Consider the following 461,373-nt stretch of genomic DNA (forward strand, 5'->3'; position numbering starts at 1 on the left):
AGGTATTCATCTTCATCGCTTCGACGGTCGCCACTTGGGCACCGGCTTCGATGGTGTCGCCGACTTTGACGTCGACGGACACGATCTTACCGGCCAGCGGGCTCACGATGGCACCGGCACCGGCGGCCACGGGGGCGGGAGCCGGACGCGGAGCGGCGGGAGCCGGGGCGGCGACAGGCGGCGTCGCAGCCGGAAGAGGAGCCGCGGCGGAAGCAACGGCCGGAGTCTCGTCGAGGGTCTCGACGACGACGTCATACGATTTTCCGTCTACGGTGACGCGAAGTTTTTTCATAGCGATTTATCAGCGGGAAGGGTTCGGTAAGGATTTGGTGGTGATGCGGTCAGGCCGGGCCATTAGAGCGGGATGTTACCGTGCTTCTTCGGCGGGCGGGTCTCACGCTTGGAGAGCGTGTTGCGCAGGGCCATGGCGACGATGCCGCGGGTCTGGGAGGGTTCGATGATGTCGGTGATCATGCCCTTGGCCGCGGCGCGGTAGGGAGAGGCGAACTTGTCGCGGTAGTCGGCGGCAAATTCGGCGGAGGCCTTGGCGGGATCCTCGGCGGCGTCGATTTCGCGCTTGTAGAGAATCTTCACGGCACCTTCGGCACCCATGACGGCGATCTCAGCGGTCGGCCAGGCGAAGACCATGTCGGCACCCATGTCGGCACTGCACATGGCGAGGTAGGCACCGCCGTAGGCTTTGCGCATGATGACGGTGATCTTCGGCACGGTGGAGGCCGCGTAGGCGAAGAGCATCTTGGCGCCGTGGCGGATGATGCCGCCGCGCTCCTGGGCAACGCCGGGCAGGAAGCCGGGGACGTCGACGAGGGTGACGATCGGAATGTTGAAGATGTTGCAGAAGCGGATGAAGCGCGCGGATTTGTCCGAGGCGTCGATGTCCAGGGTGCCGGCCTTGACGTTCGGCTGGTTGGCGACGATGCCCGTCACGATTCCTTGGATACGGCAGAAGCCGACGACGATGTTCTTGGCGAAGAATTCCTGCACCTCGAGGAAGTCGCCGTCGTCAACGAGGCGATGGATCACCTTCTTGACGTCGAGGGGGGACTTCGGGTCGGCCGGGAGAATGTCGTTCATCTCGTGGTCGGGATTGAGCACGAGATTGGGCGGCGGACGGTGGGGCGGATCACCGACGTTGTTGGACGGCAGGAAGGAGAGGAGTTTCTTCGCGATCTGCAGGGCGTGCTGCTCGTCGTTGGCGATGAAGTGCACGTTGCCGGAGATGGCGGCGTGCGCATCGGCGGAGCCGATCTCTTCCATCGTGGTGGTCTGACCGGTGGATGCCTTGATGACCTCGGGACCGCAGATGAACATCTGGGCGTTCTTGCGGGTCATGATGAGGAAGTCGGTCAGGGCGGGGGAGTAGGCCGCACCACCGGCGCAGGGGCCGGCGATGATGGAGACCTGCGGAACCACGCCGGAGAGCAGCACGTTCTTGAAGAACACCTGGCCGTAGCCGGAGAGGGAATCCTCACCCTCCTGAATGCGGGCGCCACCGGAGTCGTTGATGCCGAGAACCGGCATGCCGGCCTGACCGGCATATTCCATGATGTCGCAGATCTTCTTGGCGTGAATGCGACCGAGGGCGCCACCACCGACGGTGAAGTCCTGGCTGAAGGCGGCGACCGGACGGCCGTCGACGTAACCGACGCCGGTGACGACACCATCACCAGGCATGGACTTCTTTTCCATGCCGAACTGGTTGCAGGTGTGCTGCGCGAGCTGGCCAAACTCCATGAAGGTGCCCGGCTCGAAGAGGGCCGCGAGGCGCTCACGGGCGGTGAGCAGGCCTTTTTCGTGCCGCTTGGCGATTCGGGCTTCGCCGCCACCGAGTTCGGCGACTTGGCGAGCCTCCTCGAGGCGTTTGAGGTGTTCGGGTGCGATAGGCATCGGAGTGAAGGGGAAATGAAACGTGAAGGTGGAGGCGGACCGGACTTATTCCTTGGGCGCGCAGAATTCGGTGAGCACACCGTGGGTCGACTTCGGGTGCAGGAAGGCGACCATCTTGTTGGCGGCACCCTCGAAGGGGGTCTCGTGGATCAAGCGCACACCGGCATCGGCCGCGCCCTTGAGCTGGGCCTCGATGCCATCGGTGGCGAAAGCGACGTGGTGGATGCCCTCGCCGTTTTTCTCCAGAAACTTGGCAATGGGGCTGTCGTCGGCCGTGGGCTCGAGCAGCTCCAAGTGGACCTCGCCGCAATGGAAGAAGGCGGTGCGCACTTTTTGCGACGCCACCTCTTCGGTGTGTTCGCACTTAAGGCCGAGCGCCTTTTCGTAGTAAGCAATGGCGGTATCTAGGTTTTTAACCGCGATGCCGAGGTGATCGATTCGAGTAATCATGGCTCCTTGTCTGAGTTGTGCGGAGCAGATCATGCCGCAGATTTTGAGGGGTGGCTCGGCATGGATTGCGTTTGGGTGGGCATGGTTTGCGCAATGCCCCCGGTGATTGCGGTGGGAACGGGTATGCTTTGGCAAAATGTGCGCAGTCGTATGGGCCCGGGCGCGATAACATCATCCCGCAACGTCCGAACAACCATGGACCAAAATAACAGCCCAAAGAATTCTCCAGAGGAACCCTTGGCCGAAGCGCTCGCCGCGTGGCGTGCGCAGGTCGAACGAGACTTGAAGGGAGCACCGTTTGAAAAACGGCTGATCACTCGCACCCCGGAAGGTATTTCTCTCAATCCGCTCTATACGCGCGCTGACCTGCCGGCCGGTTTCTCGGCCGAGGAAGCGCCCGGAACCGGCTCTCGGGTGCGTGGCACTCGCGCGCCCGGCGACACGAAAGTCTGTCGCCGGCTGCAGGCGATCAATCGCGCCGATGCCGATGGCTTCAACACCGCCTTGCGGGCGGCCCTCATGGCCGGCCAGGACGCGGTGGTGGTGCCGGGAGCCGACCTGGCCGCTCAAGGCGGCTGGGCTCCGGCCAAGCTCGAGGAGCTCACGCAGGCCCTGCGCGAGGTCGAGCTCACCGCCGTGCCGGTGCATTTCCCGGTCGGCGCCAGTGCGCTGCCGGCCATCGCGATGCTGGTCGCTTACGCCGAAGAGCGTGGCCTGAGCCTCGAAACCCTTTGCGGCAGCGTGGCGGCCGATCCGATCGCCGCCGCTGTGCGCGAAGGCGCGATGCCGGCCGATATGTCCCCGGTGTGGGATGATGTCGCCAGCAGCGTCAACTGGTCCGCCGAGAAGGCTCCGGGACTGCGCACCGTCGCGGTCGACGCTTCGGTTTGGTCCGACGCCGGCGCCAATGCCGTGCAGGAGCTCGGTCTCGCCCTCGCGGCGATCGCGGAAAACGTCCGCGGTCTCGAAGGCAAGGACGTCGCGCTCGAGAAGCTCGCCGCCGCCACGCTGGTGCGTTTCGGCATCGGACCGCGCTTCTTCATGGAGCTCGCCAAGTTCCGCGCCTGGCGCGTGGTGCTGGCCAAGCTGATGGTCGCGCTCGACGGTGATGCCGCCGACGCCGCCGCGGTCGAAGTCGTCGCCCAGACCGGGCGTTGGAACAAGACCCGCCTCGACACGCATGTGAATATGCTGCGCACCACCACCGAAGGCCTCTCCGCCATGCTCGGCGGGGTCGACGGCCTGAGTATCGAAGCTTTCGATACGGTGACCGGCGCCAACAGCGCGGTGGGTGAGCGTATCGCCCGCAACCTGCACGTCCTGCTGAGCGAAGAGTTCGGCTTCAGCGTGCCGGCCGACGCCGCCGGTGGTTCCTGGTATGTGGAAAACACCACCGACCAACTCGCCCGCAAGGCCTGGGCCTTCTTCCAGGAGGTCGAGAAGCAGGGCGGTCTCGTGGCCGCGCTGAAGGCCGGTTGGGTGCAGACCCAGCTCGCCGGCACGGCCAAGGGCCGCGACCGCGACTACGCCGTGCGCCGCAGTGGTCTCATCGGCACGAACCTCTTCCCGAATGCCAAGGACGTCATCAAAGACGCCGCCGCTGCTCCGGCTGCGGTCTCGGCCTTCATCGCCGCCGACACCAGCATCGCCTGGTCCAACCGCCTCAGCAACGCGGTCGACGCCCTGCGCGCCGGTAACGCCGTCGCGACGGTGGTCGGCGACACGCCGATGGCGACCGAGCCGCTCACCGAGCTGCCGGTTTACAAGGCCGCCGCGCCGTTCGAGGCCATGCGTCTCGCCGCCGCGGATCTCGCCACCAAGCGTGGTCAGGCCCCCACGGTGTTCTTCGCCAAGATGGGCCCGGTAAAGCAGCACAAGCCGCGCGCCGATTTCTCGGCCGGTTTCCTCTCCGTCGGTGGATTTGCGCTCAACTCGAAAGCCGCCTTCGCGACGGCCGAAGAGGCTGCGGCAGCCGCCCTCGAAAGTGGGGCCGACGCGCTCGTGATCTGCTCGACCGATGATACCTACCCGGACCTCGTCCCGCCGCTCTGCGCGGCCGTGAAGGCCGCCAAGCCCGACATGCAAATCGTGCTGGCCGGTCTCCCGCGTGACGAAGCCGTGCAAAAGCAGTTCACCGACGCCGGGGTGGATGAGTTCATCCACGTGCGGGCCGACGTGCCTGCCACCCTGAGCCGCATGCTCAATCGTATCGGAGCCAACCTCTAAAGACCTTGCCGAAATGAAAGACCTCTCTCAAACGGACTACGACGCCATTGCAGTCGATACCGAAGCGGCCGAACGCCCCGAAGCGAAGACCGTCGGTGAGACCTACGAGCAGATTCCGCTGAAGAATCTCTACACCGCGGCGGACCTTCCCGCCAACGAAACGCTCGACACCATGCCGGGCATCGCGCCCTTCACGCGCGGTCCCTACGCGTCGATGTATGTGATGCGCCCCTGGACGGTGCGCCAATACGCCGGCTTCTCCACCGCGGAGGAGTCCAACGCGTTCTACAAGCGCAACCTCGCCGCCGGTCAGGCGGGTCTCTCGGTCGCCTTCGACCTCGCGACTCACCGTGGCTACGACAGCGACCACCCGCGCGTGGTTGGTGACGTGGGCAAGGCCGGTGTCGCGATCGACTCGATCGCCGACATGCAGACGCTGTTTGCCGACATCCCCTTGGACAAGGTGTCCGTCTCCATGACCATGAACGGCGCCGTGCTGCCGGTGATGGCCTTCTACATCTCGGCCGCACTCGAGCAGGGCTGCGACCTGAAGGACCTCTCGGGCACGATCCAGAACGACATCCTCAAGGAGTTCATGGTGCGGAACACTTACATCTATCCGCCCACGCCCTCGATGCGCATCATCGGCGACATTTTCCGCTACACCTCGGAAAACATGCCGAAGTTCAACAGCATCTCGATCTCCGGCTACCACATGCAGGAAGCGGGTGCCACCGCCGACCTCGAGCTCGCCTACACGCTGGCCGACGGTCTCGAATACCTCCGCACGGGTGTGGCCGCGGGCCTGAGTGTCGACGCCTTCGCGCCGCGCCTCTCGTTCTTCTGGGCCATCGGTAAGAACTACTTCATGGAAGTCGCCAAGATGCGCGCCGCGCGCACGCTCTGGGCGGAAATCGTGGACCAGTTCGAACCCAAGAACCCGAAGTCCCGCGCCCTGCGCACGCACTCGCAGACTTCCGGTTGGTCGCTCACCGAGCAGGACCCGTTCAACAACGTGGCCCGCACCTGCCTCGAGGCGCTCGCCGCCGCCTGCGGTCACACGCAGAGTCTGCACACCAACGCCCTCGACGAAGCCATCGCGCTGCCGACGGACTTCTCGGCCCGCATCGCCCGCAACACCCAGCTGCACCTGCAGCAGGAAACCGGCGTGTGCGAAGTGGTCGATCCGTGGGGCGGCAGCTACTATCTCGAGTCGCTCACCAACGAACTCATCAAGAAGGCCCGCGAGCATCTCGCCGAGGTCGACAAGATGGGCGGCATGACCAAGGCCATCGAGGCCGGCATCCCGAAGCTCCGCATCGAGGAAGCCGCCGCGCGTCGCCAGGCCAAGATCGACTCCGGCAAGGAGATCGTGGTGGGCCTCAACGCCAACCGTCTCGAACACGAAGACCCGCTCGACATTCTCGAAGTCGACAACACTGCGGTGCGCCTCGCGCAGATCGAACGCCTCAAGCAACTCCGCGGCGAGCGCGACGAGACCGCTTGCCAGGCTGCGCTGTCGGCTCTGACCGACGCCGCCAAGAACGAGACCGGCAACCTGCTCGAACTCGCCGTGACCGCCGCGCAAGCCCGCGCGACCCTCGGTGAAATCAGCGATGCGCTCGAAGTCGTTTACGGTCGTTACCAGGCCCAGATCCGCTCCATCTCCGGCGTCTATCGCGCTGAGTTCGGTGAGGATTCCGTCGTGACCCAAGTCCGCGAGAAGGTCGCCAAGTTCGAAGAGGTCGAAGGCCGCAAGCCCCGCCTCCTCGTCGCGAAGCTCGGTCAGGACGGTCACGATCGTGGCGCCAAGGTGGTTGCCACCGCCATGGCCGACCTCGGGTTCGATATCGACATCGGTCCGCTTTTCCAGACCCCCGAAGAAGCCGCCCGTCAGGCGGTGGAGAATGACGTGCACGTGGTCGCGATGAGTTCCCTCGCCGCTGGTCACAAAACCCTGCTGCCGCAGCTGCGTGATGCCCTGGCCGAACTCGGTCGGGACGACATCATGATCGTCTGCGGTGGTGTCATCCCGGCGCAGGATTATCCTTACCTGCTCGAGAATGGCGCCAGTGCGGTGTTCGGCCCGGGCACGGTCATTCCGAAATCGACCCTCAAGGTGCTCGATCTCCTGATCGAGCGCATCGAGCCGGCCGAAGCCTGAAGCGCCATCACCGGGTAATAGCTTCCCGCATCCAACCCTGTAGGGCCGCACTTGGCGTGCGGCCGCGACAGCGCGATCCATTCTCGATTTGAGAAATCGCCATCGCGGCTCGACGCCAGGGCGAGCCCTACATTTGGATTGGGGCAGCTCGGAACGCCGAGAAAGTCAGACATGAGCGACGACGACCATCACCACCATCACCAAGACGAGAGCTGCCCGCCGCCGAAACCGGCTACGGAAAAGAAGCCGCCCGTGCAGCGGCACGACGGCTGTCCGCAACCGCGCCCCGATTGGGTGCCGGAGGACGCCACGGGGGGCTTTGCGACCTGGTTGGTGGAAGGCGTGCGCACGTCGGGCGTGGCGGGCACGGCGCCCAAGCGGCCAGTGCCGCGTCGCCGTCAGCTGAGCGTCAATGACTACGTGGAGGGCGTGCTGGCGCGCAATCCGATGGTGCTCGGTCGCGCGATCACCTTGGCCGAGAGCAATTCACCGGCGCATCGTGCGCTAGCGCAAGAGGTGCTCACCAAACTGCTGCCGCACACTGGCAAATCGCGCCGGGTCGGCATCACCGGTATCCCCGGGGCGGGGAAGAGCACCTTCATTGAATCGCTGGGATTTTCGCTCACGTCCAATGGCCATCGCGTGGCGGTGTTGGCGATCGATCCATCGAGCACGATCCACGGCGGCAGTATTCTGGCCGACAAGGTGCGCATGGAGAAACTGGGCCGTGAGCCCAACGCCTTTATTCGCCCGTCTCCCTCCGGTGGTTCACTCGGCGGGGTCGCCCGCAAGACCCGTGAAGCCATCCTGCTGTGTGAAGCGGCTGGATACGACGTCGTGATCGTGGAAACGGTCGGCGTCGGGCAAAACGAGGTCACGGTGCGCTCGATGGTCGACATGTTCCTCGTGCTCATGATCGCCGGTGCCGGCGACGAAATGCAGGGCATCAAGAAGGGCGTCATCGAGCTGGCGGATTTGTTGGTGATCAACAAAGCCGATGGCGACAACGTGCCGCGCTGCATTGCGGCGCAGGCGGAAATGAAACGGGTGTTGCACTACCTACAGCGGCCCACCGAGGGCTGGGAACCTCCGGCGGTGTTGGCCTCGGCGCTCACCGGCCGCGGTGTCGACGACGTGTGGCGGACCACCGGCGAATTCTTCAAAACCGTCACCTTAACTGGCGGGCTGCAGTCTCGTCGCCGCGCCCAGGCGGTGGAGTGGATGCACTCGCTCATCCTCGAAAGTCTCAAGGAACGTTTCTACGCCCGCGACGACGTGAAAGCACGTTTGTCCGCGATGGAAAACGCCGTCGCCGACGGCCGCCTCCCCCCGCTCGCCGCCGCCCTCGACCTGATCGGCAACGGCTGAGGTCCAGACTGCTCCAAGGCTCGGACGCGTCTGAAGAGTATTATGGGCGCGGGGGCGGGATCGCCCGCGCGTCTTTTGATCGTTGAAATGCGACTCGCTTTCGACGCCTGGCACCGTTCGATCGCTTTTTGCGATGCGTCGTGTAGATCCCCCAGCAAATCCTGTGCGCAGGAGCCCGTCCATCCTCCTCCGTCCGGAGCTTGCGATCGGGTGCGTCACGTTGTTGGCGGTCATCCGGTTGGTGGGGTTGATCGATGCCAATGCGGTCGACGTTCTGTATCAGGATCAATGGGATTTGTTGCGTCCGCTCTTCGCCGGCGAGGGGGCTTGGACGTCGTTCACGTGGCAACACGGCCCCCATCGCCAAGGACTCGGTGGGCTGCTGCAATGGTGGCTCTACCCATTGACGGGTTGGAATGTGCGGGCGGAGTCGTGGAGTTGTTTGGCGGTGTTGTTGGCGGCGTCTGCGATCGCGGTGGCGGTTTCCCAACGGCTCACCAAGCGTCTGGGGTGGCCGGCGGTCCTGCTCCCCGTCATTATCCTTAGTCCGGTTTATTGGGAGACGATGCTACTGACTCCGAACATAGCGCACGGTTTGATGCCGCTGCTGCTCGTCATGGTTTTGGCATGGGGGTGGGCTGGAGAGGGGAGTCGGCGCGATGTCGTCGTTTTGGTGTTAGGGGGCTTCTGCGCTCAATTTACCGGCTTTGGTTTCTGCGTTGCGCTCGTCTCGGCGGCACTGGCGACATGGTTTTGTATTTTTCCCTCGGCGGAGGGATGGACCCGGGCGCGCGCGGGTTTCGTCGTCGTAGCTTATTTGGCCACGGTCGCTGTATTCATGGTCGGTTACCGGTGGGATCCGGCGGTGCCGGGATGGCAGTTTCCGGTGGCGGATTGGTGGAACTATCCGCGGTTTGTTGCCCTCATGTTTTCGAGTTTGCTGGGCCTGCGCTCGATGGCCTGGTGGGCGTTGTTACCGGGCGTGGTGGTGGTGGTAATGGTCATCGCGGCACTTGGTCAGGCCTTGATGACGCTGGCCACGCCGAGGGGGCGGGTGGTGGGAGTGCTCGCGGGCACGAGTTTGGTCTTTGCTGCCTTCACGGCGGTGGGCAGGCTCCCGGTGAACATCGAGGCAGCCTTTATGTGGCGATACCTCCCGCTGCTCGCGACGGGCTGCTGTGCGCTCGTGATGGCGTTGGGTTTTCCAGCGCTCCGCGAGCGTCGGCTTCTACCGCAAATCGTGACCGCGATCGTGGTGCTCTTCGCGGTGCGGGTGTGGTTCAACTTCGTCCCGGAGGGCTACGCCGCGGCAATCGCGGAGGCCAAGCGCGAGTGGGTGGCCGCGTATTTGGAAACCCGTGACATGAAAATGGCGAACGAACGCTCGGGCTACTTTGTCATGCGGGCAGACCCTGAGTCGGCCTTGATTCAAAGTCGGTTGGAGTGGTTGGCCGAACGGGAACTTTCCCTCTTTCGCGGTCGCTAACGCTCAGGACCCTGCCGAAACGTCCGGGCAGAAGCCGTAGAGGGCGTCGTCGCGGCCTTTGCCGGGCCAGTTGACTTGGTCGACGCCGAGGTGGCGCATGACGGTGAAGACGAGGTCGTTGAGGGCGGCTTCGAAACCGAAGATCGAGAGCAGGGGCGGGGCGTCGATTTGGACGACGTAGGCGCTGGCGCCGACGCCGCGCAGCATGTCGACGCTGCGCTGCACGAGTTCGGCTTCGCCGGGTCCGTTGCCCTGCAGGATAATCGCGGGTTTCGGGTGCGCGGTCATTTGCTGGAAGGGGCCGTGGGCGAATTGGAGGAAGTCGGAAATCGACGGGCAGTTCCAATATAGGCCTTCCATGAACTTGCAGGCGAGGTTCTGCGAGTAGTCGGAAATGGGCGCGGCGGTGATGAGGTTGAAGCCGTGAGCGAAGGCGCTGGGCAGTTCACACATGGCGTCGCGCAACCGGGCCGGCGCGGTAGCCGCGAGCAGCGGCGCGAGCGTGGCCGAGTCGGGCACCTGGAACCGGGAGCAGGAGAGCTGCGTGGCGAATTGCAGGCAGGCAAGGTAACCGGCGAGCGGACCGACGAAGCGGATGAGCGTGGTGTATTCCTCGGCCAACGGGAATTCGACGAGCTCGCCGCCGGCTTCGAGCAGTTTGCGCAGCAGCTGGGCACGGTCGGGTTTGCCGGCGGCCTCGGCGGCCTCGGGCGTGGTCGCCGTGAAGAGAATGGTGTGGGCGAAGTCCTGGCCGCGCTGGAGTGCGATCTGCGCGTTGGGCGAAACACCTTGGGAGAAGACCACGAGGGTTTTGCCGGCGAAGGTGGAGGCGGGGGCGTCGACGAATCCGGAGAGCGGCAAATAGGCGGCGGCGCGATCGCTGTGCAGGTTCAGCAGCGTGGCGAGGTAGCGCGCGTGGGCCTCGGAGCTGCCGGTGCCGGTGATGATGAATCGCTGACTGGCGAGGGAGGCCGGTTTGAGCGGTTTGGGTCCGGCCGCCAGCATGCCGTCCAGGACGGACGGGATCATGGCTAGACGTTGGGCGAGCAGCTCGTGGCCGTGGGGATCAGACATGGGGAAAAACGCTGAAAATCTAAAAACTGAAACGCTGGAATGGGCTGATACTACTCTCTCTGCTTTCCGTTTTTCCTCCTGTAGGGACGGTGCGCGAGAGTGGCTTGGTTCCCTTCGTTGCCTTCTGTTGAAATTACGGTGCGCGATCAGTCGCGGTGGGCTTCGTCGTCGAGGAAGATCCAGCGTTCGACGTCGAGGTGGTGGCGTTGCAGGGCTTGGGCGTATTCGGTCTTTTTGACCAAGCTGGACGGCGAGTTCATCACCATCTGGATGGTGTTGTTGGGCACGTGCTGTTTGAGCAGCACCATCGAGGCGTCGTAGTCGCGGCTGTCGTAGTGCACGCCGAGTCGTTTGTAGGCCTCCTCACTCGAGAGGGCCTGGCTCGACTGCGTGAGCATGAGGTCGGTGGCGTAAGCACCAAAGCCGGCACCGCGGCCGTCGTTGTAGATGAGTTGGATCACGCCCACGCCGTATTGCACGATGTGTTTGACCGACTGCTTGAGTTTGTCGCGGTTGCCGAGTTGGCGCAGCGGGAAACGGTTGAAGAGCGACTCACTGTGCAGGCGCACCACCGGGATGTCGTAGGAGCGGGCGTTGCCGTGGGTGAGGATGACAAACTCCTGACTGGTCACGATGTCGTAGTAGACGTGCACGCGGAACCAGTAGGGCGTCGTGAGGAGATCCACGATGGGGTCCTCGGGATTGGCCTTTTGAAAAGCTTTGAGGTTTTTGGTGTCGATGGTGACGAAGAAGCGATTGCCCCGGATGAGCTTGTAGTCGCGGATGAGCGGCTGTTCCTCGGCCATGTAGTCCTCGATCTTTTTGTCGGCGAAGATGGTTTTGAACTCCTCGGCATTCAGCAGCACCTCGTCGTCGACCGGCTTCATCGGCAGGAAGTAGCTCGCGGAGTAGATGAAGCGAGTAGCCTCAGGCACGGCGTGGGGTTTGAAGGGCACGACGGGCTCGGGCGGGAGGGCGCGTTTGACGAGGGTTTCGGCCGGACGGTTGAGGATGTGGCCGCTGGCGGCCTTGGACGTCAGGTAGGCAAGGTTGAAGGGCGAGGGTTCAAACTCGAGCGTCTCGGTATCCACGACCTTGATACCTTGGTCGCGGAGGGCGGACACTTTGTCGGGATTGTTGGTGAGGACGATGAACGGTGCCTTGATGCCGAGCAGCAAGCAGATGTCGGAAATGTTGTCGTAGTTGCGGTGGTCCTTCTTGAGGCCCATCGAGGCGTAGGCCTGGAAGGTGGAGAGCTGGTCGAGGGAGGCCTGCACCATCATGCGGTCGCGGGATTTGCCCACGTAGCCGACACCGCGGCCTTCCTGCATGAGGTAGAAGAGGATTCCGTTGCCCTTCTCGGCGATGACCTTGAAGGCGCCTTCGAGCTGCTGCACGCAGTCGCAATCGCAGCCGCGGAGGGTCTCGCTGGTCACGCAGGAGGAGTGCAGGCGAGTGTAGAGCAGCTCGGCATCGGCAATGTCACCATGCGCGAGGGCGATGATGTAGTGCTTGTCGATGATGTCTTGGAAAATGTGGGTGCGGAACGGGCCGAAACGGGTCTCCAGATTGCAGGTCGCGACATAGAGCGTCGTGCCATGCAGCGGGCGGTCCTGGGTGGGCTCGCTGTCGTGGGCGACCGCGCCGAAGGTATGCTGCATCTCCGCAACCAGACGCTGAAACTCGTCGGGAATATTGGCAAAGGTGGCGGTCGGTGCGGTGGTTTCGGTGGACATGATGGAAGAGCTAATATGCTAAAAGTCGGAAAGGCTAAATGTCGGGCTGTTTTTACAGGTGGATACGCTGTCGGGCGTGAAGCCCGACCCACTTGCTGGTGGAGGGGCTCGGTTTCGACTCAGCCCGAGAACGGAAAGATCTCGAAGAACTGGAGGAAGAAGATCGCGGCGATGATGTAGCCGACGGTGGGGAAGGTCTTGGGTTTGCCGCTGGCGAGAGCGAGCAAGGCCGCGCTGATGAGGCCGAAGCCGATGCCCTCGGCAATGCTGAAGGTGAGCGGAATGCAGAGGATGATGAGCATGGCGGGAGCCGCGACGCGGAAGTCGTCCATTTTGATCTCTGTCACCGATTGCAGCATGAAGATGCCCACCACCACGAGGGCAGGCGCCGTGGCCGCGGCGGGGATGGCGAGGATGATGGGGGTGAGAAAGAGGGCGAGCAGCATGAGCACTCCCACGGTGACAGCGGTAAGGCCGGTGCGGCCGCCGGCTTCAACGCCGGAGGCGGACTCGATGTAGCTCACGACGGTGGAGGTGCCGAAGAGGGAGCTGAGGATGGCGGCGATGGAATCGGCGACGAGAGCGTTACCGGCTTTGGGCAGGTTGCCGTCTTTGTCGAGCAGACCGGCGCGTTTCGTCACGCCGATGAGTGTGCCGATGTTGTCGAACATATCGACCAACAGGAGCGTGAGGATGAGCGGCAGGGCGACTTGAAAGGCCGACCAAGACGAGAGGAAACCGAACTCCAGTTGCAGGAACACCGGACTGGGATCGGACGGCATGGCGAACCACGACTCGGGCAACGCGGTGACTTTGCCGCCGTTGCCGTCGGGGATGAACAGGCCGATGATCGAGGTGACGACGATGCCGATGATGATGGCGGCGGGCACCCCGCGGGCGACGAGCAGGATCGTGAGGGCGATGCCGATGAGGCAGACGAGCGCGGGGCCCGAGGTGAAGTCACCGTGCGTGACATAGGTGGCCGGGCTCGCGACGATGATGCCGCCGTTTTTTAAACCGATGAAGGCGATGAACAGGCCGATGCCGCAAGTGATCGCGATCTTAAGCGAGTAGGGGATGGCGCGGACGATTTTCTCGCGCACGCCGGTCACGGAGAGGGCGAGGAAGATGAAGCCGTTCACAAACACCATGCCGAGGGCCTGTTGCCAGGGGACGCCGGCGCCGATGCAGATCGAGTAGGTGAAGAAGGCGTTGATACCCATGCCCGGAGCGAGCGCCAACGGGAAGTTGGTCAGGGCCGCCATCAGGAACGTAGCGACGGCGGCGGTGAGCGCAGTGACGGTGACCAGGGCGGCGCGGTCCATACCAGCGTCGGCCAGAATGCTGGGGTTCACCGCCAGGATGTAGGCCATGGCGGCGAAGGTGGTGAGGCCGGCCTGGAGTTCGCGGGAAACGGTGGTGCCGTGGTCGGTGAGCTTGAACAGTCGATTCAGCATGGGAATGAGCGGGAGCGGAACGAAGCGGAAGAGGGACGGAAATGAAACGCCTCAGCAATGACGGTGCCAAAGGGGCCGCAGGATTGCGGGTTGCGGCGGGACCGGCAACGCATGATTTTGAAGGTGTGCGAGTTATCGACGCTCATGTGCATTTATATCCACCGCAGATAAATGCGGATCCGGCCGGTTGGGCGGCGGCGGCCGGTGAGCCGCATTGGGCGACGCTCTGCACACGGGTGCGGCCGGGCGGGCGCGCGGTGCAGGGGTTCCCGTCGGTGGACACCCTGCTGCGCGACATGGATGCGGCCGGCGTCGATGAGGCCGTGTTGCTCGGCTGGTATTGGCAAACGGTGGCGGCGACGGAATTGCAGAACCGGTTTTTTGAAGAGGTGGTGGCGGCGCATCCGGATCGGCTGCGGGCCTGCGGGACCTGGCATCCGGCGATGGGCGTTGGGCCACTGGCGAGCTTTCGGGAGCGCGGGTTTGTCGGGATCGGCGAGCTGTCGCCGCACAGCATCGGGTATGGCGAAGGCGACGTCGCGGCTTGGGCGGAGCTATTTGCGGCGGCGGGCAAGCTGGGCCTGCCAGTCAATCTGCACGTGACGGATCCGCGGTCGCGGCCATTTCCCGGGAAGGTGGAGACGCCGTTGCGGGACTTCGTGGGCTGGGCGCGGCAGTTTCCGCAAACGACCTTTGTGTTGGCCCACGGTGGGGGGCGGATGCCGTGGTTTAAGCCGGACGTGCTGCGCCTGCCGAATGTGGTGTTTGATATGGCGGCGTTTCCGCTGCTGTATCCGCCGCCGTCGTTGGATGCCTGGGTGGCGCAGTGCCGACCGGGGAAGCTGTTGTGGGGCTCGGACCATCCGCTCAACTTGTATCCGCGGAGCGGTGACGACGAAGCCGCCAGCCTGGCGGCTTGGCGGCGGGAGATGGTCGAGGCCGGGTTTGGCGACGAGGTGCGCGACGCGCTGCTCGGAGGCAACGCGTCGCGGGTGTATGCGCGGCGCTGAGTCCTAGCGCACCAGCGTGATGGCGATGGGCTCGGGGACGGTGGCGGCGACGACTGCGCGGTAGCCGTCCTGGTCGGAGAAGGCCGACTTGGCGATGGTGCGGCGCGGGAGCTGGCAGTTGATTTCGTCGGTGGCAAAAGGCCAGGGCGAGATGCGCCAAGTGGTCGGACCGAGGGGAGTGCAGGTGAGGGGATGCAGCTTACCGTCGCGATCGGGGTGCTGATGGCGCAACTCACGGGGGGAGTCGTAACCGGAGCAGACGATGAGCGAGAGGTTGTCGCAGCATTGCAGGAACTCGAAGCCGCGTTGCATGGCGGCCGGATCCGCACCGTGTTCCTTGATGGTGGCTTCCTGCCACGCGCGTTGCGCGGCGATAAAGGTCTCATAGGCCTCACGATGCTCGGGTCGGATGGAGTCCACGTCGGCTTGTTCGGTGAGCAGGTTCACCGTGTGCATGGACACCATCACGGCGGCGAGGGGATCCTGTTTGGCGACGGCGGCGGTGGCTTCGGCGCGCACGTTGAGATAGGACGGCAGATCGATTTCCTCGAAGGCGGAGTAGGCGCCGACGAGGTCGCGGGTGAAGGCCTCGGGTTTGCCGGCGGGCGTGAGGCTCGGCTTAGCGTCGCGGGCGATCCAGCCATCGTCGTGGTGATACACCGCGTGGCGAATCGGGGGAAAGGGGGCGGGGCGGCCGAATTGGTCGTTGCCCCACGCGTCGGCGAATTCACCGGCGAGTTGGGCGTGATCGGGATGGGTGATGAGCACCCATGAGTCATCCGTTTCTGCGCGAATCATGGTTGGTAAAACGTGGTCGATTGAAGGCGGGTGGGTCTCAGCAGCTTTCGCACCGGCTCAGCACCCAATCCAGCGCGGCGCTGTGGCGGCTGGGGAAGACGATGTGCACACCGAGGCTGAAACCATTCGGCAGCGGCACCGGCACGGTGAGCGCGGGCAGGCCGGCGAGAGAGACCGGGGTGGTAAAGTCGAGCAACGCGTCGCGCAGGCTTTGATCGAGCGCGCCGGTCGGCGGTGAGGGTTGGGTGGAGACGGGGAGAATGAGGAAGTCGTAGTCCTCGAAGGTGCGGGCGAAGGCGAGGCGCACGCGCATCGCTTTAACTTGAGCGTCGTCGACCTGAGCGGCGGTCCAGCGGCGCCCGCGATCAATGCGGCCCCAGACCGCTTCGCCGTAGTCGTCGCGGTGGCGGTCGAGGTCATCCTGGTGGACAGCGTAGGCCTCGGTGCTTTGCAGGATGCTGTAAGCCGCGTTGGTGCCTTTGAAGGTGCGGCAGAGCAGGTCGTCGGCCGCGAGGGTTTCGCTGGTGAAGCGGGCGGCGGTCTCATCCAGCGCCGCCGCGTAATAGTCTCGCGGTGTGACGCCGAAAACGGAGGGCGGCACCCAGGCGCCGCGCGGAGTTTGCGCACTGGTCGGAAACGTCCCCCGCAGTGCGGTGTGTAAGGTCCGCAGATCGGTCGCGCTACGCGTGAGCCAACCGGCGGTGTCGAAACTGGGCGCGAGCGGAAAGGCGTCGGCGATGAAGGCGTGATGCGGCGTCTCGCGCCAGCTGTAGAGACCGCAGAATGCGGCCGGCACGCGGAGCGAGCCGCCGGTGTCGGTGCCGAGGGCGAAAGGCACCAAGCCGGCGGCGACGGCGGCAGCGGAGCCACTGGACGAGCCGCCGGCATCGTGACCGGGAAAGTGCGGATGCTCCACCTGGCCGTAGTGCTGGTTCTCGCCGGTGAGGCCGTAGGCGAATTCGTGCAGGTGGGTTTTGCCGACCGGGATGGCGCCGAGGGCGCGCAGGCGGGCGACGAGGGTGCCGTCGGCTTTGGGGCGACGCGGACGTAGGATGCCGCCGCTGCGAGTGGGCTGACCGGCGAGGTGAAAGAGGTCTTTGATGGCGAACGGCACACCACGCAGCGGCAGTGCGGTGTCATCGATTGCTGCAGCCGCGGCAGTCCAAGCGGAGGAGTCGGGGGGCGTCGCCCAGATGGCAGCTTGTTGAGCGGTGGGGAGCGCGGCACAGCGCTCGCGAAAGATGGCGGCTGGGGCGGAGGGATCGGTATCGAAACGGGATTGCCAAGCGGCGAAGTCCATGGGGGGCAGGTTCGGCGCGATTTGGGGCGCTTGGCAATGTTGCGAACAGAGAGTGCCAGATTGTTCGTGGCATTTACCATGCATTCGGGCTGGCGACGGCGATGGGTTCGGGTCTACGTGTCCCTCATGGATCCTGAAGCCAAACTTGCAGAACTCGGTCTGGAATTGCCGCCTCCCCCGGCGGCCGGTGGCAACTACCTGCCCTATGTGCGGACGGGTAACTTGGTTTACTGTGCCGGCGCCATTTCGGTGCGCAACGGCGAGATGACTCACACGGGTCAGGTCGGTGCCGAGCAGACGGTCGAAACCGGTTATGAGTCCGCCAAGGTGTGCGCGCTCAATACGCTGGCGGTGCTCAAGTCAGCCCTCGGTTCGCTGAGCAAGGTCAAGCGCCTCGTCTACGTGGGCGGCTACGTGAACGGCGTGTCCGGTTTTGCGGACAGCCCGGCCGTGGTGAACGGCGCCAGCGACCTCTACATCGAGGTGTTTGGTGACGCGGGCCGCCATGCCCGTGCGGCCGTCGCGGTGGCGGGTCTGCCCAAGGACTCCACCGTGGAGATTCAGATCGTGGCCGAAGCTGCGGAGTAAATGCCGCAGATCGTTTCTTTCAAAAAAAGGCGCTCCAAATCGGAGCGCCTTTTTTGTGGGAGAGTTTTGAGAAGGAGAGCCGGTCGGCGCTCGCTCAAATCATCGGGCGATGCGGCTCGGTGTCGGCCTCGTAGTCGATGCCGGGCAGGCCGAAACCAAACATCTTAAGGAACTCTTCGCGGTAACCCGCGATGTCGGTGAGCGCTTCGAGATTCTCGGTAGTCACCTGCGGCCAGATTTCTTTCACGCCGGCTTGGATGTCGTCCTGCATTTCCCAGTCGTCGACGCGGATGCGGCCGGCCTCGTCGAGGTCGAGCGCTTCGCCGCTGTAGAGGCGGTCGGCGAAGAGACGTTGCATCTGCTCGATGCAGGCCTCGTGCGTGCCCTTGGCCTTCATGAGTTTGTAGAGGATGGAAATGTAGAGCGGGACAACCGGAATGGCGGAGCTGGCCTGCGAAACCAACGCCTTGTTGACCGAGATCAACGCGCGGCCGTAGCCCTTGGTTTTCATGAGGGCGTCGATGCGCTTGCAGGCGGCCTCGAGGTCTTTTTTGGCGAGACCGATGGTGCCGTTCTTGTAGATGTCCCAGGTCACCTCGGGGCCGATGTAGGTGTAGGCCACGGTGGTGGCGCCATCGGCGAGCACGTCGGCATCGTTGAGGGCGTTCATCCAACGCTCCCAATCGTCGCCGCCCATGACGGCGATGGTGTCGGCGATCTCGGCCTCGGAGGCGGGGTCGATGGAAATGTCGCTCACGACGCCGCGGTCGGTATCCACGGTGCGGTTACTGTAGGTCTGGCCGACTGGCTTGAGCACGGATTTGTGCACGGTGCCGGTGTCGGGATGGGGGCGGCGCGGCGAGGCGAGGGAATAGACGACGAGGTCGACCTGACCGAGATCCTCTTTGATGGCGGCGATGACCTGTTCCTTGGTCTCGTTGGCGAAGGCGTCGCCGTTGAAGTTGCGGGCGTAGAGCCCCTCGGCGCGGGCCTTTTCAGTGAAGGCGATGGTGTTATACCAGCCGGCGGTGCCGAGGCGGTCCTCTTCGGACGGGCGCTCAAAGAACACGCCAATCGTCTTCGAACCGGCGCCGAAGGCGGCGGCGATACGCGAAGCGAGGCCGAACCCGGTCGACGAGCCGATAACGAGCACGTTCTTGGGGCCGTCCTTGATGGAGCCTTTCGACTTCACGTAGTCGATTTGTTGCTGGATGTGAGCTGCGCAACCCTCGGGGTGAGAGGTGACGCAGACGAAGCCGCGAACACGAGGTTTGATGACCATGGGCTCGCAAGCTGCGGGTGGCTCCGCGGGCTGGCAAGTGCGGAAAATCGGTCGGATTAGGGCTGTAGCGAGCCACCAAAACGGTGGACGGTGGCGCTCGGAGCGTCTGTTGCCAGCTCCAGGGTGAAGGCCGTCACGGTGGCCGGTTCCTCTGGCTGAAAGGTGAACAACCCGCGCACAAACTCTGCGGGCGGAGCCGCGGCGAACACCTGATCCTGCACGAATCGATCGCTGGAGGGACGGCGGGTCGCCGTGAGGGTGAAGCGGACGTCCACCGGGAGCGGTTTGTTCGAGATGTAGAGCAGGACCCCTTCGCCGCTGGTGGGCGACCAGATGACGGCAAAGGAGGGCGCAGTTGCGGCGTCGGCCGGCGAGAGCAAGGCAAGGCGGGCTTCCCCGAGATCGACCGAATCCTGCGCCAGTCGTTGGCTGATGACGCGCTCCATGGCCAGTTCCTGCTCGGCGGCTTGGAGGGCGGTTTGCGCGAGCAGGGCCTCTTGGCGGACGAGCTCCGTCTGGTTGTGTTGGCGATAACTGACCAGCGCTACCAGCAACAGCGCGGCGAGCGCGAGCAAGCTGATGAGAACCACCGCCGCCGTCGCCGCCCGTTGTGGCCGCGCCGGGCGCGAGTCAGGTCGGGAGGTGTGGGCGGAGAGGGAAATCATGCTAGAGGACGGCGAAACCGATCACGCCGAGGACGATAAAAACCGCGAGCCAAATGAGCGCATGGCGCTCGCGCGTGGTGAGTTTGAAGAGCATGACGTGACGGCGCGGGGCGGGTTACGAGGTCAGAGGCCGAAGGGTTGCAGTCCGGCGAAAAACTCCTGCAGCAACGGCTCGTCGCGAATCGTTTCCCAGGGCTGATTGCTGGAAAGGCGCACGAACATCTGTTCGCCGTCGCTGCGGATGCCGTAGTGGAAAACCGAAGACAGGAGCTCCAAGGGGCGACGCGGATTAAACTCCCGAATGACGCGGCGGTCGTAACTGTGCCAGAACCAGACGTGCTGCGGCATACGTTGGTTGTGGAAAAGGCGGTGTTCGGCGACATGCAGTTGCCGTTCGCCGAGGTCGAGGCGGGTAGTGGTTTCGGCAATCGGCTGCGGACTCCAACCGGCACCGGGCCAGCAGGCATCAGGGGTGTGGGAGGCGACGGTGCTGACCGGGGCCTGGCCCGGGGCCCAGTAGGCGATGTAGAGTGTGACTTGGAGCAGCTCGCCGTTGGGGCCCTCTTTGAGGTAGATGCGCTGGCCGAGGTTTTCGGTCTCCAGGATGTCCGAGAAGCGGTAGAGATCGGTGCTGGTGGCGACGCGCCACCCGGCCGGAGCAGGCGGCATGAACGCGAGGACATCGGGCACGGGTGATTCATTGCCGGTGGTGGCGGGGCGCGTCATGACCGTGAAAAACAGGACCACGGCGAGGCCGGCGGTGTAGCCGGCGAAGTAGATCGGTCGAACCCGGCGGGCGGGCGCGAGGGCGGTGAGATTGTCGGCTTCCGGCGGAGTGGCGACCGGTTCGGCTGCCGGGGAAACGTCTTCCAGCTTTTCCAGTAGCAAGGCCAGCAGTCCGAGCAGCACGGCGGTGATGCCGAGGATGGCGAAGCCGGTGGCGTCATGCCAGAATCCGGTGATGTCGACGCCGCGATTGGCCAACAAGGTGAGCAAAAGCGAGCGGACGAAATTCATCCCGATGGCCAGCAGCGGGGCGAGCACCAGCAAGGTGATGCGGCTGCCAACCTTGCGCACAAACGCAGCGGAGAAGAAGAGACCGGCAAACACGCAGGACAAGAGACTCCGCACGCCGCTGCAGGCTTCTTCGACGCCGACCGAGGTATTGGCTAGCTCGATGATGTTGCCGTTTTGGATGGCCGGAACGCCGAGCAGGTGGAGCGCTTCCAGCACTCGATCCGAGACCCAGAGCTGGAGGGTGAAGGTGAGGGAATGGTAAGTTCCCGGCGGCAGCGGCAGGGAGAAGACCCAGAGGAGCAGGGCGGCGACCGTGATCCAGTTGGCCGGCACCAGACGGACCTGCGGGGTGGCGGCGAGGAGCAACAGGGCGGCCAGCGCGCCGGTCGTGCTGAAACCGAGGAGGAAAAGCACGAGCGTGTGCGTCCAGTCGAGCGCGGCGGCAAATAACGACGCGATGATCAGCAGGCCGAGACTGGCGAACAGGCCGAGGCATACGACGCTTATCCAAAGTTTGGATACGTTCCACCAGCGCAGCGGACCGCGTTGTCGACTCTCGTGCAGCAGGACGGCGAAAAGAATCGGGGTGAAGAAGCCGTGAGACAGGTCGGGGTTGGCCGACCATTCCGGCACGATGCGCCAGAGCCAGGCGACGAGCAGGACGGCGAGGCTGCCGGGAATCCACCACGAACCCGGCCCGAGGGCCCGCAAGAGCCCGGGCACTTCCCGCCACGGTCGAGTGGGCGTTGGGTTCATTGTCGGGGCATTTCGAAGCGTTCGAGCAGGGCGTAGGTCATCTCCAGGGAAAGCGGCTGGAGGCTGGGGAGCACGCGCTCGATGCGCACCTGGCGAGGAGAGCGCATCATCGCGGTGATGGCGTCGAGGGCTTTGAAGGAGGTGCCGGCTTCCTGACGGAGGATGTCGCCGAGGCGGCTCTGGCGGGGGAAATCGCCTTGGGCGCCGGAGAGGGCAAACATCGCGACCAGCGCGGAAAGGCGTTCACCAGGGGCGGAGAGTTTCATGGGGTCGACGCGATTGCGGACCATTTGATAGAGCTCTTCGTCGGGATTGACAATAAGGTGTGCGCACAGGAGTTCGACCTGCACGAGGCTCGGGTCGAGCCGAGTGAGGCGGTCGAAGAGGCCGAGTTGGTTGGCGCGAGCGTTGGCGCGGGCAAAGGCCTGCAACTGCAGCGAGATGCGGTCGCGGTCGCCGAGGCGGTCGTTGAGCTGGTTGAGCAACTCGACGGCGCGGGCAGGGTCGCCCAGTTCGATGAGTCGCCGCAGTTGGTAGTAGATCACGAAGCTCGGCACATCGGGGGGCGGCGGATGGCCCAGCAGTTCGATCGAAAAGGCGGCAGGCCGGGCGCGGACCTCGGTCTCCAGAGTGAGCACCTCGCGCACGCCGGGCTGCATGGCTTCGGTCTGTTGCAGGATGCGGGTGAGTAGATCGGTGTTGCCGGTGCGTTCGTTGGCAAAAAGCAGGGCATGCGACCAGGCCGCGACCATTTCGGGGTCGAAGGCGAGGGCGCGGGCGGAGAGCTTTTCGATGGCGCCGTAGTCGGCGCGAGGAAGCAGAGCCCGGAGCCATGTGCGAGCGGTGCGCGCCCGCTGCTCGGGGTGGTCGTTCATCAACTGCTCGTATAGGTGGTTGGAAACGTCGGGTCGCGTGGCTTGCCATAGTTTGGCGAGTGAGAGGCCGGCTTCGTAGTTGCCCGGGTCGTATTCGTAGGCGAGGGAGAGTGACATCACCGCCGCGTTCAGGTCGCCCGTCTGGTAGGCGGTTTCGGCCTGTTCCAAGTAGTAGGCGGCACGGGCTTCGTCGATCTGACTCCAGTTCGGCGGCCAGACGATCATCTTCAGTGTGACCGGAAATCCGATCAGGCGCAGGCCGCCGTAGGCACCAAAAATGGCGAGACTGAACAGCAGCACGGTGCAGGTCCCGTAGAACGCGATGACGCGGCCCCAGTAAGGACGCACCTCGGCGGCATTGACGCTACATTTGAGTTTACCGTCGGCATTAGGTTGGAGGAGTGGGCAAACGGTGCGAAAGCGAGCCGGTTTGGAAAAATGCAGCGCGGCATCGCACCCCGTTTCACCGGCTCGACCGGAATCCGAGAGGTTCTGGCAAGGGCATGCGGAAGACCCCCTACCGGAACGATAGAGGGTCTTGCGGGTATTCCAGTAGATGAAACCCCAGCAGATTCGGAAGATATCGGCGATCCAGCCCAGCACAGGTCGGCGAATGTGTGATGCAAATGGGTGGTCGGCAACCCGTAAGGTTGAGGCAGGGTATATAAGGAAAACACCCGAGGCGCGGAATCGGCGTGTGCCGCTGGAATTACGGGGAAGTCGGGTTAGGGTTCGATCGCCGAACCTTTACCTGATGCGTATGAAATCGACCCTACGATCCGTCCTCACCGCCACGGTTTTCAGCGCGGTGCTCGCCCTCCCCACGTTCGCTTCCCAAGCGTCGGTCGGGGAACAGGCTCCTGACTTCACGCTCACCTCCATCGACGGCCAAACCCACCGGCTGAGCGACTTTAAGGGCAAAACGGTGGTCCTCGAATGGGTGAATCCAGAGTGCCCGTTCGTGGTGAAGCACTACTCCAGTGGAAATATCCCCGCGCTGCAAAAGTCTGCCACGGATGACGGGGTGGTCTGGCTGGCAATCAATTCGGGGTCGCCGGGAGCCCAAGGCGACTATGACCCTGAAAAGGCTGCAGGTTGGATGGAATCAAACGAAGCCGCTCCGACCGCGTATTTTCGCGACCAAGACGGCAAAGTGGGGCGTCTCTATGGCGCCAAAACCACCCCGCACATGTATGTGATCAATCCGGAGGGGGAGCTGGTTTACAACGGTGCGATCGACAGTATCCCGTCGGCGAGCAAACGCGACTTGGCCAAGGCGCAGAATTACGTGATCGCCGCGCTGGCCGCGGTGAAAAACGGACACGAGCTCGAACGTGATCAGACCCAGCCCTACGGCTGTGGTGTCAAATATTGAGCGTTTTCAGCGCCGCCCCTGATTCTTTTCCAGACCGATGCTCACGGGCATCGGTCTTTCTTTTGGGCGCGCGCGAAGCCGGAGCTAGGGTAACCGAGGGAAGGTGAATAAATCCGCGTCGATGGTGCCGTCGGCGACGCGGTTCACAGAACCGGTGAGTTGGACGGCGTAGTCGGGGTCGATGGTGATTTCGATTTCGCCCCCCGGCATTTCGACGGTCAGCTGGTCGTCCACCAGTCCGAGCCGATGGGCGACGGCGGCGGCCGCGCTGGAGCTCGATCCGGAGGCAAGGGTGTAGCCGGCGCCGCGCTCCCAAATCTCGATGCGAATGCGACGACGGTCGATCACCTGCAGAAACTGGAGATTAATGCGTTGGGGAAAGAGCGGGTGGTTTTCGATGGCGGCGCCGTAGCGATGCGCGAGGTCGGCGGAAATTTCCGGCAGCGGGACCACGCAGTGGGGATTACCGATGCTGGCCGCGCAAAAAGTGAACTCCTGGTCGCCGGCTGTGAGGGTTTCGTTGATCACCTCGCGGTCGGGGCCGGTGACCGGAATCTTGGGGCTTTGAAAGGTGACGCGGCCCATGTCGACGGTGACGCGAGCGGCACCGTCGTGCACGGTGGCGACCACTTCACCGCCAAGCGTTGAGATGGGCAGGGTGGCGGACTCGGGTTGATGGGTGTCCCAGAGGTAGCGGGCAAAGATGCGCAGACCGTTGCCGGATTTTTCGGCTTCAGATCCGTCGGGGTTGAAGATGCGCAGGCCGTAGGGGGTATGCTCAGTCGGAAACGGCCCCCAGAGAATGCCGTCGGAGCCGACCCCAAAATTGCGGTGGCAGATGGCGCGGATGGCGGCGGCGTCGGGGGGAGAGGATTCGGGCCACTCGGCCGGATCGATGACAATGTAGTCGTTGCCGAGCGCGTGATACTTGTGAAAAAGCATGAGGAGGCGGGTGTCGCCAGAGATTGGATACGTGGTTCCGGTGGGTGGGCCGCTCAGGCGTCGGTGGCCGGCTCGGTCTCGTCTGCCGCGACGTAACCAAACAATCCCTTGGACTTGATGGCCTGAGCAACCGGCGCGGGCACCATGTTTTCCCAACTGGGGTCACCGCCTTGGAGGCGGCGCAGGACATCGCGGGAGAAGATGTCCAGGATGTCGTTGTTATAGCCCACGGTGCAGTCGATGTAATGGTTCTCCATCAAGTGGGCGTAGAGGTTGCGCAGGTGCGGTGAGACCTGGAGGTTGCGGGCGGTGACGAGCACGTCGGCGGCAAAGGCGTGACTGGCGAGCGCGGGGATCGGCGCCGAGGCGGCGGCGACGCTGCCGGTGGCGGCTTTGATCTCCTGCACGTAGTTGTCGTAGGCGTTGCGCCGCATCGGGTAGACGTAGAGTTTGACCGCGTTGCGGAAGAGACGGCCGAACGCCTCCAGAATGCCGCCCTGCAGCGACTCGTAATACTTCTCGTTGAAGATCTCGAGGAGGTTGTTGATGCCCATCGCGACGCCGATCATTTCCGAGGTGTAGCGGCGGAAGTAGGAGGTGAGGCGGTAATATTCCGGGTAGTTGGAGATGAGCACCGTCATGCCGATGTCGCCGAGGACGTCGACACGGGCTAGGAAGTCCTCCGCATCGATGTCACCGGACGCGAGCAGGTTGTTCATGGTGATTTCCATGAGCACGATGAGGTCCTTCCCCTGCACGGCGGGCTCCTGCATAAACTGGGCACAGGCGCAGTTGAGCATGTCGACGTTGACGTGAGTGACCGGGCGGAACGAACCGCGTTCCACCATGATGGCTTTGCGGCGCAGCACTTCGGAGGGTTGCAACACCTCCTGTTGCGGGCCGAAGAGCACGGCGTTGGTCAGGCCGAACTGCACGAGATGCAGCGACATAAGACGGTTGTCGACGTCTTCAAAAGCCGGACCGCTGAGCTTGAGCATGTCGACCTCGATGCGGTCGTTGCCGACGTTGTCGGTGAGCGAGGAGATGAGTTTGGCGGGTTCTTCGCGGTAGGCGAAGGCGCCATATATCAGGTTCACGCCGACGATGCCGAGAGCCTGCTGTTGGAGCAGGTTGTCCTTATCCCACATGCGCACGTGGATGATTATATCGGAGGGCTCGGAGTTAGGCTCGGCCTGGAAGCGGATGCCCATCCAGCCGTGGCACTCGTTGTTGCCGCGGTAGGCCTTGGCGGCGACGGTGTCGGCGAAAACGAAGAAGGTGGTTTTGTTGCCACGCTGGGCTGAGAGGCGCTCGTGGAGCAGCGAATACTCGTGGTCGAGCATGGTGACCAGGCGCTCCCGGGAGACGTAGCGGGGGGCTTTGCCGTAAATCTCATCGCTGAAGGTCATGTCGTAGGCTGACATGGATTTGGCGATGGTGCCGGCGGCGCCGCCGGCTTGGAAAAAGAGCCGCGAGACCTCTTGGCCGGCCCCGATCTCGGCGAAGGTGCCGTATTTTTGCTCGTCCAAGTTAATGGAGAGAGCTTTGCGGTTGGTCGTGAGAAGCTCGGAGCCGTTGCTCATGGCGCGGGAGGTTAGGTTTTCAGGGAAGGTGCGCAATCTTCTGCTCAGGAAACCGCCGGTGGAGGTGAGCGACCAATCAGCCAATTGCACTGGAGGAACTTGGGATTGGCTCTACGGTATCGGCACACATGAAGACCTTCTTCGCATCTTTGTTGGGCACGGTGACTGGTTTGATCCTCTTTGTGATCGGCGGCACCCTGATGATGTTTATCGGATTGATGGTGATCTCCAAGCTGGGTGAACCGCCCAAACCGCAAGTGGAGAAGGGCGCGTATCTCGTTTTTGACTTGTCGAGCAACATCTCGGATGCGCCGCAGGAAATTGATAACAACGCGATCATCGCGGCGTTCAGCGGGCAGGACTTGCCGTCGCAGCTGCAGACCCGTTTGGTCACGCGGGCGCTGCGAGCCGCGGCCAAGGACGACCGCATCGAGGGCGTATTGCTGAAAGGCTCCTTCGCGCCGGCCGGCTACGGCACCTCGTTTGCGACGCTGCAGGAAGTGCGACGGGCGCTGGAGACGTTTAAAGAGGAGGGCAAACCGGTGCAGGCGTTCCTGCAGTATCCGGACACGCGTGACTTTTACGTGGCGAGTCTGGCCGACGACATCGCCCTCGATCCGCAGGGCATGGTGCTGATTCCCGGTCTGGCGTCACAACCGACCTTCTACGCGGGCGCTTTCGAGAAATACGGTATCGGCGTGCAGATCACGCGCGTGGGCAAATACAAGTCGGCGGTGGAGCCCTACACCCGAGGGGACTTCAGCCCGGAGAACCGCGAGCAACTGACCTCGTTGCTCAACTCCCTGTGGGGCGAACTCCGCGACACGGTGGCGGAGGCGCGCGACATCAAGCCGGCGGACTTGCAGGCGCTGATCGATGCGGGTGAGGCCTTCGTGCCCGCGGATGCCTTGAAGGCGGGCCTGATCGACCGTCTGGCTTACACCGACGAGATTTTGAGCGAGCTCAAAGAGAAGACCGATGTCGATGATCCGAAGAAGCCCTTCAAACAGGTGAGCCTCGGCGAATACATTGCCCAGATGGGGAAGGTGCGCGCCGCGCCGGAAGAACAACCGAAGGACGATGGCGACGAGGATGGACGCGTCGCGGTGATTTATGCGGAGGGCGCGATCGTGGACGGGCAGGGCACGCCTACCGATGTGGGCGGCGCCAAATTCGCCCGGGAAATCCGCCGCTTGCGGCAGGATCCCAAAGTGAAGGCGATCGTGTTGCGGGTGAATAGCCCGGGCGGATCGGCCGCCGCTTCGGAACACATTCAGCGTGAGCTGCGTCTCGCTGCGGAAAAGATGCCGGTGGTGGTGTCGATGGGCGGTTACGCGGCATCGGGCGGCTACTGGATCTCGGCCTACGGCGATCGCATCTTTGCCGAACCGACGACCATCACCGGCTCAATCGGCGTGTTTGGCATGATCCTCAACATCGAGGAACTCGGTAACAGCTTTGGCTTCACCTGGGACACGGTGAAGACCGGCGAATTCGCCGACGCGCTCTCGATCGCCCGACCCAAGACCGACGAAGAAATGGCGCTCGCCCAACGGGTGACCGACTCCATTTACGCCGACTTCATTCAGAAGGTGGCGGAAGGCCGCGACCTCGATCCGGACCATGTGCGCGAGATCGCGCAGGGGCGGGTTTGGACGGGCGAGCAGGCAATTGAAATCGGTCTGGTGGATGAACTGGGCGGTTTGGCCGATGCCATCGCCTTCGCCGCCAAGGAAGCGGACCTCGAAAGTGATTTTATGGTGACCGAGTTCCCGCGTCCGAAGGAGTTGGCCGAAGTGATCGCGGAAGCGATGCAGCGCCTGTCGCCGACTTCGGTCGAGGCGCCTTCGATCCTCGAGGAAGCCGCCCAACGCCTCGAAGCCGATCTCGGCCAATTGCGTCAATTCAACGACCCGCGGGGCGTGTATGCGCGCCTCCCGGTCGAGTTGATTATCCAATAACCCGTCGAGTCGGAGCTTTTCAACGCGCTCCGATTCCCGTCTGAATCGAACCATGTCTGATCACGTCCTGAATCGCGCTGTCGAAGCCACCGTCATCCCCGCCGGCACGCCGGTCACGCTGCCCGAGGGCCTGTCGGTCCACATCGTGCAGTCGCTGGGTGGCAACGTCACGGTGCGCACCGACCAAGGTCTGTGCCGGATCGCGGAGAGCGATGCGTCGGCCATTGAGGGCTACCAGGCTGCGGCCGAAGCGGCGGCGGAGTCGCAAGTCGCGGAGTTCAGCGAGCAGGCGGTTTGGGACGCGTTGAAGACCTGTTTCGATCCGGAGATCCCGCTCAACATCGTCGACCTCGGTTTGGTGTATGACCTGTTCGTCGAAGACCACGGCGAGAGTGGCCGCACGGTGGAAGTGAAGATGACGCTCACTGCGCCGGGCTGCGGCATGGGGCCGGTGATCGCTGAAGATGCGCGCAAAAAAGTGGCGGCGCTGCCGACGGTGGCGGACGCCAAAGTGCACATCGTGTGGGATCCGCAGTGGACGCCGCACATGATTTCCGAGGAAGGCCGCACCGTCCTCGGGTTGGATCAGTAATCCGCGCGCCGGGATCGTTTCAGAGCGAGCAACCGTCGACGTCGGCGGTGCTCGTCGGCGCCTCGCAGTTGGGCCGAGCGATGACGCCCGGGTAAGGTTCGTCGACGAAGAGCCGGTCGGGTTCGGTCAGGAGGTGCCGATCGCATACAGCGAAGAGTTCGGCTTCGCTCTGAGTGCGGCGCATGTCGTGCAGGAACGCGCCCTCGGGGTCCACGCTTTGGCCGACAAAGTTGAGGAACTTCTTCATGCGGTTCACGTGAGCTCGCTCCGGGATTTTGGGATCCTGCGTGGCGCGGAAAAGTCGGGTCGCGTAACCATGCACGTCGGCCAACGTGGGTTGGAAAACCGCGCGTCCGGCGAAGTGATCGCGGCATTGTTGGAAGAGCCACGGGTTGCGGATGGCGTGACGCCCGATCATGACGCCGGCGGCGCCGGTATGCTCGACAATGCGGGCGGCGGCGGAGGCCGAGGTGACGTTGCCGTTGGCGAGGACCGGGCAGGGCACGCGCCGCACGGCGTGGGCGATGAGGTCGTAATCGACGGCGCTGCGGTAGCCGCCTTTGACGGTGCGGCCATGGACGGTGAGTAGGTCGACGTTGTGGCGGGCGACGGAATCGAGGACGGCGTCGTAGGGGGAGGCGTCGTCGAAACCGAGACGCATCTTCACCGTGAACAGGCCGGGGCAAGCGGCGCGGAGGGCGGCGAGGATTTCGTCGACTTTGGCCGGGTCACGGAGGAGGCCGCCGCCGACGTTTTTTTTATACACCTTGGGTGCTGGGCAACCGAGATTGAGGTCGATGCCGGCCACGGGGTGTTTGAGCAGGAGGTCGACGGTGCGCTCGAGGTGCTCGATGGATTCTCCGATGAGTTGGGCGAAGACGGGGCGGCCGGTCTGATTCTCGTCGATGGAGCGCACGATGTGGCGCTCGGGGCGCGAGGTGTCGTGGACACGGAAAAACTCGGTCACGAAATAGTCGGGCGCGCCGTAGTGGGCGACGACCGCCATGAAAGCGAGGGTCGTGACGTCCTGCATGGGGGCCAGCGCCGTGAGCGGCTGGCCCGGTTCGATGGGCGGGGGCAGCTTAGTCATCCGTGCCGCCAAAGGACTCGTCCTCTTCCTCTTTCTTGCGCAGGACGCGCTCGAGGATCTCGGTCATGTCTTCGACGGAATCGAGGACACTACGGGCCACGTAAATCGGGCGCTGTTGCTGCAGCGCGAGCACGGTGGAATCACTGGGACGGGCATCGATCTCGACGATCTTTTTGCCGATCTCGTTCTCCATGCGCAGGAGGATGCGGGCGTAGAAGGTGCCCTCGTTCACGTCGTTGATGATGACGTGCTCCATCTCGACCCCGAGGCCGAGGAACATCTGGCCAATGAGGTCGTGCGTTAGCGGGCGCTCTTTGCGAATCCCGTCGAGGGTCATCTGGATGGCGTTGCCCACCGAGTGATCGACGTAGATGACGAAGGTCTTGTCGTCGGTGCCCAAAAACACCGCGCAACCATTGGCGGTGGGCATCACACCCCGGACGGAGACTTCAACGACATCGGACTTCATGAGCGCAAGGTGATTGGGGCAGGAGCGCAGCGCAAGCGGTCACCGCGGGCTCAGGCACGAAAACCGAGCAGCGAAATGCCCCACTCGGCGGCCTGTTTTTCGACGGCGGGGCGATCCAGCACGATGACGTTGCCTGCCTCCAGGGCGGCCGCGCGCAGACCGGCTTCGCGCATGGACTCGAGGGTGCGTTGGCCAAAGCAAGGCACATCGAAGCGAAAATCCTGACGGCCTTTGACGGTCTTCACGAAGAGGGCGTCCTCGGTCTTGAAGGTGCCGGCGCGGCGGATCATCTCATCGGTGCCTTCGAAGGCTTCGACGGCGAGCACCGTGCCTTTGCGCACGACGCAGCCCTGGCCGATATCGAGGCGGGCGCACTCGCGGGCAATCTGGATGCCGTGAGCCAGGTAGTCGTCGGGGATGGGGAATTTGCGCCCGGCGAAGAGTCCTTCGGGCGCGAGGTGGTCGTCGAGGAAGGCGCGGGCGTCGAGCAGGTGGATACCAAGTTTTTCGATCTCGGTGGCGATGGCGCCGAAGATGGTCTCGGCGTTGCGGCGTTTGAGGGAGAAGAGGATGCGGGTGGCTTTGAGGTCGGGGTGCAGGCCCTTGAACAGACGGCGCGGCGTGATCTGTCCGGCCATGAGGGCGTAACCGGCGCCAAAGCGATCGAGGGCTTTGAGCATGTGGCCGAGTTGTCCGACTTTGATGCGCACGCGGTCGGATTCCGGCACGGAGTCCCAGAGCTCGGGCGCGGTTTCCTCCTCGAAGGCGATGAGGCGCAGGGGCACGCCGGCGGCGCGAATGGCATCGGCCACCAAGCGCGGGTAGAGGGCTTGGCCGGCGATGAGGGCGACGGGGCGCGAGGCGTCAAAATCGGAAGGCAGGTGCGCGGAGAGCATCGGGCGGAGCGTGGGTGGCGGCGGGCGAAAAGAAAAGGCCGCATCGCGCGGGGGCGATACGGCCAAAAGGCTTGGATCGGGAGTCGGTGGGAGCGCGAACGCTCAGGACTCGGCGCCGTAATATTTCTTGTAGCTCCGGTAGTAGCGGTAGTTGGAGTAATACTCGATGCGTCGCGGGGAGAGACCGTTGAGCACGATGCCGAGCATCTCGCGTTTGGCGCTTTGGAGCGCGTTGATGTATTGGCGGATGTGTTTGCGGTAGGCGCGGTTGAAGCGGCACACGTAGATCACCTCGTCGGCGTGCTCGGCGATGAGCAGGGAGTCGGTCACGGCGCCCACGGGCGGCGAGTCGATGACGATGAGTTCGTATTCCTTTTGCAGGCGATCGAGCACCTGGACGAAGCGCTCGGATTCGAGCAGTTCGGTCGGGATGCGGGAGCGGCCGCCGGAGCGCAGGAGAGAGAGGTTCTCGCCGACCTTCACGATGCCGAGGTCCGGGTCGTCGGCCATGACGCCGTCGAGAGAACCCTTGTTCTCGAACCACGGGATGAGGCCCTTGTCGTTCTCCATCTGGAAGTGGCGATGGAGCATCGGGCGACGAAGGTCGCAGTCGATGAGCAGAGTCTTGCGGCCGTGGCGGGCGAAGCCGCCGGAAAGGTTGCAGGAGATGAGGGTCTTGCCTTCACCCGGGATGGTGGAGGTGACCAGCAGCGATTTGGGGAAGTCCAACTTGGAGTTGATCTTCACCGCGCTGTAGACGCTGAGGAAGGATTCCGTTCCCGGGACTTGGCGGTTCTCCAGCACGAGCGAATACTTCTCTTCATCCTTGAGTGCAGAGAGGTCGGGGATGATGCCGAGCAGGTTGACACCGATGAAGTGTTCAACGTCCCACGCGCTCTTGATGCGGTCGTCGATGAAGCTGAGGCCCACGGCCACGCCGACGAAGACGAGCACGAAGACAAGCACGGAGGACTTCACGATGCCGGAGATGTTGGGGGTAAAAGGCGCTCCGGCCGGGACGGCCGCGTCCAGCGGATGGACGGGCACGCTCTCCATGCGCTCCTCCGTATCCACTTCCTGAAGACGCGAGACGATTTGCTGATAGTTGGCGCGTTTGATCTGAGCTTGGTCGCGCAGGCTGTTATGTTCGGCGGAAAGTTCGTTGAGGCGGCGCTGCTCCTGCTCGGCCTTCACGTATTCGGCCTGCATGGAGCGCTCTTGGGTGCGGGCCTTTTCGACGGTCGTGCGCAAGTCGGCGATCGCGAGGTTGAGGGCGTCTTGGAGCTGGCCTTCGACCACGGCGATCTCGTTGGCTACGTCGATCATGCGGGGGTGGCGCTCCAAGTAGCGCTCGGCCAGGATGGCCTCGTTACGGCGCAGCTCTGCGAGTTGGAGGCTGAGGGCGTTGACCGATCCGTGACTGCTGATGTAGCTGATCTCCAGCAGGGAGCGACCTTGGTCGCGGAAGCTTTCGACTTGCTGCAGGAGTTCCTCGATTCGAATGCGTTCGAGGCGGGCGTTGGTCACGGCTTGGTCGGCTTGGACCAAGCGGTTGCGCACCAAGTTGGTGGAGTTGTCGAGGTCGACGAGATCGTGTTTGCGCTGGTAGTCGCGGAGGCGGCGCTCGGCATCTTCAGCCTCGAGGCGCAGGGCTTCGGCGCGTTGTTCAAGGAAGTCACCTACGCCGGCCACGGTGTCACCGCGACGATCGAAGATGTAATCCATGAACTGGTCGACGTAGCGATTGGCGACGAGGGCGGCGGCTTCTGGATCCCGGTGGACGACGGAAATCCGAATGATGTAACTGTCACGCACGTCGCCAACGTTGAGTTGGCCCAAGGCGGCTCCCGCCGAGGGGGGCTCCTGACCGGGCTGGAGGTCCTGCAGGTAGGGGCGTTGGAGGATGCGGGCTTCCTCGGGGGTGAGGGAGTTGATCACACGCTCGCGCATCGAGGCCGAGCCGAGTTCCTGCAAATAGGTGTTGAGGTCGACAAAACCGCGCACGGATTCGTCGGTCACGTTGGGGCCGCGCCCAACGACCACAGCTGGCTTCTCGAAGCGCATGGTGGCGGTGGACTGATACAGAGGCACCTGTCGCGCCTTCATGTAACCCAAGCCGATGGAAACGAGCAGTGCCAGTGGAAGCGCGATCCAAAAGCGCTCGCGGAGAATGATCGCGTAGTCCCGCAGGGTGCGACGCTCGCTCATGGGTTCGTCGGCTTGAGCGTCGCCGCGGGCACGGGAGGGAGTCTTGGAGGCTGTGACCATTACTGTAGATTGAGAGATCCGTGATCAGAGGAACCGGATGGGCACGAAGACGATGTCGTCGGGCAATAGCAACATGGAGGAATCGGTGTCGGTGGATGAATCGCGACCGCGCAAAATCGAGGCGACGTCGACCGTGGTGACGGCTTTGGTGCCGTCGGGCAACTTGCGCGTGACGGTGACTTTCTCACCGCGAGCGACATCGGTGAGGCCGCCGGCTTTGGTGATGGCGTCGAGCACGGTCATGCCGGATTCGATGGGGAGCGGGATACGCCCGGGTTGGAGCACCTCTCCCTGGACGATCACTTCGCGAGCAGCGTATTCTTCGACCGCGATGGTAACCTGCGGATTGCGCAGAAAACGCTGGTCACGGTAGGCATTTTGAATCGCTTCCTGCGCACCTTCGATGGTCATGCCAACGACTTCGATCGGGCCTACCAGAGGGAGATTCACCCGGCCTTTGGCGTCCACACGGACGATGGTGGAAAGATCCTCTTCCTGGAAAACGGCGACGCGCAGACGGTCGGTCAGCGCGATGTAGTAGGTGATCGCCCGGCTGTTGGGTCCGGGGCGGAAGGCTGGTGGGACGGGCTGGGGATACGCCACCTGACCCACCAAGAGGAGGGTGAGGAGAAGCAGTCCGCGCCTCAGCCAGTGTTTATTGAAAACCGTCATGGGTATTCCTCCTTAAAAGCGTGTGCTCGCGTCAAAAGTGACAGAATGGCGGTCGAAATCTGAAAAAGACGAGGTCGACCAGTTGCGATAGTAGGAGTAGATCAGGCCGAGGCGCAGACGTTCCGAGAAAGTGTAAGCGACGCGGCCGTAGGCGGTGAGGAAGGTATCCTCACGATTGGCGCCCTCGAGTCCCAGGAACTCAATGCGACCGGCGCCCACGCCAGCGGCGAACAGCAATTTGGCGGTGCGGGCGTATTGGGCGTCGAGGTTACCGCTGAGCGTGTCGGTGGAAACGTTGCGGGAGGTGATCGAGAAGTCTTTTGAGACTGAGCCGGTGAGGGCGATCTTCCGCGTAAAGTTCCAAGTCGCAGAGATGGCGGCGTTGTAGCCTTCGTAAGTGGCATCGTTGCCGGTGAGGGCCTCACGGATTTGGTAGCCGACACGGGCGTTGCCATTCAGACCGGGAAGGAGGCGACCGGAGACACCCACACTCACGGAGTGGTCGGCAAACGAGGTGTCAGCCGCAGTCTCCAGCAAGCGAAGACGGTATCCAGCGAACACGTCGCGCTGCGTTGAGAGCACGTAAAACCAGTCGGCCGACAAGCTGTAGGTGTCCAAATCGACGAAGACGTCGTTATCGGAGTAATCAATGCGCGACCAGCGCACGCCGCCAGTCACGGAGTGGCGCTCTGAAATCGGGTAGCGGAAGTTGAGGTCACTGCCGTAGCGCCAAGAGTCGGTGCGGACGCCTTCCGTGGGGTCGGCGCGATTGGAGCGCACCGCGTTGAAACCGAGGGTGCCGGTGGTGCGGCCGGTGTCCTTGGTAAACTCGAGCCGGTAGTTCGGGTTGATGGAACTCTCGCTCGAGTTCGTCGAAAACTGGCTGTCGGTGATCGAGACGTTGGCGTTCACGCCGATGAGGCCGGCGTGGCGTCGGTATTCCGCTCCAATGGTGTAGGAGTAGATCGTATCCGACTCGTTGATTGACGACGCGTAGATGTTGCTGTCGACCGCGACCGAAACGGAGCCGGTGATAAAAACCTGATCCTTACCTTCGTTCCAACGCACCAAGCCGTGGGCCGGCATGCAGGGAAGCATGAGCGCGACGCACAGCGCGACTGTTTGGGAAGATCGTCGGGGGCGAAGGGACATGCAGATCTTGGAAGGGGGGGGCGGAATCTGGTGTTGAGTTTTTAGATGGAGGAGGCGCTAACCGGGGTTTCTTGCACGGGCTCGACCGGGGTCACTTCAACGACGACCACTTCTTCGCCAGCACCAGCCGTCTGGTCTTCGTCGTCGAATACATTGGCCCAACCTTCGCCATCGTCGTCCATTTCGGCACCGGTGGCTTCGTCGATGATGTCGCCTTCGCCGGGCGTTTGGCCGTCGCCGACCTCGGGTTTGCCCTTGGCGTCGAAATACACCGTGCGGCGTGCATCGCAGGCGAGGGTGACCTTGTCTTCCACAAATTCGAGTTCGTCGTCCGGAATGGGGCGAATTTCGATCTGCGGGGCGCGGCCGGGGAGGCGCTTGATGATGGCCTGCTCGCCGCCGTTGATGACGTAACCACCACCATCGTTGGGACCGCCACGGACGGTGACTTCACCCTCGATGGACGATACCTTGGTTTCGAAATCTTCGGACTGGATGACCACCTTGCGGCCCCGAATGGCCATGGCACTGTGCGGGGTGGAGTAGACCATGCTGCTACCGGCAATCATGCGGGGCGTGCAAAGGCCCACCGTGCCGCGGGGAATGAAGGCATTGGTTTGAGAAATGGAAGGCTCCACTTCCAAATCGCTGCGGTCCGGGGTGAAGGGCTCCTGCACGAAGCGTTTGATCTCCATGCGGGTGTCCGGGTCGAGGTAAACGCCCGTGCCGTTGGAGAACACCATGGCGTTGTGCGCGTCGGCGTTGGTCTGGATGACTGTGCCCTGAGCGTTGTGGACCGACTTTTCGGTCAAGTCTTCGATACGCTCGCCGGTGTCGATTTCCGACTGACCGTCGAGATCGGCCACGTAGAGTTTGCTGGTCGGGTTCTTCTTCGCGGCGTGCGCGGCGGGCGCGAGCGCCAGCGCACAACCCAAGGCAGCCACGAAGATCCCTGTGGAAAGGCGGAAATTATTCATGTTTCGACTATGGTTGGCGTTATGGGCGTCTGCAATGCTGCGAGGGCGGGTATTAACACCTATCGGGTAGATCGGCACCCGCCCTGTCTGACCTGAGGACAATACCCTAGTCGATGAAATTGCGGGCTTATGCAACCACAATATTCAGGATGCGACCGGGCACGTAGATGACGCGGCGGATTTCTCCGGCGTTCAAGTGTGAAGCTATCGCGTCGTCTTCCCGGGCGGCGGCGAGGGCGGCGTCTTGGTCGGCGTCTTTGGCGATCACGATTTCGCCGCGCCGCTTGCCGTTAACTTGCACAACAAGTTTCTGGGTCTCTGTGACGAGTAGCGCCTCGTCGTAGTCCGGCCACGACGCGGCCTGCACCGGGGCGGCGCCGCCGAGCAGTTTCCACAATTCCTCGCCCAAGTGCGGAGCGTAGGGGGCGAGTAGCTGAACGAAGCTGCGGGCGCTGGCCGCAGAGATGGCCGGGGCCTTCTGCAAGGCGTTCACAAAGATCATCATCTGCGAGATCGCGGTGTTGAAGCGCAGGTTCTCGGTGTCTTCGCCGACCTTTTTGATGGTCTCGTGAAGCAGCTTGGTGAGCTCAGCCGATTCCTGGCTGGCGTCATCGACGATCTTGGCGGCGGGTTCACCGTCGCGGCCGACAAATTCGCGCCAGACTTTGAGCAGGAAGCGATGCACGCCTTCGATGCCGCGCGGATTCCAAGGCTTCATGGCCTCAAGCGGTCCGAGGAACATGAGGTAGAGGCGCAGGGTGTCGGCGCCGTGGGAGGCGATGATGGTGTCGGGGCTGATGACGTTGCCGCGGCTCTTGGACATTTTTTCGCCGTCCTCGCCGAGGATGATGCCTTGGTGGAAGAGACGCTTGAAGGGTTCGTCCTCCGGCAGGACACCGAGGTCGAAGAGCACCTTGTGCCAGAAGCGGGCGTAGAGGAGGTGGAGCACGGCGTGCTCGGCGCCACCGACGTAGAGGTCCGGGGAGCGCCAGTAGTGGAGCGCTTCGGGGCTGGCGATCGCCTCGGTGTTTTTGGGGTCGAGGTAGCGCAGGTAATACCAGCAGGAGCCGGCCCACTGGGGCATGGTGTTGGTCTCGCGGCGACCGCGCACCCAGTCTTCGCCCTCGGGCTGCGCTTCGGTGGCCGGCACGGCGGCACCGGTGGTGGGTTGATACCAAATGTCGACCCAAGCGGTGGCGTTGGCCAGCGGGCTTTCGCCGTTATCGCTGGGCAGGTAGGATTCCACGTCGGGGAGCTCGAGCGGGAGGGCGGTCGCCGGGACGGGCAGGGCGTAGTGCGTCGTGCCGTCGGCCTCGTAGGTGATGGCTTCGGCGGGAAGTTGGACTTCGCCGGCGGCTTTGATGGCTTCGTAGTCGGCGGCGTTCACCCAGACGATCGGAATGGGTTCACCCCAATAGCGTTGGCGAGAGAAGAGCCAGTCGCGGAGCTTGAAGTTCACGGTCGCCTTGCCTTTGCCGCGGGCGGCGAGGTCGGCGGTGATCTTCTGCTTGGCCTCGGCCCACTTCAGACCGCTGTAGTCGTCGGAGTGCACCAGCACACCGTCGCCGGTGTAGGGCAGCTCGACTTTGCCGGAACCGTTGCTGGAGTGGTCGGAGGGCTCGATGACCTGGACGACCGGAATCTGGTATTTTTCGGCGAACTCGAAGTCGCGTTCGTCGTGCGCCGGCACGGCCATGATGGCGCCGGTGCCGTAACCCATGAGCACGTAGTCGGCGATCCAGATCGGCACCCGCTGACCGTTGGCCGGGTTGATGGCGAAGGCACCGGAGAAGACGCCGGACTTGTCCTTGGCGAGGTCAGTGCGCTCGAGGTCGCTCTTGGCGGCGGCCTGTTTGCGATAAGTTTCGACGGCGTCGCGCTGCTCGGGCGTGGTGAGTTTGTCGACGTAAGGGTGCTCGGGCGCGATCACCATGAAGGTGGCGCCGAAGAGGGTGTCGGGGCGGGTGGTGAAGACGACGAGGTCGTCGAGGCTCGGGTCTTCGAGGCCGAAACGCACCTCGGCGCCTTCGCTGCGACCGATCCAGGCTTCCTGCATGCGTTTGGTGGAGTCGGGCCAGTCGAGGCCCTCGAGATCCTTGAGCAGGCGGTCGGCGTAGGCGGTGATTTTGAGCACCCACTGGCGCAGGGCGCGGCGCTCGACCGGGTGGTTGCCGCGCTCAGACTTGCCGTCGACGACCTCTTCGTTGGCGAGCACGGTTTTGAGGGCCGGGCACCACCAGACGGGGCGTTCATCGACGTAAGCGAGGCCGCGCTGGAAGAGTTGGAGAAAGATCCACTGGGTCCAACGGAAGTAGGCGGGATCGGTGGTGTTGATTTCGCGATCCCAGTCGTAGGAGAAGCCGAGGGCTTTGATCTGCCGGCGGAAGTTATCGACGTTGGCCTGGGTATTGGTGGCCGGGTGGGTGCCGGTCTTCACGGCATGTTGCTCGGCGGGCAGGCCGAAGGCGTCCCAGCCGATGGGGTGCAGGACGTTGAAGCCCTTGGCGCGCTTGTAGCGGGAAAGGATGTCGGTCGCGGTGTAACCCTCCGGATGGCCGATGTGCAGACCCGCGCCGGACGGATACGGGAACATGTCCAGCACGTAGTATTTGGGTTTTGGAGACGACGCCTCCGCCCGGAACGAGCCGTTTTCTGCCCAGAAGGATTGCCAGCGGGGTTCTATGGAGGAAAAGTCGTAATCTTTGCTATGCGTTGCCATCGGAAGGAATCGGCCACTGTGACACATTCAAACCCCCGGTCAATGGCGCGACTTTGGTGCGGGATTTTTGCTTTTGCGCTCGTTTTGCCGAGCCTCTTGCCGGCGCAACAATCGGAAGGATTTCGCCGCCTGCTGGACGCGGTGGTGAGGATCGATGTGCGCGAGTTTGCCTATGAAGCGGGCGTGAAGCGCTTCCGCAGCGGAGTCGGTTCAGGCGTCATCCTCTCGGAAGACGGACTGATTTTAACCAACGCGCATGTGGTCGGTCCGCGGGCGGTGGAGATCAACGTAACGCTGGCCAACCTCGAACGCGTGAGCGCCGAGCTGGTGGGCTGGGATCACTGGACGGACCTCGCGTTGCTGCGGCTGGACGCCGACGAGATTGCCGAGAAGAACTTCACTTTTGCGGTCGCAGAGTTTGGTGACTCCGAGACGCTTTTTCCCGGGCAGACGGTCTTTGCGGTGGGCACACCTCATGGCCTCACGCGCACGGTGACACGCGGCATCATTTCGAATCCGCGGCGGTTTTTCTCGGACTCGCGCGGCGTGCGCGGTCACGAAACCGGTATGTTCAACACGTGGCTGCAGACCGATGCCGCGATCAACCCAGGCAACAGCGGCGGGCCCTTGGTTGACGAAGACGGTCGGGTGGTGGGGATCAATTCCCGCGGTTATCTCGGCGCCGACAATCTGGGTTTTGCCATTCCGGCAGCGACGGCCCGGCAGGTGATGGCGGGGTTGACGGCGGACGGAAGTATCACGCGCAGCTACATTGGTATCGTGCCGGGGGCGCTGCAGGATCTCGAAGATTTCTACGACCTTGAGCTCAACACGGGCATGTTGATCAACAGTGTTGACCCCGGCTCGCCGGCGGCCGAAGCGGGACTGCGGGGCGGCGACATCCTGTTGGCGATCGATGGCGAGGGCGTCGACGGGCGTTTCCCGGAGCAGTTGCCGCCGATCCAAAACCTCATCGCGTTGCAGCCGCTGGGTCGGGAAATGGAGCTGTTGGTCAAACGCGGTGATGCGACCGAAACCTTTACGGTGACGACCGAACAATTGGTCAGCCGAGTAGGCGAGGAAGGTGTGCTCGAAAACTGGGGCCTGAGTGTGCGGGAAGTGTCGCGCGCTTACGCTCGGGAAAATCAGCTGCCCAGCGCGGACGGGGTGCTCGTCATCGGCGTGCAGCGCGGTTCGCCCGGGGCCGAGGCGGGTTTGGCGACGGGTGACGTGATCATGAAAGTCAACGATGCGGAGGTCGATTCGCTGGCGGTCGTCCAAGCGGCGGAGGAGGCCTACCGGGAACAACCGGACCGCGTATTGATCGAAGCACGACGCAAGTTTCGCGTTTCCCTCTACGTTCTCAAACCATGATATTATCCCATCCCCGACTTCACCGCGTCCGAGTAATCTTCGGTGTCGTGGCGGCGGCGTTCGCGCTGTCGTCTGCCGTCGACGCAGCCGAACCTTCGTTGGCCGATATGATGGAGGAGCGCCTCGCCTCGACGGTGGCGGTGCAGTTCACCATCGAGCACGAGATGGATCGCACGGTGAACTACGCCTATGGGTTGGTGATCGACCGGGAAGGCACGATCATCCTCGAATCGGGCGCGATCAGCGAACGGGCCACGCCAGAGCAGTTGGTGGACTTTCGGGTGCACCGTCCGGATGCGCCGACAACGGTGTATTCAAAAGCGGAATACCTGGGGCAGGATGCGTTTACGTCCTGGCATTTTATTCGGGTAGAGCCCGAGGGCCGCTCGGGGTTGCGGCCGATCACCGATTTTCTGCCACCAGAAGGGCAGGTGATTCCGGAAGTGGCCGAGCAGGTCTGGGGCATCGGCCTGCGCAAGAAGGACGAAGATTACCGGCCTTACTTTTTGAGCGACCGCATCAGCATGATCACCGAGTTGCCGCAGATGACGGCGATCGCGCTCGGTGATGTGGCGGGGCGATGCTTGCCGGTGTTTAACATGGCCGGTGAGTTTGTCGGCGTAGGCGTATCGGGTTTTGGCGAGAGCCGAGTAATTTACTCGCAGCGCCGGCGCGGGGAGATGTCGGTGATGGTGAATCCGGATGAAACCGGCGCGTTTCGACTGGCCTCTGAGGTGTTGCTGGCGGTGGACCGCGTGCCGACCAATCCTTATGGGCGCCCGATGCCGTGGTTTGGCGTCGATGGCGTCGATCCGGTGGACCCGGAAGTGGCTGAGTTTCTCGGCTTGGATGGCGGCACCGGTCTGGTGATTTCCGAAGTCTTGGCGGGCAGCCCGGCGGAGGACGCGGGGTTGCTGCCGCGCGACATCATTGTGGCGCTGGATGGCCTGCCGTTGCCGCGGCTCAAGCCGGACCAAGTGGTGGTGGTTTACCTGCAGCGTGATATTTTGCGGCGCCTGCCGGGGTCGCAGATGACGCTGAGTGTGCTGCGCAATCGTGAGGAGATCGATTTGCCGCTTACGCTGGGGGACGCGCCGAAGACGCCGAACGAGGCGGAGCGCCAGTATTACGAAGGGCTCGGGCTGACGGTGCGGGAAATCGTTTATTCCGATGCGGTGGACCGTCGCGCCGACCCGACGGATTTGCATGGCGTGATTGCGCACTTCGTGAAACCGAGCAGTCCGGTGGCGACGGCGGGACTGCAGTTTGATGACTGGATTCAGGAAATCGACGGACGGCCCGTGACGACCTTTGCGGATGCGACCGAGATCATCGACGATGTGGCCGAAAGCGGCCGCCCGGAAGTCGTCATGTTGGTGAGCCGCAACGGCGAAACTGCGGTGCTGCGGGTGAAGCTCAACTGACGTGGATGTCCGGACTTGCTCCGGGGCGGTCGGGCGCGTGCAGTGAAGCATCATGTTTACGGGCATCATTGAAGAGACCGGTATCATCCAATCGTTTGCCGCCAGCGACAAAGCGTGGCGTCTGGTGGTCGCGGCCCGCGTGGCTCTCGAAGACGTCGCGTTGGGCGACAGCATCGCGATAAACGGCTGCTGTCTCACGGTGGTGGATCACGACGAGAGCTCCCTGAGCTTTGACGTGCTGGCGGAGACCAAACGCCTCACCACCCTGGACGATCTGGGGGAGGGTGGGGTCGTGAACCTCGAGCGCGCGGTGCGTTTTAACGGCAAGATGGGCGGGCATTTTGTGAGCGGCCATGTCGATGGTCGCGGCACGATCGACGTCATCGAAGCTCGCGGAGCCGATACCTATTTACGGGTGCAGGCCCCAGCCGGAACCGGACGATATTTGATTCACAAAGGCAGCATCGCGATCGACGGCATCTCGCTGACGGTGGCCGAAGTGGAAGGCGATACCTTCGCCGTCTGGCTGATTCCGCACACCATGGCGCACACCAATCTGCACACCAAGACGGTGGGAGATCGGGTGAACCTCGAGTTTGATCAACTGGGCAAATACGTGGAGAAACTTGTCGCTCCGACTTTGAGCTGACACCGTCCGCCTCGCTATGCGCGCCACCCTCCACGCCCTGACTGAAGAACTTCGCCGCCTGAAGACGGCGGGGGTGTCGACGGTTTCGGTGTCCGAGGAATCCTTGGCAACGCTACGCAAGATCGTGGCCGATCGCGCCGCGGCGGTCGCGCCAGCCCAGGCCCCGGCTCCTGCGGCGACGTCCGCTGGCGAGCCGGCGGCGCCTTCCTGGACGCCGTCCAGCACGCCACGCGCCGCCTCGAAACCGGCCAAACCCGCGGCCGCCACCTTGCCGCCGCCACCGGCGGTGAATCTGCCCGACGGTGACAAACAGACGCGTTGGGATGCGTTGTTGGCCGCAGTGAAGGATGATTCGGTGTGCGCCAAACAGCTGCGTCCCGGCAAACAGGTCGTGCTCGGCGTCGGCAGCCTGGACGCCAGGATTTTCTTTTGTGGTGAGGCCCCGGGCGCGGAGGAGGAGTTGCAAGGGGAGCCCTTCGTGGGCCCGGCGGGCCAGTTGCTCACCAAAATGATCGCGGGAATGGGGCTGAAGCGGGAGGACGTTTATATCGGCAACATCATGAACTGGCGCCCGCAGTTGCCGACGATTGACGGGGTCGAGCAGGTCGGCAATCGGCCGCCGACGCCGGAGGAAATGGCGTATTGTCTGCCGTATCTGCGCGCTCAGTTGGAGATCGTGAATCCCGACGTGGTGGTGGCCCTCGGCTCGACGGCGGCGAAAGGTCTGTTGGGGCCGGAGAGTTTCACGACGCTCGGTGAGATCCGCGGCAAGTGGCAGACCTTTGCGGGCAAACCGGTCATGGTGACCTACCACCCGAGCTACATTCTGCGCAATCAGTCCAACCGCTCCAAGCGCATGATCTGGGAGGATTTGTTGCAAGTGATGGAGAAAACCGAGCTGCCGATAAGCGACAAGCAGCGCGGGTATTTCCAAAGCCGCTAAGCCAAATCGCGAACAAAAGGCGGCTCGACGCCGGGCGGTCCGACTGGTGCGCTGGCCAGTCTCATGAGTTTTAAGCCAGACTTTGCGTGGGGCGCGGCGACGTCCGCTTACCAAATCGAGGGTGCTGCAGCGATCGACGGTCGGGGACCGTCCGTGTGGGACCGCTTCTGCCGGCAACCCGGCAAGGTGTTTGAAGGCCACACCGGCGACGTCGCCTGTGACCATTACCATCGTTGGCCCGAGGACGTCGCGCTGATGCGCGAGATCGGCCTCAAAGCCTACCGCTTTTCGCTGTCGTGGTCCCGCATTCTGCCGGAAGGCACGGGCAAAGTGAACGAGCAAGGGCTCGCGTTCTATGACCGCTTGGTGGACGCGCTCCTGGAGGGCGGGATCGATCCGTGGCTGACCTTCTTCCACTGGGACTACCCGCTCTTTTTGCAGCGTCGGGGTGGCTGGCTGAATGCCGATAGCTCGAAGTGGTTTGCTGAATACTCCGCCGTGGTGGTCGACCGTCTCTCGGACCGCGTGACCAACTGGATGACACTCAACGAGCCGCAGTGCTTCATCGGTCTCGGCCACGGCACCGGCATGCATGCGCCCGGCGATCAGATGGATCTGCCGCATGTGCTCGTCGCGGTGCACAACGCGTTGCTGGCGCATGGTCGCACGGTTCAGGTGCTGCGGGCGCAGGCGAAGAAGACTCCGCATGTCGGCTGGGCGCCGACCGGTGACGTGGCGGTGCCGCTGACCGATGATCCCGCCGACATCGCGGCGGCGCGCGAAGCCTATTGGTCGATCCAACCCGGCAGCCTGTGGAACCAACGCTGGTGGGCGGATCCGGTGCTCACCGGCAAGTATCCGGAAATTGGATGCGAAGCTTACGGCGACGCGTTGCCGGTGACGACGGACGAGGAGATGAAGATCATTTCCAGCCCGATCGATTTCTACGGCATGAACATCTACAACGGCTACTTCGTGCGCGCGGGCGCCGACGGCAAGCCGGAGCATGTCATGCGGCAGCCGGGCGTGCCGACCAGTCACTTCCAATGGCGCGTGACGCCGGAAGCGCTCTACTGGGGTCCGCGGTGGGTGCATGAGCGTTACGCCAAGCCGATCGCGATCACGGAAAACGGCATGGCCAGCCACGATTGGGTGGCGCTCGACGGCGCGGTGCACGATCCGCAGCGCATCGACTATGTGAACCGTTACCTGCGGCAGCTTAAGCGTGCCGCGGAGTCGGGCGTCGATGTGGAAGGTTACTTCCACTGGACGCTGATGGATAACTTCGAGTGGGCGGAAGGTTACCGCTACCGCTTCGGCCTCATCCACGTAGATTTCGAAACGCAGAAGCGCACGCTCAAGGACTCCGCCCGCTGGTATAGCGAGGTGATCAAGCACAACGCCGAGAACCTGTAAAACCGGCGAAACCCGTCCCGCGGTGCTTTCTGCGGGACGTGCAAGCGCGGGCTTGCGCCGGTGATGGGCGCGGTCGTTAGTCAGCCTAACGATGCACGCCTATTTTACCGAGACCTTCCGCGACATTCGCTCGTTGCCGCGAGCGGTCTGGGTGCTCACGGCTGGGCAGTTCATCAATCGCTTCGGCTGTTTTGTTTATCCGTTTCTGGCGCTGCATCTGACGCAGCGCGGTTTCGCGGGCGGTGAGGTGGCTTTTGTGCTGGCGGCGATGGCGGCGGGTAATCTGGCCGCGCCGTTTTTGAGCGGCTACTTGTCCGACGGGGTGGGGCGGCGCAATACGATCGTCGTGTCGTTGGTGGGCGGCGCGCTCACGATCCTGGCGTTGTATTATGTGCATTCGCTGACGCAGACCGCCTTGATGGCGTGTCTGCACGGCCTGCTGGCGAACACCTTCGGACCCGCCTCGCACGCGCTGATGAGTGACGTGGTGCCGGACGAAAAGCGGGTCACGGCCTATGCGGTGTTTCGCTTGGCGCTGAACGCGGGCTACGCGGCGGGGCCGGCGGTGGCGGGACTGCTCTACACGCGGGCGCCGGAACTGGTGTTTTGGGGCGATGCGGCGACGACCTTGCTGTTTGCGTTGTTGGCCATCGCGTTTCTGCCGCACGGCCTGCGCACGATTGCGGGGCGTATCTCGTCGCCGACCCTTGCGTGGCAAAGCTGGGTCGATGCGGCCAAGGACATCGCGGGGAATCGACCGGCGTTGCAGCTCGTTGCGGGCAAGTTATTCATGTCGCTGTCGTTCATTCAGATTTTCCATGTGCTCGTGCTGCATGCGACCGGGCGGGGATTATCGGAGGTGGAATACGGCATCGTGATGGGCTCGAACGGAGCGATCATCATGTTCATGGAGCTGCCGTTGGTGCAGTGGATCAAACGCTACGCGCCCAAGCCGGTTTTGGCGGTGGGGTTCGCGTTGGTGGGCTTGGGCTGCGCGTCCTTTGCGTGGGCGGAAACAATGACGGGGTTCTTGTGGGCGATGGGCCTGTTTACGCTCGGCGAGATGATCGCCTTGCCGGTCAGCGCCGCGCTGGGAGCGCGTTTGGCGCCGGAGAAATTCCGCGGGCGCTATTTCGGGATCTACGGCATGGCTTGGGGCTTCGCCGGGCTGGCGGGCAGCTCCGGGGTGTGGATGTTTCAAAAAGTCGGTCCGGTCTGGTGGCTGGTGGGCGGTAGCTTCGGGTTGCTGGCGGCGGCCTGCATGATGTGGCGACCGCGGCCACCCGCCGCGCCGGTCGCGGAGGTGGCCGAACCCGAAGTAAGCGGTGGCACGGGTTGACCCGGCCCGCTGCGGCGCGGACCGTTGGGGCATGACCAAACACGCATTCTCCGGCACACGCGAATCCACGGCCGCAGGGCTGCAAGAAGGGGTCACCCTCAACACCGGCGCGTCCATGCCGTGGCTCGGGCTGGGAGTCTTCAAAATGGGGAGCGACGCCGAGACGGCCGACGCCGTGCGCCAGGCGGTGAAGCTCGGTTATCGCAGCATCGATACGGCGGCGCTCTACGGCAACGAACGCGGGGTGGGCGAAGGCGTGCGCAGCTGTGGCGTGGCGCGGGACGCGTTGTTCGTTACTACAAAACTGTGGAACAGCGACATGCGGGAGGATCGGCAGCGCGAGGCGTTTGAGCGGAGCATGGAGCTGCTCGGTTTGGACTACGTGGACCTCTACCTCCTGCACTGGCCGATCGACGGCAAAAAGGCCGCATCCTGGAAGGTGCTTGAGGAGATCGCCGCAAGTGGTCGCGCCAAAGCGATCGGCGTGAGCAACTACATGGTGCCGCACCTGGAGCGCTTGCGCGAAGTGAGTGGCGTCGTGCCAGCGGTGAATCAAATCGAATACCATCCTTACCTGCAGAGTCCGGAACTGCTGGCGTATTGCCGGGAGAAGGGGATTCAGGTGCAGGCGTGGAGTCCGCTCATGCACGGCGGAGCGTTGCTGACCGATCCAGTGCTGGCGGAAATCGCGGCGCGCCGAGGCAAGACCATCGCGCAGGTGGTCCTGCGGTGGGATCTGCAGACGGGTGTGGTGACGATCCCCAAAACGGCGAAGGCGGCGCGCCTGCAGGAGAACGCCGACATCTTCGATTTCGAATTGGACGCGACGGAGATGGCTGCGATCGCCGCGATGAATCGCGATGAGCGCAGCGGGGCGGACCCGATGAATTTCTCGTTCTGAGGGGGGGGGGCGGGCGCGCGGGTGCGTGGGCCGTCAGGCGGTGATGAACTCCAACACCTCCGGTTTCACCAATTCCTCAAAGTCGGCGTAGCGCATCTGAATGACTTCGGTGTGCGTGCCGGCGTTGAACGCGATCTCTTCCTCTTCGGCCAAGGGACCGGCTACATATACCGGCAGGTTGTAGAGGTTGCCGAAGGGCGGCATGGCGCCGAGTTCGCAATCGGGGAAAGTCGCGCGAAACTCGGACTCGGTGGCGAGATGCACATCGAGGGTGCCGAGCATGTCGCGCAGCTCCGGCAAGTGGATGCGTTGATGGGCGGGGAGGACGACCATGGCCATGTTGCCATTGGCAAACACGATGACGGTCTTGGCGAAGTCGCGGCCGGAGATGTGTGAACGGGCGGCGATCTCTTGGGCGGTGTAAGCACGCGAGTGCTTGAGGGTGATGTAGCGGACGTCTCGGGAATCGAGGAAGTCCTGCACTTTTTGAGCGGGCATGGCGGGCTCCTTTCTCGCCTGCGTGCGGGTTTTGGGGGAGGGGCGGGGAGGAGGCTGGCGGCGCCACCGACGCAGGCTGGGGCGGCTGCGTCGTCAGCCGATGGCAGAAGGGTAGGCGGATTGGGGGGGCGTGCAACTCCCATCGGCCGCGTGACGTTTTCCACCGGAAATCGACCCGGCGGACTCGCATTGGCGTCCGGTTGCGCCTACTGCCTGCGCATGACGTCCACTCAGAATGGTTCTGTGCGCCTGTTTCGGTTCGCGGGTATTGATGTATGGCTGCACTGGTCCTGGCTGCTGGCTGCCTTGTTCCTCTTCCAGCTGCGCAGCCGCGCCTATGATTCGCCGGTGTGGGTGGGCATCGAGATCGTGGCGCTGTTTGGCATCGTGCTGCTGCACGAGTTTGGCCACGCGCTGGCCTGTCGGCAGACGGGGGGGCAGGCTAACAACATCGTGCTCTGGCCGCTGGGCGGGATCGCGTTTGTGAGTCCACCCCATCGCGCTGGAGCCCAGCTGTGGAGCATCGCGGCTGGGCCGTTGGTGAACGTGGCTTTAATCCCGATCATCTACTACGCCGGACGCCTACTCATCATGACCGATACCTTTACGGGCAGCGGCTACGGTGAGTTTTGGCGGTGGATGGCGTTCATGAAGGAGCTGAATATCAACTTGTTGATCTTCAACCTGCTGCCGATTTACCCGTTGGATGGCGGGCAGATTCTGCGGTGCTTGCTCTGGTTCGGTGTAGGGGACCGCAAGAGCCTGCTGTGGGCATCGGCGCTAGGCATCGTGGGAGCGATCGGGCTTGGGGCCTACGCGCTGATGATCGGACAGCTCTGGCTGGCGCTGATCACCGGCTTTCTTGGCATGAACAGCTGGCGCACATTTCACGCGGTGCGTCAGGCGACTTGAGGGGACGCCAGGAGGAGGGGAATCAGAGCGCTTCGAGCGCGGTCTTAGCTTCGAGGAAGGCCGCGTTGAGCTCCTCGATGCGCGGGGCGAGACCGTTGAGGTGCTCACGAGAATCGGCTTCAAGGTCCTTGGCCATGGCTCCGAGGCGCTGGGCGCCGACATTGGAGGAGCTTCCCTTTATGCTGTGGGCGGCGCGCGTGAACGTGGTCTGATCACCAGCGGCCAGCGACGTGCGCAGTTCGGTCAACCGCACCGGGGTGTCGGTCACAAAAATCTCGATGACCTCTTTGAGAAACGAATCGTCGCCCTCCTCGTCACCGAGCATGCGCAGGTTTTCGATAGCTTCTTGGTCAATGATAGGGAGGTCAGGCATGATCGCGGGGGTAGGTCAGAGTCAGACTATTGCAAAATGACGGGAGACTTCGTGGAGGGGCGAGGATTTTTAACCTAAGAGAATGGTGGGGAATCTACTTAGGGGTCGAGTGGCAGAACCCGACGAGCAGGCATGCTTTCCCGGGGTATTATCCTAATGCAGGAGGCTGTTTAACGACATATCATCGAATTTCGATGCGATGATATTAAACTTGCGACGGGTTTGTGTCGTAGGTTGCGTCTTCCGCGTATCCCTATGGCTAATTCATTCGTTTTTTCCTCTGAGTCGGTTGGTGAAGGCCACCCGGACAAAGTTTCCGATTTCATCTCTGACAGCGTGCTCGACGCTTGCCTCAGCATCGACCGCAACAGCCGTGTGGCTTGCGAGACGTTGGTGAAGTCCAACGTCGTGGTGTTGGCCGGTGAGATCACCATCCCGAAGCTCAAGGGCGCTCCGCTGGAGTCGGCCATCAATCTCGGGGAAATCGTGCGCGGGGCGATTCGCGAGATCGGCTACGTGAACGACGACGACGGTTTCCACGCCGACAAGGTTTTCATTCAGAATCTTCTCACCAGCCAGTCGGTCGACATCGGTCAAGGCGTCGACGCCCGTGAGGCCGAGGGTAAAACTCACGCCGAGCAAGGAGCCGGCGACCAGGGCATCATGTTTGGCTACGCCTGCAATGAGACGCCGGAGCTCATGCCGACCCCGATCATGCTTGCTCACCGTTTGGGCCGCGAGCTCACCAACCTGCGCAAGTCGGGCAAAGCCAAGTGGCTGCGCCCGGACGCGAAGTCCCAGGTTTCCGTGCGCTACGTCGACGGCAAACCGGCCGAGGTCGTGAACGTCGTGATTTCCACGCAGCACACCGAAAACGTGAAGCGCGCTGAGATCGAAAAGGTGCTCATTAACAAGGTCATCAAGAAGGTCATCCCGAAGGGACTGCTGACCAAAAACACTGAGTTTCTCATCAATCCGACCGGCCGCTTCGTCATTGGTGGTCCCGAAGGCGACTCCGGTCTCACCGGCCGTAAGATCATTGTGGATACCTACGGTGGCTGGGGCCGCCATGGTGGCGGTGCCTTCTCCGGCAAGGATCCGTCCAAGGTCGACCGTTCCGCCGCCTACATGGCGCGCTGGGCGGCCAAGAACATTGTCGCCGCGGGTCTCGCGCCGATCGCCGAGGTCCAGTTGGCGTATGCCATCGGTCATCCGGAACCGGTAAGCGTGTTTGTGGACACCTTCGATACCGGCACGGTGCCTGACAGCGTGATCGCCGATGCCGTGAAGGAAGTCTTCAGCTTCAAACCCGCCGCCATCGTAAAGCAGCTCAACCTGCTGCGCCCGATTTATCGCGAGACCACCAACTATGGCCACTTCGGCAAGGACGGTCTCCCGTGGGAAGCCACCACTAAAGCCAAGGCGCTCAACGCCGCGGTGAAGAAACTTACCAAATAAACCTCTCCCAAACACACCGCACTCAGAACCCATCTTAATCCATGTCTGAATCCACCGACTACAAGGTCCGCGACATCGGCCTCGCCGACTGGGGCCGCAAAGAAATCGCCATCTCCGAGCACGAAATGCCGGGTCTCATGGCCATCCGCGAAAAATTCCCCAACAAGCCGTTGGCCGGCGTGCGCATTACCGGTTCGCTGCACATGACCATCCAGACGGCGATCCTCATTGAGACGCTCGTCGACCTTGGCGCCACGGTCCGTTGGGCCTCCTGCAACATCTTCTCGACCCAAGACCACGCCGCTGCCGCCATCGCCGCTGCCGGCGTGCCGGTGTTTGCCTGGAAGGGCGAGACCCTCGAAGAATATTGGGACTGCACGTGGAAGGCTCTCGTCGGCCCCGACGGTCTCGGCCCGCAGCTCGTCGTCGACGATGGTGGTGACGTAACCCTGCTCCTGCACAAGGGCTACGAGCTCGAAAACGGTAGTGACTGGGTGAATACCGAGTCCGGTTCCGACGAAGAGGAAGTCATCAAGAAGCTCCTCAAGAAGGTTCACGCCGAGACCCCGACCATTTTCCACGATATCGCCAAGGAGTGGAAGGGCGTCTCCGAAGAGACCACCACCGGCGTGCATCGCCTCTACGAACTGGCCGAAAAGAACCAGCTCCTCGTGCCGGCCATCAACGTGAATGACTCCGTCACCAAGTCGAAGTTCGACAACCTCTACGGTTGCCGCGAGTCGCTGGCCGACGGCCTGAAGCGCGCCACCGACGTCATGATCGCCGGCAAGGTCGCCTGCGTGTGCGGCTACGGCGACGTCGGCAAGGGCTGCGCCCACTCCCTCAAGAGCTTCGGCGCTCGCGTGATTGTGACCGAGATCGACCCGATCAACGCCCTGCAGGCCGCGATGGAAGGTTACGAGGTTAACACCATCGAGAGCACGCTCGGCACTGCCGACATCTACGTTACCACGACCGGCAACAAGGACATCATCACCCTCGATCACATGAAGGGGATGAAGGACCAAGCCATCGTCTGTAACATCGGTCACTTCGATAACGAGATCCAGGTCGCCAAGCTCTACAAAGAAGCCGGCGTGACGCGGACCAACATCAAGCCGCAATACGACATGTTCACCTTCGCCGACGGCAAGAGCATCTACCTGCTCGCCGAAGGCCGCCTCGTGAACCTCGGTTGCGCCACCGGTCACCCGTCCTTCGTGATGTCGAATTCCTTCACCAACCAAGTGCTGGCTCAGCTCGACCTCTGGGAGAAGCGCGAGACCTACGTGCCGACGGTGATGCGTCTGCCGAAGCACCTCGATGAAGAGGTTGCTCGTCTGCACCTCGATCGCATCGGCGCGAAGCTCACCAAGCTCTCCCCGGCACAGGCCGCTTACATTGGTGTGTCGGTCGACGGTCCCTACAAGCCCGACCACTACCGCTACTAAACGGCGCTCACGGGCGGTCCTCGCTCGATTGTTCCTATTTTCCAAAGCCGGCCCGATCTGGGCCGGCTTTTTGTTGGAAGGCATGCCTTCCTAGATAACCTTACTAAATTACCTAAATTACTAAATCACACTTGATGGCGGGAGGTTCTCGGCTCAACTTCGCCGTTCGCTCATGAGCAACGACCAAGACGCCCCCCAGCCACTGTCTGCCAACGAAGGCATCAAAACTGCCTCCAACTTCCTGCGCGGAACCATCGCGGAGGAGCTGTTGGATGAGTCCACTGGCGCGATTTCCGAGGATAATCAGCAGCTCACCAAATTCCACGGTCTCTACCTGCAGGACGACCGTGACCTGCGCAAAGAGCGTCGCCAGGCCAAGCTGGAGAAGGCGTTCTCCTTCATGTTGCGCGTGCGTCTGCCGGGCGGTCGCTGCACCCCGGCTCAGTGGCTGGTGCTCGATCAGCTCGCCGATGAGCGCGCCAACGGCTCTCTGCGTCTCACCACGCGTCAGACTTTCCAGTTCCATGGCCTGTTGAAGGGCAACGTGAAGCCGCTCGTCCAAGGCATGCATAAGGCTTTGCTCGATTCCATCGCGGCCTGCGGTGACGTGAACCGCAACGTCATGGCTCCGCCCAATCCGGAGCGCAGTGCCGCTCACGGTGCCATGTATGAGCACGCCAAGGGCATCTCGGAGCACCTGCTGCCGTCCACCCGCGCCTACCACGAGATCTGGCTCGATGAGGAAAAAGTGGCGGGCTCTGCGCCGGAGGAGGAGCCGATTTACGGCAAGACCTACCTGCCGCGTAAATTTAAGATCGGTTTCGCGATCCCGCCGTCGAACGACGTCGATGTGTTTTCGCAGGACCTCGGTTTCATCGGCATCGTCGAGAACGGTGAGCTGGTGGGCTACAACGTCACCATGGGCGGCGGTCTGGGCATGAGCCACGGCAACGAAGCCACGCATCCGCGACTGGCCGACGTGGTGGGCTTCATCACGCCGGACCAGGTCAACGCCATCGGTGAAGCCGTCGTGACCACCCAGCGCGACTACGGCGACCGCACCAACCGCAAGCACGCCCGCCTCAAATACACGATCGAGGATCGCGGCATCGACTGGTTCAAAGCCGAGGTCGAGAAGCGCTCGGGCATCACCTTTGGTCCGGTGCGCGACTACACTTTCACTACGATTCAAGATCCGCACGGCTGGCACGAGTGCGCCGATGGTTCCTGGTTCTACGGTCTGCACATCCTGAGCGGACGCATCATTGATCGCGACGACTGGAAGATGAAGACGGCGCTGCGTGAGATCGCCGAGATTCACCAAGGGGACTTCCGTCTGACGCCGACGCAAAACCTCACCATTTCCGGTGTCTCCGCCGATCAAAAGGCCGCGATCGAAGCGATTCTGGCGAAGCACGGTCTCGACAAGGAAAACGAGCGTTCGCTGCTGCGTCTCAATGCCATGTCCTGCGTGGCGCTGCCGACTTGCGGACTCGCCCTCGCCGAGAGCGAGCGGGTGCTGCCGGAGGTGTTGGAAAAGTATGAAGCGGTCTTTGAAAAAGCGGGACTGGCCAGCAACGCGATCAGCCTGCGCATGACCGGTTGCCCCAATGGCTGCGGTCGACCGTATCTCGCCGAGATCGGTTTTGTGGGCAAGGGCCCGGGCCGTTACGCGCTCTACATCGGTGCGAAATACAATGGCACCCGCCTCAATCGCATGCTGGCGCCGCGCGTCACCATCGACGAATCGATCGAACTGCTCACGCCCATCATCGAGCGCTATGCCAAGGAGCGCGCCGAGGGTGAAGAGTTCGGCGATTTCTGCGACCGCGTCATCTTGCCGGCCGACGCCACGGTGCACACCGTCGGTGGCGAAGCCTGAGTGCTGTCATACCCTGTCCAATAACGAGGAGCCGGCTACGCAGCCGGCTCTTTTGTTTTTACAGAAGCAGAGCGGCTCTGTTGCCCTCCGTTGCCTCCTGTAGAAGAAACCACTTACCGGCGCACGGGGACGTTGTGCTCAGCGAGGTAGTCTTTGACCTGCGGCACGGTGAGTTCGCCGAAGTGGAAGAGGCTGGCGGCAAGCACGGCGCTGGCGCGGCCGGCGTCGAGGGCCTCGGCAAAGTGGGGGAGTTCTCCGGCGCCGCCACTGGCGATCACGGGCACACTCACGGCGTCGCTGATGGCGCGGGTGAGGGCGACGTCGTAGCCGGTTTTCATGCCGTCGCAGTCCATGCTGGTGAGCAGAATCTCGCCGGCACCCAATTCAACCGCACGTTGGGCCCAAGCCACGGCGTCGAGCTCGGTGGGATTGCGACCGCCGTGGGTGTAAACACGCCAGGATTTGCCGTCGGGCTCCCGTTTGGCGTCGATGGCGACCACGATGCACTGCGCGCCGAATCGTTCGGAGGCGGCGCGGATAAGCTCAGGATCTTTGATCGCGGCGGTGTTGAGCGACACCTTGTCGGCGCCTGATTTGAGCATGGCCTCGATGTCTGCGACGGTGCGCAGGCCACCACCGACGGTGAGCGGCATAAAGCACTGCTCGGCGGTCGCGGCGACAACGTCGTGCATGATGGACCGACCATCGCTGGAGGCCGTGATGTCGAGGAAGACCAATTCGTCGGCTCCTTGGGCGTCGTAAGCCTTGGCGCATTCGACGGGATCACCGGCGTCGCGCAGCTCTTGGAATTTCACGCCTTTGACGACGCGACCATTGGTCACGTCGAGGCAGGGAATGATGCGACGGGCGAGCATGAAGCAGTAGCGAGTAGATGGTAGTGAGTAGCGAGTAGGTAGAGCGGCAGCATAGGCTACTCGCTACTCTCTACTCGATGCTCGCTACTTTAATCCACTTCCGCGATGTCGGGCTCGAAGCTGATCGCGACGCGGTAGACGTTGCCCGGACGCATGATCAGCGGGTGATCGCGCTCGAGGGTCTGCAGGTAGTGGATCTTGCCGTAGTTGGTGCGGTAGGTCGGGTCGTTGGTGACCACTTCGGTCTCCTGCCAGATGCCCTGGAAGTCGTCCTTGGTGACGGTGCAACGGTGGCCTTCCGGACCGAGCGCGAGCGAGCCACCCACATGGTATTTGGAGTGGGGGGCGGCGATCGCCAGCATGAGGCGGAAACGGTCCAACTGAACCTGTTGCTTCACGGTGTAGGCGAACTCGGCGCTGATTTGCGGACCAGCGAAGTTCCACTGCACCTTGACCGAACCCACACCCTTGAGCAGTTCCTGCTCGGTGGTGATGAGTTCCGGCTGATCGTAGCGGAAGAAGAAGCTGCGGCGCAGACCCAGACCGGTGACGCAGTTGCGGCCGTAGAAGGCCGGCACGGTCACCTTTTCGCCGAAGGTCAGCTCGGGGATCATGATCGGCGCGTAAACGTTGTTCGGCCAATCGAAGATGCCCGGGCAATGCGGGAAGGGCAGGCTGTCCGAGGTCGCGGCACCGCCGGCGGCGATGAGCGGAATCTGGAAGTGCAGGCCGCTGCCGGCATCGCGGTAGAGGAAGACACCCTGCTCCTTGCGGTTGGACTTGTCGAAGATGACGAAGCGACCGGTGGTGCGGGGCGGTTCAACCTTGGCCGGGCCAGTCGGCAGTTGCACGGCCTTGGCGAGGCGGGACCACTGGCAGAGGTAGCGGGCGGCGTCGAAGTTGGACAACCGGGTGGTGTGGCCAGCGGACGCGGTGCGCTCGGCGTCGCGGACGTCGAGGAAACCGTGTTCCTGATCGAGGTAGGTCTGGTAGAAGAACAGGAAGAGGCGGCGCAGGACGTCGAAATACTTCGGCTTCTGGTCTTCGTTGATCCAACCATCGCGCAAGCCTTGGAGGATGAGGGAGATGCAGTGCATCTGGCCGTAGGCACCCGAGGCGCGGCCGAAGGCCCAACCGAGACCGTCGGCGCGGACGAGGTCCGGCATCATCTTGATGTATTTCTCGGCGTAGGTGCGCAGGGTGGGCAGCTTGCGGTCGCGCACGCCGCTGTTGGCGTGGAGCTGCAGGGCGGAGCGCATGAACACGAGGGCCATGACGCCGTAGAGATTGAAGTTACCGCCGATGCCGCCGGTGGCGTCGTCGACGAAGCCGTTGGAGCTGGTCTGGTTGACGCGGTCGACGAAGCGCTCGATCAGGCGGGAGGTTTCGTCCTTCTTGGAGAGGCCGAAGGAGAAGCGGGCGACGGCTTTGGCGACGTTGAAGGCCTGCCAGTGGTTGTCGTAGTCCGAGCGGTGCAGCAGGGACTTGTCGATGCGCTCCTGGGTCTCGGGGACGAGGCGTTCCCAGACCGGGTTGCGCTCTTTCGACGGGCCGAAGCAGAGCAGGCCGAGGGAGGCGTAAGCGAGGCCGTTCTCGGCGGCCGGCTCGGTGAACATCTGCGCGGTGATGGTGCGGGCGGCGAGGTCGACGATGTCGTATCCGTCGAGGGTCGTCTCACCGGTGGCGCGATAATACTCGCCGAGGGCAAAGGCAACGTGGCCGGGTTCATCCGCGCGGGACGTCTCGCCGTCGATCGGCTTGATGGTGCCGTCAGGCTGAATGGAGTCGAGGTTGTGGCCCAGGATGGAGCGGGCCATATCGAGACATTGCTCGGAAAAACTGTGCATACGAAACGAGTTGCGGCGTGGAATCCGCCGACGCGCCGGCGACGGGCGGAAAGGGAGTTTGTTCAGGGTTTTTGGTTCGTGCGCAAGTGGGAAAACCGCGCGCCGCCAAATCGGGTTTAAAAACAACGCCGGGACATGGGCCCGGCGTTGTGCAAGGGAGCATCGATGCGGCCGCGGGGTGGCCGCATACTCATTGTGAATCCTTAGCGGGAGATCAGTTTGAGGAACTCCGCGTTGGTCTTGGTTTTGGAGAGGCGTGAGACCATGGTCTCGGTCGCTTCTTCAATCTTCTGCTGCACGAGGGCGCGGCGGAAAAAGTGGATGCTGTCGAGGTCTTCGGCGCCGATGAGGAGTTCTTCCTTACGGGTGCCGGAGCCCTGGATGTTGATCGCGGGCCAAATGCGCATCTCGGCGCACTTGCGGTCGAGCACGAGGTCGCTGTTGCCGGTGCCCTTGAACTCCTGGAAGATCACGTCGTCCATGCGGCTGCCGGTTTCGACCAGAATGGAAGCCACGATGGTCAGGGAGCCGGCTTCCTCGGTGTTGCGGGCGGCGGCGAAGAGCTGGCGGGGCTTCTCCAGGGCGCGGACATCGAGACCGCCGGAGCCGGTGCGACCGGAGTTGCGCTGGGTGTTGTGGGCGCGGGCGAGGCGGGTGAGGGAGTCGAGGAATAGCACGACATCCTTGCCGCACTCGACGAGGCGCTTGGCGCGCTCGATGGCCATGTCGGCGATGCGGATGTGGTTACCGACCTGCTCGTCATTGGAGGAGGCCCAGACTTCGGCTTCGGTCACGCTGCGTTTGAAGTCGGTGACTTCTTCGGGGCGTTCGTCGACGAGGAGGATCATGACGTGGCACTCGGGGTGGTTTTCGATCACGCCCTGAGCCATGTCGCGGAGAAGGGTGGTTTTGCCGGTGCGGGGCGGGGCGACGACGAGGCCGCGCGTGCCTTTGCCAATCGGGCAAAAAAGGTCGACCGCACGGCAGGTCATCCGACCGTCCTTGGTCTCGAGCTTCAGCTTCTCATCGGGAGAGAGGGTGGTGAAGCTGGTGAAGTCCCACTTGGCCTTACGGTCGTCGATGGAGAGTCCGTCGACGGACTCGATGAACTTCATCTTGGGGTTGGGGAAGCGGCCCTCGGCGGGGAACGCGGTGCCGGAGATGAGGCTGCCGTGGCGAAGCTTAAAGCGGCGGATCAGCTCCTTGGGGACAAAGACATCGGAGGGACGGCGTTTGCCGAAGCGCTTGAGGTCGAGGAGGGTGCCGTTGCCGCCTTTCTGCTTATCAATATCGAGGACGCCCTCAACTTGGATGAGGTTGTCGTCCTTTTCCGGAGCGGAGGATTGAGCGGCGTTATCGGTGGAATTTTCCATATTCAAATTGGTCTCGTAGCGGCACTTAGTCCGCGAACAGGCAGGGTATAAAACGTGGCAGGCGCTTGACGCTCGTGACAGGCAGCGGGATATATCGCGTTCCCCGCCCCGGTGTTTTTATGCCGCGGCTTTTAGTTATCCCAAAACCACAACGATCCAAACGTGACGGACCAAACGATTACCTCAGTGTCCCGTGAGAAGCGGGTATTCAAGCCATCGGCCGAATTTGCGAGCCAAGCCAATCTTGGCAGCATGGCGGCCTATAAGAGACTCTACACCGAGTCTGTCAACTCCCCAGAGAAGTTCTGGGAAAAGCAGGCAAAGGAGTTACTCGTTTGGCGACGGCAGTTTAAGAAGGTGCTCAAGTGGAAGGCACCGCATGCGGAGTGGTTTGGCGGTGGCGCCCTGAATGTCTGCGAGAACTGCGTGGACCGCCATCTCAAGACCGAGCGGGCCAACAAAGCGGCGCTCATCTTCGAGGGCGAACCGGGGGACGTGCGCACCGTCACCTACAAACAGCTATATTTTCACACCTCCCGCCTGGCCCACGTCTTCGAAAACATGGGGATCGGCCAAGGCGACCGGGTGGCGATCTATATGCCGATGGTGCCGGAAGCGGTGTTCGCCATGCTCGCCTGCGCCCGCGTGGGCGCGATTCACACGGTGGTGTTTGGCGGTTTCAGTGCCGAGTCGCTGAAGGATCGCATCAACGATTGTGGAGCCAAGCTGGTCATCACGGCCGACGGCAGCTGGCGGCGGGGCAAGATCGTGCCGCTCAAGCAGACGGTCGACGCTGCGATCGAGAAAACGCCGACGGTGCAAACGGTGCTCGTGCTGCGTCGCTGCGGTAACGACATCAAGATGCGCGATGGTCGCGACGTCTGGTGGCACGACGCCTGGCTGGGCGCGCCGAATCATCACAAACCGAAGGCGTTTCCGTCCGAGCACCCGCTCTTCATCCTCTACACCTCGGGCAGCACCGGCAAACCGAAGGGCGTGTTGCACACCAGCGCGGGTTACCTGTTGGGGGCGAAGTTGTCGTCCCAATACGTCTTCGATCTCAAGGAGGACGACCTGTATTTCTGCTCGGCCGACATCGGTTGGATCACCGGGCACAGCTACGTGGTGTATGGTCTGCTCTCCAACGGTGCGACGGTGTTCCTCTACGAGGGAGCGCCCAACCAGCCGGGACCGGACCGCTTCTGGCAGATGATCGACCGCCACGGTATCACGATTTTCTATACAGCACCGACGGCGATCCGCGCCTTCATGCGCTGGGGCGACAATTATGTGCTCAGCCACCACCTCAAGTCCTTGCGCCTGCTCGGCTCGGTCGGTGAGCCGATCAATCCCGAGGCGTGGATGTGGTATTACCGCATGATCGGCAAAAAGAAGTGCCCGATTGTGGACACGTGGTGGCAAACCGAAACGGGCTCGATCATGATCACGCCGTTGCCCGGTGCGACGCCCTGCAAACCCGGTTCGGCCACGTTACCGTTCTTCGGCATTTCGCCCAAGGTCGTCGACGACAAGGGCAAGGAGGTGCCGAAAGGCTCGGGCGGCAAACTCATCATCGACAAGCCCTGGCCCTCGATGCTGCGCACGCTCTGGGGGGATGATGAGCGCTTCAAGAACACCTACTTCAGCGAATACCCTGGCGTCTATTTTACCGGAGACGGTGCCCGCCAGGACAAAGACGGCTACTTCTGGATCGTGGGCCGCATCGACGATGTGCTGAACATCTCCGGTCATCGCCTCGGCACGGCCGAAGTCGAGAGCGCGCTGGTTGCGCACCCGAAGGTCGCCGAGGCCGCTGCCATCGGCCGTCCGGATGAGCTGAAGGGGCAGTCGCTGGTGGTGTTTGTCACCCTCAAGGCCGGCAACGAGCCCAATGACGACCTCAAGGAGGAGTTGCGAAACCATGTGGGCAAGGAGATCGGCGCGATCGCCAAACCCGATGTGGTGCGCTTCGCGGCGGCGCTGCCCAAGACCCGCTCCGGCAAAATCATGCGCCGCATCCTCAAGGAAATCGCCGCCGGCAAGGAAGTGAAGGGCGACACCACGACCCTTGAAGACTTTGCAGTCGTGGCCGCCCTGCAAGCCGACGACTAAACGTCACGAATTAATAGTCGCCCCCGCACGACTCGGAAGGCACGAAATCTGATCTGAAGTTTTTCGTGTCACACCTGCAGCGAAACCCTGCTTTCCGAGTCGTCCGGGGGCCTTTTTGTGTCCGTGGCTTTACCCTCATAGAGCTGTTGGTGGTCATCGTGATCATCGGCGTGCTGGCGGGTATTACACTGAGCGTGTCGGCCGGCGTGAGGGCGCGAGCGGCCCGCGATCGGGCGGCGGGGGAATTGGCGGTGCTGTCGGTCGGGTTGGAAGACTACCGACGGGTGTTGGGCGAGTATCCACAGGGGGAGGACGCCACCGGGCTACTCGCGGCGCTGGCGGGGCAGGCGCGGCCAAATGGCGAGGCGCTGAACCGTCGTCCGTTTGTGGCCTTTGAGGCGCTGACTTTGGCCGATCCCGACCCGACGCTGGCCGGCAATGTGCTGCTGGACCCGTGGGAACAACCGTATGTTTATCGCTCATTTCGCCAAGGGGCCCGCAGTGGCTATCGACTCTATTCCATCGGTCCGGACGGGCTGGACGTGCCGCCCTCGGCGACTGGGGCGCTCGATGAGGATGCCGCGCCCAACCGGGACAACGTGTATGCGCATCGCTGACATTGCAGGGCCGGGGCGCGACCGGCGTGGTTTCTCGCTCATCGAGGTGCTGACCGTCGTGGTCATCATTGGCATTTTGGCCGCAATCACGATTCCAGTGCTGAGCGGCGCGCGGGCCTCGGCCGATCGGGCCAAAACCAAGGCACAGTTCAGTCAGTGGGCTTCGGCCATGGAACTCTATCGGCAGGAGTATGGATTTTATCCCAACATCGCCACGGGTGGCAAAGTCGACCCCGAGCGCTTCGCGGCCGAGCTGACCGGCCGCACCTTGAGTGGCGCAGCCATTGGCGAAGGGTATGGCAACCGCAAGGCGCTGCGTTTTTACACGCTCTCGGCCGACGAGCTCGACGACGACGGATTGTTGCTGCTCGACGGTTTCGGCAACGACGACATCGCGGTGCGGGTGGACAGCAACCGTGACGGCTTGATCAACGCCAGCGACAGCGGTTCGTGGGTGAGTGTGGTAGGGCTCGAAGCCGGTGGCGGTAGTGCGCCGACGGATTTGCCGGAGGCAGTGCCGACGGCGGGCGTGCGGGCCGGGGTGGTGTTTTATTCGGCCGGACGCGGACGCGACGAAAACGATCTCGTCCTGAGCTGGCGTTAGCGTGAGGTTTTGGCGGATCGCTCATGCCCATGCCCACGACGCCGCGCGCCTCCTCCGCCGCCTACACGCTCATCGAGCTCATGGTGGTGATCGCGCTCATCGCGGTGCTCACCGCAGCCGTGGGATTGGGATTGCGTGGAGCGGGAGAAACACAGGCTTTGGCGGCAACTGGAGACATTGTGCGGGCGCAGTTCGAGGCAGCCCAAGCGAGGGCGAGTATTCAAGGCGCGGCGGTGGCGGTCGTGGTGAACGCCGATGCGGCCGATACGGAAAATTACCTTAAGCAAATCGCGGTCGCACAGCAGCAAGCCAGTGGCGCGTGGGTGGGCGTTGACGATGCGTTGCAGCTGCCGGGCCGGGTGCGCATGCTGGTTCCCGCGGAGGGGAACTCGCTGTGGCAATCGGAGGTGGATGTGCAACTTGAACCGGGTGGTGTCAGCATCCCTTGCTATTTGGCTGAATATGGCGCGGCGGGGGCGTTGGCCGTGCCGGGGGGCGGCTCCGTATGGTGGGAGAATGAAGACGGCGTCAGGGCGGGCCTGCATATCAGTCGCTACGGCGCCTTTACGGTCATCGAGGGAGGAACTCCGCCGTGATCGCGGACCGATTTGTAACTCCGGGATGCTCCCGTCCCGACTCCCGCGGCTTTTCGTTGGTCGAGATCGTTGTGGCGATTGGTATCTTTGTGGTGGGCGTGCTCGCTATGGTGGCCTTGTTGTCCAGCACCACGAATTCGGCGGCGAACACGTTGGACACAAACGGTGCGGTGCGGGCGGGTGAATCGGCCGCGGTGTGGGCTCGCCAGCTCACGTGGGCGGAGGCTTTGCAGGCGCTGGGCGCCGACCCCACCGACGCCGCGATCTATGCAAACCGTGACGGCGAATTGAGCGAGTGGGATGGAGTTGCGGAAGCCGATGCGTTCTATGCGGTTTCACTCGAGCGCAACGTCGACCTCTCGCCGTCCACCGAAGATGAGGTTGCGGGATTTCTGGCGATGCGGCTGACGGTGAGCTGGCCGGTCTGGCAATCGCCGACCTCACAGATACCGTTCGAGAATCGGGACACGATCACCTTCAACGTGGCAGTGCGGCGATGAAGCGCCGGGGCTTTTCGTTGGTCGAATTGATCGTGGCAGTCGGCATCACCGCGGTGTTGGCCGCAGTGCTTTTGGTCATTGTGAGCAATACTTTGGAATGGTGGAGCCGTTCGGCGGGGGCGCTGAAGCTCGACAATGAGGCCAACCGCATTCTCGAGCGTATGGCGACGGATCTTCAGAGTGCCTACGCGCGCCGCGACGGCATAGAATGGCTGCGCGTCCCCACCGATTCGTCCGATGTGTGGGTGCTTCGTTTATTCGGAAACCTTGCCAATACCTCAGGGGCCACGGACGATCCCGCAACCCTGCGAGAGGTTTCCTATCGCTATGCCGATCGCGCACTCTACCGCTTCGAAAGCACGGCCAGTCAGGCTTTAAATTCAAACTACGGTTGGCGGGACTGGTCGGATGTGTCGGACGCGGAATATCTCCTGGGGAACCAGGTTGAGGACCTATCAGTGAGTTTTAGCGCGGCTGACGATCGAGCAGTCGTGAATCCATCTTCGTTGGATTGGCCGTCACGAGCACGATTGGAACTGACATTGATCAACGAAGATGGTGTGCGCAGGCTGGCCGCGATCGCAGCTGGGGCGTCCAACGAATCGATTCAGCAGGTGCGAACAGAAACCACCCGGCGGTTTGTCCGGTGGGTTGAAATCATCGGGAGGCCGTTGTGAGCACCTACCGCTGGACGCAAAAACGTGATGGCCTCGCGCTCCTGTTGGTGGTGTCGCTGCTGGGATTGTTGACCCTGCTGGTGGTGAGTTTGGCGCTCGCGACGCGGGTGCAAACCCAAGTGAGCAGCTCGCTCGTCGCCCGAGCGCAGGCCCGTCAAAACGCCCTGTTTGCCACGAGCGTAGCAACCGGGCAACTACAGCGTTACGCGGGACCGGACACGCGAGTGACCGCACGGGCAGATGGGCAGGTGTCCGCCGCTGCGCCTTACGCGAACAACCCGATGTGGAGTGGGGTGTGGACCACGGAGCGGGGGCCGCAAGTGGATCCAATTGTCTGGCTGGTGAGCGGATCCGAATGGACCGGAAGGTCGGTTTCACCGTCCAACGACCTGTCGCGCATGACCAATCCCAACGAAGCCACCGTTGGAACGGTGTTCGCTGACGTTATCGAAGAGGGTGTGGCGTCGGTGGCCGCTCCGAAGGTGACGCTCGCTCCGTCGTCCCAGTCCCTCTCCGGAATGGAAGGGCGCTACGCCTGGTGGGCCAGCGATGAAAGTCAGAAGGCGCGAACGCCGCTAGCGAACGCCGACGCCGAATGGGGCGCCTACCTGCGACGGGACGAGATTGAGATTTTGGCCCAGAATGCTCCCCGGCGCACGGATCTCACCGCTTTTGAAACTTCCCTCACCGCGAGTGATGACGAGCTCGCCCGGGCTGGAGATTTTCGGCAGCTCGGTATCCTAGATCCGGTGCTGCAGCGACCGTCGCTGGCACATCAAATCACTGCGGTTGCGAGAGGTGTATTGAGTTCTACAATACCGGAGGCCGATGGAGGGCTCCGGACGGATCTGGCGATCGCGGCATCCGTGGAAGGCGTGGACCTGTCTCGCTGGAAGGATCTGTCACGATCCATGCAGTCGCCGGGTAGCTTGGAACTCACTCGTATTTACGATCCTGTTCCGGGTAGTGGAGGCTCGAATACAGGAACTGTGATCGACCATATTGCGCCCGTTTTGACGGACTTCGCCGTGGGGGTTTATGTGTTTTCCCCGAGCTCCCGAAACCAAGACCTCACGGTGCGGCTCCAGTTGCACGTGGAGTTGTGGAATCCGTATTCGAGTGAACTCGAAGTTTCTCCGCTGCGGGTGAGAATTCACGGGCTGCCAACGGTCACGATTTCCTGTTCCAATGGCGATCAGGTTGATGTCGATCTGGATGCGCTGCTCGGTGGGTCGCCTGAAGTAGATTTGGTGCCTCTGGATGACGACCTGTTCCGTTTCCTACCGGGACGGGTGCTGAACTGGGTCGGTTTTGGAAACCGGGTCAACGGACGATGGCAAGCGACGCCAAACTCCAAAACGGGCAGCGATGGCCAAGTCGATTTTGCCGGGGCCGTGAGTCTGCCAAATGCGATGAACTCGAGCGCGCGGCTGGACCTTTCGTCAAGCGGGTCCGCTCAATTGCGGGTGGAGCTCATCGAGCCGGGCTCCGGGGATGTGCTTTCGGAGTCGGAGAGCCCGACCTTTGAGCCGTTGGTTAAGGCTTCCTATTCCCACACCTCGGTCAGCGGTCGCGTCGCGTATCGCTTTCGCCTCGCAGATCGTTCGGACTATGTTTTGGGCGACCCGGAGGGATGGTTTTTTGAATGGGATCCCCGCAGCCCTGTGATGGACGAAACTCGGTTCGTGGTGGATCAGCCGCAGCCCGGCGGATTCACGAACTTTCGGTATGTGTCGATCGGTGATCCGTCGTTCTCGATTTTTGATCGTTCAGCGAGCACGCAGCCGGACGCGACTTCGCTGGAAATCAAGAACGATGTCGTATTGTTCGAGTTGCCGCGGATGCCCTTGGTGGCAATGGGAGATCTGCAACATCTTGGGTTTGTCGGCGTATCGCCTTTTGCTTTGGGCAACCGTTGGCAGGACCAATCTCCGATCAGCCCATCTGTCTACGATCGCTATTTTGCGTCTGGTGAAGATGCGGTGAGCGCCGACTTTGGCGCGACTCGCAACGGGAAGCTGCGCCGCTTCCTGCCGCCCGCTGAAAATCGCCCGAGTTGGGCCGAGTTGGTCGCGCTCAACGGCGCGCGATCTTCTCGTTACCTGTTGCAGGAGGGGCCGCTGAATCTGAATACGACGGACGCCGATGTGTGGGCGGCATTCCTGGGCGCGAATGACCTGCCAGATTGGCGCGAGGTAAATGTCACCAATCAGTGGGGTGCTCAGAGTTCAGTCGCCGGAACCGACACGGCGCTGGTAGGGCTGCGAAATGCGCAGTTCCGCTTTGGTCAATCAGCTCCGGAAACCTTCCGGGTCGAGACGGCGCTCGGGGGATTTGAAGTGGAAGAGAAGTCGTTTTACCGGCGGGGAGTGACGGAACTCACGGCGGACGAGTTACAGCGCTTGGCTCGCGGAATCGGACAACGCGTCGGCGAGCGTTTGGCAGCTACCGGACCCTTTCAGTCGATCGGCGAGTTCGTGGAGTCTGGCCTGCTTCAGGATGCCATCGATGCGGTCGCGGCTGAGCCGCAAGCAACCCTGAATACAGCCGCGCGGCTCGGCTTGCCCCTGGCGACAGCGTCGGCAATCGACCCACATGCACCGAGCTATTTGCAGCAGGCTGATGTTCTTAACACGATTCTTCCGGCGGCGACGGTGCGTGGTGATACCTTCATTCTTCGACTACAGGGGGAGTTCGCTTCGGTCGGTGAAGACGAAGCCGTCGCAACGCGATACGCCGAAGTTGAGGTGCAACGCACCGTCGCGTTCACCGACCCGTCCGACCTACCGGAAAGTGATCGCTCCCGTTTAAACGCACTGAATTTTCGCTTTGGGCGGCGGTTCATCATCACTCGATTCCAATGGTTACCTTCACCCGCAGACTAATCATCGTCGCAGCAGCGGCGTGTTCCTTCACAGCCACGGCCATCGCTCAGCAGCCCAAGCCGGCGCGGCAATTCGAATTCTCGGTCTTCTGCATCGCGCCGGTGAGGCAGACTCTAGTTTACCAGGCCAGCCCGGGCGAGGTGCGCACGCTGGAGTTCAAACCCTACCAACGTTCGGAGCCCTATCGTTATGCCGGTCCGGCGGCCATGGCTTTTGCTGAGAGAGTCGCCGAAGCGAGTGCGCAAACCCCAGCGCAATACAAGCTGCAGTCGCGGATCGAGGTGACACCCGAGTTGCAGCGTCCGTTGTTTCTCTTCCTGCCGTCTTCTGATCCGAACGAACCTTTTGACGTGGTCGTGATGGAGGACGATCCGAGTCGATTTCCGGCTGGCTCCTTGGTCGTGGTCAATCAATCCGGGCACAAACTGCTTGGTCTTTTGAATGGCCAAAATGTGAGCCTGGAGCCGGGACAAAGTTCGACGTTGCACGGCACCGTCGTGGGTGACGTGAAACTCGCCTTGAGCCATAACGACCGACTCTTCCCGTCGTTCGATCAGAAGGTCGCCTTCGAAAAGGATGAACGCACTGTTTTGCTGCTACTGCCACCGCAGCGAAAGTCGTCGCCGATCGTGCGATGGATCGTGCTCACTGATCGGCCGGGCTGAGGCGCCACTGAAGGCTAGGAACGCGAGGAAGGGGGGGCTCACTGGGCGCGGGATTTGAGGAAGAGGACGACGCCGGCGAATCCGAGCAGCACAAATACGCCGGGGGCGAGGGCGCGCCAGGCGGGCAGGTCGCGATAGACCTCGATGTCGACATAGTCGCCTTTGATCAGGCTGACCGTGACGTGGAGCTCGCTGGCACCGAGCGGCACTTGCAGGGTCTTGCCGGTCTGGGCGCGTTTTACGCCGCCTTTCTCCGCGCTCTCGGAGGCCACGAACCGATGCGCGGCCACCGTTGTGCCGGTGTCGTCCAACACGGTGACGCTGGCATCCAGGTCCGCCCATTGATAACCCATCTCCTCATCGACCGCCCAGACTTCCACGGTGTGGGGGCTGGCGGATGAAATGGCGGCGACCCAAGGACTGGAGGTGGACTGGGTGAAACGTGCTTTGGCCACTCGGTGGAGCGTCTTCATTTCCGAATTGGCGATGAAGCCGACCACGGCGGCGGCGATGATGATGAGCGAGAGGCGCCGCATCCGAGCGACGCGCGCGGTAGGTTGAGTGCTCATGAGGGGGAGCGGGTTGGTAGGATGGAGCGTGGCTCAGGTTTCGGGTTCGGTGAGACCGGCAAAGAGGTCCCAGATCGATGCGCCGCCGCGCCAAGGGGCACGGCGGTAGAGCACGTGGCCATCGGGCAAGTGCCGGATCAGCGCAGTATGATTGGTCGCGAAGGCGGCGAGGTTGGTCAGGTGCACGGACGGCGTGGTGGCGATGAGCCGTGCGGGAATGCGGGTGACCGACAAACGTCGCCCCGGCGCGAAAAGATCGCGTGACACGGCCAGCCCATCGGCAGTGAGGCGGTAGCGTGGCGTCCCGTTGAGCAGCTGCCGCCGCAGCAGGCCGCGTTGTTGCAGGGACGTGAGTTCGATGCTCAGCAGCATCGAATTGCCCGCAAGGGTCTGCACCTCCCATTGGGCGGGTTCAGGCAGGACGTCGATGAAGCGCAGCATGCGCGGACTCGCAAAGACGGTCATGATTTCCTCGGTCGGGTAAGCGGCGAGATCGGCGGTATCCTGGCCGGCGAGGAGGCGCGTGGATTCCTGCAGTTCGAATAGGGTCCGGAGCACAGCGAGACGGACGGGAGAGAACTTAAACTCGAGCCGGCGATGTTCTGCGCGTGGTTGGTTCAGTTTGAGAAACGCCGCGCAGGCGTTGGGGAAGCTCTGTTTGAGGGTGATGACGGGTAGATGAAAACCGTCCTCAGTCTCGGCCACGACCGCCGCCCAATCCCCCTTGGCGTGCACGAAGACCGTGGCGCTGAAGCCGGCCTGTTCTTTGGTCAGCATCAGACGCAAATCGGGATCGAAGAGGAGGCCGAGCAGCGTTGATTTTTCGAACGCAGGGGCAGGGCCGGCCGGTGGACTCGCCAGTTGCTCCGGCAGGTTGAGAGTGATCGCCGGAGTTGGTTCAGGCACGATCGTGATGAGACGGTGCTGGACAGCGAGCTGTGCCACCTCGGTCGGCTCCAGGCGCACAAAACGGCCGTCGGCTGGCGGAGGTGGTGTCGGCGGTGACGGCGGAGCGGCTGGAGGAGTGGCTGGCGGAGGTGAGGGCGGCGACGACGGCGGCGGGACCGATGCCTTCGCGGCGGGAGCCGATGCACGATAAGCGGCGACCGTCAGCAAGCGTGGTGGCACGGTCGGCTGGAGGAAGGCGTCGCGCACGCGGGTTTTGAGCCACGTGTCCTGCACCGCTTTGGCGAAGGTTTCGGTCGCGGACAATTGCGCCGGGCGAATGAAACCGGCGTCGTCGGCGGCACGGGCAATCGCGAGGAGAATCGGGGTGATTTCGCGATCGAGCGAGGTGTGGAAAAAGTCGGCTCCGATGTTGCCGTTTTGCGGCAGGTTGAGCCGGAGATTACGTAGGCTGATCACCAGCCCGAACTGCGCTTGATCGGGCGGGAGCCACGCGATGCGGAGATGATCGATCTTGGCGAAGGCGTCGGCGTGGCGCTTTTCAACGCTTAGGGCGACGCAGGCGGATTCCAGACCGAGACCCGGGAAGAGCCGTTCGTAGGTCTCGCTCTGGGTGGCATAGTCGGACTCGTCCTTGTAGTCGGTGAAGCGGTGTTCTTGGAGCGGCTGGTGCGCGCGCAAGTGCCCGCGAGACAGTGGCGCGTTTACGGGATTCATCACGACCTCGACGATGTAGTCGGGCTCCATCCAAGTGCTGCGGGGCAGGAAGAACGTGGTGCTGGTTTGGCTCTCGTTCCGCTGCACTTTCATTTTGGCGAGGTTGTCGCGACCGACGACCGACAGGTCGTTGTAGAGGCGCTGCTCGATGAGGTTGCGGGCAAACGTTTCGGCGTCTTCGAGCGTTTGCGGCAGGGCGGCGAACAGCGAGATTTGGCCGAGCAGTGCCAGGCCCAGCGAGCGCGAGACGAGGGCAATATGGGCGGGGAATGAGGCGGCTTTCATCGGCGGTCGCGGAGGGTTTGGCGAACGTAGGCGCGGGCCGTCATGAGCTTTTGGCGCAGCGATTCGTCGGTGGTGGTGGCGATGCGTTCCTCGAAGGCGGCGAGGCGGGCCTCGAGGCGGGCGCGTTCATCGGGGGTGAGGGGCGGCAAGCGCTCCTTTCGTTGGGCGTGGATCTGCGACATGTCCTCGATTCCCGCGAAGGTCACGCTGGTGCCGATGTCGACCAGGGTGGAGGCGTTGTATTGGGTGGGATCGATACCGAGTTCCTCCCAGTATTCGGGGCCGAGCGATTTCAGCAGATGGCCACTGACGGTCATGGTCAGGTCGGCCGCGCCGATGAGCGGGTTGCCCAGGACCAGTTTTTTGGCGCCCCAATTGCCGGTTTCCTTGCCGATGGCGGTGGCGAAATCTTCGCCGCCGTTTGTGCGTGCGAGCACTTTTTCGGAGAGGTCGTAGAGCGACCAGATTTCGCCCACGTAGGAGAGCGAGTTGCCTACGGTGCGGGCGGCGCGACTCGCTCCGAGAACTTTGCCGGCGCGTTGCTGGAGGGTTTTGGCCTGTTCGATCATGCCCTCAAATTTCGTAGCCTGACCGGACAGCTTTTTGATGGCGTCGCGGAGAACCGGGGAGTCGACGACGTCGAGGTTTTCCTGGGCGGCGCGCAGGATCACTCGCAGGTCGGTGATCTCTTCACTGAGGGCGTGGACGGGCAACTGGTTGTTGCGGACGGCGGCGATGAGATCGTTGCCGGCGCGGCGCAGTTCCCGGATCGCCTTTTGGGTAATGGCGTCGGTGGTGGCGTCGTCGAGATTGAGGAGGCTGGCGGTGTTGAGCGCCGGAGTGATGACGGGTTCAAATTCGCGGTATGCCTGCGTATGGCCGGACTTGTCGTTGGGATCGGCGAGCAGCAGCGCCTGCACGGCACCGGGGTTGTTTTGTTTTTCTTCGATTGCGCGGAAGATCTTCTGGCGAGCGACCGCGACGCTGCCATGCACCTGCGCGTTTTCGTCGATGTAGACGGTGTCATCGAGGATGCCGATGAGATCGAGGTGGTGGATGTAGCCCCACTGGAACGCGAGGTTGCGCAGGCTGCCGTAGGCGGCGAGCTGCTGCGTGTTTTTGGCGGCAGCGGCCTCTTGGCGGATTTGTTCGAGGCGCGCGGGGTCGTAGAAGCGGGCCAGGTATTCCGCCTGCATGGCTTTGCGTTGGGCGGCGATGGCTTCGCGCTCGAGCGTGCCGAGTGCTTCGGTGCGGCCGGCGCGGTAGAGGGCGATGAAGCGGCCCAGGCGATCCGGCGTGAGCGGGAAGTAGTCGGGACACGGATTGTGATCACGCAGTTCGGTGATGATCTCTTCGTCGGTCTTGGTTTCTTCGTTCCAGTTGATGTTCAGGTTGATGACCTCCTGCGGCAGGACTTCTCCATTGTAGACGAAGGGCTCGAGGTAGGCATAGCCGCCGAAATTGAAGTCGCGGGGCGCCGTGAAGCGCAGGACGTAGCGCGCTGTTTCGCCCGGCGGGAGGGACCGACGCTTGAGCTTGGCAACGTCGGTGTTCTCGCGGTGGTAGTCGCACAAGCCGACGTCGAAAATGGCATCCGCGCCAGCGGTGGCGGTGTTGCGCACGGTCATTGTGACCTCGACGGTGGTGCCCGGGTCGGGGAATTTTGGATACACCGCGGTGTTGACGATTTGCAGATCGTCACCGCTGCCTGAGGCGTTGAGCGCGGCTTCCTCGGCGGCGAAGTCGGCCATGACGTCGGCCGGATCTTGGTCGGTGAGGGCGGCTTCGGCGAGGATGGCGACCTCGGTCTCGCTCAGACCCTCGGCGGAAGGAATGGATTGGTCGACGATGGCGGCGGCGCGCTCGGCGCCCTGCTCGCCGAGGGTTTGCAGGGCCTCGGTGAGGGTAGCGGGAGGGCGGGGAGAGTCGGCAGGCGACTGCACCAGGCCGGCGTCGAACTGGACTCCGGAGGAGGGCGTTTGGGGCGGTTGAGCCGGTGGAGGTTTGGTCGTGGCAGTCTTGGTATCTGCGCCGGTGGGCGGCGCGGGTTGCCATTTGGCGAGCCGCTGGGCGGCGGCCTGATTGATCGGTGCGCCATCGATCGCGGGGGCGTATGCGAGGGCCGCTTCGGTGAGGAGTTCGATCAGCGATTGGCCGATGTCCTGTCGCGCCTTTTTGACGGCGGCATCAAATTGCTCGTTGATTTTACGTCGCTCGGACGGCGGCAGGTTGGGCGGCACGGGGAAGAACCGGGCGCGGATCCGTTCCAGCTCGGCATCGGGGAGTTTGAGCGGGCTGCTGATGTAGAAGCGATGGAAGGGCGAACCGGCGGCCCAGCCCCGCACGTCGATGCTGGGGCCGAAGGCGGTGCTGATCGCCCAACTGGCTTCGGCGTGAACGTGCGCGTCGCCGCGATTGAACTCCAAGGCGGGAGGGCGGGGTGGTGTGTCCGGACCCGGCTGCATGCCCTGGTATTTGACATCCCAATACAGGAGATTGGACTGGGCCGGGCGTCGCCGGATGTCCCGCCATTCCTGCTCGCGACGCTGGATCTGCGTGAGTTCCGCGTCGCGCTCGATGTGGCGCAGGTCGGGGCTGACCATGAAGTGCTCCACCGTGATATAGAGTTCCTTGGTGAGTCGTTGGCCGTTGTTGATCTGGTAACGTTGGGCGAGGCCGATCGCGAGGGGCGTATTGCTGGGTGCGGTGAGTTTGGCCGGGTCATACGGAACGTCCAACACGCGGCACAGCTGCCGGGCCCATTGCTCGCAGGCGTCGCGCATCCACTTCTGTTTGCGTTGGCTTTGTTCGAGGTAGGACAGTTCGGGCGCGGGCGGCGGTGGGGTTGCTGGCGTGGTGGCGCTACCGCCACCCCCGGCGGAGGTGAAGCGGATGGAGATCGGCTCACAGTCGATGGATTTGGTTGGCTCACCGCGGCCCAATGGGATGCCGCTGCAGCGCAAGGTCAGGGTGTGCTCTCCGGCGGGCAGGTCGGGCATTAACCCCAGCCGCAGCGCAAAGCTACTTTGAAAGGTTCCCATGCGATCGCGGAACTCGAGCGTTTCGGCGAGTAGGGTCCGCTCGTCGACCTTCAGTTCCAGGCCAACTCGTTCATAGGCGCGACCCTCCCATTGCGCCTCAAATCGAATGACGATGGGGTAACCGGCGGTGATACCGGGGACCTCCTGCCAGGCGTTGTGCTTAATCTCGAGCCCGCTGAGAATGAGGCGGCGAGGGGCCGAGGAAATTTGCGCGGGGCAAGCAGCAGCAAGGATCGCTAGGAGGACGCCGAATACGCCTCGCCAACGACGGAAGGGGAAGTTCATGGCGGTGCCTCCTCAGCGAATGTCGCACATCCAGCGGCCCTTGATCCGTTTGAACCACAGGTAGTTTTCACCGCCGTTGGTGCGTTGGGTCATCACGAGGACCATGTCGGGGTTTTCGACGCGTTGACCGGTGATGGTGCGCGAGGCCTCAAACAAGCGCGCGAGGTCCTCGCGCGGGTAGCGCCAGTTGAGGTAGGCGCGGAAGGTGCCGCTAGGGTCGTCGATGGCGTCGGCTTCGGTGTAGTCGGCGTCCGGGATGTTGTTGCGGAAGTTACGGCAGTAGTTGAGCAGGGTCTCGTCGGTCAGGTGGGCAGCCACCCAGGACCAGTCCTGCGCGGCGACGGCGTCGGCGATGGCGTAGTAGCAATCCTGCGCGGTGGCCGGTTCAGGACGGGGGGCACGGGCTAATGAGGCTGGCGGAGACGAGGGCGGCGGAGAGGCGGTGCGGCCGACGGCCTGGATGGTGCGCAGCACCTCGGCGAAATGTTGCTCGGCCATCGCGTTCTGCGATTCCGGCGCGGTGAAACTGATGGTGCCGACGTAGTCGTTGGGCAGGTCGAGCACGAGGAAGCGGAAGTGCTGGGGCTCGCCCCCGCGGTTGAGGGTGAAGTGCAGTTGATGCGTCTTCATGCCGTTGAGGGTGGTGCTGTGCTGGCTGACCATACTCGCGGCAGAGGAGTTGTTGACCTGGCCCACCAGATCGTCGCGGACGGAGTCGACCGTGTTGCCGGCGTTACGGAACATGGATTGGAGAACCATCACGATTTTGGGGCCGGTGATGTTTGGATCGGCCCACTGCGTTTGGCCCTCGGAACGCTGCGCGAGTTGGAAGGACTTGGGTTTGTTGAACTCGTAGCCGGCGTCGTCCACGACGAGCGCTTCGTAGGCGCCGCTCGGGGGCACCGACGAAATGGCGGTGGGCGGCGGGTCGCCCCAGCCGGTGCCGGTCGCTGCGGATGCGGGGGGCGGTGAACCCCAGCCATTGTTGGCGGAAGCCGTTGAGGGCGATGAGGGTGTGGTGGGCGGTGAGGTGGGTGATCCCCAACCGTCGTTGGCCGGTGGCGTGTGGGAAGGCGTGGCGGAAGTGGTCGGCACGGGAGGGGCTGCAGCCCCGCCGGCGACGCTCAGGATGGCTTGCCGCATGGCGGGACCGGCACTGTCCCGGCCGAGTTCGGCGAAGTAGCCGTATGCGAGCACGAGAGATTGGCCGTCGGTGACGCCGAGGATCATGAGTTCAGCGGCCTGGTCGCCCAGTTTGCCGCCGTAGCGCTTGAAGAGCACATTGGTATTGCCGGTGCGGTTGGGGGAGCGTTCGCGCTCGTGCCAGCCGGGGCCGAAACTCGACTCTACTTGGGTGAGGGTTTGGTCGAGGAAGGCGGGCGCGTCTCCGACTTGGCCGCTCACGTCCAACCAGGTGAGTTCCAGCGCTGCGCCTTTGTCAGGCAGGTTGAAAGCGAGGCCGGGTTGTTGGCAGGCTTGGGCAGGAGTCCAACCGGGGGGCGGCACAAATGAATAACTCGTTTGGCCGATGGGTTGGCGGCCGCCGGAGGACGCGGCGCGGCTTGACGGTGGTGCGGCGGAGTGCGGGGCCTGGAGACTGAGGAGGGCGCGCTCAAACTCCGGCGCGCTGACGGCGGTGTCGATGGAGTGGAGGATGAAGCCTTGGTTGGCGTCGGCGTAAAACACGGCCTGCACGCGAATTTGCATGCCGTCTGCAAAACTCTGGTAGCGGCGGTAGGTGCAGGAACGTCCGGCGACCGTGCGCATGTTTTCGGTCTGCAGATTCAGGCTTCCGAGGGCCTGCTGCATCTGGGCCTCGTAGTCGGCGATGAAGTCGGTCGCGGATCCACCGCCGGGGCGACGGACGACTTGTATGGTGCCGTTGCCATCGGGGCGATCCGCCTGGAGCAAGATATCGGGGGCGCCGGCCGGGCGATGGACGTTGAAGGTGTCGGGGACCTCGAGTTGGTAGCCGGTGTCGGCGATCGAGGCGGTCTTGGCGACGAGCTGCCCGGGCAGGGCGAAAGCGATCAGGCCAAGGGTGAGCAAAAGCGACGACGTCGTCGCGGCGACGTTGAGTCGGGCAAACGGGGGTATGGACATGGCGGGGCTCCTTTCACTGTTCCGATCTCGCGACGCGGGACCGTGCGCCGGAACAGGGTTTGGGAGCGCCTCGAAAGGCCGCCGTCAGGCACGTCGCAAACCTATGGCGAACGCGTAGTGAGGCCAAGCCTCGCGTCTGCGCATATCTTGCCTAAAGACATGCATATGAGGGGAATAGGTCCGAATGGATGGGGCCGCGAGGTGGGTGGCGCCGGCGGGACCGGGTCACCCCGGCGGTTGCCGCCGCCGACTCAGGCCGGTAGACGCAGGACGGCGATGCAGCCTTCGGTGTCCTCGCGGTTCTTGAGGTAGAGTTCGCCTTCGTGGTTTTCGGCGATTTGGCGGCAGAGCACGAGGCCGATGCCTGAGCCGGTGGCCTTGGTGGTGTAGAACGGCACGAAGAGGTTGGTGGCTTTGGAAATGCCGTGGCCGCTGTCGGTCACACGGAACTCGATGAAGCGTTCGGTCTGCTCCCAGGTCACACTCACGGCACCGGCTGGCAGCGGCGGAGGCGGCGGCTTGGCGGCGGCGTCGCCCTCGAAGCCGTCGTCGTCATCATCGGTGTCGGGCTGCTGGTGTTCGAGGGTGGCTTCGACGGCGTTTTTGATGAGGTTGATGAGCACCTGCTCGATTTGCGGACCGTCGCAGGGCACGGTGATGTCGGGGCCGTCGATCACTTCGACGGGCAGGCGCAGCTCGAGCTTCACGACTTGGCGCACGAGCGGTTTCACCTCGCAGGGCGACTTCACCGGTTTGGGCAATTTGGCGAGGCGGGAGTAGGCCTGCATGAAACGGCTGAGGCCCTCGGCGCGTTTGCCGATGATTTCCAGACCGCCGCGCAGATCGTCCTCCCAGTCGTCGGCGCGTTGTTCGCGTTTGAGCATGCTGCCGAGGCTGCCGGCGATGGATTTGATGGGGGCGAGGGAGTTGTTGAGCTCGTGGCCGAGGACGCGCACGAGGCGTTGCCAGGCTTTCAATTCTTCCTCGCGCAGAGCTTCGCTGAGGTCGGCGACGACGACCAGTTCGTGGGGCAGGCCGCCCTCACGGAACTGGGTGCGGCGCATGCCCCAGCGGCCGGTGCCGCCCGGAAATACGGTGTGTTGCAGGACGCCGTTGGGCGGAGCTTCGACGCATTCGCCGAGCCCGATATCGTGGGCCGAGCGGCCGAGAATGCGTTCGGCGGGCGAGGCGAGGAGCTCCTGGCCGGAGCGGTTGACGAGACGCAGGATGCCGTCGCCGTCGAAGGCGAAGATGGCGACGTCGATTTCCTCCATGACGGTGCGCAGGAGTGCGGTGGCCTCCATGGCGCCGAGGCGTTGGGCGCGAAGGATGGAGCCGAGGAAATTGATCTCGGTCATGACGTCGCCCATCGGGTTCTCGCGATTGGCCCCGCGGGCGCGGATGGAGAAGTCGCCCTCGCGCAGCGCCGAGAGCAGGTTGGCCATGGTTTGCAGGGAGCGCACCACGCGGTTCTGCACGGAGAGCGCGAAACCTAGCCACACGCCGAGAATGAGCAGGGTGAGCGTCCACTGCACCTTGGGCTCCTGATCGCCGGCGAGCCACAGGTGATACATGGATACCACCACCGCCGGCGCCCCGCCAAGAAACACGCCGAGCAAGACGTGTTGATCGTGGGTGAAGCGGCTACGTTTGTGGGGGGAGGGCATACTTTGTGAAGCTATCAGTGATCAGCTTTCAGCATTCAGCTGTTGTCGCTAGACGCGGGGCGCAGGCGGCGGAAGAGTGAACCGAGCATGCGTTTGATTTGCCCGACTTCGTCGGCGAGTGACTCATGTGCACCAGCTTCGAGGAAGCCTAGGTCACGGGCGAGGAGTAGGTGGTATTCAGTTTCGCTGGCGGATCCGTGGGAGATCTCAACGTAGCGCGCCAATTCGGCGTCGGAGTGGCGTCCGCAACCTTCGGCGAGATTAGCCGGAATCGACGCCGCGGATCGACGCAACTGAGAGGTGAGACCAAAACGTTCGTCGTTGGGGAAGCACTGGGAGGCCCGGTAGACGGCGAGCACCAAGTCGTGACTACGTCGCCAAACCTCAAGATCCCGATAGTCCTTCAACGTGGTTCCTCAGAGCTGATAGCTGAATACTGATCGCTGAGTGCCGTGGGCCTTACAGCCCATACTTTTCGAGGCGGCGGTAGAAGGCGGAGCGGGAGAGGCCGAGTTCTTCGGCGGCGCGGCGGGCGTTGCCGTCGCAGCGGGCGAGGGTCTTCTTGATGAGGTAGGCTTCCACTTCCTCGATGCTCATGTCCTCGATCTGCGGGGTGGTCTGGCCGGCGTTGAGGCCGAGGTCGGCGGCGCGGATGACTTTTTCCCGCGCCATGAGGCAGCCGCGTTCGACGGCGTGATCGAGTTCGCGCACATTGCCGGGCCAGGAGTAGCTGCGCATGGTGTCGATGGCCGATGTATCGAATCCGCTGATACCCTTGTTGTAGCGTTTGACGTGAGCCTTGAGGAAAAACTGGGCCAGCAACTCGATGTCCTCGCGGCGCTCGCGCAGCGGCGGCAGGTGGAGGTGAATGGTGTTGAGGCGGAAGAGAAGGTCCTGGCGGAACTTGCCTTCGGAGACCTGTTGCTGGAGGTCGGCGTTGGTGGCGGAGATGAGGCGGACGTTGGCGCGGTAGGTGCGGGAGGAGCCGACGCGCTCGAATTCACCGGTCTCGAGCGTGCGCAGGATCTTGGCCTGCTGGGAAAGCGGGATGTTGCCGATTTCGTCCATGAACAGGGTGCCGCCGTCGGCGAGTTCAAAGCGGCCGGCGCGGTCGGCCTTGGCGTCGGTGAAGGCACCGCGCACGTGACCAAAAAGTTCACTCTCGAAGATGCCTTCGGGCAGGCCGCCCATGTTGACCGAGATGAAGGGATCGGCTTGGCGGGAGGACACGGCGTGCAGGGCGCGGGCGACGACGCCTTTACCGGTGCCGTTTTCGCCGGTGATGAGGATGTTGGCATCGGAGGGACCGACGCGGGCGATGACGTCGAGCACCGGGCGCATGGCGACGGACTCGGCGATGAGCGTGGGGCCACCTTCCTTGCCGCGGAGGATTTGGTTTTCCTGCTCGAGGCGGCGGTAGGCGCGAACGGCGCTGCCGAGTTCGACTTGGTTCTTAACGATGGCAATGAGGCGTGGGTTGTCCCACGGCTTGGTCACAAAGTCTTTGGCGCCGCGGCGCATGGCTTCGACGGCAATCTCCACGCTGGCCCAAGCGGTCATGACGACGACAGGCAGGTTGGCGTCGACGTTCTGCAGCTTTTCGAGGAGTTCGAGGCCCTCTTCGCCGGAGGTCGTGTCGCGGGCGTAATTGAGGTCGATGAGGGCGAGGGCGAAGTCGCGGCTTTCGACGGCGCGGAGCACGGCGGCGGGGGACTTCACGGCGTCGATCTGGTAGCCTTCGCCTTTGAGCAGGAGGCGGAGGGCTTCGAGCACATCCGGTTGATCGTCAGCGATAAGGATACGAGGCGCGGCTGAAGGCATGGTGCGATAGTGACCGTGGAGGAGGGAGGCGTGTCAAGCGGTGCGGTGTGCGCTCCGCGGGTTTCGATGAGGGTGGTGGCTCAGGCGCGGGCGACGGCGCGGCGGGTGCGACGATGACGAGCGGTCCAGGAGACCGGGGTTTCGGCGGTGACAGCGCTCGGCTTGGCGGCGGTGAAGACCTCGTCGGCCGGCAGCAGGATGGCTTTGGCGCGACGCGGCTCATAACCGCGGGATGCGGCGGAGTAGTCTTCGCGGAAGGTCGAGACGAGCAGGCCGAAAACAAAGGTAGCGAACGGCACGGCGTAAGGCAGCGGCGAGGAGACGGTGCCGCCGGCGACTTCAAAGGTGGCCGTGGCCACCAAGGCAGCGACGGAGAGGAGAGTGGTGTAGTTGAGCAAGTTTTTCATGATTCAAAAGAAAAGTTGCCCATTCCATTGCACTGCGTGTGCCAAGTTACGTGGAGAGTTGTTAGATGCAGGATAGCAAAGAGATAGGGTTTTGGGGCTATTTCTTGGTAATCTCATTTGCGGAAAGATGAGGCGGGCGCGGGAACCAATATTCCCATTTTCGGAACAGTAGAGGATTGCCACACAGGCTTCACAAAAAAGGGACTGCGCCGCTGCGCGGAATCGGTCCAATATCGGCAACAACCCCACCATGAGTGATCCCCATTTGCTTCTCGCGCTGGACCAGGGCACGACCAGTTCACGCGCCATTGTATTCAATAAATCAGGACAGAAAGTCGCGGTGGCGCAGCGTGAGTTTGCGCAGCACTATCCGCGGCCGGGTTGGGTGGAGCACGATGCGGAGGAGATTTGGGCGACGCAGCTGGCGGTGATGACCGAGGTGCTGGAGTCGCCGGATGTGACGATGAGCGCGGTGGCGGCGATCGGGATCACCAATCAGCGGGAGACGCTGGTGGTATGGGACCGCGCGAGCGGTCGGCCTGTGGCGCCAGCGATCGTGTGGCAGGACCGGCGCACGGCCGATGACTGTGCGCGGTGGCGCGAGGCGGGTCACGAGGAGCAGGTCACGGCGCTCACGGGGCTGCGGTTGGATCCGTATTTTACCGGCTCGAAACTGGCGTGGCTATTGCGAGAGACGCCGGGACTGCGGGAGCGGGCGAAGCGCGGCGAGGTGTTGGCCGGGACAATCGACACCTGGCTGTTGTGGAAACTGACCGACGGCGCGGTGCATGCGACCGATGCGAGCAACGCCTCGCGCACGCTGCTTTGTAACATCGATACGGTGGCGTGGGACGATGCGTTGTTGGCCTTGATGGAGGTGCCTCGGGCGATGTTGCCGGAGATCCGCGATTCGGCGGGCGATTTCGGGCGGGTGGCTGACGGTCTGCCGGGCGCGGGTTTGCCGATCGCCGGCGTGGCCGGAGATCAGCAGGCGGCGTTGTTTGGGCAGGCGTGTTTTGAGCGCGGCATGGCCAAGAACACTTACGGCACGGGCTGTTTCCTGCTGATGCAAACGGGCGCGGAGCGGGTGGCGTCGGCCAACAATCTGTTGACGACGGTAGCGTGGCGCTTGAGGGGCCGTCCGGCGTATGCGCTGGAGGGGTCAGTCTTTGTCGCGGGTGCCGCGGTGCAATGGGCGCGCGATGAGCTCAAGCTGGTGAGCAGTGCGGAGGAGTTGAGCGAGTTGGCGGGCAGCGTGCCGGATGCGGGCGGCTCGATTCTGGTGCCGGCGTTCGCGGGGCTGGGCGCGCCGCATTGGGATCCGTATGCGCGCGGCACTTGGATGGGACTGACGCGTGGCACGGGTCGGGCGCAATTGTGTCGCGCGGTGCTGGAGAGCATTGCGCTGCAGAGCGCCGATCTGATGCAAGCGATGATGCAGGACAGCGGACTGGAGCTGAAGGAGCTGCGGGTGGATGGCGGCGCTTCGCGCAGTGACGTGCTCATGCAGATTCAGGCCGATCTGTTGGGCTGCGAGGTGGTGCGTCCGCAGGAGACGGAAACGACGGCACTGGGCGCGGCATACTTGGCGGGGCTCGGGGTCGGTCTGTGGTCGGACCGGGAAGAGATTGCGGCGCAGTGGGCGCAGGAACGGGTCTTCGTGCGCGAGGGCGAGCGATTCCGCCATGATGCGTTGTGGAAGGATTGGCAGCGGGCGGTAAGGCGGGCCAAGGCCTGGGCGCGGGAGGACGACGCATGAGCGCTGCAAACTCCTCACGGGTTTGGCGGCGGGAAGATGAAATGGCCGCGCTCTCCGCCGGGGATGAATTTGACGTGCTCGTCGTCGGCGGTGGCGCGACGGGGCTGGGCGTGGCGGTGGACGCCGCGAGTCGGGGGCACCGGGTGGCGTTGGTGGAGGCGATCGATTTTGCCAAGGGCACTTCGAGTCGGTCGACCAAGCTCGTGCACGGCGGGGTGCGTTACCTGAAACAGGGCAACGTGGCGCTGGTGTTGGAGGCGTTGCGCGAACGCGGTCGCATGGCGCGCAATGCGCCGCACTTGGTGCGAGATCAGGCCTTCGTCATCCCGGCGTATCGTTGGTGGGAAGGTCCGTTCTACGGCATCGGTATGAAGGTTTACGACGGGCTGGCGGGGCGACTCGGACTGGCACCGTCGCAATGGCTCTCGAAGGAAGAAACGCTGGCACGGATCCCGACGGTGGAGCCGGAGGGTCTCGATGGCGGGGTGGTGTATTACGATGGGCAGTTTGATGACGCACGCATGGCGGTGCACCTCGCGATGACGGCGGTGGATCTCGGGGCGCGGGTGGTGAACTATGCGCGTTGTGTTGGGTTGCTCAAATCGGCCGACGGCCAGGTTATAGGCGCCACGATCCGCGACGAGGAAAGCGGCCGGGAGTTCGCCGTGAAGGCCAAGGCGGTGGTGAACGCGACGGGCGTGTGGGTGGATGAATTGCGGCAGAGCGACGACGCGGCGACGAAGCCGGTGGTCGCGGTGAGTCAGGGCGTGCACTTGGTTTTGCCGCGCCGATTTTTGCCGGGGGATGCGGCGGTGATGGTGCCAAAAACGAGCGACGGGCGCGTGTTGTTTGCGGTGCCGTGGCATGACCGGGTGGTGGTCGGCACGACCGACACGGCGCGGCCGGCGGCGGCGGTGGAACCACGGTCGCTGGCCGAGGAACGGGATTTCCTGCTCGAACACGCCCGGCAGTATCTGGCGGTGGATCCGACGCCGGAGGACGTCTTGAGTGTGTTTGCCGGGTTGCGTCCGCTGGTCAAAGGCGGCGAAGGCGAAAGCACGGCGGCATTATCGCGCGATCACACCGTGATGGTGAGTCCGAGTGGTTTGATCACGGTCACGGGCGGCAAGTGGACGACCTATCGCAAGATGGCGGAAGACGTGACGGATCACGTGGAGATGGTGGGCAATCTTCCGGAACGGGCATGTGTCACGGTCGACCTGCGTATTCACGGAGCGGGCACAGACGACGCGCGGGACAAAACCGTCGTCGATGCTTACGGAACGGACCGGGCGGCGATCGATCAACTGGCGCGCGACATGCCGGGTGGGGCGGAGCTGTTGCACGAGGACCTGCCTTACTCGGAGGCGGAGGTGTGCTGGCAGGTGCGGGCCGAGATGGCGCGCACGGTGGAGGATGTGTTGGCGCGGCGCACTCGCGCGCTGTTGTTGGACGCACGGGCGGCGATCGCGTGCGCGCCGCGCGTCGCTGCGATCCTGGCGGAGGAACTGGGACGCGACGAGGCGTGGATCGCGGCGCAGGTCGAGGGCTTCACGACGTTGGCGCGCGGCTACGTGTTCACCGATCCGGCCAGCCAAGCCGCGGAAGAGTGAACGATAAAGCCGCGCGGAGACTGGTCGGATGGCGAAACGTGGTTACGGTGCGCCGCATGATTACCCGCCCCTGTCTCCGCCTCGGTCTTGTCGTTTGCTCGCTCCTGTTCGCCGTCGCGTTGCCGGCCCAGCAGGATTGGGAGGCGGTGAAGATGAAACTGACGCCGTTACGCGGCGGAGTTTTCATGCTGGAAGGGCGCGGCGGTAACATTGGTGTGATGGTGGCCGACAACGGTGTGCTGATGGTGGACGACCAATTCCTGCCGCTGGCGGGGAAGATAGAGGCCGCGTTGGCCGAGGTGTCGGATGCGCCGCTGCAGTATGTGCTCAATACGCACTACCATGGCGACCACACCGGCTCCAACGAGCACTTCGGGGAGCATGCGACGATTCTGGCGCACGAGAAGGTGCGTGAGCGTTTGGCGGCGGCGGAGGGCAAACCGGCGGCGGCGCTGCCGGTAATTACCTTTGATCACGGGGCTTCGGTGCACTTTGGCGGTGAACACATCTCGCTGCTGCATCACGGGCCGGGGCACACCGATGGGGACAGCGTGGTGCGCTTCGAGCACGCCAATGTGGTGCACATGGGCGACCTGTTTTTCAGCGGTCGGTTTCCGTATGTGGACCTGAACAGCGGCGGTTCGATCGACGGTTATTTGGCTGCGGTGGAGGCGGTCGCGGCGGAGGTCGATGAGGAGACGTTGATCATCCCGGGGCACGGTCCATTGTCGGACAAGGCGGCGTTGATCCGCTACCGGGATATGATTCGCGAAACGGTCACGCTTGCCCGCGAGGAGTTTGCCCAGGGCCGCAACATCGGTGACATCCTGCGCAGTGGCGTGATGGAGCCCTGGGCCGAGTGGGGCACGGGCTGGATCACGACCGAGCGTTGGCTGCAGACGATCTACGACGACGCTCAGTAACGAGCGAGAGTTGCGGCCTAGACGCTTTCGCCGAGGATCTGGCGAATGGTCGCGAGCAGCACGGACGGCGGGCAGGGCTTGGCCAGGGTCGCCTTGGCTCCGGCGGAGCGGGCAAGCTGCAGGTAGTCCACGGCACCCACATGACCGCCGCCGGAGATGGCGATGACGGGAAGGTCCGGCGCGATCGAGCGTAGCTCGAGGATGGTTTCCACGCCTTCCTTGTCGGGCATGAGCACGTCGGTCACCAGCAGGTCGATGTCGTCATTCTCCCGGATGAGCCGCACGGCTTCGTCGCCGTTGGTGGCGGTGAGGACGTTATAACCGTTTTCGTTGAGGAAGAGCCGCTGGAATTCCAGCAGCTCATCGTTGTCGTCGGCGATCAGGATGCGCGGCATCGCGGCGGTGTATCCGAATTATGGGGACGTGGAGGGTTATTTCGACCAGGTGTCGCGGAGGGTGATGGTGCGGTTGAACACCGGCTTGCCCTCGGCGCTGTCCTTCGGGTCGACCGCGAAGTAGCCCATGCGCTCGAACTGGAAACACTCGCCGGCTTGGGCGGCGGCGAGGGCGGGTTCGAGTTTGGCTTCGACGGTGACGAGTGACTCGGGGTTTAGGACCGTCGTGAAGTCCTCCTCGGCGCCGGGTTCGGCGACGGTGAAGAGGCGATCGTAGAGACGGACAGTGGCGTCGATGGCGTCATCGGCGCTGACCCAGTGCACGGTGCCCTTGACCTTGCGGTCGGCGTTGGGTTCGCCGCGGCGAGTGGAGAGGTCGGCGGTGCAGTGCACCTCAACGACGTTGCCGTCGGCGTCCTTCACCACATCGGCGTAATCAATGATGCAGCCGTATTTGAGGCGGATGGAGCCACCGGGCTTGAGGCGGCGGAACTTGGGCGGCGGCACTTCGGCGAAGTCATCGGCCTCGATGTAAACCTCGCGCGTGAGTTGGAGCGTGCGGCTACCGAGGGCGTCGTTCTGCGGGTGGTTGCCGGCCTCGCAGGCGTAGGACTCGCCGGGGGCGATGTTGGTGAGCACGACCTTGAGCGGGTTGAGCACGGCGAGGCGACGCTCGGCGTTGGTGTTGAGCTCATCGCGGATCGCGCCTTCGAAGACGGCGGCTTCGGTGACGCTTTCGAACTTGGTGATACCGATGCGGTAGGCGAAGTTGCGCACGGCGGCGGCGGGCACGCCGCGACGGCGCAGACCGGCGAGCGTGGGCATGCGCGGATCATCCCAACCGGCGACGTGCTTCTCCTGCACGAGGCGCATGAGGCGGCGCTTGCTGAAGAGGGTGTAGGCGAGGTTGAGCTTCGCGAACTCGTATTGGTGCGGGACGTGGCGCGGGAGTTCGAGGGCCTCGAGGATCCAGTCGTAGAGCGGACGGTGGACGACGAACTCCAGGGTGCAGATGGAGTGGGTGATACCCTCGAGGTAATCGCTCAGGCAGTGGGCGAAGTCGTAGAGTGGATACACGCACCAACCGGCGCCGGCGTGGTGATGCTCGACGTGGCGAATGCGGTAGAGCAGCGGGTCGCGCAGCCAGACGTTGGGCGAGGCCATGTCGATCTTGGCGCGGAGGGTGCGGGCGCTGTCGGGGAACTCGCCGGCGCGCATGCGGCGGAAGAGGTCGAGGTTTTCCTCGATCGAGCGGTTGCGGTAGGGGCTCTCGCGGCCGGGCTCGGTGGGCGGACCACGGTAGGCGTCGGTCTCCTCCGGCGTGAGGTCGCAGACGAAGGCTTTGCCCTTGAGGATGAGCTGCTCGGCATAGGTGTAGAGTTGCTCAAAGTAGTCGCTGGCGAAGAACGGCTCGATGTCGGTCGGAGCGCTGTCGGCGGCGGCGGGTTCGGCGAGGAAGTCGGGTTTGCCGTCGATGTCGCGCGGGGTGGGTTTGGCGCCCTTGGGCTTTTCGCCGAGCACCTGATCGGCCCAATCGCCGATGAGCCAACGCACGTCGGTGGTAATGGAATCGACGTATTCAACTTCCTCCTTGGTGGGATTGGTGTCGTCGAAGCGCAGATTGCAGCGGCCGTTGTTTTCGAGGGCGATGCCGAAGTTGAGGCAGATGGACTTGGCGTGACCGAGGTGCAGGTAGCCGTTGGGCTCCGGCGGGAAACGGGTCACGATTTGGGGCGTGCGGCCGGCCTCGATGTCGGCGGCGACGATGTCGCGAATGAAATCGGTGGGAGTCGTAGGTGCCGGAGTGTCGGCAGAGGTTTCGCTCATGGCTGTGGACAGAAAAAGGATCGGAAAGTCGTTTTCGGCGACGCGCGCGGATCAGTTGGTGGCGGGTTCGAAGGGCGCTTCGGTTTCGCCGCGGGCGGTCGGCATGGCGCCGTCGGCCTGCATCTCCTTGAGGATGCTGCCGAGGTAGGGAATGAGTTGTTTCTTGCGGCTGACGATGCCGGGCATGTCGAAGATCTCGTCCTTCTCGACGTGGGGGTGATTGATGCGCGCGATGAAATCGGGATCGCCTTTCACCAAGAGGAGCGAGTTCTGCGTGTTGATGTCGGTGACGAGCAGGCAGGAGAAAACGAGTTTCTCTTCGCGGCAGAGCGCTTCGAGGGCATCGGCCAAGGGACGATGGTGGTCCCAGAAGTTGCCGAAGCCGAGTTCCTCCACCTGCGACACCGAGAAGCGCACGCCGTCCTCTTCGTAGATCTTGTAGTCGGAGCGGATGACGTCTTCGGGTTTGGACGACAGGATCACGGAACCGGAGGCGAAGATCTCGTCGGCGAGTTGCTGGGAGTTTACCCCGGCGACCTGGGAGAGCCATTCGAGGAGCTCGGCGTCCTTTTGGGTCGAAGTCGGGCTGTGGAGGTGAAGGGTGTCGGAGATGATGCCGCTCATCATGATGCCGGCGATCTCGGGTGAAGGCTCGAGGTTGGCGCGACGGTAGAGATCGGCGATGATCGAACAGGTGGAGCCGATGGGCTCGTTGATGAAGAAGATGGGGCGGGCGGTGTTGAGGGAACCAAGGCGGTGATGGTCGATGATCTCCTCGATCTCGACCTGGTCGGCGCCGGGGACGGCTTGGGTCATCTCGTTGTGGTCAACGAGGATGAGGCGACGCTTCACGGGGCGCAGCATGTCGGTCTTGGTGAGAATGCCGGCGAGGCGTCCGTCGTCGTTGAGGACCATGAAGGCCTGGGCGTTGGAGGCGGCCATCTTCTTGCGCAGGTCGCTCAGGCGCGTGTCGGGTGAGAGCGACGAGAACTTGGACTGGACGAGGGGCGCGATGCTGGACGCGGTGCGGATCGACCAGGACGTGGTGGCGGTGTCGTGCGGGCTCACGATGATGGCCACGCCGGCTTCGCGGGCTTGGGTGACCACCTCATCTTCGACGGGCAGGTTGCCGGTGATGATGATGGCGCGAACGCCGTTTTGGATGGAGCGTTGTTGGATGTCCCAGCGGTCGCCGACGATGACGAGAGAGCGGTCGGCGGGGATGTTTTCGTCCTTGGAGACTTTCCAGAAGGAACGCACGTCCATCGCGCCGATGCGGATGAAGAGTTCCTCGCTGTCTTCCATGCGCACGTCGTTGAGGACGCGGGCATTCAGGGTGGTGGCGATGTGGTCGAGGCTGGTGATGACCTTGCGCATCTCGCGCGGGGCGCTGATCTTCGGCACGAAGAAGCCGCCGAGGTCGAAGATGGAGAGCTGACCGCGCACGTAGCGTTCGTCGGTGATGACCGGCAGGACGCGCACATCGTAGCGGTCGACCAGCTCGAGGGCCTGGGCGCAGGTGCCGTTGACGTTCACGGACACCACGTCCTCGATCATGACGTCGCGCACGCGGGGGGTGACGTCGGTAATGTAGGTGGGGGCGGGTTGGTTGAAGCGCTTGAGGATGGTGTCGATGCGGGCGTTGGTATTGCCGCAACGGGCGGGCACGTAGCCGGTGTGACCTTGAGCTTTTTTGAGGGCAGCGTAGGCGATGGCGGAGCAGACGGCGTCCGCGTCAGGGTTGCGGTGGCCTACGATGTAAGTTTGGGGCGCGTTGGGAGCTGCGGTCATGTAGTTGTTTTAGCGGGGGATAGTGGCTCGGGGGTTAGGGGCAGTAAACGGTTAATTGTAAAACGAAGAAGCCCGGTCGCGTGGACCGGGCGGACTGACAGTTGGAAAGGCGAGGGAGGCGGTGTCAGGGCCCTTGGAGGGCGCTGGTGCCGTTGGGGCTGGCCACGCCGTTGCCGGAATCCATGCCAAGGATACGCACGGTGCTGCGGTTGGGCACGGCTTGGCGCAGGTTGGAGGTGGGGCGGCCGGTGTTGCTGACCAGGCGATCTTCGATGGAGGCGAAGAATTCGACGTTGCCGCCGAGAAAGACGATGAAGCCGCCGGCGTCGCCGTAGGGCCCGCGGTTGGGGTCGTCATCGGCGGTGCCTTCGCCGGACCAGGTGCCATCGGTGCGCAGGCCGCGGGTGAAGGCGATTGGGGTGGTGGGCGGATCGCCGGCGCGTAGGCCGGCAACGACATTCCAGGAAAGGGTGGGGAGGGCGGTGAGATCGGGGTGCAGGGTCGGCGGCGTCGTCACATCCGGATCGAGCACGGTGAGAGGCAGAGCATTCGGATCGATGGCGTCATCGAGTTTCGAAACGAAAAGCGTCGGGTCGTTCAGACCGCCGAAGCGGGCGATTTGGCCGAACCATTGCCAGTAGGCTTGGTTGGTGCCGCCGATGGTGCGGCTGGTCTGGGTGGGGTTGGGCAGAGCGTCGCGGTTGGCGGTGGAGTAGAGCATGGCAGCCTTGCCGATTTCGCTCAAATTACTGCTGTCGACCGCGCGTTGAGCCGAGTCCCGGGCGCCGCCCATCGAAGGGATGATGATCGCAGCGAGAATGCCGATGATGGTGATGACGGTGAGCAACTCGATGAGCGAGAAGCCCGCGGTGGGACGGGGAGAAACTTTCATCTTAGGCGGAAGACCGGTGCGTCACAGCAGCTTACGCGCCCATGCGTAACACAAGAAGAAAGTCCCCGCCGAGCTGGACAATTGTGTGACGGATTTCCTAGCGTCCGCCCCTCTATGAAAGTTTTCCTCGACGGCCAATTGGTGGATCAAGCTGACGCGAAAATCTCCGTGTTCGATCACGGTCTCCTCTACGGTGACGGCATTTTTGAAGGCATCCGCATCTATGACGGCAATGTCTTCCGCCTCGAGGAACACCTGGAGCGTTTTGAATATTCGGCGAAAGCCATCCTGCTCAAGATGCCGTGGTCGCGTCAGGAGATCAGTGACGCGGTCTGCGACACGTGCCGGGCCAACGGTCTGAAGGATGGCTACATCCGTCTCGTCGCCACGCGCGGTGTTGGTGATTTAGGCCTCTCCCCGTGGCTGTGCCCGAAGCCCTCGCTCTTTGTCATCGCCGACAAAATCAAGCTCTACCCGCAGGAGCACTACGAGAAGGGTTTGGCCATCGTCACGGTGCCGACGCGCCGGATGAACCCAGCGGCGTTGAGCCCGGCGATCAAGTCGCTGAACTACCTCAACAACATCATGGCCAAGATGGAGGCGCAGCAGTTTGGCGCGCTAGAGGCGATCATGTTGAACGACCAGGGCCTCGTGGCCGAGTGCACCGGCGACAACGTTTTCGTGGTGCACAAGGGCAAGATTTTCACCCCGTCCGCTCAGCAGGGCGCCCTCAAGGGCATCACCCGCGATGCCATCTTCGACCTCGCCGCCAAGCTCGGCCTGCCAATGGAAGAGCATGAGCTGACCCGTTACGACATCTGGAACGCCGATGAGTGTTTCCTCACCGGCACGGGCGCCGAGGTGATCCCGGTGGTGAAGCTGGACGGCCGCGAGATCGGCAACGGCACTCCTGGACCGATCTTCAAGCAGGTGCTGGAGGCGTTCCACCAGCTGGTCCGCGAAGACGGCACCAAGCTCTGATCCGCCCCCAGCTCCACGTTCGGCGCGGCGGCGCTTTCGCCCGCGCCAAGCGTGCCAGTCCGTCACACCCGCTGTGCCACGCGGGCTCGGCTTGTCTCAGCCCAGACTGAGCGCGATTAAACTCACCCCGGGGTCTTGCCTCTAATTCACGGGGTGGCATGATGTGTGCACTCGGAGGGGGATGGCCTTGCGGTCGTTTACCCGGCCCGAAACAGCCCGTTACACTTTTCCAACGTTTTCTCATCCATGGCTAGCCCGCTAAAATGTGACCTCTGCGATAACCCGGCGACGGTCCATCTCACCCAAATTGTGAACCACAAGGTGCACAAAGTAGACCTGTGCGAATCCTGTGCGCAGGCCAAGGGTGTCACCGATCCCAGTGGTTTTTCGCTGGCCGATCTGCTGCTGAAGGCGTCCCTCAACCCAGAGCCCACCGCACCGGCGGGTCTGCGTTGCGAGCACTGCGGCTATGCGCCGGATGACTTCAAAAAGTCGGGCCGCTTTGGCTGCCCGCAGTGCTACGAGACCTTTACCGATCTGCTCGAGCCCATGCTCGACAACATGCACAAAGGCACCGCCCATACCGGCAAGATTCCGGAGCGGGCCCTGCAACGTAAGCAGCTCCACGACCGTTTGCACGAGTTGGAGTCCGAGCTCCAGAGCGCGATCAAAGCCGAACGTTACGAAGACGCCGCGAAGTTCCGCGACGAGATCGTCCAAGTCCGCCAAGAGGCGGGTCTTTCCACCGCCAGCTGATGCCCCTCGACATCGACAAATTACTCTCCACGCCGGCCGAGCTGACCGACAACTCGACCGCGAAGTGCCCGGTGGTGCTCATGACGCGCATCCGCTTGGCGCGCAACCTGTCCACGCATTGCTTCCCGGGCCGGGCTGACGACGGTGAGCGCAAAGAAATTTTCAACCGCTGCCGCGAAGCCATCATGGCGACCAGCAGCATGAAGCGCGGAATGAGCGTGGCCGTGGACGAACTCGCGCCCTTGCAGCGCCAAGTCCTCGTCGAGCGCCACCTGATCAGCCGTGAGCTCAGCGCCGCCAAGTCTGGCGCAGGTGCGGCGATCAACAAGGATCAGAGTGTCTCGGTCATGATCAACGAGGAGGACCACCTGCGCATTCAAGTCCTGCGCAACGGTTTCCAACTCAAGCGCACTTGGACGGCCATCAACGCGCTCGATACGGCGCTCGAAAGCTCGCTCGACTACGCGTTTTCGCCGCGCCTCGGTTATGTCACGGCCTGCCCGACCAATCTCGGCACGGGCATGCGCGCCTCCGCCATGATGCACCTGCCGGCGCTCGTGATCGCCGGGCAGATGGAAAAGGTCGTCCGCGCGGTCAACCAGCTGGGCATGGTCGTCCGCGGTCTCTTCGGCGAAGGGTCCGACGCCAGCGGCAGCATGTTCCAAATTTCGAATCAGACGACCTTGGGCGAATCGGAGCCTGATATCGTTAAACGCTTGCATAACGTGTTGCAGTCCATCGTCGATCACGAGCTGAACGCCCGGGCGAAGCTGCTGGAAACCGATCCCGCGAAGTTGCCGGACAAAATTGGCCGTGCTTACGGTATTTTGAAGCACGGGCATGTAATAAGCTCATCCGAGGCGATGAATTTGCTCTCGCTGGTGCGTCTCGGCGTGGATCTGGGCTACTTGCCCGATGAGTATCGCACCGTCGTCGACCGCCTCTTCATTGAGGCGCAACCCGGACACATCCTGCACCGGGCCGACAAACCTAAGTTAGAATCTGATGAACGAGATCGTCTCCGTGCCGATCTATTGAGGTCAGAGTTTGCCAATTTCCCGACTCCCGGCTATCCCACAGCTGGGAATAACTGAATTTCCAAAACCCTTTCATGTCTGAGCCGATGAATAATTTCACTCCCCGCGCCCAACAAGTCCTGGCCCTCGCCAGAAAGGAGGCCGACCGCTTCAACCACAACTACGTGGGCACGGAGCACATCCTACTCGGTTTGATCAAGCTCGGGCAGGGCGTGGCCGTAAGCGTGCTGCAGAAAATGGGGCTCGACCTGGAGACCGTGCGCGGCGCGGTCGAGAAACAGGTCGGCACTGGCACCGAGTCCAAGACCCAAGGCAGCATCCCCTACACGCCCCGCGTGAAGAAGGTCCTCGCCCTCGCCGGCAAGGAAGCCAAGGCCCTCAACCACTCTTACGTCGGCACTGAGCACATCCTGCTCGGCCTCCTCCGCGAAGGCGAAGGCGTGGCCGCCCGCGTGCTCAAGTCGCTCGACATCGATATCGAGCGCACTCGCAACGAGATCCTCCGTGAACTCGACCCGCAATTCTCCGGCGGCGAGAACGATCCCGGCGCCGAAGAGGCCGCCGCGCCGTCTCCCCGCGGTGGCGGTGACGACAAGAAGGACGTCAAGACCCCGGCCCTCAAGGCCTTCGGTCGCGACCTCACCGAACTGGCTCGCAAGGGCGAACTCGACCCGGTGGTGGGCCGCAAGCACGAGATCCGCCGCGTCATCCAGATCCTCTGCCGCCGCACCAAGAACAACCCGGTGCTCATCGGTGAAGCCGGCGTTGGCAAAACCGCCATTGTCGAAGGTCTCGCCCAGGAAATCTCCAGCGGCATCGTCCCCGAGATCCTCCTCGACAAGAAGGTCATCACCCTCGACCTCGCCCTCATGGTCGCCGGCACCAAATACCGCGGTCAATTCGAGGAGCGCATCAAGGCCGTGATGGACGAGATCAAGCGCGCCAAGAACATCATCCTCTTCATCGACGAGCTCCACACCATCGTGGGTGCCGGCGCCGCCGAAGGGGCGATGGACGCCTCCAACATCTTCAAGCCCGCTCTCTCTCGCGGTGAGCTGCAGTGCATCGGCGCGACCACCCTCAACGAGTATCGCAAATACATCGAGAAGGACAGCGCCCTCGATCGCCGCTTCCAGTCCGTGAAGGTCGAGCCGCCGTCCGTCGAGGACACCGTTACGATCCTCAAGGGCATCCGCGGCAAGTATGAGGATCACCACAAGGCGATCTTCACCGACCTGTCCCTTGAGACCGCCGCCAAGCTTTCCGACCGCTACATCACGGGCCGTTTCCTCCCGGACAAGGCCATCGACGTGATGGACGAAGCCGGTGCTCGCGCCCGTATTTCTTCCCTCAACCGCCCGCCGGAACTCGAAGATCTCTCCAAAGAGATCGACGAGGTCTGCGCCAAGAAGGAAGAGGCCATCGCTGGCCAACACTTCGAGGAAGCCGCCCAATTCCGCGACAAGGAGAAGCAACTCCGCGCCAAGCTGGAAGAGGTCACCGAGACCTGGAAAAAGGAACGCGAAGAGAACAAGATCACCATCGATGACGAGATGATGATGCAGGTCGTCGCCGACTGGACCGGTATCCCGCTCAACCGCATGGAGAAGAAGGAGACCGAGCGCCTCCTCAACCTCGAGAACGAGATCCAGAAGACCGTCGTGGGTCAGGAAGTAGCCGCCGTGGCCATCGCCCGGGCGCTGCGCCGCTCCCGCGCCGACCTCAAGGACCCGCGTCGCCCGATCGGTTCCTTCATGTTCGTCGGTCCGACCGGTGTCGGTAAGACCGAGACGGCCAAGCAACTCGCCGCGCAAATGTTCGGTAATCAGGACGCGCTGGTGCAGATCGACATGAGCGAATACATGGAGAAGTTCGCCGTCTCCCGTCTCGTCGGTTCGCCTCCCGGCTACGTCGGTTACGAGGAAGGTGGTCAGCTTACCGAGGCCGTGCGCCGCAAGCCTTACTCGGTCATCCTCTTCGACGAAATCGAGAAGGCTCACCCGGACGTGCTCCAGCTCCTCCTCCAGATTCTGGAAGACGGCCGCCTGACGGACTCGCTTGGTCGCCAAGTCGATTTCCGCAACACCATCATCATCATGACCTCCAACGTGGGTGCGTCGCTGCTGCAGCGCCAAACCTCGATGGGCTTTGCCGCCGCCACCGGCAGCTTCAGCGACATGGAAATGATGCGTGAGAAGGTGCTCGAGGAAGCCAAGCGCGTCTTCAAGCCGGAGTTCCTCAACCGCATTTCGGACATCATCTTCTTCCGTCCGTTGGAGAAGAAGGATCTGGTCCAGATCGTGGAGATCGAGGTGAAGAAATTCGCCACCCGTCTCACCGACCGGAACATCACCCTCGAGTTCACCGAAGAGGCCAAGCAGCTCCTCATCGACAAGGGCTACGACGAGAAATACGGCGCGCGTCCGTTGCGCCGGGCCGTCGAGCACTACCTCGAAGACCCGCTGGCCGAAGCGATCATCCGTGGCACCGTCAAGGACGGCGAGCCGGTGCGGGTGGTGCGCAACGGTGATGCGCTGGAGTTCGAAGCGGTCGAGCCCAGCGAGCCCACCTCCTCGGCCGATGCCGAAGTGGGATCCTAAAGGCCGCGACCCGACCTAGTTTTTAAAACAAGAGCCGCCCCGATTTTGGGGCGGCTCTTTTGTTGAGTGATTGGTTGGGGCGGGAGGAGACTGGCTGAGGGGCAGGGCGGAATGCCGGCTGAAGCCGGCACTACGGTCGTTCAGCGGCGGTTGTGCTTGGACTTGTATTCCGGACTCTTCCGCAGGGCGTCTTCGACGCGGGTGAAGGTCCAGTCGGCGCGCACGACGCGGTCGGTGTAGAACTTGAGTCCGGCGGGATCTGGTTCGCGCTTGAGCAGCTCGCGATAGATTTCGGTGATGCGGCGCGGCACCACGACGGTGCGGTATTCTACACTGCGGGTAAGTTCACGACGGAGGCGTTCTTCGGTCCAACCGCGGTCCTCGACGATGCCCACGTAAGTGTTCAGGCCCTGGGCATCGGGTTCGCGTCCCAGCACATCCACGTAGGCGCGCTTCACAACACGTTCGGTTTGGCGCCGCTGTTCGATCCGGTCGCGTTCACGGTCTCGACCCCAGCCGTCGTTGCGCCAGTCGTTGCCGCCCTGACCGCCGTCGCCGCGACCATAATCGCGGTCGTGGTCGTCGTGCCCGCGGCCGCGATCGTCGTCGCGCCCAGTCCAGCGGTCGCGGTCGCGGCGGCCGCCGGAGGCCTCGCGGACGATTACTGAAGAGAGGTTGTTGTCCCAATCTTCGACCCCGTCGGAGAGAGAAATGTCTTCCAGGTCAGGCGAGCTGCGGGTGAGGGTGATGTGTTCGCCCTTGAAGTCCCGGTATTCGTAGAGCGTGACTTCGACGCGACCCTGCACCCAGACGGAGGAAACGCGGTTGTTGGCGTTGCGGCCGGAAGGGAAGCTCTGGAAGCGGAAGTCGTCCACTTGATCGCCGACGGAGAGCACGATGCGTTCGCCGGTATAGTTACGGCCCGAAAACAGCACGATGCGGGCTTCCTCTTCTTCCGGGCGGTCCCGGTTGCGGCCGCGATCGTCGTCCCGGTCATCGTGGCGGGACTGACCGAGCAACGCGGAGGGCAGGGTGAGCGCCAGCATGGCGGCGCCGGTGAGCACGGTGCGAAGGGTCGTTTTCATGGGGAATGTGACGCCGCAGCGGGGCGGCGTATTCAAAAACTCATGCGCCGGTCGAAAGATTGGCGGCCGGGCGCCGTTTCTTACCGCAGCCTCAGGCCCACTCCGGAGGATTCTGCAGGTCGGGCTTCAGGACGCCGATGCAGGGCAGGTTGCGGTAGCGCTCGGCGAAATCCAGGCCGTAGCCGACGACAAATTTGTCGGGGATTTCAAAGCCCACAAACTCGGCATCGAATGGGACTTCGCGGCGGCCCTTTTTGTCGAGCAACACGCAGGTCTTCACGCTGGCCGGGTTCAGTTTGCTGATGACGTTGGTCACCATCGCCAACGTTTTGCCGGTATCGAGGATGTCGTCGATGAGCAGCACATGACGGTTGGTCACGTCGAGGGTGAGGCTGTGGAGCAGCTTCGGTTTGCCGATGGATTTGGTCTCGTTGCGGTAGCTGGAAATGCGGATGCAATCGAGGCGCACTGGATTGGGGATGGCGCGCAGCAGATCGGCAGTGAAGAGGATGGCGCCATTGATGATCGCGATGACCGTGATCTCCTCATCGCCATAGGTTTGCTGAATCTCTGCCCCCAGTTTTTTGATACGTCGTTTGATCGACGTTTCGGTGACCAAAATGGTCTCGAGATCTGCGTGGGCGGGATGGATCTTCAGCGAGCTAGCCATTGGCGGATGATGGAGCAGCATCGAAGGCCGCTGGGCAAGGGCAGAGGCGTTACGGCAGGGTTATTTACTTTGACTAGGCATGGGGGCGCTTCTTGCCTGCCCCGCAGCTCTGCGCGGCATGATTTCCATCCAAGTTGACCAATTGACGAAGCGGTTCGGCACCACAGTGGCTCTCCACCAGTTGAACCTGCGAATTGAACCCGGTGAGTTGTTTTTTCTGCTCGGCCCCAGCGGTTGCGGCAAAACGACCCTGCTGCGCAGCCTGGCTGGCTTCTACATCCCGGAGGAGGGCAAGATACACTTCGGCGAGGAAGAGGTCACGCGCCTCGAGCCGCACAAGCGGAACACGGGCATGATGTTTCAAAGTTACGCGCTGTGGCCGCATATGACGGTGGCGCAGAACGTGGCCTTCGGTCTTGAGGAACGCCGCGTGCCCAAGGCCGACATCAAGCGCCGCGTCGGCGAGGCCCTCGAGTCGGTGCGCATGAGCGCCTACGCCGAGCGTTCACCCAATCAGCTTTCCGGCGGACAGCAGCAACGTGTCGCGCTGGCGCGAGCACTGGTGATTCGCCCGCGCTGCCTGTTGCTCGACGAACCGCTCTCCAATCTCGACGCCAAGCTCCGCTTGGAGATGCGCACGGAGATCCGCCGCGTGTGTAAGGAGTTTCAACTGACGACGGTCTATGTGACCCACGACCAGAAGGAGGCGCTCTCCATTTCCGACCGCATGGCCATCCTCGAGAACGGCCACATTCTGCAGGTGGGCGCGCCGCAGGAGGTCTACCGCCGCCCGCGCCGCAAAACCGTGGCGCACTTCATCGGCGAGACCGATCTCATCCCCGGCAAACTCGTGGGCGTGGAGGGCGAGAACGCCATCGTGGATACCGCGGTGGGCCGTTTCCACGGCGTGTTGGGCGATCCGACCGAGAAGCCGGCCACGGGTAGCGACGTGACGCTTTCCATCCGGCCCGAGTGCTGGGCGCTTAAAGACAACGGGGCCGACATCAACGCGGTGCCGGGACGCATCGGTGATTCGGTTTATTTGGGCGAAGTGGCCCAATACGATTTTGTGTCCAACGGGCAGAACCTGAAAGTCTACGAACTCAACCCGCGTCACGTGGCCGGAGCCGGCGAGGGGGCTTTGCACGCTCATGTGGAGCCGCAGGACGTCGTGGTCCTGACGGCCTGAGGTCGATCGTCGCGCTCCTATTCGGGACATGAAACGACTCGTTATCATCCTCGCCCTGGCGCTCGTCATTGCCGTCCCCTTCCTCCTCCGTCCCGAACAGGATGCTCGAGTGGATGCCGACGATGAGCTGGTCATCATCACGCCGCACAACGAAGCGATTCGTCATGAGTTCGGCATCGCCTTCGCCCGTTGGTATCAGGAACGCACCGGCCGTTCGGTGGCGATTGACTGGCGCGTGATCGGCGGCACCAGCGAGATCGCGCGCTTCCTCGAGGGCGAGTATGTCGCCTCATTCCGTAACCATTGGACGAATACGCTCGACCGCTCCTGGAGCAACGCGGTGCAGTCGGCCTTTCACAACGGTCGCCTCGGCGACGATGCGACGGCGGAAGAGCGGGAAGCGCGGGAGGCGTTCATGGCCTCCAACGTCGGCTGCGGCATCGACCTGTTCTTTGGCGGCGGCACCTACGACTTCATTCGCCAGGCGCGCGCGGGTCGCCTCGTGCCGACGCGTATCTTCGACACGCATCCCGAGTGGTTTGCTCCCGAGATCATCCCGCAGGAGTTTGCCGGTGAGGAGTATTGGGATTTGGGCCACCGTTGGTTGGGCACCGTGCTCAGCAGCTATGGCTTGGTTTACAACAATGACGTGCTGAAGAATCGCGGCATTGAACAGGCCCCGACGCAATGGAGCGACTTACAGGACCCGCGTTTGATGGGCACCGTCGCGCTGACCGATCCGACCAAGAGCGGCTCCATTGCCAAGGCGTTTGAGAACGTGATCCAGCAGCAGATGCAGCAGCGCCTCTATGCGCTGGAGGGCACGCCGGGTCTTTCGGCCGAGGAGGCGGAGACCCAGGCCGTGCATGCCGGTTGGACCGATGGGCTGCAATTGCTGCAGTTGGCGGCCGCCAACGCCCGTTACTTTACCGACACCTCGCAGAAGCCGCCCATCGATGTGGCGACGGGCAATTGCGCGGTCGGTATGTGCATCGATTTCTACGGCCGGCAACAGGCCGAGGCCGTGCGTCGCCGCGGCGACAGCGTGCGAGTCGACTACGTCTCTCCTCCCGGCGGGAGTGTGAGCTCGGTCGATCCGGTCGGCATTTTGCGCGGGGCCCGAAACTTGGAAGTCGCGGAGCTTTTCATCGAGTTTGTGATGTCGATGGAGGGGCAAAAGCTGTGGAATTTTGAGCCCGATGCCCCGGGCGGCCCCGAGTTGTTTGCCCTGCGGCGCCTGCCGGTGCGGCGAGACTTCTACGTCGATGAGTTTAAGACCCACCGCTCGGACCCCGAGGATGCGCCTTACGAATCGGATGAGCAGTTGATCTATCGCTCCAGTTGGACCGGCGGCCTGTTCCGCGAAATGTCGCTCATCGTGCGTATCATGGGTTTTGATACACACCCGGAGTTGGTGGAGGCGTGGAAGGATATCGTCGCGGCGGGACAGCCGCCCGAAGCCATGGCGGTGTTTCAGAACATGGACGCCGTGAGCTACGACATCGCTTTCGGTCGCATCAAGTCGACGCTCGGCGCGCGCGATAAGGTGGAGGAGTTGGAGCTCGCGAAGGAGCTGGGGCAGCATTTCCGCGAGCAATACGCCCGCGCCGCCGCCATTGCGCGCGGCGACATCAAGCCTTGAGCAAGTCGCGGATCTGCTCCGCCAGTTGATCCATCGCGGCTTCGAACCACCGCTCTCCCTTCTCGGCAGTGGCGGCGGTGGCGTCGCCCATGACGCCGTCGGGGGCGATGTCGCGGGTCATCCACGAGAAGATGGCCGGTGCGCTCTCCGGACGGAGTAGGCCAGGATCTTGGAGCGTCGCCGGGTAGTGACAGAGGGCCTTGTCCATCGCCACGAGGTGCGGGGCGATGTGGAGCATGATGGACGTTTCCCATTCGCCGGCGTGGAAGCCCCATGTTGCTTCCTGGGCGGAAAGCTCGTTGGTCGATGGCACCTTCAGCATGCCGGCGCGCACACCCCAGCGCTGTTGAATCTCACGCAGGGTGTAAACGAGCACCGCGCTATTGCCGCCGTGCGTGTTTAAAAGCGCGAACTGACGAAAACCGAGCGCCACCAGCTTCTCGATCTGCGCGAGCAGAAGCCGGCGCAGGCTGCGGGCGCTGAGCGAGATGGTGCCGGGATAATCGAGATGCTCGTTGCTTTTGCCGAGCGGTAGCGGCGGGCCAAACCACACCGGTGCATCGGGCAAGCGAGCGGAAAGGGCCGCGCACGTGGCTTCGCCGATGTAGGCATCCACGCCCACGGGGAGATGCGGCCCGTGCTGTTCGATCGCCCCTACCGGGATGATGATCAATGCCTGTTCTTTGCTGGGCATCGAGGTCAGCTCCGAAGTGTTCAGAGCTGGCAAATAGCGGGAACGTCGGGGACCGGGAAACGGTGGGCATTCGGGAATCTTTACCGACGTCGGAGCAATCCAAGCGGAGGCTTCCGGCCGGGGGTTGAGTCCCGGGCGCACCATGACCTCGGTCAACAGCGCGGCGAGTCGGGCGGCGGCTTCGGCCAGGATGGTATCGCCGGACAGCGAAAGGTCAGGCTCGACCGCGGGCACGGAGCGCCAGTTGCCGGGACGAAAGCTCAAGTCGATCGGCGGCGGCAGAGTGGTCGGAGACGGCGGGCACGGCGTTTGCCCGAGCACGCTGGCAGCCACGGCTTGAGCGCGGGCACGGTCGGGCGAATTGGGGTGCAGATGCAGGTCGAGGCCGCCCAACTCGATCACGAAGGTTTGGAGCGACAACCCCACGCGCACATCGCGGGACGCGGCGTCGATCCACTCACCACTCCAAGGGCTGGTGCAGAAAAAGAGCAGCCGCTCGTAGCCCGCTTGCTTCACGCCTGCTGCGATCTCGTGGAGCACGTCGTGGGCGGTTTCCGGATCGAGTCCCCCGAGGTCGGCGAGCCCGGGATAGGGGGCCAGCACTTGGCGCCACGGTGGCAGCACACGGACCACACCGGGATGTGGCAGCGCGCGCAGGGCGTTGGAGAGCACCGCACCGCCGATCACTTCCTCGACGTCCTGCCCGAGTCCGAGGCCGTGGTCACCCCAGCCGTGCAGCGGCAGGATGGCGAGACGTCCGGCGCTCTGCGCGAGGGCGTCCGCGCCAAAGTCGGGCGACGGGCTGTCGGCCCAGGCGGTCGGGCCGGAAAGAGTCGAAAGCGAGAGCGGCACGTTCAGGGCGTCGGGGTTTTGCCGGCGTAACGATGATCTGAATACGAAATCGTCATGTCGGAATCGAGGGATTTGAAGAAGAAGGCGCGCCCGCGCACGGTGACATGAATGTGCTGCAGGAGGGAGGGCGTGTCTTCTTCCGGCAGGGAGTAGTCGATAACGGTGCGAGCGAGCGCCACCTTTACGCCGAGGACGGGAGAGAAGGGTTCAAAGCTGGCCAGCTCCACGCGCTCGATCGTTTGGGTGGGCGTGTGGAAGGTGAGGGTGACGCGCATGTGTTCGGCCGAAGTGTCGTCGTCGCCACCGGGCACCAGGTCGAAGAGCCAGATCTCGCGGGGGCCGTTGGTTTCGGTCAGACGGGCGCTGGCGAGGTCGAGTTGTTCTTTGATGTTGGGCGCGGTGAAGCCGCCGCTGCGGCGCGTCTGTTGCTCGCGATAGGTGCGCAGCTCTTCGGGAGTCGGCGGCTGACCATTCTCGCTGACGAGGGTCATCTTGAGGTGGTCCGGCTGCAACGGATCGAAGGTTTCAACCCGGCTGCGCTCGGCCGTCGAAACCGTTTGGGTGAACGCCCAGCCTTTGGGGCCCTCGGTGCGAAACGCGTCGAGGGCGGCCTGCAGTTCAGGGGAAGGCGCGGCGGAGAGCACTCCGGCGAGGAGGAGGAAACAGGCGAACAAAAACGGCGACCGACGACGGGACATATCCGCCAGCGAACCGCGCCCGCGCCTAGTCGTCGAGAACGTAAACCTCCACCAGCGCGACGCCTTCGGCTCCGTCGACGCCCGACACCACCGCGGTGTAGGAGCCCGGTTCGAGCGTGACGAGCAGGGCGGCGTCGGTGGACGCGATGCGAAGGTCAAAGGCGCCGATGCGGTCGGCCGCGGTGGCGATGGCGGTCGCGGAGGGGCTGAGCGACCAGTCGTCGTTTTCCGCCACGAGCTCGCCGGGGCTGCCGCGGAAGAGCTGCAGGGTGGGATCGGCCAGGGGGCCGCCGACGTCGAAGTCGGCCAGGGTCGGTCCCACGGCGCGCACCAAGCAGCGGCGCGGGCTGTTGCCCTCGAGGATAAAGCCTCCCACCAAGACGCGTTCGCCGGTCGAGACGAGGGCGCGGGTGGAGAGATTGAGGAGGCGGGCGGTTGCCCCCGAGCCGGTGTCGCTCAGATACAGTTCCGCGAGGGCCACGCCGCTGTTGGGACCGGAGACCACGGCAGTGGTGGAGCCGGAATCGAGCGTGGCCGATAGTGCTGCATCGAGGCTGTCCGCGGGCAGAGCAAAGGCGCCGACGGCGTTAAAGTCCTCCGCGGTGGCGCCGCCGTCGCGACCCCAGTTGTCGTTGCTGGTGAGAGCGGAGAGGGGCGCGGGAGACAGGGTGAGGGTCGGGTCACTCAAGACGCCGTTGACGTTGAAGGGAATCAAACCGGGGCCGATGCCACGAATGAGGGTATCGAGCGGGCCGTCGCCGACGACGAAGCCGGGGATGAGTTGGGCTTCGGCGGTGCTGCCGACGAAGGCGCGGGAGGAGAGGTTTACCAGGCGGGTGTCGCTGCCGAGCGTGGTGGTGTTTGCACCGATCACGTCAGGACCACCCGCCACCGCGACGTGGCGGCGGACCCAGAGCGGTCTAGCGGAGGGCAGATCGGTAAGCTGGATTTCGCCCGCGGGATTTCTCCCGGCGGGGGAGACGGGGGTCCAGGTGGCACCATCCGTGGAGTGTTCCCAAACGTCGGTGCTCAAATCGGTCCGGCCGGCAAACCGGGGCTCAGCGATGGCGCTCGCGCTGATAGTGAATGCGTCACCACGGTCGGCGACGAAGGGGTCGAGGGCGTAAAGGTATTCAAACACGTTGGCGAAACCATCGCGGTCGACGTCGCCTTGGGGACCGCTGAGGTCGTTGGCGTCATTGCCCGCGGGCATGAAGTGCGCCTGTCGCCACCCCTCGTAACTGGAGTTGGGAATGGGGTGGAAGCGCGTGGCCACGGGGTCGGCTTCGCCCGCGCGGGTGTCGACCCAAACCGCGACGCTGGGTTCAGCGGGCGTGCGGCCCGCAGCGAAGCCAAAATAGTCACCAAGCATGTAGCCTCGGGGCGTGGACTGGGCGCGGCGCATGTCGGTGGTGCGATCAGAAATCCGGGAATCAGCCGACCACGACAGGCCGCCGTCGGTGCTGGTGGTCGCATACATGTCGACCCAGTTGCGGAGGTCGGGGGCGTTGCGATTGTCCATCCAAGTGACGGTCACGGTCTGGCCGTCTTCGGAGGCGCCCACGGTGGGATTGAAGGCGGAACGGCCGGTCGCCGATTCGTTCACTTGGATGGGGGCGGACCATGTGGCGCCGTTGTCGAACGAGCGCGAGAGACGCACGCGGGAGGAACCGCTTTGGGCTTCGGTCCAGGTGACGAACAGTGTGCCGTTGGATTTGGCAAGGGTCGCGGAAACGAGAAACACGCCGTCCCGCGCGACAGGGTCGTCCCAAGCGGAGAACACCTCGTGGATCACGGTTGCGGGGCTGGGCCAGGACGCACCGCCGCTGGGCGATCGTTTACACTCGATCCGAAAGGCCTGCGTGGACGTGGTGAAGGCAATATAGACGACGAGAGCCGAACCATCGGCGAGGAAAAGCGGCTGGGTGGCTTGGTTGGAGGTGCCGAGTGGTTGGATGAAAACGGGCGGAGACCAGGTCTCGCCCTGATCGTCACTGAAGGAGCTGCGCAGGTCGGCCCCGGTGGACTGGCCCTGGGCGTTGCTGGTAAAACCGGTGAAGGTGACGAGGAGGCGGTTGGCGGAGGAGGCCCCGGGATGGTCGTTGACGGCCATCCAGTTTTTGTCGGGGAAGATCTGGGCGCTGGGCGCGGCGTAGATCAGGCGCGGCGTGGTCCAGGTTTCGCCACCGTCGGAGGAGCGCACGATGGTGAGGTCGGCGAGCCCGAAGTCGGATGTGCGCGCATTGAGCGTATTCAGAAACATATTACCATCGAGATCGATGGCCGCGACCGGGTCGGTCGCGCGAAAGTAGGTGCCGCCATTCACGCGGGTGAGGGCGGGAATCAGGTCACGGCGCCAAGTGCGGCCTCCGTTGTGACTGACGGCGTAACCGCAAGAGGCGGCGCCGCCATCAGAAAGTCGACCTTCCTGAAATGTCGCCAGCAGGACCGCCGGATTGGTGCGGCTACGAAAGACATGGGGCTCGGCCTGGTGGCGTTGGGTGTTGGAGAGGTCGGCCGGGTCGTCTCCGAGGCGTGTATTGGCCGCCACCCAAGGCGCGGTAACATCGGGGGGCGTTCCCTTGGTCGGACTGCCGGGCGGAAGCGCTTCCGCGGCGACGGTGTGGGCGCTTGGCGCGGTGGTGATCGAATCAAAATGCCCGTCGGCGGAGAGGGCGGCAAAGACGCCACCGGAAATCCGATCGGGGTCGACCTCGCGCAAAGCCAGTGGCGGTGCGGCTGCCACCCAGAGGGCGGGGAAGGTAATGATCGCGAGCAGGTGCAGGGGGAGGCGCGAGAGGTGGGGGCAGCGGTCGGGTCGCATGGGGTGGCCAGAGACAAGCACCGTCAATGAAACGAGGAAAGTGCTAAGAAACTCCGCACCGGTGCGTTGTAGAAATAACCCCGTTTCTAACTCATGAAAAACGCTTTCCTGATTCCTGCTCTGACCGCCGCGGCGCTGCATGCCGTGTTTCTCTTCTCTTTCAATGAACCTTCAGTCGTGCTTGGCGACGATGGTATTTTCATCGATCCGCCGAATGAGGATTTCCCGGAATGGCCGCCGATGGAAATCGCGGTGACGACACCCGACGAGGTCGTCGACGTATCCACCGATACGGATACACCCGACGACACGCCGTTGCCCGTGGATGACATCATCGATCAACCGGCGGAGGACTTGCCTCCGGTAGAGCTGGAGACGCCAAGTCCTGTCCCCACGGAGGTGATACATCGGATCGCGGACAGTGATTTCACTCACGTCGTGCGCCCGGGGAAGGAAACCAGTCATTGGCGCGAAAGCGCGAGTGATCGGTTCAGTGCAGCCATTAACTTTGGCCAGTTGGACCGTATTCCGGAAACGCGACTGCGCGTGTCGCCGCGCTACCCGGAGCGGATGCGGCGCGACGGCGTCGAGGCCGAAGTGATCATCACCTTTGTGGTGGATACGCAGGGGCGCGTGGTGGAGGCCCGGGCGGATGAGCGGGCGCCGTGGGAGTTTGCGCGTGAAGCCGAAAAAGCAGTGCTGCGATGGCGCTTCGAACCCGGCACGCGCAAAGGGCGGCCGGTCTCGTTTCGGATGAGTGTGCCGCTGCTGTTTGCGATCCGCGACGCTTGAGAGCATCGGCGCATCGCGAGGGGCGGCATTAGGCCGTCTCCGCGATGCGGTGGGCCTGCGGTTTGCCGCGGGCCACGAGGTAAACCGTATCTCCCTGCTTCTTGCCGAGCAACAGGCGCCCCAGCGGGGAGGCCGGCGTGATGACGGTGAAGGCTTTGCCCTCGTAGGTGAAGTCGGTGCCGCCGGCACGGGAACCGATAAAACACCACAGGGGTTTGCCGGGGCGCTCGACCTTGACCACGGAACCCACCTCGATGGCGGCGGGGGGGCGGGAGTCCGGCAGCTTGAGCGAGCGGTAAAAGGTGATCGCATCGCTCAACTCGGTGGCGATTTTGGCCTGGCTTTCGGCGAGGTAGGCGGCCTCTTGCCCACGGGTGTCGTATTTGCCTTCGGCGCGGCTTTCCTCGTTGGTCGCTTCATCGCGGGCCAGGAGGGCGGCACGGGTTTGCAGCTCATGGTCCTGCTGCAGCTCCGCCAGGAGCGCGTCCATTAATTGGCCTTTGTTGATCGTCATCCGGCCATTTGCCGCAGACGACGCCGCTTGATCAAGCGCTGATGCGCGGGTGCGGGGCGCGCTGGCCGAGCAGTTCGTTCACGCGATTGACCAGCGCGCGGGGGCTGAACGGCTTGTTGAGAAAATCGATCGCGCCGAGTTCGAGGCCGAGATGGCGGGAATCCTGTTCGCTCCACGCGGAGATGATGATGACGGGCAGGGCGGCGGTCGCCATGTCGCGGCGCAAGATCTCGCAAATCGCGAAGCCGTCGATGTCGGGGAGCATGAGGTCGAGCAACAGTAGGTCGGGACGACGCCCTTCGATGGAGGCGAGCGCCTCACGCCCGGTCGCGGCGGTGCCCACCTCGTAGCCATGCTGGCGCAGGTTAAACGCGATGAGATCGGAGACGTCGGTTTCGTCGTCCACACTGAGGATGTAAGGCACGGGCATGGTGGGGGGGGGGGGGGGGAGGCGCAGTGAATTTGCGGGAGGCAGGTGCCGGGCGAATGGCGATTGCGCGACCATTGTGTGACAAGTGACTTCGCCCGTGGAGCTTGCGAATATTTGGTGAAATACGACCGGCCGTCTTTTTGACTGGGCTTGGGCAAGGGGCCGTCGCATCGTCAAGTCCTTGCGTTAGCGCGCCTTTGGTGCTTTCCCGAGAATACTCCGCATGGCTCGAAAAATCGCTTTCATTAATTACAAGGGTGGCGTCGGTAAGACCTCGCTGCTGGTCAATGTCGCCGCTTCGCTGGCCAAGCTCGGCAAACGAGTGCTGATCTGCGACTTCGATACTCAATCCAATGCGTCGATCTGGCTGCTGCGGCTTGATCGGTGGAATAAGATCAACGCCACGGGAGCCGGTGCGGTCTTTTCGATTTTCGATCCGGGGGAGCAGTCGGTGAAGGATATCGTGGTGAAGGATGTTGTGCTCAACAAAACCGGCGAGCCGGTGCTGCCGGGCCTCGATATCGTGCCGACCACCTTCAATCTGGTGGACCTCGAGAACGAATACCGCGGCGATCCGTCCCGGCCGCACTATGTGGTGTTTCGTGACCAGCTGGCCGAGATCGAGGGCAACTACGACTTCATCCTCTTCGATTGCCCGCCGAACATCCTGCGGGCATCGCAGTGCGGGATTTTTTGCGCCAACGAGATTTACGTGCCGGCCAATCCCGATGCGCTGAGCTTGATCGGCTTCACGCTGTTGGTGGAGAAGCTGGGCAAGTTCCACCAGCTGAGCGCCAGTTTCCGCAACGGTGCCCAGGGGCATCCGGCGCGCGTGGAGGGCATCATTTTCAACTCGATCAAAACCGGCGTGGACATCGATGTGCCGCGCATGCGCATGCAGTTGCGTCTTAACCAATATCGCAGCGCCAAGCGCGTGTCGCCCATCGCCAAGCTCTTCAATCAGCAGGTGCGCGATGCCATGGTAGTGCGCCGCGCGGTCACGTTGGGCCTCCCGGTCGCGCTGGTGAACGCCTCGGCCGACGGCAGCGGCGAAAAGACCGTGATCGACGATTACCACGGCGTGGCCAACGAGCTCATCCGCCACGGTGACTCGCTGGTGGCCTGATTCACCGTCCCCGCGTGCGCCGTGCGCGCCGCGCTCAGTTCTCCCTTTTCTCGACTCCTCCTCTGATTCCCTGCCGCTATGTCTGAATCCACCTCTGCTCAACGTTGGGACGAAGCCCGCACGGCCTTTGCTTCTTCGATCATGGTTGATACCGCCCTTTCCAGTTTGGCGGAGAATCTCGACGGCCCCGAGTGGCCGGGGCAGGGCAAGGTCGACAGTCCGGCTGACTACATCGATTTCGACTACAACGAGACAGTCGCGGCACTGGATGAGCGCGGTTATCCGCCAGGCACGATCGAGACGCTGATCACGATCCTGCAGGAGACCCTCGCGTTCGACGATCCGTTTGGCGAGATGGTGGAGCACAGCGACGCGGCGGCTTCGGCCGAAAATCCGCTGCTGGATAATATGAAGAAACTCGGGTTGCCGCCGACGTTTCCAATCCGCTTCACGACGCTGTCGAGCGATACACTGGAGTTCTGCTCGCTGGAGAAACTTGAAACCCTCGAGGCCTTTGCGGTCTTCGCCCAAGGCATGTCGCAAAACGTGATTGTCGGAGGCGACTTCCGTAGTCTGCTCAACGCTCTCTCGCATATCGACGAACAGATGTTGGCGAGGTTTTTGCCCTTCCGTCCCGGCGCGAAAGGCCTGCACCTGGTGGAGTCGATCGGTGGGCTGGTGCGCCAGTTGCGTCCGCTCGAGCGCGAGAAGTTGGCGCAACGTGGCACGGAGCCGAGTGCCTCGACGGCCGGCGAGGTCGCTGCTCGGGTCGGTTATTTTGCCGAGGACCGGCAGGCCATTGAGCAAAAGGTCGCTGAGGGCGTGCCCCTGAGTCGGATTGTGATGGTGCTGCAGGACCCGGCGGTGGAAACCCTTACGGCCAAGTTGCTCGAAGGGCATGTGGCCGGTGCGGTGCCGGAGAAGAAAAAGAAGACAGGCTGGTTTTCGCGCCTCTTTGGGGGTTAAGTGCTGGCATGAGTTCCTCTCAGCCGCCGCCGCCACCGTTCGATTCGGACAAGCTGCGTATTCCTGGTCGCCCCCCGGGGACGAAGTCCGGACAGCTCTCGCTGCGCCGGCGCACGCGGTCGCCGTTGGCTCAGACCGAGGAGGCCGCTGAGACTCGGGAGAAAATCAACCGTATCGTGGCGGCGACCCGCGCACCGTGGGGCGAAACAGAGACCCGAATACCGGCGGAACAATCGGCTGAGTTGGAAAAGAGCCTGCGTGAGCTCGAAGCCCGCTTGGAGGAACGCGAGCGCGCCTGCGAAGACCTGGAGATCAAGCTGGCAGATCAGGCCCGGGAGATGGCGGAAGTGGAGGCGCTGTTGGCCGCCCGCGAACAGGTTTTGAACGCCGCCCGCAAAGCCGCTCCGGCGCAGGTCGGAATGTCCGCCGAGGAAAAGGCCGCCTTGGAAACGTTGAAGGCCGAACTTGAGCGGCAGGAGGCCTCGCTCAAAGATCAACGGACCCAGCTGAAGGAACGGGAGGCGTTTCTGGAGGAAAGTGAAAACAAACTTTTCGAGAAGGTGCAGGAGCAGCAACTCACTGAAACCGAACTTGAACAACGCGAGGAAGACCTGCGCGCCCGCGAACGACGTTTAAAGGAGCGGGAAGCGGCGATCGACCCGGAGGCTGCGGCGGCCCTGGCCGCAGAGAAGGCCAAGGAGAAGGAATTCGACGAATTCACCGAGTGAGCGCGTGAGGCGCGATACACCGGTTCACGCCGCGGAAACCCGCGGTTGGGGCAAGAAAGGGCTGGCCTTGCCTCAAAACGAAGCAACTTTAGCGGTTTCTACGCGTCCAATACGCCCTCATCCATGGCTTATCCCAATCTTGTTCGAATCCTAGCGATCGGCCTCACCGCCAGCATTCTCGCGACTCCCTCCTTTGCCCAAGCAACCGAGGAGGACGAGACCGCCAATGTGGAAGTGCCCCCGGGCTTTGTGCTGCCCCCCCGCCTGCGCCAGATCGCTTTCCGCGACGCCAATCCGTGGACGTTTCACGTCAGCGCCCGCTTTAACACCGGCAAACCCTCCATCGAGTTTGGCAACTTGGGCAACGTGCCCGGCCGCCAGATCCCCGGCGCCGACGTTACCGATGTTTCCCGCGCCTATGACGACGGTGCGGTGGTGCTCGACGGACCGCGGACCAACGAAGTTGACGATGACGGCAACCAGACCTCAACGCCGGGCGGTCGCTATCAAGTGCCGGTGGAGGGCCAGGACGGAGTCTATCTCGATTTGTTGGCCTATACTCCCGGCCAAACCCGGACTTGGGCCTATGCGCACGATTCCCAAAACTTGGGTAATGGTCGTATCGCCATGAGCGCATTTTCGGCTGAGTCCACCGGTGCGTCCTACGAGATGGAACACGACGGAGGCTCGCTGGGTTTTGAAATGTCGGTCGGCCGTCGTCTCTTCAAACTTGGGCCGAAGACGGAGATCGGCTTCAGCGGCTCCATTGGCATCACCGACGTCACCGCCGAGCGGGAGGAACGGGTGGTGTCCAATCTCATCAAGCTGACGGATATTTACCAAGTTTACGGCGCAGTGCCCGACGCTTTCTATCAAGCGCCGACCTTCGAGGATCTGTTCGACGATATCGGTAATGCGATTGTGGAAAATGGCGTCGAAACGACGGTGCCACTCCAGCAGATCACGGCCGACCGCACCATCACAGTCACTCCGAACGGCGCTTTCGTGGATGGCAGCTACAAGGTCAAAGGTGCCTACTATTCCATTCGGTTGGGACCGGAGATTCGCACGCATCTGAGCGAGAAATTGGCCGTTCACGCTGGCGTAGGTTTCATCGGGGCTTACGTGGGCTCTGACTTCACCGTGAATGAGGTGCTCGATATGAGCGGTTACGAAGTGGCCTCCACGATTTCGGTATCCGAAAGCAATGAATACAAGGAGTTGATCACCGGCTTCTACGGCGAGCTCAACATCGAGTATTGGCTGTCCCCGCGCACCTCGATCTTCCTCGGTGGCGTGTATGAGTCGCTCGACGATTTTGTGCAGAACCTCGGTGGGCGCACCGCCTCGATCGTGTTGGGCAACAACCTGATCGTGCGCGTCGGTATCATCACTCGCTTCTGATTGCGCGACCTCTGCGATCGACTCGCTCTCGCTCGTTTTCAGAAAAAGACGGCCTCCGCGGAGGCCGTCTTTTTTTGCCCTCGGGACGAGGGTGATGGTCGTGGCGCTAGGCGCGGGGTTCGGCCAGATCGGCCAACACGGCATCAATGGAGCGCAGTTGATCGGCGGGGAAGAAACTGTTGAGCCGCGTGATGACCTGCTGGATCAGGCCATCGGGACAGGACGCGCCACCGGTGATCAGGACGCGCCGCCGGGCCATGGCTCCGGGCCAGAGGGGTTGGGATTCCACGTGGCCACCGCTGGCCGGGCCCTGCGAGGGGAAGACGTAGTGCTCGCAGGCATCGAGTGAGAGGATGTTGCGTTCGCTTTGGATGAAGAAGGCTTTGTCGCCGAGGTTATCCGCGCAAAGGCGATAGAGTTGGTAGGTGTTGGAGGAGTTCTTGCCGCCGATCACGAAGGCGGCGTCGAGCGGTTCGGCGAGGGCGCGGCCGAGGGCGTCCTGGTTCACCTGCGTCGCGTAGCACAAAGTGTCGCGGCGTCCGCCGCCGCCCACCCGTTCGACGCCGGTCTCGCCATAACGCGCGACGAATGCGCCACGGAGGCGTTCGATGATGGCGAGGGTCTCATTCATGAGCAGGGTGGTTTGGTTGACCACTGCGACATGCTGGAGGTGCTGTTCGACATCGAAGCCGTCGGTGAATTTGCCGGCGAAGGTGTCGTAGAATGTTTGGCGATGGCCGGGGTCAGTGCTCGTGATGATGTCGGCCAGTTGTTCGACCTCGGCGAGGTTACGCACGATGACCGCGGGCGCATGGCGGCGGGTGTTGGAAAATGTCGCTTTGGTTTCCTCGTGCTCCGCCTTGCCGTGAATGATCACGGTGTAGCCCTCGCGACCGTAGCTGCGGGCGGCTTTCCAGACCTTCTCCACCAGCATGCAGGTTGCGTCGTGAGGGAAGACTGCGATTCCCTTCTGCACGAGGCGGGCCTTGTCCTCGTCGGTTGCCCCGAAGGCGGGAATGATCACAACGTCATCGGGGGTGAGCGTGTCCCAGATGAGCTCCTCGTCGGCGGCACCGGTGGCGGGAGTGCCGGCGGTGGTGTAGGGGATGCCTTTGTCGGTCTGCAGATAGCGCAGGCCGCGGCGGTTGAGGTCCTCGTTGACAAAGGGATTGTGGATCAGCTCGGAGAGCATGAAGACGCGACGTCCCGGATTGGCGGCGAGGGTTTCGTAGGCGCGTTCGATGGCGTTTTTGACGCCGAGGCAGAAGCCGAAGTGGCTGGGGATGAGGTATTCGACCGCGCCGAAATCGAGGCTCACCGGGCAGGTGGCGCGACGCTCGTGCTGGCGGGCGAGGGCTTTGATGGCGGCGCAGAGTTTCGATTGGTAGAGGCCGCTCGAGACCTCGTCGTCGGCGTAGATGGCGGGGTTGCGTTCCTTCTCAGGTCGAAACTTGTAGATAAAATCATTCTCTCCGAGATGCAGGTAGGGCAGCCGCACGAGGTGCGGTTCCAGTTCCGCCAGGATGGCGGCCAGCGAAGGGGCCAGGGCGTCGGGCTGGCGCTGTAACTCGTCGATGGATACACAACGCACTTCGGCGTCGGCCGGAGTGCCGCGCACCTGGGCGGCTACGACGCGGTAATGGCGACCGCCCGTGGTCAGCTGGAACAGCTCGCGCGGTTGGCTGTGCTCAGCGAAGGCGCTCTCCAAGCGTTCGATGGCCATGGCGTCACCCAGACCGGAAAACGCGAGCCCGGCTTTGGAACCGAGTTGGCGCACCGCCAGGCGGTTATTGCAGTCAAAGGCGAGCAAGGCGCAGAGCGTGGGAATGGGAGCGGAATCGATCGTCATGACGAAACGGGGCCGGTCGCCGCGAGGGGATGGATCGCGGAGAAGTCGGGATGAGCACTCCGATGCTTGTATTGCGGTGTCGCAAGCGGAATGCTCCCCGGCGTCGCATGTCTATGGCGGTATGGAAACAACTGACGCTTGTCTTCGGGATGGTGGCCCTGCTGGGCGTCGGGCCGCTTTCTGCCCATACCCCTTTGCCGGACACGGAATTCCTGGGTCGCACGTGGGAGACGGAGGAAGGGTTTCCCGACATCGCCGGGGTATCGTTTGCGCAGACGCCGGATGGCTACCTGTGGGTGGGCACGTTTTCACAATTGCTGCGATTTGACGGCAATCACTTCACGCGGATCACTTCGCCGGATGCGCCAGGGTTGGACGCCGGACTGGTGTTGGCGCTGCATGTCGATACCCGCGGTGCGTTGTGGGTGGGCACTCAGGCGGGAGTCGGTCGGCTCTTTGCCGGGAAGTGGACGTGGTGGGGAGAGGACCGGGGGGTGGCGCCGGGAATCGTGCGTGACATCACGAGCGACTCCGGCGGACGGGTTTATGTGGCGCGGGAAAACTTCCTGCTGACGAATGATGGATCGGTGGCGGACGATTTTCGCAACGTGGAGCTCCCGCGTTCGTCAGAGGGGCGGAGCGCGCCTTTGCGGGTGGCGATGGACGAACACGATCGCGTTTGGTTGATGGATCACAGTTGGCTCGCGTTCGGTCGCGAAGGGGAATGGGAAGTTATTTTGGAGGAGAAGGTGCGGGATCCGGGCGACTCCAACCTACTCGGGCTCACACGCGCGCGGGCGGGAGGAATGTGGATTGCGCGTGATGATGTCGTGCGTCGATGGCATGGCGGGGAGTGGCGCGAAGTGGTGCAACGACCGGCGGCCAATTTACCGGGTGCGGTGCGGATGATGGAGGATACGTCGGGTGGGCTCTGGATGGGCAGTTACGTTGCTGGAGTCGCCCGGGTGGATCTCGCGACTCGGGAATATTGGGTGGCGGGGCCGGACGTCGATCTGCGCAATCCCTCGATTTTGGCGCTCTTGGAAGACCGGGAGGGTAATATCTGGATCGGCACCAACGGAGGCGGCGTCACCCGATTGCGGCCGCGGCTGGTGTCGCTGCACGGCGTGGGGGAAGGGCTTACGCAGCCGGTGGTGAACAGTTTCCAACCCGACGGTGACGGGTTCTTGTTGGCGACCCATGGCGGTGGTTTGGTGCGTTGGACGGGCGAAGGTTTTGTCCCGGCGCAGTGGCAGGGCCAAAAACTGGATCCGGGGTGGCCTCAGAGCTTGGAGCAGGATGGCCAGGGCGGATGGTGGGTGGGCACGTTCAACGACGGGCTGTTTCACATCAACGCTGCGACTGGCATGATCAATCCGCAGCCAATCGCGGGCGAACAGAAGCATCACGTGGCGGCGCTCAAGCGGGCCGCCGATGGCAGATTGTGGGTGGGCTACGACGGCGGTTTGGCGTGGCGAGATCCGGACGGCGAATGGAGTTTATTTGATCCCCGGTCGGAAGGGGCGGGGAGCGCGAGCATTCGACACTTGGCCTTGGATGCAGAGGGGGAACTCTGGTTCGCTGGGGTGGGAATTGGTCTGTGGGTCTGGCCACGGGAGGAGGATACACCGCGCTATCTCGGCTACGGCCTCGATCCAGAGGAAGAAGCCGAGGACGGCATGCCTCATTTGGTCATGGGTCTGACGGCGACGAGACGAAATGGGGTGTGGGCGTCTTTTGCGGATGGGCGGATCGAGCAATGGACGACGGAGGGCGTCTCTGTGATTTCGCAAGAACATGGTTTGCCTACCGATATTTGGGGGGCTTTGTCATGTGACGGTGAGGGCAATCTGTGGTTGGGCGGCAGTGAGCTATTGGTCCGCATCCCGACAGAGACGCTGCAGGCGTTTCTCACGGGAGAGGCCGCGCAGGTGCGGGTCAGTGTGATCGATCATAATGATGGCTTTCCGCCGTCGGGAACACGGGCGGGATTCCAGCCCGTGGTGCAGCGAGACGCCAAGGGAGATATCTGGTTTGCCACCTACAAAGGGTTGGCGGTGGTGGATTCAAGCCGGGTGTCCAATCGGGTGGAGATGCCCAACGTGCACATCGAGCGCATCGATGCCGCCGAGTTGCAGGTGCCGGTGAATGCGGCGGTGAACGAAGTGCGACTGCCGGCGGGCACCCGCCGTGCCACCGTGCGCTACACCGGAGTCTCGCTGGGCACCCCCTCACGTGTGCGCTACGCGGTGCGTATTCTGGGCGTGGATGATGATTGGGTCGATGTCGGGGCCACGCGCGAGGTGCAGCTGTTGGATTTTTCCCCGGGGCGTTACGTGGTGCAGGTCAGGGCGTGGTTGGATCACCAACAGGCGGACGCCCGCAATACCACCGAGGTGACCGTCATCATCGAAGCCGCGTGGTGGGAAACCTGGTGGTTCCGTATTCTGGCGGGGGTGGCGGCGCTGGCGGCGATCGTGGGTTTGGCTTGGCGGGTGATCCATGTGCGACGCCGCCACATGCTTGAGCGCATGGCGCAGTTGGAGGCTCTGGAGGCGGAACGACGAGAGACGCGCGAGGCGCGGGTGGCCACCGAAGCGGCCGAAGCCGCCAATCGAGCCAAGAGCGATTTCCTCGCCAACATGAGTCACGAGATTCGCACTCCGCTGATTGGTGTGATCGGCTCGGCAGAGTTGCTCGAAGGCTCTCAACTCGACGACGAACAGCAACTCCACTTGCGCACCCTGCGTGCTTCGGCGGATTCCCTGCTGAGCCTGATCAGTGACATCCTGGACTTTTCCAAAATCGAAGCGGGCAAGGTGGACATCGAAGCCGTCGAGTTCGATCTCTGGCAGATCCTGGAGGATGTGGCGGGAATCGGCGCCCTGCGCACGGCCGGACAGGATGTGGAGCTGGGGTTGGTCCTCGATCCGTCCGTGCCGCAGCGCGTCATCGGCGACCCGGCCCGGCTGCGGCAGGTGCTGCTCAATCTCCTGAGCAACGCGCTGAAGTTCACCGCCCACGGGGAAGTGCGATTGGTCGCGCGCGTGGTGAACCCGTCGGATGTGGGCCGGGCGCAACTTTGCTTTGCGGTGCGCGACACCGGCATTGGCATCAAGCCGGAGGTGCAAGCGCGCATCATGGAACGCTTCACCCAAGCCGACGCTTCGACAACGCGTCGTTTTGGCGGCACCGGGCTCGGTCTGGCCATCTGCCAACGGCTGGTCGATCTGATGGGCGGCGCGATGTGCGTCGAAAGTGAAGAGGGGCGAGGATCCGAGTTTAACTTCACGGTCGATTTTGAACTGGGCGCGGTGGCTGCCCCCCTGCCTGAGAACGTGCCCTTGATCGTTGTTCTGGACACCACGCGACTGGGGGCGGAAACCGCTGCCTGCACGGTGCGGCGATTGGGGCTGCGAAGTGTCATCGCGGAAGACGCGGATCACGCGCTACGTTTACTGCAAGCGTCGAGCGAGACGGTTCCCGTATTGTTGCTGCGCAACCCGGCGGTGGCCTGGTCCGACGCGATCGCGGCGCAATGGTCGGAGAAAAACACCTTATGGGTGCAGGAACAGGGGGCTCAACCGCGGCTCACGGGAGCACTGCGCAAGCCGCTGCTGGCTCCCGGCGATATCGCCGAAGGGCTCATGGCTTTGGGCTTGGATTGGCTTGCGGTGGAGGGGTTGCACAAACCGATTCAGACTCCACGGACCACCCCGCAGAAAGAGGCGCCGGAGACCCGGTCCCGCTTCAAGGTGCTGCTGGTTGATGACGAGCTCACCAGTCGACGTATCGGTGAGCGCTTGCTGACCCGCTTGGGCTACGCCTTCAAGTCGGCGCAAAACGGTGCCGAGGGCGTGGCCTTGGTGCAGGCGGAGGCCTTTGATCTGGTCCTGATGGATTGCCACATGCCGGTCATGGACGGTTACGAAGCCACCGTGCGGATTCGTTCTCTGCCGGGCAAAGCTCGGGCGATTCCGGTGCTGGCGCTCACCGCCAATGTTGTTGCAGAGAGTCGCGAGCGCTGCCTGAGCGTCGGCATGAACGACTTCATCTCCAAGCCCGTGCGTTTGGCCGAGCTCGATGCAGCGTTGAAGCGTTGGCTGGTGGTGCAGGCCGAGGCGTTCGACCCAAGCCGCTGATGCGACTGATTCAGCCGCGGCCGCCAAAGGCCGTGTAGTCGTCGAGTTCGAGGCGATCGAAGGTCGTAACGATGTCGAGCCGCCCGGGGGCCATACGTTCGATTTCGGTGGCAAAGTTGCCATGGCGACGCGGGTCGCCGGGAGCGAGGTTCTCCAGCCAGTCGGACCACGCCAGAATCTCGTGCGGCAGGCGCGCCGGGCTGAGGTGCTCCATCAGCCAAGCGAGCATCTCGGTGTCGGATTTGCCGCATTTGACCGCGTCCAGAAAAGCGGTGGCGTCGACTCCGGCGAAGGCGAAGAGGCGCTCGTCCATGGGGCACGGGTAGATGTAGTCGCCGTGTTTGCCGGCGGCGAAGGCGCGGGCTTTGTCCAATAGGCGGGGCAGGTGCACGAAGCCGCCGAGACGCACCCGCGGGCTGCGGGGCGGGTGTTGGGTGAGGTCGGGAGCGCTGTAGTCGATCATGGCGACGACCAGCGTCGCGGCCTCTCAGTCGTCGTCAACGTTGCCGTGCCCGCGGCGTTGGGGCACGTCGTCGTAGTCACTGCCGAAGAAGTCCTCGCCTTCGAGAATTTCCAGCACGCCGTTGATCACGACCGTCTGTTCCTTGCGGGACAAATCGGGGTAGTTCTCCTGCACGTGATCGGCAACGGCATCCCGGGTTTCCTTGCGGCCCACGACATCGGACAGAAACGAATCCGCGTTGTCGGCGACTTCATCCACCAAACGGTTCAGGTTCATGGTGCTTTCAGATAGCAACGGGAGGCCGTATCGGCAACCGGAGCCGAAACTCTCTGCGCCGCTTTTTTTGTAATCCGTGCGGGACTCAGCGTCGCAGATCAAAGCCGGTGCGGGCCAAAATCTGGCCGTTGATCTGGAGCTCAATGCGATGGTGGCCGGCGTAGTGGCGACGGGTGGAGAAGTCCTGGATCGTTTGCCGTTTACGCAGTGATAGGGTTTCCCCGGGGGCGAGTGATAATTCCTTCCACTTGAACACCTTGGGCGAGGTGCTGCCGTTGGCTTTCACGTAATGGACAATGTAGTCGACGATCAGCTGTTGCGTCTTGCGGCTGGTGGAGCGCAGTTCGGCTTCGAGTTGCAGGGGCGTGCCCAGCGTCAAGCGGGTGGGGGCGGCCGTGAAGGTGGCGACATCCAGTTTCGGGGCTTGGCCGGCGCCCATGAGCTCCAGCGCGGCGGGGTGGCCGTTTTTGACCAGAGTGCGCAAGCCACGTTTCACGATCCACGCGGTGAGCGGATTGTCGCGGTCCCAATCGCGCACCAGCGCGACCACGTAGTTGGGGTGATCCTTGGCGATGTCGTTGAGGTGATTGGCCACCGACTTCCGGACGTAAAGCGAGGGATCGGCTTTGAGGGCCTCGAGAATCGGCCTGGTGGGCGAAGGGTCTTCGACGAGAAAGCCGAGCCGGAGCCCCCAGGGAAGTCGCGGCCGGCTGCCTTCGCTGGCAAGGCGGCGCACGTGTTCGTTGTCGTCTCGCGTCCACTTCAGCAGGGTGGCGAGCGTCGTCTTGGGGTCGTTCTGGATATAAGGCCGGATCGCAAACTCGGCGGAGCCGAATTGTGTGAAATGGCGCATCGCGGCCAGCGCCCGGGTCGGATCATCCGTGCCGTAGCGGCCGGCGAATTCGGCGAACCAGATACCGACGAAGTTGTGGTCGGAACGGGCGGCGAGTTTTTCGAGCACCTGCAGTTTTTCCGCGTAGGAACCGGGCAGAGCGGCATGGGCGGCGACGGGAGTTTGTCGCAAACGCTCCATGAGCGAGCGCGATTCCAGTCCCTCCAACGTGAGTTGCAAAAACTGCTTCCGGTCGAAAGCGGGGCAGACGCTGGCAAGTTGGTCAGCGATCTCGCGGTATAGGGTGGGGTTAAACCAGTCCTTGAACGCTTCGGGCTGGGTTGTTTCCGCGGGCGGGGGCATGACCCGCAGGCTGGCAGACTCAGGCGGCGCCTTGCGATTCGATTTCGCGGTGGACCGCGGCTTGGGAGCGGTGCTTCAGGGCGGTGAGTTTTTTCCCCGCGCGGTCGGCGGCGACGGCGCAGTCCTCGTGTAACAAGCGCGAGAGCGCGTGGGCGCCGATGACCTCGGCGAGTTGCAGAGCTTCCTGGCGGAACAGCGCGGCTTGCGGCGCGAAGGAGGAATCGATGCGGGAACGGTCCTCGGTGATGCGAGCCCGATGAAGCATGGCTTCGGCTTCGGTGCGCCGGTCGCCGCCGATCGCGGCCAGCGCGGCTGCTTCGTCGAGGAGGTCGAGCGCGTCCTGCCATTCGTTGCGCCGGCTGCGGATGCGGCCGAGGTTGATCAAGACGGCGGGTTCATCGATGCGATCATCGATGTCGCGACAAATGCGCAAAGCGGTGGAGCAATGGTCGAGCGCGGCCTCCACTTCGTCCATCTGCAGGAGGCAATCGCCGAGGTTGTTGTGGGTGCGCGCAGCGAAACGTTGGTCGCCGGTATGTTGGCAGATCGCCAGAGCGCACTGGTAGTGCGTTTTGGCTTCGGGCAGTCGGTCGAGCGCGGTCAGAATGTTGGCCACGCTGCCCAGAGCTCCAGCGTGAGCCGGGAGGTCGTCGAGTCGCTGGCGGATCTCCAGGGCGGACTCGTAATAGGACAGCGCGTCAACCAGGAGTCCGCGGCTCCACGCAATGTTGCCAAGCGCTACGCAGGCGCGGCCGACCCCGGCTTCGTTGTCGAGCAGCTCGTAGCGTTGCATCGCATCTTCGCCGGCGGCCTGGGCGCGATCATACTGGCAGAGGATGCGTAGGGCGATGGCCCGGCGTTCCTGCACGCGGGCGATTTGGGCGGAGTCACGGCGGTCGAGCGTGTTGAGCAAAGACTTAAATTCCGCCTCGGCCAACAAGGGCTCTCGATAGAGCTGGTCGTTGGCGCGCTGATACGCCGACTCGAAATCGGTGGAGGTCGCTTTGCCCTTTGCTGGTTGTGCTTCGCCCATGTTTTGCAAACCACAGGCTGCAGGACCGGTGCCAGTCCGTCTACGGAAAGGCACCGGGGATTATTACGCAGCGCCGCAGGGCGGAATTGCGGGGGCGGGGGGCGATCAGAGCTTGAGCACTTCGGCGAGCTTCTCGGGCTCGCGTCCGCCACCCATGGCGAAGTCGGGTTTGCCGCCGCCTTTGCCGCCGAGCGCGGCCGCCCGTTCACCAATCAGCTGACCGGCTTTCACGCCGGCCGCGATGGCGGCGGGTGAACAGAAGGCGACCAGCGAGGACTTTTCGCCGAAGGCCGCGCCGAGGACGACGACACCTTCACCGAGCTTGCTGATGATCTGCGAACCAAGCGCGCGCAGGGTGTTCGGGTTCTCGGTGCTGACGACTGCGGAGACCCATTTGATGCCGTCTTTCTCGACGGCGTTGGCGACGAGTTCATCGGCCTGACCGGCGGCGGCTTTCTGCTCAAACGCTTTCAGCTTCTTCTCCACCTCGGCCTTCTGGGCGAGCAGTGTGTCGAGCTTGGCGGCGACGTCGGCCGGCCCGGCGCTGAGTTTGCTGCTGACGGTCTGCAGGGCGGCCTCGTGATCGGCCACAAAGTCGTAGGCGGCGGAGCCGGCGACCGCCTCGATACGGCGGGTGCCGGCGGCGATGGCGCCTTCGGACACGATCTTGATGAGGCCGATCTCACCGGTGGTGAGCACGTGGGTGCCACCGCAGAGTTCACGGCTGTAACCACCGATATCGACGACGCGCACGATGCGGCCGTATTTCTCGCCGAAGAAGGCGAGGGTGCCCTCGGGCTTCTTGTCGAAGTCGGCTTCGTAGGTTTCGACCGGCGCGTTGTCGATGACCTGCTCGTTGACGAGGCGCTCGACGGTGGCGATCTGCTCCGGGGTCATGGCCTCGAAGTGCGCGAAGTCGAAACGCATGCGTTCCGGGGTCTTCGACGTGCCGGCCTGATGCACGTGGGTGCCGAGCACCTTGCGCAGCGCCCAGTGAATAAGGTGGGCGGCGCTGTGGTGGCGCGAGATGGCGCGGCGGCGCGTCATGTCGACATTGAGAATCGCACTGGCACCGGACTCGACGGTGGTCTCGCCCTTCACCTTATGGAGGAAGCGGCCGGACTTGTCCTTCACTGTATCCACAATCTGGATCGTGGTGTCGCCGGTGGTGACGGTGCCGGCGTCGCCGGCCTGGCCACCCATCTCGGCGTAGAAGGGGGAACGGTCGAAGACGAGATAGGTGCCTTGGTCGGAGCTGATGACGTCAACGACGGTGGCGGCGAAGTCGATGAGGTTGGCGCGGTCGTAACCGGTGAACTCGGTGGCGGTATGCTCGACCTGCTCTTCGCCCTCGGTGGCGGCGACGATGACTTCCTTTTTCTGCGCGGCGCGGGCGCGTTCGCGCTGCTGCTCCATGCAGGTGTGGTAGCCGTCGCCGTCGACGGTGAGACCGCGCTCGGTGGCAAGCAGCTGGGTCATGTCGAGCGGGAAGCCGTAGGTGTCGTAGAGTTGGAAGGCGGTGGCGCCATCGACGTTTTTGCCGTCGGCGGTGGCGTCATTGAAGATCGCCAAGCCGCGGTCGAGTGTCTTGCCGAAGCTTTCCTCTTCGCTGCGGATGACGCGGCGGATGATTTCCTGTTTCTCGACGAGTTCGGGGAAGACCGGGCCGAGGGCTTCGACGACGGGCTGCACGAGCTTTTCGAAGAAGCCGGTGTCGAGACCGAGCTTCTTGCCGTAGAGGATGCCGCGGCGGAGGATGCGGCGGATGACGTAGTTGCGACCTTCGTTGCCGGGCAGGATGTTGTCGGCGATGGCGCAGCTCACGCAGCGGGCGTGGTCGGCGAGGACGCGGAAGGCGATGTCGGTGTTTTCCTGTTCGCTGAGGCCTTCGCGTTTGGTCGGCACGGTGGCCGCGTAGGTCTTGCCGGAGAGTTCAGCGACCTTGGCGAAGAGGGTGGCAAACATGTCGGCCGCGTAGTTGGTCGGCTCGGCGGAGAAGTCGGTGAAGCCCTTGGTGCAGGCGTGGATGCCGGCGACGCGTTCGAAGCCCATGCCGGTGTCGACGTGCTTGGCGGCGAGAGGGGCAAAGGTGCCGTCGGCGTTGGCGTTGAACTGGATGAACACGTGGTTCCAGATCTCGATGCAGCGCGGGCTGTCGTTGTTGACGAGGGCGCGACCGGGCGCCTCGTCGTCGGACGGGAGGAGGTTGAAGTGGACCTCGGAACACGGGCCGCAGGGGCCGGTGTCACCCATCATCCAGAAGTTGTCCTTTTTGTTGCCGTTGACGATGTGCACGGCGGGGTCGAGGCCCTCGGCTTCGAAGATGCCCTTCCAGATGTTGTAGGCTTCCTGGTCGAACTCGGACGGGTCGCCTTCGCCGGGCGAGTAGACGGTGGCGAAGAGGCGTTTGGCGGGGATGCCCCAAACTTTGGTGAGCAGCTCCCAGCCCCAAGTGATCGACTCCTTTTTGAAGTAATCGCCGAAGGACCAGTTGCCGAGCATCTCGAAGAGGGTGTGGTGGTAGGTGTCGTAACCGACGTCCTCGAGGTCGTTGTGTTTACCGCCGGCGCGGATGCACTTCTGGGTGTCGGCCGCGCGGGTGTCGGCGGCGGGCAGGGCGCCGGCCCACGACGAGACGTTGGGCGCCTGTTCACCGAGGAAGATCGGCACGAACTGGTTCATGCCGGCGTTGGTGAAGAGCAGCCCGGGCGAATCGGGCATGAGCGACGCCGACGGCACGATGGTGTGCTGCTTGGAGGCGAAGAAATCGAGGAACGACTGGCGAATTTCGGCAGAGGTCATGGTAGAGAAAAGTAGCGAGTAGCGTGTAGTGGGTAGCGAGTAGATTCGCGGCGGGGCATGCTCGCTACCCGCTACTGACTACTCGCTACTGCGAATCAAAGATTCGCAATGATGGCGTCGGCCATGGCGGTGGTGCCGACGGGGTTGCGGCCGAAGGCGATGTCGCCGGTGCGGAGGCCGTCGGCGGTGACGGTCTTCTTTACGGCGGCTTCGATCTTGGCGGCGAGTTCGTTTTGGCCGAAGGAGTAGCGCAGCATCATGGCGCCGGAGAGGATCTGGGCGCAGGGATTGGCGACCCCCTTGCCGGCGATGTCGGGGGCAGTGCCGCCGGCCGGTTCATAGAGGCCGAAAGGATGGCCGTGGCTGTTGTTGCCGGTGCCGAGGGAGGCGCTGCTCATCATGCCGAGGGAGCCGCAGATGACGGCCATCTCGTCGGAGAGGATGTCGCCGAACATGTTTTCGGTGAAGAGCACGTCGAACTGGTTGGGATCGCGGGCCAGCTGCATGGCGGCGTTGTCGACATACATGTGGCTGAGCTCGAGCTCGGGGTGGTGCTTGGCGAAGTAGGCGGTGACGGTCTTGCGCCAGAGGACGGAGGTCTCGAGCACGTTGGCTTTGTCGACCGAGCAGACGCGGCCACCGCGGGCTTTGGCGGTGACGGCCGCGACCTCGGCGATGCGTTCGATCTCGGAGGTCTTGTAAACCATGGTGTCGAGCGCCTGGAACTCGCCGTTCTCAAGCTCGGTGGTGGTCTTGGGCTGGCCGAAGTAGATGCCGCCGGTGAGCTCGCGGATGCAGACGATGTCGATGCCGTCGGGGATGCGCTCGGTCTTGAGCGGGGAGGCGTCGGTGAGCTCGCTGTAGAGCAGGCCGGGGCGGATGTTGGCGAAGAGGGAGAAGGCCTTGCGCAGCGGCAGCAGGGCGGCGCGCTCGGGTTGGTCCTTGGGCGGGAGGGTTTCCCACTTCGGACCGCCGACGGAGCCGAAGAGGATGGCGTCGGCGGAGCGGCAGACCTCGAGGGTGGAGTCGGGGAGGGCTTTGCCGTGGTTGTCGATGCCCGCGCCGCCAACATCGGCGATTTGATACTCGAGCTCGAGGCCGGCCGGAGTGGCGGCAGCTTGGAGCACGCGGAGGGCCTCGGTCATAACCTCGGGGCCGATGTAGTCACCTGGGAGAACAGCAAAGCGGAGTTTCGACATGGGAAAAGGGAACAGGTCAGCGTTCGCGGGCGGTGGACGCAAGCCGCCATTAGATGCGGAGGAATTGGCGTTGCACCCGGGTGGGGTAAGCCTCTGTCCTGCAGGGAATGAAGTTGTATGTGATTCCGGCGGGGCCGATCCAAACCAACGCGTATTTGCTGACCGACTCCGACCGCGGTGAGGCGATCCTGATCGATGCCCCGGGAGGCATCTGGGCCAAGATCGCGCCGCAGCTGCAGGCGGATGGCGTTGCCCTCAAGGCCCTGTGGATCACTCACGGGCACTGGGATCATACCCAAGGCGGCGCCGAAGTCGTGCGGGAGGCGAATCCACACGTGGTCGCTCACGCGGACGACAAGGCGTTGATCGAAACGCCGGAGATCATGGAAGGCTTCATGGGCGAGAAGCTCGGCCTCGAGCCCATCCCGGTCGACCAGTGGGTCGAGCAAGGCGACATGTTGGAGGCGCTGGGCGTGAATTTTGAGGTCCGCCACGTGCCGGGACATTGCCCGGGCAACATCATGTTTGTGCTGGCAGCGGCGGGGGCGGCGTTTGTCGGCGATGCCGTTTTCGCCGGCAGTGTGGGCCGCACGGATCTGCCGGGCGGTTCGCTAGACGTGCTGACGAAGTCGATCCGCGAGCAGATTTACACCCTCCCGGACGAGATGGTTCTTTATCCCGGCCACGGCCAAGCGACCACCGTCGGCAACGAAAAACAGAGCAACCCCTATGTCCGACCCGAATAAGCACGAATCCTTCATGCAGCAGGCGCTCGCGCTGGCGAAGCGTGCGTGGGGGCACACCCATCCCAACCCGATGGTCGGCGCCGTGATCGTGGAGGACGGTGTCGTCGTCGCGGAAGGGTGGCACGTGAAGGACGGCGAAGCCCATGCCGAAAGGGCAGCCCTGTCGGCGCTGGGACGAGCGCCGAAAGCAGGTGCAACGCTCTACGTGACCTTGGAGCCGTGCTCGACGCCGGGGCGCACGGGCGCCTGCTGCGACGCGATCATCGCCGCCGGCATCAAACACGTGGTGGTGGGCGCGACGGATCCAAATCCGGATCACGCGGGCAAGGGCTTTGCCGTGTTACGCGAGGCTGGCGTGGAGGTCGTGACGGGCGTGCTGGAGGAGGTCTGCACGGACCTCAATCTGATCTTCAACCATTGGATCACGACCGGACACCCGCTGCTGGCGGCGAAGACCGCGGTGTCGATCGACGGTCGCATCGCCACGCGCACGGGCGACTCCAAGTGGATCACCAACGAACAGTCGCGGGCTGATGTGCATCACTGGCGGCGCTTGTTTCCCGCGATCGCGGTGGGCGCGATGACGGTGTTGCAGGACAACCCGCGGCTCACGGCGCGCGCGGCCGATGGCACGGAATGGTGTCCGCGGCGATTTGTATTCGATGGGCTATTACGGTCCGTCGTCGATCGTTACATGCCCGCGGTTTACACCGATGAGTTCAAGGATCGCACGGTGGTGGTGACGACGCCGCATGGTGGTCTCGGATATGTGCGCAAACTTCGGGACCTCGGCATCGAAGTCTGGGTGATTGACTCCGACACGCAGCAGGTGGCGTTTGAAGATTTTAAACAACGTTGTGCCGCGGAGAAGATCACGGGTGTTTACGTGGAAGGCGGGGCGCGCCTGATCGGCGAGATGCTGCGCACGCGCGAACTTGATTATCTCTTTAACTATCGGGCGCCCGTGCTGATGGCGGACGACCGGGCGAGGGCGGGGTTCGTCGGTTTGCGCACCGAAAAGCTGGCGCATGCCCTGCGGCTGCGCGACGTGAAGCATGCGGCCTTTGGCGACGATCAGCTCATGCGCGGGGCGGTCGTCTATCCGGAACGGGTGCAGGTGGACGAAGCCCTGATCATGCGCTGATTGAGCCGACCTGACTCTATGAATAAACCCAGCACGCTGTTTCTCGCCTCTGGCAATGCGCACAAAGTGCGTGAGCTGCAGGAGCTGGCCGACCTTGCCGGTTTGCCTGTATCCATAAAATCAGCACGCGAAGTCGGCGGCATGCCGCCGGTGGTGGAGGATACGGGGACGTTTGAGGGTAACGCCCACAAGAAGGCGGTGGCGTTACTGCCGCTGTTGCCGGCGGGCGGCTGGGCGCTGGCGGACGACAGTGGCATTTGTGTGGACCATCTGGAAGGCGGCCCGGGCGTCGAGTCGGCCTACTTCGCGGGTCCGGAGGGGGACGATGGGGCAAACCTGGCCAAGCTCATCGACGTGATGCGGGGCGTGCCGGCGGAACAGCGCGGTGCCCATTACGTGTGTGTGCTGGTGCTGCTGGGGCCGGATGGTGAGCGGTTCGACTTCATTGGTCGCTGCCACGGGCGGCTGCTCGACGAACCGGCGGGCAGCGGTGGCTTTGGCTACGATCCCTTCTTTGCGCCGACCGGTTATGATCGCAGCTTTGGGCTGCTGCCACCGGAGGTGAAACAACGCCTGAGCCACCGGGCGCAGGCGTGGCGGGAGTTGGAATCCTGGTTGCGGGCTGAGTAAGGCGTGGGGCCTACAAACCGACGCTGTTGAGCACGGCGTTGTCTCCCGCGTTGCCTTGGCGAAGGAACCGGTGGTCGCTGGGGCGGAAGATCATGGCCATGGGGATGCCGGGCGGGAAGGTGCCGTCGACCAAATCCTGGTGAAAGCGGACTGACGGGATGGCGTAGGCGCCGTGGGCGTGCCAGTAGTCTTCCGTGAGGTTGTTGCGGTTGCGGCCGTAGGCCTGTTTCACCTCCTGCACCTCGCTTTTGAACATGCCCACGACAGAGCCTTTAAAAACAATGGGCGGACCGCTGTTGTAGAGCGATTGGTAGTGCTCCACGGCGTGGAAGAAGAATTCAAAAATCGGATACTCGCCGGTGGCGATGCAGGCGGCGATTTCGACGCGGGCGCCGGCGGGACGGCTGGAGGAACGATTGTCGTGGCCGAGGAAGCTCTTGGCGCGATTGGAGGGCCAGCTAGCCGACATGACGGTAAAGGTATCGCAGAAGATGGCGGCAGGCACCTCGCCGAACTCACGGGTGGCGTAGGCGTCGGGGTTGGTGCTGGCGATGTTGGTGCCGGAGTAAATGTTTCCGTCGCAATTGTAGGAGCCGAGCATGTAGAGCGGCATGTTGGTCGCGAGGGTGAAGCCAGTGTTGTTGGGGTCGGGCAGGCTGCCTCCATTGATCAGTTGCAGCCCTGGGATGGCCCATTCCGGGCTCTGCATGGCGCTGTCGGTAAAGCTGGTCGGGTAGCGGCGCAGTTCCGGGGCGAAGGGGACGATACTGTCGGTGCGGTTGGCGCGGCCCAGGTTGTCGGCTTCGGACCATCGGTCGGGGTGGCGCAGCTCGGCGGAACCGACGTTGAACGGTTGCGAGGGGATGACGACGCCGGAGGCTTCGGTCGTGTTGGCGGCGACCGCCGTGTCGGGGGTGAGGGAGGTGGGCATCTCAATGTAGAGGATGCCGTTCCACTCGGTGGCGGGATCGAAGTCGCTGCGGAAATCGACTGCGGTGCTGTCCATGGCGGTGCCTTCGAGCACGGCCTTCAGGCGGCTGATATCGAGCGTGAGCATGTCCACCGGGCGAGCGAGTCGGGGGTCGTGCATGGCACTGAGCACATTGGTGCCGGTGCCGGAACCGGAGTAGGTGACTTCCTCGAAGTGGGGACGGCCGGAGAGCACGGCGTTGATGCTGGCATTGGCCTCCCCGATGAGGTTGTCGGGCAGGCGGACGGGAGCGAGCACCGGCTCAACCCCGGCGGAAGCGCGGGTGGTGTATTTGTAGGCTTTGACCACAAATCGTTCGCCGCGATTGGCGGCCCGCCATTCGTTGGACGGGTTGTAGTAGTTACTGCCTGAATACCGATAGTAGCGGCCGGTGGCGGGGTATTGATAAGCGCCTCCGCCGGGATTGGATGAGCGGGAACCGCTGACCGGCGAGGGCACCCAGTCGTTGTTGCGTTCGATGCGCAGAATCAGGCCGGCGCGGGCCGCGAGTTTGTTGCCGCGGCTGATGTCGTTCTTGCGGCTTGCGTGCAGCGGCGGCAGGAGGGGTTCGATGAGAGAGTAGGTGCCGTTGCTGAATTCGTTGACCGCGTTGGTGGCGGGGACGTCGGGTCGGTAAGCGACCGAGCCTTGGGGGGTAAAGGTCGGAACCTGGTGCGCTTTGTCCTGCAGATGGCCCTTGTAGGTTTGCAGGGCCCAATTGCGCCAATCGGAGCGGCGGCTGTCTTGGCCGCTGTTGTTGTAAGAGAGGACGTGATTGGGGCTGCCCCCGCTCATTTGGGTTTCGACGAAGATACTGATGCGATTATTGCCCGTCGCGACGGGATTTACGCGTGGGCTGCGGGCGGCGGAAAAGTCGAGATCGCCGTAGGCGTCCACCGGCGTGTAACCGTAGGGATCGGCGCCGGTGCCGCCGACGTCATTGGTGGAGCCACGATAGAAGTGACCGGAGGAAGTCAGACCGCCGGCGTAGACGGAGGTGTCACCGTTCTGGGCGTTGAGTAGCAGCGTGCCGTTGGTGTGCACCGGGCCGACCACGCGGTAACTGCGGTGAAGCTGGAGCTGGCCCTGGAAGAAAATGGCATGCTGGAACATCGGCACTTGGCGACCGACGATGCTTTTTTGGAGGTAGGCGGTGTAGCTCTCGCCCGACTGGGACGCCGTGACCGAGGCGATCATCGGGACTTGCGATTCCCAGACCCATTGACCGCGATTGGGGTCGTCGTCGTTGGCGGGATCGGCGGGATCGATCCAACGTCGGGCGGCAAGGGATACGACGGGTTTCACGCGCACGGTGGGGGCCGAGAGCGAGACGTAGCCGGTGTCGCCGTCGTAGCTGCCGGCCGGCATGGCGATACCGCCGGAGAGAAAATTGCGGACGTTGGCGGGCAGGGCGTAGTTTGAGTAGGAAACGTTGGGGATCTCGCCGATGTTGAAGCTGCCGACAGTGTTCACCTTGTTGATGAGCGACGAGTAGGCGTAGTCGATGGTGGACTCGGCGGCATTCACCGCATGCATCTCGAGTTCCTTGCGCAGCGACAGGCGGCGCTGTGTGGACATGAGGGCAAGCACCGAAGCCGCGGTGATGGCGGCGATGGTGGAACAGATGATAACCGTCAGCAGGGCGGAGCCGCGGCGGTTCGCGGGAAAGGCTCGGTTAACTGCGAACATAGAAGGTGGCTTCGATGGTTTTTTCTTTGGCCAGCGAGGCGTCGTTACCCGTGCTGCTGGTCACGACGCAGGAGAGGCTGGCGGCGGTGCCGACGGCGCGGCAGATGAAGAGCCCGTCGTTGTTGGCGAGAGTGATGTCGGAGGCGACGGCTTGGTAGGTGGCCATGATGGCCGCGCGGCGATCGGTCAGAATGGCCTCCAAAGGCTTGGCGGAGGCTTGGTCGGCGGCCGGAACGGGGTAGTCGAATCGGAAAATCTTATCTTCGTCGGCGTCGTAAACGTAGCCGCTCAACTTGGAATACACGGTTTGATTGCTGCCGTTTACAGTGGAGAGGGAGAAGACGATGAAGTTGCCGCGTTGGTCGACCTGCTTGCGCAGCCATCGTTCCAGGGAGTTGGAGGTGTCATCGGTGTAGATGCTGATGCCGTTGGCGACGCGCGAATCGATCCATAACCGGCTGGCGATGCCCCATTGGGTCAGGTCATTGACAGTCGCGTTGGTGGTCCGAGCGGAGGATTTTACGCCTTCCAGCAGCAACCAAAGGCCGGCGGAGGTGACGAAACCGGAAACGGTGAGGGCGACCAGGATTTCGGCGAGGGTGTAGGCGTGACGGGCCCGGGCACGCAGCCGACGGGAGAGAGGCCGGGAGGAACGGGGCAAAGCCGAGAGTCGGGAGGAGTGCCGGGTCATGAGGGGAGGCCTAGATGGGGTTGAGGTTGGGGACGACGAGGCGCACGTTGCTGGTTTCCCACTCGTCGTTGTTCTCGGCCGAACGTCGCCACTTGAAGAGTAGGATGACTTCGAAGACATCCATCTTGGTGCCGGAATTGGAGTAGTTGCGCTTGAGCATGAGGAAGAACTTCATGGGCAACTTCGTGTTGGAGTCGGGGTCGACGGTGATGTTGGCCGTGGTCCAATTGGGACTCAGCTCCGTGTTGTCGCGGATGTTCACGGGGATGATCACGTCGCGATAGCCGTCGGCTTCGGCGGGGTCGGCCAGACTTACGGTGACGGAGCCGGCGGCCCCGGCGTTGTAGACATCGGCGATCTCGGCATATTGGCGGAAGCGCAGCTGCTCGAGGATGGAGAGGCTGGTGGTGATGGCCTGGCTGCGATAACCGAGAAAGTAGCTGAAACGTTGGTTTTGCAGGAAGATGCCCACCATGGTCGTGGCAACGACCGCAAGGATGCCGGCGGCCACCATGACTTCGATCAACGTCATACCTCCGGTGCTGGTGGAGACGCTACGTCTTGGAGGAAGGGGGGGCGGCCGTTTCATCTGAGGCCATATTACCCCTGATGCCTAGGTAATTAAAAGGGCCCCAAAGTCGAAAAATGGCCCTATTGAAATAGGTAGGAAAGGGCCTATTACCACGGAAGCTCATCCAGCTCGGTGGCGTATTCTGCCGGGGTGAGGTCGGTGAAGTCGACGCGGCGGTAGGTGCGCACGCGGGGGGTCTGTGGCGGGTAGCGGCCTTCAGCGAGAATGTTATTAAAACCCCAGAAGCGGCCGGGGGCGTTGTAGTAACGAATGCTCCAGGGTTCATCGGCTACCCGGCTTTCGAAGAGGGCGACCATGGAGCCGCGAATGGCGAGGTCGCCGTCCCAATACTCGAGCAGGCGGGGGAAGTTGTGGGCGCCACCGCTGTTTTGGCTGTTGTTGTTTTTGTTGGAAGGGACGATGCCCGCGAGGAAAGCGGCAGCTATCTCAGTATCGCTGCCTTCAAGCTTGGTGCTCCGGGAGGAGGCCCACGAGCCCGGAGAGGCATCGGTCGGGTAGTTGCCGGGACGAATACTGCTGTCGTATCCCTCGCGCATATTGTTGGAGCTGGGGGAAGAGACCGCCCAGTAGGAGGAGTGGCGACTGTTCAGGTGGCGGGTGGCACTCATGGCGTCGTTCCAGCCGCCCACTTGAATGCCGCTGCTGTTGAACACGGGCTGGGAGAGCACGGTAATGGCGTCGGCGGCGAGGGCAGTGGGCACCTCGTTTACATCCTCCGGGAAGCGGGAACTGTTGGTGAGACTGGAGGCGTTGGTATTGATGTTGCCGTCGGCGTTGTAGTGGCCGAGCACATACATCGCATCGTTGGTGGCGATGGTCAGTCCTTCGGTGGCGGAGCCGGTGGCAGTGCTGGCGACGCGGCCGCGGCCGTTGATCAGACGCACGCCGGAATCCCGCCGGGTTTCGGCATCCACTGACTCAATGTAAACGAGCCCATTCCAATCGGAGCTGCTGTAATTCACCATGTTGTAGGCCGCGGTGTTGGTTACCGAAGAGGGGGACGAGGCGCGGTAGGCAGAATCGGTGGAGGAGTTGTCGTAATCGTAGATGAGGCTGGAGGAGGAGCCGTTCACGGTCCAGTCGACCGCGCGCTTGAGCGCGTTCATGTCGACCTCGATGATGTCGAGCGTCTTGGGGTCGTAAGCGTTGCTCCAGCTCCGGTTGGCGTTGGGGTTGAAATTGGTGAATCGTCGCAGGTCAGTCATCTGGTTGGATTTGACCTGGATGATCGGGCGGGCGCCGGGAGTGGGGTGCACGGATCCGGCGGTGCCGACGGTGGAGCCAGGTAGGATGACGGCGGTGCCATCGGCGCGGAAGGCACGGTATTCTCCGGCGGGGATGGACACATCGGCGCCGGTCGGGGATTTGCCGGTGCGGGTGGTGCTGCTGGGATTGACGGTGATGTAGAGGCCGGCTTTGCGGGCGAATTTCTGGGCTTCGACTTGGGCGTTGTAGCCGGCATCGCCGGAGGCCAATGGTCGCTCGATCATGGCCCGGCCGGTGTTCTGGGATTGGTCCACACCATCGGCGGGTGTCGGGTCCTCGACGTAGTCGCCGAAAGCCACGGGTTTGTAGGACTCCACGCCATGCACGGAGGTTTGCAGGTATCCGTTGTAGGTGTTGGAGGAATGGACGCGGAACTCGGAACGCGTCTCGGTCGTTTCGGCGGCTTCGCCCATCTTGTGGTCGTGCCAGAAGGAGTTACCCTGACCGCGCAGGTTGATCAGGCTGCCAGCCTTGTTGGTAAAGCGAATAGCCTCCTGCGTTTCTCCTTCGATGGATCCGTCGCCCATGATCGGGGCGGTGCGATAGCCCCAGTAGACGCCTCCGGCTACGGTCACTGGGCCGCGGAAATCAAGGGAAGAGCCGTTGTTGGCCTGGCCGACCACCCACAGGTCGCCGTTGGTGTGCACGGGACCGAAGATCGTCATGTCGGCGCCGGGCGCGATCTCCAGATCCATGTTAAAAAACAGGGCGTGGGCGAACATCGGGGCTTCGCGCATGGAGAGAGTCTGGCCGACGTAGGCGGTGATGTCGCTTACGCCCGGAGCGCGCACGGTGGCCTTGCCGAGGATGAGCACGTCGCGCCGAAAGATACGTTTACCTTTGTGCGGGTCGAATTGGTTGTTGGGGTCGGTTGGGTCGACGAAGAAGTGGGTGCCGGAGAGGTCGTTGGTGATGCTGCGCACGACACCGCCGGTGACCTCGACCGAAGAGGTGACGACGTTGCTGCCAGCAAAGATACTGGAGGGGGGCGGCTCCAACGGGTCGGGGCCATCGGGGTCGAGCATGGTCACCGGGAAACTGGTTTGGTTGTCCATGCGGTAACGCACCTGGGCGAACGCGAATTCGGTGGCGGCCTCGGCGGCGTTGCGCGCCTCCAGGCGGAGGGCGTGACGTTCATTCAGTCGCCGCTCGGTCAGGGACCAGCGCAGGATGCTGGCCACCGCAATACCGAGCACGGCCGCGATCATGATCGCCATGACCATGACCGACCCCCGCTGGTTTCGATGGTATCGCCCGAAGATCATGGGGAACGGCTTCAGCCGCGGGGCGAAACGGTGAAGTTGTAGGTGTTGGTGGCGCGCCGCATGAGGTTGCCATCATGAAAGATCTTACCCTTCACCATGATGCTGCGGTCGCGGAAATTGTAGAAGAGCTTCCCGTCGGCGAGGCCTTGGGACAGTTCAATGACTTCGGGGTGGGTGTTGGCGGTGGTGGTCGCTGGCAGCAAATCCCAAATGTCGCCGGAAGCCCCGTTGGTGAAATTGGTCTCAAAGCGACGGACGGGGCCTTCACTGGCTGGGTCGTCCGGGTCTGCCGGAGCCCGGTAATAACCGACGAGACGATTGATCACGTTGCTGTCGTCAGGATCCGTGAACACGAGCAGCAAAAAATCGCCCGACCTGCCGTCGTTGACCGAAGCGTCAACGGTCACGGTTTCGAAGCCCAACTGGGAATCGCCCACCTCCACCGTCGTAGTGCGAGTGGTGAAGGAGGGGAAGATCATGAAGTAGTTCGCGTAGGCCGCGTTCTCCGTCATCTCGCTGGTAAAAGTGCGAATATCCCGGTTCACCATCAGTTTACCCATGTCGTAGTGGTAGGTGTTCAGGCTCTGCATCATGAATGAGAGCGAACCGACCGCGACCACCGAAGTGAGCGAAAGTGTAAACAGAACCTCAAAAAGGGTGAATCCGCGGCGGCTGGCCGGACGCGATGAGCGGGCGCGCGCGCGTCGTGAAAACGGAGCGCGAAGGACGGGAGTAACTGAAGTGGACGACTCCCTCATCATCAAAACGTCGGAACCACCGAGCGCACGGTGGTGATGGAGTCTACGTTCGCACGGCTAATGCCGCCGTTATTGAAACTCCATGTATAAACAATGCGGATACAACGGCTGGGCCCCACGCCGCCCGCCGTGTTGTCGAGCGAAGAAACCCATACCCAAAGGTGCATGCGCAGGTCATCTTGGGTGGTGTCCGGCGTGTCGTTGATGTCGATCACCTTGTAGTTGTCGACGAGGCCCGCCGTCGTCGGCACCACGCCAGGTGTGACATTGGCCGGCAGGATGGGGGCACAGGAGGAAATCTGCAGCGTGTCCATCGTGACCGAGTCGAGCTGGGTGTAGATGGTGGCATCCGCCGTGGTCACCGATCCCCGGTAAAGGGTGCCGCCGTCGTAGTAAGGGATCTCCCAAAAATCCATGTTCTTGATCTGCTCCAGATACCCCTGAATCACGGTGGTAGCTGAGTTCTGGAAGACGCTGCCCTCGGTCATACGACGGGATTGCACGAAGGCGCCCAGGGTGCCCGCAAACACCACCGACATCACGGTAACACCGAGGGCCAGTTCGATTAGCGTCGAACCGCAAGTGTTTCTCAGTAGGGACGACCCTATTTTTCTAGGCCCATTCAGTTTCATTGGCTAGGGGATCCTCCTTAGTTTTCGTCGGAAACAAAGCAAAACTTATTGCGTGCTTAGACGCCGGTGGGAGGGGTAGTTCTACCTAGGTGCGGGACGCGGCTTGGGCCTGCGCATAGAGGGCAGCGGCCTGGGTGCGACGGGTCACGTGAAGCTTTTCGAAGACGGTGCTGAGATAGTTTTTTACAGTTTTTTCAGCGAGCCCCATCTCCATCGCGACCTCCTTGTTGGTCTTGCCTTCCGCGATGAGTCCGAGCACCCGGGATTCCTGCGCGGAGAGGCTGTCGACCAGAGTGCGGGTTGAGGGGGTGTTGGATCGCATGAGCGACAGCACGCGGGCAGTGATGGCCGGATCGAGGATCGATTTGCCGGCAGCAATCGAACGAATCGCATCGATCAATGCGGTGCCGTTGATTTCCTTGAGCAAGTAACCGTGGGCGCCGGCACGGATGGCGTTGTCGACCATTTCCTCGTCCTCGACCGAGGTGAGGATGAGCACGCGCGTTTCGGTATTCGACTGACAAATACGGCGGCAGGCGTCGAACCCCGTGCCATCGGGCAGGCGGATGTCCAAAATGACGACATCGGGACGGTATTGCGCCACCGCGGCCAAGCCCGAAGCCACGTCGCGACCTTCGCCGAGAACCTCGATCAGCGCGGAGGCGCCCAACAACGCGGAAAGTCCGGCGCGAACGACCTCGCTGTCATCAACGATAACGACGGAAACAGGGCGCGGCGCGGAGGACGTGGGGGAGTCGGAATTCATGATGCGTTAACGGTGGGCCAGGAGACGCGAATGGCGGTGCCGCCGCCGAGCGAGCTCACCATTTCGAATGAACCGCCGGCGCGTTCGGCGCGAGCCTGCATGTTGGCGAGGCCGTGGCCGCGGGGTGAATTCTGCTGGTTGAGGTCGAAGCCGATTCCGTCGTCACGCAGCGACAATTCGGCGCCGGTATCGACTGCGTTCAGCGCGAGCCAGAGTTTTTGCGCGCCTCCGTGCCGGAGCGCGTTGCTGACTGCTTCCCGCACGATCTGAGTGGTTTCGGTGAGTTGGTCGTCGGAGAGAGCGGTGGAGACGCGTTCGTCGATCTGGCATTCCAGTTCGAGCGGACGACCAGCACGCAGCTCCTCCACGATTTCGGTGAGGGCCTGGTGCAGGCTTTCGCGGCGCACTTGGCGAGGTGATAGGCCGGCGATGTAGGAGCGAATGTCGGCGATGGTGCGGTTGATGAGTTCCAAGGCGCTCTGCAGGCGGGTGCCGGCTTGGGCGGAATCGGTCGTGGAGAGTTGTTGTGCGGCCTGCAGCGTGAGACCAGCGGCGTAGAGGGACTGGATCACGCCATCGTGCAGATCGCGGCCGATGCGGATTTTTTCCTCGAGGGCCCGATTGAGCAGTTGCAGGCGGTGGCGGGCGTCGGCCTCCGCGCGGATGCGTTCGTCGCGCTCCTGGTCGAGCTCGGCTTGTTGGCGCAGGGAAGTGCGGGCGAGTAGGGACAGGCTGCGCATATCGCGTTCGCGAGCGGCGAAGGGGGAGCGCGTTTCGCGATCGCGCAGCGGGCGCATGCCAACGGTCACGACCAGGGCCGCCATGATCAGGAGTGCAAACACGCCCAATGCCAGCACGACGCGCTGCAAGAGGCGGTGGATGCGAGTGCCGGCGGGCGCGGGATGGGCCGCCACGAGCCAGCGTTCGCCGGGTAGCTCCTGGAAAAATTGAAACGGACCCAACTCGTCGTCCGCGGCGGGCGGCGGGCGATCGAGCACGCTCAAACTGGTGCCGGTCACCTGCGAGAGGCGCGTCAGGCGGGCCTCGTCCCACGTGGCGTCGACGCCGCCGGTGAGCGTGATCCCAGCCTGCAATTGCTCGGCGAGATCCGCCTTGGCGGAGCGCAGGATGTGCACCTCCTGCTGGCGCAGCCAGGCCTGGGCACCGAGCGTGACCGTGATCAACACCAGCAGGACAACGACCGAGAAGGTGAGCAGGCGGGTGAGGGGAGACATGGCGGAGAATCGCGGGGGCGCAGTTGCAAACGGTTGCCGATCAACCGTCCTATGAGCTGCCAGCCGAATCCGGACTCGTCAAAACCTTCGACAAGCGGGCCCCGGAGGCTTTGGTTGGCTGACTCTCCTCATGAAGACCTTCTACATCTCAACCGCGATCGACTACGTGAACGGTTCGCCGCACTTGGGCCATGCCTACGAAAAGGTGCTGACGGACGTTATTGCCCGATTCCGCCGTATGATGGGAGACGACGTCTATTTCCTCACCGGCACCGACGAGCACGGTCAGAAGATCCAGCAAAGCGCCCGCGCCAAGGGCATCGAACCGCAGGCCTTCGTCGACTCGATCGCGCCGCAGTTTGAGGAGATGTGTGCGAAGCTTGAGATCTCCAACGACGACTTCATCCGCACCACCCAGGACCGCCACAAGCAGGTCGTCTGCGAGCTGCTGCAAAAGCTCTACGACAAGGGCGAGATCTACAAAGCCGAATACAAGGGTTACTACTCGACGCGCCAGGAGCAGTTCCTGCAGGAGAAGGACCGCAACGAAGACGGCACCTGGCCGGAAATCTTCGGCGAGGTCTCCGAGATCACCGAGTCCAACTACTTCTTCAAGCTGAGTGCCTACCAGCAGTGGTTGATCGATCACATCAAGTCGCACCCGGATTTCATCTTCCCGCGCTACCGCGCCAAGCAGGTGCTCGAATTCCTCTCGGAGCCGCTCAACGACCTCTGCATCTCGCGCCCGAAGGACCGTCTCGAGTGGGGCATCCCGCTGCCCTTCGATCCGGAGTTTGTGACTTACGTCTGGTTCGACGCGCTCACCAATTACTACTCGGCCGTGGCCGACAAACCCGGCATCTGGCCGGCCACCTTCCACGTGATCGGCAAGGACATCCTCGTCCCGCCGCATGCCGTGTATTGGCCGATCATGCTGCAGGCGTCGGGCATCGAGCTCCCGCAGTCGATCCTCGCCCACGGCTGGTGGTCGATCAACGGCTCCAAGATGTCCAAGAGCACCGGCAACTTCGTCGAGCCGATCGAGTTTGTGGACAATTACGGCGTCGACGCGCTGCGCTATTTCCTCATCCGCGAGATGAGCGTCGGCCAGGACAGCGACTTTTCCCTCGATCAGTTCCTCGTGCGCTACAACAGCGAGCTCGCCAACAACCTCGGCAACCTCGTCAACCGCACGTTGAACATGACCAACCGTTTCGCCGACGCCACCATTCCGGCCGTCGCCGACGAGGGGGAGCCCGAAGCTGCGCTGCGTGCCCTCTGGCCGAAGACCCGCGACGAGGTCATCGGGTTGTTCGAAGAGTTCCAGTTCAACATGGGCCTCGAGCGCGCCTTCGCCTTCATCACCGCGACCAACGCCTACATCGAGCAGCGCGCGCCGTGGAAACTCGGCAAGTCCGAGGACCCCGTCGACCAAGCCCTGCTGCGCACCGCCCTCGCCACCATGGCCGAGGCGCTTCGTCTGGGCGCGTCGCTCCTGCTGGCGGTCATCCCCGGCTCGGTGGCCAAGATCCATGGCGTGCTCGGCTACTCCGCCGAGGGCGACTGGAAGAGCCAACTTGAGTGGGATCACCGCCTCACCGGCAACGCGGTCGAGAAGACCTGCATCCTGTTCCCGCGGCCCGAGAAGAAAAGCTGAGCCTTTCGGCGTGTCTGCCGCGACCGTGCGATGAAAGTCCTGCCGCTCCAGCCTGCTGATCACGCATCACCGGAAGCGCTGCAGGCTTTCCTCGCGCAATGCCAAGCCGCCGCGCAGCGCGACGGCCGTGAACGGCTCGTGAGCATCGGCATTACTGTCGATGCGCTCGATCCGCTCGCGGTGCTCGAAGCGATCTACGAACCGGGGCACCCGCACTTTTACGCCGAGCATCCTTCCAACGCCACGGCCATCGCCGGCGCCGAGATCGCCGCCCACTTCACGGCCGAGGGGGCCGACCGCTTCGCGCAGCTGCAGCGTTGGACCGACGACCTCTTCGACCGCACCATCGCGGTGGGTCCGGTCGACGCGCCGTTTGGCGGTCCGCACGTGTTTGTCGCGGCGGCCTTTGGCGACCAAGCCGAAGCGGGCGAACCGTTCCCGTCACTCACCGCCTTCGTGCCGCGTTGGCAGGTTGCACGGGCCGGCGCCGTCACCACCGCGGTGGCCAATGTGCCGGTCGCGCCCGATGCCGATCTCGCGGCCCTGAGCGAACGCGTCTGGCGTGCCCATGCGCGCTTCGGGGCGTTCAGTATCGCTGGCGCCGATGCCGCTGCGCCGCGCGAACCGCGGCACTGGACCCGTTGCGAATCGACCGATTATCGCAGTGCCGTTTCCGCCGCGGTGGAACGAATCAACGCGGGCGAATTTCAAAAGATCGTGTTGGCGCGCGCGCTCGATTTGCAGGCCGACACCGCGCTGCATCCGCTGCAGGTGCTCGACAGCCTGCGCCAGCGTTTCCCGGACTGCTTTGCGTTCTCGGTCGCCAACGGCAAGGGCCAGAGCTTCATCGGCGCGAGTCCGGAGCGGCTCGGTCGCGTAAGCCAGGGCGTGCTCGAAGCCGATGTATTGGCGGGAACCATACGCCGCGGTCGTGGCGCCATGGACGATGCGGCGGCCGGGGCCAGTCTGATGGCCAGCGAGAAGGACCGGCACGAACATCAGGTCGTGCTCGATTCGGTGAAACGCCGACTCGAGACGCTGGGCCTCGCCGTCGAACACGCGACGGAGCCGGTGCTGCGCAAGCTCGCCAACGTGCAGCACCTGCACACGCCCGTGCGGGCGCGCCTCCCGGAAGGTGTGCGCCTGCTCGACGCGGTTGCGCAACTGCATCCCACGCCGGCCGTCGGCGGCTCACCACGCGAAGCGGCGGTGGCGGCGATTCGCGATCTGGAAGGCTTTCCGCGCGGCCTGTATGCGGGCGCGATCGGTTGGATGAATGCCAAGGGCGGCGGTGAGTTCCTGGTCGGCATCCGCTCGGCCCTCGTGGAGGGCGACCGGGCGCGGCTGTATTCCGGCGCGGGCATCGTGGCCGGATCGGAGCCGGACAAGGAGTTTGCCGAAACCGAATTGAAAGCCCAAGCCTTGCTCAACGCCCTGCAGCCGCCGCAATGAGCCCGCTCGATTTTCGCAACCCCAACAGCCTGTGGAGCTCCGTGCTCGTGGAGACGCTGGTGCGTTGTGGTCTGCGCACCGCGGTGGTTTCGCCGGGGTCACGCTCGACGCCGCTCACGATGGCGCTCGCGGCGCATCCGGCAGTGGATGCTGTGCCCGTGCTTGATGAGCGTTGCGCCGGTTTTTTCGCGCTCGGCCAGGCCCGCGCCCAACATCGTCCAGTGGTGCTGGTCTGCACCAGTGGCAGTGCGGCGGCGCACTATTTGCCGGCGGTCATCGAGGCGCATGAGTCGGGTGTGCCGCTTATCGTGCTGAGCGCCGATCGTCCGCCGGAGATGCGTGATTGCGCGTCGGGCCAGACCATCGACCAACATAAACTTTTTGGCCGCTACGCCACGTGGTATCATGAACTGGCCGTGCCGGAGCCGCGGCTCGAACTGCTGCGGTATCTGCGGCAAACGCTGCGCCAGGCGTGGACCCGTGCCAGCGCCGGTGGCGTCGTGCAACTGAATGCGCCGTTTCGGGATCCGCTGCCGCCCCTGCCGGATGATGGCGCGACGGCGGCTCTGGCCGAATCGATCGACGACACGTTCTGGGCGCAACCGGAAGCTCCGGCGCTGCGCCCGGCGGGACTGGTTTTGCATCAGCGCGGCACGCCGAGTCGGGGCGTGATCGTAGCCGGCCCGGCCCAACCGGCCGATCAGGCCGCCTACGTGGAGGCGATTGCGAACATCGCGCGTCAGACCGGCTGGCCGATTCTCGCGGATGCGTTGTCACCACTACGGCACTACGCGCCGGACGACGTATGCGTGGTGTCGGCTTACCACGGCATCCTGCGCAACGAACGCCTCGCCCGCGAACTCACGCCACGCATGGTCATCGCTTTCGAAGCCTGGCCAACGAGCAAGGAGTTGCGTGCATGGTTGGAGCAGTCGCAGGCCGAGATGCTGATGTTGAGCGAACGCGCGGGCAGTCACGACGCCATGCACGGCAAGACCCGCGAGATCCAGGCTCCGGCGACGGCGCTGGTGATCGATGGTCGGCCGCCGGTGGATCCGAGTTGGGCCGCGGCGTGGCGCGAAGCGGAGGAGCGGATGCGGGCGGCGTTTGACGGCTGGTTTGGCGAAACGCGTGACACCTTGTTTGAAGGCGAAGTGACGTGGCGCGTGGCGCAGGCTTTGCCGGACGGCGCGCAGATGTGCGTCGCCAACAGCATGCCGGTGCGCGACCTGGAGTATTTTTGGCCGGCGTCGGCGCGCGGGCGACGCGTCTTCTTTAGCCGCGGCGCAAACGGCATCGACGGCACCTTGTCGACCGCGCTTGGCGTGGCGCATGGCGTGACGGCGCCGACGGTTTTGCTGACTGGTGACCTGGCTTTTCTGCACGACAGCAATGGCCTGCAGATCGCGCACGAGTTGAAGGGCAGTCTGACGGTGATCGTCATCAACAACGATGGCGGCGGCATCTTTGGGCACCTGCCAGTAGCGCAATTCGAGCCACCGTTTGAGCGCTATTTTTCGACTCCCCCGCAGCTCGATCTGGCGGCGTTGTGTGCGGGTCACCGCGTGGCGCATCGGTTGATCGCCGATGGCGCGGAACTCAGCGCGGCGCTGAGTGCGTTGCCTGCGGCCGGGATGCAGGTGCTGGAAGTGCGCACGGATCGTCGCGCCGATGTGGCGACACGCAAACGGCTGTTCCGCGAGCTGCCGCGTCAGCTTGATTGAGCGTGATCGCACTGTTTAAGGCGCCCAGCGATAGGCGCGCACGACGTCATCTTTCATCAGAGGCAGCACGAGCAGTTGCTGGTCGATAAGGTAGTCGTGATCGGCGGTGCCGGGCGGGAGCGTCATGAGCAGGGAAGGGTGACCGTCGGACGTGACGTGTTTCACCTCGCCGGTGAGCCAATCGGTGACGGTATAGCCACCGCGACCGTCGGGCTCGACGCCATCGATGTGGGCGATGGGCGTGGTGCCGATGCGCTGTAGTTGGCGATCCGCGTAGGCGATGGCGGTGAGGTGACCGAGTTGCTCAACGCCCTCCGCGTCGCGCCAGGACCAACCGCCGACGAGCAGGCGTTCGGCCTCGGCGCGCAGACCGTTGAGCCCGCCGGTTTCGCTCATGTCGATCTCGACCCAAGGATCGAGACGCCCCGCCTGCAGTCGGAAGATCGTCGCGGCGGCGTAGCTGAAAACAAACACGTTGCCGTCGGGATCGGCGGTGCAGTCGTTGAAGCCGGCTTCGGCACCGTTGGATGGCGTGTGGCGGGCCACAATCGCGCCGGCGTCGGGATCGATTTCGATGAGCCCGAGATCGTCGCCGACGTAGAGCCGGCCATTGGCCAGGGCGAGTCCCTTGGGGTTTTCGAGGTCGGTGATCCAGTGCAGATCTAGCACTTCGCCGGTGGAACTGAGTCGACTGATGAAGCCGTCGTGCGGGGTCTGACCTTCGCCCCAGGTGCCCATGTTGGAGGCGTAGAACACCTCGCGTTGGTGGTCGTAGAGGACCGACTCCGGACCGGCGAGGCCGCTGGTTTCCCAAAGCAGCTCGGGTTCGGTCGCGGTGGTGAGGTGTGCCGACGTGAAGACGCAGGCAAGGAGGGCGGGGGAAAGAAAGCGCATCGAGGGGGCGGGGCGGAAAGCGACGGATCAGCAGAGGTCCTGCTGAAACGCCACCAGATCGACGCGCTCGCGCCAGTGGGTCGACGCCCAGAATGCTTTACCTTCATCATTGGCGGCGTAGACGTGCGCGGTGACGCGGGTGATGCCGTTGCGGCGCAGGCGACCGAGCGCGGTCTCGGCCAGCAGTCGCCCCAGACCGTGGCGACGATGGGCTGGTGCCACGGCGAGGTGGTAAAGAAAACCGCGGCGGCCGTCGTGGCCGCAGAGCACGGTGCCGGCGAGGGATTCGGATGCGTCGATGGCGACGAAGCTACAGCCCGGGTTGCGCTGGAGGAACTGGCGGAGTTGATCCGGCTCGTCCGATGATGTCAGGCCGATTCCGGGTGTTGCCCGCCAGAGGGTCAGGGCGGCATCGATGTCGGCGGAGATGAAGGGGCGAAGCTGCAGCGAATCCATGTAGCGGATACGGCTGCACGCCCCTTGCGCGCAAGGGGTTTGCTACAACTGCACCGGCAGGCCGATCTCGATGATCTGGGTGGGCAGGATTTGGTAATAGTCCTTCACTGGGCGGGCGTTGCGGCTGAGGAAGGCGTAGAGTGCCTTTTGCCATTCGAACATGCGGGCGGTGCCGCCGCCGATGATCATCTCGCGATTGAAGTAGAAGGTCGTGCTCTGCGTGTTCACGTCGACGCCCTGCGCGCGGATGCGTTCGCACATGTTGGCGACGTTGGGCGACTCCATGTAGCCGTAGCGCCCGATGGCGCGCCAGACGCCGTTGCCGCGGCTCTCGAGGGTCATGCGATCCTCGTCGTCCACGGTGGGAACCTCCTCGGTGACAATGGTGAGCAGCACGACCGTTTCCTGCAGGCACTTGTTGGCCTTGAGGTGATGGAGCAAGGCGAGCGGGGTGCCGCGCGGGGTGCCGACCATAAACACGGCGCTGCCGGGCACGCGCACGATGTGGCTGCTCTTGGCAATGTCGCCGAGTTCGATGCCGCCGATGGCCTCGCCGTAAACCTTTTCCTGAATTTCGAGGCGCCCCATTTTCCAGGTCACCATCACGGCGAGCAGCGACAGTCCGATCGCGATGGGCAGCCAGCCGCCGTCGAAGAACTTGGGCAGGTTGGCGAAGAAAAACCCGAGGTCGACCGCCCAGAACCCGAGGCACATCAGGGCGGCCGGCAATGCGCTCCATTTCCAGCTGCGAGTGGCGACAAAGAAGAGGGCAAAGGTCGTGACGGCCATGGTGCCGGTCACCGCGATGCCGTAAGCGGCGGCGAGGGCCGAGGAGGAACGGAACAGCAACACGGTCGTGATGGCGCCGGCGGCGAGGCCAAAGTTGGCCAAGGGCACGTAGATCTGGCCGCGTTGTTCGGCATTGGTGTGCAGGACCTTCAGACGCGGGAAGAAGCCGAGCTGCATGGCCTGACGAATGAGCGAGAAGGTGCCGGAAATGAGCGCCTGACTGGCGATGACCGCAGCCACCAGCGAGAGCAGGAGCAGGGCGCCGCGCAAGACGCCTTCGGGGGCGAGAGCGAGGAAGGGGTTGTGGGTCTCCGTCGGGTGGGCGATCACGTAGGCGCCCTGGCCGAAGTAGTTGAGGGTGAGCCCGGGAAGCACGAGGCCATACCAGGCCTTGAGGATGGCGGAGCGGCCAAAGTGACCCATGTCGGCGTAAAGCGCTTCCACACCGGTGATGGCCAGCACGACGGAACCGAGAATCTTGGTCACCGATTCCGGATGCGTGCGCAACAGGTCGAACGCGTGCATCGGGTTGAGCGAACCGAGCACCTCCGGCGCATCGAATAGGCGGACCAAACCGAGGATGCCCAGCGTGGAAAACCACACCAACATGACCGGGCCAAAGACAGCGCCGATGGTGTGCGTGCCGCGTTGCTGGACCCAAAATAGGGCGATCAAAATCGCGATACAGATGGGTATCACGTAATCGCCGGCGGCAGGTAAAATGACTTTGAGGCCCTCGGTGGCGCTGAGCACCGAGATGGCCGGCGTGATGACACCTTCGCCGCAAATCATGGCGGCACCGATCAGGACCACAAAAATGCCGGGCGTGACAAAACGTTTGGCTTTGGGCGTGCGGTCCATGCCGCTGAGGGCGAGCAGGGCGAAGATACCGCCTTCGCCGCGGTTGTCGGCGCGCATGACCACGGTGGCGTATTTGAGGCTCACTACGATGAGCAGCGACCAGAAGATCAGCGAAAGCACCCCGTAAACCCCGGCGGCGCGATCTGCGGCCGGGAGGTGTTCGATCGACTCGCGCAACGCGTAGAGCGGACTGGTGCCAATGTCGCCGAAGACGACTCCGAGGGCCCCGATGGCCAGACTGTTACGAAGCCCGGAACCGGCGGCGGTTTGCGAGTGAGCAGAACTCATGGGACTGCGCATCAATGGAGGAGGAGTCCGCCGCCTCCAAGAGGATTCTTAATGTTCTGTCCATGGGGCGCATGGCGCCGGTTGACGAGTGGCGCGCGGAGCGCACTATATTTGGCATGAGTCTCCCCAAGTGGCAGGTCGTCAAAGACTACAACGACATCCTCTATCACAAGGCCGATGGTATCGCCAAGATCACCATCAACCGTCCGGAAAAGCGGAATGCATTTCGCCCGGAGACGGTCTTTGAGCTGCACGAGGCGTTGATCGATGCCCGCGAGGATACCTCGGTGGGCGTGGTCCTGCTGACCGGTGCCGGACCGCACACCGATGGCAAATACGCCTTCTGCGCGGGCGGCGATCAAAGCGTGCGCGGTCACGCCGGCTACGTGGGGGCAGACGGTATTCCGCGGCTCAACATCCTCGATGTGCAGAAGCTCATCCGCTCCATGCCGAAGGTCGTGATCGCGCTCGTGGCGGGTTACGCCATCGGCGGTGGTCACGTGCTGCATCTCGTGTGCGACCTGAGCATCGCGGCCGACAACGCCATCTGCGGTCAGGTCGGACCCAAGATGGGCAGTTTCGACGGCGGCTTCGGCAGCAGCTACCTCGCACGCATCGTGGGCCAAAAGAAGGCCCGTGAAATCTGGTATCTGTGTCGTCAATACAACGCGGCCGAGGCGCTTGAAATGGGTCTGGTCAACACGGTCGTGCCGATCGATCAGCTCGAGGCGGAGGGCGTGAAGTGGGCCAACGAGATCCTCAACCACAGCCCGCTGGCCATCCGTTGCCTCAAGGCCGCGTTCAACGCCGATGTGGACGGCCAGTCCGGATTGCAGGAGCTCGCCGGCAACGCCACGCTGCTTTATTACATGAGCGAGGAGGCGAAAGAGTTTCACTCGGCCCAGCGCGAGAAACGTAAACCCGACGCGCGCAAGTTCCCGTGGTTGCCCTGAGCGCCCGCACCTCACCCGCCTCTCGATTCTCCGATTCGTCCACCCTCGTCCCATTTTCCCATGCCCGTTTACGAAACCCTCCGTTCCGACATCATCGCCGCCATGAAGGCCCGCGACTCGGCCAAAGCCACCGCGCTGCGCACCGCTGACGCCGCCATCCAGCGCGCCGCGATGGACACAAATGCTGAAATCGACGACGCGCTCACGGTCGCGACGCTGCGCAAAGCGGTGAAGAACCTCAGCGATGCCAACTCGGATTTCGCCAAGGCCGGCCGCACCGACCTCGTTGAGCAGAACGAAAAGGAGATCGCGATTCTCGAGGTTTACCTGCCGAGCCAAATCACCGGCGCCAAGCTGGAGGCTATTGTCGACGCGGCCCTCGCCAGCACCGGCGCGTCCTCCCGGGCACAGATGGGTCAGGTGATGGGCGTGCTGAAGAAGCATGAGCAAGCGGACCTGATCGACTTCGGCGCCGCCAGCAAGATGGTGCAGGGCAAGCTCGCCTAGAGCTTGTCCGACCGGGGAGGGAAAGCAGGACCGCGTTGAATCCGAGCGCGGTGGCGCATGAGTTTGGTGAATTTGGCTAGGATATTGTCCCTACTACGCGATGGGGGCAGGGCCTTATTTTGCAAATGGTCGGCTAAAGCTGGGGGCCAAGTCACACGATAGAGAGGCCACCTCGACTCACTGACCTATCACTTTTCAGCGGATCTGGCCGTCCGATGAAGACTTTCCTCATGCGATGCATCCTGCTTCTCAGCGTCTCCAGTTCTGCCAGATCCCTTCGACCTCATTCGGTCGGGGCGATCAATGGGTAAGCACGCCCGTCCACCGCCTTGGTGAGGGGGTAGGCTGTTCCCAGAAGTGGGCGGACGCACCGGAATCGCCATGAAACTCTGGCCCCGCCGTTCTCGTTCCCAGTCGGTCACCACGCCCTCGACCGTCGCAGCCGAGCGTCCGCGACCCAAGCGCCGGCAACGCCTCTGCATTTTGTCTCCCAGCCGCAGTGTGATCTATTCGCTGGAGCTGGTAGCCAAGGTCCACTGCGTGCCGCGCACCGTGTATGAGTCGGCCGAACTGATCGAGATTCTCGGGGCCGATCGCGTGTTGGAGGATTGCGCGTTGCTCATCGTCGATTTGCAGGGCGCGCAACGGGATCGGAACCGCACCTTTCTCCGTAAGCTGGTGCACCGGCCGCAGGGATTGGAAGGCCTGAAGGTGGTGGTGCTCACCACCGGGGCGCTCGGTTACAGCTACCCGGGGGTCCAGGAGGTGCGCCTCACGACGAGGAGCCATCAGCTCAATGTGGCGGCGTTTGAACAGATTCTCGCCCCGCTGCGCCATCCCGAGGCGCGCAGCGAGATAATACCGGCTTACCGCTTGCTGTTGCAGCAGGCCGCGGAAGAGGAGGAGGTGGAGATCACGGGGCGCCACCATTTTGGACGCAAACTGGCGTTGCTGGATGCGGACCCACTCTTTGATGAAGCCGTGAAGCATGTCTGCCTGCGCTTGGGGCTTACCTTGCAGTGTTTCGCGAGTCCGCGGGATTTGTTGCAGGCGATCCTGCATGAGGGGGGCTACCTCTTCGCGGTCATCGATCAGGCGCACGGGTATTCCGCGTCCGGCGACGTGGATCCATCGCTGATCTTGCAGGCGGTTTCCGCCGTGAACGCGGCCAACACGACCGGGGGCGATCTCGAGGCTGATTCCCCCCTGCAGGACATCGCCAACCTGATGCACTGCGCCCCCACCAAACTGAGGGAGCGTTTCGGCGCGCTGACGTTTTTTTCGATTTACGACCAAATGACGCGCATCCTGCCGCCGCTACCGGGCGTGCGGGAAATCGACCGCATGTGTCCGGCCAACCCGCTCCTCGTAAATCTGGCGGACCTTTCTCAAAAGCTTGGCGCCGAGGTGACGCTTGATCTGGCCTCCGCCCGCGGCTCCTCCGCCGCGGGCGGCAAGCGGTCGCGCGCTGTCGGTTGAGCGCCGAGCGCTACCTTGAGCAGCGGTTTAAACCCGGGCACAAAATAGCCGGGACACGCGAAGTGCCCCGGCTTGCTAGGGTGTGGTGGCTAAACGAAAGGGGAAGGGGGCGACTCAGGCGGCCGGGCGCGTCGGGCGGTTCAGCACGTAGATATCGGCGACCGATTCTTCGGTCAGCGCTTTGACGCGATTGCGGTTGTGGAAGACGGCCGGGCGCTTGGGGGCGTCGAGTTGAAACGGCACGACGGGATTTTCCTGGATCCAGCGGTTGAATTTGGTGCGAGGATTGTTTTTCGAAAGGATCATCATGGCTGGGCGGGTGTTGAGGCAGGGCGTTTACGGGAGGAGGTCCGAACGGCCATGGCCACCCACTGGCTATGAAACTCCCGCGTAGTGATTTTCCCCCGGCGCCATTCCTCGGTCAGGGATTGGCGGTCCTGATTCAGGGGGGCGGAATCTTTCACGGTGCATTTCATGACGAATTGGAGCGGTGACTCTGGCGTCTTCTTCCATGTCATCGGTCTTTCACCGGGATTATTTAGGCCAAAAAGTGCGCAATGAGGCGGGACGCCGGGCACCAAACCGGGATTGCCCGGGGGCGGGGAGCGCGTCATAACCGGGGCATGCCACGTTGGTTGATCAGAATGTTGCGGATGGGATGCATCGGGGTCGGCGCGACCCTGCTGATGAGTGCGGTGGTCAACTTCATCGCTATTGAGCAACTCTTCGACGAAACGGTGGAACGGGAGCTGGGCATGACGGCGGCTGACATGCGGGGGCTCTACTACGTGCTGGGCGGATTCGGGTTGGGTTTTGTGTTGCTGGGGGCCTTCTGTCCGCTGCCCAAACCGGTTGCCCGCAAACCGCTGCCGCCGCCGTTGCCGCGTCGCTAAAATTCGCCGCGTCCGTTGCGTTGGCTGCTTTTCGGGTATTGCATGGCCGCCATCATGGAAGCGCCGCAAAACCCCTATCTTGCGTCGGTCTGGAGTGATCTGACCCAACGCAATCAACACGATCCGCTTTTCCTTCAAGCCGCTCACGAGGTGATGGAATCCCTCGAACCCGTCTTGAATGAGAACCCCGAAATCGCCCGGCTCGGCGTGGTGGAGCGGCTGTGTGAACCGGAACGCCAAGTCATCTTTCGGGTGGCGTGGATGGACGATGCGGAGCGCGTGCACGTGAACCGCGGTTACCGTATCGGCTTCAACAGCGCGCTCGGCCCCTACAAGGGCGGGCTGCGGTTTCACCCGTCGGTGACGCTCGATACGATCAAGTTTCTGGGCTTCGAACAGATCTTCAAAAACAGCCTCACCGGATTGCCGATCGGTGGTGGTAAAGGCGGCTCGGATTTCGATCCCAAAGGGAAGTCCGAGACAGAGATCATGCGCTTCTGTCAGGCCTTCATGGCGGAGTTGTTTCGGTATCTCGGCGCCATGACCGACGTGCCGGCCGGCGATATCGGCGTGGGTGGGCGCGAGATCGGGTATTTGTTTGGTGAATACAAAAAACTCACCCAGCGCCACGAAATGGGCGTGCTCACCGGCAAGTCCGCGTCACTCGGCGGTTCGCTGGCGCGCAAGGAAGCGACGGGCTTTGGCACGGTGTATTTCGCCCGCGAGATGCGCCGTGCGGCCGGCGAGGAACTCGACTCGGGTCGGGCGGTGGTTTCGGGCTCCGGCAACGTGGCGCTCTACTGCATCAAGAAACTGCAGGACCTGGGCGTGACCGTGGTGGCGTGCTCGGATTCCGGGGGCACCGTGGTCGATCCGGATGGGCTGGATTTTGACTGCCTCAAGCTGCTCAAGGAAACCGAACGCAAACGGCTCAGCGAGTATCCGCGGTTTCGCAAGCGGGCTGAATTTCATCCCGGTAAAAAACCGTGGTCGGTCGCCTGCGATTATGCGTTCCCGTGCGCGACGCAGAACGAGTTGGACGGCGACGACGCCAAACAACTCATCGCCAATGGCTGCAAGCTGGTCGCCGAGGGCGCCAACATGCCGTGCACGCCGGAGGCCGTGAGCGCGTTCAAGGAGGCCGGCGTGTCGTTTGGCCCGGCCAAGGCGGTCAACGCCGGCGGCGTGGCGGTGTCGGCGTTGGAGATGCGGCAGAACGCGTCACTCGAATCCTGGAGCTTCAACGAAGTCGACGAAGAGCTGCAGCGCATCATGGCGTCGATCCACACCAGCTGCCGCAACTTCGCGGAGCGTTACCACCGGCCGGGCGACTATCCGTTTGGCGCCAATGTCGCCGGCTTCGTGCGCGTGGCCGAGGCCGTGCGCGCCTACGGGGTCACTTGACCATTTCGTTGTAACGGCGGGCTGCGAAATAGCAGCCCGCGCCCAGCGCAACGAGGGCGGCGGCGAAGAGCGCTTCCTGCGGCTGCGACTTGGCGATGTAGATGAGGCTCCACAGCGTAAGCGCGAGGAAGATGAGCGGTGGCAGCGGATACAGCCACGTGCGATACGGGCGCGGCAGGTCCGGTTGACGGCGGCGCAGCACAAAGATGCCAAACACGGCGAACAGGGTGTTGAGGCTGAGCACAAAACCGGAGAACAGCAGGATGCTCTGGAACGAGGAAACCATCACGAAGAGCAGGGCGATGCCGGACTGCACGTAGATGGCGAGCGACGGGATGCCGTCCTCATTCTTTTGGGCGAGGCGACCGAAGAGAGCGAAGTCCTCGCCGATGACCTGCAGCACGCGCGGCCCGGCGATGGTCATGGCACTCACCGTCGAGATGAGCAGCAGCGATAACACAAAACTGATCGCCGATGCGCCGGTCGCGCCGAAGACGTGTTGCGCGGCGATGTAGCCGACCTCCACCTTGCCCTCGAGTGCGTCCATCGGCGCGACCAGCAGGAAGGTGAAGTTGAGCGCCACGTAGAGCACCATGACGGTGAGTGTGCTGGAAATCAGGATACGCGGCAGGTTGCGCTGCGCGTCGTCGACTTCGTTGATCAGGTAGGTGACGGAATTCCAGCCGGTGTAGGCATAGTTCACGTAGATGAGCGAGACGGCGAACGCGCCGCTGAGCATGAGACCGCCGTCACCGGTGACCGGCACGAAGTGCACCGGCTGCACCTCCTTGACCATGATCCAACACAGCACGCAGAAACCCACGATGAGGGAGATCTTCACCGCGGTGAAAATGCTTTGGAAATTGCTGCTGCGTTTACGGCGCCCGGTGTGGGCGATGGTCACGATCACGATGAGGGTTACGGCCAACCACTTGGCGTTGAGGCCCGGAATGGCTGCGGACAGGTAGCTGCCAAAAGTGATCGCAGCCAGGGAGACCGGCGCGGCGAAACCGATGGTAGCGGACACCCAGCCCGAGATGAAGCCGACGCTCGGGTGATAGATGCGGCTGAGGAAATTGTATTCGCCGCCGGAGCGGGGCAGGGCGGCGCCGAGTTCTGCGTAGGTGAGCGCACCGCACAGCGCGGTGATACCGCCGACCACCCAGAGCATGATGAGCACGAAGCCCGATTTGATATCGAGCAGCTGGTAGCCGAGCGACGTGAAGACGCCGGTGCCGATCATGTTGGCAATGATGACCGCCGAAGCGATGGCGGGTTTGTAGGTGGTGCGGGTGCTCATGCGCGAAGGTGCCGTGGCGGTGGATGTAGCGATTAACGCGCCGGTTGCGAATTTTCTTCGAGCCATTGCGCGTAGCCGGCCTCGTCGAGTTCGCCGGCGGCGAGCGCGAGGGTTTTGAGCACGGCGTCGACCTCGGACCCGTGGAAGTGGCGGCCGTTACGCTCCAGGAAAGCGACGCCGATCATGAAGCCGGTCCGCTTGTTGCCGTCGACGAACGGGTGGTTCTTTACCACACCGACGGTGTAGGCGGCCGCCAATATGACCATCGAGTGCTCGCCGTAGAGGAAACGATTCCGCGCTTTCACCAGAGCGGATTCGAGCATCGTCTCGTCCCGCACACCATTAGCACCGCCGTAGTCGGCCAACATGAGCCGATGCAGCGCCAAACTCTCCGCGCGTGAAAACCAGTAGGGCTCCTTCACTTCGCGAGCTCACGCAGAGCGTTGCGGTAGCGACGATTGAGGCTCTCGAAGACCTCCATGGATTTTCCAAACTCCTCATCGCCGGCGGTGATGCGCAGGCCGCCGTCGGGGGCTTTGGTGAGGTAGAGGGCCTGGCCTTCCTCCACCTGCAGCTCCGCCAAAGCTTCCTTGGGGAGGATGACGCCGAGGGAATTGCCGATTTTGCGGACTTTGGTGGTGTAGGACATGCAAGGAATAACGGATGTTATAACGGCAATGTCCAGACTCGCTTCAGCGCCTTAGAGCGCGGATCGAGCTACGATCACCAGCGGCCGAGCTTGCGTTTGCGGCCACCACCACCGCCGAGATCGGGCATACCGCCGCCTCCGCCCAAGTCAGGCATTCCCGGCATGCCGCCGGCGCCACCGGCTCCGCCCATGGCTTTCATCTGCTTCATCATCTTGCGGCCCTTGGAGCCCTTCATCATCCGCATCATCTTTTGCATCTGCTGGAATTGCTTCAGCAGCTGATTCACCTCGACGACCTTCACGCCGGCGCCGTTGGCGATGCGCATGCGGCGGCTGCCGTTGAGGATCTGCGGATTGCGGCGCTCTTTGATCGTCATCGAGAGGATGATCGATTCGGTGCGCTTCATCTGTTTGTCGGCGCTGTCGTCGAGCTCGACGTTGTTCATGCCGGGCAACATGCCGACGATGCTCTGCATCGAGCCCATCTTCTTCACCTGCTGCATCTGGGCGAGGAAGTCCTCCAGGTTGAAGTCGGCTTTGCGCAGCTTCTCGGCCATGCGCTCGGCTTCCTTCTCATCGATGTGCTCCTGGGCCTTTTCGACGAGGGAGACCACGTCACCCATGCCGAGGATGCGGGAGGCGAGGCGGTCGGGGTGGAAGACTTCAAACTCCTCCACCTTCTCGCCGAGACCGACAAATTTGATCGGGACGCCGGTGATCGACTTGATCGAAAGGGCGGCACCACCGCGGGCGTCACCGTCGAGTTTGGTGAGGATGAGGCCGGTGAGGTTGAGGGCGTCGTGGAAGGCCTTGGCGACGTTGACGGCTTCCTGACCGAGGGCGCCGTCGGCGACGAGAATGACCTCGTCGGGCTGCACGGTGTCGCGCAGACGCTTCACCTCCTCGATGAGGTCGTGATCGATCTGCAGGCGGCCGGCGGTGTCGAAAATGATGAGCTCGGAGCCGGCGGCCTTGGCGGCGGCGAGACCGGCGCGACCGATGGCGGGCACGTCCTTGGAATCGCGGTCGCAGGTGAAGCCGAGGTCGTTGGCCTTGGCCAGAATCTCGAGTTGGTCGATGGCGGCGGGGCGGTAAACGTCGCAGGCCACGAGGTGCGGGTTGGCGTAGTCGCGCTTCTTGAGCAGGCGACCGAGCTTCGCGCTGGAGGTGGTTTTACCTGAGCCGTGCAGACCCACCATCATCACCTTGAGCGGCTTCTTCGGATTGAGCTGCGTCTCGCCCTCGCCGAGGAGTTTGACCAACTCATCGTGGATGATTTTGACGATCTGCTGGCCCGGGGTGACGCCCTTGAGCACGTCTTTGCCGATGACCTCTTCGCGCACCTTGTCGACGAACTGGCGGGCAACCTTGAAGTGAACGTCGGCCGAAAGCAGCGCCGTGCGCACCTCTTTGAGGGCGTCGGCCATGTTGTCTTCGCTGAGCTTGCCGACACCGCGCAAGTTGCGCAGCGCCGAGGAAAGTTTGTCACTGAGGGTCTCGAACATGCGGTTGAAAAGGGACGAAACCGCAGAGCTAAGGTAGGCGCTCGCGCAATTCCAACTCCCAATCACGCCCGATGGCGAATCGTCGGGCGGGGCCTTTCCGGCTTCTGCGGCCGGTCGTCTCAGTCGCCGGCGCCGAGCGCGATGTCGATCTTCCGGTGGGTCTTACTGGCGGTGAGGGCGTTCACCTTGTCGAGCACGGCCCGGGCCTCGTAGGGCTTGAGAATGTAGCCGTTGGTGCCGAGGCGGATGAGCTCACGCACCAGATCCCGGTCCTTGTTGCCGCTGCAGACGAGGGTTTGCATCCCACTCATTGAACGGTTGTTGCGCACTCGTTTGATAAGATCCAAACCGCCGCCGACGGGCATGTCCAAATCGGTGATCATTAGGTCAAAGGCCTCACCATCCGGGGCGCTGAGCAACCACCAGGCGATCGCGCCGTTTTCCGCCACCGTGACCTCCCAACTCTCGTTGGTTTCGCAGATCTGCTTGAGGGTGTCGCGGGAGATATCGTCGTCTTCTACGATCAGGATTTTCATCGGAGTGGAGCGCTTGGGGCTCCTTTCGCCATCGGCTTTCCTCAAGCGGCCTTTAGGGGCATTGTTCGTTTATTCGCTGGAAAAATGTAAATGCGGCCCGAAGATGGCCGCCCCTATGAATCCTGTTCTCAAGCTGTTACTCGAAGGCGCCAGCCTGTCCACGGCCCACATGGCCCAAGTGGCGGGGTTGTCTGAAGCCGAAGTCGAACAGCACCTGGAGCAGCTGAAAAAAGATAAAATCTTACTCGGCTGGCGTCCGGTGCTCGATCTCTCGCGCGAGGCCGCAGCCGAGGCAGCCGTGGAGGCCGTGATCGAGGTGCGCATCACGCCGGAGCGCGAGGGTGGTTTTAACCGCCTGGCTCAGCGCATCAGCCGTTTCGACGAGGTGAAGAGCTGCCTGCTCGTTTCGGGTGGTTATGATCTGCTCGTGATCGTGCGCGGCCGTTCGCTGCAGAGCGTCGCCGCGTTCGTTTCGGAAAAACTCTCCAGCATCGAGGGTGTCCTCTCTACCGCCACGCACTTCCTGCTGCGTCGCTACAAGGATCAGGGCTTCCTGCTTGAGACCGAGGAAAGCTCCAGCCACCGCCTCAACGTCGCGCCCTAACGCGCGACCTTTACAGCCATGCAAAGCAATCCCTCCAAGTGGGTGGCGGGACACGTTTCCACGCTACCCAAGAGCGGCATCCGCGATTTCTTCGAACTCGTCGCTAAAATGAAGGGCGACGCGAGCGTGATTTCCCTCGGCGTTGGTGAACCCGATTTCACCACGCCTTGGCACATCCGCGAGCACGCCATCTACGCTCTCGAACGCGGCAAGACCTACTATACGTCCAACCTCGGCATGCCGGAGCTCCGCAAGGAGATCTCCCGCTACGTCGCCAAACACTTCGGCGTCGACTATCGGCCCGACGATCAGGTGATCGTGACGGTGGGCGTTTCCGAAGCGCTCGATCTCGCTTTCCGCGCCTTTATCAATCCGGGCGACAAGGTGATGTATCACCAACCGTGTTACGTTTCCTATCACCCGAGCATTCAGCTCGCCCACGGTGAAGCCATCGCGGTGCCGACTTACGCCAAGGACAACTTCGCCCTGACCGCCGAGGCCCTCGAGGCCGCCTGGCAACCCGGCGCGAAGATCCTCATGCTCAACCTGCCGTGCAACCCGACCGGCGGCACCTGCACGCGTGAGCAGATCGAGCGCATCGCGGCCTTTGCCCGCGAAAAGGACCTGCTCGTGCTCTCCGACGAGATCTACTCGGAACTCACCTTCGAGGGCGAACACGTCAGCATCGCGTCACTGCCGGGCATGGCCGAGCGCACCATCTTCCTGCACGGCTTTTCGAAAGCCTTCGCCATGACCGGCTGGCGCATCGGCTACGCTTGCGGTCCCGCGGTCCTCATCGACGCCATGATGAAGGTCCACCAATACGCCATGATGTGCGCCTCCATCATCGCCCAGGAGGGGGCCCTCGAAGCCTTGCGCAATGGCGAGGAAGCCGTCGCCCGCATGCGCGAGCAATACCATCGCCGCCGCGATCTGGTGGTGCGCCGCTTCAACGAGATCGGGCTCACCTGTCACTCGCCGCGCGGATCGTTCTACGCGTTCCCGCAGGTCACGAGCTCGGGGCTCAATGAGAAGGCCTTCGCCGAAGGGCTGCTCAAGGAACAAAAGGTCGCGGTCGTGCCCGGCACCGCCTTCGGCACCAACGGCTCTGGCCATGTGCGCGCCTGTTTTGCCACCGGTTACGAGCAGCTCATCGATGCCTGTGATCGCATGGAGCGCTTCGTCGCCGGGCAGCAGCAGGGCAAGGTCTCGACCTGAGCCCATCAGCAAGTCATTGACTTAACCGCGCAGGCCGCGAAGAGACGCGCAGAGGTGTCCGCTCTTCCGAGCGCCCGCACCTCTCCGCGATTTTCGCGGCTTTAAACTCCTTCGGTTCGTTTCCACCCTCGTTTTCTCTCATTCCATCATGTCACGCGCTGTCGCCATCGTAGGCCGCCCCAATGTGGGCAAGAGCCGCCTCTTTAACCGTCTGGTCGGACGGCGCGTGTCCATCGTGCACGACCAGGCCGGCATCACCCGTGATGTCGTGTCGCACGAAGTTGCCGACGGCGCTTACACGCTGCTCGACACCGGCGGCATCGGTCTGGTCGGCGGCGAGAGCACGGCCGAACTTACCGCCGCCTCCGAACGCCAGGTCGAGTTCGCCATCGCGGCCTCGGATCTGATCGTGTTTGTGATCGACGGTCTCGACGGCGTGACCGCGCTCGACGCCCGCATCGGCCAGATGCTGCGCCGTTCCAAGAAAGACGTGCTGCTGGTGGTCAACAAAGCCGACTTCGACGACGACAAGGTCGACCTCGCCGAAGCCTACCGCATGGGCCTCGGCGAACCCTGCCGCGTATCCGCCGAGCACGGACGAGGGGAAGCCGACCTGCGCGAAGCCATCCTCGAGCGCCTCGGGCCCGCGCCGGAAACCGACACCGGTGACGACAAAACCGCCGAAGATCCGCTCTGCGTGTGTTTCATCGGTCGCCCCAACGTCGGCAAATCCTCCCTCGGCAACCGGCTGCTGAAGAGCGACCGCCTCATCGTGAGCGCCACCCCCGGCACGACGCGCGACGCGGTGGAGTTGCCCTTCAAATTCAAGACCCGCAACGGCAAGCTGGTTGACTTCAAACTCATCGATACCGCCGGCATCAAGGCGCAGACCAAGCTCGCCTCGCCGGTCGAATATTTTTCCCGGCTGCGTTCGCTCGATGCCATCCAGCGCGCCGACGTGATCTTCATGGTGGTCGACGCGTTCGACGGTATCACCCAGCAGGACAAAGCCATCGCCGGTGAGGCCGTGAAGGAGAACAAGCCCATCATCGTGGTGGTGAACAAATGGGACCTCGTGCTCGAATCCTTCAAGCGCGACGACCCCAGCACGCAGCTCTACAAAAACGAGCGCGACTACCGCGAAAAATACGAGCGAGCGCTCTTCGAACGCCTCTTCTTCACCGCCGGTTCGCCGGTCGTCTTTGTGTCGGCCCAGACCGATTTCGAGATCGACCGCATGCTCAACTACGCGGCGAAGATGAACCGCTTGCTCGACACCAAGATGTCGACCTCGCGCCTCAACGCGTTGCTTGAGCAACTGATTCAAAAGACGCCACCGCCGGCCATCGCCAACCGTCGTTTCAAGATCTACTACGCCACCCAGACCGGCAACCGCCCGTTCCGTGTCCGCATCTTCTGCAACCGCGAGGAGCGCCTGCCCGACAGCTACCGTCGTTACCTCGAATCCGGCATCGTGAAGGAGTTCGACCTCGGCGGCTGCCCGATCGTGTTCCACCTCGTGGGCAAGGAGCGCCACAAGGACCGCGGCGGCCATGGTCCGCTGAAACCGAAACGCGCCGATGCGCCGGACGAACCGGAGTGGGGTGGATTTGGCGACGACTTTGATACCCTCGAAGATTGAAGACTGATCGCTTGCGTCTCGTTTTTATGGGCTCCGACGCGATTGCGTTGCCCATGCTCAACTGGCTGGTCGGGGAGGGCGCCGCGCTCGTCGACGTGGTTGCGGTTTTCACTCAACCGGACCGCCCCGTCGGTCGCGGCCAGAAGGTCGTGGCCAACGCCATCAAAACCTGGGCTCTGGAGCGCGGACTGCCGGTGTATCAGCCCGCCAAGCTCACCAGTGACGCCCGCGAAGCGCTCGCCCGGCACGAAGCCGATGTCGCCCTCGTGATGGCTTACGGCCACATCCTGCGGGACGAGTTCATCAACACGCCCCGCCTCGGCACCCTCAACCTCCACGCCTCGCTGCTCCCCAACTACCGCGGTGCTTCGCCGATTCAAAGTGCAGTGCTCAGCGGCGACGCCGAAACCGGCGTGGCGCTCATGCGCATCGTGCGCGAACTCGACGCCGGACCGGTGGCCGACGTGGAACGCGTCGCGATCGGACCGCACGACACCGCGCTCGATATCGAGGCCAAACTCGCCGCCGCCTGCGTGCCGCTGGTCGCGCGCGGTCTGCCCGCACTCGCGGCCGGTGATCTAGATTTTGTCGAGCAGGACCACGGCGCGGCGACCTTCTGCCGTCGCCTGACCAAAGCCGATGGCGTGCTCGATTTCACCGCGCCCGCCGGTGTGCTTGCCGCCCGCGTGAACGGTCTGTTCCCGTGGCCCAGCGTGCGGGTGGCGATCAACGGTCAGGATGTAAAACTCGGGCGCGCCGAAGCCACCGATGCCGCCACCGCCAATACCGCGCCCGGCACGGTGCTTGGCTTGCAAGACGGCGCGCTCGCCGTGGCGACCGGGCAGGGCGTGCTACGGTTGTTGGAGTTGCAGCGTCCTGGCGGACGCATGATGCCGGCCACGGATTTCCTGCGCGGCTTCCCGCTCGAAACCGGTCTGCTGCTGCCCTCGCAGCCCATGCCGGAACTCGTGCGTCGCCAATCGACTTAGCCGCTTGTTTTCAACCGGGCTTTTTCCCAAGCTGCGCGACCATGATCAAACGTGCGCTCATCGGCCTGCTGTCTCTCACCCTATGTGCGGTGAGTTGGGCTCAATATCCTGCCCAAAATAACCTTGGATCTCAGGTCGCCGGTCTGCGCGAAGACGTGCGCATCTTGGTTGAGCGAGTGGGGCAGATGGCGCTGCGGATCGAACAACTCGAACGCGAGAACGCCCGCCTGCTTTCCGCCACGGACGGTCTCGACAGCACCTACGCCACCGTGCGCCAGCTCAACGACGCTGTGGCCGAGCTCACTCAGCAGATTTCCAGCGGCGACGCCACCTCCCGCGCGCAGGCCGCGAAGGCCGTGCAGGAATTGGCTCGCCAGGTGAATGTGTCGATGGACGGTTTGGCCAAGGACCTCAACGCTCGCCGCCAGGTCACCGCGCCGACCTTCAATGACGATTTCCCCAAGGAGGGCATTCGCTACACGGTGGAGAAGGGCGATACACTTTCGAGCATCGCGTCGCGCTTCGGCTCGACCGTTAAAGACATTCAAAACGCCAACCGCATCACCGATCCGCGCAAGGTGCAGGTCGGCCAGACGCTCTTCATTCCCGGCGCTCAATAACCCCCACATGGCTTCTTCCAAATCCCGACTCGGTCGCGGTCTCGGCGGACTCATCGCTGCCGCCGCCCCCGCCAAATCTCCCACCGCGCAAGCGGCTGCCAAAGCCGTGGGCAACCTGAAGGACGGCAAGGGCGGCAAAGCTGCGGCCGCCGCGGCCACCACCGAACCGCCCGCCACGCCCGGCTTCGAAGAGATCGCGGTCACGCACATCGAGCCGAGCCCCTATCAGGCCCGGCGCGAGATCCAGGCCGAGCACCTCAACGAACTCGCCGAGAGCATCAAATCCGAGGGCCTGCTGCAGCCGATCGTCGTCCGCAAAATCAAGGACAAGCAGTTTGAGCTCATCGCGGGTGAACGTCGTTGGCGCGCCTATCAGGTCCTCAAGCTGAAGACCATTCCGGCCCGCGTGGTCGAAGCCAGCAACGCCTCCGCCGCCGCGCTTGGCCTGATCGAGAATCTGCAGCGTGAAGGCCTCAACCCGATTGAAGAGGCCTACGGTTACGCCAGCCTCATTCGCGACTTCGACCTCACGCAGGAGCAGGCTTCCGATCGGGTGGGCAAGAGCCGCGCGTCGGTCGCCAACACCCTGCGTCTGCTCTCGCTCGACGCGGAACTGCAGGGCTACGTCGCCAAGTCCATCCTCAGTTTTGGCCATGCCAAAGTATTGCTCGGTATCGAAGCACCGGCCGAGCGCGCCATCCTCGCCCGCCGCGTGATCGAGGACGGCCTGAGTGTCCGCGCCACCGAAAAGCTGGTGCAGGACAAAAAGTCCGGCAGCGCGAGCAGCTCCAAAAAAGCGGCCAAGAAGGGCGGCACCGCCGCCGAGGTCGCAGCGATCAACGGCATCGAGAAAAAGCTCACCTCGCACCTCGGAGCCCGCGTAGCGCTTAAACACACGCCCAAGAAGGGCCAGATCGTCATCCAATACGCTGGTAACGACGACCTCGCCCGCATCCTCGAAAAACTCGGCGTCGAAGCCTGAGTTGTCTCGCCGTCGTGGCCGCGGCATCCCTGCCGCGGTGAACCGAGAGGCAAACTCGCCCCGAGGCTGGACGCCTCGCCCACTTGGTTCCGCGCGACTCCCGTATCCACTTTTTACATCCCTAAACCCCATCCGCCCCGGGCATTGACAAGCCCCGGGCAGAACTGCTCAGTTAACCCTTTTCCATGAATCTCCTGATCGCGATTTTCACCTTCATCCTCATCATTGTCTCCGTCGCGCTGGTGCTGCTCGTCCTCATGCAGAAGGCCAAAAACGACGGTGGCATGGGTGCCGCCCTCGGTGGTGGCGCGGCTGAAGCCACCTTTGGTGCTGACACCGGCAACGTGCTGACCACGGCTACCATTCGCGGAGCGGTCGCTTTCTTTGTGCTGAGCCTCGTGCTGTATCTCGCCCACATTTACGTGCGCAACCACGCCGCGGCTGAAGCCGGCTCCGCGCTACCGACCATCGAGGCTCCCGCCACCACGTTCGATGATGCCGCCGCCGCTCCGGCGACCACGGAACCCCAACCCTGATTCGCGAGTCTTTGGCGCGCATGCAGCGTTGCCCCGCGAGTTTCTTTCGGCAGGCCGTTCGCACGGTCTGCCTTTTTTGTGGCCTCGCCGTGCTGGCCTTGAGTCTGCAGGCGCAACACAAGGGCAACCGGCTGCGCCCGCGCTACCTCTCCGACGAGGCCGACCCGGCGCGCGGCGTCGAAATCATGGCGCAGTTCCGCAGCCTCGGCATCGCCGGAGACTACTACCTCGATTTTGATCTGCACGTGCTGCCGCGGCGCGGTGAAGCGTCGGTGGTCAAGGGCCGCATGTGGGGCTCACGCAACGCGATCGGCCCGCTCTTTCGCGCGGAGCTGCGTGGGCCGGACACGCGCCTGACTCTTGACCGCCTGCTCGGGCAGAACGGTCCGCAGCCGCAGTCCTGGCGCTTCTCGCCGCCGGAAATCGGCGGCACCAGCACGGTGGAGGCACTCGATCCGACGACCCTGTTGGATCCGCTGGCCGGCACCGGCCTGTCGATGTTCGAGCTGCAGATGCCGTTCACCTACTGGGACGATTTTGTGTTTGAAGGCGTGACGCAGGTGCGCGGGCGGGCGGTGCACGCCTTCCTGATGTATCCACCGGATGAATTCGCCGCGGCCCATCCGGAGATCGGCGGGGTGCGGCTGCATCTCGACGCCAATTTTAATGCCTTGATGCAGGCGGTGATTCTCGACGGCGACGAAGAGCCGCTGCGCAAACTCACTGTCCTCGACCTGAAAAAACTCGGCGAGCAATGGATCGTGAAATCGATCGACGTGCGCGACGAAGCGACGCGCGACAAGGTGCGCTTCGAGGTGAACGGCGCGGCGCTCGGCTTGAGTTTCGCGCCGGGTCTGTTCACGCCGACGGCGCTGCAGGACAACTACGGCCCGCCCGACGGGGTGGAGTTTTTCTGAGCTGCACCTCTGCCGCGATCTGATCGCGGCGGGCTCGTTGGTCCGACTCGACCAGGCTTAAACCTGGTAGGTTTCGCCGGGCTTGGGATCGAGGACTTTGATGCGGTCGTCGCGCTCGGCGAATTGCTGGGCGAACCAGCCGCGAGCTTCCGGATCACCGTGGGTGAGCACCACGGTGCGCGGTTCGGCCTGTAGTGAGAACTCCAGCAGCTCCTCGCGCTCGGCGTGGCCACTGAGCTCAAACTTCTCCACGCGGGCCTTGATGCGGGAGCGCACGTGCAGGGTTTCGAAAATGAAGTCGTCGCCGGGGTGCGATTCCAGCAGCGCGCCGCCGGGCGTATCGGGGTCGCAGTAACCCACAAAACCGATCGTGTTGCGGTGATGACCGAGCAGACCAGAGGCGAGGGTATAGCTCGGGGTGTTCTCCACCAACATGCCGGAGCTCACGATGTAGAGCGCGTTGCGCTCGGGGTCTTTGCCGGGAGTCAGTTTGCGCGGCAGGGACTTGAGCTTCAGCTCCTTCAGGATGGCGCGGTTGAACTGCACGTGGTTCGTCTTGCGACGGATCTCGTCGAAGTAGTCGCAGAGATCGAGACCGAGGCCGGAACCGACGATCGGGCAGTCGACCAATTTGCCGAACTTCCGCGCGTCGTGCATGATGGTGAGAATCTCCTGCATGCGGCCGAGGGCGAAGACTGGCAGCAGGAAGGAACCGCCGCGACCGATGGTGTCGTTGATCGACTTGATGAGACGTTCGACCTCATGCACGCGCTCCTGGCCAGCCGGACGATCGGTGAGGCCGCGCGTGGTTTCGGTCACGATGGTGTCGAAGTGACCGGTCGGGAACCTGGCGCCGGGCAGCGTGCGCAGGTCGTCAAACAGCACGTCGCCGGTGAAGAAAATGCCGCGGTGCTTGTGGCGCACCTCGAGGGCGGCGGCACCAGCCACGTGACCCGACGGGTGCAGCATGATCTCGATCTCGTCGCGCGGATTGATGCCGTTGACCTTCTTGGCCAGGCCGAAATTGAGGCCTACCATGCGACTGGCGCAGCGGTCGATTTCCTCGTGCGTGAAAAGCGGATACTCCGGGATGTCCTGCTCGGCCTTCTGCCGTTTCATGACGTTGGCGGAGTTGTGTAGCATGCGCTCAATGAGGATCCGCGAGGAGGCCGACATGACCACCGGAGCGTCCGGAAACTCGCGCATGGCGACCGGCAGCGAGCCGATATGGTCGAGGTGGCAGTGCGTGATGACGATGAGGTCCACCCGTTCGCCGCGGATTTGTTTGAAGTCGGGAATGGCGGCGCGCCCCACGTGTTTAGGGTGCAATCCGCTGTCAATCAGCAGGTTAACTCCGCCAATCTGGACGAATAGTGCGTTGGCACCGATGCCGCCGTGGCGGTTGAGATCAAGCAACTTCATTGTGTAAACGGTCAGCCAGAACCCTGCGCCAGCCCGGTGCAAGTTCAACTTGGTGGCGCCGAAAGGGGCGGCCGAGGGGAAATCAGTCTTCGGTCGGGGAGCCCGGGACCGTCATGTCGAACGGGGGCAGGATGACATGAACGCGGGAACCGTTGGCCGTGATCCCGTGAAAACTCCCGATCACGCGCGCGTCGCAGCCGGTCACGTGGTAGCTGTTGTAGGTGAAGGATTGGCCGGGCTCGAGGCGCGGGGTTTCGCCCACGATCTTGTCGCCTTCGATGACAAGGCGTTCGCCGTCCGACTGCTCAACGACCCATTTGCGGCCGAGCAACTCGACCGTGGTGGGCGACAGGTTGCGGATGGTCACGAAGTAGACAAACGCGTGTGGTTTGTCGGGCGGCAGACTCGGGCCGCCGTGGTGATAGACGAGGCGATCGAGCTGGGCGGTGAGGCCGGGGAGTTCCTGCGAGACGGGCACGGCCTCAACAGGACTAAGCCCGCCGTGTGATGCAACCGGGTTTCGCAGGGAATTCCATTGCGCTGGGCGGAAGGAAGCAGAGGGTGCGGCGATATGTTCGCTGATCTGCTCCACGTCGTGTTGCTTGCCCTGTTGGGCACCGGGCACTGCATCGGCATGTGTGGTGCCTTTGCGCTGGCTGCCGGGAGCGGCGAAGGCGGACACAGCGCGTGGTGGGCGCGACAGATTTCGTATCAACTGGGCAAGGGCATCGCCTACGTTTTTGTCGGCATCGCGGTGCTCGCGGCGATGAAGTGGCTGGAGAGTCGCACGCCGGTCGACGCCCTGCGCGACATCATCGCGTGGGTGGTGGGGTTGCTCATGATCGCACTGGGCCTGGCGCAGCTGTTGGGTCGGCGTTTGCCGGCGCGCTTTCAACAATGGTGGCAAGGCTCGCGCGCTTGTGGCGTGTTGAGCGGACTCGGTCGCAGTCGGTCCGCCTTCAAGGGGCTGCTCATCGGCTGGATCAACGGTTTCCTGCCGTGCGGGCTGTCGTGGGCGGCGCTGCTCTACCTCGTGGCCACCCGCTCGGTGGAGACGGTGGTGGCGGGGGCGTTGCTCTTCAGCCTCGCGACGCTGCCCGGGCTGGCGGCGACGGCGTGGCTGCTGCCCAAACTTGGCACGCGGCGACGCGCCTGGCTGATGCACGCGGCGGGCCTGCTGCTCATCGTGCTCGGCGTGCTGACGATCGTGCGCGGCAACGACGGCGTGCATCACTGGTTTCACCACAATCTCGTGATCCCCGGCGCGGACGGCGGTCACTGACGGGCTTAGAAGCATTCAGCGATTTGGTCTTCTTGGCGGTCTTTGCGTCCCTTTGCGCCTTTGCGTTAAAAACCTGCGGAGGAGTGGTCCCGCCGTCCATGGTTTGAACGCTTCGCGCTAGGGTGTGTCTCGGAAAGGCGAGGAACCATCGCTGGGAGCGCAGCCCGTGGAGGGCAAGGCGGAGCCGAGGGAACTGTGCCCATGGGCACTGTCCCTCGGCGACAACGCCGGCCTCCACGGGCTCCGTCCCAGCCCGAAGGGTGAGCGGGAAAAGAGGCTGGCGCGGCGTTGCCCACGACGGCATGGCCCTCTGGGCCACCTCCGTCGCGGCCGCCTGGCGCGAGCCCCTTTTCCCACTCACGCTGGCTCCTCGCCTTTCCCAGACACACCCTAGGGCATTTCCACTCCGGTCTTGCCCTCCATTTGCCCGCCCCGCACAACGGCCTTTCCATGGAAAAATTGGCGCTACTCTCGGTGAGTGACAAAAGCGGTCTGGCGGACTTCGCCACCGCGCTGGTGAAGGAACACGGCTATCGGTTGCTGTCCACGGGAGGCACGGCACGGCTGCTGGCGGAGAAGGGGCTGCCCGTCACGGAAGTGAGCGAGCACACCGGCTTCCCGGAGATGATGGAGGGTCGCGTGAAGACCCTGCACCCGAAGATCCACGGCGGCCTGCTGTGCCGTCGTGACAAGGCCGAGCACCTCGATGCCGCCAAAACCAACAACATCGATCTCATCGATCTGGTGGTGGTGAATCTCTATCCGTTCGAGGCGACGGTCGCGAAGCCCGACGTCACTCGCGAGGAGGCGATTGAGAACATCGATATCGGTGGTCCGTCCATGCTCCGCAGCGCGGCGAAAAACCACGAGGCCGTCACGGTCGTCTGCGATCCCGGCGACTACAACGCGGTGCTCGAAGCCCTCGGCGATGACAGCAAAATCGCCTCCCTGCGCCGCAAGCTCGCGCTGAAGGTGTTCCAACGCACCGCTAGCTACGACGCGGCAATCTCCGCTTATCTTGAAGCCAATGCCGATGAGCCCGATCTCGAGGCGCTGAGCGGTTTCCCGAAGAAGCTGTCGCTCGATCTCTCCAAGGCGCAGGAGCTGCGCTACGGCGAGAACCCGCACCAGAAGGCCGCCCTTTACGGCACCTTCCACGACCACTTCGAGCAGCTCCAGGGCAAGGCGCTCAGCTACAACAACATTTTGGACATCACCTCGGCCGCTTACCTGATCGGCGAGTTCGAGCGTCCGACCGTCGCCATCCTCAAGCACACCAACCCCTGCGGTGTGGCCAGCGCCGACACGCTGGAAGAGGCGTGGGAACACGCCTTCGCCACCGATCGGCAGGCGCCGTTTGGCGGCATCATCATCGTCAACCAGACGATGGGCCCCGAGCTCGCGTCGACGATTGCCGGCATCTTTACCGAGGTCATCATCGCCCCGCGCTTCAGCGACGAGGCACTCGCGATCTTTGCCAAGAAAAAGAACCTGCGCCTCATGATCGCCAAGGACGGCATCGGTGCCGAGTCGCTGCAGGAAGTGCGTTCCGTCATCGGCGGCGTGTTGCTGCAGGATCGTGACCGCACCCTCGGCAAGCAGGCGGAGTTTAAGGTCGTCACCAAACGTCAACCGACCGCCGATGAGTGGGCGTCGATGATGTTTGGCTGGAAGATCGGCAAACACGTGAAGTCGAACTCCATCGTCTACTGCAAAGGCGAGCGCACCCTCGGTGTCGGCGCCGGCCAGATGGCCCGCGTGGACAGCTCGCGCATCGCGGTGTGGAAGGCGGGCGAGGCCGGTCTCGACCTCAAGGGCTCGGTCGTCGCCAGCGAAGCGCTGTTCCCGTTTGCCGATGGCCTGATCGCCGCGGCCGACGCCGGTGCCACCTGCGCCATTCAGCCGGGCGGTTCGGTGCGTGACGCCGAAGTCATTGCCGCCGCCGACGAGCGCGACATGGCGATGGTCTTCACCGGTATCCGCCACTTTAAGCACTAAGAACCGATCCACCGATTCCTGGTCGGTCATCTGCGTGAGGCATTGCCAGCCTCACGCATTTTTATATCCACTCGCTTGCTTATGAACTCCCTGCGTCTGCTCGCTCTTCTCGCTTCGGCTGTCCTGTTTTTGACCGGTTGCACCACCGTGCCCGAAACGGGTCGGCGGCAGGTGCTGTTGGTCTCGGCCGATCAGGAGGCGCAGATGGGTTTGGAGGCGTTTACTCAGATCAAGCAGGAGGAAAATGTGTCCCACAACGCGATGCTCAACGACCGCGTCGAGCGGGTAGGGCGCCGCATCGCCGCGAGTGTCGGACGCGACCTGCCCAACGCGAAGTGGGAGTTTGTTGTCTTTGAATCGGAGGAACTGAATGCCTTCGCGCTCCCGGGTGGCAAAGTGGGCGTTTACACGGGCCTGCTCTATCTCGCCGAAACCGATGACGAACTGGCGGCGGTGATGGGGCATGAGATTGCGCACGTCACGTCGCGACACTCTGGCGAACGTATGTCGCACCAAATGATCGCCGTCGGCGCGACTGCGCTGTCGGAGGTGGCGATGGAGGCAAAGGACGTCGACTCCGACAAACGCAACATCGTGCGTGCCGCGCTGGGTGTTGGCACTTCGGTTGGTGTGATGTTGCCGTTCTCGCGACTGCACGAATCGGAAGCCGACGCCGTGGGTCTGCGTTTCGCGGCCGGCGCCGGTTACGACCCACGCGCCGCAGTGACTTTTTGGCAGCGCATGATGAAGGCCAACGAAGGCAGGGCCCGCCCGCCGGAATGGTTGTCGACGCATCCGTCCAACGAGACTCGCATCCGCAAGCTCAGCGAACTCGCGCCGCAATACCTGCCGCTCTACGAAGAGGCCAAGAAGCGCATCGAAGCCGCCGAGTCCGGCGAAGCACCGCCGCCGCTGGCCCAACGCGAAATCGGAACGCCGTAGGGCAGAGCGCCGCTGACGCCATCCACGCGCTTCCGCTCGTAGCCACCGAGCGTTTCCGTAGTGGCTACGAGCGTGAGCGAGTGGCGGATCGCCTAGGCTTCGCCGCGATTCACGCTATTCATGCTAGCCGCTTTCGTAGCGATGCGTCAGCGTGGTCCCATGTTTGATCCTGTTGAAAAACTGAAGGACTTCATCCGGCACCAGAGCGTGTCTGCCGACTCGGCTTTTGCCTCCGGCATGAAGGGCGCCCAGGGCTTTCTCGACGAGTTGTTCTCGTCGATCGGTTTTGAAGTCGAGGTCGTGAAGACCGACCTGCATCCCATCATTTTGGCCAGCCGTGGCGGAGACCCGGAATGGCCGCACGTCATCATCTACGGCCACTACGATGTGCAGCCGGCCGATCCGCTGGAGCTTTGGGAAACCGAAGCGTTCGAACCCGAACAACGCGGTGACCGCCTCTACGGTCGCGGCGCAGCGGATAACAAAGGTCCGCTCATGACCCACATCGCCGCAGTCGCGGCTTTGCTTGAGAAGGAACCTGATCTGCCGCTGCGCATCACCTTCATGGTGGAAGGCGAAGAGGAGATGGGCAGCCCGAGCTTCCCGAAGTTTTTGGAGCAATACCAGGAGCGCCTCGCCGAAGCCGATCTGGTGTTCCTTTCCGACACCGGCATCCCGTCGGCCGATCAAGTCGTAATCACCTGCGGCCTGCGCGGTTTGGTGCTCTTCGACCTCGAAGTCACCACGGCGAAGTCGGACCTGCACTCCGGCCTGCACGGCGGTGTGTTGCGCAATCCGATTCAGGCGCTCACCGAGTTCTGCGCGTCGCTGCACACGGCCGATGGCCGCGTGAACGTGCCGGGCTTCTACGACGACGTGCTCGATGTCGAACAGTGGGAGCGCGACGAGCTCAAGAAATACGGCAGCGATACCGAGGCGTATAAACAGTTCCTCGGCATCCCCGACTTCTACACGGTGGAAGGGTTTGGCCCGTTCGAGGCCATCCGTTTCATGCCGACGTTGGACTTCAACGGCATCGGCGGTGGTTACCAGGGCGAGGGCTCCAAGACCGTCATCCCGAGCAAGGCGATGGTGAAGGTGAGCTGCCGTCTCGTCTCCAATCAGGAGCCTGAAAAGATTCGCGCGCTGCTCTACAAAACCATTGAGGAGCGGATGCCCAAGGACGTGACCTACCGCATCATCGATCAGCACAGCGGCAGCCCCTACGTCGTGGTGCCGCCGGATCGCCCGAATACCCCGGCTGATCAATCGCCGGTGCTGGCCGACGCGTTTCGCGCCACGGATGCGGCCGTGACCGAGGTCTTCGGCAAGCCGCCGCTGTATCTGCGAGAAGGCGGCAGTGTGCCGATCATCGCGGACATTAAGCGCGTGCTTGGCCTCGATTCGGTGATGTTCGGTTTGTTCCTGCCCGAGGACAACCTGCACGCGCCCAACGAGTCCTTTAACCTGAAGGTCATGGAGCGCGGCATGAAGGTCAGCCAGTCGGTGCTGCGCAAACTGGCGCACGGCTAGTTCGATCGTCAGCCATTCGGCTGTAGCCGGGCTCGTTGAGCCCGGTCTTGGCCTATCCGACGCGTTCCCGGGGTCATCGACCCCGGCTACAATTCACTCCAACAAAAAGCCCGGTCCGAATTGGACCGGGCTTTCGTTTAAAAGGGAAGGAGAGGGAGGCTCTGCCTCAGAGCTTCAGGATGATGAGCTCCACGCGGCGGTCTTGCGCCATCTGGCTGTCGCTGGCGTTCTCGACGGCTTCGAGGTCACCCTTGGAAGCGGTCTCGAGGCGGGAAGCGGCGACACCGGCGGTCTCGAGGAATTGGCGGGCCGAGCCGGCTCGGCGATCACCGAGACCGAGGTTGTATTCGGCGGTGCCCTTCCAGTCGCAGTGACCTTCGAGGAGGAGGCGATGCTGCGGGTTGGCGTTAAGGTAATCGATGGCGGCCTCGAGCTTGATGCGCTCGGAGGTCTTGATGCCGCTCTGGTCAAAGTCGAAGTAGACCGGCTCCAGCAGACCTTTGATCATTTGGTCGTCCTCGTAGTAGCCGTCACCGCCACGCATTTCCAAGCCGCTGGCCGAACCGTCGAGCAAGGGATCCAAGCCGGTGTCGATGCCCTGATTCAGCAGGGAATCACCGTAGCCAGCACCTCCGCCAGCGCCCTGCATGCCCATCGCGGTGGCGCTGGGGTCCGGACGGACGGGCTTTTTGGTGCAGCCCGTGAGAGCAAGGGTTGCGACGGTGAGGACGAGGAGAAATTTCTTGGCAAATACGGACATGTGACGGGAAAGGGGGCAGTGTTTTGACTTATCGGTTATCGATTTTACGTCCGCAAGTTATTTAACGGCAGCGTGGCAGACTTCGACCCCTCAATCTGTTTTCTGTTCGATAATGGCTCGCTGCGTGCGGCCTCGACGCTGGGATTGCGGCAAGTCGCGCTGCGTTTGCAGGAACGCGTGGCCATCGCGGTGAAGCCGGTGTCGCTGCTGCACTCGAGCGGCGTCGATGCGGACGCACTGAACTGTCGTCCGGCGGAACTCTTGGAGCCTGCGGTCGCTCGGTTCGCTGAAGCGGGTGGACGCGAAGCGATGGTGTTGCCGTTGTTCTTCGGCCCGAGCGCGGCGCTGGTCGACTATGTGCCGGAGCGACTGGCTGCGTTGCGGGAACGGTTCCCGTTGTTGGAGGTGCGGCAGGCCGGATGTTTGGTGCAGCGTGAGGATGACTCGGCGCGTCTCGTCGCCGAAGCTTTGGCGGCGCAAGTCCGGGCGGTGGAGTCGTCCGCCGAACCGACGGCGCGACACGTGATCCTGGTGGACCATGGCAGCCCGCGTTCGGCGGTGACCGAAGTGCGCAACGCCATCGCGCTCGAGCTGGCTTGTGCGTTACATGGCCGTGTGGCGAGTGTGACGGCGGCATCGATGGAGCGGCGCTCCGGACCCGCCTATGCCTTTAACGAACCGCTGCTGGAGACGGCGCTGAGTGAGCTTGCCCGGAATCCGGCCGTCTCCGAAATCGTGATCGCGCTCCAATTTCTGCAGCCGGGGCGTCATGCCGGACCGGGTGGAGACATTCGGGAGATCTGCGCAGAAGCTTTGCAGCAGGCCGGGCGTCCGGATCTGCGGGTAAAGTTTACGCCGTTGCTGGGCGATAGTGAGGCCGTGTTGAACCTGTTGGAGCGACGATGGCTTCAATGTCTCGCCGCCGCGGACTGAGCGGCGAGCCATTTGCTGGGGCGCAAAAAAAGACCGCCCAGGGCAGGCGGTCTTTCCGGAAATTCGTGGGATAGGCTTCGCTCAGAGCGTCGTCTTGGACTCGATGAGTCCGATTTCCACCGCGTAGCGCGTGAGGCTGGCGACGTCGTGGAGGTTCAACTTACGCATCAGGTTGGTGCGATGGTTGTCCACCGTCTTCACGCTAATACCGAGCTTGAGCGCGATCTCCTTGGTGCTGTGGCTCTCGGCGACGAGCTGGAGGATCTCGCGTTCGCGGTCGGTCAGAAAGTCGGCGGTCGAGCTGGCGGCGGGATTGGCGACGACGTTGCGCAGGAGGGAAGCGACGGCCGGGCCGAAATAGGTGCCGCCGTTGGCGACGGTCTCGAGGCCCTTCTTAAACTCCACCAAGCCAGCCGTCTTTTCGACGAAGCCGTGGGCACCCGCTTCGAGCATCTCACGCACGAGCACCGGATTTTCGTAACCCGAGAACACCAGCACGCGGATGGCGGGGAGCTGCTTAACCACCCGGCGGAGCAAATCCACTCCGTTCAGGCCGGGGAGCTTGGCGTCAAGCACCAGCAAATCGGGTTTTTTCTCCGCACACAGGGCCAAGGCATTGTGACCGTCTCCACTTTCCCCAACCAAGTCGTAGCCTGGTTCGGTGCGGAGAATCTCGACCAGCATCTCGCGGATCGCAGTTTGGTCTTCAATGATGATCAGGCGTTTCATAGGGGATTTCAGAACGTAACAGTGCAGCTGGTAGGAATTACGCAATCGTAAAGCAATCGCATCAGCGAAGCTTACGAAATCCGCGACCCGCAAAGTCAGGAGGCCAAACAGCCCAAAGAGGGCCCTTCTTCCGCCGGTTCGGTGGTGGGTTGACAGGGACTCGAACCCTGAACCTATTGATTAAAAGTCAACTGCTCTACCGATTGAGCTATCAACCCGTTGCCGAGGGAGGGTTGGCAATACGTTTACCAGTCCGGGGTTTAGCAAGAAATTTTTTACCTGACCTCATGCTCCCATCTTCATGCAGAAGATTCACCGCCCAACGGGCTTCCGCGGCTCAGCGCAAAAAATTGCTTAGAATCCGATGAGCACAACGGGAACAAACGAGACTGACGCGCGTCCAAACGAGCCTAAGTCCATGTCTGTCAACAAAGCCCAAGAAGTTGCCCTCGATCACGCGCTCGTGCTCCGTTTTAAGAACGGGGACCAGTCCGCGTTCGAGGAGATGGTGAGCCGTTACTGGGATCGGATCTACGCGATGGTGCATCAGCTCTTGCGCAATCCGCAAGATGCCGAGGAAGTCACGCAGGATGCGTTCATCCGCGCCCATCGCGGTTTGGTCAATTTCCGCGGTGACTCCGCCTTCTCCACTTGGCTCTACCAGATCGCGACCAACTTGGCGCGCAACCGCTACTGGTATTGGTGGCGTCGCAAACGCGACAAGACCATCTCCTTCGACCAACCGGTGGGGGACGACAACAGCACTCCGTTGTCCGAGATTTTCGTAACCGAGGCCGAGACCCCCGAAGACGCCACGGTTACCCAGGAGCTGGTCGACAACATTGCCACTGGCATGGAAAAGCTGAGCCCGAAACACCGGGAGATACTCATTCTACGCAACGTAAAGAACCTGACCTACGAAGAGATCGCCGAGATTCTCGATATCTCCATCGGCACGGTCAAAAGCCGCATCGCGCGCGCTCGAGAGAGCCTGCGCAGCAAACTCGGGGAGGATTTTCAATGAACGACGAACGATTCATCGAACTGCTTAATCTCTACATCGACCGCGAACTCGCCGGTCCAGAGATCCAGGAAATTGAGGAGGCGATTGCCGCCGATCCGCAGCGACAGCGCATCTACGCGCAATATTGCAAGATCGAGCGGGCCTGTGAACACCTGCTGGTCTCGGAGGCGCGCACTGCGCCCAAACCGAAGATCGACGCCATCATCGCAGCGGCCCAACAGCCCGAAGAGGAGGCCGAGGTGCTCGATTTCCCGGCCGAAGCGCCGCGCGCTCCGCAGACCGAGGTCGTGGTGCGTCGCCAGTCACGCTCCAGTTGGGGGTGGGGCGCCTTGAGTGGTATGGCCGCAGCCGTCGCCGCTTTTGCCGTCTACACCGGCACGGTGCAAACCGCGCAAAACGACGGAGTGTCCCCGGTAGAAGCCGCTGCACCGAGCATGGCGTCCGCGCCCGCTACCGCCCCAGTCGGCATCGACGATTCCGCCGCCCCGGCCTTCGCCGCCAACGACAATTCCGACTATCGCACGGTGCTGGTGCTCTCGCGCGACGAGAACAACGCTCGCCCGGGTCTCCGCATCGCCGATTCCGCCAATCGTGACGATCCGTTCGCTTGGATGTCTCAAGTGACCTTTGAGCCCATTCGTCCGGTGCAGGCCGACTCCTTGGAATTCCGCACCGCCGCGCCTATGGAGGTGCGTAACCTGCCGGCGTTTGCCTCCCCGTATCCGGGGTTGGATGACACGCCGCCGCTTTCGGAATCCGCCGCTTTTCAGTTCCAGCGCTGAGCTCCGGGTCTGTCCCCTCTGCCAAAAAGCCACGCCCCTCGCGGCGTGGCTTTTTTGTGGGCCGGCTCGACCGGGCTTAGCGACCGAGCGCCTTTTTGATGAGCGCTTCAGTCGAGGGCGCGCCCCCGAGTGCGACCAGTGCGCGACGCACGGCTTTGTCGGCGTCGGCCGTTTTGTAGCCGAGCACGGTAAGAGCCGCGATCGCGTCGGTCACGGCGCCGCTGCCAGGCGCGCCGTCGGGGCCACCGGCTTTGCCGTCGCCAGCTACCGGCGACGGGGCGGAACTGGCTGCGCCGAGACGGTTGCGCAGCTCGACCACGAGGCGCTCGGCGGTCTTTTTGCCGATGCCGGGGCACTTCGAGAGGGTAGTCACGTCACCCTCGCGAATGGCGCTCTCCAACAGCGGCAGCGAGAGCCGGCTCATGATGCTCAGGGCAACCTTGGGGCCAACGCCACTCACGTGTTCGATGAGCATGCAGAAAAAGTCCCGGTCCTCCGTCGTAGCAAAACCGTAGAGGGTTTGGGAGTCCTCCCGATACACCACGTGGGTGTGCAGCTTCACGGAGTTGCCGGTCTGCGGCAGGCGCTCGGCGGTCGTCACGGGCACGTGGACTTCGTAGCCGATGCCGTTGAGTTCCACCACCGCGCGGAGCGGCGTCGCTTCAGTGAGAGTGCCGGTGAGGTAAGTGATCATCAGGGGGGGGAGCAGGACGACGTATCGAAAAGGTGGTTACTGCAGGCCGAGCACGTGCTGCATGTCGTAAACGCCGGGTTGCTGGTCGACGACCCACTGGGCCGCGCGCAGGGCGCCGCGGGCAAAGATGCCGCGATCGGTGGCCTTGTGGGTGAGCTCCAGGCGTTCGCCCAAGGCGGCAAACATCGCCGTGTGTTCGCCCACCACATCACCGCCGCGCAGGGAGTGGATGCCCACCTCGGAGTCGGTGCGTTCACCGGTGATGCCTTCACGACCATGGCGGAGGGCGTCGGCGGTGAGTTTGCGCTCCTCGAGAATGATCTCGAGCAGACGCGCGGCGGTGCCGCTGGGGGCATCTTTTTTGAAGCGATGGTGCATCTCGACGACCTCGGCGTCGTAGTCGGCGCCCAGGACAGAGGCGGCGCGACGGGTGAGGGCGTAGAGCAGGTTCACGCCGACGGAGTAGTTGCCGGCCCAGACGGTGGGCACGGCGGCGGCCGCGGCGGTGAGTTCGGCTTTGGCTTCGGCGCTGTGGCCGGTGGTGCCAATGACGAGACCCTTCTTTTGGGCGACGGCGAGGCGCACGACTTCGGCGGTGGCGGCGTGGAAACTGAAGTCGACCACGACGTCGCCCTGGGCGATGCCGGCGGCGAGATCGTCACCGGCATCCAAAGTGGCGGCGACGGGCAGGGAGAGAGTCTGGGCAGCGGTCTGCAGGGCTTGGCCCATGCGACCCGCCGCTCCGACGATAACGACACGAGGAGCGTTCACGGCAGGAAAAGCGTTGCGGGGTTCAGAGAGAGGCGAGGGCGGCGGAGAGCACCTTGTCGCCATCAGCGGATAGCGGGCAGAGCGGCAGACGCACCTCGGCGGAGGAGATCATGCCCGCCCGCTTCATCGCTTCCTTCACCGGCACCGGGTTGGGTTCGACGAAGAGCGCCTTGAACAGCGGATACAGCTTGCGGTGCAGCTTCGTTGCTTTGGCAAAATCGTTGGCGGCGGCGTGTGCGACCATCTTCACCACCAGGCGCGGCTGATAGTTGGACGCGACGCTGATCACGCCCTCGGCTCCGACGGACATGAAGGGCAGGGTGAGGGAATCATCACCGCTCAACACAGTGAGGTCGCGGCCGAGGGCGGCCTTGAGCTGATCGACGCGATCGACCGAACCGCCGGCTTCCTTGATGTAACACACATTCGGATACTTGGCGCGCAGGGTTTCGACCGTCTTGACACCAATCTCGATGCCGCAGCGACCCGGGATCGAGTAGAGCACGATCGGGCGGTCGGTGGCTTCGGCGATGCGAGAAAAGTGTTCCACCAGACCCGGCTGGCTCGGCTTGTTGTAGTAGGGAGCCACCACGAGCATGGCGTCCACGCCCACATCATGAGCGGCCTTTGTGAGTGCGACCGCCTCAGAGGTCGAGTTGGAGCCCGTCCCGGCGATGACCGGCACCCTGCCCGCCACGGTTTCGGTGACGAGTTGGACCACCTCCAAGTGCTCCTCGTGGGAGAGCGTTGGCGATTCGCCGGTGGTGCCGACTGGAACGAGTCCACTGATGCCTGCTCGCAGCTGCGATTTGACCAGTTTCCGCAGGTCGTCGTGGGCGACGTGGCCCTGGGAAAACGGGGTCACCAATGCGGTAATTGTGCCGGTCAATCTGGGTTTCTTCATAGCGTATCAGGGGGAAATGGACCTTGCGGAGCACACCATGCCACTTTACCACCACCGCAACCCTTTTCTGGAGCGGCCACCTCTGATGACACCCCATACCGAGATCTTCAACGACCTGCTCAAACTTGCGGTGGACAGCGGCGTCAGCGACGTCGTGATTAAGTCCAATAAACCGGGTTACGTCCGGATCGCCGGAAAACTCAAGTCCGTCGACATGGATCCCATCACCGGCGAGGAGGTAAAGGCCTTCGTCGAAGAGCATGTGCCGCGCGTATTTCGGCAGGCTTGGGAGGACAACAACCAGGTCGACTTCGCTTACGCGGCGGAGGACGTGGGTCGTTTCCGCGTGAACGCCTTCCACCAGCGCGGCACGCCGAGCATCGTTTTTCGTCACATCAAGAGCCGCGTGCCGGAGTTTGAGGAACTGAGCCTCAACGGCGAACCACTGCTGAACCTCGCCAAAGCCAAGGACGGCATCCTGCTCATTTGCGGCGCCACCGGTTCCGGTAAGAGCTCCACCATGGCGGCCATGCTCAACTGGATTAATCGCCACCTCGATCGCCACATCGTCACGATCGAAGACCCGATCGAATACACCTTCATCGACGACAAATCAGTGTTCCAGCAACGCGAGATCGGCACCGATGTGCCCAGCTTCGATTTGGCGATCAAAGCCGTCCTGCGTCAGAATCCCGACATCATCCTCATCGGTGAGATGCGCGACCGGGAGACCTTCGAGACGGCCATCTCCGCCGCCGAAACCGGTCACTTGGTGTTCTCTACGATGCACGCGGCTACGGTCGCTCAATCGCTCACGCGCCTCTTCGAGTTTTTCCCGCCCGAGCAGCTCGCCCAAGCCCGCCGCCAGATCGCTGGCTCCTTGCGCGGCTTCATCTGCCAGAAACTGATCCCGACCATCGAGGGCGAAGGCCGCGTGCCGGCCAACGAGATCCTCGCCGCCGACGCCACGGTCAAAAACCTCATCCTCGAGGGGAAGAACGACAAGATTCAGGGCCTGCTCGACGCCGGCACCGACTCGCAAAGCTACTCCTTCAACCGCGACATCATGCGCCTCATCAAAGAGGGCAAGATCAGCAAGGCCGACGGAATCCGTTATTCGCCCAATCCGCAGGCACTCGATATGAACCTCAAGGGCATCTTCTTCAACTAAGTCGCCGTGAGGCGCGCCCGTTCCAGTCGAACCGCCACTGGTGCCGCGCCCTGTCGAGCGGCCCGCCTCGCGCGGGGTTTGGGTTTTGGCCTGCTCGCTACTTGTGCCCTCGCGCAAACCACTCCGCCGGCCGACGGCTCCGCCTCCAGTGCCACCGAGCGCAACGTCACGGCGACCGCTCAGGGCTTGGAAAACCTCGAACTCCTGCAAAAAGGCATCGTGCGCGACGGCGGAGCAGGGGACCTGTCGCCCTCGAGCCTGCTATCCGGATCCAGCCTCGACCAAAAAACGGCGCGCGCGTCGCTGCCTCTCGCCCCGACGACCGGCACGACCGACGAGACCACGCGGCTCGAGCTGCAGCGCCAGCAATGGGCGCGCGAAAACTGGTTGATCGACGGCATGCGCCAAACCACTCGCTCCGCCGATGAGGGCACGCTGCTCGGTGAAGCGCTGGGGCTGCGCCACGGACAGGCCGCGGACACGACCGCTACGGCGGGGGCGCCCGGCACGTCGACCGCGACCACCGACGCCGGCTCGACCGATTATTGGTTGGCCATCGCAGTCGAAGCCCAGACCGGCTCGAGCGCATCGGGGCAAAACGAATCGGACGACGAAGCCGACGCCAGCGAGGACCGGATCTCCCCGGATGACGCCGAGAACCCGTTGGGCGATTTTTTGGCCGATTGGCTCACCGCCGACAGTCAGCGTCTGATCGATTCGCGAGACCAAATTTCGCTCAATGCGGAGAACGCGGCGCCGACCTCCGGCTCGCGCTCGGCCGTGCTCGATTTCGGCACGGAGACACTCTCGCGCGACGAGCTCGGCGGCTTTTTCGCCGGCCGCAACCGCGCCCCAGCTACGGGGCAGGATCGTGGTGGTGCCGCTGTCGCCAACCCCTTCCTCGCCGCGATGGACGCCGACGCCGCCTTCCTCGGCGCGGGTGGCCCATTCACCGGATTTGCCCCTGCGCCCGCTCCGGCGGCGACGGACGGGACCAGGACTTTGCAGCCGCTACCGCTGCCGGGGACGACCGGCGTTCCCGGGGCGGCTACCACCAACGGCACTCCCGACTCCACGGTGGTCCCACCGGCGAAGGAGCCGTGGGTCCCGCCCGCGCGCGAAGACGAGAAATACTTCCCCCGGCTCAAGCGCTTTTAGGGCTTGGTTTCATGGGGGGCGACCTCTAGCCCTGATCGTTTACATCATGGCTACAGCACTTCTTTTTGCCGGACAAGGTGCCCAAAAGGTGGGCATGGGAAAGTCGCTCCACGAGGCGTCCGAAACCGTGCGTGCCCTCTACGCCGAGGCCAACGACGTGCTCGGTTGGGATCTCGCCAAACTCTCTTTCGAGGGCCCCGACGAGGAGCTCACCCAGACCAAGGTCTGCCAACCCGCGCTCTACGTGCACGGCATGGCCCTGCACACGCTGCTGCAGGAGCAGGGTAAACTGGGCGACGTGACCATGGCCCTCGGCCTGAGCCTGGGCGAACTCACCGCCTATTGCGCCGCCGGCGTTTACGACTTCGCAACCGGACTGCGCATCGTGGCCGAGCGTGGTCGTCTCATGCAGGAGGCCTGCGAAGCGACCAGCGGTTCCATGGCTGCCATCATCGGCGAAAGCCGCGAGGCGGTCGCTGAACTTTGCGCCGCCAACGACGTTGAAGCCGCCAACTTCAACGCTCCCGGCCAGATCATCATTTCCGGCGAAAAGACCAAGATCGCCGCCGCCGTCGAGGCCGGCAAAGCCGCCGGTATGAAGCGCGTCATGCCGCTCAACGTCGCCGGCGCCTACCACAGCCGCCTGATGGAGCCGGCCCGCGAACGTTTCGCCGCGTTCCTCGCCGACATCCCGTTCGCCGCGCCGAAACTCACCGTTTTCACCAACACCACCGGCGCCGCCATCAGTGACCCCGCCGCCATCAAGACCGCCCTCGAAAAGCAGGTCGTGTCGTCCGTCCTCTGGGAAGACTGCGTGCGCGCCGCCGTCGCCGCGGGCGCCGATCCGCTCTGGGAACTCGGTCCGGGCAAGGTGCTGGCCGGTCTCGCTCGCCGCACCGAGCGCAGCTGGACCGTCCGCAGCTTCGACGAAGCCGCTGACCTCGAGGGCTGATTTTTCGCCCGCCGGTTCGCCGTTTGCGCCGTTAATCGTATTACTTCACTTTCACTCAGCCGGGACCCGTAATCCCAACCGCCGCCGCCACAGCGCCCTCCATGGACGTTTCTCTCACTCGCAATTTTTGCATCATCGCCCACGTCGACCACGGCAAGACCACCTTGTCGGATCGTTTGCTCGAGCACACCCGCACCGTCGAACAGCGCGTGCTCACCGCGCAGCATCTCGACGCCATGGATCTCGAGCGGGAGCGCGGCATCACCATCAAGAGTCACCCTGTGACGATGAACTATCCGGCCAAGGATGGGCACGTCTACAAACTCAACCTGATGGATACGCCCGGCCACGTGGACTTCTCCTACGAGGTCTCGCGCAGTCTGGCGGCCTGTGAAGGGGCGCTGCTCCTGATCGATGCCGCCCAGGGCGTCGAAGCCCAGACCGTGGCCAACGCCCACCTGGCGTTTTCGCAGAACCTCAAGGTGATCCCGGTCATCAACAAGATCGACCTGCCGAGCGCCAACCTCGAACTCTGCACCCAACAGCTCGAGGACATCCTCATGATCCCGGCCGAGGAGGCCATCCTCGCCAGCGGCAAGTCCGGCATCGGCATCGACGACATCCTCGAGGCCGTGGTGAAGCAGATCCCGCCGCCGCGCTGGCACGACCACCCGCACACCCGCGCCCTAGTCTTCGATTCACTCTACGATTCCTACCGCGGTGTGATCGCCTACGCCCGCGTGTTCTCCGGCAGCCTCAAGCCCGGTGAGCACCTGCAGCTCATGAGCACCGGCCTGAAGAGCGAAATCAAAGAGGTCGGCGTCTTCACCCCGAAGATGACCAAGAAGCCGTCCCTCGATGCCGGCGACGTGGGTTACATCGTTTCGACCATCAAGGACACCGCCGAGATCAACACCGGCGACACCATCACGACGTCCATCCGACCCGCCACCGAGATGCTGCCGGGTTATCAGGAGGTGCGCCCCATGGTGTTCTGCGGCATCTATCCGCTCGAATCCAATGACTACGAGAAGCTCAAGGCCGCGCTCGGTCGTCTGCGTCTCAACGACGCTGCCTTCGTTTACCAGTCGGAGAGCTCGCTCGCCCTCGGTTTCGGTTTCCGCTGCGGCTTCCTCGGCCTCCTGCACATGGAGATCATCCAGGAGCGCATTCGCCGCGAGCACGACGTCGACATCATCTCCACCTATCCGAGCGTGGTTTACCACGTGTATCCAGCCGGCAAGGACATGATCGAGGTCGACAATCCCGTCATGCTGCCGGATCCGAGCTCGATCGACGAGATCCACGAGCCGACCATCAAGGCCTCGATTCACATCCCCAACACCTCCATGGGCGACATCATGTCCCTGGTGATGGAGAAGCGCGGCACGATCGATCACACCGACACGCTCGACGCCTCGCGCATCATGCTCACCTGCACGCTGCCGCTGAACGAGATCCTCGTCGATTTTAACGACCGCCTGAAGAGCATCACCCGCGGTTACGGCTCGATGGATTACGAGCTCGGTGACTACCGCGAGAGCGACCTGGTGAAGATGGACATCCTCATCAACGGCGACCCGGTCGACGCCTTCTCCACCATCGTGCACCGCGAAAAAGCGCAGGGGAAGGGCAGGGAGCTTTGCGAAAAACTAGCCGACATCATCCCGCCGCAGATGTTTAAGGTCGCCATCCAGGCCGCCATCGGCGGCAACGTCGTCGCCCGCGAAAATGTCCGCGTCATGCGCAAGGATGTGACCGCGAAGTGTTATGGCGGTGACATCACCCGAAAGCGCAAACTGCTCGAGAAGCAGAAGGAAGGTAAGCGCAAGATGAAGCTCATCGGCAAAGTCTCGATCCCGCCCGACGCCTTCATCCAGGTCCTCAAAAACTGAGGAACCGTAGGACGTATTTTGATGACCACGAAACACCCGAAATACACGAAACCGACCGACAGCTCCTCGGATCCGCTCATTTCTTTATCTTTCGTGTTTTTCGTGTGTTTCGTGGTTAACTCCTAATCCTTCTCATCGTGTTTGGTCCTTTCGCCTCCCAAGAACGCAAGATGCGATCCCATGCCACCAACTGGCTGGAGCTCGCGGAAAAGGTGGAGGACTACCGCAGTGACGTCCTGCCGGCCGCTGATCTGACCGAGCTGCAACACGCGCAGCAGAAGCTGAAAAAGCAGCTCCGCGACAAAGCCGACGCCAGCGAACTCAAGCTCTCGATCGAGCATCTCGAGGAAGTTCTGCGCAAAACCGGCGGCTCGTTTTACCCCAAAAAGTCGCTGGTCGAATACGTCGAATTCTTCCTCGTGGCCGCGATCGTGATCCTCGGCATCCGCGCGTATTTTGTGCAGCCGTTCAAGATCCCGACCAACTCGATGTGGCCGAGCTACAACGGCATGACGGCCGATATTTTCCGGTCGTCCGAGGAAGAGCCGGGCACCGCCATGCAGGGCGTGCGTTTTATATCGCAGCTCGCTAAACCCGTTCGCGTGGATGCACCGGCGAGTGGCACGGTAAAAATCATCCTGCCACACCGCGAAGTGCAGGGCCGCAAGTGGTTCGTGATTCCGGCCAAATTGCGTGAGGTCGAATTGCGGGTAGGGAACACGCCGGTCCGATTTACGGTGCCGGCCGACTTCAATATCGACCAGCTGCTCAGCGACGTCTTTTTCCCGGATTTGGATGGCTGGCCGTCGCGGAGCGATCCGCGGGTGCATCAGGTCGCCGGACGAGGTTACGTGATCGATACCGATGTGCGGGCCAAAACAGGCGATCGTATCCTGGCCTTCGATATCCTCACCGGTGACCAGCTCTTCGTGGATCGCATCAGTTATCACTTCGTGAAACCGAGTGTCGGCGATGGTTTTGTTTTCCGCACCAAGTCACTCACGCGGCTGCATGCGAGAATGCCGCCCGGAACCCCCAAAGACCAATACTACATCAAGCGGCTGGTGGGCGTGCCGGGTGACGAGTTGGAGATCAAAGAGCCCGTGCTGTATCGCAACGGCGAGCCAATTGAAGGGGCTGAAGCCTTTGGCAAAAATGCCCGTCGGGAAGACAACTTCCCGGGTTATCGGAATGAGGAGGACATGGAACGCGGTGATATCATCCGGGTGCCGGAGGATCATTATTTTGCGCTCGGCGATAATTCCGCGAGCAGCCTGGACGGCCGTTACTGGGGCGCGATTCCCGCCGAGGACGTCGTCGGTCGTCCGTTGTTCATCTATTATCCATTCACGAGCCACTGGGGCATCGCGCCCTAAGGAGCGAACACCCTTAACGGGTTTGGTGTAGGGCTCGACCTCGTGTCGAGCCGGGAACACGCCGGTCGGATACTTGTGGCGGCATCATCCGGTGCGACGGCTCGACGCAAGGTCGAGCCCTACAAATCAACCCGCCAAATTTTCGGCGACCGGGCTCATTTTCGGGAACCTCCCGATTTTCCGCCCCTAACTACGCACAATAAACATTATGTCTAATACGGAAATGGCTGGCTCGGTGAGGCTTTCGTTTCGGCACGTCCCTTTTTGGGCTCTGGTGCACTGTTGGGTCGTTGGCGGTTAGCTGCCCGACCCTGACGGCGGTCGGCGGCGCCACACGTTGGCCAGCAGCGATCCGGAGATATTCATCCACGGGCTGAATACCGCCGACGCCAACCCGACCGTGGCCAGCTTGCCCATCGCCCCAGCCAAGCCCGACGCCATGCCGCCGTTCTGCAGCCCGACTTCGATCGCCACCGTGCGCGCCGATTGCACATCCAGTCCCGCCACCCGGCTCAGTCCATACCCCAGCAGATATCCGGCCCCATTGTGCAGGATCGCCACCAGCACCAGCGTGGCCCCGACCGCCAACAGCGCATCCCGCCCGGCCGCGGTGGTCACGAGCGTAAAATACACGATGCCGATCATCGATAAGCGCGGCATCAGCTGCTCCACCCGCGGCGACAGGCGTGTCAGCGCGTGATAACTGGCGCCAAACGCCACTGCTCCACCAAGAAATCCGAGGAGCTCCACCGCCAATTGCGCGCCGTCCGCCAGCCCCGTCCGCCAGGATTGCGCCCGCGTCAGGAAAAGAAACACCGCCAACACCCCGCCCAGGACCTGCGCCCGCGCGACCCGCACCTGCGCCGGCCGTGACGCTCGCTTGAGGAAATCGTGCAACAGCGCCGCCCCGATCGGCACCACGACAATCTTCACGATCTCGGTCATCATTTTCGCAAAACTCACCTCCACCAACTCCCCGGCTAACAGCTTCATCCACAACGGCGTCATCACCGGGGCCAGCATCGTCGCCACCGCCGTGGCCGTGACCGACAGCGCCAGATTCGCGCCCGCGAGATAACACATCACGTTCGACGCCAGGCCGCTGGAACAGGCCCCGATCAGGATTACACCGGCAGCGATTTCCGGCGGCATGGCGAAGACGCGCGTCAGCGCCCATCCCGTCAGCGGCATGATCAGAAACTGGCACCCGACCGCGACGACCACGCCCCACGGCATCTTCAGCACGCCGGCGAAATCCCGCAGGCTCATCTGCGTGCCCATGCCAAACATCACCGCCTGCACCACGGCCAGCACCAGCCATTTGTGCCGCAAATCCAGCCCGCCCCAGCGCTGAAACGCGCCCGGATACAGCATCGCCACCACCACCGCGGCGATGATCCACGCCGTGTATCGATAGGTCGCCAACGTCGGCACCGCGCCGAGCCCAATCGCCAAGGCAACGGCCACCACCGCCGCCGCCGGCATCCACAGTCTAGGTTGCCCCAGCGCGAGGCCGACACACACCAGCACCAGACCGGCGGAACCGGCCCACAAACAGCATTTGGGGAACGTCATAGGGTAAGGGGTAACTGATCCAAAAAATCTGCTTCACGGCGGCGCACCGCACGCCGCCCCACCGTCCGTCGGTGGGCACGCGGCTAACTCAGAGCACGGTGGCGAGGTGCTCCACCGCCAGGCGCGGACTCGCCAGAATCGGCACACGGCGGTCTTCCACTGCCAGCCCGTCCACCACCCGCGCCATCGAAGCCTGCGCCAACAGGATCACGTCCACCGCGCCTGCGAGTTCCTGCAGCGCCTCCGCCACGATGCGATCGTGAGTCGATGCATCGCCGTCCATCAGCGCTTCAAACGCGCCCACACACAGGCGCTCGGTCAACTCGATCGTTGCTCCGGCCTGCACCGCGCGTCGCCGCACCAGATCGGCCGTTGGCGCCAAGGTCGTGGGCAAGGTCGCGATCACGCCGATCCGTTTGCCGGTGCGCACCGCGAGGTCGGCCATCGGTTGATCGACCCGCAGCACCGGCACGCTGACAAACGGCGCCGACGCTTCCACCGCGGGCCCGATCGACGAACACGTCACCAGCACCTGATCCGCCCCACCCGCTTCGGCCGACGTGATGTAGGCCCCCACGCGGCGCGTGATGTCGGCCGTCAGCTCGCCCTTTTGCCCGATCGCCCGCACCAGACTGTCGTCGACGATGTTGAAGGTCTCCACCTCCGGTAGCAGTTCCCGACAGAGCTGCTGAAAAATCGGCACGAGGGTCGCCGAGGTATGGACGAGTGCGAGGGTTTTGCGGGGCATGATGGGATTGATTGAGGTTAGCGGGTGAATCGTGGCGGCGAAAGGTAGGGACGGACCGCTGGGCCGTCCGCCTCCGGCAGGAGGCCCCGCCCACCACGGCGCGCCCAGCGGTCGCGCCCTACCCGCCGCCGCGATTCGGCGGTGGGAACGGGGGCTTCGGGTCTGCATTTCGGAGCCATCGGCGTTCGGGTCATTTCGAGGACGGTTTCGCGAGGGTTGTTTTCAGAGGCAACCGCGGCGCACGGCCGCGAAAAAGTCCGGCGCGCCGACTTGGCCGCCTTTAAAAACCACTTCGAGCGATGGCACCGGCAGCGACGCACCGCGCGCCGCGCACAAGGGCGCCCCCGGCGCCAACGGCGCCACCATGCGCAGGCTTTCGATGCCCAAGGCGCGGCCGACGTAGCTGGAGGTGTCGCCGCCCGCGACGAGCAGTCGACGGCCTCCGGTCTCGCGCAGGATTTCACCGGCCACCCAGCCCAGCGTCGGGCCGAGGGTCGCCGCCGGCACTACCGTTTCGACGGGACCGAGGCTCGTGCAGATCACCACGGAACGGCCGAGTTGCATCGCTTCGATGGCGCGCCGCTGCACCGTCGCCCAATCGGGTTCCGCCGCATCGACGGTGAGAATCTTAAACTCGTTTTCCGCCGCCCACGTGATCTGCCCGGCCGTGACCGGCGAACAGCTCCCGGACACCACCAGCAACGGCGCCACCGATTCCGGTGTCGGCCATTGCGGCGCAGCGCCCTGCCCGGCCAACGCCACGCTCACGGCCGATGATCCGACCGAAAACCAAGGGCCCGGACCGGCCGATTTCGCCCGCGCTTCGTCGATCAGGCGCCCGGCCGTCTCCAAGTGCGCTGGCGTGAGTCCATCGAAGAGCACCACGGCCAGCGCCTCGTCGGCCAGCAACTGTTCGAGCGCCGCCTCCGCGTCGCCATCCAATGCCAACACATCGAGCAGCGCACCGGGCAAGGTCGTCTGTGCCGCGAGGTGCTGCAACAGGTCGGCTTCGTGCATCGGCGTCACCGGATGCGCCATCATGGCGGGATGCCTATCGAGACGATGAATCGCGCCCGCGCTGCCGATGCCGAAGCGCGCAAAGAGGTTGCCGAATACCACGTAGCGCCCGAGCGCCGGTGCCCCCACCAACAGCGGCACCCAACGCTGCGCAAAGACCTCGCGACCGATTTCGAGCGCGCGGCCAATGCTGCCCACGGTCGGCGAGGAATCGAAGGTCGAACACACCTTGTAGTGCACGTGCCGCGGACCGAGTTCCCGCAGCGCCGTGAGCGCGGGCCGCAAGACGGCCTCCATTTCGGCGGACGCCAACGAACGGGTGAGTCCGGCGACGCCGATCGCGTCGAGTGGTTCGTCGAGCGCCGCGAGTTGTTCCGGTGTCGGCGGCTCCAAAAACAACGCGGTGCGCAGCCCGGCCCGGGTCAGCGACTCCAACGCGTCGGTCGAGCCGGTGAAGTCATCGCCGAAGAACGCGAGACGCAGGATGTTCGCGGGCGCACTCACGACGCCGCTTTGGGTTTACCACCAAACTTCTCCAACGATTGGGCCAACTCCGGGTAACGCGCAACGGCTGCCGCGACGTCCATCCCGGCGACCGCGGCCTCCCACCAGCGTTGCAGCGCACGCACGCCGGCGGCGGGTCCCTGCGGGTGGGCCTGGATGCCACCACCGGCCATGTAGAGCAGGTCGACGGTCTGGGTGCGTCGCCACGTCTCCGGCGCCTGGCCGCCCCATTGGCCCGACGAGACCACCGGCAACACCGGCCGGCCCAAAGGCTCCGTCGCCAAGCACGCGCTGATCGCGGCGACGACCGAATCGTCCGGCTCCCAGAACTTGTTGGCGATGCCGTTGACGTGCAGCTGATCCACGCCAGCGAGCCGCCAGTATTTTTGGTAGGCCGCAAAACCCATGCCCCAAAGCGGATGCCGGTTGAGCATGCCCCAGCCATTGCGGTGGCCGTGGATCGCCAACATACCGCGGTCACAGATCGCCTTGCCCGCCACCAGGCCGACGCTGTTCAGGCTCAGCATCACCGCCGTGCCGCCGGCCGCCACGACCTTGTCGTAGTGCCGCTGCATGGCGTCGAATTCATCGGTGATGTTGAACGCATACATCGGCTTGCGGCCGGTGCGTTCGGCGTGGGTGTTGATCACCGCCATGATGGCGTCCACTCGCTCGTCGAACGGCGAATGCGGTGGGTTCGCCATCAGCTCGTCGTCCTTCAAAAAATCGATGCCCGCCTCGATCAACTCCTGCACCATGGCCGCGGTCTGCGCGGGCGACAGACCCACACTCGGTTTGATGATGGTGCCGATGAGTGGGCGGTCCTGCACCTGCGTGAGCGCCCGACAGCCGGCCACGCCAAATTGCGGGCCGCGAAACGCCGCGCCCCACCCTGCCGGCACGGTGAAATCGAGCAGCTTCAGCCCGGAAAACTGGGCGATTTCGTAGAGGTTGCCCTGCAGGGTCGACATCAAGGTCGGCAGATTCGCGCCGAAGTTTTCCACCGCCCACGACACCTCGATCTCCGCGCGATGATAGGCCGCGGCCGGCGCGCGGCCGGTCGGCACGGTCGGTTGCGCCACTGTCTCCAGATGTTTGATACGTTCGACCCGGGCGGCGAAGCGGGCCTTGAGCTCGGCCGACTCACCCGGCACCGCCACAAAGGTGCCCGACGACTGTTCACCGGCCAGCACCGCGGCGGCGCGTTCCGGCTCGTTGGGCGTCTCGATCAGATACGTGGCGGTGATGCGTTCCATCGGCGGAAAAGGTGCGCTCAGGTTTACCGCAGCGGGACCCAGACGCTCATGTCGGTGTCCCCGCGATTGCCCCAGGCGTAGTAAGGCACGAAGGTCAGCTGGATCGGCTCGCTGGTCGGCGCGCCCACCTCGCGGTAGAGCTGTCCCGGTTCCCACGCCGGCCGCTGCACGTGCTCGCCCGGCAGGGTGATCGTCATTACTTGGGCGCCCGCGATGGTCTGCGGTTCGATCTGGGGGGACGCGGCCGTCGAACGCAGCGTGAGCGCCACGTCCTTCAGGTCGACGCCCTCCGGCAGGTCGTCGCCCTCCAGGCAATACACCAACGGACCGTAACGCACCGCCACTTGGTTGAGCGTCTCCTCCACCAAGGGATTGGCTTCGACGAGCACGGGCTTGAAGGCGAAATCCAGTTCCACCGTGTCGCCGGCCTGCCACTTCCGCGGCAAGTCCGCGTAGGTGCCGGGCGCAAACTGCGCGAGCACGGGCGAGCCGTTGATCTGAATCTGGGTGCCTTCCGGCTTCAACCAGCCCGGCAGGCGCAATTTGAGCGCGACCTCGTGCTCAGGCGCTGCTTCGATCACGATCTTGATCCGACCATCCCAGGGATAGTTGGTCTCCTGGCGGAGTTTGATGGCGTCACCGTTGGTCCACTGCGAATCGAGCGTGCTGGCGGCGTAAAGGTTCACCCAGACCGTGTCATCGGAAAGTGAATACACGTAGTTGTGCAGTTCGGCGATGGTGCGCACGACGTTGGGCGGGCAGCAGAACGAGGACTTGATGTTGGGCATGCGCGTGCGCGACCAGCGCATCGGCCAGTCGAAGTCATGCAGCTTGCGCAGCGGGTTCACGTAGAAATAGTCCCGCCCCTCCAGACTGATGCCGGGCAGGATGCCGTTGTAGACCGTCTGCTCAAACAGGTCGGCGTCCTGCGCGTCGCCGGTGACCATAAACTGCCGCCACATCCACATGCCGTAGCCGATGGTGGCGCAGGTTTCGTTGTAGGCCGTCAGGTTGGGCAACTGGTAATCGCGGCCGTAGGCCTGATGCACGAGTTTGATCGAGCTGTGTTTGGTCGATCCATCGGGGGAAGCACCGTCGTAAAGCGCGCCGGTCATGCCGGTCACGTAAAGCTTCTGGGAGGCGACGTCGGCGTCGATTTTCTCCAAGGTATCCAACAGCGAGGCATCGCCGTTTTCCGCCACGATATCGGCGACGCCAGCATAGAGGTAGTTGGCGCGCACGGCGTGGCCCACGGCTTCGGTCATCTCGCGAAACGGCACCCGATCCTGGTTGTGATCGCTGCCGATCTCCGGTGGCACGAGGCTGCGGATTTCGATGAGTTGCTCGGCCAGCTGCAGGTAACGCGGTTCGCGGGTGATGCGATACAGCTCGACGACGCCCATGTAGTGCGAGGGGCAGATGGCGTTGCGGGCCAGATCCTCCGGGACCTCCTGGCAAAGGCGGTCGATGTAGTCGGCGGCTTTGATCGCGAGCTCGAGCAGGTTGGTTTTTCCTGTCGCACGATAGTGGATACAGGCCGTCGTGATGAGGTGGCCCATGTTGTAGGTCTCAAAGTGCTCCCGGTCCTCAAACTCGGCCGCTTTCGCGCCGGTCTGGCCGCGGCGTTGCGGCACGATCTTGTGGGTGTGCAGATAACCGTCCTCGCGCTGAGCGGCGCCGATCACCGCGATCATTTCGTCCATGCGGGCGTCGATCGCCGGATCCTTGGTCACGGCGTAAACCTGCGCCAGCGCTTCGAACCATTTGAGGAAGTCGCCGTCGTTGAAGGACGGCCCGTGCGGTTTGCCGTCGCCGCGCCCCTCCCCCAGCCCGGCGGCCATCAGAAAATTGTCCCAGGCGTGGCTCTCATGCGGGTCGCGAAATATGTCCCACATGTGGGGAATCATGACGTCGCGGCAGACGTCGAAGCGGTCGCCGAACAGGCCTCCGTTCCAGGTCACGTCATCCAGATCGGGCAGGTAAAACTGCACGTGCGGTGACTGGGTGGTGTCGATGAGGGCGTTCTCTCCGGCGTGCGCCAGGGGCGCGCTCGCGAGGAGCAGGGTCAGGGCAAAGCGTCGGGGCATCATGGGATAAACAAACGGACGAGGGGTGGGCTCAGACGATCGGGATCAGCCGATTTGGGAATGAAAGTGATAGGTGCCGGCGGGGGCTTGGCAGCGCACAAAGCCGGGCTCGGTGGCGTCGACGCTCAGCCCATCCGTATTCACTGTGGCCGGGTCGCTGGTCGGGATGTGCACGGTGGCGCTGGTGTTGGCCGGAATCGTCACTTCCCAACTGAAGCGATCGTCCTCGCGGCGCCAGGCGCTGCAAATCGGGCCGTGCATGGTGCCCTGCGTCGCGCGGGCCCAGTCGAGTCCGTCGCCGAGGTGAGGTTGCAGCACAAAGCGACCGAAGCCGGGCTGTGCCGGATCGAGTTCGATGCCGGCCACGTAGCGGAACAACCACTCGCCGACCGAGCCGAGCGAGTAGTGGTTGAACGAGTTCATGTGTGGGTTGAAAAACCCGTCCTCGTGCGTCCAGCCGTTCCAACGCTCCCAGATGGTGGTGGCGCCGTGTTTGATCGGATAGAGCCAGGACGGATACGTGTCCTGCAGCAGGAGCTTGTAGGCGACGTCGACGTGGCCGGTTTGGGTGAGAATCGGGTTGAGGAAACTGATGCCGATGAAGCCCGTGCTGAGGTGCCAGTCGTTGTCGCGAATCAGTTCCACCAAACGCGCCGCCGCCGCCTGACGCTGATCGGGCGGGACCAGGTCAAACGCGAGCGCGAGCAGGTAGGCGGTCTGGGTTTCCACCTTGAGCCTCCCCTCGCCCGCGCAGAATTCGTTTTGAAACGCGACGCGCACCGCGTCCGCCATCGCGCCAAAACGCGTCGCGTCGTCGGCGCGACCCAGCGCCGTGGCCATCTCGGCCATCTTGGTCGCGTCACTCGCCCAGTAGGCGGTGGCGAGCAGGTTTTTCATCGGAGACTGCGTGCGGAAACTCGTGTCGGTAGGGATGCACAACCAGTCGCCGTAGTTGTTGCGCAGATCGCGGGTGCGCAGGTGGTCGGGATTGGTGCGCTCGAGGTAGTCGAGCCACGCGGTCATCGCGGCCCAGCATTTCTCCACCACTCGCGTATCACCGTAAACGCGCCACATGGTCCACGGCACGATCACGCCGGCATCGGCCCAACCCGCACCGCCACACAGGTCGTCGAGGCCGACGAAATTGATGTGCTCCGGAATGCGCGGGGCGACGTCCGGGAACAGTCCCTCGGGGGTCTGGGCATCCACCACGTCCTGCATCCACTTGGTGAAAAACGCGGCCACATCGCCGTTGCAGGTGGCGGTGCGCATGAAGACCTGGGCATCGCCCATCCAGCCGAGCCGTTCGTCGCGCTGCGGGCAATCGGTCGGCACGGTGAGGAAGTTGTCCCGCTGCGACCAGTGGCCATTGAGCCAGAGGCGGTTGACGCCCTCGTGCGAACAGGCGAACTCGCCGGTCATCGGCGTCGCCGAATGCACCACACAGCCCAGCACCGCATCGGCCCGCGGCGCCGCGCCTGCTGGCAGCCCCGTTAGTTCGACGTATTGAAATCCATGGAAGGTGAAGGTCGGCTCCCACACTTCGACGCCGTCGCCACGACACACATACACGTCGGTCGCTTTGGCCCGGCGCAGGTTTTCCACGTAGAGGGTGCCATCGGGCGAAAGGCGCTCACCGAAGCGCAGTTGCACCCGCGTGCCAGCGGGTGCCTCCACCGTGAGTCGCGCCCAACCCGAAATGTTCTGGCCCAGATCGTAGAGATGCACGCCCGGCGCGATCTCGGTGTGAGTCGACGGCGCGATCGTCTCGGTGATGCGCACTGGCTCGCTGCGTTGCGCCACCAATGCGACGCGCGGTGCGGCGACTTCCACCGCGCTCAACCAGGAGTGTGCGTCGAACGCCGGGGCGTCCCAACCGGATTGGGTCCGCCGCGCGTCGCAGATCTCGCCCATTTGAAAATCACTCTGCCGAATCGCGCCGGTGTCGCAGCTCCAGCGGCCGTCGGTGCACACGATGACCCGCGAGCGGTCGGTGAGCTCCACCTCCAGCTGCGCCATAAAACTGTTCTCCAGGCTGCCGTAGCGACCGCGCTGTTCCTGCCAGCCTACGTAACCGGTCCACCAGCCGTCGCCCAAGGTCGCCGCCAGACAATTGCGGCCGCTCTGCAGCAAGGCCGTGACGTCGTAGGCACGGTAGTGAATGCGCTGCTGGTAGTCGGTCCACTCCGGCGCGAAAAGGTCTTCGCTCACCGCCTGCCCGTTGACGCGCAACGCGATCAGGCCGCGCGCACTGGCATACACCGTCGCCCGCGCCACCTGACCCGGCAGCTCAAACTCCCGTCGGAAACAGCCCGGCGTGCCGGGGTCCAGCAGCGTCGGGGCAACCGCCTCGGGATCGCGCGTGATGATCGCCGGATCCGCGGCGATCCATTGCGCTTCCCAGTCGCACGCGCCCAACAAACCCATCGTCCAACGCGCGGGTTCTGAGCGCACGCTCGCGCCGGTTTCATCCCACACTTCGACGTCCCACACACAGACTTCGCGCGACAACAGCTCTACGCCTGCGTAGCTGATGTGGCTGGTCTGCGCCGATTCGACCCGGCCGCTGTCCCAGCGGTCGCACCGATCCTGCCGCAACCGATCGACCGTGCTTGCGACCCGCACCTGGTAGGCCACTTGGCGCGCGCCGCGGCGCGCACTGGCCAACTCCCAGCTCAGGCGCGGCGCGGTTTCATCGATCCCGAGCGGATCGACGAGGTATTCACAACGGAGACGGGAAACGGTGAGGTCGGACACGGCTAAATGAAGATGAGAGGGCAATCACGGGACCTTAGCACCGCCCGCCGTCGAAGGAAATGTGGGGGGGCCGAAAAAGGTTCAGGCGGCGTTCTCCGCCTCGATCTGCTCCAGCGATTTGCCGGAGGTGTCGGGCATGAAGAAATAACCCACGGCGCCGCTCACAAAGAGGAACAGCGTGAGCAGGCCCGCCACCTGGCCGATGCCAGCCGAAGCCAACACCGGGACGAAGAAACTCCAGATGCCGAGCAACACGCGCGCCACGCCGAAGGTGATGCCCTGCGCCGTGCTCCGCAGCAGCGTGGGGAACAGTTCCTGACTGAAGACCTTGTAGAACGCTTCGCCCGCCAGCGCTCCGCCGGCCGAGAACAGGATGATATTGGCCAACACCACCGGGATGCTGAACGGCAGGAACAGCAGCATGCCGTAAGCGATCACCTGCACCACTGCGCCGATGCCCCACATCAGTCGACGCGTGCGATAGTTGCCGTCGGAGTGGCGCATGAACACAAACACGATCACGAGCATCGCGATGATGAAGCCCGAGCACGACAGCAGCACGCTGGCCACCGGTCCGCCCGCGCCGAGGGTTTCGATGATGTAGGGGTTGAAGATACCGGCGGTGCCCGCGGCGAGATTCCAGAACAGGTAGATGGTCGCCGTCCAGATCAGGTAGCGCAGGTTACGTCCTTTGAAGAGCGCGGACACGCTTTGTTTGACCGCGCCGGCCGAGGCGGCGGCCTTCCAGCGGGCCGATTCCGACAACCCCCGCCGAAGCGCCCAGGTCACCAGTGCGACCACAAACAAGTGGAACAATACGATGCGCGTGCCGAGCAGGCCCAAACCCGACAGGGCGGCCGCCATCACAAATACAATCACCGGGCCCAGGCACCAGGATACCTGCGTGAAGCCGAGCAACTTGCCGCGCGCCTTGGCCGGAGCGAACTCACCCACCAGCGCCAACGACGTCGGCACATCCGCGCCGACCGCCAAGCCGACAATCACCGTGCCGATAAACAGCATTTCGCGGTTCATCGCCAACGCGACCAACAGGATGCCGAGGGCATACACCAGCAGGTCCCATTTGTAGATGCGTTTGCGCCCGAGCTTGTCGCCGAGCCAACCACCAAAAATCGCCCCCACCGCACAACCGATGGCATTGGGACCGATTGCCGCCAGCGTGCCGACCTCTCCTTTGGACAGGCCGAAGTTCTTTTCAAAATTAACCATGCCCACGCCGAGGGCGACGATCGATCCGGCGTCGAGATAGGAAGCCATGCCGGCGAGCGCCGACCATTTCCATTGTTGACGAGTGATGACGGTGCCTTCGGCAGGGGCGTCTGCAGTGGGAGAACTCATGGGGCCAAGAGGGGGTCTGGGGACTGGGTGGGAATGGATTTGAAAGAGAGGGTTTGCTGCACCGCTTGCCGCCATCCGGCGAGCATGTCGGCACCTTCGGTTTCGGATCGTTCGGGCCGATAGACCGCCCCGGATTTGCTGGCGCCGCTCAAGTCGGCCAGTGCGGTCAGATGCCCGAGTCCGAGCCGCCCGGCCTGCACCGCGCCCAGCGCGGAACACTCGGCCACGGCCGCGACGCGCAGCTCAACTTGCGTCATGTCGGCGGTGAATTGCATCAGGAACGCGCTCACGGTCGGACCGCCATCGGCGGCGATCGCCGTCAGTTCGACGTCGGCTTCATCACGCATGGCGTCGAGCGCCTCGGCGACCTGATAGGAAATGGATTCGTAAGCGGCGCGCGCGAGGTGGCGTTTGTCGCTGTGACTGCTCAGCCCCGTGATCGCCGCGCGTGCGTCGGGCGCCCAATAGGGCAAACCCAGGCCGGTGAAGGCGGGCACCAGATACACCCCGCCATTGTCGGGCAAGCCCATCGCCCACTGCTCGAGTTCGTTGATGCTGGCCGCGAGTCCGAGTTGGTCGCGCAGCCAGTTGAGCGTCGAGGCGGAGGAAATGATCACACCTTCATAGGCGTAGGCGCTCTCGCCGTTGATCGTCCACGCCAGCGTCGTCAGCACGCCTTGAGTGGAGAACTGCGGCCGCGCCCCGATGTTGAGCAACAGCGACGAGCCGGTGCCAAACGTGACCTTGGCTTCGCCCGCCTCCACACAACCCTGCGCGAGCAAGGCGGCCTGCGAGTCGCCCATGACGCCGCGAATCGGCAAGGGGCGGGCCCAACGGCCATCCAGGGTGGTTTCGCCAAAAGCGGCGGAGCTTTCGCGCACTTCCGGCAGGGCGCGCTCCGGCACGTTCCAACAGCGGCAGAGTTCCGCATCCCAGCGCTGTTGACCGATGTCGAAGAGCAGCGTGCGACAGGCGTTGGTGCCGTCGGTCGCGAAGACCGCGCCGCCGGTCAGGCGGTAAATCAGGTAGGTGTCGATTGTGCCGATGAGGGCCGAACCGTCGTCGAGCCGGGCGGCGATTTCGGGATGCTCCTCCATCAGCCACTGCAGCTTGGACGCCGAAAAATACGGATCGATCTTCAGACCCGAGCGGCTGCGCACGAGCGCCTCGTCGCCCGCGTCCAGATGACGACGGCAAATCGCTTCGCCGCGGCGGCATTGCCACACCAGCGCGCGGTGCAGCGGCGCTCCGGTGGCGCGATCAAACACCACGATGGTTTCGCGCTGATTGGTGATGCTCAGGGCCACCACGTCGGCCCAGCGCGCGGAGTGGCGTTGGGCGAGCGTGTCGAGCAACGTGACGGTGTTGGCCCAAATCTCCTCGGCATCATGCTCCACCCAGCCCGGTTGCGGATAGTGCTGGGTATGATCGCGCGCGGCGCGGTCGATCACCTGCCCTGCCCCATCAAAGAGCAGCGCCTTGGTGGCGGAGGTGCTTTGGTCGAGCGCGAGGTAGAGCATCGGGGCGTCGTCTCCGATTGTTCAAACCGCCGGCGGCGTCAACAGAGAGCGGGCCACTTCGCTGAGTCCCTCCATCGAAATGCCGTAGTGGCGGAAGATGTCGGCCTGAGCCCCGGTGACCGTATCCTCGTCGGGGATACCGACGATGCGGAATGGCACCGCCACGCCGGCCTGCAGCACGGTTGCCGCGACCGCTTCACCGAGTCCGCCGTGCACCGAATGTTCTTCCACCGTGACCACGGCGCGACATGCACGGGCCGCCGCGAGCACGGCCGTCATATCGAGGGGACGGATCGTGGGCACGCTGAGCACGCGGGCACTGATGCCTTCCGCCGCCAGCGCTCCGGCGGCGAGGACGGCGTGCACGACCGTTTCACCACTGGCGATAAACGCCACGTCGCTGCCGTCGCGCAGCGTGAGCGCACGACCGTTGGCGAGATCGGGAGCGTCTGAATGAAGGTCAAACATCGCCGCCTTGCCAAAGCGCAGGAAGACCGGGCGTTGCGCGGCTGCCGCCAGGCGCACGGCGGCGCGGGTCTCGGCATTGTCGGCCGGGGCGATGATGGTGAGATTGTGAATCGCGCGCAGCGCCGCGAAGTCGTGCAGTGAGTGGTGCGTGCTGCCGAGCGCACCGTAGCTCACGCCGGCACTAATGCCGACCACCACGGCCGGGGCGTTGGAATACGCGATGTCGTTCTTGATCTGCTCCAGCGAGCGCGCGGTGAGGAAGCACGCGGGCGACACCCCGAAGGCCTTCTTGCCGCTCAGCGCGAGGCCGGCGGTGATGCCCACGAGGTTTTGCTCGGCGATGCCCACTTCGACGATCTGGGCAGGCAAGGCCTGACCGAAGGGCCCGAGCTTGCCGGAGCCGCGGGAGTCACTGGTGACCGCGAGAACGTTGCGGTCGGCCGTCGCGAGCTCCTGTAGGGTTTCGGCGAATACCTCGAGATTGGCGCGGCCCTTCGAAAGTCCCAGCTGTTGGGCCATCTCAGTGGCGGCGGGCGTAAACATGGAGGGAGCGGGGGCGCTCATGCGGAGACCTCCTCGGCGCGCAGGGCGGCTTCGGCCGCATCGAGTTCGGCGAGGGCCTGGGCCAGTTGTTCAGCGGACGGCACGCCGTGGTGCCACTTGCCGACATTTTCCATAAAACTGATCCCCTTCCCTTTCACCGTCTCGGCGAGGATGCAGAGCGGTTGGCCGGCGGGAGGCGGGGTGTTGAGCGCCTCGGTGAGCGCGGCGTAGTCGTGTCCGTCCACGGTGCGCACGTGCCAGCCAAAGGCGGCCCACTTGTCGGCCAGCGGTTCGTTGGACATGACGTCGCGGGTGCTGCCGGTGATCTGCAGGCGGTTGTGGTCGAGGATCATGACGAGGCGATCGAGGCCGTAGTGGGCGGCGGCCTGAGCGGCCTCCCAGTTGGAGCCCTCGGCCAGTTCGCCATCCCCCATTAGCACAAAGACCCGGGTCGGGGCTTCGTCCATGCGGGCGGCGAGAGCCATGCCGACTCCAATAGGCAGGCCATGGCCGAGGGCGCCGGTATTGACCTCAATACCCCTGATCTTGCGGGTCGGGTGACCCACATAAGGCGATTGATAATGGCAGACCGTCGCGAGGTCGGCCGGATCAAAATAGCCGCAGTCGGCCAGCACGGTGTAGAGCGCCTCCACACAGTGGCCTTTGCTTTGCACGTAGCGGTCGCGCCGCGGGTCGGTCGCGGTCTCGGGCGAGACGCGCAGCACGCGGCGGTAGAGCACCTGCAGGATGTCGAGCGACGAAAGGCCGCCACCGGTGTGGCCGGCGCCGGCATCAACGATGAGTCGCAACAGGCGTCGCCGCAGCTCGATCGCCCGCAACGCCAGCGCGTGATCGGTCCAGCGCTCAGGCATCGGGAGCCTCGTGGTGGTAAACCTCCCAGCCGAGGTAGCGGCTGAAGGCCTCCTGCAACACGCTCGCGGTGCGCGAGGCGTTCATGACGACGTGGTGCTCAAAACCGTTTTCGCAGACGTGGCGCATCAGCTTCTGCAGCTTGGGCACCTGCGCGACGGCGCGGTTGCCAAAGGTGGCCAGGGCGTCGTCGGTGAGTTGTCCCTCCCCCACGTAGGCGCGAATACGGCCCGTCGTATCATCCGTGGTGATACGTCCGTAGGTCAGCGGGGCCGCGGGCGTGCGACCGTCGAGCGCGCCCCAGGTGTTCTCCACCCCGAGCGTCGTGCCGAGGATGGGCGCATTGAGCACCTTGACGTCGGGCAGGAAGGACTTCGCCCAGTTGCCGCAGTGGAAGAGCACACACTTGTCGGGATCAGCGCCGTAGTTGTTGTTCCAGTCGACCAGAGCGCTCGGCGAACCGGCGGCGAGCTGCATGGCATACATGGTCAGCACGCCGGTCACATCCACCTCGCAGGCGCTGGGGTTCATGGCCTCGCTCATCATGCTCATCGAAGTGCAGACGTTGCAGCCATGGTTCGCCTGGACGGAGTTCCAGCACTGCAGCGCGGTCGCATCGAGATGATGGGCGGCGACAAAGTCATCCAATACCACGCCCAATCGCGCCATTTGCACGAGTTTGGCCGGCGGCACGGCGGAGGTGTTGGCGTAGGCCTTGATCTCGGCGATCTTGGCGACGAGCCGGGCGTCCTCTTCGGTGATCTTGGCCGCTGCGCCGAGGATCTCAGACAGGTCGACCGTCGTCACCGAAATGCCGGCGCGCTCGAGGATTTTTTCCGAGTAGCGCACGGTGTTGAAGGCACCGGGTCGGGCGCCGATCGCGCCGATGCGCGCGCCCCGAAGTCCGCGCACGACGCGGCAGACCGCCAGGAAATGCGCCAAGTCGGCGCGGAAACTCGGTGCGTCGGGCCGAACCACGTGTTCCGTTGTAAGGGAAAACGGGATACCGGCCTGACGCAGGTTGTTGCATACCGAAATTTTGCCGCACCACGAATCGCGGCGGCGGATCACATCGAGTTTGTCGAGCTCATCGGGGTAACCCTGGATGAGCACCGGCACGTTCAGCTCCGCCAGCTTGAGGGTGTCGGCCACGCCCTTTTCGTCGCCGAAATTGGGCAGCACCACCAGCACGCCGACGATGCGATCACGCTCGCGGCGGAAGAGCTCGGCACACTTGCGGGCATCGCTGTGCGTTTCGACCCCGCCGAGCTTGGTGTCGTCGGGTGAAAGCATGACCGCCTCCACGCCGAGTTCGCCGAAAAGCTGTTCGATATCGGCTCGCGCATCAGGCACGAGGCGATCGGGAAAAAAGTCCCGATTGCCAAAAATGACGCCAAGAACGGGTGGGGATGCGGACATGGGAGGAACGAAAGGGCGGACCGGCGAACTCGGTGTCCAACCGGAGCGCGCGGACCACAAAAGCGTTAAGGGGTGAAATTCGAGCGGGGTGGACGATTGACTCGAATCGTCATCTTAGATTATCTTCCGCTTCGTTTCTTCCGAAATCACCCCAAATACCACCGGTATTCTAACGATGGTTCAGTTTGACCCCAAGCGCCCCGACTTCTCTCCGTATGGCTTCACCTGCGTTCGCTGGAGCCCCTCCCCCATGCCCCGGCCCGATCATCACAACGAGATCGAGCTCAATATGCTGCAGTCCGGCTCCGTCACCTACTTGCTCGGCGGGAGCAAGGTGAAGGTCGACGCGGGTCACCTCAGCGCGTTCTGGGCGGCGATTCCGCACCAGATCATCGATTATTCGAACGGCACCGAATACTTCGTCGCGACGATTCCGCTCTCCTGGTTCATCCAATGCGAACTGCCCGAGCGGCTCACCATTCCGCTCATGCGCGGTGAGATTGTGAGCGAAGCGACGGCGGACCGTTCGGCCTTCGATTTGTCCATGTTTGAGCAGTGGCAACAGGACCTGGAGGAAGGCGGCAACGGTGCCCGCGATATCGTCATGCTGGAGATGGAAGCTCGTCTGCGGCGCCTGGCCGTTGGCTTGCCGCCGCCCTCCGATGCCAAGCACCGCAGCAGTCGCCTGTCGCTGCAGGCGGGTGGACTCAACCGCGTTGAACAGATGGCCTGCATCGTCGCCCAGCGTTACACCGAACAGCTTTCCGTCAGCGAGATCAGCAAGGAGGTCGGCTTGCACCCCAACTACGCCATGAACCTCTTCAAAAAGGCGTTTGGCACGACCCTCATCGACTACCTCACCCATCACCGCGTGTCCCACGCCCAACGTCTGCTCGCGACCACCGACGAGAAGATCGTCGAGATCGCCTTCAGCTCGGGCTTCAACTCGGTGAGCCGTTTCAATGAGGCCTTCCGCCGCGCTTGTGGCTGCACCCCGCGCGAATACCGCGCCGAGCACGAGTTCTCCGAAACCGACCGCGACCGGGACTGAGGGGACGCCCCGGGGCCCTGCCCCGATCTTTCTCTTTATTCTTTATCGTTATCTTTATCCCCGCGGGCCGAAATCCCACCGCCGCCCGCAATCTTCGGGATAACGAGAACGAGAAAGATGGGATCAATGCCCATCCGGTCCCGCCGCCTCGCGCACGTCCGCCTCCACCATCGGGCCGTTGTTCTCCCACACATTGCCGGGACCGTTGGCGTTTTTGATGAACTTTTCCCGCGGCGCCCAGTTGTCGCGCACAGTCGTGTAGGACGACCCTTCGTCGAGGTAGACGAAGCCCCAGTGCTCCGGGTCGTGCACCCAAGGCCAGAGCACCGGCTCTTCGATGACGTTGCGCTCGACCACCGAGCCGGGTTGCGCCCCCACCAGATAGATGCCCGCGGTGTCGGTATTGCGGGTGGCGAAGCGCTGTATGTGATTTCCGACTACGTGGTTGTTGGACATCACGCTCGGCGTGCGGGACCATCCCCACCCCAGGCTGATGCCCGTGTAGGAGGTGCTCACGATCTCGTTGTGCGCGACCAACATCTCGCGGGCAAACCCCACGCTGATCCCCACCCCGCCCCAATCTTCGTTGGCCGTGTCATCGACCCGATTGTGCGCGATCGTGACCCGCGCGACCTGCTCCCGCTCATCCGCCGGACGGTAGGGTAAATGCACCTCCCCGGCGCGGTCGCCGTAGTAACCTGCCTGCACGCCATTGCCGCCGAGGTCGCGGAACGCACAGCGCTCCACCGTCGTATCCTGCACGGCATGCTGCAGATCCAGACCGCCCATCGCCCCGTGAGTAAACCGACACGCCTGCCAACTCACTTGGTTGATACCATTGGCCAGCACCAGCGCCGGCGAACGGCCCACCCACGCCTGATTGTCCAGACTGCGCCAATCCGGCGTGCCCTTGGGGCGCAACTTGTAGGCCTCGGTCATAAACATCGTGGCCTGGTGCGGCACATGGCCGGCCAGCGAGGGCCGCAGCCAACCGCTGTGCGCAAAGGTCAGACCCTCGAACGACACGTGGCGGATCGGATTGTCGGTGGAACCGGCCAGTTCCAGCACCGTTTCCAACGCCGGCACGATCACCTCAGTCGTCGTCAAATCCTCGCCGGCCCGCGGCCAGTAATAAACCTGTCCGGCCCGGCGATCGAGCCACCATTCGCCGGGCATGCTCAGGTATTCCGGCGCGTTGGTGAAATAGAAGGCTGAATTGCGCTCGGGTTTATCCGCATTCACCACCGGCGGCGGCCACGGGTGTTCAAATTGGATCTGCCCCTCCGGCTCCTGAAAGGTCACCCACGCCGCGCCGCCGTCCGCGGCCACCGTGCGCAGCCGCAGCACCGCGATTTCCCACATCTGGTGAATGACCATCTCCACTTCGCGGATGTCCTGCACGCCGCCCAATGCTTCCAACGGAATCTCCGCCTCCTGCGCCGGCGTGTTCCAGGCCACCAGACGACGCATGTCATCGGTTTCCGGATACCGCGCGCGCACCGCCTTCACGTTGTTGACCCACAGCTGCCGGAACTCCAGTGGGCGCCCCCGCCACTCCGGCACTTCGGCCACCCACACCGCCCCGGCCGGGGCATGACCCATGCGGGCTGGCAAAGTCTCCGCGGGTCGCCATCCGGTCACCGGTCGACCGCCGCTCAACACCGGCACCTCCTCCGGCGCCGCCACGATTGCCAACGGAGCTGCCGCCGTGCCGCTGTCCTCCGGTCGCAGGATGATGGTTTCGGCGACCTCGTATCGTCCGCCGCGCAAGACAATGCGCGCGCCCTCCTCCACGCGCGGATCCCGTGTGCGCCGCCACTCCCGCACCTGCCGCAGCGCCTCCGCCGGACTGCCCAGCGGTGCCTCGATCGTGCCGCTCGCCCCGGCCTGCCCCTCCGGCGCCACCCACACCTCCACCGGCGCGGCCGAAGCTGTCTGTGCCACCTCGGCCGCCAACGCCGCCCCCATCACCACCATCATCAGGAAGCGTCCGGCACGACCCATGGCGCACAGCGCGTTCAAATGACGAACGAAAAACAGCGAAACACGGAGGGGCATCCTGCGTTCGTCGCACGTTACTGACCCGCTAGGCAAACCTCGTCAGACGCGCTCCTAGAATCCCGGCATAGTTTGCACGATTCTCGGCAACGGGCCGCCCCGATTTCACGCCGGTCGCCCGGCCCCTACGATGCCGCTAAAACTTCTTTGAACTCCGGCAGCATTGCACGCGTCCAACCGCTATTCTACCGCCTCACGCGAGCTGGCCCCAGCGTGTCGACCCCTCGAACACCCCATGCCCCCATGCTTCGCTTCGCCGTCTTCGCGTCCCTGATCGCCAACGCCGCGCTGGGCTTCCTGTGGTGGACCACAACACCGCAGCCTGATCGCTCCCCGCCTCTGCCTCCTGCTTCCATCGCCGCGGACCGTGATGACGCGGCCTCCGCCACCAACGCCCGGGAGGCGCCACCACCGCCCTCATTGGCCGCCTTGCTCGCAGATCCTGCTTTGAACGATACGGCGCTCATCGAGCGCCTCCGTCACTGCCAACTGCCTGCGGCCCTCATCAGTCAGATCATTCGCCAACGCGTGCACGCTCGCTTCGCTGCCGATTGGCAGGCGCTGGTCGAAAAAGCCGCCGCCCAACCCTACTGGAACGGTTCCGGCAACCGCATCCCCGATCCCTTGCGCCAGGCGATGCGCGATCTGGATCGTCGCGAAAATCAGGCGCTCATTGACCTGCTCGGTCCCGATGCGCTCGAGGGCGAACCGGGACAACTTTCGACCGCCGAATACGATTACCTGCCCGCTTCCAAACGGCTCGTGTTGACCCAGCTGCTGGATGACTACGCCGATCTGCGTAACAAAACCTGGCGGGAAGCCCGCGCCGTGGCCTTGCCGGAGGATCAGGCCATTCTGCAGATGCTCCGCCAGGAGGAAGACGCCGAAATTCAGGCACTGCTTTCCCCGGCAGAATACACCGAGTATCTACGCCGCCACAGTCCCGCCGCTCTCGAGGTGCAAAACTCCCTGCGCGGTTTTGCTGCGACTGAGGTGGAATACCTGCAGTTGCTCGAACTCCACGCGCAGTTCGTCCAGAAGTTCGGCGCGGCACCGGACTCCCCGCCGATCGGTCCAACCGGCGCCCGCGATCGCGCGCAACGCCAACATGCCTGGCAGGATGTCCTCAATTCCTTCGGCGCTTCCCTCGAAGGTGAACGAGCGGAGGAATGGGCCCTGCAAACCGATGGCCGCTACCAGATGACGGAGCGCTTCGGACTGCAGCAACAACTCGACGCTGGCACCATTCGTGCCCTCTACCGCTTTGAGCGTGATTTCCAAACGCAGGCAGACGCCCTCAACGCGTATCCCGCCAACTCCACCGACGCCCAATACCTCATGGCGCGACAGGCGTTGATCCAGTTTGCCGACCAAAAGCTGCAAGCCCTGCTGCCAGCTGCCACCCGCGACGCGTATCAACGCACCTTCATCGGCCTCCAAATTCGCGGCCTCAAAGAAAGAGCCTCGCGCCCATGAAAACCGCCACCGTTTCCTCCGCCGGGCAGAGCCGCCTCGGGCTGCTCCTCGGCCTGTCATTGCTCGCCAACTTCGCGCTGGTCGCCGCGGTGGTTTTTCGCCGGGCCACGCCGGCTCCGCCCACCACGCCGGTCTTGGCTCCTGCCGCCGCGCCCACCGCGCCCGAGTCTCTGCCCGCCCTCCAGGATGAACCTGCGACTCCCGATCCGTTCACGGCCGATGCGCACCTTTGGTCCCGACTCGACACCACCGATCCGGCGGAACTGATCCAGCGTTTGCGGGCTGCCGGTGTGCCGGAGGAGGTCGTGCGCGAGTTCGTCTGGCAGCGGATCCACTTCACCCCGGAAAACGCTTCCGAGGTGCAAGAAGCCCCGTATTGGCTGCGACGCAGCCGCTCCACGCAAGCCATGGATCGACTCCGCGCCCAGCGCGATCCAGCCACCGGGGATCGGCCCGATTACGCCCTGTTTCGCGAGCTCTTCGGCGCCTCACCCAACCAGGGATATTCACCGGGCTGGAAGGATGTTTTCGCCGCCTCCACCGGCATGAGTCTGGCCGCGAACGAAAAGATCGCCGAACTCAACCGCGCCCACAATCAGGCCAAACAGGCGCTGCAGAATCGACTTCGCGCCGTGCGCGATCCGGCCGAACGCGCCGCTCTGCTCGCCTCCCTGCAAACCCAGTTTGACGACCAGCTCCGGGTCGCCCTCTCCCCGGCCGACTACGCCGCCTATCAACAGCGCGCCAACTCGGGCGCGCGCCTTTTGCAGAATCGCGCCAGTGGCGTCTCCCTCACCCAGGGCGAATTTGATGTCACCGCTCGAGCTCTGCAGGACTTGGCCACCGCTCCCTCCGATCTCACCCCCTATCGCGACTCTTTGACGTCGCTGCTGGGGGAGGAAAAATACCTCGCTCTCCAACAGGCCACCACCGGCGATCGCCGGACCAATCAACTCGTGGAGCGCCTGGGTCTGTCCTACGACACCGCCACGCAAATTGAGGCTCTGCAAAAAGAGATCAACCAGCGCGCCGCCGCCACCATCCGCGATGCCTCGCTCGACGCCGCGACCCGCGCCGCCCGACTGGAGGCCCTCACCACCGAGGCATTGGAACAACTCGACGCCTTGCTGCCGCCTGAAGGCGTCCAGGCCTACCGCCAAACCAGCGGCCAGTGGATTGATGCACTCACCCGCTTGAACCCACCCCCTCGTCCCCGCACCCCCAACGTCCCCACCGACCGTCAACCGGTGAATGCCGCCCCTGACACCCGTTTGCGAGCCGGTGGCAACGGCGGGTGAACTCTCGAGCGCCACACGCCCCCTTACCCCCTCCTCAACGATGCCCCCCATACTTCGCTTCGCCGTCTTTGCGTCCCTGATCGCCAACGCCGCTCTGGGCTTTTTCTGGTGGCAACATAAGTCGCCGCCTTCCGCGTCCGCCGCCTCGTCGTCTCTCTCCGCTGCGACCAGCGCCAGCGCCACCACCACCGATCCGTCCGAGGCCGCGCAACCGGACACCGCCGTCATCACCGGTGCAGCCATCGGGCCTTACCTCACCGATGCCGCGCTGTCGGATGTCGATCTGGTGGCCCGGCTCAAAGCCGCCGGGGTGCCGATCGATGTGATTCGCCAGATCATCCACGCCCGCGTGCACGCCCGCTTTGTCGACCAATGGCAGGCGCTCGTCGATCTTCGCCAGCAAACGCCCTATTGGATGTCGACCCGAGGCATACCCACGGATTTGCGCCGCGCCGTGCAGGCTTTGGTCCGCGACGAACGGGCCGCCCGGGCTGCGTCACTCGGCGAAGACGCCTTTCTGCCGGAAGAGAACAGCTTTTTCTCCAACACCTCGGCGATGACCTTCCTGTCCGCCGCCAAACGCGCCGAAGTCGGCCAGATCCTCGGTGACTACTCGGATCTGCAAACCGATCTGATGATCGAGTCGATGGGCATTTTCACCGCCAGTGATCGCGAAGTCCTGCAATTCCTCCACACCGAGATGCAGCAGGAGCTCGCCGCCCTGCTCACGCCCGAGGAGTTGGCCGCCTTCCAAATCCAGGCCGGCAACGCCGCGGTGGATCTGCAGGAACGCATCTCCACCTTTCCCGCCACCGAGGCGGAATACCTGCGCCTGCTCGAACTCTACAACGCGGCGATCGAGCCTCCGCTCGCGATGTTTCGTAGCGCCGGCCTCACTCAGGCGGAGGCACAGCAACGGGAGCAACAATGGCGGACACTCGTCGAGCAGTTTGCCGCCGAGTTGCCCGAGGAGCGCGCCGCCTTGTGGACCGACTCGCTCGATCCCCGCTATTCGATGATCGACAGCTTTTCTCGTCAGCAGGGCCTCGACCGCGACGTGACGCTGCAGTTGGTGCGGCTCAACCGCTCTTTGGAGGAACAACAACGCGCCTTCTTCGCAAACGGCGGCGACATGAGTCCCACCCAGCGCGATCTCGAACTCACCGCGATCATCAACCGCATCGAGCAGGACCTCGGCCAGATTCTGCCCAACCCCGAAACCCGCAACGCCTGGCAGAGCTCCGTCGGCGGTCGCCAACTCCAATTGCTCAAACGCCGCCTGTCCCGTCCCCGCCCATGAACCTCCTCGCCATGAATTCCACTTCCTCTCAACGCGGCGCGATGCGGGTCGCCATCCTCGTGCTCGTCCTTTCGGCCATCGCCAATCTCGGCCTGCTCGCGGCGCTGTTCGTCGCCCCAAACGAGTCACCGGCACCACCCGATGCGCACACCTCCGCGGCGACCGCCGATGCGCCCACCCCGACCGCCGCCGAATCGGCAGCCACGCTGCCACCACGCGATCTCTGGGCGGATCTCGAGTCCGACGACCCGGCCACGTTGACGGACCAACTTCGCGCCGCCGGTTTCGACGAAAAACTGGTTCGGCTGATCGTCTGGTCGCGCATGTCTGCGGCGGATCACGCCGCGGGGGATGAAATCGACAACGCGCCCTACTGGCGCCGCCGCGCGGTGAGCAACGACATCAATCGCCGCAACCAGATGGAGCGGAATCGCGGTCAGCGCGGTTCCGAGGTAGCGGCATTCAAAGCCCTTTTTGGCGAAAATCCCTACGGCCTGCTCAGCCCCGACTATCACACCGTCTATGGCTCCCGCAATGGGCTCAGCGCCGATGTCAATGACCGCATCAGCAATCTGCGCCAACAGCGCGACGAAGCCCGCGGCTCCCGCAGTGGTCGGCGTTATGTGAATGGTGAACCCGACGAAGCCACCCGAGCGCTGTTGGCGCGCGAAGAGGCCGCCAATGAACAGTTTGAGGCTGCCCTGCGCGCCCAGCTGACGCCGGCCGAATTCGAGACCTATCTGCGCACGGCCAGTGACACCGCCAACATGCTCCGCAGCCGGGCCGGCGTGCTCGACCTGAACCAAGCCGAGTTTGACGCCATCACGCAGATTTTTGGTCCTGCGGCGGATTTCCGGTCGGCACTCGACCAACATGCCGCCGCCCTCACGGACGCATTGGGCGAAGACCGTTACGCGGAGTTCGCGCAAAGTGTGCAGGGCGATTTTCAAATCAACCGCTTTGTCGAGCGGATGGCACTGCCGGCCAGCACGGCCATCGCCCTCCAAGGTATCCGCGACGACATCCTCGACCGCAGCCGCGCCCTGAACCGGGATCGCACTGCCAGTGCCGCCGAAAAACAGGCCCAGCGCACCGCGCTCGGCACCGAAGCCAGCGACCGCCTCGCCGCCACCCTCTCACCCGAAGACCTGGAACTCTACCTCGACTACGCCGGGTCCTGGCTGAACGGCCTGCAAGGCCCGCCCTCACGCACTCCCGGTCCGTAGGGCTCTCGATCCACGCTCCATGCTTCGTCTCCTCCTTGCACTCACCCTCACGAGCAATCTCGTCATCGGTGCCCTCTGGTGGCGGCAACGTGATCCTTCGCCGCGTCCAACGACCGCTCCCCCCGAAGCCCACGCTCAAGCGGAGCCGATCCGCCCATCGCTGCGTCACGACATTCCGGATACGGAGCTCGCCGCCTACCTCACCGACCCGACCCCCTCCGATGCCGACGCCGTCGCCCGCCTGCGCGCGGCCGGAGTGCCCGCCGATGTCATTCGTCTCCTGATTCGCCCACGGGTTCACGCCCGGTTCATCAGCCGGTGGCAGGCCTTGGTCGAGCGTTCCGCCGCGCTGCCCTACTGGACCCCTTATCGTGGGTTGCCCGACGATCTGCGCCGCGAGGTTTCTCTACTCGGCCGGGAGGAGCATGCGGCCTTGGTCGACTTGCTCGGCGACGATGCTTATGCGCCGGAGGAAGGCAGGCACTACCACGAAGCCAAGCTCGACTTTCTCCCTCCTGCTCAACGGTCCGTGATGAGACAACTGCACGACGACTACGGGGACCTGCGGGCTTCATTGCTGGCGCAGAATGGGGGCATCTTCACTTCAACCGATCGCGAGGTGCTCAACTACCTCGATCGAGAGCAGGACAATGAGATCCGCGCCGTGCTCAGTCCGGCAGATTACGAGGAATACCAACGCCGGTTTTCGCCGTCCGCTTCGGCGGTGCAACGCCAGCTGCAGCACTTCGACGCCACCGCCGCCGAATACGCTTCGCTCTTGGAACTCTACGAGGACTCCCCACTCGCGGAATCTGTGCCGTCTTCTCCTCTCGCCATGAGCGACTCGGGAAACCGCGCTCGGTCTCAGGCGTGGAAAGAGCTCCTGGCCCGATTCGCCGCCACCCTGCCGCCCGACCGCGCCGCCGACCTTACCGACGCCCTCGATCGAAATTTCCTCCAATACAATCGTTTCGTCCAAGAATTTGGTCTGGGCTCCGACACCACTCGCGGCCTGCTGCGGCTGGACCGCTCATTTAGGTCCCAGGAATTGCAGGTGCGCTCCGACCCGCACCTCACCGTCGAGCAACGCAACACCGCGCTGACTGCCCTGCTGACGCAAGCCGACCAACAGCTCGCGGCGCTACTGCCGCCCGATGCACTCGCCGCTCTGCCGTCCAGCTCGCTGGGCCGGCATCTGACCTTCATCCGCCAACGGTTGGCCCAACCCCGCCCATGAGGCCAACGGCTCCCTCTCCTTCAACCAGACGGCGCTCGCTCGGGCTGCTCGCCATCGCCGCATCTGTCGTGCTCAACGTCGTGCTTTTGGCCACGATGCGGCCCGCCGCGGACGCCTCCACTACCCCATCTCCATCCCCTTCGGCAAACCCCGTGGTGGCGACCGGACACACCGCGGACGCTCCGGATCTTTGGTCGCGTCTTGTCGATGTGGATCCAGCCGAATTTGCCGCTCGTTTGCGTGCCGCTGGTTTCGACGAAGCCACCGTGAAAGCGATCGTGTGGGAGTGCATCCGCGCGCCTTCGTTGTTTGAGTCCGAGGAGGTCCGCCAGGCACCTTATTGGCGGCGCATGGCTATGATCACCGATTTAGGTCAACGGCAATCTCTGGCGCGGCGTCGCGGCGAGGTTACGGCCGACGTTGCGACATACCGCGAGCTGTTCGGCGAGGATCCGCAGACCCTTCAATTTGAGCCCAATGCGCTATCGGTTCGTCGTGCCATGCGCCGCACCCCTGAGCATGTGGCCGCCGTCGTGCGCGAACTGCGCGATACGCTGAGGAAGGAGACGCCGCGCGATCAAAGCACACGCATAATCAACGGCCAACCCGACGCGGCCACGGTCGCGAATCGCGCCCAACGCGAACAGGCCGAATCCAACTTCGAGGCCGGCCTGCGGGAACGATTCACTGAAACCGAATACGCGGCCTACCTCCTCTACGAGAGCCGGGCCGCCTTCTTCCTGCGCAACAACCTCGATGGATTGCTCCTAACCCAGCAGGAATTCGACACCATCGTCACGATCATGGCGGACAGTCGATCCTTCAGCCGCGACTTGGCGAACTACACTGAGCCGCTCACCGCCGCCCTGGGCGAACAACGTTACGCCGAACTCGCCCAAGCGACCTTCGGCAACGACCGGGCCAACCTCATCGTCTCCCGTCTCGACCTCCCGTTCACCACCGCCATCACGCTCCAATCGATCCAGGACGACATCAGCGCCCGCGAACGCACGCTCACTCGCGACCGGAGCCTCTCAAGCGATGCCAAAACCGCGCAGCAGGCCGCCCTTGCCGTAGAGGCTCGCACCCGCCTCGCTGCCGCCCTGTCCACTGAAGGCTACGAACTGTATCTCGCCTACGCCGCGAGCTGGATGAACAGCCTCCTGCAAGCCGAAGCGGGGCTCCAGCCCGGAGGATAGGTTTCTGCCCGATTCCTACAATCCCGGCACAAGTTATCTGAACCCATGCAGTTCCTGCGGGTCCCACCTGCTACTCTCTGCCGTTCCGCGCCGTTTTCTCCCTTTCCTGTCTGCTCATCATGCCCCGTGTTCGTCGCTTTCTGGCCGTTTTGCTGGCTCTCGTCCTCGCGCCGATGGCGACCCGGGCCGAGCGCATCAACTGGACGCCCGTTGGGGCCGAGGCGGCAGTCGCCATTGAGCTGCAAGCCGCCCCTGCGCCTACGTCTCTGGAGGCGCCGACCTCCCTCGCGCTCTACCTGACGGGCCTGCCGTTTGACCGCGTGGGCACCGTCAATGACGCGACCCTCATCGCCGATCTCGCTCGCGACGGTCATCGCGTCGCCGTCGCCGATTTCTCCGCCCTCGCATCGAGCTATCACTCCATCGCCGACTTTGTCCCCACCCTCGTTGCGCTGCGCGCCGACCTGCAATCCAAGCAACTCGACTTCGGCCCGAGCGTTGATCTCAACCGCGTGTTTCTGGTTCCGGCTGGCTGTCGCTTGCTCACCGACGTTGCCTTCTACGCGGCCCCGGGCCGCACCCTCGCGCTCGATCTCATCTATCCGGCCGAACCGGCTGTGCCGGTCGGCACGGTCCTCGAGTTTTCCTGCGACAACGCCAATCGCATGGGCAACTTCTCCCTCAATTTCTGCACCGATACACTCATGCCGGTCGCCGCTTTGGCCGGCCACGCGGCGGCCATGGCCGACCATCCGGTCGACGCGCCCTACAAGGGGCTCGATGCCATGCCCGAGAGCGGCTACCGCGCCGCCGCCGCCGTCCAAGTGCTGCGCGCCGCCACGGTCGAGCGCCAGCTTCCGCTCAACGATCGCATAGTCTCCGCCGGCTTTTCCCGGGGTAGCGGCATGGCCCTGTTCCTCGCTACGACCGGGCACCTCGGCACCTTCGTCGATCATGGCATCGCCCACGGTCCCTCGGCCGACGTGCAGGGCGGTATCATCATGTCGGGCCGCTTCACCTACCTCGATCTCCTGACCGACGATCCCATGATCCCGCGATACGAAAAAGCCTGGGGCCCGATCGAGTCCGCGGTCCGCATCTGGCGCGGAGCCGGGGCGCTCGACTACCTCGACCCGGAAAACCCGCCTCCCCCGCTGTTCCTCACAATCACCCCAAACGAGTCGCCGCACGCCCTGCATCAAATGACGGTGCTGCAAAAAAAGCTGAAACAACAGCGCGTGCCCTTCGTCTTCGTTCCTGAGCCCGCCCCGCGCGGACACAAGATGCCGGTCGACGCCGATGTCACCAAATCCCTGATACAGTATCTGCGCGCACGACTCACCCGCTGACCGCATCGGCTTCGCCTCCCCTCGCCCCTTCCCCCTCCCCTCACTTTTATGCCCCTCCGCCCCGCGACTCTCGTGTCCGGTCTGCTTGCCTCGGCCTCTTTGCTGCTTGCCCAGGACATTGCACTGCCCGAACTCAAACTCCCCTCCATCGGCGCCGCGCCGGCCGTTTCGAGCGACCGCTTCGTCGATCTTTTCCGCCCTGCGCAGACCGATCTGGCCACTCTTTCGCCCGATGGCCGCCACCTCGCCTACACGGTTCGGGAAGGCAGCAACATCTTTGTGCTCGTGGTGGCAACCGAGCGCCTCGATCAGGCCCTCGCCAAGGTTCTGGTGGTCGATGACGCCACCGCCACGCCCCGCTTTGCGCGCAACGACGAGAACGTGCCCGCTCGCATCAACTGGATGCGCTGGGTCGACAACGAACGGGTCGTGGTGGAAACCAATAGTCAGACCGCCGTCGATGCCCGTGGTAGCGTTCCCGGCGTCATTCTCACCTTCAAGGCCGATGGCTCCGATGCGCGTGTCGTGCTCACCTCGCGCGACGTCCCCGAGCTGTTGACCGACGGCACCACCAGCCCGGATTTTTCCGCCGCGCGCGATCGCAGCATGCTGACGGCCACGGTCGATGATCCCTACTACAACGAAGGCGGCACCGCCGCCGCGCGGGCCGCCGCACGCGAGGAGGAACCCACGATCGACGGTGGCTTGTTCTCCACCAGCGACAGTGACCGTTTCATTCTCTCGCTCGGGCAGGACTCCGATGTGTTCGACCCCGAAACCGGCTTCGGCACCGCCTGGCACAGCCCGTCCATCTTCGACCTCAATCGCGTCGATCCCGGCCACGTGCTCGTGCGCACCGCGAGCGGTCGGCGTCACGCGCTCTTCGACCTCGATCCAGTCACCAGCAAGGTCGAATCCATTGCCTCCTACCCGGTCGACGAGGATCGACTGCAATTGCTCGATCAACAGGGCGTGCCTCGCATCAGTGCGCCCGCCACCACCAACTTCGCGTTTCCTCACCGACTCGCGGTCGATCGCGGCGCGGGCTTCCGCGATGATTCGCTGGCCGTCATGGCCGGCCTGCCGGCGGGGGCCTTCGACAGCACCCCGGTCACCTTTTTCACCGAGCGTGCGATCCCGATCGGTTTCGCTGAAAACCCGGCTCTGCTCTATTACGCGTCGAACGTCGGTCGCGACGTCTTTGGCATCTATGCCCTCGATCTGGATACGGGCGCGCCCACCGACTTCGCCATTGAGCATCCCTCGCTCGATCTCATCCCGCGTCCACTCGATGCGTTTCTCCCGCCCGGCACTCTGGTGTTTGATCGTTACACCCGCGCCCTCAAGGGCGTGCGGATCAGCGATCAACGCCGCAGCACCCTGTGGCTCGATCCGATTCTGCAGGCGAGCCAGAGTGCGCTCGAGCGGGTGCTGCCCGGTCGCAATGTCGAAATCGTCGAATGGGATCAGGCCGGTCGCACCTTGTTGGTGTTTGCCAACTCCGTCGCCGGTCCCGGCCGCTTCTACCTCTTTGATCGCACGAGTGGAAAACTCTCCGAGTTCGCCCAACGCGCACCTTGGCTGAACTCCCTCGCCAGCAACCGTGTCATCGCGTTCACGGTCACTGCCGACGGCCATGATATCGAGTGCCAGCTCACCCTGCCGCAGGATCCGCGGGTCATGCCGGCGCCGCTGATTGTGGTCTGCCCATCGCAGCCGTGGGAACGGGTGCAGCCAGACTTTCAACCCGAGATTCAGGCCCTCGCCCGGATGGGTTTTGGTGTCGTGCAACTCTCGGCGCGCGGCGCCTGGGGCCACGGCATCAAGGCGCGCGAGGCGATTCATGAAGGTTATGACGCCGCCCAAATCAACGATCTGCTCGCGGTGATCGATCAGGTCGGCCAGTCGTTCAATCTGAACATCAAGCGGGTCGGCCTCGTGGGTTCCGGTTGGGGCGGCTACGTCGCCCTGCGCGCCGCGGCCCTGCATCCGGATCGCTTCCGTTGCACGGTCACGCTCGAACCGCCGATCGACCTGAAAGCCTGGCTGCGCCGCGAGGACTGGGAATCCCGTGATCCCGGCACCCAACTCGTGCGCTCCTACTACGGGCCCCAAGAGCTGCTCGATGCCAAACAGCTGGAGCAGGACGCCAAGGAACTTTCCGTGCCGAGTCTTATCTTTGCCTTCCCGGGCGCCGACGAAGCCACCTGGCGTCGCTCCACCTACAGTGCCGCCAAAAATTTCGCCCGTTCGATCCGCGACACCAGCCCGGAGTCGGAGTTCATGGATCTCTCCGAAGACTTCGCGAACGGTCTTCCGCTGGCCCGATCCACGACCTACGCGCGCATCGAGGATTTCATCAACACCCACGTCTACAACTTCGGCGTCGATATCGGTGAATCGGTCGAGGTGAAGGAACCTTGAATTGATTCACTGAGTCGCCCACGGAGCACACTGAATACACAGAAGGACTGCCGCTGTATCTGAAAATTCCGTATGCTCCGTGTGTTCAGTGGGCCCCAAATAAACCCCTCATGAACCTCACTCGTCGCTACTTTCTCACTACATCCGCCACCGCGCTCGCCGCGGCCGCCCTCGCGCCCCGCCTGCTCGCCGCACCGTCCGCATTGCCGCGCTTTCCCGTCGCGGTCTGCGACTGGATGATTCTCAAACGCCAAAAACTGGGCGCCTTCAAACGCACATCCGAGATCGGCGCCGATGGTCTGGAGCTCGACATGGGCGGACTCGGTGACCGGCCCACCTTTGACAACAAGCTGCTCGACCCCGCCGCCCGCGAACAATTCCTCGCCGAGGCCGCCAAATACGACCTTCGCCTCAGCTCCATCGCCATGTCCGGCTTCTACGCGCAGTCGTTCGCCGAGCGCGATGGCATCGAGCGTGTGGTCGAGGATACCATCACCACCACCGTGGCGATGGGCGTGAGGACCATCTTCCTGCCGCTCGGAGTGCGCAGCGATCTCGTGGCCCATCCGGAGCTGCGCCCCGCCGTCGTCGCCCGACTCAAGGCCGCCGGCCAGCGCGCTGCCGACGCCGGTGTGGTGATCGGCATCGAAAGCGCCTACGACGCCGCCGGCGAGTTGGCCCTGCTGCAGGACATCGATTCCCCGGCCGTTAAGAGTTATTTCAACTTCGCCAACGCCCTCCAAAACGACCGCGACCTGCACGCCGAACTCCGCACTCTCGGTGCCGCCAACATCTGCCAGATCCACGCCAGCAACAAGGATGTGCACTGGTTGGAGAACGACCCGCAGATCGATCTACCGGCGGTGAAGGCGACCCTCGACGACATGGGCTGGCACGGTTGGTTGGTGATCGAACGCTCCCGCGATGCCAGCAACACCCGCGACGTCGTCGGCAACTACGGCGCCAACACCCGCTACCTGAAAAAGGTGTTTCAGTCCTGAGCACCGGCTGGGTGCAGCAGCTCACGGAAGGTAGCGAAGCGAACGAAGCCCTAGGACCCGCTCTCGTTCTTTGTTCCCTTTGTTGCCTTCCGTAAAACGAGCCGGAGTGGCGGTCTGGCTTCTCCTCCCCGCGCTTTCAGCCCCGGGAAAGGCCAGACAACCGTTCGACATTTCCGCAGAGTTCAAATTTCAATCGGAAAGGAGACGATGCCATGAAGAACCAACCCGAACCGGATTCAGACCTGATCCTCTATCTGACAGAGGATGGGCGGACGCGGCTGCAAGTGCGGCTGGCTGGTGAGACGGTCTGGCTTTCACTCAATCAGATGGCGGACCTGTTCCAGCGGGACAAATCGGTCATTTCCCGTCATATCAAAAATGTCTTTCAGGAGGGGGAGCTGGTCCGGGATTCAGTTGTTGCAGAATCTGCAACAACTGCGGCCGACGGGAAGACCTACCAGGTCGAGTTCTACAACTTGGACGTCATTATTTCGGTGGGCTACCGGGTGAAATCGCGAAGGGGCACGCAGTTCCGTATCTGGGCCACCCAACGGCTGCGGGAATACATCGTGAAGGGCTTCGCGATGGACGACGAACGGCTCAAAAATCCGCCAGGCAAGGGGAACATCGATTATTTCGATGAGTTGCTGGAGCGGATCCGGGACATTCGCGCCAGCGAGCGAAGGGTCTATCTGCGGGTGCGGGAAATTCTCGCTCTCGCGGCGGACTACGAGCCCACGGAGCCGGACACACAGGTGTTTTTCCAAACCATCCAAAACAAGCTGCACTATGCCGCGACCGGAAAGACGGCTGCTGAGTTAATCGCGGAACGGGCGGATTCATCCCAGCCCAATATGGGGCTGATGGCGTGGCGCACCGGCGTGGTGCGGAAGGCGGATGTGACTATCGCCAAGAACTATCTGCGCGAGGACGAGATCGAGGAGCTGAACCGAATCGTCGTGATGTTCCTGGATTTCGCGGAGGATCAGGCCCGGCGCAAGAAGCAGATTTTTCTGCAAAATTGGATCACCCGGCTCCATGATTTCCTGAATCTTAATGAACGTGCCATTCTGCCCGATGCCGGGAAAATAAAACGCGAGCAGGCTCACCGACTGGCCGAGGAGGAATACGAGCGTTTCGCCGCCCGCCGTCGCGAGGAGTTGGAAGCACAGGGGGAAGCGGATTTGCTCGAACTGCTCGATGCCGAGGTAAAGAAGCTGCCGAAACCCAAAAAGCCCAAACCATGAGCATCGACGAATCCATCGTCTAATGTGCCGACCTCGTATGGTTCGGGCGCTTGCGCGAGGCCATCCAGCGCCAATACCCGTTACCTGAAAAAGGTTCTTCAGACCTGAATCACCAGCCGCGCGCCTGCAGCCATGCGATCATCGCGTCGGTCCAGGCCGCATCGTGGAGGTCCCACTCCACCACGGAATGGGGGGCACCGGGAATCACCTGCACGTCGCAGGTGCCGCCCAGCTCCCGCACCCGCGCGGCAAACGCGTCCGTCTGTGTCATGGGCACCGTCTTGTCGCTTTCCCCGTGCAGGATCAGCACCGGTGGCGGCGCCGTCTCGAGGCGGAACAGCGGCGACGTCTCGCGCAGGCGCGGCAACACCGCGTCCCGCAACTCAGCATCGATGTCGAGAAACGCCTGCAGCGAGATACTCGGTCCGCCACGGCGCTCACTGTCGGCCACAAAATCGGTCACTGGCGCCATCCCGATCATCGCCTGCACCCCGCGCCCCGCGGTCTGTTCGGCCATCGCGGCCATGAAGGCCAGTTGCCCGCCCGCCGAGTGCCCAAAAATCGCCACCCGGTCGGGATCACCGCCGTAGGCGCCGATGTGGGTCTGCACCCAACGAATCGCCGCCCGCACATCCTCCTCCGGTGCCGGCCAGCGCACCTCCGGCGCCAGATGGTAGTTGATCGACACCCACAGCATCCCGTGGGCTGTGAGCGGCGCAAACAACGGATCAATATCACGGGTCTTGTCGCCGCCCATCCACCCGCCGCCGTGCACGATCAGCGCCACCGGAAACGGGCCGTCACCGGCCGGCACCGCGATATCGAGCAACAACGCCGCGGCGTCCGCATCGCCGTAAACGACATCGCGCACGAAGCGCGCCGGCGGCACATCGATCAGCACCGGATTCCACGCATCCTCGCCGGCCAACACGGCCGGTGCGTTCCACGCCAGCGATTGGATTTTGGTCACCGGTTTGGCCCACCGCACCCGTTGCGCTGAGGTCGCTCCGGCGCCGCGGCTGTTGAACTCCATGCATCGCAGCGCTGCCGTATCCAGATTCTCCACACCGAGGCGCCAACCCGCCGGAGCCACCGCGGCGCCGAGATTGGTGTTCAGCCAAGCCACTGCGGCCGTCGCGCTGCGCGCTTCGCCCAGCCATACGGTGCTGCCTGCCGGCGCCGACACTCGGCAATTGGCCAATACCAGCCCGTAGTCCAGCGCGGCCGGTGTCGCCGCGACCGTCGCTGCGCCGGACTCGCCGCGCAGCCGCAAATGGCATCGCTCCAAAAACGCCGTGGCCGCATCCGTGGTCACCACCGCGTCCGTCGCTTCCAGAAAACTGTCCTCGAAGAACGCGCGACCGCCCTCCAGTTCCGCCGCACGATCCGCTCCCACGACGCGACAGCGCCGAAGCACGTTGCGTCCGCCCTGCAACTTCAGCCCGGTCGCGGTGGTATGCTCAAGCGTCAGTCCCTCCAACCACACTTCGCCGTGCTCCACGAGCAGTGCGGCTGATCCCGTTTCCGCACGAATGACCACCGCCTCCCGGCCAGCCCCCATCAGGTGAATCGGCGACGTGCCCGCGGGAATGGTCAACGCCTCGGCATAGGTCCCCGCCGCCAGGTGAATCTGCCACCAGTCCGCAGTCTCCGCCGCGGACGGAGCCGCGTCGATCGCCGCCTGCACGGTCAAAAAGTCTCCGGATCCATCCGCCGCCACGTGGACCGCCGCATGTGCCGGGATTACCCACAGCGAAACCAGCAGCCCAACGCGTCCGCAGCCGCCGATCATGAGCCGCCACACCGACAAGCATCGAAAGTTCATCTTCATAAGAAAGCAGGCGGAGGGTGTGCTCGCCGACGCCCCATGGCGATCCTGTGTCTGCGCTCGGTGTTGAGCAGGTCCCCGACAACGTGGCTTTTCTCCGAGAGGTGGACGCGGACGTCCCGGCCGCGTCGCGCCCTGCCTCTCGGCTTCTCGCCCAGCCCCTGGCCTGGCTACGCTCGGCTCGGCACCGTCAGCCTGCGAGACGTCGCCCGGAGGTCGACGTCCACCTTTCCTGTGAGACGCCTGTTCCATGTTTTCCGTCTCGCCCTCCCTTCTCGGCGCTTCCCTTTCGCCTAAATCAGTCAACGATGAGACTGCGGGGTGGTTTTGCGCGGCCGCCGCCCCTCGGCACGCTGCGTTCACCCCACTTGGCTCGCCCCGTTCGCCCCTTCCCCTTGGGCTCAATCGCCGCCTCTCCCCTTGCCTGTGACCTCCGCCTCCTCCTCGCCCGCCGACCGCCCTCCTGCACACTTTCGTTGGAGCATCTGCGGTCTCCTTTTCCTCTCCATCGTCGTCAACTATGTGCACCGATTGACGATCGGCATCCTCAAGGATCCCCTCAGTCAGCAGCTCGGCTGGAGTGAAACCGACTACGGCCAGATCGCCGCCGCGTTCTCCTTCGCTTACGCCTTCGGTTATCTGTTTGGCGGTCGGCTGCTGGATCGTTGGGGCGTAAAGCGGGGGCTGCCCGTCTTCGTGCTCGCGTGGAGTCTCGCGGCCACGGCGCACGGTCTCATCGCGTTGCTCGATCCCAGCGCGCGCGTTTCCTTCAACTACCCGTGGTTTTCGTGGGCCGAAAAGGGTCTCGTCTGGTCCACCTTCGGGGTGCCGCTGACGGTGTTTGGTTTCATCTCGGCCCGCATCGCCCTCGGTCTCACGCAGGGCGGTAATTTCCCCGGCGCGGTCAAGGCGGTCGCCGAGTGGTTTCCGGTTCGCGAGCGCGCGCTCGCCACCGGTCTTTTCAACGTCGGTAGCAACGTCGGCGCCGTCCTCTGCCCCTTGCTCGTGCAATGGATGTTTGTGCGCTGGGGATGGGCCGCGACGTTTTATGTGACCGGTCTCACTGGCTTCATCTGGGTCGTGCTTTGGTGGTGGCTCTACGAAGCGCCGGCGCGCCACCCGCGCCTGAGCGCCGCCGAACGCACTTACATTCTCGACGGCCAGCCGGCCGTGGAGGAGCCGAAGGTCAGCGTGCCGTGGCGCCGCCTCCTGCGCGAGCGCGCGGTTTGGGCTTACGTGCTCGCCAGCATCTTCGCCGGACCGGCCTGGGGCTTCTACCAATTCTTCCTGCCGGATTTTTTGAAAAAAACCTTCGCCTTCGATCTCGCGGCGACCGCGCGCTGGACGGCGTTCTTTTTCTTCCTCGCGGCGATTGGTGGAGTGCTTGGCGGTTGGTTTGCCGGTAAACTGCTCGCCCGCGGTTGGGCTGTCGCCAAGGCCCGCAAGACCGCCTTGCTCGCCTGCGCCCTGGCGGTGTTGCCCGTCGGCCTGGCGCCCTTTGCGGGGTCGCCTTTGCTGGCTGTGCTCATCGTGGGGCTCGCGGGCTCCGCTCACCAGGGTTGGTCTGCCAATCTGTTCAGCCTCGTGTCGGACACGATGCCGCGCCACGCGATCAGCTCGGTGGTGGGGCTTGGCGGTTTTGTGGCCTACTTCACCGGCGGATTCGTGAATGGGTTCACCGGACTCATTCTGGAGAGGACGGGCAGCTATGTTCCCGTTTTCGCCTACTTCTCCGGCATGTATCTGCTCTCCCTCTTGTTGGTGCACCTGCTGGTCCCACGCATCGACCGCGCCTGAGTTAATTTTTCCGTCTCCCCCTCCATGCCGACCGGCTCTTTTTCCTCGCCCGCCCTGCTCGACGACTCCGCGCCTTGGAGCCCTGATCTCGGTGACGGCACTTACCGCAATCCGGTGCTCTACGCCGATTATTCGGATCCCGACGCCATTCGGGTGGGTGACGATTTTTACCTGATCGCGTCGAGTTTCTCCGCGGTGCCCGGTCTCCCGGTGCTGCACTCCCGCGACCTCGTCAACTGGCGTCTGCTTGGCCATGCGCTGCCGCGTCTGGTGCCGGAAGCGCACTTTGCAACCCCTCGCCATGGCGGCGGCGTCTGGGCGCCGTCCCTGCGCCACCACGACGGACGTTTCTGGATCTTTTACCCCGACCCCGACTTTGGCCTCTATTGCTTGACGGCCACCGACGCCGCCGGTCCGTGGAGTGAACCGCACCTGGTTGTGCGCGGTTCCGGCCTCATCGACCCGTGCCCCCTGTGGGCCGACGATGGTCAACTCTACCTGATTCACGGCTGGGCCAAGAGCCGTTCCGGCATCTGCAACGTGCTCACGCTGCTGCGGCTCAGTGCGGACGGGCGCCGGGTTGAAGAGGATTGTGGCGTGGTGATCGACGGTGAACAGGTGGCTCATCCGGGCTTTCACACGCTGGAGGGCCCGAAGCTCTACCAGCGCCACGGCTGGACCTACGTTTTTGCGCCGGCAGGCGGGGTGTCCGTCGGCTGGCAATCCGTCTTCCGCGCTCGGGATCCGCGCGGCCCCTACGAACACCGGGTGGTGCTCCACCAAGGCACGACGACGGTCAATGGCCCGCATCAGGGTGCGCTCGTCGATACGCCGGCCGGTGACTTTTGGTTCCTGCATTTTCAGGACTGCGATGCCTACGGTCGGGTGGTGCATCTGCAGCCGGTGAATTGGGTCGACGACTGGCCCATGATGGGGGCGCTGCCCACCGATGCGTCCGCTCCGGGTGAGCCGGTGCTCGTCCATGCGAAACCGATCCCGGGGGCCGCGCCGGTGGTTCCGCCCACCAGCGACGATTTCAGCGCCGCGACTCTCGGGCTCCAATGGCAGTGGCAGGGCAATGCGCAGCCGGAGTGGTATGCACTCACCACGCGTCCGGGGGCCCTCCGCCTCTTCGCCCAAACCGAGCCGTATCCAGAAAACCTCTACCTCGCGCCGCACCTGCTCCTGCAGAAATTTCCCGCGCCGGCCTTCACCGTCACCGTGCGCTGTGAGATTGCGGCTGCGGCCGCCGCGCCTGGCCTCTCCGCCGGTCTCATCATCTTTGGTTATGACTACGCCTGGGTCGGCCTGCGCCAGACCGCCGATGGACTCGTGTTCTGCCATGCGCGCAACCTCGATGCCGTCGAAGGCCAAGCACAGGCCTTGGAGGTGCTCAGCCCCGTCCCGGCCCAATCGGGATGGTTGCGCGTCACGGTCGCGGCCGACGCCGTCTGCCATTTCAGCACCAGCACTGACGGCCAGACCTTTACGCCCGTCGGCGCCGCCTTCACGGCGCGCTGCGGCAAATGGGTGGGCGCCAAGGTGGGCCTTTTCGCCTCCCAAACGGCCGCGCCGGCGATGGTGGCCGCCGCCCCGACCGCGGTCGATTTTCTGGACTTCACCGTCACCCCCTAAGCTGCCCAGCCCCTGCCATGACTCCGCTTCGCACCTTGCTGTTTTTGCTGCTGCCGGCCCTCGCCGCGAGCACCTCGTTGTTTGCCACCGAGCTCGAACCCATTGCGCCGATCGAGGCTCCCTTTCCCATGCCGCAACTGCAGCGTCCGGTGTTTCCCGACCGGGTCGTCGACATCACCGCCCATGGTGCGGTGCCCGGTGGTGAGGTGAAGAACACCGCCGCTTTCGCCGCCGCCATCGCGGCCTGCGCCGAGGCCGGCGGTGGTCGGGTGCTGGTGCCAGCGGGTCGTTGGCTCACGGGCCCGATCCACTTGCGCAGCAACATCGAGCTGCACCTCGCCGCCGAGGCCGAAATCATTTTCAGCGATCGTTTCGAGGATTATCTCCCGGTCGTTCTCGTGCGGGTCGGCGGGGTCGAACTCTACAATTACTCGCCCTTCATCTACGCGCGAGACTGCACCAATGTCGCGATCACCGGCTCCGGCCGACTCAACGGCAACGCCGAGGCGTGGTTCGATTGGAAGCACAAGGAGACCAAGGAAATCTTCCAACTCGAGCCCCGCGGCATTCCCGTTGAGGAGCGTATCTTCGGCACCCCGGAGGCCGCGATCCGACCCAACTTTGTGGTGTTCTTCAACTGCACCAACGTCCTGTGGGAGGGCTTCACCATCGGCAGTGGCGCCAATTGGACCCTGCACCCGGTCTATTGCGAGAATGTCATCATCCGCCGCGTCAACGTCCTCACCGACGGCCCGAACAACGACGGCATCGATCCCGACTCCTGCCGCAACGTGCTCATCGAACACTGTGTCTTTGATACCGGCGACGACTGCGTCGTGCTCAAATCCGGTTACGATCACGACGGCTGGCGCGTCGGGCGCCCGACCGAAAATGTCGTCATGCGTTGGTGCTCAAGTCGGCGCGGCCACGGTGGCCTCGTCATCGGCAGTGAGATGTCGGGCAGCGTGCGCAATGTCTACATGCACGACTGCGAGTTTGAAGGCACCGACCGCGCGCTGCGCATCAAGTCCCGCCGGGGTCGCGGAGGTGTCGTGGAAAATGTCTGGGTCGAGCGTCTGCGGGTCCGCGACATGCAGCACGAGGTGGCCATCCTCAACATGGACTATACCGCCGATCGCAACACGGCGGTGAACCCGCACGCGCCGCTGTTCCGGAACATCCACCTGCGGGACATCACGGCCGACGGCGCCCCCATTGCGGTTCGCATCACCGGATTGGAAGACTCGCCCATTGAGCATGTGACCTTCACCGATCTCGACCTGCGCACGACCCGCGGCGTCATTGCCCGGCATGCGCGGAAACTCACGTTCACCGACGTGAACTTCACGGTCTCCACCGGACCGGTTTTCGAGTTTGACGACGTGACTGACGTCACCGTCGATGGCGCGCCCTACCCGGCCGAAGCCCCCTGATTCACCCTCCGGTCCGTCGCCGTGAAATCCACTCGACGGCCGCCCTCCAACGTCCATCTGCTGTCCCGGTGCCGAGCAAAGCCACCCTCCAGGATGTCGCCAACGCCGCCGGCGTGCACCGCACCACGGTGTCGCTCGCGCTGCGCGATCATCCGCGGATCCCGGCGGCCACCCGCGAGCGCGTTAAAGCCGTCGCCAACCAACTCGGCTATCGCATCAACCCCCTCGTTGCGGCGCTCATGCAGACCCGCCGCCTCGGCCGTCGTGATCGTCATGTGACCCTGGCCTTCGTGACCAGTTACCCGACCCGCTACGGCTGGCGCCCCACCCATCACGACCGGCCCAACTTTTTTCCCGGCGCCGCCCAACGCGCGCAGGAACTCGGCTACAAACTCGAAGACTTCTGGCTGGCCGAACCCGGCATGACCTCGGCCCGGTTCTGCCGCATTCTCGCTTCGCGCGGCATCAACGGATTGCTTATCGGTCGGCTGCCGCCCGGACTGCGTTCGCTGAACCTCGACTGGAACCGTTTCTCTTGTGTCGCTCTCGGACTCACGCTCCGCTCGCCGGTGCTGCATCATGTGACGGAAAACCACTTCGACACCGCCGCGCAGGCCATGCAGCGCTGCGTCGAGCGCGGTTATCGCCGCATCGGTTTTGTGTATTCAGAAGCCAATGACAGCCCGTCGGTGGGCGATCGTTGGCTGGGCGCCTACCTGCTTCACCGCAACACCGTGCCCAAGTCCCGCCAACTGCCGGTGTGTCCGGGGGATCCGACCGACGAAGCGAAGTTCGCCGCTTGGTTTCGCCGCCATCGGCCCGACGCCATCATCGCGAATCACATCCCGCCGCTGTTGCCCTGGTTGGCGCGGCTGCAGGTTTCCGTGCCGGACGAGGTTGGGTTGGTCGGACTCGAAAGTCATTCCTCGGTCGACTGCGCCGGGGTGCGCTACGACCCCGCCGTCGTCGGCGCGCTGGCGGTGGACATGTTGGTGGGCCTGCTCCACCGCAACGAGACCGGCATCCCGCAAAGCAACCAGCACGAGGTATTGCTGACCGGGGTCTGGCATGAGGGGCAGACCCTGCCGCCGCGCTGCTAAGCGGACTACCTCGGTCCGAGGTCGGTAGTCGGCCTCGTCCGGTCGACGCCAAAGCCGGGGCTTTTCCCGCGCAGTTCCTTCTGTGGAGCCTCTAGGGGCGTTGTTTAGTCAACGATGAGAACGCGGACCGCCTAGTCGGCTAGCTACCGAAATCTATCGTCCGGGTCACAGCGACCCTGGCCGGCGCTGTCCCTGCCCCAAACCCACCCCAACCTTCCCCTTCCCCTCGCCATCCCACTGCAGCCGCTCGGCTGTTTTGTATCCGCGTTTCCCGCTGGTCCGTCCGTGGACCGAGCCAGGACCCGCGGCCTGTGAACCCTCTCTCTGCATGGTTTTCACCTCTGCAAACCCAATGAAGCCCTACACCCCCATACCCCGCACCGCGCCTCGTCGGCGCCTTCTCCGGCGCGACGGCCTCGCCGCCGCCCTTGCCATCAGTGTCGTTTCCTCAGCCCTTGCTCAGCCCGCGCCAATCGAAGCGTCGTCGGCCTCGGCGGATGAAGAGATCGTCAACCTTTCCCCCTTCGAAGTCACCGCCGACACCAACGGTTACTTCCAGTCCAACACCATGTCGGGCACCCGCCTGAACACGAAGATCGAAGACCTCGGTCAATCCATCACCGTGATGACCAAAGAACAGATGGCCGACTTCGCCATCCTGGACATCAACGATGCCTTCGAATACATGGCCAGCACCGAGGGCACGAGTTCCTTCTCCCTCTTTGAAACCGACCGCACCGGCGCCGTCGTCGACCAGGTCAGCCTCGATCCCAACAACGCCAATCGTGTTCGCGGTATCGGTAACGCCAACATCGCCTTCAACAACATCGGCATGACCGGCCGCGTGCCGGTGGATCCGCTGTGGATGGATTCGCTCGAGCTCAGCCGCGGTGCCAACGCCAACATCTTTGGTCTCGGTAACGCCTCCGGCACCGTCAATCAGGCCCCTGCCACGGCCAACCTGTCCCGCGACTTCAACAAGCTGGAGGTGCGCGCCGACAGCTACGGTGGCTGGCGTGGTTCCGTCGACATCAACCGCGCGCTCACCGAGCAGATTGCCGTGCGCGCCAGCTACGCGAAGCAGCACACCGGCTTCATCCGTAAACCATCCGGTGAGGATGCCGAGCGTCTCAGTCTCCAACTCAAATTCCAGCCGCTCAAAAACACCACGATTTCGGCTTCCTGGTATAACTACCAGAACACCGCGGTGCGGCCCAACTTCACCACCCCGCGCGACTACTACACGCCGTGGGTCGAGGCGGGCATGCCGGGTTGGAACGCCGTCACTGGCCTCGTGACGATGGCCAACGGCGACGTCTATGGTCGCAACAACGTGCTCGGTTCGACCACGCCCTACACCGCCACGCCGTCCTTCCTCGGCGGCGCGGAAAACCGCTCGATCTTTCAGATCGGGGGACCCGGCGAATCGCCCTACTGGACGATGACCCGCTACACCTCCGGTGCTCTAGCCGATACCGATCCGATCGGCGCGACCAACACCGGCGTAGGCCTGCTCACCTCCCGCTCCAACCTGCCCTACAATGGCAACCAGGTGCTGGTGAACAGCGTCGTCGCCCCCATCGGCGACAAGTCCCTCTACGACTACACCGAGATCAACCTCGCCGCCAACAGCAAGGCCTGGGACGACGTCGACACCTACATGGTTCAGCTCGACCAAATCTTCCTCAACGATGCCAAGCAGACCCTCGCGTTTCAGGGCACCTTCATGCGCGAGGATGTGAAGCGGCTCGAAAACCAGCCCATGGGCCCGGCCAGCGTGAACAGCATCGTCGGCCAGATGCAGGTGGACGTGAATGAGGTGAACCTCGATGGGACGCCCAACCCCTACTTCGGTCGCCCGTTTCTGCGCAGCAGCGAGCCCTTCCTGCGTGACCGCACCCAGCTTTGGGATACGTCCCGCGCCCAGGCTGTTTATCGCCTCGATTTCTCGCAGGATGATGGCTGGACCAAGTGGATCGGCAGCCAGCAACTCGTGGGTTACTACGAGCACAAGGACCGCCAGGATCGCCACTACGCCTATCGCCATAGTGCCTTGAACCTCGACCAGCCGTGGCAGCAGAAATACGCCGCGCTCAACACCCCGCTGGGCAACCGCACCCAGTCGAACGTCGACACCATCTACCCCATCGCGCCGGGCAACTACGCCCGCACCCACGAATACTACTACGTGGGCGACACCGTCGGCGGTGGCATTGAATACGCCCCGGGCTATTTCCCCGAGGGCACCACCCTGCCCTTCGTCTGGGGCTCCAGCCCCACCAGTATCCACCAGGATGTTACGGCCATCGGCTGGACCCCGAGTCCGGACGGCGGCGGCGGCGGCGCCAACCGCCAGACCATCGTCAAGACCATGGGCGGCATTCTGCAGAGTGCCTTCCTCGACGGTCGCCTCGTCACGACCCTCGGCCTGCGTGAAGACCGCGTCCTGGACCGCAACGCTCCGCTCGCCAAACTCACCGCCGATCTCCGCGACTACGACTTCGCCGCCTCCAATCAGTGGAACGAGGGCTGGCGCGCCGCCGAAGGCAAAACGGAAAACATCTCCATCGTCGGCCGCCCCTTCCAGGACCTGCGTTTCCTCCGCGACCGGATGGAGCACGGTAGCGGCATCGGCCGCTTCCTCGCCGAGGCGGTGGAAGGCCTGAGCATCACCTACAACACGGCTGACAACTTCATCGCCCAGGGCCCCGCCTACGATCTGTTCCTCAACGAACTGCCCAACCAGACCGGCACCACCAAGGACCTCGGCTTCTGGCTGTCACTCTTCGACGGCAAGCTCTCCCTGCGCTACGTCCACTACGACACCAAGCAGCTCGACCTGCGCAACGGTGACATCAGCACCATGGCCCAGCGCATCCTGCGCATGGATGGTCTGGTCGCCAACGACCGCCAGAGCCTCATGAAGCATGCCAAGGGTTGGCTCGGTTACCTCGACGGCGAAACGCCGCCCGATGACGTGATGGCCAACGCGCTGCAGATGCCGCTCGATCAGTATGTCGGCCTCAAGGGCATCGTGCAGGACAACACCTACGCGGCGGTCAACGACATGGAATCCACGGGTGACGAGTTGGAGATCAACTTCAACCCGACCCGCAATTGGACCGTGAGCGCCTCCATCACGAAGATGGATTCGATCAACACCGCCGCCGGTGCGGCCGTCGATGAATACTTCGCCGCCCGTGTGCCGGTCTGGAGCACGATCGAGGACCCGCGTTTCACCCGCACGACCTACACTCCGGTTGATATCCTCAGCACCCCTGAGGACGAAAGCGCCGGTGGTCCGGTGCAACTGCAGGGCGACTATTCCCACCTGCCCGTCGGCCCGACCGGCCACCTGCTCTACTGGGGTATCGTCGGCCAGGAGTTCCGCACCCTCGTCAACTACGACAACAACCAGTCGCCCGAGGACCGCTACCTTGCCAACGTGAATTCGCCCATGGCCGTGTTCCGCGCCTTGGTCGGACGCTCCCGTCCGCAGGTCCGCAAATACTCCGCCAAGTTCAACACCAAGTTCAACTTCAACGGGGTCACCGACAACCGCATCCTCAAGAACATGAGCGTCGGTGGTTCGGTGCGCTGGACCGATCAGGGTAACATTGGTTTCTACGGTCAGGGTTATGACGAGTCGCTCGACCTCACCCTCCCGGCCAACCGTATTCTGGAACTGGATACCTACCGCCCGATCTACACCCCGGCCGAGACCTACGTGGACCTGTTTGCCAGCTACACCACCAAGCTGTTTAGCGACAAGGTGAAGGCCAAGTTCCAGCTCAACGTGAAGAACGTGTTTGAGGACGGCGGTCGCCTGCAGGTGACCAGTGCCTACCTCGACGGCAGGGCCTCGACCTACCGGATCATCGATCCGCGTCAGTTCATCTTCTCCGCCTCCTTCGATCTCTAGGGGTTTCGACCGGTTCGGAGTTCATTGCCGCCATCCGACGCTGGGATGGCGGCATTTTTTTGCCCGGAAATGCAGGGTCTCACCCGCGCCGACCGACGAACACGGGCCCCTTCCGGTCCTGGTGTAGCAGCGGCCGTCTCGGCCGCTTTGCCCCCTGTGTGGAGAGCTTGCTGGTCTCCGGCGCGAGCCCGCTGTCTCACCCACGCGGACCACAAACGCGGGCGACACGCCCGCGGCTACATCCCGGTCCTGGTGTAGCAGCGGCCGTCTCGGCCGCTTTGCCCCCCGGTGGAGAACTTGCTAGCCTCAGGGGCGATCCCGTTGGCTCACCCGCGCTGGCATTTCTCCGCCTTCCCAGGAACTTCGTGACGCCTTGTTCCGGTTTTCCTACCGGGTCAGCTCCAGGTAGTCGCAGAGCAATGCTACGTTGCGGTTAAACACCGCACTGCGCACCCGATCCATCTGTTCGTATTCGCCGTTCCAGCGGACACCGCGCGGCATCACTTTCTTGAAACGATCCTCGCGGCTGATCCACGCGCCCGATGCCTCCTGGTCTGCGATGATCCTGCGCACCGTTACCTCCAATCGCGCGCGGGTCCGTTCATCGGATTCCGCCAGCGCCGTATTTTCCCTCGCGCGCAGGCCTTTGCGGCCGAGCTCGAGCGCCGCCTCAAATCGTGCCGTCACCGCGGCCAAGTGGCCCGACAGGTCCGTCTCGTAGCCATAGCCGGTGCGCCGCTCCGGATGCAGCTCTGTGACACTGTCGACCCGCACCCGACCGCGATCGTAATACAGCGCCTTGCCGGTCCCGATCTCCACAAAGCGCGCCCATTTGCCGTTCGGCAGCCGCGATTCCCGCAGCCAGCGCAAGGAGTCAGGGATCGGCTCCAACAGCGTTTCGTCGCCCAACTCCAGCCACAGGTCAATCAAGGTTTCCAGGTTGCGCACGGTCACGGCCGGACAGACGGCCGGCGGTTCGAAGGTGCGGGCCCAGGCCGGCTGCAGATACTCATTGTATTGCTGCGCCCAGCCCGGTTGCGGCGGCGGGAGTTGCGAGATCATCATGAACCGCGCCACCTGCCGCAGGCTGCGGTCGATTCCGCCGTCGCCATCATCCGGATACAAGCGACGAGCCAAGATCATCACCGCTACACAGTCATTGATGCCGCCGTCATTAAACGTGGCGTAGTCGTGATAGTCGCCGCCTGCCGGATACCGGTGCGGCCAGCCACCGTTGGGCAGTTGGGTCGCGATCATCATGGCGATCGACCGCTCCACCGCCGCGGCCAGGGCGGGGTCGTCGATTTCCCGGTTCAGTTTCAGCAGGAATCCGATCGCCGCCTGGGTTTGGTTGTCGTCGAAACTTACGGTCTCATTCGTGAGATCGGAAAAATCGATGGTGTGATCCCAGCCACCATGGCGGTTTTGGCCGCGGATCAGCGCCGCCGCCGCGGCCCGCGCTCCCGCGAGTGCCACGTCGTCCCCGGTCACCTGCCAAACCCGCAGCAGCGACTCACCCACCGCCGGGGTTCCGGGTGGCTGTACCTCCACCTCCGCCGGTCCGAGCGGGCTCTCGCCCCAGCGCTGAGCGTTGTCGGGTGTCGCCGCGTAGCCGTAGCCGCCGTGCACATTTAAAGTTGTGAAGAACGCCACGCCGCGGCGCAGGGACTCGGTAGCTTCAGCGCGCAGGTCCGCGCGAACCGGCAGGGTCATCACACCCAGCGCGAGCAGGAGGGGAAGAAAACGTAGATGCATGGGGGAACGGGGTGCTCCCACCCTAAGCACACGTTTGCCTGAGGGAAGCTCGCCTTGCGTTCCCGCGCACGAAACAGGGCTTCGGCACACGGAAACGCTCCAGTCGCAGCGCAGAATCCGGCATGAACGCTTCACGCCAAGCACTCACCGTGCGCGCACCTTGGTGCTCCCCCTCCGCGAAGGCCGGATCGGGATCATCGGTCCACCAATTGGGCCAGTGTGCATTCGGCGGCTGCGCTGATCCCTCCCCGGGTAATAGCGCGGTGATCGAGCGCTTCCGCGATGCCAGCAACACCCGCGATGTCGTCGGCAACTAAGGCTCCAACACCCGCTACCTGAAAAAAGTTTTTCAGTCCTGAGCACCGGCTGGGGGCAGCAGCTCACAGCAGGTGACGAGGAGAATTAAGCCGTCCCGCCCGCTCTCCTTCTTTGTTCCCTTTGTTGCCATCGGTGAAACGAGCCAGAGCGGCGGTCTAGCTTCCGCTCCCCGCTCTTTCAGCTCCGGTAGTTCGTGTTCAAAACCCCGTGTCGATGAGCCATTGGATTTGTTTCTCGCGGTCGGGGATCACCTTCTCATCGAGGCAACGCTGAAAGGGTTTTGCGTCCCACATCGAGGTGCCTTTGGCGTAGTGCTGCAGGACCGTGCGCATCAACGTTTCATACGCTGGCACCGATTCGTCCACGAGGCGCCGCAGCTGGACCGCGTAGCGTTCGTCCGCTGTCAGCTCCAGCATGCGTTTCGCCTGCGCGGCCTGCACTTTGATCCGATAGAAACGCACGGTCGCGATCAGGCACTCACTGTCGCTCACGAAGCGCTGTAGTTCCGCCGGATCGCTGCTGGGCAAGGCGGCCGCTTGCTGGGCCACGTTCAGGGCTTCCTCTGCCATGGCAAGGTAGGTGTCGATCAGCCAATCCGCCCGCATCACGTCGGATGGCAACGCGTCTCCGGCTGCCTCCATCGCTGCCACCTGGGCGATGGGCAGACTGCGCCGCTCCGCGCCGATGGGCCCGTGTTCCGCCGCATAACGCGCCACCGTGAAGGCATCCACCGGCTGGCTGTAATAGCGTTGGCCGGTCAACCCGGTGGGCCCGTCCAGCGGCCGGTCGTCGATCTTGGTGCGGTAGCTCAGGATGTCGTCCACCTGCGTCTGCACCCACGCGATCGAGGTCGGGAAAAAGTTGCCGAAGCGCACCGCGGTGAGGTTCTGCAGGCCGGGCAGAATCGGATCGGTCAGGTCATACCAACGCACCAGGAGCGCACCGACTTCCGCGTTGCCCAGGCGTTCGCCGAGCCGCCGCGCCGCCCAGGCGGTTTCCGCGGCCGGTTCACGCTCTGCGCGCCAAAGGTAGCGGCCCTCCAACTCATGCCAGAGGGGATCGCGCTCCCAGGCATTCAACACGGCGTCGGTGCCGTCGGCCTGGACGTCGAGGGTGTGCGGCCAGACCCAGGCCTGCGGCGGATAAAACCACGCGCCGGTGAAGATGCCGGCCTCGCGCCAGTTGCGCACCATCTCGCCCAGCAGGCGGGGGCTGCCGACACGATACGGCACCGCATCCGCCGGGTCGTGCAGATTGACGATATGGCCGGACAGGACGTGGGCCCATTTCTGGTGCCGCAGATCCGGCACCGGACTCGTGATGGTTTCGTCGTTGTGTTTCAGCTCCGACCACAGGTCGTCATAAATTGTCGGCAAGGCCGCGCGGAAATCGTCGGCCATCGTCCAATCGCGCAACACCAGACGCGGGTGTTTCCCGCTCTCGCGCACCGCCGCGAAGATCACATCCCGGAACCATGGCAACTGGTCCTCCTGCGCCAGCGATTCGCCGGGGCAAATGTAGAGGCCGACATTCGGGAACGTCTCGAGATAGCGGCGCAGAATCGTGCGATAATAGTCCGACACCCACGCGTCCGGATGTTCGAAGCGCGCGCCGTCTTTGCCTTCGCGCCCCAGGGCCTTGGCCTGATGCTCGCTGATGTGAATGTTGTAGAAATGCGTGAGCACCGTGATCGCGCGCTTCTCACATTCCTGCGTCAGCCAGCGGAACTGCTCCTGGTTGCGCCGGATTTCCTCCGCGCTGAATTGCGAGGCATCGGGATACTCCGGCAACTCGAGGATGTGCGGGAACAGGTGCCCCGACCAGAGCACCAAGGTGTTGAGCCGCGCTGAAACCAGATAGTCGAGATAGCGCGTCATTAGCGGTCTGTCGAAGAACCACGGATACACCTCCGGGCTCAGATCGCTCTGGTAGTTCCAACTCGGACTCAGCATCATCAGCACCGCGCCGCGCACGCCAAACTCCGGCGTCCCATCGACGCCGACGACGTCGCATTCGCCCTGCATGACCATTTGGGTGCCATAAAGCACACCGGCCTCGCCGCCCGCGATCACATGCGTGCCCTCGCCCTGCGTCTCCACGCGAAACGCCTCTGCATCTCCCAACGCGGGATCAATGGTCCACGTCACCGCTGAGTCCACCGTCGCGACCTGATCGGCGACGTGTTCCAGCACCGGCGAGGCCAGCGCGGTATTCGCGATCCACAGTCCCGCCGTCAGGATATTCGTGTATTTCGTGTGTTTCGTGGTTCCCATCGTTGTGTTCTCCAAAATCACCGCCGGCCGGCCAGTTCCGCTTGAATGGTCGTCTCCATCCGTTCGTATTTGCGGTAGAACAGCACCGGCACCGCACTGAGCGCAAAGAACAGCGCCGGCACCCAGACGATGGCCCACTCGATGCCGGCCAACGCGGCCGCCGATTGGGCGGTGTTCGGCACGTAACCCGTGCCTTCGAGGATCCAGCCCGGCAACGCGCCGCCGAGCCCTGCACCGGCCTTCAGGCAAAACATCGCGCCCACCGCCGTCAGCAGTCCGGCCGAGCGAATCCCGGTCTTCCACTCGCCGTAGTCGACACTGTCGGAGATGACTGAAAACGGCATCGCCATCGCCACGCCGCTGGCCAGAAAACCGACCACCCAGCCGGCCATCACCAGCGTCACCGATCCGCCCTGCGCCAGCCCGGCATACACGATCAGTTGTCCGGCCACCATGCCGACAAGACCGCCGATCCAAGCCCAGGTCTTCGACAGTTTGCGGCACAACCACGGCAGGAAAAACACCGTCGCCAGCGAGATGAAATCCAGGCTGTTGGCCAACGGGATCAGGTCCTTCCGGTGCAGCGTGTATTCAAAAAAGTAGGGCACGGTCGACACCCGCGCGATGAACGCGATCCAGAAGCACAGACTACTGGTGAAAATGATCAGCCACGGCCAGTTGCCCTTGAGCGCCCCGAAGCCACCGAGGATGGACTGCGGCACAGTCTCCACCTTGACCGTCTCCTTCAGGTTGCGAAACGCCAACAGGTAGAGCGCCACCGAGCCGATCGCGTAGATCGGCATCACCAGCATGAACCCGCGCTGGTCGTCGCCGCCGCCGAGTTTCTGCACCAAGCCCATGGCGGTGAGGTTCACCAACAGCACGCCGAACTTGGAGCCAAACATGCGGAAGCAGGTCAGCGTTACACGCTCCTGCGGATCGTTGGTCAGGTTGGCCAGGATCGATGTCACCGGCGTGTTGATTCCGGTGTAGAGCACGCTCGCGCCGATGTAGGTGACGGCCGCGTAGATCACCTTGCCGGTGTGGCTCAGATCGGGGGTGAGAAAGGTCAGCACGCCAAACACCGCATAGGGCACGCACAGCCACAGAAACCACGGCCGACTCTTTCCGTATTTGCTTTTGGTGCGGTCGAAGATCACGCCCCAGATCGGCGTATCGATCGCATCCATCAATCGGGCGATGAGCAGGATCGTGCCGGCCGTGCCGGCGGAGAGCCCGTAAACATCGGTGTAGAAATACAGCAGGTAGAAGGAAATGACGCAGAAGACCAACTGGCCCGCCACATCACTCGCCGCATAACTGAACCGCGTGGTGTAAGACGTTTTCGACATGGGGTATAAAAAAGAAAAACGAGGTTAAACCACGGATGAACACGGATGGCTTCGCCTACCGGCTACGCACCTCAGTGTTTCCCTGAAGGCGGAACGGTAGTGGAGCCCATCCGTGTTCATCCGTGGTTAAAAAAACTAGTCCTGTCGGCGCAGATCCTCGGACGTCGCCAGCGCGATCACGCGGCCCTGGTCGCCGACGGCGCAGTAGAAGTGATACACGACGCCGTCGTGTTTCAGGATCCACGGTTTGTGCGCGAAGGTTTTGTCGTAGGGTTCACTCGACTCCACGAGGTGCTCCCCTCCCCACTTGCTCCAATGCACCAGATCGTAGGACGCCGCGAAGGTGTCGAATGCGCCCGGTTTCCAGAACGCGCCGAAATAGAACATCACCCACACGTCGCCCACCTTGACCAACTGCGGATCACCGCTGATCGCCCACGGCGCGTCGCCGACATTGTTCACTACCGGCCCGGGGCCAAAACGTTGCCAGGTGCGCAGGTCATGCGAGACCGCGATACCGATGGTCTCCTGTCCATACGGCGGCGCCTTACCGTTGTAGAACATCACGAACGGCGCGCCCAGCAGCTCCGCCTCATCGCGCACGATGGCGCTCTTGTAGAGCGTCGTGTGTTCAAAATCGCGCACGTCACTTTGCATCGGCGACAACACCGGGTTTTCCGCCAATCGCTCCCACGGGCGCACGGCCACCGGGTCGTGGGTGGAGGCGAGACCGATCGACAGCGGATCCGTTTCGTAGCCCTGCTGGTGGCCGCCGAGATAGGACAACCAATAGCGGCCTGCAAATGTGCCGAGTTCGTGCGTCGCGTCCTCCCAACGCGTGTCGTAAAGCGCCAGTCCACCCGCGGCCTGCCAGGCGTCCCAACCCTCCTGCGCAAACGGCAGGATCGGACCGAGGCGCTCCCAGTGCAGCAGGTCGTCACTGACCGCGAGCAGGGTCTGGTAACCGACTTTGTCGCGATTGGAGACAAACATCATATACCAACGCCCGTCGTGCCGAAACACATTGGGGCAATCGATCAACTCGCCCTCCTCCGCCGGCAGCACGACGCCGTATTTGAAGGGCGTCTGAAACTGCGCGTGCAGCTCCCGCATCACTTTGCCCGAGACCATCTTCGGCCGGCCTTCTGGAAACGGCAGCACCGCGGGGCGCTCCGGCTGCGCAATCAATGGCCCGGCGATCGTGAGCAGCAGTGCCAACCATGCCCGTTTCAAAACAGCTCCTCCAATCCATACCGGGCGAGCAGCTCGCGCACCTTGACGGGGCCACCGCTCGCGGCCGCCTCCTCCATCGCCTGCATCAGCGCGACGGTGACGATGCCTTCGCGCACGTCGGGCGTCGGCATCTCATCGTTCGCGAGGCAGCGCGCGAAGTATTCGATGTAATCCTGATACTCGCCGGCGTGATGCGAATGTCCGCCGAAGCGAAAGACGTAATCGTCCTTGTCCTCGAACGTCTCGATCACCGACTGCTCATCGGTCTTCCACGCGTAGCGCAGATCGTAGTAGTCGCCCTGACTCGCGCCCAGGGACCCGCGCAACACACAACTCATGTTGGCGTCGCGGGCATTCGGCGTGACCGGACTGGTATAGGTCCCGCTCACTCGCGCGATCTTTCCGTCCGTCGTTTTGTAAATGAAGTGGAAGGTGTCCGCGTGGACGAGGCCGAGCTTCGCGCCGTTTTCGCTGAGCCGCGAATAGCCCATGACCTCCTCGATGTTGGGCAGATACCAACGGATGAAATCGACCGGATGGCTGAGTCCGCCGTAGAGCCATTTAAAGGCGTCGGTCTTGGCCCAACCCTTGGCGAGGAACCAGCGGTGATCGGCGTTGTAGTAGGCTTCGACGGAGTTCAGCTCACCGAACGCGCCCGTCTCGTAGTGTTTCCGTTGCCGCGCAAAGGGCGGGAAGAAGCGTGAACTCTGCCCCACCATCACGCGCTTGCCGCTGGCCTGAACCGCCGCGACGACCTCGGCGGCGCGCGTGAGGTTGTCGATGAACGGTTTGGTGCAGATGACGTGTTTACCCGCCTGCAGCGCCCGAATCACGTGATCGGCGTGCAGATGATCGGGCGTGTAGATGCCCACCACATCGACCGCCGGATCGGCCAGCAGCACATCCATCGAGTTCGTGAACACGGCCGCATCGAGGCCAAATTCGTGGCAACGCTCGTGGCCGAGTTGCTCGTTCAAATCGCACAGCCGCACGACCTGCCAGAGGTCGCTCTGCAAGCCGCCGGAGATAATGCTACGGCCTTCGCCGAGCCCCAAAACACCGAGTCCTAGAGGTTTCATAAAAAAGATGGGGAAGGATTAACCACGGATGAACACGGATGGCTTCGCCTACCGGCTAAGCACCGACAGAGTCCGTGAAAGGCGGAACGGTAGTGGAGCCCATCCGTGTTCATCCGTGGTTAAAAAAAGTTTCAGTTCAGCTCGCCCTGCAGGGTCACGGAGCCACCGGCCGCCAGCACCACGTCCGTGGTTTTATCCCCTACGCGCAGCTTCGCGGTGCCGCCCTTGGCGGACCGCAGGTTGACGGTCTGCACCGCGCCGTCCTGCCAGGTGAGATCGATTTCAAATCCGCCCCGCACCCGCAGGCCGCGAACGCTGCCGTTTGGCCATGCCGTCGGCAGTGCCGGCAACAGCACGATCTCGCCGGTGTGGCTCTGCACCAGCATCTCGCAGATGCCGGCCGTCGCGGCGAAGTTGCCGTCGATCTGAAACGGCGGATGGGCGTCAAAGAGATTTGGATACACGCCGCCGCCGCCCTTCGACTTGCGCGTGACCGGATCGTCGCGCACCAGATTCAGCTGATTGAGCAGGATCTTGTGCGCATGATCCCCGTCGAGAAAACGGGCCCAGAGACTGATCTTCCACCCCAACGACCAGCCGGTGCCACCGTCGCCGCGAAATTCGAGCGACTGCTGCGCGGCCCGCATGAGGTCTGGCTGCGACCAGGTGATGTCCTCGCCCGGAAAGACGCCCCAAAGATGCGACACATGGCGGTGATTGTTGGTCGGGTCGTCCTTGTCCTCCAGCCACTCCTGTAGCTGGCCGTGCTGACCAATCTGATTGGGCGCGATGCGCGCCGCCATCGTGGTCAACTGCGCGGCGAATTCCGGATCGAGATCCAACTCGGCCGCTGCCTCCGCCGTGGCACCGAACAAGGCGCGAATCAGCTGATGGTCCATCGTCGGCCCCATCACGAGCCCGCCGTGTTCCGGCGAGTTGGACGGACCGCTGATAAGCCGGCCGGTCGTTGGATCCTCGACCAGGGTTGCGACAAAAAATTCCGCCGCGCCTTTCATCGCTGGGTAAGCGCGTTCGGCCAGGAAGGTGCGGTCGCCGCTGAAGCGCCAATGTTCCCAAAGGTGCCAGCTCAGCCAAGCGCCGCCGGTTGGCCAAATGCCGTGGTTGGCATGATTGATGGGAGCGGTGCCGCGCCAGCCGTCGGTGTTGTGATGCAACACCCAACCCGGCGCGTTGTAGTGCGCCTGCGCGGTCTTGGCCCCGCTGATCTCCAGATCGTCGATCATGGCAAAGAGCGGCTCCGCGCACTCGGAGAGATTGGCGACCTCGGCCGGCCAGTAGTTCATCTCCAGATTGATGTTGGTGGTGTATTTGCTGCCCCACGACGGTTTGGTTAGGTCGTTCCAGATGCCCTGGAGGTTAGCCGGAGCGCTGCCCGGGCGGCTGCTGGAAATGAGCAGGTAACGCCCGTAATTGAAGAGCAAGGTGGCCATCGCCGGATCGCCGGATTTGTCGGCCTGCTCGAGACGCACATCGGTGGGCTCCGCCGCGATGGCGGTCGAGCCCAGGTCCAGTTCCACCCGATCATAGAGCGCCGCGTAGTCGGCCACGTGGGCCGCGCGCAGGTCGGCATAGGATTGGGTCGCCGCTGCCGCCAGCGCCTCGGCACAACGCAGCTCGGGCGCACCGTCGATATCGTCGAACCGTTGGTAAGCCGAAGCGCCGGTGATCAGCACGGTCACGGCATCGGCCTGGTCGATGGTGATGCCGTCCGGTCCGATGGACGTGCGACCGCCTTCGGTCAGGACCTTGAGGCGGGCCGCAAAAATCAAACCGTCGCCGCCCACGCGTCCCGAAAGATGGAGCTCGTTGCCGACCAAACGCACCACGTAGTTGGGATGCACCGTGCTGAGGCGCACCGTGCCACTGATCGCGCCAGCCTGATTGGCGCTGAGGTGTTGGACGATCACCTGATCCGGCGCGCTGGAAAACGTCTCCCTCGTATAACTCACCTCGCCCACCCGATACTTCACCGTGGCGACGGCGGTGTGCAGATCGAGGTCGCGCACGTAGTCGGTGGCGCCCTCATGGCCCGGCAGGCTGAGGTGCACGTCACCAAGCGGCTGATACATCATCTGGCGCAGCGGCTCGCTCATGAATTCGCGCATGGCCAGTTCCTCGGCGGCATCCTGTTCGCCAGCCCAGAGCAGCCGACGAATCTCCGGCAGCACCTGATACGCGCCTTCGCGCTGATATTCGTGCGGGCCACCGCTCCACAAGGTGTCCTCGTTCAACTGGAGATGCTCTTCCGCCGGGGCACCATGCACCATGGCCCCGAGCCGGCCGTTGCCGACCGGCAAGGCTTCCGTCCACACCGCGGCGGGTTGCCGATACCACAGGCGCGAGGTGCCGGTGGCGGCGAAGGCAGAGGTGCTCGTCACGGCACAAGCGGCAACCGTGGCTACGAGCGTGAGCGAGTGGCGGGAGCGACGGAGCCACTCGCTCACGCTCGTAGCCACTTGGGGGATCAGGGAAAACGTCATTGCAGGGATTTCAGGGCTTCTAGCACCGCTTCCGGAGTCGTCGCGGCGTGTGAGGGCAAGGGGTGAGTCTCATCGAAGACACGCAGCGCTTCCGGCGCCTGCATCGTGCAGCGCGTCTCGTCGACCGCACTGGCGTCCAAAGCCAACTCGCGCGCGACGAAGGCATACATCGCCGCCCGTTTGTTGGGTCCGTAGTCGTGACCTTCGTCCGGGAAATGGGCGTTCCCGACGTGGTCCGGCGCACCGGCCTGCGCGTAAATGCGTTGCAGGAACGGGAACTCCGTCTGCGGAGTGTATTGCGTCCAGTCCTTGCCATCGGAGATGACGAGCATGGGCCGCGGTGCCGCCAGTGCCGCCACCATCGCGTTGCTGGCAAAATGGTCGGCGCTGCGATGCACCGGCACGCCACTTTCACACGCGCAACCGCCGAAGAAATAGGACGACACCATGACGACGGGCACACTCACGCCGATACGCTCATCAAGCGCGGTGAGCATGAAGGTCTGCGTGCCCCCGCCGGACGCGCCGGTCATGGCCACGCGGGAGGCATCGGCGTCGGGCAAGGCGAGCAACCAATCGAGGAGGCGCGTGCCGTTGACGAGGTGCAGCGGAAACGCCGCCACCGAGCGATGGGCCGAGGAACCGAGGGCAACCTGGTTGTCCCCGTAACCAAACATATCGACCGCGAACACGATGGCGCCCATCCGGGCCAGGGTGGCCGCGCGCACCTGCACCGACGGACCAAAACGACCGTGATTGGCAAGTCCGCCTGGTTTGTCCAAACCGCCACCGCTGTGACCGTGGGTGGTGAGCACGATCGGAAACGGTCCTTCCCGACCGAGCGGACGATACAAGTTACCGGTGGCCCAATAACCGGGCACCGTTTCCAGCGCGACGTTGGCCACGGAGTAGCCGTCGAATTCACGGACCGAATGAAGGATCGGCTCCGCGCCCAGACTGCGCGGCCAGGGCGTGAGACCGGCGCCGTCTCGAATACGCTGCTTCACGAGCTCACCGTAGCCGACCCAGTCACCACGCGTTGGATACGCGGCCTCGGCCGCGAGCAGAATCTCCGCCCCGACCGCCGGCGTCACAAAATCACGCGGGCACAACGCCGGTCCTTCCGCCGGCGCCGGAGGCACATCCGCCGGCAGCCACGCAACGTCGGCCTTTGACCACGAATGGACACAACTCAACACGGACAAGAGGCAGAGAATTCTAAGGGAGTTCATATTAAATAATCCGTGTCTATCCGTGTTTATCCGTGGTTAAAAAACGCCTCACAGGTTCGATTCGAAGACGTAGCTGCCGGACTGGAGTCCGAGCTGCACCCGCTCCCCTACCCGCCGGTGCCATTCGACGCCCTTCGCGTCCTGCACCGGGTGTCCACCTTCCGTGATCGTGTCGTCCTTAGCCGGCAGCATTAAGACAGCGGTGGTGTTGGGCGGAATCGTCACGGTATAACGCAAGCGACCTTCGTGGCGCTCCCAGCGCGCCGTGATCGTGCCGCGCACGGTATCGTGTGACGCTTCCGCCCACGTCAGCGCCTCGATCGGAGTCGGCATCAGCAACGTTTCGCTAAACCCGGGTTGCGACGGCCAGATACCCACGAGATCGCGATACATCCACTCGACGATTTGCCCGAGGAAGAAGTGATTCTGCGAGGCGCCCTTAAACGCCGGCCAGGACTCGGTCAGCGAGGTGGCGCCTTGCGCGAGTTGGTAGGCGTAACCCGGCAATTCCGGATTGGTCGCGATCTTGAAGATCAGGTCGGAGCGTCCGGCGTCAGCCAGCGCGATGAGCAGGTAACGGATGCCCGCCGCGCCGGACTGAAAGTAGTTCATCTCCTCAACCTGCTGCACCAAGGAGTTCTCCACGAACGCGGCCTGGTCGAGGTTGAGCATGCCCATTGCCAGCGGCAGCGCCTTCGAGGTCTGGGTGCCGGTCCCGATGATCTCCGGCGAGTCCGGTCGGAAGTAGGCGTCGAGGTAGGCGGCGCGCAACGACTGCGCCGATGCAAAATACCGGCCGGCCTCGTCGTCGTGACCGAGCACCCGCGCGATCTGTGCCATGTAACTTAAATTCTGATACAGGAAGGCCGAGCCGGTGATTTTTCCGGGCGTCAGGTTGGCGCGCTTGGTGATGCCCAACTCATAGTCATACCAATCGCCCAGGCCTTCATCGAGCAGACCGTCGACGGACTTGCTCTCGAGGTAGGCGAGGTAGAGCCGCATCTGCGGATACAGCTCGCGCAGCAGGGTGTCGTCGCCGGTGAACTGGTAATGTTGCCACGGCACCGCGAAGAAAGCGGCGCCCCACTCGGCGGCGCGGCGGTAGGTGCCTTTGAAGACGACATACTCGGGCGCGACATTCGGGATGAGGCCTTCCTCGGTCTGCGCGTCGGCCATGTCGCGTGCGATCTTGGCCGCGAGTCGATCGTGGTCCCACTCGAAGCGCAGGGCCGGGCCGTTGAGGTGGGTCTGCTCCAGCCAGCCCAACTTTTCGCGGTGCGGACAATCGGTGAGCAGCGAGACCATGTTGGAACGCTGCGCCCAGCGCACGAGCTCATGGATGCGGTTGAGCGTCTCATCCGAACTGGCGAAATGCCCCGCCGGCGCGGCAGTCGAATGCACGATGTCCTGCGTCACCCGCTCCACGACCGGCAGCGCCGCGCCTTCCGCGGCGGCGAAACGTTCGACGTAGAGGTAACGGGAGCCGAGGTAATAGAACTGCGGGAACCAGGTTTCGACCTCGTCCGTGGCTTTGGTGTAGCTCCACCACGCGCTGCCGCGGTGGGCGCCGCCCATGGTGCTGCGGTTGATGGTGCCGTCCTCGTTGACGATTTCGCCGCCGGTCATCTTCACGACCGATCCGGCCGGTCCACTCACGGTGAGGTGCGCGATGAACGAGGTGTTCTGGCCAAAATCGTAAAGCGTCACGCTGTCGCTGAGTTCCCGCAGGTTCACCGGCTCGCGCACCTCGATGCGTTGCACGGGTTCGGTGTTGCGCGAGTGCCCGCGCAGTTCGCCGCCGGGGCCGGCGATCGCCACCGCGGCCGGCCAGGCCGTCGCATCGTAGCTGGGCGTATCCCAGCCAACCGGCAGGAGGCGCGCATCGTAGTCTTCCCCGCCGTAGATGCCGGCAAAGGTCTGCGGACCGGCGTGCGTTTGCCAGGCGGGATCCGTCACCACGGTTTCGATACGACCGTCGGCGTAGCGCAGCTCAAGATGCGCGCGGGCTCGTTTCTCGCCGAAGCTGCCCACAAATTTGGCGAAGCGGCCCTCGACCCGAAACACGTTGGCCATGCCATCGGCCACGGTGAGTCCGAGCACGTTGGCGCCTTCCGTCAGTTGCGCGGTTACATCCCGCGTGTCGTAGAGCATGGTTTTGGCGAAGTCGGTCCAGCCCGGACCGAGCAGATCGTCACTGATCTTCCCGCCGTTGATGGAGGCCTCATAACTGCCCATGCCGGTCACGTGCAGGAGGGCGCGCTCCAAGCCCGGGCCGACCGTAATTTCGCGCCGCAGCAGCAGCACCGGCGACGCCTCGGCCGCGGTGATCCACTGCCCACCCCAATCGCCCGCCCGCAGCAGGCCCATGGTCCAGGTGGCGGGATCACTCCACGCGGACGCGTTGTCGTTTTCGTCCCACACGCGAGCCTTCCACCACACCTGTTGCGAGGATTGCAGCGGCTCACCTGCGTAGCGGATATGGACCGTTTTTCCGCTCGCCACCTTGCCGGTCGCCCAGAGGTCGGCGTTGTCCGCGGAGAGACGTTCAGGCGTGGTCGCGATCACGATCTCGTAGGCGGTCTGGCGAACCCCACGCACGCCCTCGGGCGCAGTGAGGCGCCAACCCAGGCGCGGCTGGAGCACATCGACGCCGAGCGGGTTCACCGCATCGTCGCACTCCAGTTGATGGATCGTGAGATTGGCGGCTGACGCGATGGCGGACAGCACCGCCAAACCCAGGGCGAAGAGAAAACGACGGACCCATTTCATTGAAGTTTCGAGGGGTCGACGACCACGTGTTTGATGAGGTCGCGGTTGAGGGTGTAGGTGATGTGCACGAGCCCGTCGCGCGATTGAATGACCGCCGGATAAGCGTAACCCGCCGGGCACGGCGCAACGTCGAGGGTCGCGACCGTGCGCCAGGTGATGCCGTCATCCGAGAGCGCGAGGTTGATCGGGTAACGCACGCCCTTGTGGGCGCGTTCCGGGGGCGGCGCGGTGTCGTTGAAGACCAACAACTGTCGACCGTCGGCCAGAGTCACCGCATCTGTCCCCGAGCCGGTGTGCGGCACGTGCAGCGGCTCCAACGGCGTCCAATTCAGGCCGTTGTCCGCCGACCAGGTGGAGAAGGTCACGCCATTGCGCGTGCGGCCCACCGCCTGCAAGCGACCGTCGGGGTGAAAGAGGATGCTGGGCTGAATACCATCGAGGCCGAAGTCGGCGCCCTTGTCGACCGGACCGGCGATGGTCCACGTGGCTCCGTGGTCGGTCGAGCGTTCGAAGTGCACCAGCCAACCGTCTTTGTTGCCCTCGGTGCTGGTCGGCGACAGCCAGGCCCCGTCGGGCGCGATGACGGGTTTGTTTTTCACCGGACCGATGATGCCATCCGGCAGACGGCGGGGAGCGCTCCAGCTGAGACCACCGTCGGTCGACGTGATGACCTCGCCCCACCACGTGGAGGGATGCGGACCCACTTTGTAGAACAACTGCAAGGGCGCGTTGGCCGGCGCGAAGAGCACCGGATTCCAGGTCGGCTGCCGGTCGCTGCCGTCGGCTTGCACGCCGGTGGCGACAGAGCGCGCGGGTTGCCAGGCGCCGTTCTCGTAGCGGGTAAACCAAATCTCGACGTCGGGATTGCGCTCCTTGGTGCCGCCAAACCAGGAGGCCGCCAAGGTGCCGTCGGCCAGTTCAACAATCGTGCTGGCATGACATTCCGGATACGGCGGATTGGGATTGATGATCTCGCTGCGCAGCACCGCCGGATGGGCTGGCGCCGCGAAGGGCACGTTCACCGCCGGCTCCAGCGTGAGTGAGCCGCGGAAAGTGCCCTGCCCGTCTGTCAGGTCCAGGCGCCATTCGGCGCGCTCGGGCGGTCCGCCCTTCACCCAAGCCCCGGCGAGATCGTTCAGCAGGCGCAGGTTGAAGCCCTCGCCGGCCTTGCCGCGATTGTCGAAGCGGAAGGCCTGCAGGCCCTGCACGAGCAGCGCGCTGCGTTGGGCGTGCACCCTCAGCCAATCGACGCCGGAGCGCGTCGAACGGGCCTCGCCGCTAAAGACCGGCATGCTCCATTGCCCGAAGCGGGCCGAGCCGTGGCGGTTGGGCAGATTTTTGCCTGGGCCCCACCCCACCCACTCGGCGCTGAGCGGCTGGTCCTTGAGGTGCAGCCCGATGCCGAGTTCGAGCAACCACTCCACCTCGGCTTGCGCGGAGACTTCGTAGTCGACCGTGAGGACACCCTCATTGGTCAGCGTCCAGGTGTAGTCGACGGTGAAGTGATTGTTCGCATCGGCGGTATAGTCGACGGTCGAGCGTATCACATAAGTGGAGACATGGTTCTCGGCCGACCACGCCGTGACCGTGGCCGGCAGGCCCTGCAGGAAGGTGTTCCAGTCGTGCTGCACCTTGCGGCGATCGAGCACGTTGCGCTCGGAGTAGGTCGCTTTGCGCCAGAGCAGGAACTCGCTACCGTCGACCCAGGCCTCGTCGCCGATCCGCAAGCCGCTCAGCGCGCCGGTCGCCCGGTCGAAGGTATAGGTCGCGTCGCGCGTGCCGATGGCGAGTTTGCCGTCCGCCTCTTCGACCGCGAAACGGCTTTCGGCCCGGTTGATCGCCGGGGCGCGCACCTCGCCGAGTTGCACACTGCGCGTGACCACATCGCGGCCCGCCGCGTCCGTGAAGCGCAGCTGCAGATAAAGTGCGCCAACGTCGATGGCGGCGATCGGTGCGGTCGGCACCGTGATCGATGTCTTCGCGTGCGGCGCGGCTTGCAGCGGCAGACTGCCCTGCGCCACGAGGTCGGCATCGGCAAAGAGCGACCAATGCACGGTGAGCGCGCTCAGGTTGGTGAAATCGTAGTCGTTGCGCAGGGGCACCGTCACGGTCGGCTGGCCTTCGGTCCACGGCAGGTGGTCCACCAGCACCCGCACCGGCGCGTAGGCGGATCGGGTTTCCCAATAGTCGATTTGCGGCGAACGGTCGGCGTTGACGATGCCGTCGGTGCCGTGATTGCCGTGCGAATCGTAGATCTCGCCCGGACCGGCGTCGGCCTCACGCACCAGTTCACTGCCATCGCGGGTCATCTTGGCTTTGTCGGCCATGGGATCGAGCACCTCGCGGCCATTGACCTTGCGGCGCAGTCCTTGGTCGGCCCAGGTCCAGATCATGGCACCGGCGCCAGCGGGAAACTGCGTGAGCGCATCCCAGCGCAGATCGTGTTCGCCAAAGTCCTCGGCGCCGAAAGCGTGACTGACTTCCGTCGTGATCACCGGGCGCTGCGCCACCGCGGCGAACGCGGCGTATTGCTTGGCCTTCCAGTAGTGCGGCGCGAGGATATCAACCTCGGGCGGCAGGTATTCGTCGGCGCGGAATGGCAGCAAGGTCGGGCGCGTCGGATCGAGGCCCTTGAGGGCGCGCAACACCGCGAGATGCAGCGCGGAAAACGGATCTTCGTTGCCCAGGCTCCACACGAGGACGGAGGGCCGATTGCGATCGCGGGTCACCGTTTCGTGCATGCGCAGGTAAGCCCCCTCGGCGTAGGACGGATCACTCATGCGATCACCGCCGAAGCCCAGCGGCACCTCCTCGATCACGTAGAGGCCGAGCTCGTCGCACAGCCGGATGAAGCCTTCCGCCGGCGGATAGTGGGAGGTGCGCACGGCATTGATGTTGGCGGCCTTCATTAGGCGAATGTCCTCCAACCAATGTTCGCGGTGGGTGGCGCGGCCGACATCCGGGTGTTCATCGTGACGGGCCACGCCGCGCAGTTTGATGGGCTGGCCATTGAGCTTAAACACCGGGCCGTCGATGGTGACTTCGCGGAAGCCGATGCGGTCCTCCCACGCGTGCACCACGGCATCGTCGCGCCGCACTTCGACGCGCAGGTCGTAGAGATTGGGCGTTTCGGCGGTCCACGGTGCCGGCGCTTTTACGGGCAACTCCAGCAAAACTTCGCGACTGTTGTGCGCGCCGGTGACGGTGCCGGTGAAGTTGGCGGTCTGCACCACCTGGCCGTCGCGACTCAGGATGGCGCGCACTTCGAATGGCGGCGACGGCGCAAAAAAATCGGCGCGCTCATTGCGCATCACAAAGGCCCGCACCTGCAGGGTGGCATCGGTGAAGCTCTCGTCGAAATCGGTCACGGTCTCGACGCTCTCGAGGTTCCACTCCTTGGGCATGATCTCGAGCCACACGTCGCGATAGATGCCGGGCATGCCCCAGTCGTCGTTGGCGTCGAGTTTGAACAAAGGCGTCTGCTGGCGCACGCGCACCGCGAGTTCGTTGAGCGCGCCGGGTTTCAGGACCTTGCTGGCATCAAAACCGAAGCCGGTGAAACCGCTGTCGTGGCGGCCCAACAGTTGGCCGTTGAGCCACACCTCGGCCGATTGCCACACCCCGCCAAAACGCAGGAGCACGCGCCGCCCGTCGGCCTCGGCAGGAGCGGTGAAGGCGCGCCGATAAAAGCCCTCGGACTTGGTGCCGTTGATGTAGTGCGGCTCCTCGAAGCCGAGGGAAGTCCAGCAGCCCGGCACCGCGATCGGCTGGAAGGCGGTCGCATCGAAGTCCGGTTCGTAGAATTTGCGCAGCGCGTTGGCCGCGTCGTCGTTGGGGGCGAGTTGAAAGGACCAGGTGCCGTTGAGGGAAACCACGCGCGAGGTGGCGTCACCGCCCAGCGTGCGAATGGCCGCTACCACGGTCGGCGCGTCCGGCAGGTTTTCCATCGGCGTGATGTCCTCGGCAGCGTGGAGGGCGGGAGCGGTCAGGCCGACAACCATCGTGGCAACGAGCGTGAGCGAGTGGAGCGCGCGCCGGGCGAGCCACTCGCTTACGCTCGTAGCCACAGACGTGGAGCCGAAGGGGGTGCCGGAAAGAAGCGAAGTCATTGTCAAAGGGGTCTTAGGGTTGGGCCAGCCGGGTGCGGGTTTCGGCGGCGAGGACGGTCGCGTCGCTCGTCGCGGCGGCGCGCAGGCTGAAGTGAAGGGTGTAGGGCTGCACCGGCACGGCGTATTCGCTGAGCACGCCGGGGCCGCAACTGCCGTTGCCGAGGCCGCTCATGCGCGCATCGAGCGAGAGCACGGTGTCGGCGCGCGGCGTGAGTTGGTAGGCGTTGCGCTGCGCGGCGAGGTCGTGGTCGGTGAAGTGCAGCGCGGTGGCGGAGAGCGGCGTGTCTTCGGCGACGACAAGCAGGCCGTGGCCCTGTGGATTGGTCAGCGCCAGCCAGCGCACGCCTTCGTGGTTGCCGGTGTGCTGCGGCCGAACGTAGGGCGTGTATTGCGCGGTCACCGTGCTCTGCCAGACGCCAATCGGCGCACTCGTGAGCCGGTCGTTGTAGTTTTCATGCGGACCATGGCCGGACCATTGGTAGGTCTCGAGGCCGCGAGTGATGCCCAGCGACACACCGATGCGGGCCAATGGCGGCAGCTCGCCGCTCGGCGTAAAGGTGTTCTCGACGTCAACGACGCCGTCACCACGGATCCAATACACCGCCCGGTGCTGAATCGATCCGGTCTTGGCGTGAGTGGTGGCGACGGTCTCAACTCTAACGAGATTGGGTTGCGGCTGCGAAACCTCGAAGCGCTCCAAGGTGCGCGTCATGGTGTCGAGGCCGGCCTCGCGCCACTCGCGCGCCATCCACTTGCCGAAGCCCCGGTCGTTATCGAGCGGAGCCCGCCAAGCCTGCAGCTGCGGACCGGCCATTGGCTCGTCCTTGGCCTTGAGCACGTTGCCGTGGCCGAAGCTCAGTCCGGTCAGGTAGCCGGTCGCGCGGTCGAACTCCACGCCGAAGCGATTGGCGTCGTCACGAACGATGAGCTGATCGCGTTGCTCAGCGACGAAGAGCAGGGCCTCGGCCGGAATCACGCGCGCCGGCACAGTCGGCACATCGACCTCCAACGCCAACTGCTCGAAAGCGATCTCGTGGCCGGCTGGTGCCCAGGGCGCAGCGGCCTTGGTGTGCACACTCACGCGCAGGAAATACTCCGCGCCGGGCACCGGATCGGCGATGGGCGTGACCGGAATGTCGACCTCGGGATCGCCCCACGGCCGAATGTCGAGCGGCGGCAGCACGCCGGATTGCACCACCGCGCTGTCGCAGAGCACCGCCCAACGCACCTCGAAGGCGCTCAAATTGGTGTGGAAGTGGCGATTGGTGATGCGCACCTGCACGGCGCGATCGGCCTCGGGGGTCATGCGGCGCGGCTCGATCAGCACCGTTTGGTAGACCTTTTTCACCTCCCAATATTTTGGATACACGGCGCGCTCGGCTGTGATGATGCCCTTGATGGCGAAGGCACCGTGGTTGGGTTTGTCGCCGAAGTCCCCGCCGTAGGCCATGAAGCGCGTGCCGTCGGGCGCGGTGGCGTAGAGCCCTTGGTCGACCCACTCCCAAATGAAGCCGCCCAGCAGACGCGGATGCCAATAGATCTCCTGCCAGTGCTCGGCGAGGTTGCCGATGGCGTTGCCCATGGCGTGGGCGTATTCGCTGGTGAGCACGGGGCGGGTCTCGCCGGGCGTGAGGGTCAGGTTGATGAGGCGCTCCCAACGCGCGTTTTCCGGGCGCTCCTCGTCGGAGTCGGCCGGCACACCGGGATTGAGATAGGGCGCCATCGTGCGCGGATAAAACCGGCTGATCACATCCACGGTGAGCGGATCACGTGGTGAACCCTGGGCGCCCTCATAATGCACCGGGCGGGTTGGATCGAAGTCGTGGATCCAGGCCGACATCGCGGCGAAGTTGGGACCGTAACCCGACTCGTTTCCCAGCGACCAGAAAACGACGGAGGCGTGGTTTTTGTCGCGCTCGACGAGGCGGATGCCGCGGTCAAGAAACGCTGCCGCCCAGCGTGGATCGCTGGCCAATTCGCCGCGCAGACCGTGGGTCTCGAGATCGGCTTCGTCCATGACGTAGAGGCCCATCTCGTCACAGAGTTCATACCAACGCGGATCATTCGGATAATGGGAGGTGCGCACCGCGTTGATGTTGGCCTGCTTCATCAGCGTGATGTCTTCGATCATGCGATCGTAGGAGATGGCGCGACCATCGGCCGGATCGGTTTCGTGGCGATTGACGCCGCGGAGTTTGATGCGCGCGCCGTTGACGAGGAAGAGACCGTCGGTGATCTCAACCTCGCGAAAACCCACGCGGGTGGCCACGGCTTCGACGGTGGCGCCGCTGGCGTCGTGTAGGGTGAGCACCAGCGTGTAGAGCGTGGGCGTCTCCTCGGTCCACTTTGCCGGAGCGGTGATCGTGGCGCTCATCCAGGCAAACTTGGCCGGGCCGCGCTGCGGCGTGCGGTCGTTCATGATCGCGGCCTTGTGGGCGCGGTTGAGCATGGTCGTGACGTCGCTCGCAAGCGGCGCATGGACCACCGGTTGGCCGGCGGCATCGAAGAGTTGGCCCGACACGGTCCAGCCCGCGACATCGGCCTCTGGCAGCGCGTTGATCTCGGGTTTGATCTGCAGCTCGGCGTCGGTGTAGGTCGCGTCGAGTTCGGTGCGCACCGCGAAATCGGCGATGCGCACGGCGGCGGTCGAATAAAGCCGCACACTGCGGAAGATGCCGCTCAGCCGCCAGGTGTCCTGATCCTCCAGGTAGCTGCCGTCGCTGTAGCGCAGCACCTGCACGGCGAGTTGATTGGCGCCGGGATGCACGTAGCGGGTGATCTCAAACTCCGCCGGCGACATGCTGCCCTGGCTGTAACCGACTTCCTCGCCATTGACCCAGAGCGTGGTCGCACCCTGCACGCCGTCGAAGTGGATAAACACGCGGCGGCCGGCCCAGTCGCTGGGCACGTCAAAGGAGTGGCGGTAGGAGCCGACCGGATTGCGTTCGTGGAAGGTGGTGGCGTCGGGTTTGGGTTCACCCATCACGCGCGGCGGATCGACTTTGAACGAATAACCGGCGCTCACGTAGATCGGCGTGCCGAAACCATGACGTTCCCAGTTGCCCGGCACCGGAATGGTGCCCCACCCCGCGTCGTCAAAATCTGGGCGGAAAAAGTCGGCGGGGGCTTCGGCCGGCGTGGGCACCCAGGCAAAGGTCCAGTCGCCATCCAACACCCGCACGAAGGGCGACTGGTCTGCCTCGCGCACACTCACGTGCGTCCGGGCGGAAGCGGCATCGGCGAAGGGATAAAAGGTGGCGCGCGCCGGCTCGCGGTTGACGGCAAAAATCTGCTCGTTTTCCCAGCGCGGTGGCGTGGCGGCGGCGGCGGCGGCGGCGGTGGCAATCCCCAACCCCAAGAGCGCAAGACACGCGAGTTGCAATAACCCGTGGCTACGAGCGTGAGCGAGTGGTCGGTGGGATGGGCACGGAGCCACTCGCTCACGCTCGTAGCCACAGCAGGAATGAAAACCCGAGTTCATGATTTGACCTCCCGGCGGGCACTGAGCGTTGTCGCGAGGAAACCCGTGACGAGGATGGCGGCGGTGCCGAAGACGATGATGAGAAAACTGTGGAACGGGCTGCGCAGGGCGTCCGGCCACGCGGCCCACTTGGGCGAAAGCGTCATCCAGAGGATCACCACGACGCCCACCGCCACGCCGGCGATCCCGGCGGCGCGCGAGGCGAGGCGCGACATGAGTCCGAGCAGGAAGAGCCCCAGCGTGCCGCCGCTGAACACGCCGGCCAAAATCCACCAGGCGTCGAGCGCGCTCTTCACCTGCGTCATGGCGAGCGCCATGAGCGTGCCGGCGATGCCCCAGCCGATGGTGGCGCGGCGCAGGCGTTTCAGGCCGAGCGATTCATCGGCGACGCGACCGGTGAGGCGCGGCCAGACGTCGTTGAGGATGATCGTGGCGGACGAATTGAGGCTGGTGGAAACCGTGCTCATCGCCGCCGCGAAGACGGCGGCGATCAACAGGCCGGTGAGGCCCGGCGGCAAGACGGTGACGATGAACCAGGGGAACACGTAATCGGATTTCGCCGCGTCGCGGTAAACCTCGGGCAACCCTTCCGGATGGGCCGCGTAATAAGCGAAGAGCGCGGTGCCGAGGAAAAAGAACACGGCCGAGAGCGGCACGTAGAGCAGTCCGCCGAGCCATACGCTCTTGCGCGCCTCGGCGTCGTTTTTGGCCGCGACGTAGCGCTGCACGTAGTTCTGATCGACGCCGAAGTTTTGCAGGTTGATCACCACACCGTAGACGAGCACCACCCAGAAGGTCGGAGCGCCGAGCTCGGTGCCGAAACTGCCGAGGCTCCACTTGTCATTGGCGGTGGCCAGCGCACTGACCTCGCTCCAGCCGCCGGGCACCAGCCCGATCATGAGCGCGCCGCAGACGATCGCGCCGGCGATCAGCACGACGGTCTGAATGGCGTCGGTCCAGATGACCGCGGTGAGTCCGCCGATCAGCGTGTAGAAGGTCACGCACAGTCCGGTCACGAGGATGATGGCGCGGATGTCCCAGCCCAGCAGCACCGCCAGCGGCAGCGCCATGAGATACATCACCGTGCCCATGCGTGCGAGCTGCGTGAGCAGGTAACACAAACTCGCATACATGCGCGCCCACGGGCCGAAGCGTTGTTCGAGATGCTCGTAGGCCGACACGTGGCCGACCTGCCGGTAGAACGGCACAAACCAGCGCACGGCGACCCACGCCGCCAACGGAATGCCGAGGCTGAAGACGAAGGAGTTCCAGTTGCTCGCAAACGCTTTCCCCGGCAGCGCGAGGAAACTGATGCTGCTCACGTAGGTGCCGAGGATCGACAGACCGGTGAGCCAGCCGGGCAACTTGCGGCCACCGGCGGTGTAGTCTTCGAGGGAGCGGTTGCGCCGGCCGATGCCCCACCCCACCGCCATCGTGGCGGCGAAATAGGTGACCAGCACCAGCAGGTCCAGCGTCGTGAAATGGGTGTCCAAAAGGGGTTGGTGGGGGCTCGGGGTTTGGGGCGATTAAAACGGGAAAACTCAGGGACCGGCGGCCAGCAGCTTCTCCACCACGGCCCGGGGCACCGCGACGATGCAGCCATGGCGCGCGTCGGCCGGCATCACGATGCGGTCGCTCACATCCTCCCAGTGCACGAGATCGGTCGAGCGCACCATGCCGATGGCGTTGAGCATGTGTTTGTCGAAATACACCCGGTATTCGTCGCCGACCTTGATCGCCGCCGGGCCTTCGGCCCAGTAGTCGCCGGTGAGGGCCGGGGTTTCATGGTCCCACGGGCCTTCGGCACTGCGGCCGCGGATCAGCCGGATGTTCTTCTGCGTGACCGGCGAGAGGGTTTCGTTCTTTACGAACATGAGCCAGTCCGCCGTGCCGTCCTCGGCGGGGATGATGTTGGCGTCGATCACGTTGTAGCCGCCGTCGTAGAGCAGCGTGGTCGGCGTGTAGGTGACGAAGTCCTTTGTAGTGGTCGCGTAGATACGATGGTTGCGCTCGGGCCGACGGTTGGACATCGCGGTCGCGGGGTATCGGCCGAGAATCGTGGTCGACCAGTGCAGCAGAAACTGCTCGCGGTCCGGATTCCACAGGATCTCCGGCGCCCAGCAATTCTGCGCCTCCGGCTCGTGCGCCATCACCGGGATGGCTTGTTGCTCCGACCAGTGAATAAGATCGGGCGACGAGGCGTAACCGATCGTCTGGCCGGTCCAGCCGGTCGTCCACACAAGGTGAAAGATCCCCTCGTGGTCGCGATAGATCGACGGGTCGCGCATCAGCTTGTTCTCGCCGACGGTCGGCTGCAGGTAGGACTGTCCGCCGTTGAGCATGGCGAAGTCGTAACCGTCGGCGCTCCAAGCCAGCCGGAAGCCCTCCCCTTCCCGATCGTGGTAAAAGTAGGCGAAGAGGTAACAGGTCTCGGGCAGCTCAGCGGCGGCGGCGCGCGGTGCAGCGAACACTCCGCAAATGGCCGCCAGGATCACCCACGCCATGTGTAGGGCTGCCGCTTGTCGGCATGCCGCTGGCTGACGGCTCGATTCGCTTGATGGCCGCGCGAGAGGCAACGGCGGCACGGCGACGAGCGCCGGCCCTACAAGGTAACGTAAATGGGGCAGATTCGAACGCATGAGGTTTAATCGACAGGGACGAGTAAGGTGGTGGGTTTGCCGTCGTCGCCGAGGCGGCGCACGCGGATCGCCATGCCGGGTTTGCCCGGCAGCTTCACCGTGCGGTGGGCCGCATCGACGTAGTGGTAGTTGTCGAGTTTTTGGGTCACGAACTCCCCCGGTTCGGGCGTGATGGTCATCTCCCAGGTATCGATCACATCAACCACGTAACGCTGCCCGTCGGTGACGCCGTTTTTGTAGAGTTTAAAGGTCCACTCGGTCGGCGCCTCGCGGCCGAAATAGGTCAGGTAGTAGAGGCCAGGCTGACCGCCGGTGTTCGTGTCCTGCCACTTGTCGATCGGGTCGATGCCCATCGCCGGACTCGTTTCCAGGATATCGCGCAGGAAGGCCAGGCGCGGCGTGCTGGTGCCGGTCAGTTTGCCGCCGAACGACGTCCAGGTGTCCTCGACCACGGTGAAGAAATAGTCGCCATGGCCCACGTAGGTGCCGGCCACGGTGCCGCACCAGAAGCGGTGCACCATCTCGGCACCGGTGAGGTTGCCCCAACGGAAGTGGCTGTCGCCTTCGTATTTGACTTCATCATACACGACCGGCTTGTGCCAGACGCTGCGATACATCTCGGCCCGGCCGGGTTCGTCGACGGCGGCGCCGTTCTGCATCGAGACGTGCGTGATCCAGGGTTTTGTCTGGTCGAAAATGCGGTGACCGTTGTGGATCGAGCGCAGGCGCTGATGCGGGTCGCAGTCGGCCACGAGTTGCCCGAGCCGATCCCAATCGGCGTCGGTTTTGGTGCGCAGGAAATCGAACTCGTTGCACAGCGACCACCAGATGTGGCGATAGGCGCCGAAGCGCGCGACCACGTAGCGGATGTAGCGCTCGTCGCCGTCGGCATCCATCGAGTTGAAGCCCCACTTGCCGTAGGGGTTGAGCAGGATCACGTCGGCCTCGATGCCGAGCTCGAGCAACTGCTCCAGACGCTTTTCGTAGTGGCGGAAAAACTCCGGGTTGAAGCGCGTGAGATCCCAGTCGTGCGGGGGCGTGCCGACGAAGGGCCAGAGCGGCGGCGCATACTTCTCCTGGTAGGCGGTCGGCTGCTGGGTGATGAGCATGCGCGCCTTGTTATAGGGCGATGCCGCCAGGGTGCGCAGCGTCTCTTCCTGCACCGCCTCGGGCGCGTCGATCCAGTTGTAGATCGTGGTGCCGACCTGCTTGTAGGGCGTGCCGTCGGCGTAGGCGAAATGGTAGGTGTTGAAGACGCGCACCGGACCGTGGTTACCCGCGCTGGGTGCAACGGCGGTGAACGAGCCGCGTTTGCCGGTGAGGTCCCAGCGATTGCTCTTCGTCTCGTAACGCCACTCGCCGATGGCGTCCGGACTGAAGCGCACTTTGTAGATGCCGTCGCCGTCGTAGAAACCGGGCACGTGCACAGTGGTGTGACCATCGGTGAACTCGGCGGCGACGTTCACCTCGGTGAAGGGATTGCCGGTGCTGGGACCGGTCAACTCGAGTTCAAAGACGCCCCAACGTTCCACGGTGGCCGGAGCGGCGTGGGCAAGCAGGGGCAGGCAGGCGGACAAAAGCAGGAGGAGGAGGCGTTTCATGCGGGGCAAAATTTCAGCGGGGTCAGAGTTGAATGTCGGCGGCCTGGTCGAGGCTCGTGATGATGGCTTTGCCGGGGAAACGCGCGCGGTATTCGTCCGCCATGGCGGCGATGGACGCAGCGTTGGGTTGGCCGCCCTTCCACTTGCGCAGGTTCTGGCGCGGCGCGAGCGAGATGCCGCCGGCGGGGGCATATTCGTCGCCCTTGGCGGTGCGGAACCAGTAGGTGAAATCGATGATGTCGACCACGGCCGCGCGCGCCGGATCGGCGAGGATGGCATCCTGCACATCCTTGGTGGCGCTGAGCGCGATGAGCGGGTGTTGACCCGTCTCAAGTTCCCACTCGGCGACGACATCGATCCAGAACTGCATGAAGTGCAGCGGTCCGGTGTTTTCGGCGGAGAGGCTGTGGATCACGTTCGGCTGGCCGGCGAGATTGTCCAAGCATTGCCGAATGTAGGCGCGATGAAGCGCGCGGTAAGTCGGGTCGCTGAGATCGTAGAATTCGTCGGCCATCTTGATCGTGTCGCCGGTGAACGGCGGCGGCTCGGGGAACTGGCGACTGGTGTCGTTGATGTTGTTGACCGGTCGCCAGGGCGAGTCGACCCAGTGGGCGCCCGACTCGATGATGTTGTGCTGAAAATACATCTCGTTGATCAGCACGAGACCGCGCTCGCGGGCCACATCGGCGAAGTCGCGCAGGCGCTGGAAATACCACGGATTGTAGCGCGTGAGGTCGTAGCGGCTGAGGCCATCCCAAGCGCGGCCGGTGCCGGAGCGCGCAAAGGGTTGTTCAAAAAAGGGCGGCCACACATCGGAGTCGGGCCGGCGAATCATCTGATGATCGATGCGGCGGCGCTCGTGCCAGAGGCCGTAGTGATGGCGGAAGGCGACGATGTTCTGACGTTCCATCCAGTCGGCCACCGCCGGGAGTTCATCGGTCAGGCCCATGCCGGTGCGACCGGGAGCGAAACGGGTGATGGCGGGGCCAAACTCCTTGGCGCGCCCCGGCTCCATGCGACCGAGCCACCAGGCGCCAGCAGTCCAGCGCCCGGTCAAACGTTCATCGCCGAGGAAGAGCACCCCGTCGCGCAACGAGAGCGGGTGGCCGGCCGGCGACGGTGTCGGTTGCAGGCGCACGGCAAGATCGGTCACGACCTGCTCCAGCGACGGAATCGCGGCAAGCGTGTGCTCGGTGTAGGTGCGCGGGGCGAGCGCGTTGATCGCATCCGGGCCGACGCGGTCGGCGAGCTGGGCGCGGTAAAGTGACGGCGGATGGGCGAACTCGTTGGACATGCTCCACGCCGCGTCGCCGACAAACTGGCCCCACACGCCGTTGGCCCAGTTGTGCGCGCCGGGCGGGGTCCGCGCGATGATCTTGCTGGCTTCGCTGTCCCAGATCACGGAATTGGCCGCGGCCCAGCCGACGCCTTGATTCCACGTTTCCATGTTGTCGAGCCGCAGGATCCCGCCGTCGATCGACACTTGGTCGAAGAGCAGGCCCGAGGACCAACTCCCGATGGAACCACTCCAGCCCTGGGTCTGCACCGCCCGGCACTCCAGAAACACGTTGGGTCCGCCGGTTTGATAACCGACGGTAAAGTCAAAGAGACCGTCCTCGGTCGTGCAGCGCAGGAAGAGCGTCTGTTGACCGCGGGAGTGAAACGCGAGGCGACGATAGCCAGCCAACTCGGACTTCGGCGCGAGCGAGGCGCAGTCCTGCACGGTCACCCGTTCCACCTTGGCGCCGACCTGCACGATGCTGCCGGCGAAGTGCACGCCCACCACGTCACTGATCCAGCCGTCGCGCACGGCGTGCAGATCGATGGCATTCCAGGCGTGTTGTTCGTCGTGCGGATTGGCGGCGTCAATTTCCGCCTCACAGCGCAGATGCTCCACGCCCACCTGGCTGATGTAACCGGCTTCTGAATACGCCTGCACCTTGCCGCCGCCCCAGCGGGCTTCCAGCGCCGTGGTGATCGGGGCATCGAGGGTGACGGTGTGACCATCGATCGCGGTGATGACCCGGTCCCAGTGCAGATTGAAGCGATCGGGTTTCCAGTTGTAGGGCTGGCGCGCCGGGGCGACATCCATGCCGAGAAACTGAATCCACGCTGCGGGGCTCGGCCGCTCGACATCGAGGCGTTGGCCGACCACGAGACCGTCCACCGCATCGAGGGTGAAAGACGTGGCGCCGACCGGGACGTAGTCGTCGGTGATGGCCCGGGTCGGGCCGAGAGCGGTGCGTTGCAAGGTGCCAACGATCTCGATCAACGCCCGGCGCTCGGTGCCCGTGGCGACCAACACGGTGCCGTCCGGACCGTTGCCGGCGCCGCGCAGCACGATGCCGCTGGCGCGCAGTTTGAGTTGACCGCCGATGTCGTAGCGGCCGGCGGTGAGACGCACCGCGCCGCGCAGACCGGCGGCATCGGCGGGCTGCGCGGCGAGCCAATCGAGGGCTGCCTGAATCCGCGCGCCGTCATCGCCGTCAACCGGCGCGACTTCGATCACGGACGGCAGAAACGGAATCGCCACCCCACCCCCGCCATAACCGGCCGAGGAAAAGTCGGGCACCCGATCGCCGTTGTCCGCGACTTGGTAAACGAGTTGGCCGTCTGATCCCATCGTCACGGGCGGCGGGACTTGTTTGGCGACCAGCGCCGTGGCGAGTAACGCAAATACCCATGGTAGGGCGCGACGCGATTTGCCGACCTGTGGGTCGGGCTTTACGCCCGACAATTCGAGTGGCTGGGGAATGTCGGGCGTAAAGCCCGACCCACGGAGAAATGTGGTGAAATGATTCACAACGTTACCTCCAGTTTCGAAAGCTCGTCGGCCTGCGCGACTTCGCGGCCGTCCACCCAAACCCGCAGCCCGGCGCCGCGGCCGAATTTGGTGCCGTCGCGATCCCACAGGATGGTGATGTCGCGGCCGCGATAACGCACGTTGTCGAGGCAGAACCAGGTCCACGTGCCGGCCGGCAACAAGGGGTCGATCTCAAGCACGTTGTCTTCACGGGGACGCAGTCCGACCACGCCGCTGATCAAAAGGTCCGCGTAGGTGGAATGGTTATACCAATAACTCCGCGGGTGCCGGCCCTTCAGCCACTGGCCACTCACTTCGTCCTGATACTCGCCGATGTAGGCGTCACCGTCGTAGCGCTGCGACCGCGTGTAGGTGATGAACGCGTCAAAGTAATCCTGCCGATCGATGACGTCCTGCGGGTAGTCGCGCAGCACCTTGGCCATCGCCGTGAGCGTCTGCGACGTCGCGAAGGGCCACACCGCGCCATCCCACTCGCAGGTGCCGACGCCGTGGGAGCGGAAACGCGGATCGCGGCGCTCGGCCGTGGTGATGCCGAACGGCGCATGAAATCCGGCCGGATCCTTGAGCTGCGCCCAGGCACGCTCGTAGCCGCGCTCGGGGGCCGGCAGGCCAAAATACCACGGAATAAACCCAATCTGCTCCCGCACCGGAATGCGTTCGAGCTCCTCCGTCAGGGAGGTGAAAAACGTGCGCTCTTCGTCCCACAGCGTCTGCACCACTTGGGCGCGCAGTGCGCCGGCTTTCGCGTAGAGTTGACCGGACAAGGTGTCGCGGCCCGTCAGGCGGGTGATTTCGGCCAGCGCCCAGAGGTTGCCGGCCATGTAAGCGCTGATGGTCGGACGCACGTTTTTCACATGCCGGCCGCCGCTGAGCGACTCCTCCATCGCGTCCCACACGTCGGCCTGCCAGAACAGACCGTCGTCGCGGCGGTTGCTCGTCTCCCATCGCTCGTAGTCGGCCAACAACTCATCGGTGAAGCCTACCAACGTGGCGGTGTCGCCGGTGACCATCCAACGCTGCCACAGCGCATACTGCAGCCATTGGGAATATTTGTGCAGGTGCGGCTGCGGACCGCCCTCGTGCCCACGCAGCCAATACAGCACCGTCTCGTCGAAGGGTTGCTGATCGCGCAGCCAACGGCCTTCCATCAACTCGTGACCGAGTGCACTGCTCACGGGTTTGGGTTTGGTGATGAACTCCGTGAAGACCATGTGCCCCGACGCTTCATCGCGCGTCAGGTGTTTGCGCAGCGCCCACCAGCGGAACCAGTAAATCTCTTCGACGTCCGCATCGGAACAGGTAAAGAGCGGCACGCGATCACGCATCCAGTCCCACGCATCGGCATCCGGCACGAGGTTGACGACCGTCTCGGCGTCGGTCGCGGCAAAGTGCGCGGCGTGGCGGGCAAACTCGTCGCTTTGCAACACCACCGGCTCCGCCGACACCAGTGTCGCGGTCAGTCCCAGTATGGCCCACGGCATACTCGGCAGATGGATGATCCTTCTCACCGTCTTGGCTAGTTTCGTGTGATTCGTGTGATTCGTGGTTGGAATCATTTCCGTGTCTTCCGTGTGGTCCATGGGCCTTCCCCTCACAGGGTGTTCACGTTGTTGGCGGGATCGGTGTAGTCGGTCGCGACGCGCGGGTCGGTGCCGTTGAGGTATTCCTCGACGTTGGTGTAGCCGTCCTTGTCAGAGTCGACCCAACCGCTGGCGGGATCGTGCGGATCAAATCCGTAACGCCGCTCCCAGGCATCGGGCATGCCGTCTCCGTCGGAGTCGACCGGCGGCGGGGTGCCTTGGTAGTCCGGCCAGCCGCCGACGTCGGTGTGCACTTTCACGATGCCGTTGCCATAGGTCGGCTGACCGCTGCGCACCTCCTCGATGATACGAAGGTCAACCGGATCGCGGCGCGGCAGCGTGGCACCGGCTCCGGCCAACACCGCGGCGTAGGCTTCCTCGGCGGTGGTCGTGCGCACCGCCGGCATCGGCACCGGCGCGTGATGGCGCGCGTGCTCGATCAGCGCGGCGACTTCAGCGGCGCGCTCGTCGCCTCCGCCATATTGCACGCCGCCGGCGTAGTTGTCGGCGGTGACTTCCGGCGCGCCTTCCACGACGTTGTCCTGCGCGAGCCAGAACCCCGGCTCGTCGCGTTCGTGGAAATTGCGAAACGCCTCGGGCCGCGCGATGCGGTAGCGCACTGGTCCCTCGCCGGTCGCCGGCCCCGGTTTGTAGTAGTTGGCGATCACGTTCAGCACGGAGGTGCTGTCGCCGCCGTCGATCGAGCGGTGGGCCCAGTTGAACAGCACGTTGTTGCGCAGATCGATCTGGTCGCCCCAGCCGATGCTCGGGTTGCGCGCCGTGTTGTTGGCCCAGAGGTTGTGATGAAAGCTCGCGCGGCGGCCGCCGATGGTGGAGCCGAAGGCATGGCGATTGAGGTCGAGCGCTTCGCTCGAGATGCACCACTGAATCGTGAGGTCCTCGATCGGATTCTTCTCAAAACCGCCCTGCCCGTCCGGCTTCATGTAGCGGTAGAGCGAGACGTTTTCATCCAGTCCCCAACTGAAGGAGCAATGATCGAGGATGATACGGCCCGGCGAATGCACCGCGTTGAAGGCGTCGTCGCGACTGACGAGGTTGCCGCGGCGGAAACGCATGTAGCGCACGATCACATCGCTGGCGTTGATCGTTGTCGTGTCTCCGCTGATACAAATGCCGTCGCCCGGCGCGGTCTGCCCCGCGATGGTGAGAAAGGGATGGTTGATCAACACCGGCGACTGCAGCTCCACGCGGCCGGCGACTTCGAAGATCACGATGCGCGGGCCCGCGGCTTCGACGGCGGCGCGGAATGATCCCGGTCCGCGGTCCTGCAGGTTGGTGACCTTGAGCACCCGACCACCGCGACCACCCGGCGTGATTGCGCCGGCGCCTTCCGCGCCCGGGAAAGACGGCACGGCCGCACCGAGGTCCTGCGGAGAACCGAGCAGCCCGATCACACTGAGCGCCAGCGCGGTGAGGATTGACGTGACGGGGCGGCGGCGGAATCGCGAGAGGGCGTAAAATCGAGTCATGGGCCAGGGGAATGGGGAACGGTCTTACTAGGTGCGCCGAGGGTCGTGCGCGAAGCACAACAAACGGCCATCCAGTCGGACGGTCGGGGATTTTTTGGGCAGGGGTGTAATGGACGCAACGAACCCGCGAGGAGGGTCCTGCAACCGGGGATCATCTTAACGCGTTTACCCGGAGATTCTGCCATGATTATCCGAATTCATGGCGGTTTCCTAAGGACTAAGGGCGCCGTTACCTTAAATCACCGCTCCGGCGGCGGGGCGTTTTTCTCCTCTGTAGAGCCGTCGAAAGGCCCCTCCTTATGATCCCGCTAGAAACCGGTTGTTTGCGGGCAGACGAAAAACGGCCGCTCGCCTAGGATCCCGGCCCTGTTTCCCCCTCCCCACCCCTTCCCCATGCACTTCCCCACCCGTCTTCGCCTGCTTGGTTTGGCGCTTTTTTCCGTCCTCGCCGTTACCCGTCTTTCTGCCGCTGGCGCCCCCGGTGCGCTCACCTGGGATGACGTGCCCGCCATCCTCGCCCGCATCGTCGCGCCGACCTTTCCGGACCGCGATTTTAGTATCACCGACTATGGCGCGGTGGCCGACAACCAGACCGACATCAAACCCGCGCTCGATGCCGCCATCGCCGTCTGTCACGACGCCGGCGGAGGTCGCGTTCTCGTGCCGACCGGCGACTGGTTCATCGCCGGGCCGATCCACTTGCGGAGCAACGTCAACCTGCATCTCGCCGCGGGGGCCACGGTCAACTTCAGCACGAACCCGAGCGATTACCTGCCCGTGGTGCGCACCCGTTTTGAGGGCACCGAGGTCATGAACCTTTCGCCGCTCATCTACGCGTTTGAGCAGGAGAACATCGCCATCACCGGCTCCGGCACTTTTCACGGACGCGCCTCCCGCGACAATTGGTGGACCTGGTCGCGCGAAGCCCGGCCGCACATTCAGAATGCTCGCCAACAGGGCGAGGACAACGTGCCGGTCGAGGAACGCGTTTATGGCGCCGAGTCCGGCCTGCGTCCGGTCTTTGTGCAGCCCTACCGCTGCACCAACGTGCTGATCGAGGGTGTGACCTTTCGCGATTCGCCCATGTGGTTTCTCAACCCCGTGCTCTGCACCAACGTGACCGTGCGCAACGTCAGCACCATCGGCCACGGCCCCAACAACGACGGCTGCAACCCCGACTCTTCCCGCGACGTGCTCATCGAGGGCTGCCTCTTCGACACCGGCGACGATTGCATCGCGATCAAATCCGGCCGCGATGCCGACGGGCGCCGGGTGGGCGTGCCGAGCGAAAACATCATCATTCGCAACTGCGAGATGCGCGACGGCCACGGCGGTGTGGTCATCGGCAGCGAAATGTCCGGCGACGTGCGCAACGTGTTTGCGGAGGACTGCCGCATGGACAGTCCCAACCTCGAGCGCGCCCTCCGCATCAAGTCCAACTCCTTCCGCGGCGGCGTGGTCGAGAACGTGCACTTCCGCAATGTCGAGGTCGGCGAAGTCTCCGACGCCGTGTTTCGCATCAACCTCTTCTATTGGAGCGAGCGCGGCCCGCACCTCCCGACGGTGCGCCATGTCACGGTGGAAAACGTCACGTCCCAAAAGTCCCGCCGCGCCTTCCACTTTCACGGCCTCGACGAGCTGCCCATCAGTGACGTCACCGTGCGCAACTGCACCTTTAACGGCGTCGCCGAACCGAGCTTGCTGACCGGCATCGAGAACCTCGCCCTGCGCAACGTCATCATCAACGGCGAACCCAAACAGAACTAAGCCGAAGCCCGCTTCGTTCCGCTCCGCCGCAAGACCGGGTCCGGAGGCCCCGGTCCACCTCGGTATCGCCAGGTGGACGCCGGCGTCCCGACGGCGTCGCGCCAGTAGGAGTCTGCCTCACCGCAAGCGTCGGTCGCGCCTGGTTCCGCTCCGCCGCAAGACCGGGTCCGGAGGCCCCGGTCCACCTCGGCACCGACAGGTGGACGCCGGCGTCCCGACGGCGTCTGTTCCAGTAGGAGTCTGCCTCACCGCAAGCGTCGGCTGCGCTTCGTTCCGCTCCGCCGCAAGACCGGGTCCGGAGGCCCCGGTCCACCTCGGTATTGCCAGGTGGACGCCGGCGTCCCGACGGCGTCTGTTCCAGTAGGAGTCTGCCTCACCGCAAACGTCGGGCCCCCTCCCGCTCCACCTCAACTCACCAACCCGTTGAGGTAATCCTCGAGGTTGGTGAAGCCGTCGCCGTTGCGATCTGCGGCCCCGTCACTCGGGTCGTGCGGGTCAAATCCGTGCTCCCGTTCCCACGCATCCGGCATGCCGTCGCCGTCGGTGTCCCAGTCGGCCGCGCGGTGCACTTCCGGATAATCGTCCCAGCCGCCCACGTCCTCTTGCGAGTCCGGCAATCCGGGCAGTCCGGTTACGCTGCCGCGATACGTGAAGGTGCCTTCGCGCACCTCGCGTAGGATGCGTTCATCATGCGGATCGAGCGCGGGAAAATTGCAGCCCACATCGGCCAACACGTCCGCCCGGGCCTCTTCCGCGCTTTGCGTGGTGACATACGATGGGAAGAACGGCGTGTCGCTCCACGGGCTGTAATCCTGCGGCAGCGTGCCACCGCGTTCGGTCGTGGCGATGCGTCCGTCCGCTTGATTTTCGAGGCCGAAATGGCCCGGCATGACATTGCCGGCAAAGTAGTAGCGCTGCGTGCCCGGGAAGCCGCCGTATTGCGCGTTAAGCGCGTAGAAGAACGTCGTGGCGGGTCCCGGCTGGTAGTAGTTGTTCACGAAATTCACCTCGTGGGCACCGCCGTCGGTGGCGCGCTTCGACCAGTTGTAGACCACGTTGTTGGTGATATCGAGGCGGCCCGCGTAGGTATGGCCGGCGTGCTTGTCGAGGCCACCGGCGAGGCTCCAGTTGCGTCCGGCATTGTGCGCCAGCAGGTTGTGGTGAAAGCTGCCCACGTCGCCGCCGATGCTGGCGGCATAACCGTGCTGCGTGCCCGGTTTGTAGTTCTTGTGACCGGCCGCGTTCAACGCCTCGGAAATAAGGGTGCGCTGCAGCGTAATGTTTTTCCCACTACGCGAGCTGAAGGCCTCATCCAGCGTCCAACTGATCGAGCAGTGATCGATGATGCAGTTGTCGGCCGAGGCCATGCCCATGCCGTCGAGCGTCGTGCCGGAGGTATTGCCCGGGCGCACCCGCACGTAGCGAATGATCACGTCGCGGGCGCCCAGCATGCCGAAGTTGTAGTTGCTGATGCAGATGCCCAGGCCCGGCGCGGTCTGCCCGGCCACCGTGAGCTGGGAATTGGGTCCCCGCACGATGAGCTTCGACTTCAGGTCAATGCGTCCTGAAACGTTGAATACAACCGTGCGCGGCCCCTCGGCCTCGACCGCGGCGCGCAGACTGCCCGGGCCGGAGTCGTTGAGATTGGTCACCGCGATCACGCGCCCTCCGCGGCCTCCCTGTGCGAAACGGCCGTAACCTTCGGCGCCGGGAAAAGCGATCTGGCGCTCATCGTCGGACGGGGTTTGGGCAGGCTCCGCGCCCATCGCGCCGAGCGCGCTCAGGCTGAGGAGCGCAACCGCAGCCAGGGAAGCAAGCGGTCGGCGTGGTTTTGCGCGGTTACGGTTTAAAGGGAAAACGAGTCGAGTCAGATGCATCATCGGGTCAGTCAGCGGCCAGGGGTTGGGGGGAGTTGCGGCAGGCGATCACCGGTCCGGCGAGGCCTTGCGACCCGACTATCGGCGGAATGTGGCGCAACTTCTGCCAGAATCTGCAGGGCCTGTGACGCGATCCTAAGATCGGCCGGCGATTTCTTAGCATTCCGCAACCATTGATCTGAAATCGGGCAGCACTTCCGCAACCGTATGACTTATGCTGCGAATCCGCCACGTTCCCGGCCGCTGTCTGCCCATGGCCACAGTGCCCGCGTCCCCACGCTGCCGTGACGCGTTGCCCCCCAACCCCTTCCCCCTCTCGACTGTGCCCCTCAGCCTCCTCGATTATTTTGTCATCGCGGCCTACGCCGGCGTCATTGCCGGCATCACTTGGTTTTGCGGCCGCCAACGCGCGACCACGGCCGATGACTATTTTGTGGCGGGCCGTTCCATGCCGGGCTGGGCCGTGGCCATGGCAATGATGGCCGCGTTGATCTCGAGCAACACCATGGTTGGCCACCCGGCCACGGCTTACCAAAAGGGCCTCATTCTCCTCCTCGGCAGCCTCACCCTGCCCGCCGTGCTCTTCTTCGTGGCCAAGGTCATCGTGCCGTTCTACCGGCGCACGATCCGCATGAGCGCCTACGAATACCTCGGGCGCCGCTTCGGTCTCGGGGGGCGGCTCTACGCCTCGATCTGTTTTATGGCGGATCGGCTCTTCGATGTCGGCGTAACCTTGCTCACCTCGGCCGTGCCGGTGGCGGTCATGACGGGGTGGCCGCTCTTTAACGTCGTGGCCGGCCTCGCCGTCTTTACGGTCGCCTACACCATGCTGGGCGGCATGCGCACGATCGTGTGGACCAGTGTGGTGCAAGGCGGCGTGTTTATGATTGCCGCCGTGCTCATCGCGCTGCGCCTGCTGCTCGCCCCCGAATGCGGCGAACCCGGCGCGGTGTTGCGCGCCGCCTGGGAGGGCGGTCGTCTGGGCCTCGGCGACTTCAGTTTTTCGTGGGCTTCACTCTTCGACTCAACTCACACCACCCAATGGCTGCTGGTGCTCGCTTACACGGTCAACTGGGGCCGGCGCTACATTGCCGACCAACACATGGTGCAACGTTACCTCATCGCCCGTTCCGACGCCGATGCCGAGCGCGGCGCCCTCTGGAACGGTCTGCTGTGCGTGCCCGTCTGGGCCATCTTCATGCTCATCGGCGCCAGCCTTTTTGGGTTCTACCAACTCAGCGGCGCCACCCCGCCCAACGTCGCCGACGAGGTCGTGCCGCACTTCATCGTGCATCAACTGCCGGCCGGCATCGTGGGACTCATGCTCGCGGCCATTCTCGCGGCCTCGATGTCCTCGATCAGCCCCGATCTGAACAGCATCGCGACCGCCTTCACCTCCGACATCATGGGCCATTTCCTACCGCAGCTCAGCGACCGCGCCCGGGTGCGAATCGGTCGCCTCGCGGTTTTCGTCGGCGGGGGAGTTGCCCTGCTGACCGCCTTGCTCATGGCCCCCAAGGGCGAAGCGGCCACCATCATGGAACGCGCCGTCACCGTCGCCGCCATTCTTTCGGGCGGCATGCTCGGTCTGTTCTTCCTCGGCTTCTTCACCCGCACCGCGACCCGCGCCGGGTGTTACGCGGGTCTCGCCGCCTGCGCCGTCTTTACGGCCTGGGGCACGGTCACGGCCGGCGCCGAGCCGCTGATCGACCTCGGTTTCAACTTCCCGCTCAACCCCATCCTCATCGGCATCCTCGGCCACGGCGTCGTTTTTGGCGTCGGTTACGGCGTCAGCCGTCTCGTCGGCGGCCATGTGCCGCCCGATGTCGACCAACTCGTCTACCGCCGTGCGCCGCGCCCGGTCGCCTGATTTTTCCATGTCCGCCGCTTCCTCCCTCACGTTTCGCCAACCGCCGCAGATCTCGCTCGGCCCGAACGTGGCCGCGTCCGCCCTCGAATCCTGGGTGCGTGGTCCCTACCGCCGCCTTTGGGTGCTCACCGCGCCGCCCGTGCTGGCGCTGGCGGAGCAGGTGCTCGCCCCCTGGCGCGAAGCCGGCGCGGCCATCGAGATCGTGACCGACCTCGCCGCCGAGCCCACCACCGCCCAATGTGAAGCCCTGCGCGCCCGGGCCACGCGCTTCGCGCCCGACCTGGTCATTGGCCTGGGCGGAGGCTCCGTGCTCGACGTCGCCAAAGTGGTCGCCGCCCTGCACGACCGCACCGAACCCGCGACCGATTTCTACGGGATCAACGTGCTGGAGGCGCGCCGCACCAAGTTGATCTGCATCCCAACCACCGCCGGCACCGGCAGCGAGGTATCGCCCAATTCGCTGCTCTTCGACGACGCCACGCAGACGAAAAAAGCGATCATTTCGCCGGCGCTCATTCCCGACGCCGCCATCGTAGACGCGGCGCTCATGACCGGGCTGCCCCCCAGCTTCACCGCCACGACCGGCATCGACGCGCTGGCGCACTGCCTCGAAGCCTACGCCAGCCGCAACGCCCATCCCACGGTCGATCTTTGGGCGCTCGCCGGCGTTGCCCTCGTGGGCGAAAAGCTGCTCACCGCGGTTAACCACGGCAACGATCTCGCCGCGCGGCACGCCCTCGCCACTGCCAGTCTCTACGGCGGACTCAGTCTGGGGCCCGTCAACACCAACGGCGTGCACGCCCTCGCCTACCCGCTCAGTGGCGCGCTCCATCTCGCTCACGGTATTTCGATCGCGCTCATGTTGCCGGCGGTGGTCGCCTTCAACGTCCCCGCCCAACCCACCCGTTTTGCGGCTCTGGCTCGCGCGCTCGGCGCCGACCCGGATCACTGCGCCGACGACGCCACCACGGCCGCCCAACTGCCGGATTTGCTCACGCGGCTCATCACCGCCAGCGGCATTCAACTCGGCCTGCGTCACCACGGGGTGACCGCCGCCATGATTCCCACCCTCGCCGACGAAGCCCTGCTCGTTACGCGCCTGCTGCAGAACAACCCGCGCCCGGTCACCCGCGACGACGCCATCGCCATTTATCAGGCCGCCTTCGAGGCCTGAACCGAAGTAGACTCCAAGTTCGCCTACTCACTACTCGCTACCCGCTACTCACTACTTATCCTGCCATGCCCTCCTCCCTCCATCGTGGTGTTATCGTTCCCATGGTCACGCCGGCCACTGCCGCCGGCGATGTTGACCTCGCCGCCGCCGCTTGCATCGCGGACCGCCTCGCCGCGCACGGCCTGCATATTTTCGTGCTCGGCACGACCGGCGAAGCCGCCTCGGTCGCCGCCAGCCAACGCCTCCCGCTCGTGCAGACGACCCTACAGGCCGCCGCTGGCCGCGTGTCGGTGTATGTCGGCATCGGCGATCATTGTGTCGCCCAAAGCATCGAGGCCGGCCGCGCCTACCTGGCTCTCGGTGCCACTGCCGTGGTGGCACTCCTGCCCGGTTACTACGCGCTCACACCGGCTGACATGACCGCCTACTTCCGCCGCATTCATGACGGTGTGGGTGGTCCGCTCATGCTCTACAACATCCCGGTCGCCACCCACCACTCCATCCCCCTCGACGTCATCGCCGAGCTCGCCGACCTGCCGCACGTCATCGGCTTCAAGGACTCCGAGGGCACCGCCGGTCGATGGGAGGAAGCGTATCAACGTTTTGGTGACCGCCCCAATTTCGCCCTGCTCATGGGCATCGCCGCCAAAGGCACCGCGGCCCTCCGCGGCGGCTTCGATGGCGTCATCCCGTCCGGCGGCAACCTCATGCCCGCCGAATGGGCCGCCTGGTGGCGTCACGTCGAGGCCGGCGACTGGGACGCCGCGACCGCCCTCCAACAACAGTTCGACCAGGTCAACGCGGCCCTGCAACGCGGCACCACCCTCGGCCACGCGCTGGCTGGCCTCAAAACCGGCCTCGCCGCCCAGGGCATGTGTTCGCCGGCCATGCTGCCGCCGCTCTCGCCCTACTCCGATTCGGTCCAGGCCGAGGTCTGCGCCGCGCTCCGCGAGCTTCAAGTCGACCTCGGCTAACCGCCGCCTGCTTTCTACCCCCGCCCCAGCTTACCCCACAACCCCTTCGCTTCATGTCCCTCAACCTGGTTTTTGCCGATGACCTCACCGGTGCCTGCGAGATCGCGGGCATCGCGCATCGCGCCGGTTTGCGCACCCATCTGTCGATGGATCCGGAGACCGCGCCGGTCGATCCCGCCGAGCTCGTGGTGGTCGACACCGAGACCCGGCTGCTTTCGGCCGCGCACGCCGCCGCTCGTATCCAGTATTTTGCGACCGAGCTTCCCTCCGACTGCCGCCTCTTCAAAAAAACCGACTCGGTGCTGCGCGGCCCCGTCGCCGCCGAAACCGCCGCGCTCGCCCGTCACCTGCAGCGCGATCTCACCCTGCTCGTGCCGGCCAATCCGGCGTTCTCCCGCCACATCGTCGGCGGTCACTACCGCATCGGCACCGAACCCCTGCATCGCACGCCCTTTGGGCGCGATCCCCTCAACCCGATCACCACCGACGCGGTGGTGGATATCCTCGGGGAGTGGGATGGCCCGGGGCCCGCGGAACCCCGCAGCCTGCCGCCGCACGGTGAGTTGCCGTCAGCCGGCCTCGTCATCGGCGACACCGCCGATGTGCGCGACCTGCAGGCCTGGGCTCGCCGCGTCTCCCCCGCCACCCTGCCTGCCGGTGGTGGCGCGTTTTTCACCGAGTTGTTGCAGCCCGTGCCGCTCGCGACCCCGGCGCCGCCGCCACCGCTCGACGCCCCTACCTTGCTGCTCTCGGGCACAACGATTCCGGCCCAGCGCGCCCTGCTGCAAAACTCGCCCGATGCCGTGCCGCTCTCGCTCGACGAGTTGTCCCGGCGCGGCGACACCGCCCTCACAAATTGGCGCCAGCGGGTGCTCCGCCAAGTGCGCCGCAACAACCGCGCCCTCGTTTACGTGGAGGGTGAGGTTTCCCCGGATCCATCGACGCCCGGCCGCATCACCTGCGCTCACGCCTTCCTGGCCGAGTGTCTTGCCGCCTCCTTCGACCACAAACCGTGGCATCTTTTCATCGAAGGTGGTGCCACCGCCGCGGCCATCGCCTCCGCGCTCGGCCGCCGTCGTTTCGGCGTGCGGCATGCGTGGGGACCGGGCGTGGTGACGCTGCAGCCGGTCACCGGCCCTTTCCCGTTGTTCACCCTGAAACCCGGCAGCTACCCTTGGCCGGCTCCGCTGCATCAGCACTTTTTCCCGACTCCTTCCCGCGGCTGACATGTCCTCCCTCCCTCTGCTTGCTCTCACGCTCGGCGATCCTGCCGGCACTGGCCCCGAACTGCTCACCAAGGCCTTGGTCGACCCCGCGGTGCGTGCGGTCTGTCGGCCGCTGGTCATCGGTGACGCGGCCACCCTCGCCGCGGCCCGGGCATTTACCAACTGTCCGGCGGAAATCGTGGCGGTGGATACGCCCGAAAACGCCACCTTCGCGGCCGAAACCCTGACCGTGTTGGACCTGAAGAATGTCGACCTTGCTACCCTGGAGCGCAGCGCCGTTTCCGCCGCCGCCGGCCAAGCGGCTTACGACGCCGTCGTCACGGCCGCGCACCTCGCCCTTGAGGGTCGCGTGGCGGCCATTGTGACGTCCGCGCTCAACAAAGCCGCCCTCAACGCTGCGGGTCATCATTACGACGGTCACACCGGCCTGCTCGCGCACGTCTGCCAGTCGCCCGGCGCCACCATGATGCTCGCCGCCGACAAGTTGCGCGTCAGCCATGTCTCGACCCACGTCTCGCTGCGCGAGGCCATCAACCGCGTCCGCCCCGAACGCATTTTGAAAGTCCTCGAACTGACGCGTGCCGCCGTGCAACGCCTCGGCATCGCCGACCCCAAACTCGCCGTCGCCGGGCTCAATCCGCACGCCGGCGAAGGAGGCCTCTTCGGCACTGAGGAGGAGGAATTTATCGCCCCCGCCATCGCCGAAGCCCAGGCCCGCGGCTGGAACGTCAGTGGTCCCCATCCCGGCGACACCGTGTTTTTCCGCGCCGCCCAAGGGGAATTCGACGGCACCGTCGCCATGTATCACGACCAGGGCCACGTGGCCGCGAAGATGCTCGGCATCTGGCGCGGCGTGAACGTCACCCTCGGCCTGCCCATCATCCGCACCTCCGTCGAACACGGCACCGATTTCGCCAATGCCGGCACCGGCCGCGGCGACCCGCGCTCGCTCATCGAAGCCATCAAACTCGCTGCCGCTTTGGCCGCTCAACCTTCTGCCTGATTCCTCAACTGTGGCCGGGGGCGATGACCCCGGTCCGGCCTCACCGAGGCCGGCTACAACCCCGTCTAAGTCCAGTGATCCGTCCCGTTTTTCTCAGCCTTCTGGCGATCGCCACCGCATCTTTCGCCCAGGAAGCCACCGTTCCCCTCGTCCGCTTTGCGGGCGACCGCTCCGTCACGCCGACCGCCGACGGCGGACTGCGCCCGGTGGTCGGTGTGCACAACATCCAGGTCTATCGCGCCAATCGCACCGCGCCCACGCACGCCGACGGCCTCACCGACACCTACCTGCACGCGCCGATGCTGGCGTATTGGCAGGGTCAATACTGGCTCGAATACCTGAGCGGTCCGCGCTCCGAACACGAGGCACCCTGTCAGACGTCACTCACCACCTCGGTCGATGGCCTCACCTGGTCCGCGCCGCGCATCGTGTTCCCATCCTTCCCCGGCCCCGACGGTCACTACGCTCTGGCCCATCAGCGCATGGGCTTCTACGTCGCGCCGGATGGTCGCCTGCTCGTGCTCGGTTTCTTCGGCACCGAACCGTCGCCTAACAACGGCACGGGCTACGGCCGCGTGGTGCGCGAGGTGTTCGCCGATGGTTCCTTCGGCCCGATTTTCTTCATCCGGCCCAACGCCCACCGCGCCGCGCCGGCGGAGTTCCCGCTGCCTTACCCGCTCTACACCGCGGCCAGCGACGCTGGTTTTATCGCCGCCTGTGAAGCCTTGCTCGCCGACAAACTCATGACCGCGCAGTGGTGGGAGGAGGAGCAGCTCGACGACACCCACTTTTATCGTTTCCGCGGCAAAGCGGGATCCATCGTCACCCGGCCCGACGGGTCTCATCTCAGCATCTGGAAAAACCGCGTGGTGGGCGTGAGCCACGACCGCGGGGAGAGTTGGGAACAGAAGTCCTTCGCCGAAGATTTCCCCAACAACGGCTCCAAATATTGGCTGCAGCACACCAGCGACGACGCCTACGCGGTCGTGCTCAATCCCACCAATCGCAACCGCTACCCGCTCGCGCTCATGCGCAGTGCCGACAGCACGACCTTCACCGATCTCTTTGCCGTGCACGGTGAACTGCCCGATCAGCGTTTTGGTGGTTACCTCAAAAACATGGGCCCGCAATACGTGCGCGGTATCGCCGAAGGCAACGGCACGCCGCCCGACGCGGCCCACGCCTTCCCGCTGGTGTATTCAGTCAACAAGGAGGACATCTGGTTCGCCCGCGTGCCCACGCCGATCAGCGCCACGGTCGAGGGCCCCGTTCAGGACGATTTCTCCGCCACCGCGCTGGATCATCTGCCCGCCGCTTGGAACATCTACAGCCCGGTCTGGGCGCCCGTGCGTGTCGCCCGTGATCCGGCCGATGCGACCAACGCCGTGCTCTCGCTGCGCGACGAGGATCCCTATGATTACGCTCGGGCCGTGCGGGTGTTCCCGGCCACCCATGGCGTGAAGATCTCCTTCCGCGTTCGCGCCGAACAGCTCGGCGGGCGCCTGGAGATCGAGTTGCTCGACGCCACCGGGCTGCGACCCGTGCGCATTGCGCTGGAAGAGGACGGCCGCATCTGGGCCTGCCACGAAGCGCAGTGGATGGATGCTGGCACCTATACGCCCGGCCAATGGCACGCGTTTGAACTCGAGATTCCCGCCAATCCCGACGCCGACCGCTGTGCCGTGTTGATCGACGGCACCTCACCCTTGCCGCGCCCCGCCTACTTCACCGACCCGATCACCACCGTGGAGCGTCTCTCCTTCCGCACCGGCATGTATCGGGAACGTGGTTACGGCGGCCGTGACCGGCCGGGTGCCGACACCCGCGCGCCGCTGGCCGAGTTCCTCATCGACGACGTCATCATCACCCCCCTCGCGCAGGAATGAAGTCCCTCTGCCTTACCGTTGCAATTCTCCTCCTGGCGCTGACCGCCACCGCCGCGCCGCGCGTCACCCGCGACCTCAATTCCGATTGGCGCTCCTTCGCGGCCGACACCGGCACGCCCATGCCCGCCGGTGCGCTAGAAGCCACCTTCGACGACTCTGCCTGGACCACCGTCGACACCCCGCACAACTGGGATCGCTATGAAGGTTTTCGCCAACTTAAACACGGCGATCGTCACGGCACCGCTTGGTATCGTCGCACCTTCTCCGTCACCGCCGACGACCTCGCGCCCGATCGCCGTGTCTGGCTCTTTTTTGAAGGCGTCGGTTCCTATGCCACCGTCTGGGTAAACGGCCAGCTCGTCGGCACCCACGCCGGCGGCCTCACCACCTTCACCCTCGACGCCACAAGCGCCGCGCACGTAGGTGACGACAACCTCCTGGTGGTGCAGGCCGAGCATCCGGTCGGCATCCGCGATCTGCCATGGGTCTGCGGCGGTTCCGAACGCGCTTACGGCTTCTCCGAGGGCACCCAACCTTTCGGCATTTTCCGCCCGGTCCATCTCGTCGTCACCGACGCGGTGCGCATCGATCCCTTTGGTCTGCACATTTGGAACGACGAGTCCGCCAACGCCGACTCCGCCACGCTGCACCTCACCGCCGAAGTCACCAATCACAGCGACCAGGCGCGCCGCCTGCTGATCGAGGCTCGGGTCTACGACCCTGCCGGCAACTCGCTGGGATCTGTTCGCACGTCCTTGGAGCGTGCGCCCAACAGCAGCGGTCGCTTTGAGTTTCCCGAGCTGCCAATGACCCAACCCCAACTCTGGTCGCTCGATACCCCCGTCCTCTACACCGTCGAAGTTTCACTCTACGACACCACCGAACCCGCCCGACTCCGCGACCGCGACTCCACCCCCTTCGGTATCCGCACCATCCGCTGGCCGCGCGCCGAGGAAGCCGACGGTCGTTTTTATCTCAACGGCGAGCCGGTCTTTCTCAACGGCACCTGCGACTACGAGCACCTGCTCGGCAACAGCCACGCGTTTTCCGATGCCCAGATCGACGCCCGGGCCGCCATGATGCGCGCCGCCGGTTACAACGCCTTCCGCGACGCCCATCATCCCCACAACCTGCGCTTCAACCAACACTGGGACCGCGAGGGGCTGCTGTGGTGGACGCAGTTCGGCGCCCACTGCTGGTTCGATAACGACGCCTTCCGCGCCAACTTCAAAACGCTCCTTCGCGACTGGGTGCGCGAACGTCGCAACAGCCCGTCCCTCGTGCTCTACGGCCTGCAAAACGAGAGCCACGTCCCGGCCGATTTCGCCGCCGAGTGCACCGCCATCATCCGCGAGCTCGATCCCACCAGCCCGACGCAGCGCCTCGTCACCACCTGCAACGGCGGCGAAGGCACGGATTGGAATGTGCCGCAAAACTGGACCGGCACCTACGGTGGTGATCCGCAACTTTACGCCGACGATCTGCGCGCCTCCCGCCTGTTTGGCGAATACGGTGCCTGGCGCAGCCTCGGGCTTCACGATGCGGCCGGCTACGACATCGCCGGGCCACTCTCCGAGGAGCGCATGACCACCCTCATGGAAACCAAGGTGCGTCTCGGTGAAGCCGCGAGCGAGAGCGCCGCCGGTCACTTCCACTGGCCCTTCACCACTCACATGAACCCCGGCCGCCACTTCGGCGCCAACGGTGAACAACTCTTCGACGGCATCCGACCGCTCGATCACATCGGCCCGGCCAACAACAAGGGCGTCATGACGATCTGGGGCGAACCCGCCGACGCCTTCTACATGTATCGTTCGCACTTCGCCGACCCTGCGACCGATCCCATGGTTTACCTGCCGCTGCACACCTGGCCCGATCGCTGGACGGCCCCGACCGATGCCTCCGGCCCTATCGTGGTGTATTCCAACTGCGACGAGGTGGAGCTCTTCAACGACCTCGGCACCCACTCCCTCGGCATCCGCCGTCGCGGTGAGTTTGGCACGCCCTTCCGCTGGGACGATGTGCCGGTGCACTACAACGTGCTCTACGCCGAGGGCCGCGTGAACGGCCAGGTCGTGGCCCGCGACCTCGTGCGCCTCCATCACCTGCCCGACGCCCCGGCCTTTAAGGTCGCCCAACTCACCGATGCCCTTAGCGCGGCGAGCGCCGAAACTCCCCGCCCCAACCGCCACTACTTCTACCGCGTCAACTGCGGCGGTCCGGATTACACAGATCGTTTCGGCGCGACCTGGTCCGCCGACCGCGATCTCAGTCCCGGTGACCGCTGGGGTTCACTTTCCTGGGCCCACGCCTTCGACAACCTCGACCCGCGTTTCGGCAGCCAGCGTCACACCACCAACCCCATTACCGATACCGCCCACGACGCCCTGTATCAAAGCTACCGATACGGTCGCGATGAACTGGGCTGGGACTTCACCGTGCCCTCCGGTCCGGTCGAGGTGGAACTCCACTTCATCGAGCCGTGGTATGGCATCGGCGGCGGTGACGCCACCGGCTGGCGCCTTTTCGACATCGCGCTCAACGACACCACCGTCGCGACCGATCTGGATCTCTTCGCTACTGCCGGTCCCGATCGCGCGGTCGTGCGCCGCTTCCCGGTGGAAGTGGGCGCGGACCGCAAGCTCACGATTCGTTTCCCGCGCGTCGCCGCCGGTCAGGCCGTGATCTCCGCCATCGCCATTTCCACCGCCGCCGATTCCGCCGCGGCGACCGCGACCCTGCCGCCGCCTCCACCGCCGGCGCTGGAGGTGGTGAGGGCCGACTCCGGGCAACTGCAGGGCGGCCTCGACACCGGCCGGTCCGTTTCGCCGACCGATATCCGCACCTTTGCGCGCCTGCCCGGTAAACTGCTCGAGTCCTCCTGGCTCGCGCTGAGCGGCGACACTGCAACCCTTCGCGTCCGTCGCGATACTGTGGTGTTCGCCACCTTCGCTTTTCCGGGTTCCCGCGCGACCACCGATTCGCTCGACCTCGCGGGCGCAGCGCCGGTCACACTGCCGCTGTGGCGCGGGCGTATCGAAGCGGGTGATACAGTCGATTTCTCCGGGGATGGGGTGTTGTTTTTTGCGCCGGAGCGCGCGCCGGCCGCCGCCCAGTTTTTGGAGCTCGCATCAGCCTCCACCGCTTGGACCGCCGTCGGCCACCTGCAGCTCGGCGCCTCCGTCCGTGGGGTCAACGGTCCGACCCTGCTCCGCCTCCCGCAAAATCTCTCCGACGGCGACCTCGTGCGCGCGGTCTCCGCCGCCGCCACCGGTCCGCTGCAGTTGCGAGCCTTGGACTTTTTGGAAGTGCACGCCGTGCCCCTCGGCGACACCGCACCGGTCTGGTTTGAGACGTGGCAGGACAGCCGTGCGCAGGTCACGATCGATGGTCGCGCACCGATCGCGCTGCGGCGCCTGCGCCTCGATTCCGGCGCGACGCTCGAACTGCCGGCGTCACCAGATCGTCCCTACGCCCTGATCGCCCGTGCAGTCCGCCCCGCCACCAGCGTCGAACCGGAGAAGGTGACCCGCGACGGCGCGGCCGAGTTGGTGACTCGGACCGATAGCTCGACCGCCCTGCTTTTACCGGTCGCAACGACCAGTGCGGTGGAGTGGCCGCTCGAACTGGGGGCCGGTGACCGCTACGGCCTGGTGTTCAGTTACCAGCATGCTTATCCGGAGGCTCTCACCGGCACTTTGCTCATTCTGGATCGGGACGGCGCAGAGCTCCGTCGCGACCCGATTTCCTTCGATCCGACCGGCGTCCCATCCTCCGATTTGACGTGGTCGATCCACCGCACCCGCACCGGCCGCAGCCTCAACGCGGGCTCCTATCGTCTGCGGCTTGAGCTCGATCAGCCCAGCGCCTCGCTACTGCTCGGTGCGCTATTGATCGAATAGTTCCGGGATTGTGACGACGACTGCGTGTTTCCTCGCACCAATATTATGATACTGGAACTCTCTTCCGCTAGGCCGGAAGATTATCGTGCTTTTATACGTTAGAGTCTGTCCACCCTACCCCATCTCGTCCGCCGCGGCGCTTCACCCCTAAAAATTGATGCCCCGGTGACCGATGGTCCCCCAACCCTCAATTAGCCGATCCCTGTCGGCTCCAGCGAATCCCTAACCTAACCCCATGACTAACCTAAATGAAGCCTTCCGAGGCCATGGTCAGGTGTCGATTCTGCGCAGCATCAGCAAGCTCACTCGCAGCTTCCTGCTCGCCGCGTCGATTTCGGCTCTGAGCGCGGTTCTCTTTGCTCAGGAAGTTGGCACCGGCACCGTTTCTGGTCGCGTGCTCAATTCCGCCACCGGCAAATACATGCCTTATGTGGTCGTCCGTGTTCCGGGCACCAACATCTCCGCCCGCACCAACAATCTGGGTGAATACACCCTGCGCAACGTGCCGGCCGGCGCCGCCACCCTGCACGTTGAGTATGTCGGTCTCGACAACCTCGACGAGACCGTCGAAGTCACCGCCGGTGGCTCCGTGACTCAGGACTTTAACCTCGGCAGCGGTGCCCGCACCGATGCGGACGGCACCGTGGTCCTCAACGAATTTGTCGTGCAGAGCGCCCGCTTCAAAGACGCCGCCGAAATCGCGATCAACGCGGAAAAGACCTCCATCAATATCAAGAACGTCGTCTCCACCGAAGAGTTCGGTGAGATCCCCGGCGGCAACGTGGGTGAGTTCATCAAATACCTCCCGGGTATCGAACTCGACTACGGTGGCACCTACACGGCCCCGACCGACGCCACCGGTATTTCGATCCGCGGTTTCGGCGCCGAAGACACCAACATCATGATCGACGGCGTGCCGGTCACCGCGGCCTCCCAGGCCAGCCTGACCAATCAGGTCACCCTCGACATGCTTTCGATCAACAACGCCTCCCGCGTTGAGTTGATCAAGGTGCCGACCCCGGACATGCCGATGAATTCCGTCGGTGGTCAGATCAACCTGATTTCCAAGTCCGCCTTCGAATACGCCAAGCCTTCCTTCACCTACAAGGCTTACGTGGTGGTCAACTCCGAGCACATCAACCCGCTCGACAAGGTCGTGGGTGCCACCGACAAGAAGGTTTACGCCGGCCAGCCGGGCTTCGAGTTCTCCTACATCAAGCCGGTCAACGACAAGTTGGGCATCACCCTCACCGGTTCCCGCTTCAGCCAATACAGCGCCAATCGTCGTCTGCGCCCCGAGTATCAGCACGACCCGCGTCGCGCCCTGCTCGATCTCCGTCCGCTCGGTGGTGAGCGCAACACGGAGCCTTCCAATGCCGAGGGCACTCTGAGCGCCTACAACCCCTTCCTCACCCGCGTCTCTCTGACCGACTCCCCGCGCACCAGCGAGAGCTACTCGGCCTCGATGAAGGTGGACTACAAGCCCTTCGACGGCCTCGCCCTCACGGGTAACTATCAATACTCCACCTACGACGCGTCCGACACGGACCGCCGCATGCAATGGCGTATCCAGCGTCCGATCGATTGGGGTTCCGACTACACCTATTCGCAGCCCTACATGACGTCCTCCCAGTCCGTCAGCGGTAGTTCCTACAACCCGGGCAACTCCGTCGGTCAGGACATCACCTCCCGCGACAAGAGCGGCGAGACCCACAGCGGCTACATCAAGGCCACCTACCAAAAGGGTGGTTGGGACATCAAGGCTCTCGCCTCGCAGTCCCGTTCCCGCGCCTCCTTCCATGACTTCGAGAACGGTCACTTCTCCGGCGTCGATGTCTCCATGTCGGTCGGCACCCTGAAGTTCGACGACGTCGTGGACGGCATCCCCGGCAAGATCTCGGTTTACGATCGCACCGGTCTCGAGCTCAACGAGATCGACTACACCAAGCTCGAAAACTGGGGTAACCCGTCCATCGTCGGCAAGCGCGGCAACGCCGAGTCCGAGGATGAGAACGAACTCTACCAGTTGGATATCCGCCGGGAGCTCGACTTCATCCCGACGGATGTCGTTCGCCTCGCCTTCAAGACCGGTATCCGCCAGGAAAACATCACCAAGACCAAGTGGGGTCTCGGCACCGGCTACCGCGAAACCTACGTCGGTCCGACCATCTCCGGTAACGACATTCTTGATACGATTTACGACGGCACCTCCCCCGGTTGGAACCAACAGCCCCAGCAATTCGTGAGCACCTACAAGCTCTACGACATCTGGGAAGCCAACCCGGAATACTTCGAGGTCACCGAAAACGACGCCAAGGAAAACTACTGGTCCAACATCGGTCAGAACAAGGCCCTCTTCGAGGACCGCGAGGCCTGGTATGCTCAGATCGAGGGTAGCGCTCTCGATGACCGCCTGCACTTCGTTGCTGGCCTGCGCGACGAGACCATCACCCGCGAGGGCTACGGCCCGCAGGGCGACGGTCGCTGGCAGTATATCAAGAATCCCGACGGCACCCTCTATCGCAACGAATCCCTCGTCGGCGGCACCGGCACCGTCCGTCTCGACCAGGGCGGCTCGCCGCTCTTCGCCACCGACGCCACCGGCACCGCGCTGCGCGCCGATCTGGATTCCAAGGGCATCACCTACCCCACCGCTGCGGTGGGCGGCAACACCCTCGAACGCGCCATGCTCGAGCGCAAAACCGGTGAGTTCTACGGCAAGTCCGAAGGCGATCCGAACTACTCGATCAATGTCTCCTACGACGTGACCAAGAAGTTTGTCGTCAAGGGCGCCTACTCCGTCACCTCCGGCCGCATCTCGATTGAAGACGCCACCCGCGGTGTGCTCTCGGGCAACCAGAATGACTTCCGCATCACCGAAGACAGCGACCGGCTCGACAATGGCGACGGCACCTTCTCGTCCACGGGCGTCATCTCCATCGCCAACCCGAACCTCCTCCCCGAATCCTCCAAGAACTGGGACCTCGGTCTCAGCTACTACAACGACTTCGGCGGCAAGTTCGGTATTTCCGGCTACCTGAAGCAGATCGAGAACTACACCGAGAACTACATCACCACGGCCGGTGATCCGCTCTTCCAGACGATCCTCGGCACGCTGGGTCTTGACTACGAGACCTACCGCCACTGGGAGATCCGCACCTCCGAGAACGGCACCGGCACCGGTGAAGCCTGGGGTTACGAACTCGATGCCCGTCAGGACCTGCGCGCTCTGAGCTTCCTCGGCGACGCCGGCAAGCGTATCCAGTTCTTCGCGACCTACTCGCACTCCGAGCGTCCGGTGAACGTCAATAACCCGAACCGCCTCAGCTCGCGTCCGGCCGCCTCCAATCTCTCGACTGGTGGCATCGCCTACAACGGTGACCGCTTCAGCCTCAGCGTCCGCGCCGCCTGGCGTGACTACGTCTTCAATGGCGACAAGTTCACCTTCACCGACACCAACGGCGACAGCATCAGCGTCGGCGAGTTCATCCCGGCCTCTCTCAAGGTCGACGTCTCCGCCAGCTACCGCCTGACCGAGAAGACGAGCGTTTACATCAGCGCCCGCAACGTGCTCGAGGAAGGTAATGACAAGCAGCGTTACGACGCCCTTGGCATCTATCCGAACTACGCCCGTTGGGACGACTACCGCGACACCGGCGTGCAGATCACGATCGGTGTGAACGGTAAGTTCTGATTTCGGAACCTGCCCGCCTCATTCCTGTTCTTTACCAAGCCCGATCCCTTTCCCGGGATCGGGCTTTTTTCCGCCCCTACCGTCCGTTTCCTTCCGCTTCGCTTCCCCCGCCACCGGCTTTCTACCTACTCGACCCGCAAGATTATGCATTCCTTCGCCCTTACCGCTCCGACGCGCCGGCTCCTGGCTCTCTCCACTTTGGTGGGAACGTGCGCGCTCCTGCCCGCTTTTGTCAGCGCCGCCGACGCACTCCCGCCGCCCCCCGAGGCCCTGGTCCAACGCTCCGCCAAGATCGTCGACGGCCTCGAACTGGCCGATACCGCCATGGCCGACCGCGTGACGATCATCATCGCCCGCAACTACGAGGCGCTGTCCTACATTCACGATCAACGGGACGCTGACCTCGAGGCCGCCAAGGCCCTCAGCGACGAAGCCGCCCGCAAGGCGCTGACCCAAGGCATTACCGATACCGCGACGGCCCGTATGGCCGATCAGATCGCGCTCTTCCTCGGTGAGCTGGCCGCCGACCTCACGCCCGCGCAAATCGACGCCGTCAAAGACGGCCTCACCTACGGCGTGCTCCCCAAGACCTTCCGCGTCTACCAGGAGATGTTGCCCGACATGACGCCGGAGCAATCCCGCCAGATTTACGCCTGGCTCTACGAGGCCCGCGAACACGCCATCAGCGCCGGATCCTCCAAGGCCAAGCACGGTTGGTTCGGCAAATACAAGGGCCGCATCAACAACTACCTCGCCAAGGCCGGCATCGACATGAAGGCCGCCGAAAAAGCGATGTTCGACCGCAAGAAAGCCGCCAACTGACGCTCTGTTTTCACAGGCAGCAACAAAGGTAACTAAATCCCATGACCCGTATCCGTTTTATTGCGACCGCCGCGCTCCTGCTCGTCGGCGCCTCCATCGTGACCGCGCAGGGCTACCCGCGCATCCCCTCCGAAATCCAACGCGTGACCGATGAACGCAAGGCCGCGGCCGACGCGCGTTCCGACGCCATCTTTGCCTCCCATCAGGAGGAGCTCGCGGCCTGGGCGGCGCGCGGCAAACCATTCCTCCCCGGCGCCGAAAAGCCGGACGACCTCCCGCAGGCCTCCATTCCCGCCTTTCCCGGCGCTGAAGGTGGCGGCATGTATAGCTTTGGCGGCCGCGGTGGTCGCGTCATCGTCGTCACCAATCTCAACGACTCCGGCCCCGGTTCCCTTCGTGAGGCTTGTGAAGCCGTCGGCCCCCGCATCGTGGTCTTCAACGTCGCCGGCATCATCCAGCTCGAAAACAAGATCCGTATCCGCGCGCCCTACATCACCATCGCCGGCAACACCGCGCCCGGTGACGGCGTCTGCGTCGCCGGAGACACCTTCGAACTCGACTCGCACGACATCGTCATCCGCCACATGCGCTTCCGCCGCGGTTCGCTCGATGCCACCGATCGCAACGACTCCATCGGCGGCAACCCGATCGGCAACATCATGATCGATCACGTATCCGCTTCGTGGGGACTCGATGAGAACATGTCCATGTATCGGCACATGTATGACCACGACAATGATCCTACGACCAAGGATCTGAAACTGCCCACGGTGAACATCACCATCCAGCATTCCATCTTCTCGGAAGCGATGAACACCTATCACCACGCCTTTGGGTCCACCATCGGCGGTTACAACAGCGCCTTCCACCACAACCTCTGGGCCTCCAACACCGGCCGCAATCCCAGTGTCGGCATGATCTACGACTTCACCCTCGTGAACAACGTGATCTTCAACTGGCGCCACCGCACCGTCGACGGCGGTGACCATCGCTCGTTCTACAACATCATCAACAACACCTTCAAACCCGGTCCCGGCACCCCCACCGACGCCCCGATCGCCCACCGCATCCTCAAGCCTGAGTCCGAGCGCTCCAAGACCGTGGTCGACAATTTCGGCAAAGCCTACGTCGCCGGCAACCGGGTCGTCGGCAATGACCGCGTCACCGCCGACAACTGGGATGGTGGCGTGCAACCTGATGTGAAGGAGAAGCCGCTTGCCCAGGCCCTCGCCGAGATTCGCGCCGAGGAGCCGCTGCTGCGCAGCCACCTCACCATCCAGTCCGCCGCCGATTCCTACAACGCCGTCCTGGTCAACGCCGGCGCCACCCTGCCCGTGCGGGACGCGGTGGACCAGCGCGTCGTGGAGATGGTCCGCTCCGGCAAGGTCGCCGACGCGCACGCCACCGCTGAGGATGGCCAACGCGCCGCTGATGTGCGTTATGCCGAGAAGTGGGTCCACGAGCTCGCCGAGGGCGTCACCCGCGGTTTCCTCACCAACCCCGAGCAGGTCGGCGGTTACCCCGTGTATCAGGGAACTCCCTACGCCGATGCCGACGGTGACGGCCTGCCCGATGAGTGGGAAACCGCCCACGGTCTCAACCCGCACGACGCGGCCGATGCCACCGCCGATGCCAACGGCGACGGCTACACCAACATCGAGGATTTTATCAACGGCCTCGATCCCCGCGCGCCCGCTGTCGACTGGACCGACCTCGCTCACAACCGCGACCCGCGCATGCTGTAAACGCGGCGGATTAACCTCACTGTTTTGCGTTTCGAGCCCGGCCCTCGCGCCGGGCTTTTCTTTGGTTAAATCGCCCACTCGACGAAACACTTCCACCTTCCACGCGTCTCTGCCGCCGATGCCGTCACCTTGCCCCACCTTGCCGCGATTCGCTCTCCCGTTTGCCCCCTTGCTGTTCGTTCCTCTCACCGTTTTTGCCCAGACGGTGCCGGTCGCGCCCGAGCCTCCCGCCGGGCCCGCGCTGGAGGTGATCCAAATGGCGGCACTCGAGGTCAATGAGTCCCGGGCCACCGTGGCGGACACCGTCGGCCTGCAGGACCTTCAGCACTACGGTGAGTCCGACCTCGAGGAATCGGGGGCCTTCGACCTGAACGAGTTTTTTGACACCCTGCCGGAAGGCGCCGAGGGCGACGAACAACTGGTCCTCATCGATGGTCAGCCCGTCTATCTCGATCCCTCCATGCTGGATTTCAGCATGATCGAAACCATTGAGGTGAGCCTGGAAGGGTCCATGCCGCAACACGGCGCTTACGCCCGTGGTCGGGTCATCAACATCCGCCTCAAGCAGGACTACTCCGGTCGCAAGCTCTCGGCCCGCACGCAGTTCAGCGAAGCCGGCGGCGGCAGCCGCCAGAACGCCCGTTTTAATGTCACTGAGATGCACGGTAAGCTGCGCCTCATGGTGGCCATTGAGGCCAACCAATCCTCCGCACTGCTCGCCACCGATCGCCCTTTCTCCGCGAATCAGGATCATCGCGCGATCGGCGGCTCCGACCTCCGCCTCGAATGGGGCAGCCCCGCCGTGGTGCAGGCCGTCGACGGGGAGCTCGATCTGCTTAGCGCGAGCGGCGGTGTGCCCGTCGCGGCCGCGCTCGTTCCGGAGGGCGCATCCACGACTCCCGCGCTCACCGAATTCCTCCCGCCCAATCCCGCGCTCGGCTCCGGCGCACAGGGGCAGCGCCGCTTCGATTCCGCCGCCTACCGCCAACTTGCCCGGCCCTCCTCCGGTTACGGCGGCACCGTCGATTTTAACTATCGGCTCAGCCCGCTGCTGAATTTCACCGTCAACGTCTCCCACCGCCGTTCCGACAGCGATCGGATCGGACCGCCCCCGGTGTCCCCGGTCTCGGCCGCCACCGTGGTGCCCGCGGCGTATTCGCCCTTCGGCGAGGATGTGGCGGTCGGGCTGGTGCACGTCGGCTTCGGCCCCACGCGCGAAAGCCAGTCCACGCGAAAGGACCAGTTTGGCCTCAAGCTCGACGGTCGCCTGAGCGATACCTGGCGCTGGAACGCCGGCTACGGTTTTGAAGAGAATCGCTCATTCACCGTGGTCACCGATCTCGATGACGCCGCCTTCGCTGCCGCCCTCACCGCCGCCGATCCCGCCCGGCGTTTTAACCCCTTTGTGGATGACGCCGCTCTGCCGCTCGGCTTCGACCGCTACACCGATCTCACCACCGAGCGGAGTCGCCGCCAGTCGGTCCGCACGCAGCGAATCGACCTGCGCACCCACGGTGAGCTTCTGACGCTCCCCAGCGGCCCGGTGCAGCTTTCCCTGCAAGCCAAAGGCTCCGCCCGCGACACCGCCCGCGAGACTCTCAATCCCGACAATGGCGCCGATCGTTTTATCGCCACCTCCCGCCGTAGCGCCGAGGGTTCCGGCAACCTCGACGTGCCGTTGATCGACCGCGAGCGCCCGCGGCCCGGCTTGCACAAACTCAACCTGCAAGGCTCCGTCGCCTATCGCACCAGCGACGCCGACGATCGCTCCCAACGCCACGAATTTGGCCTTTCCTGGGCGCCTCTCTCCTGGATCAGTGTGCGTGCCCGCCGTGCCGCCGAAACCGAACACAACAGCGCCCTCATCGAACTGCGCGAGGATTCCCTCACCGGCGAAACGCTCACCGATCCGCGGCGCGGTTTTACCTCCACCACCGATGTGCAGATCCAGCGGCGCGAGTCCATCGTCGCTGTGCCCGAGGAATCCGCGCGCACCCAGGTCGGCATCACGCTCCAACCACCCGCGCTGACCGGACTGCGCTTTTCGGCCGACTACGCCACCCGCGAACGCGACCCCTTGTTTCAGGATGAACTCCGGGCGCAGGACATCATCAACAACGAGAGCGCATTCCCCGGTCGCGTCGTGCGCGCCGCCCCCACGGCCGAAGACCTCGCCGCCGGCCAGCCCGGCCGTATCCTTTCCGTCGATACGACGGGCGGCGAAGCCGGCTCCGCCGTCACCGAGGACCTTCGCCTTTCCCTCGACTACCGCCTGCCGGAACAGCCGTTTGGCCGCCTCCGTATCAAGGTCGACGCGCGCCACACCCTCGACAGCCGTTACGAACTGCAGCCCGGGGTGCCCTTCATCAACGAAGGTGGCAGTCGCTTCAACCCGCCGGACTGGCGTCTCGGCGGACACGTGTCCTGGTCGCTCGACGGTTGGAGCGCCACCCTGCGCGGCAATCACACCGGTGCCATCGCCACCAACATCGTCGACGAAGATTTGCCCGCCTACACCGAGTTTAAATTTAACGTCGGTTACCGGTGGCGCCAGCCGCTCTGGGGCGACTTCGGTCGCGGCACCCGCCTGAGCGCCAACATCGATAACCTCTTCGACCGAGAGCCTCCCTTTGCCGACAACCTCAACGGCTTCCGCGGCGGCTCCGCGCTCGGCCGCGCTGTCAGCCTTTCGGTGGACGTGCCGCTTTGAGTCGGCCGCGCGCCGCATCCTACGATCCCGCCAAACTCCCCCGCATCACAGGTGGCGTCCCGCGCGCTCCCCGTGTCATCATTCCCGCTCCATGTTCCGCCCCCGTTTGCCCCTCGCCGCCCTCACCACGTGCCTCCTGTTCAATCTCGCCGTCCAATCGGCCTTTGCGGCCCTCGAGCCCGCGCGGCTCTTCACCGATCACATGGTGCTGCAGCGCGACCAGCCCGCGCCTGTCTGGGGCACCGCCGACCCCGGCGCGACCATCACCGTCACCTTCGCCGATCAAACGCTCACCACCACGACCGACGCCGAGGGCCACTGGCGCGTCACCCTCTCTCCACTCGCCACCGCCTCCACCGGCCGTGACCTGGACATCACCGCCACCAATCGAGAATCCAAAATCGAAAATCGAAAATACGACGACGTGGTCGTCGGCGAGGTCTGGTTTTGCTCCGGCCAGTCCAACATGGAAAAGCCGGTCGGCCCGCGCAAAGGCCAGAAGCCGACCGACCTGCACGAGCTCACCATCGCCACCGCCCACGAGCCGCGCCTGCGTTTCTTCAACGTGCCGCGGTCCGATCAGAAGCAGGACCACCCCGCCAAACTGCGCTGGCTGGTATCTACGCCCGACGCCCTGCGCGATTCGCAGCTATCCGCCGCCGCCTACACCTTTGGCCGCGACCTCGCCGCCGCTCTCGGCGACGTTCCGGTGGGCATCATTCATTCGTCCTTCGGCGGCACCCGCATCGAGGCCTGGATGCCGGCCTCGGCCTTTGACCTCGATCCGACCATCACCGCCGCGCGCGACCTGACGTATCAGGCGTGGGTGCCCGGCACGCAGCCCACCGAACTCTACGCGTCCATGGTTGCGCCCTACGCCGGCTACGCCCTCCGCGGCTTCCTCTGGTATCAGGGGGAAACCAATCTAATGAGCGCCGACGTGGAGCTCTACGCCCCCAAACTCCGGGCGCTCATCACCGCGTGGCGCACCGCGTGGCATCAACCCGAAGCGGCGTTTTATTCCGCGTTGCTGGCGCCGTTTAACTACTCCGATTGGGACAGCTTCCCTGCCAAAGTGACGCCGGCAGCTCTGCCCGCGTTCTGGGAGATGCAACAAGCCGGCCTCGATCTGCCGCACACCGATTTTATCAGCACCACCGACCTCGTCGCCAATCGCCACGACATTCACCCGCCCAACAAGACCGACGTCGGCCACCGCTTCGCGTTGCTCGCCCTCGCTCACGATTACGGCTTCAATGCGCTCACGGCCCACGGCCCGCGCTACGCCAGCCACACGGTTGCCGAAGACGGCACGGTCACCGTCACCTTCACCGACTCGGCCGGCCTGCATCGCCACGACGGCCAACCCGCGCGCGGATTTGAACTCGCCGGCGCCGACCAGGTTTTTCATCCCGCCGAGGCCAGCACCGAGGACGGCAAAGTCCTCCTCAAAGCCGCCGAAGTTCCCGCCCCCGTCGCCATCCGTTACGGCTGGGACGAGTTGGCCGATCCCAATCTCTATAACAGCGCCGGCCTCCCCGCCGTCCCCTTCCGCACCGACACCTGGCCTGTGCAAATCGAGCGCTAAGAGCGAACCGCTAGGCGGTCCTACCGGCTCACCAATTCGATCAGGCGATCCGGCAATCCGTCCGCGCTGACGCGCACGCGAATCGGTCCCGCCGCCTCCGTCGTGCGCACGATGACCAAGGCCCGGCCCTGCCACAACGCCCGCGCCGGTTCGGTGTAAACGCCCAACGCCGTCGGGTCGCCGGTGCCGAGCGCCGCCAAGGTGCCCGGACCTTCAACACTCACGCGCACGACCCGGGTGTCGTCCAATCGGACGATTCCGGCCGCGTCGACCGCTTCGATTTCCACATACGCCAGATCCTCCCCATCGGCGCGTAACACGGTCCGATCCGCCACGGCCCGCAGCGCCGCCACCTGCCCCGATGTTCGTAATACGAACTTTGCCTGCTCGTTCCCCGCTGCATCCAAACCTACCGCCACGAGTTCCCCCGGAGCATACGGCACGGTCGTGGTCGCCTTATATTCCTCCGCCGCACCGGTCGCCATTTCGGCCACCACGGTCCCGTTTAGCTCCAGCCGCACGCGCGGCCAGCGTGAATAGACGTTCACGGTGAGTGCTTGTCCCTCGCGTCCATCCCAGGTCCAACTCGGCAACTCCGGCACCAGCGACCACGGCGTCGTCTGCCAGGGTTGCCCATCCGGTGACGGCACTTCAACCGCCGCGTAAAGCCGCTCGCCGCGATCCCAGACAATTTGCCGATAATACGAGATGGGCTTGCGCCAGCCGATCAGATCGAGATCGCCGCAATACGCTCCGCGCCACGGCCAATGCGAACCTTCCCAATGCTTCCGCGGTTCTTCGCCCGTCGGATACACCCGCCCGATGCCGGACTCGCCGAGATAGTCCATCACGCTCCACACGAAGTCACCGATCACATACGGCGCGTCCTGCATGATCGCCCAATTGGTGTAGGCCTCATACTGATACGACTCCGACGCATACATCACGCGCTCCGGCAGCCGCGCATGATCGCTCGCTGCGTGCGCCGCCACTTCGTAGTTGTAGCCCGCCACCTCAAACGTTGCGAACAGGCCGTCGAGCACGCTCCATTCCTGCTTCTCGCCGACGCCATTCACGCCGGCCGACACCGGCAGCGTGCCGTCATGCCGCCGCACCGCCGCTGCCAGTTGTGCGGCCAGTTCCCGCCCACTCGCGTTGGCCCGCTCAAACATTTCGTTGCCCACACTCCACATCACCACACTGGGATGCCGCCGATCGCGCCGCACCCAGGTCGCGACGTCGCCCGGCCACTCCTCGGCCAGAAAACGTCCGTAGGCCTGCTTCGTTTTTTTCTTCAACCAATCGTCGTAGAGCTCGTTGACGACCAGTAGCCCCAGCCGGTCGCAGGCCTCCAGGAACGCCCGCGATGGCGGATTGTGCGCCGTGCGCACGGCGTTGTAGCCAGCAGCCTTCATCAACTCGACTTTGCGTTCCTCGGCCCGTGCCAGCGCCACCCCTCCCAGCGGTCCGTTGTCGGCATGCAGGTTGCCGCCGAGCAGTTTCAGCGGTCGGCCGTTCAGCAAAAATCCTGCCTTCGCCGACACCTCCACCGTGCGCAATCCGGTGGTCCACGTGCGGCGATCCGTCGTCCGCCCGTTGACCGTCACCGTCACCTCGACCGTGTGCAGCACCGGCTGCTCCGGCGACCACAGTTGCGGCGCGGCCACTTCAACTGTAGTCGGCACCACGGCCACCGCACCTGCCGCCACCTGCACCGCCCGCTGCACCACGGCCACCACGCCGCCATCCGGCCCGCGCAAGCGCCACACGACCTGTGCGGTTACCGCCTGCCCCGCGCCATTCTCGACCTCGGCGCCCAACGCCACCCGGGCACGGCCATCGGGTTGTATCCGTGTGGTGGTGACACCGCTGTCCGGCACGATCCGCACGGGGTCCGACACCTCCAGCCATACCGGTCGCGTCAGGCCCGAGCCCGTATACCAGCGCGCGTTGGGCTGATCGCCGTTGTTCACCCGCACGCGCAGCACGTTCGCCCCGCGCCACTCCAGCGCCTCTCCGAGCTCGACGCGCCACGGCAGCCAGCCATTGCGCCGCCCACCCAACCGCACGCCATTGAGCCAGACCTCCGCGTCCATATAAACACCTTCAAAGACGACCTCCACGCGTCGTCCGCGCCACGCCGGCGGGGCTTCGAATCGTTTTTCATACCAACCGATGCCCGTGACCGCGAAGCCGCCATGCCCGACCGTCGGTGCATCCTCCTCCGGCGCGAGTTCCGCGCTCCAATCATGGGGCACCCGCACCGTATGCCATGCCTCGCTATCGGTCGGCGCTTCGTCCGCGCGCGCGAAACTCCAGTCGGTGTTCCACGCCGTCACGTCGCTGGCTCGCCCGCTGAGGGTTGCGGCCAACGCGAGCAGGCAGCAGCCCAGCCAACAGAGTTTGCGCTCAATCGAAGGAAGAATACAGGGAGACATCAGGCACGGGGTCGGGTTTAACTATCGCAACAAAGGCCGCCCTTTCTAGCGCGGCCGGCGCGCCCCGACCATCCCGGATTCGTCCGTGACGGTCCGATCCACCCAAAAACTCCTCCCGTATCCTAAGCCCATTCTGGCGCCGCTCTGACCTTTCCCATGTTTTCCCGCCTCACCTCTCGCGCTGTCCTGATTCTCGCCCTTTCGGCGGCCTTTACCCTGCGGGCCACACCACCGGCGGAGTCCCACGTTGTGGTGCTCGACGCGCCCGCCACGGCCTTCTTCGAATCGACCCCGCTCGGCAACGGTCGCCTCGGCGCCGCCCTCTTTGGCGACCCGACATCCGAGCGCATCGTCCTCAACGAAAACGGCATGTGGTCCGGCTCGCCCCAGGAGGCTGACCGCCCCGGTGCCGCCGCCGTCCTACCCGAGATTCGCCGCCTCCTGCTCGCCGGTGATAACGCAGCCGCCGAAGCCCTCGTGAACGAACACTTCACCTGTGCTGGCGAGGGCTCGGGCAAGGGCGTTGGCGCCAACGTGCCCTACGGTTGTTACCAGACCCTCGGCGACCTCCGCCTCACCTTCACCGGCCCCGACGCTGCCGCGCCGACCACCACCTACCGTCGCGAACTCGATCTCGCCACCGCCACCGCGCGCCTCACCTACACCCAGGCCGACATCACCTACACCCGCGAGGCGTTCGTCAGCGCGCCCGACGAGGCTTTTGTCCTGCGCCTCACCGCGTCCCGGCCCGGCGCGCTCTCCTTCGACGCCACCCTGGCCCGTCCCGAGCGCGTTACCCTCGCCGCGGTTGGCCACGACGGCCTCCGCATGGACGGCCAACTCAACGACGGCCACGACGGCACCACGGGCGTCCGCTACACCGGTCGCCTCCTCGCGCGCACCCGCGGTGGCCACACCACCACCGTCGACGTCGATGGCACGCCCACCCTGCGCATCACCGGCGCCGACGAAGTTGAACTGCTCTTCACCGCTGCCACCGACATCCAGACCTTCGCCGGCCGCGGTGTGACCGATGCCACCGAGTCCGCCGACGCCGATCTCGCCGGCGCCACCACCCGCGCCTACGCCGAGCTCCGCCAGCGTCACGTCGCCGATTACCAACATTTCTTCAACCGCGTCACCCTCCAACTCGGCGCCCCCGATTCGGCCGCCGCCACCCGCCCGACGCCCGAGCGCCTGCAGGCCTTTCACGCCGGCGCAGCCGATCCGTCCCTCGCCGCCCTTTATTTCAACTTCGGCCGCTATTTGCTCATCTCCTCCTCCCGCCCCGGTGGCCTGCCCGCCAACCTCCAAGGCATCTGGGCCGACAAGATTCAGACCGCTTGGAACGGTGACTGGCACACCAACATCAACGTGCAAATGAACTACTGGCCGGCTGAGAGCACCAACCTCTCCGAGCTGCACCAACCGCTCTTTGCCCTTATCGGCTCGCTCGTCGAACCCGGCACTAAAACCGCCCAAACCTACTACGGTGCCCGCGGCTGGGTGTCCTTCCTCCTCTCCAACCCCTGGGGCTTCACCTCGCCCGGCGAATCCGCCTCCTGGGGCTCGACCGTCTCCTGCTCGGCCTGGCTCTGCCAGCACCTCTGGGATCACTACCTCTACACCGCCGACCGCAGCTTCCTCGAACACGTTTACCCCATCCTGCGCGGCTCCGCCCTGTTCTACCTCGATATGCTCATCGAGCACCCCGAGACCGGCTGGCTCGTCACCGCGCCGTCCAACTCGCCCGAAAACGCCTTCCTCCTGCCCGACGGCACCAAGGCCCACGTTTGCCTCGGTCCCACCGCCGACATGCAGCTCCTGCGCTACCTCTTCGCTGCCACCGCCGATGCCGCCGCCGTGCTCGATCGCGACGCCGACCTGCAGGCCGAACTCCGCACCGCCCGCGATCGCCTCGCCCCCACCCGCCTCGGCCCGGACGGCCGCGTCATGGAGTGGCTCGAGCCCTATCCCGAAGCCGACCCGCAACACCGCCACGTTGCCCATCTCTGGGGCCTGTATCCGGGCGACGAAATCACCCCGGATGCCACGCCCGACCTCGCCGCCGGCGCCCGTCGCACCCTCGACGTGCGCGGCGACGGCAGCACCGGCTGGAGCCTCGCCTACAAGATGGGCATGTGGGCCCGTCTCGGCGACGGCGACCGCGCCCACACCCTGCTCGTCAACGCCCTCAAACCCGCCAACGCCACCACCAACCGCAAGCAGTGGAGCGGCGGCACCTACGCCAACCTCTTCGACGCTCACCCGCCCTTCCAAATCGACGGCAACTTCGGTGGCACCGCCGCCATCGCCGAGATGCTGCTGCAAAGTTCAGCCGACACCCTCACACTCCTGCCCGCGTTGCCCTCCGCCTGGGCCGAAGGCGCTGTATCCGGACTCCGGGCACGCGGCGGTTTCGAAGTCGATCTCACCTGGGCCGATGGCCAGCTCACCGCCGCCCGCATCACCAGCCTCAAAGGTCACCCCGCCGTCGTCCGCCTCGGCGACCGCGCCATCCCCCTGCACCTCGCCCCCGGCGAATCGATCGACCTCCCGCTGTAGGGCTGCCGCGACCGGGTCCGGAGGCCCCGGTCCACCTTTACCTCAGGTGGACGCCGACGTCCCCGGCGGCGTCGCGTTGGTCGGGCCAGACCCCGCCCGAGGCGGGCAAGCGCCGGGCCGACCGGGGCGTGGGGATCACCTACGGTTGCAAGGTCCAGCGCTCTCCCTTCGCCAACCGCAGCGCAAAACTCCGTCCATCCGGCAGGCGCACCACGGCCGGGTGGCCCCGCGTCGATCGCACTTCGGCCGCCACCACCGCGCCCTGCTCCCAGCGCAGATCGACCTGAAAGCCATCGCGTGCCCGCAGGCCGGATACAGCGCCGTCCGCCCACACCTGCGGCAAGGCCGGCAACAAATCGATCGCCACCGCACCGTCTTCCGCCCGACGGTGACTCTGCATCAGCATTTCCGCCAAGCCGGCCGTCATGCCGAAGTTGCCATCGATCTGAAACGGTCCGCAAAGATCAAACATGTTGGGCAGGGTGCGTTTGGTCAGCAGGCCTTCGAACTGCCGATAGGCCATCTCCCCGTCACCGACCCGCGCCCACAGCGGCACGCGCCAGGCGAAGCTCCAGCCCGTGCTGCCATCCCCCCGCCAATCGAGCAGCACCTTGGCCGCATCATAGACCGCGCCACTTTCCGGCACGATGTCGGTGCCCGGAAACAGCGCCCACAGCGGCGACATGTGACGGTGGGCATTGTGGGGTTTATCCACATCATCGAGCCACTCCTGCAGCTGCCCATGCTGCCCGATCTGATTAGGCGGCAACTGCGGCAGCAATGCTGCCAACTCCTTGGCCGTTTCCGTGTAGTCCGTGTATTCCGTGGGCCCACCCAACCCTGCCTCTCCGCTTTCGTGTCTTTCGTGTTTTTCGTGGTTAACCCCTCCGTCCTGCTGGAGCACCTGCGCCGCCTCTAAAGTCGCCGTCCACAGCCAGCGGATGAGCTGGTTATCCATCGTGGGCCCACGGGTCAGCGGATCCATCTCCGGTGAGAACGACGGATTCGTGACCAGCCAGCCGGTCTTCTCGTCGCGCTCCAGCGTATCCACAAAAAACAACGACGCCGCCTTCATCGCCGGCCACGCCCGCTCCCGCAGAAAGTCCACGTCACCGCTGTAACGGTAGTGTTCCCACAGGTGAAAACACAGCCAGGCCCCGCCCGTCGGCCACACGCCGTCGATGTTGTTGATCGGCGCCGAGCCGCGCCACAGGTCGGTGTTGTGATGCACCACCCAGCCGCGCGCGCCATACAATTGCTCGGCGGTGCGCGCCCCGCTCACTTCCAGATCCCGCACCATGTCGAACAGCGGTTCATGGCACTCAGCGAGGTTGGTTACCTCGGCCAACCAGTAGTTCATCTCACAGTTGATGTTCAGGGTGTATTTGCTCTCCCACGGCGGATCGATCAGTGGGTTCCACACCCCTTGCAGATTCGCCGGCTGCGTGCCGGGCCGACTGCTCCCGATCATCAGATAACGCCCGTAGTTGAACTCCAACGCGCCCAGCGCGGGATCTCCGTCGATCGTCTTCGCCGCGCGCACCGCCTTCACCCGCCGATCCGTCGGCAGCATCGAATCCGCCTTCTCCGGCAAGCTCAGGGCCACCCGCCGAAACAGCGCGCGATGATCCGCCTGGTGCCGCGCCAACAACTCCGGCCAACCCACCTTCGCCAACGCCGCCAGCGTCGCATCACAGCGCACCGCCGGATCGCCCGAAATATCTTCCCACGACCTAAAACTCGTCTCCGCCACGAGCACGATGGTCACCGCGTCGGCACCGCTCACAGCCACCTGCGTGCCCTGCGCCGACACCTTGCCGCCCTCGGCCCGCACTTCCGCTCGTCCCTCAAAACGCAGCCCGTCGGCCTGCACGCGTCCGCGCAACCGCGCGGTTTCCCCCACCACGTCGACCGTGGCATCGCGATGCGGGGAATCCAGCCCCACCGCCACCGCGATCGCGCCGGGGTGATCTGCTGTCAGCCGCACGACCAGACAACGATCCGGATAACTCGCGATCACTTCGCGCACGTAACTCACGCCGCCCACCGCAAAGCGCGTCGTCGCCACCGCCCCGTCTAAATCCAGCTCCCGGCGGTAGCCGCTCACCGCCGCGTCCTCACCGATCGGCATCGTCAAGCGCAGGTCACCAAAGGGCTGATACGGCTTCTGCCGCACCGGATCGCTCAGCATGCCCGCCCGCACGGCTTTGCCCGCTGCCTCGATTTCGCCTTCACGCAACAACCGCCGCACCTCCGGCACCACGTCCGCGGACCCGGCCCGCACGTAGTTGTGTGGTTTGCCGGCCCAGAGGGTGTCCTCGTTGAACTGAATCCGTTCCTCGGCCACGCCGCCGAAGACCATGGCACCGAGCCGACCACTGCCGACCGGCAATGCCTCCTCCCACTTCGCCGCCGGCTGCTCATACCAGAGCACCGTTTCCGCCGCCGACATTTCCGCCGCCACACCAGACACCGATCCGACCGCCAACAAGGCGCCCAGCCACAAGAGGGGTTTCCAAAACATGGCGGCACCTTCACCTCGCCGCCGGGTCTAGGCCATGTTCAACCGTCCCGATCCAACGATCCCGCAACACTTCCTCCCGATCCACTCAGACGATCCGACAGCGGAACCGGTATAGTTGTGACCTCGTTCCCCTAATCTGCGCGGTCTCCGAACCGTCCCCCATCCCCATGCGTTTCCCGCGATTTTCCGCTCTGCTTTGCCTCATGACCGCCCCGCTGCTGGCTGCCGATTTTGTCATCACCGACCACGGTGCCATTGCCGACGGCACCACGCTCAACACGAGCGCCATCCAGGCGACCATCGACGCCGCCCATGACGCCGGCGGTGGCCGCGTCGTCATCCCGGCCGGGACCTTCCGCAGTGGCGCCATCTTCCTCAAACAGGACGTTGAACTCCACGTCGCCGCCGGCGCCATCCTCCTCGGCTCCGACGATCTCGCCGACTATCCCAAACGCACCACTCGCATCGAGGGCCACTTCCCCGAGTGGCGCGTCGCTCTCGTCAACGCCTCACAGATCGACGGCCTCAAACTCTCCGGCGAGGGTGAGATCAACGGCAACGGTCGCGTCTTCTGGGAAGCCTTCTGGGCCCGGCGCAAAGAGAACCCGCAGTGCACCAACCTCGAGGTGGAGCGCCCGCGCCTGTTCTTCATCGATCGCTGCACCAACGTCGACATCCGCGGCCTCACCCTGCGCGACTCCGGTTTTTGGAACATCCATCTCTACAACTGCCAAAAGGTCCTGGTCGAAAACGTCTCCATCCACGCGCCAGGCCCCGGCGCGCCCGTGCGTGCGCCGAGCTCCGATGGCATCGACATCGACAGCTGCCAGGACGTCGTCGTGCGCGGCTGCTTCATCGCCGTCGATGACGATTGCATCGCCCTCAAAGGCACCAAGGGCCCGCTGGCCGATCAGGATGAAACCAGCCCGCCCGTCGAACGCATCCTCGTCGAAAACTGCACCTTCCAGGACGGCCACGGCGTGCTCACCTGCGGCAGCGAGGCGACGCTCATCCGGGACGTCGTGATCCGCGATTCCAAGGTCATTGGCGACATCAACCTTGTGCGTCTCAAGCTGCGCCCCGACACGCCGCAGCATTACTCCAACATCCTCTTCGAGAACATCGAAGTGCAGGGCGGCGGCCGCCTCTTCGACGTGAATCCGTGGCTGCAGTTCTTCGACCTCAAGGGCCATCCCAAACCCTCGCGTCAAGTCGACGGCATCGTCCTGCGCAACTTCACCGGCCACTACGGCTCGCCCGGCCGCATCGTCACCAACGAGGGCGACACCATTGCCCCCATCGTGCTCGACAACGTGAACCTCACCTTCGACAAATCTGACTTCAAACTCGGCGACAATGTCACGATCGAAGCCACCCGCAGCACCTTCAACGGCGAGCCGGTAAACTGAGCCGCAACGCCCTTCGTGCTCCCCCTTTCTCTGGCCCCACTCCCCTCCCGCACCGACGACTCGACATCAACCCCACCTCCCCATGTTGCGTCCACTTACCGGTCTGTTGACCGGTCTCCTGTTCGCGTCTCCCGCGCTTGCCGCCGACGTTGCCCACGCCGACTTCGATTCAACCGCCGCCGCCGCCCGGCTGGCGCCCATTTTTGCCCCACCCGCCACCACCACCGCGGTGCTTTCTCCCGACGGTCGCAAAGTCGCTTTTGACCTGCGGCAGGGAGCACAGATTTCCATCATCGTTTTCGACTTGGACGCCCCGCAGGGTCTGCTCGGTAACGTCGTAATTGCGCAGGATCCTCCGCAGCGGACGCGGGAAGACGCGCGCTGCGAGGTGCTGCTCCTCTCCTGGGCCAGCCCCGAACGGATCGTTGCCGCCACCATCACCCCGACACTGAGTCGGCCTCATGTGGCTGTTTTCAGTTTTGATGCCGATGGGAGCAATGCGACCGATCCTCGGGCGCTCGACACCGATGGCGGTCTCAGCATGCCGATCGGACCGATTGCGGGCCCCACTCCGCAGGTCGTGGTCATCCCGAGTCGTCGGACGCGCGCCAGAACGACCAGCTTCAAGTCCGGCGACCCATCCGCTCCCCGACGCACCATGGGGCCGAGCGAGTTGCAAGTGCTCGACCTCAACACCGGGGCCACCCGATCGGTCGATGCAGCGGATCCGGAGTTCGCCACGCTGCTCGCCTCCCTCAGCGCCACGCGCGACCAACAACACGGCGATCTCGACGCGGACGCGGCCTTCCTCCGCCGCACCTTGCCGGGAGTCCAGTTCGATCTCCTGTCCACCGCCCCGGGATCCAGTCGCCGGGTTGCGCGGTTAAAACGCGCCGATCGGCCTGCCCGCTTCCTCGCCTTCGATCGCGCCACGGGCCAGCTGTGGGATCTCACCGGTGACCCGGCCCGACCCGCTGGCGCCCCGCCCGCCTTTCAACTGTTTGAACTGGAAAACCAGGGCGAAACGTTTCGCGGCTTCGTCTCCTTGCCCGCCGGCGAGCGCCTCGCCGATCTGCCGGTGATCTACCTGCCATGGAAAATTGGATACAAGATGAGGCATCAAGAATTTGAACCCCTCATCGCCGCCTTCAATACCATGGGTTACGCCGTCGTCGCGGTGGAACCAAGCGATTGGGAAAACCAATCGGCAGGCATGCACCTCACGATGAGCGAACGTCGCCTGATGCCGCTGCTCGATCCCCCACCCGCTCCAGAGCAGGCAGACTTCACCGCGGACCGGGAGCTCATGCGGCTCCGGCTCAACCCGCCCCTGGAACAGGTCCAGCGCGAACTCGACCACGTCCTGCGCGCGCTCGAATTGGTATCAGCGCAACACGGTTTGAGTCGCACCAAGGTCGCACTCTTTGCGGACGGCCAGTGCGATCGCCAAAGCTTGTTGCTCTACACCCATGCCCCGACCCGGTTTAAGGCGCTGGTGTTGTGCGGCGTTAACCTCGGGAGCGGTCCGGAAGAGATGGGCGAATGGTCCCAACTCATCGAAAAAGACGCGGCACACATCAAAACGCGCGCCTTCTTTGCCTACCCGGATTCCCGCCCGCGCATCGTTTCCTACGTCGGCCGTGTGACCGCCAAATTAAAGGCGGTCGGCGTCGACTGCGAAGAGGCGCCCACCGATTTTGAAGGGGTGAACCCGATGGCGAGCACCCACTACGCCGCCACGCTCGCGCAGGTTGAAGCCTTTCTCCAGGCGAGCCTAAATCCCTGACCACGCCGGCGACACTTCGCCGGGAGCGGTCGTCTCAAACACCGTTTCGCGATTTTCCGGTATGCCACCTCGCTTCGTTGCTTACCTGCTGGTCGGGGCCTTGCTCTCGCTCGCGCCGAGGGCGGTTCGGTTGTCGGCCGAGACCCCCGACGCACCGCTGCTCGCCGCCGCCGAGCGTTTTGAGCCCTTCTTCTTCTCGCCCGCCACCAGCGTGGCCGCTCTGTCCCCCGACGGCACCAAGGCCGCGTTTGATCTGCGCCGCGAAGACAAACTCTCCATTCTCACCCTTGATCTCAGCCGTCCGTCACAGCCCCTGGCCGAGGTCGTCGTTGGCTCCAACCAACTCGCGACCAGCTGGCGGATGGCCCGGCTGGGCATGGATCAGCTGCCGCGCGCCGAAGTGCTGCGCTGGATTTCGCCCGACCGCCTCGTTGTCGGCAGCAACATCATCGCGAGGACCTTTCGCGGACAAAACGTGCTCTTCGCCTTCGATGCCGATGGCAACCACGCGGTGGCCTTGCGCTCGGGTCTGGACGAGGATCGCAACCTCCGCTTCCGCGCGATGTCGCTGGAGCCGAAACCGCTGTTGATTAGCTCCTACATGGTGCCTCCCATGCAAGGCATGCGCCCCTACGAGGTTTGGGACGAAACCGACCTGTTGACCGGAAAAATCCGCAAGCTGCGCAAAGAGGACCAAGTGGCCTTTGTTCGGTCGCTGGCCGATCAGCGCAAAGCCGGCGAGAAAGGCAGCGAGGCCTACTTCACCTTCCTCGAAGTACTCTTCCCCGACGCCCGGATCGAGCTTCAACGCACCACCAGCCCCCTGCCGCGCCGCATCGCCCGCATCCAGACGCTCAACCACCCCGGGTCCTTCTACGTTTGTGACCCGACCAACAGACAGATTTGGGACCTCGCGCGCGTCGCCCCCGACAACTCCCTGCGTCGTCCGGTGGACTTAGAGACCTTCACGGTGCCCGATCCGGTGGCCCCCATCACCGGTTGGATTTCGACCCCGCGTTACTCCCTTTCCGAACGCGCCCCGGTGGTTTTGTTCATGGAACGCGCCAACGGCACCGTCGATGCCGCGCACACCTATTCACCCATCGTCGCCGCCCTCACCGAAATGGGCTTCGCCGTGGTCGGGATCCATGATCCGAAGATCAAACCACAACCCGGTCGACAGTTCCTCCGCGAATTCGATTCCTACCTCGGCGAGTCGGAGCGTTGGGTTATCGGCTCGAACCAACTCCGGCCCGTCGAGCCACCCACTGCCTACAACACTCGACACGAGGAAACGGACGCCAACCAGACGTTCGCCGAGCGGGCCGCGCGGGCACTCGACCACGCGGCGGAACACCACCAACTCAGCCGCCGTGCTGTCGCGGTCTTTGGCACGGCCTTTGCGTCGGTCGCCTCACTCGATCTGGCAGCCCGTCTGCCCGGCCGCTTTCGCGGTATCATCGCCTACAATGTCCCCCCTCAAAGCCGTAAACGTGACCCGGCGTGGTATGCCTCCCTTAAAGCCAGCCCAGACGGTTTCGCGGGCGCAGCGTTGGTGATCTACAATAACGGCATCGGTTCACGCGAAGGTGCGTCGCCGCAAAAGGAGACCGCGGTCAACACGCGCTACCAACTCCAGCGGCGACAGGTTCAATGTGAACTGCAACCCGCCGAATTTCTGGCGCTGCAACCCGATCGCCCGGTCGAAACCGCCCTACTCTTCGCCCACATCGAACGCTTCCTCAACGAACACCTCTACCGCTACGCGACCGAAATCGGCGAACTCGAGGTGCGCAACTGAGCCGGGTCCCGGTGGACGCCGACGTCCCCGGCGGCGTCACGTTGGTAGGGCCCGTCCTCCCGGCCGGGCCGACCGCTGCGTGCTTCCACCCTCACACCGCCGACCGCGCCCGGAGGTCCCGGTCCACCTCAGACCGCAGGTGGACGCCGACGTCCCCGGCGGCGTCGTTTCACCCTATCGGTCGGCCTGTGCCTTACCGCAACCCCACCCGCACGGGGTTCAACAGCCGCACCGGGCCGAGCAATCCCGAGGCCAGCAGCGGCTCGTCCTTGTCGTAAAACTTCCAAGTCGCAAACGACACGCGCCCACCGGCGGGCTTGGGCTCGCCCCGCTTATACCAGTCGGGCAACTCGCCGATACCGCCGGCTTCGACGCCACGCTCATCGGCGCGGCCGAAGTGATCCTCCACCGGCAGGAATTCGTCACCGATCAAACGATTGGGCCAGAGCGTGGTGACCTGCACATCCAGTTCATTCACGCCGGCATGCACGAAGTCGGTCACGTCGAGCCGATACGGCTCCTTCCACACGTTGCCGACCGGACGGCCGTTGAGGCTCACTTCGGCGATGACCTCCACCCGACCGAGGTCGAGCACCACGCGTCGATCCGACGCCAGCCACGCCTCGGGAACGTCAACGCTGTGTCGATAACTCGCCGTGCCCGCGAAGTGTTTTACGCCGAAATCCGCGTGCCGATGCAGCGACTGCAAGGCCGGCAACGTAATGGAATCCGGCGCACCCCGATCGGCCTGGAACGCCACGGTCCATGCGCCGTCGAGCGTGATCGGCGTCGCCACGTCGACGACCGTCGTCGCCCCGTCATCCAAGGCGTAAGCGCCGCTCTGCCACACCACCGCGCTCACGCGGTCTGCCGTGTCGCTGCCCGTGTCGCGCGAAACTTCACTCACCACCGGCAAGGCCAGCGGTGGTGCGCCGGCCGCGAACTGCTGCGCGAGTTCCGCCCCCTCCAGCGCGCGCGCCACGCTCAGCGCCGGCGTGGTGTTGCCTTCAAAATAATACACCACGCCACGTGACGGCGGCGGTCTTTCGCCAGCCGCTCGCGTCAGGCGTTCGATGCCCGGGAAGCTGAGCATGTAATCGACCGGCGGTGGCGGCGCGCCCACGCCCGAGTGCACGATCGCACCGGACTTGAGGCCGGTGTGCACGTGCGCGCCGTTCACATACAACTCCGGCACGCCGTCGCGATAGACCACGGCCACATGCGTCCAACCCGAGACGGGCTGCTCCCACACCAGCACCGCCGGGCAGGACTCGGTCGCGCGCTCGACCACGAAGATGCCGTTGCGCCCGACCGCCAAGCCCGCCGTGGCGTGACCCGCGCCGAAACGCACGTCGCCCGGATCGGCCGGGATCGCGTAAAACTTGCCGACTTCATCGATGCGGCCGGTCGTCGATTCCTTCGGCATGACGCGCAGGTTGGTGTCGGGCTTGACCCAGATCGCCATGGTGAAATCGCCGTGCACATCCAGGGCCTCGGGCGCGACCGTCGTCGCCGCCAACACGGGTTGTCCGTCGCGCGTCAGGGTTGCCGCCGCCGCCGCGATCGGTTCGACCGCATCGGGCAGCAGCACGAAAACCGATTCGCTCGGTTCGAGCCGCAGCGGCACGAGCGTCCGGTCTCCATCATTTGAATACACCGCCAGTCGCTCATGGCGACCGCTCTCCGGCCACCACAACTGCGGCTCGCGACCGGCCATGTCGCGCAGCGAAAGCGTGAGGTCCTCCACCGCGCGTTGTTTGTTGCCGATGAAAAACAGATCCGCGCCGTCCAAGCGGCGGTGGGCCCAGGACAGCGCCGTGTCGGCGCGCGGGCCGGTCCAGGTCACGTCGGGCGCGAGTTCGAGACGTTGCAGCGCCTCGCCGATGCTTAAGCCGGTCCAGACGCGATCACCCTGCGCCCAGAGCGCGTCGGCCATGGCCAGCATGTGCGTTTCGCTTTGCGGATACCCGGTGAGCGTGGGCGAGAACTCGGGCTTCGGTCCCAGCACGGTGCCGCCGGCGGCCACAAATTCGCGCAGCTTGGCCAGCACCGTCGGGCTCATTGCCCGCAAGTTATCCGGCAGCACCAACAACCGATAGCGCCCACCTTCCGGCAGCGTGTAGGCGCCGTCGCGCACCGTGATGCGATTGAGCAGCGCCTCGGCATTGATCAGGTCGTAGGTGTAGCCCGGTGGCAGCACCGGCATGGCGTATTGCGAAGGATCGGGCGAACGCTCGCCGATGAAGTAGAGCACGTCGGCCGCATAGGTGCCCTGCCGCAGCAGGAACTGGCTGCGCGCGATGGTATTGATCCACTCGCTGCTTTTCAGGAACCAGGTGTTTGTGCGCTCAATATGCGAACCATACGGGCCCTGCGCCATGCCCGGACCGGCCGTCGGATGTGGTTGATGCGCCCAGCGGTGAAAGACGATGTGGTTCATGCCGTGGGCAAACATCTCGTCGCCCAACGCCTTGAACGCATATGGGTAGCCCAGCCAACGCGCGCTCTCCGACCACCCGGTGAATGACTCGGCGGCGACCACCGGCTTGCCGTAGACGTGCGCGGCCGAGGTCACCATTTTGACAACGCGGTTCGGCGTCCAGGGCGTGCGCGCCCAGAACTCGGTGGTGGGCACGTCGGGCAGACCGGCGACCTGCAACTCGTCGAAGTTGCCCGGCCCATAACCCTCGATGAAAAAGCGCAGGCCGTGCGCGCGGGCATGTTCGCCCATGCGACCGTAGTAGTGCTCGGCCATGAGCTGCGCCTGCACGCGGCGGAAGTCGTAGAGGAAGCGCTCCGACACGCCGGCGTCGCCCACGATGCGGCCGGTGAGCGCCGGCAGGTAGGGCCGCAGATCGTAACCGGCGCGGGCGGCAAACTCGGCGGGCATCGCCGCCGTCCAATTCTGCATGCCCGCCTCGTAGCTATCGATGGTGAGCGTGGCCGGGCCCTTGGCGCCGACGGCGGTGGCGTCGGCCATGACCTGCTTGATCACGGTGTTGAAATGGCGATCGACCGCGGCGGGGTTAAACTTGTCGCACTCCAGGCCGGTGCCCGCGACAGAGGCCGCGACATTGGTTTTGCCGGTCGGTGTCTGGCCCAGCCGCAGCACGATCCAGGCGCCGGCCGGAGCATCCCATTGCAAGCGGCCGTCGTTCACCTGTGCTGTGAGGTCGAGCACCGCGGCCGGATCGATGGTCGCGGTCGGCGAAACCGGCGTCGGGAGCTTGAGTTGACCCGACACGCGGTAATCGAAATTGGCTTTCGCCACCCAGTCCGAGACGCGTGGCGTGCGGTGTAACGCGAGGTCGCCCAACTCGCCGTCGCGCGTCGCCGTGAAACGCGCCACGCGGATCGCGCCCGTCTCAAACGAACGCACCGCCGGCGCGATGATGCCGTGGCGCCCGGGTGAGGACACCCGGGTCACGGCCGCGAAATCCGTGCCGTCGATCGAGGCTTCAAATTGCAGGTTCGGAAAACGCCCGTCGCGGGTCGGTTGCGCGGTCAGGGCGTGCAGCGCCACCGGTTCGGCGAACACGATGTCGAGGGCGTCGCCAGCCTTGAGCTCGACCTTGGTGTCCCAGGAGCCGTCGGCCAGGATCGCCGGATCGATGGTGCGGCCGTCACTCACGGTCACGCGCTCGATCGCGCTCAGGTAGGGCGTGGTCTCCGCCGCCGGCGCCGGGAACGCCAGCACCGCGATGTCGCGATAATACCCCTCGTTGATCTGCGGCTGCGCGAGCGCGAGGTCGACCGAGTGCCCGCCCACGACGGTCGTTTCGCTCCACACCAGTTGCTGCATGGCGAGTTCGGGCGTGATCCAAGGACCGCCGCTGCTGGACCAACCCGGCGCGTTGTGCATGCCAATCTCGATGCCGAGGCGGTTGCCCTCGCTGATGGCGTGGGCCATGAGGCTGCGCCACTCCTCACCGAGGTAGGTGGCAGGGCCCTGCGGCAGGTAGTCACCGCCGTCAAAAGCCATCACGCCGCCCATTCCGACCGCGGCCATGGCCTCGATGTCGCGGGTGATGCCTTCGCGCGACACGTTGCCATTCATCCAAAACCAAAAGGCCCACGGGCGGGTCTCGGGCGGCGGCGCCGCGAAGCCCGCGGCGAGCTCGGGGAACGGCTCGGCCGCACGCGTGGACACGGGTGCGAGGCAAACCACGATGCCGGCGAGACCGACGGCCAAGGAGAGGAACGGAGACAGAAAACGAGGACGGGGCATGGCGACAGGCAAGGGGTTCACGCTACGGTTCAGGCGGGGCAAAACAATGGGGGATCCTCACCCTACCGTATGGAATCCGCGTAATTCCTCCGGGATTCGCCCTAAAACTGGACGGATCCTACTGCCCATGGTGGACGCCGACGTCCCCGGCGGCGTCGCGTCGGTAGGGTCGGACCGCCGGGCCGACCGCGCCTGAATGGCTCGTGCTCGGCCACGTTCCCCGACCCAACGCCGACCGAGCCCGGAGGTCTCGGTCCACCTCGGACCGCAGGTGGACGCCGACGTCCCCGGCGGCGTCACGCAGGTAGGGGCGAACTGAGAACGGCGCGCGTTGCGCCGCTCAGAAGCCGACCGTGCCCTCGATCTCGATGCCGTGGGCTTCGAGGCCGACGATCCGGCGCTGCGAGTTGGTGAGCAACTGGATGCGTTGCAGGCCGAGCTGACGCAGGATCTGGGCGCCCACGCCGTAATCGCGCAGGTCCATCGCCCCACTGTCGACGCCGCTGCTGAGGCGACGCACGAGCGCAGCCGAGCAATCGGCCGGCTCCATGCAGAGCACCACGCCCGAACCGTTTTTGACGATGGCGGCGATGGCTTCGTCGATCGATCCCGCCGTGGCTTGGCGCGCATCCTTGAAGACATCGGTGAGCAGATTCTGGCTGTGCACTCGCACGAGCGCGGGACCATCCCCCACCTCGCCGTGAACCAGCGCCAGGTGGTGGCGATTATCCAGGCGGTTTTTAAAGACGTGGGCCTGGAAGGTGCCAAAGGCCGACTCAAACGGGGCGGAGCTCACCTCATCGACGAGGCAGTCAAAGCGCAGGCGATGTTCGATGAGCTGCGCGATCGAGATCATTTTCAGGCCAAACTCGCGCTTAAATTTCAGCAGATCGGGCACGCGTTTGACGGTGCCGTCGTCGTTGACTAGCTCACACAGCACGCCACTCGGCGGCAGTCCGGCGAGCACGGCGAGGTCGATCGCAGCCTCCGTGTGCCCTGCCCGCTCCAGCACACCGCCCGGACGGGCGCGCAGCGGGAACACGTGGCCGGGTTGCACAAAGTCATCGGGCGTCGAGGCCGGATTGGCCAACAGGCGAATCGTGCGGGTGCGGTCGCTCGCGCTGATGCCAGTGGAAATACCCTCGCGGGCATCGACCGTCACGGTGAAGTCGGTGCGATACACCTCGCGGTTGCGGGCCACCATCGACCCGAGGCCGAGCGGCGCCAGGCCGGCTTCGAGCATGGGCACACAAACGATACCGCTGCCATAGCGGATCATCATGTTGACCGTCTCGGGCGTGGCTTTGGAGGCGGCCATGATGAGGTCGCCCTCGTTCTCACGGTCGGCGTCGTCGGTCACGATCACGAGTTTGCCCGCGGCAATATCCGCGATGGCGTCCTGCACCGAATCAAAGATCTCAGACTCATTCATCTGCATGCGACCGCCACCAGACACCCAAGCGGCCTCGGCTGTCAAAACCCGTCCATCGAATTACCGCATGAGTTTGGTCCCGGCGACAGCGCGCTCCCCGTTGCGGGCCGGCCGACGCGGCCCATCGCGGTTTCTTCCGTGCTTCGGAGGTATTTTCGGACTCGTTCTCGGCGTGGGTCCCTCATCTGCTGGTGGGCTCGCTTGGCGTCTCGCCACGCCCCCGCCTTTTCGACTCAGTTCCCACTTTCGCTGTCCATTTCAATGAAAACCGTGCCCGCTCCGCTCTTCAATTGGCTCCAGAACCGCTCCGCCGGCGTGCTGATGCACCCGACGAGCCTGCCCGGCAACCAAGGCATCGGGGTGCTGAGCGCCGCGGCGGTGGAGCCGTTCCTGGATTTTCTGTCGGCCGCCGGCCTGCGCTACTGGCAAATCTGCCCGCTGGGGCCGACCGGTTACGGCGATTCGCCCTACCAGTGTTTTTCCGCCTTTGCCGGCAATCCCTACCTCATCGACCTGCAGGTGCTCGTGGAGGCCAAGCTGCTCTCGTCGGCCGATCTCATTCCCTTGCAATCCCTCCCCACCGGCAAGATCGACTACGGCTGGTTGTGGTCTCTCAAGTGGCCGCTGCTCTTCAAAGCCTTCGATGCCTTCGTGGCCGCCGGGCGCACCTTTGACCGCTACGGCGCTTTTGCCGACTTCCAGGCGGCGCAGGCCAGCTGGCTCGAGCCCTATGCGGCGTTTATGGCGCTCAAGGACGCCCAAGGCGGCAAGGCGTGGTGGGAATGGCCCAAAAAGATCCGCTTCTTCCGCGATGCCCGGAAGTCGGCCGACTACAAAAAAGTCGCGCTGCGGGCCGAGGCCTACGCCTTCTTCCAATACCTCTTCTACGGCCAATGGAATGCGGTGCGCGCCCTGGCCGCCGAACGGGACGTCCAGATCATCGGCGACGCGCCCATCTTCGTGGCCGCCGACGGCGCCGACGTCTGGTCGCACCCGGAGCTGTTCCAGATCGACGCCAAGACCGGCCAACCACTCTTCGTGGCCGGCGTGCCGCCCGACTATTTCTCGGCCGACGGCCAGCTCTGGGGCAACCCGCTCTACGCGTGGGAAGCCCACGCCAAAGACGGTTACGCCTGGTGGCTCGATCGCCTCCGCGCCAACCTCGAGCTTTGCGACATCGTGCGCATCGACCATTTCCGCGGCTTCGACACCTATTGGTCGATCCCGGCCGGCGCGCCGACCGCACGCACCGGCGAGTGGAAGGAAGGCCCCGGCCTGGCCTTCTTCGAGGCCGTCGCCAGCGCCCTGCCCGACTGCCAACTCATCGCCGAAGACCTCGGTGAACTTTCCCCCAGCGTGGTGGAGTTGCGCGACCGCACCGGATTGCCCGGCATGAACATCCTGCAGTTTGCCTTCGGCGGCGACGCCAGCAACCTCTACCTGCCGCACAACCTCACCGCCAACAGCGTGGTGTATCCGGGAACCCATGACAACGACACCAGTCTCGGTTGGTATCGCACCGCCGACACCAAGACCCAGGACCACGTGCGTCGCTACCTGCGCGTGTCCGGCGAAAACATCGGGTGGGACTTCATCCGCAGTGCCTACGGCGCGGTGAGCAATCTCGCGGTCGTGCCGCTGCAGGACTACATGAGTCTCGGCAGCGAAGCCCGCTTCAACAGCCCCGGCAAACCGCAGGGTAACTGGCAATGGCGCTACAGCGCCCAACGGCTCGGCGACCTGACCGAAAACAGCGCCCCCTACCTGCGCGACCTCGGCGAACTGACCGGCCGCTGCGCGCCGGCAGAAGGCTGAGCAGCGCGAACGAAAACGGGTTTACGCTGAGGGCGAATCGTCCGCGGCGAAGCAGGCGGCGACCGCCTCAACCGCCTCGTGGGCGTCTTCGCCGTCGGCCTCGATCTGGACGGCGGCGTTCAGACTGGCGCACAACACCACCAGACCGAGGATGCTTTGCGCATCCGACATGCGACCATTGAAGCGTAGGCGCACCTTCGAGTGGAAGATGCGCGAGGCGCGGGCAATCTTGGCGGCCGGTAAAAGGACTAAACCGTGTTTCCACGGCACACGGACTTGGGTCGTTTCCATGGGTATCGTCGTTCGAGGGCTGTGGACCCCATGCTCCGCCGCGAGTTCGCGGAATCTTCATGACAGTTTTGAAAGGTTGCGGTGGGCGGTGAGCCCCGATCGCTGCAACCGCGACGAATTGGCTGGGCCTAGTGCACGCGCGGAAGGCTGACCGCCGTGCGTTGTCGGGCATAAAGCCCGACCCACAAGGAGGTTGTCGTTTCGGGCATGTGGGTCGGGCTTTACGCCCGACACCCCGAAGATGAGACACCAGCCACTGGAGCACTCGTCGCGATTTTCTCCAGCTCGTGACCAACCTTGGCTGGCCTGTCGTGGACTGATGCCTCCTTGTTACGAGCGACTTGACCATGGAAAACGAGCCAGACCCCTCCCCGCCTGCTTCGGATTCTGCCGCCCCGACGTCGACCGCTTCGATGCCCCTGTTGGAGCGCCTCGCGGCGGATCCGCGTCGGTGTTGGGCCGTCGTCGGGGCGATGGCGCTGATCCCGTTGGTGATCGGTTTTGGCTTGTTCACGCCCGACGCGCTGCGGGCCAAACTCTTCGACTTCGGTTACGGCATCATGACGGTGAGCGTGCTGCTCCTGGCCGTCGCGTTGATCCGTTTGCTGGTGCGCGCCCGGGCATCGATTCGGTCGCGATTGGTGGGCCTATTAACGACGCTCTTGGCCGTTGGCGCGGTGTGGTTGTGGGTGATCTCGGGCGATGAACCCGGCTACAAGGTCTTAATGGACGAACCCGCCTTGCAGGCCACCGCGCTGCACCTGCAGGAGACGCGTCAGGTCGGCACCACCGCACTGGCGTTTTACCACGGCAACGACTTGCGCACGCAGGTGCGGTTCCTGGACAAGCGCCCCTACGCCTACGCCTTCGTTTTGTCCGTCCTGCATGACGTGGTGGGCTACGCTGAGTCCAACGCCTTCGTGCTCAACCGACTAGCCCTCGCCCTCTTCCTGCTCTGCACCTACCTGCTCGCGGTGCGCGCGGCCGGGCTGATGGCCGGACTCGTCGCCCTCGCCCTGCTCTGCACCCTGCCCTTGCTGTCGCAGACGGCCAACAGCGCCGGAATGGAGATGTTCAACCTCGCCCTGCTTTCGCTCACGGCCTTGCTCGCGGGGCGCTGGTTGGAGCGGCCCAGCTCCGCGCGGTTGGACGCGTTGTGTTTCGCAACGGTGCTCCTGGCCCAGAGCCGCTACGAATCTGCCGCCTACGTGGTGGCCGTGGGCCTCGTCATCCTGCTCGCATGGATCCGCGCGCGGCGTCCGATCCTGTCGTGGGGGCTGCTGCTCACACCGTGGCTGCTCATTCCCAGCGCGTGGTTGCATCGCTTCGTCGCCGCGCAACCCGTCCTGTGGGAACTGCAGGAAGGCCAGACCTCGCGCTTCGATCCCGCCTTCTTCAGCTCCAATCTGCGCGGAGCCTGGAACTATCTCAGCAACCTCTCGCCCGACCTGCCCAATTCACCGGCCATTTTTGGCGTCGGCGTTCTCGCCGTGCTGGTGCTGGCGGTGTGGTGGTTTCGACCCGCTGGGCGCAGCACGTTTTGGCAGGCGTTGCGGTCGGGCCAACCGCTGGCGCCGCGCGCCAGCTTTGCCGTGGTGCTGCTCGGGTTTGGGCTGATCGTCGGCCTCAACCTCCTCCTGCTGCAGTTTTATTATTGGGCGCGTCTCGATGACTACCTCGCCTGCCGCTTCAGCCTGCCGTTCATGTGGTGGCTGGTTTTGGCCGCTGTAGGGGCGTTGGCACTACACGGTCGACGCAGTGGCCGTGGTGGCCGCGTGGTGCCGCTTGCAATCGCGATGCTGGCGGTGGTGGGACCAACCCTCGGCCTGCACACGCTGCCGGCGCGCGCAGAGCGGGTTTACACCGTGAGCAATCTGGTGACGCAGGAGATCGATTGGGAGCGGAACGCGGCGGCGGCCTTGGCGGTTCCGCGCCATCAATTGTTGGTGCTCTCCAACAAATCGGCCCTGCCGTGGATTCTGCAAGGCGTGCCGGCGCTGGAACAGCCGCTCTCGCCGCAGCAGTGGGCCGAGCTGCACACCAACGTGTCCGCCGGCGCCGTGCCCTTCCTGCTCCTGTCGCAGCGGCTCACGCGCGCCTCTGCTGATGCGACCTGGACCGTCAACGACGGCGACCGCCCGCCCGCAGGCTGGGAGGTGCGGGTGCTCGGCGAAACGATCATCGGCCAGCGTCTCATTCGACTGGTGCAACTCATCCCGCAACCGACCGACTCTGCGTCGTTGTGAGCGAGTCCGTGCCAGCGTCGCCCTCGCCGCCCACCGCGGCCGCCCGTGATCCGTTCTGGGACGTGCTCAAGGGCGGGCTCATCCTCCTCGTGGTCTGGGGGCATATCATCCAGTATCAGTCCTACGGTTTGGGCCCGGATGCCGACGGCGTTGCGGGCTATCTGACGGATCCGGTTTTTAAACTCATCTACCTCTTCCACATGCCGCTGTTTATGGCGGTGGCGGGGTTTCTCTTCGCGCACGGCCTCAACCGCGATGCGTCGTGGTCCCGGGCGGCGCGCACGCTGCGCCGACTGGTGATCCCCACTCTCGCGTGGTTCTTCATCCTGAAACTGTTGCTGGCGTCCATCCGCGTCTGGCAAGCCGACGCGCCGCTCGACTACCTACAGGCGGTGTTTGCTCCCGGCTGGCTGCGCATGGAGATCCTCTACCACGCTTGGTTCGTCTGGTGCGTGGTGGGGTTTGACCTGCTCTTTCTGCTGCTGCGTCGCCTCAACGCCGATCGCCCGTGGGTGGTGGGGTTGTTGGTTGTCGCGTCGTGCTGGCTGCCGGATGTGTCGGTGCTGTTCCTGGCCCAATTCACCTTCCCTTACTTCTGCCTCGGTGTGTTGTTGGCGCGGACGCCGTTTCCGCAACTGCGCCCAGGAGCGGTCCGTTTGCTGTGGTGGTTCAGCCTCATCGCCATCCCGGCCTACCTGCAATGGACAAGCTCGGACTATGCCTACCTCTACAACTGGAGCGTGCCGATCTCGGGCGTGGTTTGGCTGGCAATGAAACACCTCTCGGTCACCGCCATGGTGGTGCTGGTCTTCCTGATCTTCCGGACGGTGTATCCGCGCCTGCCGCAGCGGGGTCTGGTCCTGCTGGGCCGCCAATCGCTCCCCATCTACCTCGTGCAAGGATTCCTGCTGGCCAGCCTGCCGCTGCTGGAGCTCCCGTTGCAGGGCACGTGGTGGTTCAGCGTGACCCTGGCCCCGCTGCTCGCCTTCGCGCTCACCCACGGCCTCGGCCAACTGAGCGAGGCGCTCAGTCGCCGCCCTCGGCTGGCTCCCCTGCTCACCGGGCGATCACAGAACTGAGTGCCCCGATGGCACGGCGGAGGGGCAACGGCGGCGCGGCGCAAGCACCGGCCCTACACCGGAGTCGCTGTGCCCGTAGAGCCGCCGTGCTACGAAGCTCCGTGGCTACGAGCGTGAGCGAGTGGATTGAGCGGATCGTCGCCGACGCCAGCATACCAACGCGCCGACCACCAGACTCGCGCTCAGGCCGACGGCGGCTGGCTCTGGCACCGGACTGACCGAGGTCGCGACGAGGCGGAAACCGAGGTAGTCCAATTCACTGCCCGGCAGCCGCGTGGTGGCGCCAAACGTAGCCGCCATGCGGTCGTAGTTAAAATAGATGCTGCCGCCGCGAATGTGCTCCTGCGACTCGATGCCATCGGTCGGACTCGCGGTCCACTCCCACACGTTTCCGCCCTGATCGTAGGTGCCGAAATAACTCGGGCTGTTGGCGAAACTGCCGACCGGACGCAGGTCGCCGAACTCCGGCGTCGTGTCGCTGACCGGCGTGTAGTTGGCGCCGTTGTTGGAAGCCAAATCGGTCGAGCTGGGCGCACTGTCACTCTGGGACGGATACAACCAATACCCGCCGGTCCCGCTGTTGAGGGAGGGATCAAAATAGGCGGCTTTATACCACTCGTCGATGGTCGCGATGGCGAAGCCCCCGTTGTCCATGGCGGACGCGTTGCGCAGGGTGTCGGTCGAGATCCCGTTGTAGACGCCCGTCTCAGTGTCGCCGGTCCCCTGCCCGTTGGTGAGCCAATTGCAGAAACGCATGGCGTCGAAATACGAGATCAGGCTCACCGGTCGGTCCGCCCAGCCACTGTTCAGCGTGTAGGTATAGGATCCGGCGCTGCCGCTGCGCTGAATCCCGCCACTGGCCATCGAAGTATGATAGAGCCCGTGTGTGTCGTCGGCCGCCTTGGCGTTGAGGAAGGCGGTGTATTGGGCGTTGGTCACCTCGTAGGTGCCGATATGATAGGTGTAACTCACGGCGCCCCAACCGGTGCGACTGTCGGCCGCGTTGCCGGTGGATCCAACCTCCACCGTGGCAATCGAAACGTCCGACTGGGCCAGCGACGTGGTGAGGAGCAATAGTGAACAAAGCAGCGGGGTAAGACTCGATTTCACGATGCCCCAAGCTCCAGCAAGTCATGGGCTAGAAAATGTAATTATACGGATGGTGAGATTATATCACTATCGTTAATTGCTAACTTAAGCGTATTCGGGCGCAGCAGAGGAAAAAACTACGCCGATCGCCTACTGCGGGCGATTGACCATCAGGTTGTAATATTCCTCGCGCAGCTGCTCGCGCTCCTCATCGGTCACGCCCCAGATCGCAGACTGCTCGATGGCGGTGATGAGGTCATTCATGGCGCGGGCAAATTGGGCACGCGCTTCGGCGTCTTCCGCCCGTTTGGCTTTGGTGCCCAGGATATCGAAGCGATTAAAGAGCAGCCGATCAAAGGGCCCCAGATGCTTGCGGATCAATGCCTCGGCTTTGGCGGCATCGGTCATAAACTCCTCAATGACCACCTTGTCTCCTTCGCCCTTGGGTTGCTCGACCTGCAGGCGTGGCAGCGGCCAACTCGGCAGGCGTTTGGATTCCACGGTGACCTCGGGCATCCGCACAATGTCTCCGTCGGCGGACGGTTCCTCCACCTCCTCCCCGGCAGCCACCCGCGCCAGATACTGCTGATTCACTTCCAGCACGAGCGGCGGAATCCGCTCCAGCCGTGGCCGCGGTGCCGGCTTCACGCCGCCGGTCGACGACGGCTCAGGCGCGGACTCGGGAGCAGGTGTCGGCGGAGTCGCCTCCGTTTTGGCCTCGCTGTAATGCGGATCAAACCGCGGGAACAGCGCGGCTGCCTCGCGGCGATAAGACGGCTCCTGAGCGAAGGCGGAAACCGTCGCTACGGCTGCGATCACAGGAAACATCCATCGCCATGAAGCCGGTCGGGGCATGAGAGACTTCTAGCCTCAAACGATTTGCAGGCAATGCTCGATCCTGCAGCGGCAGACGATGCCGCCGATCGGATCCGTGGTGATTTCGAGGGCCCGCACGCCGCGATTGATCGATATGAAGTCGCTGTCTACCATCCCGCGCATGTCCTCCCGCTTGAGAAAAGCCTCTGAAGCCGCCTTCTCGCTCTCACGCAAAGAGCGCGCGGCCTTGGCCCATGCGCTAATTCAGAGCTTGGACGCGGCCAGCGACGAGAGGGTCGAAGCGGCTTGGGACGCGGAAATCAACCTGCGCCTGGACGCGGTGGACGCGGGACAAACGACCGAGCGCGACGCCTTTGTCGCGCTGGACGAGATCGAGGCCCGCTTGCGTGAAACCCGTTAAGCTCCTCCACGAGGCTGAAACCGAGTTGTGGGAAGCGGCCACCTACTACGAAGTCGACCGCTTCCCCTTCGCGGTGCATTATCGGGTTGAATCCGACTGCATTCGCGTCGTTGCGATTGCCCACGGACGCCAAAAACCGGGCTACTGGAGAAAGCGTCTTTAGCCTACAGCCGCTTGATCGGCCTCCATTGCAAAAGGCCCTCAAGATACGCCCAGTGGTATTGAGCAGGATGGAAGGTGTGGGGGGCTAATTCCGACTGCTCAGAGGCATGGGGACGGCGGTGGGCAATGGTGGCGCGGCGCAAGCACCGGCCCTACACCGAGTCCTGTGCCGGTATGGCTGGCAGCGCTTCCTTGTCCGCCGAAGCCTGGGCGAAGGCGGAGCGGCGTGCCGCTCCCTGCTGGTCCGAGACTCGTAGTGCCCATGCTGAATCTTCCCGGACCTGCTGCTTGCCCTGACTATCGCTTCATAGCGGAGCCTGTCCTCGGCGCCGACCACGTTGGTGCGGCGCTGCAAAACTCATCAGAAAGGAACTCACATGACTCCGCTCAGCAAAGCTCAGTTCGTTGCCGCCCTCGATACCGCGGGCGTCGACGACACTCAGAAACAGCGCTTCCATCAAGCGCTCGAACGCACCGCGCCGGACGGCCACCAGGCCCTGCTCGATTGGCTCGGAATCCCGGCGGCCGAAGCCGCAACGATCCGCGCCCAGTCCCGCGACTGATCGCGTTTACGGAAGCTCGCCGCTCCCCCGTGCCAATGTCACGGTTGGAGCGGCACTTTCCAGTCGCGAGTGGCCCCGCGCCGATTTCGCCCTACGTCTCACGTCCATCGTCCCTTTCCCCATGAAAACCGTCCGCACTGTCGCTGCCGCCCACGGTCTTTCCCGCGCCACCCTGCTCTATTACGACCGCATCGGTTTATTGCGCCCCTTTCACCGCACCGCTGCCGGCCACCGCCTCTACTCGGCCGAGGATGAAGCCCGCCTGGCCCGCATCCGCGAATTACGCGCCGCGGGTCTGCCGCTCGCCGACATCGATGCCGTGCTGGAGCCCAACCCGCGCTACCGCTCCTCCCTCGACGAGGCGCTCCACCGCCGTCTCGAGGAATTGAATACAGAGATCGCGGCGCTGCGTCGGCAGCAGCACGTCATCCTGTCTTTGCTCAAACCGGAGACCGACTCACCGCCCACCCGTGCCCTGACCAAGGAACGCTGGGTGACCATCCTCAAAGCCAGCGGCATGACCGACGCCGACTGCCTCCGCTGGCACGTAGAGTTTGAACGCCTCTCCCCCGAAGCCCATCAGGACTTCCTCGAGTCGCTCCAGATCCCCGCCGCCGAAATCGCCCAAATCCGCGCCCGCTCGCGTCGCCCAGGTTAGACGATGGTTCCTCAATCTCCACGACTTATGGTTACTCCATACTCCGGTGCTCCGATAAGCTGCATTCTAGATTGAAAACGTTGGAGCATCCGTTGTGTGAAAACTACTCGCCTCCCACGGCGCTGCTTTCACTTTTGAAAGCGTGAGCACTACCCCTCCTGCGGCTTTCGGTTTTCCGTCACCTCCGACCACGGCCCCCGATATTCGGCCGCGGCCCGAAGGTTGGAGTTACAAAAACTCCGTCTTCTGGCAGCGAATCAACAAAGCTGGACAAAGTTCGCTGGAGGTCGCTTTGGGCGGCCTGTTGACCGACGCCTCCGCGCTTTCGCAGCGCGTGGCTTACGCTCTGCCGCGCTTCACGCTCCACGACGCCACCCATCTGAACAACGTGCTCTATTGGATGGATCGACTCGTCACGCCGACGGGCTTGGACGCCTTGGGACCGAAGGGCTGCGGGCTCTGCCTCTTGCTCGCCTACGCGCACGACCTTGGCATGGTGCCGGAGACGGACTGGGAGGAAAAACTGAAGAACGAAAACTCGCCCGAATCGGTGAAACTGCGACGCTTCACCAACGAGCGGCATCCCGACCTAGCCGGCATTTTGGAACGGCCCGTGCCTGAGGACCCGGCGGCTAGGCAAAAGGACGAAACCATACGTGGGCATATCCGTGAATTCATCCGCACAGACTACCTGCGTGTGACCCACGCCGAGGATGGCAACGACGGTCGTGTGCTAACGCATCTCCGCTCATTACTGGACGGCAATGAACTCAAGCAGGCCTTCGCATGGCTTTGCACAGAGGAGACGGCGCTCCAGCTTGTAGCGTTGCTGATAGCCAGCCACAACCAGTCAATCACTTGGCTGGAAGAACGGTTGCGGCGAGAGTTTGGTTTGGAGCGCCCTTGGACTTGGACGGCGGCCGGTGCGGAAAAAGTTAACCTACTCCTACCCTGTCTACTGCTGCGCGTAGCTGACATTTGCGACTTCGACGCCAGCCGAACTCCGCACATCGTATTTCACCAACTCGGGCTAGAGGGAGGCCAATTCTTAGGATTGGAAAAATTGGACGGCGCAGTCGGCATTAGTCGCGGCGAATGGCATAAACACCTGGCGGTGGATGGCTGGTGCTGGAGCGGCGGGGACGGTGGTGAATTGGTTTACAGTGCAGGTGACTGTCCACACCCGGCAGTGCATAAGGCCATACAACGATTCCGAGACGAAATCGGGGACGCGTTTGCCGAAGTGGAACGTGTTGTGACAAGCATGGCGGTGCACGGTGCGCGCGCCTGGCTGCGCATTCCAAGAGAAGTAAAGGCAGAGGTAAAGGCACGCGGTTACACCTACCACGACGTTGAATTCAAACTCCAAGCGCACGAGGTTACGGAACTGCTCCTCGGCACAGCGCTCTATGGCAACCCCGAGCTTTGCATTCGCGAGCTGCTGCAAAACGCACTCGACGCGGTGCAACTGCGGGATTTGCGCTACCAGCTAAAGCTCAAGTTAGATGATGAGGGCAGGAGAACCGACATGCCGCCCGAAGTGGAACTTAGCGAAGGATGGAAAAAAGCAGAGCGCGAGCAGGCCAAAATAGAACTCACTTGGGGCCGTGATGCAGCCAGCGGGCGCGAATGGATACAGGTGAAGGATCGCGGCACTGGAATGACGCTTGACCAAATTATTCGTTACCTGTCGGCACTGGGGAAGAGCTACTACAAGTCCGCTGAGTTTGGCGCCGAGGCGCGGCTGATGCGTGAGCACGGGTTCATCGCAACCCCAATCTCTCAGTTCGGCATCGGCCTCCTTTCCTGCTTTATGATCGCAGATTGGATGGAGGTCCGCACCTGTCCTTGCTGCAGGGACAATGACGAGCGCAAGGCTTGGCACGTGAAAATCACTGGGCCGGGCGCGCTGTTTCACTTCAGCGAATGGAAAGGAGCGGGGACGCCGGGCACTGAGGTGCGGCTGTATTTAAAATGTGGATTCGCGCTGGTGGACATCCCCCGAGAAGAACTGATCGAGCAACTGCGTTACGATCTGCGCTATGAAATGCGCTGGATCGACGAGAAGGATCGAAAGCACACAGCTTTTGAGGGAACGGAAGAGGGTGTGCGCTATATTAATCCCGCGGCCGTTGCTGCGAGGCACGTGATCTGGCCGCATCACGAAATTATTTCACGGAGGGAGGACGATACTGCACCGGTTCTGATTCTGGATGGGCGTTGGCATTTTGAGGAAATCTCACCGTGGCCGACGGAGCAGGTTTCTGAGTTGATTGAAGACGACGGCTTTTCCGCCGAGCTAGTGGACGGGGTGGCATGGCGGGTTTGCGATTGGATGGACGACAAGGGAACCGCTGCGACGGGGAGTCGCATTCGGGTGGTTTTCGCGGCATCTTCCCAGCCATCTAGCTCGGCTCTGGGCTCTCTGTTTTCCTCAATCGACGGCGGGGCTCGAATCGCCGAATTGGCCTGCTGGGGCGAGAAATTCTTGCCGACGCAAGAATCGTCCAGGCAGCGCTATTTGGTGCGGGGGATGCGCGTGCCAACTCTTGAGGCAAGTATCGATCATCTGACTCAGGCGGTCGCTGGTGTGGGTGCTTGGTTATGGATAGACTTAGCGGGCAAGGCGGCCCCTGCGTTGACTGCGGATCGCACGAAGACGCGCGAATTTTCTCGTTCGGTGGAGAATCGGCAATGGAGAGAGGCGGTAGATGGAGTATTCAATAGGTGGATACAATGGGTGTCGGGTTTTGTTTCCGGTAAACCACGGGAAAGGAACACAATCCTCTACCTGATCAATTTCGCCCCTAGACATTTCCAAAGTTTTTCAAGTGGGAGCACTTCGAAGCTGTGGCACTATAATGAAGCTTCTGCCACGTTTGCTCTTCCCCTCAGCTCTTTACTTTTTGGCGAGGTTTTGCGCGAAGCGGAGCGCGATCAAATATTTGTGAATGGTCGCACGCACTTCCGGGACAGGGATCTGACCTGGGGACTGGATTCAGCCTTAAACCGAGCCTTGGACGCAGGAGTCGTCTTTGAGGGAGATTTTTTCCAAGACTATTGGCGAGCACGTGGCTTTGACACTGAGTTGGCCAATGCACAGTCTCTTGCGCTGTCGCGTTCAATTGAGCTAAGCCATAGCAAAGCCCCGTTTTTTGTGTTCGATCTACCTCATCACAATCTAGGGCACATTTGGCGGGATTCACTGGACCTCAACTTGGTCAATGAAGGGTTTTGGCCGGACTTGTCCGGTGCCTTCCCACTTTTGAGTTTGCCAGTTCACGACGGTGGATTGGTAGCGGCAGAAATGGTTGCTCCAACGGTGCTCAAGTGGCGCCATGCCGCGAGCGAGACATCAAGCCCGCGCGATTATGACTTGGTTTTTCCATTCTCGGTCGTCGCGCAACCTTCGTGGCGGTCAAAGGTGCCGGTATGGGGCAAGGACCGTGGTTGGCGTCGGTTTCTCTCACTGCCATTTCTTCATCCGAGCAGCTCATTAGCGGCGCAATTGGCGCAAGTGATGCGCGAGCCTGATGCGAAGCCTCATGGCTATTCATCAGGAAAAGAACAGGAGCAAGCGGAGTTGGACGCACTACACGGTCAGGCAAAAGGCATTGCGCAGCACACGCTGCATGTGCTGCTGCCACGTTCGGATTGGTGGGAGCGGCCTTTCTCCGAGTGGTCCGAATCCGATTGGGAGATAGGTGGTTACACTGCGTGGTGGGACTTACCTACGGGTAAATTGTTATGGGCGGTGGGTGGGGTTCGCCGTGAGGATATGCCGGCTAAGGGCTTGCCGATCGAAGACTTCTTGAAATCGTCGCAACTGGCTGCCTTTCGAAGGCGGTGCCCGGAGCTTTTCCCCGAAGAATGAGGCCCGAAACAGGGACAGACCTCAGGTTTACCTGCCGCGTGCGCAGGGTTTGGATCAGGTGGTCGCAACGGGGCCGGACTGAAGCTGTCTGACTTTGAGCGAGCGAGGGCGTTATCGATTTCCCATGCCGCACGTAAAGTTGCTGACGCCTACACCACGGGAGCTCGTTTGGGATACGGGTCCAGGGTGAAGGTTTGGCGGACTTCGGCGGTGACGGGGTGGCCGTCTTTGGTGGCGGGTTTGAAGCGCCAGTGTTTCAGGTTGTGGATCACCCCAGCGGCGTATTGAGGATGGGTGGCGGAGAGGATGCGGATGTCCTGCACCCTCCCCTCGGCGGTGATGGTATACGCTAGCTCCACGATGCCATGGCGGGGAAAGTTCGAATGCTGCAGCGCGGCGTAAGGCAGCGTGGGCGCTTTGCCTTTCAGGAAGACCGGCGGGCTGTCCCACTCGGCGGTCTTGGCGGCAAAGGCAAAGTCCTCCGGCGCCATGGCGCGGTTGACGTATTGCTTTTCATTCCCCGTGGCGCAGCCGGAGAACAAAGCGCCCGTGCAGATCAGCAGCAGGCCTACACGCGTTACCAGATAGGGTTTTGAACGGTGGGGATTCGGCATCGGCATCAGCGATGGCAGACGATCGGTGTGAGGTCGAAGCTAACGTTTGGCGGGCGGTCAAACCTCGGCGGAGGAGGATGCCCCTCCGGTCGGTGCGCCTCGGTGAAACGTGTGCGCCTATGGAGCATCTGTGGTTAAAGAAACCGTCGCCTCTCCGCTCTCCGCTCACCCTGCGGCACGCCGCAAGCGGCGGCCCTACAAGAATCCGTCCCCGCAAAGGCCGGCTGAAGACCGGCCTTACAAAATGCCTGCCACAGGGTTGTTCTGCCCCGCGGTGGAGTGGCTTTGTTACCTTCGCTGCCTTGGTGTAAAAAGACACCACGTGGGCCGGGTCTCCTGACCACTCGCTCACGCTCGTAGCCACTGGGCTTTGGCTTGGCGTGTTCTGCCCTGCGGCGGAGTGGCTCTGGTCCCTTCGTTTTCTCCTTCGTTGCCTTTGTGTAAAACCACGTTTGCCGGATCGTCTGACCACTCGCTCCGCGGCTCGACGCCAGGTCGAGCCCTACAAGAATCCATTCCGGTAAAGGCCGGCTGAAGACCGGCCCTACATAAATGCCCACCATGGGAGACGTTTAGCTCTGCGGCGGAGTGGCTTTGCTACCTTTGCTGCCTTGGTGTGAAAAAACACCACGTTGAACGGGTCTCCTGACCACTCGCTCACGCTCGTAGCTACCGGGCTTTCGATTGGGTGTTCGGGGCTGCGGCGGAGTGGCTCTGTGGCCTCTGTGCCCTCCTCCGTGTGCTCTGTGTCAGTCCCCCGTCGGTCGGGCTGTCTTGTGTGGGTCGGGTCAGTCCAGCAGGTGTTCGCAGATGCGGGGGACGGCGTCGCCGCGGGCGTCGTCGAGGACGTAGTGGCCGGCGTCTTCGAGGTAGAGTTTCTGCGCCTGCGGGAGACGTTCACACCACTCGTTGTAGAAGTGGTCGTTGAAACAGAAATCCTGACCGCCCCAGACGATGAGCACCTCGCGGTCATGGAAGGTGCCGATGCCCTGCTCCACGGCCTTCAGCGTCGCCCAGGTGGGATGGCTGTCGTCCATGGGGATGTCCTGCACAAAGGCACTGACCGCCACGCGGTTGGACCAGTTGTTGTAGGGATAGAGGTAGGCTTTGCTTTCGTCGTTGCTCAGCGCCCGACGGCTCATGGCCATCCAGGTCGCCGGCCAGGCAAAGCCGTTGAGACCACGCACCAGTGCCGGGCCCACCACGGGAGCCTTGCAGAGGGCGATGCGACCGGGGATGTGCGGCGCGGTGAAGGCGGCCGTATTGAGAATGACGATACGACGAATGAGGTCCGGTCGGCGGGCGGCGAGGCCGAAGCCGATCGCACCGCCCCAGTCATGCACCACGAGGTCGAGTTGGGTGACGCCGGTGGACGCGATGAGAGCCTCCACGTCGTCGATGCGCTGCTTGAGCGTGTAGGGATAGTGCTCGGGTTTTTCGGAGAGCCCCATGCCGATGTGATCGGGCACGATGCAGCGGCGTTTGGGCGCGAGGGTCTTGACCAGCTCGCGGTAGTAGAACGACCAGGTGGGGTTGCCGTGCACCATGAGCACCGCGGCGTCCCCCTGCCCTTCATCCAGGTAACTCAGGTTCGCGCCGCCCGGCGTCACAAAACGCTTCGGCGCAAACGGGTAAAGGGCACGCAGCCAATCAGGCAGATCATTCATGGTGGCGAAGCGGTAGGATGGAATAGCCACAAAAAGGCACAAGAGGGCACGAAAATGATAAGAAATCTGCGGGGCCTATTTTTGTGATTTTTTGTGCCTTTTCGTGGCTATAAAACGACCTCTTGAATTCAGCCACAAGAGGAACAGAAGGCACAAAAGCCCCAGACCTTACTCGTGCGGATTCTGTGCAGGCGGTGGCCATCAATTGCATTGCTTGAGTGGGGTTCACCACTCGACGGCGAGCATGAGGCAGTTTAGGCCGCTGCCGATGCCGAGCAGGCCGATCTTGTCGCCCGTTTGGATCGCGCCGGTATCGGCGGCGGTGGCGAGGGTCGCGGGCAAGGCCACTGAGCCGGTGTTGCCGAGGGTTTCGAAGGTCGAAAAGTCCTTCGCGAGATCGAGCCGCAGGGCTTCGTAGAGTTTGCGGCGATGGGTGCTGCCCACCTGGTGGCAGATGAAGCGATCGAAGTCGGCCGTGGCCCAACCCACTTCTTTGCGGAACTTGGCCCAGGTCTGCTGCGCGAGTTCAACGCCGGCCACGAGCAGGGCCTCGGAATCGGTCTGCATGGCGAGGGAGTCGGCGCCGTGGGTGTCGCCTTGGCAGAGCTCACTGTGGGCGGTGGCGGCTTGGGCGATGCCGCCGAGCAGGCGGTGTCCGTGGGGCGCGAGGTCGCGGTGACACAGCACGGCGGCGACGGCGCCGGAACCGATGGTGAGATTGGCGAAGAAGGGTTTGATTTGCTGTCGCGTGAGCGGCTGCTCCAGCAGCGTGCGCAGGGTGTGCTCGACGAGGGGGCCGCCGTTTTCGCCGGAGACGACCAGGGCGCATTCGATTTGGCCGCTTTCGATCATGCTCCCGGCCACGGTCATGGCGTTGAGGAAGCCGAGGCAGGCGTTGGAGACGTCGAAGATCTGGGCGGTCGCGGGCAGGCCGATTTTGCGATGGGCAAAGGAAGCCGTGGCGGGCTCGAGCATGTCGCGGCTCACCGCGCAGTGCATGAAGAGCTGCACGCGATCGGCCGGGAGGGCCGACTTGGCGAGCACGGCTTTGCCGGCGGTGGCGCTGGCGTCGGACGGACGCGTGCCGGCCGGCCAGACGCGGCGCTCTTTGATGCCGGTCATGAGCTCCAAGCGCCCCTCCGGCAGCTTGAGCCGCTCATACAGCGGAGCCAGCCGCTGCTCGATCCCGGCAGAGCTCAGGACCTCGTCCGGCAGCGCGACGGCAATGGATTCAATGACAACGTTCGCAAATTTCATTTGCTCAAAATCCCCATGACTAAATCCCGAATCCTAAAAACCACAGACAGACGGAAGACCATTTAGGAGTTAGGGATTAGGAGTTAGGATTTCCCGGACCGGCAGGGCCGGTCTCGGGCCGCATCGCCAGGCGGATGATTTCGGCGTCGTAGAAGTTGCTGCCGAGGCCGGCGTCGACGACGAGGGTGCTGCCGTTGTGGCCGCTGCTGCGTTCGCTGAGCAGGAAGACGACGGTGTTGGCGACTTCCTGGGTGGCGAGGTTCTGCTTTCGGAAGGTGAGTTTCTCCGAATACAGGTAACTCTCCAAGTAGCCCGGGATGCCAGCGGAGGCGCTGGTCTTGAGGGGGCCGGAGCCGACAACGTTGAAGCGCACGCCGGGTTGCGGGTTGAAGGACTTGGCGAGGAAGCGCGACGCGGAATCGAGGGCGGCTTTGATCGGGCCCATGTAACCGTAGTTGTCGGGCGTGACGGTGAGAGACGAGATGCCGATGGACACCACCGACGCGCCGGGCGCGAAGTGCGGTTTGAAGGCGTTGGCGAGCTCGACCAGCGAGAAGGCCGAGATGGCGGTGGCCTGCAGGAAGTCGGCGCGTTTGGTTTCCTCGAAGGCCTTAAACCCTTCGCTGTAGTTGGCGAAGGCGATGGAGTGCACGAGGCCGTGAATCGGCCCAAAACCGGCGGCGGCGATGTCGGCGGCGAGTTGGGTCGCGGCGCCCTCCTCTTCCACGTCGCAGAGAAAGACGGGTTTGTCGGCGAGGAGCTTGGTGAGGGACGCTTTGCGCGCCTCGGAGCGCACGCTGTAGATGACGGTCGCGCCCTGCTCTTCCAGCGTCTTGGCGGTGAACCAGGCGACGCTCTTCTTGTTGGCGACACCGGCCACCACGATGGTTTTACCGGAGAGATTCAGAAAGTCGGTCATGATGAATGGGGCGGTTTTTTTTAACCACGGATGGACACGGATGGCTTCGCCTACCGGCTACGCACTGAAACCTCAGGTTGAACCAGCCGAACCGCGTTTCCGTCAAAAGGTTGAGTTTGGTGCCCCTCCCCTGTCCTCATTAATTGAGTAGGCGAAACGTTAGTGGAGCCATCCGTGTTCATCCGTGGTTTAAAACAGTGCGGTTACTTCGATTCCGGGGTTTTCCAGGCGACGGCGAAGTCGACGGTGAGGATGCGGGTGCCGTCGGTTTTTTTGATGGCGCCTTTCATCATGGTGAAGCCGCCCATGGCTTCCTTCTTTTCGACGGTGATGAGCACTTCGTCGCCGGGGAACACGGGGTTGCGGAAACGCACGTCGCTGATCTTGGCGAGCAGCGGCACACCCTCCCCCGCCTCGGCGTTGGCCGCGCGGGCTTGCAGCGACATGAAGGCGGCGCCGGCTTGGAAGACGGCCTCGCAAAGCAATACGCCCGGCGTGATCGGGGCGTTGGGATAGTGACCCTTGTAGAAGTCTTCCTCGCTGCGCCAGGTGCGACGAGCGGTGAGCGCGGTGTCGCTGTGTTCCACCACTTCATCGATGAAGAGGAACGGCGGGCGATGCGGAATGAGATCAGTGATGGCGGGGATCATGAAGCGGTGACGGGAGAATATGGGTTAACCACGAAATACACAAAACACACGAAACCGGGTGACTGAAGCTTTGGCCCACGGAACACACGGATGACACGGAAAATTGGACCATTGGGTCCGTGTTTTCTGTGTGATCCGTGGGCTTTCTTTTCGTGTCCTTTCGTGTGTTTGGTGGGCCCTAAAATCAGTTGGAGGTCGGGGCGGCCGTGGTGGCGGCTTGTTTTTGTTGGAAGAGGGCCTTGTCGATCTTGTTGGCGGTGATGACGCCGTAGTTGATGGTGCCGAGCCAGCCGGACATGATGATGCCCACCGAGCCGGCGTGGTAGAGGCCGGGGAGCTGCTCGGGCAGGTCCATCGAGACCTTGAGGCCTTCAAACTTGGTGCCGAAGGAGGTGCCGGCCATGTGGGTGGTGTAACGCTCGACCGTGCGCGGCGTGGCGGCCTCCATCCAATCGATTTTCTCGCGCACGCCAGGGATGTATTTCTCCAGCGAGGTGATGGCTTCGTCGATGAGGCGCTGCTTGTGCTGGGCATACTCCTCGTCGCTGAGGTTGTTCCAGTCGGCGTATTTGGCATTCAATGACGCGACGACGGTGTAGCGGTCGGAGCCCGGACGGGTCTCCGGGTAATACACCGAGAAGGTGCGGCTGGTGGTGTGCAGGTCGACGATGTCGTCGCTGCTGTAGGCCGGGGCTTCGGAGGTGAAGACGAGGTCGCCGATGTTGGGGATGGATTCCCCTTTGCGGATGCCGAGGTAGACTTGGCAGGAGCTGGTGTTGATGCGCACGGCCTCGGCGTCGGCGACGTAGGCGGGATCAAAGTTCTCCGCGCCGGCGAGGCGCAGGATGGTGTTTTTGATGTTGGCGTTGGAGAGCACGGCCTTGGCGCGGATGACGCGGCCGTCCTTGCCGGCGACGACGCCGCAGGCGACCTTGCGGCCGTCGCGTTCCTCGACGAGGAGCTTCTGCACCAGCACGTGTTTGCGGCACTCGACGCCGTTGGCTTTGAGCTCGTTGACCATCTTCTTGATGAGCAGGTCGGAGCCGCCCTGGAAGGTGTAGACGCCGGCGCCCATGAAGTTGGAGAACACGATGCCGTAGGTGATGGCGGGATCGTTGAAAGTGGACCCGTTGGCGTAGGTGATCGGCTCCATGAGGAGGCGGTGCACGTCGGGGCGGCCGGGGAAGAAGCGCTCGAACATCTCTCCGGTGGTCTCGGCGTTGTTGTCGTAGAAGTTCATCGCCCGGAGGTGGGTGTAGAACGACTCGACGGTGTCGCGGTCGACCTTGAAGTCCTCGACCAGCACGCGGGTGTAGTCCTCGCGGGTAAAGTCGGTCCAGACGTCCATCTGCGGGTTGATGAAGCGCACGTCCTTGAGTTGCACGATCGAGTCGGCGATCTCCTTGGACCAGTATTTGCGGCAGGACTTCTTCATGCCCACGGGGAAGCCGTGCAGCGAGATATCGAAGATATGGCCGCCCTTGCGGGTGAACCAGGTGGCGAGACCGCCAAATTGATAATGATGCTCGAGCAGCAGCACTTTGTGGCCGGCTTTCGCGAGGTAATTAGCCCCGGTCAAGCCGCCCAAGCCGCTGCCAATGACGATAACGTCATACTCATCGTCGACACCTTTTAGCCAGTCGTAAGCCATGAAGCGGTCCAGTGAAGAGGGCCCATCGGCGAGCGCAACCCCGGTTTTCGCGTCCAGAGGCGGAGAGGCAGAATGGTTTTTAACCACGGATGGACACGGATGGGCTCCACTACCGTTTCGCCGCTACCCTTTCTTTCCGAGATGCAGGCGATACGCATTAATTCATTGGTAATGAGCAGCTACGAGGCATGAACAACACGTGGCGAAACAATCGACAGCGGAGCCGGTAGGCGGAGCTATCCGTGTCCATCCGTGGTTCAAAAAACCTGCGTTGGTTTAGCCGCGGAGGACGTGGTAGTTGGCCATGGAGATGCCGCTGAGCATGGCGCCGATGATGCCGAGGAAACCTTGGTCGGTGCCGCAGAGGTAGACGTTGTCGAGGGCGGTGCGGCCTTGGCGGTGCTTGAGCGGCGAGCCGTAGATGGCGCCGCCGAAGTGGCCGGTGTATTTCTCGACCGTGCGCGGGGTGAACATGTCCGTGGTGATCGTGGACGCCATGAGGGCTTCGTCGGCGACCATGGGCAGGAAGCGACGGGCGCTCTGCTGGATGCGCTCAAACCAGGCGGCTTTGGCGGCGCGGTAATCGTCCTCGGGCAGGGCCGTCCACTGCTGGTAGTTGGCCAGGCAGGTGCAGCGGAACACGCCCTCAGGCAGCTCAGCGCCGTCGGCGTAGGCAAAGTTGTTGGGGAAACAGATCACGCCGCTGCGCGGGTCGACGGCATCGGTGGCGGCGGCGTAGTCGAAGCGCGCCGAGTCGTTAAAAAACACGATGGTATCGTCGCCCCACCCCAGCGCCGCCGGCTGACGGTCGAGGATGGTGATGGTCTCGACAAACGACAGCGCGCCCACCGGGGACGGCGCCTGCTCCGGTGCCGGGAGATTGCCGATGAGGCGCTCGGTTTCCGGGCCGCCAATCGAGGAGATGACGTGGTCGGCGGTGACCACGTCCCCGCTGTCGAGTTCGAGCGCCGTGGCCTTGCCGTTCTGGGCGATCACTCGCTTTACGCCGCACTTCATGCGGCGCTCACCGCCGGCGGCACGGTATTTGTCGACCAGCACACGCAGGATGACCCGCACGCCGTCGAAGGGCCGGGCAAAGCCTTCAAGGAAGAGGGCTTTGAACATGATGACGAACTGACCGAACTCCATGTCGCGCTCCTGTGCGCTGCCGTAATACATGACCGGGCAGAAGATCATGTCCTCAAGCAGCGGGTCGCTGATGTAGCGGCGGACGACCTCGCGGGCCGACACGGGTTGGGCGTCGAGGCTCACGTCGTCGTAGGTGCGCACGGTGGCGACGAGTTGACGGAAGCCATCGATCTGCGCCGGGAAGGCGCGGGCCACTTCGCTCTCGAAGACGGCAAAGTCGTTGGTGAACGCGAGTGAGGTTTCGCCGTTGGGGCCGAAGGCGACGCGGGAGCGCTTTTGTTCGCTGAGCTCAAACTCCTCGTGGCGGATGCGGAGTTGGCGCAGGAGTTTGCCGAGCGGGGTGCCCTTCACGCCGGGGCGCACGAAGTTGGTGAGCGCGTGCAGACCGACGTCGAACTTGCGGCCGGCCTGGCTGTAGAAGCTGTTGAGTCCGCCGACGGCGTTGTGCCGCTCGAAGATGCAGACCTTCTTGCCGAAGTGCGCGAGGCGAATGCCGGCCGCGAGGCCCGACATGCCGGCACCGATGATGACAACGTCGTAGTGATCCGAAGTGTTCAAGCAGCCCAACAAGAAGCCCCGCCGCCCAACGCGCAAGCGCTAGAGGCCGAGGAAACGGCGGAGAGGCAGTGCTTTTGTTTTAACCACAGATGGACACAGATAAACACAGATAAGAAATACTTCAGAGTAGCGGTCTGCTTCAGCCGGTGCGTAGCCGGTAGGCGAAGCCATCTGTGTCCATCTGTGGTTAAAAAAACGGCGTTGGATCGGCTCGGCTGGGCGCAAAAAAACCGAGTCCGCGGGGGGGACTCGGTTGAGAAGTTTGGTTCGTTGGAAACGGGGTGGCTTATTTGCCGAGCGCTTCGAACTTGGGGGTGAGGTATTCGGCGCAGCTGTCGAGGGAGGCGAGTTGCGGGTATTCGGCCTCGGGCACCTCGATGTTGTGACGCTTGCGCAGCTCCATGACGATATCGAGGAAGTCCATCGAATCGAGCTCGAGCTGATCGCGCAGGCGCACGTCCGGCTTGATATTGGTAAGGTCTTCGTCGGGAGCGACATCGGCGATGATATCGAGCACCACCTGCTTGGTTTCTTCTTTGGTCATGTTGGAAAAGGGGCAGAGGTTAGGCGGTAAATCGCTTCACGATCAACGTGGAATTTATGCCCAGCATACCGAAGGAATTGTTGAGGATCGTATCGATCTTGGCCGCCTTTTGCGGGGTGTTGAGCACGAGGCCCGGCAGCGCGCATTGCGGATCGAGGTCGTCGACGTTGATCGTCGGATGCACCGTGAGGTCGTCGAAGGACGGCAGATTGCCGGCCAGCTCGAGTGCACCGGCGGCGCCCATGGCGTGACCGATGAAGCTCTTGGTGTTGTTGATGTAGGTGTCGGGGCAACCCTCGCCAAACACCTCGCGCAGCGCGCCACACTCCTGGATGTCGCCCTGGGGCGTGGCGGTGGCGTGCGTATTGACGATGTGGATATCGGCGGGCTCGAGGCCGGCGGACTTGAGGGCCTTGCGCACGCACTGGGCCTGACGCGTCGGGTTGGGCAGCACGTAGTCGCTGGCGTCGCTGTTGACGCAGTAGCCCGCGATCTCGCCGTAGATCTTGGCGCCGCGCTTTTGGGCGTCTTCGAGGCGTTCGAGGGTGTAGAGCGCCCCACCCTCCGAGACGACGATGCCATTGCGGCCCTTGTCGAAGGGACGGGAGGCCTTGGTCGGATCCTTGTGGGTGGCGAGTGCGCCCTGGGACTTGAACCCGGCGAAGATGCCGAAGGTGTGGATGCTCTCGCTCACGCCACCGCAGATGGCGAAGTCGACCTCGCCGAGGCGGAGCATTTGGGCCGCGTGGATGAGGCCCAGATTGCCGGCGGCGCAGGCGGCACCGATGGCGTAGGCCGGACCGGTGATACCGAGGTTGAGCGAGACCTCGCCGGCCGGGTTGTTGGCGACCGTGCGGGGGTTGTGGTAGTGCGACCAGAACTTGGTGTCGTAGTCGAACTTCGAGATGGCGTAGATCTCGTTCTCGGTCTCGACGTTGCCGTGCTCGGTGGTGCCGACGTAGATGCCGACGCGATCCTTGTCGAAGGACTCGAAGTCGATGCCGGAGTCGGCGACGGCTTCACGGGCGCAATAAATGGAGATGGAACCGGCACGGGTGCCCACGCGCACTTCCTTGCGCTTCTGGTATTTGAGCGGATCAAAATCGCAGACGCCGGCCAAGGACTTGCCCATGTAGCGCACGTCGAACGGCTGCACGCCGGAGACGCCATTGAGCAGATTTTGGCGATACTCCGCCAAAGAATTGCCGTTGGGGGCCGTGAGTCCGATACCGGTGATGACGATGCGGGGCGGTTGATACGACATGTTGAAACAAAAACCGCTAGCCAACCTGAGGCGGATGGCAATACAAGCCTCGGTAATGAACGTCTTGGTTATCGGAGGTGCCGGTTACATCGGCAGTCACTGTGTGCGTCAATTGGTTGCAGCGGGCCATCGCCCCGTCGTCCTCGATAACTTGGTGTTTGGCCACCGAGGTGCCCTCACGAAAGGTATCCCGTTCTATGAAGGGGACTTGGGTGACTCGGCCTTCGTCGGTGAGGTGCTCGAAAAGGAGCAGATCGAGCTCGTGATGCACTTCGCGGCCTTCGCCTACGTGGGCGAGTCGGTGACGAATCCGCTGAAGTATTATTTCAACAACGTCGTCGCGACGCTGCGCCTGCTCGAGACCATGCTGGCCAAGGATGTGAAGCGCTTCGTCTTCTCCTCCACCTGCGCGACGTTTGGCATTCCGCAGTCGATGCCGATCACCGAGGACCTGCCGCAGGCCCCGATCAATCCCTACGGCCAGACCAAGCTCGACATCGAGAACGCCCTCAAGGCCCTCGCCCACGCGCACGGTCTGAGCTTCGCCGCCTTCCGCTATTTCAACGCCGCCGGCGCGGCCGAGGATGCCACCATCGGCGAGGCCCACGATCCGGAGACGCACCTCATTCCGCTTGCCATCGACGCGGCGACGGGTCGGCGTCCGGCGCTCAAGGTGTTTGGTGACGACTACCCCACCCCGGACGGCACCTGCCTGCGCGATTACGTGCATGTCGACGACCTGAGCCGCGCGCACATCGCGGTCTTCGACAAACTCAACGAACCCGGCACCGGTCTGTTCTACAACCTCGGCACCGGCAACCCGACCTCCGTGTTGGAGATCATCCGCGCCGTGGAAAAGGTATCCGGCAAGACCGTGCCTTACGAGATGGCGCCGCGCCGCGCCGGCGATCCGCCCGCGCTCTACGCCGACTCCACCAAAGCCAAAACCGAACTCGGCTGGGTGGTGAAGTTCAACGACATCGAGTCGATTGTCGAAACCGCCTGGCGCTGGCACCACCAGCACCCCGAAGGCTACGCCGACTGATCGAGGGGGCCGGCAGGACGTCCGCCGGCAGGACGCGTTTTTTTAACCACGGATGAACACGGATGGCTTCGCCTACCGGCTACGCTCTGAGAAATAGCCTTAAAGCCGAAGCCCAACCGGTGGCTTAAAAAACACGTTCTGCTGCCTGGTCGACATGCCCGCCGCGAACGAAGCAGCCGCGCTCAAGGTGCGGCCCGACAACTTCTCGTGTAAACTACCTGCCTTGCGACGCCGGTAGGCGGCGCCCATCCGTGCCCATCCGTGGTTAAAACAAAGCCCTGCCTCTCGGCCGACTTTGGGGTGCCTACCGGCTCAGTCCTTCAGGCCGTAGGCTTCGATGCGTTTGCGGAGCGTGGTGCGGGTCATACCGAGGCGCTCGGCGGCCTTGGCCTGATTGCCGTCCACGGCGACCAACACGCGCTTCACCATCTCGCGCTCGATGCGCGTGAGGATGGGCTCTTCGTCGTGCGGCAGCGTTTCCTGGATGAAGTCAAAGGCCTGCTCGAGCGTGAGCGCGCCACCGATGGGCGCCGGCGTGGCGACCGCGGCGTTTTCACTCACGGTGCTTTCTTCGACATCGTCGGTCTCGTCAGCGGTGGCGACCGCCTCGGTTTTGATCGGAGCCGCACTGGCCGGCGCGATGGACGCGGCGGCGATCGGCGGCGTGGTGCCCGTGCCGGGGCCCACCGCGGAGCGAATTTCCACCGGCAGGTCCTTCGGCAGGATGGCGTCACCCTGCGCGATGACCGCACTGCGGTAGATCACGTTTTCGAGCTCACGCACGTTGCCGTGCCAGCGGTAGCGGCAGAGCACGTCGATGGCTTCGGGCGAGACCTTGGACACGCGCGTCTTGCGCTGCTTGACGAGATTCTGGAGGCAGAAGTCGACGATCTGCGGGATGTCGTCGGCGCGCTCGCGCAGCGGCGGCATTTTGATGCGCACGACATTGAGGCGGTAGTAGAGGTCCTCGCGGAACTCCTTGGCCGGGACCATCTCCTCGAGGTTCTTGTTCGTCGCGGCGATGATGCGCACGTCGACCTTGATGGTATCGGTGCCGCCCACGCGTTGGATTTCGCCCTGCTGGAGGACGCGGAGAATCTTGGTCTGCGTGGCGAGGGCCATGTCGCCGATCTCATCGAGGAAGATCGTGCCGCCGTCGCAGAGTTCGAACTTGCCGATGCGTTGGCCGGTCGCCCCGGTGAAGGAGCCCTTCTCGTGACCGAAGAGTTCGCTCTCGATCAGGTTGTCGGGAATGGCGGCGCAGTTGACGGCGATGAAGGGTTTGGAGGAACGATGGCTGTGCTTCCAGATGGAGCGCGCGACCAGTTCCTTACCGGTGCCGCTCTCGCCGGTGATCATCACGGTCACATCGCTGGCGGTGACCTGTCCGATGATTTTGAATACCTCCTGCATCGGCGCGGAGGAGCCGACGATGCCTTCCTTGTAGTCCTCGCTGTTGATGGTGGGTTTGTAGTCCCCCACGGCGTCCATCTCGCGGTTGGCCTGGAGCGCGTTCTCGGCGAGGGTCAGCACCTTCGTCGGGTCGAAGGGCTTCATGATGTAATCGAAGGCGCCAAACTTCATCGCCTCGATCGCAGTCTGGGCGGTGCCAAACGCGGTCATGAGCACGACGAGCTGCTTGGGGTTGGCGCCGCGAATGTGTTGCAGCGCCTCGATGCCGCTCATGCCGCCCATGCGAATGTCGAGAAACACCAGATCCGGGAGTGGGCCCTTCTTCACCATCGCAACACCCTCTTCACCGCTGCCGGCCTCGATGATGTTGTAGTTGCCGGTCGAGAGGACGCGGCCGAGCGAATAACGAATCTCCGCATCATCGTCGATGATGAGGATCGTGGGGGCTGAGGGCTTGGGATTGGACATCGCGAGAAGCGGTCAGACTCGCGCCACCGGAACGTGCTGGCAACGAGACACCGGGACCGCCTGATTAGTCCCCGTGTTACGGTGGTCAATGCACTTGTTCCGAATCGGCGGAATTCCCCTGTCCTTACACTGGACCTTTTTGGCCCTGTTGGCGTATCTCGGCTGGGAAGGTTGGACGGCGGCCGGGTGGCTGGGCGCGACGTGGTTGGTGGGCTTTGTCCTGGCCGCGTTCACGTGTGTGGTGCTGCACGAGTTGGGGCACGCGCTGATGGCGAAACGCTTCGGCGTGAGCACGGCGCGCATCGTCTTGATGCCAATCGGTGGCATGGCGGCGTTTGATCGCATCCCGCGTCGGCCGCGCCAGGAGATCGCGATCGCGCTGGCCGGGCCGGCGGTGAACGTGGGGCTGGTGCTGCTGGCTTTTGTGTTGGGCGTGAGGTTTCCGGCCGATTGGGATCCCCTGCTCTTCCCGATCACGACGGCGGAATTTCTGCGTCATCTCACGGCGGTGAACATCGTGATGGGTGGCTTCAACCTGGTCCCGGTGTTCCCGATGGATGGTGGCCGGGTGTTTCGGGCCTTGCTCTCCTTGCGTTGGGATTACCTCACGGCGACGCGGTGGGCGGTGGGGGTGGCCAAAGGGCTGGGCCTGGTCGCAATCGCCTTGCTGGCGGTGCTGCCGACCGAACCGCATTGGATGGGCATGGCACTGTTCGCTTTCATCATCGTGGCGGGCGAACTCGAGCTGCGAAACCTACGCCGACAGATCGAAGACGAAGCCCGCTGGCGCGACAGCATCGCCCGCCTCTACCGCGACGCCGGCGTGCCGCCGCCGTTGTGAGCGGGCACAAAAAAACCGTCCTTGAGGGACGGTTTTTAAAAAGTGGTGGACCCTAGCAGGATCGAACTGCTGACCTCCTCAATGCCATTGAGGCGCTCTTCCAGCTGAGCTAAGGGCCCGGGGGAGACGGGACAATCGGGGATGAGAGAGTGATGGCAAGGAATTTTTTCATCTTCTTCCCGAAGTTTTTATTTCGCGCCGGTTTAGGGCGTGTCTGGTAAAGGCGAGGAGCCAGCGTGAGTGGGAAAAGGGGCTCGCGCCAGGCGGCCGCGACGGAGGTGGCCCAGCGGGCCATGCCGTCGTGGACAACGCCGCGCCAGCCCCTCTTCCCACTCACCCTTCGGGCTGCGCTCCCAGCGATGGCACCTCGCCTTTCCCAGACACGCCCTACCCTCCGCTGAGGCTGACGTTGGCGCGGAAAATTTCAGCCCGGCCCGTCGGCGGTTTGCCCACCGGTCGGATGCTGCGGAAGGCGCGTAAGACGGCCTGATCGAAGCTGCCGCTGCCCGAGGAACGCACGATTTGCGGGTTGGTGATGGCCCCGGCCAGGGTCACCTGAAACTGCACGCTGGCTTCCCGCAGCTCGGTGATGCCGGCCTCCTCCATCGAGCGACGCACGCGCTGAATGATCATTTCGACGTAGCGGCGGGACAGGTCCATCTCCCGGTTGGTCATGGCGGTGCCGCCCGCCCCCATGTTGACCTGTGTCGTGTCGACCACCGAACTGACGTCGATGTTGCGGGCGCGCACGGGCGTGGAGGGCTGTTTGACGGGCTTGGGTTTGGGCACGCCTTCCTCCTTGGTGAATTGGGAATAGGAAACGCGTTCCGGCGCCGGCTCGACTTTGACCGGTTTCTTTTCCGGAACGGGTTCGACCTTCACGGGCGTCGGCTCGCGTTTCACTTCGCGCGGGATCGGCTTGGGCTGCGGTTGAGGTTGCGGCTGGGGCTGCGGTTGGGGCTGCTGCACCACGGGTTGCGGGCGCGGCTGCGGCTCGGGAATCTTCAGCTCGACGGTTTGGGGCGTTTCGACCACAGCGGCGGCGGCTTCGGTGGCGGCGTAGTTGTCGCCCGGACCGGCCACGAGTTCAAAAATGGGCGGCGGATCGTCGTGCGAACGGCGCGCCCACCACGTGGCGAAAACGATCAGTAGGAAAATCGTGAAGTGCAGCAGCGCGGAGAGACTCGCCGCCCGCGACATGGGCGTCGTCGGCGTATTGATGGAACTGGGACTCATCGTTCGTTCTCTCACGGCCAACCTCGAAAGTTCTTAGTCAATGTGCCCGTGTTGCAGGCTTCATTGGGCAGACACCTGGGTGTCGAAGGTGATCCGGGAAAGTCGCTGCGTTTTCAGCGCGTCCATCACGGTGATAAATTGTTGGGCGGTCGAGTCGGCGTCCATGCGGATGCGAAAGACGGGCGGTTCGCTCTGTCCGGCAAACGGCGCCAGCGCATCGGCCAGCGCGTCGAGGCGCACCACTTCCCCACTCAGCGAAACGGTGCCGTCGGCGCGGATGGTGATCGACTCAAACTGTGTGTCGGGATCGGGTGGGGTCTGTTCGCTCTGCGATTCGACCGGCAGGTCGACCGGGATGGTTTGCTCCTGGTTGATGAGCGGCGTCGCGATCATAAACACGATCAGCAACGTGAACCCCAGGTCGATGAGGTTGGTCACGTTGAGCTCCGAGATGGGAGCGGACTGACGTTGGCGGCGAAAGTTGCGGGCCATGGGATCGTGAGGGATACGGCGGGCGAAGGCGGACGTGGCCGGCTCAGCTGTTTTCGAGTTCGAGACGGTCGGCCAACGAACTGGCGTAGTTCTCGATTTCGGTGATGAGGCGTTTGGTGCTGGCGAAGAGGTAGTTATAACCAAACACCGACGGGATCGCCACGATCAGGCCGGCAACCGTGGTAAGCAGCGCCGCGGATACGCCGGGCGCGAGGGTTTGAATGCTCGCGGTCTGTTGCACCGCCACCGCGCTGAAGGCATCCATCACGCCCCACACGGTGCCGAGCAGGCCCATGAACGGAGCGCCGGAAACGATGGTGGCGAGGAAGACCATGTTGGATTCGTAGCGCAGGACCTGACGAGCGAGGGCGCGTTGCAGGGCGTTCTCCATGTGCTCCAGCCGGAAGCGCGAGGTGTCCACGCCCTTTTCCTGACCGATCGCCGCGGCGCGCCAATACGCCTCGAGGGCATCGGCGAACAGGTCGCCGTAGGGAATGCTGCGACGCTCCCGATGCGCGTCGGGCGCGTCGAGCAAGGTGCGTTCTGCGCGCAAACGATTTTCGAAGCTCAGGTTGAGCATGCGGAGTCGTTTCAGCTCCATGTGTTTGTCGATCATGATCGACCAAGCGACGAAGCTGAAGATCACGAGACCGACGGTGATGATTTGCCCAACCAACCCCGAGGTGAGGAACGATTGGATGACATTGGTAACGGCAAGCAGCGGGTAAATCACAGGCAGAACAAGTGAAAGAAGAAGTGGGTAATCCGCCAGCCCGCTTCAATGGAAAACCCCACATCCCCCCACGCTCATTCATGCTTTCATGGTTGCCGGTGGCCCCGGGGCACCCTTCGGTCTGTGGCCTCGACCTTCGCGCATCTCGCCTGCCCAACATGGACTACCGCTCCAACACACTCTCTGCTCTACAAAAAGCCGCTCCCACGCTCGACGGCAAACTGGCCCTCGTGGGACTGGACGGCTTCGTCGATACGATCGTCACGCCCGTCGCCCTGCGCACCGGCCAAGGCGAGGAATTTGAAGCGATTCCGACCATCAGTGATTTTGGTCAACGCATCCTCGGTGCGGCCGGCAAGAGCACCAACCTCGAGTTCTATCCGCGCATGGACAAGCTCGGCGGCAACGGTCCCATCATGGCCAAAGCCCTGCTCGAACACGGCCTCGCCCTGCGCTACATCGGCGCGCTCGGTCGCGTGGCGATCCATCCGGTGTTTCAGGAGATGGCCAGTCGCGCCGAGTGCACCACGCTCTGCGATCCGGCCTCCACCATCGCCGTCGAATTTGATGACGGCAAACTGATGCTCGGCCAGATGCGCAGCTTCGATGAGATCACGCTCGATCGCATCATCGAGAAAATGGGCGCTCCGGCTTTTGAGCGCGCCCTCTCCGCGGCCGACCTCGTGGCCTTGGTCAACTGGACCATGATCCCCAACATGACCACGATCTTCCGCGAGCTCACCGAGAAGGTGTTCCCTCGCCTGCCCCAGCGCGACCGCGTGTTTTTCTTCGATCTCGCCGATCCCGAAAAACGCTCCCGCGCCGATTTGCTGGAAGCGCTCGAAGTCATCGGGGCTTTCGGACAGTTCGGCCGAGTCACCCTCGGGCTCAATCTCAAGGAAGCCCAACAGGTGCACCTCGCCCTCGGTTTCCATCCGCTGGCCGAAGACGAAGCCGGCCTGCGCCAGATCGCGGCCGACATCCGCGCCAAGCTCGATTATGCCACTGTAGTCGTGCACCCCAAGGAATCCGCCGCCTGCGCCACCGCCGAGACCACCGCCTGGGTGCCCGGCCCCTACACCGCCAAGCCGAAGATCACCACCGGCGCCGGCGACCACTTTAACGCCGGTTTCGCGCTCGGCCAACTCCTCGGTCTCTCCCCCGAGGGTTGCCTCACCACCGGCGTCAGCACCAGCGGTCACTACGTCCGCACCGCCAAAAGCCCGTCCCTGGAAGACCTGCAAAGCTTCCTCGCCAACTGGCAGTAACCTCTTCATTCTCAACTTATGCCCCTGACAGAAACACCCTTGGGTAAACTTATCTCCTTCGAAGGCGCGGAAGGCTCCGGCAAATCCACCCAGATTTCCCGCCTCGCCCAACGTCTCGCCAAGCACTCCGTGGATGTGCTCAGCGTGCGTGAACCGGGGGGCACCGAAATCGGTGAGCAGGTGCGCAACATCATTGTGCACAACTCCAACGGCGACGAGATGTGCGCCGAGACGGAGCTCCTGCTCTTCGCCGCCGCCCGCGCCCAACTCGTCCGCGAAGTCATCGCCCCCGCCTTGCTCAAGGGCACCATCGTGCTGAGCGACCGCTTCATGGATTCGTCCACGGTCTACCAAGGTATCGCGCGCAACCTCGCCTCGGACCCAGTCAGTCTCATCAACCATTTTGCCGTCGGCAACGTCATGCCCTCGCTGACCGTCGTGCTCGACGTGCCGCCGACCGTTTCGAAAAAGCGCATCCGCCAACGTGCCTCCGACGTGCCGGACCGCATGGAGCGCGAGAACATCGATTTCTATAAGAAGGTCCGCAAAGGCTACCTGTTGCTCGCGAAGAGCCTCCCCGAACGCATCGTGGTCGTCGACGGCACCCTGCCGGAAAACAAGATCGAGACCGAGATCTGGAAGCACGTGAAGAAGGTGCTCGGCATCACCAACGGCACCCCGCGCGCCGCCAAAAAAGCCCCCGCTAAAAAGGCCCCGGCCAAAAAAGTAGCGGCGAAAAAGACGGTAAAGAAGGCCGCGGCCAAAAAGAAAAAGGCCAAAGCCTCCCGCGGCTGAGCGCCGCGCTTCCTCCCTCTGATCGCGGATGTCCGCCCTCGCTTGGCCAGAATCGCTCGAAGGCACGCCGGCCGTTGCCGTCATTGAGCGCGCCATCGCGCACCAACGTCTCTCGCACAGTCTGCTGATCACCGGCGACGAATACGAAACGTTGGTCGCCGTCGCGCAGTCCATCGCCGACCGCCTGCTCTACCCGCCTCACGCGCCGACCACGCCGCGTTTCGCGCCGGACGATCATCCCGACTGCTTCAGCCTGCGCCCGGCCGGCAAGATGCGCCAAATCAAGGCCGGCAAAAGTGCCGACGATCCCGGCACCATGCGCGAGTTCATTCGCAAGATGGCGGTGTCCGCTTCCTCCGGGGATCACAAGGTCGGCATCGTGCACGAGGCCGATCGCATGAACGTGGCCACGGCCAACGTCTTTCTCAAAACCCTCGAGGAGCCGCCGGCCAACACTACACTGCTGGTCCTCACCACCCGCCCCTACGCGCTGCTGCCGACGATTCGCAGCCGTTGCCTGAATTTCCGTTTTCCCTCTGCCGAAGTGGGTTTCCTGCCCGACGGCTGGCGCGCGTGGATCGAAGACTATCGCGAGTGGCTCGGTCGCCTCTCCGCTGGTGTGTCCGATCGCAAAGCCGCCGCCGACGCGGTTTTCGCCGCCTACGGTCTCACTGCGCGCTTTGGGCTCATCCTCGACAACGCGACGTCAGAGGCCTGGAAGGCCCAAAAGGGCAACCTGCCGGCCGACCTCGACGACGATGAACGAATCGCCATCGAGACCGGTCTCGCCAATGGCCTGCGGCTGAAACTATTCGCCGGCATCGAACACGCCACGCGCGATTTTGCGCTGGAGCGCATCAGCACCGGCGACGAGTCCTACCGCCGCGCCTTCACGGCCGCGGTGGAAAAATTGGAGCACGCGGTTGGCCTCCTGCGCGTAAATCTGAACGCCCAGGCCGCTCTCGAAAGCTTCATGCTGGCCTCCCTGCGCCTCTGGGCGGCCCGCAAATAAGCGGCGCTTAGGCCGGCACGCTGGCACTGCTTAACAATCTACGGGTAGCGCAACCCGCCGACTTGCTCGGCGCGACTCTTGCATGGCAAGCTGGCAGGTCCGTCCCACGTCATGTCCAAGTCTGTCGTCCGTCCCACACTCCTCGCGCTCGCGATCCCGATTTTTATCGAGAACGCATTGCATGTGCTCACGAGCACGATCGACACCTACATGGTGAGCACGATCTCCGACGGCGCGGTGGCGGCGTTGGGCGTAGCGCACCAATTTGTGGTGTTGGGCGTGATGATTTTCGGCTTCGTCGGCATCGGCAGCAGCGTCGTGGTGACGCACAGCCTCGGCGGTAAAGACCGGCGCGGCGCGCAGGAAACCGTGGCGACCGCGATCTCCGTCAACCTCTGGCTGGGAATCCTGATCAGTCTGTTCATCAGCCTGAACGTCGAGCGGCTGCTCGGCCTCATGACGCTGCCGCCGGAGCTCTACCAATACGCCGTGCCCTACCTCAGCATCGTGGGCGCAACGCTCTGGCTCGAAGCGCACAACGTCGCCGTCGGCGCCATCCTGCGCGCGCACGGCCACGCCACCGACGCAATGTGGGTCACGCTCGTGCAAAACGGCCTCAACGCCTTCGGCAATTGGGTCCTGCTCTTCGGTATGTTTGGCGCGCCGCAGATGGGCATCGTTGGTGTCGCGCTCGCCACCGCCGGCAGCCGCGTCGCGGCCGCCATCATTCTGTGGATTCTCATGCGCCGCCGCACGGGCGTGCACCTGCCGATCCGGGCCTTCATCCGCGTCCCAGCCAAACGCCTCAAACGCATTCTCAGCATCGGCGCACCGTCGGCCGGTGAACACCTCTGCTGGTGGTTGGCGTTCATGACGATCACCTCGTTCACAGCGCGACTCGGCGCCACCGAGCTCGCGATCCAGAACTACACCATGAGCGTGATGCACTTCGTTTTCACGTTCAGCTTCGCCTTCGCTTTGGCCAACGAGATCCTGCTCGGCCACCACGTCGGCGCTGGGGAATTTGACGCCGCCTACCGCCGCCTGCTCAAAACGCTGAAGGTCGGCATCGTGGTCGTCGCCGTGGCCGTCCTGCCCGGCGCGATCTGGGGCGGTTGGTTCATCAGTTGGTTCACCGACGATGCGGCCATCATCACCATGGGCGCCTTCCTTCTGAAGCTCGCGCTGCTCATCGAGCCGGGCCGGCTCTTCAACATGACCATGGTCTGCGGACTGCGTGCCACCGGCGACGTGCGGTTCCCGCTCAAGCTCGGCATCATCGCCATGTGGGGCCTCTGGGTGCCGTTGTCGTGGTTGCTCGGCCTCACCCTCGGCTACGGCCTGCCCGGCATCTGGGCGGCCATGATCATCGATGAAACCTTCCGTGGTTTCCTCATGTTCCGCCGCTGGCGCCGCCGTGACTGGTTGCCCCACGCCCAGCGCAGCCGCGACGGCGTCACCGCCAGCCTCGCCGAGTCAGGCCACTAAAGCCACCTACCTAACCACCTCCCCCGCAGGAGCTAAGAACCCAATGTTCGTAATACGAACATTGGATGAGGCCGCGCGGAGCGAGCGAACCCGAGTGAATGGGGCGGGATTTGACTGATCTCAGGCGGCGAATCAGGCGTCGGCCGTGGCGTCGCGGTGAGCGACGATTGCCGCCACGAGTGCCTCGCGCGCTTCCATGTGCGGGTTGTGACCGGAGTCGGCGATGAACTCGATTTCGGCCGCCGGGAAAAACTGCTGAATCGCTCCCACGTCACCCGCCCCGATGTAGCGGGATTTGCCGCCGGCGGCGAAGAGGGTAGGACCGGCGAACCGATCGCCGTCCTGCAGCGGGTTCTTCTCCAACACCGGCAACGCCGCCGAGATCGCCGGCAGGTTGATGATCCAGCGCCAGCCGCCGTTCGGCTCATCACGCTCCAGGTTGGTCGTCAGAAATTTGCGCATGCTCCAGTCGGCGACGCGCGCTTCCATCTTCATCTCCGCGTCACCCCGCGAACGCACTTCGCTCAGCCGCAGTTCATGCATGGCCGCAAACTCCGCGCGGTGTTCGCGGGACAGGTAATCCTTGGGCGCAATGTCGACCACCACGAGGCGCTTCACGCGCTCCGGTTGGCGGGCGGCGAGCAACATGGCGAGTTTGCCGCCCATGCTGTGGCCGACCAGGTCCACCTGAGGCAACTCGCGTGCATCAAGCCAAGCCACCACGTCCTCCACCATGGCTTCGTAGTTCATCGGTTCGGCGTGGGGCGAGCGACCGTGATTGCGCAGGTCGAGCGCATGCACGTGCCAGCCCCGCTCGGCCAATTCGCGCCCGGCGCCCAGCCAGTTGCGGGAGGAACCCAGCATGCCGTGGAGCACCACCATCGGTGCGCCACCTTCGCCGCCTAAATCTCGTGAAAAAAGTTCAACCACGTCGGGGAGTAGCGAGTAGCGCGTAGTGCGTAGCGAGTAGAAATTCATGTTCGCACGGAGGTTGGTCGGCCGACGCAAAAATCCCTTGGCGGAGGCAGACTCGTTCTTCTGCATTTCCCACTCGCTACTCACACCTGACTCCCCGCTACTTCCCTCCTCATGTGCGCCGCCAAGAAGCTAACCCCGATGATGCAGCAGTATTTCGAGGTGAAGCGTGGACTGCCCAAGGGCACCCTCCTCCTCTTCCGCCTCGGCGACTTTTATGAGATCTTCTACGAGGACGCCGAGATCGCGTCCCGGGTCTGCGGCATCACGCTGACCAAACGCCAGGATTATCCCATGGCGGGCGTGCCTTACCACGCGGTCGACAACTACGTGCCGAAGCTCCTCGCCGCCGGCCACAAGGTCGCCATCTGCGACCAGGCCGAGCCCGCCCAAGCCGGCAAACTGGTCAAACGCGCCCTCACCCGCATCCTGTCCCCCGGCACCACCCTCGAAGCCAACCAGCTCGACGAGTCGCGCAACCACTACCTCTGCGCGCTCCATCGCGACAAACACGGCCTGCACGCCGCCTGGCTCGATCTCTCCACCGGCGAATTCCAACTCGCCACCGATCGCCACGTTGCCGACCTGCTGCCGGTGCTCACCGCCCTCGAACCGGCCGAGCTCCTCCTCATCGAGGGCGACGCCGCCAAGTGGCGCGACGCGCCGCACGAAGACGTCGATGCCCACGCGCTGCACGACTTCTGCCACGGCCGCCTCGTCACCGAACTGCCGGGTTACCATTTCGAAACCGCCGACGGGGCCCGCACCGTGCTCGACGCGCTCGGCGTGCTCAACCTCGAGGGGTTTGGGCTCGATGAAAAACACCCCGGTCTCGGTCCGGCGGGCGCGCTCGTTTATTACGCCACCGAAAACCTCTGCGCGAAGCCGGAGAACCTCCGCGGTCTGCGCGAATACCGCAGCGCGACCACCCTGCTCATCGACCCGGCCACCCTGCGCAATCTGGAGATTTTTCGCTCCTCCCGCGGCACGCGCGGCGGCTCCCTGCTCGCCGCCATCAACCGCACCTCGACCGCCGCCGGCGCCCGCCTGCTCGAGCGTTGGCTGAGCGCGCCCATTCTCGATCTCACCGAGATCCGCCGTCGTTCCAACACCGTGGGCGAACTGCTCGCCGAACCGATGTTGCTGGGCGAGTTGCGCGAAACCTTGCGCCACATTCGCGACATTCCGCGCATCCTCGGCCGTCTGCAAAACCGCCTGCGCAACCCGCGCGAACTCGCCGGCGTGCGCGACACCTTGCTGCAGGCGCCCGACATCCATCGCCTGCTCGCCGACTTCGGTGAAACCCTCGGCCGCGACTACCCGGCGCGCATCGATGAGCTGCCGGAGTTGCGCCAATTGCTGGAGCGCGCGCTCGCCGACGACATGCCCTCCGACATCGCCGAGGGCGGCGCCATTCGCGAAGGCTTCGACGCCGAGCTCGACCGCATCCGTTCGCTCACTCGCGACAACAAAACGTGGTTGTCCGAACTCGAATCCAGCGAACAGGCCCGCACCGGCATCCGCAGTCTCAAGGTCAAATACAACGGCAGCTTCGGCTACTTCATCGAGGTCACCAAAGCCAACCTGCACCTCGTGCCGGACAACTACATCCGGCGTTCGACCACGGTGAATGCGGAGCGCTTCGTCACCGACGACCTCAAGGTGAAGGAAAAGGAAATCCTGCACGCCGAGGACAACGCCCTCGCCCGCGAACGGGAGCTCTTCAACGAGCTCATCACCGCCATCCTCGACGAGTCCATTGCCCTCGCCAAAACCGCCGACGCCCTCGCCGAACTCGATGTGCTGGCCGGCTGGGCCGTGCTCGCGCGCGAGTGGGATTACCACCAGCCGCAACTCGACGACAGCGACGTGCTTGAGATCACCGAAGGTCGCCACCCCGTGGTCGAGCAGATGCTCAAGGCTCCCGACACCGCCGTCATCCGCGGCAACCAGAGCTTCGTGCCCAACGACACCGTGTTGTCCTCGTCGGGCGAACAACTCGCGCTCATCACCGGTCCCAACATGGCGGGTAAATCGACCTACATTCGCCAGGTCGCGCTCATCACGCTGCTGGCCGAAGTGGGTTGCTGGGTGCCCGCCGCCAAATGCCGCATCGGTCTCGTGGATCGCATCTTCTCCCGCGTCGGCGCGAGCGACGATCTGGCGCGAGGTAACTCGACCTTCATGGTCGAGATGAACGAGACCGCCAACATCCTCAACAACGCCACCACCCGATCACTCATTATTCTCGATGAGATCGGCCGCGGCACGTCCACCTACGACGGGCTCTCCATCGCCTGGGCGGTCGTCGAGCATCTGCACAACGACGCCGACGCCGGACCGCGCACCCTCTTCGCCACCCACTACCAGGAACTCACCCAGCTGGAGAAGTCGCTGTCACGACTGCGCAACTACAGCGTCGCGGTGAAGGAGTGGAACGACGAGATCATCTTCGTGCACCGCATCCAACCCGGGGCCGCCGACCGCAGCTACGGCATCCAAGTGGCCCGCCTCGCCGGTTTGCCGCCGGCGGTCATCGACCGGGCCAAAACCATTCTGGGCAAACTCGAGTCCGACGACACCTCGATCGAGCTCTCCGCCCCGCAGGCCAAACCGCGCAAAAAGATCTCGGTCAAACCGACCGACGACGCACAGATGAACCTGCTCTAAGCGCCATGGCGACCTCCCCCTCCGCAAACCAACCCGCCCTGCTGCCGCGACGGATGAACAATCCGGTTGTAGTGGGTCCACAACTACTGGGACTTGATCCAATCGCGCCCGCGCTGCGCCTGCCGGTGGAAGCCCATCGCGGGGATCTCACCCTGCAGCTGCCGACCGAAAGCGGCCAAACCTACGCGGGCCTGCACTGGTGGCAAAATGGCCGTGAGCTGCCGGGGCAGGATCGCCCCACCCTCCAGCTGGGTGAACTCACGCTGGACGAAAGCGACGTGTATTACGCGACGTGGGAGCCGCACGAAGGCGCGTCTGCCGGGCGGTCGCAGTCGGCGCTGGTAGCGGTGTATCCCGGCCATCACCTCGCCAATCAGTCGGCGCGCGGGTTTGTTTCGCCGGCCCATGGCCTGACGGTGAGTTTTGTGGTCGGTCGTTCCGCCGGTCCGGTGCGCGCGAAACGTTACCTGATTCGTGTGATCGGCCCGTCACTGGCAAAGTTTGGCGTCGAGGCGCCGTTGGCCGAACCGCAGATCGCCTTTGCCCGGCGCACCAACGACTGCCGCGCCCTGCTGCAAACGGATCCGGCGCTGGCGGCCGCCTGTTCGCAGGCCGTGGGGGCCTTTGCCCTCGACCCGGCAGCAGGAGATTTTGTGGCCGTCGCCGATCTGCCGCCGGGCGCTTACAACGTCACCGTGACGGCGCTCGCCGAGGCGAATGGCGGCGACGTATTGGTGGAAATCTACGAGACCCGCGCATGACCAACTGGCTCAACGCCCACCTCGAGTCCCTCACCGCCAGCGAGCTCGTTTCGCCGCGCGACGAGATGGTGCAGCCCGGTTTTGAGACGCAGTATTTCACCATCGGCAAACGCGCGCTCGATCTCATCGAGCATGCCCGGCTGCTCTGCGGTCGCCGGTCCTATCGTCGCATTCTCGACCTGCCCTGCGGTCACGGCCGCGTGATGCGTTGGCTGCGTGCCGCTTACCCACAGGCGTCCATCGTGGGCTGCGATCTCAATCGCGACGGTGTCGATTTCTGCGCCGAGCAGTTTGAGGCCGAACCCGTTTACAGCGTGCCGGATCTACGGGAGCTGCCCTTCGACGATGGGTTCGATTTGGTGTGGTGCGGCTCCCTGCTCACCCACCTGCCGGTCGAACTGGCCCGCCAAACCCTCGACTGCCTGATCAAGTGGACCGCCGACGACGGCGTGTTGGTGTTCTCCACCCAGGGGCGCTTTCTCAGCACCCAACTGGCCCGCGGTGAAGGTGACTATGCGGACAACGCCGACGTGGTGACGCTGCTCCATGACTACCGCCGCGACGGCATGGCCTTTCAGCCCTATTTTGAGGATCCGGCCGGTCACTACGGCCTCAACCTCATCAGTCCCGCCTACCTGCAAACCTACCTGCAGGCGCGCACCGACGTCATCACTCGCGCCTTCCTCGAGCAGGCCTGGGGCGTGCAGGACGTGACGGTGCTTTATCGCAAACGCGAGTTCTACGCGCCCCTGCTCGGTTGAGCCGGAGCGCGATGTGAAGCGGCGCCGGCGATCACCGCCGTGTATCCACTTAGCGGCGACGGCGCGGCACGCGCGTCACCGGCTCCGTGCCACTCAGTCGCCAGAGGGCGATCGCCATGCCTACGATGATGGCACCGGTGAAGACGGAGATATAGGTCCAGATGTCGTTCATGATTTTTTTGGCGGGGGTTAAAGCGAGAGAATAGGTGGTGATTCAGGGGCCGAGCACCACGCGCAGGAAGCCGTGGTGCCAGTAGATCCACTCGCTGGTGCTCGCATCCCAGCGGGCGTGCAGCGGGTAGTTGGCGGCAAAGGCCATGGTCATGGATTTGTCGGTCATCCACACCGAGACCGGGTTGGAGGTGTTGCCGACATTCCAGGAGCCCGGGAGGTGGAACACCGTCTCCATGTCGGGCGAAAACAGCATGGCGACGCGGGTGGGGATGACGCCCAAACCGTGGTCGAAGCTGACGTTTTGGTGGTGGCGGTTGTCGATCACCCACCAGCCGGAGTCATAACCGGATTGCGGGGCGAACGGGGCGGGAGTCTTCCGGACCCGAATGCGGGGATCTTCGCGCAGGAGCTGGTTCATGTGGGCAATTACGTTGAAGAGTCGTTGGCGGCACCGTGGTGGCGGCCTCACCCCACCAAGCGAGCTTCCGGCCGCAAAGGGGACATGACCCGGTCAAAAATTATGAGCTGCTGTCGCCGAAACCGCCCCAATATTGCTTAATGCAATCACCTAACGGGATTTGTGCTTTGCGCCCCTCATCTGGCGCTACAGGATTCACCCCACGTGAACGACGGCGAGATGGCACTCCTCTTCCAGCGGCTTGAGCATGGCGATGCCAGCGCCGCGGAGCAGTTGCTGCCCCTCGTCTACGACGAGCTCCGCCGGCTGGCCGCGCACAAGATGGCCCACGAGGCCCCGGGCCAGACCTTGCAACCGACCGCGCTCGTGCATGAAGCGTGGCTGCGACTGGGCGGCTCCAACCAACCCGCGTGGCAAAACCGGGCCCACTTTTTTGGCGCCGCGGCCGAAAGCATGCGCCGCATCCTCATCGACAACGCCCGCCGCAAACGCGCGCTGAAGCATGGGGGCGACCTGGCCAAGGTCAGCGCCGACCAAACCGGCTTCGACCTCGCCCAACCCACCGCGAACGACAGCGAGTTGCTGCTGGTGCACGAGGCGCTGGCGGCCTTTGAGACGCACGACAGCCGCAAGGCCGAGCTGGTGAAACTCAAGTATTTCGCCGGACTCACCCTCGAGGAAGCCGGGCAGGTGCTCGGCATCTCGGAACGCACCGCGAAGCGGGATTGGGCCTATGCCCGAGCTTGGTTGTTCAACGAAGTGCAGCGTCTGCGCGAGACCTGATCGTTTCGACCTCCCCTCGCCTGTCCCCTTCTACCCCTGTTTTTCGCATTGTCGGATATGCCGAAACCCCGTCCCGCTAGCGTCGTTCTCCCGTCCCCCGTTTTCGCCGCATGAATCGCGACGACGAGGTATTTGGTCAGGCGCTCGATCTGACCGGCGCGGAGCGGGAAGCTTACCTGGAGAAGATCGGCCAGGAAGACCCCGCCCTGCGCGCGCGCGTGGAGGCGCTACTCAAGGCCTACGACTCAGCCGACGACTTCATGGACGCGTCGCCGGTGGAACGGCCGCCGCTCGCCCCCGAGGAAAAACTGGGCGATCGCATCGGTCACTACACCCTGATCCGCAAGCTCGGCGAAGGCGGCTGCGGCGTCGTTTATCTCGCCGAGCAAAGCGAGCCGGTGCGTCGGGCCGTCGCGCTCAAGGTCATCAAGCTGGGCATGGACACCGTCGAGGTGATCGCCCGGTTTGAGGCCGAACGGCAGGCGCTGGCCATGATGGATCACCCCGACATCGCTCGAGTGTTTGATGCCGGGGCGACCGCGACCGGGCGGCCGTTCTTCGTCATGGAGTTTGTCGATGGCGTGCCCATCACCCGCTTCTGCGATCAGCAGGCGCTGCCGATGGCGCAACGCCTCGAGTTGTTTGCCCGCGTTTGCGTGGCCCTCCAGCACGCGCACCAGAAGGGCATCATCCATCGCGACATCAAACCCTCCAACATTCTGGTGTCGCTGGTGGACGGCGTGCCGACGCCCAAGGTCATTGACTTCGGCATCGCCAAGGCGACCCAAGGTCGGCTCACCGAACAGACCTTACTCACCTGCCTCAATCAACTCATCGGCACCCCTGCCTACATGAGCCCCGAGCAGGCCGAGGCGCGTGAACTCGATATCGATACCCGCAGCGACGTGTATTCGCTCGGCGTGCTGCTCTACGAACTGCTCACCGGGCGGCCGCCCTACGATCCTCGCACCCTGCAGCAGGCCGGTATCGATGAGATTCGCCGCATCATTCGCGAAATCGATCCGCCCCGCCCGTCCGCCGCCGTCTCGACGCTGACCGCCGCCGATCGCACCACCGTGGCCGCCGCGCGCAAAGCGGTGCCCACTCGCCTCACCTCGGTCCTCGCCGGCGACCTCGACTGGATCGTGATGCGTTGTTTGGAGAAACAGCGCGACCGCCGCTACGGCACCGCCAGCGAGCTTGCCGAAGACGTGCGCCGGCACCTGCGGAACGAGCCAGTCGTGGCCCGGCCGCCGTCATGGGTTTACAAAACCCAACGTTTTGTGGCGCGCAACCAACTCGCCTGCGGCAGCGCCGTGGCGGTGTTGCTAGCCATCATCATCGGGGCCATCGCCGCCACCACCCAGGCCATTCGCGCCACCCGGGCCGAGCGCGTGGCCGTAACGGAACGCGATGCCGCGGAAACCGCGCGCGCGGCCGAGGCCGTGGCGCGCGAAGATGCCCAGCGCCGCCAGGAACAGGCGGAGGATCTATTGACCTTCATGATCGGCGACTTTCGTGCCGGGCTGGAGCAATTGGGCCGCCTGGACCTGCTGGACGCGGTGGGTAGCCGGGCGATGGACTATTTCTCCGAGCTACCCGCCCGTGACCTGTCCGATACCGCCCTCACCCGCCAGACCGCGGCACTGACGCAGATCGGCGAAGTGCGCATGGATCAGGCCAACTACGACGCGGCTCTCACCTCTTTTCAGGCCGCTTTCGACCGGGCCTCCACCCTCTCCACACGGTATCCTGATAATGGAGACATGTTGTTTGAGCGGGCCCAGGCAGAGTTCTGGATCGGTTTTGTCCACCGACGTCGCGGAGGCTTTGCGGCCGAACGCGAATGGATGACCCGCTACCGCGATTCGGCGGTGGCGCTCGCCGCTTTGGAGCCAGAGTCGCTGCGTTCGCAGCACGAACTGGTTTATGGTCACCACAACCTCGCGGTCTTGGATTTCGATCGAGGCGACTACGGGGCGGCGCTGCAGGGATTTGAGGCCGAACACCAACAGATCGTGGCGATGCTGCGGGACCATCCGGAAGACCTCCAATTGCAACGCGGTCACGTGGATGTCTTGTCGTGGCTGGGCCAGATCGCAGAACGCGAAGGCGATTTTGGGGAAGCCGAGCGATTCTTCACCGAGATGGGCACCTTGTTGGAGCGACTCATGGAGGTCTCGGGGCATCCCCGTTGGAAACTGCGCCATGCTCAGGGACTGGCCTTTCTGGGGGATTTGCAGGCCCGCCGAAACGAGCTCTCTGCGGCCCGGGCGACCAACCAACAGGCCCGAAGCGAATTTGGCGAATTGGTGGAGCAGGATCCCGCCAATCAACTGTGGCAGGTTTCTGCCCTCAGCCTGGAGCTGCAGGACGCGGGGGTGGCCCTGACGGAGCGTCAGTTTGCGGAAGCGGAACAGATGGTATCCCGGTGCCTGCCGCAACTGGAGGCATTGGTGGCCGCGGAGCCCACGTCGCGAAAATTTGGATACCACCTGGCCGCAGCCGCGCGATTGGATGCGACCCTTAAGCTGCTCCACCATCAGGACCCGGAGGCGGCGCGCGCTGCCATTCAATGGGCCCAGTCGCTGCTCGCGCCCCTGGCTACTGGTGAGGTCGAGCGCATCGAACGCTACGTGCTTCATGAGTATGCCGTTACCGAACTGTTTGTGGCTGATTTGGCGCGTAATGAGATGGACGCGTCGGCCCACCGTGCCCAAATTCAACGCGTGATTGACCGCCTCTCGCCCCTGCTCAGCACGACCCATGACTGGCGGTTGCTGGTTCCGGCGGCGATGGCTCATCAAGCGCTGGGCCAAACCGACCAGGCGGCAATCATGCAGCAACGGTTGACCGATATCGGCTACCGTCGCGCCTTTCCCTTTTCCTCATTTGATCCTCAGTGAGGAAGTTTCCGAACCCAGATATACATCATCATGCCTTCGTCCGCTACCCTCACCATCTCCGTCGTCAGTTTTAAGGCGGGGACATGCACGTGCTCCCTTTCGTCCAGTGACCCATCCGTGGTTTCGGTCAACACGACCAACCAAGCCCTGACGGTCCAGGGGCATCAAGAGCCGATCAAACTGGCTTTCGTCATGGCCGCCGACTCTCCCTATTCCTTGGTCGATGTGTCCTTTGCCAATGGCGACGCGTCCAAAGAATTTATCAACAAGTCGATCGACGATGGCGTCCTCGTCGTGACGGACGCGAACATCAAGTCCGACGTCGGTTATGACTACGAATACACCATCACGGTGAAGGAAACCGGCGGCACGGAGGCCGTTTTCGATCCCCGGATCGAGACGGAAAACTGAGCGCTTCGCCCACCCTACTTTGTTTCATCCGACCGCCAGTGCATCGCGCCTGGCGGTCGTGTTGTTTTGATGCACTTCAGTTCCGCAATGTCCTATCGCGCTCTTCACCGACTGCTTGTCTTGGCGGTTTGGTGCCTTGTGATTGCGGGGGGCTCAGCGGCGGAGGCTCCCCGCAGCTTCGGTGAGCTGTTTGAGCCCAATCGTGACTTCGCATATTTCACGGAGGGAAACGAAATCACCATGCCGGCAGGCCCCATGCACCCGGCCGCGTGGTCTGTCTCCCGCGCGGCTTTGTTCGCGCAGCTGGCACTCCTGGTTTACGTGCCTGACGAGGGTTTTGTGCGGGAAACCGCGGCCCGCGCCGGCTACGAACACGCCGACTTCTTTGACCGTGGCGACAGTCAGGCGTGGTTGTTTACATCGGCCACCGAGCAGGTGGTGGTGTTTCGCGGCACCGAACCCGACTCCACGGCCGACGTGCTCACCGATCTGCAGGTTTTACCCACTCGCCTTGAAGACGGATCGCTCGTGCACGGCGGATTTGCGCGGGCTTTGGATCAGCTTCGGCCGGAGTTGGACGCAGCCTTGGCCACGGATACGGGCAAAACCATTTGGCTCACCGGCCATAGTCTCGGTGGAGCGCTGGCCCAGCTCTACGGTCGGCTCCGTCGCTCCGACGTCGCGGTCGTTTACACCTTTGGCGGGCCGCGGGTCTTTGCGGAGACGACCGACGCCGATCGCGAGGTCTCGCCACCGTGTTTTCGCGTCACGCTCAACAACGACCTGATCCCGCATCTGCCTCTACCGCCACCCTACGAGCATGTCGGCGAGGAGTATCACATTGATGCCGCCGGCGCGCTGCATCGCAACCCGAGTTGGGATGTGAAATGGAAGGCGAGTTTGCAGGGCCACCGGGATTACCTCCGTCGCTGGTTTCGACACGCGACCGAGACCGGCTCGGTGTCGTGGGTGCCGGGCGATGCGTTGGCCGACCACGCGCCGTTGGCCTACGTCGAGGCTTTGGTCGCGCTCACTCTGACGCCGGTGGATCAATCCGCACGATGACACGTTGGTAACGGGTCAAAGCCGGCTCGCCGTCGTCAGTCACCTCCAACACCACGTGCACGGTGCGCGGCAGCCGAATCTCCGTGCGCGGATAACCGGGGGGCGGAATCGTCAGCGTTGTCTGCGCCTCATCCGCCGCAGCTAGCTCCGGCCAGCCCATATAGTCGCCGGCCTCGCGGTAGATGAACCAGCGATAGTGCAGGTTATCGCCATCCGGATCGCGGCTCGGCGAGGCGTCCAATTGTAGGGAGTTCCCGGCCCGCACCCGCAGCTCACGCGGGTGTGCCAGTCGTGCGATCGGCGGATGGTTCGCTTCGGCCGGCGGCAACACACACCAGTCCATGCGGGCGGCCAACTCGTTTTGGTAAGCCTGCCGCCAACGCCAGATCGTGGCGTAGATTTGCGAATGAGGCTGACCATCCACGCCGGTCACTTCGTCCACCGCGTTGGTCCAGATCGGGCGCGTCTCCGGCGCATGAAACCACGGTCGGGTGCGCGGTAGATAGGATTCGTAGCGCCCTCCCCAGCTGCCCCAATCCGGGTGCTCCGGCTCGCCCAGCCCATTGGGAAAGAGGTAAAGGAAGGACGGCGTGTCGCCCTCCATGAGGTATTCCCAAGCTGGATACTCGGCGCCCAGCGGACCGTGCCCGTCGCGCACGTTGGCGCGGAGCCATTCGTTGGTCACCAGCGACCAATCGGCGCCGTCGAAACGCCCGTGCATGCGGTCGCCAGAGATACCGGTCCACGTCGCGTAGTGGTAGCCGCCGCCGTCGTTTTCCTCGAAACCGGGACTCACGATGTAGAACAGCTCCGGGAACTCCCGGCGCAGCCACGGGCCGCTGTCGTCCTGATCCGAAATCGCGTAGACGCGTAACTGTCTTACCAGCGCGGCAAGTTCCTCGGCCGACACCGTTTCGCGCAGCGTCCACAGAGCCTGCGCCAACACGTTGGTGCCGCCCCAGCCCAATATCCACAGCGGTCGGGCGTCGGGCTTTTCCATCGCGGCGATGAGCGCCGCGGAGGCCGCGCTGTCCTGTTCCGGTCCCACGCCCTGCATCCCCCAGCGCGGCACGCCAGCGCTGATGACCGCGCGCAGCGAGTCCGCGGTGGGGAAACCTTCCTCGTGTTGCGCGAGGTTGTCGCGCACCTGGCCGTAAGCTTGCACGATTTGATCGATGCGATGAGGGGCGGTGCGGTTCGGCAACCAAATCGAGGTGGTCGCGGCGAGTCCTTCGATATCGTAGTGATTGCTGTGGACCAGCAGGCGGACGAGGGACTGGGCATCATCGGGTTCGTTCTCGATGTCGGTGAGCACGAAGATCCGCGGTTTGGCCGGAGCCGCGCTCAGGTTTACCACCAGTCCGACGATCCAGCACCAACGCATCCATGTTCGCATAGCTTCCGAACTTGATCGACGCGGGCGGCTCTGCCGATGCGAAACAGATTCGCTCGCCGGAAAGCCATTCCCTGCGTTGCCAGACCTCCGCTCGGTGTGGAGAGTCGTCGCACATGTCGTCCTTCCATCGCTCCAATCCCGATCTCGCCGACCTCGTCGTGTTGGCGGCTGCCTTGGATCGGGATGAGGGCCAGACGGCGGACGAGCGCGCGCAACGCGACTCGGAGATCGCGCGCCACCTGCCGACCGGCACCGAGAATCGCACCGCCTCGGCACTCACCTGGCTGGAGGCGTGGCGGGAGCAGGAGCCGGAGCTGCAAACGCTGCAAGAGCGGGTCGAAACCGGCACTCGGCTCACCGACGGGGTGCTGGCGGCGATCGGCGTTTTCTTCGGCGCTTCGGCCGCCTTCTCGGCCTTCTACTTTGACGGCACTGGCCGGGTGAACGCCGTGCTGGTGCTCGCTCTGTTGGTGGTGTTGCCCGGTCTCCTCCTGCTACCCTTTGTTGCGGCGGCTCTGCCGGCCTCGCTGGCCCGGCGCGTGCCCGGCGTGGGCGTGCTGGCCGGGTTGGGTCGCGGACTGAGCACGGGGCGGCTCGCCCTGCTCTGCTGGCGCTTCTTTCCAGCAGACCTGCGCGACGCATTGCAACTTGTATCCAGTCGCTGGCGACAACACCGGCAACTCTACGCGCAACTGCAGAAATGGGTGCTGTTGCGATGGTCGCAGGTCCTTGCGGTTTGTTTTCAGATCAGCGCCCTCACCTGCACACTGCTGCTCGTGGTCTTCACCGACCTCACCTTTGGCTGGAGCACCACCCTGACTTCGGGCGAAGCCACGCGGGATGCGACGCGGGTGCATCAAATCACCGACGTGCTGGCGACCCCTTGGAGTTGGGCGTGGCCGGCTGCCGCTCCGGATGAGGTGCTGATTCGTGATTCTCGTTTCTACCGCGTGACGGCGGAGGCCCTCACCGCGACCGAAGCCGCCCGGCTGGGTGGTTGGTGGCCCTTCGTGGTGATGTGTATCGCCGTCTACGGCTTGGGTCCGCGCTTGCTCACGTTCGCGCTGGCGCGCCGACAGTGTGCGCAGGCGCGCCGACTGGCCTTGGTCGAAATCCCCGGGCTTTCCGCGGTGCTGCGCCGCCTGCATCGGCAACAACTCAGCGCGCAGGCCGAGAGTCCGGAACGGGAGGATCCGTCACCTGTAGAGCCACGATCGTCGACGCCGTCCAACGCGCAGCCATCCGCGCTGCAATTGGTGACCGTGATCAACTGGTCCGGAGTGCCGAACGACGGCGACGTCATTGACCGTCACTTCCCGAATACCCCTCAGCAGGCGGCGGGAGGCGGCGCCACGACCGCCGAAGACGATGCGGTGATCGCGCAGATCAGTCCGCAGCTCTCCTCGCCCGATCATGCCGCGTTGATCGTGGTGAAAGCGTGGGAGCCTCCGTTGATGGATTGTCTGGATTTTCTCCGCGCACTGCGGACCGCGGCCCGACATCCGCTCGCGCCCATCGTGGTGTTGCCGGTCGGTCTTGAGGGACTGGATACGTTGAATCGAGCGACCGACGCCCAACTGGAACTCTGGACGCGCAAGTTACGCAGCCTAGGTGACCCGGCGCTGCGGGTCGTCGCCCAGCCCGCGGAGGTCACGCTATGAAACCGCCCGTCTTCGCGCTCGTCGGTCACCCCAACAAGGGTAAATCCAGCCTGGCTGCGACGCTGGCGCGCGATGATTCGGTGCGTATCGGTCCGGAGCCCGGCACCACCACCTTTGCTCGGGAGTATCCACTGCGGGTGGCCAATCAGGTGCTGTATGTTTTGGTGGATACACCCGGCTTCCAACGGGCCCGCGCCGCACTGGCTTGGATGCGCGAACACGAGACCCACGCCGCCGATCGGCCCGCGGTCGTGGCGCGCTTCGTGCGGGAGAAATCCGACGACCCTCACTTCCGCGACGAATGGGAACTGCTGCGGCCGGTGGTCGACGGCGCGGGCATCATCTACGTCGTCGATGGCGCGACGCCCTACGGCCCGGAATACGAGGCGGAGATGGAGATCCTGCGCTGGACCGGCAAACCGAGCCTGGCCGTGATCAATCCCATCGGCGAACCGCGCTTTGTGGAGCCGTGGCGGCGCGCTCTGGAACAGTTCTTCCGCATCGTGCGGGTGGTCGATGTGCACCAGGCGCCGTTCGCGCAACAGGTCGAGTTGCTCCAAGCGTTTGGGCAAATGAGCGAATCCTGGGTGCCCGCCATCAATCAGGCCGTCGCGGCATTAAGTTCCCATCGTCAACAACAGGCCGAAGACGCCGCGCGCGTGATCGCCGAGCTGCTGGCCGACGCCCTCACCCATCGCGAGACCCGCGCCTTGGCCAAAGACGCTGATCCCGCCCCTTACCGGGAGGGCTTGGAACAGGCCTACCGTCGACACCTGCGCCAGCTCGAGCGCCGCGCGCGACGCGAAGTGGAGGCACTCTACAACTTCGACGAATTGGACCGCGAGGAAGTCGATATGGCGCCGCTCGAAACCGACCTGCTCTCGCAGGAAAGTTGGCTGGCCTTTGGCTTGGAGAAGCGCGACCTCGTGGTGGCAGGAGCCGCGACCGGCGCGGTGGCCGGCGGTGTGATCGACGTGGCGCTGCTCGGCGCGTCTTTTCTCACCGGTGCGCTGGTGGGCTCGGCGGTGGGCGGCGCGGCCGTATATTTTGCGTCCGACAAACTCGCCGACCTGAAAGTGCTGCATCAACCCATGGGGGGCACCCGCGCGGTGTATGGACCGACCCGCAACGTGCAGTTTCCCTTCGTGCTGCTCAGCAGGGCGCTGCATCACCATCGTTTGGTCGCGGCGCGCACGCACGCCCAGCGCGGAAAGTTGAGCCTCGAAAACGAGGCGCCGGGCTTCCCCGACGACGACACCCGGCGCTGGGCGAAGTTGTTTCAGCGCCTGCGTAAAACCGAAGCCGGCACCGGCGCACGGGCTTCGGCGGTGGTCGATCTGACGGATGCCATCGCGGCGCTCACGCGCACCGCGGGATAGGTGCCCGAGGACGGCTAGCCCAGTAAGCCGTGCAACCAGCCCCACAGCGACGCGAGGATCCACCAGGCCAAAGCGGCGACCAGCAGGACAAAGGCGATAGCGGCCACCAGCACGCCGGTGGCGATGGCTTTCCGCGAGCGGCTTGGTCGCACGGCCCCGGACCGCAGCGTTCGCTCGATCAAGCGCACGTTGCGCACGTTGGCCTGCCACGCGAAATCGAAGAGGTCACCGGCGATGGGCACCGCGCCCACCACCGTTTCGAGCAGAATGTTTCCGGCCATGCGCCAAAGGTTGCGGCCGGGGACACCAAGACGTGCGCCTTCCCAGAGAATGTAGCAGGAGAAGATCGCGCCGATCGCATCACCTCCGCCGGGAAGCAGGCCGATGATGGGATCCAAGCCGATCCGGCGGCCGCCGCCCAGCGGTATCGAACTATCCAATACCCGCGCCAGCCCACGCACACGGCGCAGACGCGGGTCTTGATCGATGGCGGAGGATTTGGGCATGACGGGAGGCGTTGGCGCGTCGGGACCAACGCCATGACAGACGCGATTCCCCGCCTTCGGTTCCCTGCCCTTACGGTTCGCCCAAATCGTAAACCTCGACCAGCGCGATGCCACCCTCGTCGTTGGCACTCGACAGGGTGACGGTATAGGAACCCGGGTGCAGGGTGAGCAGGAGGCCGGCGTCGAGACTGCCCTGATTGAACGGAAAGGCACCGATCTGCGACCCGCGCGCGCTCATGGATGCCCGTGCGCCTTCGTCCCCCCAATCGAGATTGCGCGCGATTTCCGCTGGGTTTTCGCCGGTGCGGTTCACGACGATGCTGGGATCGGTCAGCGCAGTGGTGAGACCGAGCGCGCGCAGGCTGTCACCGGCACCGCGGATCAGCACCTGGTGCGGCACATTGCCATCGATCACAAAACCGGCAGTAGCCGGTCGGTTCGGCTCCACCCGGAGGCGAGCCGACAGATTGACCAAACGATTGCCGGTGACTGCAGCTGTGGCGTCGTATACCTCAACCAACACAATTCCAGTGCCACCGTCTTCGCCGGTGACCAGCGCGGAGATCGGAACGCCCACCGGCAGTGCCCCGGCAAACACGGCATCACCGCTGTCGGCATCGAGCCCAAAGGCACCAAGTTCCGCCATCAGAGCGGCGTCGGCGGCATCCCAATCGGTATTGCCGCCCAGGGTGTTGGCGGAGGGATCCACCAGCGCGATCTGAGGATCGGTCATTGTTCCGCCCACGTTGAAGTCGGCGGCCAGTTTTTGAGCCACTCCGCGCACCACCAACTGGGCGGCGTTGCCTCCCGTGGTGACAAACCCAGCGGTCAATACGTCGGCGCCGGCGCCGGAGTGTGCGAGGATGGAGAGGTTTTTGAGTTTGCCCGGTTCGGGCGCGACCACACGCACTTCGGCGGGCTGGGATGTGGCGGTGAAACTATTCCCCGTGCTGACGGAGACGGTGTAGTTGCCGGCGGTCGCCGCGGTCACGGCACTCAACGTGAGCGTGGCCGAGGTGGTCCCGTCGATCGCCACCCCGTCATGGCTCCACTGATACGTTAGAGGTGTGGCGGCACGCGCGTCGACTTCGAGGGTGACGGTCTTGCCTGGGGCCACGATGGCGGCAGCGGGTTGACCGTAAATGACCGGCCGGTTGACGGCGACCAGATCGGTGAATTTGCGCCGCATGCGTTCGGTAGCGACGGCGATTTCCGGCAGCGTGCCGGCGCCGTCGTGGCCGCTCGACGACCAAGCCATGACGCCGGCGTAGCCGTTGGCCCAGCCCGCTTGATAGGCATCGGTCACGCTCAACAGCGCACCGCCGGTGGGCGCGGCCAGCCCCGGGCATTCGCCGATGATGACCGGGCGATCCAGCTCGGCGTCGAGAAAGTAGCTTGGCGTGTGATCTTCGTCGAAGGGACTCGCGCCCTGGCTCTGCATCCAGCCGTAGTAATGGACCTGGTAAAAATCGAGTCGGGCATCCGGAGAATCGTAGGCCGCCTGCAGCGACGCATCGCTGTAGAGTCGACCGTTGAAGCCGTTGAGGTCGCTCATCCACTGCCAGCCGGCCGTGCCGGTGGTGACCGGTTTGGAGGTGTGCTGGTTGATGGCGGCGGCGACCCGGGCGTGAAAGGCCACCACCCGCTCACGCGTGGTGCCGCGTTGTTCGGCGCTGCCGGTATACATCCACTCCGGCTCGTTGCAGATCTCCCAAGCGAAGAGGTAGGGATGATCTGGATACGCCTCGACCAACGGGATGACCACGTTGTTGATGTAGGTATCGATCTTGGCGTCGTTGGCCAAGAGATCGCGCCAGTTTTGCCAGGTGTTTTCCCAGTTCTTTTCGCGAGCGTGGTCGAAGGACGTGAGCACCGGCATAATGTAAACGCCGTGCCGCTGGCCGATGTCGAGCAGGCGGCCAACGTCTTCGATAAACCCGTCTACGGTGCCGGTCACGTTGCCCGCGCTATCGTAGCGCAGGACATGGGTGCCGTCGCAGTCGATCCAGATACGGGCGCAATTGATGCCGGCGGCCGCGTAGCTGGCGATCTCCTCATCCCAGCCGCGGGTGGCGCGGTCGCCCGGCACGGTCAGAAACTCGCGGAAGCGGCCACCGCCGAAGTCGTTCCAATCGATCCAGGCGGCGTTGATGCCGTTGAGCCAAATGGGGCGTCCCTCCACGAGGAACTGGGTGCCGGAGATGGTGATTTCCTGGGCGCGCAGGCCGACGAGACACGTCGAGCATACCGCGACCAGCGGGAGGAGCAAGCGAAGGGGTTTCATTCAGGGGTTGGGGACGGGAGGCTGAGCTTAGGTTTAATCCGCCCCCCTGAACAGCGGTCGCCAGCATATTCGTTTTGAGAAATATTGTCCGTCGGTCTTGGCTGCCGGACATGCCCCTGGAGCCTGCCAATCCTCGCTATTTCTATACCCCGGCGGAGTTGCAGGGTTGGTTTCGTGAGCATCACGACGAGGCAACGGAGTTGTGGCTCGGTTTTCACCGCAAGGACAGCGGACTGGCGACGCTCACCTATGCGGAGGCCCTCGACGAGGCCCTGTGCTGGGGCTGGATCGATGGCATTCGCAAACGCTGGGATGCGACCAGCTACGTGCAGCGCTTCACCCCGCGCAATCCGCGCTCGATTTGGAGCAAGGTTAACATCGCCAAAGTGGCGGCGTTGGAGGCAGCGGGCCGGATGCAGCCGGCGGGACGTGCGGCGTTTGAAAAGCGCGACGAAAAACGCTGCGGCATCTATGCATTTGAGCGCGAGCAGCCGGCGAGCTTCGCCCCGGAGCGGCTGCGGGAGTTTAAGGCGAATGGAGGGGCGTGGGCCTACTTCACCGCCCAGGCGCCCTACTACCAACGCACCCTCACCCACTGGGTGGAGAGCGCCAAGCAGGAGGCCACGCGCACGAGGCGCCTGACGAAGTTGATCGAGTATTCTGCCCGCAGCGAACGGGTGCCGTGAGGGCGAGCAATGTCTCGTTCTCCGGAGGCTATACTGTAGCCGGGGTCGTTGACCCCGGACCGGCCTCACCGAGGCCGGCTACAGCACGGCAGGATCCGCCAAACGGATCGTGATGCGCGACCGCTCCACCGACCGTTCAGCTCAGCGCGGCGACTGGCGTGCCGCGGCGCAGGGCCCAGATTTGTTTGGCCTGCTCGAGGGTGGTTTTGAGCACCGCGGGAGTGAGCGCCTGCTTCGGATCGTCGCCGATGCCTTTGCTCGGTTCGGCGTGGGCTTCGATGCACAGGCCATCCGCGCCATAGGCGACCGCGGCCAGCGCACAGGACGGCACGTAGGCCGCGCGACCGACGGAGTGCGAAGGATCGACCACCACCGGTGCCCAGCTCTTTTCCTTGAGCAGCGGCGTGATGCTTTCGTCCGGATGGTTGCGGTAACCATCGAGCCCCGGCGAGGTGCCGCGCGGGCACAGCAACACGTTGGGATTGCCGAAACTCACGATGTATTCGGCGGCGGCGATGAATTCGTTGATCGGGCCCATGTGGATGCTGCGCTTGAGCAATACCACGGTGTCGCGCTCGGCGATGGCTTTGCCAATGGCGCGGAGCAGTGAGTAATTGAGCGCGTTGCGCGCCCCGATTTGCAGCATATGCACGCCGGCATCGAGGGCCATGTGCAGGTGCTCTTCGTCCATCACCTCGGCGTCCACCGGCAGGCCGGTGCGGCGGGAGGCTTCCATGAGAATGTCGAGCGACTTGGTGTCGCCCTGGAAGGTGTAGGGGTTGGTGCGGGGCTTCCACACGCCGCCTCGCAGGACCTGGGCACCGGCTTCCTTCACGGCCTCGGCCGTTTCGTAGAAGAAGTTGGGGTTCTTCGGATCGATGGTGCACTGCCCAGCGATCATGAGCAGCTCCTCGCCGAGCGTGACGCCGCCGATCTTTACCTGGTGGGAGGCCAAATCGGAACGGCGGTCCATGAGTTTGAACGGTGACTGAATACGATCGACGCGCTCCACGTAGTCGAGGCCCTCGATGCGGTTGATCATGAGCTCATCACGCTCATCGCCGAGGATGGCGTAGATGGTGCGCACCGCGCCGATGATGGGCTGCAGGCGGCAACCAAACTCACCGACGATCGCGTTGAGTTCGTCGACTTGGGCGGTGGAGAGGCGGTTGGATTTCGGGAGGATCATGGGAGGAAGGTGGAAACAAAAAAGCCGCCCAAGGGCGGCTTACGACGGAGGAGGTTTTGGGGTAAAAACGTCTTCGCGCGGCCGCTTAGTCAGCAAGGCGGTAGCCAAACCAAAAATAAGCAAAAAAAGCGCGAGCGAACGACATCGTGCATGACGAGTGCGCGAGGAGGTCGACCTTGTCAACGCCGCGGAAACGCGAGCTCGGAACCAGATCGCAGTTCAATTGCTGCGCAGTGATTTACCGCCGGTGCGTGGGGAGCGGCCTTCCCCTGCCCCGGCGGGGGCGCCCATGGTGGAGGCGTTCTCCCTCAGGATCATTCCGTCATGACTACTCCCGCCATCATTCAGGGCGGCATGGGTGTCGCCGTTTCCAACTGGCGATTGGCCCGGGCCGTCTCGCAAGAAGCTCAACTCGGTGTGGTCTCCGCCAGCCTCCTGGCGGTGGTCCAAGCGCGTCTGCTGCAACAGGGCGACCCGGGCGGCCACCTGCGGCGCGCCTTCGCCCACTTCCCGCTGCCAGGCATCGTGAAGCAGGTGCTGGCCGACTATTTTGTCCCGGGCGGCATCCCGAAGGATCAACCGTTTCGTCCGGTGCCGATGCCGTCGGTGCAGCGCAACCCGCGCCTCGAGGGGCTGACGGTATTGTCCAATTTCGCCGAAGTGTTCCTCGCCAAGGAAGGCCACCGCGGACAGGTCGGCATCAACCTGCTGGAAAAAATCAAACTCCCCACCCTGCCGTCGCTTTACGGTGCGATGCTGGCCGGCGTGGACGTTGTCCTGATGGGCGCCGGTGTGCCGCGCGAGATTCCGGGCGCACTCGATCAACTGGCCGCCGGCGAGGCCGCGGAGCTGAAGCTGCACGTCGAAGACCGGCCGGTCGATCAACCGCCGGTGATCACGCGTTTTGATCCGCAGGCCCTGTGGGAGCGCGTGGCGCCCAAACTGCCGCGACCGCGTTTTTTCGCCATCATCTCGTCGGCCACCCTCGCGCTCACCTTGGCCCGCAAATCGACCGGTGTGGTGGACGGTTTTGTGGTCGAAGCACCCAACGCCGGTGGTCACAACGCACCGCCCCGCGCCAGCCACACGCTCAGCGAAAGTGGCGAGCCCATTTACGGTCCGCGCGATGCCGTGGACTTTCCGCGGATTCGCAGCCTGGGCCTGCCGTTTTGGTTGGCGGGCGGCGCCTCGCGTCCGGGTAAGCTGGCCGAGGCGCGCGCGATCGGCGCCGCCGGCGTGCAGGTCGGCACGGCCTTTGCGCTATGTGATGAGTCGGGCATCGTGCCGGAACTGAAGCGGCGCGTGCGCGAGTGGATTTGCGCCGGTCTCGCCCACGTGCGCACCGACCCGCTGGCCTCGCCGACCGGGTTCCCCTTTAAGATGGCTCAGCTCAGTCAGACGCTCTCCGACGCCGCCGCCTACGCGCGTCGTCTGCGGCGCTGCGATCTGGGTTATCTGCGCAGTCTGTTCCAACGCGAGGACGGCACGGTCGGTTATCGTTGTCCGGCCGAAGCGCCAGAAGCGTTCGTCCGCAAAGGCGGCGACATCGCCGAAACGACGGGACGCCAATGCCTGTGCAACGGCCTCGCCGCCACGGTCGGTTTGGGACAGGTCTTGCCCGATGGTTCCTCTGAGTTGCCCATCCTCACGGCGGGCGACGAACTACGTGAGCTCGGTCGCTTCTTCGACCTCTCGCGCGAGTCCTTCACGGTGCGCGACGTCCTCAACGTCCTGCTGGGCAACGCCCCGGCCCTGACCTGACCAAGCCGCGTCGCTTCCCGCCGCTACAGCGGCCAGTTGGGGAGCGTCTGCGTGGTGCAGTGAATGAAGCCCATGTCCTGGATCATCGCATCGCAGTTGATCCAGTGCACCGTGCTGTCGGGCCATGCTTCGCGGTAAACGCGTTCAACCTCCTGTTCCCATTCGGTGATGCGGGGAATCTCCGCGGCACTCCGGGCGGTGAACCGTGGCACCACAAACGCGGTGCGACCATCGGGCGCGTGCAGGAACAAGCTGTTCAGGTAGGAGCGATAGCCGGTGGTGGATTCCGAATACACTTCGAGGTAACGACTGAAGGGTTGTTGCCCGTAGCGCGCCATCACGGCGTCGAATCCGCTTTCGGTCTTCATGTCCGCCTGACCGATTTCTTCGCGAATGACGGCCAGGGTGCGCTCCTCCAACTGCGCCACCGCCGGTCCGTTGAGCTGCATGAGCTCCGCGTGGGTGATGAGTCCTCGCCCCACCGCAATGACGCCGAGGAACTCCGAACGGGCAGCGTTGAGAATCTCAAGGCGAGTGGAGAACGCGATCGGAGGCATGGGCATGCGCAGGACCCGAGCGTCGGGAAAGTGCTTGCGCACGTAAGCTTCGTTTTCGGCGAGAACCGCTTTCACGTTGCGCACCAGTTCGCTGCGGTAGCGGTTGAGCGGCGGTGTCGAGGGGTCTTGGTAGACCGGCACGATGATGGTGCGCTCGTCGACAAACTTCATGATCATGTCGAGGTGGTTGACGGTCGATCCCGGGAGCGCGCGCAGCAGGTGCAGTCGCTTCGCTGCAAAGTAGTGCTGGAAGAGTTTTTCGAGCTCCGCCTTGTCGCCGCCGTTGCGCACCACCGTCTTGCCGGAGACCAACACATTACCCCGGCCATCGTGCATAAAGTCACCGCCATCCATCCAGAGCGGCGGTCGCACCACCTGCACCGGCGTATCGAAGCGATTCTCCAAATACACCGCGACGTCGCCGGGCAGCGCGTCGGATTCGCTGATGCGAAAGCGCCGGCTGTTCTCGGCCGCGACTGAGGTCTGCGTGTCTTCCTCGCGCGTGGCGGGTTTGTAGACGAAATCAATCACCGCCATCTTTTGGTCGGCTTTGAGTCCGAAGATCGGACCGTAGTCTCGCGTCCAACGGATCACATTGCGCGAATCAACGAAGTGCGTCTTGGCGAGGATCGCATCGGCCTCCGGATGCTCGTTCAGCATCGATAGAAAATACGCGTAGGCCCGCGTCTGGTCGTCGTCGCAGAACACGTAAATCTCCACGTAGTGGTGAGCGACCGCCATCAGTTCGATCTGATACCGAGCGTAGCGCTGATCGGCGAACAACTCGGAAAAGGAAAGCCCCACCACCATAGCGCGATGCGGTTCCCATTCTGTCGCCAGCCTCTGCAGCGGTTCCGGATCGGTGAAGCCGAAGTCCGGCTCGTCGGCGTCACGGTTATTCAGGGGCAGGCGCGGCGAGGTGGAGGTGGACGCCACGGAGTCTTCGGCTGGCGCCCAGGCGCTGCCGAAACTCATTGCGGCGACTAGCATGAGCAGAAGCCGGAAGCGGGGCGGAACTCGACGATGCGACGGGAGAAAGCGAAGCTGCATGTTTTCGAAAGGGGCGACCATCAGCTTGGTAAGCGGATCCTGCGTTTTGTTCACGGCCCGTAACGCTTTTTGATCCGAATAGTGTGCCTATTTTACTCAGCGCGCCGGTTTCGTAAAACTCTCGGGTAGCGGGGCTTCGGCCTGAAATTTCACCGGCCTCCCCTGCCACTCGTAGTCGAAGCTGGTGCGGAAGGAATGCAGGAACAGGCGCTTCTCGCCGGTCTGTTTGGCGAAGGCGCGGTTGAGCTTAAAATCGCCGTAGGTGGCGTCGCCCACGATGGGCAGGCGGCGCTTCGCGCATTGCACCCGTAGCTGATGGCTGCGGCCGGTGCGGGGCTCGAGCTGAATGAGGCTGAGCGGCGGGCTCTGGCGAGTGTGCGTCTCAACACAACGCATGAGCGATTCGGCGGGGATGTTACCGCGGCTGGCGGTGCGGATCTGGCCGCCCTGTTTTTGCACCGCGAGTTGGTCGCGCCACGTCTCGTTGCGCGTCAACGGACGGCCAAAAACGAGCGCTGCATACACTTTTTGGATACGTTTGGTTTTGAAGAGACCCCGGATGTAGCGGGCCAACTCCGGATCGGTCGCGACCATCAGGATTCCCGACGTCGCCGAATCGAGGCGGTTGAGCAACCACGCGCGATGCTCCGCGCCGTCGGGCGTCGTCCATGTGTAGGCCTCTTCGTCGAGCGCGTAAGGCGCGCGTAAGAGCGCACGATCCTCCTCGCCGCGATGATTGGGGTGCGAGAGCAGGCCGGCTGGTTTGGCGAGTGCGACCAATCCGCTGGCGTCGGCCCGAATCACCTGCACGTCGCGGCCCAAGGGCGCGGTGGCGGCAAAGTCCTGCGCCGGTGAGCCCATGTTATTGGTAAAGGAAGGTCATGCGGATCGGGGTGCTGTCCCCGAGCACATTGATCATCTCCTCCGGCCATTCGCCGTAACCATCGGATAGGCGTGCCGGCGCCGCGATGGCTTCGACGGCGACCCCATCCCAGAGCGGACCGGCGTTGCCCTCGACCTTGTCGATGGTGGCGGAACCGTCCTTGTGCAGCGTCCACCAGACGGTCACGCGACTGCCGTCGAGCGGGAAACCGAGGTTGCGCTCGATCTTGCCTCTGATGTCGAAACGCCAGCCCTGACCGATGACGCCGAGCATCTTCTGGTAATAAGCGCCGTAGGTGGTCTTGAGCGCGTTGTGGGCGGCGACGCCGATGTTTTCGGTGCCTTCCGGGCGGTTGGCAAAAACGGCCGGGCGCAACTGCGAGGTGGCCAGCGACGGGCGCGACGCGGGCTGCGAGGGATCCGGGCGGTAGTAGAGCCCCTGCCCTTGCGGTGAGGCTTGGTTGGGGTCGGTCACGCCCTCGACCCGTTCCTCGACGTCGGCCTGCGGATTCTCGGGCAACTTTACGACGTTGGTGCCGAAGCTGTTTTCGTTGTCGCCTTGAATGACTTCGGTGCCGCTGAGCGGATCTTGGGCGAGGGCCGGCAAGGCCTGCTCTTCGGCCGGATCGGTGGTCTCCGTGATCTCGGGCGTGGGCGGTGCCTCCGGCATCGGCGGCAAGGGATCGGAGTCAGTGCCGGACACGATCGCGGTGGAGTCGACGTCGTCGAGCCCTTCGGTCGACGGCATGTCACCCTCCTCGGCGGCGGGCTCCTCCTGCGCGAGTTGTTGGTTACGATCGGAAAACTGGTCGGTCTCGTCCGGCACGTTGTCGGGCGCGTCCGGGTTGGCTTCGACGAAGTTCAGCGGCGGCAGGTCTTCCGGCGTGAGTTCGATGTCGAAGAGGCGCTCCTCGGGGCGATCGGCCATCATGCCGGTGGACACCGGGCCGGCCATGAAGTGGTTTTCAAATTTCGGCGCCAACCAGAGCAGCAGCAAATGCACAAGGATCGTGCCGGCGATACCGGCCTGCAGGGAGCGATTGCGCCGCGGGCCCTGCACCCAACCAGCCATCGGCCGCCGGGAGGAGGCGTTGCTGGAGGACAGGTGGGACTTGGGACGGCGGACAGGTGGCATGCGGACGCGAGCGGGTCTCAATCAGTCCATCAGACGCTGCTCCGTCAAAATTTGTTTCAACTCTTCCAGGGGTAACCCGATGATGTTGCTCAACGAGCCCTCCTGGCGGGCAATGATCAGGTCGCCGTGCTCCTGGATCGCGTAGCCGCCGGCCTTGTCGAGGGTGTGCACCCGAGCGAGGTAGGCCTCGATGGTGGCCTCGTCCAACTCTTTGAAGGTCACGTCGCTGGCCACGCCGCGATCGATCGCAATCTGTTTGCTGCGATGACGCAGCGCCATGCCGGTGAACACCGTGTGGGTGCGGCCGCTGAGCTGGCACAGCATGGCGCGGGCTTCGGCGCCGTCGGCGGGTTTGTTGAGCGCTTCACCATCGATGAAAACGGTCGTGTCGGCGCCGAGCACCCACGCGTCCGGATGACGCTCGGCCACCCAATCGGCCTTCAGCGCGGCGTTGTGGGCGACCATCGTGCGCGGATCTGTGGTGCGTTCCTCGTGCTCCACTACATCGGCCACGACGACCGTAAACGGCAGGCCGAGTTGGCCGAGCAACTCGCGTCGGCGCGGCGAGGCGGAGGCTAGAATGAAGCGGGGTAAGGTTTCGCTCATTGGACGGCTTCGTCCAAGATCCCGCGCACATCGCCCGTGGCAAGAGCCAGCTCCACGCGGCTCAGGTTGTATTGATAGGTCGCTTCCAGCAGGTTGTCGCTGGCGATGGCGAGACGGTTCTGGGCCTCGACCATTTCGCGATTGTCGGCGGCGCCTTGCTCGAAACGGATTTGCGCGAGGCGCAGCTCATCTTCGGCGAGCGCGAGGCTGGTTTGGGCGACCTGAATCTGGGCGCGACGGGAGCGCGTGTTCTGCACGGCGAGGCGAACCTCGGCGGCAATGGCGTCGGCCAGATCGTCGTGGCGCAATTGGTTCGCGCGGCGGCGGGACAAAGCCAAGCGCGTGAGCGAGCCAGTGCGCAGGCCATCGAAGACCGGAACGCTCAGCGAAATGCCAGTCGACCACACCTGCGCGTCGTTGCCATCAAAGGCTTCCTCGGCGGCGCGGCCGTAGTTGCCGGTGAGGCTGAGAGTCGGCAGGCGGTTGAACTTGGCAGCGCGCACCTCGAGATCGGATTGGTCGAGCAGGCGTTCGGCGCGGGCCAGATCGGTGCGTTGTTCGAGCGCGACCGTTTCGGCCGAGCCGGCGGCCGGATCGGCCTCGCTCACACGGAGAGAAAACGGCGAGAGCGCGACAGGGGCATCGGCTTCGAGGCTGAGCAGGCGCTTAAAGCGTAGTTCCGAACTCTGCAGCTCGGTCTCCTGCTGCAGGCGCGCTTGCTGGGCAATGGCGACTTGGGCTTGGGCGCGCGTCACGTCGATTTGGGTGGCGACCCCGGCATCACGTTGACGCACGGCGAGATCGAGGAGCGCATCGGCGCGGGAGATGTTGGCATCGATGAGATCGAGGCGAGCCAGATTGCGCAGGTGTTGCAGATAAACGCTGGCGACGGCAGCGCGGACGGATTCGCGAGTGGTTTCGGCATCGAGTTCGGCCACGCTGACGCCGAGCTTGGCGGCCTGGTAGCTGGCGATGTTCTGCGCGTCGAGCAGGTCGAGGCGCCCGTTGAGGCCCATGTCGAAGCGGCTGTTCACACCCGAGCGCGTCACGGTGCTGCCAAAAGAGGCCGAGCGCGAGCGCCGCTGCGTCGCGTCAAAGGTCACGTTGGGCAACAGGTTGGCGCGGGAATTCCGAGCGCTTTCCTGGGCTTGGAAGATCGATTCCTGGCTGAGCAGCACGTCGAAGTTGGCGCCCTCCACGGCCTGCAGTGCGGAAGCGAGGTCGTAGCTCTCGGCCCGAAGACCCGGCGCGTTCAAGCCAGCGAGGCACAGCGCGCCGAGAGCGAGGAGAGACCGGGGGGGCGACCCGACGGGGCGAAAGCGTGAGGAGAACCAGCTCATGGAAAAGGCGGAGCCAATAGGTCCGCGCTGCGTGGCGCAAGACAGGCGATGCGCGCCGCCGGGGTCTTGGTTATATCATGCGGTATTGTCAGGCGCCGGGCGCGAGCCCAGCGTGCCGCCTCAAGCGCATGCGCATCGGACTCGCTCAACTCAACCTCACCGTCGGCGATTTGGCCGGCAATCGGGACCAAATCATTGCCGCGTATCGTGACCTCGTGGCCCACGGCGCCGAATTGGTGATCTTCCCGGAACTGGCGGTGTGCGGCTACCCGCCGCGTGACCTGCTGCGCCAGCGACGCTTTGGCGACGACGCCGAGAGTGCCCTCCTGGAAATCGCCGCTGCCACCGGTCCGGTGCCGGCCCTGGTCGGCGCGCTCGACGCGAATCCGCACGACCCCGGTCGCCCGTTTTTCAACACCGCCGCCCTCTGCCATGATGGCGTCGTGCAGGGATTCGCGCGCAAGTGCCTGTTGCCGACCTACGACGTGTTCGACGAGGACCGCTACTTTGAGCCCTTTGATCGTCCCACCGTGTTTGTGGTCGGCGGCCGGCGCATCGGTGTGACCGTTTGTGAAGACCTCTGGGCAGGCGTGCCGATCGCGTGGCGCTACCGGCACCGCTTCGATCCGGTGGCGCGGCTCGCCGAGCAACCCGCGCTCGACCTGATGGTCAACCTCTCCGCCAGTCCCTGGCACGCCGGCAAACTCGCCCTGCGCCAGCAACTCGTGCGCGATGCCGCGCGGCGCCTGCACGCGCCGGTGGCCTACGTGAACGCGGTCGGCGGCAACGATGAACTGATTTTCGACGGCCGCTCCATGGTGGCCGACGCCACCGGCGAGCTGCTGACCGGACTCCCGGCCTATGCGCCAGCCACGCGCATCGTCGATCTGCAAAGCGCACCGGTCGCCGCCGATCCGTCCTTCGCCGACGACGGCCTTGCGGCGCTGCATGATGCGCTCGTGCTTGGGCTGCGCGACTACGTGCGCAAAACCGGTTTTGAGCGCGTTTTGGTGGCACTGAGCGGCGGCATCGACTCAGCCGTGGTAGGGGCGCTGGCAGTCGCGGCGCTCGGGCCGGACAAGGTGACCGGCGTCGCCCTGCCCTCCGCGTATTCGAGCGCGCACTCGCTCGCCGATGCCGAGGCCCTCGCGGTCAATCTCGGCATCACCCTGCAAACTTTTCCAATCGCGGACGCGGTCGCCGCCACTACGACTACATTGGCCCCGGCGCTCGATCCGACGGCGCCGGGCGTGACCGAGGAAAATGTGCAGGCGCGCCTCCGTGGCGTTTTCATGATGGCGCTCTCCAACCAAACCGGCGCGCTGCTTCTCACCACCGGCAACAAGAGCGAGTTGGCGGTGGGTTACTGCACGCTCTACGGCGACATGTGCGGCGGCTTGGCGGTGATTTCCGATCTCTACAAGACGCAGGTCTACGCCCTCGCCCAGTGGATCAACCGTGAGAGCGAAATGATTCCGGTCTCGACGCTCACCAAAGCGCCCAGCGCGGAGTTGCGGCCCGACCAATGCGACGCCGATAGCCTGCCGCCCTACGACGTGCTCGATCCCATCCTGCGCGCCTACATCGAGGATGGCTGCTCGATTCGCGAAATTGTGGACCAAGGTTTTGCGCCGACGATCGTTAAGGAGATGGTGCGCAAAGTGGACCTCAACGAATACAAACGCCGCCAAGCCGCCCCGGGCCTCAAGGTCACGCCCCTCGCCTTTGGCGTTGGCCGCCGCCTCCCCTTGGCTCAAGGCTATGTGCGTTAATCCCTCTCCCTGTTTTCGAATTTTCCATGTCATCCGAATCCCTCTTTGCCCGTGCCCAGCAGCTCATTCCCGGCGGCGTCAACTCGCCGGTGCGCGCCTTCCGCTCCGTCGGCGGAGCGCCGTTTTTTGTGCAGTCCGCCCAGGGGGCGACGCTTACAACGGCCGACGGCCAGGAGCTGATCGACTTTGTCTGCACCTGGGGCCCGGCCATCCACGGTCACAATAACCCGGTCATCCGCGATGCCATCGCCGATGCGCTCAACCGCGGCACCTCCTTCGGCACGCCCAATCCCTACGAGGTGGAGATGGCCGAACTCATCACGCGCTTCGTGCCGTCGATCAAGAAGGTGCGCATGTGCAACAGCGGCACCGAGGCCACCATGTCGGCCATCCGCCTGGCCCGTGGTTTCACCCAGCGCGACAAGATCATCAAGTTTGCCGGCTGCTACCACGGCCACTCTGACTCCCTGCTGATCAAGGCCGGTTCCGGCGCCCTCACCCACGGCCATCCCGACAGCGCTGGCGTGCCCGCCTCTTTCGCGCAGGAGACGATCGTGCTGCCCTTCAACGACACCGCCGCGCTCACCGAAGCCTTTGCCGCCAACCCCGGCCAGATCGCCGGCGTCATCCTCGAGCCCTACCCGGCCAATGTCGGCCTCATCAAACCGGAGCCCGGCTATCTCAACTTCCTGCGCGAACTCACGGCGCGCGAAGGAACGGTGCTCATCTTCGACGAAGTCATGACCGGCTTCCGTCTCGCCAAGGGCGGCGTGCAGGAGTTGGAGGGCATCACGCCCGACCTCACCACCCTCGGCAAAATCATCGGCGGCGGTCTGCCCGTCGGCGCCTTTGGTGGTCGCGCCGACATCATGGACAAACTCGCGCCGGTTGGTCCGGTCTATCAGGCTGGCACGCTCAGCGGCAATCCGCTCGCCATGGCCGCCGGCATCGCGGCGCTCAAACTCCTGGAGGAGACCGGCACCTACGAACGTCTGGCCGCTCTCGGGCAACAGGTGCAGGCCGCCGTATCGTCGGCCCTGCAGGCGAAGGGCCTGCCCGCCCAAGTGCCGCAGGTCGGCTCGATGTTCTGCACTTACTTTACGGAAACGCCGGTGCGCGACCTCGCTTCGGCGCAGACCACCGACACGGAGCTCTTTGCCCGCTACTTCCGCGGCTGCCTCGAGCAGGGCGTGTATCTGCCGCCGAGCGCTTACGAAGGCTGCTTCATTAGCACCGCTCACGAGGGCGCAGCCATCGATCGTGCCTGTGAGATCATGACCCGCGTCATTCAATCGCTCTGATGCTGTTTTCGCGTATCCAACGTTTCACGACAACGCTCCGGGCCCGCGGTGGCCGCAGCGTAGGGTTGGCGTTGGTGATCGCGTGCTTGGCCAGCCTCGGCAGGGCGCAGCCGGCGCACGCGCCGGTGCTGCCGATCGAAGAGCTGCAGCCCGGTATGACCGGTGAAGTCTGGACGGTGTTTCAAGGCACTGAACCGGAGCCCTTCACGGTCGAAGTCACCGGCGTTATCGAAGGGGCGCTTGGGCCGGGCAAATCGATGATCCTCTGCCGCCTCACCGATCCGCGGGTGCAAAAAATGGGCGCGGTGGCTGGCATGAGCGGCAGTCCGCTCTATGTGGACGGCCGCTTCGTCGGCGCCCTCTCCTATCAGGTGCAGCAATTTGAAACGGAGCGTTTCGCCGGGTTCACGCCGGCCGCGGACTTGCTGGAAGTGCGCCAGATCGCGTTGAACGAAAGCGCCGATAGCAACGGCTCGGGGGCGATGCCTGCCACGCCAGCGCCGGGACCGACTCCGCGCCACAATGACAGTGGTCCGGAAATCACGCCGCTTTCGCCGGTCTTCAGTTTCAGTGGCGTCTCGCCGCTGGTGGCCGGCTTGATGAGTGAGCCGCTGGAAGCGCTCGGCCTCCGCACGCAGGGGCTGGGCGGCGCGAGTGTGTTGTCGGGGAGTTTTAAGGATGAGGCGCAGGTTGAGTTGGCTCCCGGCTACGCGGTCGGAGCGGCGCTGGCGGTCGGCGACATCACACTGGCCGGCACCGGCACCGTGTCCTCGGTCGACGGTTCGCGCGTGCTCGCTTTCGGTCATCCGCTGCTCGGTTTGGGCACGGTGGAAGTGCCGATGACGGAAGCTGAGATCGTGGCCATCCTACCATCCAGCCGCAGCTCCTTTAAGATCTCAAACACCGGCAAGGTCATCGGCACCGTGCGGCAGGATCGACTCTCGGCCATCTACGGCGAAATCGGCCGCGTGCCGCCGCTGCTGCCGATCACGGTGCACACCCCGCAACGCGACCTGAATTTTGCGGCCGTGAAGCATCCGCGCATCACGCCGGTGGTGACGGCGACGGGCATCTCGCAAGCGGTGCTCGGCTCCAACGACGCCGGCCTGAGCGAAGGCTTTGCGCTGCGCGCCGACGTGATCTTTCCCGGTGGCCGCAAACTGCAGGTCGATCAACTCTTCGCCGGCCCGGAGGGCTTCAAAGCCGGGCTGACCGGACTCACCCAAAGCCTCGGCACCTGGATGGATAATCCCGTCGAGGCTGTATTCCCCGAAGCACTACGCTTCACGGTGGAAGCGCTGGAGCACAATCCGACCGTGAGTTTGGATAACGCGACGCTGACGCGGCAACAAGTGCGCCCTGGCGAGACGGTCGACGTCGTGCTGCAGCTGCGCGATTACCAAGGTGCTCCTTTCACCGAGCGGGTGACCGTGCCGATCGCGGCGGACTGGGCCGATGAAAAGCTGGCGGTGGTGATCGCCAACGGCCCCGCCCTCGATCAGGGCGCTGGTGCCCAGCAGGTGTTTGCGGTGAGTCAAATTCGCGACTTCGACGCCTACCTCGATGCCCTGCGCGCCCGGCGTAAGAGCGACGGCGTGTATGTTGCAGTCGTGCGGGCTGCGAAACTCTTTCTCGATCAAACCGCGGTCTCGACCGAGTTGCCCGACTCCCTCTCCCGCATCGCCCGCCAAGCCGATGGCGCACGCTATCAGGAGAAGGCCGCCGTGGAGGTCTTGTGGGAGCAACACCTCCTGCCAGACCGCCTCGTGCCGACGGCGGTGCGTCTACCCCTTTCGTGGGTGGATTGATCCCCTTTCCCTTCCCTGCCCTCGCTTAACCCATGTCTCTGTCCCCCTCCTCGCGTCGTCGTTTTTCGGTCTGTATTCTGAGTGTGCTGCTGGCAGTGACGACGCTGGCGCAATCCTTCACGGAGACGCGCACCATAGATTTTTATCGGGATGTCGCCTCGCGTGATTTGCGCGGGCTCGGCACGCGATCCGATGGACGTTTGGTGCCCGGCCCGACGGTCAATGCACTCGACGGTGAATGGCCAGTCGACGCGTTATTGTGGAGTTTCGCGGCGCGCCCCGATGGGTCGCTGGTCGTGGGCAGTGGACCGGACGCGACGCTGTGGCGGGTGACGCCGGATGCGGACACGATGCGCTTTGAGACCACGCCGCTGGCGACGTTCGGATCCGGGCACTTGCATACGGTCGCGGTGTTGCCCGATGGCACGATGGTGACGGCGGTTTCGCCCTCCGGTCGGGTGGTGCATCTCGATGCGGACGGAGAGATTCTGGGTGAAGTCAGCCTCCCTGTCGCGATGGTGTTTGATCTGCTGCCGGACGCGGACGGTCAGCACGTGTGGGTCGCCACGGGGTCACCGGCGCGGGTCTATCGGATCGATTTGGCCACGATGGCTGACGCGGAACCGGAGCTGTGGGGAGAAGTGCGTGACCGGAACCTGCGCCGTCTGGCGATGGATCGACAGGGCCGCGTGCTCGCGGGCTCGGCGCCGAGTGCGAACCTCTATCGTTTCACGACGGCTGGTGCCCCGCCGGAGATTTTGTGGGACGAGGATGATGGCGAAATCACCGACCTGCACGTGACGGATGACGGCGATCTCTATGTGGTGTGGGTGAGTTCAAGCAATGACTCCACGCAACGTGTCGCACGTGGCAGTGGCGCCCAAAAGAGTGATGAAAGCGGCGAAAATCAAACGCCTCCGCAGCCCGTCACGATCATGGAAGCAGCGCCCTCTCCGGGCGGCTTCAGTGGTCGGAGTTCGTTGGTGCGTTTGCCGGGCGGCGACGGCCTGCCGGAGCTGGTGGTCTCGCGTAACAATGTTTCGATTTATCGCATCGTGCCTCGTGGGGACGTCCTGCTCTTGGCTGGCGGCGACGAAGGCGAACTCCTGGGTTACGACCTGAAGGAGCGGCGCTCACTGACCTTCGCGGGCAGCGAGTCGGCACAAATCAACGATCTGCTTCCTGCGTCCCACGGCAGCACGGACTATTGGGGATTGGGCAACAACCCGGCGGCGCTGCTGCGCATTGATTTTGCCGGCGAAGGTATCCGCTCGGCGACTACGCGGCGGCTGGATTTGCGGACGCTCGGTCGGTTGGGCGCGCTGCGTTTCAACCGGCTGCGCGAACTCGCGGCAGATGACCTGCAGGTCGAGCTGCGGGTCAATCGAGGGCGCGACACGCGGGAAGGTTGGTCGGCCTGGACCGCGGCGACGGAAACGGATGGCGCGTGGCTTACTCCGGACCTGCAAGGCCGCTACGTGCAGGTGCGCCTGACCATCGACGAAGAGATCGACGCCAATGCTTCGCTCGATCGCGCCACCCTCTACCACGCGCCGCAGAATCGGCGTCCGTCCCTGCAGGCCTTTCACATCGCGGCGCCGGGTTACTCGCTGATTCCGCGTGCTGAGTCCAGTTCGGCCAGCCTGCCTTCGCTGAGCGATATTGTGGGCAGTGAAAGCGACAACGACAGTCGTAACAGCAATGGGCTGATGAGCAGTTCGGTGATGCCGGATCCGGGCATGCAGATCGTGGCATGGTCGGTGAATGACTACGATGGCGACCAACTGCGCGCGACCTTCGCGGTCCGCCCGGACGGCGACGACACCTGGCTGAACCTCATCGAAAACAGCGCCGAATCGTGGCTGCAGTTTGATCGGCGCTCGCTGCCAGAGGGCACCTATTTCACTCGGTTGACCATCGCTGAGACCGCGCCGCGAGCTCCGGCGGAGCGGCATGAGATCACGTTTGAAACCGATGACCTGGTGATCGATATGAGCGCCCCGCGGTTGCGTGATGCCACGGTGACCCTCGACGGCGACGCTCTGGTGCTGTCCGTGATGGTGGCGGACGAGCAAAGCCTGCCGGTGGGAATCGAGGTGGTTTTTAACAACGGTTATCGCACCACACTGGTCGCGCCGGCAGACGGGATTCTCGACCAGCTCGAAGAGCACTTCCGTTTGGAAGTGCCGCAGTCGCTCGTGTCCGGCGCGAGCGCAGTGGAAATCTTTGCCGAGGACGCGGCGGGCAACCGTGGTTCGCAGCGTTTGGCGCTGCCCTAGGCGCCGGTTTTCGGCGGGTTGAGCAGACCGATTTCGACGGCGTAGCGCGACAGCTGCGCTACGCGGTGCAGGCCGGTTTTGCGCATGAGATTGCTGCGGTGGTTGACGACGGTGTGCATGCTGAGGCCGAGCTTGGCGGCGATCTCTTTGGAACTCATGCCCTCGGCGAGCATCGTGAGCACGGAGCGCTCGCGGGGACTGAGTTCCACGGTGCGTTTTTCGGTGCGCTTCTCCCGCACCAAATGGCGGAGAAAATCGGAGGCCGAGCTGGAGAAATACGGCGTGCCCGTCATCGCGCTGCGCAAGGCGTCCCGCAGCTCGCTCAGGGGTCCGCCCTTGTCGACGATGCCCAAAACACCGGCGGCCATGGATGAGCGCACCGTGTTGAGAGTCAGGTTGCCGGAATAAATAAGATAACGGGTATCCGGGCTGGAGCGACGCAGCTCATCGATCAGACGCAGACCGGCCACTCCATCGGACAGAACCAGATCCAAGATGACGAGATCCGGCTGGAGCTTCTTACCGGTGTCGCAGGCGTCTTCCAAGGAGGAGGCCCTGCCCACGACTTCAAAACCGCCCAGGGTTTCGAGAAACTGAATGACCATATCCACCACGGACATGTGGTCATCTACAACCATCACACGTTGTGCTTTAACGGTGGAGGAAATCGAAGCAGCGGCGGCCATTGGGTTTTGTTTAAGAGACTGCTAATCAATTTCTACCAAATCTATGGCCAAACTCTAAAAATAGGGTAATTGCCCTATTTTAAGGCGTGGTATAAACAAAGCTTTTCGCAAGAATTTGGCCTCAGCCCATACGAGTGGAGCCGCCCCGCGGATGGGCTTGAGCATGGACTTCCTTTAGCCGCGCCACCGAAACGTGGGTGTAAATCTGGGTGGTCGCTAGGTTGGCGTGACCGAGCAGCTCCTGCACGAGCCGTAAGTCGGCCCCGGCATTCAACAGGTGGGTAGCGTAACTGTGGCGTAGCTTGTGGGGAGTCAAATCGAGCGGCAGATCGGCCAGCGCGAGGTAGCGTTTGAGCATAGTCTGCACTTGGCGCGGCCGCACCGGCGAGCCGTCGTGGTTTTGCACGACGATCGCGGTGGGACTGGAGATCGCGACATGATTCGTTTTCCAGTGCTGCAGCACGGCCATCGCCACGCGGCCCAGCGGACACATGCGCTCCTTGCCGCCCTTGCCCAGGATGCGGGCGCAGCCGTTGCTCTGATCAATTGCCCCGAAGGTCAGTCCGCAGAGCTCGCTGATGCGTAAGCCTCCGCCGTAGAGCAGCTCCATGATGAGGCGATCTCGCCAGCCGTCATGCGGGGTGATCGCCTCGTTTTCCATCAGGCGTTGGGGACCGAGCAGGAGGCGCTTGATCTGGGACTCCGTCAGGAACATCGGCAGGCGCTTTTCCAGCTTCGGCAGCGGGATACCGGTGAAGGGATTGCGCAGCATCCGCCGCCGCGAAATCCAGAAGCGAAAGAATGAACGCAGCCCGGAGACGTGCAGATGCAAGGTGCAGCGGTCGAGCTGGCGCTGGGATTCGATCACAAAGTCGCGCATCTCCCGACGGGTGAGCTCATCAAAGGGTTTGGCTTCGATTCCGGCGCCTTGCAGCCACGCGTAGAAACGCACGAAGGCGTGTCGGTAGTTCCGCACGGTGTGCGGCGAGTAGCGCCGCTCCTTGGCCAGCCAAACCAAAAAGGGGTCCAGCCACGCCGCGCTGACTTCAGCCGGCATCTCCGCGGCTTCCGGCTCAGGAGTTGGACTGGGCGGCGGCTTCGACATCCTGCATGACTTGGTCGGATTGGCGACGCAGGGCGCCCTCGGGATCGAGTCCCCGGGCGCGCGCCGCGGCGGCGAGAATGAACAATTCGCGCCCGAGCGTCGCGTCGTCCAAGGTCGCCGCCTTGGCGTCGATCGCGTCGCGCAGGGTCTCGTCGGGCACGGGCAGGCTCTTTTTCGTCACCTGTTTCCAGATCGATTCCGCCAGCATGGTGGCCGGCAAGCGCGGCGGCTGCGGTTTGAACAAACCCGTCGCGGGCGGACCGTTCTTCTTTTCCTGCGCTTTGATTTCCTCCCATTTGGTGATGACCTCACCGGCCGAGCCGAGCCGGGCATGGTCGCCAAATACATGCGGATGGCGGCGCACGAGTTTTTCGTTCACTTCGCGCGCGACATCCTCGAGGTCGAAATGACCGGCTTCCTCGGCGATCTGCGCGTGGAAATAGACCTGGATCAACACGTCGCCCAGCTCCTCCCGCATGTGCGCCATGTCCGCTCGGTCGATGGTCTCGATCAGCTCGCTGACTTCATCGATCAAGCAACGCACCAGGGAGGCGTGGGTCTGCTCTTGGTCCCAAGGGCACCCGTCGGGCGCGCGGAGGCGGGCAATGGTGGTGCGCAGATCGTGCAGGGAACTCATGGAGGCATGAGCAAACGGTCTTCGGCCCGGGGAGCAACATCCACCGGTCGTCCATCCCGGGAGACAGGCAAATTCGGTTCTGGTTTTCGGTCCCGGCCTGTGTTTCGTGGGCCTTGTATTATGGCAGACAAACTCGACGAAATCATGGCATGGAAACGGCAGGAAATTGCTCCGCTGGTGCGGGAGGTTTCCGTGGATGAACTTTCGGCGCTGCATGCCGAGTTGCCGCCAGTGCCTTCGTTTGCGCAGAACCTGCGCCGGGCGGATGGCGGCTTGGCCGTCATTGCCGAGATCAAGCGCCGCTCCCCGTCGGCCGGCGCCATCGCCACCGGCGTCGACGCCCCGACCCAGGCCCTGCGTTACCAGGCCGCAGGAGCCGATTGTCTTTCGGTGCTCACTGACCACAAATACTTTGGTGGCACGCTGGATGACCTGAGCAGCGTCACGGCAGGTTTTGCACTCAATCCGCCGGCGGTGCCCTGCCTGCGCAAGGACTTCATGGTGCACCCGATCCAAGTGCGCCACGCCCGCGAAGCGGGCGCCAGTGCCATCCTCATCATCGTGCGCGCCCTCAGCGACGCGGACATCGCCCTACTCTATCGCAGCGCCACCGCGGCGGGCTTGGACGCCCTCTTCGAAGTGCACACCCAGCCGGAGCTGGACCGGGCCATTGCGGCCGAGGCCAAGATCATCGGCGTGAACAATCGCGACCTCGCCATCTTCAAAACCGATCTGGCCCTGAGTGAGCAGCTCATTCCGGGCATCCCGGACGGGGTCATTGCCGTGAGCGAAAGCGGCATCCACACCGCCGCCGATGCGGCTCGCGCCAAGGCCTGCGGCGCCCATGCGGTGCTGGTGGGCGAATCGCTGATGAAAGCGGCCGACCCGGCGGCGCTGCTGCAGTCCTTCCGCTGAGTCGCGCTGCCGGCGCGAAAAACAAAAACGCGACCCCGAGGTGGGGTCGCGTTCGTAAAGCGTTGGGCGATTAAACCGCGTTCAGGCCGACTTCGACTCGCTCTGATAGAGGTGGACGTCGCGCTGCGGATACGGGATCGAGCAACCGGCTTTCTCCAGTTCCACTTTCATCTTCTCGGTGGTGTCCATCTTGGTCTGGAGGAAGTCGGGCGAGTTGACCCAGAACCACGCCACGATGTCGACGCTGCTGGAGCCCAGCTCCATCACGCCCACGATCGGAGCGGGATCCTTGAGGATGCGTTCGTCCTCGGCGATCACCCGGTTGATAGTGTCCTTGGCGACGCGCAGGTCGTCGTCGTAGCTGACGCCCAGAGTGAGATCGATGCGGCGGGTGTCCTTCACCGAGTAGTTGACGATGGTGCCGCCCATGATCTGGCCGTTGGGCACGATCACCACCTGGTTCTGCGGCGTGCGCATGTTCGTATTGAAAATGCTGATACCCTCAACAATGCCCTTGGTGCCACCCGCCTCGATGAAGTTGCCCACGGTGAAGGGGCGGAAGATGATGATCATCACGCCGGCGGCGAAGTTGGACAGCGACCCCTGCAGGGCCAAACCCACGGCCAAACCGGCAGCACCGAGGATGGCGACCAGCGAAGTGGTTTCGACGCCGAGTTTCTCCAGCGCGGCCATCACGACCACCGCCAGCATCAGCACATTGGCGATCTTGGTGAGAAAGCCCGCCAGGGTGTCGTCGACCTTGGCCTTCTTGAAGGCCTTCAGGATCAGACCGGTCAGGATCTTCACCACGATGCGACCGATGATGAAGATCGCCAAGGCCAGCACGATTTTGGTCGCCCAGTCGATGCCGGTAGTCGCCAGCCAATCCTGGACAGAGAGTTCGGAGGGAGGTGTTTCCATGTCGGCGCCATGATCTTGCAAAAGATGCCCCGGTCAAGTCGCTGCACCGGTCTGCAATGGAAATTGCCTGCGCCGCGCTATCTGCCTGAATCCCGAAACGTTATGGCACTCACTCCTTCGACCACTCGCGACCTGCTCACGCGCCTGGGGCATCATCCCAAACGGGCCTTGGGCCAGAATTTTTTGGTCGATGCCAACATCGTGCGCAAATCGGTCAGCATGGCCGAAGTGGGCCCCTCGGATCATGTCGTGGAGGTCGGCCCGGGGCTGGGCACCCTGACCTCGGAACTGCTGGCCTCCGGGGCCAAGGTATGGGCAATCGAACGCGATGCTCGGCTGGCGGCGCACTTGCGGGACGAACTGGTGGCACCGGCCGCGGCGGGCCGTTTTGATTTGTTGGAAGGAGACGCAATGGAGCATCCGCGCGCGGGTCTGCCGGTCGAGCAGGCGGAGGCCGGATTTAAAATCGTGGCCAACCTACCCTACGCGATCTCCACGCCGTGGATGGAGGCAGTGCTGCACGCTCCCCTGCCCCAACACATGGTGTTGATGCTCCAACTTGAAGCGGCCCAGCGATACATGGCGAAGCCGGGCACGAAGCAGTTTGGTGCCATCTCAATTTTCCTGCAGGCAGCCTTTGACATCGCGCCGGGCCATAAGGTGCCGACCAACTGCTTTCACCCGCGGCCCGACGTGGAGTCCTACCTGCTCAACCTCGTGCGCAAGCCGACGCCGTTCATCTTTGCCGATCCGGTGCGTCAGCTCATCCGCGCCTGCTTCCAGCAACGCCGTAAACAAATTGGAGCCCTCCTGCGCGGTAAACTGCCCGACGACGGCAAGGCGTGGATCGAGAGCCTGGGGGCTTGGAGCATGGACGCCCGTGCCCGGCCGGAAGCGATCCCGGTCGCGGCATGGCAAACACTTGCGGCGGCTTGAAATCGCGACGCGGAAGGCGGAGGATTCCGGCTATGAAAAGACTGAGCTGGCTCGCCGCTCTCACCCTGCTCGGTGCCACTGTAGGCGCTTCCACTCCTTTGGCAGCGCAGCAAACACCGTTTCTCTACGGCGTGCTGGAGGACAACCGCTATGAAGCGCCGAGTGGCGAATACACCCTGACTCTGCCCTCCCAAATCAGTTTGGGCGGCGAGATTCACGACACGCCGGAAGTCGTGACGCTGCAGGACCACCTCGCGCTGCACGCCAGTGTGGCCTGCTTCGGGCTCAATCTGAACTTGAAGCGACAGGACGAAACTCTCGGTCGCCGGGACTTTCTCGTGGGTTTTTTCCGCGAGCATGTGCAGCCGCAGTTTTTGCAGCGTTTTGCCGGAGCCGAGATCGAGAGTGCGCGCTTCACCCCGGAGCTGCTCAACGGTGCGCTTTTCGTCTACAACCTCCTGCCTGGCGGTTCGATGTTTGGCGAGCGGGTGCCGACCATGGAAGACGGCTCCGCTCCAGTCGCGAAGCGCGGCAATTTGTTGTTCCTACACAACAACCACATCTACGTGTTGAGCCTGGAGCTCGCTGAAAAAGTTCTCGCCCCGGCCAGCTTTGATCTGGGGCCGGAGGAACAAAACGCCTTGCTGCAGAAACGCCTGCTCGAGCTGGTGGGCCGGATGGATTTTCGCGCGCCCCTGCCGTTGCCGGCTCAGCCCGATACCGAGTCCGTGGGGTGAGCCCGGCTACCGACTGAGTGCATCAGCGTCGCACGGCGACTTTGACCACCAACTGGTCAGCCCCCGCGGTCATGTGCTTGATCAGCACGCCCAAGAAAACGAGCACTCCACCCATCTCCATGGATTCCTCGACCGCCGTCCAAATGTTGTAGGGCAAGGTATCGAGTGCGTCGTTTTCGAGGAAGGGTTCGGTCAGCAATTCGATGCCCACGGCCCCTCCGACGTAGATCGCACCGCCGATGCAAAACCCGACCGCCACACCCAGCGGGAGGCGACGCAGGAAGCGCAGGTAGAAGACGCCCACGCCCAGAGCCACGATTCCGCCGGGGATCGCCCAAGACATTTCGGTGACCGAGTTCAGGGTTTCGTGCATGCCGGCAATCTCGTCGATGGACAGAAACAGGAAACCTGCGGCCAGGACGCGCCACGCTATCAGACCCTGATTCTGCGCCTGATCGGTTTGGCCCCACGCGTGGGCCGCCAGCGTCAGCGCGGTGAACAGCAACGCCATCGCGGAATACCACGTGGGGAAACTGTCCTCCTCATCCACGTCGAAGATCTGGCGGAACAGCCAAGGCAACTCGGTGAAGCGGTAATGTATCACCGTAAGTAAAACGTGGATACCAACCAGCACGCCGACGATGAGCCACAGGGTGAGCAGCAATTTACGGCGGCTCAGAGACAGGGAAAGTGCGTTCGAGGAAGGCATGTTGGGGGCTTGGGCGGTGGTGAAACGAACGAAGCGTGCGAAGCGTTCAGAAAACAGTCGCGAGCGGCGGGCGGCAATCGCGGGATTGAGCCAAGAAAAAGGGGCCTCGATCAAACGAGGCCCCGAAAGATTTTACGTTGGGCGGCTGAGGATCAACCCCACCAGCTCCAGATATTCCAGCTGCTGGACTTGGCGGATTTTCCGGACTTGGAAGACTGGCCGGACTTGGAGGACTGGCCGTAATGGTCGGACTTTCCGCCCGTGGAGGAGCCGCTGCTGCAGGAGTGGCCCCATTGGTCCTTCTTGGTGCAGCTGCCCCACCAGTTGATGTCGCAGTTGTCTTTCGAGGACTTGTCCGACTTGCCATACTTGTCGGACTTATTCGATTGGTCGGACTTGCCCGACTTGCCGGAGTGGTCACTGCAGGAGTGGCCCCACTGCCCCTTCTTGGTGCACTTGCCCCACCAATCGAAGCTGCAGCCATCCTTGTCAGACTTACCCGACTTGCCGGATTTGTCAGACTGTCCCGACTTGTCGGATTTGTCAGACTGCCCCGACTTGCCGGACTTATCCGATTGGCCGGACTTGCTGCCACAATCGTGACCCCACTGGCCCTTCTTGCTGCATTTGCCCCACCAGTTGTAGTCGCAGCCTGATTTGCCGGATTTACCGGACTTGTCGGACTTATCGGAGTGGTCGGATTTGCCCGACTTGTCGGACTTGCCGCCGCAGTTGTGGCCCCAATCGCCCTTCTTTTTGCAGTGGCCCCACCAGTCGAAGTCGCAGCCCCCCTTACCGGACTTGCCCGACTTACCGGACTTATCAGAGTGACCCGACTTGCCCGATTTCCCGGAGTGACCCGACTTCCCGGATTTACCGGACTTGCCCGACTTGTCGGATTTGCAGGGATCGCCGCAGTCGGACTTGGTGTAGAAGACCTTGGAGGAGAGGAGCACCATCTCTTCGGAACCGGCATACTTCGGGCGATACACTTCGACACGGTATTCGTTGTCGCCCGCAGCCGTGGTGAAGAGCTTCTGGTAACGGGTGCCTTCGATCTTGTAGGTCAGGCCGGAGGCGGACTCGCCGTAGGTGTAGTAGGACTCCTCGCCGGTGTTCTCATCGATCACGGCGATGATGACTTCCTGGTCGGTAACCGAGGTGCAGTCGTCGCAGAACAAGGTGAACTCGAGGAGTGCATCCTCGCCACCGCAGAACACGGTGCCGCGGGAGATAGCTCCCTTCCAGTAAACCGTGGTCGGGCAGTTCTCATCACCACCCGGATCGTCCTGCTCCACCACCGAAACGGTGATGGAATCTTCCGCCGAACGGTCTTGGTCGGAAACACCGGTCACCGAGATCACGTAGGAAGCGGACTCTTCAGAGGAAATGACACCGCTGCCGGTCACGACGCCTTGGCCGAGGCCGGAATGCGTCACGGAGACGGGCTGGCCGTTTACGGTAACTACGAGTTCCTCGATGGTGCCGTAGGAGACGCTGGTCTCAAAGGTGAAGGGAATTTCGGTCACCGGGTCACTGGCGAAACGATTGACCTCCAAGCCGTCATCCGGCGTGAGGATCGTCGTCACCGGGGCCGGATAGATGCCGACGACCTCGAAGGACGTGCTCGTGACGGCGGAACCGTAGGCGGTCTCGCTGAGCGCGGTGATCGTGTAGGTGCCAGGCACGTCCAACACCAGCGAGGTCAGACCGGTCGCCTCGGTCGTGCCGAGTCCATCGATCGTCAGGTTGAGCGGAGTAGAGCTGCTGTCCGGGCCCAACAAGGTGGCCTCGAAAAGATCGATGGTGCCGAATTCGGTGTCGGTGAAGATGTCCACCGGGACCGTGGCGCCGGGGCCGCCGAAATCGAAGCTGAATTCAGAGCCGTCGACCGGCGTGTTGATCGTGATAGCGGGGGGATCGGCCATCAGTTCATTCACGGAAATCGCGATGCTATCGGTGGCAGAGCCGCCTTCGCTGGTGACGGTCACTTTGATGGTGAAGGTATCCGCGACCGTGGTGCGAATCACGCCCTCGCCGGAAATGGAACCCGTCATGAGCCCCGTGAAGGTGGAGCTGGCGTTGGCCGGCTGACCTTCGCTGTCGAGCACGGTGACTTCGACCGTCTCGATGCCGCCCCAAGAAACGCCACCTTCGAAGGTGAAGGGGATCTCCGTCTCCGGTCCGCCTTGGAAGCGGGTGAAGCTGTCACCGTCGCCGGGGGTCGTGATGGTCACTTCCGGTTCCGGCAGCAGGGCAACCACTTGGAAGGTCGAGGAGGTGGTGGCCGTGCCGTGCGCCGTGGTGGTGGTCGCGGTCAGGGTGTAGATGCCCTCTTCAGCAATCACTTCCGAGGCGGAGCCAAAGGCATTGAGGTCACCCACCGTCCATCCCGACAGTGAAATCGGGGTGCCGTCGCGGGTGAGCTCGAGGGATTGAATACCCTCTACCGGACCGCCGTCTTCGAGAGTGGTCGCGTTGACGAGGTAAGGAATGGAAGCACCGGCATCGACGCCCAACGTGTAGCTGTAGACGTGCACCGAGGGCTTGAGCGGCTCGATGATCGAGATGGTAGGCGGCGGCACCACGCGAATGATGCTGAAGTCGGTCGTGGCCACGGCTTCGCCGATGCTGTTGGTCGCGGTCGCGGTCACGGTGTAGAGACCGGCTTCGGTGTAGCCCAGATCGGCCACGCCTCGCGCGAGGATCGTGTTGAGATCGGTGTAAGTGATTTCGCTCGGGTTGAGCACGCCGCGGTCGCTGACCGAAACGGTCAGGTCGGTGACCTCGTAGCCTTCGATGGCCGCACCGGTGGCTTCGATCGGCACGATGACCGGAGGACCGCCCACGGTGTAAACGTATTCGGCGCCGTCACCCGGGGAGGCTATGGCCACCGTCGGGGGCTCGCCGGAAATCGGGTTGATGACGAACACATTGATGTAAGTGGCGTCATTAAGCACGGTGCCGGTGCCGCCCGGCTCGGAGGCCTCGCCCGGGAAGCCTTCAAAACGCAGACCGTAGGCGTAGTCGCCCGCGACGGCATCTTCCGGGCCGCGGAAGTAGATGCCGACCGCCAAGCGCTGCAGCGGGGCGGTGAAAGAGAAAGGCTCGGGAGCCGGACCGCGGAGCGCGATCTCGTTGTTGATCCATTGCTCGACCTGAGCCTCATCCCGGTTCTGACCGGTGGCAATCCAGCTGGCCGGCAGAGCGGACTCGGAGGGCAAATTGATCGTCGAAACGTAGCTGAGCGCCGTCGCGTCATCGACGCCCTCGGGGGCCGAAATCACACGCCACACCAGATTCGGTTGAACCTCGGAGGTCAGGCGATTGGGAGCCGTCACCGTGACGGTGTGGAACCAGAACAGAGGCGCATCACCCTCCACCGTTTGATCGTTCGGGTTGTAACCGACAGTGGGGAAACGCTGCGCGTGAGCGTCACTACCGCTGCTCGAAAACACCAAGGCGGCCAGTAAGCCGGTGAGGAGCAAGGAGGTTAGTTTCTTCATGATAGGATCAGTCTTTCGCCAAGAAAAGGCATCAAGCGGGTAAAAGTCTAGGTGATTATCCCTATGCATGCGCCTTTTTAAGGCCATTCGGGTCTAGTCGCTCAAGCAGGGAAACTACTTAGTTCGATAAACCAAAATGCGCCAAAAACTTAGCAGAGGTGTCATGGGGGGTATCAATTTCTGCGTCAGAGAGGGGTAAACTACGCAATCCGACCCCATCATGAAAGAACCATAATGTGTCTGAGGTGACATGCACCCCCAACGCGGTATGGCACCCTCCCCCGAGTTGCGTCTGGAACGCGCGCTCCAATTCGACCCGACGGGACGTCGTCGGATGGAAGCACTTCGCCCACGCCGCCCCCTCCCCGGCGCGGCATTGCACGGCGATCGCCGCCTGCGCGACGGCCGGCACCATCGATTCGAAACCGAGCACCCGAAACTCAAGCCCTTCCCAACCGCCGATGCCGAGCCGCCCAAGTCCGGCCGCGGCGAGGACGGTGGCGTCGGCCACGTGATCATGGGCGATCTTGCGCAGGCGGGTGTCGACGTTGCCACGGATCTCGGTGAATTCAGCATCCGGATACAGCATGCCCAATTGCAGGCGACGGCGCGGGCTGCTGGTGGCAATGGTCGCCGGGGCCTCGATTCCGTCGCGCACGATGAGCACGTCGCGCGGATCGGCCCGCGGCAGGTAGCCGGCGATCTCGAGGCCCTCCGGTTGGTCGCCGGGGAGATCCTTGGCGCTGTGCACCGCGAGGTCGGCGCGGCCTTCCAGCAGCGCCTGCTCCAGCTCCTTGGTGAAAAGCCCCTTCCCGCCCCGCTTTTCCAGTGACCAAGCCGTCTGTTTGTCGCCGGTGGTGACGATCGGCATCAGCTGGATGTCGAAACCGAGCAATTCGTGCAGCGCGGCGGCGACCATGTTGGTTTGCGCGAGCGCGAGTGGGCTCTTGCGGGTGGCAATGGTGAGAGTCGGCATGTGGTGGTCGGGAAACTGAAAGAGAAAGCCGGGAACCGAGCGGCGAAATATCCAGAAACAACAAGGCCACGCCGAGCAGCAAGAGCAACCTGCTACCCGGCGTGGCCGGAAGTGTTTACGAACGGGGAGCTAGGCGCTTAGTAGCTGGCCGCGACACCCTTGATGTTCTTCTTGGCCATCCAGGGCATCATGCCGCGCAGGCGGGCACCGGTCTTCTCGATCGGGTGCTTTTCACCGGCTTTGAGCAGCTTGTTGTAGTTCTTGAGGCCGCCCTTGTATTCCTTGACCCACTCTTTGGTGAACTTGCCGGTCTGAATCTCCTTCAGGATCTTCTTCATCTCGACCTTGGTCTTGGCGTTGATCACGCGCGGGCCGCGGGTGATGTCACCGAACTTGGCGGTCTCGGAGATCGAGAAACGCATGCCGGCGATACCGGACTCATACATGAGGTCGCAGATGAGCTTCAGCTCGTGCAAGCACTCGAAGTAAGCCATCTCGGGCTGGTAACCGGCCTCAACGAGGGTCTCGAAGCCCGCCTGCACCAGCGCGGAAGCGCCGCCGCAGAGCACGGCCTGCTCGCCGAAGAGGTCCGTCTCGGTCTCTTCCTTGAAGGTGGTCTCGAGCACACCCGCGCGGGTGGAACCGATGCCCTTGGCCCAAGCGAGGGCGGTCTTCTTGGCCTTGCGGGACTTGTTCTGGGCGACGGCGATCAGCGCCGGCATGCCCTTGCCCTCTTGATAGAGGCGGCGAACCATGTGGCCCGGACCCTTCGGGGCGACCATGATGCAGTCGACGTCCTCGGGGAGCTTGATGAGGTCGAAGTGCACGGCGAGACCGTGCGAGAAGAGCAGCGTCTTGCCCTTGGTGAGATTCGGGGCGATGTCGGCCTCGTAGATGTCGGCCTGCTTCATGTCCGGCAGACCGACCATGATGACGTCGGCCTGGCGCACCGCCTCGGCGGTTTCCACGACCTTGAAGCCCTGCTTCTTCGCCACGGCGGCGGACTTGGAGCCTTTGTAGAGGCCGATGATGACGTTTACGCCGGAGTCCTTCAGATTGAGGGCGTGCGCGTGGCCTTGGGAGCCATAGCCGAGCACGGCGATCGTCTTGTCTTTGAAGAGGCCAAGATCGGCGTCTTTGTCAGTGTATACTTTGGCGGGCATGGTTTGGTTTTTTGGGAATGGGTGTGGGGTTCTGGAAAATCAGCGGGTGAGCGCGAGCTGACCGGTGCGGGCCAGTTCGGTGACCTTGAAGGGTTCGATCAGGCCGAGGAACGCGGCCACTTTGCCTTCGTCGCCGGTGAGCTCGATGATGACCTCGTGGGTCGCCACGTTCACGATCTTGGCGCGGAAGATGTCGCAGATCTGCATGATCTCGGAGCGGACCTTGGCGTCGGCCTCCACCTTCACGAGCAACAGCTCGCGCAGGACGGCTTGGTCCTTGGTGAAGTCGGTGACCTCGACCACGTTGATGAGCTTGCGCAGCTGCTTGATCGCGAGATCGAGCGAGGAGTCGTCTCCCTTCAATACTACCGTGATGCGAGACAGGGCCGCGTCGTGGGTAGGCGCGACGTTAAGGGAGTCGATGTTGAAGCCGCGGCCGGAGAACATCCCGGCAACACGAGCCAAAACACCGAACTTGTTCTCAACGAGGACAGAGATCGTGTGTCGCATGATTGGAGGTTTGAAGTGGAGGACTGTGGAGTAGAAACGGTCGAGAACAGCCTGTCCGCCATAGGCGAAACCGGCTGGTGGACGCCGAGGGACTCGAACCCCCGACCCTCTCGGTGTAAACGAGATGCTCTAACCAGCTGAGCTAGGCGTCCGGACCGAAGGATGAGCTAAGCGGGTCGATGGACTGACTGACAAGGGTTATTTACACAGGTAAAGCCCGGGCCACCGATCGCAGGTATATCAATTGGCAGCCTTGGGTTTGAGCCAACCGCGCTCGATCATGAGCTCGGCGTTCTGCACCGCGTTGAGCGCGGCGCCCTTCCAGAGGTTGTCGCCGGTGACCCAAAACGACAGGGCGTTGTCCATGGCGGTGTCGATGCGCAGGCGCCCCACTCCGCACTTCACCTTCTCGGCGAAGTCGAGCGGCGTCGGGTATTTGCGCTCGGCCGGTTCGTCAACCAGCTCCGCTCCCGGGAACGCCGCGATGGCTTCACGCGCCTGGGCAAGGTCGACGGGGCGCTCAAACTCAGCACACACGGACACCGAGTGTGCCCGCACGACCGGCACGCGCACGCAGGTGGCGGACACCTTGAGGTCCGGCAGCCCCATAATCTTGCGCGACTCCTGCGCCATCTTGGTCTCTTCGCCGGTGTAGCCGTCCTCGCCGAAGGTATCGACCTGCGGGATACAGTTGTAAGCGATTTGATACGGCGCGTAGACCTTGCGCTTGATCGGGTCGCCATGGACGGAGGCGAGCACTTGCGACTCAAGTTCGCGCACGGCCTCGGCGCCGGAACCGGAGACCGATTGGAACGTGGAGACGATGATGCGCTTCACGCCGAAGAGTTGGTGCAGCGGCCAGAGGCCCATGAGCATGACGGCCGTCGAGCAGTTGGGGTTGGCAATGATGCCCTTGTGGCCGGTGAGTTTCTCCGGGTTAATTTCCGGCACCACCAGCGGGATGTCGTCGCGCATGCGCAGCGCGGAGCTCTTATCGATCACGAGGCAGCCGGCCGCCACGGCATTTTCCGCGAGGGCGCGGGTCACGCTGCCCCCGGCGGCGAAGAAGGCCACATCGACATCGGCGAAGACGCCCGGTTTGGCTTCCTCGATCTCGATCGTTTCGTCCCCGACCGTCAGCTTTTTGCCGGCGGAGCGCGCGGAAGCGAACAGGCGCAGCCGCGACAGGGGAAAGTTACGCTCGTGCATTAGCCGCACCAGCTCTTGACCGACGGCACCAGAGGCACCGACGATTCCGACAACATAGCTCTGATTATTCAAGATGGAGTCTCCTTGGGAACTAGCCACACAAAGTGCCGACGCGCTCGGCATCAAGCCCGCAGAACGTTTGCTTCACGTGAGCATTAACAACCAGTCCATGCACCTATACCAAGGGGCCGACTGCATCAAACGCTACACCGTGTCGACCAGCTCGCGGCCTCCCTCCAACCAGAAGGACTCCCTCGGCACCCCACGCGGTCTTCACCTCATCGCCGAGCGAATCGGCGCCGGACAGCCGCCGGGCATGGTCTTCAAGAGCCGCATCCCCACCGGGCACCATTTCAACGAACTCAGCGCCGCGGAAAACGAAGGCAACCTCGTGACGACCCGCATCCTCTGGCTGCGCGGCCTCGAGCCGGGTTACAACTCCGGGGGCAAAGTCGATTCCTACGACCGCTACATTTACATTCACGGGACCAATCACGAAGACCGCCTGGGCCGTCCCGCCAGCGGTGGTTGTGTGCTCCTGAGCAACCTCGAGATGATCGACCTCTATGAACGGGTGCGTCCCGGCGACTGGGTGAACATCGTCAACTGATCCGGCGAGCGCACCGCCGCCCCGAGTGCGCCAATCGGAAGCTAAGGATTGCCGCGCTGATCCGCGCCGGTCGGTCCCTCATACCAAGCGCCCGTAGCGCGGCGTTTGGCTTCGGCCGTTTTAATCGTCGCACGTTCGTCCGGGTTGGTCAGCGAGACATAAGCCCCGCGTTCGCCATGGACGATTTTTACAACGTCGCCGGTTTCGAAAAAACCGTCCTCTGCACCCTGGGTGACGACCACAATGGATCCGTCCTCCAGTCGCACCATGACCTCCTGCCCTTCCCGCATGGTCATCATTTCCTCGTATTTCCGACCCGCGACCGCGCCGGTCACGGTGCCGGCGACGGCGACCACCAGATCCTTTGGTGCCGCCGTTTTGGGTCGCGCCGCGATCGCCCCCGTGAGCGCGCCACCCATGGTGCCGTAGCCCGTGTTGGTGCCATCGATGGTCACTGGGCGGGACTCCACTACCCGCCCAAAATCCACCTTCTTCGTGCCCCGCCCGTCCCAGTGCTCCTCGGCCAAACGCGCTCGATGCGCCGCTTCTTCGTCAGTCACCGTGCGAGCGACCATGGGCGACGCCGCCTGATTCGAAGCGCTCGCCTTGCCGCTGCTGCTGTTGCCGGTGGTGCTCTCGCAGCCTGCCCCCGCAAGCGCGACGACCGTCGCCGCTAATCCGAGCGCCAAACCACGGGCTCGCCGCGGATCGGTTTTGAACATGGTCCGATGCATGGGGCGCAACGTCCGTGGGCTTCGGCTCAATTGATCGCGATGCGCACCGTGGCTTGGCCCCAGCCGCCGCTGTTCACCTGCACCCGGTCGCCCTCTTTAAAGACTCCGTCCTCGGTTTCTTGCACCAGAATGACCGTCGACCCGGAATCCAACAGGATGGTCAGCTCCTGGGCCGGCTTGCGCGTGGCAGCCTCCTCCACCGCCGAACCCGCGACCGCGCCCACAATACCGGCGGCAGCTTGCACCACATAATCGCCTGCACCTGCTCCAGCTCCCGGATAGGTCGCAGCAGCCCCCAGAGAACCGCCGCCCGAAAGACCCAGAATCGTGCGCTCGCCATCGATCACCACGTTGCGCACCCGCACGACTTTGCCGAGATCGAGCGTTTGCACGACGCCTACCTGGGCGCGATCGACCATGGGTTGACTGGAGGGCAAGGTGCAGCCGGTGCTCAGCACGGCGCTCAAAACGGCCAGGCTCACAACGATCGATTTCATGGGTAGAGGTCCTCGGTTAGAGACTATCGGAGTAGAAGGAGTGGCCAGCTCACCTCTTTTGTTCCGCGCCAGACCGGTTAACTCAAGCTCCGATATCCGGGCAGCTACCCCGAATTTCGCCCCAACAACAGGCGCAGCGAGTTGAGGCACACCACCACCGTGCTGCCTTCATGCGCGGCCACACCAACACCGAGCGGCACGATGCCTGCGATCGAGGCGAGCGCCATCAGCACCACCACGCCGAGCGAGATGGCGAGATTTTGCCGGATCACAGCTTTGGCTCGCCGGCTCAAACGCATCGCCGACAACACATTCTCGATGCGGTCCTCCATCAGGATCACCTCGGCCTGCTCCAGCGCGGCGTCGCTGCCGCGCGCGCCCATGGCGACACTCACATCGGCCGCCGCCAAGCTCGGGGCATCGTTCACGCCGTCGCCGACCATGGCCACCCGCCGGCCGCCGGCCTTGAGTTCACCGATCGCCGCCACTTTGCCCTCCGGCGAAAGCCCGGCGCGGATTTCGCCGATGCCGAGCGTCTCGGCCACCTTCTCGGCCGTCTGGCGTCGATCGCCGGTCAACATCACCGACTTCAGCCCCATCGCATGCAGCCGCGCCAGCACCTCTCCCGACGCCTCGCGAATCTCGTCTTTGAGCAGCACGCGACCGACCAAGTCGTCGCTCACCACCCACACTTCCGCAAACTCCGGTGGGGCCGGCGGCAGGTCCTGCGCCCATTGTGCCAGCGGACCCGTATCCAATAATTCACGACGGCCGAGCAGCACCTTGCTCTCGCCCAGTCGACCGCGCACGCCCTGCCCGGTCAGAGAGTTGAACTCGTCCACCTTGCGTTCCTGCACCCCGCGCTGGCGGGCATCCTTCACGATGGCCCGCGCGATGGGATGTTCCGAGTTGGCCTCGAGCGCCAGCGCCAGTTCCATCACCTCGGTCTCCCGTCCGGCAGGCAGACTCTCATAGCCGACAACGGTCAATTCGCCAGTGGTCAGCGTGCCGGTTTTGTCCAGCGCCACCGTGCTGACTTCGGCCAGCTTTTCGATCGCGCCGCCCCCGCGGAACAACACGCCGTGTCGCGCGCCCCACGCGATCGCCGCCAGCACCGCCGACGGAATCGAAAGGACCAGCGCACACGGGCTCATCACCACGAGCAGCGTCATTGCTCGATAAAACGCCGAGGTCTGTTCTCCCATGTTCACAAAGGGGCTCAGCCCAAAGCCGAGCCACCACACCAAAAACATCACGGAGCAGATCCCCAAGACCAGCAGCGTGTAGGTGCCGCCAAACTTGTCGGTAAACCGTTCGCTCGGCGCCCGTAGCTTCTGCGCCTTTTGGATGAGGCGGATGATCTTCTGCAGCGTGCTCTCCGCCGGCAGTCGCTCCACTGCAAACACGACCGATCCCCACAGGTTGAGCGTGCCGCTGAACACGTCGTCGCCCTCGCCTTTGTCGACCGGCACCGATTCGCCGGTCAGCGTCGACTCATCACTGGCACTCTTGCCCGACAACACCCGACCGTCCGCCGGATACGCGCCGCCCGGCTTCACCCGCACGTGATCACCGATGGCCAATGCCTCGACCGGCACCTCGACCTCACGGCCGTCGGCCTCGACGCGCAATGCCTGCTTCGGCGCACTCTTCAGCAGGGCATCCACCTCCCGATGGGTGCGATCCATCGCAAACGCCTCCATCGCGCCCGACGCCGAGAAGAGAAAGAGCAACAGCGCCGCTTCCTCCCAAGCCCCGATCGCCACCGCGCCCACCGCCACGGCGAGCATCAGAAAGTGGATATCCAATTTCTTGTGCCGGATGTTCTCCCACGAATCGATGGCCGCATCCCAACCGCCGGTGATCAGCGCAATACCAGCCAACACCCACACCACCATCGGCGAAGCTTCGACGACATGCTCGGCCACCCAGGCCGCGATACCAAACACGCCGCAGGCTCCGGCCAACCCCGCCAGCAAGCGCCAGTCCTCCTCGTGGTCGTGACCATCATCGTCGACTTCGCCATCCTCGGCGGGCTCCGGCCAGGCAAACTCTCGCCACCGCCAGAAGCGCGGCGCAGTCGAGCAGGTCGGCCCACTCATCTGCGTGCCCTCCGCGGTCTCCTCCACTTGGAAGGCCGTCGGCACCACCGCCCCCGCCTCGCTGGCCCGCGCATCCTCGGCCTCCCATTTGGCTTCCAACGCCTCCATCACGGCGCGCAGTCGCTCTCGCAAAAGACCTTCATCCACCTCGCCCAAGGTCGCGACTGCAACCTTGCGGGCATTGCGATCGACTCGCAATGCCTCCACCCCGGGCGTGCCGTGCAAAAACTCGGCCAACGCCTCCGCCCAACTCGGTGAAGCTGTGGACTTTGCCATACATCCTAAAGTCTTCAATTCGTCGTAGTCGGCAAATCCGAATTGCAGCTCTGCTCGCCTTTCGTGACGGTCCCCGATTCCTCCGCGTTCGCGCATGATCGGCCTCTCCGAATACGACGACTCCCTGCCTCCGCCTCCGCCGCCTTCCCACGCGCCGGAGCTGGTGCCGTATTTGTTCTCCGAGGACGGCGTGCTGACCTCCGCGCTCGAGCTCGAGTATCGCCCCCAGCAAGACAGCATGGCCCGCGCGGTCGCCGCCGCCCAGTCGACCGACGAACCGTTGCTCTTCGAGGCCGGCACCGGCGTCGGCAAGTCCCTCGCCTACCTCCTGCCCGGCATCATCCAAGCAGTCGACCAACAGCGCCAACTCATCGTCTCCACCCACACCATCGCGCTGCAGGAGCAGCTCGACAAAAAGGACCTGCCACTCTGCCGCCGCGTCTTTTCGAGCGACGAGCGCATGGAGCCATACGCCAATTTCAAATCGGCCGTCCTCGTCGGCAAAGCCAACTACCTCTGCACCACGCGCCTCGCCAGCGCCTTGCGCGACAAACAGGAACTCTTCGCCAGCACCGAACACAGCGAACTCCAGCGCATCGCCGTCTGGGCCGGCTCGACCGAAACCGGCCTGCGCCACGAACTCACCCCGCCGCCGTCGCCCGACGTTTGGGAGATGGTCAACGCCGACTCTTCGTCCTGTTCGCGCAAATACTGCAACCACGAGTCCTGCTTCTACCAACGCGCCCGTCACCGCCTGCGCGAGGCGCACGTCATCATCCTCAACCACTCGCTGCTTTTCACCCACATCTCCGCCGGTGCCGGGGAACCGAGCGGGGCGCGCGGCGTGCTCTTCCCCGATGATTTTGTGGTGCTCGACGAGGCCCACACCGTGCCCTCCGTCGCCACCGAACACTGCGGCCTGCACCTGAGCTCCTACGGCACCGACCGCATGCTCAAACAGCTCTACAATCCGCGCACCCGCAAAGGCCTCCTGGTCAAACACGGCGGCCCCGCCGACCGCCAGCTCGTCGAGGACGCCCTCGAAGCCGCCACCCAGTTCTTCGCCTTCCTCCACGACAAACTTCTCCTGCAACAATCCGTCGTGCGCGTTCGTGAGGAAGGTTTCGCCGAGCCCTGGTTGGAGGGACCGCTCGGCGCGCTGCATCGCTCCGTCCGCAAGCGGGCCGACGACCTCGATGATGGCCGCGAACGCGACATCCTGCTCGAGCACGCGCGTCGCATCGGCACCTACCAGACCAGCATCCGCCGCTTCCTCTCCGTCGCCGATTCCGATCAGCACGTCTATTGGCTCGAGCGCTCCGGTCGCCGTCAAACCATCATCACGCTGCGCACCGCGCCCATCGACATCGCGCCTTTCCTGCGCGACGAGTTGTTCGGCAAAGGCACCTCCATCACCTGCACCAGCGCCACCCTCGCCCTCGCCGGTCGCATCGATCCGTTTAAGAAACGCATAGGGGCGGACAAGGTGCCCGGCGCGATTGAACACTCGCCCTTCGATTACGCGCGCAACTTCCGCGCCTTCGTCGCAACCGACATCCCGCTTCCCACGCGCGACCAGGCCCGCCTCGCGCTCGATGTGCTCACCGACTACATCGCCTATTGCGTGCAACGCGTCTCCGGCGGCTCGCTCGTGCTCTTCACCAGCTACGCCGACCTGCGCCACGTCGCGACCGCGTTGGAGCCCATCCTGGCCAAAGCCGGGCGCCCCCTGCTTTGCCAAGGCGCTCAACTCTCCCGCACCGCCCTCGCCCAAGAGATGCGCGACGCCGGCAACGCCGTGTTGCTCGGCACCGACAGTTTTTGGACGGGCATCGACATCCCCGGCCCCGCGCTCTCTCAGGTCATCATCACCCGCCTGCCCTTTGAAGTGCCCACGCATCCCGTGCTGGAGGCGCGCACCGAATGGATCCGCGACCGCGGCGGCAACCCCTTCAACGAACTCACGCTGCCCGAAGCGTTGATGAAGTTCCGCCAAGGTGTCGGCCGCCTCATCCGTTCCGCCACCGACCGCGGCATCGTCACCTTGCTCGACGCGCGCATCGTGCAAAAGCCCTACGGACGCTGGTTCATCGAAAGCCTGCCCATGCACGACCTCACCCGCATGGACCGCACCAACCGCGACCACCGCTTCCTGCCCTTCGAATAGACCGCAAGGTCCAACCGCAGCTCACGCAGGAAACATCGACGTCGAGTCAGCTCAAAGGTGGACGCGGACGTCCCCGGCCGTGTCTGGCAGTGGATCGGAGGCGGCAGCCCGGTCTCCGACCATCTGCGTGATCTGCGGTTAAGAAAAATCCCTGTAGCACTCTCTCCTTCCGCCGCAACACCGGCTTGCCCAACCAACGCAAACCGTCACTATCCGCCGCCGTGCCGGAAACGCCCCCCATCGCCTTGCGCACTGCCGCCATCACCGACATCGGACGCGTTCGCCGCCAGAACGAGGACCGCTTCCTGCGCGATGATGAGGCCGGCGTCTACGTCGTGGCCGATGGTATCGGCGGACTCCCCGGCGGCGCCGCCGCCGCCCAATCCTGCATCGACGCGATCGAGGCTCAGCTCCCCGCCTTCGCCTCGCTCAAAACCGCCGCCGATCTCGTTCCGGTTCTCCACGAAGCCAACCAGCAGGTGCTCGATCTCGGCCGCCGCGTCAGTCCCGGTCTCGGCATGGGCACCACCGTCGTGTGCACCGCGATCAAAGGCGACCGCCTCTTCCTCGCTCACGTGGGCGACTCCCGCTGCTACCTCGTGCGCAACGGCGAAGCCCAAATGCTCACCGAGGACCACTCGCTCGGCAACGACCTCGCCAAATCCGGGGCCCGGCCGCCGATGGATTTTGACGAGCATCAACTCTCCGCACTCACCCGCTGCATGGGCCAACCCGAACCGCCCGAAGTCGACGTCGCCGAGGAAACCCTGCGCTCCGGCGACATCCTCCTACTCGCCACCGACGGCGTTTCCCGCGTCATCCCCGACACCGAACTCCCGGGGCTGCTCAACGGCGAGGAACCGCTCTCACAGCGCCTCGCCAACCTCATCGAATTCGTCAACGACCGCGGCGCCCCCGACAACTCCACCGCCGTGCTCATCGCCGTCGATTGAGCGCCCCTCACACCTTTTCATGTCCGCCGATCGCATTGCCCGTTTCACCACCCTCGTCGAACAACAGCCGGATAACGTCATGTTCCGGTTCAGCCTCGCCCAAGCGCTCGAAGCCGGTGAAGACCCAACCCTCGCGATCCCTCATTATCAGACCTGTGCCGCAGCCAAAGCCGACTGGATGATGCCCCGCATCCTCCTCGGCAAACTCCTGCTCAAACAAGGCGACATCACCGCCGCCCGTCCCGTCCTCGAAAACGCCCTCCAACTCGCCATCGCCCAGGACCACGAAGACCCGGCCATGGAACTCCAAGCCATCCTCGAGGACCTCCCCAAAGCCCCCTGACAAGGAACGAAACCGCGGGCAATAACCGCAGATCACGAAGAGCGGCGCAGATACTCATCCACCGGCGGTGAGGCAGTGAGATCATAACCACAGATTTCACAGAAAACTCCGACCTGTAGTCGCCACAAAAGGTGGACGCGGACGTCCCCGGCCGCGTCTTGCAGAGAATCGGAGACGGCGGGGTGGTCTCAAATCATCACAGCATCAGAGCCCCAAGCGGGTCGTCCTGATTCGCTGCTGGATCTGCGACCATCTGGGTTATCTGCGGTTAAGAAAAACCCTGCCCATGCACGAGCTCACTCGCATGGACCGCTCCAACCTCGCTCACCGCTTCCGCCCTTCCGAGGAGACCGCGAGATTTAACCGCAGATCGCGCAGATAAGCACAGATACCGATCCACCGGCGGAGAGGCAGTGAGATTCTAACCACTGAGTTCACAGACCGCTCCACCGCCGCCGACCCACCGCAACACGCGGCCGAGGACGTCCGCGTCCACCTTGCTATCCAGTCCGCCAATCTGTGGAATCTATGCAAACTGTGGTTCACTCCCCCCCCATCCACCCACCCCGCATCCTGATTTAGGATTTAGTGCCTAGGATTTAGGATTTAGCCGCGCTCGCCGCGGCATATGCGTCACGCAAAAGTAACTACGCTCGCCTCGCCCCCGGACCTTCCGTCCGCCAAGCGTCGGTCATGCGGGTCATCCTCACGTCCCACGGCTCCACCGGCGACATCTACCCGGTCATCGCGTTGGCGGTCGCCATGCAACGCGCCGGCCACAGCGTGCGCTTCGCCACCATCCCTCACTATCAGGCCGACGTCGAAGCCGCCGGCATCGAGTTCCTGCCGCTCTGCCCCGATTGGGAACAGGCCGACCTCAGCTACTGGATGGGCCGCCTGCAAAAGATCCGCACGCCCATCTACCAGCTCCGCGAGCTCTACGTCGGCGCCCACAAATACATCCCCGAGATGATCCGGCGCATGGACGCCGCCATGCCCGGCACCGACCTGGTCGTCTCGTCCTACCTCTTCCCGATGAACAAAGGCATCGCCGACCGTCACGGCGTGCCCTTTGCCACCCTCGCCTTCGCGCCCCACGTCATCCCCTCACCGGATTACCCGCCCGAAAACCTCCCCTCTCCCGCCTGGCTCGGACGCCGCACCCGTCGCGCCTGGAACCGCTGGCTCTGGCAATCGGCCAACGCCATCGTCGATCGCGTCATCAACCGCACGGTTGCCCCCTCCCTCCGCGCCGCCGGTCTGCCCAAGGTGCGCAACTTCTTCTCCAAGCCCGCCGATCGCGTAATCGTCACCCTGCCCGACGCCCTCTTCCGTCGCCCCGACGCGCAGATCGACGACCGCTTCCGCTTCACTGGCTACTGCCGCTGGCAGGCGCCCACCGACGACGCCCTCGACGCCGAAGTCGCCGCCTTCACCGGCGGCCAGCCCGTGCCCATCGTCTCCTTCGGCAGCATGGTCTACGAACACGCCGGCGCCTTCATGGAGCGCTTCGTGCGCCACTGGCCGAGCGACCGCAAAATCATCGTGCAGCGCGGCTGGGCGCAGTTCCCCCGTCTCGGCGACGAGTCGCACATCAAAGTCATCGGCAAGGTCTCGCACGACCAACTTTTCCGCCACGCCAGCGCCATCATTCATCACGGCGGCGCCGGCACCACCGCCAGTGCCCTGCACGCCGGCAAACCGCAGATCATCGTCCCGCACATCGGCGACCAAACCTTCTTCGGCATGGAAATGGAACGCCTCGGCGTGGGCCAGCGCCTTGGCAAAACCTGGTGGCCGGAAAACCTCCACCACGCCCTCGACAAACTTTTGGCCGATCCCACTCGCGCCGAACGCGCGACCGAGATAGCGACAAAACTCCGCGCCGAAGACGGCCCCGCCCAAGCCATCGCCGAACTCGAAGCCTACGTCGGCACCAAGGGGCTCCAGGCGGTAGGCGCAAAGCGGTAGGCGGAAGCTAGGGGCTGGGGACTGGTCGCTAGGTGCTGGCCGTAAGAACCAGAACTTAGGATTTAGTCCCTAGGATTTAGGATTTAAGGCAGGGCAAGTCCTGCCTCCTCAATACAACGGAATCCCGTATTTCGCGGCCATCTCCTCGCGCACATCCTCGGCGTCCCAGACGATGCCGGTGTGCGGTGTGGCCGTCGGAAACGTTGGGTAGCACTTGATCCGCAGCGTGAAGACCGGAAATGCCATGGGAGTGGCACCGGTTGTGGTCACGGTGGCGGTGGTCGGTTTTGCTGAGGCAGAGCCGCCACTCGAACCGCTGCCGGAGGACGAGGACCCAGACGACGATCCCGCTGCCGGCGGCACGGTGACCGTGGTGGTGCTCGTGGTCGGCATATACTGGGTTACCTGACTGTAGAGCTCTCCCTCTACCGCGAAATGGGTGAAGCCATACTCGATCGCCACCTCCGCCGCGCGCAGCATGCAGTAGTCATGCAGCTGGTCCTGGTAGAGCGACGTGTTCGATTGGTAACTCACGTCGAAAGTATCGGGGCCGGTGCGGCTGAAGGAATGTCCGCCGTTCACGCCATGGGATTGGTATCCGACCATACAGCCGGAAAGCAGCAACAAGGGTGAAAGGAACGAGGCGAGCAGCGCAGTCTTTTTCATGAGGGGTAGGTATTGAGGTGGTTGGCCAGCCGATCGAAGAACGACCCGTTGGGACTTCGCTTCCCATTGTTAGGTTCCCTGATTCAGTTCGTGTCTGGGACGAAGTGCGGAGCGCGCCACCCCAATCCGGCGAGGGTGAAGTAGCCGCGTTGGAGGGCCTCGACAACGTGGTCGCCTGCAGGACCCACTCTCCGCAGATGCCCATCCTCCACCCGTGAGGCAGCGCGAACAGGACCCCATCACGAAAAAACACAGATCCTCCGGGGTGGACGCCGACCTCCGGGCGGCGTCAGCGTCCTTCTGGCTCGTTTATTGCCGTCTGTCTGGATGTAGCAGCGGCCGTGTCGGCCGCTCCCGGTTGCCTCTCAGCATCGACGCCGGCAACCCGAGCGCGCCCCCGGGGCCGATCCGCCTCTATCGCCTGGCCACGCTCAGCCCTCCTCCGCCAAAGCTTCGGCGGTCATTTTCCGCCCGTTTTCGGGCAGAATTGCCAGACACCCGCGATCGCGGGTGAAAATCCCTCTTACGGAGTTGAGCGGCCTCGGCCGCTTCTGAAGTCAGCATTTTTGCCTGCGGCAAAAATGGTGGCAGGGGCGGGATTTGAACCCGCGACCAAAGGCTTATGAGTCCTCTGCTCTACCCCTGAGCTACCCTGCCGTTCAGTGGGAAGGCGGAGGCAAAATCCCCGCCCCGCCCTTGTCAAGCGCCTGACCCGAGGAAATTTCCCCGCTTCAATCCCCTCCCGGCGTTTTCGCGAGCCGGTTGCCGCCGGTGGCCGACCCCCATGCGCCTCCTTGGAAGCAAATTGGGGCGATGCGCGCTGCGCCTGGCGATGCGCCAAACCATCGGAATGCGACTGAGTGACTGCGGATTGCCGGCTATCACCTGGATCGGGCTAGAATAGGCGAGCGCAGAGGCGGTCGAAAGACCGCTGTTGCATAATGTTGCACTGCCAGCATCCTCGCCCGCCATGCGCGATTTACCCCTGTCGTCCCCTCCTCCGTTTTGTGCTCCGGTCGGCTCTGCATTTGTTTGGCTTTGCCGACTTTCGTTGCTGCTCGTCGTAGTCGGGAACCTGTCGGCGCAGGACACGCCGATTACAGTGAGGGGATCGCTCAAGACGCCGGTGCCGGCGGAGTTGCGTGGACTCCTGATCGATAACCCTTACGTGACCTTTTTCATCGATCTGGGCGAAGACGGCACAGTTTTCGACCTGATGGCCGTGGCGAGCAATCACCGGGACCTGATTCCTACCGCCACCGAAACCTTACTCGCCGCCGAATTGGAACCGGCCCAGCAGGACGGACAGCCGGTGCGTAGTCGGGCGACAGTCACGGTGCGTTTTTACGATCCCGAGCAACGGGCCTGGCAGATGGGGCTCAGTGTGCGGCCGTTCGGCAGCTCGGCCTCCGATGCCGCCGACCGTCGCGTTTACGCCTCGTCGGCCTCGTCGTTTGAATATGGCGAAAGCCCCCGGGAGCAGTTGGACGAGCCACTCAAAGGGCTGCCGCCCACCAGTCGCATCCGCGCCGAAGGCACGGTGTTGGGCGCGACCGGGCGCTGTCTGCTCGAGTTCTACATCGATCCCACCGGCAAAGCCCGCTTCCCCTCTGCCCTCGAGCGTGACAACGACGACGTCGCCATCAATGCCACCCTCCTGCTCACCCGCAGCCGCTACTCCCGACCCACCCGCGACGGCCACCCCACCTTCGTCAAAGTCCAACAGGAATTCATCTTCCAGTAACCCGAGCCAAAGGGGTCAATCTTATATCCTTGCGGTCCAACTGCCTCCCCGCACCCCAATTGATATAGTCGCCCGACTCTGCCTGCGGTGAGCGGTCCCGCAGCCTCTCCCAGTCGTTTTACGTCTCATGGGATTGGATACTTTTCTGCAGGATATTCGCATCGGGTTGCGCGTGCTGCGCAAGGAACGGGGATTTTGCTTCCTCGCCGTCGCCGTGCTCGCGCTCGGCATCTGTGCCGTCACCACGCAATTTGCCGTCGTCAACGGGGTCCTGCTGCGCGGGTTCTCGTTCCCGGACGCCGACCGCTTGGTGAGCGTGCAGATGGTCGATCCGGCCACCTTTACGCCGGCGTCGTATCAATCGCGCTTCACCACGGCCGACTTCGTTGATCTTCGGGAGCAAGCGCAGTCCTTCTCCGCCATGACCGGGTATCTGGGCAATACCACCGTCAACCTGAGCTTCGGCAACGACGCCCCGCGACGCCTGCAAGGCGGCTACGTGCCTTGGGACTTCTTTCGTGTGCTAGGGGTGTCGCCGGCGCGGGGCCGCGACTTTGAGGCTGCCGACGACCGCCCCGGTGTCACCGCCGCCATCATGTTGAGTGACGCGTTCTGGCGTTCCGCCTTTGGCGCCGACCCGCAGGTCATCGGCCGTCCGGTGCGCATCAACGGCCGCGCGGGCGAGATTGTTGGCGTCATGCCGCCGTCTTTTGCCTTTCCGAGCTACGAGCACGTCTGGATTCCCTACAACGCCGAATACCCGGTGCGCCCTCGCCACGATCCGCAGGCCAACCACATCTCGGTCGTGGCCCGCCTCCGTCCCGACGTCTCTCTCGATCAAGCCGAGGAGGAGGTGTCGGCCATCGCGCGCCGTTTTGCGACCGACTTCCCCGCGACCAATGCCGACTACACCCTCGGTTACGTGCAGCCGCTCATCCACCTCTTCACCGGAGCGGAGCTGCCCACCCTGCTCTACACCATGCTCACGTTTTGCGCCGGCGTGCTACTCATCGCCTGCGTGAATGTGATGAACATGCAGTTCGCTCGCGCTACGTTGCGCGCCAAGGAGCTCGCCATCCGTTCGGCCCTCGGCGCCACCCGCTGGCGCCTCATTCGGCAAATGCTCACCGAGAGTCTGCTGCTCGCCGCCCTCGGCGCGGTCTTCGGTGTCGCCGGCGCCTACTACGCCACCGACTGGCTCAACGTCGCCAAGGCCAACCTTACCAATCCCCTGCCCGGCTGGATGGTGTTTAACCTCGATCCCGTGGTCCTCGCCGTCGTCGTCGGCACCACCGTGGTCGCAGCGCTGGTCGCGGGGTTCGTGCCGGCGTGGCTCGCCTCCCGCGCCACGACCGCCAACGTCCTCAAAGACGGAGGCCGCGGCAACACCGGCCGCTCCGTGCGCATCGTCACCCGCGGCCTGGTGGTCGCCCAGATCCTGCTCACCACCGTGCTGCTGATCGGCGCCCTGCTCGAGCTGCACTCGATTCGCCGCCAGCAGACGCTCGACTACGGTTACGACACCACCGGGATCCTCAGTGCGCGCTTGGGCCTGATGAAGGGCGACTATCCCGACGGCCCGGCCAAGACCCGCTTTTACGAAGACCTGCTGCGCTCGCTCCAGGCGTCACCGCAGTTTGAATACGCCGCGCTCACCAGTCGCAACCGCATGTCGCTCTCGCGCTCGGCCCGGATCGAAATCGAGGGTCAGGATTACCTGCGCAACACCGACCGCCCTGTGGCTATCGTCGAAAACGTTTCGGCGGGTTACTTCGATGTGCTGGGCCTCAACCTCCTCGAAGGCCGCGACTTCACCGAACTCGACACCGACCAGCGCGAGCCGGTCGCCATCATCAACACCACCTTTGCCCAGACCCACTTCGGACGCGAGGGCCCGGTCGGACGTCGCATCCGCACCATCCACCCGACCGGCGAAAGACCCGGTCCGTGGCGGCGCATCATCGGCGTGAGCCCCGCCGTGCGTATGCACAGTCCGCTCGATCGCGAGAGTGATGGCAGCGGCTTTTTCGTGCCGTTCTCGGCCACCGCAGTCGGCCCCACGCCGGCCACCGCCAATCCCGCCAACTTCTCCACCATCATCGTGCGTCCGCACCCGGGCCAGCGTCCGCAAAGCCTGGCCCTCGCCGTGCAGGAAGCCACCGGTCGCGTGGACCCGCACCTTCCGCTCTACTATTTCCTCACGCCTGAAGAGGCGCTCGCCGGATTCCTCACCCAGAACCGCTTCATCGCCGCTATGTTTGGCCTCTTCGGCCTTGTGGCCGTGACCCTCGCCTCCGTCGGCCTCTACGGCATCATGTCCTTCTCGGTGAACCAGCGGCTGTCGGAGTTTGGCATCCGCATGGCCTTGGGCGCGGATCGTCTGCGCATCCTGCGGTTGGTGCTCACGCAAGGTGGGAAACAACTCGCCGTCGGCCTCGGTCTCGGCCTCACGACCGCCTTCGTGATAGCCACCATCGGGGGCGACACCCTGCGGGCCGCGCTGTTTGAAACCAGTCCGCGCGACCCGCTGGTCTATCTGTCGGTCGCCGTGTTGCTGACCGTGGTGGCCCTCCTCGCCCTCATCGTCCCGGCTCGCCGCGCGACGCGAGCAGATCCTATGGTCGCCCTGCGCGAGGAGTGAGGCCGGGACGGCGGGTCGGCCGGTATTACTTCCGGTAGTCGAGCGCCGGCGGACGATCCCCGAGCATCGACTGATAGTCGAACGACGCGCCGCGACGCTCTTCAAACTCGGCCTTGGCAGCGGCGATCAGTGCCGGATCCTCAAACAAATCCATGGCGGTGAGCGCGAGCGTCTTGGCGGCAACCTGCATGCCCTTGAGGCCGATGGTCGTGCCCCCCGCCGCGACGGCCTGCCAGCTGTGGGCAGCCGTGCCGGGCACCCACGTGGCCGTGCGCACACCGATGGTCGGCACCGTCCAGCTCACGTCACCCACGTCGGTGGAACCACCGCCGGTGCGCACGTAATCGAACGGCAGAATATCCGTGGCGAGCTCGAGCGCCGCATGCCGGCCACCGGGGAGCGAACGGCCGAGCTTGGCGGCGAAGGCCTGCTCCGTCTCGTCGTAGTCGACGCCGCCCACCAGCACCATGTTTTCATGAGCGACCTTGGCCAGGGTGTCGTTGGGCAACAGGTCGTAAACCCCACCGGTGAGTTCGAAGTCCCAGGTGGTGCCGGTGCCGAGCGCCGCGCCTTCGGCGGCCTTTTCGAGGCGGGACCAGACGTCCATGACGACGTTACGGTCGGGACTGCGCACGTAATAATACACCTCGGCAAAGGCGGGCACCACATTGGGGGCTTCGCCGCCGCGCGTAATCACGTAGTGGATACGAGTGCTGTCCGGCACGTGCTCGCGCATCATGTTCATCATGTAATTGAGCGCCTCAACCGCATCGAGGGCGGAGCGACCGCGCTCGGGTGCGCCGGCGGCGTGGGACGCGATGCCGTGGAAACGGATCTTGCCGGACTTGTTGGCCAGCGAAGGCGTGTTGGTCACGAGGTTGCGGTCACCGGCGTGCCAGTGCAGCGCGACGTCGACATCGTCGAAGAGACCTTCGCGCACCATGTAGACCTTGCCCGAGCCACCTTCCTCGGCAGGAGTGCCGTAGAGGCGGATGGTGCCGCTGCGGCCGTTGCTGGCCAACCAGTCCTTCACGGCGATGGCGGCCTCGACCGAACCCGCGCCAAAGAGATGGTGCCCGCAGGCGTGCCCGGCGGTGCTGTCTTCGCGCACTTCGCGCTCGGGCGTCGCGGTTTGGGAAACACCCGGCAAGGCATCAAATTCCGCGAGGATGCCGATGACCGGTGAACCGCTGCCGTAGCTGGCCACGAAGCCCGTCGGCATGCCGGCTACGCCAGCTTCCACGCTGAAGCCCGCCGCGGCCAACGTGTCCTGCAGCGCGCCGGAGCTCTTGGTTTCGAGGTAGCCGAGTTCGGCGTAGTCCCAGATCTGGAGCGCGAGCTCCTCGTAAGGCGCGCGGCCGGCGTCCATTTCGGCGATCACATCGCTCTTGGCGGCGTGCACCGGAGCGCCGGCCAGAAGCGTGGCGCCCAATAGCGCCGAGAGTTTGGAGGTGTTTTTCATCATAGAATCGTAGCGACGGAGTTCACCTGGATCGTAGGTCGAGGCACCCGCTCGTCCCGGAAGCGCCTTATATCAATCGGTATAGCTGCAGCCTCCCCGCGGGCCGCTTACCGCCTCCGCCACTGTCCCATTTCTGGGACGGGCCCTTCCCAGCTTCGCCGTCGCGCTGGAAGACGGAAAATTGGTCGAAATTTTAAACCACTGTTTTCCAACAACTAACACCTCTTCAACGAGGCTGGCACGCCCCTTGCAAAGTAAGGCGCAACTTCAATCTCATGGATATTCCCCGGCCCAACCAAGCAGCTGCCAAACGCAAAAAGCGTCTCACGATGATCATCGTGAGCGTGATCGCCCTCGCCGCGATCACCGTTGGCCTCTCCACCCTCAAGCCCGCCGCGCCGTCGGTTGATCGCAACCTCGTTTGGGTCGACACCGTGCAACGCGGCCCGATGGTCCGCCAGGTCCGTGGCCTCGGCACGCTGGTGCCGGAAAACATCCGCTGGGTCGCCGCCCGCACTCAAGCCCGCGTCGAGAAGATCATCCTGCGCCCCGGCGCCATGGTCACCCCCGACAGCATCATCCTCGAGCTCTCCAACCCCGACGTCACTCAGGCCGCCGAGACCGCCGTCTCCTCCCTCCAGGCCGCGGAGGCCCAGCTCGCCAACCTCAAGGTGCAGCTCCAATCCCAACTGCTCGCCGCCGAATCCGCCGCCGCCAACGCCAAGGCCGCCTATGAGACCGCCCGTCTCCGCGCCGAAGTGAACGAAGAACTCTTCGCCGACGGCCTGGTCTCCCGCCTCGAGCTCCAACTTTCCAAGGTCACCGCCGAAGAGGCCGCCACCCGCAACGGCATCGAGCAAAAGCGTTTCGCCTTCGCCCAGGAGTCGATCAAGCCGCAGCTCGCCGTGCAGGAGGCCGAAGTCGCCCGCCTCGAAGCCCAGGCCCGCCTCCGCCAAGCCGAAGCCGACGCCCTCAAGGTGCGCGCTTCCATGGAAGGTGTGCTCTCCGCCCTCCCGGTTGAAGTCGGTGCCCAGGTCCAGCCCGGCCAGAATCTCGCTCGCGTCGCCGATCCGTCCGAACTCAAGGCCGAGATCCGCATCGCGGAAACTCAGGCCAAGGACATCACCATCGGCCAATCCGCCAAGGTCGACACCCGCAACGGCATCGTCGAAGGTCGCGTCGTTCGCATCGATCCGGCCGTGCAAAACGGCACCGTGCTCGTCGACGTCACGCTCGAAGGTGAGCTGCCCCGCGGCGCTCGTCCCGACCTCTCCGTCGATGGCACGATCGAACTCGAACGCCTCGACAACGTGATCTTCGTCGGCCGCCCGGCCTTTGGCCAGGAGCGCTCCACGGTGGGCATCTTTAAACTCGCCGAAGACGGCACCGCCGATCGCGTGCAGGTCCAACTCGGCCGCAGCTCCGTCAACACCATCGAGGTCATCCGCGGCCTCCAACCCGGCGATCAAGTCATCCTCTCCGACATGTCGCAGTGGGACTCCCACGATCGCGTGCGGCTCAACTAACAATCCGCGTCCGTCGCCAACTTTTCTGCAACTCCGCCTCCCTCTCCGGGTTATCACCACCAACACCCGCCGACCGATGCTCACCTCGCACCTCATCCTCGCCGCCCTCGCGTCCTTTGTCGCGATCGATGCCGGCTCCACCTCCTCCGAATAACTTTCCGTTACGGTCCCTCCAGTTTCGAACCAACAACCACCGAACTCACAAATCCTACCAGCCATGTCCGAATCACTCATCAAACTCGAAGGCGTCACCAAGGTCTTCCTCACCGACGAAGTTGAAACCCACGCCCTCTCCGGCATTCACATGGAAATCAACCAGGGTGAATACGTCTCCATCGCCGGCCCGTCCGGCTGCGGCAAGTCCACCCTGCTCTCCATCCTCGGCCTGCTCGACACTCCGACCGATGGCACCTACCTGCTCAACAGCCGCCCCGTCCAGGGCCTCTCCCTCCCCGAGCGCGCTCGCATCCGCAACCGTGAGATCGGCTTCATTTTCCAATCCTTCAACCTCATCGGCGACCTGACCGTTTACGAGAACGTCGAACTCCCGCTCACCTACCGCGGCATGCCCTCGGCCGAGCGCAAGGAACGCGTCCTTGAGGCCCTCGAGAAGGTCGGCATGGGTCACCGCGCCAAGCATCTCCCGTCGCAGCTCTCCGGTGGTCAGCAACAGCGTGTGGCCGTCGCCCGCGCCTTGGCCGGTCACCCGGCCGTGCTCCTCGCCGACGAGCCCACGGGTAACCTCGATTCGAAGAACGGTGAGGCCGTCATGGACCTCCTCGCCGAGCTCCACCAAGGCGGCGCCACCATCGTCATGGTGACGCACGATGCCCGCTTCGCCCGCAACGCCGACCGCACCATCCACGTGTTCGACGGTCGCGTCGTTCAGGAGCAGGTGGAGACCGATCCCACCGCCTGATCGATCCGCGCCGCTTCCATCCCTTTCCGTCGCCCCGTCCGCGGGGCGGCAGAAAACTAACCACCATGTTAGAGTTATTGTAGTCGTGTTGAAAAGAAACGGCCGGTCAGCAGTGACCGGCCGTCTTCATATCCCACCTCGCCTTTTTTGCCGTCATGCTCCGCCGCGCGTTCCGCAAAGTTCTGCAGCAGCCCTTCTTCACCCTGCTTACGGTGGCGACTCTGGGCATCGGCATCGGCGCCGTGGCGACCTGTTTTTCGTCGGTCAACACCCTCCTCTTTCGCCCGCTGCCCGCCTCGCCCATGAGCGATCGGTTGGTGTGGCTCAGCCAAACCTCGGCCTCACCGTTCGACGCCGACGTGCAGCGCAACCTCGGCTTTAATTACGTCGACCAACACGAGGTCGCCCAACGCGCCCAGACCCTGTCCGACATCTGGGTCTTCACCAGCCTCACCGTCATCGTCGACGACGAACAGGGCCCCTGGCGCGTGCTCGGCACCAGCATTTCGGTGCACGGTTTTGACGCCCTCGGCGTGCATCCCCAGCTCGGCCGCAACCTGCGCGCGAGCGATATGGCGGCCGATGCGCCACCGGTGGCGCTGATCTCCGACGAGATCTGGACGAGCCGTTTCGACCGCGACCCCGAGATCCTTGAACGCTCACTGGAACTCAACGGCACCCTCACTCGCATCGTCGGCGTGGCACCGCCCCAGTGGCGCTACCCGGAAAGCTCCGATGTGTGGCTGCCGCTCTCGCCCGAACGCGATGACACCGCGCTTTCGGGCTTCGACCAACGCGGCTATTTCGCCTTCGATGCCCATGGCCTGCTGGCTCCGGGCGTGACCATGGCTGAAGCCCTGACGGAACTATCGGCCATAGCGAGCGACCTCGCCGCCGAGTATCCGAAAACCAATGACGGCGTGGGCCTGAGTGTCATGTCGTGGCGCACCGAAGCCACGCGCGACGCCCGCTATTTCACCCTGCTGCTCTTCGCCGCCGGTCTCGTCATCTTCTTCATCGCCTGCGCCAACATCGCCAACCTACAGCTCGCCCGCGGCAGCGACCGTGGCCCGGAGCTCGCAGTGCGCGTCGCCCTCGGCGCGACGCGCTGGAGCCTGCTGCGCCAGTTGCTGCTGGAGAACATGGTGCTCGGCATGCTGGGCGCCATCGCCGGCATGGTGGTCGGCCTGTGGGGCGTCGACTGGGTGCGGACCTCCCTGGAAACCGAACACCCATTCTGGCTGCGCTTCGATCCGGATTGGCGCGTGCTCACCTTCACCGCCGGCTGCGGCCTGGTGGCGAGTTTTGTATTCGGCCTCGTGCCGGCCCTGCGCGATTCGAAACCCGATGTCGCCGCAGGCCTCAAGGAAAGCTCCCGCGCCGGTCTCGATCAGGGCCCGTTCGGCCAACGCCTGCGCAACGGCATCGTCATCATCGAAATCGCCCTCGCTCTGGTGCTGCTGGTAGGCGCGGGCCTGCTCACACGCAGCTTCTTCAAACTCATCGACGTCGATCCCGGCTACGACGCGAAGCAGGTGCTCACCTTCCGTGCCGGCTTCCCCAAGGGCTACGCCGCCGACGGCAACGAAGCCGCCCACTTCTTCGAAGAACTGCCCCGCCGCCTCGAACGCCTGCCCGAGGTCGAACATGCCGGTGCGATCAGTCACATCCCCGGCACGCCGATCTCCACGGTGTCGGCGGAGCTGCGGGCGGATCCCGCCGACGCCAATGCCACGGCCGTAAAACTGGAACGCACCCTCAGCCGCTTCACCACCGCCGGCTACTTCGAAACCATGCGCATCCCGCTGGTGGCCGGTCGTGATTTTGCGGAGAATCAAATGGGCGAGAATGACCCCGTGGTGATCGTCGACACCGCCTTTGCCGCGGCCGTGGGCGTCGCGCCGGCGGACCTGCTCGGGCGTCACGTTTACGCCGGCAAAATGGCCGAGGCCGGCCTGGCGATGGACGGCATGAAAATCATCGGCGTGGTCGGCAGCATTCAGCACTTCCTCCAGCAAACCGACAGCATCCCCACCCTCTACCTGCCGCACCTGCAGGAAGGCGCCAACTTCATGACGGTCACGGTGCGCACCACGGGCGACCCCAAGCAGCTCGCCGATGTGATCGGCAACGAAGTGCTGGCGGTGCATCGCGGCATGCCGATCTACGACGTGTTCACGATGGAGCAGGTGCTCCTGCGCTCGGTGTGGCAGCCGTATTTCTTTTCCCGCCTGTTCTTGTCGGCCGGCATCATCGCGGTGCTGCTCGCCTGCGTCGGCATCTACGGCGTGATGACCTTCAACGTCTCGATGCGTCGCCACGAAATCGGCCTGCGCATGGCCCTCGGCGCCCCAGCCTCAGAGGTCGTGGGCGACGTGGTGCGACGCGGCCTTTACCTCGTGGTCGTAGGCCTCGGGGCCGGCACCATCGCATCGGTATTGCTGGCCAACCTGCTTTCCGGCACGCTGCACGGCATCACTCCGCACGACCTGCCCACCTTCCTGTTGGTGCCGGTCGTTCTGGCCGCGGTCGCGCTGGGTGCGTGTTTTCTGTCGAGTCGACGCGCCACTCACATCGATCCGATGGCCGCCATGCGGGTTGAGTAGGCTCTTCCATTTTTTCTGTTATGAACGATCTGCGTTTTGCGCTTCGCAGCCTGTCGAAAACTCCAGGCTTCACCCTCATTGCCGTGCTCACGCTGGCCCTCGCCATCGGCGCCAACACCGCCATTTTCGCGATCGTCAACGACCTCCTGCTGAAGCCGCTGGTGCCGGCCGGCGACCGTCCGGTGGTGAACGTGTTTCACGGTGAAGGCGACGCGGGCCGCGCCTACCGCGGTTTCTCCTGGCAGGAGCTGCAGGAACTCCGGCAAGAGAATCCGGTATTCGAAGATGCCGCCGCGGTCGACTTCGTCCTCGCCGGCGTGGGCGACGGCAACAACGTCCGTCGCACCTTCGCCTTTTTTGGCACCGAGAATCTGCTCAACCTCATCGACCAAACACCCGTGCGGGGTCGCTTTTTTGAGGCCGCTGAATCGCTGCCTGGCGCGAACATTCCCGTGGTCTTCGCGAGCCACTCGCTATGGCAACGACTGGGCGCCAAGGAAGATTTTGTGGGCAGCGAGCTGCGCATCAACGGCCACCCCTACACCGTCATCGGCGTGGGCGCGCGCGATCTGTCGTTGGGCCACGCCCTCATCACGCCGGAGATCTGGTTGCCCTTCGGCATGCACGATACCTTCCGCGGCAATCTTATCCAAAACACCGAGGCCGACGCGGCCGTCGCCCTCGACAATCCCCGCCGCCATAGCCTGAACGTCATGGCCCGCCTCCGCCCGGGACTCGGCTTGGCTGGCGCGACTGCTCAGTTGCCCGTGCTCGATCAGCGTCTCGACGCCATTGATACGGACCCGGGCGAGGCACCGCGCCGGCTGGAGATCGAAGCCCCGTCGCGCATCAACATCAGCTCCGTGCCCAGCGGCGACCAAGGCGTGGGCATATTTGGCGCGCTCTTGCTCGGCATGGCCGGCGTCGTCCTGCTCATCGCCTGTCTGAACCTCGCCAACATGTTGCTGGCGCGAGGCGCCGCGCGCACCCGGGAGTTTGCCGTGCGCCTCGCCCTCGGCGCGTCGCGGGGCCGCATCATCCGCCAGTTGCTGGCCGAGGGGCTCGTCCTCTCCCTGGTCGGTGGGGCCGCCGGTGTCCTGCTCGCGCTGTGGGCCAACGACCTGCTCATCAACTCGATCTCCGGCCTGTTCTCCTCCATGAATTTCGCCGTGCTGGTGGAAGCGGAGCCCGACCCCGCAGTGCTGCTCGCGACCCTGGGATTTTGCGCCATCGCCACCATCTTGTCCGGTCTCGGTCCGGCCCTGAAAAGCTCGCGCGTCGGTCTCGTGGAAGACCTCAAGTATCAAGGCGCCGAATCCACCGCGACCGGCAGCTGGAACCGTTTCTTCTCGGCGCGTCACCTGCTGGTCATGGGACAAATCTCGCTCTCCCTCGCGCTGATCTTTGCCGCCGGACTTTTTCTCCGCGGCGCCCTCAATGCCGGTGGTCTCGACCTCGGTTTTGAGAAAGACCACGGCCTGCTGGTGGAGTTGGATTACGCGCTCACCGACACGCCGGCACCACTCGCCCGCGAACGTCTGCTCGCCCTCCACGACGAAGCCGCTTCCCGCCCCGGCCTCACCGCCGCGCTGTCCACTCAGGCGCCCTACAGCAACACCACCGCCGACGATCGCTACAAAGTCGCGGGATCTGCTGAGGTCGATGCCGATGGCGAGCCGACCGGCGTCTCCGCGATCTTCAATGCGATCACCGGCGACTACTTCGATGCCATTGGCGTGCCCTTGCTGCGCGGCCGCAAATTCACCGATGCCGAGGTGCACTCCGCCGACGCACCGCCCGTCGCCATCATCGACGAACGCATGGCGCAACGCCTGTTCCCCGAGGGCGACGCGTTGGGTCAGCGCATCTCTCGCACGCAAGGCCCGGCCTCCGGCGAACCGCCGGTCGAATATGAGATTGTCGGCATCTGCGGCAGTTTCCGCCACGACGTGTTTTCGCCCGATGGACCGCGGCGCGTCTTCTTCCCCTTCGCCCGGGAATCCGTGCCCAATACCTTTCTCCATCTGCGTGACGCCCGAGCCGGCCGCGATGCGGCGGTCGCGCTGCTGCCGACGGCGCGCGCGCTGATTTCCGCGGTGGACGCCAATGCTCCGGTGATCGATGCGATCCCCTTGGCCGACTTTGTTGAACGCAACATCGGCCTGTGGATCGTGCGCGTCGGCGCGGTGCTCTTCGGCGTCTTTGGCGGCGTTGCACTGTTGCTCGCGGTGATCGGTGTTTACGGCGTGAAAGCCTACGCGGTCACTCGTCGCACCCGGGAGATCGGCATTCGCATGGCCCTCGGTGCGCGTCCCGGCGATGTGTTTGCTTTGATCATGCGCCAAGGCACCGCGCAGACCGCGCTCTCCATCGTGGTCGGCGCATTCCTGTCCCTCGCCATTGGGCAACTGCTCTCCCAGATGCTCTTCCGCGTCGACCCGCTGGATCCGCTCGTATTGGGCAGCGCCGCGCTGGTGCTCGCGGTGGCCACGCTGACCGCGTGTTTCCTGCCCGCTCGTCGGGCCGCCAAAGTCGAGCCTATGCGCGCGATCCGCACCGAATAGCGCCAGCGGCTCTTCTCTCTCCTGCTAAACTGGAGGCGCGAGTCTCCCCGATTATTTACCCCATGAACACGCTGCGCCACGCCCTGCGGCAACTGCTCCGCACGCCCGGATTTTCGCTCATCGTAATCCTCTCCCTCGCGCTGGGCATCGGCGCCAATACGATCGTCTTCAGCTGGATCGACACGATCCTGTTGCGCCCCTTGCCCGGCGTGCGCCATGGCGAAGACATCGTCGCGCTGCTGCCCACCATCGATGGCAACCAAGTCGGTGGGCACACCATCTCGCTGCCCGACATCCAGGCTTACGATGAGATGGATACGGTGTTCGCCGGTGTGATCGGTTCGCAAATCACGCCGGCCAACGTGCGCATCGGCGACCGCCACCCTTGGTTGTTTGGGCAGATCGTGACTGGCAACTTTTTCGAGGTGCTCGGCGTGCAGGCTCTGCCCGACCTGGGGCGGGTGTTGCACCGCAACGACACGACGTCCCCGGGCGGCAACCCGGTGCTCGTGCTCAGCGAAGCGACGTGGCGCAGCCAGTTCGGCGCCGACCCCGCCATCGTGGGGCGCGAGATCGAACTCAACCAGCATCCCTTCACCATCGTGGGCGTGGTGCCGGCTAACTTTCGCGGCACCATGAGTGGACTGACCGCCGACTTCTGGGCGCCGGTTACGATGCATCGTGAAGTGGCCAACTTTGGTTCGCTGGAGACCCGCACCGACCGCTGGTTGCATTCCCAAGCCCGCCTCCAGCCCGGCGTATCCATCGACCAAGCACGCGCCGCCGTCACGGTGCGCGGCCAGCAACTGGCCGAGACGTATCCCGAGAACCGTCGTCACGGCGCGGTGCCGTTGCCGATGTGGCAGACGCCATATGGTGGCCAAGCCGTGTTTCTGCCCGCGCTGCGCGTGCTCGCGGTCGTCGGTCTCGTCATCCTGCTGCTCGTCACCGCCAATGTTGCCAACCTGCTCGTCGCTCGCGCGACCGCCCGCCAACAGGAGACCGCCATTCGCCTCGCCGTCGGCGCGGGTCGCCGCCACCTGGTGCAGCAATGGCTCACCGAGAGTCTGCTCTACGCCGTCCTGGGCGGCGCCGTGGGGCTCTTGGTCACCGTCTGGGGGGCATCCTTCTTTGCGATTTTCCTGCCGGAGTCGCCGCTGCCCGCGGGCTACGAGTTTGCCATCACTGGGCGGGTGCTCGGAGTCACCCTCGCCTTGAGCCTCCTCACCGGGGTCGTGTTTGGTCTCGCTCCGGCCCTGCTTGCCATCGGCACCTCGGTGCTGGAGGCGCTGAAAGCCGGTGGGCGCACCGGTAGCATGAGCGGCCGTTCGCATCGCTTGCGCAATGCCCTTGTCATCGGTGAAGTCGCCCTCGCCCTCGTGCTGCTGGCCGGTGCTGCGCTCTGCATCCGCGGCTCGCAACAGGCGCGCCAGATCGATCCGGGTTTTGATCCGAGCGGCGTATTGGTTTCGGGCCTGCGCATCGGTATGAACGGCTACGACGAGGAACGTGGTTTGGTGTTCTACCAACAACTGCGCGAACGTCTCGCCGCGACTCCGGGTGTGGAGGCCGTGGGACTCGCGAGCTGGTTCCCACTCGGTTTTGAAGGCGGCCCTTCCATCGGCATCACCGTGCCCGGCTATACGCCGACCGAAAACGAAAACATGGCCGTGCCCTACGCCATCATTTCGGCCGGGTATTTGGAAGCCATGCGGATCCCTCTTCGAGCGGGACGCGACTTCACCGATCTGGACGATGGCGAACATCCACTCGTGATGATCGTGAACGAGGCGCTGGCCGAACGCTACTGGCCCGGCCAGGACGCGGTAGGCCGCAAGGTGCAAACGTGGCGTGGCGAAGCGACGGTGGTCGGCGTCACCCCCACGGGACGCTATCGTTCGCTGAATGAGCCCGCGCAGCCCTTCCTCTATTTCGCCGATCGCCAAGGAGTCGCTGACCTCAATCTCGGCATCGCCCTGCGCACCACGGGCGGCGACCCGCGCCAACTTTTACCGACACTGCGGCAGGCGGTGGCGGCGCTGGACCCCAACGTCGAGCTGTGGGCCACCCTGCCGCTGAGCGAATACATTGAGGCCGCCCATCTCGTGAATCGCGTGGCGACCACCCTGCTGACGGGCCTCGGCGTGATCGCGCTGCTGCTCGCCTCGATGGGCATCTACGGTGTGATGGCCTTCATGGTCGGACGCCGCTTGCCCGAGTTTGGCATCCGACTCGCTCTCGGCGCGGCGCCCAAAGACGTCGCCGGTTTGGTGCTGCGTGATGGGCTGCGCCTGGTGGCGCTTGGTCTGCTCGTGGGCAGTGTCGGCGCGTGGGCGGCGGGAGTTGGTCTGGCCAGTGCCTTGCCCGGGGTTTCGAGTCACGATGTGAGTGCGATGATCGGCGTCGCATTGCTGCTCACGGGCATCGCCTTGCTCGCCTGCTGGCTGCCGGCTCGTCGCGCCATGCGGGTCGATCCCATCCAGACGCTGCAGGCGCAGTAAGCCGCGCCGCGCAGGCTCGCTGTCCCATTATTGGGAATCGCACATTCCGGCACCGGGTTGCCGGATATCCGACGCGATGAGGAAGAGTATTTTAATACGCTCACCATCTGCGTGTTACGAAAGCCTGAGTAAGCTGGCACGCCCATTGCAAAGACTTCGGTCAACCAACCTTGCCGCATGCTCGATACCTTTCTTCAAGACCTTAAAATCGGTTTCCGCGTTCTTCAAAAAGAGAAGTCCTTCTGTGCTCTCGCAGTCTTCGTGCTCGCTCTGGGCATCGGTGGCGTGACCACCCAATACGCCGTCGTTAAAGGCGCGCTCTTTCACTCCTTTGATTTCCCTCAGACGGAGCAATTGGTCGATGTCCAGATGGTCGACCCCGAGGGCTTTCAGCCGACCAACTTCAACTCGCGCATGACCACGTCGGACTTTGCCGACCTGCGCGACAACCTCACTTCGTTTAAGGCCTTCACCGGTTACCTGAACGGCTCGACCATCAACCTCACCTATCAGAACCTGCCGCGTCGCTACACAGGCGGTTACGTCTCGTGGGACTTCTTCCGCACCCTCGGCGTCTCGCCCGTGATCGGCCGCGACTTTTTGCCCGAGGAGGACCAGCCCGGCGTCAACAAAGCGGTCCTCATCAGCGACAGCCTCTGGAAGTCTGACTTCGGCAGCGACCCCGGCGTGATCGGTCGCGCCGTGCGGGTCAACGGCACCCCGGGTGAGATCGTCGGCATCATGCCCCCGGGCTTCAATTTCCCGACCAACGAGCAGCTCTGGATCCCGGTCAACTCCTCCTTCCCGGTGCGCCCGCGCAACGATCCCAACGTCAACTTCATCGCCGTGCTTGCCCGTCTCGCCGACGGCGTGACCCTCGAACAGGCGCAGACCGAAGTCACTGCGATGGCCCGCCAGTTCGCCGCCGATTTCCCCGACACCAACGAGCAGTTCACGCTCGGTTATGTGCGTCCGATGGGCGACGCCTTCACGCCCAATGGTATCCGCGGCATGCTCCTCGCCATGCTCGGCATCTGTGTGGTCGTGCTGCTCATCGCCTGCGTGAACGTGATGAACATGCAGTTCGCCCGCGCCACCCTGCGCGCCAAGGAACTCGCCATCCGCTCCTCCCTCGGTGCCACCCGCAGCCGCCTCATTCGCCAGATGCTCACCGAGAGCCTGCTCCTAGCCGCGCTCGGCGCGACCGTGGGCATCGGCATCGCCATGTGGGGCACCGACGCCATCGACACCTTTGTGCATGCTGGCACGAACCCGATCCCGTCGTGGATGACCTTCCATATCGATCCCACCGTGCTGGTTGTGGTGGTCGCCGTGACCGCGTTCTCTGCCGTGATTTCGGGTTTCGTCCCGGCTTGGATGTCGTCCCGTGCGAGTTCAATGGAAGTCCTCAAGGAAGGTGGCCGCGGCAACACGTCACGCGGCGTCATGCTGATCACCCGCGGTCTCGTCGTCGCCCAGATCTTCATGACCTGCGTGCTGCTGCTCATCACCGCGCTGCAACTGCGCTCGGTGCACAACCAGCAGTCGATCGACTACGGTTACGACACCAACAGCGTCCTCGCGGCGCGCATGGGTCTGATGGAGGGCGACTACCCGACCTCCGCCGAACGTCAGGTATTTTACGAGCGCCTCGTCCGTGAGCTCGAAGCCTCCGGCCAATTCGAATCCGTCGCCCTCACCAACCGCTTCCGCATGGTGTTCTCCGGCAACGGTCCAGTGGAAATCGAGGGCCAGGACTACCTCGACGACTCCGATCGCCAACGCGCCAACTTTGAAAACATCAGCGCCGGATTTTTTGACACCGTGGGCCTGCGCATCCTCGAGGGGCGCAACTTCACCGAGATGGACAGCGATCAACGCGAGCCGATCGCGATCGTAAACTCCTCCTTTGCGCGGAAGTATTTCGAGGGTGAATCCGCCGTCGGTCGCCGCTTCCGCACCATCCAGCAAAATGGCCAGAACGCCGGCCCGTGGCGCCGCATCGTCGGTGTCGTTGGCGACATGCGCATGCAGGGTCCGTTCAACACCCAGATCGATGAATCCGGATTCTACGTGCCCTACTTCGCCAGCGCCTTTGGCCCCATCGCCGACGCGCCCATTGCCCAGCAATTTGGCACCGTGGTGGTGAAACCGCGCGGCAACCAACGTCCGGAAGCCCTCGCCACCACCCTCCAGAATCAGGTCAATCGCGTCGACCCGAACCTGCCGCTCTACTTTGTCGAAAGCCCGCAAAGCAGCATCGATGGCTACACCGCGCAAAACGCCGTCGTCGTGACGATGTTCGGCCTCTTCGGCATCATCTCGGTCTCCCTCGCCGCCGTCGGCCTCTACGGCGTGATGAGCTTCTCGGTCAACCAACGCACCCAGGAGTTTGGCGTGCGCCTCGCGCTCGGCGCCAGTGCCCGCGATGTGCTCGGCATGGTGATCCGCCAAGCCGGCATCCAGCTCGCGATCGGGCTCGGCATCGGCACCGCTCTGGTGCTCGGCGTGGCGGTGATCGTGCCTGACGTCCTCAACCAGATCCTGCAGCTCAACAACGTAAACCTGCTCGCGGCCGACATCTACCTCGGCGTCGGCGCACTGCTCATCGTGGTTGCTGCGATCGCCGCCTTTGTCCCGGCGCGGCGCGCCACCCGCGTCGACCCGATGATCGCGCTGCGTTCCGAATAAGTCCCCGCCGCTCCTCCTCGTTTCCGCACGATGCTCAACCTCCGCTTCGCCCTTCGCCAACTCCTCCGTTCACCCGGCTTCACGCTGGTGACCGTCGTCTCCCTAGCGTTGGGCATCGGAGCCAACACCGCGATCTTCAGCCTGGTCAACGGCATGCTCCTCAAAAAGCTGCCGGTGCCGGAGCCGGAGCAATTGGTGCTCTTCAACTGGGCGGCCAGCGAAGGCGTCGGCCCTCGCTCACACAGCGGCTATTCCGAGCCGATTCCCGCCACTGGCGAACGCACCAGCACGTCCTTCTCCCTGGCGACCTTCGAGCACTTCCGCGCGCCTTCGGAGAGCCTGCGCGACGTCTTCGCCTTCGCCCCGCTGTGGCAGCTTAACGCGTCCTGGCAGGGCCAGGCGGAAAACCTCCGCAGCGCCGTCACTGTCTCCGGCAACTACCACCAGGCCCTCGGCGTGCGCATCCCCCTCGGCCGCGGCCTGCGCCCCTCCGACGATACCGCGGACGCTCCGCTCGTCGCCGTCATCTCCCACCGCTATTGGCAAAAGCGCTTCGGCGGTTCGCCCCAGGTCCTCAATGAAATCCTCACCCTCAACGGCGTGCCCTTCAGCATCGTCGGAGTGACCGCGCCGGGCTTCAACGGCACCGGCCAGGTAGGTGAGGTCAACGATGTCTACGTCCCTTTCTCCGCCTACCGGCTGATCGAGCCGGGCAACACCGAAGCCACCGAACCGTGGGCTTGGTCCATTCGCATCATGGGCCGCATGGCCGACGGCGTCACTCGGGAACAGGTTAATGCCGAGATGGCCGGCCGCTTCGCCGCGTCCTACGACGGTCACCTGAATCTCGAGGAGGGTGAACACATCCGCCTGCGCACCGCCAGTGGCAACACCGGACTCAACGAGGATCGCCGCCGTTACTCGTCCTCTCTTCGCATCCTCGCCGCCATCGTCGGCCTCGTCCTCCTCGTCGCCTGCGCAAATGTCGCCAATCTCCTCCTCGCCCGCGGCGCTGCCCGCGAACGCGAACTCGCCGTGCGCATCGCCCTCGGTGCCAGCCGCGCGCGCCTCCTCGCCCAGTTGCTCACCGAGAGCCTCCTCCTCAGCGTCTGCGGCGCCGCCCTCGGTTTGCTCATTTCGCTGTGGGCCCGCGATGCCTTCCTTGCCCTCCAACCATTCGGCGGCAGTGACTTCACGCTCAATCTCGCGCTCGATTGGCGGGTGCTCGGCTTCACCGCCGGCATCGCCGTCCTGACCGGCGTGCTCTTCGGCACCCTACCCGCCCTGCGCGCCACCCGTCGCGATGTGGTCCAGGGTTTTCAAGGCGGACACAAGACCCTCGGCGCCCCGCGCTCCCGGCTCGCCCAGACTCTCATGGTGCTCCAGATCGCGCTTTCCCTCGTGTTGCTCGTTGGCGCCGGGCTCTTCAGCCGCACCCTCGCCAATCTCGCGCGCAGCGACCTTGCCTTCGAGCGCGACCACCTCCTGCTCTTCGCGCTCGATGCCATGCCTGCCGGCTATGAGCGCAACGAACTCGATGCTGCCTATGGTCGCGTGCGCGATCGCCTCACCTCCTTACCCGGCGTTGAGTCCGTCGCCTTCTCCAGCGTTCCTTTGTTGTCCGGTCGCCGCTGGACCAGTTCCCGCGCCATCGAAGGTCATGCCGATCTCCCGGAGGATGAACGCACCATCGTCATGAACGGCGTCTCCCCCGAATTCCTCGATACCGTGCAATGGCCGCTTCTCCTCGGCCGCAACTTCACCGTCGCCGATTCCACCGACGCCCCTCGTGTCATCATCGTCAACCAGGCCTTCGCCGACCGTTACTTTCCGGGCGAAAGCGTCATCGGCCGCCGACTCGGCACCAGTGATGACAATTTGGATACCGAGATCGTCGGCGTGGTGACCGACGGCAAGACCACCAATCTGCGCGAGATTCGCCGCCCCGCCGCCTTCGTCCCCCACGCCCAGCTCCCCAACGCCCGCGCCGGCCACTTCGTGCTGCGCTATCAGGGTGCTCTCGCACCCCTCCAGCGCGCGCTGACCGCGGCCGTGCAGGAGATCGAGCCCACCCTGCCGATCATCGCCCTCCGCACTCAGAACGAGCAGATCAACCGGCTCCTCCGTGAGGAACGCATCTTCGCCTTGCTCACCTCCTCCTTCGGCCTGCTCGCCCTTCTGCTGGCCGCCGTGGGGCTCTACGGCTTGCTGGCGTATTCGGTCGTGCGCCGCACCGGTGAGATCGGCCTGCGCATGGCGCTCGGGGCGCTGCCTTCCGGCGTGCGTTGGCTGATCTTGCGTGACTGTCTGCGCCTCGCCGTCCTCGGCGTGCTCGTCGGCGCTGGCGCCGCGGCGATGCTCACCCGCCTCGTCACCAGTCAACTCTACGGCCTCTCCCCGCTGGATCCTGCGGTCTACGTCTCGAGCAGCCTGGTGCTCCTCGCGGTGGCCCTCGCCGCAGCGCTCATTCCTGTCCGTCGCGCCACCCGGGTCGATCCCATGGTCGCACTGCGCGCCGAATAACTGTTTTTTCCCTCCGTCATCATGATCCGCCAATCCTTCCGTCGCCTGCTTCGCGAACGCGGTTTCACCACCACTGTCCTGCTCACCCTCGCTCTCTGCATCGGGGCCAACGTCGCCATCTTCGCGGTGGTCGACGCTGTGCTGCTCCGCCCGCTGCCCTTCCCGCACGCCGAGCGATTGGTGAGTGTGCGCAACTCCTACCCGGGTGCCGGCGTGGCACGCAGTGGGGCGTCGGTGCCCAATTACTACGACCGCCGCAACGGCGCGATCCCGGGCTTCGAATCGGTTTCGATCGTGCAATACGGCAGCGCCATCATCGGCAACGCCGGTTCGCCTCAACGCGTGAGCCGCGGCCGCGTGTCGCCGGAGTTCTTTGATACCCTCGGCGTCAAACTGGCACGTGGCCGCACCTTCACCGAGGAGGAATTGGACTACGCCAACTCCAACGTGATCATCATCACCCACGAGTTTTGGCAAAGTCAGTTCGGCGGAGCCGAGGACATCCTCGGCCAGCAGATCGTGCTCGATGGCCAGACCAACACGGTCGTCGGCGTGCTGCCGCCGGGGTTCCGCTACCTCGACATGAACGCGCGGTTTTTCATCCCCTACGCGTCCAGCGAGGATGATCGGACGGATACCGCTCGTCACTCCAATGGCCACGACATGGTGGTCCGCCTCGCGCCGGGGGTGACGGTCGAACAGGCCCAGCAACAGCTCGATGCCTTTAACGCCGCCTTGTTGGAAACCGACCCGTTCAAAGACATTCTGATCGATGCCGGCTTCACCACCATCGTGACGTCCCTGCACGATGACGTCGTCGAAAGTGTGCGTGATGTCTTGCTGCTCCTGCAGGCTGGCGTGTTGGCGTTGCTCATCATCGGCGGCGTAAACCTCGCCAACCTGCTCCTTATCCGAGCCCATGGCCGCACCAAGGAGTTCGCCGTGCGTCAGGCCCTCGGTGCTGGCACGGTGGATCTCGCCCGCCAGATTCTGATCGAGACTGTCATGCTCGCCCTCGCCGGCGGCGTGCTGGGCGTATTGGTCGGCATCTTCGGTATCGATCTTTTGGCCGCCTTGGGCACCACCGACCTGCCGCTGGGCGCCAACATTGTTTTTGATGCCCGCGTCAGCGTGGTGAGCCTGGTCGGTTCGGTGGTGGTTGGCGTGCTGCTGGCCGTCCCCGTGCTGCTGCTGGGCCTCAAGCAAAACCTCGCCCGGGCCATCTCCAGCGAATCGCGCGGCGGCACCGTTTCCCGCGCCGCCCAAAACGTGCGCCACGGCTTCATCGTCCTGCAGGTGGCTCTCGCCTTCACCCTGCTGTGCGGAGCCGGCTTGCTGGGAGTTTCCCTGCGCAACGTGCTCAAAACGCCCACCGGATTCCGCGCGGACAACATCCTCGCCGCCTCCATTTCGTTGCCCTACGAGGGCTATGCCGAGACGCCACAGCGTTTGACCTTCCTCCAGCGCTTGCGCGAGTCGATCACCTCCCAGCCCGGGGTCTCGAGCGTGGGCTTCACTGATTCCCTTCCTTTCTCCGGCAACAACAGCGACAACGCCACCGTCGTCGAAGGCGTCGAACCCAAACCCGGCGAATCCATCCGCACCCACTATACCGCGTCCGCTTACGGTGACTATTGGCAGACGCTCGGCATCGGTTTGGTGCGGGGACGTTTCCTCAACGATGGCGACCAGGTCGAAGACGCCCCGCGGGTGTGCGTGGTCGATCAGGTGTTTGTGGATCGCTACTGGCCCGATGGTGCCGACCCGATCGGACGCCGCATCGCCACGGGCGTGCAGCTGAATGACGAAAACGCTATCCGCATCGTCGGCGTGGTTGCGCCCGTGAAACACCGCAACCTGACCGAAACCGATCCGCTCGGCACCATCTACCTGCCTTATCCGCTGCGCGCCAATCGCATGTTCCACCTCGCCATCCGCACCGAAACGCCGGCGAGCATGTTTGCCCCGACACTGCGTAAACTCGTGCTGAACATCGACCCGAACCTTCCCGTCGACGACATCGAGGTCTACACCCAACGCATCGACGACAGCCTCGTGCTGCGTCGTTCGCCTGCGCTGCTCGCCGCCGTATTCGCCGCCGTGGCGCTGTTGCTCGCCGCCGTCGGCACCTACGGTGTGCTGGCTTACGCCGTGAGCCAACGTCGTCGCGAGATCGGCGTGCGCATGGCGCTGGGGGCCCTGCCCGGCCAGGTGCTGCGGCAGTTCTTCAGTCTTGGCGCCAAACTGCTGCTGATGGGGCTCGCCCTCGGCATCGGCAGCGCGTGGATCACCGGTCGTATGATCCAGAGCGTGCTCTTCAACACCGGCACCTTCCACATCGGGGTGGCTCTGCTCACCGCCGCAATCATGGGTGCCGTGGTCATGGTCGCCATGCTCCTGCCCTCACAACGCGCCGCGCGCATCTCGCCCACCGAAGCCCTGCGCGACGACTGATATTGTCCCGTCCCTCAAATACCCTGCAACTCTGCCCCGCCTCCCCGGGTTGTTCCTTTGTCATGAAATTACGCCCCTTCCTTATCGCCCTCTTCGCCTTTACGCTCAGCCTCAGCGCGCGTGCCGATTGGGGCAGCAAAGTCACCGAGCCTTTCGAATTTGAAGGTTCGTTTTCGCCCGACGGCATCGTGCAGGTCGAGAACGTGAACGGTCGCATCACCATCGAGGCCTGGGACCGCGACGCCTACGCCATCAGCGGCGAAAAGCGGGCCAAGAACGACGACGATCTCGAACTCATCAAGATCGAACAGGAGATCGACCGGGACCGTATCTACTTCAAGGTGAAGCTCGGCAAAAAGAAGGGCTGGTTCAACTGGGGCAACGTCAACGGCTCCGTGAACGTCACCCTCCACGTGCCGGCCACCGTGACGGTGAAGGAGGTCTCCACCGTGAACGGCGACGTGCGCATCAGTGGGCTAACCGGCCGCACGCACGCCAGCACCGTCAATGGCGGCCTGGAGGCCTACAATCTCGCCGGCGCCACCCACATGAGCACGGTCAACGGCGGCATCCGCGCCGAGTTCACCCACGTGGATCCCGATGCGCGCCTGGAGTTTAGCACCGTCAATGGCGGCATCCGCCTCTCCCTACCGGCCGACGCCGGCGTTCACGTGTCAGCCTCGGTCGTGAATGGTCACGTCGAAGCCGACCTGCCCATCACCATGAAGGGCCGCATCGGCAAGAAATCGATCAACGGCACCATCGGCGACGGTTCCGCCAGCCTCAAAGCCAGCACGGTCAACGGGTCCATCCGTATCTACGGAACGGATACCTGATCCGCCCCGCCCATCTTCGCCCCGGCCGCGCGCCGGGGCTTTTTGTTACCCGCGGCCCTCCGCCTCCACCCACACCTGACCTCCGCTCCTTGCCATGCTCACGCTTCGCCACGCCCTGCGCCAGTTGTTCAAATCCCCCGGCTTCGCCGCCCTCACCATCCTCACTCTCGGTCTGGGTATCGGGGCCACCAGCGCCATGTTCACCGTCGTCAACTCGGTGCTGCTGCAACCGGTCAGTTATCCGCGGTCGGAGGAATTGGTGGTGATTCGACAAAACAACCTGCCGCGCTTCCCGACCTTCAGCCTGTGCCCGGCCGACTACCTGGATTTTGAGCGCGAGGCGGACCAGTTCTCCGCCATGTATGCCTCCCGCTCCCGCGCCCGGATTCTGACCGGCAACGGCGATCCCGAGCGCGTCTCCACCCTGGCGGTGACCGATGGCTATTTCGACACCCTACTCGTGCAGCCCATCCTCGGGCGCGCCTTCACCCCGGAGGAAAACGAGCCCGATGGCGGCCGCGCCGTCGTGCTGCTGCATCACTACTGGCAATCCCATCTCGGCGGTCGCGCCGCCGTGCTCGGCGAGACGCTCACGCTGGATGGCGAGGTCTTCACCATTGTGGGTATCATGCCTCCCGATTTCCGCCGCGACGCCGGGTTCGACATGCTCACGCCCATGGCGTTCTCCGCCGAAGAACGCACCAACCGCGGCGGGCATTACATCAGCGGCGTGGGCCGTCTCGCGCCCGGTGCCACCGCCGAATCGGCGCAGGCGCAATTGGTCGCAATCTCCGCCCGACTCGCGACGGATTTTCCAGACACCAACACCGGCTGGAGTGCCTTCATCGTGCCGATTCTGGAGTGGAACACGGGTAACGCCCGGCCGACGCTGCTCACCTTACTCGGCGCCGTTGGATTTTTGCTCCTCATCGCTTGCGCCAACGTCGGCAACCTCGTGCTGGCGCGCGCCACCGATCGTCATCACGAGCTCTCCGTGCGCGCCGCGCTTGGTGCGGCACGCTCCCGTATCCTGGGCATGCTGCTCACCGAAAACGTGCTGCTGGGTTTGTTCGGCGGCGCCCTCGGCTTGCTCGTCGCCTATTGGGGCGTCGACCTGCTGATGGCGCTGGGCAGCGAGGAAATCCCCCGCTCGATCGAGGTCGGCCTCGACTGGCGCGCGGTGGCTTTCACCACCGTGTTGTCGATTCTCACCGGCATCTTCTTCGGCCTCGCGCCAGCCTGGCAGGTGCGTGACCTCAACCTCGCCGACGCGCTCAAAACCGGCGCGCGCGGCGGCGGCGCGGATCGCTCCCGCCAGCGTTTTCGCAACACGCTGGTCGTGGTCGAAATCATGCTCGCCCTCGTTCTGCTCAACGCCTCCGGTCTGATGGCCCAAAGCTTCCGACGCCTGCTGAATACGGATCCCGGCTTTAACCCGACGCACACCTGGATGGCGCAATTTGGCATCCCCCAGGGCCGCTACGACACGCCGGAAAAACGTACCGATTTTGTGCGCCAAGCCGAGGCCGAACTTGCCGCCATTCCCGGCGTCGAGGCGGTCGGCACCACCGTGATCATGCCGATGACCGGGAACGATTACGTGCTGCAGATTTCGTTCCCCGATCGGCCCGTTGTGCCCGGGCAGGAAGTCTCCGCCGACTATACCGCCACCTCTCCCGGCTATTTCAACGCGATGGGGATCCCCATCCTGCGGGGTCGCGCGTTTACCGAACAGGACCGTGCGGACGCACCGCCGGTCGCCATCGTGAGCGAATCCTTTGCCCGACAGTTTTTCCCCGACGGGGACGCCCTCGGAGAACGCTTCAGTATCTCCAATCGTCCCGAGCCCGTCTGGCGTGAGATCGTTGCCATCGTGCCCGACATCAAGCAGGCCGGCCTCGATCAAACGGCCACGGCCCAGATGTATGAACCCTTCGCTCAATCCCCGCATGGCTTCCTCAGCATGGTGGTGCGGACCGGCAGCGCCGCTGGCACGACGGGGCTGCCCCAGGCGATCCGCCAAGCCATTTTCAACGTCGATCCGGCACAACCCGTGTTCCGGCTCGCTGACGTGGAATCACTCATCGCCGACTCCGTATCGCGGCGTCGCTTTGGCCTGACTTTGCTCGGCGTATTCTCGGGCCTGTCATTGCCTCTCGCGGCCCTTGGGATCTACGGCGTGATCGCTTACGCAGTCATGCAACGCACCCGAGAGTTTGGCGTGCGCATGGCGCTGGGCGCACAAGGGCGCCAGGTCCTGGGCTTGGTGGTGCGCGACGGGCTTCGCCTGCTCGCCTGGGGCGTAGGCCTCGGCTCATTGGTGTCGCTTGCCGCCGGCGGTTTGCTCGCCAGTCAGCTCCACGAGACTTCCCCGCGCGACCCGCTGATTCTCGCCGCCGTAGCGCTCACGCTCAGCGTCGTGGCGCTCGCCGCGTGCCTGTTGCCGGCGCGTCGTGCCACGCGGGTGAATCCGGTCGAAGCCTTGCGCGCGGAATAAGCCGCGCATCCCCCGCCCTCTCGGCGCCCGCCACCCTTTAGTGTCGGCATTCGACAACAAAGGCTTGCTTGTTGTCGGATGCCGACATCATGATCCGGCGCATCATGGCGAAACCACTGCGCAACGAATTGCTGCAAGGCACCCTCGACCTGCTGGTCCTCCAAGTGCTTTCGCAGGGCAAGTATCACGGCTGGGATGTGGCCAAGCGCATCTCCCTGCTTTCCTCCGACCGACTCACCCTGAAGCAGGGTTCGCTCTACCCGGCCATGCACCGCCTCGAGGCTCAGGGATGGATTGCCGCCGACTGGGGCGTTTCCGAGGCCGGCCGCAGCGCGAAGTTTTACCACCTCACCCGCAGTGGCCGTCGACAGCTCGAGGCCGAACGCGCGCATTGGGAATCGTTTGTTGATGCCATGGGCGCGGTGCTTTCCGGCCAGGAGGCGTCCGAATGAAAGGCGACCTCTACCGCCGACTGCGTTCGTGGCTCAAGCGCTGGGTGTTTCGCGGTCGCCAGGAGCAGGAACTTGCGGCCGAAATGGAGTTTCACCGCGAGCAACTCATCGCCCAGTTCCGCGCGGAAGGTATGACGCAACGCGAAGCGGAGCTGGCCGCCCGGCGCGAGTTTGGTGCCTTTGCCGACGCTTACCAAGAGGAGGCGCGAGACGCGTGGCGCCCCATGTCGCTTTCGGCCATGTTACGCGACCTGCGTCTGGCGTTTCGCGCCATGCGCCGTTCACCCGGTTTCAGCGTGTTGGCGATCCTGACGCTCGGGCTCGGTATCGGTGCCTGCACCACGATGTTCAGCGTGATCCAGTCCACCGTGCGCAGCGCCCTGCCCGTGGCGGAACAGGATCGGCTCTTTTTCTTCTGGGAGGACAATGCGGCCTTGGGGATCGATCAGTTCTCCCAGTCCGTGCCCAATTTCGTCGATTATCGCGAACAGACGACCTCCTTCGAATCGCTCATCGGCACCAGTAGCGGTAACGTCAGTTTAGCTACGGGGAATCAGGCGGCTCGCCACGCTCAAGCGGTGCAGATCAGCGCGGGGTTCAGCCGCACCTTTGGTTGGCCGATGTTGGTCGGCCGCGACTTTCTGGCCGCCGAGGATGTTCCTGGCGGCGAAGCGATTGCCATCATCAGTGAACGGCTTTGGCGCGACGCGTTTCAGGCCCGCGAGGATGTGGTGGGTCGAGAGGTTTTGATTGATCGCACGCCGCACCGGATCGTCGGAGTCGTGGGTGCGCAGGCGGACCTGTATGGCGAAACCGATGTCTTTCGGCCGCTCCGTCCCGACGCCAGCGCTGGGGATCGTGACAATCACTGGCTCACGGTGGTCGGGAAGCTGAAACCCGGCGTCACGGTCGCGCAAGCCGAGGCGGAAATCGATCTGATCGCGGCCAGTCTGCGTGCCCAATATCCGGATACAATGAAGGGTTGGGATGCCCACCTCGAATTGTTGGCCGATCAACTTATTCCGCCGGCTTGGCGGCAGGGGCTGAACTTGTTGCTCGGCGCGGTGGGTCTCTTACTCCTGATCGCCTGTGCCAACGTGGCCAACCTGCTGCTTTCGCGCAGTCTGATGCGTGAGCGCGAGCTCGCCATCCGCACCTCGCTCGGCGCCACCCGCGGTCAGTTGGCGCGGCAGCTTCTCAGTGAAACCTTCGTATTGGCCGCCGCCGGTGCAGTGCTCGGAGTGGTGCTGGCTTACTGGGGGCTGGAGGCTGTGCGGGCACTCGCCCCCAGCGATCTGCCGCGCATCGATGAGATCGCGATCAGTGGCCCGTCCCTCGCCTTTGCCGGCTGCGCCTGCGTCGCCTGCACCTTGATCGCGGGTCTGCTGCCGGCCCTGAAAGGCTCCCAAACCACTCCCGCCCCCAACCTCGGCGGCACGGCCAAGGCGGCCGGTGGCACGCTGCAACGCAGCCGTTTGCGCGACACGCTCGTGGTGGTGCAGGTCGCCCTCTCCCTCACCTTGCTCGTGGGCTCAGGCCTCGTGTTGCGCAGTTTCGCTCGACTGAGTCAGGTGGATCCGGGCTTTGATGCGTCCGGGGTGCTGACCTTCCAGATCGCGCCTGACGAGGCGACATATCGCACTGGCGCCGACATGGTCAGTCTCTTCGAGCGCCTGCATGACAAGCTGTCGGCTCTTCCCGGCGTCACTGGCGTCGCCCAAACCAGTGGGCTGCCGTTTGGCGATGGCCGCACCAGCCTGAATGTGTTCCCGGTTGATCCAGCAGCCGTGCCCGCCGAGGAATCGGTGCAGGCCTCGTGGCGTATCGTCGACGCCGACTATTTTGACGTGCTGCGTATTCCGCTGACCGAAGGACGAGCGTTCACGGCTCGCGACAATGACTGGGAGGCACCGACCATCATCATCAGTCGTCGCTTGGCCGAACGCTTCTGGCCGGGCCAAAGTGCGCTCGGCAAACGCGTGAACCCCGGCGGAGGCGACGCCCACTACACTGTGGTCGGCGTGGCGGAGGACATTCGACTCCGCGACCTATCCGGTGCCTCCGAGAACCCTCAGATGTATTTCCCAACGCCCCTTTGGGCGGGCTGGCGCCACCAGTCATTTGCCGTGCGCACGGTCGTGCCTCCCGAAACGCTGGGCAACGCGGTGCAGGATGCGGTGCGCACGATCGACCCGGCTCAACCCATCTTCGGCCTCAACACGCTGGCCTCGCTCGCTCAACGCGACCTGAGGCTACCGCGCCTGAGTGCGTGGCTACTGAGCATCTTCGCGACACTCGCGCTGTTGCTGGCCGCCATCGGACTCTACGCTGTGATGAGCACGGCCGTGGCGCAACGCACGCGGGAGATTGGCGTGCGCATGGCGCTCGGCGCCCAACGCCGCGCCGTAGTGGCTATGGTGCTCAGTCATGGTGGCCGCTTGGTGGTGCTCGGCACGGTGGCAGGGCTGTTGCTCTCAATGGGAGCGGCTCGGGCGCTGTCCGCCGGCCTCTATGGTTCGCCGACGTTCGATTTGGTGGTCTTCGGCGTCGCCGCGTTGGTGCTCGTCGGCACGGCCGCGCTGTCGTTGCTGCTGCCGGCTCGACGCGCGGCGGGAGTCGATCCGGTGGTGGCGTTGCGCAGTGAGTAAGCAGATCGCGCCGCGCCGTATGCGCTGATCATTGTAAGTCGTTGGCACTTCCTACTGTCCGCGCGGGTTAACTGCATGGACAGTCCACCCCGGGCTTGTTTCCGGACGACGTCCGACTGATAAACGCGCTCCCCGATCGTCGCGGACTGCTCCGGCGGCGTTTCCCTGAAGCCCCCTACCCGCTCCTAGTCTATGGCTGCTGAACCCACTACCCCCGACGTGGTTGAATACGAACGTGAACCCGTGCCCGCGCACGCTCAGAAAGGCCCTCGCTCCTTCTGGGGCATGTATGCGGGTGAGCACACCGCCGGCACCGAGTTTATGATCGGTCCGCTTTTCATCGCCTGGGGCGTCGGCGCCAAAGACCTCTTGCTTGGCTTGCTCGTCGGCAATCTCGTCGCGGTGCTCTTCTGGCGTTTCCTCACCGCGGAGATCGCGACCGGGCTGCGCGAAACCCTTTATTTCAAACTCGAGAAGATCTGCGGCCGGAGCCTCGTCTCGATCTACAACGTCGCCAACGGTATCCTCTTTTGTTTCCTCGCCGGCGCGATGGTGACCGTCTCCGCCACGGCGGTAGGCGTGCCTTTCCCCGGATTGGAAATGCCGAGCTTCGGTGATCTGTTGCCCTCCAGTTTCGCCTTCGCCGCCGTGTGTATCGTGGTTGGCGCGGTCATGACGGCGGTCGCCATTCGCGGCTACGGTGTCGTGGCCCGGGTCGGCGCCCTCGCCGCGCCGTGGATGTTTTTGATCTTCGTCGCCTGCGGCGTGGTGACGCTCAAACGCCTCGGCTCGGCCGATATCATGGCGCTGATGGAACCCGCTCCGGGCACCGATCGTGCGATCGGCTTCTGGGGCGTCGCGTTCTTCTCCGCCTTCTGCAACGCGGCCATGCACATCGGCATGTCTGACCTCTCGGTCCTGCGTTATGCGCGCAAGCCCTCCTCCGGTTGGGCGGCCGCTGCCGGCATGTATCTCGGCCACTATGTCGCTTGGGTCTGTGCCGCGCTGCTGCTGGTGTATTGGACGCGGGCTCGCGGGGCCGATCCGGCCTCCGGCGTGCCGGCGGGCATCATGGTTTATGACGCGGTCGGCTGGGCGGGCACGATCTGCGTGATCATTGCCGGTTGGACCACCGCCAACCCTACCATCTATCGTGCGGGTCTCGCGTTTCAGGGCGCCTTGCCCCGCGTGAGTCGGGCCCACGCGACTTTGTTGGCCGGAGCGGTCTGCACCGTGGCTGGCGTCTTCCCGGCCTTTGCGATGCAACTCATCGATTTTGTCGGTATCTACGGCACCATCCTGGCGCCCGTCGGTGCGGTGATCGTGGTCGACTACTTCCTCGCCAAACGCTGGGGCGTGCAGACGGATCCGGCGGTCGCGCGCGGCACACGGTTTAACACCGATGTATTGATTGCGTGGTTACTGCCGGTCGGCATCGGCCTGTGGCTTCACTTCGGCCAAGGCGTGCAAGCGCACTTCCTGCCGCTCCCGTGCTGGATCGCCTGCGGCCTGATCTACGCCTTCCTCACCAAACGTCATGCGTCGTCCGCGACGAACGTTCCGACCGCTGCCACCAACCTCTGATCCGACCGCCATGAAAGCCCTTGTGAATCTCGTTTCGATCCTCGCCCTCGTGGCCACCGCGGCGGCGCCGGTGTTGTATTTCAACGACAGCCTGAGTGAGGCCAGCATGCGCACCACCCTGGTCATCGCCATGGTCGCGTGGTTTGTCAGTGCCTGGTGGCGCGACCGTCAGAGTGCCGGTAGTTAAGGCGATCCCATTTCTGGGATTTTGACATCCCATGTTTGGGGCCGCGTTAGCCGGAAACCGGTTCCCCACCTAGCATTAGTCACTGCCTGACATCGTGTTAAGGCCACGCGCAACCCGTGGCACGTGCCTTGCAGGACGCGAGAGCAACCTATGCGTCTTGCTTTCCGCTCCCTGCTAAAATCCCCGGGCTTCACGGCTGTGGCGGTGCTCACCATCGCGATCGGCATCGGGGCCAACACCGTGTTGTTCAGCATCTTCAACACGGTGGTGCTGAGTCCGCTCGATTTCCCGCAGTCCGAACGTCTGGTGCGGGCCTGGATCGATGACCCGACGGGCACGTTCTCGGCTCCGGCATCCTCCTGGCCAAAGTATGAACGCTACCGCGATGAAGCGACCTCCTTCGATGGGATCGCCGCCTCCTCCTCACACAACGCCACCCTCACGGACCAAGGCGACGCCGAGCAACTCAACGGCCTCGCCGTCACCTCCAACTTCCTCACGGTGCATCGGCTGCCGGTGGCGCGCGGACGCGATTTTGTGGCGGCCGACGACGTGGTGGGTGGACCCAATCACATCATCATTTCCCACGAACTGTGGCAGAACCGCCTGAGCGGTCGCAGCGATGTCATCGGCACGATCCTCAACCTCAATGATGTGCCCAACGAGGTCATCGGCGTGCTGCCCCCCGCGCTGCCTTTCCCTTACAATCAGGTGCAGTATCTGGTGCCCCGCCCCGACGAACAGGCGGGCATTCCATTGCAACAAGTCCACCAAGGCGGAGCCATATACTTGCAGCTCACCGGTCGCCTGCGCGACGGAGTGAGCCTCGAGATGGCCGACGCCGAGCTGCATGCGCTTTCCGCGGGCTACAACGCCGATTTCCCGGAGCGCATGGACGCCAACAGCGATCACCTGCTGCGCTCCTTTGCCGACGAGCTGGTGGGCAACGTGCGCCCCACCTTCTACATGCTCCTGTCGGCCTGCGCGCTTGTGCTGTTGATCGCGTGCGCCAACATCGCCTCGCTCTTTCTTGGACGTCTCTCGGCCCGCCACAAAGAGATCGCGGTGCGCCTCTCCCTCGGCGCGTCACGACGGGAGATCATCCGTCAGTTTCTCACCGAGAGTTTGTTGTTTTCGCTCATCGCCGGCGCGCTCGGCGTGTTGCTCAGCCTCTGGACCATCTCCGCGGTGGGCAACCTGGCCGCCAACCAGCTCCCCCGCGCACACGAGATTGGCTTCGATGGCACGGCCCTGCTCTTCTCCTTGGGCGCCGCCCTCTGCACCGCCTTGCTCGTCGGCGTCGTGCCGGCGTGGCAAGCGTCCCGCGCCGACCTCACCGAAGCGTTGAAAGACACCGCCCGCTCCGGCGGTGGCGGCAACGCGGGGCGACGATTCCGCGCCACTCTCATCGTCGCGGAGGTCGCCCTGTCGGTCACGCTGCTGGTGGGTGCGGGACTATTGATGACAAGCTTCTGGAAGCTGCTCACCACGGATTCCGGTTTCAACGCCACGGGCGTCGCGTCGGCCGTGGTCACCCTGCCGCAGCAACGCTACGACACGCGCGAAAAACGCATCGCCTTCTACGACGCGTGGGCGGCCGAGTTGAAGCGCCAGCCCAGCGTCACCCACGCCTCTCCCATCATCGGGTTGCCGTTGTCGGGCTTCACCCCGATCTCGCCCTACATCATCGGCGGCGAGCCGGTGCTGCCGCCGGCACAACGTCCCTTGGTCGGATTTCGACTGGCCGGCGCGGACTACAAAGCACTGCTTGGCCTCACCCTACTCGAAGGCCGCTGGTTCAACGAAAACGACCGCGCGGACACGCCTCCGGTCATCGTCGTGAACGAGTCCTTTGCCCGGCGCCTCGCCCCCGGCGGCAGCGCCCTCGGCAAGACGGTGCTCACCGGCATGAACGCCGACGTCGTCAACGAGGTGGTCGGCGTGATCGCCGACGTGAAGAGCACCGGTCTGAATCAGGATGCACCGGAGGAGTTTTACTTCGCCACCAGTCAGCGCGCCAACAACACCATGGCCTTTGCCGCGCGCACCACCGGCGATCCGCAAGCCCTGCAATCGGCCATGCGCAGCGCGCTGCACGCCGTTGATCCCACCGTGGCGCTCTCATTCTTCCAAACCATGGAACAGCTCACGCTCAACTCGCTGGGCGTGCAGCGCGTGGCCGCGTGGCTTATCGGCTGTTTCTCCGGCATTGCCTTTCTGCTCGCGATCGTAGGGCTGTATTCAGTTCTCGCCTACAACGTGACCCAGCGCGCGAGCGAGATCGGTATCCGCATGGCGTTGGGCGCGCTGCCCGGTCAGGTCGTCACCATGATATTGCGCCAAGGCCTCTCTCTCGTCGCGACTGGCGTGGTGCTCGGGCTGATCGTCGCCGGCGTCGCCACCCAGTTGCTCGCCAGTCTGCTCTACGACATGGGCACCGTGCATCCCACCATCTACGCCGCGGTCGCCGCGAGCTTCGGCCTCGTGGCCGCCTTCGCCTGCCTGCTCCCTGCCCGCCGCGCCTCCAAGGTTGACCCCATGATCGCGCTGCGTGCGGAATGATCCACGCCCTTGCCCCTTTCTTCGATGATGCACGACCTCCGACTCGCCTTTCGCGCGCTCTTCAAATCCCCCGCCTTCACCTTTGTTGCGATCTCCACGCTCGCACTCTGCATCGGGGCCAACAGCGCGATCTTCAGCGTGGTCAACGCGGTCCTGCTGCGCCCGCTGCCTTATGCCGATTCCGACCGACTGGTGCAGGTCTACAACAGCTACCCCAAGAGCGATCTCGAATATGCCGGGGTCTCGATTCCCGACTACCTCGATCGCCGGGATCGGGCGCCGTCCATCGAAGATGCCGCCATCTACACCTGGGAGAGTTTTAACCTCGCCGGCGCGGAGCAACCCACCCGCACCCTCGGACTACGCGCCTCGCCGTCGCTCTTCAGCACGCTCGGTGTATCCGCGCAGCGGGGACGTCTCTTCACGGACGACGATGCCCAAATCGGTCGTGAGCAGGTAGCCGTGCTCAGTCATGGTTTGTGGCAGGATCAATTTGGCGGCGACCCGCAGGTCATCGGCCAGACCATCCGGTTGAACGGATTGGCCTTTGAGGTCATCGGCATCATGCCCGAACACTTCTCCTTTCCGCAACCGCACGTGAAACTCTGGGTGCCCTTTGCGTTCACGCCGGAGCAGATGAGCATGAACGAGCGCGGCAACGAATATTCGGAAATGATCGCGCGCCTCAAACCCGGCACCACCGCGGCCATGCTCACAGCGGAATGCGCGGCCATCATTGATCAAAACCTGCAGCAGGCAGAAGCGTTCCGCCCCTACGTCGAGGCGACGGGCTTTACCGGCATCGCGCGGCCCCTGCTCGATCAGAAAGTCGGCAACGTGCAATCGATGTTGTGGCTGCTTCAGGCCGGTGTGGTCGCGGCGTTGCTCATCGGCTGCGCCAACGTGGCCAATCTGCTCCTGGCGCGTGCCCTCGCCCGCCAACGGGAGCTGGCGATCCGCAGCGCGCTCGGCGCCAGCCGCTGGAGCATCGTGCGGCAACTGCTCACCGAAAGTGTGGTCCTCTTCGCTCTGGGCGGACTGCTGGGGTTACTCGTCGCCACCTGGGCACTCACCGGTATGAACGCGCTGGGGGTCGACGACCTGCCCCGTAGCGAAGCCATCGCGCTCGATATGCCGGTGTTCCTCTTCACCTTCGCCTGCGCGCTCGGCAGCGGACTGCTCTTCGGCCTCGTCCCGGCGCTGCAGGCCTCCCGCGCCAAAGCCAGCGAAGCCCTCAAAACGGCCGGCTCCCGCACCACCGCCGGCAAGCGCCAACGCTTCGTGCGCAATACCCTCGTGGTCGTCGAGTTTGCCCTCGCGCTCATGTTACTCTCCACGACCGTGCTGCTCATGCGCAGCCTGCATCACCTGCAGGCGCAGCCCGCCGGTTTTGATCCGGCCTATGTGCTCAGTGGTCGCTTCACCCTCCCTGAAGCGGCCTACGCGGAGGATGCGCAGCGCGTGGCTTTTGCCGACAACCTGCTTCGCGAGTTCGAAGCCGTGCCGGGGGTGACGGCGGCCGCCTTCACCAGCAACATCCCCTTCGGCTACAGCAACTCCCAAGGCACCTACCACATCGATGGGCGTGAGCTCCCCGAGGGCAGCCCGCCGCCGCATGGACAGTTGCGCAGCATCTCCCCCGACTATTTTGCCACCATGGGGGTGCCGCTGCTGCGTGGTCGACTCTTCACGAACGCCGACGGGCCCGACGCCGAAGCTGTCGTCATCATCGATCGTGTCTTGGCCGATCGCTACTGGCCCGGCGAAGATCCGATCGGCAAACGCATCTATCGCGGTGCCGTCAACCCCGACAACTTGCGCACCATCGTCGGTGTCGTGGCGGCCGTGAAGCATTCCGGCCTCGATGATGAGACCCGCAAGGAAACGATCTACTACCCGCTGGCGCAGCGCCCGGTCACCGGCCTGAACTTTGTCGTGCGCACCTCGGTGCCGCCGTCGACCTTGATCGCGCCGCTGCGCGAGGCCGTGCTCCGGGTCGATTCCGATCTGCCGATTTACGACGTGCAGACACTGGCCGATCGCGTGACCGGCTCACTCAGCACGCAGCGCACGCCCATGCTGCTTCTCGGCATCTTCAGCGGCATGGCGCTGCTACTGTCCGCGCTCGGCGTCTACGGCGTGCTGGCCTTCAACGTCAGTCAGCGCACGCAGGAAATCGGCATCCGCATGGCCCTGGGCGCGCTTTCCCGCGATGTGCTCAACCTCATCCTGCGCCAAGGCCTGCAACTCATCGCCGTCGGCCTTGCGTTGGGTTTGGCCGGATACTTCGCGGTGAGCCGCCTGCTTCGCAGCGTGGTCTATGAACTGTCGCCGCTCGATCCGCTTTCGCTCGTCTCCGGTGGCCTCACCCTCGCCCTCATCGCCCTGGCCGCCTGTTGGATCCCGGCGCGCCGCGCCGCCAAGGTCGACCCCATGGTCGCTCTGCGGGACGAATAACCCCACCCGCCACCGTCATGCTCACACCCCGCCCACTCCGGCTTCTCGCCCTCTTCGTCCCCGGCCTGTTTTTCACGTTCGCCAACGCCGCACCCGCCGACGACCTCGACGCCGTGGCCGATCGCTACCTTGCGGCCTATACCGGACAGCACCTCGACGAACTCGCGACTTACTACACGCCTGAGTCCGTTTTTGATGACCCCACCTCCGAGGGCTATTGGCGGCAACGCTTCCGCGTCACCGGCGGCGAGCAGATCGTCGGCGCGATGCGCAGTGGTTGGACGCTGCTGCACGGGTTTAATTTCGAAGTCGAAAAACGTATCACCTATCATGACCGAGTGGTGTTGATCGGCACGTCCCACCTCACCCTCGATGGCGCCATGTTCGGCGCCAAACCGGGCGTTGATTACACGGTCGCGCTGCAGGCGGTGACGATCCTGCGAATCGTCGACGGCAAAATTCTCGAGCACCTCGACCACTACGACTACGCCCCGCTCGGCGTCATTGCCCGCGAAGCCCGAAACTGAACAAAGCAATCAGCGCGCGGTCTCAAGCGGTCATGCCCCTGTTCCGCTTTCGCATTCTGGGCCTGCTTGTTGCCACACTGCTGCTGCCCTGTCTCGCCGTCGCCCAGAGCGACGTTATGCCTTACGCCGTCGAGCAACTGAAAACCAATGGTTCGCAGAGCTTCGCGAAGTTATTACCTCCCGATGATATCGAGGAAAGCCGCCGACTGGCTGCGGCCTTGGACAAACTTCGATTTCATGCCGGCAACCTGATGGATTGGGAAGTCATCGACTCCCGCCCATTGTCCACCCGCCTCACGCGACAGATCATGGTGCTGCACTACGAAGCGTTTCCCATCTTCCTGCGGATCGATGTTTACGACTCGGCCCATGATACGCTCTACCTGTCGCCCAAGTTGTCTCGGGAAATTGAGGACCTGCTGCCATTCGGCAGCGAGAACTTACCCGTTCGGCAGCTAAGCAACCGGTAACATTGCCACCAAGTCGGGAGCGCGCACCATCGCGAGCTCCATCATGCCGCTCACCCTCGATCTTTCCTCCCGCATCGCAGTAATCACCGGCGCCACTGGCCAACTCGGCCGTGTCATGGCGCTGACCTTGGCCAAGGCCGGCGCCGACGTCGCGTTGCACTATCACGGCAATGCGACCAAAGCGGCCGAGTTGCAGGCCGAGATCGAGGCCCTCGGCCGCCGTGCCTGCACCGTCCAGGCCGATGTGGCTGATTTGCCCGCGATGCTGAAAATGCGTGACCAAATTGAAGCAGCACTAGGCACGCCGGATATCGTGGTGGCTTGTGCGGTCGCCCAAGTGTGGCCGTGGTCGACGGTTTTGGAGGAAGATCTAGCCGACTACGAATCCCAGTTTCGCTCCTGTGTGCTGCATAATGTAAATCTCGCGAAAGCCTTCCTCCCGGCCATGCAGGCCCACGGCACTGGCGGCCGTTACATTGGCATCAACACCGAATGTGCCATGCAGGTCGCCGAGACTCAGTCGGCCTACACCAGTGGCAAACGGGGCATGGATGCGGTGTTGCGCGTGCTCGCCAAGGAAGTGGGTCCCGATCAGATCACGGTCAACCAAGTGGCCCCGGGATGGACGATCTCGGAACAGGATCGGATCAATGGCACGGAGGCCAACGAAGCTTATGCGGCCACCGTGCCGTTGCGTCGCCGCGGCACGGACCAAGAGGTCGCCAACGTGGTGGCGTTCCTCGCCAGTGACCTGGCCAGCTACATCACCGGCGCCTTCATTCCCGTCTGCGGCGGCCACGTCATGCCGACGATCTAGGAGCGCTTGCGTTTTTCGCTATCGCCGCATCCGCACGGCACACCACTGCTTGAAACGATTCCAGGTGGCCAGATGATCCGGGACCTCGGGGATGGCATCGCAATACGCCTCGCAGGCTTGACGATCATGCCAAGCGTCCGCCCCCGAGAACAACTGCGCGGGCTCTCGGGACGCCACCGCCTCTTGTAGGCAGGGTGGATCGGAGTCCATCGGTCGCGCATAGATGATGTTGTAGTTCACCCAACGCCTGAATTGGCGCTGGACCGGAAAACGCGCCCGCCGAAGGCGTTGGCTTAGCAGGCGCTCTGGATTGCGGCGGGCACGCAGATATTCCTTCACTAACCGTTCTCTCGACCCGAAATCCCACACTGCGGCAAAATCCTCCATCGGGCCCAGCCAGAGATGGTCGCAAATCCAATTCCGCGGCAGCACGGGGTTGTCGGCGACCAAGTTCACTGCGAAGGGCCATGCGGGCAAATCCCAGTCGTGGATCAGACAATCGGTGCGGATGCGCAGCACATGCGTGATGGGCGGTGACTGCTCCCGCGCTCGCTGGATGAGGTGCATGATCGCCAAAAACATGCCCATCGTATTGTGCGGCGGGCTGCCCGAATTGGAGCCGCCTTGAATCTCCGGGAAATCATCCCGTCCATGACCCGGTTCTTCGACCAAATAGCAGATCTCGCTTCGCGAGCGCAGCGTCTCCACCTCGAACGAATAATTACCACGAGCCTTCGCGCCGTGTTCCTCCCGCCAGAGATGCACCAGCACCTCATAGTCGACCGGCAGCTTTTCGCGCAGGCGGTCCAGCACCAACGGCGCGTAGCGCCGCGGTCCACTCATCAATACGGCCAGCCTTGGTGTCACGCTGCCCCTCCCCACGGATGCCGTAACGCCCGGCCCAGTGCGCGATTGAACGTGCGCTGACTCGGCACGGCCAGGGGCAGTAGTGCCGACATGAATACGCGCGCGGTGCAGGTGGCGGCGGCTGCGCCCATCACCCCGTAGCGGGGAATGGCCCAAGCATTCAGCGCGATATTGGTCAGAGCCCCCACTGCCGTCGTCCAGACTCCCAGTTTGGTGTCCTCGACCAGCGAGATATACTGACCACGCACCAGACCCACGAAAACGAATACTTGGGCAAAGAGTAGCAACGCCATCGGCCGCCCCGCCTCAGCGTAGTCCGCACCAAACAAAACACCGATCAACCACGGCCCAGCGAAAAACATAACCAAAGCCAACCCCGCCAAGCCCCACATTCCCGGACCTAGCAAGCGACTGGCGTGGTGAATAAAGGCGGTTTCACCCCGCCGAAAGACCTGCACCAAATCACTGCTCATCATGCGCACTGCAATGACCATGACCATGGGGACCAGATCCACCAGTTGCACCGCCACCGCGTAAACCCCCACCGCGCGCTCATCCGCCATCTTGCCGAGCATTACCATGTCCATGCGGGTCAGAATCAGCACGGAGATGCCCGTAACCGTAAGATTGACACCATCCCGTCGGATCGCTCGGCCGACCGCCGGCAGATTCGCGTCCGACGGGGAGGATCGGTTCTGCGAACGTTGATTGGCCCACAGCTGTCCCTTGGCCCCCCACCAATTGACCGCTCCCTTGACCAGGGTTTCAGCCGTAGGCACTGCCAGCAGCCACCCCACGGGCCCGCCGATGAGCACCACGCCGAGACGCGTAAGCAAATTGACCGCGGAACCCAGCAGGCCGCCCGCGACCAAGTTGCGGTTGTTCTTGGCGAAATACATCCACTCTTCCGCCGTGGCCAACCACGACAAAAGGAACATCCCAGCGAACAGCCAAACCTGCGCCATTGGCAGTGGATCGTCCGGCGACATGAGGCGGTAAACCCACGGAAAAGTAACGAAACAAACTGCTCCCCAGAACCAACGCCAATACATCGCAAGGCGGACCGCGTGAGCCTGCTGATCGGTGCCAAAATACCGCAGCATGACGTTGCCCAATCCAAAGGTGCTGATCGGCGCAAAGAACGCTCCCAACGCGAACACAAAACTCAAACGGCCAAACTCCTCTGCCCCGAACCAGCGGGCCACCACGACAAAGCCGATGAATGCCAAGCCTCGCGAAGAAACCCGCTCGAGCAGCACCGCGAGAATCTTGGCTCGATTGGACGACTCGGGGGCCGGCATCGTGGTCAGTAAGCGAAGAACTCGTTCTGCTGCGAATTAGGCAGCGGTAACTGCCCCTCGCCGATAAGGGTGCTGGCGTAGTCGATGAACGCGTCAGTGACATCAAAGGCTCCTTCGGCCACCCACTCCGGCTTCAAACGGCGATGCATGTTCGTCGGCAATTCCGCGAAAGGCAGACTGGTGAACCCAATCCCATTCAGCGCGGCCGGCATGCGACACACCGACGCGAAGAATGATCGCTCGCCGTCCGACAGGCTCTTGGCGGTGTGTAGACCGACGCCGTAGGCACTCTCCAAATCGATGGTTGAAACAAAACGGCTGTCGCTGCGCTGGTCAAAGCCAGGCAGAAAGACGCGGGCCCGCAACCCGGCTTCGAAACACGCCGCCATTAACAACTGGGCATTGGTCGTATCCGTCGATCCATACATGATCTGACCTGAGGCATCGTAACGCTTGGCAAAATCGGCCACATCGTAGCCTTCGGACATCACCACGATCGCGCGGCCGTGTTCCGCCACCATCGCCTGCAATCGCGCGACGACCTGCGACTTCGTCTGCAGATCCTCCGGCAACAGCAGCATCAGCGGCATACGGCGTTCAGGATCCCCCAGTCGGGCGCAGGCCGCAAGAAACCCGGTTTGTCGACCAAAAGTCTGGGCGATCAGGATCTGATCATGGCTGCAAGCGCCCAGATTCTCGAGGTTCATGATGTGCGTCTTGTGCCGCCAATAGTTGGCACAGCTCGGGAAACCCGGAGTGAAGTAAGTGTCCACGAAATCGGGATCGCCAAAATCGTTGTCCACCGTCTTGGGCACTGCTGCGATCGCGACCTCTTCTCCCACTAGGTCACCAATCTTGCGCGATTGCTGGATCGTGCCACTGCCGCCGATATTTACGAAATAGCCCACGTCGAATTCGGCAAAGCGTTCTTGCAGCGGCTGCCGCCAGGAATCGTCGACCGGCTCAACCCGCGTCGTGCCAATAAACCCCGACGCCGGAGTGCGGTAGAGGCGCCCTAGGTCCGCCGTAGACAGCCCGGTAAGATCCCGCACCTGCCCGGCCAAGAGGCCCACGATACCGGGATGCCCCGCCAGAATCCGACCACCGGCGGGCAGATGTTTACGAATCCCGGTAATCAGGCCGCAGAGGGTCGCGTTGATGACCGAAGTCGTGCCCCCCGACATCGTGATGAGAACGTTGCGACGCATCAGAAAACGACTGGCTTTTTCTCGGGGTCAAAACGACAGCTGTTGTGCCGCAGGCGGTGGCGGAATCCATCAATGCCAGACAGGTTGCCCAAATCAAATTTGGCCAGTGTGCCGGCTGGATAAACCGGCACGCCATCACGGATGAGGTGGTTGTAGGCCGGTCCCACGTAATACTCCCCTTTGACGGTTTCGCCGGACGCGAAATGGGTCTGCAGCATGTGGTCGAGCAGCGTGACTGAACTAAGGCCGTAAACCCCCGCACTCGCCAGGTTCGAAATATTCTCCTTTTCCACCACGCGCGTGATCCGTCCCGCCTCAATCTGGGCGTAGCTGGCTTTGCTGGTGAACTCCGCATACAAGGGCATAAATCCGCTGTCTCCATCATCTGGAGACATGCCCACCCCGGCCGGAATTTCGAAGTGAACGTATTGGTCCACATTGACGACCGTCACCATGCCGAGAACTCCCCGCAGCGCCTCGACCGCAAAGGCCACCGACTTCGCCGGTCCTTGCGGAACGTCGGGAGCCAGCACCACCTCAAAAGGAGCTTGGATACCGCAGCGCGCGAGACTGCGCCCAATCGTCTCTTCCACTTGAAACTCCCGCTCAAAGTCCTGGGTGGTTACGAAAACAAAACGTGAGGATTCGGTGACGTGCACGCTGAGCGACAGCAGTAACCACTCGAGGATCGATCCTCCGTTTACCGGGATGAACGGTTTAAAAAGTCCGAGGTCGCTCGTGCGAGTGCCGCGGCCTGCCATGGGGATGATCCAATTCATATCGAGTGCGCAAGGGGCGCGAGCGCGGATGGAAACCACTCCAACCGACCTTGGCGAGTCCACATCGACTCCATAACTCCGGGCAACTCGATCTTGCTGCTGATCAAATCAAGCTCGCTCGCTCCAACATGTCACTTTGTGCTCCGCGCGTGACTCCCGTCGCCCCCACGTCATCCCCCTTCCGCATCATCGAGCTCGGCCTCATGATCGCTGGATTGGCAGGACTGGCGACAATCAGTTTGATGGAGCCGGCCACCTCGCTGATGCACGCCTCACCTTGGCGCTCCGTCTACACGATCACCTTACTCACGCCATGGCTCGGTTTGATCGTAAATCTCTTACGAAATCGGCTCTGGCGACCGCCCTCGATCGCGTGGTCGATCGCCTTCGCATTCCTGATCGCAGTCGTGCTCACAAGTGCGGTGCTCAGCCCCTTCACTCGCATCGTATTGTGGTGGTCCGCTCCGGTCCTGTCCGGTGTCGCCTCGGTATTGTGGATTCACTCCCACCTCGTCACGGACTCCAACGGCCGGCTGCGGCAACGATTGGTAGAGGGCCTCGCCGTTGCTGCGGGCATCATGGTGCTGCGAAGCTTTATGCCGTGGGCGCGGGACGCGATTCAGCTCTCAGCTGCCGGCATGGATTTTAGCTCATTGATGAGTCTGCGCAACGCCCACCCACTTGGGCATTCCAACTACACGGCCGGAGCCACGCTGCTCGGCCTACCGTGGCTCGTGCACGCTGTCGTGGTGACGCGCGGCTTTCAGCGAGCCGTCTGGATAACTCTCAGCTTATTTGCACTGGCGGTGCTATTCAGCACCGGCAGTCGGGGCGGAATTCTCGGGTTCGCGGTGCTGCTGGGGGGCGGAGTGCTCGCGCTGCGACTCTCCCGCCGAAACCTGATCCTGGCCACCGGTGCCGCGTTGCTGCTGGGGTTGGTCTTTGCGGCCGGCAATCCGCGCGTGCGGGCCGCTCTGGCAACTGCTGATCCAGCTTCGGCGCCACACGCCAGCTCAGTGCAGCGCTTGGCGATGGCGGAGGCTGGCTGGAAACTGGGTCTGGAGCGCCCCTTGTTTGGATGGGGTCTTCATGCCACGCCCTTGGTTTATCCACGGGTCCGCGCACAACTCGGCGGTGGGGCCGAGAACGTGCTGCAGTTGCACAATACACCGTTGGAATGGTGGGCCGGTTTGGGAGTGGCCGGCATCATCGCGATGGGTCTCCTCGTCGTGCTCGCAGGCCGCGATTGGTGTAATTCACCGACCGCAGCGGTCATGCTCGCAGGGTATGCTGTGTTCGCCCTCACCGACTACCAGTTGGATGTCCCCATCATCGTCGCCTTCATCGCGGTAGCTGGCGCGCTGCTCATGCCCAAACCTGCTACAGTCTCCAGCTCGAAGTCGCGCGGGGCGGCCCTGGGCGGCTGCCTTGTCATCGGGCTGATTGTGCTGCTCGGCGGACGGCGCGATCCTACGCCGGAAATGAATGCCCGTGCCCTGTCGATCGCGACCGAGCCGACGCGCGCAGCGGAAGCAATTGAACTCCTGCAAACCTCTCTGCTGCTAAACCCCGACCAAGAAATCGCCCACTTCAATCTAGGCTGGTTGCTCGTAGTCCACGATCCCGTCGGCGCCGCCGGCCATTTCCGTCAGGCGGCCCAACTCGTGCCGGACAAGGGAGGCGTTTATTTCGGTCTGGCACTCGCCAGCTTGAATCAGGGCAAGCCGCCGCAGACCGCCCATTTCCTCGCGCTCGAGTGCCTCAACAATCCGCGATTCCTCAGCTCGCCTTGGTGGTCGCTGGAGGCTATCGCCGAACGACGGTTCGATACGCTGGCGCGGTTTGAGCAACTTCTGCAGCAGACGGATCAGCGGCTGCCGGCCAACGAACTCTGGCGTCGCAATCAACTTATTGCCCTGGGAGAGGTGGCCCCTTGGTTGGGGCGCGCTGATCTGACTCGCCAATCGGCCTATCGCCGCGAACGCACCGGATACCCGATCCTCATGCGTAATCTGGATGTCCGCCCCCCGCTCGATCTCTACGACGTGCGCGAGAGCCCGCTGCCGGACGACGCCCCTGCCATGGACCTTCCGCCAAAAGGATGGTTGCCTGCGCCCCTGCTCCTGCAACTTCTCAGTGACAGCTCCACACCGTCGCCAAACTGACGGAAGAAGTCATGGCCCAGTCCTCCAACAATCCGCTGCGCGATTCTCTGCTACCGTCCATCCTCCTGGTCGGTGACACGTTGGTGGCGTTTGGCGGTCTCTCACTGGCCTATTGGCTGAGATACCACTCCATGTTGGCTACATTGGGCATAGACGTGCCGTGGGCCTCGTATGGCCAGTATCGGCCTTTGTTGCTTGTGGGCGTGATCTTCCTCGTGGGTGCCTTCGCCCAACGCGGCCTCTACGATGGCCGTGTAGTGCTGCGAAAGCAGTTCGCGCTCAACCTGCTGGCGCGGGCGACCGTGTATTGGGTGGTGGTCTACCTGGCCTTCTCGTTGGTCGTGAAGTTCGACCCGCCGATCTCGCGTCTTTTCGTGGTCTTCGGAGGTGTCACCACCCTGTTGCTGCTGTGGCTCTGGCGAAACGTTTTCTACTACGTCGCAACGCGGCCGCGTTGCCTGCCCCACCTGCAAAGACGAGTGGCGCTCCTGGGATGGAATGAGTCGGCCGCGTCGTTACTGCAGGAGATCCCCCCGGGCGGTTCCCATCCGTATCAGCTTATTGGATGCGTTACTGACGACGATGCTCCGCTACCGTTGCGTCGCCTGGGCCCCGTCCACGACCTCGCCGCAATCCTCAAGGCGGAGAAGATAGACGTGCTGCTGGCGACCCGCTTGGATTTCGGCAGTGACGAACTCGCCCGGATTACAGCGACCTGTGAACAGGCCTACGCGGAATGGAAAGTCATGCCTACGGCCTTCCCCATCTTTCTCAGCGGGCTCCGGCTCCAAACCGTCGGCCGTATCCCCGTTGTCGGCGTTGAAGACCTCGCCATCAACCGTTTGATGAATCGCATGGTGAAGCGGATCGTTGACCTGGCGGGTGCGACCGTCGGCCTGATCGTTTCGGCCCCCGTGATCGCCGTGCTGGCATGGCTAATCAAACGCGAATCGCCGCAGGGAGACATCCTCTTCCGCCAAACACGCATCGGGGCCGACCACCGCCCCTTCACCCTCTACAAGCTCCGGAGCATGCACCCGGATGCTGCTAAGTCAGACTCGACGCACCAGAGCACCCGCCAAGGGGACACTCGCGTATTGCGCGTCGGTGCCTTCATGCGGCGCTGGAACCTCGATGAACTGCCGCAATACTGGAATGTCCTGCGCGGCCAGATGAGCTTGGTCGGGCCCCGCCCGGAGCGTCCCCATCACGTCGAACAACTGGCCGAGCGCATCCCCCATTATCTACCGCGACACTTGGTCAAACCCGGCATGACCGGCTGGGCCCAGGTCAATGGACTGCGTGGCGCCACCGATCTCGCCGAACGCATCCGCTACGATATTTTTTATATCGAGAATTGGTCGTTGTGGTTCGACCTGCAGATCATCGGGTTGACCTTTCTGCGCTGGCGAAGCGGAGCCGTCTAACTAGGCCGGCCGCACTCGGCGGGATCCACGCCGACTGGCACGCCAGAGCGCAAGCCGCTTCCACATCCCGAATAAGCAACGCCATTTCCAACGCGCGACGGGCGTTTTCCCGAAGTGCTTCAGATAAACGTCGCGATTCGCGTCGAAGATCGCGACGGACATTTTGTCGTAATCCTTGGCCACGCTTTGCCCCTTCAAGTGGACCACGTCATAACGGCCGTCGTAGACCAACTGAAAGCCTGCCTGCGCCACTCGCACACAGAGATCGAGGTCGTCGCCATACATAAAAAACGACTCGTCAAAAACCTGCGGCACCATCGGACTCGCCACCTTTGCCAACACCGAGCGGCGACCGAGCATGAATGCTCCATTGATCGCACCGACGGGGTAGGTTTCGCGTTCCGGCAAGTAAGTCAGGTTATAGCCGGCGAAGCGTTTCGACCGCGGGAAACGGCCCGACAACCCCACCCCGCGACAAAACCCATCCCAGGCCGTCGGAATTGAGCGACGGCAGGCAAGGTCCATCTCTCCGTCGGCCTGCACCAGCCGCGGCGTAATCAACCCGATGGCGGGCTCACTTAAAACCCGCGAAACGAGGTGCTGCAGGGCGGGCTGATTGCAGATCGTATCCGGATTGAGGAAGAGCACACATTCACCCCGCGTTGCCTCGAAGCCCAGATTGTTGGCCGCGCCGAAACCCAGATTTTCTCCCGGATCGAGCAGCGTGACCCATGGAAAGGCCTCCCCCACGAATTCGCTCGTGCCATCGGCCGGATAGTTGTCGACCACGACCACCTCCACTGCTCGGTCGTTCAGCACTTGCGGCAGCGACTCCAAACAGGCCCCGATTTCATCCCGCGACTTGTAGGCCACAATGATCACAGAAAGGATAGGCGCAGGGTTTCGCATCGACAGGATCGAACCTGTGGACTGATTCACCCGATGCAATGCCCGCCTCCGCTCCATTGATCAGTATTGTCGTGGTCTGCCGCGACCCGGGACCGGACTTACCTCTCTGCCTGGATAGTGTCTGGAGTCAGGACTGTGAAAGCGGCACCTACGAACTGGTCGTAATCGACGGCGCGTCCCGCGACGGAACGGCAGCGTGGCTTTCGCGCCAGGCAAGTCGCCTCGGGCATCTGCTTAGCGAACCCGACGACGGTGTATACGCCGCCATGAACAAGGGCGTGGCCGCCGCCCGGGGGGCGTGGATTCTGTTTCTCGGTGCCGATGATCGCTTGGCTGACGAGCATGTATTGCAGCACATGGCGACGCACCTGCGCTCGAGTGAAGCGGGTTTGGTCAGCGCGCAGGCGCGATACTCCGACGGGCGTCTTTACGCCAGCTGCCTGCCCTTGCGACCGGTGCAACGAAACCCACTGCACCACCAATGCACCTTTTATCGGCGCAGTATGCTACCCACCCCAACCACCTTCGATCCCAGTCTTCGCATCGCTGCCGATTACGATCTTAACCTCCGTCTTCTGTTGTCGGAGCAGTCGGTCGAGACCGTGCCGACCTTGATCTCGCATTGTCGCTCGGGCGGTTTGAGCGACGCTGGCCATTGGATCACCTATCGCGAAGAAATCACCGTGCGGCGGCGCCATTTCCCCTTCGGCCAACGCCTGCTCTGGGATATCTTCTCCGTTCTCCGCTTTCTGCGTAAAAAGGTGCATCGCCTCCTCCGCCCTGTCTAATCCCGCATCATGGCTCGCTCGTTTCGCACCCGCCTCAAAGCCTTCGCCAATACCCTGCTCGCCCCGGCGGGGCTGTCGTTACAACTCACGCGAGACGTTTTTGATATGCCGGGTCTTTTGGCGCGCGCGGCTGCACGAGGGCTTCGTCCGGGCAGCGTAATCGATATTGGCGCCTCTGACGGATGCTGGTCCCTGTTGGCTCGCCCCTATTTTCCTCGGGCTACCTTTGTGCTTTTCGAGCCGCTCACAGAACGAGCGCCGGAGCTGGCTCAACTGGAGCAACGGTATGGTTTCCGCCACATCGCGGCAGCCGCGGGTGACGAGGTGGGTGAAACCAGATTCGCCGTCGAGGACGACTTGGATGGCAGCGGCGTCGTCCCCGCCAACAGCGACCACGATACCCGCGTGGTGCCCGTCGAAACAGTCGATCACGTGGTCGCCACGCACCAGCTCAAGGGGCCCTTCGTGCTGAAGCTCGACACCCACGGTTTTGAGGTTCCGATCCTCTCCGGGGCGATCGATACCCTCGCGCACGTTGAACTCCTCATCATTGAGGCCTATAATTTTGAACTACAACCCGGGTGCCTACGCTTCCACGAACTATGTGCGTGGCTCGAGCCCCACGGCCTGCGTCCGTGCGATGTGGCCGATCCGATGCGGCGCCCCGGCGATGGCGCGCTTTGGCAAATGGATCTGGCGTTCGCCCCGAAAACCAGCCTGCTGTTTAAATCCAACAGCTTCCGCTAGCCCCTTCGGTTTCGGTCACTCGACCTTGGCGAGCACCTCACCAAAACCGATGAATCCATGGCGGCGAATCCTCTCGAGATACACGCCAAGGTTTCCGACTAGAAAGACGGCCCGAGCCAAGCGATGACTTAAACCCAGTTTCGCTGCCGGCAAACGGTGCTTGTCGTAGAGCTTATGGTGCTCCGCCAACATGACCGGCAAATTCTTGGTGAGCTGCCCTGCCCGGAGCCGAAATGCCGCCACCACCCCAAAGGATGCTCGCCGAAACCGGACGCCGGATACGCAGGCCCGCGCCAGGATTTCAGAGTCACCGCAGAATTTAAGATCCGTATCAAATCCACCAATACGGTCATAGACCGCGCGCGTAAAAACAGTCCCATGTTGATACACCGGCTCCACCCGTTGAGCGTAAAGTCGACGGTTGAGCCTGCTCCAAGGCGAAATGGGAATGGCCCCGGTGCGCTCTCCCCGGGTGTTGATCAGTCGCACTCCACCGTAGAATACCGCGGCTTCACCCGATTGGGCGGCCTTGGCGACCTTGGAGAATCCGGGCAGCAGCACATCGTCGTCATTGATGTAGGTGAAAGCGCCCCACTCGCCGGCCGCCGCCAAACCCGCATTGATCGCGGCATACATCCCTCCACCGGGCTCCGGGTAAACCTCGGTGCCGGGAAAACGTTGGCGGAGCGCAGAGACCTTTTCGGGCGGACATACCAGAACGTGTCGGCATGGCATCGTTTGCGTCGCCACACTGTCGATCGTTTCCTCCAGCCAAGGCGAGTCCCCCAAAGTCGGGGTCACGACCAGAATGGGGAACGCCTGCACGGGCTCCGGTGCGTGCACCAATCGCTGCATCAGGCGCCCCCACCAAGGCAACACATACCGACGTTTGACGCGCTCCCATTGGTCGCGCCAGGATCTGCTGGTATTCAGTCGTTCATTACGGAATGCGGGCATGATCCCAAATCGCCGCAACTCCGCCTGACGCCGGGCCAACCGCTCCAGATACGGAGCATAGAGCCAATGGTGCAGCTCATCCGTCAATTCGGTCCCATAGGCTCTGAGTCCAGGTTCGAACCACCCGGGAGCAACCTCCCGCACCCCTTGAAAGTGGTAAAACAGCAAGGGCTCACCACCGATGTCCAAACCTTGCCGCTCGTTAAGTTGCAGCTTGTATTCGCGCACGTTCCACGGCGCCGCGTTGATTCCGGGCGACTCCAGCACGGTGACACCGGAAAAGAGTTTCCCAAAGGAATTGAGATATCCTTGATCGGCAAAGCGCTCACCGTCGACCGCATCCTCGCACCATTCGATGCAGCGCTCGCGCCACCAAGCCAGACACGCCAAACCGGCTTCATTCCGACGGAAGGAAACCCACGCGACGTTATAGATGCCATATTGCTCCCTGACCTTGAGCCGTGCTGGAAAGCGATGCGGCACGATCCCGATGGAAGCCTCACCTTGTTGCGCCAACACTTCCGAAAACGGCCCGGTAAACCACAAATCGGCATCGAGGTAAGTTACGGCCTCGGCTTCAGTTTCCAGGCGAAAGCAGTGATTCACCCACGCCGGCGTTGTGGTAAAAATGAACTCCACCGGACTTCGCGTTGCCTCGGTCGCCGCATAATCGGGATCAGCCCGCTTCAGTTCCTGCCACGAAATCGCGATGAGGCTGTGCGACCGCTCCGCCTGCACCACCCGCATCGTCGGCTCATCCATGCACAACACATAGAGTTTAAATGGACTCCCATCGGTCGCGAGCGAGTCATGCAGGCAGAGCATGCGGGCCGCGTAACCCTGGTCGCAATACGTGCAGAAAATCGTCATACAGGCTCGGAGTTCAAGACGCGCTTCCTCGCGACCACTACGTGATCGAGAAAGAAGTCTGTGTTTCGCGGAAAAACGCGTCCGATAAGCATTCCCAGCAAGGTGACCGGTGCCATGAAAACAAGGGTGCACAGCTGATTGAGGCGCTGGTGCCGGCTCAGCGTCACTTTGAACAGGTAAGCATTAAAAAGCTGAAACAGCACCCTGAGGTCAGAAAGCGTTCGACGGTGTTCAATGATCTCAAAACCGGCCCTTTCCAAAAGTGCGCGAAGCCCGAATGATGAATAGCGTGCGAAGTCGTGCGGCTGCTCATGCTCATCCCACACGAACGGCACCGTCAGCACCAAATCACCCGACGGTTTCAGCACACGCGCGATTTGCTGTAAAAACTCGTCGGAGTTGAACACGTGCTCCAACACCTGTGAACACAGCACGTGATCGAACTCCGCGTCGGCAAATGGGAATACCCCGCCATCGTAAAACACATCCGCATCGCCGGCTCCCCGTCGTAGCGGCGTATCGTAATCGAGCCCCACGTAGCGATGCGCCCGGATCAACGCTCGATAAGGCTTGGTCCCACAGCCCACATCCAACAAATCGCCACTTAGGCGCGGAAGGATTTCCTTCAAATTCCGATGCAGCGCCCGACGCGCCAGATAAAACGGATTTACCAGCCAGCCCCACGCCCCCGGCTCGTAGTGCTGAGCCGCATACCATTTGGCGAGTCGCGTTCTCAAGCCGGAGTCCTCTGGTTGCGGTTGGCGCGCTGGAATAACATGCCGCGAAACTCAAACCACTCCCCCCCTTCGTCAATGGTCCCCCACTCGTCCCGCAAGACCCATTCGGCGCCCAAAAGCCCGATCACTCTCTCTCGATCCACAAACCAGCAGGGATAGCTCGCTCGATAGATTTCCCGGGGCACCTGTTGCACGGTCAATCGATCGCCTCCTCCGCGCGTGAACCCACAGCGGTCTAGAATAACCCACTCGGTGCCACTTCGAGCAACGCAGGCGAGGGCCTCGTAGGGGTCAGGCAAATACGCCAACACGGCCGACATCAGAACCACGTCGGGCGTGGCCTCAGCGCAGCACGCCGCCAGACTGGAATAGAAATGCAGCGATTCGTTGCTGAATTCCTGCTTCCCGATCTCCGCCAAGGTTTCTTGTTCCACCACGTGCCACGTTACTTCACCGAGCTCTGTCAGCTCGCGCCGGTGCTGCCACCAGACACTGCCCAACGCGCCACCAAAGTCCACCACGCGCAGAGTGCCTCGCCTGGAGGCGGCCGCACGCTGCAGCGCCGCCAGAAGAGGCTGATTCACCGCCGGATGATCGAACAGGACCGTATCGCGTTCCCACGCCGCCGCTCCATCCCGCACCGCCCGCGAGGCAGCCACGACCCGCTGGCGAATTGCATCCGTCGCGTATCCGCTCGATGCCGCTCTCGCCGCCGGATAGTCCGAGTAGTCCCCGTAGAAGCCGGCAACGCCTCGACGACGGCGGATCGTTTCCACCCAAGCAGCGGGCATTCGCGCACGAAGGCGCCGTCGCCATTTCTGCGTCCACGTTTCCCGCGGGCAGGCCTTTTGCCATAGACGCCTGCAATCGGGGTGTTCCGCAACCTCTGGCCACTGCGTCGGGAGTTCGGCATTCGGCGGCAACGAATCGTTGCGCCAAGCCGTCGCCGCCGCCGCATTGGTGGCGGATTCGTCGAACCCGATGTGCTCCACGAATGACCGTGTCGGCCGCAGGCACAGCCCGTTGTGTTGAAGATGATGATACAGCCACCGCGATGCCCACGTGCGTTTCACTGCTTCGTCACGCGCCATGATCGGCAAATCAGCCCCGTAGTCGGAGGAGCCCCAACCCATTTGTCGTGCCGCCTGCATCTTGGCTTCCGCGACTTCGTTTGGCATACCCGCCCAGGCGCGGGCATAGGTCCCCCAGACCCAACACTCCGCCCGACGATCGAAATACGAACCCTCCGCAACATGTTCCGGGGTCACTCGGGGATGGTTCCAGGCGGTGACGCTCATCACGCTCGGATTATCGGCATAGCGTTCCAGAGCGGCACACAGCCACGCATACGTCCCTGGCACACAGATCAAATCATCCTCCCAGACTACGAATGCGTCATACTCCGCCGCCGCCCTGGTCACGCCGTCCAGCACATTGGGACCGAGCCCCATGTTGTTATCCCGCTCGATCAACTTCAGCTCCGTCCAGTCAACCGCACGTAGCAAACGTCGGACAGCTGTGACGTCTTCGGATTCGGAAGAATCCGTGGATTTCGCGCCATCTGCGAAGGCGAGAATCAGCGGAACCTCATTCTCCCGTAGACAACTTAAGACCCGCTCGAGGTGTTTTGGGCGGGCGTAAGCGAACAAGACTACGGGGATGCGTTGGGCCATCAGCGGAGCGCGGAGATAAGGCCATCGTCACTAAGGGCATAGCAAGTCTCGGATTGCCGCTGGACGCGCTATTTCGTTTGTATCCGCGGAGCAGATAAATTGCCCTCCCGCCTATGCCATTTACCTCGCGCGGACCGAACTACGCCGGTCGCCGTGTGCTCATCACCGGCGGACTGGGCTTCATCGGCTCCAACTTGGCCCGCGCGCTCGTGCGGCAGGGCGCCCGGGTCACCATCGTTGATTCACTGATTCCCGAATATGGCGGCAACCGGCGCAACCTCCACGGCATTGCCTCCAAGGTCACCGTCAACATCTCCGATGTGCGCGACCGCCATGCCATGCCGGTGTTCGTCAAAGACCAGGACGTGCTCTTTAACCTTGCGGGGCAGACCAGTCACATGGACTCGATGACCGATCCTGACACCGATCTCGAGATCAATGCCCGCGCCCAGCTCTCCATCCTCGAGGCCTGCCGCCATCACAATCCCGACCTGCGCATCGTTTTTGCCTCCACGCGTCAGTTGTATGGGAAACCTCAATACCTGCCGGTGGATGAAAAACATCCGCTCAATCCGGTGGATGTGAACGGCATCAACAAGCTCGCCGGCGAACACTACCATTTGCTCTACCATCAGGTTTACGGCCTCAAAACTTCGGTGCTGCGCCTGACCAATACAATCGGTCCGCGGATGCGTATCCGCGACGCCCGCCAAACCTTCCTTGGCATTTGGATCCGCCAGGCCCTCAAAGGGGAACCGTTTGAGGTGTGGGGCGGTGACCAGCTGCGGGACTTTAGCTACGTCGATGATGCCGTATCGGCCTTTCTACTCTGCGGTGCCTCCTCCGCCGCCGATGGACGCGTCTTCAACGTTGGTGGTTGCGCCCCGATAGACCTCAAGGATTTGGCCGATCAGCTTGTGGCCTTGGTTCCCGGTTCGAGCTACCGCCAACGTCGCTTTCCCGCCGCGCGCAAAGCCATCGATATCGGCCACTACTACGCCGACGACTCCGCTCTGCGCGAAACACTCGACTGGGCCCCCCGCACCAATCTGAAAACCGCCCTGCAACGCACGGTTTCCTTCTTCCAGCGCGAGCTCGCTCACTACGCATGACAACCGCGAGCTTCATTCCCGTCGCCAATCCTCAAGCCGGCTTGGCGCCGCTCATGCCCGAACTGCAGGCGGCGATCGAGCGAGTCCTGCAAAGTGGCCGCTACGTGCTCGGCGCCGAGGTGACGGCGTTCGAGGCAGAATTTGCGAACTTTATTGGTGCCGAGGCCTGCGTCGGTGTCGCCAACGGCACCGACGCTTTGGAACTGGCTTTACGCTCCGTCGGCGTCGGCCCGGGAGACGAAGTGCTCACGGTCGCCAATACCGTCACCGCTACCGCCAGCGCCATCGCAGCTATCGGCGCGCGCCCTCGTTTCGTCGAGGTGGATAAGTCGACCTTTAACATGTGCCCAGATGCCCTCGCGACCGCGCTCCAAAGCGGTTCGGCCAAGGCCATCGTGCCCGTGCATCTTTATGGTGGTCCGGCCGACTTGACTGCCATCTGTGATTTAGCCGCCCGCTACGGCATCCCCGTCGTGGAAGACTGTGCCCAAGCCGTAGGCGCAACCTGGGCGGACCGCCCCGTGGGAAGTTGGGGCCAGGCCGCCGCGTTCAGCTTCTATCCCACCAAAAATCTCGGTTGTCTCGGCGACGGCGGAGCGATCGTCACCCGCGACCTCACCGTGGCCGAACGCGCGCGCGCGCTGCGGCAATACGGCTGGCAACAGCGCTACGTCGCAACCGATTCCGGCGGCCGCAACAGCCGCTTGGACGAGATTCAAGCCGCGGTTCTGCGCACGCTTTTGCCCCATCTGCCGGCGTTCAACCAACGCCGTCGCGAGATCGCCCAACGCTACCTCGAGCAACTAGCCGAGGTCTCGCACTTGGTAACGCTACCGTCGGAGCTTCCCAAGGCACATCACGTTTATCACCAGTTCGTCGTGCGCGCCTCTGAGCGAGATGCGCTGCAAACGCGCCTAGCCGCAGCCGGCGTCGGGACCGCCGTGCTCTACCCCGAACCGATCCACCGCCAGCCCGCCTTCGCTCAACCTGATTTGTCGCTGCCCGTCACCGAACGCTGCTGTGCGGAACTCCTCTGCCTGCCAATCTATCCGGGGCTCGAAGAAGCCCACGTAGATCGAGTCAGCCGCGAGCTTATCAGCGCGCTGCAGGCCTGAGCTGCCTCATCAACAGCCCTCATCCATGATGCAAAAAGCCGGTTCGGAAAAACCGAACCGGCTTGAGTTGTTTAAATTGGGTTCACTCCCCTCAGTCGCTGCCTCGGCTCAGGTCCGGGCGGGCGGAGTGATCTTGCGCTTCGGTGCCCTTTTCCAACTCGTTGCGAAACTCTCGCATCCGGCGCTTCTGCTCTTCGGTCGAGGACACGTCTTTCTTCGGGTGGATTTGTTTTTCAGAGGCCATACCTGCACTGAACAGTTTCCCGCCAAACGGTTCCCGCTTTCCGGGTAGTGAGGCTCACGCCGCCAAAGCGTGGCCTTGGCTGGCCGGGGCCACCGGACGAGCCGCCGCCTCGTGATGCTGCCAGAGGATCGCACGCACTCGCGTCAGATCACGCACCGGCAGGTCGGGATCGAGTCGATCGAGATGATCGAGGCAGGCGCGAGTCGACGGGAAACCGAGCCACTCCAGCACCGCAAACATCGTGCCGCGCTCCCGCACCGCGTTGAGCTCGGCCCACTCCGGCAGGCTTTCGCGCAGATCGGCATGCGCCGCGACCAGCAGCGCGATCACCGGGTTCTCCAGAAAGTCCTCCGTCAGCGCCGGGGTGTAAGCCAACGCCGCCAGCGCATGCAGGCGATGGAAGCTGAACCGCTCCACCAGCTGCCCCCATTCGCTCGGACAGAACTCCAGGTAGGCATTCCACTGGCGCTTGGTCAGCGACACCGCCCCGTTGCAGAACGAGTCACTGCGCGGGTCCGGCGTGTAGGGGCGCCACAGGCCCGGGGCGATTTCCTTCTCAAACGCGACCTCGGGCCACATCGTCACCCGATGCCCGACCCCGTGGTGATACCACAACAGCTCCGGTCCGTGGCGCGGCGGCACGGGTGCGTTGCTCGCGCGACGGCGGTTTTGGGAGGAGCGGGACGAGGAAGAACGGCGGCGAGTGGTGAAGTTCATGCCGCGCATCCTACGCGTGGGGGTGAGACATAGGTTGTCCCATACCAGAAAATTCCTCAAAAAACTTCCATGCCTCCCGATTCCGCTGCCGGCTTCCGCTCCCGCTTCTCTGTCGAACGTATGCTTCGCATTCACGAACGGCTTCGCGATGGCGACGCCGTCAACTGCACCCAACTGGCCCGCGAGATGGAGGTTTCCCGCAAAACCATCCAGCGCGACATCGACCACATGCGCGACCGCCTCGGCCTGCCCCTCGAGTATGATCGCGCCGCGCACTCCTACGCTTACACCGCCCCTGTCGAAGCCTTCCCCACCGTGCAGATGAGCGAAGGCGACGCGGTCGCCCTCTTTGTTGCCGAGCGCGCTCTGGAGCCCCTTCGCGGCACCCCGCTCTTCGACCGTCTGCGTGCGACCTTTGATAAGCTGACCGCCAACCTCAAAGGCACCGTCGACATCACCGCCGACGATCACGATGCGGTTTCCTTTCGTCACTTCGGCGAAGGTCGCACCAATGCCGCCGCCTTCGACGCCCTGCAAAAAGCCCGCGACCAACACCGCGAAGTGACCTTCAATTATCGCAAGCCGGGCGCTGAATCCGCGACCGAAGAGCGCCGCGTGCGCCCCTACCATCTCACCCATCGCGACAATCTCTGGTATCTCGTCGCCTACGACTGCGCGCGCGCGGCCCTGCGCACCTTCGCCTTGCCTCGCATGAGCGAAGTCAACCTCACTCGCACCCGCTTCGAACTCCCCGCCGATTTCGATCCGTCCGCCTTTTTCTCATCGGCTCTGGGGGTCGTGGAGGGTAAAGGTGATTTCGCGATCCACATCCGCTTCGCCGCCACCGTCGCCCATCGCATCGAGGAACGCGACTGGCACGAATCTCAACGCCTCGAACGGCGCCGCGATGGCTCGGTCGATCTGCACCTGCGCCTCAGTTCGCTCGTCGAGATTGAGCGCTGGGTGCTCGGCTGGGGCGACCAGGCCGAGGTGCTGGCTCCGACCGAACTCCGCAACCAACTCGCCCAAACCACCGCAGCGATGGCCGCCCGCTACAACTGAAGCGCCCCCTTGTCCCCATACCGTTTCGTCCCCAGGCTCTCGTTTTACCCCACCCCATGAAACAACTCCGCCTCGTCTGCGGCCTTCTCGCCATGTGCGCCGCCCCTCTTCCCCATTCGCTCGCTGACTCTCCCGTATCCGACCCGTGGGCACCGCTGGATGCCCGGCCCAACCCCGCGTGGTGGTCCGACGCCAAGTTTGGCCTCTTCATCCACTGGGGCCCCTACGCCGTGCCCGCCTTCTCTGCGGAGAAACAATACGCGGAATGGTATTGGATGGCGCTCCGAGACCGCAGCCGGCCCGACCACGCCGCCGTCAAAGCCTTTCACAACGCAACCTACGGTCCCGACTTCGACTACCGCGACTTCGCGCCCGATTTCACCGCGCAGTTTTTTGATCCTCAAGCCTGGGCCCAGCTCTTTGCCCGCTCCGGAGCCCGCTACGTTGTGCTGACCTCCAAACACCACGACGGCTTCGCCCTCTGGCCCAGTGCCGAGGCCTCCCGCACATGGGGTCGCCCGTGGAACGCGGTGGAGGTCGGTCCTCAACGCGACGTGCTCGGCGATATCGCGACCGCGACACGCGAAGCCGGACTGAAATTCGGCATCTATTTTTCGCTCTACGAATGGTTCAACCCACTCTACCGCGAAGACCCCGAACGTTACGTCGCCGAACACATGATGCCTCAGTTCAAAGACGTGGTGACGCGCTACGCACCTGCCGTGATTTTCTCCGACGGCGAATGGGATCACCCTTCGGCCACCTGGCGTTCGCCCGAACTCCTCGCGTGGTTATTCAACGAGTCCCCGGCCGCCGCCGATGTGGTTGTAAACGATCGTTGGGGCTCCGAAACGCGCCACGCCCACGGCGGGTATTATACCACTGAATACGGTTCCGGCATGGCCGACGCCACGTATCCGTGGGAGGAGAACCGCGGCATGGGCCATTCCTACGGCTATAGCCGCACGGAGAACCTCGCGGATTACACGACCGGACGTGAGTTCATTCTCATGCTCGCCGACATCGTCAGTCGCGGCGGAAACTTCCTGCTCAACATCGGTCCCACCGCCGACGGTCGCATCCCTGTCATCATGCAACAGCGCCTCACCGATATCGGCGACTGGCTCGCGATCAACGGTGAGGCGATCTACGGCACCCGCCCGTGGATACGCTCAACCCAATGGAGTGCGGGCACGGTGCGCGACCAGGAACGCGGCCAATACAAATCCGGTTACGACATCCTAAAACTGACCGTCGCCCCCGAAGCCGGCATGGCCGTCAAAGAACTCATGTTCACCCGCCAGGGCTCCGACCTCTTTGCGATCTGCCCCGCGCTACCGCCGACCCAGCTGCGCATCCGCGATCTCACCCCGGCCACCGACACCCTCGTCACGCTTCTGGGCTATGCCACGCCGCTCGCATGGACCACCGAGGGCGACGATACCCTCATCACGCTTCCCGATCTCGATGTGAGTCGTGACGGTGGTCGCGCGGCCTACGTCTTCAAACTCGCCGGCGCGCTGGAGTGATTCCCCAGCACCGCCCACAAAAAACCCGCGCCGACTGGGGCGCGGGTCGCAAAACGAATCCTGAGAACGGATGATTAACCGTAGATCTCCGACTCCTCGAAGAAACGAGCGAGTTCGATCTTGGCGTTCTCGTCGCTGTCGGAGGCGTGCACCACGTTGACCATCATGTCGGTGCCGAAGTCACCACGGATGGTGCCCTGCGGGGCCTTGGTGGAATCCGTCGGGCCGAGGAGCTCGCGCACCTTGGCGACCACGCCTTCACCCTTGAGGGCGGCGACCACCACCGGGCGAGAACTCATGAAGTTCTCAATCTCGGGGTAGAACGGCTTGTCCGCGACGTGCGCGTAGTGCTCACGGAGCTTCTCCGAAGTGAGCTGGATCATCTTGGCGCCGACCAACGAAAAACCGGCCGCTTCGAAGCGAGCCAGCACTTGGCCAACGAGACCCTTTTCCATGCAATCGGGCTTAAAGATAATGAATGTCTTGTCCATAAAACCGCGGACTGAACCAAGCCAGCACCCATAAGGCTAGCTCATTTTCACGGCTTAATAATCAACTACACCCAGCGCAGGATATGCTCCGCGGTGCGCCGTCCGCTCTCCATCGCTCCCTGAATCGACGCGGTCGAACATGCATCTCCGCAGCGCCAAATGCCTGGCGCGATCGGCCCTGTTTCAATTCGGTTGAGCTGTTGGCGCATCGGCAGCGCTTGTGGCACCCATGAGTGACGCAGCAGCTTCCACCCGGCGACCTCACGCTCGCCAAACCACTGTGCCAGCTCCGCGCGCGCCGCGTGTTCGATATCGGTCTCATCGCCCTGCACCGAGGCCTTGATCCCCGCCATCAGTAGCGAGCGGTTCGCGGGCGCGTAATCCGGGGCGATCGCATCCATCCAAGCGGCATGGTTCACAATGCCCTTCGACGTGCCGTTGAGCATCAGCAACGGACTACGCTCTTGGCGTCCCTCCACCGCAAAATACAAACACCGCGCACCGTTCCATCGTGCGGGCATGTCCTCCACTCCGAGCTTCGCCGCCGCTCCGGGTTCCAGCGCCAAAACAATGTGATCTGCCCGCCACGCACCGCGCGACTCGGTCCAGACGCGTCCCGGTTCAACCGCTGTGGCGCGTTCATTCAGCGTGATGCCTCCTTCCGGCAGGCCCCCCGCCAACTGGCGCGGAATCTCGCCCATCCCCTTAGCCGGCACCGCCGTGCCTCCGCGGGCAAACATGCCGAAGACAAACTCCAGCATGCGACTGGACGTGCTCAATTCATCCTCGAGAAAAATCCCTGACAACCACGGCCGCCAAAACGCGTTGATCATCTGCGTGCTGAAACCCCGACGCTGCAACGCGGCCAGCGCCGTCGTCTCCGGCTGCGTCCAGTGCGAAGTTTCGTCGCCCTGCGCCGCCTGCAACGCCCACTGCACCACCTTGAGTTTGTCGCCAGCGCTGCCGATATCGGCCGAGAGGCTGCGAAACAGGTCTGTCCAACGCCGCCGCGGATCCGCCACCGTCGCCCAATCAGAACCATTCCAGACTTTCGCCCCCGGCCAGAATTCCTGCAAATCCAGCGCCTTCAGGTCGAGCCAGCGCTGCACCTCCGGATACGCCGTCAACAACACCTGAAAACCGCGATCCAAGCGAAAGCCGTCCACCACATCGGTGCGCACGCGACCTCCCACGCCGTCGCTGGCCTCGATGATCTGACAGGTTACACCCTCGACCTGCAGACGCCGAGCGCAGGTCAAACCCGCCAAACCTGCGCCCACGATGACAACGTTTTTCATTACACCTCCAGCGATGCCGCAATCGTGCGCGCCAAGGCAAGGCCCGATATCGCCGCTCCCTCCACTCGAGGTCCTCCAAACGCGTCGCCACAAAACCCAAGACCGAGTTCCGGCAACCAAACGCAACGCTGCCGATGCTGCGTGCGTGGCTCACTGAAGCGCCAGCGATGCAAAGCGCGCGACTCCACCAGCGCGTCACCCAACAGCGGGCGCAAAGCCGGCAACACTTGCTCAAAAACCTCCGCCTCCGAGTCGCCATAATGGTCCTCAGAAAAACTCCGATCCAAGTGCACCGTGATAGCCGCTTTCGCGCCCTGCTTGATGCCCTTGCTCACGTTATCCACGACCCAGCGAATTGGCCCGTCAGTGAGTTCGAGTCCGTTCTCCGGCACGTTGCTGGGACGATCCAAAACCAGCATCAACGCGAGGCAGGGATAATAATCACAGCGCTCCAAGTCCTCCCGCACGCCGGTCGGCAGCATCACGCCCCCGGCATCCAAAAGCGCCAGACTTTGCGGCACCGGGGAACTCAGGATCAACCGATCTGCGTGCAGCATGCCCTCGCCTTCCACGTCGATTTCCCAGCAACCGCAGTCATGGCGTTTGAGTGAAGAGACCTTGTGGCGCATGCGCACTGGCAGGCACTTGGCCAACGCCTTGGCGAGGCCAGTCATGCTCGGTCGCGCGACCCAACGATTGGAGTCCTCGCCGCCCCAGCGGGCCATCGCGCCGTGTCGCCCCCAGCATTCGACCAATGCTTCGAAATACTCATCCCGCACGTTGAAGAACTGTGCGCCCTGGTCGAAGACCGCATCGCCAATGCGCTTCGTCGACATGCGTCCGCCCACGCCACGACTCTTCTCCAAAACCTGCACGTTCGCCCCCCGCGACTTCATTTCGCGGGCAAAGAGCAGACCGGAAATTCCGGCGCCAATGACGATCGTGCGGTTTCTCATAGACCAGTGTTCCTACCGAGCACATGCCGCAGGGCTTTCTCAAGCGACGGATGCAAAAAGTTGAAACCGTTTTGTGACAGAACGGTCGGGTGCACCCGCGCATCGGCCAACAGCGCTTCATCAGCAATTTCACCGAGCGCGAGCTGCAACGGCCAACGCGGCAACGGTAACACCGCCGGACGGTTCAGCACGCTGCCCAAGGTATCGGCAAACTCCTCCTGTGGCACCGGCCAAGGCGCGGTGAGATTCATTGGCCCGCTAATCGCGTCGTTCTCCAGCGCAAAGGTGCAGGCCCGCAGCCAATCGTCCAAACTGATCCAGCTCTGGTCCATTTTGCCGCCCGCCATCGGACCGCCCAGTCCCAGCCTGAACGGCAGCAGCATCTTCGCCAGCGCGCCTCCCGCCGGACTCAGCACCACGCCAGTGCGCAGCAGAACCAACCGCGTGCCCAACGCTTCCACCGGCCGAGCCGCCTGTTCCCACGCCGCACAAACCTCCGCCAAAAAGCCATCTCCTTGCTCGCTCTCTTCGTCTTGCAGCTGTCCCTGACCATCCGGCCCGTAGTAGCCCACCGCAGACCCACTCAGCATCACCTGCGGTGCGCGCGGCAACCGGGCGAGCGCCTTCACCAACGTCGTGGTTCCGTGAATACGGCTGCCACGAATCGCGGCTTTGCGCGCGCTCGACCAGCGTCCGCTCGCGATGCCAACGCCGGCGAGATGAATCACCGCATCGCAGGCGAACCCTTTGGGCCACTCCACGTCGCCGCCCTCTGCCGGCTGCCAGCGAATCTCGTCCGGCGTTCGCGGCGCCCGGCGCACCAGCGTGTAAACCGTCCAGCCCTGCGTGCGCAGAAACGGCACCAGCGCGGAGCCGATGAGCCCCGACGCCCCGCTCACCACGACCACCCCGCAATCACGTTTGAGCGCCCCCGCAAGGTCAGCCGCCGTCACCGCATGGCGATACGTGAACATGCGATCCAAACGCGCTTCCACCAATCCCTCCGCTACGCCGGAAAACGGTTCCAGCGGCAGCCGGTATTCGATGTGATCGGTCAGCCAACACCCGCCGCCTTCCGCTGGCTCAAAGCGATGGGTGTGCTCCCAAAACGCGAAAGGCCCAGCCAACTGCCGGTCGCAAAACTGGCGGTCCTTTTCATAACCAAAATGCTCCGCCACCCAACGCACCCAGACGGGGCCCATGCGCGAGCGCAGCACAGCTCGCTGTCCGTCGTGCTCGCCCTCGCCTTCCTGCTCCACCTCCACCTGTTCCCACGGCGGCGTGAGGCGCTGGAACGCGCCCCGTCGTTCATGCCAGGCGAACGCCTCGGCGGCGGTGCACGGCAGATGTATCCGTCGTTCAAACACGCGTGTTTTCACGTCACGCCCTCCTTCCCGCTCGTCTTGCGGACGCGCCGACAACGTTCCGAACAGGTCAGGACTTCATCCCACACACGCTCCCATTTCCGCCGCCACGTAAACGGCCGACCACAGACCACACAATCCTTGGTCGGCAGATCGGCTTTCTTGCGCATGCGGGACATGAACACAAAGGATTCACGCTCGCTGCGAACGCAAGTGACCGGCCTTCTAGCCATCACCACGGCAACTCCTCCTGCTTATCCGGCGCCGGCACCGCGCCGCCGGCCTTACGGATGACCGCGGCGCGCTCGCGAATCGCCCGACGGCGTTCATCCGACAAGCGATCCAAATTACGCACCTGAAACTGCATGCGCCGATTCCCTCGCAGCAGCGTTTCATGCCGCTCCAGAAAGTCCCAATACAACGTCGTAAACGGACACGCCTTTTCGCCCACCGCCTCCGCGGGATCGAAGGCACAGCCCGCACAGTAGTTGCTCATGCGTTGGATGTATTTGCCGGTCGCCACGTAGGGCTTCGAGGCCATGCGCCCACCATCGGCAAACTGCGACATGCCCATCGTATTGGGCAGCTCCACCCACTCCACCGCGTCCACGTAAACGGCCAGATACCATTCGTGCAGTTTTCGCGGATCGATGCCGAGCAGCAGCCCGTAGAGCCCGGTCACCATCAGGCGCTGAATGTGGTGTGCGTAACCCCGTTCCAGCGTTTGTCCGAGCGCGTCCCGCAAACAGCGCATCTCACATCTCCCCGTCCAATAAAACTCCGGCAACGCTTCCTTCGCGCGCAGTGCGCTACGCTCCACGTAGTCCGGCATCTCCAGCCAATACAGCCCGCGCACATACTCCCGCCAACCCAGGATCTGTCGCACAAACCCTTCGGTCGCCGCCAACGGCGCATCACCGCGTCGATAAGCCTCCACGGCCGCGTCCACCACCTCACGCGGCGGCAACAGCTTCAGGTTCATCGCCGCCGAGATGCGCGAGTGAAACAACCACGGTTCCTCCGTCCACATGGCATCCTGATACCGCCCAAACTGCGGCAGCCGGTGTTTGATAAAATCCGTGAGCGCGCGGCGCGCCTGCTCTGTCGTGACCGGCCAATCGAAGTGCGACAGATTTCCCGGATGATCGCCAAACCGGCGCTCCACCAACGCGATCACCTCCTGCGTCACCGCGTCCGGTGCAAACGACATCGGGGCTTTCATGTCCGCCGGCGGACCGTCTTTGCCGAAGCTTTCCCGGTTGTCCGCGTCGTAGTTCCACTCGCCGCCCTCGGGTTTGCCTTCGTCGTCGATCAGCACGCCGTGACGCTTGCGCAACTCCCGGTAAAAATACTCCAGCCGCAGCTGCTTCCGTCCCTTGGCGTGGACGCGGAAATCCTCCCGACTGCTGAAGAAGTGACGGTCTTCGCGCAGCTCCAATTCAACGCCCGCGCGCTTGGCCGCCGCCTGCAACTGCTGCTCCACTCGCCAATCGCCCGTCTCCACCGCGATGAGTTTCTGAGCGTGGTGTCTCCGGACCAAGCGCTCCACTTCCGAGTCCAGGGCCTGCGTATTGGCCCGGTCATCGAGCTCCACGTATTCGACCGGCCAGTCGTCCTTCTCCCGCAGCCGATCGCGAAAATGCCGCATGGCGGAGAGAAACAGCGCGATGCGAATTTTACTCGACCAAACGTGCGTCGATTCCGCCGCGACCTCCATCATCGCGACGCCATCCTGGTCTGCATCGAAACCGTCGAAAGCAGCCGACGCTTCGTCCAGCTGGTCGCCGAGCACCAGGACGAGATGACGATAGTGACGCACGCCCATCGGCCTCAGTTTTTCTTCAACTCTTGATACGCCGCGAGCGCCGCGTCTCGCGCCTGTTTGTGGTCAACGACGGGCTCCGGGTAGTTTCCGCCGAGATCCACTCCGGCATACTCCAGCACCTCCGCCGGTGCTTCCCACGGGGCCTGCAGGTATTTGTCGGGCAGCTTGGCGAGCTCCGGCACCCAGCGCCGCACGTAGTCGCCGTCGCCGTCAAATTTGTTGCCCTGCAACACCGGCGCAAAGATCCGAAAATACGGCGCGGCGTCGGCCCCGCAACCCGAGGTCCATTGCCAGCCGAGGGTGTTGGCGGCGAGGTCCGCATCGACCAGGGTGTCCCAAAACCACTCCGCGCCCTTCTGCCACGGCCGCCGCAGGTGTTTCACCAGAAACGACGCGACCACCATGCGCACGCGGTTGTGCATCCAGCCCGTCGCCCACAACTCACGCATGCCCGCATCGACGATCGGGTAGCCGGTCTGACCGCGCTGCCAGGCCTTGAGCTTGTGGCCACCCGGATCATCCGCCCACGGAAAGTCGGCAAACTCCTCGCGCAACGGCTGCGTTGGCGTGTGCGGGAAGTGATAGATCAGGTGGTAGGCAAATTCGCGCCAGCCCACTTCCGATAAAAACACCCGCGCGCCCTTGCTGGTCGGAAACACGCCCCGGCTGCGGCCCTTTTCCTCCGCCGCCGCCCAAATCTGGGCTGGCGAGATCTCGCCGAAATGCAGGTGCGGCGAAAGCCGCGAGGTGCCATGCACACCCGGAAAGTCACGCTGGCCGTCATAGTCGTCCACGGCGTCGCCCATAAACTCGCGTAGCGCCGCCTGGGCCCCCGCTTCGCCCGGTGTCCAGCGATCGCCGAAGCCATCCGCCCAATCCAGTTTCGGCAACAGCTTCAGGTCGGCCACCTCCAACGAGTCCGGCCACTGCCCCGGCCGCGGCCACTCTTTCGGCGCGCCCGGCCCCACCTTCGGTTGGTCCATATCGAGGCAATGCCGCCAATACGGGGTGAAAACCTGGAACGGTTTGCCCTGCTTGTTCTGCACGGTGTGCGGCTCGTGCAACAGCGCCCCGTTGAAGCTCCGCACCTCGAGTCCGTCGCGCGTGAGGGCCTCTTTGATATGTTTGTCCCGCTCGATGATAGCCGGCTCGTATCGTCGCGTCCAATACAGCGCGCCAGCGCCCAGCTCTTTGATCAGTTGCCCCAACACCTCCGCCGAATTGCCCTGCCGCACGATCAGTCGCCCGCTCCGCTCTTGGATTGCCGCCGCCAGAGCCGTCAGCGAGTGATGCAGCCACCAGCGTGAGGCCCCACCCATGGCCCACGCCCCTTCGGCCGCGTCATCGAGAATATAGACCGGCACGACCGCCTCGCCGCGATCCACCGCTGCGGCCAACGCCGCGTGGTCCTGCAGGCGCAGGTCTTGACGCAACCAAACGATCGTAGGGGCAGCTTTGGACATGGCGGCACCGAAACCAAACCGGTCTGCAGTGCAAGTGGCGGACGAGATTCATCCGCCAACCCGAACCGCGACCGGCTCACGCGCCCAATTCTTCGTAAAACGCGTCGTAAACCTCAGCGGCCTTTTCCCAACTGAAATCCCGCCCCATACCGCGTTGCTGCACCGCATCGTAGGCGGCGCGGTCCATGCGCAGATCCAGCGCACGTTCGAGCCCGCCGGCCAATCCCGCCGCCGTCGGCTCGATCAAAATACCCGTGCCGTCCGCCGGCTCGTCGTCGATGTCCGTCACCGTGTCGATGAGCCCACCGACCCGCGTGACGATCGGCACTGCACCATAGGCTTGGGAATACATCTGGTTGAGCCCGCACGGCTCGAAGAGCGACGGCATCACAAAAAAATCGCTGCCGGCTTCGACGAGGTGGCTGAATTTTTCGTCGAGCACCTTGCGGAAATACACCTTGTCCGGCAACGCATCGGCCAGTTCCTGCATGCCTTCCTCCAGCAGGCCGTCGCCACTACCCAGCACGATCAGGCGCACGTTCTCGCGTTCGAAGAAGGCCCGGTTGGCCAGCAGCAACTGCACGCCCTTTTGTTCCGTCAGACGGCACACCATGCCGAAGACCGGACCACTGAACCGCGGGTCAAACCCCGCCTTCTTCAGCAACTCCGAACGGCACAGCTTCCGGCCGCCCAAATCCGCCGCGCTGAAGTTGCCCGGCAGCAAAGCGTCGGTCGCGGGGTTCCAGGTGTCGGTATCGATGCCGTTGAGGATCCCCAGCAGGTCATCGGCCCGCAATTGCACCACGCCGTCCAAGCCGCAGCCGTAGTCGCTGGTCTGGATCTCCTCGGCGTATTGCGGACTCACCGTGGTGATCCGATCCGCGAAGAGGATGCCCGCCTTCATCATGCTGGCCTGCCCGTAATACTCCACGCCATCGATGCCCATCAGCTCAGTGGGCAGATTGGTGCGGTAAAACGACTTCATCGGGAACAGCCCCTGGAAGGCCAGGTTGTGAATCGTGTGCACCGTGTGCATCGCCAGATTCACCCGGTGCCGCTGCTCGGTCGCGCGCAGCAACAGCGGCAGCAAGCCGGTCTGCCAATCGTGCCCATGCACCACATCGGCATCGAGATTGGTCAGCCGCATGACCTCCACAACGGCCTTGCAAAAAAAGATAAAGCGGTGGTGGTTGTCTTCGTAATCCCGCTCGCCGTTGCCATACGGCGCCTTGCGGTCAAAGAACTCCTCGCGGCAGATCAAGTGCACCGTGAGGTTGGGAGCGGGAGAAAACACTCGCACATCTCCTGTCATAAACATATCCCCCATCTCGATCCGCAGCCGCCGTGTGCGCCGCAACAACGGTTCCACCTCCGGATGTTCGAGCACCGAGCGGTAGCCGGGGAGGAATACCGTCACCTCGTGATTCTTTCGCGCCAACGCTCGTGCCAGCGACCCTACCACATCGGCCAATCCCCCGGTCTTCACGTATGGGAACATCTCACTGGCCACGTGAACAATTTTCATCGTCCACGGATCGGACGAACTCCCCGCGGTGTCCACCGCAAAACACCACTTCACCCCCTGTCCTATCCCCCCTTTTTTGAATGAAACATCGTGATTCGATCCTGAAACTTTTGCGCCAACCCGGCTACCGGCCCGTCAACGAGGCGGGCCTTTCGCGCCAACTGGGTCTCGACAAAAAACAACGCCGCCTCTTCTCCCACGAACTCCGGCTCCTCCTTTCCCAAGGCGTGCTGACCCAAGTCCAGGGTGACCGCGTCGCCCTACCCGACGCCCACGGCGGCGGCCGCGGTGACGGCACCCTCACCGGCACCCTCAAGTTCCGCGCCGGCGGCTCCGCCATGGTCATCATCAACCGCGCCGGCGAACCCGCCGACGTGCCCGAGGTCGTCCAGATCGCCGCCGAGGACGCCGCCAACGGTTTCCACGGCGACAAGGTCCGCCTCCAGCTCGACCGCCGCCCCAACCAGCGCCGCAATGCCCGCAACCCGCGCGCCAACGAGCCCCGCGGCCGCATCATCGAGATCCTCGATCGCGGTTCCGACATCGTGGTCG

346 protein-coding genes, 4 tRNA genes and 1 pseudogene (2 of these 351 running past the window's edge) are annotated in these 461,373 nt (G+C 63.8%); 174 read left to right on the plus strand and 177 right to left on the minus strand.

All coding sequences use genetic code 11. The annotated features are described in order from the left end of the window. The 3 genes from K1X11_RS01560 to mce all read right to left on the minus strand — a co-directional run. Positions 1–292 carry the 5' portion of a biotin/lipoyl-containing protein gene (locus K1X11_RS01560; RefSeq protein WP_221028892.1) on the minus strand. 95 nt of this gene lie to the left of the window's left edge, so only the first 292 of its 387 coding nucleotides appear in the window; the start codon lies at positions 290–292; its stop codon lies beyond the left edge, outside the window. Between the two features lie 62 nt (positions 293–354). After that, on the minus strand, positions 355–1,908 hold the full coding sequence (locus K1X11_RS01565; RefSeq protein WP_221028891.1) for an acyl-CoA carboxylase subunit beta: 1,554 nt from the start codon (positions 1,906–1,908) through the stop codon (positions 355–357). Positions 1,909–1,953: 45 nt separating this feature from the next. After that, complete coding sequence (gene mce / locus K1X11_RS01570; RefSeq protein WP_221028890.1) at positions 1,954–2,358, minus strand: methylmalonyl-CoA epimerase; 405 nt, start codon at positions 2,356–2,358, stop codon at positions 1,954–1,956. A 195-nt stretch (positions 2,359–2,553) separates the two neighbouring features. On the opposite strand from mce, the gene K1X11_RS01575 reads away from it, so the two are divergent. The 4 genes from K1X11_RS01575 (at position 2,554) to K1X11_RS01590 (ending at position 9,602) form a co-directional block, all read left to right on the plus strand. Further along, the gene (locus K1X11_RS01575) at positions 2,554–4,584 is read left to right on the plus strand and encodes a methylmalonyl-CoA mutase family protein (protein ID WP_221028889.1); all 2,031 of its coding nucleotides are present in this window, start codon (positions 2,554–2,556) and stop codon (positions 4,582–4,584) included. Positions 4,585–4,597: 13 nt separating this feature from the next. After that, the gene (gene scpA, locus K1X11_RS01580) at positions 4,598–6,748 is read left to right on the plus strand and encodes a methylmalonyl-CoA mutase (protein WP_221028888.1); all 2,151 of its coding nucleotides are present in this window, start codon (positions 4,598–4,600) and stop codon (positions 6,746–6,748) included. Positions 6,749–6,919: 171 nt separating this feature from the next. Beyond that, positions 6,920–8,116 (plus strand): methylmalonyl Co-A mutase-associated GTPase MeaB, encoded by a 1,197-nt coding sequence (meaB, locus tag K1X11_RS01585; RefSeq protein WP_221028887.1) that lies wholly within the window; start codon positions 6,920–6,922, stop codon positions 8,114–8,116. Between the two features lie 163 nt (positions 8,117–8,279). Continuing rightward, entirely contained in the window at positions 8,280–9,602 is a 1,323-nt protein-coding gene (locus tag K1X11_RS01590; RefSeq protein WP_221028886.1) for a hypothetical protein, read from the plus strand. A 3-nt stretch (positions 9,603–9,605) separates the two neighbouring features. Here K1X11_RS01590 and K1X11_RS01595 read toward each other — a convergent pair whose 3' ends face one another. The 3 genes from K1X11_RS01595 to K1X11_RS01605 all read right to left on the minus strand — a co-directional run bounded on the left by K1X11_RS01595 (position 9,606) and on the right by K1X11_RS01605 (position 13,869). Beyond that, on the minus strand, positions 9,606–10,676 hold the full coding sequence (locus K1X11_RS01595) for a creatininase (protein WP_221028885.1): 1,071 nt from the start codon (positions 10,674–10,676) through the stop codon (positions 9,606–9,608). Positions 10,677–10,822: 146 nt separating this feature from the next. Then, on the minus strand, positions 10,823–12,412 hold the full coding sequence (locus K1X11_RS01600) for a GTP cyclohydrolase II (RefSeq protein ID WP_221028884.1): 1,590 nt from the start codon (positions 12,410–12,412) through the stop codon (positions 10,823–10,825). 119 nt (positions 12,413–12,531) lie between these two features. Next, a complete protein-coding gene (locus K1X11_RS01605) occupies positions 12,532–13,869 on the minus strand; it encodes an NCS2 family permease (protein ID WP_221028883.1) in 1,338 nt (445 codons plus the stop codon). A 41-nt stretch (positions 13,870–13,910) separates the two neighbouring features. On the opposite strand from K1X11_RS01605, the gene K1X11_RS01610 reads away from it, so the two are divergent. Then, entirely contained in the window at positions 13,911–14,879 is a 969-nt protein-coding gene (locus tag K1X11_RS01610; protein WP_225919203.1) for an amidohydrolase family protein, read from the plus strand. A gap of 3 nt (positions 14,880–14,882) precedes the next feature. On the opposite strand, the gene K1X11_RS01615 is transcribed toward K1X11_RS01610, so the two are convergent. Together K1X11_RS01615 and K1X11_RS01620 are read right to left on the minus strand one after the other, a co-directional pair. Further along, positions 14,883–15,677 carry a DUF3891 family protein gene (locus K1X11_RS01615; protein WP_221028881.1) on the minus strand — a complete coding sequence of 265 codons (795 nt, stop codon included), beginning with the start codon at positions 15,675–15,677 and terminating at the stop codon, positions 14,883–14,885. A gap of 37 nt (positions 15,678–15,714) precedes the next feature. Further along, positions 15,715–16,977, minus strand: a complete 1,263-nt coding sequence (locus K1X11_RS01620) for an amidase (RefSeq protein WP_221028880.1) — start codon at positions 16,975–16,977, stop codon at positions 15,715–15,717. A 126-nt stretch (positions 16,978–17,103) separates the two neighbouring features. Here K1X11_RS01620 and K1X11_RS01625 point away from each other — a divergent pair, with 126 nt between their 5' ends. Further along, positions 17,104–17,565, plus strand: a complete 462-nt coding sequence (locus tag K1X11_RS01625) for a RidA family protein (RefSeq protein WP_221028879.1) — start codon at positions 17,104–17,106, stop codon at positions 17,563–17,565. A gap of 94 nt (positions 17,566–17,659) precedes the next feature. Here the strand turns inward: K1X11_RS01625 and fabV are convergent, their stop codons facing one another. From fabV to K1X11_RS01645, 4 genes are all read right to left on the minus strand, one after another. Beyond that, positions 17,660–18,847, minus strand: a complete 1,188-nt coding sequence (gene fabV / locus K1X11_RS01630) for an enoyl-ACP reductase FabV (protein ID WP_221028878.1) — start codon at positions 18,845–18,847, stop codon at positions 17,660–17,662. A gap of 56 nt (positions 18,848–18,903) precedes the next feature. Beyond that, complete coding sequence (locus K1X11_RS01635; protein ID WP_221028877.1) at positions 18,904–19,512, minus strand: hypothetical protein; 609 nt, start codon at positions 19,510–19,512, stop codon at positions 18,904–18,906. Positions 19,513–19,635: 123 nt separating this feature from the next. Further along, a complete protein-coding gene (locus K1X11_RS01640) occupies positions 19,636–21,285 on the minus strand; it encodes an exosortase/archaeosortase family protein (RefSeq protein WP_221028876.1) in 1,650 nt (549 codons plus the stop codon). Further along, on the minus strand, positions 21,282–22,508 hold the full coding sequence (locus K1X11_RS01645; protein WP_221028875.1) for a tetratricopeptide repeat protein: 1,227 nt from the start codon (positions 22,506–22,508) through the stop codon (positions 21,282–21,284). The genes K1X11_RS01640 and K1X11_RS01645 overlap by 4 nt, the downstream gene beginning before the upstream one ends. A 412-nt stretch (positions 22,509–22,920) precedes the next feature. Here K1X11_RS01645 and K1X11_RS01650 point away from each other — a divergent pair, with 412 nt between their 5' ends. After that, positions 22,921–23,535 carry a thioredoxin family protein gene (locus K1X11_RS01650; protein ID WP_225919202.1) on the plus strand — a complete coding sequence of 205 codons (615 nt, stop codon included), beginning with the start codon at positions 22,921–22,923 and terminating at the stop codon, positions 23,533–23,535. Between the two features lie 84 nt (positions 23,536–23,619). On the opposite strand, the gene dapF is transcribed toward K1X11_RS01650, so the two are convergent. Further along, entirely contained in the window at positions 23,620–24,477 is an 858-nt protein-coding gene (gene dapF, locus K1X11_RS01655) for a diaminopimelate epimerase (RefSeq protein ID WP_221028873.1), read from the minus strand. Positions 24,478–24,530: 53 nt separating this feature from the next. Beyond that, a complete protein-coding gene (locus K1X11_RS01660; protein ID WP_221028872.1) occupies positions 24,531–26,060 on the minus strand; it encodes a nucleotidyl transferase family protein in 1,530 nt (509 codons plus the stop codon). A gap of 128 nt (positions 26,061–26,188) precedes the next feature. Here K1X11_RS01660 and sppA point away from each other — a divergent pair, with 128 nt between their 5' ends. Next, complete coding sequence (gene sppA / locus K1X11_RS01665) at positions 26,189–28,021, plus strand: signal peptide peptidase SppA (RefSeq protein WP_221028871.1); 1,833 nt, start codon at positions 26,189–26,191, stop codon at positions 28,019–28,021. 52 nt (positions 28,022–28,073) lie between these two features. After that, entirely contained in the window at positions 28,074–28,613 is a 540-nt protein-coding gene (gene sufT / locus K1X11_RS01670; protein ID WP_221028870.1) for a putative Fe-S cluster assembly protein SufT, read from the plus strand. A gap of 19 nt (positions 28,614–28,632) precedes the next feature. Here the strand turns inward: sufT and K1X11_RS01675 are convergent, their stop codons facing one another. From K1X11_RS01675 to leuS, 8 genes are all read right to left on the minus strand, one after another. Next, a complete protein-coding gene (locus K1X11_RS01675; RefSeq protein WP_221028869.1) occupies positions 28,633–29,703 on the minus strand; it encodes a tRNA dihydrouridine synthase in 1,071 nt (356 codons plus the stop codon). Then, on the minus strand, positions 29,696–30,172 hold the full coding sequence (locus K1X11_RS01680) for a bifunctional nuclease family protein (protein ID WP_221028868.1): 477 nt from the start codon (positions 30,170–30,172) through the stop codon (positions 29,696–29,698). Before K1X11_RS01680 ends, K1X11_RS01675 begins: the two co-directional genes overlap by 8 nt. Positions 30,173–30,222: 50 nt before the next feature. Beyond that, complete coding sequence (locus K1X11_RS01685; protein ID WP_221028867.1) at positions 30,223–31,068, minus strand: LpxI family protein; 846 nt, start codon at positions 31,066–31,068, stop codon at positions 30,223–30,225. Between the two features lie 102 nt (positions 31,069–31,170). Continuing rightward, on the minus strand, positions 31,171–33,336 hold the full coding sequence (locus K1X11_RS01690; RefSeq protein WP_221028866.1) for a GumC family protein: 2,166 nt from the start codon (positions 33,334–33,336) through the stop codon (positions 31,171–31,173). 24 nt (positions 33,337–33,360) lie between these two features. Then, positions 33,361–34,008, minus strand: a complete 648-nt coding sequence (locus tag K1X11_RS01695) for a polysaccharide biosynthesis/export family protein (RefSeq protein ID WP_221028865.1) — start codon at positions 34,006–34,008, stop codon at positions 33,361–33,363. A 12-nt stretch (positions 34,009–34,020) separates the two neighbouring features. After that, on the minus strand, positions 34,021–35,160 hold the full coding sequence (locus tag K1X11_RS01700; protein ID WP_221028864.1) for an outer membrane beta-barrel protein: 1,140 nt from the start codon (positions 35,158–35,160) through the stop codon (positions 34,021–34,023). 41 nt (positions 35,161–35,201) lie between these two features. Next, positions 35,202–36,137, minus strand: coding sequence for a FecR family protein (locus tag K1X11_RS01705; RefSeq protein WP_221028863.1), 936 nt, complete (start codon positions 36,135–36,137; stop codon positions 35,202–35,204). Between the two features lie 127 nt (positions 36,138–36,264). Then, the gene (gene leuS, locus K1X11_RS01710; RefSeq protein ID WP_221028862.1) at positions 36,265–38,856 is read right to left on the minus strand and encodes a leucine--tRNA ligase; all 2,592 of its coding nucleotides are present in this window, start codon (positions 38,854–38,856) and stop codon (positions 36,265–36,267) included. Between the two features lie 84 nt (positions 38,857–38,940). Between leuS and K1X11_RS01715 the strand changes: the two genes are divergently transcribed. From K1X11_RS01715 to K1X11_RS01745, 7 genes are all read left to right on the plus strand, one after another. Next, positions 38,941–40,230, plus strand: a complete 1,290-nt coding sequence (locus tag K1X11_RS01715; RefSeq protein WP_225919201.1) for a trypsin-like peptidase domain-containing protein — start codon at positions 38,941–38,943, stop codon at positions 40,228–40,230. After that, positions 40,227–41,654 carry a PDZ domain-containing protein gene (locus K1X11_RS01720; protein WP_221028860.1) on the plus strand — a complete coding sequence of 476 codons (1,428 nt, stop codon included), beginning with the start codon at positions 40,227–40,229 and terminating at the stop codon, positions 41,652–41,654. Before K1X11_RS01715 ends, K1X11_RS01720 begins: the two co-directional genes overlap by 4 nt. Positions 41,655–41,706: 52 nt before the next feature. Continuing rightward, the gene (locus K1X11_RS01725) at positions 41,707–42,303 is read left to right on the plus strand and encodes a riboflavin synthase (protein ID WP_221028859.1); all 597 of its coding nucleotides are present in this window, start codon (positions 41,707–41,709) and stop codon (positions 42,301–42,303) included. A 16-nt stretch (positions 42,304–42,319) separates the two neighbouring features. After that, positions 42,320–43,246: a uracil-DNA glycosylase gene (locus tag K1X11_RS01730; protein ID WP_221028858.1), complete on the plus strand. Its 927-nt coding sequence runs from the start codon at positions 42,320–42,322 to the stop codon at positions 43,244–43,246. Positions 43,247–43,309: 63 nt separating this feature from the next. After that, positions 43,310–44,662, plus strand: coding sequence for a GH1 family beta-glucosidase (locus K1X11_RS01735; RefSeq protein WP_221028857.1), 1,353 nt, complete (start codon positions 43,310–43,312; stop codon positions 44,660–44,662). Positions 44,663–44,753: 91 nt separating this feature from the next. Beyond that, a complete protein-coding gene (locus K1X11_RS01740) occupies positions 44,754–46,001 on the plus strand; it encodes an MFS transporter (protein WP_221028856.1) in 1,248 nt (415 codons plus the stop codon). 31 nt (positions 46,002–46,032) lie between these two features. After that, positions 46,033–46,902 (plus strand): aldo/keto reductase, encoded by an 870-nt coding sequence (locus K1X11_RS01745; protein ID WP_221028855.1) that lies wholly within the window; start codon positions 46,033–46,035, stop codon positions 46,900–46,902. A gap of 33 nt (positions 46,903–46,935) precedes the next feature. Here the strand turns inward: K1X11_RS01745 and K1X11_RS01750 are convergent, their stop codons facing one another. After that, complete coding sequence (locus K1X11_RS01750; RefSeq protein ID WP_221028854.1) at positions 46,936–47,400, minus strand: aminoacyl-tRNA deacylase; 465 nt, start codon at positions 47,398–47,400, stop codon at positions 46,936–46,938. Positions 47,401–47,550: 150 nt separating this feature from the next. Here K1X11_RS01750 and K1X11_RS01755 point away from each other — a divergent pair, with 150 nt between their 5' ends. Continuing rightward, a complete protein-coding gene (locus K1X11_RS01755; protein WP_324726056.1) occupies positions 47,551–48,312 on the plus strand; it encodes a M50 family metallopeptidase in 762 nt (253 codons plus the stop codon). 22 nt (positions 48,313–48,334) lie between these two features. Here K1X11_RS01755 and K1X11_RS01760 read toward each other — a convergent pair whose 3' ends face one another. After that, positions 48,335–48,685 carry an Hpt domain-containing protein gene (locus K1X11_RS01760; RefSeq protein WP_221028852.1) on the minus strand — a complete coding sequence of 117 codons (351 nt, stop codon included), beginning with the start codon at positions 48,683–48,685 and terminating at the stop codon, positions 48,335–48,337. A 255-nt stretch (positions 48,686–48,940) separates the two neighbouring features. Between K1X11_RS01760 and metK the strand changes: the two genes are divergently transcribed. The 3 genes from metK (at position 48,941) to K1X11_RS01775 (ending at position 53,476) form a co-directional block, all read left to right on the plus strand. Beyond that, positions 48,941–50,143 carry a methionine adenosyltransferase gene (gene metK / locus K1X11_RS01765; RefSeq protein WP_221028851.1) on the plus strand — a complete coding sequence of 401 codons (1,203 nt, stop codon included), beginning with the start codon at positions 48,941–48,943 and terminating at the stop codon, positions 50,141–50,143. Between the two features lie 41 nt (positions 50,144–50,184). Further along, complete coding sequence (ahcY, locus tag K1X11_RS01770) at positions 50,185–51,594, plus strand: adenosylhomocysteinase (RefSeq protein ID WP_221028850.1); 1,410 nt, start codon at positions 50,185–50,187, stop codon at positions 51,592–51,594. 172 nt (positions 51,595–51,766) lie between these two features. Further along, a complete protein-coding gene (locus tag K1X11_RS01775) occupies positions 51,767–53,476 on the plus strand; it encodes an NADPH-dependent assimilatory sulfite reductase hemoprotein subunit (RefSeq protein WP_221028849.1) in 1,710 nt (569 codons plus the stop codon). A gap of 113 nt (positions 53,477–53,589) precedes the next feature. Here the strand turns inward: K1X11_RS01775 and hisF are convergent, their stop codons facing one another. The 3 genes from hisF to rho form a co-directional block, all read right to left on the minus strand. Beyond that, positions 53,590–54,351, minus strand: a complete 762-nt coding sequence (gene hisF, locus K1X11_RS01780) for an imidazole glycerol phosphate synthase subunit HisF (RefSeq protein ID WP_221028848.1) — start codon at positions 54,349–54,351, stop codon at positions 53,590–53,592. 89 nt (positions 54,352–54,440) lie between these two features. Continuing rightward, entirely contained in the window at positions 54,441–56,168 is a 1,728-nt protein-coding gene (locus K1X11_RS01785) for a hypothetical protein (RefSeq protein WP_221028847.1), read from the minus strand. Positions 56,169–56,401: 233 nt separating this feature from the next. After that, entirely contained in the window at positions 56,402–57,571 is a 1,170-nt protein-coding gene (gene rho / locus K1X11_RS01790) for a transcription termination factor Rho (RefSeq protein WP_221028846.1), read from the minus strand. Between the two features lie 186 nt (positions 57,572–57,757). Here rho and acs point away from each other — a divergent pair, with 186 nt between their 5' ends. From acs to K1X11_RS01830, 8 genes are all read left to right on the plus strand, one after another. Beyond that, positions 57,758–59,683 (plus strand): acetate--CoA ligase, encoded by a 1,926-nt coding sequence (gene acs / locus K1X11_RS01795; RefSeq protein WP_324726057.1) that lies wholly within the window; start codon positions 57,758–57,760, stop codon positions 59,681–59,683. A gap of 65 nt (positions 59,684–59,748) precedes the next feature. Continuing rightward, positions 59,749–60,300 carry a type II secretion system protein GspG gene (locus K1X11_RS01800; RefSeq protein WP_324726058.1) on the plus strand — a complete coding sequence of 184 codons (552 nt, stop codon included), beginning with the start codon at positions 59,749–59,751 and terminating at the stop codon, positions 60,298–60,300. Then, positions 60,287–60,904: a type II secretion system protein gene (locus tag K1X11_RS01805; protein WP_221028844.1), complete on the plus strand. Its 618-nt coding sequence runs from the start codon at positions 60,287–60,289 to the stop codon at positions 60,902–60,904. Before K1X11_RS01800 ends, K1X11_RS01805 begins: the two co-directional genes overlap by 14 nt. 29 nt (positions 60,905–60,933) lie before the next feature. Next, positions 60,934–61,500, plus strand: a complete 567-nt coding sequence (locus K1X11_RS01810; protein ID WP_221028843.1) for a pilus assembly FimT family protein — start codon at positions 60,934–60,936, stop codon at positions 61,498–61,500. Further along, positions 61,497–62,000, plus strand: coding sequence for a type IV pilus modification PilV family protein (locus K1X11_RS01815; protein WP_324726059.1), 504 nt, complete (start codon positions 61,497–61,499; stop codon positions 61,998–62,000). The genes K1X11_RS01810 and K1X11_RS01815 overlap by 4 nt, the downstream gene beginning before the upstream one ends. Further along, a complete protein-coding gene (locus K1X11_RS01820; protein WP_221028841.1) occupies positions 61,997–62,677 on the plus strand; it encodes a PulJ/GspJ family protein in 681 nt (226 codons plus the stop codon). The genes K1X11_RS01815 and K1X11_RS01820 overlap by 4 nt, the downstream gene beginning before the upstream one ends. Beyond that, a complete protein-coding gene (locus tag K1X11_RS01825) occupies positions 62,674–65,562 on the plus strand; it encodes a hypothetical protein (protein ID WP_221028840.1) in 2,889 nt (962 codons plus the stop codon). The genes K1X11_RS01820 and K1X11_RS01825 overlap by 4 nt, the downstream gene beginning before the upstream one ends. Then, complete coding sequence (locus K1X11_RS01830; RefSeq protein WP_221028839.1) at positions 65,538–66,227, plus strand: hypothetical protein; 690 nt, start codon at positions 65,538–65,540, stop codon at positions 66,225–66,227. The genes K1X11_RS01825 and K1X11_RS01830 overlap by 25 nt, the downstream gene beginning before the upstream one ends. A 38-nt stretch (positions 66,228–66,265) precedes the next feature. On the opposite strand, the gene K1X11_RS01835 is transcribed toward K1X11_RS01830, so the two are convergent. From K1X11_RS01835 to K1X11_RS01870, 8 genes are all read right to left on the minus strand, one after another. After that, positions 66,266–66,796: a hypothetical protein gene (locus tag K1X11_RS01835; protein ID WP_221028838.1), complete on the minus strand. Its 531-nt coding sequence runs from the start codon at positions 66,794–66,796 to the stop codon at positions 66,266–66,268. A 33-nt stretch (positions 66,797–66,829) separates the two neighbouring features. Continuing rightward, positions 66,830–68,704: a hypothetical protein gene (locus tag K1X11_RS01840; protein WP_221028837.1), complete on the minus strand. Its 1,875-nt coding sequence runs from the start codon at positions 68,702–68,704 to the stop codon at positions 66,830–66,832. Next, positions 68,701–72,030, minus strand: a complete 3,330-nt coding sequence (locus tag K1X11_RS01845; RefSeq protein WP_221028836.1) for a COG1470 family protein — start codon at positions 72,028–72,030, stop codon at positions 68,701–68,703. Before K1X11_RS01845 ends, K1X11_RS01840 begins: the two co-directional genes overlap by 4 nt. A gap of 12 nt (positions 72,031–72,042) precedes the next feature. Further along, positions 72,043–74,133: a hypothetical protein gene (locus K1X11_RS01850; protein WP_221028835.1), complete on the minus strand. Its 2,091-nt coding sequence runs from the start codon at positions 74,131–74,133 to the stop codon at positions 72,043–72,045. 251 nt (positions 74,134–74,384) lie between these two features. Then, positions 74,385–75,800 carry a sensor histidine kinase gene (locus K1X11_RS01855; protein ID WP_221028834.1) on the minus strand — a complete coding sequence of 472 codons (1,416 nt, stop codon included), beginning with the start codon at positions 75,798–75,800 and terminating at the stop codon, positions 74,385–74,387. 35 nt (positions 75,801–75,835) lie between these two features. Further along, positions 75,836–76,207 (minus strand): four helix bundle protein, encoded by a 372-nt coding sequence (locus K1X11_RS01860; RefSeq protein ID WP_221028833.1) that lies wholly within the window; start codon positions 76,205–76,207, stop codon positions 75,836–75,838. Between the two features lie 52 nt (positions 76,208–76,259). After that, a complete protein-coding gene (locus K1X11_RS01865; protein WP_221028832.1) occupies positions 76,260–77,621 on the minus strand; it encodes a sigma-54-dependent transcriptional regulator in 1,362 nt (453 codons plus the stop codon). Between the two features lie 80 nt (positions 77,622–77,701). Continuing rightward, on the minus strand, positions 77,702–78,028 hold the full coding sequence (locus K1X11_RS01870; protein WP_221028831.1) for a hypothetical protein: 327 nt from the start codon (positions 78,026–78,028) through the stop codon (positions 77,702–77,704). Positions 78,029–78,278: 250 nt separating this feature from the next. On the opposite strand from K1X11_RS01870, the gene glpK reads away from it, so the two are divergent. The 3 genes from glpK to K1X11_RS01885 are packed head-to-tail and all read left to right on the plus strand — an operon-like array spanning position 78,279 to position 82,323. Then, the gene (gene glpK / locus K1X11_RS01875) at positions 78,279–79,787 is read left to right on the plus strand and encodes a glycerol kinase GlpK (protein ID WP_221028830.1); all 1,509 of its coding nucleotides are present in this window, start codon (positions 78,279–78,281) and stop codon (positions 79,785–79,787) included. 41 nt (positions 79,788–79,828) lie between these two features. Further along, positions 79,829–81,400 (plus strand): glycerol-3-phosphate dehydrogenase/oxidase, encoded by a 1,572-nt coding sequence (locus K1X11_RS01880; protein ID WP_221028829.1) that lies wholly within the window; start codon positions 79,829–79,831, stop codon positions 81,398–81,400. A 56-nt stretch (positions 81,401–81,456) separates the two neighbouring features. Next, on the plus strand, positions 81,457–82,323 hold the full coding sequence (locus K1X11_RS01885; protein ID WP_221028828.1) for an MBL fold metallo-hydrolase: 867 nt from the start codon (positions 81,457–81,459) through the stop codon (positions 82,321–82,323). A 17-nt stretch (positions 82,324–82,340) separates the two neighbouring features. Here K1X11_RS01885 and K1X11_RS01890 read toward each other — a convergent pair whose 3' ends face one another. From K1X11_RS01890 to K1X11_RS01905, 4 genes are all read right to left on the minus strand, one after another. After that, complete coding sequence (locus K1X11_RS01890; protein ID WP_221028827.1) at positions 82,341–82,718, minus strand: response regulator; 378 nt, start codon at positions 82,716–82,718, stop codon at positions 82,341–82,343. A 36-nt stretch (positions 82,719–82,754) separates the two neighbouring features. Continuing rightward, complete coding sequence (gene glnS / locus K1X11_RS01895) at positions 82,755–84,545, minus strand: glutamine--tRNA ligase (protein ID WP_221028826.1); 1,791 nt, start codon at positions 84,543–84,545, stop codon at positions 82,755–82,757. A gap of 51 nt (positions 84,546–84,596) precedes the next feature. Next, positions 84,597–86,336, minus strand: a complete 1,740-nt coding sequence (locus tag K1X11_RS01900) for a putative manganese-dependent inorganic diphosphatase (RefSeq protein WP_221028825.1) — start codon at positions 86,334–86,336, stop codon at positions 84,597–84,599. A 124-nt stretch (positions 86,337–86,460) separates the two neighbouring features. Beyond that, positions 86,461–87,228, minus strand: coding sequence for a type II secretion system protein (locus tag K1X11_RS01905; protein WP_221028824.1), 768 nt, complete (start codon positions 87,226–87,228; stop codon positions 86,461–86,463). Between the two features lie 114 nt (positions 87,229–87,342). On the opposite strand from K1X11_RS01905, the gene ilvE reads away from it, so the two are divergent. The 4 genes from ilvE to K1X11_RS01925 all read left to right on the plus strand — a co-directional run bounded on the left by ilvE (position 87,343) and on the right by K1X11_RS01925 (position 92,602). Beyond that, positions 87,343–88,209 (plus strand): branched-chain-amino-acid transaminase, encoded by an 867-nt coding sequence (gene ilvE / locus K1X11_RS01910; RefSeq protein ID WP_221028823.1) that lies wholly within the window; start codon positions 87,343–87,345, stop codon positions 88,207–88,209. Between the two features lie 246 nt (positions 88,210–88,455). Then, positions 88,456–88,965: a UvrB/UvrC motif-containing protein gene (locus K1X11_RS01915; RefSeq protein WP_221028822.1), complete on the plus strand. Its 510-nt coding sequence runs from the start codon at positions 88,456–88,458 to the stop codon at positions 88,963–88,965. Next, positions 88,965–90,059 carry a protein arginine kinase gene (locus K1X11_RS01920; RefSeq protein WP_221028821.1) on the plus strand — a complete coding sequence of 365 codons (1,095 nt, stop codon included), beginning with the start codon at positions 88,965–88,967 and terminating at the stop codon, positions 90,057–90,059. Before K1X11_RS01915 ends, K1X11_RS01920 begins: the two co-directional genes overlap by 1 nt. Positions 90,060–90,088: 29 nt before the next feature. Then, complete coding sequence (locus K1X11_RS01925) at positions 90,089–92,602, plus strand: ATP-dependent Clp protease ATP-binding subunit (RefSeq protein ID WP_225919200.1); 2,514 nt, start codon at positions 90,089–90,091, stop codon at positions 92,600–92,602. 140 nt (positions 92,603–92,742) lie between these two features. On the opposite strand, the gene K1X11_RS01930 is transcribed toward K1X11_RS01925, so the two are convergent. Both K1X11_RS01930 and hpt read right to left on the minus strand, forming a co-directional pair. Beyond that, positions 92,743–93,687, minus strand: coding sequence for a peptidase inhibitor family I36 protein (locus K1X11_RS01930; RefSeq protein WP_221028819.1), 945 nt, complete (start codon positions 93,685–93,687; stop codon positions 92,743–92,745). Positions 93,688–93,778: 91 nt separating this feature from the next. Further along, the gene (gene hpt / locus K1X11_RS01935) at positions 93,779–94,357 is read right to left on the minus strand and encodes a hypoxanthine phosphoribosyltransferase (protein WP_225919199.1); all 579 of its coding nucleotides are present in this window, start codon (positions 94,355–94,357) and stop codon (positions 93,779–93,781) included. A gap of 118 nt (positions 94,358–94,475) precedes the next feature. On the opposite strand from hpt, the gene K1X11_RS01940 reads away from it, so the two are divergent. Both K1X11_RS01940 and K1X11_RS01945 read left to right on the plus strand, forming a co-directional pair. Next, positions 94,476–95,546 (plus strand): ABC transporter ATP-binding protein, encoded by a 1,071-nt coding sequence (locus K1X11_RS01940; protein WP_221028817.1) that lies wholly within the window; start codon positions 94,476–94,478, stop codon positions 95,544–95,546. Positions 95,547–95,574: 28 nt separating this feature from the next. Further along, positions 95,575–97,188 carry an ABC transporter substrate-binding protein gene (locus tag K1X11_RS01945; protein ID WP_225919198.1) on the plus strand — a complete coding sequence of 538 codons (1,614 nt, stop codon included), beginning with the start codon at positions 95,575–95,577 and terminating at the stop codon, positions 97,186–97,188. On the opposite strand, the gene K1X11_RS01950 is transcribed toward K1X11_RS01945, so the two are convergent. From K1X11_RS01950 to K1X11_RS01960, 3 genes are read right to left on the minus strand one after another with little or no spacing between them, the layout of a single operon-like run. After that, the gene (locus K1X11_RS01950) at positions 97,178–98,734 is read right to left on the minus strand and encodes a creatininase family protein (protein WP_324726060.1); all 1,557 of its coding nucleotides are present in this window, start codon (positions 98,732–98,734) and stop codon (positions 97,178–97,180) included. The genes K1X11_RS01945 and K1X11_RS01950 overlap by 11 nt on opposite strands. A gap of 2 nt (positions 98,735–98,736) precedes the next feature. After that, positions 98,737–99,432: a hypothetical protein gene (locus K1X11_RS01955; RefSeq protein ID WP_221028816.1), complete on the minus strand. Its 696-nt coding sequence runs from the start codon at positions 99,430–99,432 to the stop codon at positions 98,737–98,739. 25 nt (positions 99,433–99,457) lie between these two features. Continuing rightward, positions 99,458–102,256: a sialidase family protein gene (locus K1X11_RS01960; RefSeq protein WP_221028815.1), complete on the minus strand. Its 2,799-nt coding sequence runs from the start codon at positions 102,254–102,256 to the stop codon at positions 99,458–99,460. Between the two features lie 93 nt (positions 102,257–102,349). Here K1X11_RS01960 and K1X11_RS01965 point away from each other — a divergent pair, with 93 nt between their 5' ends. Next, on the plus strand, positions 102,350–103,048 hold the full coding sequence (locus tag K1X11_RS01965) for an energy transducer TonB (RefSeq protein ID WP_221028814.1): 699 nt from the start codon (positions 102,350–102,352) through the stop codon (positions 103,046–103,048). 28 nt (positions 103,049–103,076) lie between these two features. Here K1X11_RS01965 and K1X11_RS01970 read toward each other — a convergent pair whose 3' ends face one another. Together K1X11_RS01970 and K1X11_RS01975 are read right to left on the minus strand one after the other, a co-directional pair. Then, entirely contained in the window at positions 103,077–103,538 is a 462-nt protein-coding gene (locus tag K1X11_RS01970) for a GreA/GreB family elongation factor (RefSeq protein ID WP_221028813.1), read from the minus strand. A 55-nt stretch (positions 103,539–103,593) separates the two neighbouring features. Further along, positions 103,594–103,992, minus strand: coding sequence for a response regulator (locus tag K1X11_RS01975; RefSeq protein ID WP_221028812.1), 399 nt, complete (start codon positions 103,990–103,992; stop codon positions 103,594–103,596). 223 nt (positions 103,993–104,215) lie between these two features. Here K1X11_RS01975 and K1X11_RS01980 point away from each other — a divergent pair, with 223 nt between their 5' ends. From K1X11_RS01980 to K1X11_RS01995, 4 genes are all read left to right on the plus strand, one after another. Continuing rightward, the gene (locus tag K1X11_RS01980) at positions 104,216–105,118 is read left to right on the plus strand and encodes a ParA family protein (RefSeq protein WP_221028811.1); all 903 of its coding nucleotides are present in this window, start codon (positions 104,216–104,218) and stop codon (positions 105,116–105,118) included. Between the two features lie 78 nt (positions 105,119–105,196). Then, on the plus strand, positions 105,197–106,084 hold the full coding sequence (locus K1X11_RS01985; RefSeq protein ID WP_221028810.1) for a hypothetical protein: 888 nt from the start codon (positions 105,197–105,199) through the stop codon (positions 106,082–106,084). 8 nt (positions 106,085–106,092) lie between these two features. Continuing rightward, positions 106,093–106,812, plus strand: a complete 720-nt coding sequence (locus K1X11_RS01990; RefSeq protein WP_221028809.1) for a hypothetical protein — start codon at positions 106,093–106,095, stop codon at positions 106,810–106,812. Between the two features lie 123 nt (positions 106,813–106,935). Continuing rightward, the gene (locus K1X11_RS01995) at positions 106,936–108,216 is read left to right on the plus strand and encodes a hypothetical protein (RefSeq protein ID WP_221028808.1); all 1,281 of its coding nucleotides are present in this window, start codon (positions 106,936–106,938) and stop codon (positions 108,214–108,216) included. 106 nt (positions 108,217–108,322) lie between these two features. Here K1X11_RS01995 and ispH read toward each other — a convergent pair whose 3' ends face one another. Then, positions 108,323–110,065 (minus strand): 4-hydroxy-3-methylbut-2-enyl diphosphate reductase, encoded by a 1,743-nt coding sequence (ispH, locus tag K1X11_RS02000; RefSeq protein ID WP_225919197.1) that lies wholly within the window; start codon positions 110,063–110,065, stop codon positions 108,323–108,325. A 194-nt stretch (positions 110,066–110,259) separates the two neighbouring features. Here ispH and K1X11_RS02005 point away from each other — a divergent pair, with 194 nt between their 5' ends. Next, a complete protein-coding gene (locus tag K1X11_RS02005; protein ID WP_221028807.1) occupies positions 110,260–114,207 on the plus strand; it encodes a hybrid sensor histidine kinase/response regulator in 3,948 nt (1,315 codons plus the stop codon). Between the two features lie 10 nt (positions 114,208–114,217). On the opposite strand, the gene K1X11_RS02010 is transcribed toward K1X11_RS02005, so the two are convergent. From K1X11_RS02010 to leuB, 6 genes are all read right to left on the minus strand, one after another. Beyond that, positions 114,218–114,670: a DUF5069 domain-containing protein gene (locus K1X11_RS02010; RefSeq protein WP_221028806.1), complete on the minus strand. Its 453-nt coding sequence runs from the start codon at positions 114,668–114,670 to the stop codon at positions 114,218–114,220. Positions 114,671–114,694: 24 nt separating this feature from the next. Further along, entirely contained in the window at positions 114,695–114,946 is a 252-nt protein-coding gene (locus tag K1X11_RS02015) for a hypothetical protein (RefSeq protein WP_221028805.1), read from the minus strand. Between the two features lie 85 nt (positions 114,947–115,031). After that, positions 115,032–116,141 carry a DNA alkylation repair protein gene (locus K1X11_RS02020; protein ID WP_221028804.1) on the minus strand — a complete coding sequence of 370 codons (1,110 nt, stop codon included), beginning with the start codon at positions 116,139–116,141 and terminating at the stop codon, positions 115,032–115,034. Between the two features lie 19 nt (positions 116,142–116,160). Next, a complete protein-coding gene (locus K1X11_RS02025) occupies positions 116,161–117,174 on the minus strand; it encodes a tetratricopeptide repeat protein (protein ID WP_221028803.1) in 1,014 nt (337 codons plus the stop codon). 105 nt (positions 117,175–117,279) lie between these two features. Then, positions 117,280–119,976 (minus strand): alanine--tRNA ligase, encoded by a 2,697-nt coding sequence (gene alaS / locus K1X11_RS02030; protein WP_221028802.1) that lies wholly within the window; start codon positions 119,974–119,976, stop codon positions 117,280–117,282. Between the two features lie 95 nt (positions 119,977–120,071). Beyond that, the gene (leuB, locus tag K1X11_RS02035) at positions 120,072–121,175 is read right to left on the minus strand and encodes a 3-isopropylmalate dehydrogenase (RefSeq protein WP_221028801.1); all 1,104 of its coding nucleotides are present in this window, start codon (positions 121,173–121,175) and stop codon (positions 120,072–120,074) included. A gap of 107 nt (positions 121,176–121,282) precedes the next feature. On the opposite strand from leuB, the gene K1X11_RS02040 reads away from it, so the two are divergent. Genes K1X11_RS02040 through K1X11_RS02050 form a run of 3 tightly spaced genes read left to right on the plus strand, consistent with a single transcriptional unit; the run spans position 121,283 to position 123,695 of the window. Then, positions 121,283–121,921 (plus strand): MBL fold metallo-hydrolase, encoded by a 639-nt coding sequence (locus K1X11_RS02040; protein WP_221028800.1) that lies wholly within the window; start codon positions 121,283–121,285, stop codon positions 121,919–121,921. Continuing rightward, complete coding sequence (gene ribD / locus K1X11_RS02045) at positions 121,905–123,065, plus strand: bifunctional diaminohydroxyphosphoribosylaminopyrimidine deaminase/5-amino-6-(5-phosphoribosylamino)uracil reductase RibD (RefSeq protein WP_221028799.1); 1,161 nt, start codon at positions 121,905–121,907, stop codon at positions 123,063–123,065. The genes K1X11_RS02040 and ribD overlap by 17 nt, the downstream gene beginning before the upstream one ends. An 18-nt stretch (positions 123,066–123,083) precedes the next feature. After that, complete coding sequence (locus tag K1X11_RS02050; protein ID WP_221028798.1) at positions 123,084–123,695, plus strand: non-canonical purine NTP pyrophosphatase; 612 nt, start codon at positions 123,084–123,086, stop codon at positions 123,693–123,695. 10 nt (positions 123,696–123,705) lie between these two features. Here K1X11_RS02050 and K1X11_RS02055 read toward each other — a convergent pair whose 3' ends face one another. From K1X11_RS02055 to K1X11_RS02090, 9 genes and pseudogenes are all read right to left on the minus strand, one after another. Continuing rightward, positions 123,706–126,354 (minus strand): hypothetical protein, encoded by a 2,649-nt coding sequence (locus tag K1X11_RS02055; RefSeq protein WP_221028797.1) that lies wholly within the window; start codon positions 126,352–126,354, stop codon positions 123,706–123,708. Continuing rightward, the gene (locus tag K1X11_RS02060) at positions 126,341–127,015 is read right to left on the minus strand and encodes a hypothetical protein (RefSeq protein ID WP_221028796.1); all 675 of its coding nucleotides are present in this window, start codon (positions 127,013–127,015) and stop codon (positions 126,341–126,343) included. The genes K1X11_RS02055 and K1X11_RS02060 overlap by 14 nt, the downstream gene beginning before the upstream one ends. Before the next feature lie 40 nt (positions 127,016–127,055). Then, the gene (locus K1X11_RS02065) at positions 127,056–127,577 is read right to left on the minus strand and encodes a type IV pilus modification PilV family protein (protein WP_221028795.1); all 522 of its coding nucleotides are present in this window, start codon (positions 127,575–127,577) and stop codon (positions 127,056–127,058) included. Positions 127,578–127,723: 146 nt separating this feature from the next. Beyond that, positions 127,724–130,168: a hypothetical protein gene (locus K1X11_RS02070; RefSeq protein WP_221028794.1), complete on the minus strand. Its 2,445-nt coding sequence runs from the start codon at positions 130,166–130,168 to the stop codon at positions 127,724–127,726. An 11-nt stretch (positions 130,169–130,179) separates the two neighbouring features. Continuing rightward, positions 130,180–130,761, minus strand: a complete 582-nt coding sequence (locus tag K1X11_RS02075; RefSeq protein ID WP_225919256.1) for a hypothetical protein — start codon at positions 130,759–130,761, stop codon at positions 130,180–130,182. Between the two features lie 18 nt (positions 130,762–130,779). Further along, positions 130,780–130,929 (minus strand): annotated as a pseudogene (locus tag K1X11_RS23475) (prepilin-type N-terminal cleavage/methylation domain-containing protein); the annotation flags it as partial. Beyond that, entirely contained in the window at positions 130,929–131,465 is a 537-nt protein-coding gene (locus K1X11_RS02080; protein WP_324726061.1) for a hypothetical protein, read from the minus strand. The gene K1X11_RS02080 and the pseudogene K1X11_RS23475, both read right to left, overlap by 1 nt. A gap of 178 nt (positions 131,466–131,643) precedes the next feature. Beyond that, the gene (locus K1X11_RS02085) at positions 131,644–132,324 is read right to left on the minus strand and encodes a response regulator (RefSeq protein ID WP_221028791.1); all 681 of its coding nucleotides are present in this window, start codon (positions 132,322–132,324) and stop codon (positions 131,644–131,646) included. Beyond that, positions 132,321–133,559: a sensor histidine kinase gene (locus K1X11_RS02090; protein ID WP_221028790.1), complete on the minus strand. Its 1,239-nt coding sequence runs from the start codon at positions 133,557–133,559 to the stop codon at positions 132,321–132,323. The genes K1X11_RS02085 and K1X11_RS02090 overlap by 4 nt, the downstream gene beginning before the upstream one ends. Positions 133,560–133,689: 130 nt before the next feature. Here K1X11_RS02090 and metG point away from each other — a divergent pair, with 130 nt between their 5' ends. From metG to menD, 3 genes are read left to right on the plus strand one after another with little or no spacing between them, the layout of a single operon-like run. Further along, positions 133,690–135,216, plus strand: a complete 1,527-nt coding sequence (gene metG, locus K1X11_RS02095; protein WP_221028789.1) for a methionine--tRNA ligase — start codon at positions 133,690–133,692, stop codon at positions 135,214–135,216. Positions 135,217–135,246: 30 nt separating this feature from the next. After that, a complete protein-coding gene (locus tag K1X11_RS02100) occupies positions 135,247–136,668 on the plus strand; it encodes an isochorismate synthase (RefSeq protein WP_221028788.1) in 1,422 nt (473 codons plus the stop codon). Beyond that, positions 136,665–138,392: a 2-succinyl-5-enolpyruvyl-6-hydroxy-3-cyclohexene-1-carboxylic-acid synthase gene (gene menD, locus K1X11_RS02105; protein ID WP_221028787.1), complete on the plus strand. Its 1,728-nt coding sequence runs from the start codon at positions 136,665–136,667 to the stop codon at positions 138,390–138,392. The genes K1X11_RS02100 and menD overlap by 4 nt, the downstream gene beginning before the upstream one ends. Positions 138,393–138,407: 15 nt before the next feature. Here the strand turns inward: menD and K1X11_RS02110 are convergent, their stop codons facing one another. From K1X11_RS02110 to K1X11_RS02120, 3 genes are read right to left on the minus strand one after another with little or no spacing between them, the layout of a single operon-like run. Further along, positions 138,408–139,286: an SMP-30/gluconolactonase/LRE family protein gene (locus K1X11_RS02110; RefSeq protein ID WP_221028786.1), complete on the minus strand. Its 879-nt coding sequence runs from the start codon at positions 139,284–139,286 to the stop codon at positions 138,408–138,410. A gap of 27 nt (positions 139,287–139,313) precedes the next feature. Next, positions 139,314–139,742 (minus strand): GNAT family N-acetyltransferase, encoded by a 429-nt coding sequence (locus tag K1X11_RS02115; protein WP_221028785.1) that lies wholly within the window; start codon positions 139,740–139,742, stop codon positions 139,314–139,316. Positions 139,743–139,784: 42 nt separating this feature from the next. Further along, entirely contained in the window at positions 139,785–141,680 is a 1,896-nt protein-coding gene (locus K1X11_RS02120) for a potassium transporter Kup (protein WP_221028784.1), read from the minus strand. 116 nt (positions 141,681–141,796) lie between these two features. On the opposite strand from K1X11_RS02120, the gene menB reads away from it, so the two are divergent. The 3 genes from menB (at position 141,797) to K1X11_RS02135 (ending at position 144,619) form a co-directional block, all read left to right on the plus strand. After that, positions 141,797–142,633 (plus strand): 1,4-dihydroxy-2-naphthoyl-CoA synthase, encoded by an 837-nt coding sequence (menB, locus tag K1X11_RS02125; protein ID WP_221028783.1) that lies wholly within the window; start codon positions 141,797–141,799, stop codon positions 142,631–142,633. 60 nt (positions 142,634–142,693) lie between these two features. After that, a complete protein-coding gene (locus K1X11_RS02130) occupies positions 142,694–143,140 on the plus strand; it encodes a GatB/YqeY domain-containing protein (protein WP_221028782.1) in 447 nt (148 codons plus the stop codon). 381 nt (positions 143,141–143,521) lie between these two features. Next, entirely contained in the window at positions 143,522–144,619 is a 1,098-nt protein-coding gene (locus tag K1X11_RS02135; protein WP_221028781.1) for a hypothetical protein, read from the plus strand. Between the two features lie 114 nt (positions 144,620–144,733). On the opposite strand, the gene K1X11_RS02140 is transcribed toward K1X11_RS02135, so the two are convergent. Further along, a complete protein-coding gene (locus K1X11_RS02140) occupies positions 144,734–144,928 on the minus strand; it encodes a hypothetical protein (protein ID WP_221028780.1) in 195 nt (64 codons plus the stop codon). A 314-nt stretch (positions 144,929–145,242) separates the two neighbouring features. On the opposite strand from K1X11_RS02140, the gene K1X11_RS02145 reads away from it, so the two are divergent. Next, positions 145,243–145,512, plus strand: coding sequence for a hypothetical protein (locus K1X11_RS02145; protein ID WP_221028779.1), 270 nt, complete (start codon positions 145,243–145,245; stop codon positions 145,510–145,512). 42 nt (positions 145,513–145,554) lie between these two features. Beyond that, positions 145,555–146,916: an NADP-specific glutamate dehydrogenase gene (gene gdhA, locus K1X11_RS02150; protein WP_225919196.1), complete on the plus strand. Its 1,362-nt coding sequence runs from the start codon at positions 145,555–145,557 to the stop codon at positions 146,914–146,916. Here the strand turns inward: gdhA and K1X11_RS02155 are convergent. The 5 genes from K1X11_RS02155 to K1X11_RS02175 form a co-directional block, all read right to left on the minus strand. Beyond that, complete coding sequence (locus K1X11_RS02155) at positions 146,909–148,216, minus strand: APC family permease (protein WP_221028778.1); 1,308 nt, start codon at positions 148,214–148,216, stop codon at positions 146,909–146,911. The genes gdhA and K1X11_RS02155 overlap by 8 nt on opposite strands. A gap of 32 nt (positions 148,217–148,248) precedes the next feature. After that, a complete protein-coding gene (locus tag K1X11_RS02160; RefSeq protein ID WP_221028777.1) occupies positions 148,249–148,638 on the minus strand; it encodes a type II toxin-antitoxin system death-on-curing family toxin in 390 nt (129 codons plus the stop codon). Then, a complete protein-coding gene (locus K1X11_RS02165; RefSeq protein WP_221028776.1) occupies positions 148,635–148,865 on the minus strand; it encodes an AbrB/MazE/SpoVT family DNA-binding domain-containing protein in 231 nt (76 codons plus the stop codon). Before K1X11_RS02165 ends, K1X11_RS02160 begins: the two co-directional genes overlap by 4 nt. Positions 148,866–148,939: 74 nt before the next feature. Continuing rightward, entirely contained in the window at positions 148,940–150,370 is a 1,431-nt protein-coding gene (gene ffh, locus K1X11_RS02170) for a signal recognition particle protein (protein WP_221028775.1), read from the minus strand. Between the two features lie 119 nt (positions 150,371–150,489). Further along, on the minus strand, positions 150,490–150,906 hold the full coding sequence (locus tag K1X11_RS02175) for a response regulator (protein ID WP_221028774.1): 417 nt from the start codon (positions 150,904–150,906) through the stop codon (positions 150,490–150,492). Positions 150,907–151,021: 115 nt separating this feature from the next. On the opposite strand from K1X11_RS02175, the gene K1X11_RS02180 reads away from it, so the two are divergent. From K1X11_RS02180 to K1X11_RS02215, 8 genes are all read left to right on the plus strand, one after another. Then, entirely contained in the window at positions 151,022–151,510 is a 489-nt protein-coding gene (locus tag K1X11_RS02180; protein WP_221028773.1) for an Lrp/AsnC family transcriptional regulator, read from the plus strand. 18 nt (positions 151,511–151,528) lie between these two features. After that, complete coding sequence (locus tag K1X11_RS02185) at positions 151,529–152,728, plus strand: aminotransferase class I/II-fold pyridoxal phosphate-dependent enzyme (protein ID WP_221028772.1); 1,200 nt, start codon at positions 151,529–151,531, stop codon at positions 152,726–152,728. Between the two features lie 148 nt (positions 152,729–152,876). Beyond that, entirely contained in the window at positions 152,877–154,370 is a 1,494-nt protein-coding gene (gene der, locus K1X11_RS02190; RefSeq protein ID WP_221028771.1) for a ribosome biogenesis GTPase Der, read from the plus strand. Further along, positions 154,367–155,359, plus strand: coding sequence for a methionyl-tRNA formyltransferase (gene fmt, locus K1X11_RS02195; RefSeq protein ID WP_225919195.1), 993 nt, complete (start codon positions 154,367–154,369; stop codon positions 155,357–155,359). Before der ends, fmt begins: the two co-directional genes overlap by 4 nt. A 41-nt stretch (positions 155,360–155,400) precedes the next feature. Further along, entirely contained in the window at positions 155,401–155,979 is a 579-nt protein-coding gene (locus K1X11_RS02200) for a LysM peptidoglycan-binding domain-containing protein (protein WP_221028770.1), read from the plus strand. 7 nt (positions 155,980–155,986) lie between these two features. Continuing rightward, the gene (locus K1X11_RS02205; RefSeq protein WP_221028769.1) at positions 155,987–156,961 is read left to right on the plus strand and encodes a ParB/RepB/Spo0J family partition protein; all 975 of its coding nucleotides are present in this window, start codon (positions 155,987–155,989) and stop codon (positions 156,959–156,961) included. Between the two features lie 185 nt (positions 156,962–157,146). After that, positions 157,147–157,497: a preprotein translocase subunit SecG gene (secG, locus tag K1X11_RS02210; RefSeq protein ID WP_221028768.1), complete on the plus strand. Its 351-nt coding sequence runs from the start codon at positions 157,147–157,149 to the stop codon at positions 157,495–157,497. A gap of 20 nt (positions 157,498–157,517) precedes the next feature. Further along, the gene (locus K1X11_RS02215; RefSeq protein ID WP_221028767.1) at positions 157,518–158,414 is read left to right on the plus strand and encodes a LolA-like protein; all 897 of its coding nucleotides are present in this window, start codon (positions 157,518–157,520) and stop codon (positions 158,412–158,414) included. Positions 158,415–158,471: 57 nt separating this feature from the next. On the opposite strand, the gene K1X11_RS02220 is transcribed toward K1X11_RS02215, so the two are convergent. Both K1X11_RS02220 and K1X11_RS02225 read right to left on the minus strand, forming a co-directional pair. Further along, positions 158,472–159,836, minus strand: a complete 1,365-nt coding sequence (locus K1X11_RS02220; RefSeq protein ID WP_221028766.1) for an MBL fold metallo-hydrolase — start codon at positions 159,834–159,836, stop codon at positions 158,472–158,474. Between the two features lie 82 nt (positions 159,837–159,918). Further along, a complete protein-coding gene (locus K1X11_RS02225; RefSeq protein ID WP_324726062.1) occupies positions 159,919–160,314 on the minus strand; it encodes a Co(2+)/Mg(2+) efflux protein ApaG in 396 nt (131 codons plus the stop codon). A gap of 93 nt (positions 160,315–160,407) precedes the next feature. Between K1X11_RS02225 and K1X11_RS02230 the strand changes: the two genes are divergently transcribed. The 4 genes from K1X11_RS02230 to K1X11_RS02245 all read left to right on the plus strand — a co-directional run bounded on the left by K1X11_RS02230 (position 160,408) and on the right by K1X11_RS02245 (position 165,591). Beyond that, the gene (locus K1X11_RS02230) at positions 160,408–161,118 is read left to right on the plus strand and encodes a sulfite exporter TauE/SafE family protein (protein WP_225919194.1); all 711 of its coding nucleotides are present in this window, start codon (positions 160,408–160,410) and stop codon (positions 161,116–161,118) included. A 450-nt stretch (positions 161,119–161,568) separates the two neighbouring features. After that, the gene (gene purH, locus K1X11_RS02235; protein WP_221028764.1) at positions 161,569–163,116 is read left to right on the plus strand and encodes a bifunctional phosphoribosylaminoimidazolecarboxamide formyltransferase/IMP cyclohydrolase; all 1,548 of its coding nucleotides are present in this window, start codon (positions 161,569–161,571) and stop codon (positions 163,114–163,116) included. Positions 163,117–163,197: 81 nt separating this feature from the next. Continuing rightward, positions 163,198–164,058, plus strand: coding sequence for a M48 family metallopeptidase (locus K1X11_RS02240; RefSeq protein ID WP_221028763.1), 861 nt, complete (start codon positions 163,198–163,200; stop codon positions 164,056–164,058). Between the two features lie 159 nt (positions 164,059–164,217). Next, on the plus strand, positions 164,218–165,591 hold the full coding sequence (locus K1X11_RS02245; RefSeq protein ID WP_221028762.1) for a M20/M25/M40 family metallo-hydrolase: 1,374 nt from the start codon (positions 164,218–164,220) through the stop codon (positions 165,589–165,591). Between the two features lie 166 nt (positions 165,592–165,757). On the opposite strand, the gene K1X11_RS02250 is transcribed toward K1X11_RS02245, so the two are convergent. Further along, the gene (locus K1X11_RS02250; protein WP_221028761.1) at positions 165,758–166,351 is read right to left on the minus strand and encodes an OmpA family protein; all 594 of its coding nucleotides are present in this window, start codon (positions 166,349–166,351) and stop codon (positions 165,758–165,760) included. 72 nt (positions 166,352–166,423) lie between these two features. Here K1X11_RS02250 and K1X11_RS02255 point away from each other — a divergent pair, with 72 nt between their 5' ends. Further along, positions 166,424–167,284, plus strand: a complete 861-nt coding sequence (locus tag K1X11_RS02255) for a sirohydrochlorin chelatase (RefSeq protein ID WP_221028760.1) — start codon at positions 166,424–166,426, stop codon at positions 167,282–167,284. 81 nt (positions 167,285–167,365) lie between these two features. Here K1X11_RS02255 and K1X11_RS02260 read toward each other — a convergent pair whose 3' ends face one another. Continuing rightward, positions 167,366–168,013, minus strand: a complete 648-nt coding sequence (locus K1X11_RS02260; RefSeq protein ID WP_221028759.1) for a response regulator — start codon at positions 168,011–168,013, stop codon at positions 167,366–167,368. 142 nt (positions 168,014–168,155) lie between these two features. Beyond that, positions 168,156–168,231: transfer RNA gene (locus K1X11_RS02265), tRNA-Lys, on the minus strand. Between the two features lie 200 nt (positions 168,232–168,431). On the opposite strand from K1X11_RS02265, the gene K1X11_RS02270 reads away from it, so the two are divergent. Together K1X11_RS02270 and K1X11_RS02275 are read left to right on the plus strand one after the other, a co-directional pair. Further along, positions 168,432–169,037 carry an RNA polymerase sigma factor gene (locus K1X11_RS02270; protein WP_221028758.1) on the plus strand — a complete coding sequence of 202 codons (606 nt, stop codon included), beginning with the start codon at positions 168,432–168,434 and terminating at the stop codon, positions 169,035–169,037. After that, positions 169,034–169,819: an anti-sigma factor gene (locus tag K1X11_RS02275; protein ID WP_221028757.1), complete on the plus strand. Its 786-nt coding sequence runs from the start codon at positions 169,034–169,036 to the stop codon at positions 169,817–169,819. The genes K1X11_RS02270 and K1X11_RS02275 overlap by 4 nt, the downstream gene beginning before the upstream one ends. 76 nt (positions 169,820–169,895) lie before the next feature. Here the strand turns inward: K1X11_RS02275 and ruvA are convergent, their stop codons facing one another. The 3 genes from ruvA to dapA are packed head-to-tail and all read right to left on the minus strand — an operon-like array spanning position 169,896 to position 172,188. Then, a complete protein-coding gene (gene ruvA / locus K1X11_RS02280) occupies positions 169,896–170,513 on the minus strand; it encodes a Holliday junction branch migration protein RuvA (protein WP_221028756.1) in 618 nt (205 codons plus the stop codon). A 36-nt stretch (positions 170,514–170,549) separates the two neighbouring features. After that, positions 170,550–171,284, minus strand: coding sequence for a 4-hydroxy-tetrahydrodipicolinate reductase (gene dapB / locus K1X11_RS02285; RefSeq protein ID WP_324726064.1), 735 nt, complete (start codon positions 171,282–171,284; stop codon positions 170,550–170,552). A gap of 22 nt (positions 171,285–171,306) precedes the next feature. Beyond that, positions 171,307–172,188 carry a 4-hydroxy-tetrahydrodipicolinate synthase gene (gene dapA, locus K1X11_RS02290; protein WP_221028754.1) on the minus strand — a complete coding sequence of 294 codons (882 nt, stop codon included), beginning with the start codon at positions 172,186–172,188 and terminating at the stop codon, positions 171,307–171,309. A gap of 85 nt (positions 172,189–172,273) precedes the next feature. On the opposite strand from dapA, the gene K1X11_RS02295 reads away from it, so the two are divergent. The 5 genes from K1X11_RS02295 to lepB all read left to right on the plus strand — a co-directional run bounded on the left by K1X11_RS02295 (position 172,274) and on the right by lepB (position 178,740). Further along, positions 172,274–173,359: a type IV pilus twitching motility protein PilT gene (locus tag K1X11_RS02295; RefSeq protein WP_221028753.1), complete on the plus strand. Its 1,086-nt coding sequence runs from the start codon at positions 172,274–172,276 to the stop codon at positions 173,357–173,359. 6 nt (positions 173,360–173,365) lie between these two features. Then, the gene (locus K1X11_RS02300) at positions 173,366–174,517 is read left to right on the plus strand and encodes a hypothetical protein (protein WP_221028752.1); all 1,152 of its coding nucleotides are present in this window, start codon (positions 173,366–173,368) and stop codon (positions 174,515–174,517) included. A 46-nt stretch (positions 174,518–174,563) separates the two neighbouring features. Next, positions 174,564–175,469, plus strand: coding sequence for an ACP S-malonyltransferase (gene fabD, locus K1X11_RS02305; protein WP_221028751.1), 906 nt, complete (start codon positions 174,564–174,566; stop codon positions 175,467–175,469). 101 nt (positions 175,470–175,570) lie between these two features. Beyond that, a complete protein-coding gene (gene lepA / locus K1X11_RS02310; RefSeq protein WP_221028750.1) occupies positions 175,571–177,364 on the plus strand; it encodes a translation elongation factor 4 in 1,794 nt (597 codons plus the stop codon). 137 nt (positions 177,365–177,501) lie between these two features. Continuing rightward, positions 177,502–178,740: a signal peptidase I gene (gene lepB, locus K1X11_RS02315; RefSeq protein WP_221028749.1), complete on the plus strand. Its 1,239-nt coding sequence runs from the start codon at positions 177,502–177,504 to the stop codon at positions 178,738–178,740. Between the two features lie 297 nt (positions 178,741–179,037). Here the strand turns inward: lepB and K1X11_RS02320 are convergent, their stop codons facing one another. The 11 genes from K1X11_RS02320 to K1X11_RS02370 all read right to left on the minus strand — a co-directional run bounded on the left by K1X11_RS02320 (position 179,038) and on the right by K1X11_RS02370 (position 194,863). Beyond that, positions 179,038–180,315: a bile acid:sodium symporter family protein gene (locus K1X11_RS02320; protein ID WP_221028748.1), complete on the minus strand. Its 1,278-nt coding sequence runs from the start codon at positions 180,313–180,315 to the stop codon at positions 179,038–179,040. Between the two features lie 88 nt (positions 180,316–180,403). Then, on the minus strand, positions 180,404–181,063 hold the full coding sequence (locus K1X11_RS02325) for an aspartate/glutamate racemase family protein (protein ID WP_221028747.1): 660 nt from the start codon (positions 181,061–181,063) through the stop codon (positions 180,404–180,406). Positions 181,064–181,285: 222 nt separating this feature from the next. Then, entirely contained in the window at positions 181,286–182,584 is a 1,299-nt protein-coding gene (locus K1X11_RS02330; RefSeq protein ID WP_221028746.1) for a four-carbon acid sugar kinase family protein, read from the minus strand. Further along, positions 182,581–183,840, minus strand: a complete 1,260-nt coding sequence (locus tag K1X11_RS02335; RefSeq protein WP_221028745.1) for a ribulose-bisphosphate carboxylase large subunit family protein — start codon at positions 183,838–183,840, stop codon at positions 182,581–182,583. Before K1X11_RS02335 ends, K1X11_RS02330 begins: the two co-directional genes overlap by 4 nt. Positions 183,841–183,863: 23 nt before the next feature. Then, positions 183,864–185,930 (minus strand): glycoside hydrolase family 127 protein, encoded by a 2,067-nt coding sequence (locus K1X11_RS02340; protein WP_221028744.1) that lies wholly within the window; start codon positions 185,928–185,930, stop codon positions 183,864–183,866. A gap of 42 nt (positions 185,931–185,972) precedes the next feature. Further along, positions 185,973–188,684, minus strand: a complete 2,712-nt coding sequence (locus K1X11_RS02345) for a family 78 glycoside hydrolase catalytic domain (protein WP_221028743.1) — start codon at positions 188,682–188,684, stop codon at positions 185,973–185,975. 81 nt (positions 188,685–188,765) lie between these two features. Further along, entirely contained in the window at positions 188,766–190,043 is a 1,278-nt protein-coding gene (locus K1X11_RS02350; protein WP_221028742.1) for an MFS transporter, read from the minus strand. Continuing rightward, positions 190,040–191,563, minus strand: a complete 1,524-nt coding sequence (locus K1X11_RS02355; RefSeq protein WP_221028741.1) for an FGGY family carbohydrate kinase — start codon at positions 191,561–191,563, stop codon at positions 190,040–190,042. Before K1X11_RS02355 ends, K1X11_RS02350 begins: the two co-directional genes overlap by 4 nt. A 21-nt stretch (positions 191,564–191,584) precedes the next feature. Further along, positions 191,585–192,595: a transketolase family protein gene (locus K1X11_RS02360; RefSeq protein ID WP_221028740.1), complete on the minus strand. Its 1,011-nt coding sequence runs from the start codon at positions 192,593–192,595 to the stop codon at positions 191,585–191,587. Continuing rightward, on the minus strand, positions 192,592–193,446 hold the full coding sequence (locus tag K1X11_RS02365; protein WP_221028739.1) for a transketolase: 855 nt from the start codon (positions 193,444–193,446) through the stop codon (positions 192,592–192,594). Before K1X11_RS02365 ends, K1X11_RS02360 begins: the two co-directional genes overlap by 4 nt. Next, positions 193,439–194,863 (minus strand): L-fucose/L-arabinose isomerase family protein, encoded by a 1,425-nt coding sequence (locus tag K1X11_RS02370; RefSeq protein ID WP_221028738.1) that lies wholly within the window; start codon positions 194,861–194,863, stop codon positions 193,439–193,441. Before K1X11_RS02370 ends, K1X11_RS02365 begins: the two co-directional genes overlap by 8 nt. Before the next feature lie 250 nt (positions 194,864–195,113). On the opposite strand from K1X11_RS02370, the gene K1X11_RS02375 reads away from it, so the two are divergent. Next, positions 195,114–195,914 carry a helix-turn-helix domain-containing protein gene (locus tag K1X11_RS02375; protein ID WP_225919193.1) on the plus strand — a complete coding sequence of 267 codons (801 nt, stop codon included), beginning with the start codon at positions 195,114–195,116 and terminating at the stop codon, positions 195,912–195,914. A gap of 123 nt (positions 195,915–196,037) precedes the next feature. On the opposite strand, the gene K1X11_RS02380 is transcribed toward K1X11_RS02375, so the two are convergent. Beyond that, the gene (locus tag K1X11_RS02380) at positions 196,038–197,936 is read right to left on the minus strand and encodes a right-handed parallel beta-helix repeat-containing protein (protein ID WP_221028736.1); all 1,899 of its coding nucleotides are present in this window, start codon (positions 197,934–197,936) and stop codon (positions 196,038–196,040) included. 279 nt (positions 197,937–198,215) lie between these two features. Between K1X11_RS02380 and K1X11_RS02385 the strand changes: the two genes are divergently transcribed. The 10 genes from K1X11_RS02385 to K1X11_RS02430 all read left to right on the plus strand — a co-directional run bounded on the left by K1X11_RS02385 (position 198,216) and on the right by K1X11_RS02430 (position 211,729). Continuing rightward, on the plus strand, positions 198,216–199,448 hold the full coding sequence (locus K1X11_RS02385) for a hypothetical protein (RefSeq protein ID WP_221028735.1): 1,233 nt from the start codon (positions 198,216–198,218) through the stop codon (positions 199,446–199,448). Next, complete coding sequence (locus tag K1X11_RS02390; protein ID WP_221028734.1) at positions 199,445–200,746, plus strand: hypothetical protein; 1,302 nt, start codon at positions 199,445–199,447, stop codon at positions 200,744–200,746. Before K1X11_RS02385 ends, K1X11_RS02390 begins: the two co-directional genes overlap by 4 nt. 40 nt (positions 200,747–200,786) lie before the next feature. After that, positions 200,787–202,046 (plus strand): hypothetical protein, encoded by a 1,260-nt coding sequence (locus tag K1X11_RS02395; protein WP_221028733.1) that lies wholly within the window; start codon positions 200,787–200,789, stop codon positions 202,044–202,046. Between the two features lie 11 nt (positions 202,047–202,057). Beyond that, a complete protein-coding gene (locus K1X11_RS02400; RefSeq protein WP_221028732.1) occupies positions 202,058–203,272 on the plus strand; it encodes a hypothetical protein in 1,215 nt (404 codons plus the stop codon). A gap of 19 nt (positions 203,273–203,291) precedes the next feature. Beyond that, positions 203,292–204,509, plus strand: a complete 1,218-nt coding sequence (locus tag K1X11_RS02405) for a hypothetical protein (RefSeq protein WP_221028731.1) — start codon at positions 203,292–203,294, stop codon at positions 204,507–204,509. Between the two features lie 209 nt (positions 204,510–204,718). Continuing rightward, complete coding sequence (locus K1X11_RS02410; RefSeq protein WP_221028730.1) at positions 204,719–205,708, plus strand: hypothetical protein; 990 nt, start codon at positions 204,719–204,721, stop codon at positions 205,706–205,708. A 119-nt stretch (positions 205,709–205,827) separates the two neighbouring features. Next, the gene (locus tag K1X11_RS02415; RefSeq protein ID WP_221028729.1) at positions 205,828–207,057 is read left to right on the plus strand and encodes a hypothetical protein; all 1,230 of its coding nucleotides are present in this window, start codon (positions 205,828–205,830) and stop codon (positions 207,055–207,057) included. 48 nt (positions 207,058–207,105) lie between these two features. Beyond that, complete coding sequence (locus K1X11_RS02420) at positions 207,106–209,481, plus strand: alpha/beta hydrolase family protein (protein ID WP_221028728.1); 2,376 nt, start codon at positions 207,106–207,108, stop codon at positions 209,479–209,481. Between the two features lie 110 nt (positions 209,482–209,591). Further along, a complete protein-coding gene (locus K1X11_RS02425; protein WP_221028727.1) occupies positions 209,592–210,482 on the plus strand; it encodes a sugar phosphate isomerase/epimerase family protein in 891 nt (296 codons plus the stop codon). Between the two features lie 212 nt (positions 210,483–210,694). Further along, positions 210,695–211,729, plus strand: coding sequence for a virulence RhuM family protein (locus K1X11_RS02430; protein ID WP_221028726.1), 1,035 nt, complete (start codon positions 210,695–210,697; stop codon positions 211,727–211,729). Between the two features lie 109 nt (positions 211,730–211,838). Here the strand turns inward: K1X11_RS02430 and K1X11_RS02435 are convergent, their stop codons facing one another. Then, entirely contained in the window at positions 211,839–213,560 is a 1,722-nt protein-coding gene (locus K1X11_RS02435; RefSeq protein ID WP_221028725.1) for a pectinesterase family protein, read from the minus strand. A 423-nt stretch (positions 213,561–213,983) separates the two neighbouring features. On the opposite strand from K1X11_RS02435, the gene K1X11_RS02440 reads away from it, so the two are divergent. The 5 genes from K1X11_RS02440 (at position 213,984) to K1X11_RS02460 (ending at position 223,444) form a co-directional block, all read left to right on the plus strand. Next, positions 213,984–215,354 (plus strand): MFS transporter, encoded by a 1,371-nt coding sequence (locus K1X11_RS02440; protein WP_221029187.1) that lies wholly within the window; start codon positions 213,984–213,986, stop codon positions 215,352–215,354. A 24-nt stretch (positions 215,355–215,378) separates the two neighbouring features. Beyond that, entirely contained in the window at positions 215,379–216,989 is a 1,611-nt protein-coding gene (locus K1X11_RS02445; RefSeq protein WP_221028724.1) for a glycoside hydrolase family 43 protein, read from the plus strand. Positions 216,990–217,006: 17 nt separating this feature from the next. Next, positions 217,007–218,422 carry a glycoside hydrolase family 28 protein gene (locus tag K1X11_RS02450; protein ID WP_221028723.1) on the plus strand — a complete coding sequence of 472 codons (1,416 nt, stop codon included), beginning with the start codon at positions 217,007–217,009 and terminating at the stop codon, positions 218,420–218,422. Positions 218,423–218,490: 68 nt separating this feature from the next. Beyond that, positions 218,491–219,522: a LacI family DNA-binding transcriptional regulator gene (locus K1X11_RS02455; RefSeq protein ID WP_221028722.1), complete on the plus strand. Its 1,032-nt coding sequence runs from the start codon at positions 218,491–218,493 to the stop codon at positions 219,520–219,522. A gap of 352 nt (positions 219,523–219,874) precedes the next feature. Next, complete coding sequence (locus K1X11_RS02460; RefSeq protein ID WP_221028721.1) at positions 219,875–223,444, plus strand: hypothetical protein; 3,570 nt, start codon at positions 219,875–219,877, stop codon at positions 223,442–223,444. A gap of 387 nt (positions 223,445–223,831) precedes the next feature. Here K1X11_RS02460 and K1X11_RS02465 read toward each other — a convergent pair whose 3' ends face one another. The 16 genes from K1X11_RS02465 to K1X11_RS02540 all read right to left on the minus strand — a co-directional run bounded on the left by K1X11_RS02465 (position 223,832) and on the right by K1X11_RS02540 (position 255,680). Beyond that, positions 223,832–225,199, minus strand: coding sequence for a pectate lyase (locus K1X11_RS02465; protein WP_324726065.1), 1,368 nt, complete (start codon positions 225,197–225,199; stop codon positions 223,832–223,834). A 515-nt stretch (positions 225,200–225,714) separates the two neighbouring features. Then, positions 225,715–227,790, minus strand: a complete 2,076-nt coding sequence (locus K1X11_RS02470; protein WP_221030461.1) for a hypothetical protein — start codon at positions 227,788–227,790, stop codon at positions 225,715–225,717. Between the two features lie 17 nt (positions 227,791–227,807). Continuing rightward, positions 227,808–229,142 (minus strand): glycoside-pentoside-hexuronide (GPH):cation symporter, encoded by a 1,335-nt coding sequence (locus tag K1X11_RS02475; RefSeq protein WP_221030462.1) that lies wholly within the window; start codon positions 229,140–229,142, stop codon positions 227,808–227,810. Between the two features lie 135 nt (positions 229,143–229,277). After that, positions 229,278–230,360, minus strand: a complete 1,083-nt coding sequence (locus K1X11_RS02480; protein ID WP_221030463.1) for a glycoside hydrolase family protein — start codon at positions 230,358–230,360, stop codon at positions 229,278–229,280. A gap of 11 nt (positions 230,361–230,371) precedes the next feature. Further along, positions 230,372–231,454, minus strand: a complete 1,083-nt coding sequence (locus K1X11_RS02485) for a Gfo/Idh/MocA family protein (RefSeq protein ID WP_221030464.1) — start codon at positions 231,452–231,454, stop codon at positions 230,372–230,374. Between the two features lie 131 nt (positions 231,455–231,585). Then, positions 231,586–233,955, minus strand: coding sequence for a glycoside hydrolase family 95 protein (locus tag K1X11_RS02490; RefSeq protein WP_221030465.1), 2,370 nt, complete (start codon positions 233,953–233,955; stop codon positions 231,586–231,588). Next, positions 233,952–235,187, minus strand: coding sequence for an alpha/beta hydrolase family protein (locus tag K1X11_RS02495; protein ID WP_221030466.1), 1,236 nt, complete (start codon positions 235,185–235,187; stop codon positions 233,952–233,954). Before K1X11_RS02495 ends, K1X11_RS02490 begins: the two co-directional genes overlap by 4 nt. Positions 235,188–235,235: 48 nt before the next feature. Next, positions 235,236–237,956, minus strand: coding sequence for a family 78 glycoside hydrolase catalytic domain (locus tag K1X11_RS02500; protein ID WP_221030467.1), 2,721 nt, complete (start codon positions 237,954–237,956; stop codon positions 235,236–235,238). Beyond that, complete coding sequence (locus K1X11_RS02505) at positions 237,953–242,065, minus strand: exo-alpha-sialidase (RefSeq protein ID WP_221030468.1); 4,113 nt, start codon at positions 242,063–242,065, stop codon at positions 237,953–237,955. The genes K1X11_RS02500 and K1X11_RS02505 overlap by 4 nt, the downstream gene beginning before the upstream one ends. Positions 242,066–242,078: 13 nt before the next feature. Continuing rightward, on the minus strand, positions 242,079–245,423 hold the full coding sequence (locus K1X11_RS02510) for a glycoside hydrolase family 2 TIM barrel-domain containing protein (RefSeq protein ID WP_221030469.1): 3,345 nt from the start codon (positions 245,421–245,423) through the stop codon (positions 242,079–242,081). 119 nt (positions 245,424–245,542) lie between these two features. Further along, positions 245,543–246,979, minus strand: a complete 1,437-nt coding sequence (locus K1X11_RS02515) for a sodium:solute symporter family protein (protein ID WP_425503841.1) — start codon at positions 246,977–246,979, stop codon at positions 245,543–245,545. Positions 246,980–247,087: 108 nt separating this feature from the next. Further along, positions 247,088–248,017: a glycoside hydrolase family 43 protein gene (locus K1X11_RS02520; protein WP_221030471.1), complete on the minus strand. Its 930-nt coding sequence runs from the start codon at positions 248,015–248,017 to the stop codon at positions 247,088–247,090. A gap of 173 nt (positions 248,018–248,190) precedes the next feature. Further along, positions 248,191–249,786: a DUF5060 domain-containing protein gene (locus tag K1X11_RS02525; protein ID WP_221030472.1), complete on the minus strand. Its 1,596-nt coding sequence runs from the start codon at positions 249,784–249,786 to the stop codon at positions 248,191–248,193. 22 nt (positions 249,787–249,808) lie between these two features. Continuing rightward, entirely contained in the window at positions 249,809–252,589 is a 2,781-nt protein-coding gene (locus tag K1X11_RS02530) for a DUF6298 domain-containing protein (RefSeq protein WP_324726066.1), read from the minus strand. Beyond that, positions 252,586–254,091, minus strand: a complete 1,506-nt coding sequence (locus K1X11_RS02535) for an MGH1-like glycoside hydrolase domain-containing protein (protein WP_221032387.1) — start codon at positions 254,089–254,091, stop codon at positions 252,586–252,588. Before K1X11_RS02535 ends, K1X11_RS02530 begins: the two co-directional genes overlap by 4 nt. A gap of 110 nt (positions 254,092–254,201) precedes the next feature. Beyond that, a complete protein-coding gene (locus K1X11_RS02540; protein ID WP_221032388.1) occupies positions 254,202–255,680 on the minus strand; it encodes a hypothetical protein in 1,479 nt (492 codons plus the stop codon). A 393-nt stretch (positions 255,681–256,073) separates the two neighbouring features. Here K1X11_RS02540 and K1X11_RS02545 point away from each other — a divergent pair, with 393 nt between their 5' ends. Beyond that, positions 256,074–257,447, plus strand: coding sequence for a glycoside hydrolase family 28 protein (locus K1X11_RS02545; protein WP_221032389.1), 1,374 nt, complete (start codon positions 256,074–256,076; stop codon positions 257,445–257,447). Positions 257,448–257,854: 407 nt separating this feature from the next. Here the strand turns inward: K1X11_RS02545 and K1X11_RS02550 are convergent, their stop codons facing one another. Then, the gene (locus K1X11_RS02550) at positions 257,855–259,213 is read right to left on the minus strand and encodes a hypothetical protein (protein WP_221032390.1); all 1,359 of its coding nucleotides are present in this window, start codon (positions 259,211–259,213) and stop codon (positions 257,855–257,857) included. 433 nt (positions 259,214–259,646) lie between these two features. On the opposite strand from K1X11_RS02550, the gene K1X11_RS02555 reads away from it, so the two are divergent. The 12 genes from K1X11_RS02555 (at position 259,647) to K1X11_RS02610 (ending at position 281,918) form a co-directional block, all read left to right on the plus strand. Further along, a complete protein-coding gene (locus K1X11_RS02555) occupies positions 259,647–261,194 on the plus strand; it encodes a sodium:solute symporter family transporter (protein WP_221032391.1) in 1,548 nt (515 codons plus the stop codon). A gap of 7 nt (positions 261,195–261,201) precedes the next feature. After that, positions 261,202–262,368 carry an iron-containing alcohol dehydrogenase gene (locus tag K1X11_RS02560; protein WP_221032392.1) on the plus strand — a complete coding sequence of 389 codons (1,167 nt, stop codon included), beginning with the start codon at positions 261,202–261,204 and terminating at the stop codon, positions 262,366–262,368. Positions 262,369–262,433: 65 nt separating this feature from the next. Further along, a complete protein-coding gene (locus K1X11_RS02565; RefSeq protein ID WP_221032393.1) occupies positions 262,434–263,342 on the plus strand; it encodes a dihydrodipicolinate synthase family protein in 909 nt (302 codons plus the stop codon). A gap of 53 nt (positions 263,343–263,395) precedes the next feature. Beyond that, entirely contained in the window at positions 263,396–264,568 is a 1,173-nt protein-coding gene (locus K1X11_RS02570) for a four-carbon acid sugar kinase family protein (protein WP_221032394.1), read from the plus strand. A 1-nt stretch (position 264,569) separates the two neighbouring features. Further along, a complete protein-coding gene (pdxA, locus tag K1X11_RS02575; protein ID WP_221032395.1) occupies positions 264,570–265,571 on the plus strand; it encodes a 4-hydroxythreonine-4-phosphate dehydrogenase PdxA in 1,002 nt (333 codons plus the stop codon). 74 nt (positions 265,572–265,645) lie between these two features. Beyond that, a complete protein-coding gene (locus K1X11_RS02580) occupies positions 265,646–267,457 on the plus strand; it encodes a sialidase/neuraminidase family protein (protein WP_221032396.1) in 1,812 nt (603 codons plus the stop codon). After that, a complete protein-coding gene (locus tag K1X11_RS02585) occupies positions 267,454–271,359 on the plus strand; it encodes a malectin domain-containing carbohydrate-binding protein (protein WP_221032397.1) in 3,906 nt (1,301 codons plus the stop codon). Before K1X11_RS02580 ends, K1X11_RS02585 begins: the two co-directional genes overlap by 4 nt. Positions 271,360–271,594: 235 nt before the next feature. Next, positions 271,595–275,053, plus strand: coding sequence for a TonB-dependent receptor (locus tag K1X11_RS02590; RefSeq protein ID WP_221032398.1), 3,459 nt, complete (start codon positions 271,595–271,597; stop codon positions 275,051–275,053). A 201-nt stretch (positions 275,054–275,254) separates the two neighbouring features. Further along, positions 275,255–275,875: a DUF3826 domain-containing protein gene (locus tag K1X11_RS02595; protein WP_324726174.1), complete on the plus strand. Its 621-nt coding sequence runs from the start codon at positions 275,255–275,257 to the stop codon at positions 275,873–275,875. Between the two features lie 41 nt (positions 275,876–275,916). Beyond that, complete coding sequence (locus tag K1X11_RS02600; RefSeq protein ID WP_221032400.1) at positions 275,917–277,620, plus strand: pectate lyase family protein; 1,704 nt, start codon at positions 275,917–275,919, stop codon at positions 277,618–277,620. Between the two features lie 169 nt (positions 277,621–277,789). Then, a complete protein-coding gene (locus K1X11_RS02605; protein ID WP_221032401.1) occupies positions 277,790–280,330 on the plus strand; it encodes a porin family protein in 2,541 nt (846 codons plus the stop codon). Positions 280,331–280,421: 91 nt separating this feature from the next. Next, on the plus strand, positions 280,422–281,918 hold the full coding sequence (locus K1X11_RS02610) for a sialate O-acetylesterase (protein WP_221032402.1): 1,497 nt from the start codon (positions 280,422–280,424) through the stop codon (positions 281,916–281,918). Positions 281,919–281,938: 20 nt separating this feature from the next. Here the strand turns inward: K1X11_RS02610 and K1X11_RS02615 are convergent, their stop codons facing one another. Continuing rightward, positions 281,939–284,356 carry a glycoside hydrolase family 2 TIM barrel-domain containing protein gene (locus tag K1X11_RS02615; RefSeq protein WP_221032403.1) on the minus strand — a complete coding sequence of 806 codons (2,418 nt, stop codon included), beginning with the start codon at positions 284,354–284,356 and terminating at the stop codon, positions 281,939–281,941. 156 nt (positions 284,357–284,512) lie between these two features. Here K1X11_RS02615 and K1X11_RS02620 point away from each other — a divergent pair, with 156 nt between their 5' ends. Further along, complete coding sequence (locus K1X11_RS02620) at positions 284,513–286,921, plus strand: glycoside hydrolase family 95 protein (RefSeq protein ID WP_221032404.1); 2,409 nt, start codon at positions 284,513–284,515, stop codon at positions 286,919–286,921. A gap of 139 nt (positions 286,922–287,060) precedes the next feature. On the opposite strand, the gene K1X11_RS02625 is transcribed toward K1X11_RS02620, so the two are convergent. Further along, positions 287,061–289,445 (minus strand): glycoside hydrolase family 95 protein, encoded by a 2,385-nt coding sequence (locus tag K1X11_RS02625; RefSeq protein WP_221032405.1) that lies wholly within the window; start codon positions 289,443–289,445, stop codon positions 287,061–287,063. Between the two features lie 203 nt (positions 289,446–289,648). Here K1X11_RS02625 and K1X11_RS02630 point away from each other — a divergent pair, with 203 nt between their 5' ends. From K1X11_RS02630 to K1X11_RS02640, 3 genes are all read left to right on the plus strand, one after another. Beyond that, positions 289,649–290,854: a glycoside hydrolase family 28 protein gene (locus K1X11_RS02630; RefSeq protein ID WP_324726067.1), complete on the plus strand. Its 1,206-nt coding sequence runs from the start codon at positions 289,649–289,651 to the stop codon at positions 290,852–290,854. Between the two features lie 82 nt (positions 290,855–290,936). Next, positions 290,937–292,640, plus strand: a complete 1,704-nt coding sequence (locus K1X11_RS02635) for a hypothetical protein (protein WP_221032407.1) — start codon at positions 290,937–290,939, stop codon at positions 292,638–292,640. 61 nt (positions 292,641–292,701) lie between these two features. Then, positions 292,702–294,441, plus strand: coding sequence for a hypothetical protein (locus K1X11_RS02640; RefSeq protein ID WP_221032408.1), 1,740 nt, complete (start codon positions 292,702–292,704; stop codon positions 294,439–294,441). A 193-nt stretch (positions 294,442–294,634) separates the two neighbouring features. Here K1X11_RS02640 and K1X11_RS02645 read toward each other — a convergent pair whose 3' ends face one another. After that, positions 294,635–298,669, minus strand: coding sequence for a glycosyl hydrolase (locus K1X11_RS02645; protein WP_221032409.1), 4,035 nt, complete (start codon positions 298,667–298,669; stop codon positions 294,635–294,637). 340 nt (positions 298,670–299,009) lie between these two features. Continuing rightward, positions 299,010–300,101 carry a 3,4-dihydroxy-2-butanone-4-phosphate synthase gene (ribB, locus tag K1X11_RS02650; protein WP_225919627.1) on the minus strand — a complete coding sequence of 364 codons (1,092 nt, stop codon included), beginning with the start codon at positions 300,099–300,101 and terminating at the stop codon, positions 299,010–299,012. Between the two features lie 138 nt (positions 300,102–300,239). Between ribB and malQ the strand changes: the two genes are divergently transcribed. Then, positions 300,240–301,916: a 4-alpha-glucanotransferase gene (malQ, locus tag K1X11_RS02655; RefSeq protein ID WP_324726068.1), complete on the plus strand. Its 1,677-nt coding sequence runs from the start codon at positions 300,240–300,242 to the stop codon at positions 301,914–301,916. Between the two features lie 21 nt (positions 301,917–301,937). Here malQ and K1X11_RS02660 read toward each other — a convergent pair whose 3' ends face one another. Beyond that, positions 301,938–302,207, minus strand: a complete 270-nt coding sequence (locus K1X11_RS02660; RefSeq protein WP_221032412.1) for an HPr family phosphocarrier protein — start codon at positions 302,205–302,207, stop codon at positions 301,938–301,940. Between the two features lie 413 nt (positions 302,208–302,620). On the opposite strand from K1X11_RS02660, the gene K1X11_RS02665 reads away from it, so the two are divergent. Both K1X11_RS02665 and K1X11_RS02670 read left to right on the plus strand, forming a co-directional pair. Further along, positions 302,621–304,453: a glycosyltransferase family 39 protein gene (locus K1X11_RS02665; RefSeq protein WP_221032413.1), complete on the plus strand. Its 1,833-nt coding sequence runs from the start codon at positions 302,621–302,623 to the stop codon at positions 304,451–304,453. Beyond that, positions 304,450–305,532, plus strand: coding sequence for an acyltransferase family protein (locus K1X11_RS02670; RefSeq protein WP_324726069.1), 1,083 nt, complete (start codon positions 304,450–304,452; stop codon positions 305,530–305,532). Before K1X11_RS02665 ends, K1X11_RS02670 begins: the two co-directional genes overlap by 4 nt. Before the next feature lie 105 nt (positions 305,533–305,637). Here K1X11_RS02670 and K1X11_RS02675 read toward each other — a convergent pair whose 3' ends face one another. Next, the gene (locus K1X11_RS02675; RefSeq protein WP_324726070.1) at positions 305,638–306,642 is read right to left on the minus strand and encodes a formylglycine-generating enzyme family protein; all 1,005 of its coding nucleotides are present in this window, start codon (positions 306,640–306,642) and stop codon (positions 305,638–305,640) included. Positions 306,643–306,771: 129 nt separating this feature from the next. Beyond that, complete coding sequence (locus tag K1X11_RS02680; RefSeq protein ID WP_221032415.1) at positions 306,772–307,449, minus strand: hypothetical protein; 678 nt, start codon at positions 307,447–307,449, stop codon at positions 306,772–306,774. Positions 307,450–307,618: 169 nt separating this feature from the next. On the opposite strand from K1X11_RS02680, the gene K1X11_RS02685 reads away from it, so the two are divergent. The 5 genes from K1X11_RS02685 (at position 307,619) to K1X11_RS02705 (ending at position 313,115) form a co-directional block, all read left to right on the plus strand. Further along, positions 307,619–307,858, plus strand: coding sequence for an addiction module protein (locus K1X11_RS02685; protein WP_221032416.1), 240 nt, complete (start codon positions 307,619–307,621; stop codon positions 307,856–307,858). Then, entirely contained in the window at positions 307,845–308,021 is a 177-nt protein-coding gene (locus K1X11_RS02690) for a hypothetical protein (RefSeq protein WP_221032417.1), read from the plus strand. The genes K1X11_RS02685 and K1X11_RS02690 overlap by 14 nt, the downstream gene beginning before the upstream one ends. A 376-nt stretch (positions 308,022–308,397) precedes the next feature. Next, positions 308,398–308,583 (plus strand): MerR family transcriptional regulator, encoded by a 186-nt coding sequence (locus tag K1X11_RS02695; RefSeq protein WP_221032418.1) that lies wholly within the window; start codon positions 308,398–308,400, stop codon positions 308,581–308,583. 121 nt (positions 308,584–308,704) lie between these two features. Continuing rightward, complete coding sequence (locus K1X11_RS02700; RefSeq protein WP_221032419.1) at positions 308,705–309,241, plus strand: MerR family transcriptional regulator; 537 nt, start codon at positions 308,705–308,707, stop codon at positions 309,239–309,241. A gap of 334 nt (positions 309,242–309,575) precedes the next feature. Next, on the plus strand, positions 309,576–313,115 hold the full coding sequence (locus tag K1X11_RS02705) for an HD domain-containing protein (RefSeq protein ID WP_221032420.1): 3,540 nt from the start codon (positions 309,576–309,578) through the stop codon (positions 313,113–313,115). Positions 313,116–313,264: 149 nt separating this feature from the next. On the opposite strand, the gene K1X11_RS02710 is transcribed toward K1X11_RS02705, so the two are convergent. From K1X11_RS02710 to K1X11_RS02750, 9 genes are all read right to left on the minus strand, one after another. Further along, positions 313,265–313,729 (minus strand): TonB family protein, encoded by a 465-nt coding sequence (locus K1X11_RS02710; protein WP_221032421.1) that lies wholly within the window; start codon positions 313,727–313,729, stop codon positions 313,265–313,267. Positions 313,730–314,517: 788 nt separating this feature from the next. After that, positions 314,518–315,396: an alpha/beta fold hydrolase gene (locus tag K1X11_RS02715; RefSeq protein ID WP_221032422.1), complete on the minus strand. Its 879-nt coding sequence runs from the start codon at positions 315,394–315,396 to the stop codon at positions 314,518–314,520. Between the two features lie 225 nt (positions 315,397–315,621). Next, positions 315,622–316,653: a 3-oxoacyl-ACP synthase III gene (locus K1X11_RS02720; RefSeq protein ID WP_221032423.1), complete on the minus strand. Its 1,032-nt coding sequence runs from the start codon at positions 316,651–316,653 to the stop codon at positions 315,622–315,624. 76 nt (positions 316,654–316,729) lie between these two features. Beyond that, entirely contained in the window at positions 316,730–317,572 is an 843-nt protein-coding gene (locus K1X11_RS02725) for an enoyl-ACP reductase FabI (RefSeq protein WP_225919628.1), read from the minus strand. 203 nt (positions 317,573–317,775) lie between these two features. After that, positions 317,776–318,222: a 3-hydroxyacyl-ACP dehydratase FabZ family protein gene (locus tag K1X11_RS02730; RefSeq protein WP_221032424.1), complete on the minus strand. Its 447-nt coding sequence runs from the start codon at positions 318,220–318,222 to the stop codon at positions 317,776–317,778. Between the two features lie 184 nt (positions 318,223–318,406). Further along, positions 318,407–319,873, minus strand: coding sequence for a phytoene desaturase family protein (locus tag K1X11_RS02735; RefSeq protein ID WP_221032425.1), 1,467 nt, complete (start codon positions 319,871–319,873; stop codon positions 318,407–318,409). A 276-nt stretch (positions 319,874–320,149) separates the two neighbouring features. Then, positions 320,150–321,580: a phytoene desaturase family protein gene (locus tag K1X11_RS02740; RefSeq protein WP_221032426.1), complete on the minus strand. Its 1,431-nt coding sequence runs from the start codon at positions 321,578–321,580 to the stop codon at positions 320,150–320,152. Positions 321,581–321,866: 286 nt separating this feature from the next. Continuing rightward, positions 321,867–322,124, minus strand: a complete 258-nt coding sequence (locus K1X11_RS02745; RefSeq protein WP_221032427.1) for an acyl carrier protein — start codon at positions 322,122–322,124, stop codon at positions 321,867–321,869. Positions 322,125–322,143: 19 nt separating this feature from the next. Beyond that, complete coding sequence (locus K1X11_RS02750; RefSeq protein ID WP_221032428.1) at positions 322,144–323,388, minus strand: beta-ketoacyl-[acyl-carrier-protein] synthase family protein; 1,245 nt, start codon at positions 323,386–323,388, stop codon at positions 322,144–322,146. A gap of 55 nt (positions 323,389–323,443) precedes the next feature. Between K1X11_RS02750 and galE the strand changes: the two genes are divergently transcribed. Further along, positions 323,444–324,433, plus strand: a complete 990-nt coding sequence (gene galE, locus K1X11_RS02755) for a UDP-glucose 4-epimerase GalE (RefSeq protein ID WP_221032429.1) — start codon at positions 323,444–323,446, stop codon at positions 324,431–324,433. Between the two features lie 312 nt (positions 324,434–324,745). On the opposite strand, the gene K1X11_RS02760 is transcribed toward galE, so the two are convergent. Further along, a complete protein-coding gene (locus tag K1X11_RS02760; RefSeq protein WP_221032430.1) occupies positions 324,746–326,314 on the minus strand; it encodes a sigma-54-dependent transcriptional regulator in 1,569 nt (522 codons plus the stop codon). A gap of 88 nt (positions 326,315–326,402) precedes the next feature. Between K1X11_RS02760 and K1X11_RS02765 the strand changes: the two genes are divergently transcribed. Further along, positions 326,403–327,155 carry a site-2 protease family protein gene (locus tag K1X11_RS02765; protein ID WP_221032431.1) on the plus strand — a complete coding sequence of 251 codons (753 nt, stop codon included), beginning with the start codon at positions 326,403–326,405 and terminating at the stop codon, positions 327,153–327,155. Between the two features lie 43 nt (positions 327,156–327,198). Here the strand turns inward: K1X11_RS02765 and K1X11_RS02770 are convergent. The 4 genes from K1X11_RS02770 to K1X11_RS02785 form a co-directional block, all read right to left on the minus strand. Further along, a tRNA-Ala gene (locus K1X11_RS02770) sits at positions 327,199–327,274 on the minus strand. A 268-nt stretch (positions 327,275–327,542) separates the two neighbouring features. After that, positions 327,543–328,391 (minus strand): TonB family protein, encoded by an 849-nt coding sequence (locus K1X11_RS02775; RefSeq protein WP_221032432.1) that lies wholly within the window; start codon positions 328,389–328,391, stop codon positions 327,543–327,545. Between the two features lie 60 nt (positions 328,392–328,451). Further along, positions 328,452–328,883 carry an ExbD/TolR family protein gene (locus K1X11_RS02780; RefSeq protein ID WP_221032433.1) on the minus strand — a complete coding sequence of 144 codons (432 nt, stop codon included), beginning with the start codon at positions 328,881–328,883 and terminating at the stop codon, positions 328,452–328,454. A gap of 43 nt (positions 328,884–328,926) precedes the next feature. Further along, complete coding sequence (locus tag K1X11_RS02785; protein WP_324726071.1) at positions 328,927–329,616, minus strand: MotA/TolQ/ExbB proton channel family protein; 690 nt, start codon at positions 329,614–329,616, stop codon at positions 328,927–328,929. Positions 329,617–329,774: 158 nt separating this feature from the next. Between K1X11_RS02785 and K1X11_RS02790 the strand changes: the two genes are divergently transcribed. The 4 genes from K1X11_RS02790 to K1X11_RS02805 all read left to right on the plus strand — a co-directional run bounded on the left by K1X11_RS02790 (position 329,775) and on the right by K1X11_RS02805 (position 334,179). Continuing rightward, positions 329,775–330,884 (plus strand): PfkB family carbohydrate kinase, encoded by a 1,110-nt coding sequence (locus K1X11_RS02790; RefSeq protein ID WP_221032434.1) that lies wholly within the window; start codon positions 329,775–329,777, stop codon positions 330,882–330,884. A gap of 18 nt (positions 330,885–330,902) precedes the next feature. Further along, complete coding sequence (tmk, locus tag K1X11_RS02795; protein ID WP_221032435.1) at positions 330,903–331,679, plus strand: dTMP kinase; 777 nt, start codon at positions 330,903–330,905, stop codon at positions 331,677–331,679. 28 nt (positions 331,680–331,707) lie between these two features. Further along, positions 331,708–332,691, plus strand: a complete 984-nt coding sequence (locus tag K1X11_RS02800) for a DNA polymerase III subunit gamma/tau (protein WP_221032436.1) — start codon at positions 331,708–331,710, stop codon at positions 332,689–332,691. Between the two features lie 111 nt (positions 332,692–332,802). Further along, the gene (locus K1X11_RS02805; RefSeq protein ID WP_221032437.1) at positions 332,803–334,179 is read left to right on the plus strand and encodes an MATE family efflux transporter; all 1,377 of its coding nucleotides are present in this window, start codon (positions 332,803–332,805) and stop codon (positions 334,177–334,179) included. 132 nt (positions 334,180–334,311) lie between these two features. On the opposite strand, the gene K1X11_RS02810 is transcribed toward K1X11_RS02805, so the two are convergent. After that, positions 334,312–335,157, minus strand: coding sequence for an alpha/beta fold hydrolase (locus K1X11_RS02810; protein ID WP_225919629.1), 846 nt, complete (start codon positions 335,155–335,157; stop codon positions 334,312–334,314). 111 nt (positions 335,158–335,268) lie between these two features. Between K1X11_RS02810 and mutS the strand changes: the two genes are divergently transcribed. Genes mutS through K1X11_RS02825 form a run of 3 tightly spaced genes read left to right on the plus strand, consistent with a single transcriptional unit; the run spans position 335,269 to position 339,346 of the window. After that, a complete protein-coding gene (mutS, locus tag K1X11_RS02815; RefSeq protein WP_221032438.1) occupies positions 335,269–337,824 on the plus strand; it encodes a DNA mismatch repair protein MutS in 2,556 nt (851 codons plus the stop codon). A 5-nt stretch (positions 337,825–337,829) separates the two neighbouring features. Beyond that, positions 337,830–338,585 carry a hypothetical protein gene (locus K1X11_RS02820; RefSeq protein WP_221032439.1) on the plus strand — a complete coding sequence of 252 codons (756 nt, stop codon included), beginning with the start codon at positions 337,830–337,832 and terminating at the stop codon, positions 338,583–338,585. Further along, positions 338,582–339,346, plus strand: coding sequence for a class I SAM-dependent methyltransferase (locus K1X11_RS02825; RefSeq protein WP_221032440.1), 765 nt, complete (start codon positions 338,582–338,584; stop codon positions 339,344–339,346). Before K1X11_RS02820 ends, K1X11_RS02825 begins: the two co-directional genes overlap by 4 nt. 49 nt (positions 339,347–339,395) lie before the next feature. Here the strand turns inward: K1X11_RS02825 and K1X11_RS02830 are convergent, their stop codons facing one another. Beyond that, positions 339,396–339,518 (minus strand): hypothetical protein, encoded by a 123-nt coding sequence (locus K1X11_RS02830; protein ID WP_255599968.1) that lies wholly within the window; start codon positions 339,516–339,518, stop codon positions 339,396–339,398. Positions 339,519–339,560: 42 nt separating this feature from the next. After that, positions 339,561–339,938, minus strand: a complete 378-nt coding sequence (locus tag K1X11_RS02835; RefSeq protein ID WP_221032441.1) for a hypothetical protein — start codon at positions 339,936–339,938, stop codon at positions 339,561–339,563. A gap of 219 nt (positions 339,939–340,157) precedes the next feature. Between K1X11_RS02835 and K1X11_RS02840 the strand changes: the two genes are divergently transcribed. The 4 genes from K1X11_RS02840 (at position 340,158) to K1X11_RS02855 (ending at position 345,103) form a co-directional block, all read left to right on the plus strand. Then, the gene (locus K1X11_RS02840) at positions 340,158–340,721 is read left to right on the plus strand and encodes a sigma-70 family RNA polymerase sigma factor (protein WP_225919630.1); all 564 of its coding nucleotides are present in this window, start codon (positions 340,158–340,160) and stop codon (positions 340,719–340,721) included. 110 nt (positions 340,722–340,831) lie between these two features. Beyond that, positions 340,832–343,627, plus strand: a complete 2,796-nt coding sequence (locus K1X11_RS02845; RefSeq protein ID WP_221032443.1) for a serine/threonine-protein kinase — start codon at positions 340,832–340,834, stop codon at positions 343,625–343,627. A 30-nt stretch (positions 343,628–343,657) separates the two neighbouring features. Beyond that, a complete protein-coding gene (locus tag K1X11_RS02850; protein ID WP_221032444.1) occupies positions 343,658–344,038 on the plus strand; it encodes a hypothetical protein in 381 nt (126 codons plus the stop codon). A gap of 240 nt (positions 344,039–344,278) precedes the next feature. Then, the gene (locus K1X11_RS02855) at positions 344,279–345,103 is read left to right on the plus strand and encodes a lipase family protein (protein ID WP_221032445.1); all 825 of its coding nucleotides are present in this window, start codon (positions 344,279–344,281) and stop codon (positions 345,101–345,103) included. On the opposite strand, the gene K1X11_RS02860 is transcribed toward K1X11_RS02855, so the two are convergent. Further along, complete coding sequence (locus tag K1X11_RS02860) at positions 345,069–346,499, minus strand: nucleoside hydrolase-like domain-containing protein (RefSeq protein ID WP_225919631.1); 1,431 nt, start codon at positions 346,497–346,499, stop codon at positions 345,069–345,071. The two genes, K1X11_RS02855 and K1X11_RS02860, sit on opposite strands and share 35 nt — an antisense overlap. A 113-nt stretch (positions 346,500–346,612) precedes the next feature. Between K1X11_RS02860 and K1X11_RS02865 the strand changes: the two genes are divergently transcribed. Both K1X11_RS02865 and K1X11_RS02870 read left to right on the plus strand, forming a co-directional pair. Continuing rightward, the gene (locus tag K1X11_RS02865) at positions 346,613–348,160 is read left to right on the plus strand and encodes a DUF2868 domain-containing protein (RefSeq protein WP_221032446.1); all 1,548 of its coding nucleotides are present in this window, start codon (positions 346,613–346,615) and stop codon (positions 348,158–348,160) included. After that, complete coding sequence (locus K1X11_RS02870) at positions 348,157–349,539, plus strand: DUF3482 domain-containing protein (RefSeq protein ID WP_221032447.1); 1,383 nt, start codon at positions 348,157–348,159, stop codon at positions 349,537–349,539. The genes K1X11_RS02865 and K1X11_RS02870 overlap by 4 nt, the downstream gene beginning before the upstream one ends. Before the next feature lie 14 nt (positions 349,540–349,553). Here K1X11_RS02870 and K1X11_RS02875 read toward each other — a convergent pair whose 3' ends face one another. Further along, the gene (locus tag K1X11_RS02875; protein WP_221032448.1) at positions 349,554–350,045 is read right to left on the minus strand and encodes a DUF4112 domain-containing protein; all 492 of its coding nucleotides are present in this window, start codon (positions 350,043–350,045) and stop codon (positions 349,554–349,556) included. Positions 350,046–350,115: 70 nt separating this feature from the next. Further along, entirely contained in the window at positions 350,116–352,329 is a 2,214-nt protein-coding gene (locus K1X11_RS02880) for an immunoglobulin domain-containing protein (protein ID WP_221032449.1), read from the minus strand. Between the two features lie 110 nt (positions 352,330–352,439). On the opposite strand from K1X11_RS02880, the gene K1X11_RS02885 reads away from it, so the two are divergent. Beyond that, positions 352,440–353,015, plus strand: coding sequence for a YdeI/OmpD-associated family protein (locus K1X11_RS02885; protein WP_221032450.1), 576 nt, complete (start codon positions 352,440–352,442; stop codon positions 353,013–353,015). 136 nt (positions 353,016–353,151) lie between these two features. Here the strand turns inward: K1X11_RS02885 and K1X11_RS02890 are convergent, their stop codons facing one another. Continuing rightward, positions 353,152–354,204 carry a 3-deoxy-D-arabino-heptulosonate 7-phosphate synthase gene (locus tag K1X11_RS02890; RefSeq protein ID WP_221032451.1) on the minus strand — a complete coding sequence of 351 codons (1,053 nt, stop codon included), beginning with the start codon at positions 354,202–354,204 and terminating at the stop codon, positions 353,152–353,154. A gap of 324 nt (positions 354,205–354,528) precedes the next feature. Between K1X11_RS02890 and K1X11_RS02895 the strand changes: the two genes are divergently transcribed. Continuing rightward, positions 354,529–355,965: a nitronate monooxygenase gene (locus K1X11_RS02895; protein ID WP_221032452.1), complete on the plus strand. Its 1,437-nt coding sequence runs from the start codon at positions 354,529–354,531 to the stop codon at positions 355,963–355,965. Positions 355,966–355,988: 23 nt separating this feature from the next. On the opposite strand, the gene K1X11_RS02900 is transcribed toward K1X11_RS02895, so the two are convergent. The 5 genes from K1X11_RS02900 to K1X11_RS02920 form a co-directional block, all read right to left on the minus strand. After that, positions 355,989–357,512, minus strand: a complete 1,524-nt coding sequence (locus tag K1X11_RS02900) for an agmatine deiminase family protein (RefSeq protein WP_221032453.1) — start codon at positions 357,510–357,512, stop codon at positions 355,989–355,991. A 156-nt stretch (positions 357,513–357,668) separates the two neighbouring features. Next, positions 357,669–358,433, minus strand: a complete 765-nt coding sequence (locus K1X11_RS02905) for an RluA family pseudouridine synthase (protein WP_221032454.1) — start codon at positions 358,431–358,433, stop codon at positions 357,669–357,671. Between the two features lies 1 nt (position 358,434). After that, a complete protein-coding gene (locus K1X11_RS02910) occupies positions 358,435–359,589 on the minus strand; it encodes a hypothetical protein (protein ID WP_221032455.1) in 1,155 nt (384 codons plus the stop codon). Positions 359,590–359,610: 21 nt separating this feature from the next. Next, positions 359,611–360,195, minus strand: a complete 585-nt coding sequence (locus tag K1X11_RS02915; protein ID WP_221032456.1) for a Maf family protein — start codon at positions 360,193–360,195, stop codon at positions 359,611–359,613. After that, the gene (locus tag K1X11_RS02920) at positions 360,192–361,535 is read right to left on the minus strand and encodes a TolC family protein (RefSeq protein WP_221032457.1); all 1,344 of its coding nucleotides are present in this window, start codon (positions 361,533–361,535) and stop codon (positions 360,192–360,194) included. Before K1X11_RS02920 ends, K1X11_RS02915 begins: the two co-directional genes overlap by 4 nt. 128 nt (positions 361,536–361,663) lie before the next feature. Here K1X11_RS02920 and K1X11_RS02925 point away from each other — a divergent pair, with 128 nt between their 5' ends. The 4 genes from K1X11_RS02925 to K1X11_RS02940 are packed head-to-tail and all read left to right on the plus strand — an operon-like array spanning position 361,664 to position 368,695. Next, positions 361,664–363,307, plus strand: coding sequence for an NAD+ synthase (locus K1X11_RS02925; protein ID WP_221032458.1), 1,644 nt, complete (start codon positions 361,664–361,666; stop codon positions 363,305–363,307). A 26-nt stretch (positions 363,308–363,333) separates the two neighbouring features. Further along, positions 363,334–364,608 carry a glutamate-1-semialdehyde 2,1-aminomutase gene (hemL, locus tag K1X11_RS02930; RefSeq protein ID WP_221032459.1) on the plus strand — a complete coding sequence of 425 codons (1,275 nt, stop codon included), beginning with the start codon at positions 363,334–363,336 and terminating at the stop codon, positions 364,606–364,608. After that, positions 364,608–366,416 carry a SpoIVB peptidase S55 domain-containing protein gene (locus tag K1X11_RS02935; RefSeq protein WP_221032460.1) on the plus strand — a complete coding sequence of 603 codons (1,809 nt, stop codon included), beginning with the start codon at positions 364,608–364,610 and terminating at the stop codon, positions 366,414–366,416. The genes hemL and K1X11_RS02935 overlap by 1 nt, the downstream gene beginning before the upstream one ends. Before the next feature lie 32 nt (positions 366,417–366,448). Then, positions 366,449–368,695, plus strand: a complete 2,247-nt coding sequence (locus tag K1X11_RS02940; protein WP_221032461.1) for an NHL repeat-containing protein — start codon at positions 366,449–366,451, stop codon at positions 368,693–368,695. Here the strand turns inward: K1X11_RS02940 and K1X11_RS02945 are convergent. From K1X11_RS02945 to K1X11_RS02955, 3 genes are all read right to left on the minus strand, one after another. Continuing rightward, the gene (locus K1X11_RS02945; protein ID WP_221032462.1) at positions 368,692–369,381 is read right to left on the minus strand and encodes a LuxR C-terminal-related transcriptional regulator; all 690 of its coding nucleotides are present in this window, start codon (positions 369,379–369,381) and stop codon (positions 368,692–368,694) included. The two genes, K1X11_RS02940 and K1X11_RS02945, sit on opposite strands and share 4 nt — an antisense overlap. A 121-nt stretch (positions 369,382–369,502) precedes the next feature. Next, entirely contained in the window at positions 369,503–370,486 is a 984-nt protein-coding gene (locus K1X11_RS02950) for a tyrosine recombinase XerC (RefSeq protein WP_225919632.1), read from the minus strand. Further along, entirely contained in the window at positions 370,455–371,123 is a 669-nt protein-coding gene (locus K1X11_RS02955) for a MazG family protein (RefSeq protein WP_221032463.1), read from the minus strand. The genes K1X11_RS02950 and K1X11_RS02955 overlap by 32 nt, the downstream gene beginning before the upstream one ends. A 120-nt stretch (positions 371,124–371,243) precedes the next feature. Here K1X11_RS02955 and K1X11_RS02960 point away from each other — a divergent pair, with 120 nt between their 5' ends. After that, complete coding sequence (locus tag K1X11_RS02960) at positions 371,244–372,038, plus strand: indole-3-glycerol phosphate synthase TrpC (RefSeq protein ID WP_221032464.1); 795 nt, start codon at positions 371,244–371,246, stop codon at positions 372,036–372,038. 81 nt (positions 372,039–372,119) lie between these two features. Here K1X11_RS02960 and K1X11_RS02965 read toward each other — a convergent pair whose 3' ends face one another. Then, positions 372,120–372,959, minus strand: coding sequence for a mechanosensitive ion channel family protein (locus K1X11_RS02965; RefSeq protein WP_221032465.1), 840 nt, complete (start codon positions 372,957–372,959; stop codon positions 372,120–372,122). Positions 372,960–372,968: 9 nt separating this feature from the next. Between K1X11_RS02965 and rsmA the strand changes: the two genes are divergently transcribed. Both rsmA and K1X11_RS02975 read left to right on the plus strand, forming a co-directional pair. After that, positions 372,969–373,895, plus strand: coding sequence for a 16S rRNA (adenine(1518)-N(6)/adenine(1519)-N(6))-dimethyltransferase RsmA (gene rsmA / locus K1X11_RS02970; protein WP_324726072.1), 927 nt, complete (start codon positions 372,969–372,971; stop codon positions 373,893–373,895). A gap of 32 nt (positions 373,896–373,927) precedes the next feature. Beyond that, a complete protein-coding gene (locus tag K1X11_RS02975; RefSeq protein ID WP_221032467.1) occupies positions 373,928–374,632 on the plus strand; it encodes a hypothetical protein in 705 nt (234 codons plus the stop codon). A gap of 22 nt (positions 374,633–374,654) precedes the next feature. Here K1X11_RS02975 and K1X11_RS02980 read toward each other — a convergent pair whose 3' ends face one another. The 7 genes from K1X11_RS02980 to K1X11_RS03010 all read right to left on the minus strand — a co-directional run bounded on the left by K1X11_RS02980 (position 374,655) and on the right by K1X11_RS03010 (position 382,780). Beyond that, complete coding sequence (locus tag K1X11_RS02980; RefSeq protein ID WP_221032468.1) at positions 374,655–375,341, minus strand: hypothetical protein; 687 nt, start codon at positions 375,339–375,341, stop codon at positions 374,655–374,657. 152 nt (positions 375,342–375,493) lie between these two features. Then, positions 375,494–378,847 (minus strand): hypothetical protein, encoded by a 3,354-nt coding sequence (locus K1X11_RS02985; protein WP_221032469.1) that lies wholly within the window; start codon positions 378,845–378,847, stop codon positions 375,494–375,496. 118 nt (positions 378,848–378,965) lie between these two features. After that, the gene (gene hemC / locus K1X11_RS02990; RefSeq protein ID WP_221032470.1) at positions 378,966–379,823 is read right to left on the minus strand and encodes a hydroxymethylbilane synthase; all 858 of its coding nucleotides are present in this window, start codon (positions 379,821–379,823) and stop codon (positions 378,966–378,968) included. A 137-nt stretch (positions 379,824–379,960) separates the two neighbouring features. Next, a complete protein-coding gene (gene ilvC / locus K1X11_RS02995) occupies positions 379,961–380,986 on the minus strand; it encodes a ketol-acid reductoisomerase (RefSeq protein WP_221032471.1) in 1,026 nt (341 codons plus the stop codon). A gap of 39 nt (positions 380,987–381,025) precedes the next feature. Next, positions 381,026–381,496 (minus strand): acetolactate synthase small subunit, encoded by a 471-nt coding sequence (ilvN, locus tag K1X11_RS03000; protein ID WP_221032472.1) that lies wholly within the window; start codon positions 381,494–381,496, stop codon positions 381,026–381,028. 75 nt (positions 381,497–381,571) lie between these two features. Beyond that, positions 381,572–381,648: transfer RNA gene (locus K1X11_RS03005), tRNA-Val, on the minus strand. A gap of 88 nt (positions 381,649–381,736) precedes the next feature. Then, positions 381,737–382,780, minus strand: coding sequence for an aspartate-semialdehyde dehydrogenase (locus K1X11_RS03010; RefSeq protein ID WP_343212942.1), 1,044 nt, complete (start codon positions 382,778–382,780; stop codon positions 381,737–381,739). Between K1X11_RS03010 and K1X11_RS03015 the strand changes: the two genes are divergently transcribed. Further along, positions 382,779–383,315 (plus strand): L,D-transpeptidase, encoded by a 537-nt coding sequence (locus tag K1X11_RS03015; RefSeq protein ID WP_221032474.1) that lies wholly within the window; start codon positions 382,779–382,781, stop codon positions 383,313–383,315. The genes K1X11_RS03010 and K1X11_RS03015 overlap by 2 nt on opposite strands. A 41-nt stretch (positions 383,316–383,356) precedes the next feature. Here the strand turns inward: K1X11_RS03015 and K1X11_RS03020 are convergent, their stop codons facing one another. From K1X11_RS03020 to K1X11_RS03030, 3 genes are all read right to left on the minus strand, one after another. Then, entirely contained in the window at positions 383,357–384,037 is a 681-nt protein-coding gene (locus K1X11_RS03020; protein WP_221032475.1) for an outer membrane lipoprotein, read from the minus strand. Positions 384,038–384,075: 38 nt separating this feature from the next. Beyond that, positions 384,076–384,546, minus strand: a complete 471-nt coding sequence (locus K1X11_RS03025; protein WP_221032476.1) for a hypothetical protein — start codon at positions 384,544–384,546, stop codon at positions 384,076–384,078. A 104-nt stretch (positions 384,547–384,650) separates the two neighbouring features. Next, positions 384,651–386,924 (minus strand): heavy metal translocating P-type ATPase, encoded by a 2,274-nt coding sequence (locus K1X11_RS03030; RefSeq protein ID WP_221032477.1) that lies wholly within the window; start codon positions 386,922–386,924, stop codon positions 384,651–384,653. A gap of 94 nt (positions 386,925–387,018) precedes the next feature. On the opposite strand from K1X11_RS03030, the gene K1X11_RS03035 reads away from it, so the two are divergent. The 4 genes from K1X11_RS03035 to K1X11_RS03050 all read left to right on the plus strand — a co-directional run bounded on the left by K1X11_RS03035 (position 387,019) and on the right by K1X11_RS03050 (position 392,358). Next, on the plus strand, positions 387,019–389,091 hold the full coding sequence (locus K1X11_RS03035) for an ATP-dependent DNA helicase (protein WP_221032478.1): 2,073 nt from the start codon (positions 387,019–387,021) through the stop codon (positions 389,089–389,091). Positions 389,092–389,312: 221 nt separating this feature from the next. Continuing rightward, entirely contained in the window at positions 389,313–390,044 is a 732-nt protein-coding gene (locus K1X11_RS03040) for a PP2C family protein-serine/threonine phosphatase (protein WP_324726073.1), read from the plus strand. Between the two features lie 19 nt (positions 390,045–390,063). Further along, positions 390,064–390,387: a tetratricopeptide repeat protein gene (locus K1X11_RS03045; RefSeq protein ID WP_221032480.1), complete on the plus strand. Its 324-nt coding sequence runs from the start codon at positions 390,064–390,066 to the stop codon at positions 390,385–390,387. 693 nt (positions 390,388–391,080) lie between these two features. Then, positions 391,081–392,358 carry a glycosyltransferase gene (locus K1X11_RS03050; protein WP_221032481.1) on the plus strand — a complete coding sequence of 426 codons (1,278 nt, stop codon included), beginning with the start codon at positions 391,081–391,083 and terminating at the stop codon, positions 392,356–392,358. 108 nt (positions 392,359–392,466) lie between these two features. Here K1X11_RS03050 and K1X11_RS03055 read toward each other — a convergent pair whose 3' ends face one another. Together K1X11_RS03055 and K1X11_RS03060 are read right to left on the minus strand one after the other, a co-directional pair. Further along, positions 392,467–393,024, minus strand: a complete 558-nt coding sequence (locus K1X11_RS03055; RefSeq protein ID WP_221032482.1) for a CC0125/CC1285 family lipoprotein — start codon at positions 393,022–393,024, stop codon at positions 392,467–392,469. Positions 393,025–393,606: 582 nt separating this feature from the next. Beyond that, a tRNA-Met gene (locus K1X11_RS03060) sits at positions 393,607–393,681 on the minus strand. 313 nt (positions 393,682–393,994) lie between these two features. Between K1X11_RS03060 and K1X11_RS03065 the strand changes: the two genes are divergently transcribed. Next, positions 393,995–394,768: an energy transducer TonB gene (locus K1X11_RS03065; RefSeq protein WP_324726074.1), complete on the plus strand. Its 774-nt coding sequence runs from the start codon at positions 393,995–393,997 to the stop codon at positions 394,766–394,768. A gap of 127 nt (positions 394,769–394,895) precedes the next feature. Beyond that, positions 394,896–397,409, plus strand: a complete 2,514-nt coding sequence (locus K1X11_RS03070; RefSeq protein WP_221032484.1) for an ABC transporter permease — start codon at positions 394,896–394,898, stop codon at positions 397,407–397,409. 25 nt (positions 397,410–397,434) lie between these two features. Here the strand turns inward: K1X11_RS03070 and K1X11_RS03075 are convergent, their stop codons facing one another. Further along, complete coding sequence (locus tag K1X11_RS03075; RefSeq protein ID WP_343212943.1) at positions 397,435–398,871, minus strand: amidohydrolase; 1,437 nt, start codon at positions 398,869–398,871, stop codon at positions 397,435–397,437. 275 nt (positions 398,872–399,146) lie between these two features. Between K1X11_RS03075 and K1X11_RS03080 the strand changes: the two genes are divergently transcribed. The 19 genes from K1X11_RS03080 to K1X11_RS03170 all read left to right on the plus strand — a co-directional run bounded on the left by K1X11_RS03080 (position 399,147) and on the right by K1X11_RS03170 (position 431,692). Further along, positions 399,147–400,397, plus strand: coding sequence for an efflux RND transporter periplasmic adaptor subunit (locus K1X11_RS03080; protein WP_221032486.1), 1,251 nt, complete (start codon positions 399,147–399,149; stop codon positions 400,395–400,397). Positions 400,398–400,614: 217 nt separating this feature from the next. Continuing rightward, positions 400,615–401,316, plus strand: a complete 702-nt coding sequence (locus K1X11_RS03085) for an ABC transporter ATP-binding protein (protein WP_221032487.1) — start codon at positions 400,615–400,617, stop codon at positions 401,314–401,316. A gap of 155 nt (positions 401,317–401,471) precedes the next feature. Further along, complete coding sequence (locus tag K1X11_RS03090) at positions 401,472–403,922, plus strand: ABC transporter permease (protein WP_221032488.1); 2,451 nt, start codon at positions 401,472–401,474, stop codon at positions 403,920–403,922. Between the two features lie 20 nt (positions 403,923–403,942). Next, positions 403,943–406,486, plus strand: a complete 2,544-nt coding sequence (locus K1X11_RS03095) for an ABC transporter permease (protein ID WP_221032489.1) — start codon at positions 403,943–403,945, stop codon at positions 406,484–406,486. A 62-nt stretch (positions 406,487–406,548) separates the two neighbouring features. Continuing rightward, positions 406,549–408,987, plus strand: coding sequence for an ABC transporter permease (locus K1X11_RS03100; protein WP_221032490.1), 2,439 nt, complete (start codon positions 406,549–406,551; stop codon positions 408,985–408,987). 177 nt (positions 408,988–409,164) lie between these two features. Further along, positions 409,165–411,678: an ABC transporter permease gene (locus K1X11_RS03105; protein ID WP_221032491.1), complete on the plus strand. Its 2,514-nt coding sequence runs from the start codon at positions 409,165–409,167 to the stop codon at positions 411,676–411,678. Positions 411,679–411,708: 30 nt separating this feature from the next. Then, positions 411,709–414,201, plus strand: coding sequence for an ABC transporter permease (locus K1X11_RS03110; RefSeq protein WP_221032492.1), 2,493 nt, complete (start codon positions 411,709–411,711; stop codon positions 414,199–414,201). A gap of 21 nt (positions 414,202–414,222) precedes the next feature. After that, complete coding sequence (locus K1X11_RS03115) at positions 414,223–416,655, plus strand: ABC transporter permease (protein WP_221032493.1); 2,433 nt, start codon at positions 414,223–414,225, stop codon at positions 416,653–416,655. A gap of 62 nt (positions 416,656–416,717) precedes the next feature. After that, on the plus strand, positions 416,718–417,491 hold the full coding sequence (locus K1X11_RS03120; RefSeq protein ID WP_221032494.1) for a DUF4097 family beta strand repeat-containing protein: 774 nt from the start codon (positions 416,718–416,720) through the stop codon (positions 417,489–417,491). 94 nt (positions 417,492–417,585) lie between these two features. Beyond that, positions 417,586–419,988: an ABC transporter permease gene (locus tag K1X11_RS03125; protein ID WP_221032495.1), complete on the plus strand. Its 2,403-nt coding sequence runs from the start codon at positions 417,586–417,588 to the stop codon at positions 419,986–419,988. Positions 419,989–420,077: 89 nt separating this feature from the next. Then, positions 420,078–420,440, plus strand: coding sequence for a PadR family transcriptional regulator (locus tag K1X11_RS03130; RefSeq protein ID WP_225919634.1), 363 nt, complete (start codon positions 420,078–420,080; stop codon positions 420,438–420,440). Further along, a complete protein-coding gene (locus tag K1X11_RS03135) occupies positions 420,437–423,088 on the plus strand; it encodes an ABC transporter permease (RefSeq protein WP_221032496.1) in 2,652 nt (883 codons plus the stop codon). Before K1X11_RS03130 ends, K1X11_RS03135 begins: the two co-directional genes overlap by 4 nt. A gap of 192 nt (positions 423,089–423,280) precedes the next feature. Continuing rightward, positions 423,281–424,672 (plus strand): purine-cytosine permease family protein, encoded by a 1,392-nt coding sequence (locus K1X11_RS03140; RefSeq protein ID WP_221032497.1) that lies wholly within the window; start codon positions 423,281–423,283, stop codon positions 424,670–424,672. Between the two features lie 10 nt (positions 424,673–424,682). After that, positions 424,683–424,859 (plus strand): hypothetical protein, encoded by a 177-nt coding sequence (locus K1X11_RS03145; protein ID WP_221032498.1) that lies wholly within the window; start codon positions 424,683–424,685, stop codon positions 424,857–424,859. Between the two features lie 150 nt (positions 424,860–425,009). Beyond that, positions 425,010–427,421 carry an ABC transporter permease gene (locus K1X11_RS03150; protein WP_221032499.1) on the plus strand — a complete coding sequence of 804 codons (2,412 nt, stop codon included), beginning with the start codon at positions 425,010–425,012 and terminating at the stop codon, positions 427,419–427,421. Between the two features lie 24 nt (positions 427,422–427,445). After that, positions 427,446–429,878, plus strand: a complete 2,433-nt coding sequence (locus K1X11_RS03155) for an ABC transporter permease (protein ID WP_221032500.1) — start codon at positions 427,446–427,448, stop codon at positions 429,876–429,878. Positions 429,879–429,895: 17 nt separating this feature from the next. Continuing rightward, the gene (locus K1X11_RS03160; protein WP_221032501.1) at positions 429,896–430,405 is read left to right on the plus strand and encodes a nuclear transport factor 2 family protein; all 510 of its coding nucleotides are present in this window, start codon (positions 429,896–429,898) and stop codon (positions 430,403–430,405) included. Positions 430,406–430,437: 32 nt separating this feature from the next. Beyond that, on the plus strand, positions 430,438–430,875 hold the full coding sequence (locus K1X11_RS03165; RefSeq protein WP_221032502.1) for a hypothetical protein: 438 nt from the start codon (positions 430,438–430,440) through the stop codon (positions 430,873–430,875). Between the two features lie 43 nt (positions 430,876–430,918). Beyond that, a complete protein-coding gene (locus K1X11_RS03170) occupies positions 430,919–431,692 on the plus strand; it encodes an SDR family NAD(P)-dependent oxidoreductase (RefSeq protein ID WP_221032503.1) in 774 nt (257 codons plus the stop codon). Between the two features lie 18 nt (positions 431,693–431,710). Here the strand turns inward: K1X11_RS03170 and K1X11_RS03175 are convergent, their stop codons facing one another. The 4 genes from K1X11_RS03175 to K1X11_RS03190 are packed head-to-tail and all read right to left on the minus strand — an operon-like array spanning position 431,711 to position 435,847. Then, positions 431,711–432,508: a hypothetical protein gene (locus K1X11_RS03175; RefSeq protein ID WP_324726075.1), complete on the minus strand. Its 798-nt coding sequence runs from the start codon at positions 432,506–432,508 to the stop codon at positions 431,711–431,713. Positions 432,509–432,555: 47 nt separating this feature from the next. Continuing rightward, a complete protein-coding gene (locus tag K1X11_RS03180) occupies positions 432,556–433,860 on the minus strand; it encodes an oligosaccharide flippase family protein (protein WP_221032505.1) in 1,305 nt (434 codons plus the stop codon). A 5-nt stretch (positions 433,861–433,865) separates the two neighbouring features. Then, positions 433,866–435,068 carry a 6-phosphofructokinase gene (locus K1X11_RS03185; RefSeq protein WP_221032506.1) on the minus strand — a complete coding sequence of 401 codons (1,203 nt, stop codon included), beginning with the start codon at positions 435,066–435,068 and terminating at the stop codon, positions 433,866–433,868. Next, positions 435,068–435,847: a glycosyltransferase family protein gene (locus K1X11_RS03190; RefSeq protein ID WP_221032507.1), complete on the minus strand. Its 780-nt coding sequence runs from the start codon at positions 435,845–435,847 to the stop codon at positions 435,068–435,070. Before K1X11_RS03190 ends, K1X11_RS03185 begins: the two co-directional genes overlap by 1 nt. A gap of 149 nt (positions 435,848–435,996) precedes the next feature. On the opposite strand from K1X11_RS03190, the gene K1X11_RS03195 reads away from it, so the two are divergent. Both K1X11_RS03195 and K1X11_RS03200 read left to right on the plus strand, forming a co-directional pair. Then, the gene (locus tag K1X11_RS03195; RefSeq protein ID WP_221032508.1) at positions 435,997–438,012 is read left to right on the plus strand and encodes an O-antigen ligase family protein; all 2,016 of its coding nucleotides are present in this window, start codon (positions 435,997–435,999) and stop codon (positions 438,010–438,012) included. An 11-nt stretch (positions 438,013–438,023) separates the two neighbouring features. Beyond that, on the plus strand, positions 438,024–439,439 hold the full coding sequence (locus tag K1X11_RS03200; RefSeq protein WP_221032509.1) for a sugar transferase: 1,416 nt from the start codon (positions 438,024–438,026) through the stop codon (positions 439,437–439,439). On the opposite strand, the gene K1X11_RS03205 is transcribed toward K1X11_RS03200, so the two are convergent. Then, positions 439,440–440,321: a glycosyltransferase family 2 protein gene (locus K1X11_RS03205; RefSeq protein WP_221032510.1), complete on the minus strand. Its 882-nt coding sequence runs from the start codon at positions 440,319–440,321 to the stop codon at positions 439,440–439,442. Positions 440,322–440,386: 65 nt separating this feature from the next. Between K1X11_RS03205 and K1X11_RS03210 the strand changes: the two genes are divergently transcribed. Continuing rightward, entirely contained in the window at positions 440,387–441,136 is a 750-nt protein-coding gene (locus K1X11_RS03210; RefSeq protein WP_221032511.1) for a glycosyltransferase family 2 protein, read from the plus strand. A gap of 9 nt (positions 441,137–441,145) precedes the next feature. Next, complete coding sequence (locus K1X11_RS03215) at positions 441,146–441,883, plus strand: FkbM family methyltransferase (protein ID WP_221032512.1); 738 nt, start codon at positions 441,146–441,148, stop codon at positions 441,881–441,883. 15 nt (positions 441,884–441,898) lie between these two features. Here the strand turns inward: K1X11_RS03215 and K1X11_RS03220 are convergent, their stop codons facing one another. Genes K1X11_RS03220 through K1X11_RS03230 form a run of 3 tightly spaced genes read right to left on the minus strand, consistent with a single transcriptional unit; the run spans position 441,899 to position 446,120 of the window. Then, complete coding sequence (locus K1X11_RS03220) at positions 441,899–443,710, minus strand: glycosyltransferase (RefSeq protein ID WP_221032513.1); 1,812 nt, start codon at positions 443,708–443,710, stop codon at positions 441,899–441,901. Next, positions 443,707–444,447, minus strand: coding sequence for a class I SAM-dependent methyltransferase (locus K1X11_RS03225; RefSeq protein WP_221032514.1), 741 nt, complete (start codon positions 444,445–444,447; stop codon positions 443,707–443,709). Before K1X11_RS03225 ends, K1X11_RS03220 begins: the two co-directional genes overlap by 4 nt. Beyond that, the gene (locus tag K1X11_RS03230) at positions 444,444–446,120 is read right to left on the minus strand and encodes a methyltransferase, TIGR04325 family (protein WP_221032515.1); all 1,677 of its coding nucleotides are present in this window, start codon (positions 446,118–446,120) and stop codon (positions 444,444–444,446) included. The genes K1X11_RS03225 and K1X11_RS03230 overlap by 4 nt, the downstream gene beginning before the upstream one ends. A gap of 113 nt (positions 446,121–446,233) precedes the next feature. Here K1X11_RS03230 and K1X11_RS03235 point away from each other — a divergent pair, with 113 nt between their 5' ends. After that, complete coding sequence (locus tag K1X11_RS03235) at positions 446,234–447,232, plus strand: NAD-dependent epimerase/dehydratase family protein (protein ID WP_221032516.1); 999 nt, start codon at positions 446,234–446,236, stop codon at positions 447,230–447,232. Next, entirely contained in the window at positions 447,229–448,347 is a 1,119-nt protein-coding gene (locus K1X11_RS03240) for a DegT/DnrJ/EryC1/StrS family aminotransferase (RefSeq protein WP_221032517.1), read from the plus strand. The genes K1X11_RS03235 and K1X11_RS03240 overlap by 4 nt, the downstream gene beginning before the upstream one ends. A 91-nt stretch (positions 448,348–448,438) precedes the next feature. Here the strand turns inward: K1X11_RS03240 and K1X11_RS03245 are convergent, their stop codons facing one another. Continuing rightward, a complete protein-coding gene (locus K1X11_RS03245; protein WP_221032518.1) occupies positions 448,439–448,591 on the minus strand; it encodes a hypothetical protein in 153 nt (50 codons plus the stop codon). A 54-nt stretch (positions 448,592–448,645) separates the two neighbouring features. Further along, complete coding sequence (locus K1X11_RS03250) at positions 448,646–449,308, minus strand: hypothetical protein (protein WP_221032519.1); 663 nt, start codon at positions 449,306–449,308, stop codon at positions 448,646–448,648. Positions 449,309–449,377: 69 nt separating this feature from the next. Between K1X11_RS03250 and K1X11_RS03255 the strand changes: the two genes are divergently transcribed. Both K1X11_RS03255 and K1X11_RS03260 read left to right on the plus strand, forming a co-directional pair. After that, positions 449,378–450,370, plus strand: coding sequence for a helix-turn-helix transcriptional regulator (locus tag K1X11_RS03255; RefSeq protein ID WP_221032520.1), 993 nt, complete (start codon positions 449,378–449,380; stop codon positions 450,368–450,370). 56 nt (positions 450,371–450,426) lie between these two features. Beyond that, entirely contained in the window at positions 450,427–451,899 is a 1,473-nt protein-coding gene (locus K1X11_RS03260) for an alpha-L-fucosidase (RefSeq protein WP_225919635.1), read from the plus strand. Between the two features lie 74 nt (positions 451,900–451,973). On the opposite strand, the gene ndk is transcribed toward K1X11_RS03260, so the two are convergent. The 8 genes from ndk to glgA all read right to left on the minus strand — a co-directional run bounded on the left by ndk (position 451,974) and on the right by glgA (position 460,821). Beyond that, positions 451,974–452,390 (minus strand): nucleoside-diphosphate kinase, encoded by a 417-nt coding sequence (gene ndk / locus K1X11_RS03265; RefSeq protein WP_221032521.1) that lies wholly within the window; start codon positions 452,388–452,390, stop codon positions 451,974–451,976. Between the two features lie 65 nt (positions 452,391–452,455). Then, positions 452,456–453,688, minus strand: coding sequence for an NAD(P)/FAD-dependent oxidoreductase (locus K1X11_RS03270; protein ID WP_221032522.1), 1,233 nt, complete (start codon positions 453,686–453,688; stop codon positions 452,456–452,458). After that, positions 453,688–454,644 carry an NAD(P)/FAD-dependent oxidoreductase gene (locus K1X11_RS03275; protein WP_221032523.1) on the minus strand — a complete coding sequence of 319 codons (957 nt, stop codon included), beginning with the start codon at positions 454,642–454,644 and terminating at the stop codon, positions 453,688–453,690. Before K1X11_RS03275 ends, K1X11_RS03270 begins: the two co-directional genes overlap by 1 nt. Further along, positions 454,641–456,023, minus strand: a complete 1,383-nt coding sequence (locus K1X11_RS03280; RefSeq protein ID WP_221032524.1) for a TIGR01777 family oxidoreductase — start codon at positions 456,021–456,023, stop codon at positions 454,641–454,643. Before K1X11_RS03280 ends, K1X11_RS03275 begins: the two co-directional genes overlap by 4 nt. Then, positions 456,020–456,187, minus strand: coding sequence for a DUF2256 domain-containing protein (locus tag K1X11_RS23410; RefSeq protein ID WP_221032525.1), 168 nt, complete (start codon positions 456,185–456,187; stop codon positions 456,020–456,022). The genes K1X11_RS03280 and K1X11_RS23410 overlap by 4 nt, the downstream gene beginning before the upstream one ends. 53 nt (positions 456,188–456,240) lie before the next feature. Continuing rightward, positions 456,241–457,833, minus strand: coding sequence for a cryptochrome/photolyase family protein (locus tag K1X11_RS03285; protein ID WP_225919637.1), 1,593 nt, complete (start codon positions 457,831–457,833; stop codon positions 456,241–456,243). Positions 457,834–457,838: 5 nt separating this feature from the next. After that, the gene (locus K1X11_RS03290) at positions 457,839–459,296 is read right to left on the minus strand and encodes a cryptochrome/photolyase family protein (RefSeq protein ID WP_221032527.1); all 1,458 of its coding nucleotides are present in this window, start codon (positions 459,294–459,296) and stop codon (positions 457,839–457,841) included. A 76-nt stretch (positions 459,297–459,372) separates the two neighbouring features. Continuing rightward, entirely contained in the window at positions 459,373–460,821 is a 1,449-nt protein-coding gene (glgA, locus tag K1X11_RS03295; RefSeq protein ID WP_221032528.1) for a glycogen synthase GlgA, read from the minus strand. 80 nt (positions 460,822–460,901) lie between these two features. Between glgA and K1X11_RS03300 the strand changes: the two genes are divergently transcribed. After that, positions 460,902–461,373, plus strand: partial view of a ribonuclease R family protein gene (locus K1X11_RS03300; RefSeq protein ID WP_221032529.1) — the 5' end (the start) only. Its footprint extends 1,961 nt past the window's final position; 472 of the gene's 2,433 nt are visible here — the first part of the coding sequence; it begins with the start codon at positions 460,902–460,904; its stop codon lies beyond the right edge, outside the window.

The sequence above is a fragment of the Actomonas aquatica genome (assembly GCF_019679435.2).
Lineage (GTDB): Bacteria > Verrucomicrobiota > Verrucomicrobiia > Opitutales > Opitutaceae > Actomonas > Actomonas aquatica.

What these genes read in the sequence shown, in the direction of transcription:
- K1X11_RS03230 (WP_221032515.1), bottom strand. Translation starts at nt 446,120, where the DNA reads ATGGCCCAACGCATCCCCGTAGTCTTGTTCGCTTACGCCCGCCCAAAA.
- K1X11_RS01575 (WP_221028889.1), top strand. Translation starts at nt 2,554, where the DNA reads ATGGACCAAAATAACAGCCCAAAGAATTCTCCAGAGGAACCCTTGGCC.
- K1X11_RS02245 (WP_221028762.1), top strand. Translation starts at nt 164,218, where the DNA reads ATGTTTGATCCTGTTGAAAAACTGAAGGACTTCATCCGGCACCAGAGC.
- K1X11_RS23410 (WP_221032525.1), bottom strand. Translation starts at nt 456,187, where the DNA reads ATGTCCCGCATGCGCAAGAAAGCCGATCTGCCGACCAAGGATTGTGTG.
- K1X11_RS03145 (WP_221032498.1), top strand. Translation starts at nt 424,683, where the DNA reads ATGAAAGCCCTTGTGAATCTCGTTTCGATCCTCGCCCTCGTGGCCACC.
- K1X11_RS01625 (WP_221028879.1), top strand. Translation starts at nt 17,104, where the DNA reads ATGGATCCTGAAGCCAAACTTGCAGAACTCGGTCTGGAATTGCCGCCT.
- K1X11_RS02960 (WP_221032464.1), top strand. Translation starts at nt 371,244, where the DNA reads ATGGCAGACAAACTCGACGAAATCATGGCATGGAAACGGCAGGAAATT.
- K1X11_RS02680 (WP_221032415.1), bottom strand. Translation starts at nt 307,449, where the DNA reads ATGTTTCCTGTGATCGCAGCCGTAGCGACGGTTTCCGCCTTCGCTCAG.
- K1X11_RS02685 (WP_221032416.1), top strand. Translation starts at nt 307,619, where the DNA reads ATGTCCTCCCGCTTGAGAAAAGCCTCTGAAGCCGCCTTCTCGCTCTCA.
- K1X11_RS02590 (WP_221032398.1), top strand. Translation starts at nt 271,595, where the DNA reads ATGACTAACCTAAATGAAGCCTTCCGAGGCCATGGTCAGGTGTCGATT.
- rsmA (WP_324726072.1), top strand. Translation starts at nt 372,969, where the DNA reads ATGATCTTGCAAAAGATGCCCCGGTCAAGTCGCTGCACCGGTCTGCAA.
- pdxA (WP_221032395.1), top strand. Translation starts at nt 264,570, where the DNA reads ATGTCCTCCCTCCCTCTGCTTGCTCTCACGCTCGGCGATCCTGCCGGC.
- K1X11_RS02400 (WP_221028732.1), top strand. Translation starts at nt 202,058, where the DNA reads ATGAATTCCACTTCCTCTCAACGCGGCGCGATGCGGGTCGCCATCCTC.
- K1X11_RS02475 (WP_221030462.1), bottom strand. Translation starts at nt 229,142, where the DNA reads ATGTCGAAAACGTCTTACACCACGCGGTTCAGTTATGCGGCGAGTGAT.
- K1X11_RS03215 (WP_221032512.1), top strand. Translation starts at nt 441,146, where the DNA reads ATGGCTCGCTCGTTTCGCACCCGCCTCAAAGCCTTCGCCAATACCCTG.
- ilvC (WP_221032471.1), bottom strand. Translation starts at nt 380,986, where the DNA reads ATGCCCGCCAAAGTATACACTGACAAAGACGCCGATCTTGGCCTCTTC.
- K1X11_RS02355 (WP_221028741.1), bottom strand. Translation starts at nt 191,563, where the DNA reads ATGCTCTACCTCGCGCTCGACCAAAGCACCTCCGCCACCAAGGCGCTG.
- K1X11_RS02980 (WP_221032468.1), bottom strand. Translation starts at nt 375,341, where the DNA reads ATGCCTTCCTCGAACGCACTTTCCCTGTCTCTGAGCCGCCGTAAATTG.
- K1X11_RS02750 (WP_221032428.1), bottom strand. Translation starts at nt 323,388, where the DNA reads ATGTCGTATCAACCGCCCCGCATCGTCATCACCGGTATCGGACTCACG.
- K1X11_RS02080 (WP_324726061.1), bottom strand. Translation starts at nt 131,465, where the DNA reads ATGTCGGTGGTGTTTGCGGGCACCCTGGGCGCCTTCGTGCAATCCCGT.
- K1X11_RS01920 (WP_221028821.1), top strand. Translation starts at nt 88,965, where the DNA reads ATGCCCCTCGACATCGACAAATTACTCTCCACGCCGGCCGAGCTGACC.
- K1X11_RS03135 (WP_221032496.1), top strand. Translation starts at nt 420,437, where the DNA reads ATGAAAGGCGACCTCTACCGCCGACTGCGTTCGTGGCTCAAGCGCTGG.
- K1X11_RS02910 (WP_221032455.1), bottom strand. Translation starts at nt 359,589, where the DNA reads ATGCCACCTGTCCGCCGTCCCAAGTCCCACCTGTCCTCCAGCAACGCC.
- K1X11_RS01835 (WP_221028838.1), bottom strand. Translation starts at nt 66,796, where the DNA reads ATGAGCACTCAACCTACCGCGCGCGTCGCTCGGATGCGGCGCCTCTCG.
- K1X11_RS02585 (WP_221032397.1), top strand. Translation starts at nt 267,454, where the DNA reads ATGAAGTCCCTCTGCCTTACCGTTGCAATTCTCCTCCTGGCGCTGACC.
- K1X11_RS01925 (WP_225919200.1), top strand. Translation starts at nt 90,089, where the DNA reads ATGAATAATTTCACTCCCCGCGCCCAACAAGTCCTGGCCCTCGCCAGA.
- K1X11_RS02145 (WP_221028779.1), top strand. Translation starts at nt 145,243, where the DNA reads ATGCCACGTTGGTTGATCAGAATGTTGCGGATGGGATGCATCGGGGTC.
- hemL (WP_221032459.1), top strand. Translation starts at nt 363,334, where the DNA reads ATGTCATCCGAATCCCTCTTTGCCCGTGCCCAGCAGCTCATTCCCGGC.
- K1X11_RS03020 (WP_221032475.1), bottom strand. Translation starts at nt 384,037, where the DNA reads ATGTTCAAAACCGATCCGCGGCGAGCCCGTGGTTTGGCGCTCGGATTA.
- K1X11_RS03125 (WP_221032495.1), top strand. Translation starts at nt 417,586, where the DNA reads ATGCTCACGCTTCGCCACGCCCTGCGCCAGTTGTTCAAATCCCCCGGC.
- K1X11_RS03185 (WP_221032506.1), bottom strand. Translation starts at nt 435,068, where the DNA reads ATGCGTCGCAACGTTCTCATCACGATGTCGGGGGGCACGACTTCGGTC.
- K1X11_RS02850 (WP_221032444.1), top strand. Translation starts at nt 343,658, where the DNA reads ATGCCTTCGTCCGCTACCCTCACCATCTCCGTCGTCAGTTTTAAGGCG.
- K1X11_RS02955 (WP_221032463.1), bottom strand. Translation starts at nt 371,123, where the DNA reads ATGAGTTCCCTGCACGATCTGCGCACCACCATTGCCCGCCTCCGCGCG.
- K1X11_RS02710 (WP_221032421.1), bottom strand. Translation starts at nt 313,729, where the DNA reads ATGCCGAATCCCCACCGTTCAAAACCCTATCTGGTAACGCGTGTAGGC.
- K1X11_RS01705 (WP_221028863.1), bottom strand. Translation starts at nt 36,137, where the DNA reads ATGAATAATTTCCGCCTTTCCACAGGGATCTTCGTGGCTGCCTTGGGT.
- K1X11_RS02335 (WP_221028745.1), bottom strand. Translation starts at nt 183,840, where the DNA reads ATGGAACGCATCACCGCCACGTATCTGATCGAGACGCCCAACGAGCCG.
- K1X11_RS02715 (WP_221032422.1), bottom strand. Translation starts at nt 315,396, where the DNA reads ATGAATGATCTGCCTGATTGGCTGCGTGCCCTTTACCCGTTTGCGCCG.
- K1X11_RS01995 (WP_221028808.1), top strand. Translation starts at nt 106,936, where the DNA reads ATGGCTTATCCCAATCTTGTTCGAATCCTAGCGATCGGCCTCACCGCC.
- K1X11_RS02465 (WP_324726065.1), bottom strand. Translation starts at nt 225,199, where the DNA reads ATGCATCTACGTTTTCTTCCCCTCCTGCTCGCGCTGGGTGTGATGACC.
- K1X11_RS02180 (WP_221028773.1), top strand. Translation starts at nt 151,022, where the DNA reads ATGAATCCTGTTCTCAAGCTGTTACTCGAAGGCGCCAGCCTGTCCACG.
- K1X11_RS02760 (WP_221032430.1), bottom strand. Translation starts at nt 326,314, where the DNA reads ATGTCCAATCCCAAGCCCTCAGCCCCCACGATCCTCATCATCGACGAT.
- K1X11_RS02625 (WP_221032405.1), bottom strand. Translation starts at nt 289,445, where the DNA reads ATGTTTTGGAAACCCCTCTTGTGGCTGGGCGCCTTGTTGGCGGTCGGA.
- K1X11_RS03155 (WP_221032500.1), top strand. Translation starts at nt 427,446, where the DNA reads ATGATGCACGACCTCCGACTCGCCTTTCGCGCGCTCTTCAAATCCCCC.
- K1X11_RS02570 (WP_221032394.1), top strand. Translation starts at nt 263,396, where the DNA reads ATGTCCCTCAACCTGGTTTTTGCCGATGACCTCACCGGTGCCTGCGAG.
- K1X11_RS03290 (WP_221032527.1), bottom strand. Translation starts at nt 459,296, where the DNA reads ATGTCCAAAGCTGCCCCTACGATCGTTTGGTTGCGTCAAGACCTGCGC.
- K1X11_RS01640 (WP_221028876.1), bottom strand. Translation starts at nt 21,285, where the DNA reads ATGAACCCAACGCCCACTCGACCGTGGCGGGAAGTGCCCGGGCTCTTG.
- K1X11_RS02395 (WP_221028733.1), top strand. Translation starts at nt 200,787, where the DNA reads ATGCCCCCCATACTTCGCTTCGCCGTCTTTGCGTCCCTGATCGCCAAC.
- K1X11_RS02775 (WP_221032432.1), bottom strand. Translation starts at nt 328,391, where the DNA reads ATGAGTCCCAGTTCCATCAATACGCCGACGACGCCCATGTCGCGGGCG.
- K1X11_RS02635 (WP_221032407.1), top strand. Translation starts at nt 290,937, where the DNA reads ATGTTGCGTCCACTTACCGGTCTGTTGACCGGTCTCCTGTTCGCGTCT.
- K1X11_RS02500 (WP_221030467.1), bottom strand. Translation starts at nt 237,956, where the DNA reads ATGAAATGGGTCCGTCGTTTTCTCTTCGCCCTGGGTTTGGCGGTGCTG.
- ilvN (WP_221032472.1), bottom strand. Translation starts at nt 381,496, where the DNA reads ATGCGACACACGATCTCTGTCCTCGTTGAGAACAAGTTCGGTGTTTTG.
- K1X11_RS02845 (WP_221032443.1), top strand. Translation starts at nt 340,832, where the DNA reads ATGAATCGCGACGACGAGGTATTTGGTCAGGCGCTCGATCTGACCGGC.
- K1X11_RS01685 (WP_221028867.1), bottom strand. Translation starts at nt 31,068, where the DNA reads ATGCTCTCCGCGCACCTGCCTTCCGATTTTGACGCCTCGCGCCCCGTC.
- K1X11_RS01675 (WP_221028869.1), bottom strand. Translation starts at nt 29,703, where the DNA reads ATGACTAAGCTGCCCCCGCCCATCGAACCGGGCCAGCCGCTCACGGCG.
- K1X11_RS02870 (WP_221032447.1), top strand. Translation starts at nt 348,157, where the DNA reads ATGAAACCGCCCGTCTTCGCGCTCGTCGGTCACCCCAACAAGGGTAAA.
- ilvE (WP_221028823.1), top strand. Translation starts at nt 87,343, where the DNA reads ATGAAAGTTTTCCTCGACGGCCAATTGGTGGATCAAGCTGACGCGAAA.
- K1X11_RS01845 (WP_221028836.1), bottom strand. Translation starts at nt 72,030, where the DNA reads ATGAACTTCCCCTTCCGTCGTTGGCGAGGCGTATTCGGCGTCCTCCTA.
- glnS (WP_221028826.1), bottom strand. Translation starts at nt 84,545, where the DNA reads ATGAGCGAAACCTCTGCCGACACTCCGGCACCTACGACTCCCACCGAT.
- K1X11_RS03025 (WP_221032476.1), bottom strand. Translation starts at nt 384,546, where the DNA reads ATGAAATCGATCGTTGTGAGCCTGGCCGTTTTGAGCGCCGTGCTGAGC.
- K1X11_RS02450 (WP_221028723.1), top strand. Translation starts at nt 217,007, where the DNA reads ATGACTCCGCTTCGCACCTTGCTGTTTTTGCTGCTGCCGGCCCTCGCC.
- hpt (WP_225919199.1), bottom strand. Translation starts at nt 94,357, where the DNA reads ATGGCTAGCTCGCTGAAGATCCATCCCGCCCACGCAGATCTCGAGACC.
- K1X11_RS02950 (WP_225919632.1), bottom strand. Translation starts at nt 370,486, where the DNA reads ATGTCGAAGCCGCCGCCCAGTCCAACTCCTGAGCCGGAAGCCGCGGAG.
- K1X11_RS03015 (WP_221032474.1), top strand. Translation starts at nt 382,779, where the DNA reads ATGGAGTCTCCTTGGGAACTAGCCACACAAAGTGCCGACGCGCTCGGC.
- ispH (WP_225919197.1), bottom strand. Translation starts at nt 110,065, where the DNA reads ATGACGATCGATTCCGCTCCCATTCCCACGCTCTGCGCCTTGCTCGCC.
- menD (WP_221028787.1), top strand. Translation starts at nt 136,665, where the DNA reads ATGAGCCCGCTCGATTTTCGCAACCCCAACAGCCTGTGGAGCTCCGTG.
- metG (WP_221028789.1), top strand. Translation starts at nt 133,690, where the DNA reads ATGAAGACCTTCTACATCTCAACCGCGATCGACTACGTGAACGGTTCG.
- K1X11_RS02320 (WP_221028748.1), bottom strand. Translation starts at nt 180,315, where the DNA reads ATGACGTTCCCCAAATGCTGTTTGTGGGCCGGTTCCGCCGGTCTGGTG.
- K1X11_RS01980 (WP_221028811.1), top strand. Translation starts at nt 104,216, where the DNA reads ATGGCTCGAAAAATCGCTTTCATTAATTACAAGGGTGGCGTCGGTAAG.
- K1X11_RS03065 (WP_324726074.1), top strand. Translation starts at nt 393,995, where the DNA reads ATGCGCGATTTACCCCTGTCGTCCCCTCCTCCGTTTTGTGCTCCGGTC.
- K1X11_RS02015 (WP_221028805.1), bottom strand. Translation starts at nt 114,946, where the DNA reads ATGAACCTGAACCGTTTGGTGGATGAAGTCGCCGACAACGCGGATTCG.
- ndk (WP_221032521.1), bottom strand. Translation starts at nt 452,390, where the DNA reads ATGGACAAGACATTCATTATCTTTAAGCCCGATTGCATGGAAAAGGGT.
- K1X11_RS02115 (WP_221028785.1), bottom strand. Translation starts at nt 139,742, where the DNA reads ATGGATTCGCTGCAGCTTCGCCCCTTCATCTCCGCCGACATCGATGCC.
- K1X11_RS02340 (WP_221028744.1), bottom strand. Translation starts at nt 185,930, where the DNA reads ATGATGCCCCGACGCTTTGCCCTGACCCTGCTCCTCGCGAGCGCGCCC.
- K1X11_RS01750 (WP_221028854.1), bottom strand. Translation starts at nt 47,400, where the DNA reads ATGCCCGCTCAAAAAGTGCAGGACTTCCTCGATTCCCGAGACGTCCGC.
- K1X11_RS02385 (WP_221028735.1), top strand. Translation starts at nt 198,216, where the DNA reads ATGCTTCGCTTCGCCGTCTTCGCGTCCCTGATCGCCAACGCCGCGCTG.
- K1X11_RS02825 (WP_221032440.1), top strand. Translation starts at nt 338,582, where the DNA reads ATGACCAACTGGCTCAACGCCCACCTCGAGTCCCTCACCGCCAGCGAG.
- K1X11_RS02215 (WP_221028767.1), top strand. Translation starts at nt 157,518, where the DNA reads ATGCAGCGTTGCCCCGCGAGTTTCTTTCGGCAGGCCGTTCGCACGGTC.
- fabD (WP_221028751.1), top strand. Translation starts at nt 174,564, where the DNA reads ATGGCTACAGCACTTCTTTTTGCCGGACAAGGTGCCCAAAAGGTGGGC.
- K1X11_RS02040 (WP_221028800.1), top strand. Translation starts at nt 121,283, where the DNA reads ATGAAGTTGTATGTGATTCCGGCGGGGCCGATCCAAACCAACGCGTAT.
- K1X11_RS01940 (WP_221028817.1), top strand. Translation starts at nt 94,476, where the DNA reads ATGATTTCCATCCAAGTTGACCAATTGACGAAGCGGTTCGGCACCACA.
- K1X11_RS03110 (WP_221032492.1), top strand. Translation starts at nt 411,709, where the DNA reads ATGCTCAACCTCCGCTTCGCCCTTCGCCAACTCCTCCGTTCACCCGGC.
- glgA (WP_221032528.1), bottom strand. Translation starts at nt 460,821, where the DNA reads ATGAAAATTGTTCACGTGGCCAGTGAGATGTTCCCATACGTGAAGACC.
- K1X11_RS02445 (WP_221028724.1), top strand. Translation starts at nt 215,379, where the DNA reads ATGCCGACCGGCTCTTTTTCCTCGCCCGCCCTGCTCGACGACTCCGCG.
- K1X11_RS03055 (WP_221032482.1), bottom strand. Translation starts at nt 393,024, where the DNA reads ATGAAAAAGACTGCGCTGCTCGCCTCGTTCCTTTCACCCTTGTTGCTG.
- K1X11_RS01955 (WP_221028816.1), bottom strand. Translation starts at nt 99,432, where the DNA reads ATGTCCCGTCGTCGGTCGCCGTTTTTGTTCGCCTGTTTCCTCCTCCTC.
- K1X11_RS01850 (WP_221028835.1), bottom strand. Translation starts at nt 74,133, where the DNA reads ATGTCCATACCCCCGTTTGCCCGACTCAACGTCGCCGCGACGACGTCG.
- gdhA (WP_225919196.1), top strand. Translation starts at nt 145,555, where the DNA reads ATGGCCGCCATCATGGAAGCGCCGCAAAACCCCTATCTTGCGTCGGTC.
- K1X11_RS02790 (WP_221032434.1), top strand. Translation starts at nt 329,775, where the DNA reads ATGGACTACCGCTCCAACACACTCTCTGCTCTACAAAAAGCCGCTCCC.
- K1X11_RS02880 (WP_221032449.1), bottom strand. Translation starts at nt 352,329, where the DNA reads ATGAAACCCCTTCGCTTGCTCCTCCCGCTGGTCGCGGTATGCTCGACG.
- K1X11_RS02940 (WP_221032461.1), top strand. Translation starts at nt 366,449, where the DNA reads ATGTCTCTGTCCCCCTCCTCGCGTCGTCGTTTTTCGGTCTGTATTCTG.
- K1X11_RS01880 (WP_221028829.1), top strand. Translation starts at nt 79,829, where the DNA reads ATGGCCGCGCTCTCCGCCGGGGATGAATTTGACGTGCTCGTCGTCGGC.
- K1X11_RS02630 (WP_324726067.1), top strand. Translation starts at nt 289,649, where the DNA reads ATGACCGCCCCGCTGCTGGCTGCCGATTTTGTCATCACCGACCACGGT.
- K1X11_RS03100 (WP_221032490.1), top strand. Translation starts at nt 406,549, where the DNA reads ATGAACACGCTGCGCCACGCCCTGCGGCAACTGCTCCGCACGCCCGGA.
- K1X11_RS02085 (WP_221028791.1), bottom strand. Translation starts at nt 132,324, where the DNA reads ATGAATTCCGACTCCCCCACGTCCTCCGCGCCGCGCCCTGTTTCCGTC.
- K1X11_RS02470 (WP_221030461.1), bottom strand. Translation starts at nt 227,790, where the DNA reads ATGGGAACCACGAAACACACGAAATACACGAATATCCTGACGGCGGGA.
- K1X11_RS01820 (WP_221028841.1), top strand. Translation starts at nt 61,997, where the DNA reads ATGAAGCGCCGGGGCTTTTCGTTGGTCGAATTGATCGTGGCAGTCGGC.
- dapA (WP_221028754.1), bottom strand. Translation starts at nt 172,188, where the DNA reads ATGAAGAAACCCAGATTGACCGGCACAATTACCGCATTGGTGACCCCG.
- K1X11_RS03245 (WP_221032518.1), bottom strand. Translation starts at nt 448,591, where the DNA reads ATGGCCTCTGAAAAACAAATCCACCCGAAGAAAGACGTGTCCTCGACC.
- K1X11_RS02730 (WP_221032424.1), bottom strand. Translation starts at nt 318,222, where the DNA reads ATGATCCCCGCCATCACTGATCTCATTCCGCATCGCCCGCCGTTCCTC.
- K1X11_RS03070 (WP_221032484.1), top strand. Translation starts at nt 394,896, where the DNA reads ATGGGATTGGATACTTTTCTGCAGGATATTCGCATCGGGTTGCGCGTG.
- K1X11_RS02565 (WP_221032393.1), top strand. Translation starts at nt 262,434, where the DNA reads ATGCCCTCCTCCCTCCATCGTGGTGTTATCGTTCCCATGGTCACGCCG.
- K1X11_RS02660 (WP_221032412.1), bottom strand. Translation starts at nt 302,207, where the DNA reads ATGGAAACGACCCAAGTCCGTGTGCCGTGGAAACACGGTTTAGTCCTT.
- ribD (WP_221028799.1), top strand. Translation starts at nt 121,905, where the DNA reads ATGTCCGACCCGAATAAGCACGAATCCTTCATGCAGCAGGCGCTCGCG.
- K1X11_RS01905 (WP_221028824.1), bottom strand. Translation starts at nt 87,228, where the DNA reads ATGAAAGTTTCTCCCCGTCCCACCGCGGGCTTCTCGCTCATCGAGTTG.
- K1X11_RS02935 (WP_221032460.1), top strand. Translation starts at nt 364,608, where the DNA reads ATGCTGTTTTCGCGTATCCAACGTTTCACGACAACGCTCCGGGCCCGC.
- K1X11_RS02360 (WP_221028740.1), bottom strand. Translation starts at nt 192,595, where the DNA reads ATGAGCGCCCCCGCTCCCTCCATGTTTACGCCCGCCGCCACTGAGATG.
- K1X11_RS03140 (WP_221032497.1), top strand. Translation starts at nt 423,281, where the DNA reads ATGGCTGCTGAACCCACTACCCCCGACGTGGTTGAATACGAACGTGAA.
- K1X11_RS02810 (WP_225919629.1), bottom strand. Translation starts at nt 335,157, where the DNA reads ATGAATTTCTACTCGCTACGCACTACGCGCTACTCGCTACTCCCCGAC.
- K1X11_RS02945 (WP_221032462.1), bottom strand. Translation starts at nt 369,381, where the DNA reads ATGGCCGCCGCTGCTTCGATTTCCTCCACCGTTAAAGCACAACGTGTG.
- K1X11_RS01760 (WP_221028852.1), bottom strand. Translation starts at nt 48,685, where the DNA reads ATGCCTGACCTCCCTATCATTGACCAAGAAGCTATCGAAAACCTGCGC.
- K1X11_RS02200 (WP_221028770.1), top strand. Translation starts at nt 155,401, where the DNA reads ATGATCAAACGTGCGCTCATCGGCCTGCTGTCTCTCACCCTATGTGCG.
- glpK (WP_221028830.1), top strand. Translation starts at nt 78,279, where the DNA reads ATGAGTGATCCCCATTTGCTTCTCGCGCTGGACCAGGGCACGACCAGT.
- K1X11_RS02800 (WP_221032436.1), top strand. Translation starts at nt 331,708, where the DNA reads ATGTCCGCCCTCGCTTGGCCAGAATCGCTCGAAGGCACGCCGGCCGTT.
- K1X11_RS01720 (WP_221028860.1), top strand. Translation starts at nt 40,227, where the DNA reads ATGATATTATCCCATCCCCGACTTCACCGCGTCCGAGTAATCTTCGGT.
- K1X11_RS02905 (WP_221032454.1), bottom strand. Translation starts at nt 358,433, where the DNA reads ATGGGCTCACCGGCGCAGGACTTTGCCGCCACCGCGCCCTTGGGCCGC.
- K1X11_RS02370 (WP_221028738.1), bottom strand. Translation starts at nt 194,863, where the DNA reads ATGTCCGCATCCCCACCCGTTCTTGGCGTCATTTTTGGCAATCGGGAC.
- K1X11_RS01650 (WP_225919202.1), top strand. Translation starts at nt 22,921, where the DNA reads ATGAAATCGACCCTACGATCCGTCCTCACCGCCACGGTTTTCAGCGCG.
- K1X11_RS02875 (WP_221032448.1), bottom strand. Translation starts at nt 350,045, where the DNA reads ATGCCCAAATCCTCCGCCATCGATCAAGACCCGCGTCTGCGCCGTGTG.
- K1X11_RS03045 (WP_221032480.1), top strand. Translation starts at nt 390,064, where the DNA reads ATGTCCGCCGATCGCATTGCCCGTTTCACCACCCTCGTCGAACAACAG.
- K1X11_RS02175 (WP_221028774.1), bottom strand. Translation starts at nt 150,906, where the DNA reads ATGAAAATCCTGATCGTAGAAGACGACGATATCTCCCGCGACACCCTC.
- K1X11_RS02830 (WP_255599968.1), bottom strand. Translation starts at nt 339,518, where the DNA reads ATGAACGACATCTGGACCTATATCTCCGTCTTCACCGGTGCCATCATC.
- K1X11_RS03095 (WP_221032489.1), top strand. Translation starts at nt 403,943, where the DNA reads ATGAACGATCTGCGTTTTGCGCTTCGCAGCCTGTCGAAAACTCCAGGC.
- K1X11_RS01690 (WP_221028866.1), bottom strand. Translation starts at nt 33,336, where the DNA reads ATGGTCACAGCCTCCAAGACTCCCTCCCGTGCCCGCGGCGACGCTCAA.
- K1X11_RS02165 (WP_221028776.1), bottom strand. Translation starts at nt 148,865, where the DNA reads ATGTCCTACACCACCAAAGTCCGCAAAATCGGCAATTCCCTCGGCGTC.
- K1X11_RS02855 (WP_221032445.1), top strand. Translation starts at nt 344,279, where the DNA reads ATGCCGGCAGGCCCCATGCACCCGGCCGCGTGGTCTGTCTCCCGCGCG.
- meaB (WP_221028887.1), top strand. Translation starts at nt 6,920, where the DNA reads ATGAGCGACGACGACCATCACCACCATCACCAAGACGAGAGCTGCCCG.
- K1X11_RS01890 (WP_221028827.1), bottom strand. Translation starts at nt 82,718, where the DNA reads ATGCCGCGCATCCTGATCGCCGACGACAACGATGAGCTGCTGGAATTC.
- K1X11_RS02110 (WP_221028786.1), bottom strand. Translation starts at nt 139,286, where the DNA reads ATGCGCTTTCTTTCCCCCGCCCTCCTTGCCTGCGTCTTCACGTCGGCA.
- K1X11_RS02100 (WP_221028788.1), top strand. Translation starts at nt 135,247, where the DNA reads ATGAAAGTCCTGCCGCTCCAGCCTGCTGATCACGCATCACCGGAAGCG.
- K1X11_RS02525 (WP_221030472.1), bottom strand. Translation starts at nt 249,786, where the DNA reads ATGAAACGCCTCCTCCTCCTGCTTTTGTCCGCCTGCCTGCCCCTGCTT.
- K1X11_RS02985 (WP_221032469.1), bottom strand. Translation starts at nt 378,847, where the DNA reads ATGAAGAAACTAACCTCCTTGCTCCTCACCGGCTTACTGGCCGCCTTG.
- K1X11_RS02240 (WP_221028763.1), top strand. Translation starts at nt 163,198, where the DNA reads ATGAACTCCCTGCGTCTGCTCGCTCTTCTCGCTTCGGCTGTCCTGTTT.
- K1X11_RS02325 (WP_221028747.1), bottom strand. Translation starts at nt 181,063, where the DNA reads ATGCCCCGCAAAACCCTCGCACTCGTCCATACCTCGGCGACCCTCGTG.
- sppA (WP_221028871.1), top strand. Translation starts at nt 26,189, where the DNA reads ATGAAGACCTTCTTCGCATCTTTGTTGGGCACGGTGACTGGTTTGATC.
- K1X11_RS02055 (WP_221028797.1), bottom strand. Translation starts at nt 126,354, where the DNA reads ATGTTCGCAGTTAACCGAGCCTTTCCCGCGAACCGCCGCGGCTCCGCC.
- K1X11_RS01930 (WP_221028819.1), bottom strand. Translation starts at nt 93,687, where the DNA reads ATGAAAACGACCCTTCGCACCGTGCTCACCGGCGCCGCCATGCTGGCG.
- K1X11_RS01830 (WP_221028839.1), top strand. Translation starts at nt 65,538, where the DNA reads ATGGTTACCTTCACCCGCAGACTAATCATCGTCGCAGCAGCGGCGTGT.
- ffh (WP_221028775.1), bottom strand. Translation starts at nt 150,370, where the DNA reads ATGTTCGAGACCCTCAGTGACAAACTTTCCTCGGCGCTGCGCAACTTG.
- K1X11_RS02135 (WP_221028781.1), top strand. Translation starts at nt 143,522, where the DNA reads ATGAAACTCTGGCCCCGCCGTTCTCGTTCCCAGTCGGTCACCACGCCC.
- K1X11_RS02900 (WP_221032453.1), bottom strand. Translation starts at nt 357,512, where the DNA reads ATGCTAGTCGCCGCAATGAGTTTCGGCAGCGCCTGGGCGCCAGCCGAA.
- K1X11_RS01730 (WP_221028858.1), top strand. Translation starts at nt 42,320, where the DNA reads ATGCGCGCCACCCTCCACGCCCTGACTGAAGAACTTCGCCGCCTGAAG.
- K1X11_RS02390 (WP_221028734.1), top strand. Translation starts at nt 199,445, where the DNA reads ATGAAAACCGCCACCGTTTCCTCCGCCGGGCAGAGCCGCCTCGGGCTG.
- K1X11_RS02720 (WP_221032423.1), bottom strand. Translation starts at nt 316,653, where the DNA reads ATGAAATTTGCGAACGTTGTCATTGAATCCATTGCCGTCGCGCTGCCG.
- K1X11_RS02185 (WP_221028772.1), top strand. Translation starts at nt 151,529, where the DNA reads ATGCAAAGCAATCCCTCCAAGTGGGTGGCGGGACACGTTTCCACGCTA.
- K1X11_RS03075 (WP_343212943.1), bottom strand. Translation starts at nt 398,871, where the DNA reads ATGAAAAACACCTCCAAACTCTCGGCGCTATTGGGCGCCACGCTTCTG.
- K1X11_RS02550 (WP_221032390.1), bottom strand. Translation starts at nt 259,213, where the DNA reads ATGGGCGCGGAGCCTGCCCAAACCCCGTCCGACGATGAGCGCCAGATC.
- K1X11_RS02485 (WP_221030464.1), bottom strand. Translation starts at nt 231,454, where the DNA reads ATGAAACCTCTAGGACTCGGTGTTTTGGGGCTCGGCGAAGGCCGTAGC.
- purH (WP_221028764.1), top strand. Translation starts at nt 161,569, where the DNA reads ATGGAAAAATTGGCGCTACTCTCGGTGAGTGACAAAAGCGGTCTGGCG.
- K1X11_RS02865 (WP_221032446.1), top strand. Translation starts at nt 346,613, where the DNA reads ATGTCGTCCTTCCATCGCTCCAATCCCGATCTCGCCGACCTCGTCGTG.
- K1X11_RS02250 (WP_221028761.1), bottom strand. Translation starts at nt 166,351, where the DNA reads ATGTCCGTATTTGCCAAGAAATTTCTCCTCGTCCTCACCGTCGCAACC.
- K1X11_RS02375 (WP_225919193.1), top strand. Translation starts at nt 195,114, where the DNA reads ATGCCCCGGCCCGATCATCACAACGAGATCGAGCTCAATATGCTGCAG.
- K1X11_RS01900 (WP_221028825.1), bottom strand. Translation starts at nt 86,336, where the DNA reads ATGACCGCAGCTCCCAACGCGCCCCAAACTTACATCGTAGGCCACCGC.
- K1X11_RS03085 (WP_221032487.1), top strand. Translation starts at nt 400,615, where the DNA reads ATGTCCGAATCACTCATCAAACTCGAAGGCGTCACCAAGGTCTTCCTC.
- K1X11_RS02205 (WP_221028769.1), top strand. Translation starts at nt 155,987, where the DNA reads ATGGCTTCTTCCAAATCCCGACTCGGTCGCGGTCTCGGCGGACTCATC.
- K1X11_RS03255 (WP_221032520.1), top strand. Translation starts at nt 449,378, where the DNA reads ATGCCTCCCGATTCCGCTGCCGGCTTCCGCTCCCGCTTCTCTGTCGAA.
- secG (WP_221028768.1), top strand. Translation starts at nt 157,147, where the DNA reads ATGAATCTCCTGATCGCGATTTTCACCTTCATCCTCATCATTGTCTCC.
- fabV (WP_221028878.1), bottom strand. Translation starts at nt 18,847, where the DNA reads ATGGTCATCAAACCTCGTGTTCGCGGCTTCGTCTGCGTCACCTCTCAC.
- K1X11_RS02645 (WP_221032409.1), bottom strand. Translation starts at nt 298,669, where the DNA reads ATGCCCCGTCCTCGTTTTCTGTCTCCGTTCCTCTCCTTGGCCGTCGGT.
- K1X11_RS02600 (WP_221032400.1), top strand. Translation starts at nt 275,917, where the DNA reads ATGACCCGTATCCGTTTTATTGCGACCGCCGCGCTCCTGCTCGTCGGC.
- K1X11_RS01975 (WP_221028812.1), bottom strand. Translation starts at nt 103,992, where the DNA reads ATGCCCGTGCCTTACATCCTCAGTGTGGACGACGAAACCGACGTCTCC.
- K1X11_RS02835 (WP_221032441.1), bottom strand. Translation starts at nt 339,938, where the DNA reads ATGAACCAGCTCCTGCGCGAAGATCCCCGCATTCGGGTCCGGAAGACT.
- metK (WP_221028851.1), top strand. Translation starts at nt 48,941, where the DNA reads ATGGCTAATTCATTCGTTTTTTCCTCTGAGTCGGTTGGTGAAGGCCAC.
- K1X11_RS02560 (WP_221032392.1), top strand. Translation starts at nt 261,202, where the DNA reads ATGTCCGCCGCTTCCTCCCTCACGTTTCGCCAACCGCCGCAGATCTCG.
- K1X11_RS02840 (WP_225919630.1), top strand. Translation starts at nt 340,158, where the DNA reads ATGGCACTCCTCTTCCAGCGGCTTGAGCATGGCGATGCCAGCGCCGCG.
- K1X11_RS03285 (WP_225919637.1), bottom strand. Translation starts at nt 457,833, where the DNA reads ATGGGCGTGCGTCACTATCGTCATCTCGTCCTGGTGCTCGGCGACCAG.
- K1X11_RS03180 (WP_221032505.1), bottom strand. Translation starts at nt 433,860, where the DNA reads ATGCCGGCCCCCGAGTCGTCCAATCGAGCCAAGATTCTCGCGGTGCTG.
- K1X11_RS03270 (WP_221032522.1), bottom strand. Translation starts at nt 453,688, where the DNA reads ATGAAAAACGTTGTCATCGTGGGCGCAGGTTTGGCGGGTTTGACCTGC.
- K1X11_RS03275 (WP_221032523.1), bottom strand. Translation starts at nt 454,644, where the DNA reads ATGAGAAACCGCACGATCGTCATTGGCGCCGGAATTTCCGGTCTGCTC.
- K1X11_RS02495 (WP_221030466.1), bottom strand. Translation starts at nt 235,187, where the DNA reads ATGAACTCCCTTAGAATTCTCTGCCTCTTGTCCGTGTTGAGTTGTGTC.
- K1X11_RS03105 (WP_221032491.1), top strand. Translation starts at nt 409,165, where the DNA reads ATGCTCGATACCTTTCTTCAAGACCTTAAAATCGGTTTCCGCGTTCTT.
- K1X11_RS02535 (WP_221032387.1), bottom strand. Translation starts at nt 254,091, where the DNA reads ATGCCGTGGGCCATACTGGGACTGACCGCGACACTGGTGTCGGCGGAG.
- K1X11_RS02275 (WP_221028757.1), top strand. Translation starts at nt 169,034, where the DNA reads ATGAACGACGAACGATTCATCGAACTGCTTAATCTCTACATCGACCGC.
- K1X11_RS02350 (WP_221028742.1), bottom strand. Translation starts at nt 190,043, where the DNA reads ATGAGTTCTCCCACTGCAGACGCCCCTGCCGAAGGCACCGTCATCACT.
- der (WP_221028771.1), top strand. Translation starts at nt 152,877, where the DNA reads ATGTCACGCGCTGTCGCCATCGTAGGCCGCCCCAATGTGGGCAAGAGC.
- K1X11_RS02070 (WP_221028794.1), bottom strand. Translation starts at nt 130,168, where the DNA reads ATGATCTTCGGGCGATACCATCGAAACCAGCGGGGGTCGGTCATGGTC.
- K1X11_RS02885 (WP_221032450.1), top strand. Translation starts at nt 352,440, where the DNA reads ATGCCCCTGGAGCCTGCCAATCCTCGCTATTTCTATACCCCGGCGGAG.
- mce (WP_221028890.1), bottom strand. Translation starts at nt 2,358, where the DNA reads ATGATTACTCGAATCGATCACCTCGGCATCGCGGTTAAAAACCTAGAT.
- K1X11_RS03260 (WP_225919635.1), top strand. Translation starts at nt 450,427, where the DNA reads ATGAAACAACTCCGCCTCGTCTGCGGCCTTCTCGCCATGTGCGCCGCC.
- dapF (WP_221028873.1), bottom strand. Translation starts at nt 24,477, where the DNA reads ATGCTTTTTCACAAGTATCACGCGCTCGGCAACGACTACATTGTCATC.
- K1X11_RS03220 (WP_221032513.1), bottom strand. Translation starts at nt 443,710, where the DNA reads ATGACGATTTTCTGCACGTATTGCGACCAGGGTTACGCGGCCCGCATG.
- K1X11_RS02620 (WP_221032404.1), top strand. Translation starts at nt 284,513, where the DNA reads ATGTTTTCCCGCCTCACCTCTCGCGCTGTCCTGATTCTCGCCCTTTCG.
- K1X11_RS01810 (WP_221028843.1), top strand. Translation starts at nt 60,934, where the DNA reads ATGCCCACGACGCCGCGCGCCTCCTCCGCCGCCTACACGCTCATCGAG.
- K1X11_RS01620 (WP_221028880.1), bottom strand. Translation starts at nt 16,977, where the DNA reads ATGGACTTCGCCGCTTGGCAATCCCGTTTCGATACCGATCCCTCCGCC.
- K1X11_RS02545 (WP_221032389.1), top strand. Translation starts at nt 256,074, where the DNA reads ATGCACTTCCCCACCCGTCTTCGCCTGCTTGGTTTGGCGCTTTTTTCC.
- K1X11_RS01775 (WP_221028849.1), top strand. Translation starts at nt 51,767, where the DNA reads ATGAGCAACGACCAAGACGCCCCCCAGCCACTGTCTGCCAACGAAGGC.
- K1X11_RS02420 (WP_221028728.1), top strand. Translation starts at nt 207,106, where the DNA reads ATGCCCCTCCGCCCCGCGACTCTCGTGTCCGGTCTGCTTGCCTCGGCC.
- K1X11_RS01885 (WP_221028828.1), top strand. Translation starts at nt 81,457, where the DNA reads ATGATTACCCGCCCCTGTCTCCGCCTCGGTCTTGTCGTTTGCTCGCTC.
- K1X11_RS02365 (WP_221028739.1), bottom strand. Translation starts at nt 193,446, where the DNA reads ATGCCTGAGCGCTGGACCGATCACGCGCTGGCGTTGCGGGCGATCGAG.
- K1X11_RS02415 (WP_221028729.1), top strand. Translation starts at nt 205,828, where the DNA reads ATGCCCCGTGTTCGTCGCTTTCTGGCCGTTTTGCTGGCTCTCGTCCTC.
- K1X11_RS03090 (WP_221032488.1), top strand. Translation starts at nt 401,472, where the DNA reads ATGCTCCGCCGCGCGTTCCGCAAAGTTCTGCAGCAGCCCTTCTTCACC.
- K1X11_RS02020 (WP_221028804.1), bottom strand. Translation starts at nt 116,141, where the DNA reads ATGCCCCCGCCCGCGGAAACAACCCAGCCCGAAGCGTTCAAGGACTGG.
- K1X11_RS02640 (WP_221032408.1), top strand. Translation starts at nt 292,702, where the DNA reads ATGCCACCTCGCTTCGTTGCTTACCTGCTGGTCGGGGCCTTGCTCTCG.
- K1X11_RS03150 (WP_221032499.1), top strand. Translation starts at nt 425,010, where the DNA reads ATGCGTCTTGCTTTCCGCTCCCTGCTAAAATCCCCGGGCTTCACGGCT.
- K1X11_RS02695 (WP_221032418.1), top strand. Translation starts at nt 308,398, where the DNA reads ATGACTCCGCTCAGCAAAGCTCAGTTCGTTGCCGCCCTCGATACCGCG.
- K1X11_RS03035 (WP_221032478.1), top strand. Translation starts at nt 387,019, where the DNA reads ATGATCGGCCTCTCCGAATACGACGACTCCCTGCCTCCGCCTCCGCCG.
- menB (WP_221028783.1), top strand. Translation starts at nt 141,797, where the DNA reads ATGAGTCTCCCCAAGTGGCAGGTCGTCAAAGACTACAACGACATCCTC.
- K1X11_RS02405 (WP_221028731.1), top strand. Translation starts at nt 203,292, where the DNA reads ATGCTTCGTCTCCTCCTTGCACTCACCCTCACGAGCAATCTCGTCATC.
- mutS (WP_221032438.1), top strand. Translation starts at nt 335,269, where the DNA reads ATGTGCGCCGCCAAGAAGCTAACCCCGATGATGCAGCAGTATTTCGAG.
- K1X11_RS02890 (WP_221032451.1), bottom strand. Translation starts at nt 354,204, where the DNA reads ATGATCCTCCCGAAATCCAACCGCCTCTCCACCGCCCAAGTCGACGAA.
- K1X11_RS02975 (WP_221032467.1), top strand. Translation starts at nt 373,928, where the DNA reads ATGAAAAGACTGAGCTGGCTCGCCGCTCTCACCCTGCTCGGTGCCACT.
- K1X11_RS02270 (WP_221028758.1), top strand. Translation starts at nt 168,432, where the DNA reads ATGTCTGTCAACAAAGCCCAAGAAGTTGCCCTCGATCACGCGCTCGTG.
- K1X11_RS02490 (WP_221030465.1), bottom strand. Translation starts at nt 233,955, where the DNA reads ATGACGTTTTCCCTGATCCCCCAAGTGGCTACGAGCGTGAGCGAGTGG.
- K1X11_RS03050 (WP_221032481.1), top strand. Translation starts at nt 391,081, where the DNA reads ATGCGGGTCATCCTCACGTCCCACGGCTCCACCGGCGACATCTACCCG.
- K1X11_RS02735 (WP_221032425.1), bottom strand. Translation starts at nt 319,873, where the DNA reads ATGGCTTACGACTGGCTAAAAGGTGTCGACGATGAGTATGACGTTATC.
- hemC (WP_221032470.1), bottom strand. Translation starts at nt 379,823, where the DNA reads ATGCCGACTCTCACCATTGCCACCCGCAAGAGCCCACTCGCGCTCGCG.
- K1X11_RS03170 (WP_221032503.1), top strand. Translation starts at nt 430,919, where the DNA reads ATGCCGCTCACCCTCGATCTTTCCTCCCGCATCGCAGTAATCACCGGC.
- K1X11_RS02295 (WP_221028753.1), top strand. Translation starts at nt 172,274, where the DNA reads ATGACACCCCATACCGAGATCTTCAACGACCTGCTCAAACTTGCGGTG.
- alaS (WP_221028802.1), bottom strand. Translation starts at nt 119,976, where the DNA reads ATGACCTCTGCCGAAATTCGCCAGTCGTTCCTCGATTTCTTCGCCTCC.
- rho (WP_221028846.1), bottom strand. Translation starts at nt 57,571, where the DNA reads ATGGAAAATTCCACCGATAACGCCGCTCAATCCTCCGCTCCGGAAAAG.
- K1X11_RS01865 (WP_221028832.1), bottom strand. Translation starts at nt 77,621, where the DNA reads ATGCCTTCAGCCGCGCCTCGTATCCTTATCGCTGACGATCAACCGGAT.
- leuS (WP_221028862.1), bottom strand. Translation starts at nt 38,856, where the DNA reads ATGGCAACGCATAGCAAAGATTACGACTTTTCCTCCATAGAACCCCGC.
- K1X11_RS02745 (WP_221032427.1), bottom strand. Translation starts at nt 322,124, where the DNA reads ATGACCAAAGAAGAAACCAAGCAGGTGGTGCTCGATATCATCGCCGAT.
- K1X11_RS01605 (WP_221028883.1), bottom strand. Translation starts at nt 13,869, where the DNA reads ATGCTGAATCGACTGTTCAAGCTCACCGACCACGGCACCACCGTTTCC.
- K1X11_RS01960 (WP_221028815.1), bottom strand. Translation starts at nt 102,256, where the DNA reads ATGCGACCCGACCGCTGCCCCCACCTCTCGCGCCTCCCCCTGCACCTG.
- K1X11_RS02515 (WP_425503841.1), bottom strand. Translation starts at nt 246,979, where the DNA reads ATGGCGGTGGGGTGGGGCATCGGCCGGCGCAACCGCTCCCTCGAAGAC.
- K1X11_RS01610 (WP_225919203.1), top strand. Translation starts at nt 13,911, where the DNA reads ATGAAACGCCTCAGCAATGACGGTGCCAAAGGGGCCGCAGGATTGCGG.
- K1X11_RS02965 (WP_221032465.1), bottom strand. Translation starts at nt 372,959, where the DNA reads ATGGAAACACCTCCCTCCGAACTCTCTGTCCAGGATTGGCTGGCGACT.
- K1X11_RS02895 (WP_221032452.1), top strand. Translation starts at nt 354,529, where the DNA reads ATGACTACTCCCGCCATCATTCAGGGCGGCATGGGTGTCGCCGTTTCC.
- K1X11_RS03240 (WP_221032517.1), top strand. Translation starts at nt 447,229, where the DNA reads ATGACAACCGCGAGCTTCATTCCCGTCGCCAATCCTCAAGCCGGCTTG.
- K1X11_RS02820 (WP_221032439.1), top strand. Translation starts at nt 337,830, where the DNA reads ATGGCGACCTCCCCCTCCGCAAACCAACCCGCCCTGCTGCCGCGACGG.
- K1X11_RS02665 (WP_221032413.1), top strand. Translation starts at nt 302,621, where the DNA reads ATGCCCCTGTTGGAGCGCCTCGCGGCGGATCCGCGTCGGTGTTGGGCC.
- galE (WP_221032429.1), top strand. Translation starts at nt 323,444, where the DNA reads ATGAACGTCTTGGTTATCGGAGGTGCCGGTTACATCGGCAGTCACTGT.
- K1X11_RS03235 (WP_221032516.1), top strand. Translation starts at nt 446,234, where the DNA reads ATGCCATTTACCTCGCGCGGACCGAACTACGCCGGTCGCCGTGTGCTC.
- K1X11_RS02010 (WP_221028806.1), bottom strand. Translation starts at nt 114,670, where the DNA reads ATGATCGACTACAGCGCTCCCGACCTCACCCAACACCCGCCCCGCAGC.
- K1X11_RS03030 (WP_221032477.1), bottom strand. Translation starts at nt 386,924, where the DNA reads ATGGCAAAGTCCACAGCTTCACCGAGTTGGGCGGAGGCGTTGGCCGAG.
- K1X11_RS03160 (WP_221032501.1), top strand. Translation starts at nt 429,896, where the DNA reads ATGCTCACACCCCGCCCACTCCGGCTTCTCGCCCTCTTCGTCCCCGGC.
- K1X11_RS01725 (WP_221028859.1), top strand. Translation starts at nt 41,707, where the DNA reads ATGTTTACGGGCATCATTGAAGAGACCGGTATCATCCAATCGTTTGCC.
- K1X11_RS02430 (WP_221028726.1), top strand. Translation starts at nt 210,695, where the DNA reads ATGAAGAACCAACCCGAACCGGATTCAGACCTGATCCTCTATCTGACA.
- K1X11_RS02155 (WP_221028778.1), bottom strand. Translation starts at nt 148,216, where the DNA reads ATGAGCACCCGCACCACCTACAAACCCGCCATCGCTTCGGCGGTCATC.
- K1X11_RS01600 (WP_221028884.1), bottom strand. Translation starts at nt 12,412, where the DNA reads ATGTCCACCGAAACCACCGCACCGACCGCCACCTTTGCCAATATTCCC.
- K1X11_RS02540 (WP_221032388.1), bottom strand. Translation starts at nt 255,680, where the DNA reads ATGACTCGATTTTACGCCCTCTCGCGATTCCGCCGCCGCCCCGTCACG.
- K1X11_RS01970 (WP_221028813.1), bottom strand. Translation starts at nt 103,538, where the DNA reads ATGGACGCGCTCCTGGCGGAGCTGCAGCAGGACCATGAGCTGCAAACC.
- K1X11_RS01840 (WP_221028837.1), bottom strand. Translation starts at nt 68,704, where the DNA reads ATGAAAGCCGCCTCATTCCCCGCCCATATTGCCCTCGTCTCGCGCTCG.
- K1X11_RS03165 (WP_221032502.1), top strand. Translation starts at nt 430,438, where the DNA reads ATGCCCCTGTTCCGCTTTCGCATTCTGGGCCTGCTTGTTGCCACACTG.
- K1X11_RS01565 (WP_221028891.1), bottom strand. Translation starts at nt 1,908, where the DNA reads ATGCCTATCGCACCCGAACACCTCAAACGCCTCGAGGAGGCTCGCCAA.
- ahcY (WP_221028850.1), top strand. Translation starts at nt 50,185, where the DNA reads ATGTCTGAATCCACCGACTACAAGGTCCGCGACATCGGCCTCGCCGAC.
- K1X11_RS01695 (WP_221028865.1), bottom strand. Translation starts at nt 34,008, where the DNA reads ATGACGGTTTTCAATAAACACTGGCTGAGGCGCGGACTGCTTCTCCTC.
- leuB (WP_221028801.1), bottom strand. Translation starts at nt 121,175, where the DNA reads ATGTCGAAACTCCGCTTTGCTGTTCTCCCAGGTGACTACATCGGCCCC.
- ribB (WP_225919627.1), bottom strand. Translation starts at nt 300,101, where the DNA reads ATGAATGAGTCTGAGATCTTTGATTCGGTGCAGGACGCCATCGCGGAT.
- K1X11_RS02615 (WP_221032403.1), bottom strand. Translation starts at nt 284,356, where the DNA reads ATGTCTCCCTGTATTCTTCCTTCGATTGAGCGCAAACTCTGTTGGCTG.
- K1X11_RS02725 (WP_225919628.1), bottom strand. Translation starts at nt 317,572, where the DNA reads ATGACCGACTTTCTGAATCTCTCCGGTAAAACCATCGTGGTGGCCGGT.
- K1X11_RS02065 (WP_221028795.1), bottom strand. Translation starts at nt 127,577, where the DNA reads ATGACGTTGATCGAAGTCATGGTGGCCGCCGGCATCCTTGCGGTCGTT.
- K1X11_RS01615 (WP_221028881.1), bottom strand. Translation starts at nt 15,677, where the DNA reads ATGATTCGCGCAGAAACGGATGACTCATGGGTGCTCATCACCCATCCC.
- K1X11_RS01985 (WP_221028810.1), top strand. Translation starts at nt 105,197, where the DNA reads ATGTCTGAATCCACCTCTGCTCAACGTTGGGACGAAGCCCGCACGGCC.
- K1X11_RS01990 (WP_221028809.1), top strand. Translation starts at nt 106,093, where the DNA reads ATGAGTTCCTCTCAGCCGCCGCCGCCACCGTTCGATTCGGACAAGCTG.
- K1X11_RS01740 (WP_221028856.1), top strand. Translation starts at nt 44,754, where the DNA reads ATGCACGCCTATTTTACCGAGACCTTCCGCGACATTCGCTCGTTGCCG.
- K1X11_RS01700 (WP_221028864.1), bottom strand. Translation starts at nt 35,160, where the DNA reads ATGTCCCTTCGCCCCCGACGATCTTCCCAAACAGTCGCGCTGTGCGTC.
- K1X11_RS01660 (WP_221028872.1), bottom strand. Translation starts at nt 26,060, where the DNA reads ATGAGCAACGGCTCCGAGCTTCTCACGACCAACCGCAAAGCTCTCTCC.
- K1X11_RS02780 (WP_221032433.1), bottom strand. Translation starts at nt 328,883, where the DNA reads ATGGCCCGCAACTTTCGCCGCCAACGTCAGTCCGCTCCCATCTCGGAG.
- K1X11_RS02140 (WP_221028780.1), bottom strand. Translation starts at nt 144,928, where the DNA reads ATGATGATCCTTTCGAAAAACAATCCTCGCACCAAATTCAACCGCTGG.
- tmk (WP_221032435.1), top strand. Translation starts at nt 330,903, where the DNA reads ATGCCCCTGACAGAAACACCCTTGGGTAAACTTATCTCCTTCGAAGGC.
- K1X11_RS01680 (WP_221028868.1), bottom strand. Translation starts at nt 30,172, where the DNA reads ATGAAGTCCGATGTCGTTGAAGTCTCCGTCCGGGGTGTGATGCCCACC.
- lepA (WP_221028750.1), top strand. Translation starts at nt 175,571, where the DNA reads ATGGACGTTTCTCTCACTCGCAATTTTTGCATCATCGCCCACGTCGAC.
- K1X11_RS02805 (WP_221032437.1), top strand. Translation starts at nt 332,803, where the DNA reads ATGTCCAAGTCTGTCGTCCGTCCCACACTCCTCGCGCTCGCGATCCCG.
- K1X11_RS02075 (WP_225919256.1), bottom strand. Translation starts at nt 130,761, where the DNA reads ATGATGCAGAGCCTGAACACCTACCACTACGACATGGGTAAACTGATG.
- K1X11_RS01915 (WP_221028822.1), top strand. Translation starts at nt 88,456, where the DNA reads ATGGCTAGCCCGCTAAAATGTGACCTCTGCGATAACCCGGCGACGGTC.
- K1X11_RS03115 (WP_221032493.1), top strand. Translation starts at nt 414,223, where the DNA reads ATGATCCGCCAATCCTTCCGTCGCCTGCTTCGCGAACGCGGTTTCACC.
- K1X11_RS02610 (WP_221032402.1), top strand. Translation starts at nt 280,422, where the DNA reads ATGTTCCGCCCCCGTTTGCCCCTCGCCGCCCTCACCACGTGCCTCCTG.
- hisF (WP_221028848.1), bottom strand. Translation starts at nt 54,351, where the DNA reads ATGCTCGCCCGTCGCATCATTCCCTGCCTCGACGTGACCAATGGTCGC.
- K1X11_RS02925 (WP_221032458.1), top strand. Translation starts at nt 361,664, where the DNA reads ATGCGCATCGGACTCGCTCAACTCAACCTCACCGTCGGCGATTTGGCC.
- K1X11_RS03080 (WP_221032486.1), top strand. Translation starts at nt 399,147, where the DNA reads ATGGATATTCCCCGGCCCAACCAAGCAGCTGCCAAACGCAAAAAGCGT.
- K1X11_RS01785 (WP_221028847.1), bottom strand. Translation starts at nt 56,168, where the DNA reads ATGGCCCGCTCCATCCTGGGCCACAACCTCGACTCCATTCAGCCTGAC.
- K1X11_RS01745 (WP_221028855.1), top strand. Translation starts at nt 46,033, where the DNA reads ATGACCAAACACGCATTCTCCGGCACACGCGAATCCACGGCCGCAGGG.
- K1X11_RS02090 (WP_221028790.1), bottom strand. Translation starts at nt 133,559, where the DNA reads ATGTCTCCCCTCACCCGCCTGCTCACCTTCTCGGTCGTTGTCCTGCTG.
- K1X11_RS02425 (WP_221028727.1), top strand. Translation starts at nt 209,592, where the DNA reads ATGAACCTCACTCGTCGCTACTTTCTCACTACATCCGCCACCGCGCTC.
- K1X11_RS02120 (WP_221028784.1), bottom strand. Translation starts at nt 141,680, where the DNA reads ATGAGTTCTGCTCACTCGCAAACCGCCGCCGGTTCCGGGCTTCGTAAC.
- scpA (WP_221028888.1), top strand. Translation starts at nt 4,598, where the DNA reads ATGAAAGACCTCTCTCAAACGGACTACGACGCCATTGCAGTCGATACC.
- K1X11_RS02505 (WP_221030468.1), bottom strand. Translation starts at nt 242,065, where the DNA reads ATGACTTCGCTTCTTTCCGGCACCCCCTTCGGCTCCACGTCTGTGGCT.
- K1X11_RS02765 (WP_221032431.1), top strand. Translation starts at nt 326,403, where the DNA reads ATGCACTTGTTCCGAATCGGCGGAATTCCCCTGTCCTTACACTGGACC.
- K1X11_RS01595 (WP_221028885.1), bottom strand. Translation starts at nt 10,676, where the DNA reads ATGTCTGATCCCCACGGCCACGAGCTGCTCGCCCAACGTCTAGCCATG.
- K1X11_RS02025 (WP_221028803.1), bottom strand. Translation starts at nt 117,174, where the DNA reads ATGGGCGAAGCACAACCAGCAAAGGGCAAAGCGACCTCCACCGATTTC.
- K1X11_RS02700 (WP_221032419.1), top strand. Translation starts at nt 308,705, where the DNA reads ATGAAAACCGTCCGCACTGTCGCTGCCGCCCACGGTCTTTCCCGCGCC.
- K1X11_RS02220 (WP_221028766.1), bottom strand. Translation starts at nt 159,836, where the DNA reads ATGAAGTTGCTTGATCTCAACCGCCACGGCGGCATCGGTGCCAACGCA.
- K1X11_RS02435 (WP_221028725.1), bottom strand. Translation starts at nt 213,560, where the DNA reads ATGAAGATGAACTTTCGATGCTTGTCGGTGTGGCGGCTCATGATCGGC.
- K1X11_RS02915 (WP_221032456.1), bottom strand. Translation starts at nt 360,195, where the DNA reads ATGAGCGAAACCTTACCCCGCTTCATTCTAGCCTCCGCCTCGCCGCGC.
- K1X11_RS02860 (WP_225919631.1), bottom strand. Translation starts at nt 346,499, where the DNA reads ATGCGAACATGGATGCGTTGGTGCTGGATCGTCGGACTGGTGGTAAAC.
- K1X11_RS01945 (WP_225919198.1), top strand. Translation starts at nt 95,575, where the DNA reads ATGAAACGACTCGTTATCATCCTCGCCCTGGCGCTCGTCATTGCCGTC.
- K1X11_RS03200 (WP_221032509.1), top strand. Translation starts at nt 438,024, where the DNA reads ATGGCCCAGTCCTCCAACAATCCGCTGCGCGATTCTCTGCTACCGTCC.
- K1X11_RS01855 (WP_221028834.1), bottom strand. Translation starts at nt 75,800, where the DNA reads ATGCCCTCCCCCCACAAACGTAGCCGCTTCACCCACGATCAACACGTC.
- K1X11_RS02920 (WP_221032457.1), bottom strand. Translation starts at nt 361,535, where the DNA reads ATGAGCTGGTTCTCCTCACGCTTTCGCCCCGTCGGGTCGCCCCCCCGG.
- K1X11_RS01735 (WP_221028857.1), top strand. Translation starts at nt 43,310, where the DNA reads ATGAGTTTTAAGCCAGACTTTGCGTGGGGCGCGGCGACGTCCGCTTAC.
- K1X11_RS03210 (WP_221032511.1), top strand. Translation starts at nt 440,387, where the DNA reads ATGCCCGCCTCCGCTCCATTGATCAGTATTGTCGTGGTCTGCCGCGAC.
- K1X11_RS01870 (WP_221028831.1), bottom strand. Translation starts at nt 78,028, where the DNA reads ATGAAAAACTTGCTCAACTACACCACTCTCCTCTCCGTCGCTGCCTTG.
- K1X11_RS01805 (WP_221028844.1), top strand. Translation starts at nt 60,287, where the DNA reads ATGCGCATCGCTGACATTGCAGGGCCGGGGCGCGACCGGCGTGGTTTC.
- K1X11_RS03120 (WP_221032494.1), top strand. Translation starts at nt 416,718, where the DNA reads ATGAAATTACGCCCCTTCCTTATCGCCCTCTTCGCCTTTACGCTCAGC.
- K1X11_RS02050 (WP_221028798.1), top strand. Translation starts at nt 123,084, where the DNA reads ATGAATAAACCCAGCACGCTGTTTCTCGCCTCTGGCAATGCGCACAAA.
- K1X11_RS03190 (WP_221032507.1), bottom strand. Translation starts at nt 435,847, where the DNA reads ATGAATTGGATCATCCCCATGGCAGGCCGCGGCACTCGCACGAGCGAC.
- K1X11_RS01635 (WP_221028877.1), bottom strand. Translation starts at nt 19,512, where the DNA reads ATGATTTCCCTCTCCGCCCACACCTCCCGACCTGACTCGCGCCCGGCG.
- K1X11_RS03250 (WP_221032519.1), bottom strand. Translation starts at nt 449,308, where the DNA reads ATGAACTTCACCACTCGCCGCCGTTCTTCCTCGTCCCGCTCCTCCCAA.
- sufT (WP_221028870.1), top strand. Translation starts at nt 28,074, where the DNA reads ATGTCTGATCACGTCCTGAATCGCGCTGTCGAAGCCACCGTCATCCCC.
- ruvA (WP_221028756.1), bottom strand. Translation starts at nt 170,513, where the DNA reads ATGATCACTTACCTCACCGGCACTCTCACTGAAGCGACGCCGCTCCGC.
- K1X11_RS02130 (WP_221028782.1), top strand. Translation starts at nt 142,694, where the DNA reads ATGCCCGTTTACGAAACCCTCCGTTCCGACATCATCGCCGCCATGAAG.
- K1X11_RS01965 (WP_221028814.1), top strand. Translation starts at nt 102,350, where the DNA reads ATGAAAAACGCTTTCCTGATTCCTGCTCTGACCGCCGCGGCGCTGCAT.
- K1X11_RS02230 (WP_225919194.1), top strand. Translation starts at nt 160,408, where the DNA reads ATGTTCGCTGATCTGCTCCACGTCGTGTTGCTTGCCCTGTTGGGCACC.
- K1X11_RS03130 (WP_225919634.1), top strand. Translation starts at nt 420,078, where the DNA reads ATGATCCGGCGCATCATGGCGAAACCACTGCGCAACGAATTGCTGCAA.
- K1X11_RS02260 (WP_221028759.1), bottom strand. Translation starts at nt 168,013, where the DNA reads ATGAAACGCCTGATCATCATTGAAGACCAAACTGCGATCCGCGAGATG.
- K1X11_RS02460 (WP_221028721.1), top strand. Translation starts at nt 219,875, where the DNA reads ATGAAGCCCTACACCCCCATACCCCGCACCGCGCCTCGTCGGCGCCTT.